This window comes from Mesorhizobium sp. YIM 152430 (assembly GCF_029210365.1).
In the GTDB taxonomy this organism is placed as follows: domain Bacteria; phylum Pseudomonadota; class Alphaproteobacteria; order Rhizobiales; family Rhizobiaceae; genus Aliihoeflea.
The window spans coordinates 168935-570767 of the sequence record NZ_JARGES010000018.1 but is presented as its reverse complement, the minus strand read 5'-3'; the positions used below and the strand labels follow the sequence as shown (position 1 = coordinate 570767).

The following is a 401833-nucleotide window of genomic DNA, read 5'->3' as shown; positions in this document are numbered from 1 at the left end:
ACCGCCGCGCGGCCTCCGAAATGGTCGATCGGGTCGGGCTCGACGACGGTCCGAGCAGCTAAGGCCGTAACGATATTCGGCGCCGTCGTGCTGAATCGCAACACACCTTGAGCGCTAAGGCCGGTCCGGCAGCGGACCGGCCTTAGCCGTTCCCGATGAGCGCTTCGTGACCGACCAGCTTCTGATCGACAGGACCGCCGCCATCCCGCCTGCCGCTATAGCCGCCTCATCACGTCGAATTTGCAATCTTCTCCCATCATTCTACCCCACGCGGCGGATCAAGCTCCGGATTCCTTGCGGGGATGCGTAAAAATTCCCATATCTAAGACATAGTGGGAACATTATTCAAAATCCCACAGTGCTTGAACCAACTAGGACGAGGGAACCAGTTATGGCATCGGATATGCCCTAAAACTTCGGCAGATCAATACCTTACTTTCTGCCGGATGACGGGGAAGGAGGTGCGTTATGACTCGCAGGTTGTCGGCGTGGTTGAGACCATTCCTCCTCGCTGCCGCATTTTTGGGTGGGGTCGATTTCGCAAATTCCCAACATCGCCCATGCTCCGATCACGCATCTGTCGTGGCTGCATTGGCTGAAACTTTCCAAGAGAAGCAGTTTGCATTTGGCGTTATCGGGCATATGGCAATCATGGAAATATTCGTCAGTGAAAGTGGAAGTTGGACGATCCTTGTGACCGATGTTCAGGGCAAAAGCTGCATAATTGCGGCAGGAGAAAATTGGGAAACAACCTCCGAGATCGCGGGTATCGATGCTTCTGATGATCCCTCGATTCAGTGGATACCTTTGCTAAGCCTGTGAGGGCATGGAGGTGTTTGATGCCGAAGACGAGAAGAGAGTTTTCTCCCGAGTTCAAACGAGAGGCGGTCGCTCTGTTGGAAAGCAGTGGCCGACCGTTGATGCAGGTGGCGGGTCGTCGGAAGTTGGCCGTCCGTCAGTCGCCGGGCTGACATCAATCAGTTTCAGCGTCCGGCATGCCAAAAAAATCAGCTAGAGGAACAGTGACTTCTTCGCGCCTGGGTCTTTGGCCGCTTTGCGCAGGAATGAGCAACACGATGACGCAGTCGTCCTGCCCGTCGGATTGGGAGGCCGTCGCTCTTGCGAGCGCACCTCCGGTTTCCGCAGCGATTTCTTTGCCCACATAATAGCAGTCTTGAGACCGGGAAAGCGGCACCTCCTCCTCTCCGATTGACACCTCGCCCGTCGCAAACCGGACGCTTCCCGCGAGCAGCGCCGCCAGCACAACGGACCGGGTAACTGTTTGCGGGACTGCGGTTATCATTTTCATACTGATATTTTGTCTGCTGCTGACTGAACGCGGCATGAACCTGCCCGCAAGTGAGTGTCATGGTGGCCGCTAGAGCGTAGTTTGCGCATTCGCCAGGTTGGATGGTGGAGACGAGGTTGCCGACGTGCCGCGATGTCTCGTCAATCGTTCGCTTCTGCGCGTCGCGCATCCCGCCCGGCCCTCGCCGACCATCGACTGGACGGTGAAGGACGGCGTCGTCGAAGTGCCTATCGAGGAACGCTCCGGCGATGAAGTGTCCCTGGTCTGGGGCCGCACGGCTTCTGGCGAAGTCGTGCAGGTGCGGATTTCGCCGGAAGCGACCGGCGCGGCCAACCCGGCTTTCGACGTGACGCCGGCACGCCTCGTGACGGGTCTCATTACCGAGCGGGGCGTGGCGCGTGGCGGTTGGAAGAAGAACGCGTTGCGCGACCCGAGCCCGTACAGACATAGAAGCAAGCGGCGATCGATGACACCACGGGACAAGGCGACGCGGGAAGCCGACGTTTCGAAAGCGTCGAGAAGTCCCGTATCCAGCGCTGCTTCCTTCAGCACGTCGAGAAGTTCCGTCATCGGCCAACGGTGACCGATCTCCGCCTTCACGGTGCGAAGCCCCTGCGGTTCCGGCAAGGGTTCGTACGGTGTGATCGAGATGCGGTTTCTACCGCCACAAAGAATGCGAACCTTGTCGGTGGAAGGGATTTCGGCGTTGAGCAGCCGCACTTCCTGCTCCAGTTCCGCCCTAATTTTCTCGGTAAACGCCTGTGCGTCCTGCGTCAGGTCCAGCGCTCCATAATAGGCCGTCCGCTTGACCGCGAAGTCCTCCGGCAAATCCTCGTCCGGATTGCGATAACGATCAGCTCTCGCCACCCAGATCTCCTTCGCCCGGATGCGCTCCCGCAACTGGGTGAGCACGCACAATTCGTAGCTGATACAGTTGATGCGGCCGTCCTTGCAAATGATCGCACTGCGCTATTTCGCCGGGGATAACGCCCTCGATCGGAACCTCATTTCGGTAGAAAACGCGACGGTGACTGCCAAGAGCGCGCCTGATCCAGTCCAGGGTGTCAAGCACCGGTCGATGCATGGCATTGTTCGAGCGAAACTCCAGGACCGAAAGCAGCTGTGGCAGAATCCGTCTGTAATGATTGGCGTAGGAGCCGCGCATCACGTGGTAGATTTGACGTTCGAGCTTGCCTTTCGCCCGATGTTCCCTGATGGTCGCCATAAGCTTTTCGCGGCCGGCCACCGGGAAAATCACGTCACAGACCCGTCCAGCAGTCGCTCCTTGCCGTAAACCTTCTCGATATCCTTGGCGATCCCGGCAACCACCTTGCGTTTCGAGCGCACACCGAACTTGTGAACCGTATCCACCAGCAGATCGATCATGCTGTGCGGTGATCTGTGCCTCCTGTACCATCAGGAAGATGGCATAGAGGCCGAGTTGCCGCTGCGGCGTATGGCGGCGCATTTCCGAAGCCTTTTCGGCGCCCACGCGACGAACAATCCGCTCAATCCACGGCTTGCCAACGCCCCGCAGCATGTCGTGCGGCAAATCCAGCCTCTTGATGAAAGCCAGCCGCTCGAAAAGCGCGAGCATGTTTTCCAGTGACGCCGCACCAGGATCGCCCTTGATGACATGGAAACCGGAGACGTCTTCCGACTCTGCGAGAGAGGCTTGCATCAGCACCACGGTCTTCGCGGACAGGCGATCCGCAACACGGCCGACAGATGCCTCCACGAACCGCTGCGCTCGGAGCGAGCCAGCCTTTCCATCTCCTTCGCCGACGGCGCGACAATTCGGTGATCCCGACACCAAAAAAAGCTGCCTCCAGCATCGCCGTGACCGAAACTCCGCGCGGGCACAGTTCCCGCGCCATCCATTCGTTCAATGCCGCGCGGTCTGCCGGCTTGATCCGCCGAAAACCAAGATGACGCAGTATCTCCGCACAGTGACACCGCGCGGAACGTCCCGAAAAGGCGTAGTCGGCAAGATCGGAATGGCTCACCCCAAGCTGAGCGACCAAATAGGAGGCTGCCTCCTCGGAAACGCAAGCAGCGCTGGTGGCGAAATAGCCGGGCGCGATAAAATACTTCAATTGCGACGCAACCCCCAGCCGTGCTCCGGATGGCTTGGCGTTCACAAAGTCGATGCTGGCCTGCTGCCGGTATTTACCTTGCCGCGCGCCCGGTGTTGCTTTCCGCTCCGGCGGACGAGGAAGGATGCAGCGTGGGGAAGGAACAGACTGGCGGTCAGCCATCGAGGAAATATCTGGTGACCGGGGCAAGTTCGGGCATCGGTCTTGCTGTCGCGCGACAACTGGCGGCACAGGGACATCGTGTGGCTGCAAGCGGTCGCAGGCCACAGGGCGACCTACCCACGGACTTTCCAGATATCCCCTATCACGCGATCGATCTCTCGCACGGCTCCGCGGCGCTTCGCCTGATCGATCAGGTCGACCAAGCCGAACGGGACATCTTGTGCGCCGGCGCGGGTTATTACCGTGGCCTTGCCGATGAAAGCGCAGTTGAGATCGAGAGGATCGTCGCGGTCAATCTCACGGCGCAGATGCGCCTTGCCCGTGCGCTTTACCCGATGCTGTCGGCAAACCATCGGCGGCTTGGCCTTGTGGGATCGGTTGCCCATAAGGGCGCGTCGACCATGCCGGTCTATTCGGCAACCAAGGCTGCGCTGGATGGGTTCGGCCGCTCGCTTGCGCTGGTGTGGCAGGGACACGTGATGGTGCGGGTGTTGCATCCCGGCCCCACTGCGACAGGCATGGCGGAACGTGCCGGCCGCACGGACGATTGGCTTTCGCGGCTGATGCTTCCGCCGGCATCGGTGGCGGCGATGATCGTCGGTGGTCTCGAGCGGGATCGCGGCTACCGGCGCACGCTTTCCTATGGTCGCTACGTCTTCTCAACGGCCTTCGCGAAAGCGGTCCGCTGATGCGCGTGCTTGTGACCGGTGGAGCGAAGGGGTTGCGACGGGCTTGCGTTCAAAAAGCGCTGGCGGAGGGCGCGCAGGTGAGCGTCCTCGACATGGATGAAGGCGCGCTTTCGGACTTGGCGGCACATGTTGCTGCCATCCGCGTCGATCTTGCCGACGCCGCCGCCATCATTGCGGCCGTCGATCGGCTGAAGGCGTCTGGCCCTTTCGACCTCGTCGTGATGAATGCCGGCATCAATGCGACGGGGCCGTTCGAGACGCTGTGCGTGAAACGCCAGGCGAGAGTCATCGCGGTCAACCTGACTGCGCCGATGCTGCTGACCATGGCCCTTCTCAAAGCCGATAAGATCGCGCGTGGCGGCCGGCTCGTCTTCGTCGGTTCGATCTCTCATTTCGTCGGCTATCCCGGCGCCAGCATTTATGCGGGAACCAAGGACGGCCTTACCGTTTTCGCGCGTAGCCTGCGGCGGCCCTTGCGCCGATCGCTGGGCGTCAAGGTCCAGGTGGTGGCGCCGGGGCCGATGGACACCGAGCATGCAAGGCTGCATTCGCCCACGCCCGACGATGCGGGCGCGCGGATTTCACCGGCCATAGTGGCGGGCAGCATCTGGCGTGCAAGGGCAAGCTTCATGATCTTGCAGGGCGCAGCGGCAACGGGCGCCTCCCTGTTCGGCCGGCTGTTCCCCGGGCTTGCCGGTGCGCTGATGCGGCGGGCGATCTACAACAAGCTGACAGCGCGTGCCCTCGTGCCGGACGAGGCGTCCCGATGAACGAGTTCCGGCCGCAACCATTCCCCTTCAACGCAGAGGCAGGATAACATAGATGACGACAAGCCGCATTTTCTTGTCACGCCGGACTTTCACGCTCGGAAGCCTCGCCGCGACGGTGTCCCCCCGTTCGGCACACGCTGCCCAGGTGCCGTTCGACGGCAGTTGGGAACATCTCACCTTCCGCCGCCTGCAACCCAATCAGTTCGTTCCCGGCAATGGCCAGTTGCGGGCATCGCAGATGGCAGTTCCTCGATCTTCTACCGCATGCTTGAACCGTCCTTTCATGGCGCGCGCCGTGCAAGCTGGACCTGGCAGGTCGACAGATCGGTTCCCCCGTCCGACCTGTCGAGGATCGGCGCGGATGATTGCAATCTGGGCATGTTCTTCGTCAGCCTTGATGCCCGCTCCGTCGATCGCGTGAGCCCCGGAACCAACATTCGCAGTCTCATGACGAACCGGGCCGCCCGCATCTTGATGTACACATGGGGCGGAAACACGCCTCCCGGCACGGTGGTGCCCAGTCCCCACGCCCAGGATCGCCTGCGCAACCTGATCACGCGCGAGGCGGGAACGGGGCGGTTTGCTGAACAGGCCGATCTCGCCGCCGATTTCCTCAAGGTATTCGGCCAGCTGCTCGACCGCCTGGTCGCCGTCGCGGCCTCGTCCAACAGCGAGAACACGCCCGCCCGCATCAAGGCCACTGTCTCGGCGCTAACGCTCACCTGACGACTTCAAACGGCAGCCGCTGCTGCGCGCGGACTAAGCTGGAGATCACCTTGCCGTGAACTTCTAACGTTCACTCCCCCATCCCGCGAATTTGCAGCATGATGTCCCCAGCTTGTTCATGCTCCCCTATTAGAGAACATTGACGGATATTATCCACGCCGTTTGCTGGTCTTTACTCCGTTTATGACGGCACGCGTGAAGAAGCGTCCACCATCAGCGTTCCCGATCGGCGCCGGAAGGTGATGAACGGCAACGAGCAAATCCTTCAGGATGTGGGCGTCATCATCCAGCCCTTCTGACACTCGCTGTTCTGGCACATGAGCGAGCGCGTGCCGACCCATGCGATCCACCAAATGCTTCAGCGGACGCCTGACACGGCCGTCATGCGGCGGTCGCTACGAGCTTCGGCGCAGCGCCGCTGGCCTCGCGCCAACCTATGCAAGTTCCGGCGGGCGCTTGAGATGCCAGTCGGTCGCCGACTGATAGGCATGGCCTGCGCGCACAAGCACATGCTCCGATACATGTCGTCCGACGAGCTGAAAGGCGAGCGGCATGCCCCGCTTGTCGATGCCGTTCGGCATGGTGATCGTCGGGCTGCCCGAGAAATCGAACGGCGCGGTGAAGCGTAGGATACCGTGGAGGACGCTTGGGTCCTCGCCGTAGCTGGCCATCTGGGCGAGCGTCGGGATGGGCATTGGCATGGCGGGCACGAGCACCAGGTCGATATCCCGGAAGAGCGAGGCAAGGCCGCCGCAGAACTTGAGCCGCTCATGCATGATCGTGCCGACCTCCAGCCCGCTGAGCGAGCGACCCTGGTCGATGAGCTGCTTGAGATCGGGGCCGTATTCGGAAGCGCGCACCGGGTAGTGTTCCAGATGCGCGATTGCCGTTTCCACCGAGCACATCGGGATCCAGAGGCTGACAAGCTTCGCGAAGTCGGGGAAGCGGACATCGCGGATCTTGGCGCCGAGCGCGGCGAGCACCTTCTCGGTTTCCGCAAGCGCCGCCACGACCTCGGGATCGATGCCTTCCGTCGTGTAGCGGCGGTCGATGCCGATGGTGAGCCCGCGAATATTGTTGCCGAGTTCGGAGAGGTAGTCCGGCACGGGGTCCGGCAAAGCGGTCGGATCGTTGGGATCCTCGCCCGCGATGACGCCCAGCACGGCGCCCGCGTCACCGGCCGTGCGCGTCATCGGACCGACATGGTCGAGCGAATCGGCGAGCGCGAAGACGCCGTGACGCGACACGCGCCCCCAGGTGGGCTTGATGCCAGTGAGGCCGCAGGTCGCCGATGGAAAGCGGATCGATCCGCCCGTGTCCGAGCCCAGAGATGCGTAACAGAGGGCGGCGGACGTAGCGACGCCGGAGCCTGTCGACGACGACCCGACCCAGCTCGCGGGGTCCCACGGGTTGAGCGGGCTGGGGTCCTCCGGATGGTGGCTCGTATACGCCCCCTCCGTCATCTTGAGCTTGCCGAGGATGATCGCGCCCGCGGTCTCCAGCCGGTCGACGACGGTCGCGTTGAAGTCGGCCATGAAGCCCGTATGCATGGTCGTGCCGCCGGCCGTCGGCGCGAAGGTTGTGTAGCAGAGATCCTTGACCGCGATCGGCACGCCGTGGAGCGGGCCGCGCCAGTGGCCCTGCATGATCTCCGCTTCCGCCCGCCGAGCCCTTTCCAGCGCCCGGTCGGCAAGCACCACCTTGTAGCTCATGTAGGTGCCGTCGATCTCGTCGATCCGGTCGATCATCACCTGGGTGAGCTCGACGGGCGAGATCTCGCGGCGGCGAACGCGATCGGAGACCGAAAGCAGGGGTTCGAAGGCCAAGTCCTTGGTGTTCATCAGTCTCTCCTGGTCAGCGAAGTCTGGTCGCGAGGCTCTGCTCTCGCGCCAGCATCTGTCTCAATTCGCGGCGGATGATCTTGCCTGTCGTCGTCATCGGGAGTTCGCCGACGAAGGCGATCTCGCGTGGATATTCATGCGCGGCCAGCCGCGTCCTGACGAAGTGCCTGATCTCGTCGGCGAGCGCGCCCGATGGTGTGTGGCCGGGCTTGAGCACGACGAAGGCGACGACGATCTCGGTGCGCTTCGGGTCCGGCTTGCCCACGACGCCGGCCATCTGCACGGCGGGATGGCGGATCAGGCAATCCTCGATCTCGCCTGGCCCGATGCGGTAGCCCGACGAGGTGATGACGTCATCGTCGCGCCCCAGATAGCGTATCCAGCCACCGTCCTCGGCGATGCCGAGGTCGCCGGTCACCAGCCAGTCGCCGCGGAACTTGTCATGGGTCGCTTCCGGCCTGTTCCAATATCCCAGGAACATCACTGGGTCGCCCCTGCGCACGGCGATGGTGCCGATCGTACCTTCGGGGCATTCGCGGCCGTCTTTGTCGATGACGCGCACGTCGTGGCCCGGCACCGGCCGCCCCATCACGCCGGGGCGCGACGGCATGAGCGCCGCGCAGGACGAGACGATCATGTTGCACTCGGTCTGGCCGTAGAACTCGTTGATCTCCACGCCGAACGTCGTGCGGCCCCAGTCGAGCAATTCGGGGCCGAGCGTCTCGCCTCCGCTCGCCACGCTGCGCATGTCGAGCCGGAGCGACGGATCGGCCGAGGTCGCCGCGCGCATGAGCTTGAGCGCGGTGGGCGGCAGAAAGGCGTTGCGAACACCGGTACCGCGCATCAGCGCGAATGCCGCCTCGCCCGAGAATTTGGCGAAGCGATGCGACACGACGGTCACGCCGTGATGAAGCGCCGGCATCAGCACGTCGAGCAGTCCGCCGATCCATGCCCAGTCGGCCGGGGTCCAGATCCGGTCGCCCTCGTGCGGCAGGAAGCCGTGGCTCATCTCCACGCCGGGAAGATGCCCGGGCAGCACGCGGTGCGCGTGAAGCGCGCCCTTGGGATTGCCCGTCGTTCCGGAGGTGTAGATGATGAGCGCGGGATCGTCCGCCGACGTGTCGACGGTCGCGAAGGCGGCCGATTCGGCGGCCATGGCGGCGTCGAGGTCCTCGGCTCCGTGTACCGCCCCGTCGGTCGACAGCACGTAGCGGAGTTCCGGCAGCCCCGCGCGCAGGCCCTCCAGCTTCGCCGCGCCCTCACCGTTCGTCACCACGGCGCGGATGCCGGCGTCCGACAGGCGGTATTCGAGCGCGTCGGGTCCGAACAGCGTGAAGAGCGGGACGGAGATCGCGCCGAGCTTGTGCGCGGCGACATGGGCGAAGGCGGTCTCCGACGATTGCGGCAGAAGCACGCCGACCCGGTCGCCGCGCCCAATCCCGCGCCGGGCGAGTGCATTGGCGAGCCGGTCCGCCTGCTCCCTCAGTTCGCCATAGGAGACGTGGCGGTGGCTGCCATCGGCCTCGACGTGGAGTATCGCCAGCCGGTCGGGCTCGCTCGCCGCCCATCGGTCGCATATGTCGGCGGCGATGTTGTAACGCGCGGGAATCTCCCATGCGAAGTCGGCACGAACGTCCTCGTATCGATGGCGGCGCGGAAGCATGGGTCTCGTCTCTCAGTCTCGGTCGCCATCGGCTCCGGATCGGCTCGCGCCGCCCGCGGTCCAGTTACATAGATTTCCAGTCGCCCAGACCTTCGAAGGCAGCCGACGCCGCGAGCAGCGTGGCATCCTGCAGTTGCCCCGCGGTCAGCATCAGGCCGAAGGGCAGGCCGTCCTCCATGCCGCAGGGGATGGAGATCGACGGATGACCCGTGACGTCCGCGATGCAGGTGTTGCGCAGCATGTTCAGCGCGCTGGACACCGTGTCCAGAACCGACGCGTCGCGACCCGCCATCTCCGTCGCCGGAAACGGCGTCGTCGGCATGGCGAGCATATCGTAGCGCGAGAGCGCGTCGTCGTAGGCGGCATTGAGGTGATGACGCAGGTTCTGGGCCTTCCAGTAATAGCGGCCGAGATACTCGCGCTGCAGGTATTCGCCCGTCAGGAGAACCGACTTGGCGGTGGCCGGCAGGTCGTTGATGCGGGATTTCAGCCCGCGCGCCAGCGCCTCGCCGAGATTGGTGTTGTAGAACCCCTTCCAGTTACTGCCGAGGCCGGAGCCCTTCAGCATGAACTCAGCCGAACCGAGCGTGATGATGACGTTCCACAGGTGGAACCCGTCGAGATGCATAGGCAGGGAGATCTCCTCGACGGTCGCGCCGAGCGTCTCGAAGCGCCGCGCGGCCTGCGCTACCCGCCGGTCGACCTCCTTGCTCGCTGGCGGGAAGCCCACATCGGCCCCGTCCTGGCCGAATCCCTCGCGCACGATCGCGATCTTCCGGCCCTTCACACCCTTTTTCAGCGCGGCCAGATAATCGGGCTTGTAGTCCAGTCCAATGACGCCGCGCTGGCGCGGGTCCTCGGGATCGAGACCGGCGATCGCCGTGAGCAACCGTGCCAGACCTTCGGTGTCCCTGGCCATGGGCCCGACATGGTCGATCGTCGTCTCGATCATCGCGCAGCCGGTGTAGGGAACCAGCCCGTAAGTGGGCTTCAGCCCGTAGCAGCCCGACCACGAGGCGGGCAGTCGGATCGATCCGCCCTGGTCGCCGCCGATCGCCACGTCCGCGTCGCCATTGACGATGACCACGGCACTGCCGTTGGACGAGCCGCCGGGGTTGTGGCTGGGCCGGTGGGGATTGCCGACAGGGCCGTGGCTGCAGGTGTGCCCCGCGCCGGAGAAGGAGAAGTCCTCGCAATTGGTCTTGCCGACGATGGTTCCGCCGGCGTCCAGTATCCTCGTGACGATCGTGGCGTCGACGTCGGGCACGAAGCCCTCCAGGACGCGCGAGCCGTTCATCATCGGCAGGCCGGCGATGCATACCGCGTCCTTGATGGCGACGTTGAGCCCTTTGAGAACGCCCTTTCCCGACCCCTCGATGTTGCAGCGCCAGTACCAGCCATTCTGCGGATTGTCCTGCAGGGCCGGTCGCCAGCCGGCGTCGCGGGCATATTTCACCGGCAGGCGCTTCTCGGGCAGGGTCTCCAGGAAACGGCAGGCATTGACGGTGCCGGCGGCCAGCGCACGGTAGCTGGCCAGTTCGTCGTCGGCGATGTCCATGCCGAATCCGGCTGCGATGTCGGCCAGCATATCGATCGAGGGCATTTCGGGTCCAACCGGCATGATCGTCGATTCCCTTCGTGTTTCACCTTGCATGGCCTGCGGCATTCCCTAGTGCCGTCGCGTCGCATCGCTGACATATCATTGATACCTCAGAGGCTCGACAGGTCAAGCGGAAAGCCGACCCGAAATCGCCTGTGGTGCCCGCCGGATGGTGCTGCAACATTGGCCAAACTGCTCGCATTTGGTACATTTTATGGCACTTCTGCAGGCAGTCGGAATTCGTTTCCGTACACCCCTTGACCCACGCCGACCAAAGTGTATCGATGATATACCAACGGGTGGCGATCGGCGAGCAGCCGGCGCTTGGAACGGTCAACGGCCAAGAACAGGAGACATGGGGAATGACACTCTCTCGGCGTCAATTTTTCAGGACCGCTTCAGGCGCGGTCGCTTTCGCGAGCAGCTACGGCGTCCTTGCGAAAGCGGGCCTCGCGCAGGGCAATCCGATCAAGGTGGCCAACATCCTCGATGCCACGGGCGGCCTGAACATCTATTGTCTCAAGCAGATCAAGGCGACCGCGATGGCGATCGACGAGATCAACAAGGCAGGCGGACTGCTCGGGCGTCCGGTCGAGCTCATCTTCTACGACAGTCAGTCGAACAACCAATTCAACTCCCAGTACGCCACGCAGGCATTCGTGCGCGACAAGGTGGACGTGCTGATCGGCGGCGTCACCAGTTCGTCGCGCGAGGTCATGCGTCCGATCGTGCAGCGCTTCAAGGGCTTCTACGTCTACAACGCGCTCTACGAGGGCGGCGTCTGCGACCGTCGCCACATGTGTCCGGGCCTGGTTCCCGCCCAGCAGGTCGCCCCGCTGGTGGACTACGTCGTCAACGAGAAGGGTCTGAAGAAGGGCTATATCCTGGCCGCGGACTACAATTACGGTCAGATCACCGCGAAATGGATGCAGAAGTTCATCCGCGAGAAGGGCGGCGAGGACCTCGCGGTCGAATTCTTCCCGCTCGACGTAACGAACTTCGCGCCGGTCATCAGCCGCATCCAGTCGGCCAAGCCGGACGTCGTCTGGTCGGCCCTCGTCGGCGATGCGCACATGTCGTTCTTCCGCCAGTACCAGGCCACGGTCGGGAAGGACAACATCCCGCTCGCCGCGACCACCTATGGGCTGGGCCGCGAGAACGCGACGCTGACGCCCGACGAGAACGAAGGCATCATGATCGCGACCTCCTTCATCGACGCCCTTCCGACCGAGGCGGCCAAATCCTTCGTCGAGCGGTTCAAGGCCTTCTCCGGCGAGGACGAGTATGTCGGCGAATATGCCGAATACGGCTATCGCGGAACGATGCTCTGGGCGGAGATCGTCAAGAAGGCCAACAGCGTGGCACCCGACGACGTCATGGCGGCGGTCGACGGCGTCACCTTCGACGGCGCGGGCGGCCGCTATACGATGGACGGCCAGACCAACCACGTCATCATGGACGTGCATATCGCGGTCGGCAATCGCGAAGGCAGCTTCGATCTGCTCAAGTCGTTCAGCCAGCAGCCGCCGGCCGACACGCAGGCCGTCTGCAATCTCTTCGAGAACCCGAACGACACGAAACAGTACGAGCCCGAGCTTTGACCGGCTAGTATAGGCCAGCCTCGACGGTCCGGCGCGCCGCACAGCGATCGCGCCGGACGTCACGAATGCGCGGACGGGTCCGAAAGCCCCGGGAGGTAACGCGCGAATGCGGACCAACGCGGCGGGACATTGTCAGCAATGATCGCGACGACACTCTATCTCATCATCTACTCGATATCGCTTCTCATGCTCGTGAGCCTCGGGCTCGCGATCATCTTCGGCATGATGAAGGTCATCAACCTTGCCCATGGAGAGTTTATGATGCTGGGCGCCTATGCGTGCGTGCTGTGCGTCAACGCAGGTGCGCCGCTCTGGCTGGCATTCGCGGCGGCGGCGCTCGCCGTCGGCTTGTTCGGCATCGTCGTGGAGAGGCTGATCATACGCTTTCTCTACGGGCGCATAGTCGACACGCTGCTCGCCACCTGGGGGCTTTCCCTGTTTCTGGTCGGGCTGGTCACGACGGTGTTCGGGCCGCAGGCCTGGAGCATTTCCGCCCGCTTCGGCAACGTCAGCTTCGGCGGCATGAACTTCTCCGCCTATACGTTCGTCCTCATCGCGATCTCGATCGGCATGGTCGTCGTGACCTGGCTGATCGCGCGGTTAACGACGGTCGGGCTCATCGTGCGCGGTACCATGCAGGACGCCACCGTGGCGAGCGGGCTCGGCGTCAACCGCAACCTCGTCTACATGGGCACCTTCGGCTACGGCGCAGCACTCGCCGGTCTCGCCGGCGCCGTGCTCGTGCCGATCACCGGTGCCTCGCCCTCGCTCGGCCTTTTCTTCGTGGCGAAGGCCTTCATCAACGTGATTATCGGCGGTCACCTGCCGCTCATCGGAACCATCGCGGCGTCGAGCCTCTTCGGCACCATCGACGGCTTCGTCTCCTACGTCTGGAGTTCGGTCGTCGGCGAGGTCAGCGTGCTGATAGTCGCCGTTATCCTTCTGCGCCTACTTCCGCTCGGCATCACCGGGCGCCTCAGGAGCGGTCTTTGATGATACCCGAATTCTCGGCGACCGCGGCACGACCGCCCAAGGCTTGGTGGTGGGGCGTGATCGCGCTCATCGCGCTCGCCATGGTTATGCTGCCCTACTACGTGGACATCGCGCTCCAGCTCGACCTGTCGATCATCTTCGTCTTCGCGCTGCTGGCGCTGAGCATGGGCTTCCTGTGGGGCTATGCCGGCATTCTCAGCTTCGGCCAGACGATCTTCTTCGGGCTGGGCGGTTATGCCTACGCGGTCCTGGCGCTGAACACCGGCATGACCGGCCTGCCGTTCCTCGGCGCGCTGCTCATCCCGGTCGCCTTTTCCGCGCTCCTCGGCTACTTCATGATCTACGGTCGCATCAGCGACATCTACCTGAGCGTCACCACGCTCGTGGTCACGCTGATCTTCGAGAAGAGCATCCGCTCCACCTCGGGCCCCGAATACGTCATCGGCAGCGTGCGCCTGAACGGCCAGAACGGCATCCCGGGCGTGCCCGGCCTGACGCTGCCCTGGCTCGACGGCGCGCCGCTCTCGATCGAGGGCGTGTTCTACCTGACGGCCGGAGCGATGTTGCTCGTCTATGTGGCGCTCCGGCTCTTGCTGACGACGCGGTTCGGGCGCGTCATCGTCGGCATCCGCGAGAACGAGCGCCGCATGGAACTGCTGGGCTACGACACTCGCCTCTACAAGCTTGGGGCCTTCGTGCTAGCAGGCGGCATCGCCGCGCTGTCCGGCGTCCTCTATGCGCTTTGGGGCAACTTCGTCGCGCCGGAGATGTTTAACCTCAACCAGGCGGCCCAGGTGGTGATCTGGGTGATCGTGGGCGGACGCTCGACGCTAATCGGGCCGATCTTCGGCACGGGAATCGTCCAGTACACGTCGAACTGGCTTGGCACAGTCGGCGTCGGCCAGGTGACGCTCGTGCTGGGCATCGTGCTGATGGTCTTCGTGCTCGTCTTCCCGCGCGGCCTCCTGCCGACGATCGGCGATGCCTTCGGATATGTGCGCAGGCGCGTCGCTGGCCGCGGAGCGGCCAGATGACCGTGGAACCCATCCTTTCGACAACGGCGCTGGAGAAGCGCTTCGGCGGCGTGCGCGCCGTGGCCGGCGTCGACTTCAGCCTGCAGCCCGGCGAGCTTCGCTGCCTGATCGGCCCTAACGGGGCCGGCAAGAGCACCTTCTTCAAGATGATCTCTGGCCAACTCAAGCCGACCAGCGGGGAAATCCGCATTGCCGGCCACGACATGCTTAACGCCGAGGCGTACCAGATCGCCAGGAGCGGCATCGGCATCAAGAACCAGGTCCCCGACGTCATGAACGGCCTCAGCGTGCGCGAGAATCTCTGGCTCGCAGCCGCCTCGCGCCATCGCGGCGCCGCGATCGGCCGGTCGGTCGATCGCATCACCGAACGTCTGGCGCTGACGGCCATCCTCGATCGTCTCGTGGGCGAACTCGCCCATGGGCAGCGCCAATGGGTCGAGATCGGCATGGTGATCGTCTGCGAGCCGCGTATCGTGCTGCTCGACGAGCCCGCGGCCGGCATGAGCGACGAGGAGACCGTTCTGACGGCAGAACTCATCCGCGAGATCAATAAGGACATGACCATCGTGGTAGTCGAGCACGACATGCAGTTCATACGCCGCATCGCGCGCACCGTAACGGTGTTCCACCAGGGCCGCATCCTCATCGAGGACAGTTTCGACAAGATCGCGGCCGATCCCACGGTCCGCGAGGTCTATCTCGGCCGCTCGGGAGGCACGTGAGATGCTGACGGTCGAGAACCTCGATTCGGGCTACGGCTCGATTCCCGTGCTGACGGGTCTTTCGCTGTCCGTCTCGCAGGGTGAATTCGTCGGCATCCTGGGCCACAACGGCATGGGCAAGACGACGCTCCTGAAGACGCTGATCGGCATCCTCCCCGCGACCGCGGGAAAGATCACCTTTGCCGGAAACGTCATCACCAGCGCGCCGGCGCATAGGCGCGCGCGGGCGGGCATGGGATACGTGCCGCAGGGGCGAGGCATCCTCCCCGGGCTGACGGTCCGCGACAACCTCCTGTTCGCGGCCGCCGCAGTGGGCGCCAGGCGGAGTGGCCAGCTAGAGGAGGCGCTCGACGACTTCCCCCGGCTCAAGGCCTATCTCGACCGGCCCGGCGGGGCGCTGTCAGGTGGCGAGCAGCAATTGCTGGCGCTGGCGCGGACGCTGATCCAGAAACCATCGATCGTGCTGCTGGACGAGCCAACGGAAGGCATCCAGCCCTCGATCATCGACGAGATCGTGGATCAGATGAAGGGGCTGCGCCAGCGGCGCGGCCTGACCATCCTGCTCGTCGAGCAGAATGTCGACTTCATCCGCGCGCTCTCCGATCGCGTCCTCCTCATCCACAAGGGGACGATTACCAACGAGTTCAGCGTCGATGCGCTGACGGACACGACAGCCATGGGAGACTTCAGCAGCGTCGAACATTGAGCGCACGCCATGGTAGCGATCCCGGAGAGGTGAGGACTTGCCGGGATCGGCCACCGCGGCGGCGAGACCTTCGTTGGTACGCCCCGCCCCTCGCGCCGTTTCGCGCGAATTGCAGGAAAGCGCCGACTAGCCTAGATGACGAGAGATATCGTCGACCCGATCGACTAATATCACAGCCGGCGCGCTGCCGTGATTCCGCGAAGGGATGGAGCTTGATTTGAGCGCAAGACAGAAACTGCTTCGCAGCTACCCCGCGACGGCGGAAGCGGAGCTCGAGGGCGAAAGTCCGCTCAAGCTGACGGACAAGGCGCACACGATACTCGAGGAGATGATCGTCACGCTAAAGCTCGCGCCCGGCAGCACATGGTCGGAAGCGTCGATCTGCGACCGGATCGAGATCGGCCGGACGCCCGTTCGCGAGGCGCTCCAGCGGCTGGCGCTGGAGCAACTCGTGCAGATCGTGCCGCGCTACGGCGTCATCGTCACCGAGATCCTGGTGCCCGAGCAGATCATGGTGGTCGAGGCGCGTCGCGTACTCGACCCGCTGATCGCCTCGCGCGCGGCGCGCCGCTCGAGTCCGCGCGAGAAGCTGCGCATCGGCGATCATCGAAGGAAGCTGATCGACCTCCTTCAGATGCCCGACGCCGAGAACTTCCTGCGCCTTCATCTCGATCTACGCCGCTTCGTCGCCGCCTGCACGCGCAACAAGTTCCTGGCCGCGTCGCTCGCGCCCGTCGATGGGCTCAGCCGGAGGTTTTTCTTCGTCCACCAGAACAGTCCGGCCCAGATCGAACGCGCCGTCGGGCTGCACGCCGACATTCTCCAGGCGATCGCAACCGACGACGAGCGAGAGGCTGCCGCAGCCGCCAATCGCCTTCTCGACCACGAAGAGGAATTCACCCGGGCGGCGTTCGACAGCCAGTACTGAGAACGCCGGTCAGCCGGCGAAGAGCTCCGGGCCCACTAAGACCTCGACATTGTCGAGATGCCCCTCGGCGGCCGCAAAAAAGCGACTCGCGCCCGCCCCCTCATTATGTGCGTCCAGCGCCGCCTTGTCGCGATAACGCTCATGAGTGACGAAGGTACCGGGCTCTGCCGCTTCCGACACGAAATAGGACACCGTGCCGGGTTCCTCGCGGGCAGCGAACGCCGCAACCTCCAGTAGCGCCGCGCGGACGACGTGCTCGGAGCCGGCCTTGCAGCGGATCAGGGCGGTCAGCGTCATCATCGCCTCGTCCTCCAGGCAGGGTGCGGGGCTTCCGTCACCGGGTCGTCGCCAACCGTACCGGCAGGAACCCGTTTCCGGCGACCTCCGCGCAGACGCTCTCGATCGTCATCCGCCGCTGCTGGGCCGCGTTGCGCAGCATGCCGAACGCCTCTGGCTCCTCGACGCCGTAACGCCTCATCAGCCTGATGATCGCCGCGACCACGATGCGCCGCGCGCGGATGCGCTCCTCCAGCTTCAGTGTCTTGAGGAACTCCTGTTCGCGCCGGCGCGCTTCGGCGAGCGCGACGGCGATGGCCGTAAAGACGCCGCTGCTGCCAAGCGGCTTCATGAGCACGGACGAAGGCTCGCGCTTCAGCATCCACTCCAGCCGGCGCGGCGTCTCGGTGCCGACAAGAGCGACAATCGGTGTGCGCGGGAGGCCGTTCGTGAGCACGAAGTCCTCCTCGGCCGCCATATCGATGTCGAGGAAGAAGATGTCCGTGTCGGCATGGCGGGTCTCGGGATTGACCTCTGCCGCCACTCCCAGAAGATCGAGCTGCCGTGTCAGCGCGGCGACGGCCCTCGGATCCTTCGAGTAGATCGCGGATTTTCGGCCGCGGACGGTAGGCATAAGCGAAGACGTCATTTGACTACCCTCAGATAGGGAGTCCGCGGACTCCGATGTACGTTCAGCATTGCCGGTGTGGCGATCGTCCCGAGATCGAGGCGGGCGAGGAACGGGTCAGGCCGGACGGGGGCCTCTGCCTGCCAGAAGACGTCGAAGCTAAAGTCGGAACGCGACGTCGCGATGCGGGGCGTCAGGTAGCAGTGATTGTTGGTGGGATCGAGCCAGACCGGCCCGTGCGGTGCCTCGAAACGGTCGCGATAGGCGGCGTCCAGAACCGAGGACACGGCCGGCCGGCCCGCGCGGCTGATGGCGCGCCCCAGCAGCATGACGCAGACATAGGAAGCCTCAGCATCTGAGAAAGGGGAGCGATCGGCGCCGAAGCTGCGCCGGTAGCGTTCGACGAAGCTCCTGTTCTCCTCGCGGTCGACGCTGTCGAAATAGACCGACGAGGTGATGTGCCCGGTCGAAGCGTCGGGGCCGATGAGCTTGAGCTCCGGCTCGCTCAGGCTGCACGACAGCATGGGTATATCGAGACGATGGCGCCGGCGCGCCTCGTTCCAGGCGCGGAAGAAGGCATAGCTCGTCTCGCCCACCAGCGTGTTGAAGACGACCGGCGGCCGCTTTTCCACGATCGCATCGACCAGGTGCGCGATGTCGGTGTCGCCCAGCGCGATGACGCGCTCGCCCAGGATCGAGCCGCCCGCGGCCTCCACGATCTCGCGCAAGACGCGATTTGTCTCCCAAGTCCAGATGTAGTTCGAGCCGACGCAGAAGACCTCGCTGCCGATCGTCTCGATCATATGGCGGGCAAGCGGCACAACGTGCTGGTTGGGTGCAGCGCCGATATAGACGATGTGCTCGCAGGCCTCGAAACCCTCGTAGCGCGCCGGGTGCCAAAGAAGGGCGTTGGAGCGCGACAGCTGCGGCAGCACCTGTTTGCGCGAAGCCGAGGTGTAGCAGCCCACGATATGCGTGATCCGGTGTCTGTTGACCATCTCGGCGCAGGCCGCCTCGTAGCGTTCGACGTCGCCGCCAGGGTCGATGGCGACAGGAACAAGGCGGAAACCGAAATCGCCGGCATTGATCTCCTCGATCGCCAGCAGCGCGCCGTTGACCATCTCGGCGCCCATATGCGCGTAGGGCCCGGAACGGGAATAGAGCAGGCCGACGGGTATCTCTTCGATGGTGCGCAACATGACCGTCCTGACGTGGCTCGGACCATCAGGTTGTCATTGCGCTTTGGCTATTGACAAGAGCCTCCCGTCAAAAAAGGATGCCCGAATGGCTGTCGCGACCTGCGGCGGTCACAGCTAGCCGACGCCGCCTAGCGCTTTTGACCGTTGATTCGGCAGCCTGCTCACGATCAGTTCAATATTGCCTCCCGGGCGACGTTGAGCCCCGGCCACTTCGCAAGAGGGGTCGCGGGTCGATCCTGCGGTGTTTGTCGGTTCTTCACGAGCCCGTGGTCGCGTACCGCGGCGCTTGGCGAAGCAGCATCATTCCTGCCAGAGGAGACGCGCCCGTGCCCGATGACGAACTCCACTACCGCCAGCTCACGGACATTTCCGGCCTCATACAATCCCGGCAGATCTCGTCCGTCGACACAACTACGGCGCAGCTCGACCGGATCGGCAGACTCGATGGCCGGCTACGCAGTTACGCGACGTTGATGGCCGAACAGGCGCTGGCGACGGCGACGACCGCGGACGAGGAGATAGCGGCAGGTCGCATGCGCGGTCCGCTGCATGGCGTGCCGATCGCGGTTAAGGACCTTTGCTGGACGACGGATGCGCCGACGGCTGCCGGCATGCCCATTTATCGCGAAAACCGGCCGAGAGAGGACGGCACTGTCGTGCGCAAGCTGCGTGAGGCAGGCGCGGTGATACTTGGTAAACTTCAACTTACCGAAGGCGCCTACGCGGACCACCATCCCGACGTCCCCCCGCCGGTCAATCCCTGGAACGCGGACCACTGGTCGGGCGCGTCGTCTTCCGGGTCGGGCGTCGCCACCGCAGCCGGGCTCTGCTACGGTTCGCTGGGAACCGACACGGGCGGATCCATACGCTTTCCCTCGGCAGCCAATGGCTGCACCGGCCTGAAGCCGACCTGGGGCCGGGTCAGCCGCCACGGGTGCTTCGAACTGGCCGCGACGCTGGACCACATCGGCCCGATGACGCGCAGCGCGGCCGACGCCGGCGCCATGCTGAGCGTGATCGCCGGCGCCGACCCGAAGGACCCCACCGCCAGCTCCGAACCCGTGCCGAACTACCTCGCCGGCATGAAGCGTGGCATCCGCCGGCTGAGGATCGGCATCGACCGCGCATGGTGCGCGCGCGTCGACGCCCCCACGGCAGCGATGCTGGACGACGCGCTCGACGCGATCGCCGATTTCGGCGCGGACATCCGCGACATTTCCTTCCCCGACACCGAACAGCTCGTGCAGGACTGGTTCGTGCTGTGCGGCATTGAGGCCGCAGTGGCGCATGACGCCACATATCCTTCACGCGAGGGTGAGTACGGGTCGGGGCTGAAGGGCCTGCTCGACCTGGGCCGTGCGCAGTCCGCGCTCGATTACCAGCGTATCGTGCTCAGGCGCGTCGCGTTCACGGGGCAGGTGAAGGCGCTGTTCGAAGAAATCGACCTGCTGGTCGTGCCGACGACCGCCATGGCCTCGCCCACGACGGCCACCATGGCGACGCTCGGAGAAGACGCCGAGCTCATATCCGGCCTCCTGCGCTACACCTGCCCGTTCGATCTTTCCGGCAATCCCACGATCACGCTGCCGGCGGGCTTCACGGACAGCGGAACGCCCCTCGCCTTTCAGTTCGTCGCTCCGCATTTCGCCGAGGACATGCTGGTGCGCGCCGGCTGGGCCTACCAGCAGGCGACCGACTGGCATCGCCGTCACCCCGAACTGTGAACTCCGGATCGAAGGACCTTTCCATGATCACCGACGAATTCCTGAAGAGCTCGATCATGGCGCGCCGCGCCGTGGCGTCCGGCCGCGCCGGCAGGCAGCATCGGCTGACCATCGCCGACCAGGGCGACTACGAATATGTCTACGGGCCTTACAGCAATGCGCGGCTCGAGATCGATCCGGGCGACGTCGTGGTCGTCGAGACCGAGGACGCGTTCGGCGGCGTCATTACGAGCGAAGACGATCGCCCCACCGAGAAGCTCACCTTCCCGTTCCTCAATCCACAGTGCGGACCGATCGCGGTGCGCGGCGCCGAGAAGGGCGACTGCCTGGCGATCGCGATCCACGCGGTCGAAAATCGCGGCGGCTTCGGCACGACCTGCCTGCTGCCCGAATTCGGCGCACTCGTCGGCACAAGCGTCACCGCCATGCTCAACCAGCCGCTTCCCGAGATCGTCAGGCGCGTGCGCGTCGACGCCGAGGGGACGCACTGGAAGGACCGGCTGGTGTTTCCCTACGAACCCTTCATCGGAACGATAGGGGTCGCGCCGCAGCTCGAGGCCATCTCCTCCCTCCAGCCGGACTACCACGGCGGCAACATGGATCTCCCCGACGTGCGCCCGGGAGCGATCATCTACATTCCGGTCCACACGCCGGGCGGCATGCTCTTCGTAGGCGACTGCCACGCCACCCAGGGCGACGGCGAGATCACCGGCGTCGCCATCGAGCAGCCCGCCAACGTGACGCTGCAGGTCGATCTCATCAAGGGATGGAGCTTCGCCGGCCCGCGGATCGAGACCGAGGAGTTCATAATGGCGGTGGGCAGCGCGCGCCCGCTGGACGACGCCGCGCGCATCGCGCTGAGGGAGCTCATTCGCTGGATGGCCGCCGACTACCGCTTCGACGAGCTCGACGCGTATATGGTCCTGGGCCAGGTGGGCCGTATGCGCCTGGGCAACATGGTCGACCCGAAATACACGATGGGCGCCTCGATTCTGAAGCGATACCTGGGCTGAACTGGCAGGCCCGGGAGGGCGTGGATGGGGAACGAACTCGGCGTCCAGGATTACGCCGGTAGAAACCATTACCGTATATCTATGCTCGATGATGCGTCATCGTCGGCGTGCCGGCCGATCTTGCGAACTGATCAAACATCAGATTCCCGCATACCATTCGTAGCCGCGATCTGCCCAGTAGCTGCCCCGGCCTTCGCCTATGTCTACGTAATTTTCGACGAGTTCGATTCGACGAATATATTTGGCCATCTTGTAGCCGAGCTGACGCTCGACCCTGACCCTCAGCGGCGCACCATTCTCGATCGGCAACAGGGTATCGTTCATGCCGTAGGCGAGAATGGTCTGAGGATGGCGGGCGTCGATCATGTCGATCGATTCATAATACTTGACCTCGCCGGCGAGGCTGCGCTCGATCGTGTCGAAGCAGTGAAACACAACGAAGCGAGCTTCGCGCCGCACTCCCGCCCGGTCGAGGACGGCGGCGAGCGGAACACCCGTCCATTTGGCGATGCAACTCCATCCCTCGACACAGTCGTGTCGGGTGATCTGGGTGCGGGCCGGCATCGCGCGCACGTCGCCGAGGGATAGCGACAGCGGCCGCTCGACCAGGCCCTCTACCGCCAGTCGATAGCTTTCGAAGCCCGCAGCCTGGAGATCGAGATAGTCCGCATCTTGGGGATGCGTGACGCCGTTCGGTCGCATCGGCTGGCGAATGTCGGCTTCGGTAAACTCCTGGGCGAGGCTCTCGCCGACGAGCAACCGCTGGGCGCGATAGGTCAGCCACTCGGCGCTTTCGAGGATGCCGCGCATGTGGCCGCCGCGCTGCGTTATCGCATCGAGCGCGTCGCAGCCTGAGACGAGAAGGCCGGCGCCTGCCACTCCCGAAGCGGTCAGAAAGCGGCGACGACTCATGGAGACGTTCTTCATTGCGATTCGCCTTTCCGTTTCGACGCGCGGACATCCTCGGCACGGTACCAGCCGGTGATCATCGAGCGCATTTCATTGAAGGGCCCGGCCAGGGCGACCATGAGGATATGAACGATGAAGAAGAGAAGAATGAGCGCCATGCCGAGAAAATGCAGCGTGCGCGCCGTCTGCCGTCCGCCGAACATATCGGCGAGAAACGGTACCGCCGCGTTCATTCCGGGCGACATCGCCAGCCCCGTCAGGATCATCAGCGGGAGGAGGACGAGTAGAACGAGAGCGTAAGACAGTTTCTGCAAGGGCCCGTAGCTCCGCCCACGGTGAAACCGCAGACGCAGATGGTCTGCCATATCCGCGCCGAGGGCAGCGAGATCGGTGCGCCGGGGAAGAATATCACGCTTGAGATGCCCGCTGGCGACACTTGTCAAAAGCCATATGAGAAGCGTGAAGCATAGCAGCCAGGCGAAGAAGAAATGAACGACGCGGCCGCTCGCAAGATCCTGCCCCGAAGGGATGGTCGCCCAGGAGGAGAAAGCGCGCGCCTGCTGCGCACCGGACCCGCCCGAAAGTCCCAGAAAGCCCGTCGTCTCGACCCGGAAGCCGAGCAGTTCCGTGTAGCCGACGGGGCCGGTCGCCGCCTCTTCAACGCCGATCCTTAAGACCGTATTGTCGAACTCGAAGCCCGACTGGTGGCCGAGATAGAGCGCAGGATGGGCGTTGAATATCTGAAGCCCGGACATCAGCAGAAAGAACAGCGAAACGGCCCACAGCCAGTGCGTCACCCGTGTCGAGAGCGCCTGCCGGTAGACAAGACGTGAAGAAGGGGCCGGCGCCTCCTGCGCGTCAGGTGATATCTCCGGTTTTGCTTTGGGCATGTTCGTCACCGGTTTCGAAGGCATGCTGCAGCTACGGCGGCGCCTCGGCAACAGTTTCGCCCACTCATCGACCGCTGCGGCCGTTCACGGAACTTTGACAATGCCCTGGAAACTTGCCTCGCAAACGGTCCGTAGCTCGGATGTTGAATGAATCAGCAGTCCCAGGGAGGAAACCACCATGCTGACCAAGACGATCCGCAGGCTCGCGCTCGCAACCGCGTTCTCCGTTGCCTTTGCCGGTGCGGTCTTCGCGCAGAACCCGATGGTCGGCGGCGCGGCGATGTTTGCCGACAAGAACATCGTCGAGAACGCCGTCAACTCGGCCGATCACACGACGCTCGTTGCCGCCGTTCAGGCGGCAGGCCTGGTCGAAACGCTCCAGTCACCGGGCCCATTCACCGTCTTCGCGCCGGTCAATTCGGCCTTCGAGCGGCTGCCCGACGGAACCGTCGACACGCTCCTGCAACCGGAAAACAAGGACGCCCTCGTCAAGGTGCTGACGTCGCATGTCGTGGCGGGCAAGCTCTCCGCATCGGACCTTATGCGCCGTGCCCGCGCCAATGGTGGTCGCTACAACATGGAAACGGTGAGCGGCGCGCCGCTGACCGCGGTACTGCGCGGCAACAATGTCTACATCTTCGACCAGGCGGGTGGCGCCGGCCGCGTGACAATCGCCGACGTCAACCAGTCGAACGGCGTTATCCACGTCGTCAACCGCGTGCTCTTGCCGCGCATGTAAACGACCGAACCTTCCGTTCTGAAGGCGCTGTGCCAGGATACCCGGCACAGCGCCCAGTGCGTGTCGGCGCACACATCTTCGACCGCGGGCATTCAGCCCGTGCCGGAACAGGACACCCTCCGATCGCACCCTTCCTTCAGGCGTTAGAGCTAGGGCGAGCCGTCAAAAGCTATCTATCCTATTTGAATGCGTGTCGCGGCAACGGCGTGCGTGCCATCGCTCGCAAGTTGCCAGCACGATCTCCCGTGAGATCAGGCGCAACTCGGCGACCCGCGGAAGAGACTTCGACTACCACGCCCTCACTGCACAGTGGCATGCGGATTGCTTAGCGAGATGCTCAAAGACCAGCAAGCTGACCGACAATCCTGCCCTGCGCGACTACGTGCAGGATTGGCTCGCCGGTCGGATCGACGCCCGAGAGAATCATCTTCGATGGACCCGTCGTGGTATGGGAGAAGCGGCGGGCCGTTCACCGGCAAAGCCGACGCTGGTCTTCGGCCTGGAGCCAAGAGCATATAGCAGAGCTGACGGTGGACTTTTTTCAGGAACCCACGATGCACATCAGCCATGAAGGCATCTATCAGGCGCTCTATATCCAGGGACGTGGAAATCTGAAGCGGGAGCTGTCGGCTGGCCTCCGCTCGGCTCAGACGGGCTTATGATTAGCGAACGGCCGGCTGAGATTGACGACAGGGCGGTGCCGGGACCACATGCCCAACCACCCGAGCGTGCTGCAGCTTTACGTCTGGCAAGAATATGATATCGCGCCAGATTTTCCCGAACTGCGCGACTTCCTGGGCTACTGGAACGAAACGCTGGAGGGCGCCCCGCACTCGGTCCGCGTCGCGCACCATCACCTGATGCGGCCCTCCGATTAGAAGGCCCTGGACGGCATCATCGCAATTCACTGAGTGCGGCGGCAGACACGCTTGCCTCACCGGATGCCGGCCGGCGCCAAGCCGGCGGGCTTGATCTGCGCCGGCCCTGTAGCAACCCCGCCCGATCCGCGGCCTTGACGAAGCTCCGCCGTTCTGCCTTAGCGGCACACCCACCATCGAGGGCATCGCGGCAGGCCGACAACGAGCTGCGCCAGCTCCTGCCTCTCGCCCATTGCGGCCATTCGTTCTGAATGCATTCGATCACTTCGAAGCTGGTCGACCTTGCGGTCGCCTTTCCCGGGCAAATGCACGATGACCGGTTCCGAAAACGTGACGTCGTTCATCACTTCCTCCATCTTTGTAATCGACTTTTTGAAGAAGCAATGGAAAGAAGCGAGCGCGTCTTGCCGAAAACGACATGGTCAGCTTGCGGTTTCCGCGTTCAAGACGCCCTCGAGGCCGAACGAGCGCTACGCTTCATCCTCGTCCGGTTCCAGCATCTCGATCAACCTGCCGACCCGTGTCCCCGGCAGCGGACGGCCGGCACTCATCAGAGCTTCGTCGTTATGGAGCCACCCCCAAGCCTCACGGAGTTCCTCCGCGGACGCTCCGGTCGCCATCAGCTCCGCGACGAGTTCATCGTCGACTGGTCCAAGGACGGATATGATTTCGTCACGTATAATCGCCATCGTCCAGCCTCCAGTATTTGCGATTCATTCTGAGGTGAACTGTGGAAACGCCGGAGTTCCGGTTGACGTTCCGACGACTAATTTCGAACTCGTCATTGATGGGTCTTGACGCTTTAAAACAGGATTCCTAGTTCATTGGAGCCGGTCGCTGAACGGGACCGGCATTTGGTCAGGGAGCGCCAGCTTCTTGGCGCTCTTCGTACCCATGTTGCTCAATGGAGGATATGGCTATGAGAACAGCATTCGACTTTTCCCCGCTCTATCGGTCGAGCGTCGGCTTCGATCGAGTCTTCGATCTTCTCGAGAACGCGAGCCGGGCGACAACGACGATCGACAACTGGCCACCTTACGATATCGCCAGGACCCGCGAGGACGACTACCGCATTTCCATGGCGGTCGCCGGCTTCAGCCAGGAGGAGCTGTCCATGACGCAAGAGCAGAACGTGCTTCTGGTGACCGGCGAGAAGAAGAACGAAGACAAGGCCGAGTATCTGCATCGTGGCATCGCCGGTCGCGCGTTCGAACGCCGTTTCCAGTTGGCCGACCACGTGAAGGTCACTGGCGCCGGCCTGGAAAACGGCTTGCTGACGATCGATCTCAAGCGCGAGATCCCCGAAGAGATGAAGCCGCGCCGGATCGAGATCGGCAGCGTCGCGGCCACGGCGAAGGTCGCGCCGCGCCAGATCGAGGCCGGAAAGCTGGCCGCCTGAAGCTATCCACGATGATGCTCTCAAGAGCCGGACGTTCGCGTCCGGCTCGCGATGGAGCTTTGCTGAAGGCACATCCATGAAGACATGAAAGGAGAAATACGATGAGCGTACGTGATCTGATCCCCTGGGGCCGCGACAACGGCAACCAGCTTCCGAGCGTCTTCCGCGAAGATGATCGCGATCCGTTCCTGTCACTACACCGCGAGGTGAACCGCCTGTTCGACGACGTCTTCCGCGGTTTCGACAGCCGTCTGCCCGCCCTCGGCAGGTTCTCCTCCTTCGGCGGCGGAGGCTGGCCGAACGTAGAAGTCTCCGACGGGGAGAAGGAGATCCGCGTCACGGCCGAGCTCCCCGGCCTCGAGGAGAAGGACATAGACGTGCTGCTCGAAGACAGCGTGCTGACGCTGAAGGGCGAGAAGCGGTCCGAGACCGAGGACAAGGACCGTCAGTTCTCCGAGCGCTTCTACGGTCGCTTCGAGCGCCGCATCCCGCTCGGCGTCGAGGTCGAGGACGACAAGGTCAGCGCCAATTTCAAGAATGGCGTGCTGACCGTCGCCCTGCCCAAGACCGAGCATGCGCAGGCAAAGGCCAAGCGCATCGCCATCAACGGCAAGAGCTGATTTGGCCAACACAGCCGGAGGTCGGTCCAGGACCGGCCTCCGGCCTGTCCTTCGGCTTTGTCAGGGAGGGATGAATCATGGAGGCGCACAGGAACAAAACGCTTTGTGAAGGGAGGACCCGTGCGCGGCCGGGCAATGACATCCGGCCTGCTTCCTCGCGGGCATTGTCGTTCGGACAATCGGCGTTCCCGCAAGGGGTCGTAGCGCGGATCTGTCGGCCCGGCCGCTCAGTGACAACTTCTGCGAGGACTGGATCTGCTTGGCGGCTGACGTTCAATCACCGCACCGCGCCCTTTATCGAACCGCTGATGGGCTATACGGGCGGCGGCGACACACTGACCCAGGTCGAGTTGAACTTTCCGACACTGGAATCAGCCATCCACTACGCTGAGCGGCAGGGTCTGACCTATGTCGTCCGGAGACCGACCGGGCAGACCGGCAATGTCCGCAGCCGGCGCGGCGATGATAAGCCGGTCCAGGCCGGAAGCTCGACGCATGCCTTCACCGACGCGACGCTCGACCGGCTCGGGCTTGCCGCCCTTCAGGAGAGATATTGGCGCGCCCTGGACGGCGCAGCGAACCGCAATGACCCGTCCGGTCCGGAAAGCTGGACGTCACCCATGGACGTTGTCCGCGATCCGACGTTGATGCTGGAGGCGAAGCGCTCGATCCTGATGAACTGGGCTTGGAGCGGGTACCTGATCGGCCAGGCGCCCAATGAGGGCATGGCGGAGAACAACCGGCCGTCGCGCCGGCAAGCTTGCGCCGCAGGAGATCGCGGTAGGCGTGTTCTGCGAGCACGAACTCGCGCCGTTTTTGCCCAGCGCGGGCCCTACCTTCTCCCGATCCGGCTTCCAGGGTTCGCGCCGGCGGTGATGGAAGCGCCGCCGTCGCACCCGCCTCCCGTTCGCGGGAGACGGTTCATTGATGACGCAACCGAACCGACAAGGAGGAATCAACGATGCTGAAGCCTTTATCTTCCGATAACCGGACGGCATTCGATCTCGTCAACGTCATTGCCGGTCTCGGTCTTCTGCTATCACCCTGGTATCTCGGCTACGCGGCCGAAACCTATGCCGCATGGAATGCCTGGATCATCGGCGCCGCTGTGACGCTGATCGCGGTTGCCGCGCTCTTCGCGTTGCACCAGGTCGAGGAATGGGCCAACGTCGCGCTCGGCCTTTGGGCGGTGATCGCACCCTGGGCGCAGGGCTTCTCGGTTGTCGCGGCCGCGATGTGGGTCCATGTGATCGCCGGGCTTATCGTCGCGGTCCTAGCCGCGGTGAGCCTGTGGCTCGGCGGCAACCGGCCGTATTCGACGGCATGACGTCATGACTGGGCTCGGCCTCGCGCCGGGCCAACTGCGTTCGGTGTCGTCAGATCAGAAAGCGTTGCCGCATCCCACATGATTTATTCGTCGAACTCGACGCCGATTTCTGATACACCGTTGGAGAACCCGGGCACAATGTCGCCCGCAAGCAGCTTTTCCTTGCTGAGCAGTCCTGCATCCTCAAGGGCCTCTAAATCCGGCAGGTCGCGCAGCGTGTCGAGCCCGAACGCCAGCAGGAATTCTTTCGTCGTCACATAGGTGTAGGGTGCGCCCGGCGTCGGGCTGCGTGGACCGGAGGCAATCATCCCGGCGCCGCGCAGATGGCCGACCAGGTCGCGAGAAATCTCCTTGCCGAAGAAGGACGACAGTTCGGCGCGGGTGATCGGCTGGAAATACGCCACGCACATGAGCACGAGCACCTCTGACTGCGTGAGTTCCGCCGCGCGTTCGTTACCGCTGACCGCAGCGCGGATGGCGTCGGCATAGGCCGGTCGCGTCAGGTGCTTCCAGCCGCCGGCGACGGCGACAAGGTCGTACGGCCGGCCGCGCAGCTCCTCGCGGATGTCGTCGATCAAAAGGTCGATGCTGCAGTTTTTGCCGACGATGCGCGCCAGCGTCTCGCGGGTTACTGGTTCACTTGCGGCAAAGACGTCGCTTCGACCCGGTGCATCCATTCGCGCCAGCGCGCTTCCGGCGGCAGATGATCCAGCTCCCGGTCAAGCAACGGTCGTTGCCTATCCCCATTTGCTCGGCGAATCTTCGTCGAACGCGCCGCCATCATCACAGCCCGTAGATGCGGAAGGCGGGGCGACCGGTCAGTTCGCGCACGGCGCCGAGTTCGACCAGCCGGTCGAACAGGCGGCGCAGACCGCGATCGCTCATTGCGCCGACATTGTCGGAAGCGACCATTGCATCGCCTGACAGAAGCCTTTCGACGACCGCGTCTGCTCCCCTGGCTCTGAGTTTCGGCGCGATGGCGAGCAGTTTTTCAGCGCGGCGGCCAAGCTCGGTAGACAGGTCGATCGCCCGCAACGCGGTCCGCGCCTGCGCAGCAAGGAGACTTTTGACACTCTCAGAATCTATCTCAACGTTTGTGGCCACGGAACTGGCTGTCGATCGACGCGGGCGGGCGCTTGTACCCAAGGCCACCTCGATTCCAAGCAGCGGCACCGCGTGCGTCCAGCCCAACCGCTGCGCCAGCAGCGCGTCGGCGAGCCAGGCTCCGACGGCGCGCCCGAAGCCATGTCGTTCGGCGGTCATGAACGCCCCAGTCAGGATCCCGACCGTCCCGGGACTGGCGGAGAGCTGTTGAAGGTCGTCCGCCAGATCGCTGACCGCCTCGTCGTCGCCGGCGTAACCGAACTCTTCCGACACCGCAGCGAGGTTTTTCTCCGTCAACAGCTCGCCTACGGGCCGAGATGCCAGCCGGCGCCAGGCGAGCAGTAAAAGCCCGGCGGGACCGACGGACAAAAAATCGCCCGGGCGCGTGAGCAGCACGGCGTCGCGCAGCGCATTTTCATCTTCGACCCGGCAGGCCTGCTTGGCCGTTACCGCGGCCGCCGCAAGCGCCAGCCGCTGCCGCCAGGCACCGGCCCACCGCTCTTGCCGGCGGACCACGGCATCGAGTGCGCCGAGGGCGGCGCCGGCGGCGAGCGCGACATCCTCGACTCCTTTCCCCCTAAGGCTTTGCGCGTCAGGAACGGCGCGGCGCAGCCAGGCCGGGACGGGGATCGCCGGGACAACGGCTGCCGCGACAGGAATCGTGCCGGGGTGGCGCACGGAGGGTTTGGGCCGCAGAATCATCGGAAGCACGATGAATCATGGCGGCGCTTCTGGCAACGATTTTCGACCGTTACCGCCGCGCTTGTCGGCAGATACCAATGAATGATAATGTTGCCTTGTCGCTCTTCTGAGGGTTCTATGGGCAAATGCTTGGCTCGGTAGTCATTGACTAGATCACTTTGAAGCGATTGCGTTTCCGGCCGCGCTCTTATTGCCCGAGAGTGCAGCCTCATCTTGCTGCCCGTGCCCTGCACTCCCACCAACAGTTCGTCGACAAATTGTCCGTTGGAATCGATGGCGGCCTAACATCATGTTTTCGGGCTACGAAGCCCTGCACCAGCAAAGCATCGTGCCTTGCAAGCGACGCGCTCGCATATCCACAAGTGCGACAGGCCGCGAAGCGTCCGATTTGCCGGTCTCTGTATTACCGGCCACACCGCATGGCTCTTTGTCCTGTGCTACAAATTGTGATACAAACCACTAAAGTCGAGAAGAAATTGTCTAGGAAATTCAATACACTGAGAGGCTGGAAGAGCAATCCGTCCCTGGGCACCACCGCAACTTCAATCCACTGGCTGACGCATCCGAAGCATCGTGCGCGGTGAGTTCACGCGATGCCGCGCGACCGGTGAAGACACCACGCGCGCGTTTGCGGCGATGACGCCGGAGACCGGCATTCGAACGATAGCTTGACGCTGGGGGAAGAAGCGGAGTTGACTTCAAGGCCGGAGAAGTCTCAAGCGCGGTGGGGCGCGGCGGCTATGCTGATCGATGTCGTTACCAGTCGGGAGGATATTGAGGGACTGAAGTCCAATTGGGACGATCTCTACCGATCGGACCCCGACGCGTAGTATTTCCTTTCCTGGCACTTCATCTCCGCTTTTCTCCGCCGCTTCGAGGGCGAGTGGTTCGTATTGGCGGCGCGTCGAGGCCCTTCGCCTTCGCCCTATGTGGCGCTGATGCCGATGGGCTCAAAACGCGACTGAACGGCAAGCACGGATTTTTCTACCACGACGTCCACATGGGCGGCGCGCATGTCGCGGACTATACCGGCGCGGTCTGCGCTCCGCAGTTCGCGCAGGCCGCGATGTCGGCCTTTGCCAAGCATTTGCGAAAGATGAACTGGGCCAACCTGCATCTCGACAATCTGCGCATGTCGAGCGGCCGGATGAGGAGTTTCATCGAAAACCTCGAAGACAGGCGGCTCGACATTCGCAATGTGACCGCGGTCAACAAGGCCGACAATATCGACAACAGCATATGTCCCTCGATCGAACTGCCCGCGACATGGGATGCCTATCTGGAGGAGAAGGTCGGTGCGAACACGCGCCAGAAGCTGAGGCGGCTGCTTCGCAAACTGGACGGTTCGGACGAATTCCGCATCACGCTGCCGGATTCGGCGACGCTCGATCGCGACATCGGCATTCTGCTCGGCTTCTGGAGGGATCGATGGGGGACGCGCAAGGGGAACCGGATGCCCGGCATCCTGCGAACCAACCAGCGCACGTTCCAGGACGCCTTCAGCGATGGCTGTCTGTTCTTTCCGGTGCTGTGGCAAGGCGAGCGGCCGCTTGGCGCGCTGGCGACCTTCATCGACCCGGTGAAGAAAACCTACCTCTTCAGCATGGCCGGCCGCGACGAAACGGTGCAGACAGTTTCCCCCGGCCTTCTTCTGCACGCCTTCAGCATCCGCCATGCGATCGAGAACGGCTTCCGGACCTACGACTTCCTGCGCGGGAACGAGCCGTACAAATACATGTTGGGAGCCACCGACACGATTATCGGGAACAAGCGCGTCTACACCCGCTCCGGCCGTAATCTGGGCGACAAGCTCGATGTCCGGTTGCTTTCGGGGATCTTCAAGGCGGCAAACGGCTGGCACAAGGACGGACTTCTGGTGAAGGCCGAGCGAGCCTATCGCCAGATCCTGGACACCGACCCCCTCCACGCGACGACGCTTTACGCGCTGGGCCAGTTCGTGGCGAGCAAGGGCGATCATCAGGCGGCGGCAACGATTTTCCAGACACTGTCATCGGTCGCGCCTGAGCTGGCCAAAGGGTGGACGCGACTGGGCACCGCGTTGCAGGCGCTGGGCCGCCATGGGGATGCCGTGGAAGCCTTTGGCAAGGCGATCCAACTGACACCCGACTCCGCGTCTGCTCGTTACGGCGTCGCTGTCAGCCTGTTCAATCTCGGATGCGCGCGCGCGGCGAAAGCTCAACTCGAGGCCGTGCTCCAGATGCATTCGGGAAGCGGAAAGATGGAGCCGCAGCGGGTGAAGGCTGCGTTGCTTCTGCAAGAGCTCAACCAAAGCACTCTGCCGAACTTCGCACGGAACGGGGCGAGCGGCGGCGCACTGCCAATTCCGTCCACGTCCACCTCCGTTCCACCGTTAACCTTTCGTTAACCACTCGCGCGCACACTCATGCGAGTGCGAGCCGACCACGGATGTACTGGCGGCGCGCGATCAGAAAAGCCGGGCCATGTTGCCCGGCTTTTTCATCGGCCCGAAGCGATATTCGATGAAAGCCGGAACACTCCCTGCGTCCGTCCGTTTTGCAAGTCCAATCCTCAACCAAGGACACCTATCATGGACCCGATGCAGAACGACGACCGCGAAACGCATGGCCTGGAGCGTCAGATCGCCGACTTGCGCGAGGAACTGGCCTCGCTGCAAAGCGCGGCGAGCGAGCGGGCTCAGCAGGCCTATGAGGTCGTCAAGGACAATCCCGGCACCTCCATCCTGGTGGCATCGGTGCTGGCAGGCGTCATCGGATTCGTGCTCGGCCAGCAGGCCGAAGCCGAGCGTCACCAGAGCCGCTGGCGCTGGAGCTGAGCCTGAACGTTCGATCACAAGGACAAAGCCCGGCCGGCGTGCCGGGCTTTTGCTGTCGGTTCGCGCTCAAGTCCTTGTTCGTTAACCATAACACAAGGTAAACGCGCGCCTCACGACCACGTTACGTAGCGTTACATTTGCAATGTGCTTTACTAACGCTCTGGTTGCAAGCGAGGCGCATCATGAACCGGTTCGTTCCCTTCATCCTTGCCGCGATCCTCGCGGTCGCCCCCTTCGGCACGGCATCTGCCGCGAGCCTCGTCGCCAAGGTCAGCCTTGCGACGCAGACCATGACCGTGACGCATAACGGGAAGGTTCTCTATCGCTGGCCGGTGTCCACCGCACGCAAGGGCAAGATCACGCCGACCGGACAATGGTCGGCGAAATGGCTGTCGAAGAATCACCGGTCTAGCCGCTACGAGAACGCGCCGATGCCCTATGCGATCTTCTACAACGGACATTACGCCGTCCACGGCACCTATCAGGTGAACAGGCTCGGACGCCCGGCCTCGGCAGGCTGCGTGCGCCTTCATCCCGACCATGCCGCGCGCCTGTTCGCGCTGACGCAGCGCGTCGGGCTGAAGCAGACGCGGATCGTCGTTCAGCGCTGATCGTCGGCGTGGGAATGGATGTCCGGATCGAATTCGGGCTGCGCGGCCTCTTCCATCGGCTGTTCGGTAAAGCCTTCGAGGCTCGACACCTCGCTGACGTCGCGCTCGATTTCGATCGGGCTTGCGACATAGCGCGCGATGAGTTCGGCGATGGAGATCAGCGCATGGACGTGGATGCGCTCGTAGCCGTGCGAGGCGTCGACGCCGAAGGCGACGAGCGCGGTGCGCACGTCATGGCCGGCCTCGATGGCAGAGGCTGAATCGGAGCGGTAGTAGCGGAAGATATCCTTCTGGTATTGCAGCCCGTTCTCGCGGCACAAATCCACCAGCTTGCGCGTCAGATGATAGTCGAACGGGCCGGCCTGATCGGCCATGGCGATGGTGACGCCGAATTCGGAGGAGTTCTGGCCAGGCGCGGTGGTGCCGTTGTCGATGGTGACCATCGAGGCGATCTCGGGCGTAACGATGGACGCGGCACCGACGCCGACTTCCTCGGCGATGGTGAAGAGCCAGTGGATGTCGACCGGCGTCGTCGCCTTCTCGTCCTCCAGCGCCTTGATCGCGGCGAGCGCGATGGCGACGCCGGCCTTGTCGTCGAGATGGCGCGAGTTGATGTAGCCATTGTCGAGGAATTCGGGCTGCGGATCGACGGCGACGAAATCGCCGACATCGATGCCGAGCGCGTGGGTTTCCGAGCGGTTCTTCGTCAAGGCGTCGATGCGAAGCTCGACGAAGTCCCAGCCGACGGGAAGCGTGTCGACGCCCTCGTTGAAGGTGTGGCCGGACGCCTTCAGAGGCAGGATCGTGCCGCGATAGGCGCCCTGCTCGGTATAGACGGTGACGCGCGCGCCTTCGGCAAAACGCGCCGACCAGTTGCCGATGGGCACGAGTTCGAGGCGGCCATTGTCCTTGACCATCTTCACCTGCGCGCCGAGCGTATCGAGATGGGTGATGATCGCACGGGCACCGCGCCGGCGCGAGCCCTGCCGAACCGCGCGGATCGCGCCGCGGCGGGTCAGTTCCGCCGTCAGGCCGAGCCGTTCGAGTTCTTCGGAGCAATAGCGCACGACCTGGTCGGTGTAGCCGGTCGGGCTGTTGATCGAGAGCAGATTGTGGAGCTGTCGAGCGAGATAGGCTTCGTCGATCTTCAAGATTCAACCTCGATTAGCTTCGGCCGAGCGCCTGCGAGGCCGATCGCTGCCCCGACATGGGGAACAGGAGATCGACGAAACGCTCGGCCGTCGGCTGCGGCTCATGATTGGCGAGGCCCGGCCGCTCGTTGGCCTCGATGAACACATAATCCGGCTCGCCGGGCGAATGCACCATGAAATCGATGCCGACGACGGGAATGTCGATCGCGCGCGCGGCCTTGATCGCCGCGTCGACGAGCTTCGGGTGGACCTGCGCCGTGACATCGTGGATCGAGCCGCCGGTGTGGAGATTGGCGGTCTTGCGCACCACGATCTCCTCTCCTTCCTTCGGCACGTCGTCGAGCGCCAGGTTCTTTTCGGCAAGGCAGCGTTCGGTCTCGGCGTCGATGGGGATCGTGCTCTCGCCGCCGGTGGCGGCGGCGCGGCGGCGGGACTGTTTCTCGATCAGCGAGCGGATGTCCTGCTGGCCGTCGCCGACGATGCAGGGCGGGCGGCGCATCGCGGCGGCGACGAGGCGAAAATCGATCACGACGAGACGCAAATCGTCGCCGTCGAAGCAGGCTTCGAGCAGGACGCGGTCGCAGATTTCGCGCGCGGCGGCGATCGCGGCCTTTGCGTCGTCGAGATTGTCGAGCCCGACGGCGACGCCCTTGCCCTGCTCGCCGCGCGCGGGCTTCACGACGATCCTGCCGTGCTTTTCGATGAAGGCGGAAATTGCGGCGTCGTCGCCGCCTGCCAGGATCTGCTCGGGCACGACGATGCCGGCATTCTCGACGACGCGGCGGGTGACCGACTTGTCGTCGCAGATCGACATCGCCACGGCCGAGGTCATTTCCGACAGGCTCTCGCGGCAATGGACCGAACGGCCACCATAGGACAGGCGAAAGAAACCGCCCTCGGCGTCGGTGATCTCGACATGGACGCCGCGCCGGCGCGCCTCGTCGACAATCAGCCGCGCATAGGGGTTGAGCGCGTCATATTCGGCGAGCGGCGAGGCGAAGAGCTTTTCATTGATCGGATTCTTGCGCTTGATGGCGAAGACCGGGACGCGCCTGAAGCCGAGCTTCTCGTAAAGACCGATCGCCAGATCATTGTCGTGCAGGACGGACAGATCCATGAAGGCCGAGCCGCGCGCGGCGAAATGCTCGGCGAGGCGGCGCACCAGCATTTCGCCGATGCCGGGATGGCGGGCCTGCGGATCGACGGCGAGGCACCAGAGCGAGGAGCCTTTCTCGGGATCGTTGAAGAGGCGCTTGTGGTCGACGCCGGTCACCGTGCCGATGATCTCGCCTGAAATCTCGTCCTCGGCGACGAGATAGGTCAGCGAGCGGCTGTCGCGGTTGCGCCAGAAGAAGTCCGGGCGCACCGGCACCATGTTGCGGGAGGCATAGATGGTGTTGACGGCGTCGGCATCGGCTTCCGAGGAAAGACGGCGGATGAAATAGCCTTTCGGCTGCTTGCGCGCGGCGCGGTAGGTGGAAAGATCGAGCCGGAAAGTGTGCGAGGGGTCGAGGAAGATTTCCTGCGGCGCCATGGCGAGCAGGACGTGCGGATCGCGGACGTAGAACGCGATGTCGCGCCGCGCGGGTCCTTCCTCGCGCAGCGCGTCCACGATGGCTTCGTTGTCGTCATAGGTCTGGCAGAAATGGAGCCGGCCCCAGCCGCAATCGATGGATGCGTTGGGTTTGGGAGCGGCCGCCGCCTGATCATGCTGCGCGATGGGGTTCATCGTTTCGTTTCGCATCCTTCTCAAGCGATGACCGAGGGCCTTGTCGGTGCGGCCGCGCTCGGCGGCCGCTGATCTGCGGGCCATGATCAGATCCCGTGGGTCTGAAGCCAGAGTTCCAGAAGCCCGACCTGCCACAGTTCAGAACCCTGAAGGGGGGTGATATGATCCGACGGATTGGCGAAAAGCCGCTCCAGATAGTCTTCGCGGAAGATGTTGCGGTCCTTCGCGGCCTGCGAGGTCAGGGCGTCGCGGACAAGGTCGAGATAGGGACCGTCGACATATTTGAGCTGCGGGACTGGGAAATAGCCCTTCTTGCGGTCGATCACCTCATGCGGGATGACCTGGCGGGCGGCTTCCTTGAGGACGCCCTTGCCGTTCTGCTTCAGCTTTTCCTCGGGCGGAATCTTCGCCGCGAGTTCGACCAGTTCGTGATCGAGGAACGGCACGCGCGCTTCGAGCCCCCAGGCCATGGTCATGTTGTCGACGCGCTTGACCGGATCGTCGACCAGCATGACTTCCGAATCGAGGCGCAGCGCGGCGTCGACCGGCGTGTCGGCGTTCGGCATCCGAAGATGGCGCGAGACGAGGTCGAGGCTCGGATCGTGATTGGGCATCCATTCGGCATTGATGTGCTCGGCCATCTTGGCGTGGCTGCGGTCGAAGAAGACCTTGGCATAGTCCGACACGACGTCGTTGGAATTCGCCAGCGGCGGATACCAGTGATAGCCGCCGAAGACCTCATCGGCGCCCTGCCCCGACTGCACGACCTTGATGTGCTTCGAGACCTCCTTCGACAGAAGATAGAAGCCGACATTGTCATAGGAGACCATCGGCTCGGACATTGCCGCGAAGGTGCCGGGCAGCGCGTCCATGAGTTCGCTCGACGGCACGAAGATCTTGTGGTGCCGGGTGTCGAAATGCCTGGCGATCAGGTCCGAATAGACGAATTCGTCGCCTTTTTCGCCGTTCGCTTCCTCGAAGCCGACCGAGAAGGTCATCAGTCCATGCTGGCCCTGCTCGGCGAGGAGGCCGACGATGACGGAGGAATCGACGCCGCCCGACAGCAACACGCCGACCGGGACATCGGCGACCATGCGGCGCTTGACGGCGACGCGAAGCGCGTCGAGCACGCGGTCGCGCCATTCGTCCGAGGACAGCGAATAGTCCGGGTCGCGCTCATAGGGCGGGCGCCAGTAGACCGTGTCCTTTTGCGTCCCGTTCGCCTCGATGACGCGGATCGTCGCCGGCGGCATCTTCTTGACGCCGTTGATGATGGTACGCGGCGGCGGGACGACGGCGTGGAACGAGAGGTAATGATGGAGTGCGATGCGGTCGATCGACTTGTCGATGTCGCCTCCCTTCAGGAGCGCAGGCAGCGACGAGGCGAAGCGCAGCGCGTGGGGCGTTTCGGCGATGTAGAGCGGCTTGATGCCGAAACGGTCGCGCGCGACGATGACACGGCCGCTGTCGCGCTCGTGAATGACGAAGGCGAACATGCCGAGGAAGCGCTTCACGCAGTCGATGCCCCAGGCGTGATATGCCTTCAGGATGACTTCCGTGTCGCCGGTGGAGAAGAACTTGTAGCCCTTGCCCTCAAGCTCGGCACGCAGTTCGGGATAGTTGTAGATACAGCCGTTGAACGCGATGGTGAGGCCAAGCTCGCCATCCACCATGGGCTGGCGGGCCTTTTGCGACAGATCGATGATCGACAGGCGGCGATGCGCCAGGGCGGCATTGTTGTGCATCACGAGGCCGGACCCGTCCGGGCCGCGCGGCGCGATGGCATCCATCATCTTCGAAATGGCAAAAGCCGACGGCTGCGCGCCGTCGAACCGGATCTCTCCGCAAATTCCACACACGGTTGTTTTTCCAACCCTCCGTTGTCGATTGAACTTTGATCGCCAATCATTTATAAGTCAAATGATTAGATGTCAAATTAATGAGGTTGTCGTGCCTGATGTCCGGACGAACGCGGAAGACCCGCGGGAGTTCCTTCGCTCCGACCTGAAAACGATCGAAAAGGCGATCCGGCGGATCGTGCGCGCGCACGATCTGCAATCGAAGGCGCTGACCAAGGCGGTCGGGCTGACGGCGGCGCAACTCGTCCTGCTCAAGGGCATCGCCGAACTGGGCGAGGTGACGACGACGGCGCTTTCAACCCATGCCGACATCAGCGCGGCGACCGTCGTGACGATCCTCGACAATCTGGAAGAGCGCGGCCTGATCGAACGCTACCGCTCCGCCCATGACCGCCGGATCGTGCATACGCGGCTGACCGTTGCGGGAACGAAAAAGGCCGCCGCCGCGCCGGAGCCGCTTGGAGACGCCTTTGCCGGCCGGCTGGCGGCGCTTGCCGCGCCTGAGCGCGACAGGATCGTGAGCGGGATCGTCCATGCCGCCGATCTGCTGCTGCCGGCTGCGATTCTGGCAAAAAGGGAGCCGGCGCCTTGATATTCGGCTCTGTTTGGCTGAAAACCTTAGATTAGAAGCGTTCCAGGGCGTGGCAATTTGTCGGTGTGACGCCCAGACGGCGCAGGCATATGTTCCGCGCGACAACGGGGCCAGAGATGAACTACGACCGATTTTTCGACGACGCGATCGCGCAGCTCCACGCCGAGCGCCGCTACCGCGTCTTCGCGGACCTCGAGCGCATCGCCGGCGAATTCCCGCGCGCGATCTGGCGCTCGAACGGCGAGCAGCGCGAAATCACCGTCTGGTGCTCGAACGACTATCTGGGCATGGGCCAGCACGAAAGCGTGATCGGCGCGATGCAGGCGGCGGCCGGACGCATGGGCTCGGGCGCCGGCGGCACCCGCAACATCTCCGGCACCAACCATCCGCTGGTCGAACTCGAAACCGAACTTGCCGATCTGCACGGCAAGGAGGCCGGGCTCGTCTTCACCTCCGGCTTCGTTTCCAACGAGGCGGCAATCTCGACCATCGCCAAGCTGCTGCCCAACTGCCTGATCCTTTCGGACGAACTCAACCACGCCTCGATGATCGAGGGCGTGAAGAGGTCGGGCGCGGAGAAGAAAATCTTCCGCCACAACGACCTTGCCCACCTCGAAAGCCTGCTTCAGGCCGCGCCGATCGAGCGCGCCAAGCTGATCGCCTTCGAAAGCGTCTATTCGATGGATGGCGACATCGCGCCCATCAAGGAAATCTGCGATCTGGCCGAGCGCTACAACGCGATGACCTATATCGACGAGGTTCATGCGGTCGGCATGTACGGCGCACGCGGCGGCGGCATTTCAGAGCGCGAGGGCCTCGCGCACCGCATCGACATCATCGAGGGCACGATCGCCAAGGCGTTCGGCGTCATGGGTGGCTACATCACCGGCAAGCGCGCCGTCATCGACGCGGTGCGCTCCTATGCGCCGGGGTTCATCTTCACCACCGCCCTGCCACCGGCGCTCGCCGCCGCGGCGACGGCCTCGATCCGGCATTTGAAGAAAAGCCAGGTGGAGCGCACCGCGCATCAGCGCCAGGCGCAGCGGGCCAAGGACACGCTGAAAGCGGCGGGCCTGCCGGTCATGCCGTCGCAGACGCATATCGTGCCGCTGCTGGTCGGCGATCCGGAGCTTTGCAAGAAGGCGAGCGACCGCCTCCTCGACAGGCACGGCATCTATATCCAGCCAATCAACTATCCGACCGTGCCGCGCGGCACGGAACGACTGCGCATCACGCCGACGCCGTTCCATTCGGACGCGCTGATCGCGGGCCTGAAGGAAGCGCTTCTGGAAACCTGGACGGCGCTCGGGATTCCATTCGAGACCGCGCCCGCGGAGACGCAGGCCGGGCAATCCGAACGGGTCGTACCGCTGGTGACCGCCAAGGCTGGCGGCTAGCGGCCTGAAATCCAGCGGGCCAGTCTGTCCGCCGCTTCCTCGACATGGTCGAGACGGCGGTGGAAACACAGGCGGAAGAAATTCTCTCCGCCCGGCCCGAAGGCCGTGCCCGGCGCAAGGCCGACATTGGCCTCGTCGACGATCTCGAACGCGGCCTTCTTCGTGTCGCGGATGCCGTCGATCTTGAAGAACAGGTAGAATGCGCCCGGCGGAACCGTGAGGTCGACGCGCCCGGTGCCAAGCAGCCTTTGCGCGATCGTATCGCGCGCGATGCGTGCGGCAGCGATCTCCGATTTCAGGAAATCATCGCCCTGGTCGAGCGCCGCAACCGCACCTTTTTGCAGGAAGGCGGGCGTTCCCGATGTCGAATACTGGACCAGGTTTTCGAAGACCTGCTGCAATTCGGGATGGATCTTCAGCCAGCCGACGCGCCAGCCGGTCATCGCCCAGTTCTTCGAAAAGGAATTCACGAAGAGGATGCGGTCATCGGGCCGCATCACATCCATGAAGGACGGGGCGCGGGGTCCGTCATAATAGAACAGCGAATAGATCTCGTCGGCGATGATCCACAGATTGCGCTCGCGCGCGATCTCGAGAATGTCATGAAGCGTCTCGCGGTCGGCGGTCCAGCCGGTCGGGTTCGACGGCGTGTTGACGAAGATCGCCTTCGTCCGATCGGTGATGGCTTCCTCGATGCCGTCGACGTCGCAGGTCCAGCCATTGCCCGAATGGACGAGCGGAACGGCAACCGGGAACGCGCCGGCGACGCCGAGCGCAGCGGGAAAATTCGGCCAGGACGGCGTCAGATAGACGACCTCGTCGCCGGCGCCGGCAACGGCATCGATGGCAAGCTGGATCGCCTGCATTCCCGAACCGGTGACGATGAATTCCTCATGCGAGAAATCGTAGCCGAAATGGCGCTTGTGATAGCGGGCGAGCGCCTGGCGCAGTTCGGGTATACCGCGCTGCCAGGTGTAGAAGGTTTCGCCCGCCCTGAGCGCCTCGATGGCGGCGTTCTGGATGAAGTCCGGCGTCGGCTTGTCGCCCTCGCCCGCCCAGAGCGGAATGAGGCCGGGCCTGGTGCGGCCATGGTTGACGACGGCAACGATGCCGCTTTCGGGCGCAAGACGGGCTTCGCCACGCAGATGATCGACGAGAGACATTCGGTGTTCCTGGGAATGCGCCCGGATATACGCCGGGCGCCAAAGATGATCAGACGGGCCGACGCGCAAGAAGATCGCGGATTTCGGTCAGAAGCGCCACGTCGGCCGGGGGTGCCGGCGGCACCTCGGCGACCTTTTCCTCGCGTTCCATCCGGCGACGCAGATCGTTCACCGCCTTGACGATAAGAAAGATGATCCATGCCAGGATCAGGAAGTTGATCAGCACGGTGAGGAAGCTGCCATAGGCGAAGACCGCACCCTGCTCGCGCGCTGCGGCCAGCGTGTTCGCCGTGACCTGCGACGACAGCGGCAGGAAATAGTTGGAAAAGTCGAATCCGCCGAAGATCGCGCCGACCACCGGCATGATGATGTCGTCGACCAGCGACGAGACGATCAGACCGAACGCCCCGCCGATGATGACGCCGACGGCGAGGTCCATCACATTGCCCCTGGCAATGAACTCCTGAAATTCCTTGATCATGACAGCCACCATGTCCCCTTGGAGCCGAGTTGACGCAGGCTGCGGACGGCCGCTCCGCAACAGGGCAGAAGATAGCAGAAGCTTTCGCGCGCATAAGATGCAATCGCAACTGGCCCCACAGCCAATTCGATCAGACGCAAGTTCGATGGACAGCGCGCCTGCGCTGTGCTTGCCTGATAGTCGAGGAGGAGGAAATACCGGGTATGCAGGGCTGGGTGGTTGTCATCGTCGCCGTCGCCTATGTCTCGCTGCTTTTCGCAATCGCGAGCCTCGGTGATCGGCATTCGGCGCGCCACGGGCCGGTCAGGGCGCGGCCCTATATCTATTCCTTCAGCCTGGCGATCTACTGCACGTCCTGGACCTTTTTCGGCTCGGTCGGGCTTGCCAGCGAACGCGGCTTCGAGTTCCTCGCCATCTATATCGGCCCGATCATGGTGTTCCTGTTCGGCTTTCCGCTGCTGCGCCGGATCATGCGGCTGGCAAAGTCCGAGAAGATCACCTCGATCGCCGACTTCATCGCCGCGCGCTACGGCAAGAGCTTCGCCGTCGCCTCGATCGCGACGATGATCGCGGCGATGGGGACGGTTCCCTATATCGCGCTTCAGTTGAAGGCGATCTCGGGCAGCGTCAGCCTGATGGTGGAGCACTATAATGGCGCGCCGCCGGTGGATTTCATCTTCGGCGATATCGCGCTGATCGTAACGATCCTGCTCGCGCTCTTCGCGATCCTGTTCGGCACCCGCCATGCCGATGCGACCGAACACCAGGACGGGCTGATCCTGGCGGTCGCGGTCGAGTCCATCGTCAAGCTGGCGGCGTTCCTGGCGGTCGGCATCGCCGTCTCGTTCTTCTTCTTCGGCGGTCCGAGCGAACTGATCAGCGAAATCCGAAACTCTCCGCGCGCCATGGCAGCCTATGACTTCCAGACCTCGCTGCCGACCTGGATCACCATGACGATGCTGAGCGCGATCGCCATCATCATGCTGCCGCGCCAGTTCTACGTCACCATCGTGGAGAACCGCTCCGAAAGCGAGCTGCGCACGGCGACATGGCTCTTTCCGGCCTATCTCGTGACCATCAACCTGTTCGTCATTCCCATCGCCTTTGCCGGGATCGTGCTGCTCGGCCCCGAGCAGAATGCAGACCTCTATGTCGTCTCGCTGCCGCTTCTGTTCGGACAGGACTGGCTGGCGATGTTCGCCTTCGTCGGCGGCCTGTCGGCGGCCACGGCCATGGTGATCGTGGCCAGCGTCGCGCTGGCGATCATGATCTCGAACGACCTCATCCTGCCGCTCTTCCTGCGCGGAATGGCCAAACAGTATCTGGTCCAGAGCGACGATCTCTCGCAGGTGATCCTCAACATCCGCCGGGCGGCGATCTTCGCCGTGCTGATCGCCGCGTTCCTCTATTATCGCGAGATCACCAACAATACGCGGCTCGCATCGATCGGACTGATCTCCTTCGCCGCCATCGCGCAGTTCGCGCCGGCCTTTTTCGGCGGGCTGGTGTGGCGCGGGGCCAATGCGCGCGGCGCGGTGATCGGAATGCTCGCCGGCATCTCGATCTGGGGCTACACGCTGCTTCTGCCCTCGCTCGCGCCGGGCGACGCCTCGATCGTGCAATTCGGGCTCTTCGGCCTCGAAGCGCTGCGGCCGCAGTCGCTTTTCGGGACGAGCGCCGAACCGCTCGTCCATGGCGTTCTGTGGAGCCTGTCGGTCAACACGCTGTTCTTCGTGCTCGGCTCGCTGTCGCGGACGGCAAAGCCGCTCGAACGCATCCAGGCCGCGCTCTTCGTGCCGCGCGACACGAGCCCGATGCCCAGCTTCCGCCGGTTCCGAACGGCCGTAACGGTCGACGATCTGAAAGACACGATCGCACGCTATCTGGGCGTCGAGCGGACGGAACGCTCGTTCCAGAATTTCGAGGTCAAGCAGAGCCAGCCGCTCGTCGGCAAGGAGCCGGCCAACATGGCCGTCATCCGCTTCTCCGAACAACTCCTGACCAGCGCCGTCGGCTCGTCCTCGGCGCGGCTGGTGCTCTCGCTGCTCTTCCAGCGCCACGACCGCTCGCCGCGCGAGGCGTTGCGCCTGCTGGACGATGCCTCCGAAGCACTACAGCAAAACCGCGACCTGCTTCAGATCGCGCTCGATCAGATGGAACAGGGGATCACCGTCTTCGACCGCGACTTCCGTCTGATCTGCTGGAACAGGCAATATCGCTCGCTCTTCTACCTGCCCGATTCGATGGGCCGGGTCGGCGTCTCGCTCGACGAAATCCTGCGTCATCTGGCCGATCGCGGCGACATCACCTTCGAGACGATTCACCAGACGATCGACCGACTGGCGGCCTTCCGTTCGCCCTGGCAGCTCGAACTGAAGAGCACCGGCCGGATCATCGAACTGCGTTCGAACCCGATGCCGGACGGCGGGCTGGTTGCGACCTATGCCGACATCACGCAGCGCGTCGAGGCCGACCTGGCACTGAAGCGGGTGAACGAGACGCTCGAAAACCGCGTCGCGCGGCGAACGGCCGAACTCACCCGCGTCAACGAGGAACTGGCGCAGGCGCAGATGCTGGCCGAGGAAGCCAATCTGGGCAAGACGCGCTTTCTGGCCGCCGCCGGCCACGACATCCTCCAGCCGCTCAATGCGGCGCGGCTTTATTGCGCCTCCCTTGCCGAAAGCGTCGGCCAAAGCCCTGTCGGGGATGGCGTCGCCAACATCGAATCCTCGCTCGATTCGGTGGAAACGATCCTCGGCGCGGTGCTCGACATCTCCCGGCTCGACACCGGCGCGATGCGGCCGGTCGACACCATTTTCCGACTGGACGGGCTGATGCGCCAGATCCAGACCGATTTCCAGCCGCTGGCGCAAGAAAAGAAGCTCGACCTGCGCATCGTCTCGACGCGGCTCGCGGTTCACACCGACCGCAACCTCTTCCGGCGCCTCGTCCAGAACCTCGTCTCGAATGCGATCAAATACACCCGTTCGGGACGTGTTCTGGTCGGCGTCAAACGGCGCGGCGACCTCATCGAATTGCAGGTTCACGACACCGGCATCGGCATCGATCACGACAAGCTCAATACCGTGTTCAGCGAGTTCACCCGCCTCCAGGACGGCGCGCGCGAAGCGCAGGGGCTCGGCCTCGGCCTGTCGATCGTCGACCGCATCGCGCGCGTGCTGCGGCTCGAAATCCGCATCCATTCCGTGAAGGGCGCCGGTTCGTGCTTCTCGGTGCTCCTGCCGATCAGCGAAGCACCGCAAGCCGCGATCGCCAGCGACATCCGTCCCCAGGTCGGCGCCCATATCCGGCTCGATGGGGTTTCGGTCCTGTGCATCGACAACGAGCCGCGAATTCTCGACGGGATGCGCAAGCTGCTCGAAGGCTGGGGCTGCCGCGTGACCACCGCCGGCGGCTCGTCCAGCCTGACGGGCGCAATGCCGACGCCGGACGTCGTGCTGGCCGATTTCCATCTCGACCAGGAAGACGGCTTCCAGGCAATCGCGCGCGCGCGTCAAATCTGGAGCGACTCGCTTCCCGCGATTCTGGTGACGGCGGACCGGTCGAACGATGTGCGCGAACGGGCGAGCGCGCTCGACATTCCGGTGTTGCACAAGCCGGTCAAGCCGGCAGCCCTGCGCACGATGCTGACGCGCTATCGCAAATTGCTGTCGGCGGCCGAGTGATCCTGCAATCCTTCAGGCGCTCGCCTGTTGCTCCGTGCCGATGCGCGACAGGCGGATGACGGCCTGCGTTCGGCTGTCGACGCCGAGCTTTTGCAGGATGGCCGAGACATGCGCCTTGATCGTCGCCTCGGAGACGCCCAGCTCATAGGCGATCTGCTTGTTGAGAAGGCCCTCGGCAAGCATGGTCAGGACGCGCGATTGCTGCGGCGTCAAGGATTGCAGCCGTTGGATCAGATCAGAAATCTCCGCGTCCCGCTCCTCGCCCAGATCGAGATCGTCCGGCAGCGCGATGCCACCGGCAAGCACCGTCTCGACCGCCTTGCGCATCTGGTCCATGCCGGCGGATTTGGAGATGAAACCCGACGCGCCGAGTTCGATCGCACGACGGACGGTTTCGGCATCGTCGCGCGCGGACACGACGACGATGGGAAAGTTCGACGACATGGCGCGCAGGGCAACGAGGCCCGACAGGCCGCTCGAACCGGGCATCGTCAGGTCGAGAAGCAGGAGGTCGATGTCGTCATCGGCAACAATGCGGGCCTTCACCGCGTCGAAATCGCCCACTTCCTCGATCCGGGCATCGCCGAACGAGGAGAGCGCGTGCTTGAGCGCGCCGCGAAACAAAGGATGGTCGTCGGCAATGACGAAGCGATAGCGCTGATCCAAAAACCCCTCCCTGTTCCGGCCCGCCAGGCGGAGTTTAGCCGGATGCGGCCAAGGCGCCAGTGCGATTGTGGCCGTGCGCCGGATTTTGTGAACACACGCCCGACAGGGATCGTGCGATATTCAACTTTAGTCGTGCAAATTACTGTCCACTAAAGGAACCGCCACGCGGGCGCGACGTTGACGCATATCCCGAACCGGAACCATTTCGATGGAAACGATACGCCAGATTGCCGTTTTCTGTGTGGGCCGGGCCGTTATGTTCGGTGCCCTCGCCATCGGCCTCGTGATGCTGTCCTTCTCGTTCGATCCGGCATGGGCGTTCCGCGCCGGCGCGATCATGACGCTCTTCATGGCGGCCGTTCTCGTCTTCAAGGCGCAGACCGCGAAGCACAAGCAGCCCAGCCGCACGGAAGTCTGGATCTATCTCGACGACGGGATGAAGCCGAAGAACGACCATGCCGTCAGCTATTTCGGCAAGGTGCTGAGCGAGGTCTATGGGCGCTTCGCGCAGGTGTCATTGCTGGTGGCCTGCGCGATGTTCGTCGTCTCGCAGACCTTCTTTGCCATCGGCTTCAGTTTCTACGACCTGCCGGGCAATTAGGTCCGGTCAGGCGCACGCAGTCCCTTTTCCCAATCCTCGACGATGTCGAAGAAGTTCTGGAAAAAGCGCCGCATATAGCCGAGAGAGCGTTCGAATTCCTGTTCGGAGGGAAACGCGTCGGTGCCGCCGGTTGCATCGCCGGCAGCCTGTCGCTCAAGCGCCTCCACACGGCGTTCCAGATCGTCGATCCGTTCCTCATAGGCGACGCGCTCGTCGGTGGACGTGCGGCAGACAAGCTGGCCGGACTGCTCCTCGCAGACCGACATCCGGCCGGTCGCCGTATCCATGCGCACGAAACCCGTATCGGTGCGCTCCAGCCTGTAGCGCTCGGTCTCCTGCGCGAATGCCGGAGCGGCGAACATTCCGCCGAGAACGGCGGCGACGACGAGATGGCGCATTTTTCGTTCCTCCCTGGCATCGGCGGTGGCGGCGCTTTCCATCGGCGCGCCCGACCGCTATAGCGCGGACATGACAGGCATCATCTACAAGATCGTCCCGGCACCAATGTGGCAAGAGGCGGTGGACCGTGGCCGATTCGACGGCGCGCCGGTCGACCTCGCCGACGGGTTCATCCATTTTTCGACCGACGCCCAGGTGCGCGAGACGGCGGCGAAGCATTTTGCCGGGCAGGACGACCTTCTGCTCGTCGCGGTCGACGGCAAAACGCTGGGAGAAGCGCTGCGCCATGAGGTTTCGCGCGGCGGCGATCTCTTCCCGCATCTTTACGGTCCGCTCGACCCCGGACTTGCGATCTGGGTCAAGCCTTTGCCGCTTGGCGCGGACGGCCGGCACGTCTTTCCGGAGTTGCCGGCATGAACCGGCTCTACCGGACGATCGGCCGCAAGCTTCTTTTCGGCCTCGATGCGGAGCGTGCGCACGGGCTTTCGATCGCGGGGCTGAAGAGCGGAATGCCGCTTTTCCCGCCGCCGGTGGCTGACGCGCGGCTTCGCGTCGACGTCGCCGGGCTCTCCTTCCCCAATCCGCTCGGCATGGCGGCCGGCTACGACAAGAATGCCGAGGTGCCGGACGCACTCCTGAAGCTCGGCTTCGGCTTTGCCGAAATCGGCACGGTGACGCCCAAGGCGCAGGCGGGAAATCCCAAGCCGCGCATCTTCCGGCTGGTCGAGGACGAGGCGATCGTCAACCGGCTGGGCTTCAACAATGAGGGCCATGAGGCGGCATTCGCGAAACTCAATGGACGCACGGGCGGCGGCATCGTCGGCGTCAATATCGGGGCGAACAAAGACAGCGCGGACCGGGTCGGCGACTATGTGCTGGGCGTCGAGCGCTTTTGCGACATCGCCTCCTATCTGACCGTCAACATCTCCTCGCCCAACACGCCGGGACTGCGCGATCTGCAGGCGCGCGCCAGCCTTGAAGAACTGCTGGGTGCGGTCGACGCCGCGCGGGGCGAGAGAGGAACGCCGATCTTCCTCAAGATCGCACCGGACCTTGGCGACGCAGACCTCGAGGACATCGCCGAGACCGTCGCGGCGAACCGGATCGACGGCATCATCGTCTCCAACACCACGCTTTCGCGCGACGGGCTGACGAGCAGGCTTGCCGGGGAGAACGGCGGCGTTTCGGGGCGGCCGCTCTTTGCCCGCTCCACCATCATGCTGGCGCGGATGCGCCGTCTCGTCGGGCCGAAACTGCCGCTGATCGGGGTCGGCGGCGTCGATACGGCCGAGGCCGCGCTGGAGAAGATCAGGGCCGGCGCGGACCTCGTCCAGATCTATACCGGCATGGTCTATGCCGGGCCGTCATTGCCGGGCGACATTTTGCGCGGCATGAGCCGGTTCGCGGCAGAACGGGGGCTCGCCTCGCTGCGCGACATTCGCGACAGCCGCGCGGATCACTGGGCCGCTCAGGCGCCCTGATCGAAGGTCTGCGCGGCGCGGCGCGGCAGGACGGCAAGAAGGCTCAAGCCGCGCGCGAGCAGAAAGAGGTGAAGCGCGGCCCAAAGCCCGTGATTGCCGAAGAGCGGCCCCAGCGTGAACAGCGCGGCGACATAGAGCGCCAGCGACAAGAGCATCATGTTGCGCATGTCGCGCGACCAGGTGGCGCCGATGAAAATCCCGTCCATCTGGAAGGCAAGCACCGCCGTCACGGCGGTCAGCGCCACCCATGGCAAATAGGTCGCCGCAAGGTCGCGAACTTCGGGTGCGGTGGTGATCAGTGCGATCAACTGATCGCCGAAGATCAGCACGGCAAGCGCCAGAAGCCCGGCGAGCGCAAATCCCCAGGTCGCCGTGAGGCGCACCGCGCGGTCGAAGGCCGGGCGCCAGCGCGCGCCGACCGCCCGGCCGGCAAGCTGCTCTGCGGCGGTGGCGAAGCCGTCGAGGAAATAGCTCGCCACAAGGAAGAAATTCATCAGTACGGCATTGGCCGCCAGGGTCGCCGTGCCGAGTTGCGCGCCTTGACGGGCCAGGAGCGCGAACGCGGCGAGAAGCGCGAAGGAGCGGATCATTATGTCGCGATTGAGCACCAGCATCGCCTTGAGCCTCGCCATGTCGCGCAGCGCGCCCGGCCGCAACGGCCCGCGCCGGCCGAAGCGGGTCGTCAGGACAGCGATGCCGACGGCGAAGCCGAATGCTTCGCCAAGCACGGTGCCCCAGGCGACGCCCTCCAGCCCCCAGCCGAGCCAGAGGCCGAGCCAGACCGAAAGGGCGATGTTGGTGGCATTGATGGCAAACTGGAGCGCCAGTCCGACCCCGCCCTCCCCGCGCCCGAGCACATAGCCGAGGATCGCATAATTGCCGAGCGCCAGCGGTGCGCTCCACAGGCGAATGAGGACGTAGGTCTGCAACGCCTCGGTGACGCGCGGCTCACCCGCGATGAACCAGGCACCGACGGTCGCGATGACGGGACCGAGGACGATCAGCGCGGCGCCGATCAGAAGCGCGAGGATCAGTGCCCGCAGGAAGATCGCCTGTTCCTCAGCGCGGTCGCGGCTACCATAAGCCTGGCTCACGAGACCCGTCGTGCCCGAGCGCAGGAAGTTGAAACTGGCGAAGACCACGTCGAAGACGATGGCGCCGGCGGCAAGCCCACCGAGAAGCGCCGCGTCTCCAAGTTGGCCGACGATCGCGGTGTCGGCAATGCCGATCAGCGGCGTCGTCAGATAGGCGACGGTCATCGGCAAGGCGATCCGCAAGACCATCCTGTTCGTAACGGTAAAGCGCCGCTGCGAAATATCCGTCCGTTCGTCCAAGGCGGCCATCCTCAAGGTCGATGCGGCGATTCGCCCATCTTTCCAGGTGTCAACCAAAGCCTATCTGATCTCGCGATGAAACTGCCGATCGTCCACCATCCCGACTACGACGCCCGATTTCCCGCCGACCATCGGTTTCCGATGAGCAAATATGCGCGGCTGATCGAGGTGCTGCGGGGTCGTGCTCTGGCCGGGCCGGACAATGAGCATATGCCGGAACTGCCGGACTTCGACACGCTCGCGCGTGCCCATGCGGGCGACTATGTGCGGCAGGTGATCGACTGCGCCGTGCCGCAGGAGATTGAAAAGGAGATCGGGTTTCCGGTCAGCGAGCGGGTGTCGCGCCGCGCGCAGCTTGCGAGCGCGGGCACGATCCTTGCAGCACGGCTGGCGCTCGATCACGGCATCGCCTGCAACGCGGCCGGCGGCAGCCACCATGCGCGCCACGCCCAAGGCGCGGGCTTCTGCACCTTCAACGACGTCGCCGTCGCCGTCACCACCCTCCTTGCAGAAGGAGCCGTCAAGCGGGCGCTGGTGGTCGATCTCGACGTGCATCAGGGTGACGGCACGGCGGGAATCCTGATGGGCGAAACCAGAGTCTTCACCTTTTCCATGCACGCGGCGAAGAACTATCCCGTGCGCAAGGCGGTGTCCGATCTCGACATGGCACTGGACGACGGGCTGGAAGACGCGGCCTATCTGCATCGGCTTTCGGGCATCCTGCCGATGCTGAGCGAATATTCGCGGCCGCAGATCGTCTTCTACAATGCCGGCGTCGACCCGCATCGCGACGACAAGCTCGGGCGGCTGGCGCTATCCGACGAAGGACTTCGCGCCCGCGACCGCGCCGTCCTCGGCCATTTCCGCGAGCGGGGCATACCGGTCTGCGGCGTCATCGGCGGCGGCTATTCGAACGACATCGACGCGCTGGCTGCGCGCCATGCGATCCTGTTCGAAACGGCGACCGAGTTCGCCTGATCAGCCGCGCCGGTAACTCAGGAGGCGGATGATGAAGAAGGCGGGAACGACGATGATGGCGCCGACGACGAAATAGTCGATGAAGCGCCCGAAGGCGTCGAAGCCCATATAGTAGACGTGGAGAACGAAATCGCGCGCGCCGTAGATGACGTCATAGGGCGACCAGCCCATCACGCTCATCACGATGCCGACAAGAAACGAGATCACGATCAGCTTGACGAGAACCCGCAAGGGGCTGTCGCCGAGAAAGCGGTTCACTGCCGACATGTCGCGTCTCCGTTGGTGCGGTCCGCACATACGCATTCGGGACGGGCGCTTCAAGTCGGCTGGAGCGGGTGAAGGGAATCGAACCCTCGTATTCAGCTTGGGAAGCTGCTGCTCTACCATTGAGCTACACCCGCCGCGCGCTCATTAATCGGCGAGGCCAAGGTTGCCGTCAAGCGCATTTGTGCGGGCCGACGGTTGACGTGAAGCCCGTCCTCGGCGACTGGTGCGGCCAGTTTCCTCCATCCAGGACGCCCGACGTGACCCGCCTGAAAATGCTCATCGAATCGCGCCGGTTCGAAATGTTCATCACGCTTTTGATCATCGTCAACGCGATCACGCTCGGGTTGGAGACGTCGCAGTCGGTCATGTCGCGGTTCGGGCCGCTGCTTCTGGTCGTCGACCGTGTGGTCCTGTTCGTTTTCGTCGCCGAACTGGCGGCGCGGGCGCTGGTCTATCGCGGCCGGTTCTTCAACGATCCATGGCGCATCTTCGACCTGATCGTCGTCGCCATCGCGCTGCTGCCGGCGACCGGCAACCTTTCCGTCCTGCGCGCGCTGCGCATCCTGCGGGTGCTTCGGATCGTCAGCGTCGTGCCGTCGCTGCGGCGGGTCGTCGGCGGCCTCGTCGCGGCCCTGCCCGGCATGGGCTCGATCGTGCTTCTGCTGGCGCTGGTCTTCTACGTCTTCTCGGTGATGGCGACGAAGCTCTTCGCCGCCTCCTTTCCCGAATGGTTCGGCACGATCGGCGAAAGCGCCTACACGCTGTTCCAGATCATGACGCTGGAAAGCTGGTCGATGGGGATCGTGCGGCCGGTGATGGAGGTGTATCCCTGGTCGTGGCTCTATTTCATCCCGTTCATCATCACGACCTCGTTTGCCGTGCTCAACCTCTTCATCGGCATCATCGTCTCGGCGATGCAGGAGGAGCACGAATCGACCGCTTCCGAGGAACGCTCGCAGATGAAGGACGAGCAGGATCAGATCCTGCACGAGGTGCGGGCTTTGCGTGCGGAAATCCAGGCGCTCAGGGCTGACGGAAATGCTTCGACAGCTTCAGGCCCTGCGCCTGGTAGTTCGATTTGAGGTCGGCGCCGTAAAGCGATTTCGGACGTTCCAGCATGTGCTCGTAGACGAGGCGGCCGACCGTCTGTCCGTGTTCGAGGATGAAGGGCACCTCGTGGCTGCGCACTTCGAGCACCGCGCGGCTGCCGGTGCCGCCGGCGGCCGAATGGCCGAAGCCCGGATCGAAGAAGCCGGCATAATGGACGCGAAACTCGCCGACCAGCGGGTCGAAAGGCGTCATCTCGGCGGCGTGTTCGGGCGGGACGTGGACGGCTTCCCGGCTGACGAGGATGTAGAATTCGTCGGGGTCGAGGATCAGTTCCTTGCTGCCGCGATCATGCAGCGGCTCCCAGAAATCGAGGACGTCCTGTGCGGCGCGCCTGTCGACATCGACGACGGACGAATGATGCTTGCCGCGATAGCCGATCAGACCGTTGGCGTCGCCCGTCAGGTCGATCGAGAGGGCAATGCCGCCGCCGGAAATGTTGGGGTTGGTCGCCGCGACGAGCGTTTCGGCTTCGTGGAGCGCGTGCAGTGCGGTTTCGTCGAGGAGCGCATTGCCGATGCGGAATCTGATCTGCGACAGGCGCGAGCCGGTGCGGACCACGATCGGGAAGGTGCGCGGGCTGATCTCGAGATAGAGCGGGCCGTCATATCCGGCCGGGATCTTGTCGAACTCGGCGCCGAAATCCGTCATCACGCGGGTAAAGATGTCGAGGCGGCCGGTCGAGCTCTTCGGATTGGCCGAGGCGGCGATTTTCGCCGGCAGCTTCAGGCTTTCCAGGATCGGCACGATGTAGACGCAACCCGTTTCCAGGACCGCGCCGGCCTCCAGGTCGAATTCGTGCAGCTTGAAGCGTTCGAGCTTGTCGGCGACGCGATTGCCCGGACCCGGCAGGAAACTGGCGCGGACGCGATAGGCACGCTTGCCGAGACGCAAATCGAGGCTGGCGGGCTGGACCTGGTCGGCGTCGAGAGCCCTGTCGCAGGACAGCGCGCCGCTGGCGAACAGTTCGCCGATCTGCCTGTCCGGCAATATTCCCGTCTGACGCACCCTGTTCACCCCTCTCGACTGGCGGCGAGGTTTAACCACGCTGCGAATTGACGCAAGGCAAGAAAGCCTATAGAGCCCGCCTTATCCCGTGGTGATTTGCCGGTCGGCTTGCAGCCACGTAAAACAAGTCGCTAAAGGACCGTGGGCCGCAAGGCTGTATGGACCGGCGCGACGTTTCGCGGCCGGTTTTTTTTGTGTCTGGATGATGCCGATGTCGAACGAGAAGACCTGGAAGCCCGCCACCCAACTCGTCCATGGCGCGACGGTGCGCTCGCAGTTCGGCGAGACGTCGGAGGCGATGTATCTGACGCAGGGCTTCGTCTACGACAGCTCGGAATCGGCCGAGGCGCGGTTCAAGGGCGACGAGCCGGGCTTCATCTATTCGCGCTACGCCAACCCGACCGTCGACGTGTTCGAAAAGCGCATGTGCGCGCTCGAAGGGGCGGAAGATGCGCGCGCGACTGCGTCGGGCATGGCGGCGATCTCGGCCGCCCTCCTCTGCTCGGTGAAAGCGGGCGACCATGTGGTCGCGGCGCGCGCGCTGTTCGGCTCCTGCCGCTGGGTCGTCGAGACGCTGATGCCGAAATACGGCATCGAGTCGACGCTCGTCGACGGCCGCGACATGGCGCAGTGGGAAGCGGCGGTGCGGCCGAACACGAAGCTCTTCTTCCTCGAAAGCCCGACCAATCCGACGCTCGAAGTCGTCGACATCGCGGCGGTCGCGAAGATCGCCAACGGCATCGGCGCGCGGGTCGTCGTCGACAACGTCTTCGCGACGCCGTTGCAGCAAAAGCCGCTCGACCTCGGCGCCCATGTCGTCGTCTATTCGGCCACGAAGCATATCGACGGCCAGGGACGATGCCTCGGCGGCATCATCCTTTCCGACAAGAAGTGGATCGACGAGAATCTGCACGACTATTTCCGCCACACCGGACCGTCGCTGTCGCCGTTCAACGCCTGGACGCTCCTCAAGGGGCTGGAGACGCTGCCGCTGCGCGTGAAGCAACAGACCGAGAGCGCAGCACGAATCGCCGATCACCTGGCAGCGCATCCGAAGGTCTCGCGCGTCATCTATCCGGGCCGCCCAGACCATCCGCAGGCCGAGATCATCGCGCGGCAGATGACGGGCGGCTCGACGCTCGTCTGTTTCGAGACGAAGGGCGGCAAGCCCGGCGCCTTCGGCTTCCAGAACGCGCTGGAGATCGTGCGGATTTCCAACAATCTGGGCGACGCGAAGAGCCTGATCACCCATCCGGCGACGACGACGCACAAGAACCTGACCGAAGAGGCGCGCATGGAACTTGGGATCACGCCCGGAACGGTGCGGCTTTCGGTCGGGCTCGAAGACGCCGACGATCTGATCGCCGATCTCGACCGGGCGCTGGACGCGGTTTAAGCCGGAGTGCCGCCTATGTGATGTAGCCAAGGCGGATGGCCTCGGCGACCGCCTGCACGCGATTGACGGCGCCCAGCTTGGTCTTGGCGCTGAGCAGGTGCTTTTCGGACGTGTGCTCGGAAATGCCGAGAATCTGGGAGATTTCCCACTCCGACTTTCCGAGCGCCGCCCACCTGATGCACTCGCGCTCGCGCGCGGTGAGTTCGGGCCGGGTGCGCTGCACCCTTGCGATCTCGGACAATTGCAGCGCCCGCGTCACCGCATGGGTCGCTGCCAGTTGCAGCGTACCGATCTCGAAGGGATCGATGTCGAGCATCTCGCCCGAAAGCGAGACGAAGATGACGACGCCTTCGAGCGTGATGACCGGAAGGACGAGTCCTTCCTTGATCTTGAACTCGCTTGCCTCGTGGAACATGAGTTGGGCACGGGGCGACAGGCCGGGTAGCGCGCCAGCGCCTTTCCAGGGAATCGGGCGCGGTCCGTTGCGAATGATGTCGACCAGCGGATCGCATTCGAGATAATCTTCGCCGACATAGTGATCCAGCCACTCGTCCGGCCAGCTATGCATCAGCACATGGGCCTTCTGCTCCTCGGGGCCGAGCCCGTCGTCGGGCAGGGTGCCGACGAGAACCCGGTCGAGACCATAGAGCGAGGTCAGCGACAGGAACTTGCTTCGAACGGCGTCGATGGCATGGGCGGCTTGCAGGTCGGAGGCGAATTGAAGCGTCTCATCGAAGGAGCGCACGGCCGATGCCCTTTTATATCCGGTTTGAAACAATAGTATGTGTTCGAATCGATGTCACGACAACTTTCGCTTGTACGCGGTCTCATTGGAGCGGTCATGATGGGGGTTCTTTTTTCCGTCATGTCCGACACCTAAACTTGAGCGAACTGATTCTGGAGCAAAGAGATGTCGTCAGGTCACATCGTCCGCGCCTATGACGAGGATCTGGCCAGGCTCGGCGCCCGCATCGCGGCGATGGGCGGCCAGGCCGAGCGGCTGGTCGAACAGTCAGTCGCGGCACTCGTGAACTCGGATCTGACGCTGGCGCGCCATGTCGTCGAGGCGGACAAGGCGCTCGACGAGGCGCATCGGGAGATCGACGAGAAGGCCGTCGCCCTGATCGCGCGGCGCCAGCCGATGGCGGGCGACCTGCGCGAAATCCTGAGCGCCATCCGCATCGCGGCCGATCTCGAACGCGTCGGCGACATGGGCAAGAATATTGGCAAGCGCGTCGGCGCCGTTGCCGAGACGCGCCAGCCGCCACGACTTTTCCGGGGGCTCGAAGCCCTTTCCGACCTCGCCTTGACCCAACTCAAGGATGTGCTCGACCTCTACGCGACGCGATCGGTCGAGCGCGTGCCCTTCATCCGCGACCGCGACGAGCAGATCGACGCGATGTACACCTCGCTCTTCCGCGAGCTTTTGACCTACATGATGGAAGACCCGCGCAACATCACGGCCTGCACGCATCTTCTGTTCTGCGCAAAGAATATCGAGCGGATCGGCGATCACGCGACCAACATCGTCGAGACGGTCTATTTCATCGTCACCGGCGAGCAATTGCCGCCGGAGCGTCCCAAGGAGGACGAGAGCCATCGCGTGGTGATGGACGCCGCGCGCTTCGCGGCGCAATAGGCTCTATCCGCGACGGCGGCGCTCTGCGACCGGCTGGTAGGCGACGCGCGAATGGTAGGCGCAGTAAGGGCCGCATTCGCCGACATCATTGCCGCAGAACGAGAATTCCTCGGCCAGCGGATCACCGTTCGGCCATTTGCAGGTCCTTTCGGACAATTCGATCAGCTTGAGATTGCGCGACAACGGCACGACGACACTGCTGGCGCGCGGCGCGGGAGCCGCATCCGGCTGCGTGTCGAAACGAGCCTGAAGGGCGTTCGCGCCCACCGTGGTCGTCATCGGGCGGCTCGGGCGCGGCGCCTTGGGGGCGGACGGCGCGGCCTTTTTCGGGCGCGGCGCTGCGGAAGAAGCACGGCCGCGGCCCGACAGTTTCAGGCGGTGCACCTTGCCGATGACCGCATTGCGGCTGACGCCTCCGAGCTGGGTCGCGATCTGGCTGGCGCTCAGTCCCTCCGACCAAAGCTTCTTGAGAAGTTCCACCCGCTCGTCGGTCCAGTTCATGGCGACACGCTCCTAAGTGAGGTGCGGAATCCGAATCCGTTCCCGCCCGGCAACTGCCGAGTGGGCACCGCGTTGAGCCTTGGTGATTAGATCCGCCGCACGAAATCTAGTTCTTTACTGCCCGGAAACTACAATATGCGCTGACTCGGTGACAAGAGTCGGCCGGACACACCGATTCTGTTTTTTCGGTTTTCCCCAACTTGGGCTCTTCGTCCCTCGTCGGACCGCATCATGATAGCGCGCTCGCAACGTCGCTGCGGCGCGCGGGTGACGCTGCGTTGCAATGAATTGACAGCACGCCCGCGAACGCTGATAAAGGCAGTCACAAGCCGCCCTCGAGGCGGATTTTTTGTTTTTTGATCGCGTCCCCGGATGGAGTGAGGCCATGGGCGGTTCGGCCCTTTTCGAGACCTATAACCGCGCGCCACTGCGTTTCGAACGTGGGGAAGGCGTATGGCTGTATACGGAAAGCGGCGAGCGCTACCTGGATTTCGCGGCAGGCGTCGCGGTCAATTCGCTCGGCCATTCGCACCCGCATCTGGTCGCGGCGTTGAAGACGCAGGCCGACAAGCTTTGGCACGTCTCCAATCTCTACGAGGTTCCGGGCCAGACGCGACTCGCCGAGCGCCTGACCGAGGCGACCTTCGCCGACAAGGTGTTCTTCGCCAATTCCGGTGCCGAGGCGCTGGAATGCTCGATCAAGACCGCGCGGCGCTATCACTATGCGAAGGGGCGTCCCGAGCGCTACCGGATCATCACCTTCGAGGGCGCATTCCACGGCCGGACGCTGGCGACGATCGCGGCCGGCGGCCAGCCGAAATATCTCGAAGGTTTCGGCCCGAAGGTGCAAGGCTTCGACCAGGTTCCCTTCGGCGACCTCGAAACCGCAGAAAAGGCGATCACGGACGAGACCGCCGCCATCCTCGTCGAGCCGGTGCAGGGGGAAGGCGGCATCCGCCCGATCGAGGCCGACATGCTCGCCCGGCTGCGCGCGCTGTGCGACAAGCATGGCCTGCTCCTGATCTATGACGAGGTCCAGTGCGGCATCGGCCGGACGGGCAAGCTTTTCGCCCATGAATGGTCGGGCATGGCGCCGGACATCATGGCCATCGCCAAGGGCATCGGCGGCGGGTTTCCGCTCGCGGCCTGTCTTGCGAGCGACGAAGCGGCCTCGGGCATGACGCCCGGCGTCCACGGCACCACATTCGGCGGCAATCCGCTCGCCATGGCTGTCGGCAATGCCGTGCTCGACGTCGTGCTCGAAGAGGGTTTTCTCGACGAGGTGAAGCGCAAGGCCCTGCTGATCAAGCAGTCGCTGGCATCCGTCGTCGACGAGTTTCCGGAGGTCTTCGAAAGCGTGCGCGGTGCGGGCCTCATGCTCGGCCTTAAATGCCGCCTGCCGAACGGCGAGGTGAACCTTGGCCTTCGCCGGCACAATTTGCTCGCGGTTCCGGCGGGCGATAATGTCGTCCGGCTTCTGCCGCCGCTCAATGTCAGCGACGAGGAAATCCGCATTGCCGTCGAGGCGATCCGCGACGCCGCATCGGATCTTGCGCTTCCCGCGCGCAAGGCCGGCTCGGCCGCTTGAGAAACGAGACCATGGCTTCAGCATTCCGGCATTTCACCGATCTTTCCGCCATCCCATCGAGCGATCTGCGCGCCATTCTGGACGATGCGCGCGCGCGCAAGACGCGCCTAAAGGCCGGCGAGCGCGAGCGGCCGCTGGAGGGCAAGGTGCTGGCGATGATCTTCGACAAGCCGTCGACGCGCACGCGCGTCTCCTTCGATGTCGGGATGCGCCAGCTCGGCGGCGAGACCTTGATGCTGACCGGAACGGAAATGCAGCTCGGTCGCTCCGAGACGATCGCCGACACGGCGCGCGTCCTGTCGCGCTATGTCGACGCGATCATGATGCGCACGACGGACCACGAGCGGCTTCTTGAAATGACCGAACACGCCACGATTCCGGTCATCAACGGGCTGACAGACGACACGCATCCGTGCCAGATCATGGCCGACCTGATGACCTTCGAGGAACATCGCGGTCCGGTCGAGGACAAGCTCTTCGCCTGGACCGGCGACGGCAACAACGTTCTGCACTCGCTTGCCGAAGCTTCCGCGCGGTTCAATTTCCGGCTCAACATCGCCGTCCCAACCGGCAGCGAGCCGGATGCAAAATTCGTCGACTGGTCGCAAGCCAATGGCGGCCGCATCGCCTTTCACGACAGCGCCCAGGCGGCTGTCGCGGGCGCAGATTGCGTCGTCACCGACACCTGGATCTCGATGAATCAGGAGCACCGGGCCCGCGGCCACAACGTCTTCCAGCCCTATCAGGTCAATGCCGAACTGATGGCCGGCGCCAAGCCCGACGCCCTCTTCATGCACTGCCTTCCCGCCCATCGCGGCGAGGAGGTGACGGACGAGGTCATCGACGGGCCGAATTCGGTCGTCTTCGACGAGGCGGAAAACCGCCTGCACGCCCAGAAGGCGGTGCTCGCCTGGTGCTTCGGCGCTTGATTGGCAGGCGTCCGGCACCTATCTGCCGGACAATATGGATAGATCTGGCCTGGCCAGCGGATGCGGCGCATATGGTGCGTTACCTCCGAGGATGGGAATGTTGCCGTGACTGCATCGCATGTACAGCTTGGCGATTTCGGTTTCGCCGGAGACGACACGGTCGTTCCGTTTCAGGTCGCGCCGCTCGATGCGCGCGGCCGCGTCGTGCAACTCGGCCCGATCCTCGATGCGATCCTGGGTCGTCACGACTATCCCGAGCCCGTCGCGCGGCTTCTGGCCGAGGCGATGACGCTCACCGTGCTTCTCGGCACTTCACTGAAATTCGAGGGCAAGTTCATCCTCCAGACCCGCTCGGACGGGCCGGTGGATATGCTCGTCGCCGACTTCACGACGCCGCAATCACTGCGCGCCTATGCCAGCTTCGACGCCGAGCGCGTGGCGCAGGCGAGCGCGGCCGGCAGGGCGTCGCCTGCCGATCTCCTCGGCAAGGGCGTTCTGGCGCTGACCATCGACCAAGGGCAGCACATGCAGCGCTATCAGGGCATCGTGCAACTCGATTCCACCTCGCTCGAGGACGCCGCGCGCACCTATTTCCGTCAGTCCGAGCAGATTCCGACCGAAGTGCGGCTGTCGGTCGCGCGCCAGATGGTCAAGGGCCAAAACGGCTTCGACGGTCACTGGCGCTCGGGCGGGCTGATGTCGCAATTCCTGCCCGAGGCGCCCGAGCGTCTGCGCCTGCCCGATCTTCCGGGCGGCGACGGCGACAATGGCGAGATGCCCGATCCGACCGACGATGCGTGGGCGGAGGTGCAGGCGCTGCTCGCCACCATCGAGGCGGACGAGTTGATCGACCCGACCGTCGGCCCCGAACGGCTCCTTTACCGGCTCTTCCATGAGCATGGCGTGCATGTTTTCGAAGGCTCGGAAGTGGTCGATGACTGCTCCTGCTCGCGCGAAAAGATCCGCGGCATTCTCGACGGCTTCACGGATGAGGAAATCGCCGACAGCATCGAGGATGGCAGGATCAAGGTCTCGTGCGAGTTCTGCTCGACCCATTACGAGTTCGACCCGGCCGACTTCGTCACGCGGAATTGACCGCCCCACCCATCGCCCGGCAACCGGCAAGCCGTCCGTGAAGCCACATTTGCGCCACTTTTGTTAACGTGTGACTTAAAGCTTCATCAATCCGGCGGTTGCACGATGCTGCGGAATTCGGCAAGCGGGGGGCAACGCTACCGGATGAACGATGATCATAAGACTGGCAATAATCTGGCTTCTCGTCGCAGGATTCGCGGCAGGCTTTGCGGAACTGGTGACATCCGACTCGATCGGACGGAGCGAGCACGCGGGTTCGCCTTGCGATGAATGGTCGAATCCGGACTGTTCGGGGCCGGGTGCGGGCGTTCCGCTCGACTGATTAGCATTGCGGAAACCATAAGATGCCAGGATCGGTCGACACACAGTCGATCGGAACAAGCATGACCGCATTGTCAGCCGGGCACGAGGAAGAGATAGCAGAAGCCGTCTGCGAGATCGCCGTCCTTCTTGCGCAAGCCATCCACCAGATCGATCCCGACGCAGCCCAAAGGATGAACTTCGCCGCAGGCAAGGCGTATAATCGCCATCTCGGGCAGGATCAGAAACTCGCCGCGGACCTGATGTACCGTTTCGGACGCGCCTTGGTCGACCGCTCGCTCTTCCCGAGCGCCGAGGACGCAAACGACCAGCTCAATTGACTGAATGCCGTTCGCCGGGAAGGTCGAGCGAAAAGGCGGGGATCGCGACATCGAACTCGTGTCCCGCTTCGTCGCGCATCGTGTAATCGCCGACCATGAAGCCGGACGGCGTCGCGAGCGGGCAACCCGACGTGTACTGAAAGCTGTCGCCGGGCTCGAGTTCGGGCTGTTCGCCGACGACGCCGGCGCCGCGCACTTCCTCGAGCCTGCCGCCGGCATCGGTGATGCGCCAGTGCCGGGAGACGAGCTTGACCGCTTTGCTTCCGTGATTGGCGATCGTGACCCGATAGGCCCAGAAATAGCGGCCTGCCTCCGGCTGCGAGCGCTCTTCCAAATAGAAGGGCTCGACAGTGACCTCGATTCCGCTCGTCGTCGTGCGATACATTGCCTGTTCGCATCCTTTCTTCGAAAATAACGCACGCCCTGGTCATTTTGGTGCGTGGTGCGTGAAAGTTGAAGCGAAAGTGATCGCCGCATGGCCGGTCCTTCGCCTATGACCGATCCGAGGAGAGCGGCGCGATGCTGGACGGTTGGGCAAGGGCAAGGATCGATCCGCTGCTGGATCATTTGGCGGTCAGCCTCGCGCAGCGTGGCATCACCGCAAACGCCATCACCCTTGCAGCCTTCGGCGCGGGAGTTGCAGCTTTCGTGGCCATCAGCCTCGAAGCCTATCTGCTGGGTCTCCTGCTGCTTCTCGCCAGCCGCCTCGGCGACGGTCTCGACGGCGCGGTTGCGCGCCACACGCAGAAGACGGATTTCGGCGGATATCTCGACATCGTGCTCGACTTTGCCTTCTACGGGCTGATCCCGCTCGGCTTCGTGCTGGCCGATCCGGCCCCCAATTCCATTGCCGGCGCCGTTCTCATCCTGTCCTTCTACGTCAATGGCGCAAGCTTTCTCGCCTATGCCGTGATGGCGGAAAAACGCGGCCTGTCGACGGATGCAAGGGGGGAAAAGTCGCTGTTCTTCACGACAGGGCTGGCCGAAGCGACCGAAACGATCTGCTTCTTCGTCGCATTCTGCCTGTTTCCCGAATGGTTTGCGGTATTGGCGCTCCTTTTTGCCGCGCTTTGCTTTTATACAGCGCTTTCGCGCATCATCATCGCCGGGCTGACTTTCGGCAACAGGTCTTGATCCCGAGCAGGCAAATTAAACTTTATTCTACCTGAGATTGAGACTGGACAATGCCTCACGCTAAACCTAACGTTGCACGAAAGTGCGGTTTGGTGGGGGCGAACGGGCTTTGGTGACACGCGCAACGGGATGCCCGCGGGACAGCCATATCCTGCGCGGGACTGCTTAGTCATGCTTGAGGACGCAGCCGGCGGCGCCTCCATCGACGATGCCTTCACCTCGCAACGTTCGACCAGAAGAACACAATTCAAGGAGCCGGCGCCATCCGAGCTTTCGCCGTGGCTGCGCCTTGCGCAGGCACTGCGAATTGCGCCCGCCGACCTCGTGGAAGCGTCGGCACGGTGCAGGACGAACGGAACGAGCATCGCCGCGGAACTGATCGCCGCCCAGGTCATAACCGAGGAAGGCTATTGCCGTGCGCTTGCCGCGCTGCTGGACCTTCCCTTCCTCGAACAGGTCGAGCCATCCCTGGTCGTCATGCGCAAGACGGTTCGCTTTGAGGCGCTGTCGAGAGACGGGGACCTGCCGCCCATCTTCTATTATTCGCACGAACAGCCCCTGCTGCTGATCGCGCCCCTGAACGCCTCCCTCGACGATCTTTTGCGATTGACGAACGGCAAGCCCGAACTTCGGCGCCGGTTGCGGATCGTCACGCCGGGCATTCTGCGAAAGGCGATCCAGGCCCGCAGCCGGGCCTCCCTCATGCGCAGGGCCGTTTCCGGACTGGCGGAGGCTGCGCCGTCTTTTTCCGCGCGCACCGTGATGACCGGCCATCAGGGTTTCGTTCTGGGGCTGCTCGTCACCGGCCTTGCAACGCTCGCCATCTTCGAATTCCAGCGCCTGGCGACGGTGCTGCACGTCGCCGGCAGCCTGGCCTTCCTGGCCTGCGTTCTCCTGCGCGTAGCCGCAGCGATGACGGCGAGGCCGCTGAAACTCGCCCGGCTCGATCCCGGCGCTTGCGCGCAGGTGCCGATCTATTCCGTTCTGGTGGCGCTCCGAAACGAGGCCGAGATCGTTCCCGAACTGCTCGTCGCCCTGGGCAAGATCGACTGGCCGCGCTCCAGGCTGGAAATCAAGCTCGTCTGCGAAAGCGACGACCCGAAGACCCACGCCGCGCTCGCCGCTCACGAATTGCACCCATGCGTCGAGGTGATCGTCGTGCCGGTGGGCAATCCGCGCACGAAACCGAAAGCGCTGGCCTACGCCCTGCCCCAGTGCAAGGGCGAGTTCGTCGTGCTCTACGACGCCGAAGACCGGCCGCATCCCATGCAGTTGCGCGAGGCATGGGACCGGTTCCGCCGCGAGGGCCCCGATCTTGGCTGCTTGCAGGCGCCTCTCGTCATTTCGCGATCAAGGCCCCTTTTGCCCCGTCTGTTCGCACTGGAATATGCCGCGCTCTTTCGCGGGCTGCTGCCGCGGCTGGCCTCCTGGAATGCGCTGGTGCCGCTCGGCGGGACGTCCAACCATTTCCGGCGCGAAGCGCTCGACACCGTCGGCGGCTGGGATCCCTACAACGTCACCGAAGATGCCGATCTGGGACTGAGGCTGACGCGCCATGGCTATCGTGTCGGCATGATCACCCGGCCGACGCACGAGACAGCGCCGGTCGACTATGACACATGGCTGCCGCAACGCACGCGCTGGTTCAAGGGCTGGATGCAGACCTGGCTCGTCCACATGCGCTCGCCGCGCGCCCTGCTGCGCGATCTGGGCTTCGGCAATTTCGTGCTGATGCAGGTGCTGTTCGCGGGAATGGTTCTTTCCGCGCTGGCACATGTGTTCTTCGTCATCACGATCGTCGCGCTCGGCGCGACCTTCGCGCTCAAGGGCGCGCTGCCCACGCATCATACGGCGATCCTCGCCCTTGACATCTTCAACGTCACAGCTGGCTATGCCGCTTTCCTTCTCCTGGCACGACGCACGCTTTCACCTGCCGAACGGCCCGGGTTCTGGAGCGCGGCGTTCGCCACGCCGCTTTACTGGCTCGCCCTGTCGCATGGCGCGTGGCGTGCGGTCTGGCACCTCATCCGCCGTCCCCATCACTGGGAAAAGACCCCGCATCCGCCGAGCCGTGTTCTGGTGCGGCCTCCCCAGAGCGAGACGATCACCGCGGCAGCGGCGATGCCGCTCGATAGTCAGAGATGATGCGCGCATCGAGCGTCTCGATCGCATCCAGATCGCGCCCTTCGTAAGGCAAGGTCCGCAGGATGCGGGCCATGACCGCGAGCCGTGCCCGCCGCTTGTCGTTCGCCCGCACGACGATCCAGGGCGAAACCTGACTATGCGTCCGTTCCAGCATCGCGTCCCGCGCGGCGGTGTAATCGTCCCAGCGCGACATGCCCGCCACGTCGATGGGCGAGAATTTCCACGTCTTCAACGGATCGTGCCGGCGGTCGTGAAAACGCTTGAGCTGGGTTTCGTGCGAGATGTTGAGCCAGAACTTGAAGAGATGGATGCCGTCATCGACGAGCGTTGCCTCGAAGGTGGGCACCTCACGAAAGAATTTCTCGGTTTCCGCCGGCGTGCAAAAGCCCATCACCGGTTCGACCACGCCGCGATTGTACCAGGAGCGATCGAAGGTGACGAACTCGCCATCGGTCGGGAAATGGGCGACGTAGCGCTGGAAATACCATTGGCCGCGCTCGACCTCGGACGGCTTCGTCAGGGCGACGTTTCGTGCCGTTCGAGGGTTCATGTAGCGGCGGATGACGAAGATCATGCCGCCTTTGCCGGCTGCGTCGCGTCCCTCGAACAGGATCATCACACGCTCGCCGGTTTCCTGCAGCCAGTATTGCAGCTTGACGAGTTCGACCTGCATCTTTTCGAGCGCGGCCTCGTAAGCCTTCTTGTCCATGCGCCCGGAATAGGGGAAATCGTCCGCCGTCAGGTGATGGTCTTCGATCCAGTCCGGCAGGTCGGGACCGTCGATGTCGAACACCCGCTCCTTGCCGCGCACATCGAGGCGCAGCGGGGCAATCGGATCGCCGGGCAAAAGCGTCGCAATCATCGGATATCCTTTCGATTTGCGGGGTTCATGCTATGTGGGGGCAAGGTTCCGGTCCAGCCGAAGTTGAGCAAGGGGCAAAGGTGGCAAGCGACAATTCCGCATCGCTTTCGTCGGCCAGGCGGCTTGCCGCGCGCTGGCGTATGCGCCTGCGCGACCAGGCGCTTGTGATTGCCATATCGCTGGCAGCCGTGGTGCTGATGTCGGTCATTGCCGAGCGCCTCTTCCTCGGCCTTGTCGCCGCGATCGCGATCCTGGTCGCGGCATTCCTGCCAAGCCGCGCGCCGCGGGCGCAGACGGTCGTGGGGACGCCCGCCGGCCCTTCCGGTCGCAACCTGGAACGCGAAGCCCATCCGAGCGGCCTGGAACTGGCTGCAGCGATCGGCGAGCCGCTGATCGTGTGCGACGGGAACGGCGTCGTGCTGATCGCCAATGCAGCCGCTTCGCTCGCCTTCGGCCAGATCCAGCCCGGCGAACTCGTCGCGCTGAGGTTTCGCAGCCCGGAAATGCACGACGTCGTCGAAGCCGCGCTGGCCGGCAGCCATGTCCGCCCCATCGATTATGCAGAACGCGTTCCCATCGAACGAAGCTTCAAGGTGAGCGTGACGCGAATCGGCGAGGACGGCCGCTTCGCACTTCACTTCCGCGACCAGAGCGAGACACGGCGCATCGACCGGATGCGGGCCGACTTCATCGCCAATGCCAGCCACGAACTGCGCACGCCGCTCGCCTCGATTTCGGGCTTCATCGAGACGCTGCGCGGACCGGCGCGCAACGATGCCGAGGCGCGCGAGCGCTTCCTCCAGATCATGCACACGCAGACCGGCCGCATGGCGCGGCTGATCGACGATCTTCTTTCGCTCTCGCGGCTGGAAATGAAGCCGCTCGCCGGTGCGGGAGCGGTGGTCGACCTTGCTGCGCTCGCGCGCGAGGTGACGGATTCGCTCGGCCAGATGATCCGCGACAACGAGATGGCGCTGACGCTCGATCTGCCGGACGAGCCCGTCCGCGTCCTGGCAAATGCCGACGAGATCGTGCAGGTCGTCGAAAACCTCGTCGAGAATGCCTGCAAATACGGCCAGTCCGGCAAACGGCTCGACATCGCGGTTTCGAGCGACCGTGACGAAGCGGCGCTTTGCGTCCGCGATCATGGACCGGGCATCCCGGCCGAGCATATTCCGCGCGTGACGGAGCGGTTCTACCGCGTCGATGTGGAAAACAGCCGGGCGCAAAAGGGAACGGGCCTTGGTCTTGCCATCGTCAAGCATATCCTGACCCGCCACAAGGGCAGGCTGACAATTCGTTCGACACCCGGTGACGGCGCGGCCTTCACCATTCACCTGCCGCTCGCCAAGGACCAGACCGCCCAATGATGCGCGCCGCCATTCCTGCCCTTTTGCTTGCTACCATTACGTTCCAGGCGACGGCGCAAAGCCCCCGGATTCCCAGCTTCTGGGACGCGCGCGAGCGCATCGAGCGCCCTCAGATTGCCGATCTGCCGCGCCTCCGTTTCCTGACGACCGTCGATTTCCCGCCATTCAATTCGCTCGACGCCAACAACCAGTTGATCGGCTTCCATGTCGACCTTGCGCGCGACATCTGCCGGCAATTGTCGCTCGACGCGGTCTGCCAGATTCAGGCGCTGCCGTGGGACGAACTCGTTCCGGCGCTCGAGAACGGCGATGGCGAGGCGATCATCGCCGGCCTCGCGCCGACGGCGGAACTGCGCGACCGCTTCGCCTTCACGCGCCCCTATCTCAAATTTCCCGCGCGCTTCGTGGCGGGGCGTTCGACCAGCCTGTCCGAGCCGCTGCACCGGTCTATCGGGGGCAAGCGCGTCGGCGTCGTCGCCGACTCGGCGCACGAGGCGCTGCTGGACGCACAATTTCCCGATGCCGAGGCGATACCGTTCTCCCGTGCGGACTGGATGCTGCGCGACCTGAAGGCCGGACGCATCGACGCGGCGTTCTCGGACGGGATGCGGATCGCCAACTGGCTCGCCGGCGACGAGCCCGAGGATTGCTGCGTTTTCGTCGGCGGGCCCTATCTCGCGCCCGATTATCTCGGCCAGGGGTTGTCGATCGCCGTGACACGGGGGAATGCGGACCTGGCGACCGCCTTCGATTCCGCCCTTCGCGAAATCGACGCCAGCGGCCGCTTCGCCGAGCTTTACCTGCGTTATTTTCCGGTGAGCTTTTTCTAATCTAGCTCAGTCGTCGATGCGATGACGGATGGCGGCAGCGCGCTCGATGGCGGCGGCGGCGAGCGGATCGATGGAGAAGCGCGCCTTGACGATGTCGAGGATGCGGTCTTCCTCCTCGCGGATGTCAAGGTCGATCGCCGCGACGTCGACGGCGAGTGCATAGGCCGTCTCGCGCAGGCGCGGCGTCAGCGCATTGCGGATCGCCTCCAGCACTTCGGGCAGGCCACCCTCGGCAGCGAGCGCCCGCTGGCAGTTCTGTGCGACACGCAGCGTTCCAGCCTGGTCGAACCCGGCGAAGAGCGGCAGGGTACGCACGATCGCGCCGATGCGCGCGAGTTCCTCGTCGCCCATGTCGCGGTCGGCGGCCGAGGTGATGACCATGATGTAGACCATCGCCTCCTGCGGCGACAGGCTGGGCGCAGCCTCCCGGACGCGGTGGGCCTCTTCGGGTTTCGTCTTCGCCATGGGTTTCGCCTTTCGTGGGATCGGCCTCAAATCTAGGAAGAGCGGAGCTTCACCGCAATGCAAACGGCCGCGCGGCCCCGCCAAAGATTGACGCTTGCCTTGCACCCGCTTAGACCATGCCCGCCCGCGTGCGGGCTTTTCAGAAACCGGATATCGACAACATGGCGACCTCAGGATCGAACGCGCTGCATTTGACCCCGGAAATTATCGAAGCGGCGAAGGCATCGAAAGCCTGGCCGTTCGAGGAAGCGCGCAAGATCGTCAAACGCTACGAGGGCAAGGACTGGCCGCAGACCATCCTGTTCGAGACCGGCTACGGCCCGTCCGGCCTGCCGCATATCGGCACGTTCGGCGAGGTGGCGCGCACCTCGATGGTGCGCCATGCGTTCCGCATCCTGACCGAGGACAGGGTGGCGACGAAGCTGCTCTGCTTCTCCGACGACATGGACGGGATGCGCAAGATCCCCGACAACGTGCCGGATCGCGCCGCGCTCGAGCCGCACATGCACAAGCCGCTGACCGCCGTGCCGAACCCGTTCGGCGGCGACTATGCGAGCTTCGCCGACCACAACAACACCATGCTGTGCCGCTTCCTCGACACGTTCGGCTTCGACTACGAGTTCGCCAGCGCGACGCAGTACTACAAGGCCGGCCGGTTCGACCAGGTTCTGCTTTTGGCGGCCAAGCGCTTCCAGCAGATCATGGAGGTGATGCTGCCGACGCTCGGGGCCGAGCGCCAGGCGACCTACAGCCCGTTCCTGCCGATCTCACCGACGACCGGCCGCGTGCTCTACGTGCCGATGAAGAAGGTCGACCCGGAGGCCGGCACCATCACCTTCGACGACGAGGATGGGACCGAGACGACGCTGCCCGTCACGGGCGGCGCGGTTAAACTGCAATGGAAGCCCGATTTCGGAATGCGCTGGGCCGCGCTCGGCGTCGATTTCGAGATGTTCGGCAAGGATCACCAGACCAACGCGGTGATCTATGACCGGATCTGCGAAATCCTCGACGGCAAGGCGCCGGAGCATTTCGTCTACGAACTGTTCCTCGACGAGAACGGCCAGAAGATCTCCAAGTCGAAGGGCAACGGGCTGACCATCGACGAATGGCTGACCTATGCGCCGACCGAAAGCCTCGCGCTCTACATGTTCCAGCGGCCGCGGCAGGCGAAGAAGCTCTATTTCGACGTCATTCCGCGCGCGGTCGACGAATATTACCAGTTCCTCGCCGCCTATCCGCGGCAGGACTGGAAGGAGCGGCTCGGCAACCCCGTCTGGCACATCCATGACGGCAACCCGCCGCAGATCCAACTGCCGGTGACCTTCGCGCTGCTGCTCAACCTCGTCTCGGCGTCGAACGCGCATGACAAGGCGGTGCTGTGGGGCTTCATCTCGCGCCATGCGCCCGGCGTGACGCCGCAGACCCATCCCGAACTCGACCGGCTGACCGCCTATGCGATCCGCTATTTCGACGACTTCGTGAAGCCTACCAAGGCGTTCCGCGCGCCCGACGAGACGGAGCGGGAGGCTCTGGCGGCGCTTTCGGACGGCCTTGCGGCGCTGCCCGCGGGAGCCGACGGTGAGGCGATCCAGAACGCGGCGCTCGACGTGGCGCGCTCGATCGAGCGCTACCAGGACCACGCCAAGAAGAGCCCGACCGGTGGGCCCGGCGTCTCGGTAGCGTTCTTCCAGATGATCTACCAGGTTCTCATCGGTCAGGAGCGCGGACCGCGCTTCGGCTCGTTCGCCGCGCTTTACGGCATCGACAATACGCGGGCGCTGATCGGTAAGGCGCTCAAGGGTGAATTGAAATAAGGTCAGTTCGAACCGGGCGCGGCGCCATGGATGCCGCGCCCGGCCTCGAGCGCCGCTTGTTCGTCGTCCTCGTAGCCGCTGCCGGGCGCCGCGCGCGCCCAGCCTTGCGCGACCAGCCACGCGGCCGGATCGGCCGGGCCGAGCTTGCAGCGGCTGACGATCGTCTCGCCGCCCGGCGTGCCAGGCACGGTGCACGCGACGGCGCGGCCACGCAGATAGTTGCGGAAGGCCGTCCGGGCATGGACGCCGCACGGCCAGGAACGGCCACCCTCCCCGCACGTTTCGTCGGCGGCGACGATCTCGATCCCTTCCAGCGCGACGCGGTGCCCTTGCGCTTCGATCGTGCCGGCATCGACGACGACCGGGCGGTGAAGCAGCGTCTCGCGCGGCGGGCGGGTCGCCGGGTCTTCCGGCGCGCCGAGCGGGCTCAACGGTTCGCGCGGGGCGACGCGCTCCAGTTGCGTGACGTCGACGGGCGGGGCCGCGATCATCGGCGCGACGGGGCGACCGACGCGTTCGGCCCTGGGAGGCGGCGGCGGCTTTTCCTCGGTAGGCCGAGTGCCGAACATCTCGGAGACGGGCGGGCCGGACGCGCGTTCGCTCTGACCCCAGCCGAACACGACGGCCCCGACCAGGACCAGGCCGCCGACACCCACGAAGAGCGCGACGGGACGCATCCTTACTGACTCGCCCAGACGATCCGTGCCATCCAGACGATCTCGTTCGCGGGGATGGAACGGTCCGGGTGCTCCGGATTGAGCGACTGGAGTTCGACGGACTTCGCGGTCTTGCGCGCGAGAATCTTGGCCGTCACCTCGCCACTGGCCGTCTTGGCGACGACGCGGTCGCCCTTGCGCAGTTGCGCGGCCGGATCGACGATCAGGACGTCGCCGTCGCGATAGAGCGGCAGCATGGAATCACCCTGCACCGTCAGCGCATAGGCACCCTCGCCCGCGCCGGCCGGCAGCGGCACCTGATCCCAGCCATGGCCGGCGGGAAAGCCCGCATCGTCGAAATAGCCACCTGCACCGGCCTGCGCGAAGCCGATGAGCGGCACCGTCGCCGGCGCCGGACGCGCATCGCCATTCGCCTTGAGCAACCCGAGCAGATCGTCGATCGACGCACCCGTCGCCTCCAATATCTTGGCCAGCGATTCGGTGGAGGGCCAGCGCGGACGACCGTCGGCGGACTGACGCTTCGACTTGTTGAAGGCGGTGGAATCGAGGCCCGCGCGCTTGGCGAGGCCCGAGGCCGACAGCGCATTGCGCGCGGCCAGCGCATCGATCGCGGCCCAGACCTTGTCATGGGAGAGCATGGCGCCACCCCGCTAGAGGAAAATATACCTTGATCGTGTTAGCGCGACACGGCCGGCTTGTCCAGCTTCATGGCCGGTAGGCGGTGCGGCCCGTCGTCAGCATGGCGTCGAGCAGATCGAGCCGGTCCTGGCCCCAGAACGGCTCGCCGTCGAGCACATAGACCGGCGCACCGACGGCGTCGCTGGCCGCGGCCGACTGCGTGTTGGACTTGCGGCTTTCCTCGACCTGCGGGGTGTCGGCGGCAGCTAGGATCGCCTCCGCATCCTGGTCTTCGGCCGTGAGGTAGGTGGCGAGCTGCGCGCGGTCGGCGATGTTCTCGTCCTTCGCCCAGACGCCCTCGTGGACGCGCCACAGATAACCGGCCGGATCGGCACCCGCTTCCACGAGCGCGATGGCGACGCGGTCGGCAAGGGCGGAATCGACGGGGAAGAATTTCGGCTCGAGATTGAGCGTCAGCCCGCGCATCTCGCGGAAGCGTTGCAGTTCGATCCGCCGGTAGCGCTGGCGAAGCGGCGTGCGCTGGCCGAGCGGGACCGAACCCGAACTCGCCCAGACGCCCATGATGTCGATCGGCTTGTAGCGGATCGTCGCGCCGTGACGCGCCGCGATCTCATGCAGCGCCTGATGGCCGAGATAGGCGTAGGGGGATGAGCCGATGAGGTAGTAGTCGATAATGCGGGTCATTTGAAGAAAGCCTCGAATACCGTGCTGTCGACCGATCGAGCAGCGTGGAGAATGCGCATGATGCGGATCAGGTCGTCGCTCGCGGAATAGTAGATGACATAGGGATGTATCGAGAGACGACGCAGGGATGAACTGCCCGTCTCGGGCGCGAGCGGGCCAATGTGGGGATGATCGCACAGTCGTTCGACGGCAACATCAAACCGCGTGAGCACGGCATCGGCCGCGCGCGGGTTTTCTGCCAGAAGGAACTCGAAGATGTCCCGGATATCTTCTCGCGCTTGCGCCGTGAAAGCGAATTCAGCGGGCAAGTCGTTCTCTCAACTCTGCCATGACGAGCCGACCGTCGATGAGTTCGCCGCGTTCCGCCTGCGCGATTCCGATGGCTATTTCATCCTGCAGCGCCAGGCATTTGTCCACGTAGTGCAACAGATTTTCGGCAAGCTGCTCCTGCATTTCGGGAGGCAGCTTCTCCGCGGCACGCAATGCCATCTCGATCTTGCTCATCGCACGCTCCGTTTCGTTCCGGTCAATTCAAGCCTGCTTCGCCAGATCGCGCAAGCCTTGATGGGAAGCGAGGAAGGCTTCTTCCTGGGGCAGGAGCGGGCGCGGGGTGGCTTCGATGCCGAGCTCGGCGATGAGTTCGTCGATCGGCACGAAGCGGCGGTTGCCGCGGTCATAGACGCCGGCGGTGGTCATGATGACGGCGGCGGTGCGGCCGTCTTCGTGCAGGAAGCGGTGGCGGCCGATCAGATGGCGGTCGGTCCAGGTCTCGACGGTGGTGACGACCTCGAAACGCTGCCACAGCTTGATCTCGCGGACATAGACCGATTGCAGCCCGCCCATCATGGGCCCCCAGCCCTTCTGGCGCGCCAGCTTCAGAAAACCGAGGCGCAGGAAGATGTCGACGCGGCCGACATCGGCCAGCATCATGTAGCGCGCATTGTTCAAATGCATGTTGCGGTCGATGTCCGACGGCAGGCAGCGGAATTTCAGACGGCTTTCGTCGCCCGGCCGGAACGGTCCGCGTGATTTCGCGGTGGCCACCATGCGCGCGAGGCGCCCCCAAACATACATGTTGACTTCCCCTCAATGAAAAGGCCGGGCGGTTGCCCGCCCGGCCGGTCGATCGCGACGACCTATCAGGCCGCCTTCTTAGCACCCGCATAGGGATCGAAACGCTGGTAGAAGGTCTCACCCTTGGCGGCCATGTCCTTCAGGAGCGCCGGCACGTCGAACTCCTTGCCATATTTCGCGCCGAGCCTTTCGGCGAGGGCGACGAAGTTCTTCACGCCCATGCCGTCGATGTAGGACAGCGCGCCGCCCGTATAGGGGGCGAAGCCGAAGGCGAGGATCGAGCCGACATCCGCCTCGCGCGGATCGGTGACGATGCCCTCTTCCATGACGCGCGCGGCTTCCAGCGCGATGACGACGAGGAAGCGCTGCTTCAGTTCCTCGACGTCGATGCTGTCGGCGTCCTGCTGCGGGTAGAGCGTCTTCAGTTCCGGCCACAGATGCTTCTTGGCCGGCTTCGCCGGATAGTCGTAGAAGCCCTTGCCGTTCTTGCGGCCGTGGCGTCCATGCGTGTCGACCATCGTGTTGATCAGTTCGAACTGCTTCGGATCGACCGCGCCCTCGCCCATGTCGCGGATGGTCTGCTTCATGATCTTCTGTGCGAGGTCGATCGCCGTCTCGTCGGTGAGCGCGAGCGGGCCGACCGGCATTCCGGCCATCTTGGCGGCGTTTTCGATCATCGCCGGCGGGACGCCCTCGATCAGCATCTTGAAGGCTTCGGCCATGTAACGCAGCACGCAGCGATTGACGTAGAAGCCGCGCGTGTCGTTGACGACGATCGGCGTCTTCCTGATCGCGCGGACATAGTCGATGGCGGTCGCCAGCGCCTTGTCCCCGGTCTTTTCGCCCATGATGATCTCGACGAGCATCATCTTGTCGACCGGCGAGAAGAAGTGGATGCCGATGAACTGGTCGGGCCGTTTCGAGTTCTTCGCCAGACCGGTGATCGGAATGGTCGAGGTGTTGGAGGCGAAGATCGCGCTGTCGGCGATGACGGCCTCGGTCTTCTCGGTCGCGCCCTTCTTGACCTCCGAATCCTCAAACACGGCCTCGATGACGAGATCACAGCCTTCGAGCTTGGCATAGTCGTCAGTCGGAGTGATGAGCGAAAGGAGCTTCTTCTTGTCCTCATCGCTGGCGCGGCCCTTCTTGATCGCGCCGTCGACCAAATTTTCCGAATGAGCCTTGCCCTTTTCGGCCGACGCCATGTCGCGGTCAAGGAGGACGACCGGGATGCCGGCCTTGGCCGTGACATAGGCAATGCCCGCGCCCATGAAGCCGGCGCCGAGAACGCCGATCTTGGAGAACCTGGACGGCTCGACACCGGCCGGCCGGCGCGCGCCCTTGTTCAGTTCCTGCAGCGAGATGAAGAGCGAACGGATCATCATCGCCGCTTCGGTCGAGCGCAGGATCTCGGTGAAGTAGCGCTGCTCGATCTTGAGCGCCGTGTCGAAGGGCACGAGAAGGCCCTCATAAGCGCATTTCAGGATCGCGGACGCTGCCGGATAGTTGCCATAGGTCTCGCGGCGCAGGATGGCGATCGCCGGGGGCCAGAGGTTCGCGCCGGCAGCCGAATAGACCGGGCCGCCGGGCAGCTTGAAGCCCTTTTCGTCCCAGGGCTGCGTTGCCTTGAGGCCGTTCCTGATCATACCCTTTGCGGTCTCGACCAGTTTGTCGGGAGCGGCGATCTCGTGGATCAGGCCCATCGACTTCGCCTTCTTGGGCGACAGGTTCTGGCCGGTCGTCAGCATCTGGAGGGCCGATTGCGGATCGGTCAGGCGCGGGACGCGCTGCGTGCCGCCGGCGCCGGGGAAGATGCCGACCTTGACCTCGGGCAGCGCCATCTTGACGCTGTCGCTATCGGCCGCGACACGACCATGGCAGGCGAGCGAGAGTTCGAACGCGCCGCCCATGCAGGTGCCGTTGATCGCCGAGACCCAGGGCTTGCCGCTGGTCTCCAGCTTGCGCCAGAGCCACGACATGCGGCCCGCGCCGTCGAAGAGCATCTTCATGGCGGCGTCGGGATCAGTCGCCTTTTCCTTGGCGAAGATGCCGAGCATCTTGTTCAGCATCGTCAGGTCGGCGCCGCCAGAGAAACTGTCCTTGCCGGAGGTGATGACCGCGCCCTTGATCGCGGCGTCGCCGGCGACCTGATCTATGATCTTGTCGAGTTCGTCCATCACCTCTTCGGTGAAGACGTTCATCGAACGGTCGGGCATGTCCCAGGTGACGAGGGCGATGCCATCGGCGTCGGTTTCGACGGTGAAGTTCTTGTAGTCAGCCATTGTCAAATCTCCTCCGCCCGGCTCAAACGCGCTCGATGATCGTTGCGGTGCCCATGCCCGCGCCGATGCAAAGCGTGACGAGTGCGGTGTTCAAATCGCGGCGTTCCAGTTCATCCAGCACGGTGCCGAAGATCATCGCGCCGGTCGCACCGAGCGGATGGCCCATGGCGATCGCGCCGCCATTGACGTTGATCTTGTCGTGCGGGATGTCGAATGCCTGCATGTAGCGCAGCACGACCGAGGCGAAGGCTTCGTTGAGTTCGAAGAGGTCGATGTCGCCAAGCTCCATACCGGCGCGCTCGAGCAGCTTTTCGGTCACGTCGACCGGGCCGGTCAGCATCAGCGCCGGTTCGGAGCCGATATTGGTGAAAGCCTTGATGCGCGCGCGGGGCTTCGACGACAGCTTCGCGCCGCCTTCCTTCGAGCCGAGCAGCACGGCCGCCGCGCCATCGACGATGCCGGAGGAATTGCCGGCATGGTGGACGTGGTTGATCGTTTCGACTTCCGGGTGGCGCTGGATGGCGACGGCATTGAAGCCGCCCATCTCGCCCGGCATCACGAAGGACGGGTTGAGCGAGGCGAGCGACTGCATGTCGGTCGAGGGGCGCATATGCTCGTCATGGTCGAGGATCGTCAGACCGTTCTGGTCCTTCACCGGCACGACCGAATTCTTGAAGTAGCCGTTCTTCCAAGCATTGGCCGCGCGCTTCTGACTCTCGACCGCGTAGGCGTCGACGTCGTCGCGGGAAAAGCCGTATTTGGTCGCGATCAGGTCGGCCGACACACCCTGCGGCATGAAATAGCCCGGCAGACCGACCGAGGGGTCCATGAACCAGGCGCCGCCCGACATGCCCATGCCGACGCGCGACATGGATTCGACGCCGCCCGCGATGACGAGCTCGTCCGAGCCGCCGGCGATCTTGGCCGCGCCGAGATTGATGGCGTCGAGGCCCGATGCGCAAAAGCGCGATAGCTGAATGCCGGGGGCCTTCATGTCGTAGCGCGCTTCGAAGGCCGAAGAGCGCGGGATCACCGAGCCGGCCTCGCCGACGGGATCGACACAGCCGAAGACTATGTCGTCGACCTGTCCCGTGTCGATGCCATTGCGGTCGCGCACGGCTTCCAGAACCTTGGCGCCGAGGCGCACCGCCGGCACTTCGTGCAGCGAGCCGTCCTTCTTGCCGCGGCCGCGCGGCGTGCGCACGGCGTCATAGACGAATACGTCAGTCATCGGGGTTCTCCTCTGATCCTCAGAACTGGGGTTCGACCGTCACATCGGTCGTGACCGAATTGGCAATGAAGCAGGCGTCATGCGCCTTGTGATGCAGATCTTCGATGGCCGCCGCGTCGCCGTCGCATTCGACGCGCGGGCGCAGCGTGACCTTCGTGATGGCCATGCGGCCATCCGCATTCTTCGCCATCACGCCTTCCGCACGATCCATATAGGAGCGGATGTCGATCTTTGCCCGTCTGGCGAAATCGAGGAACCACAGCATATGGCAGGAGGCGAGCGAGGCGATGAACATTTCCTCGGGGTCGATGGCGGCGGCATCGCTATGGGGCGCAGGCACGATGCTGGGCGACGCGGATGCCGACAGGAGGGCGCCGCCATCGAAGCGCAGTTCGTGGACTCGCGAATAGCGGCCGGCGAGGAAGTCCGCTCCGGCTTCCGGCGTCCAGTTCAATTCGGCGACGTGCTGAGACATTCCTTCTCCTCAGAGCGAGCGGGCGATCAGGAGTTTCATGATCTCGTTGGTGCCGCCATAGATGCGCTGGACCCGCGCATCGCGGAACATGCGCGCGATCGGATATTCGTTCATGTAGCCATAGCCACCGAAGAGTTGCAGGCACTCGTCGACGATCTTGTTCTGGAGGTCCGACAGCCAGTATTTCGCCATCGAGGCGGTGACCGGGTCGAGCCCGCCATTCACATGGCGCGTGACGCAGTCATTGTAAAAGACCCGGCCGATGGTGGCCTCGGTCTTGAGTTCGGCCAGCTTGAACTGGGTGTTCTGAAACTCGATCACCGCCTTGCCGAAGGCCTTGCGCTCCTTGACATAGTCGATGGTGAGCGACAGCGCGCGCTCGATCATCGCGATGGCGCCGGCGCCGATCTGAAGGCGCTCCTGCGGCAGTTGCTGCATCAACTGGACGAAGCCCTGTCCTTCCTCGTGGCCGAGTAGGTTCGAGGTCGGCACGCGCATGTCGTTGAAGAACAGTTCGGACGTGTCGTTCGACTTCAAACCGATCTTGTCGAGGTTGCGGCCGCGCTCGAAGCCGTCCTGGCCGTCGGTCTCGACGACGATCAGCGACGTGCCCTTTGCGCCGGCCGCCGGATCGGTCTTGGCAACGACGATGATGAGGTTGGCAAGCTGGCCGTTGGTGATGAAGGTCTTGGAGCCGTTGAGCAGATAGTGGTTGCCGTCCTTCTCCGCGCGGGTCTTGACGCCTTGAAGGTCGGAACCGGCGCCCGGCTCCGTCATGGCGATGGCGCCGATCAGTTCGCCCGACGCCATCTTCGGCAGCCACTTCTTCTTCTGCTCCTCGGAGCCGTAGTGGAGGATGTAGGGCGCGACGATGGAATTGTGCAGCGAGATGCCGAACCCGTCGACGCCGATATGGCCGATCGCCTCGATGATGGCGCTCTCATGGGCGTAGGTGCCACCCGAGCCGCCATATTCCTCGGGCATGGAGGCGCAGAGAAGCCCCGCCTCGCCGGCCTTCTTCCAGCTTGCGCGATCAAAGCATTCCGCCTTCTCGAATTCCTCGTAGCGCGACGCGATCTCCGTATCGAGGAACTTTTCCGCCATGTCGTAGAGCATGGCGACGTCGTCGCCGGCCCAATCGGGCTTCGGCAGGCCGAGAACGGTTGCAGGATGCGTTGCCAATTGGGTCTCCTCCGACGACCGCGCGCCCTCTTCCGGGCACGGCCAGATTGGTAGCAAAAAAGTTCAAGCCTGAACAGATCAGGCTTGAAAGCGTCGAGCTTAGAAGGCGTCCGCCGAAAGCGCCATCATGGAATCGGCGCCCGAGGAGATGCGGGCGAGATGGGCCGAGGTTTCGGGCATCAGGCGGTCCATGAAGAAGCGCGCGGTGGCGAGTTTGTTTTCGTAGAACTCGGCCGAGCCGTTGTCGCCGGCGGCGATCTTCTCCTGCGCGGTCTTCGCCATCATCGCCCACATGTAGCCGAGCGAGACGAGGCCGAAGAGGTGCATGTAGTCGGTCGAGGCGGCGCCGGCATTGTCGGGCTTGCCCATCCCGTTCTGCATGAGCCACATGGTCGCGGCCTGGAGGTCGTTGAGGCCCTTCTTCAGCGACTTGGTGTAGGGCGCCATTTTTTCGTCGGCGCGGTTGTCCTCGCAGAACGCGCCGACATCCTTGAAGAACGCCTGCACGGCGCGGCCGCCATTCTGGCCGAGCTTGCGGCCGACGAGGTCGAGCGCCTGGATGCCGTTGGCACCCTCGTAGATCTGGGCGATGCGGGCGTCGCGCACGAACTGGCTCATGCCCCACTCCTCGATATAGCCGTGACCGCCATAGACCTGCTGGGCCATGACCGCGTTGTCGAAGCCCTTGTCGGTCAGGACGCCCTTGATGACCGGCGTCATCAGGCTCATGTGGTCCTCGGCCTGCTCGCGAGCCTTTTCGTCCTCGGAGCGGTGGGCGACGTCGGACTTGAGCGCGGTCCACAGGATCAAAGCGCGGCCGGCTTCGTTGATGGCGCGCATGGTCATCAGCTTGCGGCGGATGTCGGGGTGGACGATGATCGGGTCGGCCTTCTTCTCCGGCGCCTTGGCGCCCGAAAGCGAACGGCCCTGGATGCGGTCCTTCGCGTAGACGACGGCGTTCTGGTAGGCGATCTCGGAAATCGACAGGCCCTGGAGACCGACACCGAGACGGGCTTCGTTCATCATCACGAACATGGCTTTGAGGCCGCCATTTTCCTGGCCGATCAGCACGCCTTCGGCTTCGTCATAATTCATGACGCAGGTGGCGTTGCCGTGGATGCCCATCTTTTCCTCGATGGAGCCGCAGGAGACGCCGTTCTTCTCGCCCGGATTGCCATTCGCATCGAGCTTGAACTTCGGAACGATGAAGAGCGAGATGCCCTTGACGCCTTCCGGCGCGCCCTCGATGCGGGCCAGCACCAGATGGATGATGTTTTCGGCCATGTCGTGCTCGCCGGCCGAGATGAAGATCTTCTGGCCGGAAATCCTGTAGGTGCCGTCACCGTTCGGCACGGCGCGGGTGCGCAGGAGACCGAGATCGGTGCCGCAATGCGGCTCGGTCAGGTTCATGGTGCCGGTCCAGACACCCTCGACCATCTTCGGCAGAAAGGTCTGCTTCTGCTCGTCGGAACCGTGCGCGAGGATCGCGGCGACCGCACCCTGCGTCAGGCCCGGATACATCATCAGCGCCATGTTGGCCGACGACATGTATTCGCCGATCGCCGAATGAACCGTGTAGGGTAGACCCTGTCCGCCGAATTCGGCTGGCACCGCAAGACCCATCCAGCCGCCTTCGCGATACTGGTCGTAGGCCGCCTTGAAGCCCTTCGGCGTCGTCACCGAACCGTCCTCGTGGCGGGTGCAGCCTTCCTCGTCGCCGATGCGGTTCAGTGGATGAAGCACGTTTTCAGCCAGTTTTGCGCCTTCCTGAAGGATGGCTTCCAGCACGTCCGGCGTCGCATCGGCGAAGCCGGCGAGATTGCCGTAGCGCTCATAGCCGAGAACTTCATTCAAAACGAAAAGCGTGTCCGCGACGGGCGCCTTGTAGGTCGGCATGGCAGTCCTCCGAAAGTAAGCTGAAAGCCCCTTTCCCGGTCCGGCCGGCGGGGCGCTGATCCGGAGAGGATGACTATCAAACTTTGACGTTTGCGTAAACGTCAAAGTTTGTCGCAGCCTGTGCGCGGACAAAGAAAAAGGCCGGCTTTGCGGGCCGGCCTTCGAATGAGGACTGAAGGAAGCGATCACGCGGCGTTGGCGCGCTGACGTTCCTCGACCAGAGAGGCGACGCTGTCGCGCGTCTGGCGCAGTTCGTCGATCGCCTCGTCGAGTTGGCGGCGCTGTTCCTCGAGGCGGGCGATCTGACGCTCCGACTTGTCGAGGACGAAACGGTACTGCTTCATGTTGGTGCCGTTCGGATCGTAGAGATCCATCATCTGCTTGATCTCGCGCAGCGAGAAGCCGACCTTGGTGCCGAAGGTGATGAGCTTCAGGCGTGCCAGGTCGCGATGGGCGTAAAGGCGCGTCGTGCCTTCGCGCCTGGGCTGGATCAGCCCCTTGTCCTCGTAAAAGCGCAGCGTGCGCAGGCTGACGTCGAACTTGCGCGCGACATCGCCGATGCGCATGAGTTCGCCATTCTCGTCACCCGAGACATTGGAAAAGGAGGCCACGTCCGTGCCGGCCGGCATGATGTTCATGTCAGATCCCGTGATTCTTGATTCGGTTCGCTTGTCGCGAAAATTTGTGGCGAGGCGAAGGACGCCTTCGCGAGAAAGTTTCCCCGCCTTCCGTAAGGCAAGCGAGGCATGGGGCGCGCATATAATCCGAGACGGATTGTGCTGCAAGTGCGAAACGCCCGCCTGCGCCACTTTGCGCAAGGCCGCCGCCCGCATCGGAACTCAACCTTTGGTAAGTTTGGTTAACGGCTTGTTTACCATGGATGAGGAAAGGTGACCGTCAGCGACTCACCGTGATCCGTCTCGTATCTCGTTCCTCACGGCTTGATCCTCCGGCGCCGGGACGTCGCCGGAACGTCAATGGGTCCGGCAGAGGCCGGCAGAGGGCAACGGGCGTCAGGATGACTCAGAAGCAAGCTTATCTCGATGCGTTGAACAGCGGCCGCCGGCGGCGCCCGACGACGTCCATCGAAGATCTCAATCGGACGCTGGCGGAACTTGAAACCCGAATTGCCGGGCGTTCCAAGCCGGCGGGGACCGAAGCGGCGCAAGCGCCGACGCGCCTGGCCGCCGATATGGAAATTCAGCGCCAGCATGAGGACAGCATCGAGGCCGCCGGTTCGATCGCAGCAGAACTGAAGCTTCTGCGCGAAGACCTCAATGCCAAGCTGGCGGCAGGGATCGAACGCGAATTCGCCGCCCTCAAGACGCAGATCGAAGGCGCCCGCGCCGCGCCCGCCGCCTGCCGCGCAGACGAAATCTCCGGCGAAGTCGACCGCCTTGGCGGCATGATCGACGCGCTGGCCGCCCGCGGCGGAGAGGACAATGCGATCCGCCTTCAGGCGGAAATGGAAGACATCAGGAAGGCGCTTGCCGATGTCGCGCGCGAAACGACGGCCGAAAAGCGCTGGAACGACCTCGATCGCCGGCTCGACGCCTTCGCCGGCCCCGACTCCGAACTGGTGAAGACCGTCCAAAGCCGGCTCGAGCAATTGGGCTCGGTCGTCGCGACGCTGCCGGAGCCGGCCGCCATGCACGCGCTGGACGACAAGCTCAAGGTGCTTGCCGCGGCGATGGACCGTTTCGCGCAGAAACAGGGCCCCCTCGGCGACGGCGCCCTTTCGCTGATCGACGAACGCCTCGACGAAATCTCGCGCGCCATCGCGGCCTCGGCCGGCACCGGGCGCGGGCTGATCGTCGACGGCAAGCCGTTCGAAAGGATCGAGGCCCGGATCGGCTCCCTCGCCAAGCAGATCGACGAGTTGATCGAGGATCGCCCAACCGTCGATATCGGCGCGCAGATTGCCGCCATGAGCGAGCGGATCGACGAGATCGCCGCCCGGTCCGCGATACCGCACGAGACCATGACGCGCTTGACCGAGCAGATGAGCGTCATCGCCGGCAAGGTCGATGCGATCCCCTTCTCGCCGGATCTGTCCGAAATCTTCAAGGGCGTCGAAGCGCGTTTTGCCGCCTTCTCCCAGACGGTGGACGAGCGCAGTGCAGCGGGCGCGGCCAAGAGCGAGCAGCTTTTCGCCGAACTCGACGCGCGGCTCGGCGCCCTGACCGAAAAGCTGGAAACGGTGCAGGCCGGGCAATCGCGCGACGCGCTGATGGCTGCGATGGACGAGCGGCTCGCCGTCTTCGCCGACAGCTTCGAAAAGCGGCTCGGCGGCATCTCGCAGCGGCTGGAGACCACGACCGCCACACTGGTCTCGATCGATCCCGATCTGGTGAAGAGCCTCGAGGCTCAGGTCGCAAGCCTTGCCGAAGCGATTCAGTCGCCCGCGCGGATGCCGGCCGAATTCGAGGATGTCGCGCCGCGGCTGGAACGGCTCGAACGCATCATCGCCGACAACCACGCCGCCATGCTGGAATCCGCCCGCGAGGCTGCCGAACAGGCTGCGCGCGCGATCGGGCCCGCAGGCTCGGGCGACAATAACGTCGTGCAGGGCCTTGCCGACGATTTGCGGACGCTCGAAGCGCTGGCGCGCCGCTCCGACGAGCGCAACACCAAGACGTTCGAGGCGATCCACGACACGCTTCTGAAGATCGTCGAGCGCCTCGGCGCGATGGAACATGACGCCCAGGACGAGCACGACGCGCCGCGCGTCGGCATCATGGAAACGCCATCGCTTCACGCCGATGTCGACGACATGTCGATGGACACCGCCCTTGACGCGGAGATGCCTCTCGCGAGCGAACGAGCGGCCGAGCCACCGCAGGATGCGGACCAGCCGCGCTCGATGATCGCTCGCGTTCTCGGCCGCAAACGCCGGGAACGGGACGCGGCGTCCGCTTCGGCCGCGCCGGAGCTCGAACTCGACGCGCCGATCGATCCTGCGATCGTCAACCAGCCGATCGAACCGGGCCATGGCTCGCCCGACCTCAACGCCATCATGCGCCGGGTGCGCGACGAGCGGACCGTGCAGGGCAAGGACAGCACGACGACCGATGTCGATGCCAAGGCGGATTTCATCGCCGCGGCGCGACGCGCGGCGCAGGCCGCCGCCGCAGAAGCGGAGACGCTGAAATCCGGCAAGTCCGCTGACGGTTCGCAGCGCTTCAGCCTGTCGAAGCTTCTCAAGTCCAGGAACCGCGCGGTGTCGATGGGCATCATCGCCGTGACGCTGGCTCTCGCCGGCATCCAGATCGGCAAGACGCTGACCGCAGACGAGGCGGTTGCGAGCGCCGAGCCCTCCGATCAGGTCACGCTTGGCGCGGTCGACATCCAGAACGCCGAAACGATCCCTGCTCCTGCCCAGTCGCAAAACGTCCGCGACCTGACCGCAATGGCCAAGGAACCGGCCGCCACGCCTGTCGCGAAGCCGGTGCTTGCCGCCGTGAAGGCGCCCGCCGCCGACCAGGCCCGCATCGAGACCGCGTCGATCGCCCCCGACATTCGAAATCCGGCACCAATACAGCCGACATTGCCGAACGATATCGTGAACGATGACGATGCCGGCGAGGCGCCGAGCGTCACCGCCGTTCCTCTCGAGGCGGGCAATACCGTCCTGCGCGAAGCGGCCGCGGCGGGCGATCCGAAAGCCTGGTTCGAGATCGGCAACCGCTATGCGGAAGGCCGCGGCGTCGAAGCGGACATGAAGGCGGCGGCACTGTGGTATGAGAGCGCCGCCGATGCCGGCCTCGCGCCGGCGCAGTACCGGCTTGCCAACATGTTCGAAAAGGCGACCGGCGTCGAACGCGACATCCCGCGCGCCATCGCCCTTTACGAAAAGGCGGCTGCCAAGGGCAATGCGAGCGCCATGCACAATCTGGCGGTGCTTCAAGCCATGGGCGCGAACGGGCGCACCGACAATTCGGCCGCCGCGCGCAACTTCACCAAAGCCGCAGAACTCGGCGTTCGCGACAGCCAGTTCAATCTGGCAATCCTCGCGGCCAAGGGCGTCGGCATGAAGCAGGATCTGGCAGCCGCCTACAAATGGCTCGCCATCGTCGCCGCGGCAGGCGATGCCGATGCCGCCGCAAAGCGCGACGAAGTGGCCAAGCTCTTGGCACCCGCCGATCTTGAGAAGGCGAAGAAGACCGTCGAATTGTGGAAGCCGAAAACGCTCGACGCCGAAGCCAATGCGGTCACGATCCCGGAAGCCTGGACCGAGGACATGGAAGCGACCGCAAGCACCGATCTCGGCGCCGCCATCAAGCGGGTGCAGGCAATCCTCAACGCCCATGGCTACGATGCCGGCAATCCCGACGGCATCATCGGCGCCAGGACGACTTCCGCCATCGCAGCCTTCCAGAAGGATAACCAGATGGAGCCGACGGGGCGGATCGACGAACCGCTGGTGCGCGCGCTTCTGGCGCTCGGCTGACGCTTTCCGGCATCACTTCGGCAGCCGTCGCGCCCGCTCGTTCCGGCGGGCGCAACTTTTTGCGGCAATGTCGCTCCAGCGGTTTGACTTCGCCTTTTTCAAAGCGCAAGAACGACATGCTTCGACCATGAAATCCAAGGGAAATCTCCCTTCCCGAACAGTCAGCGAGATGAGCCGGTGGGCATCTATCTCCCGATCGCCGAATTGTCCGTCAACATGCTGGTTCTGCTCGGCATGGGATGGGCGGTCGGGTTTCTGTCGGGTATGTTCGGGGTCGGCGGCGGGTTTCTCATCACGCCGCTCCTGATCTTCTACAACATCCCTCCGGCGATTGCCGTCGCGACGGGCGCCAACCAGGTCGTCGCCTCGTCGGTCTCGGGCGTTCTCGCGCATGTGAAGAAGGGCACGCTCGACTTCAAGCTCGGCACGGTGCTTCTTCTGGGCGGCATATTCGGCTCGACCATCGGCGTCTTCGTCTTCGCCTTCCTGCGCGGTCTCGGCCAGCTCGATCTGGTCGTCTCGCTGCTCTATGTCGGGCTGCTCGGCACGGTCGGCGGACTGATGCTGGCCGAAAGCATCCGCGCGCTGCGGCGCGCCAAGGGGGGACAGGTCGCAAGCCTGCGCAAGCCTGGCCAGCACAACTGGATCCACCGCCTGCCGCTGAAGATGCGGTTTCGCACCTCGAAGCTCTTCGTCAGCGTGATCCCGGTCCTGGGCCTCGGCGCCGTGATCGGCTTTCTTGCGTCGATCATGGGCGTCGGCGGCGGGTTCATCATGGTGCCGGCATTGATCTATCTCTTGAAGGTGCCGACCAATGTCGTCATCGGCACATCGCTGTTCCAGATCATCTTCGTCGCGGCCTACACCACCATCGTCCATGCCGCGACGAACCAGGCCGTCGACATCGTCCTCGCCTTCCTGCTGATGGTGGGCGGGGTGGCGGGCGCGCAATATGGCGCGCGCGCCGGTCAAAAGCTGCGCGGCGAACAATTGCGCGCGCTGCTCGCGCTGCTCGTCCTGATGGTCGCCGGACGTCTTGCCGTCGACCTCTTCGTGCCGCCGGCAAGCCCTTATTCGCTGGCGACTGTGGGGGGCCTGTGATGCGCGCGCTGTTTGCTGCCCTCATGCTTTTCATGGCGGCGACCGCCGCGCAGGCGCAGGACCCCAATGCGCCCGAATCCTTCCAGATCGGCCTTTCGACCAACCGCGTTGCCATCTCGTCGGATTTTTCGGGCGCGGACCTGACGATCTTCGGCGCCCTCGACAATGCCGACCAGATGCTCGCGCGGCAGGGGCGCTACGACATCGTCGTCGTCCTCGAAGGACCAGCCCGGCCGATCGTCGTGCGCAAGAAGAACCGGGTGCTGGGCGTCTGGATCAACACGCAGTCGCAAAGCTTCACCAGCGTTCCGGTGTCCTATTCGGTGTCGAGCACGCGGCCCTTGCAGGACGTGACGCAGCCCGCCGTCTACCGCCAGTTGGCGTTGGGTTCGGAAAACATCTTCCTGCGTGCCGTAGAGGAGGAAGGGCGGCGCGACCCGGATAAGGTGGCCGAGTTCACCGCTGCGCTGCGCGAGCAGAAACGCGCGGCGGGGCTCTACAGCGAGCGCATTGGCGGCGTGCAGTTCCTGTCGCCCAGCCTCTTTCGCGCCACGGTGGCGCTCGCTCCAAACGTGCCGGTCGGCACGCATCGCGCCCGCGCGTTCCTGTTTCGCAACGGCACGTTCGTCAAGGAAACCTCGGCACAGCTCACCATCGTCAAGGCGGGCCTCGAACAGCGCATCTATCGCACAGCGCAGGAAAACGGGCTGCTGTTCGGAATCTTCGCCGTCTTCCTTGCCGTCGTCACCGGCTGGCTCGGCCGGATGATCTTCAAGCGCGATTAATCGGCACGCAAAAGACGCCGGTCCATCGGATAGACGCGATTGGTGCCGAGCATGTGGGCGACGAAATTTTCCGGGCAGAAGAGATTCGCGAAGGCGCGGTCGAGGACGTTGAGCGCGCCGGTGAACGCGCCGAAGGCGGGCATGATCAGCCGGTTGTCGTCGGCGGCGAAGCAGCGGCGGCGCACCGAGCGGCCGCGCTGGACGATGCGTGCGCCGGGATGGAGATGACCGGCGATTTCACCTGCGAGCCGCCCCGCCGAGGGTTCGTGGCGGAAGACGACGCTGCCGATGCCGAGTTCCTGCACAGTCGCGCCGGGCAGGTCCGCCGGTTTTTCGGGGTCGTGATTGCCGGCGACCCAGAACCAGTCGCGGCCTTTCATCAGCGCCAGAAGCTGGTCGCGGTAGATTGCCGGCATCCGCGCGGCGCCGCCGATGTCGTCGAAACTGTCGCCGAGCGAGACGACCATCGCCGGATCGTAGTCGGCGATGACCGCGCCGAGGCGTGCGAGCGTCGCGGCGGTGTCGTAGGGCGGCAGCATGTAGCCGCGGCGGGCGTGGCGCGAGCCCTTCTCAAGATGAAGGTCGGAGACTGCGAGCAGGCGCATTTCGGGGAACCAGGCGACACCGCGCGCATCACAGACCACGCGCTCGCCGTGCACCGCCGTTTCGCTCGTCGCCGAAAACCGGCTCTGCGCCTTGAAGTTCATTGCGTACCCATCGCCTCGTCGATCAGACTGTCCGCGGCCTCGCCCAGGAGTTCGTCCTCGGCCCCGCCCGCCACGCGCTCCTTGCCAATCTCGAGCATGACCGGCACGGCGAGCGGCGAAATGCGCGGAAGGTCCTTATGCATGATTCGACCCTTCACCCGCGAGAGCATCTCGCCAAGCCTCCTGACATCGAGGAGCCCGCTTGCAGCGTCCGCGCGCGTCGCGCGCAGCAGGATGTGATCGGGATCGTGGTTGCGCAGGACATCGTAGATCAGATCCGCCGACACCGTCACCTGCCGGCCGGATTTCTCCTTGCCGGGATGACGGCGCTCGATCAAGCCGGCAATCACGGCGCAATTGCGGAAGGTGCGCTTCAACAGCCAGCTATCGGCCAGCCAAGCGTCGAGGTCGTCGCCCAGCATGTCCTCGTCGAAGAGTTCGCCGAAGGTGAGCTTGCCCGAGCGATGGAGCGAACCCATGTCGCGCAGGCCCCAGATCGCGATGGCGTAATCGGTGGCGACGAAACCGAGAGGTCGAGCGCCGCCGCGCTCCAGCCGGCGCGTCAGCAACATGCCGAGCGTCTGGTGCGCAAGACGACCTTCGAAAGGATAGGCGACCATGTAGAAGCGGTTGCCGCGCGGAAAGGTTTCGATCAGGAGATCGTCGCGGCTCGGCAGCACGGACTTCGACTTCTGGATCGTCAGCCATTCGGAAACCTGTTCGGGAAGGCGATGCCAGCAAGACGGATCGGCGAGCATGGCGCGCACCTCGGCTGCCAGATAGGTCGAGAGCGGAAACTTGCCGCCGCCATAGGATGGGACCAGCGCATCGGCGCCCGGCGCGGGCGTGACGTAGCACTCGTTCTCGCGGATGCCGGCAAAGCGGACGACCTGTCCGGCGAAAATGAAGGTGTCGCCCGGCGTCAGCGTCTCGAGGAAATACTCCTCGATCTTGCCGAGCGAATAGCCGCCAGCCAGCGCGCTTTTCGTCTTGCCGCGCACGAGGCGGATGTTGAGCATCGGCGCCTCGACGATGGTGCCGACATTGAGGCGGTATTGCTGGGCGATCATCGGGTGCGAGACGCGCCAGCGGCCGTCCTTCATCTGGCGGATGCGGGCGAAGCGCTCATAGGTCCGTAGTGCGTAGCCGCCGGTCGCGACGAAATCGACGATGCGGTCGAAGGTCTCGCGGTCGAGCGCCGCATAGGGGGAAGCACTGACGATCTCCGCGTAGAGGTCGTCGGCGAAGAAGGGCTCGGCGCAGGCCATGCCCATGACGTGCTGGGCGAGAACGTCCAGTCCGCCCTCGCCCACCGGCGGCGTGTCCTGCGCGCCGAGATAGTTGGCGTCGAGCGCGGCCTGGCATTCCAGCACCTCGAAGCGGTTGGCCGGAACGAGGATCGCGCGGCTCGGCTCGTCCATGCGGTGGTTGGAGCGGCCGATGCGCTGGGCGAGCCGGCTTGCGCCCTTCGGCGCGCCGACATGGACGACGAGATCGACATCGCCCCAGTCGATGCCGAGATCGAGCGTGGAGGTAGCGACGATGGCGCGAAGGCTGTTCGTCTCCATCGCCTTTTCGACGCGCCTTCGCTGGCCGACATCGAGCGAACCGTGGTGGAGCGCGATCGGCAGCGTGTCGGCATTGACGTGCCACAGCTCCTGGAACAGACGCTCGGCCTGGCTGCGCGTGTTGACGAAGAGCAGCGTCGTGCGGTGCGCCTTGATTGCCTCGTAAACGTCCGGGATCGAATATTGCGCCGAGTGCCCGGCCCAGGGCACGCGCTCGGCGGATTGCAGGATGGTGATATGCGGCTTCGCGCCGCCGGCAACGGTGATCAGGTCGGCCATGTCGCCGGGCGGGTTCTGGCTGACGAGCCAGCGGCGCAACTCATCCGGCTCGGCCACCGTCGCCGACAGGCCGATGGTGCGCAGGTCCGGCACGAACTTGCGCAGGCGCGCGAGGCCGAGCGACAGGAGCTGGCCGCGCTTGGAGGTGACCAGCGCATGGAGTTCGTCAAAGATCACATAACGCAGATCGGCGAAGAAGCGCTCGGCATCCTTCGAGGCAAGCATCAGCGCGAGTTGCTCGGGCGTCGTCAAAAGGATGTCGGGCGGCGCCTGCTTCTGGCGCTGGCGCTTGTGGGCGGGCGTGTCGCCGGTGCGCGTCTCCATCGAGACCGGCAAAGCCATCTCGGCGACCGGCCGCGTCAGATTGCGCTCGATATCGACGGCCAGCGCCTTGAGCGGCGAGAGGTAAAGCGTGTGAAGTCCCTGTCCTGCCGCGCCGGGCTTGCGCTTGCCGCGCCGCGCCAGATCGACCAGTGACGGCATGAAGCCGGCCAGCGTCTTGCCCGCGCCGGTCGGCGCGATGAGCAGGACGGAACGGCCGGCTTCCGCGCGGGCGAGAAGGTCGAGCTGATGCGCGCGCGGCTGCCATCCGCGCATAGCGAACCAGCGCGAAAAGGCCTCGGGCAGCAGTGTCGCGCGTTCGAGCGCGCGGTCGTCGAGACGTCGGTTCACGGACCAGATGTAGCGTCGGGCCGGCGACGCGCCAAGGTCAGTGCGGGTGCGCGTCGAGCGCCGGCACGTCGTCGAGCGTCGCGTCCAGCCATACGGACTGTGTCTTGCGCTCGGCGACAACGATCAGACCGGCGACATCGGTACCGCGGTCACGGCGGATGATCGCATCGTCCATCGCGACGAGATCGAAGCCGGTGTCGGACAGAAGGCGGCGCAGATAATCGGGCGCGTGGGCGTAGCGGCGGGATTCGCCGAGGTGGAGATCGCCCGCGCCATCGTGGCGTTCGACGGAAAAGGCGAAGAGGCCGCCCGGCACGAGCGCGGCCGCAACTTGCGCGAAAACACGCTCCAGCCGGCCGACATAGAGGAAGACGTCGGCGGCGGTGACGAGGTCGGCCGAATTGCGCTCGGGCTCGAAGGTCAAAAGGTCCTGTCGCGCCAGCCGGTCGTAGACGCTCTTGGCGCGCGCCTTCTTCAGCATGTTTTCCGACAGGTCTCCGCCTTCGAGGAAGCTCGCCATCGCGCGCAGGCGCTCGCCCATCAGGCCAGTGCCGCAGCCGAGGTCGAGCGCATGGGCGAAGCTTGAGCGTCCCGTCGCACACAGGGCCTCCGCGATCAGCTCCGGCACGCGGTAGCCCAGCTTCTGCACCAGTTCGACTTCGAACTTGCCGGCATACTGATCGAAAAGCGTTTCGGCGAAGGCGCTCGAAATGCCGCCGGCATTCTCGATGGCGCCGACGAGTTCGAGCTTCAGGGCACTGCCAAGTCGGTCGGCCGGGTCGAGCCGCAGCGCCTCGCGCCAGGCATCCGCCGCGGCCGCGATTTCGCCGGTCGCTTCGTGCATTTCGCCGAGGCGGAACCAGCCCGTCGCCCAACCGGGCGCAAGGTTCATCGTCTCCGCCATCAGTTCCGATGCGGCGGCACGGTCGCCGGAGGCGAACAGCATCTCGGCATAGTCGGCACGGCGGTCGGCGGCGGCGTCGCCGGACGAATACAAAATGGGCTTCATGTTCGAAGGGGCTCGCGACCCATGATCGGGCGCGCGGCTTATCTGCCAATTTCGCAGCTTTCGCAATCCCTTTCCGAGGGGCCCGGAAATCCTATCTGTTGGGAACCATGAACCCGCATCAATTGCTGATCCCGCGTCCCGAAGGCCTCTATTGCCCGCCCGGCGATTTCTTCATCGATCCAGTGCGTCCGGTCGGGCGCGCGCTGATCACGCACGGCCATTCGGACCATGCGCGGCCGGGCCATGCAAACGTGCTGGCAACGCCGCAGACGCTCGACATTATGGGCATCCGGTATGGCGAGCATTTCGCGGGCTCATCGCAGCCGATCGACTTCGGCCAAAGCCTCGACATCAAGGGCGTGCGCGTCTCGTTTCATCCGGCGGGGCACGTGCTCGGTTCGGCGCAGATCGCGGTCGAAAAGGACGGGCTGCGGATCGTCGCCTCGGGCGACTACAAGCGAAGGCCGGATGCGACGGCGCAGGAATTCGAGCCGGTCGAGTGCGACGTCTTCATCACCGAGGCCACCTTCGCCCTGCCCGTCTTCCGCCATCCCGACGACAAGGCGGAGATCGCGCGGCTCCTGAAATCCGTCCGCCAGTTTCCCGAACGCGCGCATCTCGTCGGCGCCTATGCGCTCGGCAAGGCGCAGCGCGTCATCAAGCTCATTCGCCAGGCGGGCCATAACGAACCGATCTACATCCATGGCGCGCTACAGAAGCTGTGCGACTATTATCAGAGCCAGGGTATCGACCTTGGCCCGCTCGAACCGGCGACGATCGAGCGCGGGTCGAAGGCGCAGTTCGCCGGCGCCATCGTGGTCGGCACACCGTCCGCCTTCGCCGACCGCTGGGCGCGGCGGTTCCCAGACCCCGTCGCCTCCTTCGCCTCGGGCTGGATGCGGATCCGGCAGCGGGTGAAGCAGCGCGGCGTCGAACTGCCGCTGATCATTTCGGACCATTCCGATTGGGACGAGTTGATCGCCACCATTCGCGAGGTGAAGGCGGGCGAGGTCTGGGTGACGCATGGCCGCGAGGAGGCGCTGGTGCGCTGGTGCGAACTCAACGGCATCAAGGCGCGGCCGCTGCATCTCGTCGGCTATGAGGATGAGGCTGAATAGCATGATCCCGAAAAATGGATTCCGGTTTCCGGGCAAGATCATGCGAGGAAACTGATGGACCGCTTCGCCGAACTGCTCGACCGGCTGCTGATCACGTCCTCGCGCAACGCGAAGCTGACCTTGATGCAGGACTATTTCCGCGAGGCGCCGGACCCCGATCGCGGGCTGGCGCTGGCGGCGATCACCGGCAATCTTTCCTTCAACGCAGTCAAGCCCGGCGTCTTGCGCGCGCTGATGGCCGAGCGCATGGACGAGACGCTGTTCGCCTATTCCTACGACTATGTCGGCGATCTGGCCGAGACGGTCTCGCTGGTCTGGGGCATCGATGCGGAGGTGGAAGCGATCCCCGGCGGGGTGTCGCTTTCCGAAGCCGTCGAGCGGCTTCATTCGGCCAGCCGGTCCGACGCGCCGAAGGTGCTCGCGGGCCTCCTCGACCGGATGGAGACGGCGTCGCGCTTTGCCGTGCTGAAGCTCGTCACCGGCGGCCTGCGCGTCGGCGTTTCGGCGCGGCTCGCAAAGCAGGCGCTGGCCGATTACGGCAAGGTTCATGTCCACGAGATCGAGGAGTTATGGCACGGGCTGGAACCGCCCTATCTCAGCCTCTTCGCCTGGCTCGACGGCAAGGGCGAGAAGCCGGTTCACGCCGCGCGGGCGATGTTCCGGCCGGTCATGCTGTCGAATGCGGTGGAGGATTCCGATCTCGCCCGCATCGAGCCGGGAGACTACGCGGCCGAATGGAAATGGGACGGCATTCGCGTGCAGGTCGTCTGCGAGGACGGCGTGGCGCGGCTTTATTCGCGCACCGGCGACGATATTTCCCGCACCTTTCCCGACCTTCTCGGTGCGATGGATTTCGACGCCGCTATCGACGGCGAATTGCTGGTCGGCGCGCCGGGCGAGACCACCGGCACGTTTTCCGACCTCCAGCAGCGGCTCAACCGCAAGGTAGTGACGCCAAAGATCCAGAAGCAGTTTCCCGCCTTCGTGCGCTGCTACGACCTTCTCCAGCTTGGCGACGAGGATTTACGCAGGCTGCCTTTCGCGGAGCGCCGGCAGCGGCTCGAAGCGTTCGTGGCGACGCTCGATCCGTCCCGCTTCGACCTCTCGCCCCTGGTCGATTTCACCGCGTGGGATGAACTCGACGCCATGCGCCAGTCACCTCCGCATCCGGTGATCGAGGGGGTGATGCTGAAGCGGCTCGACTCGACCTATGTGCCGGGGCGACCCAAGGGGCCGTGGTTCAAGTGGAAGCGCAATCCCTACACGGTCGACGCCGTGCTGATGTATGCGCAGCGCGGGCACGGCAAGCGTTCGAGCTTCTATTCCGACTATACGTTCGGGGTGTGGACCGGGCCGGAGGACCAGCCGGAACTGGTGCCGGTGGGCAAGGCCTATTTCGGCTTCACCGACGAGGAACTGAAGCTTCTCGACAAATATATACGCGACAACACGATCGACCGGTTCGGGCCGGTGCGCTCGGTGCGGGCGGAACCCGATCATGGGCTCGTCATCGAGGTCGCCTTCGAAGGGCTCAACCGCTCGACGCGCCATAAATCGGGCGTCGCGATGCGCTTTCCGCGCGTCTCGCGGCTCAGATGGGACAAGCCGGCCGGCGAGGCGGACCGGCTGGATGTGCTGCTGTCGATGCTCGAGGGCTGATCAATCCGCCGCGCGCATCCGGATCGACAGGATGTCCACGCCCCGTCCCTCGCCCGAAACGTCCGTGTTGATGGCGATGGTCGCGGATCTACCTGCCGGCGCATCGGCGAGCGCGACTTCGAAGAGGTAATCCTCCTGCGCCGTGCCAACATCATATCGCGTGCGCCCGCAATTGCCCAAGGCGCCGAAATCGCACTCGACGGACATCTGCGTCGCCTCGCCCTCGATGCCCCGCGCGAGGATGTTGAAAACCACGCGCTGCCCGGCGAAGCGCTCGAGAAGATTTTGCGCGACCGTGAAAGCGATCGGGGCGCCGGAGGCGTCCGAGCGAATCCGCAGATAAGCACCCGTTTCATCCTCGATCGCTTCGGCAGACGCGCCCTCGGGCGGGGAGACGAGTTGGATGTCCTCGGGGCGGAAGATCGTCGTCCATCCCGCCTCGGCATTCGCACCGTCGGCGGAGAGCGGCGGTGGACCGGACTGGCCCCGTCTCTCATTGATGGCGGCTTCGATCTGGCGCATGTCGCTGCCGATGAAGTGGCCGAAATTGGCGTAGGCCCACCAGAGGCCGGTGCCAAGCACCACGAGAATGACAACCCCGGTCAGAAGCGACAGGACGCGTCCGCCGCCACGCTTCTTCTGCTTGCGCGAAGACCGCGACTGGTCGAGTCTGACGGGCCGGCGCGCGCGCGCAGACGTTTCCGGCTCAAGACGCGGCGCCGAATCAATCGCTGCCGAGCCTCGCTCGGCGCGAAGCTCGGGGACGACAAGCGGTGCAGGCTGAGGCGAAAACGAGACGTCAGCAGCCGGCTCCGGCGCCAGAGCCGGCACATACTCGGTTTCGATGGCCTTGACCGTCGCCTGCAACGTCTTGCGCCGCTTGATGGCGTTCTCGACGGTCAGTTCGGGCTTTTCCTTCAGCGACCGGTCAAGCGCGGCGAAGGCCGAGCGATAGACCCTTTCGCGGAAAGCCCGGTCGTCCGAATTTCCCTTGGCCAGGGCTCGTCTGATTGCTTGCTCGATCCCGTCCAAGCGGCACCCTTTTTTGTTTACCGATCATTGACCATGATCGTTGCGACATCGTTAAACGTCCGCGTTGCGAGGTTCAATGCCGCAGCGCCCCGCATGTGACCGAACGACGCTCGGCGCGAAAGCGGCCGCGGCCTGAAAACCGGTTTCCACTTTTAGGTTCGATGCTTTAGTAATGACGTTTACGCAAACGTCAAATTTTCCAGCGGAGGACCCGAATGGCGCTACCCGACATCCTGAAGACCAATCTGCGCATTCCCGTCGTCGGCTCGCCGCTGTTCATCATCTCGCATCCGCCACTCGTCCTCGCCCAGTGCAAGGCGGGCATTGTCGGCTCCTTCCCGGCGCTCAATGCGCGTCCCGCCTCGCAACTCGACGAGTGGCTGGCGCAGATCACCGAGGATCTCGCGGCGCATGACACGGCGAACCCGGAGGCGAAGGCCGCTCCCTTCGCCGTCAACCAGATCGTCCACAAGTCGAATACGCGGCTGGAAGAGGATCTGGCGCTGTGCGTCAAATACAAGGTGCCGATCGTCATCTCCTCGCTGGGCGCCGTCGAAGAGGTCAACCAGGCCGTTCATTCCTATGGCGGCATCGTGCTGCACGACATCATCCACGACCGCCACGCCCGCAACGCCATCCGGCGCGGCGCGGACGGGCTGATCGCGGTTGCGGCAGGCGCCGGCGGCCATGCCGGCACGCTTTCGCCCTTCGCGCTCGTTCAGGAAATCCGGCAGTGGTTCGACGGTCCGCTGCTGCTTTCGGGCGCGATCGCCAATGGGGGCGCCGTGCTGGCCGCACAGGCGATGGGCGCCGACATGGCCTATATCGGCTCGCCCTTCATCGCTACGCATGAGGCACGCGCGACCGACGACTACAAGCAGATGATCGTCGATTCCAAGGCGGCCGACATCGTATATTCGAATCTCTTCACCGGCGTTCACGGCAATTATCTCAAGGGTTCGGTCGAAAGGGCCGGCATGGACCCGAACAACCTGCCCGAATCCGACCCGTCCAAGATGAATTTCGGCGGCGACAAGTCGAAGGCATGGAAGGACATCTGGGGCTGCGGCCAGGGCATCGGCGCGGTCGATTCCATCGTCGGCGCGGCCGAACTCGTCGACCGGCTTGCCCTCGAATATGAGGACGCGAAGAAGAAGCTCGCCGCTTGAACGATCGTCCGGCGACGCACAGCCCGAAGGACGCGGCCGTGGCCGTCGGGTTGATGGTTCTGGCCTGCGCGCTTCTTGCGGGCACCACGCTCATCGCCAAGATGCTGGGACCTGCGGGCGGAGAAAACCCGCTTCATCCGTTCCAGATTTCGGCGGGTCGATTCTGCTTCGCAGCGCTCGTCCTGACGCCCTTTCTCGCGGCGTGGCGCCCATCCTTCGCCGGTACGCGATGGGCCAACCACGTCTTGCGGGTTCTGTTCGGCTGGGCGGGCGTCAGTGCGCTTTTTGCGGCATCCGGCCTGATGCGTCTCGCGGACGCCAACGCGATCTCGTTCCTCAACCCCGTCGTCGCGATGCTGCTCTCGATCCCGCTGCTCGGCGAAAAGGTGGGGCCGTGGCGTTGGGGCGCCGCGGCGGTCGCCTTTGTCGGCGCGATGATCATCGTCCAGCCGGGCTCGGCGGCCTTCCAGCCAATCGCGCTGGTGGCGCTCGTCGCCGCGATGTTCATGGGCGCCGAAGCGATCCTGATCAAGAAGCTCGCCGACAGCGAGCCGCCTCTGCGCATCCTTGCGATCAACAATTTCGCCGGCGCGGCACTGGCGGCGACTGCCGCAAGCTTCGTCTGGATCGCGCCGACTTCCGTGCAATGGATGTTGATGGCGACGCTGGGCGCAGCGATGATCTCGGTGCAGGCGCTGTTCATCCAGGCGCTGCGGCGAGGCGAGGCGAGCTTCGTGATGCCGTTCTTCTATCTGACGCTGATCTTCGCGGCGTTCTACGACTATGTTCTGTTCGCGGAAGTGCCGGCACTGGCAAGCTGGCTCGGCGCGGCGCTGATCATCGCAAGCGCGATCACCATCGCCTGGCGGGAACGGATCAATCGCCGGACGAGAGATTTCATGAAGTGAACGGGCGGGCGGCCCAAGCCGCCCGCGTCGCATTCAGCCCGCCGCCTTCGCTACGGCGCGCTTTGCCATCACCACCACCAGATTGGCGCGGTATTCCGACGAGGCGTGCATGTCGGACATCAGGTTGGAGGACGGCACGGTCGCACCGTCCAGCGCTCCGGCGGAAAAATCGGAGGCAAGCTTTTCCTCCAGTTCCTTCGCCCGGAAGACACCGTTTTCACCAGCGCCCGTAACGGCGACGCGCACGCCTCCGGCACCCTTGGCGACGAAGACACCCGTCATCGCATAGCGCGAGGCGGGATTGCGGAACTTCTCGTAGCCGCATTTTTCCGGCGCGGTGAACTTGACCGCCGTTACGATCTCGTCCTCTTCCAGCGCGGTTTCGAACAGACCGGTGAAGAAGGCGTCGGCCTTCACCTCGCGCTTGCTGGTGACGATGGTGGCGTCCATCGCCAGAAGCGCCGCCGGGTAGTCCTGCGCCGGATCGTTGTTGGCGACCGAGCCGCCGATCGTGCCCATATGGCGCACCAGCGGATCGCCGATATGGTTCGCCATGTAGTGCAGGGCCGGACAGGCGCTCTCGATCTCCTTCGACTGCGCGATGTCCGCATGGGTCGTCGCCGCACCGATCTCGACCTCGCGGCCGGAAACCCTGATGCCCTTCAAGCCCTCGACATGGCGCAGGTCGATCAGGTCGGACGGTGCCGACAGGCGCGTCTTCATGGCCGGGATGAGCGTCATGCCGCCCGACACATACTTCGCCTCATCCGCTCCAGAATGCAGCTTTGCGGCGTCTTCGAGAGACGACGCGCGGTGATAATTGGTCTGGTACATGTGCGCTCTCCTAGTGCCGCGTTGCCGCATTCAGCGCTGCCCACACCTTTTGCGGCGTGGCGGGCATCGACAGGTCGTTGTTTCCGATCGCATCGGTGATCGCATTGATGACGGCCGGCGGGGAGCCGATCGCACCGGCTTCGCCGCAGCCCTTGATGCCGAGCGGATTGCCGGGGCAGATCGTCTCGGTCATCGGCACCTGAAAGGACGGCAGATCGTCGGCGCGCGGCATGGTGTAGTCCATGTAGCTGCCGGTGACGAGCTGGCCGGTGGTGCGGTCGTAGGCTGCGCCTTCGAGAAGTGCCTGGCCGATGCCTTGAGCCAGACCGCCATGGACCTGACCCTCGACGATCATCGGGTTGATGACGCGGCCGAAATCGTCGGCGGCGACGAACTGCACGATCTCGGTCTTGCCGGTGTCCGGATCGACCTCGACCTCGCAGATGTAGCAACCCGACGGGAAGGTGAAGTTGGTCGGGTCGTAGAACGCGCCCTCCTTCAGCCCCGGCTCCATGCCGCCCGGCAGGTTGTGGGCGGTGTAGGCGGCCAGTGCGAGCTGGAACCACGGCACCGTCTTGTCGGTGCCGGCCACCTTGCACTCGCCGTTCTCGATGACGATGTCGCCTTCGTCGGCTTCGAGGATGTGCGCCGCGATCTTCTTGGCCTTGGCCTCGACCTTGTCGAGCGCCTTGACGATGGCCGACATGCCGACCGGGCCGGAGCGCGAGCCATAGGTGCCCATGCCCATCTGGACCTTGTCGGTGTCGCCATGGACGATCGACACATTGTCCATCGGCAGGCCGAACCGGTCGCAAACGAGCTGCGCGAAGGTGGTCTCGTGACCCTGGCCATGGCTGTGGGCACCGGTCAGGACCTCGACCGTGCCGACCGCATTGACGCGGATTTCGGCCGATTCCCACAGGCCGACGCCGGCGCCGAGCGAGCCGACGGCCGCCGACGGGGCGATGCCGCAAGCCTCGATATAGCAGCTCATGCCGATGCCGCGCAGCTTGCCGCGAGCCTTGGCCTCCTCCTTGCGGCGGGCGAAACCGTCATAGTCGATCGCCTTGGTGGCGGCGTCGATCAGCGCGCCGAAGTCGCCGGAATCGTAGTTCATGATCACCGGCGTCTGGTAGGGGAAGGACTTGATGAAGTTCTTCCGGCGCAGTTCGACCGGCGAGATTCCGAGTTCGCGCGCGGCGGTTTCGACCAGGCGTTCCACGACATAGGTCGCTTCGGGCCGGCCGGCGCCGCGATAGGCGTCGACCGGGCAGGTGTGCGTATAGACCGCCTTCACGTTGCAGTAGATCGCCGGAATCTCATACTGGCCCGACAGGAGCGTGGCGTAGAGATAGGTCGGCGTCGCGGACGAGAAGAGCGACATGTAGGCGCCGAGATTGGCGATCGTGTCGGCGCGCAGCGCGGTGATCCTGTGATCGGCGTCGAGCGCGATCTCGGCCGTCGTCACATGATCGCGGGCGTGGGCGTCGGTCAGGAAGCTTTCCGAGCGATCCGCCGTCCACTTCACCGGCACGCCGGTCTTCTTCGACGCCCAGAGGCAGGTGATCTCCTCGGGGTAGATGTAGATTTTCGAGCCGAAGCCGCCGCCCACGTCGGGCGCGATGACGCGCAGCTTGTTTTCGGGCGCGACATTGTAGAACGCGCTCATGACGAGACGCGCCACATGCGGGTTCTGCGAGGTGGTGTAGCAGGTGTAGTGGTCCTCGGCCTTGTTGTAGTGGCCGATGGCGGAGCGGGGCTCGATCGCGTTCGGGATCAGGCGGTTGTTCAAGATGTCAAGCTTGACGCGGTGAGCCGCCTTGCCGAACGCTTCCTCGACCGCGGCCTCGTCGCCGAGTACCCAGTCGAAGATCAGATTGTTCTCGGCTTCGGGATGGACCTGGGGAGCGCCGGGGTCCATCGCCTTTTCCGGCAGGATGACGGCTTCGAGTTCTTCATAGTCGACGTCGACGACCTCGGCGGCATCACGCGCCTGGCCCCTGGTTTCGGCGACGACGATCGCAACCGCATCGCCGACATAGCGCACCGTATCGGTCGCCAGTGGCGACCAGGCGCCCATTTTCATCGGCGATCCGTCCTTCGAATGGATCATCCAGCCACAGATGATGTTGCCGATGCCGTCCGTCTTCATCTCGGGACCGGTCAGGACGTCGATGACGCCCGGCATCGCCCGCGCCGCCTCGACATCGATGCCGCGAATGCGCGCATGGGCGTGCGGGCTGCGGACGAAGGCCGCGAACTTCATGCCGGGGACGACGAAATCGTCGGTATAGCGCCCGGCGCCGGTGATGAACCTCTTGTCTTCCTTGCGCGCCACACGGGCGCCAATGCCTTCCATACCCATTTTCAGTACCTCCTCCGGTTACCGAACCGAGTGAATTTTCAAAGGATCGGGCCGGCGGTCAGGCCGCCTTGGTCTCGCCCGTTCCGGCCATCGTCTTCGATCCCGACAGGATCGCCTGGACGATGTTGTGATAGCCGGTGCAGCGGCAGATATTGCCCTCGAGATCGTTGCGGACGGTCTTCTCGTCCAGTCCTTCCGGATGGCGACGCACCATGTCGACGGCGGTCATGATCATGCCCGGTGTGCAAAAACCGCACTGGAGGCCGTGATGCTCCTTGAAAGCGGCCTGCATGGGATGCAGTTCGGCGCCGGGGGCGAGGCCCTCGATCGTGGTGATCTCAGAGCCGGACGCCTGGGCGGCGAGGATCGAGCAGGATTTGATCGCCTTGCCGTCCATGTGAACCACGCAGGCGCCGCATTGCGACGTGTCGCAACCGACATGCGTGCCGGTCAGACCCAGATGCTCGCGCAGATAATGGACGAGCAATGTCCGGTCCTCCACATTGCCCGAGACCTTGCGGCCATTCACGACCATAGAAACGTCCGACATGCGTTATCCCTCCACTTTTCCGATCACGCCCAGGGGGCCTAGGCAAAAACCTTAGCGCAGCTTGGTCAGGAGTCCACAGCCGCAGCAAGGACTTACGACCTTCGTTGCATCACATCGACGGCACCGGAGCCACGCCTTGCGGACATTTGCGCCGGGGCCGATCGCGGCTCTCGAAATTCCGCGCGGGGTGCTTGAATTTGCCCGCCGATGGCGATATCAAGCGCTCACTTTCGAGGCGTCGGTCCGACCGTCCGGCTTCGACGGGCCGCTTTAGCTCAGTTGGTAGAGCACATCATTCGTAATGATGGGGTCAGGTGTTCGAGTCACCTAAGCGGCACCAGTTTTTTTCTCCCTTTCTTCGTTCGCACCTCTCGCTGAAGAGGCCGCGGAAACGTTCGATCCCGCGGCCCCCGACGCGTCACGGCTTGGGGCGTACCGCGTCCGCTGTTCCCTGAATGAAAGCCACGATCTGCTTGATCTCGGCCGCGGTGAGTTTGCCTTCGAAGCTGGGCATTCCGCCGTCGACGAAAGCGCCGCTCAACAGGAGATCGGGCGCGCCTTCGAGCATGGCGGCATCCGAGAAGCCGAGATTGGGGATGTTGCCGCCATTGTTGACGCCCGGAACGCCGTGGCAGAACAGGCAGTTGGAGACGTAGAGCGCGCCGCCCGGCGCGATGTCGTCGGGGCTGTAGGCGACGCCTGCGACGAGTTCGGCCGGATCGTTCTCCACCATTTCGGGCATTTCCGCGGTGCCACCAGCCTTGAACGTATAGACCTTGCCGGGGCCGATCGTATCCGTCGCGCGCTGGGACAGGCCATAGACGCCGCCCCAGCCGACCGCGACCGAGACATATTGCTCGTCATCGATCATGTAGGTGACGGGCGCGGCGACGACGCCGGAGCCGACCGGCGTCTGCCAGAGCATTTCGCCGGTCGCAGCGTCATAGGCGATGAAGCGGCCGTCGGCGGTGCCCTGGAAGACGAGATTGCCGGCCGTCGTCAGCGTGCCGCCATTCCACGGCGAAACATGCTCGGCGCGCCAGACCTCCTTTTGCGCGACCGGATCCCAGGCGAGCAGATGACCGAAGGGCGTCGCGGTCGGCTGGGTCGTGTTGAAGAGATAGCCGAGGTTCCAGCCGAGATTGGAGTGGGCGCGTCCGGGCAGGTGCTCGTTGAACACCCAGTCGGGATCGTGCTGCTGGACGAGCGGCACGCCCTGCGCGGGGATGTAGACCAGACCCGTTTGCGGGTTGAACGACATCGGGTGCCAGTTGTGCGCGCCATAGGCGCTCGGCACCTGTTCCCAGCTATCCTCGCGCGAGCGCGCGGCCGGGTTCTCGATCGGGCGCCCCTCCTCGTCATAACCTTCGGCCCAGGTCACCTCGACGAATTTCTCGGCCGAAATGAATGAGCAGTCGGTTCGGTCGACGACGTAGAAGAAGCCGTTCTTCGGGGCGTGCAGGAAGACCTTGCGCTCCTCGCCCTCGATCTCGAGGTCAGCGAGGATGATGTGCTGTGTCGAGGTGTAGTCCCAGCTATCGCCGGGCGTTTCCTGATAGTGGCAGACATAGTCGCCCGTGTCCGGGTCCAACGCGACGACCGACGCCAGATAGAGATTGTCGCCGCCGGCGGGGCTGCGCAGATTGGCATTCCAGGGGCTGCCGTTGCCGGTGCCGACATACATCAGGTCGAGTTCGGGATCGTAGGCCATCGAATCCCACATGGTGCCGCCACCGCCCGCTTCCCAATACGGAACCGAGGCGTCCCACGTCTCGGCGGCCTTTTCCATGCTCTCGTTCTCGAACGGCTTGGACGGATCGCCCGGCACCGAATACCAGCGCCATTTTTCCTCGCCCGTTTCGGCGTCATAGGCGGTGATGTAGCCGCGCACGCCATATTCGGCGCCGCCATTGCCGATGATCACATTGCCCTTGTAGACACGCGGCGCCCCGGTGATCGTATAGGCCATGTCGCGGTTTTCAATGGTGTCGACCATCCATTTGCGCTCGCCGGTGACGGCGTCGATCGCGTGGAGGTTGCCGTCGAAGGCGCCGACATAGATGACACCCTCATGCAGCGCGACGCCGCGATTGACGACGTCGCAGCAACCTTTTGACGCGTGTTCGCGCGGGACCTCCGGGTCGTAGCGCCAGATCTCCTCGCCTGACCGCGCGTCGAGCGCGTGGACGACGCTCCACGATGCGGTGACATACATGATGCCGTCGACGACGATCGGCGTCGCCTCCACGCCGCGGCGCGATTCGAGGCTGGTCGCCCAGGCGAGGCCAAGCTCGCCGACATTTTCCGCATCGATCGCGTCGAGCTTCGAATGGCGCGTTTCCTGGAAATCGAGGCCGTGGGTCAGCCAGTTGCGCGTGGTCTCGCGGTTCTTGATGATCGCTTCGGCATTGACGCCGGCGACGGCCTGCGAAATGGCCTCGGGCGTCAGCGTCTGGGCAATGGCGGCCGAGGCCAACAGCATCGAGACTGCTGCTGCGGTCGCCGGAATCCGGCTACGTGGCATCTGCTCCTCCCGTCGTTGCGGCGAGCGACGGATGGTCTCCTCCCAAAACGTCATCGCCGATCACAAGCTAGAATCGCAATTCGCGCTTGGCTTGGATTTTTCCGCCAAAGCGAAGGAAAGCGCCTGCCGCGCGGCCCACGACGAAAGTTCCATCGCCGGCGCTTGCATCGAGGCGTTGCACGGCTACACTTCCCCAGCGGAAATCTGGGAGGAGATCCGAGTGCATTTCGAAGAGTGGGATGCGCGATTGCGCACCACATGCGGCAATTATTACGGGGTGCCGGGCGCGCGGCAGCGCGAAGTCAACGGCTATGTGCGCAGCTTTTCCCTTTGCGGGCTCGATGTGGCGGATTTCGCTTGCGACCTCGACCAGATCATCCGCACGCGAAAGGGCATCCAGCAGGACGACAGCGAGTACATTTTTCTGCTGCTGCAATTGAAGGGCAACTCGCGAATCGATCATCGCGGCCGGCACGAAACGCTCGATCCAGGCGAATTCTACCTGCTCGATTCCACCTGCGAGGCTTCAATCGGCTATGGCTGCCGGGACGCGCAGTTCATCTCGGTCCACATGCCGCGCGGCTCGTTCCTGCTGGAGGCGGACGACCGGCTGGACATCGGGCGCAAGCTCGGCGCCGCCCATCCGATGCACGCGGCCATGCAGGCTTTTTTCAGTGCGGGGCGAACCGCACTTGCAAGCCAGCGGACGCGAGGCGATCCGCGCTTCCTTTACGATCTGACGCGCATGGCGTTCACGCCGGGGGACGGCAGCATCGATGCCGCTCGTGCGAGCAGCCGCGAAAATCGCTTCGCGCTCGCAGTTTCTCTGATGGAGCGCAACCTGCATCGCGCCGACATGTCGCTTGGCTGGCTGGCGCAGCGCATCGGCATTTCGGAGCGCCAGTTGCAGCGTGATTTTCTCGACCAGGGAACGAGCTTCGTCCGGCTCCTGCGGCAAAAGCGCCTCGCGCTTGCAGCCGAACTCCTACGACGGAATCGGCGTGGCGCTGCGCTTCCCATCACCGACATCGCCTTCGGCGCCGGCTTCAACGACATCTCGAATTTCAACCGTGCATTCAAGGGCCGTTATGGATGCGCGCCGAGCGAGTATCTGCATTCGCACCCCAATTGATGCCATGGAAAAGGGGCGATCCGAAGACCGCCCCCAAGCTCCGCCGTCTCGATGGCCTTAGCTGTAAGGCGACGAGCAGGCCCGGCGCGGGCCGCTATAAGGCTGGAACGTGTTGTCCGAAGCGCGGTACGAACGGTACTGGCTGTAGCACCAGTCCACATGCGCCTGCGACAGGCGACCAGGCTGGACAACGACCGTGCGCGAAGGCTGGCTCACGGCACCGCCGACGATAGCGCCGGCAACAAAGGCCGCAGCCGGGAACCAGAAGCCGTTATGCTGACGGTAGCCGGCACGCCGCTCGCGGTAACCGCGATGGCCGTTATAGTAGTGATAGTTGCCCTGGCGATAGAAGCCCCGTTGCGCCGCCCGCTGGTTCTGGCGGCGGTCGATACGCCGATCGATACGGCGATCGATGCGACGGTCGTCACGGCGGTACTGAACATCGATGACGTTCGACGTGCCGGCACCCGCATCAACGGCGCGGATCAAGGCCGGCGACGCGCTCGCAGTCACGCTCGTTGCAGCGACACCAGTGAATGCCATGGTCGTGGCGCAGATAATCGAAAGAACTTTCCTCATCTTCCAAACTCCTTTTGTCCTCAAAGACGCCTGAACAGAATGAAGGTTCCCACATGAACTCAACGTGAACCGCTTCATGACATTTTGGTAAGGTTGGACATGCAGCGGATCAGCCATTCTCTACTGAGAATTTCTCGTCGCCATGCCGTCTTCATGTCACCTGAAAACAATCTAGACTTTTGGCAAATTATTTCCGCAACGTCATTTACGCTGTGTGATCAAAGCGTTTTCGCCCGCTTCCCATATCGAAAACGCTCTCTTATGGTACGCGCCAATCGCGGGAGGCGGGAAAAGGCCACTGCGGGGACCTCTAAAAGAAAAACATGGGAGCAATCATGCGTAAACTTCTCTTGACGGCCAGCGTTCTGGCCCTGGCCGCGACGGCAATGCCGGCGTCGGCCGAAACGATCCGCTGGGCACGCGGCGCCGACGCGCTGACGCTGGACCCGCACTCGCAGAACGAAGGCACGACCCACACCTTCGCCCACCACATCTACGAGACGCTCGTCTGGCGCGACACCGAAGGCACGCTGATCCCACGCCTGGCCACCGAATGGGCGATCAAGGAAGGCGACGACACGACCTGGGTCTTCACGCTGCGCGAAGGCGTCACCTTCCATGACGGTGCCGAATTCAACGCCGAAGACGTCGTCTTCTCGCTCGACCGCGCGCGTTCGGAACGTTCGAACATGCGCCAGCTCCACGCAGATGTGGAAAGCGTGACCGCCGTCGACGACTACACGGTCGAGGTCAAGCTGAAGGGTCCGAGCCCGCTCTACCCGAACAATCTGACCAACACCTTCATGATGGACAAGACCTGGGCAGAGACCAACGACGTCGTCGAGGTTCAGGACTATGCCGGCGGCGAAGACAATTACGCCGTGCGCAACACCAACGGCACCGGCCCCTACAAGCTCGTCTCGCGAGAAGTTGGCGTGCGTTCGGTTCTCGAAGTGAACCCCGATCACTGGGCCGAGACCGAGCCGGCCGTCACCGAGATCATCTACACGCCGATCTCGGATGCCGCGACCCGCGTTGCAGCGCTTCTGTCGGGCGAAGTCGACTTCGTGCAGGACGTGCCGGTGCAGGACATCGAGCGGCTGTCGTCGACCGACGGCATCAAGGTCGCGACCGGCCCCGAAAATCGCATCATCTATTTCGGCTATCGTCTCACCGAAGAGCCACTGGCAAGCTCGGACGTGACGGACAAGAACCCCTTCTCCGATCCGAAGGTGCTCGAGGCCATGCATCTTTCCATTGATCGCGACGCGATCAAGGAAGTCGTCATGCGTGGCAATTCGGTTCCGACCGGCGTTGCGACCCCGCCCTTCGTCAATGGCTGGACCGAAGAACTCGACGCCTACCCGGCGCCGGATCTCGAGCGCGCCCGCGCGCTGATGGAAGAGGCCGGCTATGGAGACGGCTTCACCGTCACGCTCGACACGCCGAACAACCGCTACGTCAATGACGAGGCGATCAGCCAGGCGGTCGTCGGTATGCTCGGCCAGATCGGCATTCGCGCGACGCTGGCCTCGCGCCCGGTCGCGCAGCATTCGCCGCTCATCACCAACGGCGACACCGACTTCTACCTCCTCGGCTGGGGCGTCCCCACCTTCGATTCGGCTTATATCTTCAACGATCTGATCCACACGAAGGAAGGCAATTACGGCGCCTACAATCCGTCCGGCTATTCCAACGCCGAACTCGACGCGAAGATCGAGTCGCTCGGCACGCAGACGGACCTCGAGGCCCGCGACGCGACGATCGCCGAAATCTGGGCGACGATCCAGGAAGACCGCGTCCTCCTGCCGATCCACAACCAGGTGCTCGCCTACGCGACGAAGTCGAATTTCACCATCGACGTGCATCCGGAGAACCAGCCGAACATGTCGAATGTGACGATCGGCGAGTAATCCGCGCAACATTCCTAAAAGCCTCGCCCGCCGTGCAAGCAATTGCGCGGCGGGCTAGCATTATGGGCTTGATTGTGGCGGTGTGACTCGCCAAAAGAGCGCCTTTCGCGGCGCCGATGCCGGTTGCGTGCCTATCTCGCGGCCTCAAGCGCATGTGCCGTCAGCACCCGTACCGACAAACCGGGAGCCTCAAGCGTCGACAATTCGACGCGCTCTCGTTCCGGAGACAAACAACATGACAGCCTTTGTCATAAGGCGCCTGCTGCAATCGATCATCGTGATGCTGGCGGTTTCGCTCGTGGCATTCCTCGTCTTCCGCTATGTGGGCGATCCAATCGATTCCATGGTGGGCCAGGATACCAGGCTCGCGGACCGCGAAGCGATGCGCGAGCGCCTCGGTCTGAACGATCCCTTCTATATCCAGTTCGCGACCTTCGTCGGCAATGCAATCCAGGGCAATTTCGGCATCTCCTACCGGCTCCAGGAGCCGGTCACGCGGCTCATCATGGAGCGTCTACCGGCGACGATAGAACTGGCCTTCGCGTCGGCCACGATCGCGCTGGTGTTCGGCCTGTTCTTCGGGGTCTATACGGCGCTGAAGCCCAAATCGCCGGTCACTTCCGTCGTGATGACGCTGTCGCTGGCCGGCGTCTCGCTGCCGACCTTCCTGATCGGCATCGGCCTGATCTACATCTTCGCGGTGGAGCTTGGCTGGCTGCCATCCTTCGGACGAGGGACGACCGTGATGGTCGGGGGGTGGCGGACAGGGCTCTTGACTGAAAGCGGGCTCAGATCGCTCATCTTGCCGGCTATCACGCTGTCCCTCTTCCAGTTGACGCTGATCATGCGCCTCGTGCGCGCCGAGATGCTGGAAGTGCTGCGCGCGGATTACATCCGTTTCGCCAAGGCGCGCGGCCTTTCGAACCGGGCGATCAATTTTGGCCACGCGCTGAAGAACACCCTGGTCCCGGTGATCACCATCACCGGCCTGCAACTCGGCTCGGTCATCGCGTTTGCGATCGTCACCGAGACGGTGTTCCAGTGGCCAGGCGTCGGCTCGCTCTTCATCCAGTCGGTGCAGGTCGTCGACGTGCCGGTCATGGCGGCGTACCTGATGTTCATCGCCTTCGTCTTCGTCGTGATCAACCTGATCGTCGACATCCTCTACTACACGGTCGATCCGCGCCTGCGCGTCGGCACTGGCAAACGGTGATCGCATGACCACGCTTCCAGATCCCAAACTCATGGCCGCCGGCGACGGCGAGCCGATCCTGCCGCCGAAGCCCCCGAGCCGCCTCTACCGCGCCTGGGACTCGGACATCTTCTACTCCTACCGTCGTTCGCCGGTGACGATCATCGCATCGATCGTCGTCGTCATCATCGTCGGCGCGGCGTTGCTGGCGCCGTGGATCGCGCCCTACAATCCGTTCAATCCGGCCTCGCTCAACCTGATGGACGGCTTCACGCCGCCCTTCTCGGAGAGCCGGATGGGCAACTACTACCTGCTCGGAACCGACAATCAGGGCCGCGACGTCTTCTCGACGATCCTCTACGGCTCGCGCATCTCGCTCTTCGTCGGCTTTTCCGCGACGCTCTTCGCCATGGCGCTGGGCATCTCGCTCGGCCTCATCGCCGGCTATCAGGGCGGGACGACGGACGCGATCATCATGCGCGTGACCGACATCCAGCTTTCGTTCCCGGCGATCCTGATTGCGCTTTTGATCTTTGGCATCGCGCGCGGCATCATTCCGCCCTCGCAGCAGGAGAGCATGGCGGTCTACGTGCTGATCATCGCCATCGGCCTTGCCAACTGGGCGCAGTTCGCCCGTACCGTGCGCGGCGCGACGATGGTGGAGCGGCAGAAGGACTACGTGTCTGCGGCGCGCATCATGGGCGTCCATCCGGTCCTGATCCTCGCCCGCCACGTCCTGCCGAACGTGATGGGACCGGTGCTGGTCATCGCGACGATCGGGCTTGCGCTCGCCATCATCGAGGAGGCGACGCTGTCGTTCCTGGGCGTCGGCGTTCCGCCAACGCAGCCCTCGCTCGGGACGCTGATCCGCATCGGCCAGCAATATCTGTTCTCGGGCGAATGGTGGATCCTGTTCTTCCCCGCCCTGACGCTCATCCTGCTTGCGCTTTCGGTCAACCTTCTGGGCGACTGGCTGCGCGACGCGCTCAACCCGCGACTGAGGTAGGCGTATGCAACCCGTCCTTTCCGTCAAGAACCTGACCGTCCAGTTTCCCACGCGCCGCGGGATCCTGACCGCGGTCGACAACATCTCCTTCGACATCATGCCGGGTGAAGTGCTGGGCGTGGTCGGCGAATCCGGCGCGGGCAAGTCGATGACCGGTTCGGCCGTGATCGGCCTGATCGAGCCGCCCGGCCGCATCTCGGGCGGCGAAATCCTGCTCCAGGGCGAACGCATCGACAATCTCGGCCCCGAGCAGATCAGGCGCTATCGCGGCAAGCGGATCGGCATGGTCTTCCAGGATCCGCTGACCTCGCTCAACCCGCTCTATACCGTCGCCGAACAGCTCATCGAGACGATCCGCACCCATATGCCCCTGTCCGAAGCCGATGCGCGCAAGCGCGCAATCAGGCTTCTCGACGATGTCGGAATCCCTGCTGCCGACCGGCGCATCGACGACTATCCGCATCAGTTCTCGGGCGGTATGCGCCAGCGCGTCGTGATCGCCCTCGCGCTGTGCGCGGACCCGGCGCTGGTCATCGCCGACGAGCCGACCACCGCGCTCGACGTGTCGGTGCAGGCGCAGATCATCGACGTGATGAAGAACATGTGCGCCGAGTATGGCGCGGCGATCATGCTGATCACCCACGACATGGGCGTCATCGCCGAGACGGCCGACCGCGTGGCGGTCATGTATGCCGGACGCATCGCGGAGATCGGGCCGGTACGCGACGTCATCACCGACGCCAAGCACCCCTACACGGCCGGCCTGATGGGCTCGATCCCGACACTCGCCACCAACTCCGACCGCCTGACGCAGATCCCAGGTTCGATGCCGCGCCTGTCGGCAATCCCGAAGGGCTGCGCCTTCAACCCCCGCTGCCCGCACGCTTTCGACCGCTGCTTCGTCGAGCGTCCCGAGCCGATCGCTTCGGGCTCCCGCCGCGTTGCCTGCTGGCTACATGCGCCCGAGGAGCAAGCCGCATGACGACCCCGACCCCTCTCGTTGAAGTCAATCACCTCTCGCGTCGGTTCGACGTATCGAAGCCGTGGCTGAACCGCGTCATCGAACGATCCGAAAAAGCCTATGTGCGCGCCGTCGACGACGTCACCTTTCGGATCAACAAGGGCGAGACGCTCGCGCTCGTCGGCGAATCCGGCTCGGGCAAGTCCACCATCGCCCGACTGATCGTCGGCCTGCTCGACCCGTCGGAAGGGGACATCCATTTCGACGGCAAGTCGCTGAAGAAGGGGCTGAAGGGCGGCGAGGCGCGACGTCTGCGCCGCCGCTTCCAGATGATCTTCCAGGACCCGTTCGCCAGCCTCAATCCGCGCTGGCGCGTGACCGACATCATCGGCGAGCCGCTGAAAGTGTTCGAGGGCGGGCTGTCGTCGCTTCAGCGGCGCAAGCGTGTCGGCGAATTGCTGACTTTGGTCGGCCTCTCGCCGGAGGACGGCGTCAAGTTCCCGCACGAGTTCTCCGGGGGCCAGCGCCAGCGCGTCGCGATCGCCCGCGCCCTTGCCGCCCGTCCCGACTTCATCGTCTGCGACGAGCCGACCTCGGCGCTCGACGTCTCGGTTCAGGCGCAGATCCTCAATCTGATGAAGGACTTGCAGGACGAGTTCGGCCTGACCTTCCTGTTCATCAGTCACGACCTTTCGGTCGTGCGCCACATGGCGAACCGCATCGGCGTCCTCTATCTCGGCCGCCTCGCCGAGGTCGCCGATTCCAAGACGCTTTTCGCCAAGCCGCGCCATCCCTATACCCGGATGCTGCTCGACGCCGTGCCGGACCTCGAGATGACCGGCCGCAAGCGCAAGAAGGTCGAGGGCGAGATTCCGAACCCGATCAACCCGCCGCCCGGCTGCGCCTTCCATCCGCGCTGCCCGTTCGCAAACGAAAGATGCAGGATGGAAATTCCGCAGCTCCTGTGGAACGGTGAGGGCGAAACGGCGTGCCACGGTGTCGAGGAAGGCCGCATCTGACACAAATTGCGCCAAATGCACCACGGCGACCATGAAGAGCCATGTCCAAGGGCGGTCTCTTCCAAGACCACGAGGGAGGACGAGATGAAGCAGGGTTGGCAAGACGATGTCCTGTCTTTCTGGTTCGGCGAACTGACGGCCGAGGACTGGTACACCGGCAAGAGCGAAGTCGACGACAAGATCCGCTCGCGCTTTTCCGGGCTCTACGACGAATTGAAGACGGGCCTCGACCCCGAGACGATCGACGACCAGCGCACCGCGCTCGCCGCGGTGATCGTGCTCGACCAGTTTCCGCGCAACATGTTCCGCGGCAAGCCCGCCGCCTTCGGCACGGACAATCTGGCCATCGAGATCGCGCGCAACGCGACCGAGAAGCGGCTCGATCACGGATTGTCGAACGAGGAAAAGCAATTCCTCTACATGCCGTTCATGCATTCGGAGATTTCGGCCGACCAGGAACGATGCGTCGATCTTTTCCGGTCGCTCGACAACGAGGACGGCCTCAAATACGCGATCGAGCATCGCGACATCATCCAGGAGTTCGGAAGATTCCCGCACCGCAACAAGGCGCTGGGCCGCGAGACGACGGATGCCGAACGCAAATTCATGGAGGGCCATGCAGGCTATGGCCAGTAGTTCGGACCGATGTGCTCTTGTATTACGCTGCGGCACGGCTTGCACCGCAGCGAATTGTGGCCCTAGATAGGAGCGCGACGACAAATTCCAGGATGCAGGCGGGCATCCGGCGCTGGGTGAGCGGGCAAATCAAGAAACCGGCCGCGTCAGTCGACCGATCCCGCCTCCATGCAAAACATTTTGAGGGAGGACGAATTGGCCAAAGCGACCGAGAAGACGAGCAAGGTTGTCAAGGACGAACTGAATCCGGCAGCCAAGAAGCCGGCGGCCAAGAAGGCGCCGGCGGCGAAGACAAGCGCGAGCGCCAAGCCGAAGGCCCCGGTCAAGACTGCCGCCAAGAAGCCGGCTGCAAATGTCGCAGCCACGGCCGTCGACGCACCGGCGAGCGCACCGTCAAAGGCTGCTGCGGCCAAGGCGTCGACCCCGAAGACCACCGCCAAGACGGCATCGAAAAAGACTGCGGACAAGGTCGAAAAGCCGGCCGCCACCAAGGCAAAAACATCCGCCGCCAAATCCAAGCCGGCCACATCAACAGATCCGAAGGCCGAACCGGCCGTCGCCCCGGCAGCATCTGCGCGGCAGACAGCGGCAAAGGCCGACAAGCCCTGGCTCGCCAATTATCCGAAGGACGTTCCGGGCGAGATCGGGCCGCTGGAATATCAGTCGCTCGGCGATCTGATGGTCGAATCCTGCCGCAAATACGGATCGAAGCCCGCCTTCACCTGCATGGGCAAGTCGATCACCTTCACCGAACTCGAGAAACAGTCGGCCGCGTTTGCCGCCTATCTACAGGGCAAGGGCCTGTCCAAGGGCGCGCGGGTCGCCATCATGATGCCGAACGTGCTGCAATACCCGATCGCGATGATGGCGGTGCTGCGCGCGGGCTATACGGTCGTTAACGTCAACCCGCTCTACACGCCGCGCGAGCTTGAGCACCAGCTCAACGATTCGGGCGCGGAAGCGATCGTCATCCTGGAAAACTTCGCCTCCACGCTGCAACAGGTGATCGGCCGCACCAAGGTGAAGCACGTCGTCGTCGCCGCGATGGGCGACCGGCTCGGCCTCAAGGGCATCGTCGTCAACCTGGTCGTGCGCCGCGTCAAGAAGATGGTGCCCGCCTGGTCGCTGCCGGGTCACGTGCCCTTCAACGATGCGCTCAAGGAAGGCGCCAAGAAGACGTTCCGCAAGATCGACGTCGGCCATGACGACGTCGCCTTCCTGCAATATACGGGCGGGACGACAGGCGTTTCCAAGGGCGCGACGCTGCTTCACCGCAACGTTCTGGCCAATGTCGCGCAGAACGCGCTTTGGGTCGAAGCCGCCTACTCCAAGAAGCCGAAGCCGAAGGATGTCGTCTATATCTGCGCGCTGCCGCTCTACCACATCTACGCGCTGACGGTGAACGCGCTGATGGGAATGCAGCAGGGCGCGCAGAACATCCTGATCCCCAATCCGCGTGACATCCCGGCCTTCGTGAAGGAATTGCAGAAAACACCGTTCCACGTCTTCCCCGGCCTCAACACGCTGTTCAACGCGCTTCTCAACAATGCCGATTTCCAGAAGCTCGACTTCAAGCCGCTGATCCTGACCTTCGGAGGCGGCATGGCGGTGCAAAAGCCGGTCGCCGACCGCTGGAAGAAGCTGACCGGCATCGTCATCGCCGAAGGTTACGGCCTCTCCGAGACGGCGCCGGTGGCGACCGCCAACCGCTTCGACGCCGACGAGTTCTCCGGCACGATCGGGATGCCGATCCCGTCGACCGAGATCGTGATCCGCGACGAGGACGGCAAAGACGTGCCAACCGGCGAAGTCGGTGAAATCTGCATTCGCGGGCCGCAGGTCATGGCGGGCTACTGGAACCGGGCCGACGAGACGAAGAAGGTCATGACCGATGATGGTTTCTTCAAGTCGGGAGACATGGGCTTCATCGACGCGCGCGGCTTCGTCAAGATCGTCGACCGCAAGAAGGACATGATCCTCGTCTCCGGCTTCAACGTCTATCCGAACGAATTGGAAGAGGTCGTCGCCGAGCATCCGGGCGTCCTCGAAGTCGCCGCCGTCGGCGTACCGGATGAGCATTCGGGCGAGGTGCCGAAACTCTTCGTCGTCAAGAAGGACGAGAAGCTGACGGAGCAGGAAATCATCGATTTCACGCGCGACAAGCTGACCGGCTACAAGCGCCCGCGCCATGTCGAATTCCGCAAGGAACTGCCGAAGACGAATGTCGGCAAGATCTTGCGGCGGGAACTGCGGTAGTCGGAATTTGTCGTTGAGGGTGGTGCTTTATGGCGCCCCCTCTGTCCTACCGGACGCCCAGAGAAGGGCGGGATGGATCACGGCCTTACCGGCCGTTCAGATATCCCGGCAGTTCCGCGATCGACCCCAGCACCACATGGGCCAGCGGCTCCAGCGTCGCGCGGGTGCCGGTGCCGCTGAGCACGGCCACGCGCAGACCGGCGCCAGCCGCCCTGCCCGTTTCCATGTCGTGATTGTTGTCGCCGACCATCGCGATTTCGGAGGGCTTCAGGCCGGCCATGTCGGCGAAGGCGACGATGACGTCGGGCGCGGGCTTGGGATTGGCGACCGCGTCATAGCCGTACGCCGCCTCGAACAATTGCGAGACGCCGAGCGTCGCCAGCGTCCGCTCCGCGCCTTGCGTGGAATCGTTGGTCGCGACGGCGAGGCGGAAACCGCTTGCGTGCAGCGCCGACAGCGCATCGATGATGCCGGGTAGCGCGACCGCGCGGGCAGCGCCTTCGACTGCCGTCACCTCGTCGAAATGAGCGACGCGCTCGCGACGCTCTGTCGCGCTCGCCAGCGGATACCAGCAATCGACGATCTCGGCATTGGTGCCGGCCGCGAAGACCGAGTCGGCGCGGAATTTTCCGGCCGCGAAGTCGTAGCCGGCGCGCTCCATGAGGACGTTCGCCTCGGCGCGGTCGCCGCCGGCCGCTTCGAGCGCCAGATGATCGCCGACCGCGAACCATGTCGCGTTGAAGTCGACGAGGGTGCCGTCCTTGTCGAACAGGATTGCCTTGATCGCCATCATGCGCTTCCGCGCAACGCGTGGATGCGGGCGACGAGGCCGGCGGTCGAGCCGTCGCGGCCGGTCGCGCTTTCCTTGCCTTCTACGATCGGCAGGAGCCCGGTCGCGAGTTCCTTGCCGAGTTCGACGCCCCACTGGTCAAAGGCGTTGATCTCGAAAAGCTGCGCCTCGACGAAGATGCGGTGCTCGTAGAGCGCGATCAGCCGGCCGAGCGTGAAGGGATCGAGCGTGCGGTAGAGGATCGTCAGCGAGGGCCGGTTGCCGGAGAACACGCGATGCGGCGCGATCTTCTCGACTTCGGCGGCACCCATGCCCTTGGCGAGCATCTGCGCACGCGCCTCCTCCAGCGTCCGGCCCTTCATCAGCGCTTCCGACTGCGCAAGGCAGTTGGCAAGGAGGAGGTCGTGCTGATTCTTCAATTCCGGTTCATGGCCTTCGGCGGCGGCGAGGAACTCGACCGGCACGATGTCCGTGCCCTGGTGGAGCAACTGGAAGAAGGCGTGCTGGCCGTTCGTGCCGGGCTCGCCCCAGACGACCGGGCCGGTGGGCGTCGCGACGGATACGCCGTCGACCGTGACGCCCTTGCCGTTCGATTCCATATCAAGCTGCTGCAAATAGGCCGGCAGACGTGTGAGGCGCTGGTCATAGGGGATGATCGCGCGGGAGGGATAGCGGCAGGCGACACGGTGGAACCAGCCGATCAGACCGAGCATGACGGGCAGGTTCCGCATCAGCGGCGCTTCTGCGAAGTGACGGTCGACGGCATAAGCGCCAGCGAGGAGCAGGCGGAAATTCTCGGGGCCGACGGCGAGCATGATCGGGAGGCCGATGGCCGACCAGAGCGAATAGCGCCCGCCGACCCAATCCCAGAAGCCGAAGATGCGGTCTTGGCGAATGCCGAAGGCGCCGACCTTGTCGAGCGCGGTCGAGACGGCGGCGAAATGCTCAGAAACGACACCGTCTCCCAATGCGTCCGCGATCCAGCGCTTCGCCGTCTGCGCGTTCGTCATCGTCTCGATGGTGGTGAAGGTCTTGGAGGCGACGATGAAGAAGGTCGTCTTCGGGTCGAGGCCCTTCAGCGTGTCGGCGATATGCGCGCCGTCGACATTGGAGACGAAGTGAAGTCGCGGCCCGTCATGACAGGGCGCGAGCGCCAAGGTCGCCATGGCGGGGCCGAGGTCGGACCCGCCGATGCCGATATTGACGACGTCGGCGATCGAACCGGCACGCAGGTCGTGGGCGAAGGCGGCCATCGCATCCAGCACGCGATGAATTCCGGGGACGATGTCGGTGCCGTCAACGACCAGCGACGCGTCGCGCGGCAGGCGCAGGGCAGTATGGAGGACAGCGCGTCCTTCGGTGATGTTGATCGGCTGGCCGGAGAGCATCGCATCGCGCCGCGCCTCGAGATTTGACGCCCTGGCGAGCGCAATCAGAAGGTCGACCGTCTCACCGTCCACCGCGCATTTGGAATAGTCCAGAAGCAAGTCATCCAATGTCAGCGAGAATTTTTCGAATCGGCCGGGATCGGCGGCGAAGAGGGCGCGCATGTCGACCGGCGCGCGGTTTTCCTCGTGCTCGATGATCCGGGTGCGGGCGGCTTCCAGCGTGGGGTTTTGCAAGCGATCAACCTTCGGTCAGACAGGGTCGCGAAGGTTAATCAGCGCCCACAGCGGAGCGCAAGGGCAGCCCTTTCGTCAAGGACCAATCACTTTTGCACACTGGATGGATCAATAAATATCATTGGCGCAACCAATTGGACCAGACTTGATCCCGTTGGACCACAGGCATAGGCTGGTTCGCATGTGAAGGATATCGCCATGGCCGCTCGTACCGATCCTGCAATCTGGTCCGGATTGTTCCGCATCTCGCCCGAATCGGGCCAGACGCTACAGGCGCAAATCCGGCAGGCGATCGTCGCGGCCATTCTCGACCGCCAGATCGCGGCCTCCATGCCGCTGCCCTCCTGCCGGGTGCTGGCGGAAAAGCTCGGCGTGGCGCGCGGCACGGTCGTCCTCGCCTTCCAGCAGCTCGTCGACCAGGGCTTTCTTGTCGCCAAGGAGCGGCGCGGCCATTTCGTCAATCCGGAGATGCTGACCATGCCGGCGCGCGCGCCCGGCGCGATCCGCAAGAGCGATCCGACGCTCGACTGGAAGAGCCGGCGCAAGGTCGCGGCCTCCGAAATGCCCGAGCCGTCGAAGCAGGAAAACTGGATCAGGGCGTCCTATCCCTTCGTCTACGGGCAGTTCGATCCGGGCCTGTTCCCGACCGCCGAATGGCGCGAGTGCAACCGCATGGCGCTGGCGGTGCTCGAGATACGCAACTGGGCGTCGGACATGGTCGACCGTGACGATCCGCTCTTGATCGAGCAGATCCAGGCGCGGCTCCTCCCCCGGCGCGGCATCTTTGCCAATCCCGACGAGATCATCGTGACACTGGGCGCACAGCACGCGCTCTACATGCTGGCGACGCTTCTCATGGGCCGCGGCACCAAGGTCGCGATGGAGAACCCCGGCTATCCCGATGCGCGCTCGATCTTCCGCCTCTCCGGCGCCGAAGTGGTGCCCGTTCCGGTCGACCGCGAGGGCATCAATCCCGACGCCATTCCCGACGATTGCGGGTTCGCCTTCGTCACGCCGAGCCACCAGTGCCCGACCATGGTGTCGCTGCCCGAAGATCGCCGGCAAAAGCTGATCGCCGACGCGCAGAAGCACGACCGCATCATCATCGAGGACGGCTATGACAGCCAACTCGTCGACGACGCGCCGCAGCAGGCGCTGCGCGGGCTCGACCGTTCCGGGCGCGTCATCTATGTCGGCTCGATGTCGAAGACGCTCGCGCCGGGCCTGCGGCTCGGCTACATCGTCGCCTCGGCCGAGCTGATCGCCGAATTGCGGGCGCTGCGACGCTTCATGCTGCGCCATCCGCCGGCGAACAACCAGCGCGCCGTGGCGCTGTTCCTCTCGCTCGGCCATCACGAGGCGCTGGTGCGCCGGCTGTCGAGCGCGTTCCAGGAGCGGCGCGAGCGGCTGATCGGCGCCGTATCGTCCTACCTGCCTGAATGGCGGATCACCGATACGCCGGGCGGGACCTCGCTCTGGCTCGAAGGCCCGCACGGCACCAGCGGCAAGGCGCTCGCCGATCTCGCCGCCTCGCGCAGCGTGCTGATCGAGCCCGGCGCGCGCTTCTTCGACCAGCCGGAGAGGAACGGCCGCTTCGTGCGGCTCGGAATCTCGTCGATCGCGCTCCAGCACATCGAGCCCGGCATCCGCGAACTCGCGACCGCGGCCGGGCGCCGACCGGCTGCCGCCTGAGCCGGATTTGGTCCATCGGGCGAAATCCCGGTGGACTAACCGACCGGCATTTTCGGATGCATAGTTGAGCCACCTTTTCTCTTTGGGTGGAGCGTCAGATGTCGGTCGTTCTCGAAGATCACGAAACCCAAAGATCGCGCCGCTCGGGCGGGCGCGAAGCGCGGCGAGCCATCCGCGCAGCCCCCCTCGCCGAGGACATCCGCCCCGTCCGGGCCGGGCTCGAAGGCGGACGCTACACGCCGCTCGACGGCGCCGACCTCGACCGCATCCACGAGGCCGTGCTGACCGTGCTGGAGACGGTCGGTTTCGCCAATGCGATCCCGTCCTGCCTCGACGCGCTGACCCGCGCCGGGGCGATCCATGGGCCGGACAAGCGCATCCGCTTTCCGCGCCGGCTGGTGCTTGAAACGATCGGAAAAGCCGCGCGGGGGTTCACGCTGCACGGTCAGGAGCCGCAGCACGATCTGAGGCTTCAGGGAACGCGCGTCCACTACGGCACGGCCGGAGCGGCGGTGCATGTCGTCGATGTCGAGAGGCGCGACTATCGCGAGTCGCTCTTGCAGGACATCTACGACGCGGCGCGCATCGTCGACCGGATGGACAACATCCATTTCTTCCAGCGTCCGATGGTGCCGCGCGATATTCCCGATCCGTTCGAGATGGACCTGAACACGCTCTATGCCTGCGTGACCGGCACGACCAAGCATGTCGGCACGTCCTTCACCACGGCCGACAACGTCCGCCCCGCGCTCGACATGCTCTATGCGATCGCCGGCGGCGAAGACAGATTCCGCGCGCGGCCTTTCGTGTCGAACTCCAACTGCTTCGTCGTGCCGCCGATGAAGTTTGCCGAGGACGCCTGCGGCGTGCTGGAAGAGTGCGTCAAGGGCGGCATACCGATCCTGCTCCTCTCCGCCGGACAGGCAGGCGCCACCGCGCCTGCGGCGATTGCCGGCGCGGTCGTGCAAGCGGTGGCGGAGGTTCTCGCCGGGCTGGTTTACGTCAACGCGTTGAAGCCCGGCCACCCGGCGATCTTCGGCACATGGCCGTTCGTCTCCGACCTGCGCACCGGCGCTATGTCGGGCGGATCCGCCGAACAGGCGCTGTTGACCGCTGCCTGCGCGCAGATGGCGCAATATTACGACCTTCCCGGTGGCTCGGCCGCCGGCATGGCCGATTCCAAGCTGCCCGACATCCAGTCCGGGTTCGAAAAGGGCATCACCGAAGCGATGGCGGGTCTTTCGGGGCTCAACCTCATCTACGAGGCGGCCGGAATGCACGCCTCGCTGCTCGGCTTCTGCCTCGAAAGCCTGATCATCGACAACGACATGATCGGCCAGTGCCTGCGCTGCGTGCGCGGCATCGACATGTCGGAGGCATCTTTATCGCTCGACGCGATCAGCGATGTCTGCCTCAATGGACCCGGCCATTATCTCGGTCACGGCCAGACGCTGGATCTGATGCAGCGCGAATATTTCTACCCCGCCATCGCCGACCGGTTCAGCCCCAAGGAATGGACTGAGAAGGGCAAGCCGGACATTCTCCAGCGCGCCATCGCCGAAAAGAAGCGCATTCTTGGCAGCCATTTCCCCCGCCATATCTCCCGCGCGCTCGACGACCAGTTGCGCGCGCGCCATCCCGAAATCCGCCTGCCGCGCAGTTCGATGGGCCACTGAGCGCGGCGCGAACCGCGTAAAGCCGTTCTCTCCTTGGTCGCATGGACAAGATGACGGCGCTAGGCTAGGCGTTGGAGACCAACCGAGGGAGGGATTTCTGCAATGGCAATGATCATCGAGGGCGAGGAGAGGATCGAAGCGCCGGTGCAGACGGTCTGGGAAGCGCTCAACGATCCCGACATCCTGCGCGAATGCATTCCCGGCTGCGAGAGCCTCGACAAGAAATCCGACACCGAAATGGCTGCCGTCGTCTCGCTGAAGATCGGGCCGATCAAGGCGAAGTTCAACGGCGAGGTGCAACTCGTCAATCTCAACCCGCCGCACTCCTACACGATCCAGGGCGAGGGCAAGGGCGGGATCGCCGGCTTCGCCAAGGGCGGCGCCGACGTGTCGCTCAGGCAAGATGGCGACGCCACGATCCTGACCTATGCGGCCAAGGCCGATGTTGGCGGCAAGATGGCCCAACTCGGCTCGCGCCTCATCACCTCGACCTCGAAGAAGCTGGCGGGCGAGTTCTTCTCGAATTTCAACGCGAAGGTGAGTGGCAGCCAGGCCGCAGCCGAATAGCTAGCCCTTGCGCGCTGCGCGAAAATCGGCCGGGCGCTTTTGCAGGAAGGCCGCGACGCCCTCCTTGTAATCGTCCGACATGCCCGCCTCGCGCTGGTATTTGCGCTCGGCGTCGAGTTGCGCGTCGAGCGAGTTGCTCGATGCCTCATGGATCGCCTTCTTTGTCAGCGCGTAGGCGTTGGTCGGACCCTTGGCGAAGGTTTCGACCAGCTTGATCGCCTCGTCCATCAGCCTGTCGTCGTCGACGGCCTTCCAGATCAGGCCCCAATCGGCCGCGTCCTCGGCGGACAGCGGCTCGGCCGTCATGGCCAACGCCTTGGCGCGGGCTTCGCCGAGGTGCCGGGTCAGCCAGTAGGTGCCGCCGGCGTCGGGGACGAGCGCGATCTTGGAAAAAGCCTGGATGAACTTCGCCGACTTCGCGGCCAGCACGATGTCGCAGGAAAAGGCGATGTTGGCGCCGGCGCCGGCCGCGACGCCATTGACCGCGCAGACGATAGGCTTGTCCATCGCGCGCAGCTTGCGCACCAACGGGTTGTAGAAGGTTTCCAGCGTCTTGCCGAGATCGGGGCGTTCGCCCATCATCGCGGGATCACGGTCCGAAAGGTCCTGCCCGGCGCAAAAGCCGCGGCCGGCGCCGGTCAACAGGATCGCGCCGCAATTTGCGTCCTTCTCGCATTCATCCAGCGCGGCACGCAGCGCATGGTGCTGCGCCTCGTTGAACGAATTCAGCCGATCCGGCCGGTTGAGCGTGATGACGGAATAGCCGTCCCGCTTTTCGTGAATCACGACGTCCTGGCTCATGGCCTCCCCTCCCCTGTTCGCAATTATTCGAAGACGATCTTCGGCGTCGCGGCTTCGCTGGCCGTCACTTCGGCGCGAAGGCGCTCGAGCACCTTTTGCGCGATTGAGCGATAGACGCCCGCCTGTGGGCCGGTCGGGTTCGAAACCACGACCGGCGTTCCGGCATCCGACGTCTCGCGGACGTCCATCGTCAATGGCACAGCGCCGAGGAACGGCACGCCAAGACGTTCGGCCTCGCGCTCGGCCCCGCCATGGCCGAAAATGTCGTAGCGCGCGCCGGTGTCGGGCGCGATGAAATAGCTCATGTTCTCGACGATGCCGAGCAGCGGCACGTCGACCTTGCGGAACATGTTCAAACCCTTGCGGGCGTCGATCAGCGCCAGATCCTGCGGTGTCGAGACGATCACCGCGCCGGCGAGCGGCACGTTCTGCGCCATGGTCAGTTGCGCGTCGCCGGTGCCGGGCGGCATGTCGACGACGAGCACGTCGAGTTCGCCCCATTGCACCTCGCGCAGCATCTGCGTCAGCGCCGACATGACCATCGGACCGCGCCAGATCATCGGCGTCTCCTCCTCGACGAGAAAGCCCATCGACATGACCTTGACGCCGTAATTCTCCATCGGCTTCAGCGTCTTGCCGTCGACCGTCTCGGGTTTGCCCTTGATGCCGAGGAGGCGCGGCATGGACGGGCCGTAGATGTCGGCATCGAGCACGCCGACCTTGAGGTCGAGGGTGGCAAGGCCGAGCGCGATGTTGACCGCGGTCGTCGACTTGCCGACGCCGCCCTTGCCGGAGGCAACCGCGATGATCGAGCGGATGCCCGGCACGCCGCGCTTGCCGGACTGGATGGAGGCCGACGCGGCCGGAGGCGCGGGGCGTGAGGCGGGCTTCGGCGCGGGACGTGGCGGAGCCGCTTCCATGCCGCCACCCTTCTTCTCCGCCGTCAGCGCGACGACCGCACCGGCGACGCCGGGGATCGACTTGACCACGCGCTCGGCTGCCGCGCGCAGCGGCTCCAGTTCCTGCGCGCGGGCGGAAGGGACGGTGATCGAGAAGAACACCTTGGAATCGGCGATGAAGATATCCGAGACGAGCCCGAGCGAGACCAGATCGCCCTCGAAATCGGGGCCCTTTACGGTCTTGAGCGCTTCGAGGACGGTTTCCTTGGTGACGGTCATGATGCACGTTCTGCTGGAATGGACTGATGAGCAGATAGGCCATTATCGTCCGTGAACCAAGCACCGAAGTTTTCGCACACTCGATGTCGGCATCGAAGCGGCGCGGGCGTCCTTTGCGCGAACGACATCAAGGAAGGAGTTCGTCATGCAGGACAAGCTGACCACATGGCTCTGGTTCGAGACCGAGGCCGAAGAGGCTGCGCGCCATTACGCGTCGGTCTTTCGCAACACGCAGATCGGCGAAATCGTCAGGGCGCCGGGCGGCGGCGAGCCCCATACGACCGAGGGCCAGGTGCTGACCGCCGAATTCCGGATCGAGGGCCACCAATTCGTCTGTCTCAACGGCGGGCCGCATCCGGGCGCGGCGCGCACGGACTCGATCTCGTTCCAGATCCTGTGCGCGGACCAGGCAGAGGTCGACGAATACTGGAACAAGCTTTCGGCTGACGGCGGACAGGAAGTGCAGTGCGGATGGGTCAAGGACCGCTACGGCTTTTCGTGGCAGATCGTGCCCGAAATCCTGCCGCGGCTGATGGCCGATCCCGACCGCGCGAAGGCCGCGCGCGTCACCGCCGCGATGATGAAGATGATCAAGCTCGACATCGCCGGGCTGGAAGCAGCCGCACGCGGCTGAGGCTTTCGCGGCAGCAGCCGGCGCGATAGGGTCCGGCCATGATCGACCGGCTGGAATTCTTCATCGCGCTGGCGCGGGCGCAGCATTTCGGCCGTGCAGCCGAGGAACTCGGCATCACCCAGCCGACGCTTTCGGCCGCCATCAAGGCGCTGGAGGATCAGCTCGGCGTCATGCTCGTCAAGCGCGGCTCGCGATTCCAGGGGCTTACCGTCGAGGGCGAGCAGGTGCTGGTCTGGGCGCGACGGATCACCGGCGATGCACGGACCATGAAGGAGGAGATGCGCGCGGCGCGCCATGGCCTGTCGGGCCGCATCCGCATCGCGGCGATCCCCACCGCGCTTGCGATGATTCCGCGCCTGACAACGCCGTTTCGCGAGCAACATCCGGGCGTCACCTTTTCGGTTCTGTCGCGCACCTCGATCGAGGTGCTGACGCTGCTCGGTAATTTCGACATCGATGTCGGCATCACCTATCTCGACAACGAGCCCCTCGGCCGCGTCGTTTCGGTGCCGCTGTATTCGGAGCGCTACCAGCTCATCACCGCCGCGGACACCAAGTTTTCCGATCGCCGTTCCGTCACCTGGGCAGAAGTCGCCGACCTGCCGCTGTGCCTGCTCACCCCCGACATGCAGAACCGGCGCATCATCGACCAGCATCTGGCCGAAGCCGGCAGCGTCGCGCGTCCGACGCTCGAATCCAATTCGATGATCGTGCTCTTCTCCCATATCCGTACCGGCAAATGGTCGTCGATCATGCCGCTCAACCTTGCCGAGACGTTCGGCTTCGCCGAGCCAATCCGCGCCATCCCGATCGTCGAGCCCGACGCCAGCCATCTCGTCGGTCTCGTCGCGGCCAAGCGCGAGCCGCATACGCCGCTCGTCGCGGCGCTTCTGGACGAGGCGATGACGCTCGCAGGCGATTTCGAGGCCGAGCGCTGAACTAGCGTCATCAAGACACGCGCTTGATAGATTTTCTCTATCAAACAACGAAATGGCTTTATTGATTCCGGCCCGTTTCTGCGGCTTGATCGAAACTGCATATATGCCTGATCAGGGAGGGCGCTGCGTGACGATGCAGCAGGCAAGTACCCAGATCGCAGCGAGGACCGCTGCCATCATCGCCGAACATCAGGGGCTGGAAGGCCCTCTGCTACCGATCCTGCACGGCATCCAGGACGAGTTCGGCTTCGTGCCGCAGGATGCCCTGCCGGTGATCGCCGACGCGCTCAACATCTCCAACGCCGAGGTGCATGGCGTCGTGACCTTCTATCACGACTACCGCCGCGCCCCTGCCGGCCGCCATGTCGTCAAGCTGTGCCGCGCGGAAGCGTGCCAGTCGATGGGCGGCGATGCACTTGCGGCGAAGCTTCAGGCTCTGCTTGGCATCGGCTTCCACGAGACGTCGGCCGACGGCGCGGTGACGCTCGAACCCGTCTACTGCCTCGGCCTTTGCGCCTGCGCGCCCTCCGCCATGGTTGATGGCGAGGTGATCGGCCGGCTCGACGCGGAGCGGATCGAAGAGATCGCAGCGGAGATTCGGGCATGACGACCATCTACATCCCCCGCGATTCCGGGGCGCTGGCGCTCGGCGCTGAAAAGGTCGTGAAGGCGGTTCAGGCCGAGCTTGCTGCGCGCAATATCGATGCGAAAATCGTGCGCACGGGTTCGCGTGGGCTCTACTGGCTGGAGCCGATGGTGGAGGTGGAAACGGCGGAAGGCCGCATGGCCTATGGCCCGGTGCGCCCGTCCGATGTCGCCGCGCTGTTCGATGCGGAGTTCCTTGCCGGCGGCGAACACGCGAAATCGCTTGGCCGGCCGGAGGACATTCCGTTCCTCGCGAAGCAGACGCGCCTTACATTCGCGCGCTGCGGCATCATCGACCCGGTGTCGCTCGACGACTACCGCGCCCATGGCGGACTGGCCGGGCTCGAGAAAGCCGTCGCGATGGCGCCTCTCGACATCATCCAGGCCGTGACCGACTCCGGCCTGCGCGGGCGTGGAGGTGCGGGCTTTCCGACCGGTATCAAGTGGAAGACCGTCCACGACGCGCCGGGGAACCGCAAATACATCGTCTGCAATGCCGACGAGGGCGACAGCGGCACCTTCGCCGACCGAATGATCATGGAGGGCGACCCCTTCGTGCTGATCGAGGGCATGGCGATCGCCGGCATCGCGACCGGCGCGACCAAGGGCTACATCTATCTGCGCTCGGAGTATCCGCACGCGGTCGCGACGATGAACGCGGCCATCGGCGTCGCGCGCCGGGCGGGCGTCCTCGGACCGCGTGTGCTCGGCTCAACGCACATGTTCGACATGGAAGTGCGCGTCGGCGCGGGCGCCTATGTATGCGGCGAGGAAACCTCGCTTTTGAACTCGCTCGAAGGCAAGCGTGGCGTGGTGCGCGCCAAACCGCCGCTGCCGGCGCTGCAAGGGCTCTTCGGCAAGCCGACGGTCGTCAACAACGTCATCTCGCTCGCCTCCGTGCCGGTCATCCTCGACAAGGGCGCGGCGCATTACAAGGATTTCGGCATGGGCCGCTCGCGCGGCACGATCCCGATCCAGATCGCCGGCAACGTCAAGCATGGCGGGCTGTTCGAGGCGGCTTTCGGATTGAGCCTCGGCGAGATCGTCGACGAGATCGGCGGCGGCACCGCGTCGGGGCGGCCCGTCAAGGCGGTGCAGGTCGGCGGACCGCTCGGCGCCTATTTTCCACGCGCGCTGTTCGACACGCCGTTCGACTACGAAGCGTTCGCCGCGAAGGACGGGCTGATCGGCCATGCCGGGATCGTGGTCTTCGACGACAGCGCCGACATGCTGTCCCAGGCACGGTTTGCGATGGAATTCTGCGCCGTGGAATCCTGCGGCAAGTGCACGCCCTGTCGGATCGGCTCGACGCGCGGCGTCGAGACGCTGGACCGTATCGGCGCGGGCATCGAGCCGAAGGCGAACCTCGCGCTCGTCGCCGACCTCTGCAACACGATGAAATTCGGGTCGCTCTGCGCGCTGGGCGGCTTCACGCCCTATCCGGTGATGAGCGCCATCACGCATTTCTCCGATGATTTCAGGCCGCGCGAAGTCGCGGTCGCAGCCGAATAGGAGAGCCATATGGGTCTCATCCACGAAACCGACTATGGCACACCCGCCGCGAAATCCGACAAGCAGGTAACGCTGACGATCGACGGTCGCTCGGTCACCGTGCCCGAAGGCACGTCGATCATGCGCGCGGCGATGGAAATCGGCACCGAGATTCCGAAGCTTTGCGCGACCGACATGCTGGATTCGTTCGGCTCATGCCGGGTTTGCCTCGTCGAGATCGACGGGCGCGGCGGCACACCCGCCTCCTGCACGACCCCGGTGGCGGAGGGAATTTCCGTCCGCACGCAATCCGACCGGTTGAGCGCGATCCGGCGCGGGGTGATGGAGCTCTACGTCTCCGACCACCCGCTCGGCTGGGACGCGAATTCGGGCCTCGGAGGCAGCGAGTTCGACGCCGTGGTGAAGTCGGTTGGCCTCACTGAAAACCGCTACGGCACGGACGGCCGCAACCATGTCGCGCCCGGCAACGGCTCTCTCAACATCGACTACATCGCGCGAGACACCTCCAACCCCTATTTCGCCTACGACCCGGCGCAGTGTATCGTCTGCTCGCGCTGCGTGCGGGCCTGCGAGGAGGTGCAGGGCACATTCGCGCTGACGGTCGAGGGTCGCGGCTTCGAATCGCGCATCGCCGCCGGGCCGACGAATTTCCTCGAATCCGAGTGCGTATCCTGCGGCGCCTGTGTCCAGGCCTGCCCGACAGACGCGCTGCGCGAGAAGTCGGTTCTTGCCATGGGAATGCCGACGAGTTCGGTCGTCACCACCTGCGCCTATTGCGGCGTCGGCTGCTCGTTCAAGGCGGAGATGCAGGGCGAGGAGCTGGTGCGCATGGTGCCGTGGAAGGACGGCAAGGCCAATCGCGGCCATTCCTGCGTCAAGGGCCGGTTTGCCTATGGCTATTCGAGCCACAAGGACCGCATCCTCAACCCGATGGTTCGCGACAAGATCACCGATCCATGGCGCGAAGTGACGTGGGACGAAGCCTTCGCCCATATTACGAAGGAATTCCGGCGCATCCAGTACCAGTATGGCAAGGGCGCGATCGGCGGCATCACCTCCTCGCGCTGCACGAACGAGGAAACCTATCTCGTCCAGAAGCTCGTGCGGCAGGGCTTCGGCAACAACAATGTCGACACCTGCGCGCGCGTCTGCCATTCGCCGACCGGCTACGGGCTTGGCCAGACCTATGGCACGTCCGCCGGAACGCAGGATTTCGACTCGGTCGAAGCGACCGACGTTGTGATGATCATCGGTGCCAATCCAACCGACGGGCATCCGGTCTTCGCCTCTCGGCTGAAGAAGCGCCTGCGCCAGGGTGCCAAGCTGATCGTTCTTGACCCGCGCCGCACCGACATCGTGCGCTCGGCCCATGTCGAGGCGCAGCACCACCTGCCGCTGAAGCCCGGCACCAACGTCGCGATGCTGACCGCGCTCGCCCATGTAATCGTCACCGAGGGGCTGTTCGACGAGGCGTTCATCCGTGAACGCTGCGACTGGTCGGAGTTCGAGGACTGGGCCGCCTTCGTCGCTGAGCCGCAGAATTCGCCGGAGGTGGTCGGCGCGCTGGCCGGCGTCGAGCCGGAAGAAATCCGCGGCGCGGCGCGCCTTTACGCCACGGGCGGAAATGGCGCGATCTATTACGGGCTCGGCGTCACCGAACATTCACAGGGCTCGACCACCGTCATGGCGATCGCGAACCTTGCCATGGCGACGGGCAATATCGGCCGACCGGGCGTCGGCGTGAACCCGCTGCGCGGCCAGAACAACGTGCAGGGCGCGTGCGACATGGGCTCGTTCCCGCACGAACTGCCGGGCTATCGCCACATCTCGGGCGACGCCGTGCGCGACATCTACGAGAGCCTGTGGAGCACCAAGCTCGACAACGAGCCGGGCCTGCGTATTCCCAACATGCTGGACGCCGCCGTCGAGGGCACGTTCATGGGCATCTACATCCAGGGCGAGGACATTCTCCAGTCCGACCCGGACACAAGGCATGTTTCCGCCGGTCTCGCCGCGATGGAATGCGTCGTCGTCCACGACCTTTTCCTCAACGAGACGGCGAACTACGCTCATGTCTTCCTGCCGGGCTCGACCTTCCTCGAAAAGGACGGGACGTTCACCAATGCCGAGCGCCGCATCAACCGGGTTCGCAAGGTTATGGCACCCAGGAACGGGCTTGCCGACTGGGAAGTGACGCAGAAACTCGCCCAGGCGATGGGGCTCGACTGGAATTACGCTCACCCGTCAGCGATCATGGACGAGATCGCCAAGACGACACCGTCGTTCCAACTCGTTTCCTACGACTATCTCGACAAGATGGGCTCTGTTCAGTGGCCCTGCAACGAGAAGTCGCCGCTTGGAACGCCAATCATGCACATTGACGGCTTCGTTCGCGGCAAGGGCAAGTTCATCCGCACCGAATATGTCGCCACCGACGAGAAGACCGGGCCGCGCTTCCCGCTGCTTCTGACCACCGGGCGCATCCTGTCGCAGTACAATGTTGGCGCGCAGACACGGCGGACGGACAATGTCGTCTGGCATGACGAGGATCGGCTGGAAATCCACCCGCACGACGCGGAACAGCGCGGCCTTCGCGACGGCGACTGGGTGCGGCTGGCAAGCCGGGCCGGCGAAACGACGCTGCGCTCGCTGATCACCGAGCGCGTCGCGCCGGGCGTGGTCTACACGACCTTCCACCACCCGAACACGCAGGCGAACGTCATCACCACCGACTTCTCCGACTGGGCGACGAACTGCCCGGAATACAAGGTGACTGCCGTCCAGGTGACGCCGTCCAACGGCCCATCGGACTGGCAGGTGGATTATCAGGACCAGGCGCGGCAGTCGCGGCGGATCGCGCGGCGGCTGGAGGCGGCGGAGTGAAGGGAACCTGAGATGGCGAGTTCGCGCCGATGACCCGCCCTCCGATCACCCCCCTCCCGCGCCTCGCTCACCGGGCGACCGGCACCTCCAGGGCCGACCGAAACGTGCCGGAGGAAACGGCGGTCGCGCTGTCCTATGGCGGGACGACCCATGCCGTGATGATGGCCTCGCCTGCGGATTTCGAGGATTTCGCGATCGGCTTCTCTCTGACGGAAGGCATCATCGCCTCGACGGACGAGATCGAGGCGATCGACGTCGAGGATCATGGCGCGGGGATCGATATCCAGATCCGGCTGTTCGACAAGGCGAACAAGCGGTTCGAGGCGCGGCGCCGGCGGCTGGCCGGGCCGGTCGGCTGCGGGCTGTGCGGGATCGAATCCATCGACGAGGCGATGCGTGCGGTCCGCGACGTGAGCGGTTCGACGCTGGTGCTACCCGCATACGAGATCACGCAGGCCGTGCGGCTTCTGTCAAAGGTCCAGCCGCTGCACAAGGAGACCGGTGCCGTCCACGCCGCCGGCTTCTACGCGCCGGGTCGCGGCATCCTGATTGCACGGGAGGATGTCGGGCGGCACAATGCGCTCGACAAGCTCGCCGGTGCGCTGGCGCAAGCCGGAATCGACGGCGCATCCGGCGCGATCGTCGTCACCAGTCGCGTCTCGGTCGAGATGGTGCAGAAAACGGCCGCCATCGGCGCTTCGTTCATCATCGCGGTTTCGGCACCGACGGCGCTCGCGATCCGCACGGCCGAGGAGGCCGGCATGACCCTGGTCGCGCTCGTGCGCGGCGACGAGTTCGACATTTTCACCCATCCCGAACGCCTGACGTCCGAAAGCAGCGCCCATGTCGCATGAGGTCTTCAACCCCCACACCAAGCTGATCCGCATGGCGAACCAGATCGGCACCTTCTTCGAATCGAAGCCCCGTCATCTCGGCGTCGCCGGCGTGGCGGAGCACATCAACAAGTTCTGGGAGCCGCGAATGCGCGGCCACTTCTTCGAGGTGGTCGACAAGGGCGGCGAAGGGCTGAAGCCCATCGTGCTCGAAGCCGCAGCCTCGATCCGCCGGCCCGGCCAGCCGGTGAGCCCTGAACAGTCCCGCCAGGCCAATGCCGGCGTGCCGGGCGACAAGGGCGAGGAATCAGGCGAGACCAAGTCACGCATCGCCGCATCGCAGGGTTAAGGAAAAGGCCGGAATGCCCGGCCTTTTCGCTTGCGATCAGAACATCGGCGGATAGGGTCGGCCGCCGCGGTCGAGCGTGATCCAGCGCGTCTCGGTGAATGTTTCGAGCGACCAGCGGCCGCCATGCTTGCCGACGCCCGACGCCTTGAAGCCGCCGAACGGGACATGCGGCTCGTCGTTCACCGAAGAACAGTTGATGTGGCAGTTGCCCGTGTCGAGCTTGTTGACGATGGCAAGCCCCCTTCCCTCGTCGCGCGTCATGACGCCGGCCGACAGGCCATACTCGCTGTCATTGGCGATCTCGACAGCCTCTTCGTCCGTGCGGAACGGGATGACGGGCACGACCGGGCCGAAGGTCTCGTCCTGATAGAGCTTCATGTCCGGCGTCACGCCGGTCAGGATCGTCGGCTCGACGAAACGGCCCTCGATCTTGCCGCCGAGCACGACCTTCGCACCTTTCGCAATGGCGTCATCGAGTTGTTCCTTCACCTTGGCGACCTGCTTGTCGTTGATGAGCGGGCCGATGATGTGCTCCTTGCTCTTGGTCGGGTCGCCGACCTTGAGCTTCTTCGCGCGTTCCACGAACTTCGCCAGGAAATCGTCGAAAATCTTCTCGTGGACGAGCACCTTCTCGACCGACATGCAGATCTGGCCCTGATGCATGAAGGAGCCGAAATTGGCGGCTTGCGTGGCGCGTTCCATCTCGGCGTCGTCGCACACGATCAGCGAATCCTTGCCGCCGAGTTCGACGCAGCACTTTTTCAGATGCGCGCCGGCCTTGGCCGCGACCTGACGGCCGACCGCCGTCGAGCCGGTAAAGGAAATGCCCTTTACGTAAGGATGTTCGATCAATTCGTCGCCGACTTCCTGGACGTTTTCGCGCGAGCAGGTGACGACGTTGAAGACGCCCTTGGGCAGGCCGGCTTCCTCGAAGATTTCGGCGAAGAGCAGCCCGCCGAGATAGGGCGTTTCCTCGGACGGCTTCAAGACGATCGTGTTGCCGGCGACGAGCGGGAACAGGAAGCCGCGGGCGGTGAGGATGCAGGGGAAATTCCAAGGCGAGATGACCGAGACGACGCCCATCGGCCGGCGCGTCGCCATCGAGACCTTTCCATATTCGGACGGCATGACCTCGCCGATCGGGTTCCAGACCGACGCTGCGGCGGCGTGGAAGACTTCCGTGACGTAGCCGGTCTCGAACATGCCCTTGCCGAACCAGCCGCCGCCTTCGGCCTGAATGGCGTCGACGATTTCTGTTTTGCGGCGTTCCCAGATCTCGGCCGCCTTGTGAAGATAGTGAGCGCGCTTTGAGAAGGGCAGAGCGGCCCATTCGGGAAACGCCTTGTGCGCTGCCTCGATGGCGGCCGCCGTCTCGGCGCGACCCGAATCCGGCACCTCGGCCCAGACCGAGCCGTCGGCCGGATTGAGATCCTTGAAGGTCTTCTTCGTCGCGGACCAGCCGCCGCCGATATACATGCCTTCGAAAACACGAGCCATTCTCAAGCCTCCTTATGCTTCTTCCGCTTTTTGGCGGACTTCTTTTTCGGTTGTGAGTCGGCGTCCAGCCTCGCCGCCGGCTGCGGCGGGATCGTGAACGCGGTGAGGGTCTTTCGGCGCGCAGCGACGTGCTCCGCCTGAATGGCGGCGGCGCGTGCCACCACGTCGGACAGGTCGATACGCTGCGGCGCCGCGGGGACCTGCACCTCATCGTCGATGTCGAAGCCGGCGCTGTTGTGCCCGACGCGGCCGTGGCCGCCGTTCAGCTTTGGTGCCGGTGCGGCAGCCGGTTTGCGCGGCAGGACGGGTCGCTCGATCGTTTTGCGACGGTTCGAGACATGGACGGCAAGCCGCTTCGCCGCGCGGTCGGCAAGCGCGGCTGCATCGAGGGCAAGTTCCGTGCGGCGCGGCGCGGTCGACCTTTTGAGGAAGGCCGGGCGCTCCGGTGCAGGCGACGTGCAGGCTCCGCGCGTCAGGCGATTGGACGCCACATGGGCGGCGAGCCGCTCCTGCGCGCGTCGCGCCAAGTCCGCAGCTTGATCGGACAGGCGGCCGGCATCGACGGAGGCGGGTTTCGGCAGTGACGCTTCCCTTGCCGCCACGTCCCACGGATCGGGACCGGCCTTCGGCTCGTAGCGGCCGGCAAAGGCGCTCGGAGCCGCTTTCTCCCGCCGCAGATAGCGCACGAAGGCCGTCTGGATCGCGCCGGCGCGACGTGCGAGATCACCCGCCATGCGCGCCATTGCATCGAGCGTGGCCGGCAAAGCGAGGAAGGGCGGCAGAGCGATGCCGCGTTTCGCGCGGCGCCTGGCGCCATCCGACTTGCCGCCGCCGAGATAGGCGTTCACGACGGCGGGGTCATTCACCAGATTGACCGCCGTGTCTTCCCCGGTGATGAGGCCGTTTTCGATCAGGTAGCCGCGGTCCGCGATGCGCAGGCTGAGCTTGGCGTTCTGTTCGACGAGCAGGATGCCGACGCCTGTCGCCGCCACGGCCTTGAGCGACTTGAACAGTTCCTTCGACAAAAGCGGCGAGAGGCCGAGCGACGGTTCGTCGAGCATCAAAATGTCGGGCTTGGACATCAGCGCGCGGCCGATCGCCACCATCTGCTGCTCGCCGCCCGACATAGTGCGCGCGATCTGGCCCTTGCGCTCGGCAAGGCGTGGGAAGAGCTCGTAGATGCGCTTCAGCGCATCGGCCTCACCCTTGCGGGCACGACCGGCGAAGGCGCCGAGTTGCAGGTTTTCCGCCACCGTCAGATCGCCGAAGATGCCGCGCCCCTCTGGCACCAGCGCAACGCCCTCCTCCACGATCCGGTGCGCCTTGACGCTCGTGATCGGTTTGCCGTTCATCGTGATCTCGGTGCCGGGTTCGGTCTTGACGAGACCCGCGATGGCCTTGAGCAGACTCGACTTGCCGGCACCATTGGCCCCCAGCATGACGCAAATCTCGCCCTTGGCGATCTTCGCGGAGACGCCTTCGAGCGCGAGGTGGCGGCCGTAGCGGACGCCGAGACTTTTCACCTCAAGCATCGTCGTCGTCCCCGAGATAGGCGCGCACGACCTCCGCGTCGGACAACACTTCGGCGACGTCGCCTTCGGCGATCTTGGTGCCGGTGTTCATGACGACGCAGCGGTCGCACAAAGTGCGGATCGCGTCCATCACATGCTCGACCATGATGATCGTGCGACCCTCGCGGCGCAGATCGTCGATCAGGGCGATGCCGATCTGCAACTCGGACGGATTGAGGCCGGCGAGCCACTCGTCGAGCAGCAGCACGCGCGGATCGGATGCAAGCGCGCGCGCCAGTTCGATGCGCTTCTGGTCGATATAGGTCATGGCGGCGACCGGCATGTCGGCGCGGCCTTCGAGCCCGACGCGAGCGAGCAGCGTTTGCGCCAGCGCATGGGCGTCCTTGCCCCAGAGCCGGTTGCGCGCGAAGACGGCGCCTGCCACGACGTTTTCCTCCGCCGTCATCGACGGCAGGATGCGCACGAGTTGGAATGTGCGCGCGACACCCTGGCGCGCGATGTGATGCGCGGCATGGCCGGAAATGCGCTCGCCCTTCAGCCGGATCTCGCCGGCACTCGGGCGCAGCGCGCCGGAGATCAGATTGAGCATCGTCGTCTTGCCGGACCCGTTCGGGCCGATGAGCCCGAGAAGTTCGCCTTCGCGGACGTCAAAGGAAACATCGTTGACGGCGACGAGACCGCCGAACTTCTTCTGCGCGCGGTCGACGGAGAGGATGGCGCTCATGCGACCTTCTCCCCGCCCACGGTCTTTTCAGACCGCTTCATCCGCGCTCGCATCTGCTCCAGCCGTCCCGTCACGCCGTCCGGCAGGAGATAGACGATGGCGAGGAAGGCGAGGCCCATGACGATGGGCGTGTGGTTGGGGAATTGCGCCGAGACCTGATCGAACAGGATCGTGAACGGAATGACGCCGACGAGCGGGCCCCACAGGCGCTTCGTGCCGCCGAGCAGCGCCATGATGACGACGAGGAAGGAGATCATCGGATTGAAGGCGGATGGCGGCTCGATATAGGCGTAGCGGGGGGCAGAGATCGCGCCGGCGATGCCGATGAAGGCGCCCGAGATCATGAACAGGATGATTTTGGCGCGGGCGGTGTCGATGCCGACATGGCGCGCGACCGTCTCGTCATTGCCGATGATTTTCATTGCGAAGCCGAGCTTCGAGCGGCCGATCAGCCAGCCGGTGACGAAGACGGCGACCGTCAAGGCGAGAAGCATCCAGTAGATGTGAACCTCGGTGAAGTCGGTGAAGACGTAGAGTCCCATCCGGGTCGACACTTTCGTCTGCGTCCACGAGACGAGTTGGCGGACGAGTTCAGCGAGGCCCAGCGTGAAGATGACGAAATAGACGCCCGAAAGCCGCAACGTCGCCGCGCCGACAAGCCCGGCGAGAACCGCCGCGACGAGGCCCCCTCCAAGAACGAGGACGAAGAACGGCACATGGTCGACCCAAAGCCCCACCGTATAGGTGCCGAGGCCGAAGAATGCGGCGGTGGCGAGCGAGATGTAGTGCGTTGGGCCGGAGAACAGCGTCCAGGCCGTGCAGAGCGCCGCATAAAGCATCAGGTTGACGCCGAGCGACAGGTAATAGCCCTGGCTGAAGAGCGGCAGCGTCGCGAGTGCCGCCACGGCGATGGCGCCGAGAAGGCCGACGCGGACTTCCGACTGGTCGAGCGTCATGTCGACTGCCTCCCGAACATTCCCTGCGGGCGGAAGAGAAGCACGATGATGAAGAGCGCATAGGTCGCGGCGATGGTCAGGCCCGGATCGATGAGGCTTGCCACCGCGGTTTCGGTCACGCCGAGAATGAGTGCCGCGAGCACCGCGCCGCGAATGTCGCCGACGCCGCCCATGATGACGATGATCAGCGCCTTCATGGTGAAGACGACGCCCATCGACGCGTTGAACGTATAGAAGGTCGACAGCAACGCCCCGCCGCAGGCCGTCAATGCGCCGCCGAGCGCGAAGGCGAAGGCGGCCGTCTTCGCCACATCGATGGCGACGAGCCTGGCCGAATTCGGATCGGCCGCAACGGCGCGGACGGCCGTGCCCTGCCGGGTTCGATAAAGGAAAACATAGAGCGCAAGGGCGATGACAACCGCTGCGCCGAAAGCCACCACGCGGTTCAGCCCGAACGGGTTGCCGAGGATCACGAAGCGCTCGGCAAGGAAGGTGTAGGAGAAATATGAACCGCCGAAGGCGAGCAGCATCAGGCCCTGCAAGAGGAAAAGCAGGCCGAAGGTCGCGAGAATGGAATCCACCTCGAGCATTCCGCGGTTCTTCGCCCTCTCGACGAGCGGCTTCAAAAGGACCGCGTAGATCGCCCAATTGATGATGAAGGCTGCCGGCGCGATGAGAAACAGCCCGGCCAATGGATTGATCTGCATCGCCGTGAACAGCCAGAAGGCGATGAAGCAGGCCGCGACGAAGGTTTCGCCATTGGCAAGGTTCATGATGCGCGCGACGCCGTATTGCAGGGTCAGCCCGAGCGCGATCAGCGCGTAGGTTCCTCCCAGCAATATGCCCGTGATGATGATCTGCATTCTCTAAGCTACCACTCCGTTCCTGTCGCGGCAGAGCCAGAAGCGCCATCCCGGACAGGCCGGGATGGCGCGGTCTGGAGACTTATTCCCAGCCGTCCTTCTTGACCGGCTCGATCGCCCCGTCGATGCCGTTGGCGGCGACGCCGTAGAAGGTGCCGTCCTTCCACTGGCCGACGGTCCACAGATTGCGGTTGATGTTGTTGTCGAAGCGAATCTCGCCCATCACCGTGTCGAAAGTGCCGGTCCTGATCGCCTCGACGACGGTCTCGCGATCCTTGGTGCCGGCCGCCTCGATCGCCTGCTCGAGCACCTGGAGGCCCGAATAGGTGACCGCGCTCGCCCAGTAATCGGCATCCGCGCCCGTCACTTCCTTGTGCCTGGCGCGGTATTCCTTGATCTTCTCGTCATCCGGGTTGGTGCCGCCGGCACCCAGGACACCGTTCGCCGTCGCGCCGAAACGGCCGGCATAGGCCGGGAAGGACGCGCCGACGCCGACATAGAAGGCACCGACGTCAAGGTCCTGGATCTGTGCCTGCTCGGTGAGCGCGAAGGTGTCGCCGGGATAGGAGAAGCCGACGAAGGCGTCGGGTGCTGCGGCCTTCGCCTGGCTGACGATCGGTGCGACGTCCTGCGTGCCGAGCGGATAGGACGCTTCGTAGACGATCTCGAAGCCTGCCGCTTCGAGCGCCGGCTTGCCGGCGCCGGCCAGTTCCAGTCCGAACGCGTCGGCGACGTGGACGAGCGCCACCTTGTTGCCGATCTCGCCGGCATCATACAGCTTCTTCAGGGCCTCGGCCGTGCCTTCGGCCAGTTCCCTCGACGTGCCCAGCATCCAGAACGAGTTCGGCCAGCGCTCGGCGAACTCCTCGACGCCGTCGGTGATCGCGCTGGTCGTGATGTGCGGATAGCCATAGCGCGCGATGATCGGCGCGGTGGCGACATTGAGCCCGGTCGAATAGGGCGTGACGATGAAGTCCACCTCGTCGACTGTCGCCAGGCGCTGGATGTTCTGGACGGCGGTCTCGGCCGAGGTCCGGTCGTCATACTCGACCAGTTCGATCATCATCTGCTGGTCGCCGACCTGAAGACCGCCGCGGCCGTTCACTTCAGAAACCCAAAGCTGGATGTTCGGCCAGTGGCTGACCGTCGCGCCGGCCGCGAGCGGTCCGGTCTTCGGCGCACTGGCGCCGATCTTGATCGTTTCCTGCGCCGCCGCGTGTCCGGCGAGTGCCAGCGTCGCGGCGCCGGCTGCGAGTGCGATGAACGTGCGTCTGATCATGTCCTGTCTCCTCCCAATGTTTCCAAGGTCCGGCATCCTCCTGCCGGTCTTCGTTTTCAGATCGGATAGTCCGGTTGGCCGCTCTGAATCGTGATCCACCGCAATTCGGTGAATGCGTCGATGCCCGCCCGGCCGCCGAAACGGCCATGGCCCGACGACTTGACCCCGCCGAACGGCATTTGCGGTTCGTCGTGGATGGTCGCCGAATTGATGTGGCAGATGCCGGTTTCAAGGCGCTGTGCGAGGCTAAGCGCGCGCGTGACATCACGACCGAACACGGCCGCCGAAAGCCCGTATTCGGTGTCGTTGGCGATCGAGACGGCCTCATCCACGTCCGAAAAGCGAATGAGCGAAGCGACGGGGCCGAAGCTCTCCTCGTAATAGAGGCGCATGTTCGGCGTCACACCGTCGAGGACCGTCGCATCGAGCCAGACCGAGCGCTGTTCGCCGCCGACGACGAGGCGTGCCCCCTTCTGGACGGCATCGTCGATCAACGCCTTGACGCGTTCGGCCGCCTGCTCGCTGATCATCGGGCCGATTTCATTTGCGCCGTCGCGCGGATCGCCGAGCCTCAGGCGCCTTACCTGCGCCTTCAGACGCTCGAGGAATGCATCGGCGACCGTCTCCTGCACGACCAGCCGCTCGGTGGACATGCAAATCTGGCCCTGGTTGAAGAAGGTGCCGAAAGCGGCGGCGCGGGCGGCCTCGTCGAGATCCGCATCGTCGAGAACGATCAGAGGCGCCTTGCCGCCGAGTTCCAGCAGCGCCGGCGTCAAATGACGTGCGGCGATTTCCGCGATGATCCGGCCCGACCTGGTGGACCCGGTGAAGTTGACGCGCCGCACGGCCGGATGCGCGATCAGGACCTCGACGATCTCCTGCGCGCGGTCCTCCTGATTGTGGACCACCGCGATCGCACCTTCGGGAAGTCCGGCATCGGCGAAGATGTCGCAGACCAGCGCATGGGTGCCGGGACACAGTTCCGATGCCTTGAATACCACCGTATTGCCACAGGCCAGGGGCATGGCGATCGAGCGCACCGAGAGCACGACCGGCGCATTCCAGGGCGCCAGCGACAACACCACGCCGCAAGGCTGGCGCAACGCCATCGCGAAGGAGCCCGGGCGATCGGCGGGGATGGTCTCGCCCGCCACTTGTGTTGTCAGCGCGGCCGCCTCGCGCAGAATCGACGCACCGAGCCGGCAGTTCAGTTCGCTCCATGCGCGGGTGCCGCCGGTTTCTTCGGCGATCTTCGCGACGAAGATTTCGGTGCGCGCGAGAAGCAAGTCGGCGGCGCGGTTCAGGATGGCGCGCCGATCGGACGGCGATGTGGCAGACCATTGCGGGAATGCGGCGGCCGCGCGATTGGCCGCATGGCGGGCCTCGGGGATGTTCGAGGCGTGGACGCGAGTGACGACCGTCCCCGTCAGGGGGCCGACGCGTTCCAGATGGGGTGCCTCGACGGCCTGCCCCATGGGCGCCGCGAGCCGCGCTGCCTTCGCCAAATCATCCTCCCAGCGAAGCGTGAATTCCGCTTCAGCCGCCACGGCCCGTTTCGGGCTCCGTTCTCCCGGCGACAACTTCGATTGAAGCGCAAGCCATCGGCACTTGATATGAATAAATCCGGTGATCTATTGTAAATATCTGGCCTCGGCTTGGAGGGCAAATGGACGTCGGCACGATCGATTGCGGGTTGCACGCGCGGTTCTGGTCCTTCAACGGGCCGACGGGAACCATGACGCGCCAACTCGTCCTGTTGACCGATGGCGGCGGCGAGGCCGACGCGGGCGGCCAAAGGCTCGCCATCGCCGCTCCCGCACTTCTGTGGCTCGGCGATATGAAGCCCGGCCGCCTGCGGCTTGAAGCCGGCGCAACGGGACTTCGCGCGCAAATCGGCGACGACACGCTCGTCGAGGCCATCGGCGACGAGGCGCACTCGGTCGCCCTGCGATACCTCGTCGACCGCGACTTCACGCTTTCGCTCGCAGGTCACGCGGAGGCGTTGGGGGTGATCGAGCGCTGCCTGAGCGCCGCGATCGCGGAGCGGCGCCAGCCGCAGGAGGCTTCCGCACTGTTGTTGTCGGCGCTTTTGCGCATCGTGCTCGTGTCGATGCTGCGCGTTTCGGGCGGACGGGAATCGCTGCCAGGAATCGGCGAGCGGATGAGCCTTCTTCAACGCTTCCGCCAGCTCGTCGAGATGAATTTCCGCAATCACTGGCAGGTCGCGCGTTATGCAGATGCGCTGGGCGTCACGCCCGACCGGTTGCACGCGATCTGCACCGACGGCATCGGCAAGTCGCCCAAGGCGCTTGTTTCAGAACGCCTTGCGCGCGAGGCGATGCTGCGGCTGGAGCGCTCGTCGCTGACGATCCAGCAACTCGGCCATTCGCTCGGCTTTTCCGACCCGGCACATTTTTCAAGCTTTTTCCGCAAGATGACGGGGACGCCGCCCGGTCGCTATCGCCGCGCCGTGATCGACGCGCGGGCCGACCACGGCCGTGCCGTGCATGTGCCGAGCTTTGCGGAATGGCCCTGATCAGGACGCCGTGTGCCGCCGGCGCACCGATGCAGGACGCCCGGCAATCGCAAGACGCGAATCGTTACGCGCCTTGCGCGACACGACCTGCCCTTTCGAGACGACGCAGAGCCTGTCCGGTCGCAGCCGCAGCGCCTCGATCGGGTTGCCGGCGTCGAGAACGACGAGGCTGGCAATGTTGCCGACCGCGAGCCCATAGGCTTCGAGGCCCATGATCGCCGCATTTTCGCTCGTCACCATGTCGAAGCAGCGGCGCATGTCGGCCGGGCTCGTCATCTGCGCCACATGAAGCCCCATGAAGGCGACGTCGAGCATGTCGGCCGTGCCCAGCGAATACCAGGGGTCGAGGACGCAGTCCTGGCCGAAGCCGACGCGGATGCCGGCCTTGAGCATCTCGGGCACACGGGTCATGCCCCGGCGCTTGGGGTAGCTGTCATGGCGGCCTTGCAGAACGATGTTGATCAGCGGATTCGGCACGGCCGAGACCTCCGCCTCCGCCATCAGCGGCAGGAGCTTGGAGACGTAGTAGTTGTCCATCGAATGCATCGAGGTCAGATGCGAGCCGTTGACCCGGCCCTGCAACCCCAAACGCTGCGTCTCATATGCCAGTTGTTCGATGTGCCGCGACAAGGGATCGTCGGTTTCGTCGCAATGCATGTCGACACGCAGGCCACGTTCGGCGGCAATTTCGCATAGTTCGGTCACCGAGCGGCGGCCGTCCTCCATCGTGCGTTCGAAATGGGGAATGCCGCCGACGATGTCGATGCCAAGGGCGAGCGCGCGGACCGTGTTTTCGCGCGCCGTCGGGTCGCGGTAGAAGCCATCCTGCGGGAAGGCGACCAGTTGCAGGTCGAGATAGGGCGCCACGGTCTTCTTCACGTCGAGCAGCGCCTCGACGGCGAGCAGCCGGTCGTCGCAGGTGTCGACATGGGTGCGGATGGCCAGAAGGCCCATCGAGACCGCCCAGTCGCAATAGGCGAGCGCCCTCTCCTTCACCGCCTCATGCGTCAGCAGTGGCTTCAGTTCGCCCCAAAGGCCGATGCCCTCCAGAAGCGTGCCGGACGCGTTGATGCGCGGCGTGCCATAGGAGAGCGTCGCGTCCATGTGGAAATGCGGATCGACGAAAGGCGGTGCGACGAGATCGCCGGCGGCGTCGATCACTTCGCCCGCATCGACATCGATATGCGGTTCGATTGCCGCGATGCGGCCGCCATGAATGCCGATGTCGGCAACGCGTCCGTCAGCCAGCGTTCCGCCCTTGATGATCAGATCGAAATTCATTGCCGCCTCTTCCGGTCGCACTCTTTGCCGAAGATCTGTCAGGTCACGCAGGCCAGCATGATCGCCTCGCGCAACTCCTCGAGCCCCTCGTTCCTTTCGGACGAGGTGGCCAGGACGACGGGGAATGCCGCCGGCCGGCGCTTGATCTTCAGCGTCGTCTCGTCGATCAGCGGCTGGATGCCAGCGGTCTTGATCTTGTCGGTCTTGGTCAGAACCACCTGATAGGAACATGCCGCCTTGTCGAGCAGGTCCATCACGTCGGAATCGTTCTGCTTCACGCCATGGCGGGAATCGATGAGGAGATAGACCCGCTTAAGCGTGACGCGGCCCTTGAGATAGTCGAAGACGAGTTTCGTCCAGGCGTCGACCTGTGACTTCGGCGCCTTGGCGAAGCCATAGCCGGGCATGTCGACCAGCGCCATGGGCGGCAGGTCGCCTGCCTGTCCCGAAAAGCCATCGGGGACGAAATAGTTGAGTTCCTGCGTGCGGCCGGGCGTGTTCGACGTGCGCGCAAGGCCCTTACGGGCCACGAGCGCGTTGATCAGGGACGACTTGCCGACATTCGACCTTCCGGCGAAGGCGATTTCGGGCGGGCCTTCAGGGGGCAGGAACTTCATCGACGGGACGCCGCGAATGAAGATCCAGTTCTTGGGGAACGGCGCCGCCACGATCGGGGCCGGCCGGGGGTCTTCCATATCGCTCAACGTCAATCTCCACGGCCATAAGGACCGTGGATGGCATTGAGCTTTCAGCCCGCCTTGTCAAGCGCAGGCGGACCGATGCCGCCCGGCCGGACATGATGATCCGGCCGGGCAAGCGATCATCAGGGCAGAAGGACGCGGTTGACGACGTGAATGACGCCGTTCGACTGGTTGACGTCCGCCGTTGTCACGACGCTGGTCGTGCCGTTCGAATCCGTCACGGCGACGCCGCGCCCGGACGGCACCACGGTCAGCGTTCCACCCTGCACCGTGGTCAACTGGGCTTCGCCGCCACCTGCATTGGCGCGGCGCAGAAGCTCGGGACCGCTCAGCTTGCCGGGAACGACATGATAGGTCAGGACGCTCGTGAGCTGGCCCTTGTTTTCAGCCATGAGCAGCGTGTCGACGGTGCCTGCGGGCAGCATCGCGAACGCGTCATTGACCGGCGCGAAAACCGTGAACGGGCCGGGGCCGGACAGGGTGCCGGCAAGGTCGGCGGCCTGGACGGCGGCGACGAGCGTGGTGTGGATCGGCGAGTTCACGGCGTTCTCGACGATGTTGCGCTCGACGAGCATCGGCGCGCCGCCCACTGTCGGATTGTCCTGAGCCGATGCCGGCACGGCCAGCGCAATTGCTGCGGATACCATAAGGGTCGTGATCGAAAGCTTCTTCATGATGCCTCTCCCAAGGAATGTTGTCGTTGACATGTCCAGTTACGGGAGGGTCCTGCGTGCAGTTTCGGGGTTCACCGAAGTGTGACCACAAAAAAGCCCCGCTTGCGTTCGGCGGGGCTTTTGGTCCGTTGCCTATTCGGCCGGTTCCTTGGGCTTGCGGCGGAACATTCCGCCCAGATTGTCCCAAAGCTCGATCTTGGCGCCCTGACGCTTCATGATGAGCCCCTGCTGCAGGATCGACAGGAAGTTGTTCCAGGCCCAGTAGATCACGAGGCCGGCCGGGAAGGTCGCCAGCATGAACGTGAAGACGACCGGCATCCAGTTGAAGATCATGGCCTGGGTCGGATCGGGCGGCGTCGGGTTCATGCGCATTTGCAGGAACATCGTGACACCCATGATCAAAGGCCAGACGCCGATCATCAGGAAGGAGGGCACGTCGTATGGCAGGAGCCCGAACAGGTTGAACATCGACGTCGGGTCCGGCGCGGACAGATCGTTGATCCAGCCGAAGAACGGCGCGTGACGCATCTCGATCGTGACGTAGATGACCTTGTAGAGCGCGAAGAAGACCGGAATCTGGAGAAGGATCGGCCAGCAGCCGGCGATCGGATTGATCTTTTCCTTCTTGTAGAGCTCCATCATCTCCTGCTGCTGCTTCATCCGGTCGTCGCCGTATTTCTCCCGGATTTCCATCAGCTTGGGCTGCACCTTCTTCATGTTCGCCATCGACACATAGGACTTGTTGGCGAGCGGGAAGAAGACCAGCTTGACGAGGACGGTCGTGGCAAGGATGGCGACGCCGAAATTGCCGAACAGGCGGAAGAACCAGTCGATGACGAAGAACATCGGCTTGGTGATGAAATAGAACCAGCCCCAGTCGATCAGCAGTTCGAACTGACGGATGCCGTAGGCTTCCTCATAGCCGTCGATGACACCGACGACCTTGGCACCGGCGAAGACACGGGTCTGGATATCGGTCGACTGACCAGGTGCGACCGAGACCGGATCGGACAGGTAATCCACCTGGTAGCGCACGCGCCCGTCGTCGAAATAGGAATAGCGCGGCTGAAACGCCTGCCCGTCGGACGGCACCAGGGCCACGGCCCAATATTTGTCGGTGATGCCGAGCCAGCCGTCATTGCTCTTGCCGGGGGTGATCTGGCGATCCTCGGCGAGCTTGGAATAGTCGATTTCCTGAAGCCCTTCCTCGCCCGTGACGCCGATCAGCCCTTCGTGAAGCACGAAGATGCCCTCGATGTCGGGCGTGCCGACGCGCGTTATGCGGCCGTAATTCATCAGTTCGACCGGTTCTCCACCGGCGTTCGTGACGCTGTCGGAGATCGTGAACATGTAGTCGGCGTCGACCGCGATCGTGCGCTCAAAGGTCAGGCCGGCATCGTTGGTGTAGGAAAGCGTGACCGGCGTGTCCTGCGTAAGCTGCGCGTTGCCCTCGACGGACCAGACCGTCTGCGGTCCCGGAACCGCGCCAGCATTGCCCTGCCCCACATAGCCGACTTCGGCGTAATAGCCGTCGGCAAGCGCGGACGGGTTCAAAAGCGAGATGTTCGGCGAGTTCGGCTGGACCGTAACGCGATAATCCTTCAGGAGAAGGTCGTCGATGCGCGCACCGGTCAGGTTGATCGAACCCGAAAGACGCGGCGTGTCGATGGCGACGCGATCGGTCGCGCCGACGGCGCCCTCGCGTGTCTGCGGCGCGGCGGATGACGCGCCGCCGCCGGGCACCTCGGCCTGCGTGCCGGGCGCGCTTGGCAAGTCTCCATCACCCGGCGCGACGCTGGGCCCCTGCTCCTGAGGAGTGGCCGCCTGCTGTTGCTGCGCCTGAATCTCGGCCGCCTGGCGCTGCGCCTCGATGCGGGGGTTCATGTAGAACACCTGCCAAAGGGTCAGAATCACGACGGAAAGCGCGATCGTGATGAAGAAGTTGCGATTGTTTTCCATCAAGGGATCCCTATCCCCGCTCAGCGAAATCGGCGGGAGAGTTCTGCCTTCAATTCGTCGAACGGCGTCTGGAGCAGTTCGCGGCGGCCGACGATGACATAATCGGTGCCGCACGCCATGTCACGCGCCGCATGGACGCGAACGGCTTCTTTCAGCCGGCGACGAATGCGGTTTCGGACCACCGCATTCCCGACCTTCCTGGTGACGGTGATGCCCAGACGCGGTTCGCCCGCGTCGTCACGTCGCATCACCTCCAACAAGAAAAGCCGCCCCCGGCGCTTCTCGCCCCGGCGAACGGCCAGAAACTGGGCGCGCTTCTTCAAGCGCCCCGGTGCATTCTCATGCGGCCGGTCGGTCAAACCCTTTGCCCTTCGGCGCCCGGCCCGCGACGGCTTAAGCGGACAGACGCTTGCGGCCGCGGGCGCGGCGGGCAGCGATGACCTTCTGGCCTCCCTTGGTGGCCATGCGCGCACGGAAACCGTGGCGGCGCTTGCGGACGAGTTTGGACGGCTGGTAGGTGCGCTTCATTTATTTAATACCGCGGCGTGCGGCCCTTCTTGGATAGCTGTCTCATCGGACGAGGAGCATCGGCCGGTCATACACGCAACAACAGTCGCGCCAAGACCTCGGCCCGAGCGTGGGGCGGCTTATAGAAAGATCGCCCGCGCGAGTCAATCAATGCCGGTCACGACGCGGTGAAGCGTGAGCCGACGCTTGTCAACACAGCTTGAGACCGCGCGTGTGGCATTGTGGGCGATCGATTTGCGCGCCATGTGTGTGCCCGACGGACATCCGCATCGGGAGTTTTCCTTGCCAGCCAATCTCGCCAATGCCAAAGGCATGACCAACAAGTCGCGACCGACCCTTCGCGTTGCGACGGTGACTGCGCGCGAGCGGACAAAGGATGGCGCCATGACAGCGGGCCGATCGAATTCGATCTGGCGTTTCGTGCCGCTCGCCATCCTCGCCGGCGGACTTGCCTTCGGCTGGGGGCTCGGCTGGCACGAACATCTGAGCCTTGGCGAACTCGCAGCGCGCAAGGAAGAGTTGCAGGCCCATGCAGCGTCCTACGGCATTCTTGCGCCGTTCCTGTTCGGGCTCCTCTATATGGTCGCGACCGCCTTCGCCTTCCCGGCGGCCGGCGCGCTCACCGTTTTCGGCGGGTTTCTCTTCGGCTGGACGGTCGCCGGCCCCGTCGTCGCCGTGTCGGCAACGATCGGCGCGACGCTGATCTTCCTTGCCGCTCGCTCCGCGCTCGGCGATACGCTGCGCAGCCGCGTCAAGGGCCGTGCCGAGGCTCTGTCCAAAGGCTTCGAGGAGAATGCTTTCGGCTATCTCCTGGTGCTGCGCATGACCCCCATCCTGCCCTTTTTCGTGGTCAATGTGGCCCCCGCCCTCTTCAAGGTTCGGTTGGCAACCTATGTCACGACGACGTTTCTTGGAATCCTGCCGGGCACATTCGTCCTCGCCTATCTCGGCGCCGGCGTTGACAGCGTCCTGACGGCAGCAAATGCCGCGGGGGAGACGCCGACCCTCGGCGATATCGTCACGCCGCAGATCACGCTGGCGCTTGCGGGCCTTGCGCTGCTGGCCATTTCGGCCATGCTCATCAAAGCCTACTGGACCCGAAGGACCGCGGCGAAGGCGCCCGCTGCCGATTGATCGGATCATTCATGCAAGCGCATCTCACGCCCGATATCTGCGTCATCGGAGCTGGCTCCGGCGGACTTTCGGTCGCCGCCGCAGCCGCCGCTTTCGGGGTCGATGTGGTGCTGGTCGAACGGAGCAAAATGGGCGGCGACTGCCTCAACTATGGCTGCGTGCCGTCCAAGGCGATGATCGCAGCCGGAAAACGCGCGCAGGCGATGCGTTCGGCCTCTGCATTCGGCATCGCACCGGTCGAGCCGACGATCGACTTCCAGGCCGTTCACGCTCATGTCCGATCCGTGATCGACGCCATCGCGCCGAACGATTCCGTCGAGCGCTTCGAGAGCCTCGGCGTCAAGGTGATCAAGGCCGAAGGGCGCTTCATCGACGACAGGACGCTCGAGGCGGGCGGTCATCGCATTTCGGCACGGCGTTTCGTCATTGCGACAGGTTCCTCCCCCGTCATCCCGCCGATCCCCGGCATCGACGGTGTCCAGGTGCTGACGAATGAGACGATTTTCGAGATCGAGCAAAGGCCCGACCATCTCGTCATCATCGGCGGCGGACCGATCGGCCTCGAACTCGCTCAGGCGCATCGCCGGCTCGGCTCGCGCGTCACGGTCGTCGAGGCAGCCACGTTCCTGTCGCGCGACGATCCGGATCTGGCAGCCATCGCTCTCGATACGCTTCGCGAGGAACGCGTCGCGCTTTTGGACCGTCACTCGGTCCTGCGCGTCGAACGGACGAATGAGGGTCTGCGTCTTTTCGCGAAGGCCGAAAGCGGCGATGAGCGCGTCGTGGAAGGCTCGCATCTGCTCGTCGCCGCCGGCCGCGCGCCGAATGTTTCCGCACTCGACCTCGACGCCGCCAACATACGCCACGACAAGAAGGGCATCGCCGTCGATGCCGGCCTGCGTAGTTCCAACCGGCGGGTCTATGCCATCGGCGACGTTGCGGGCGGACCGCAATTCACCCATGTCGCCAACTACCATGCCGGCATCGCGATCCGCGCTCTCCTGTTCCGTCTCCCCGCAAGGGTGGACTATGCGTCCTTGCCGAGGGTCACGTTTCTCGACCCCGAACTGGTGCAGGTCGGACTGACGGAAGCGGAAGCGCGCAAGGCGTATGGCGACATCCGCACGCTGCCCTGGCCGGTTCACGACAATGACCGCGCACAGGCCGAGCGCGAGACGAAAGGACTGATCAAGATCGTGGCAGACAGGCGCGGCCGCGTCGTAGGGGTGTCGATCCTCGCCAAGGGAGCCTCCGAGATGGGCAATTTCTGGTCGCTCGCTTTGGCGAAGAAAATGCGTCTGCGGGACCTGACCGCCTTCATTTCGCCCTACCCCACCACGGGGGAAATTGGCAAACGTGCCGCCATGTCCTATTTTGCCGATATGACCCGCAAGCCCGTCGTGAGGCGAATCATCCGCTTCCTTCAGGCATTCGGCTAGATGGAGCATCGGGACAATCCGACACTGGTTTCAACCTTTCGGCCCGATGCTCCAGGGTTGGCAGGAGACGCCGCGTGAAGGATCGCGAGACGGATGGCAAGGCTGAATCGCTCGACAGGCGCGCGAGCGTGGCGCTGGGACGCGGTCTGTCGACCAAACTGCTCTTGCTCACCATGCTCTTCGTGCTGATCGCCGAAGTTCTGATATTCATCCCCTCCATTGCGAATTTCCGCCTGCGCTGGCTCGAGGAACGCCTGAGCACGGCAGCGGCCGTGGCCACGGTCCTCGTCGACGAAGATGCCTCCAGCCTCTCCCGTGCGACGCAGGACGATGTGCTCGCCTCGCTCGGCGCCAAGGCGGTGGCCGTGCGCGACGAAGGCATGTCGCAACTCCTGGTCGCCGCGGACATGCCGCCCGAGATCGACGAGCATGTCTCCATCGCGGCGACATCGCCGATCGCGGCAGTGCGCGACGCCCTGTCGACGGCACTTTGGGGCGGCAATCGCATGTTGCGTGTCTTCGGCCCCGTCGGCGACAGCACCAAAGAGTTCGAACTGATCATTCCCGATGGCGACCTCCGTTCAGCGATGATGGTCTATGCGCGCAATGTCGCGATCCTGTCGCTGATCATTTCGGTGATCACCGCGGGTCTCGTCTTCTGGGCCATCAACCGGATGATGATCCGGCCGATACGGCGCATGACACACTCGATGCTGGCCTTTTCCGCCGCTCCCGACGACCCCGCCCGCGTGATCCGCCCCGACCGCCGGACCGACGAGATCGGCATCGCGCAGCACGAACTGGCGACCATGCAGGGCGAGTTGCAGCGTACGCTCGGCGAGCAGAGGCATCTCGCCGAACTCGGGCTCGCCGTTTCCAAGATCAACCACGACATGCGCAACATGCTGGCGGCGGCGCAGTTGATGTCCGACAGGCTGCGCCTGATCGACAATGCCACGGTTCAGTCCTTCGTGCCGAAACTGGTACGCACGCTCGATCGGGCGGTGTCCTATTCCGAAGGGGTTCTCGCCTATGGTCGCACGCAGGAAGCGCCGCCTTCGCGGCGCAGGCTGCGGCTTGCGCAGATGGTCGACGACGTCGGCGAGATACTGGGGCTTGCGCCCGAGGGCGACATCGAGTTCGTCAACGCGGTCGATCCGGCGCTGGAAGTCGAGGCGGATGCCGATCACCTTTTCCGGGTCCTAGCCAATCTGGCGCGCAATGCCGTGCAGGCCATGCAGACCGATACGGAAACCGCCGTCGTCAAGCGGTTGACGATCGGCGCCATGCGGGAAGGAACGGTCTCGAAGATCACGATCGAGGATACCGGCCCCGGTTTGCCGAAAAGAGCGCGCGAGAACCTGTTCGCCGCCTTTCGCGGCGCGGCGCGCAGCGGCGGCACCGGCCTCGGATTGGCGATCGCGCACGAACTCGTGCGCGCCCATGCCGGTACCCTGGAACTCGTCGAGACGCGTGGCGGACGCACGGTTTTCGAGATCTGCATTCCCGACCAGCCCATCGCGCTTGACGAAGCCCGCAAGTCGATCCGCCGCCCGGCCTGACCTGCTGCGTTAGCACCCGGCGATCCGATTGCATCACAAGACTGCCCAAAGGGAATGAGGACGCCGCGCATTTTTCTCCAAACCCCGCTTGCTTTTCAGCGGCTCAATGGCTAGGTAACGGCCACTTCAGATGCCGGTCCGCCGGCTTCGCGGTCTTAGTGATCGCTGCGCGCCCGTAGCTCAGCTGGATAGAGCACCAGACTACGAATCTGGGGGTCAGAGGTTCGAATCCTTTCGGGCGCGCCATTTAACCCACTGAAATCACTTCATTTTCTGCCTTCAGCGCGATAGCTCCCCAGCATAAAAATCCATTTTAGTCTGGGTTTTAGTCTGGGGTTTTTGTTGCAGATAGACGCGGAATGTCGGCATCGGCAGCATGTGATTCCCACTTTTTGATAGCTGGTGGGGCGAATTTGATGATGGTCTCGGGGGGAAAGCCTTCCCCCTGGCCGGCACTTCGTTGCCGGCGCACCCCCTTCTGCGGGGAGACCCCGCAACGCCCCCCTAGAGTGAGAGGCAGGCCGGGTTTGCCGTGACGGGCTGGGATCGGGAGAGAGGCTCCCGAGGCCCGTCGCGGAGTAATCCCGATGGCCAGACATGACCGCAGCGCTCGCGCCGGCTCGGACCGGACGAGCCTTTACGACGACATCACCGACAAGATCATCGCCGAACTGGAGGCGGGCCGCGTGCCCTGGGTGCAGCCTTGGGGCACCCCCGAGGCCGACGCGCTCCTCGGCCTGCCGAAGAACGCCGTCACCGGCCGGCAATATTCCGGCATCAACATCCTTCTTCTCTGGGGCGCCGTGGTCGAGCGCGGCTTCCCCGGCCAGGGCTGGCTCACCTTCCGCCAGGCGCTCTCGCTCGGCGGCAATGTTCGCAAGGGCGAGCACGGCACCACGGTCGTCTACGCCGACCGCTTCATCCCCGACGAGGAAAAGAAGCGCGCGCAGGAAACCGGCGAGGAAGCCCACGCGATTCCCTTCCTGAAGCGCTTCACCGTGTTCAACACCGTGCAATGCGAGAACCTTCCCGAAGACGTCACCGTCGCCGCACCGCCTCCGCCGCCCGGCCAGATCGAGCCCACCGTCGAGGCGCTCATCAAGGCCACCAGCATCGACTTCCGCATCGGCGGCGACAAGGCATTCTATATGCCGGCCCCCGACTATGTGGTCGTGCCGCCCCCGGCCGCCTTCTTCGAGCCGATCAACTGGCACCGCACGGCCCTGCACGAGCTGTCGCACGCCAGCGGCCATCACTCGCGCCTCGCTCGCGATCTCGGCGGCTCCTTCGGCTCGAAGAAGTATTTCGTCGAGGAATGCGTCGCCGAGCTTTCGAGCGCCTTCTGTTGCGCGGCGCTGGGCATCAGGCCCACCGTGCGCCATGCCGACTATATCGGCGCGTGGATCGACACGATGCGCGAGGACAACCGCGCCATCTTCCGCGCCGCGTCGCAGGCCAGCAAGGCGGCCGACTGGCTTCTCTCCTTCCTGCCGGCCGACGAGCAGCCCGCCGTCGATGCCGCCTCCTCGATCGACAGGAGGGCGGCATGATGACCTACGCGCAATTGCGCACCGCGCTCGCTCGGATGGAGGAGAGCCTGGCTGAGACCCGGCACAACCTCGCCCTTGTCGAGCGCCGGCTTTGCGACGGCGCGGAAGCCGAGACCATCAGGCGGCGCCCGAAGTCGCGCTGGTATCATCGCCGGATGAGCCGCTGGACCGGAGCCGACGAGGCCGAATACCGGCGCATCCTCGATCGTACGTCCAAAGCCGCGCAGGCCGAGCTTGAGCGGCTTCGCCGCAAGGTCGAGCGGCAGAACGGCGCGATTTTAGCGCTGCGCTGCAAATACCGCATCAACGACGAACGGCCCCGGCAGTACGCCTTGTGACCGTTCCGGCCGATGGCTGCGCCGGTGTGTGCCGGCGCAGCCGAGAGGAAGAGAGGTGCCGGGGTTTCCGTGACGGGTTGGAAGCGGAGAGAGAGGCTCTCCGCGCCCGTCGTGGAGAAACCACGATGGCAAGAGCTGCCAGGAAGAAGTCCGCCGCCGTCCCAATGATCGTGTTCTCGCGGGCGCGCGATATTCCGTTCAACCGGATCAGGCTGTCGGACAGCAATGTCCGCGAGGTCGACGTCGAGGCCGGCCTGGACGAACTCACCTTCGACATCGACCGCCGCGAGGACCTCGTGCAGGGTCTCAATGTCCGTGCCATCCTCGACGCGGACGGCAACGAGACCGGCGATTTCGAGACGCCGGCGGGCGGGCGCGGCTACAGGTCGATCGCCCGGCTCGTGAAGGCGGGGCGTTTCCCCGAGGACGGGCTCGTTCCCTGCATCGTCAAGAAGGCCGACGCCAAGACCTCGGCCGTGGACGACTCGCTCGCAGAGAACGTGCTGCGGCTGGCGCTGCATCCCCTCGATCAGTTCCGCGCCTTCAAGCGCATGGTCGACGGCGGCATGTCCGAGGCGGAGGTCGCCACCGCCTACTTCACCACCGAGCGCTATGTCGCGCAGCGCCTCGCGCTCGCCAAGGTCTCGCCGAAGCTGCTGGAGGTCTATGCCGAGAACGGCATGACGCTGGCGCTGCTGGAGACCTTCACCGCGAATCCCGATCATGCCCGTCAGGAGCAGGTCTGGGATGCCGTGAGGCAGTCGCACTACCGCGAACCCTGGCACGTCCGCCAGATGCTCACCGAGACCAGCGTTCCCGCGTCCGACAAGCGCGCCATGTTCATCGGCCTCGACGCCTATGTCGCGGCCGGCGGCCCGGTGCTGCCCCGCTACCTGTTCGACGAGGAGGATGGCGGCTGGCTCGACGACGTGCCTCTGCTCGACAGGCTGGTTGCGGACAAGCTCAGGACCGTCGCCGACGAGGTGGCCTCCGAGGGCTGGAAGTGGATCGCCGTCAGCCTCGACCTCCCGCTCGGCCACGAGCGGGGCCTTCGCGTGCTCGCCGGCACCTTGCCCGAACTCACGCGGAAGGAGCGCAAGCAGCGCGAGGCGCTGCGCGACGAGTACGACGCCCTGATGGCCGAGCATGACGGCTGCGACGAGCTGCCCGACGAGATCCACCAGCGGCTCAGCGAGATCGAGGCGGCGCTTGACGCCTTCGAGAACCGCCCGGCCATCTATGACCCGGCCGAGATCGCCGGCGCCGGCGCCTTCATCTCGGTCGATTCCGATGGCGATCTTGTCGTCGAACGCGGCTATGTCCGGCCCGAGGACGAGCCGGCCGCGGCCGTCGACGGCGAAGCGCCGGAGGCCGTAGGCGCCGACGGCGACGGCACGGAGGAGCCGCGAGTCATGCGGACCGTCATCACCATCGGCGGCGAGCCTGCCGAGCCGGAGGAGGACGAGGAAGACGTCATCCGTCCCCTGTCGGAAAGGCTGGTGGCCGAGCTGACGGCGCATCGCACGCTCGCCCTGCGCGACGCCGTGGGCGCCAACCCGCAGGTCGCGCTCACGGCGCTGCTGCACAAGCTGGTGCGCGACACGTTCGGGCGCTCCACCACCGGCGCCGCGGTCGGGGCTTCCGTCCGCGAGGTCTATTTCCGCGAGCAGGGTCCGGACCTCAAGGACAGCCCCTATGCGCAGTCGGTCAAGGAGCGGCACGACGGCTGGAAGGCGGACCTTCCGTCCGACGACGACGCGCTCTGGGACTGGCTCGCCGCGCTCGACGAGGCCAGCCGCCTGGCGCTGCTCGCCCATTGCGTGAGCTACGGCGTCAACGCGCTCTACGAGCGGCCGAACCCGATCAGCGCCAGCGGCATCTCGCAGCACGGTCTCGACCTTCGCATGGCCGAGGCCGACCGGCTCGCCCGCACCACCGGCCTCGACATGATCGAGGCGGGCTTCCGGCCCACGGTCGAAAACTATCTCGGCCGCGTTCCGAAGACCCGCATCCTCGAAGCCGTCCGCGAGGGCGCCGGCGATCGCGCGGCCGACCTGATCGCCCATCTGAAGAAGGGCGACATGGCCGAGGAAGCCGAACGGCTGCTCGCTGAAACCGGCTGGCTGCCCGAGCCGCTGCGGCCGCTCGACGCCGAGCCGGAGCTTGAGGCGGGCACGGAGGGCGATGGCGAGGCGCTTCCCGCCTTCCTCGCCGGTGATGAGGAGGAGGCGGTCGGCAGCGTTGAGGGCGATCCCGAGCATCTGGTCGCCGCCGAATAGTCGCGGAGCGGCTCCGGCCGCTCCCTTCCATCCCTTCACTCTCGGCCCGGCCATGCGCCGGGCCGTTATCGTTTCAGGAGATCGACATGGCGATTCCCGACCATGCACGCACCAACTTCAAGACGCTGCTGAGAGCGGCTGGCGATGGCAACCTCGCCCTGATGGAGTGCCAGGACGCCGCGACCGGCAACCTGCGCTACGTCATCTGCGCGGTCGGCCGCGACGGCGGCGATTACGTCTTCACGCCGTTCGGCCATCTGGCCGATGGCGATCCCTACGACGCCTATCTTCCGCCGGACCCGGACGATCCGTCCGGCTTCCTGGCGCCCGACGACGGAGGCCGGTGATGCTGCACACGCTCTATCCCAATCTCGGCGTCACCCCGCTCGATACGGACCGGGCCGTGCTCCGGGCGGCGGTAAGATTTCTGTCGCCGGAAGTCCGCGCCGATCCGTGCCGGCGGCTGCTCCGCAGGATCTTCTACTGCGCGATGCTTCGCCGCCACGCGGAGATCCAGCGTGGCTTCATGCGAACCCGCCACTGACGTCGTTCCCTCCCTTTCTCCCAACCTCGCCCGGCCTCTTGCCGGGCATTTTTCGTTTCAGGAGGCTTCCATGCCCACCTTCACCATCGAGACCGCGCATGACGTGCCGGTCTACCGTCTTCGCAGCTACGAGGCCGATACCGTCGACAAGGCATGCCGGCTGGCGGTGGACGACGGCGATTGGTCGATCCGCAAGATTTCTCACGACACCCCCGGCGAAACCTTCGTCAGCGGCATCTGGGAAGGAACCGGCGCTCCCCACTCGGCCCGCAGCCTTCCGGTTCCCTCGCAATATGGCGACACCATGCGCCGGAAGGCCCGGCATTTCGAGGTGCTGCTCGGCCTTCTCAAGATGTTCGCCGCCGCCGATCCGGCAGCGCCTGAACTCGCGCTCTGGCGGCAACGTGCGGTGTCCGCAATCGCCAAGGCCGAAGCGATGATGGCCGCCGCCCGCGATCCCAAGGGGAGCGACCGCCATGCCTGAGATCGTCGAAACCACCGTCTACCGCCTCGGTGAGCTGTCCGCGGACGCGAAGGACAGGGCGCGTGCATGGTATCGCGAAGGCGCGTTCGACCATGACTTGCACGAGTTCATCTTCGATGATTTCGAGCGTGTCTGCGAGATTCTCGGCGTGCGGCTCCGGACCCGCACCGTTCCGCTCTATGGCGGCGGCACCCGTCAGAAGCCGTGCATCTACTTCTCCGGCTTCTGGAGCCAGGGCGACGGTGCTTGTTTCGAGGGAAGCTACAGCCACGCCAGGGGCGCACCGCGAAAAATCCGCGACCATGCTCCCAAGGATGGCGAGCTTCACCGGATCGCCGACGCGCTCCAGGCGATCCAGCGCCGCAACTTCTACCAGCTCCATGCCGGCGTCAGCCATCGCGGCCGCTACTGCCACGAATACTGCATGGTCATATCGGTGGAACGCGACAGTCCTATCTATCAGGACATGACCGCCGACGCCGAGGACGCCGTGACGGAGGCGCTGCGCGATCTCGCACGCTGGTTCTACCGCCAGCTTGAGCGTGAATACGAGTTTCTGTTGTCGGACGAGGTGGTCGACGAGGCCATTGCCGCGAACGAATACACCTTCACCTCATCTGGCCGCCGCTTCGGCTGATCCGCTTCCGGCAGATCGCGCGGGCGCTTGCCGGTCCCGGTGGTCCGAGAGCGAGAGGAAGGCCGGGACGGGTTCGAGCCGGTGCGGTCGAGAGAGAGCGCCGGTCGGCTCGTCCCGTTCCCGCTCTCCTTGAGGCTCCCATATGAACATGATGCCCGCTACCGTGGCCGCCAACGCTGCCGCGCCGATCCCGCTCGCCTCCGAGCCCGGCACCGCCGCCGCCATCCTCGCGGCCGCGCAGCTCCTTCTCCCCCATCTCGAACGCGGCCAGCGCATCGACGCTCCGGCGCTGCGCCACGCGATGGAAACCGCCTTCGGCGGCTCCGACGCGGCGGGCGCATGGAACTGGAAGACCGCCTACGAAGCCTGCGAGGCGGCCACGGTGCTGTTCCTGCGCAAGTTCGGCAAGGCGCTGCTCCGCAAGAGCGGCTCTCCCGCTGCGAGCCTGCCGCTGCTGGAACGCATCGCGGCGCTGATGCTGACCCACACGCGCCGCTCCGAGGAGGTGCAATCCTTCCAGCAGTTCTCGACCCCGATCCCGCTCGGCCTGGTCGCGGCCACCGCCGCCGCGATCACGCCGGCCGACCGCGTGCTGGAGCCCTCGGCCGGCACCGGCCTGCTCGCCATCCTGGCCGAGATCGCCGGGGGCACGCTCGTCCTCAACGAGCTGGCCGAGACCCGCGCCTCGCTCCTCTCCTCCCTCTTTCCGGCCCTGTCCGTCACGCGCTTCGATGCGGCCCAGATCGACGACCACCTCGACCTGGCCGTGACGCCGACCGTGGTGCTGATGAACCCGCCATTCTCGGTCATGGCGCATGTCGAGACCCGCATGGCGGACGCGGCATTCCGCCATGTCGCCTCTGCGCTGGCGCGCCTCGCTCCCGGCGGCCGCCTTGTCACCATCACCGGCGCCAACTTCGCACCCGACGCACCCGAATGGGCTTCCGCCTACGCCCGTCTGCAGGAACGCGGCCGTGTCGTATTCACGGCCGCCATCGACGGCGCCGTCTATGCCAAGCACGGCACGACGTTCCCGACGCGGCTGACCGTCATCGACAAGCAGCCGGCCGACGATCCCACAGTCTTTCCCGCGTCGCTCGGCATCGCGCCCGACGCGGATGCGCTGATGGGCTGGGTTGCCGAGCATGTGCCGGCCCGCCTGCCGGTCGATCCCGCCGTCGCGGTTCCGGTCGCCGCCACGCCCGCGCCCCGCACCGTGCGCGGCTATCTCGCCCGCTCCGCAAAGGCCGCGCCGAGGAAGCCCCTAGCCGAGCCGGAAGGCGTTGACCTCAGCTACGAGATCATCGACCGCCAGGATGCCGGGAGCGCCGGCATCACCGATTCCATCTATGAGGAATACGCGCTCCAGTCGATCCGCATCCCCGGCGCGCAGCCTCATCCGACCAAGCTGGTGCAGTCGGCGGCGATGGCGTCCGTCGCGCCGCCGAAGCCGAGCTACCGGCCGCGCCTGCCGGCCAACATCCGCGACCTCCTGTCGGATGCCCAGCTCGAAACCCTGATCTATGCCGGCGAGGCCCATTCCGATTATCTCGCCGGCGCGTGGACGGTCGATGAGACCTTCGACGTCGTGACGGCCGCTGCCGACGACGCGAGTGGTTCCGTCCGCTTCCGGCGCGGCTTCATGATCGGTGACGGCACCGGCGTCGGCAAGGGCCGCGAATCCGCGAGCATCATCCTCGACAACTGGATGAGAGGCCGCCGCAAGGCGCTGTGGATCTCGAAGTCGGACAAGCTGCTCGAAGACGCGCAACGGGATTGGTCGGCGCTCGGCATGGAGCGCCTGCTGATTACGCCGCAGTCGCGCTTCCCGCAGGGCAAGCCGATCACGCTGCCGGAAGGCATCCTGTTCACCACCTACGCCACGCTCAGGACCGACGAGCGCGGCGAGAAGGCGTCGCGCGTCCAGCAGATCGTGGACTGGCTCGGCGCCGACTGGGATGGCGTCGTCATCTTCGACGAATGCCACGCGCTTCAGAACGCCGTCGGCGGCAAGGGCGAGCGGGGCGATGCCGCTCCGTCGCAGCAGGGCCGCGCCGGGCTTCGTCTCCAGCATGCGCTTCCCGACGCCCGCGTCGTCTATGTCTCGGCGACCGGCGCCACCACGGTTCACAATTTGGCCTATGCGCAGAGGTTGGGCTTGTGGGGCGGCGAGGACTTCCCGTTCTCGACGCGGGCCGAGTTCGTCGAGGCGATTGAGGCCGGCGGTGTTGCGGCGATGGAGGTGCTGGCCCGCGACCTGCGCGCGCTCGGCCTCTACACCGCGCGCTCGCTCTCCTTCGACGGCGTGGAATACGAGCTGGTCGAGCACGAGCTAACGCCCGAGCAGACCCGCATCTACGACGCCTATGCCGGGGCGTTCGCCATCATCCACAACAACCTCGACGCCGCCATGCAGGCCGCCAACATCATCGGCGGAGGCGAAGGCGGCTCCGGCACGCTGAACAAGCAGGCAAAGTCCGCCGCGCGCTCCGCATTCGAGTCGGCCAAGCAGCGCTTCTTCGGCCATCTGCTCACCAGCATGAAGACGCCCACCCTGATCCGCTCGATCGAGCGCGATCTGGAGGCGGGCCATGCCTCCGTGGTGCAGATCGTCTCGACCGGCGAGGCGCTGATGGAGCGCAGGCTGGCGGAGCTTCCCACGGAGGAATGGAACGACGTCCGCGTTGACATAACGCCTCGCGAGTATGTCCTGGACTACCTTCGCCATTCTTTCCCGGTGCAGCTCTACGAGCCCTTCACCGACTCGGAGGGCAGGCTGTCGTCGCGGCCCGTCACGCGCGACGGCCAGCCGGTCGAGAGCCGCGAGGCCGTCGCCCGCCGGGATACGCTGATCGCGAAGCTGGCGAGCCTGCCGCCCGTTCCCGGCGCGCTCGACCAGATCGTCCAGCGCTTCGGCACCGACATCGTGGCCGAAGTCACCGGCCGGTCGCGCCGCATCGTCCGCAGGACGAGCAATGGCGGCCACGATCGGCTCGTCGTCGAGACCCGCGCCGGCTCGGCCAATCTCGCGGAGACCGCCGCCTTCATGGACGACCAGAGGCGGGTTCTGGTCTTCTCGGACGCGGGCGGAACGGGCCGCAGCTACCACGCCGAACTGTCGGCGCGGAACACACGGCTGCGCGTCCACTATCTCCTCGAACCCGGCTGGAAGGCCGACGCCGCCATCCAGGGGCTCGGCCGCACGCACCGGACCAATCAGGCGCAGCCGCCCCTGTTCCGGCCGATCGCCACCAACGTCAAGGCCGAGAAGCGGTTTCTCAGCACGATCGCGCGCCGGCTCGACACGCTGGGCGCGATCACGCGCGGCCAGCGGCAGACCGGCGGTCAGGGCCTGTTCCGCCCGGAGGACAATCTGGAATCGCATTATGCCCGCGACGCGCTGCGCCAGCTCTACATGCTGATCGTGCGCGGCAAGGTCGAGGGCTGCTCGCTGGGGAAGTTCGAGGCGTCGACCGGCCTAAAGCTGATGGATTCGACCGGCATCAAGGACGAGTTGCCGCCGATCACCACCTTCCTCAACCGGCTGCTCGCGCTCACCATCGAGATGCAAGGCATCATCTTCACCGCCTTCGAGGGGTTGCTGAACGCGCGGATCGAAGGCGCCATCGCGTCGGGCAGCTACGATGCCGGCCTGGAGACGCTGAGCGCCGAGAGCTTCGTCGTCACCGGAAGGGAGACGATCTACACGCATCCCGGCACCGGCGCCGAGACCCGGCTTCTCACCATCTCCGAGCGCAAGCGCAACCGGCCGGTCACGCTCGATGCCGCGCTCGACCATCTCCTTGACCCGCGCGCGAAGCTGCTGGTCAACGAACGCTCCGGCCGCGCCGCGGTGCGGGTCCATGCGCCGTCCGTGATGACCGACGATGGCGATGTCCAGTATCGCGTCCGGCTGATCCGGCCGATGGAGGCTCACACCATCCCGTTCGGTGCGATGGTCGGAAGCCATTGGGTCGAGGCGGACCGAGACGCCTTCGCATCGGTCTGGCAGGCAGAGGTGGCGGAGGTGCCGGAGTTCTCGGATTCCACCATCCACATCGTCACCGGCCTGCTGCTGCCGATCTGGCGACGCCTGCCCAACGAGTCCTCGCGCGTCTACCGGCTTCAGACCGATGACGGCGAGCGCATCATCGGCCGCAGGGTCTCGCCGGCATGGGCGGCGAACGCGGTGACGACCGGATCGGTCTCGCTCTCTGCCGACGAGGCGTTCGCGGCGCTGATGGAGGGGAGGACCATCATCGACCTCGACGATGGGCTCCAGCTTCGCCGCGTCCGCGTCATGGGCGCCCACCGCATCGAGCTGTCGGGCTTCACCGACACGATGCGCGAGCGTCTCTCGGCCTACGGCTTGTTCCACGAGATCATCTCGTGGAAACTACGCATGTTCGTTCCCACCGACGCGAGCGGGGTCGCGGTGCTGGCGAGGCTGCTCGACCGATGGTCGGTCGAGCGCTTCAGCGAACGGGAGGCCGCATAATGCCCCGTCTCGACGCTTCCGAGCTTGCCCGCCGTCTCGGCCTCCATGCCGAGGCGGCTTGCCGCCACTATCTGTCCAACGGACGACGCCAGGGCAATTACTGGCTGGTCGGGGACGCCCGGAACCTGCCCGGCCGCTCCACCTTCGTCCGGCTGCGCAGCTCGGCCAAGGGACCGCCCGGCCACTGGACCGATGCCGCCACCGGCGAGCATGGCGACATGCTCGATATTGTCCGCGAAAGCCTCGGCCTCGTCGACTTCAAGGACATAGCCGACGAGGCGCGACGCTTCCTCAGCCTGCCTCATCCCGAACCGGACACCGGAACGGCGGCCGGGAAGGCGAGCCGGCGCGCATCCGGCTCGCCCGAAGCGGCACGGCGCCTGTTCGGCATATCGAAGCCGATCCGCGGCACGCTCGCGCAAACCTATTTGCGCCGGCGCGGCATCACGGACCTCTCCGGCATCTCCAGCCTACGGTTCCATCCGCGCTGCTATTACCGGCCTGACGAGCACAGCCCGAGAAAGACCTTGCCGGCGTTGATCGCCGCCGTCACCGACCTTGACGGCCGGCTTACCGGGGCGCATCGCACCTGGCTCGCGCCGGACGGATCGGGGAAGGCTGCCGTCGACACGCCGAGGCGGGCGATGGGCGACCTGCTCGGCCACGGCATCCGCTTCGGCGCGTCGGACGATGTGCTGGCGGCCGGCGAAGGCATCGAGACGGTGCTGTCGCCCCGCATGGTCCTGCCCATGATGCCGATGCTGGCGGCGACCTCGGCCGCCCATCTCGCCGCGATCCTGTTCCCGGCGACGCTGCGCAGGCTCTACATCCTGCGCGACCGCGATCCGGCCGGCGACGGTGCGCGGGACCGTCTGGTCGAGCGGGCGGCGAGCGCCGGGATCGAGGCGATCGTGCTGTCGCCACGGCTCGAGGACTTCAACGAGGATCTGCGGCTCCACGGCCCGGAGGCCCTTCGGGCGCAGATGCGGCCTCAGCTCGTCCATGAGGACGCCAGCCGCTTCATGGCCCTGGCGGCATAGTCGGGATCGGGGATGGAGCAGGCGGCGCGGCCGCCGTCCCCGGTTCGCTTCCGCGCGGCTCCCGCGATCGTCGGCAGAGACCGCCACCCGGCCTTCCCAGAGGGCGATCGAGCCCACAAACGGCCCGGACAAGCAATGGCGGCGCTCCGGCTATCGTCCGCCGGCGGGGCGAGCCCCGCCTTTGCATCGCGAAACAAGATTGCCGGGCTTAGCCATCAAGGCCCTCGCGAGCGAGGGCTGCCAGTCCGGGCCGCCCGTGGGCTTCCGACGCCATGAAGGCCGCGAGGGTCGCGGTCGGACCGACGAAGGAGACCACGCAGATGGGAAGCGAACACGAAGACGGCTTCGAGCCGCAGCACGCCTCATCCCCAACCGACCGCCTGCTCACCGAACTCCAGCTCTATGGCTGGCGCCCCTTCGAGGACGAGCCCGGTCCGAGGCCGCTGCCCGAGGGCAGCACGGTGGCCGGAGCCATCGCAGACATCTTCGACGCCCTCATCGCCACGCTTGGCGACACCCGCCTCGAACCCGATCTCGACGACCTGCTCTGGTCGACCGTCAATCTCTTCCACCGCGCCGTCCAGCGGATCGAGCGCACGCTGGACGACAACGAGCAGTCCCAGCGCCGCCTCCAGCGGGAACAGGACGGCACCGAGATCAAGGCGGTCGAGCTGGAGCGCCTTACGGCCGAGGGCCAGACCATGATCGAGCGGCGCGACGCCTTCGAGCTGATGCGCGACCAGGCCGCCGAACACTACGAGCGCCACACCGGCTCAAGCTGGCGGCCGCGTTCCGGCTCGATGGTCAACCACCGCAACCTGACCTCGGCGCTGGTCGACAGCCGCGACTTCATCTCCGCCCGCCGCAGGGCGGACGCCGAGGTGCTGATCCCGGCAGGCCCGAGGATCGCGGTCTCCGGCGCCAACACCTTCAACGACCACGCTCTCATCTGGGGCGTGCTCGACAAGGTTCACGCCAAGTATCCGCAGATGGTCCTCCTGCATGGCGGCGCCAGGACCGGCACCGACCTGATCGCCGACAAGTGGGCGGCGAACCGCAAGGTGCCGACCGTTCCGTTCCCGCCCGACTTCGCCAAGTATCCGGCGAAGCAGGCGCCCTTCAAGCGCAACGACACCGTGCTCGAAACGCTTCCGATCGGCGTCATCGTCTTTCCCGGCGGCGGCATCCAGGGCAACCTTGCCGACAAGGCGAGGAAGCTCGGCATCAACGTCTACGATTTCCGCGATCGGGGTGGCGCTTAGGCGCCGCCGCTTGACGATCGCCAGCAAAAGGAGTCAAATCCGTGCATCCTCGCAGCACCGGCATAGAAGCAAAGTCGCAGGCGGAGCGTATCGTCGGACAGCCTGTCGTGATCCTTGGACCGATCATCCGGAGGCTTCCATGACCCTCATCCTGCTTGCCGTCTCGCTGTCGATCGCGCTCACCATGATCGCATGGCACTTCGCGGTCTACGCCCTCCCGTTCATGGTCGGGCTTGCCGCGTTCCGCTACGTCCATGCGGTCGATGCGGGGATTGCCATGTCCATCGTCGCCGCGCTCGGCGCTGCCGGCCTTTCCGTTCTGGTCGCCGCCGCCGTCCTCGCCTTCGTGCGGGCACCCCTCCTGCGTCTTCCCGTCCTCGTGCTATTCGCCGCGCCCGCCGCCCTGGCAGGCTATGCGGTGGTGCATGGCGTCGCGCAGAACGTCATCGAGTCGACGGTTGCGCTAAATCTTCTATGCGGCACCGGCGGCCTGTTCGTCGGCATCGCCGCGCTGTTGAACATCAGCGCCCACGCCGCCGCCTTCACGCCGCGCTGAAGCCTTCTATCGCCCCTCCGGGCGGACTTGATCAGATCGCTGCCGGGAAATGGTTCACATGGTCGACGCCGATGGGTCACGCGAGCCCGACACTCACGTTTCCAAAGAACGGAGCAGTTCTTCCCGATTCAACTCAGCCTTCTCGTCAATCAGATCAAGATACCGCTCCACCGCCTTGGCAACGCTTAGCCGAATGTGCCCGAGGTCATCCCACGAGATCGTCCCATTCGGATGGCCGAGACTGTGCAGATACTCGTCTCTCAACGTGTAACCGCGCTCCAGCCAGTCCGCTTCGTTGTCGTCATCAACGAGACGTCTGTATCTGCGCTTCATCTTCTCGCGGCCGCGATGTTCCCTGAGCATCAAGGTCGCCTCGATACAGCTTATGTTCACAACGATCTCGTCGATCCCTTCTTCCGAGAGAGCTTTGACGAAGAAGTGCTTAGTCAGCGGATGTAAGATCGCTCTCTCTGTGCCTCGCTTTGCAAGCACCTTTTGAAGCAACCGCCATCGCTGTTCGAGTGTGTCGAGTTGTTGTCGGCCAAGCTCGAAAGACTCCGACCGATCGGGAACTTCGATCTCCTCGTCCGGATGACCGATGAGGGTCCAGGTCATAGCCGCCGCGTCGGGCGCGCGCGGCGCGTCAGCGAACGGATCGTCGGAGAACGAATAGACCCAGGGAACGTCAAACGGTTCCCACGAGCCGTCAATCGACTCCTTGCTAAGACACAAAAGCAGCACAAATAGCGCGTCCTCCACAGGCGACGGAAACGTCGGCTCGAACACTGGAACCTTGCCGATCTCATCCCATCGCTTGTGAAGCACGCCAAGCCAAGTGCGTTCCCATAGCGCACCAGCCGGCTCGGACTCGCTCGTGACAAGCCAATAGAACCCATCCAATCTTTCGACGGGAAATTGCTGCCAACGGCCGAAGCGTTTTAGCGCATCATGCCGCACGCGCCGACCGAGTTCCCCGCGTCTGAGAAGGGCGATCTCGTTCGTCCCGAAACGCACATTCTCGACGCTTTGGTGCGGCCGCTGACTTGAATCGTCCAGATCGAGGCGATCGAGGGGCGCGTAATGGAATCGCGTCACTTCCTCGACCAAGAAAGCGCGATGCAGCTTCCGTGCTGTGTCATCGGCAGTTTGCAGGCTGCCTGAATGCCAAGGTGCCTCATTCCAGCGGAAGAAGTTTTCGAGTGCCGTCCGCAGTTCCTTTCGCGATGAATCACCGGAAGGACGTTTCGAGAGCCGAGAACCGCTCATGTCGGGATAGATCAAAGCGCAATTGCTCTCAAGCAACCGAAATGCTGCCGAGCTATAAGCTTCTTCCTCCGTTCGGCATGCCGCACGCCAAAGGTCGGCGACAGCCAGCCGTATCGCTTCAGGTGCCTCCTCTGTTTCCTTACCCAAGGTCGTTCCCTCCAGCCACGCCATCATCGCACTTTCCGATGAAATCAAAAATGGCCAATCGGCGATGCAAGTGGCCGCTCCCATGACAAAGGGCCTCGACGGCATCTCCACCAGCTCTCCGAACCTCGCCCATGACGGGCTGGCCGCCGGTATCCGCTCCGTCTTCGCATCGCCGTCTCCGCATCTAGCCGGCGCGGGACGTCCCAATCAGCGTGATCGCGTCTTTGGTGCTCTCGACGCCTTCCCGGTCGGCCCACCGTGGCGTGGCAGCGCGGCGAGCCGGAGCCATGCTTCATCCCTTCAGGCGCGCACGAGCCGTCACCGTTGCCCCGGAGATGGTAACGGCGCCATTCGCCCGGACGCCGGTGCCGGCGCTGTTCCTCATCAGCAATCCGAGATCGGCATGCGCTTGAGACAGGCGCGGCGATCGCGCTGTTTCCCGAGATGGCGCGGGTAAGAGGCCACGACCGATGGCCGGGCCGGCAAGGAGGAAGGTTCTGCGGTTTCTCCGTGATGCGTTCGCGGAAGGACATGCCCTCCGACTGACTGATCCCCTACGGCCGAGCGGTTTCCGCCCTCAACCCCCGCGGCTCCGGACCGTGTTGGCGCGAAGCGCCTGCCCGCCCCACTCCGGGCCTTAAGGGTTGCTGTCGGCTCCCGGCGACCGTGGCCGGGTCTCGTCGGAGGGACGGTCCCTCCGATTGAAGCAACGGAGAACTACCATGCAGAACATCGTCATTCTTGCCGGCAACATCGGTCAGGACCCCGAGGGCCGCACCACCATCAACAACACCCGCATCGTCCACTTCACCCTAGCCACCTCGCGCCCCCGCTACGCGGAAGGCAAGGTTCTGCGGGACAAGGACGGCTACCGGGTCCAGGAGACCGAATGGCACCGCATCACCTGCTTCAACGGCCTCGGCAAGACGGTCGAGCAGCATTGCCAGAAGGGCATGAAGGTGCTGGTCCGGGGCCGCATCCACTACACGAAGTGGACCGACCGGGAAGGCGTCGAGCGCTACAGCACGGAGATCATCGCCGAGACGGTGGACTTCCTGAGCTGGCCGAAGCGGGAGGACGACAGCCGCGGCGCCAACGATCCCGACGACGAGATCCCGTTCTGAAAGGAGGTGTCGAGAGCCCGGCGGCGAAAGCCGCCGGGCCTTCTTCATGTTCGCGGCCAGAAACTTCGCGACCCGGCTTCGAGCCTTCCCGCAACGCTCACTCGACGTCTCGCCCTGTCTGGGCCGAGCATATCCGCCGCCGATCCTCTGCCAGGTGGCGGGCAGGCATCGACGGCGTGCCACCCGCGCGCACGCCCGAGCGTGGCATTGACGCGAGGCCGAACCTACCGGCGCATCCGGGCGAGGACGTGCAGCTCCGTGGGGAGGAATGCCACCCCGCTCTTTGAGGCTTACCTTCGTTCCAGTCGCGGCCTTCCACGATCAACCCCAAGGGGTCGGACTATGCACGGCATGCCGCCGCCGGAGGCTTCGCCCCGGCGGTGATCGCGGCCGCGGCCGAAACCCATCGGGCGCCTGTCGAGCGGGGATGGCCCCCGCTCCAGATCAGGAGCCGCAGCAATGTCCCTTCCAGACGCACAAGCCTTCGCCTTCAGCCTCGCCGCCACCCTGCTGGTCACGATCGTCATCTTTCGCGCCGGCGACGGCACGGTCGGCGCCATGCCCGCCGCCGAATATGACGGCGACGACGAAGCCATCATCCGCGAGATCGACCCGTTCGCCCCTTGAGGGCGAACGTCAGGGTCTCGACACGCGGATCAGCTCGCAGGGGTCGACGTCGAGCGCGTCCGCCACCTTTCCGAGAATGCTCACGCTCGCCGAAACCTTGCCGCGTTCGATCGAGCCGATGTAGCGAGCGCTCAGCCCGGAGCGCTCGGCCACTTCTTCTTGCGTCATATCCTTGTCATGGCGCAGCCGACGCATGTTGATCGCCATGACCTCTTTGAGGTCCATGACGCATCGGAACCAGAACCGGAATTATCGTTCTAGGAATGATCGTTCCGATTCGGTATGGTCGACCACATGCGCTGAGATCAAGTGCGTCGCAGCCCGTCGACTTTCTGTCGAATCGCGGAATGGAAGCATTCCGAGAATCTTCGATGCCAGTCGCGGAACTTCTATTGGACCTCAAAGCGATGACGTATTTGTGAACTACATGCGCGAGGAAGTAAGGACACTACGATGAGCAAATCTCCCTTCAAGGACAGCCCTCCGCTGACCGACAGGGTGAATGCCTATGACGAAGCCAACCTCGCAACCTATCTGCGCCTGCTCGACGCTGCCGCCGAGGGCGAGGACTGGCGGGAAGTCGCGAAGATCGTGTTCGGCCTCGACGTCGACGCCGATCCCGAACGCGCGAAGCGGATGCACGACACCCATCTCGCCCGCGCCCGCTGGATGACCGAGAAGGGCTACAAGCACCTGCTGGAACCGCGCATGCAATGATGGGCGGCGCATCACCGCATCGCCGACGACAGCGCGACCCCGGATTGCTCGCCACGGTCGAGATTTCCATTCCGATTTTCCATCTTCACGTGAGGTCGACCCCGCCAATACTCGAATCATCCCGATGGCAAAGACCGGGCGGGGAGGATTTCGTCATGGAGCCGCTGCACGACTGGCGATCACCGCAGTTCGAGGAACATCTGGGCCGTCTCGACCGGGGCGGCGTGTCGTTCGAGTTTCTTCGTCGCAACCGTGAATACCGGCAGGACTATGCCGAGACGCTGGCAAGGGTGGCCTCCGGCGGCGCGGACAAGAAGGACGCGATAGCGCTCCTGTCCCGTCGCTGGGGGCTCGCCTTTCCCGGCGGACCCTTCTGCATCGGCGTTGACCGCTCGACCCGTCTGGCTGCCTCGAATCTTCCCTGCCGTGCTCATTGTCATGGCTGTCCCCGAAGGCTTTGCAGCTTCTTCGCTTCCTGATCCTCGCGCGCTGCCGCTACTGGGCGAACTGGCCGGCGACGGCCTGCACGCCGTTGCTGAAGACCAGGCCGGGGATCACCGGCTCTGGCTCCAGCATGGTGCTGAACCGGCCAACGCCGGTATCTTCCTTCCGCTCGACGAGCATTTCTGGTGGCGTCACCGAAATGCCGGCCGCCTGAAGCGCCGGCTGGACAGGAAGCCGGCCGGTCCCTCGCCACGCCAGCAGCGCCTATCCGCATTCCAGATTCGTCGCGCCGCTCTGATGCTGCGTGCCTGGGACGGCGTGGAATCCGGCGCCTCGCGCCGCGTCATCGCCGCCGTTCTCATCAACCGGACCGTCGAGACAATGCGCGCCCTCGACTGGCAGAACGCTCCGGAGCGGCGGCGGCTCGCACGTATCCTCGCGGCCGCGCGCCGGCAGATCGAGAGCGGCTATCTGCGCTGGCTGGTGCCCCACGCATCGCGTGGTCGGCGCGAAAGCGATCGAGACTGACTCGCCAGCAGACCCACGCGCTCGAAGGGGGGACACTTCTCCTAAGACACCCCGATTTTTGTCACTCCGCCCAACCGCTGATTTTTCGCCATCGTCGCATCTGACTCGCCGTTCTCACGGCGGCCGCGACGGAGGCCGATCATGGACAATATCACCGACAGCAATTGGCCGCGCTTCGTGCGGACGCCGGAGGCGGCCCGCCTCCTCGATCTCTCGCCCCGCACGCTGGAAAAGCATCGCTGCGACGGCACCGGGCCGATCTACCACAAGCTCGGCGGCCGCGTGGTCTACGCCGTCGCCGACCTGCAAGCCTGGATCGAGGCGAGCGCACGTCAATCCACCTCCGAGCCGGCGACGCCGAGCCTGCCCGCGCCGCGCGACACGGGCGCGGCCGACGCGACCCGCTGACCACCGCATGACCGCGCGCCGCACATATCAGGGCCAGCAGCTCGAACTCTTCAGGGCACGCTCCGGCGAGATCGCCGCGCGCGACGCACAAGACCTGATGTCCTGGCCGTTCTTCTCGCTCGGCAAATCGCGCCGCGTCACGCCGATCGACTTCCGCATGGGCGACGTGTCGATCCGCGTCGAGGCGACGTCCGAGCACGGCATGGCGACCATCTGGGATGCCGACGTGCTGATCTGGGCCGCGAGCCAGATCGTCGACGCGCGCGACCGTGGCCTCTCCACCTCGCGCTTCATGGCGTCCACCTCCTACGAGATTCTCACCTTCATCGGCCGCACCGATTCCGGCTTGAACTACGACAGGCTGAAGGCGGCGCTGGACAGGCTGCAATCGACCACCATCCTCACCTCGATCCGCCAGCCCTCCGAGCGTCGCCGGCATCGCTTCTCGTGGATCGCCGAGTGGAAGGAGCGGCTCGACGCGCAGGGGCGATCGCTCGGCATCGAGCTGATCCTGCCGGATTGGTTCTATGCCGGCGTCCTCGACGACGCGCTCGTGCTGACCATAGACCGCGACTATTTCGGGCTGACCGGCGGCCTCGAACGCTGGCTCTACCGGCTCGTGCGCAAGCATGGCGGCCGGCAGAGCGGTGGCTGGAGCTTCGACGTTCCGCATCTTCATCTGAAGTCCGGCAGCCTGTCGCCGCTCCGGCGCTTCCGCTTTGAGCTGCGCGCCATCGTCCAGCGCCAGCCGCTTCCCGGCTACCGCCTGGCGCTGGTGGACGATCCCGATGGTCGCCAGCGTCTGACCTTCCAGCCCATCGACGAGCAGCCCATGCCGCGCCGCCGCAAGCGTGCGGGAGCGACGTCATGATCGGAGCCGGGACATCGCTCCACCGCAGCCGTGGAAAGCCTGTGGACGGAACCGTACTATCGGGAACGCTGATTCCCGTCTTTTCGGGAACGCGAATCCCGTACCATCGGGAACGCCAACCGCCGGCAAGCGTCGGATTCGACAGGCGGAATCCGGCCCCTCTAACTTCCCTAACTAAAGAATCCTTCGGATTCTTGCTAACGCGCCCTCCCATTTCACGGAATCGGGGACAACGGCGCCGCAGCCTGATCGGCATGCGGAGGATCGCGCCATGACGATCCTGACCGGCGATTGCCGCGACCTGATGCCGGCGCACGGCCCGTTCGATCTGATCCTCGCCGATCCGCCCTATGGCGACACGTCGCTCGCCTGGGACCGGCAGGTCGACGGCTGGTTGCCGCTCGCCCGCGCCTCCCTGAAGCCGTCCGGCTCGCTCTGGGTGTTCGGCTCGCTGCGTTCGTTCATGACCACCGGAGGAGCGTTCTCGGATGCCGGCCTGACCTATGCGCAAGAGATCGTCTGGGAGAAGCAGAACGGCTCTTCCTTCCACGCGGATCGCTTTCGCAGGGTCCACGAGCTGGCCGTCCAGTTCCGCCGTGCCGACGTGCCGTGGAGCGCCGTCTACAACGAGGTGCAGACGACTCCGGACGCCACGGCCCGCACCGTGCGGCGCAAGAAGCGACCGCCGCATACCGGCCGGATCGACGCCGGCCACTATGTCAGCGAGGACGGCGGCCCGCGCCTGATGCGCTCCGTGATCTTCCTGCGCAACGCGCATGGTCGCGCCATCCACCCCACTGAAAAGCCCGTCTTCCTCCTCGAAATCCTGATCCGTACGAGCTGCCCGCCTGGCGGCCTGGTCGGCGATTGGTTCGCGGGCTCCGGTGCTGCGGGCGAAGCCTGCCGGCTGACCGGCCGCCGCTATCTCGGCTGCGAGATCGACGCGGCGATGGCCGAGCGCGCGCGAGCGCGCATCGCATCCGTGCTGCCCTTCACGGAAGGGACACCAACATGACGACAAGCATCCGCAACGCCGGCCTGCCGGCCGACCGCACGGTGGTCGAGCTGACCTGGCGCGAGAACCACGTCGAACACTGGATACGCTTCGGCCGCGCCGCCGAGGACCAGCGCCTCGACCGCCATCGCCGTGTCGTTGTCTTCGCGCCGGGCAGCATCTTCGCCTTCGTCCGCTGGGCCGGCAACGAGCATGGCACGATCATCTCGCGCATCGACATCGTGCGCGCCGTAGCAAGTGGCGAGCCTTTCCAGACGCTCCCGTTCGTGCGACCGGGCGGCGACATTCTCTTGCGCATCACCGGCTGGCCGAAGGTCGAGGCGGTGCTGAAGGTGGTCGATGCGATCGAGGCGCTTGGCATCGACCCCGCCGATGTGGCGCCGGATCACTGGCGTCACATCTACAACCGCATCAGCGTCAACGAGCCGTTCCGCGTCTATTCCGCCGAGCAGCACCGTGCCTGGCTCCGGCGCCGCGAGGTGACGCGATGATCGCGCGCCGCGTGACGCTCATCACCATGATCGCAGGCGCGGTGCTGGTCGCGGCTCCGGCATGGCATCGGCCCGATCTGCGCTTCATCTGGAACGCATCGGCCAGCGTGCCGGTCGGCCTCTACCGCATCGTCCCGGCCGACCGCATCGAGGTCACGGACCTCGCCGTCGTCATGCCGCCCGACGAGCTGGCGGACTTCCTCGCCGAACGCGGCTACCTGCCGCGCGGCCTGCCGCTCATCAAGCGCGTGCTGGCACTCGCCGGAACCGAGGTCTGCCGGCACGACAGCACCATCACCGCCTACGGCGCGACCTATGGTGACGCTCGCGCGCTCGACACGCACGGCCGCCCGCTACCTGTCTGGCAGGGCTGCCGCACGCTCGGCGAAGGCCAAGCCTTCTTCATGAACTGGGACAGCCCGGACAGCTTCGACAGCCGCTATTTCGGGCCGCTCCCCGTCGCAACCATAGTCGGCCGGGCGGTCCCCGTCTGGACAACCGACGACCCCGATCCGGACGCGGAATCCTTCCGTGAGCCGGTCCCCGACGAGCCATGACGGCTCGTTCTCCAACCTCGCGAAAGGAACATCGCATGGCCCAGATCGGCACCTTCACCCGCAACGATGATGGCTTCTTTGGCCGCGTCCGCACGCTCAAGCTCGATGTAGAAGTCGCCATCCTGCCGGCCGAGGAATCGGATGCCGAGAACGCGCCCGAGCATCGCGTCTTCCTCGACGGGCAGGAAGTCGGCGCGGCCTGGGACCGCACCGGCGACAAGGCCGGAAGCTATCTGTCCCTGACTATAGACGATCCGTCCTTCTTCGAGCCGATCCGCGCGCGCCTGTTCGAGTCCGACACAAAGAAGGGCGCGTGGAACCTGCTCTGGACGCGCCGGAAGAAGAACGACGGCGAGGCATGACCGATCATGCGCTGCCATCGTTCTCGTCATCCTTCAAGCTCACTCTCCTTGATCGGTCGAATGCCGGTCACTCCCCTCGACCCGATCGTCCATCGGGCGGCCGTCGCGCGCAGCGGAGGTCAAGGGCGGCGGCCTGTTTTCCGGGTTTCGGTCATATCGCCCGACGATGCCCGTCCGGAAAATGTCGGCCGCCGGCGAAGCCTCGCCCTTGGCCGCAGCGAGCACGATGGCAGGCTTGTCGCGCATCGGGACGGCGGTGCCTGCGCTGCCGTCCCGACCCTCATGACGATGCTGTTCGCATGCGCCATGATCGTCGTCATGGTGGCTCCTGCGTCGGCCGAGCCGCCGCCCGGCGAACCGCTCCCGGCCACCGTCTCGGCCGCTCCGCGATCCGATCCGTGGGCGCCCCATGTCGCCGCGGCCGCCCGCCGCTTCGCCATTCCCGAGCGATGGATACGCGCGGTCTTGGCCGTCGAGAGCGTTGGCGATCCCGCCGCGCTCTCGCCAAAGGGCGCCATCGGCCTCATGCAGGTCATGCCTGCGACATGGGAGGAGCTGCGCGCGAAGCATGGCCTCGGCGCGGACCCCTGGCAGCCGCGCGACAACATCCTCGCCGGCACCGCATATCTGCGCGCGATGCACGACCGCTATGGCTCGGTCGACGCCATGCTGGCCGCCTACAATGCCGGCCCCGGCCGCTATGACGAGCATCTCGCGAGCGGCCGCGCGCTGCCGGCCGAGACTGTCGATTACGTCGCGAAAATCGCGCCGATGATCGACGGCACCGCACCGATCACACGCACGGCTGGTTCATCGTCATCGCCGTCATGGCGTCGCGCTCCGCTCTTCTTCACGCGCTCCACTGACCGCGATCACGACGATGCGGACGACTCCCTCCCTCTTTCCGGCCGACCTTCCGACGACCCGCCGATCGTCGATCTGTCGGCGCTCGTGCCACCATCCGACGGTCTGTTCGTGGAACGGCCGGCAAGGGAAGGAGATCGGCGTTGAAGATCGCATTTCCTCGCTTCGCGTGGTGCGCAATCGCAGGGATTGCGGTGCGCTGCGGGACAGCGGCACATCAGGCCGAAGGAGGGCGGGATAAAAAGCGGCACATCGCCGCTCGGTTGGGGTGTTGTTTCGCTTGCGCTTTTCGGGTTTCCGCGCACATCGCGGATCAGGCGCGCGAGGTGCGCGCCAAGATATTCTCCTGCGATTTCCGCGGAAACCGCACATCGCACAGGAAGCGGCCATGAGCCGGGACGACGACTTCCGCGTCCGGCCGGGCCGCATCCGTTCGAGCCGGGCGCAGCGAGCGAAGCCCTTCGTCGCCCAGGCGCTCGCCGCCGCGCAGAAGGCAGGCGGCCGTATCTCCCGCTCCGGCAGGATCACCTCCGGCAACGGCTCGCGCTTTGGCCGCGGCCGTGTTGCGAGCGTGCGCGCCAACCGCCTCATATCCAGCCGCTCGCGCGGCGCCATCATCAAGACACGCGTGGTCCGGCATAGCGCGCGCTCCGCGCCGCTCACCGCCCACCTCAACTATCTGCGCCGCGACGGCGTGACCCGCGACGGCGAGAAGGCGCGCATGTTCAGCCCGGAGACCGACGACGCCGACGTGAAGGGCTTCGCCGAACGCTGCGAGGACGACCGGCATCATTTCCGCTTCATCGTCTCCCCGGACGACGCGACGGAAATGTCCGACCTGAAAACCTTCACCCGCGATCTGATGGCGAAGATGGAAAAGGACCTCGGCACGAAGCTCGACTGGGTGGCCGTCGATCACTGGAACACCGGGCATCCCCATGTCCACGTCATCCTGCGCGGCCGCGCCGATGACGGCTATGACCTCGTGATCGCTCGCGATTATATAAAGGAGGGCATGCGCAACCGCGCGCAGGATCTCATCACCCAGGAGCTCGGCCCGCGCACCGATCTCGACATCCGCCGCGCGCTGGAGCGGCAGGTCGAGGCCGAGCGCTGGACCCAGCTCGACAGCCAGCTTGCCCGCGACACCAACAAGCATGGGATCATCGACGTTGCCCCGTCGCCGGACAGGCAGCCCGACGAGTATGTGACGCTGAAGGTGGGCCGGCTTCGGCACCTCGAACGTCTCGGCCTCGCCGAGACCATCGGTCCCGGCCAATGGATCATGGCCGACGACGCCGAAGCCACCTTGCGCGAGCTGGGCGAGCGCGGCGACATCATCAAGCGCATGCACCGTGCGCTCACCGAAAGCGGCATAGATCGCGGCCTGACTGGCTACGTATTAGCCGGCGAAGCCGGTCCGGAGCCGGTCCTCGGCCGGCTGGTCGAGCGCGGTCTGGACGACGAGCTGCGCGGCACCGCCTATGCCGTGATCGACGGTATCGACGGCCACACCCATCACATCCGCTTCGACGATCTCGACGCGGCCGGCGATTCCGCACCGGGCTCCGTCGTCGAGCTGCGCCGCTATGAGGATAGCGGTGGCTGGACCCGTACCGCACTCGCCGTCCGCGCCGACCTCTCGATCGAGGCCCAGACCACGGCGACCGGCTCCACCTGGATCGACCGCCAGCTTATCGCCCGCGATCCCCTCGACACCGGCGGCGGCTTCGGCCTGGAGGTGAAGCAGGCGATGGAGGCCCGCGCCGATCATCTCGTAGCCGAGGGCCTCGCACGGCGCGAGGGCCAGCGTATCGTCTTCGCCCGCAACCTGCTCGCCACGCTGCGCGAGCGCGAGTTGGACGCGCTCGGCCAGAAGCTCGCGGCCGAGACAGGCACGTCCTTCCAGAAGGCGGCCGCAGGCGAATACGTCGCCGGCACCTACCGGCAGCGTTTCGCGCTCGCCTCCGGCCGCTTCGCCATGATTGACGACGGACTCGGCTTCAAGCTGGTGCCCTGGACCCCATCGGTCGAGAAGCACATCGGCCAGCACATCTCCGGCGTTGCCCGCTCCAATGGCGGCGTGGATTGGTCGTTCGGACGCAAGCGCGGGCTCGGGCTATGAGCAACGGCCGCGTTTGTCAGCCGCAACCCGCAAGTATTTTCCGCACCTTCTACGACCGGCTTCGAGCTGCCCTCAACCCGCCATTGAAACCCGTGTGCAGCGTGTTCTTCTTCGCGCTCTTGGACCGAAACGCGAGGGAGTTTCGCTGCCTTGTCTGCAAGCCGCGTCATGTGGGGCCAGATCGTCGTGGTGTTCTCGATCGTGCTCGTCGCGGTCTGGTCCGCGACGCAATGGACGGCGTGGCGGCTCGGCTTTCAGGCTCAGCTCGGACAGCCCTGGTTCGAGATTGCCGGCCTGCCGGTCTATCCGCCACCGGCCTTCTTCTGGTGGTGGTATTTCTACGACGCCTATGCGCCGACCATCTTCTACGGGGGCGCCGGCATCGCAGCTTCCGGCGGGCTGATCGCCATCGCGGCCGCCATCCTCATGTCGATCTATCGCGCGCGCGAGGCGAAAGACGTCAGAACCTTCGGCTCCGCGCGATGGGCCGAGCGCAAGGAGATCGCGGCCGCCGGCCTACTCGGCGAAGATGGCGTCGTCCTCGGCAAGCTCGACCGCGATTATCTCCGGCATGACGGTGCCGAGCATGTCCTGTGTTTCGCCCCAACGAGAAGCGGCAAGGGCGTCGGCCTCGTGGTGCCGACGCTGCTCACTTGGCCGGGCTCCGCCATCGTCCACGACATCAAGGGCGAGAACTGGGATCTGACTGCCGGCCTGCGCTCCTGCTTCGGCCGGGTGCTCCTGTTCGATCCGACCAATGCGCAGTCTGCCGCCTACAATCCGCTGCTGGAGGTGCGGCGCGGCGAATGGGAAGTGCGCGACGTGCAGAACGTTGCCGACGTGCTGGTCGATCCCGAGGGAAGCCTTGAGAAAAGGAACCATTGGGAGAAAACCAGCCACTCGCTGCTCGTCGGTGCGATCCTCCACGTACTCTATGCCGAGAAGGACAAGACCCTTGCCGGCGTCGCCGCCTTCCTCTCCGATCCACTTCGGCCGATCGAGTCGACGCTGGCTGCCATGATGAACACGCCGCATCTTGGCGAGAAGGGTCCGCATCCCGTCATCGCAAGTGCCGCCCGTGAGCTGCTCAATAAGTCTGATAACGAGCGCTCCGGCGTTCTCTCCACGGCGATGAGTTTCCTAGGTCTCTATCGCGATCCCGTTGTTGCCGCCGTCACCGCGCGCTGTGATTGGCGCATCGCCGACATCGTGTCCGGAGAACGCCCGACCACGCTCTATCTCGTCGTGCCGCCTTCGGACATATCTCGAACCAAGCCGCTGGTTCGTCTCGTGCTCAACCAGATCGGGCGCCGGCTGACCGAGGAACTGCACGCCAGCGGCCGCCGCCATCGCCTGTTGCTCATGCTCGACGAGTTCCCCGCGCTAGGCAGGCTCGACTTCTTTGAATCGGCGCTTGCCTTCATGGCCGGCTACGGCATCAAGGCGTTCCTGATTGCGCAGAGCCTCAACCAGATCGAAAAGGCATACGGAGCAAACAACTCCATCCTGGACAACTGCCATGTCCGCGTCAGCTTCGCGACCAACGACGAGCGCACCGCCAAGCGCGTTTCCGACGCCCTCGGCACCGCCACCGAGATGCGCGCCATGCAGAACTATGCCGGCCACCGTCTCGCGCCGTGGCTCGGCCATCTCATGATCTCGCGCTCCGAGACCGCCCGGCCGCTGCTTACCGCCGGCGAAGTGATGCAGCTTCCGCCCGACGACGAGATCGTCATGGTTGCCGGCATCCCGCCGATCCAGGCGAAGAAGGCGCGCTACTATGAGGATACCCGTCTAACGGAGCGCCTCCTTCCCGTTCCCGCGAACCCCCGCGCAGGTCTTGTCCAGCGGCCGGACGACTGGTCGACGCTGAAGCCGATCGTCGCGCCGATCCCGGAGCAAGCAAATGTCACTTCCGCAAATGGTCTGGCTCCCCACGCTGCTGCATCGGCTGCGAATCGCGTGGCAAAGCCCCCCACCAATGGCAAACAGGACGACGACCCCGCCAATGCCGGCCTGCGCCGAGAACCGGGCCTTGAGCCGCACAAGGACATCGCGCCGGAACCGCCGAAGCCGCCCGTCAACGAGTTCGATCCCGATCCTGAAGAACCAGACGGCGAAGCAGCGGCCAACCAGACGCTCGTCCGCAACATGCGGCAGATGGCGCGGCAGGTTTCGATGGACCCCGGCGACGGCATGGAGCTTTGAGCTATGATTGAGCGACCCGACAAGAAGAAGCGCCTTTCCGTCTATCTCGATCCGGATCTCATGCGCCGGCTGGCCGACTTCGCCGATCGGCGCCAGCAATCCCGCTCGCTGATAGCCGAGGCGGCAATTGCCTCCTTCCTGTCACCTGACGCAGATGAGCGGCAGGAGGCCGCTATCGTCAAGCGTCTCGACCGGATCGACCGAAACGTCCAGCGACTTGAACGTGATCTAAACATCGTGAATGAGGCTTTTGCCATCTTCATCCGCGCTTGGTTGACCTCGATTGCACCGTTGCCTGACGCTGCACAGGTCGCCGCACGCGCGAAGGGCGGCGAGCGCTACGACAAATTCCTCGAGGCGCTCGGACGGCGCCTAGCTAGGGGGCCAAGTCTGAGGCAGGAGGTGCCAAATGATGGCTGACCGATACGGAATTCCTCTCTGCTTTTGAGGGTCGTTCATACGATTCGTCTTTCACGTCCGCCGTCTGTGGGTGCCTTACGAAGTTGCGTTCGGACCGGTCCTTACATCGCTAGATCAACGACGAAGTGGATCGATGAGAACAGAGGATCAGGATGATGGCTCCACCTACAATTGCCACGTCTGCGATGTTGAACGTCGGCCAGTGCCATGAGCCGGCATGGAGATCAATGAAATCTGTTACTTTGCCCCGCTGTGCGCGGTCGAACACATTTCCAAGCGCGCCACCGGTCATCAGGCCCAGAGCCGCGGTCGTAACGACGCGATGGGAGAAGATCATCCAGACCAGCAACACCATTACCAGCGCCACCGTCATCCAGATCACTAGGGTCAATCGGTCTCTCAAAAAATCCGAGAACAACCCGAAGCTGATGCCCTGATTGTAACTGAGCGTGATGTTCAGAAATGACGTGACGTAGATTACACGAGGCGGCTGCATTACTATTTCCACGATCACGGCCTTCGTAAGTTGATCGATCGCGAATGCCGAAAGGATGCAGATAAAGCCAACCAGAATGCGCGTTGTGTTGGTGCCTCGCATCATCGCAGTCTCCCGTGGTTTGTAGACCACATATCGCTCGCACCTCTAGTTAGCTGAGCTTCAAGGGGGCGGCTGAAGGTGTCTGTGGAAAAACAGTTCTCGGGAGGAGGCGCGCACTCACGAGAATGTTACGGTGCTGCAATGGACCTTACGGCCTATTGCCGTTAGGCCTTTGGTAACAAAGTTTAACCGATTAAGTGGGGGCTCCGATGGGGGCATTGTGTTGGTCGCTGGCGACCTTCGCTATCGTGCTGTCAACGCTTGCCTCGACTTCTACGGTCCAAGCGCACCCATCGCCGATGATCACCGGCGGTTTCACGTCACAACCGATCGGGCACTATGAGTTCTGCAAGCGCAAGCCGGCGGAGTGCTCCATCAGAACACGCGACTTCGGCACGTTGCCGATGTCGGAGGAACTGCTTGCTCGGCTGGAGCGTCTTACAGTCAAGGTCAATCAGGCGATTAAGCCGAAAAGCGACCTTGAGATATATGGGGTCGACGAGTATTGGACCTATCCTGTAGATGCTGGAGATTGCGAGGATTACGCGCTGGCGAAACGTCGCATCCTGCTCAAGGAAGGCGTCTCGACCTCGAATCTCCTTTTGACTGTACTTCGGCGGCCGAACGGCGAAGGCCATGCTGTACTGACCGTGCGAACGGACATCGGCGACGTGGTCCTGGACAATCTCACCGATGCGGTTCTGAACTGGGATGAAACCGAGTATCTCTATCTCAAACGGCAGGCGACAACGCACACAGGCCGGTGGGTCACGATCCGTGAAGGCGATGCTCCCCTTGTAGGATCCCTGCACTAGGGATTTGTTTCGCTCTTAATCACTGCGTCACGCCTCCTTCTCCGGCAAAACGCCCCAATGCCGATCACGAGACCGACGACAATCAAAGTCGGCATGTCACCAAGTTTGCTGTAGAGCGTACGCTGCGGGGTGGGTCCAGGCAGGGCGGCGTCGAAAGCCCCCTCGACCGCCAACGGCAGCATCTGCTGAATCCGGCCATAGCCATCGACGACCGCGCTGATCCCGCTGTTCGCGGCGCGGATCATGGGCAGGCCCGATTCAATCGAGCGGACTCTTGCCGAAAGAAAATGCTGGTAGGGTCCCGCCGATACGCCGAACCAGGCGTCGTTCGTGACGTTGAGTAGCCATCGCTCCTCATCGACCTTCGGCGACGGGAAAATCGCCTCATAGCAGATCAGCACTCGAAAGGGCGGTACTGCCGGAAGGGTCATTGGTGAGCTGACCGAACCCGGCACGTAGTCGATATCGCCTGCCGTGAGCTTGCTGATGCCGGGCAAGCTTTTGAAAGGCGTGAACTCGCCGAACGGCACCAGCCTGATCTTGTCGTAGTCGGCAACGACCTTGCCTGTATGATCGACGGCGAGCAGGCTGTTCAGCAGCCCCCCAACCTCAGCGGTGTCCCCGGGGACAGCTCGTACCGCGCCGAACAGCAGCAATCCTCCTTCGGGAATGCTCCCAAGTAGGGCTTCAGGCAACCTGACGACCTCGGAAAAGAGATACGGATAAGCCGTTTCCGGCCATACTACGACGCGTGGCCGCCCGGCAGCGCCCGATGTGCTGAGGTCATGCAGCTTCTGAAGGTTCCGCGTTGCCGCGTCTGGATCCCATTTTTGATCCTGCGGGATGTTCGGCTGGACGACACGGATTCGGGGACCGGCGCCATCGGCGGTTTCGGCGTTTGCGAGCCGGACCGCTCCGAAAGCCCAGAAGAACCCTGCCCCGAGCATGGGCACTACGAGCATCGTCACCGCCAGAGCCCATGGTCCGAGACGGTATCGTTCCGCGAGCGCCAAAGGAACCATGCATAGGGTCGCGGTGACGAAACCAACTCCGTGAACGCCGATCGCCGACATAGGCTGGAGCGTCGCGTCGCTGAAACCCCAGACATATCCTGTCAGGTTCCAGGGAAAGCCGGTGAAGAGGACGCCGCGCGCCATTTCGGCAAGGGTCCAGAATCCGGGAAGTATGAGAAAGACGGTCGGTCCGCGTCCGCCAAGATAGCGCGTTGCCGCGGCTGCGAATGCCGGGAACAGGGCAAGGAAGCCGGAAAGGCCCAGCACTGCCGGCCAGGCGAGTGCGCCGAACCGATCCGCGTCGACGAAAAAGCTCTCGGATATCCACCGCAGGCCGACTGCGAACTGGCCGATGCCGAAGCCCCAGCCGATCAGGAAGGCGGCACACGAGCCACGGGCGTGACGGATGAACAGGGCGAAGGCGGCAAAGCCGACCAATACGAGCGGCAGAACGAAGTACGGAGCAAAAGCAAGGGCCGTGAGCGCGCCCATCAACGCGCATACCGGGAGCGACACGGCCAATCCCGAGTCCGGATACGTTATCCGGCCAAGGCCGCCTTCTTCCGGTTCGATCGCCCCCCGGTCCGTCATATCAGTCAGCCGATATAGGCAAGTCCTGGAAAGCGCTCCAGAAGCCAGAACGCGATCAGCGTCATGCGGCCGGTCATCATCAGCACGCCCATCGTGATCATGATCGCGCCGGCGGTAATGTTGAGGACATGGCCGGCGTAGCGCGCCCGTTTCATGAAGCCGGCAACCTTCCCGAACGCGAGCGCGACGACCAGGAACGGGATACCGAGGCCGAGGCTGTAGGCGGCGAGGAGTACCGCCCCGCTTCCGGACGACACCGCGGTCATCGTCAGAATCGAGCCCAGAACCGGGCCGATGCACGGCGTCCAGCCGAAGGCGAAGGCGAGGCCGAGAGTGTAGGCGCCGGCGGGGCCGGATACGGCTTGCGGTCCTTCTACGCGGTAATCCTGCATCACGAAGGGAAGCCTGATGAGGCCGGTCATCATCAGGCCGAACAGGACCAGCAGGCCGCCGCCCACGAGGTTGGCTTCGAAGCTGTAGCGAAGCAGCAGGCCGCCGAGGAACTGCGCGCCCAGCCCGAGAATGACGAAGATCGTCGTGAACCCGGCGATGAAGAACATCGCTGACCAGACGATCCGCAACCGGTCGGCGAGCTGCGCCGAATGCGGATTCACGCCGCTGGACACGAACGAGAGATACCCCGGCACGAGAGGCAGGACGCAGGGCGAGACGAACGACACCGCGCCGGCCACGACTGCCGTTGCGAGACCGACTGCCGAGACGTCGATCGTCATTTCATGTCCTCTTCTTTCGTCGGATTCGGTGTGGACGAACTCAGTGCCCATACATGCTCTGGCAACATGAGGTTCAAGGCCGGATCGAGGCTTGTCCCGCGTGACATTGCGCCGCGCCGCTCGATCGAGGCCGGGGCGCGGGCATTGAGCCCGCGTTCGTCGTGCAAGTCTTCTATCTTGCCTCTATCGCAGCAGCGTGCGGATCGCGTTGTTGGCCAGTTCGATCACGACGACGAACAGGACGACGACGATCGTCAGCGTGGCGACCTTTTCTTACTGGAAGGTGCGGACATAGGTTTTGATGTAGAAGCCGATCCCGCCGGCACCGACGAGGCCGAGGATGGGGATTCCCGCAGGTTCATCTCGAAGCGGAAAAGCGTGTCGCGCACGATGTCGGGCGCGATCTGTGGCCAGGCGCCAAAACGCCCCCCTGGCCCGCCAGCTAGGCAGAGGTGATCTCGGCGTCGGCCATTGAACAGCTTTTTCAACGTGCAGACGAACGTCGTCAGTTCCTTCCAGGCGAAGTGGAATACCGACCCCGGTCCCTCGAACTTCCGATAGGGCTCGTCGGCATTGCCAGCGGCCTCCGGGTAGGCCGTGAGGTCTGCGCGCTCGCCTTCCGTTAGAGCGAGCCGGTATCGGCTGTCGAACCAGTCATCACGCTTGCGGGCGTCGGCAGCGAGCGTCATGGAAGTAGGGGAGCGGTGAAGCGGTTCCAGAGCCGGGGTGAGCGTGTCGTAGGCGCCGTAGCGCGCGTTTTGCCGTAACCACGCGTAGGAAAATCGGCAGCAGGCCAACCGCATGCACCCAGCGTGAAAGTTTCAGCTGAATCACTGTGTCGGATCGTCTTCAGTCGCACCCATATTGATTTAACGCAGTTGCGATTTCAGCAGAATGAAAATGCCGGATGCCGCGCGCGATATTCGGCTGAGTCGTGGCTAGTGACTACCTAGAACTGCTCACCCCTGCCATTGAGCGCATGGGCGCAAAGCTGTTGTCAATCATTCGTCCCCTCACGTTTATCGAGCCTTGGTCGCACCAAGGGTTACGGTACCCGACACGCCACAATGCTGAAGCGGGGGCAGCTCTTTTCGCTATCATCAAAGCAACCTTGCCGACGAGTGAGACCTTACTGCAACCTGCCATGACAAACGCATTGACGACTGTCAGCGATATATCTATCTTGCAATTGAAAATCATTCGCAACAGACAGCCATATGTCTTCTCCATCCTTGGATTCGGAACCCTCGTTGTCCGTGGCCGGCCACAATGGCTGGCGTCGCACCAGCCCGACGCCGTCACTCTCCGAAGTCTTTGGCTCGATCGTCGTGCCGCGTGGCAGCACGGTGTTCCGAAGGTTTCTCGCCTTCGTCGGCCCAGGCTATCTGGTCGCAGTCGGCTATATGGACCCCGGCAACTGGGCGACTTCGCTCGCCGGCGGCGCCAAGTTCGGCTACACGCTCCTGTTCGTGGCGCTACTGTCCAACGTAATGGCGATCCTGCTGCAATCGCTGTGCGCGCGCCTCGCCATCGCGTCCAGGCGCGACCTAGCGCAGGCCTGCCGGGATGCCTATCCGTCATGGGTGTCGTGGCCGCTGTGGATTTTCGCGGAGGCCGCGATCATCGCCACCGACCTTGCCGAGGTCATCGGCGTGGCAATCGGTCTCAACCTGCTGTTCGGTATCCCGCTCGAAATCGGCGTCTTCATCACCGCCGCCGACGTGTTTCTGATCCTGTGGCTGCAGAACCGCGGCTTCCGTTGGGTTGAAGCATTTGTCATCACGCTTCTGGCGGTCATAACCGCCTGCTTCTTCGTGCAGATCGCCATGGCCGATCCGGACTGGGCAGGTGTGATCGCAGGCTTCGCGCCCTCGACCGATATCGTGACCAATCCGGAGATGCTCTACATCGCACTGGGCATCATCGGCGCCACCGTGATGCCCCACAATCTCTACCTCCACTCCGGCATCGTGCAGACGCGCAACTGGGAGACGACGCCGGCACGAAGGTTCGAGGCGTTGCGTATGGCGACCTGGGATTCGACCATCGCGCTGATGTTCGCCCTGACCATCAACGCTTCTATCCTGATCCTCGCTGCGGCAACCTTTCACGCGAGCGGCAACACCGAGATTGTCGAGATCGATCAGGCCCATGCGCTGCTAGCGCCTCTGCTCGGCGGTTCGCTCGCACCGACGATGTTCGGCATCGCACTGCTGTGCTCCGGCCTAAACGCCACCGTGACCGCCACAATGGCTGGCCAGATCGTCATGGAAGGCTTCATCAATTTCCGTATCAGTCCAGTGCTGCGCCGGCTCGTCACACGCTCGATCGCGATCGTCCCGGCGGTCATCGTGATTTTGATATGGGGGAGTTCAGGCACCGGCCAGTTGCTCATCCTCAGCCAGGTCGTGCTGAGCTTCCAGTTGCCTTTCGCCATCGTGCCGCTGGTCATGTTCACCGCGAGCAAGGCCAAGATGGGCGACATGGTCGCCCCGCTCTGGCTGACCGCGCTCTGCGCGCTGATCGCCGTCACCATCATCGCGCTCAACATCAACCTGCTCTGGTCCGTGGCCGTGATAGGATGGTAGCCGCTTGCGCATTTTGACCGCAGTCAGAGGCACGGACCATCGGAGAATTCACGAGATCTGCGGCCTGGTGATACGTCTCGTCAGGCGACAACCCTGTCGGGCAACAAAAGTCGCCTGGAAAGACCCTGTTGACACCACATGCCGCCCGTAAGGCTGATCATCGGAAAATCTACGTACGCAGTGGTGCAGGATGGTCTACCCGAAACCTTCGAAAGTCGCACAATGGGAATTGTAGCGCGTAGTTGCACCCGCGAGTTCTGACCGGTGAGAATAGGGCTGAAGCCCCTACCTCATGATTATCGAACAATCGGCCGCGCTCCCAGCCGTTCATGTCGGTCTATAGCGGACAAGCCGACCGATTATCTCTCAAACAGACGCCCCGTGTGCAGCGTCTTAACCGATCATCAAGGTTAACAATTCATTTTGCTTCCGAGACCACCTCAGGAGATCGGTCGTTGTCGTCGAAGCAAAGCCAAGGCTCGGAATCCACTTCCATGGCCCGCCGAGGTCGGATTCTGGCAATCCTGTTTGCAAGCTCGCTGACCTTCGGGTTCGCGTCGCCGACCGCCATCCAGGACATGCGTTCCGAGCTTGCGACCGGCACTGTTCTCGTACAGCGCAATGGTGTTCGGGGTGAGGATGCATGCTCCCATCTTCGGACGCTCAGACTTGGGTCGGCTACTGGGGTGGAAACGTTTGCGACCGGGCCGTCCGCGAGCCGGAGCGGCGATTTCTCCGATAACGCCTCAAAGCGAGATCTTCTGCAAAGCCAGACCTCCGATTCAGGCAAAACGGCAACGCTTTCCGTAACCGCCTCGAAAGGCGTTTTCGATGGAACGAGGCTGGCTGCCATCCTCTTCTCGAGCCGCCTTGACGCTCCGGAGGGCTTGCGCGGCTTCCTGCCGGAGGCAGCTCCGGGTGTCCGGAACGCAATAACGATCCTTCACCGCGCGGAGACTCACCGGCTTGAGGGCGTGCCTCCGATCCTGGCGGATCTCGTCAGCAACGACCGTGCCGACGTTCTGGCGACCGCCTACGCTCCGAGCGATCCATACCACGCAACGTCCGCACCCTTCGATGCGCTGCTTGGCGGTCAGGACGCCGGCGGCCGCTTCGTTCCGCCCATGGCGGAGGGTGACCACCCGTGGATGAGGGTGCCACTTCCAAAGATGGTGTTCTCCGCCGCCGAGCAGAAGTGCCTCGCGACCGGAATCTATTTCGAGGCGCGCGGCGAGAAATCGAGAGGGCAGGCGGCTGTCGCCCAGGTAATCTTGAACCGGGTTAGGAACCCGGCTTATCCCGACACCGTCTGCGATGTGGTTTATCAGAATCAGCACATGCTCAACAGATGCCAGTTCTCGTTCGCTTGCGACGGAGTCCCTGACGTGATTTCGGATCGCCGGGCCTATCGGCTCGCAAAGGATGTTGCGCTTGCCGTCACCGCGGGTAAGATTTTCCTGCCGGAAGTCGCGTCGTCGACACATTACAACGCCACCTACGTCCATCCTAAATGGGCTCAGTCGATGGAACGGATGACGCAGATCGGCAAGCACATCTTCTATCGCACGTTCGGCGGGGGCTGGAGCTAGCGCGGTGAGGAACCGATGAGAATCAAATTGTTGCGTGTTGCGCTGGTCCGAACCTTCGCCATTCTCCTGATGGCGACCCCGGCGGCGATCGCAGAGACGATTGATCGCTCGGAGGTCGAGAAAATCGTCCGCGAGTACATTCTCGAGAACCCCGAGATAATCAAGGAAGCGTTGCTCGAACTTGAGAACCGCTCGCAGAAGGCGCAAGAAGAAGCCAGGGCGGAGACGATCCGGGCCGAGCAGGACGTCCTGCTGCGGAGCGCCGCCGATCTCGTCCTCGGCAATCCCGATGGCGATGTGACGCTGGTCGAGTTCTTCGACTTCAACTGCGGCTACTGCAAAAGAGCTTTTCCAGACATAAAGGCATTGCTGGCCGAGGATGCACAATTGCGTGTCGTCCTGAAGGATTTCCCCATCCTCGGTCCGGGATCCATCGAGGCTGCGAAAGTCGCCCTCGCCGTGAAACGCCTGGGCGACGACGCGAGCGCGCGCGATTTCCATGCCCGGCTGATGGCCATGCAGGGTCAGGCCAACGCAGGCCGAGCTTTGTCGCTTGTAGAGGAAATGGGTCTTGATCGCGCGCGTGTCGAGGCAGAGATGGGGTCTCCAGAGATCGAGACGGTCATCGCTTCGAACCTGGCGCTGGCTCAGCTTCTTGGACTGACAGGAACCCCATCGTTCGTCGTGGGCGAACGAATCGTCGTTGGCGCCGTGGGCAAGGAGCCGCTGGCGGAGGCCGTGCGATCGGTGCGTGAGTGATCGACCGGTCGGCCGCGCTCATCCCCCCCGATCAGCCAGAAGCCTCTGGACGACAAGCTCGGCGTCGGGTCCTGCTCCCATGATCAGCGCCGAAGCCCTGTTTCGCTGCCAGGGTCGCCCGACGAAATAAAGGCCCTTGACCGGCGAAACCCCGGCTTCGTGGCGGAAGGAACCGTCTTCATTCACGGCAAGAGGAACGTCGAGCCAGGAACTGTCGTCGCGGTAGCCGACCGTCCAGACGACGGTTCGGACCTCGGCCGAGCTTCCGTCCGAAAACCGCGCTGTCGTCTCGTCTGCATTCACGAGCCGCGGCGCGATCCGTATGTCCTTTCTTTTCAGGCTTTCGAGGCTGCGGTCACGGTCGGGGAAGGCGTCGGTTGCCCTGACCCTGCTGCCTAGCAAGGAGTCCGGCGATGCCGTCAAAGCGCCGGTAAGATGAAGCCACCACCAGATCGACTTTCCCAGAATGCGTTCGGGCAGCAGCTTTCGAGGCTTTCCGGTCGCCAGGATCACCGGTTGAGTTCTTCTGCACTCGACAGCAATGTCGCGGCCGCTCGCACCATCCCCCACGATCAGCACAGGGCCGTCCGGCAACTGGTTGGCGTTGCGGAAGATGTCGGTCGTCAAATGGAGCACATCGCTGCCGAACTTCCCGGCGACAGTTGGAATTCTGGGGACCTGGAAGGCGCCAGCCGCCACGATGATCTCGCTCGCTTGCCGCTTTCCGCCGTCCTCAAATGTCGCCTCGAAACGTCCATCGTCGAGCCTGGAAAGGCGAACAACCCGTCTTCCGGTTTCGACCGGCAGCTTCAGGCGCGACGCATAGGCTTCCAGATAGTCGGCGAATTCGTCCCGGTTGGAGTAGCCCTCGCGATTTCCGGAAAGCTCCAGTCCGGGCAGCGCACTGAACTGGCGCGGCGTGAACAGGGTCAGCGCGTCGTAGCGCGCCCGCCAGCTGTCACCGACGCGCCGGTTCGCATCCGCGATGGAATAGTCGGCGCCGGCCCGGGCCAGGTGGTACGCGGCCGCGAGACCCGCCTGCCCGGCTCCGATGACCAGCACCGATCTTTCCATCAAACCACCACGACCCGGGCGCCGAGCGGCACACGCTCGTAGAGCTCTTCCACATGCTCGTTCACCATGCGGATGCAGCCGTTGGATACGGCCTGACCGATCGTCCATGGCTCGGTCGTGCCATGGATGCGGTAGTACGTGTCGCGACCGTCGCGGTAGAGGTAGAGCGCGCGGGAACCCAGCGGATTGCCCGGCCCGCCGGGGACGCCATTCGCGTATCTCGCGTATCTCGCGGGATCGCGTCTGATCATGTTGGCGGTCGGCCGCCAGGCGGGCCACTTCGCCTTGCGTTCGATGATCGCGGAGCCGGAGAATGCGAGACCCGCCTTGCCTACGCCAATCCCGTAGCGTCGTGCCGCACCTCTGCCCTCGATCAGGTACAGGAACCGGTCCCGCGGGGCGACCACGATCGTACCGGCTGGCTGAGCGTATGGCGAGACGACGGTTTGGGGAAGAAAGCGCGGGTCGAGTTCGACCCTTCTGTGAGCCAGCGCCGCGGTCGGCAGTTGGACTGCCGACAGCGCTGCGATCAACCCTGTTGCGAACGATCTGCGATCCATCATGGTAAGCCCCTCAATAGCTGCTGAAGTGTGCGATCAGTGATCGTGCCCGTCGTCCGCCTGTGGCGGCGTGACGTCGGGAACGAGCTTTTCGACCTGGGCGGCGGCGCGTAGCCCCGCGAGAAGCCGTTGCTCTTCGGCGGACGCGAGCGCCTGCCGGATCTGCGGTTCGACCGTCTCGAATGCAGGCGGCGGCCGATTGCGTGCTTCCTCCAGCATCACGACATGGAAGCCGAAGGCGGTGGCGACCGGCGACCGGGTGAACTGTCCCGGTTCGAGCTCGGCCGCGGCCTCCTCGACTTCCGGCATGATCTCCCCTTCCGCGACGAAGCCGAGATCCCCTCCCTTTGCCTTCGACACCGCATCGATGGAGCGTTCCTGCGCTAGATCGGCAAAGGACTGCCCGGCTTCCAGCGCGTTGATGATGTCTGTTGCCTCGTCTTCGGTGCCCACGAGGATATGCCGCAACTTCCGTTCGGCCACGGTCGGAAAGCTGCCTACCTGGCCATCATAGGCGGCCCTTATCGCCTCGTCCGTCACCGCATCGGCCACGCGCTGCTCTATGAACACGGATCGAAGCGTCTGGGCCTCGAAGAACGCCAGCTGACGCTTGAACGCGTCCTGTTCCGTGACGTTTGCCTCGCGAGCGGCGTCGGCCACGATGCGCAGCTCGATGAGCGCGTTCACGAGAACGGAACGCCTGGCGTCTTCCGGCATCTGGCCGAGCTGGGGTCCATACATTTCTTCGGCGATTGCGAGATCGGCGGCCGTGATCTCCTGGCCGTTGACGCGCGCGACGACTTCGTCATCCTGAGCGTGAGCCAGTGGCGGCAGCATCGCCGCCATCATCGCAACCGCAACGAACCCTTGGACCTTCAGCCGGAAAGTGAGAGAGCGAATTCCCATCATGCGCCCTCCCCCTATTGGCCGCTCGCCGCGATCAGCGGATCGACGATCTCGCTGAAGCGGTCGATGCTGAGGACGCCCTTGTACATCTCGCCATTGACGAAGAAGGTCGGCGTCGAATCGACGCCGAACTCACGACCTGCTTCGAATACAGCCTGCACTTGCTGCTGCAGTTCCTCGTTCCGCAGGCATGCCTCGAAGGCGGCCTCGTCCATCCCGGTCATGCCCATGACGGCCTTGAGCGAGCCTGAGCCGTCGGAGGACCGCGCCCAGTTGTCCTGGGTCCGGTAGAGCAGGTCGATGGTGGCGTACCATTTGTCGTCGCCGGCGCACCTGGCCAGCATGAATCCGGCCGAAGAGCGCGGATCGAACGGGAACTCGCGCATGATGAAGCGGACCTTGCCCGTATCGACGTATTTCTCCTTGAAGGCGGGCCAGACATTCAGATGGAAGTTGCGGCAGTGGCCGCAGGTCAGCGACGCGTACTCGATCACGGTGACCGGAGCATCTTCCGGACCGAAGCTTTTTTCCGCGAGCGCTCCCGGCGCGAGCAGGTCTTCGGGAGTCGGTTGGGCAAGCGTCAGAGCTGGAAAGGCGGCCGCCGCTCCGAGAGCGGACAGGCCATATAGAACGTTTCGACGTTTCATGGTCGTTTCCTTTGGTGAGCTTCTACTTTGCAAGCTCTAGCCCCTGGAGGAGCAAGCGCTAATTTGGCGTCAGGCGATCGCTCTCGGACCGCTGCGCACGATGATTGGCGAGGGGATCGAGACACGATCGTAGAGGTCGATGATGTCCTGGTTGATCAGACGGACGCAGCCGCTCGACACCGCGCGCCCTATGGTCCAGTACTCGGGCGAGCCGTGCAGGCGGTAGAGGGTGTCCTGCCCGTTCTGGAAGATGTAGAGCGCCCGCGCACCGAGAGGATTGTCGAGCCCGGGCGGCTGGCCCCCGTTCTCGGCGCTGAATTCTTCCAGCTCGGGCTGGCGCGCAATCATCTCCGCCGGCGGGGTCCAGACCGGCCAGGGCCGCTTCCACTGGATGACCCCTTCACCGGACCAGGTGAACCCCGCCCGCCCGAGGCCGACGCCGTATCTCATCGCCTTGCCGTCGGGCAGAACCAGATAGAGGAAAAAGGACTGCGTATCGACGACGACGGTTCCGGGACGTTCGCCCGTCGGGTCGTCGACGAACTGACGGTAGAACTGCCGGTCGACCCTTCTCAGGTCGACGGCGGGGATCGGGAAATCCTCTTCCGGCATCGCCCGGTACATGGAGACGAAGGAGGGATCGATGCTCGGCGTTTCCGGCACCACCGCGACGGGCTGGATATCGGTGGTCGTGCAGCCGGCCAGCGTCAAGGATGCGGCCGAGGATGCGGCAAGGGTCAGGACTTGCCGTCGGGACAGGCCTGTGCGTGATGGTGTGGTTGTCAATGCTTTGCTCCCAATACGGTCGTGGTCCATTGCTCCCCGCGGAAAGCAATTGGTGAGGACGAATTGCGACCGTCTGGATCGGAGCCGCCTTTCCTCGGGGCTGCGCCCGAAGAAACTCGATCTCCTACCGGCCGTTTCGCCTGCTCGACGCTATTGGGGCGGTGGGACGATGATGGGAATGAAGGCGAACGTCAGGTCCTGCTCCCGGCCGTGTATCGACAGCAGGCCCGCGCTGGCAGCGTGGGGTGAAAGCCAGATCGTCAATCCGGCGCAGTGGTCATGGCATTTCGTCGTGGCGTGCGGCGACAGTGGCAACGCATCATCGTTGCTATCGTTCGGCAGTTCGGAACCGCCGCTGCCAGCCATGATCTCGGCCGTCGCGAACTCCTGAAACGACATCTTCGCAGCCACGGCCGTGGGCGCCGCCATATGGACGGCGACCATGAAAGCCAGGAGGAATGCGAGGAATCGGATCATCGTGCTGTCGTTCTATTCCCTGGGCGAATGCGGGTCTGCAAGCGCCGCGGAAGGCCGGCTGATAGGGACGGAGCTCAGCGACGTTCTTTTTGCCAGTGTTTGCTCGCCGGAACGCTCCAGAAGACTACGGAAGCTTGGGTGCATTCCGCCGTCGACATAAGCATGAGCGCTGAGCGCCGTGCCGTTCTCCACCATGCTCTGCATCGCGAGGAGGTCGGCTTCCGTCCTGCGAGCGACGACGGGGTCGTCCCCTTTCACCGCCGGCGGACAGGCGGCAAGAGGATCGCGCGGCTCTCCACCCTGGAACTCCATGTCGAAGACGTAGCGGCGGCCGCAGTGGGAGACCCTGGGCTGGCGCCGGGTGACTTCAAAGATATCGTAGCCGCGCTTCAGGTCGGTCCAGAAAGAGAAGTTCGGGTCGTCGCGATGCTTCGCCATGTTCTGGGCGGTCATTCGGAATGGAAACGCCTGCACCTGGAAAGCAGGCTGGCCGCCCCTGAGGGCCTCGCGGGCCACGGCGTAGATCTCGGCCACGCCCTCATCCGTCAGGGCGAAGCATCCCGACGACGAACAGGCGCCATGCACCATGAGCGCTTCGCCCGTGTAGCCGAGCGCCGCCTCGAGGCGGTTGGGATAGCCAAGGTTGAAGGAGAGGTAATACTGCGAGTTCGGGTTAAGCATGCCCGCGTTGACGTGGTAGAACCCTTCGGGGGCCTGGCGGTCGCCCTCTCGCGTCTTGGGTCCGAGTTTTCCGGACCAGCGGCACATGGGATAGGTCTTGAGCAGGGCGAACTGGCCGCTGCGGTCGCGCTTCCAGATTTCGAGCTCGCTTTCCTGCTTGAAGATCCTGACGAGGATCGGGGCAGAGGGCGACATGGATTTGCGCGACATTTCGGCAAGGAGGGCGGCAGGGATGGGCTGCGACGCCTTGTTGTCGACGTCGAGAACTGTCGACACGCACCCGCTCGCCAAAAGGGCAAGCAAAACGACCACGCCTATCCTTATCGCTTGCAACATGTTCGCGCTTTCATGATCCTTCGCGCCGATCCGACCTCGGGATCGAGCCGTAAGTTTGGGGCTATCATAGTTAAGAAGATGTTGCCCCTAACATGTTTGCGAGCGGCAAAGAACCGCAGCACGTTCGACTATCCGTCCTCGGGGGAGAGCCGATAAGAAGGACGGAATTGAGGCTGCGCCGCCTTGTCAGGGCTTTTTGGATTGAGGATGCGATGAATTCGCTGGAGCAGATGACCCTGGAAGAATCTCGCGATTTTGTACGCAGGAGAGCGCGCAAGAACCTGTTGGTCGTCCTTCTGCTCGTCGGCTTTGTCGGCGCTGTGTTCTTCGCCAGCTTCGGCCATATCCTGGGCGAGATGCGCCCGGCCCAGGTGGAGACCCAACCGGAATAGCGGAATAGTCACATAGGGTTGAGTGGCGTCGGGAAGCCGACAATGAAAGAGTGGACCGGCATTTGTCCAATTGCCGGTCCACCAATGTTTTTGCGCCTGGTCTCTCTGCTGGCTGCTGGTTCGACAGCCTATATCACCCTTGCCACCATCTTCTGGCTTGTGTGTATCGGGATCGGGCACAACAGGATGGAGATGCTCTATGGAACGACCGCGCTCTATCTCCTGACCCTGGCCGCCGCCGTGGAGGGCGCGTGGTTGTTGCCGGAGGATATCAGGAGATCGTCCTCGTTCATGAGGCTGACCCACTGGTTGAGATCCCGCTGGGATTGACGCTTGAGGAAGTAGATTCTCGCCTCGCTCCAAAGCAGCACCTTCTGCTCGAGATTGTCGAGGATGAAGTCGCCAAGGCTCGTCACGACGGTGAGCACGGCGTGTCCCCCGCCCTGGGCGTCGCGAGCCGTTGTCAGCAGCAACGCGCCGAGCGGATAGCCCATTTCATTGAGGCGCTTGCGCTTCAGCAGCGCGTAGTCCTCACAGTCGGCTGCCGTCGTAGGGTATTCCCAGAACTCCTCGACGCCGTAGATTTCCATGTCGGTGAGCGCCTTGATAGTGTTTACCTTCGTGTTGACCCTGACGATGTCGCTCCAGGCCGCACGCGTCAGCTCGATCATCGTGCCGGCCGGAGCGCGAGCGCATCGGTCTCGATATCGACGGCAATACTCGTAGTATCCGACCGGCATCGAGGTCGTACCGAACGTCGCCATGTTCCGTGCGTTGTATGGTTGGGTGGGGTTGAACTGTGACGCACTCGCCCATGCGGACGTGCAGAAAACCAGGAGCGCGAGTGCGCTCATCCAAAGCTTTTTCATTGTTTGACTCTCCCCGAAGTGATGGGAAGAAGCCTAGCGTAGAAACCTCAAAATCGAAGAAAATCAATGGCTTGTATTCGATTCAAACTCGCTGCAAATCGCAGCGGTTTTCGCAATCCTTCCTTTACCAGGATCGGCGGGCTTGCTGCACGTTAGTTCGCGCTACGATCGGCCTCGCCGTGCCGGTGGCTGGTCAGCCGATCGGAGCTCGGCACGAGATAGGCTGACACTTCCACTTCCTGGCCATCGTCGAAGATCAGCATCAGGCGTTGGCTTTCCGATTGGTCGATCGGAGACGCGGGATCGGCAAGCAGGAGGTGGATGCCGCCAATACGCATCTGCAGTTCGGCGTGCGCGGGAACCAGAAGCGGGCCGCCGACCGGCCCAGCCGCGTCATCGTCGGAATTGAATGGTGTACGCATCAACCTGATGTTTGCAAAGGCTTCGCTGCTCACCTTAGCGAGATAGGCGTGAGTATCCGTGCCGTTCCAGATCGTCAGGAAGCCTCTGGCCGGGGAGCCGTCACCATCAGCAATCAAGATCTCGGCATGTTCGACTGTCAGCGTCAAGAGCGATTGGCAGCCGGCGAGAAATCCCTGTGTACATCGCTTATGTCCCCTCCACGATTAGTGGCCGTGAACGTCCGTGATGAATCGGGCAAGGCTGTGAACCGCGCCCGCCTTCGGGATGCGGCAATTCGGCACTGTTGCGGGACACCGATTCATCCTTCAATATCTATAAGAGCTGGAGGTAATCATGCTGACGATCGGAGAGCTGTCGCGCGTCACCGGGGTGAAAGTTCCGACCATCCGCTACTATGAGCAGATGGGTCTGTTGATGGCGCCGGGCCGCTCGGGCGGCAATCAAAGGCGTTATGAGCCTGGCGAACGGGAACGGTTGTCCTTCATCAAGCACGCTCGCGACCTCGGTTTCACGATCGGGGCCATTCGTGAACTGCTCGAGCTGAGCGAGCATCCGGAACGGCCATGCGCGGATGCCGACAACATCGCGGTTCGTCAGCTGCAGATTGTCCGGGACAAGATTGCAAAGCTCAGGCCCCTTGAGCGCGAACTCGAACGCATCGCGACCCGATGCCACGGCGATCAGATCAGGGACTGTTACGTCATTCAGTCTCTGGCCAACCACGAACTGTGCTCGAACGAGCACTGAGAGTCGGCTTAGACCTCGGTCTCGTCATCGAACCGGCAGTAGTGCGCTACCCTGTCGGCAGGGCCGTTCGTCGAGGGCACGTCGCGAAGGATGATGGTGACGGCCGAGCTATCCTTTGGCGCCACGATCGAGCCGGATATCGTGATCGTCGGATGATCCTCCGGAACCAGCTCGAACGTCGTTTCGTCGCCGATCGTTGGGCCCAGGCGCAATGTCCCGGTATCGTAGTCCCCTTCCGCGGAGAACGTCGTTTCCATCCGGTCCTTTGTAAGGAAGAGATAGAACTCCAGCTCCGACCCGAAGGGTGCGCGGCCCCAGAGCCAAGCTTCGGCCTTTTCCAGTGAGGGCCCGACACGCGCGACGATGTCGTCGCAGTCCTGCGATGTAGGCGTGCCTTGCTCCGGATACCAGAGAAACACGCCGGTCGGAGGGCTCGCCAGGGCATGACCCGCACCGGCCAGCCACAAGGCAGCTCCGAACGCATGTACTGTCAGGCGCGGTCGCATCTCATGTTCCCACACAGCCGGCGCGGCTGTCCTTCGTTTTCGCTTTTAGGTGGTCGTCAATCCGGGATAACCACGCGCGCCACGACTGGCAGATGATTGGAGCCAAATTTCGACCCCAGGGTCAGATCCTCCAGCCCCAATGTTGGCGACAAGACGATGCGGTCGATTGGCGTGCCGATCTGCGTGAGCGACCAGAGACGTATGCTGAAGCGTGTCGGCAGCGGCCACCACCGGGATTCGGTCGTCCGGTATCCCGTCGAGGACAGGAAGTCGAGAAAGAACGGAGACCAGGGTGGCGTGTTCCAATCGCCGGCGACGACGACCAGAGCGTCCGACGGCTCCGACTTCACGGCTGCTTCCAGATCCCGAAGGTACGCGGCGCGCGCTTCCCAAGCGCGGGGGCTGCGCGGAGTCTGTGGATGGACTGCATAGAGAACAACCGTCCTCCCTTCGACCGACAGCTCGAAGCGCACGGCGAACCTGCCGTATGTGTCGCCGCTCTCGGGAAAGACCGTCCGTTCGTCGAGGATCGGGAACCGGCTGAGAACCTTCATGTCGGTGTTGCCGGCAAGGTCGCGGCTGCTTTCGAAGGGCCAGCGCCCTCTGGCGATCAACGTGTTCTGCCAGAACGGCCTCACCTCCTGCAGCACCAGGATATCCGCCTCGCCGACCTCGGGAAGCGCAAGAAAGGGACGCGGATCCAGATTGTCGACCAGGACATTGGCGGAGACCACGGTGAACGTCGTTCCCGCCGCCGCGGGCGCCGGCGGCGGGAGGAAAAGATAGGGAACGCCGGCAGCCAGAAGCGCGATTGCTCCCGCGATCTTCGTGGAGCGCCGAGGAAGCGCGAAGCCTATGACGAAAAGAATGACGCCCGCCACGAGAAGGTGGGGACGGATGAAGTTTGCCAGGTCTGCAGCCCATAGATTTCGGGATAGCGCTACGGATACGAACTGTGCCGCGGCAAAGGCGAGCTGCGCCAGCAGCAAGACGGCGAGGAAAAGCTTCGGCGTGCGGCCGCTGGCTGAAGAGAAGGGCACCGGTGTCGATCCTGCTGAAAGCGCCGCGAGGAGCAGATTATTTCTGCGGTGCAGGTTTCGGCCAATGGGGCAATCTGGCGCATGGGGCTAGCGACAGGTTGGAAGTCCCGCATGAATTCGGCGCTTGTTGCGCGGCGGCCCAAAAAGGGCAGGGAAAAAGCGTACAAGGCAGAGGTCCGTGCATACTCAAGGTCTCCACTCCTGCGAGGTGAACGAGCACCTCATGACCGAGCTGGCGCTGGCCTTGCTAGACACGGTAACGAAACATCGCGCCGGCTCCAGCCGAAGCGCGATGTACTGACGGGAAGCACACGGCAGAGCGGGAACTGAAAAATCTGAAATTTCCTCTTGATCCTCTAGCTGCTCTAGGTCGTATGGAATTGCTCCTGACATACAGGAGTGTAGATTATGACGGTCCCGCAACGCCAGACGCGCTTTCGAGTGGAGGGGATGGATTGCGCGAGCTGCGCGGCCAAGATCGAGACAGCCGTTCGCCGCATTCCGGCCGTGACAGATGTAGGAGTTTCGGTCGTCGCCGGCACGATGACGGTGACACACGGGCCGGAAACCGACCTCGACGGTGTCGCGCGCAAGCTCGGCAGCCTTGGCTACAAGGCGTCCCCCCTGACGCGAACCGGAGAGAAGGCGCCCGCCTCCGGTCATGTCCACGGTCCGGAATGCCGTCACGAGGGGCATGAGCATTCGCACGACAACGATCACCATGCGCATGGCGGCGGTAACGCGCATGACGGTGTCCCTCCATCCAGGGCCTCGAATGTGCCGACCGGCGACTCGCTTCACGGCATGCACGGGCATGACCATGGGCCGATCGACGGTCCGTGGTGGAGCACATCGAAGGCGAAGCTGACCATCGTCTGCGGCGCGGCGCTCGCCATCGCCTTCGGGCTGTCGCAACTCTTTCCGCAAACGCAACCCTGGGGCTTCATCATCGCCATGGCCGTCGGGCTCGTGCCGATCGCGCGCCGGGCGCTGTTCGGGGCGATGAACGGCAGCCCGTTCTCGATCGAGACGCTTATGACCGTGGCGGCGGTGGGCGCCGTCATCATCGATGCTGCGGAGGAAGCCGCAGTCGTCGTCTTCCTGTTCCTTGTCGGCGAACTGCTGGAAGGCATCGCAACGGGACGGGCGCGAGCGTCGATCCGTGCGCTCTCGAACCTGATGCCTAAGACCGCGCTGCTTGAAAGCGAGGGAGGCACACGGACCGTTCCGGCGGACAGCCTCACGGTCGGTTCGATCGTGATGATCCGTCCGGGCGACCGGGTGCCGGCCGACGGCGTCGTGCTTTCCGGCGAAAGCGCGGTAGACGAAGCGCCGGTGACCGGTGAGTCGGTCCCCAAGCGAAAGGAGGAAGGCGACAAGGTGTTCGCCGGCACGGTGAACCAGGAAGGGGTGCTGCGCGTGCGCGTCACGGCGGCCGCGGCAGACAACACGATCGCTCGCATCATTGCGCTGGTCGAGGAGGCGCAGGAATCGAAGGCTCCGACCGAACGCTTCATCGACCGCTTTTCCAAATACTATACGCCAGGCGTGATGGTCGTGGCAGCGCTCGTGGCTATCCTGCCGCCGTTGCTGGGCGGAGCCGAGTGGAACACATGGATCTATCGCGGTCTCGCGGTTCTGCTGATCGGCTGCCCGTGCGCGCTCGTCATCTCGACGCCGGCCGCAATCGCGGCTGGGCTTTCCGCCGGCGCCCGGCGCGGCCTGCTGATGAAAGGTGGAGCCGTGCTGGAGAACCTCGGTAAGGTCGACAGCGTGGCTTTCGACAAGACCGGGACGCTGACCGAGGGCAAGCCGAAGGTGACGGACATCGTCGGCATAGGGCGCGACGAGCGCGAGACACTTCGCCTCGCCGCGTCGCTGGAGGTGGGCTCAAGCCATCCGCTTGCGGTCGCGATCCTCGCAAAAGCCGAAGCGGAGAATGTGCCAGTGGTCGCGGCATCGGAGGCGGGCGCTGTTGGCGGCAAGGGCGTTGTGGGGACGCTCGATGGTGTGAAGCTGTTCTTCGCCTCGCCACGTGCGGCGGGCCAGCAGGTCATGCTCGACGAGGCCCTTACCACACGCATTGCGTCGCTCAACGACGAGGGCAAGACCGTGTCGGTGCTGTTGGCAGGCGGACAGGTCGCCGGTTTGATAGCCATGCGCGACGAGCCACGCGATGACGCGAAGGCCGGCATCGCCGCGCTGCGCGAGTTGGGCGCCGACTCTGTGATGCTGACGGGCGACAACCAGCGCACGGCCAAGGCGATTGCCGCCTCGCTCGGGATGGAAGCGCGCGCCGAGCTCTTGCCTCAGGACAAGCAGAAGATCGTCGGCGAGATGCGGGCGACAGGCTCGTTCGTCGCCAAGGTCGGCGACGGAATCAACGATGCGCCCGCACTTGCCGCCGCCGACATCGGCATCGCCATGGGAAGCGGAACCGACGTCGCGCTGGAGACCGCGGACGCAGCGGTCTTGCACGGTCGTGTCAAGGATGTGGCGAACATGGTCTCGCTCTCGCGCGCAACCATGAGCAACATCTGGCAGAACATCGTCATGTCGCTTGGCCTCAAGGCGGTGTTCCTCGTCACGACCGTCCTTGGCGTGACCGGGTTGTGGCCCGCGATCCTGGCCGACACCGGCGCTACCGTTCTGGTCACCGCCAACGCCATGCGCTTGTTGGCCTGGCGCGGCATTCGCGATGCCTGACACATACATGCGGCGATGTGCATCCTGTTCCTGCAAGGCGGAGATGGCGCAGAACGCCTCATGTCGAGTGCGATATGGAGTGGAAAAATTGTTCAATGCTAACAAAGCCGTCGCCATGGCGACGCTGTTCATGTCCAGCTTGCTGATTGCCTCGCCCGCAGCGGCGCACGACTTTTCGGTCGGCGACATTGCGGTCGGCCATCCGTGGTCGCGTCTCGCACCGGCCAACGCTCCGGTCATAGGCGGCTATCTGACGCTGACCAACACAGGGTCGCAGCCCGATACGCTGGTCGGCGGAAGTGCCACGATCGCCGAACGCGTCGAGATCCACGAGATGCGTATCGAGGACGGGGTGGCCCGTATGCGGCCTCTTCCCGCTGGGCAGGAGATAGCTCCCGGAGCGACGGTCGAGCTCCAGCCGGGCGGTACCCATCTCATGTTCATCAATCCTGAACGTGCGTTCTCGGAAGGCGAGCGCTTCGAGGTGACGCTCGAGTTCGCGAATGCCGGTGAAGTGGCCGTCGAGTTCGTGGTGCAAAGGAACCCGGGTGGAAATGCGGGACAAGAGGATGAACATGGAGGCCATGCGCCATGAGCTTTGTCAGGCTGTTCCGCATCGGCGTTTGGGTCGCAATCGCGGTGCTGGGCACGTACCTGGTGGTGTCGACGCAGATGACCGCGCAGCGCCAGCCTGTGGAAGCTTCGACCGGGGCAGCGCGTGTGGGCGGCCCGTTCTCGCTCGTGTCGCATGAGGGAGAGCGGGTGGACAATCAGTCGCTGGCGGGGCGTCCCTACGTCGTGTTCTTCGGCTTCACCCATTGCCCCGAGATTTGTCCGACGACGCTGTTCGAGCTGACCGACCTGATGGGCGAACTGGGCCCGGATGCAGACAAGCTTGAAGTCCTGTTCGTCACCGTCGATCCGGAGCGGGACACGCAAGACATGCTCGCCGGCTACATGACCTCCTTTGACAGCCGCATCACCGCGCTGCGGGGGACGGCCGAAGAGACCGAGGCCGCACTGAACGCATTCTCGGCCTACGCGGCAAAGGTGCCTCTCGAAGCCGGCCAGTACACGATGGATCACACGGCCGGCGTCTTCCTCATGCGCGGCGACGGCAGCTTCGGTGGCGTTCTCGACATGCACGAACCCCGCGAGACGAGGCTGGAAAAACTGCGCCGTCTCGCGAGCGCCTGACCGGGACTAGACGATGCTCGACAAGGTGTCCAACAAATCGGCTGAAGACTGGAATTCCTGGTGGCTGTTAGTGGCCTGGCTGATCGCGGCCGGGTCGACGCTGGCAGCCTTGTTCATCGGTGAGATCGTGGGGCAGACCCCGTGCAACCTCTGCTGGTTCCAGCGGGTGTTCATGTTCCCGCTTGCCATTGTGCTCGGCATCGCGGCGTTCAGGCTGGATGTCGGTATCAGGATCTACGCCTTGCCGCTGGTGGCAATCGGCGCTGCAATCGCGGCATTTCACTCGCTGGTGTACTTCGGCCTCATTGATGAGGGCATAACGCCGTGCGCCCGCGACGGCCCGTCCTGCTCGGGAGCCGACATGACCATTTTCGGCGGCGTGCCGCTGCCGCTCGTGTCGCTGCTCGCGTTCATCGCGATCGGCGGCAGTCTTGCCTTGTGCCGACCTGGAGTTTTCAAATGAACCGTCGACAGGTGACCATCCTATCCGTTGGATTGGTCGCAGGAGCAATCTTCGGGGCGTCAGCGCTCTACTACAACCGCGCGCGCAGCCTCGATCCGTCCGGCGCCGAAGCTCTCGTGCGGGAGCATTCTCCCGTTATGGGGCCACCGGATGCTCCTGTGACGATCGTGGAGTTCTTCGATCCCTCCTGTGAAGCCTGCCGGGCCTTCCATCCCCTCGTGAAGAACATCCTTGCGCAGTATCCCGATGACGTCAGGGTCGTGTTCCGGTACGCGGCCTTCCACGACGGGTCGGATCAGGCGGTCGGGATCATCGAGGCGGCACGACGGCAGGACCTCTTCGTCCCGGTGCTCGAAGCACTTCTTGACGCGCAGCCGGAGTGGGCAATTCATGGCAACCCGAACCTCGACCGCGCCTGGCAGGCCGCCGCCGCAGCAGGCCTCGACCTCGAGCGCGCGCGCGAAGACGCAACCACGGCCGAGGTCGCGGCTGTGCTGCGGCAGGATACCAGCGATGTCGACGCTTTGGGGGTCAGACAGACGCCGACATTCTTCGTAAACGGCAAGAGCCTTCAGTCCTTCGGGCCGCAGCAGCTGATTGATCTTGTCTCCGCCGAAGTGCGATCCGCTCGCGAGAGCGGATGAGCCATCCGGCTGTGGGGCCGGATCACTCATGATTGGATTTGAGTTCGCCCCGTGGGTCGACCTGCACGGTGACGTGGTCGATCGCATAGCGCTCCTTGAGCCAGGCCGAGACGAGCGGCGGGAGGCTGAGCGGATCCGTTCCGGTCGCCGGGCTGACATGGACTGTGGCGACGCTCGTCTCGTCCGTCAGCGTCCAGGCATGAAAGTGCCCGGCCTCGGCGATGCCCGGTACGCCGGCGAGCCCGCGCTCCGCTTCGATCGCGTCCACACCACGCGGAACAGCTTGCAGCAGGACGCGGATCGAATCCGAGACCAGGCTCCATGCGGATCTGACGACGAGCCCCGCCACCAGCACGGACAGGATGGGGTCGAGTATCGTCCATCCGGTCAGCATGATCCCGATCGCCGCAGCGATCGCGCCGACGGAGCCGAGCAGGTCGCCGATGACGTGCAGGAAGGCGCCCCTGAGATTGCTGTCGCCCTTGTTGCCCGACCAGAGGATCCAGGCGCCGGCGACGTTCACGCCCAGGCCGATCACCGCGACGATCAGCATCGGGCCCGCCAGAATCTCCACCGGCGCGTTGATGCGCTGCACGGCCTCCCACGCGATCCAGGCCACGAGCAGGAGCAACGTCGCGCCGTTGGCGAGCGCCGCCAGTACCCTTACCCGGTGGAAACCGTAGGTGCGTTGGGAGTCCGCCGCGCGCCGAGCGATGCGATAGGCGATCAGGGCGAGCAGCAGCGCGGCCGCGTCGGAGACCATGTGGCCCGCATCCGCGATTAGCGCGAGCGAGCCTGAGTACCAGCCGCCGATCGCCTGCACGATGGCGTAGCTTGCCGTGAAGATTAGTACGAATCGGATGCGCCGCTCGTTCGAAGCGGTCACGACCTGTGCGTGATCGTGGCCCTCCTCGTGCGCGTGCCCTTCATGGCCCGTCTTCGAGATCTCTGGATTGCCGGTCACATCAAGCTCCTTTGGAAAGACGCCACATGCCCCACCACGCTACAGGCGCGAGCAGCACGACGGTCGCCATGCCGGGAAAATAGGCAAAAGGCTCTGGGGTAAACCATGGGAAGACGATAAAGTGCGCGAGCTCCGTGATGCCCATGGCAGCGAATAAGGTCCAGGCGAGATAGGTGCCGAAACTGTACCCGCGGCTGACCAGGACGGGCATCAGCAGCCACGCTCCAACGGACAGCAGGACCAGCAGGATCACCTGCCAGGAAGCGGCTTCGGGCGTCACTATGCCGGTAATCTCCGCCAGCCTCTCGAAGAAGCCCATCGAGTATTCTTCGATGCGGTGAAGGGCGAAGAGCGCTAGTGCAAGAAAGTACGGGGTCCTGATCGCGGTGAAGGACGGGGTTGTCGGAAAGATCAGCCACAGCACGAACCCGCCGAGGAATCCGGAGGTGAAGATCAGCATCGTCCAGAAGCCGAAGGCGGAATAGCCAAGAACGAGAACCGCAACGGTGAAAAGGAATGCCGCTGTGACGGTCGTGGGATTGCTGGTCATGGCCGACCCCGCAACGCGGATGTTGAGGCTCGGAGGACTAAAGCCTGATCGGGCTTGTTCGCCCCGCGGGCCTTGAAAGTGTGTGACAACGCGGCATCGGTCGGAAGCGCGCAAGGGCCTCCGGTCTGCTGCTTTCTGAATGTGGTTTCGCGGAACATCGGCGGCTCACCTGATCCTGACTTGATTAAGACTGCATCCTCTAGCCGCTAGAGGAGCAAGCGAATTTTGCAGGTCGGAAAACTTCTGGGCCATTTCCGCTAGACGTCTTTTCGAGGGGCTCCTCATGGTTTGCGACATGGTGTTGGATTTTTGCCTCGCGCCGCCTGCCTCTCGCTCTCTCGGCGCAGAAGCAGTATTCGGCCTCGGCTAGCGGAACCTAGGAATTGTGCGGCTAACGAGAGAGCGAACTTCAAATAGTCGTGCAACAATTGGCCTCTAACAGTCTCCGCTTGAAACTTGGGGTAACGATGGGTGGGGTCATGTTGGAGGAGCAGAAGTTTGAATTTGTTGCCCAGGATGCGGGCACGCGTGTCGCGGCGGTCAGTCACGGGAGGGACATCTGGCTCTACAGGCTGCTTGTAAGATTGTGGAAAGCTCCGCTGCGTGCATGGCACAGGCGCTATTTGGCTTCCTTGAGCGACCGTCAGTTGTTGGATGCTGGCATCGATCTGACGCGTGCGGGCAGGGGCAGGGGCTCGGCCGCACGCCTCGATCCGAATCTCGAAGGTCTTCGGTAGTCTGCGTCACCGAAGTCACATCCTGCAGTCGTCGGACGGCGGGATAAAACATGCCCACTTAAAGGCGTGCCGCGAAGCTCGGTGCGCCTTCTTTTTGTGTTCTGTTTTCCCGCTCTCACTCGGAGCGTGATGTGGATCCACATAAGGATGGGCGCGGACGCCGGCTCTGCCGCCTCAAGCAAAGCGGTCGGGCAGGCGCGGATGCGTCACGACAAGCTCATCGGGAACAGCCGCCTTTCCGAAGCGCCGAACGACAAGCGTCAACAGGGTGCGAATGTCATTTTCCCTGTGCGCCGGATCGCTGAACAGCCGGGCCGATACGTAGCTCTGCCACTTCAGCAGCGCCGCCGCCTTTCCGCGCGAAAGCGTCATCGTCACCGCTTTGGCCCGAAGTGAAAGCTTCTCGGGATGCGAAAACAGCGGCTCGTACAGAAACATAAGGGCGGCGGACATGCGGTAGAGCTGCCGCTTGGCTTCGTGGAGGCGCTCGTAGTCCGACACCGCGCGCAACGCCTGAAGCTTGAGGGTGAGGGTGTAGAAATGCGTCTTCGAGCCCGGAGGCACGAGATTCAGCGCCTGATCGATGCAGCGCAGCGCAGCCTCGGTTTCGCCCGCGAACGCCCGGAACTGGCCGACGATCGCCAGCGATCCGGCCGCCGATACGCTGGAAGCGTAGGCTTCCTCGGATAACTCGCGTGCGAGGTCGAAATAGCCGCGCTGAAGGAAATGAAGCAGCTTGGCCGCCATAATGGCGTATTCCGGCTGGGACTGGATATGAGGCAGCGCCTCGAGAACCAGCGCCTCGATGTCGTTCTCGTCCTGGGGCCGGTCGTCGATGCCGTTCTGAAACAGATTGTAGCCGAACTGGATGTACTTCGAATGTATGTGCGTGGCATACATCACCTTGAGGGACGCATCGTCTGGGCTGTCCTTCCGCAGATGCCTGAGCCGAACCTCGTTCTCCTTCCATGCAGCCACGACCCGGCTCTCGTGCAGCGACACCAGTTTCTGAAGATGCCCGTCGCTGTCGGTCGGCACGCCGGGGCCGAGTTCCAGATGGGTTGAGGCCGATTGCATCAGCACCGGCAGCGGGAGATCATCCCCGACATACGTGGCCAATGACCGCCAGGTCTCCGCTAGAAGGAGCCTTGTCACCTCGGCGGCGGATCGTATGGAATGCGCTGGATCGTCATCTGGCACCATGACGCGGCGAACCGCCAATATCCGGCCTGAGCGAAATTGCCGCGTCGTGGCGACGCAATTCACCGCACCGCGTTCCTCGAAGAATGTCAACTCAACCGAAAGGGTAGGCATAGTATCGGTGAAGTCGGGTGCAGGCGGGCAATCCGGCGCAAGCATAACTCGCCGTTCGGGTGGTAATTCGGATCGGAACGCTCCGTGCAGATGTGACGCGAACCTCTCGGCAAGGGCGCGGCGGTCGTCGAGATTGTCGATTCCCTTGAGCGGGCCTACTATGAGATAGGCGGCCGCGTAGTTGGCATCGACGCTCGGAGCGCCACCGATCCAGACATAGCCTTCCCCATAGCGCGTCGCGATGAATCGCGGCTCGCGGGCGTTGTCCGAAAGCTTGCGGCGCAACCGATTGACCAGGAAATCGATGTTCCGGTCGCCATTGTCGGAGCCTGACCCTGTGACCGCATCCAGAATCTGATCGCGGGTCAGGATTCTGTTCGGATGCCGCACCAACACCGCGAGCGCCCGCTTCTCGGAGCGCGTGAATGAAATCCGTTTGCCGCCCGGCATTTCCACGAAGGAAAAATCTGGAGCAAGCCTTATGCTTACAGGTTTCTCGCCCACCTACCCCACCCAAGCGCGCCCAAAAACCGCGACGATCGCAGGAACACTATTTAACAATAGCAACTCCTCCCGCCAACAAACATTTCAAACAAGCCAACCGCGATAGCACAAAACTGCACACAACTCATCTTGGGTGTTGTTACGTCGAGCCGGCCCCTCAGCAGACTATGTGAGGAACCGTCGGAACAGTTCTTTGGAAGCGCCAACAGCAAATGTCTGAAAACTCAACTGGCCCTCTGCACCTGCTTGATCTTTTCCGGCTCGCTGATCGCATTGCCGGGTTCCTTACCAAGCACCGCCTCGGTGATCGAGTTGGGAACGCGACGAGGCGTCTCGAGAAGTCCCAGCAGCGGCATAACGATCAGAAAGAAGCCGAAATAGAACAGCGAAGAGACCTGCATCAACGGTATGTAGATGCCTTCCGCAGGCTTCGCTCCCAGCCACCCGAGGAAAAGGGCGTTGGCTGCGAAAAGCCAGAAGAACAACTTGTACCAGGGGCGATAGACCGCCGAGCGAACCTTTGACGTGTCGAGCCAAGGCACGAAGAACAGCACCGCAATAGCGCCGAACATCGCAAGCACGCCGCCGAGCTTTGCGTCGATAGGCCCGATGTTGAAAGTGACCGCTCTCAGGATCGCGTAGAACGGCAGGAAATACCATTCGGGAACGATCTTCGCGGGCGTCCTGAGCGGATCGGCCTGCACGTAATTGTCCGCATGGCCCAGATAGTTCGGAATATAGAAGACGAAGTATGCGAACACGATCAGGAAGATCACCATGCCGACCGCGTCTTTCGTGGTCGCATAAGGCGTGAAGGGCAACGTGTCCGTCTTGTGCTTGACCTCTATGCCTGTGGGGTTGGTCTGTCCGGTGACGTGCAGCGCCCAGACATGCAGGACGACCACGCCCGCAATCATGAAGGGCAGCAGGTAGTGAAGTGCAAAGAACCTGTTCAGCGTCGGACTGTCGACCGCAAAACCGCCAAGCAGAAGCTGCTGGAGCCACTCCCCGACCAAGGGGATGGCCGTAAAAAATCCGGTGATCACCGTCGCGCCCCAGAAGCTCATCTGCCCCCATGGGAGGACGTAGCCCATGAAGCCAGTAGCCATCATCAGGAGGTAGATGATGCACCCAAGGATCCAAAGCAGCTCGCGAGGAGCCTTGTAAGAGCCGTAGTACAGTCCGCGAAAGATGTGGAGATAGACGGCGATGAAGAAGAATGAAGCTCCGTTGGAATGCAGATATCGCAGGAGCCAACCTGAATTGACGTCACGCATGATCTTCTCGACCGAATCGAACGCCGTTGCGGTGCTCGCCGAGTAGTGCATCGCCAGCACGATTCCGGTCGCTATCTGGAGGACCAGCATCAGTGTCAGAATGCCGCCGAACGTATAGGCGTAGTTCAGATTGCGTGGAACAGGATAGGATACGAAGGAATCATGGATCAGTCGCGGAAGCGGCATGCGCGCATCGACCCAGCGGCCAATACCTGACTTTGGGACGTATCTGGATGGCGACCCCGACATTCTGTTCCCCTCCTTTGATCCGGTCGATCTCCGATCGTACAATCCGGAGTCCGTAACACCTCACGCTGCTTGAGCTTCAAGACCCTTCGAGACTTCTAGATGCGACAAATTTGTCCCCATGACATCGAGGCCCCAGCACAGGAGGCGAGATGGCGGGCACCTTGAGCATCATCTCAACCGTGCTACATCGGCGAAAAACAAGAGGACCGCAAAGACCATGGGCGCAAGGACTTACTCGATCGGCGAGGCAGCAAGAGAGAGCGGCGTCAAGGTGCCGACAATCCGCTACTACGAGGATATCGGCTTGCTAGGGAGAATCGCGCGCAGCGACGGCAATCGGCGCTTCTACGACCGGTCCGACGTCAGCCGCCTCTCCTTCATCCGCCATGCGCGTGAACTTGGCTTCGAGGTGGATGCGATCCGCACGCTGCTGAAATTGCAGGACGATCCCGACCAATCATGCGAGGCCGCTGACGCGATTGCAAAGGCGCGCCTCGACGATGTCGAGCGGCGCATCTCAAGCCTGAAACTGCTGCGCGTCGAGCTCAAGAAGATGATGCACGAATGCGCTTCGGGCCGGATCAGCGAATGTCGCGTCATCGAGATCCTCGCGGACAGCAGTCACCTTCACGGCAAACTCGTCGATCCTTGAACCAGGCTCGCGCAAGGGGGGGCAGCTTTCATCGTTGTGCAAGCCAGGACAGCGGCACGATGATCCCGAGGAGGATGGGCTGGTGCAGGAGGTAGATCGCGAGGCTGTGCCGCCCCATCCAGACGAGCAGACGTGCTGGCTTCCCGGCAGCGAGCAAGTTCGCGAAGCTGGTATTCAAGTCAGCTGACAGAAGCCACTTTGCCACGGCAACGCCCATCAGCGTCAGGCCGACCCACGGAAAGATCGGCACGAAATCGTTGCTTGGCGGCACCTGCTCCGCGAACCCGATCCAGGCCAGCCAGCGCGTGTCGAAGATCGTTGACCGCCAAAGCATCGGCATGGAGAAGACGGCGATGCCACCCAGGAGGCATGTCCATGCGCGTGCCCGCAGAAACAGCGTACCGATCAATGTGGCGGCGGCAATCGCGTGCAGGATGCCAAAGTAGATGAAGGTCCCCGGAAGGACATACCACGTCACAACCGTGATCGCAGCGGCCGACGCGGCGATCTTTGCCAGGCGTATGAAGTAGCTGGAAGGCTGAAAGCCGGCCCTGTCTGCCAATACGAGACCGACACCGACAAGGATCATGAAAGTGCCGGCAAGGCTACGTCCGAAGGCCAACCACAACGGATGGTTGGCGACGCCGGCGATAAAGCCCGTGAACTCCAGATCCCAGACGAAGTGGAAAAATACCACACCGGCGATAGCAGCGCCGCGGACGGCGTCGATAGCCCAGAGTCGCATGGAGTTCGTCATGCAATGCCTTCATCTAAGGTTCCACGGGACAGACTATAGGACCTCGACCTGCTTGAGGTTCAATTCCGATCTTGCTCACCGCAGCGAACTAAGATGCGGAGCTCGACCCACCATTGTCGCATGGCTCGCGCCCGGTTGGCCAACCCTCAACGACTGATCCGATAGACAGACGCGGGTGGAAAGTTGCGGAATTCCGTTCCGATCATCTCAACCTTCAAGTCAAGACGTCGAAGGACGCTTTCGGGAATTGGGCTTCGCCATCCATATGTGAATTGGTAAAAGCCCGCTTTCGGTTCCAGCAGCCTGAATGAGCCGGCAAGAATCCGCAGAACTTTGGAAGCCGGCATTGCCAGCAGCGGCAGTCCGCTGATGGCCGCTCCATGAAGCCTTGGTTGGGGGAGATTGCTCATGGATAGACGCGCAGCGTCGGCGCGCACGATCATCGCCCCGGGGTAGCGCTGCGCGAGAATGTCAGCAAACTCCTCGCCCAGCTCGACCAGGGTGAGTTCATTTTGCATTACGCCCCGGCGGATCAGCGCCTCCGTGAAAACCCCGGTGCCAGGGCCAAATTCGATTACCGGCCCGATCCCCGGGTGAACATGCCTGGTGATCAGTGCAGCGAGGTGCGCGCTCGAGGGGATGGCGGCACCGACGCGCAGCGGGTTGGCGACCCATGCGCGCAGGAAAGTTAGCCTGTCGGCCGATTGGGGCATTGTTTCGATCTCTCGCTGCCGGGTGAAGCCGCTCGCAGCCGGTACGGCCTCGAGGTTTCCCTGCGAATCAGCCAGTCAGTTGGATAGCCGCCAGATGTTCCCACCTCTAGCAGCATGAGGTTCAAGCCCTCGCTCGTGTCCGCAGGACGAAATCACGATCGACGGCCGTCAACCGAACTGCGCTGACGGGTACAGGGCACTGCGCGATGCAGGAAAGCTGTCGATGCGCATCATAGACTGGTTTTCGCTCTCGACCACAAAGTCGCGTCCCGCAATTCGAGGGCTCGTGGCGCACAAAAGTTGCCCAAGAGCTTCCGCCTCCCCACCGCCTAAAAGCGTGGGGGTTTCCTGATCCCCTATCGGGGACTCTAAAACAGGCACCAATTTGGCGGACTCTATGAGGAGCCCTACCACAATCATGGCATTGGCCAGGCCAGACGGTGATCGTCGATGGCGAATGGATCCGCAAAGTGCGCGGGCTGGAACCTCTGAACCGGTCGGGTCATATTCGAGCCTAATTCTCTTCATAGTCGGACTACAGAAAGCCGCGAACGAGGCCGTCGGTGCAGCCCCATAGGGGGCGTTCCAAGACAAGCAACATTTTTGCGGCGGGGAGGAGTTCCTCCTAGCGGGAGCGATACGCGTGTTGACCACGATGGTCTTCGCGCTATGAGAGACACTTGTGAAGGCCTGAGGGATAGCAGCCACAAAAAATGCCGTCTGTCGATGACCCCCTTGCTTCGTTAGGGAACGAACCTCCGTTGGTTGTCGGCGGCCGCACTAAGCCACCGGACCGGCGTGAAGTCTCGATCCGATGGCTATCGGGAACATTTCTGACCGGCGTCACCTCAAGTATCTTGATGGGCGTGGCGCTGTTTGCGGCCCTCGACGGTCGCGAAGTTCTTGCCACGCCGCCCGAGGTTCTAAGCCTGCTTTCAGCCGATTGGTCCAATGACAGCCAGTTGGCCACCAAGGCGGGTCGACTCGTTCCGCCGCGCAATCTGGCGAGTCTGACCGACCGCAGACGGATGGAACTGGCAACGATGACCCGGTCGGGCGACCGCGATGTGTTGCGCACGATGCCGTTTGTCCAGGCCCGGATGTCGCTGGCGGCCGGCCATGCGACGAGCCGCGCATATCCCGCCTTCGACGGCTTGGAGATTTTTGCCGAGGAAGGAGTCGCTCAACCCACTTCGAGCGCGGGCATCATCTACGGCGCCAGCGTCGAGAACGTAGTCCGTCTGCGAACGATCGATTTTCCTCTCGAGACCGACGTCTCCGACGCAAGTAGCGATTTGTCAGCCGAAGAGGTTGAGGTCGTGGTGCGCAATCTCAGTGCCCTCCTCACCGATGGCGACGTGCGGGTCGCGGCTCTCCATTTCGTTGACCCTGAGCGTTTCGGCAGTTCGCCGACCATAAGTGATCTGCAAGGGCCTACCGGCATTCGGATCGTGGCGGAGAATGCTTCGGTTGCTATCCGGGCAAGGAGCGGCGATCCCATCCTCGACTATGCTGAGGACGTCATCCCCTTTCATGCCGAAGGCGAAATTGAGGAAGCGCTGGAGCGGGCAGGCTACACAAGCGCTAATGCAGATGGGATGGCGTCGGCCCTTTCCACCATGCTAGGAACGCCGGTGCTGAAGGCTGGCAGCGTTCTGCGACTCGGTATCGAGGCGCGTCTTGGGGAAAGCCGCATCGTGCGCGCGAGCGTCTACGATGTAGATCGGCATGTGTCCACAGTCGCTCTCAACGATAGGCGGCAGTATGTGCCAGGAAGCGAGCCGGAGCCTAGCCCCGCGTTGCAGGCGGCTTTCGACACCACTCACCCGCCCGCTATGTACAGCCGCGAAGATCCACCAACCCTCTATGACGGAATTTACCGAGCCGCTTTTTCTCATGGGCTGACGCGTTCCATGACCCGAAAGCTGGTTCGGCTGCTCGCCGCCGATGCTGATCTTCAATCGCGTCTCAATCAAGCGGACAGCATCGAGGTCTTCTTTTCACAGCCTGATGGCGAGGACAACGCTACGCAAGAGTCGGAACTCCTGTTCGTGCGGGCCACCATGGGTGGTGCCGAGCGCGCATTCTATCGCTTTCAGATGCAGGACGGCACTATCGGCTACTTCGACGAGAGCGGGCGTAGTGCCCGGCAGTTTCTCCTCCGCAATCCGATTCCTAACGGGAGATTCACGTCTGGCTTCGGCAATCGACGCCACCCGATACTCGGCTACGCCCGCGCTCATACTGGAGTCGATTGGGCGGCCCCACGAGGCACGCCGATAATCGCTTCCGGGGACGGCGTCGTCGAACAGGCCGGCTGGAGTGGCGGCTATGGCCGTCAGACCATCATCAGTCACGCGAACGGCTATCAGACGACCTTCAATCACCAGGACAGGATCGCAGATGGAGTGGTACCAGGCGCACGCGTCCGGCAAGGCCAGATAATCGGCTATGTAGGCTCGACGGGCCTTTCGACCGGAAACCACCTTCACTACGAACTCATCGTCAACGACACCAAGGTGGACCCGATGCGAGTCCGTCTGCCGGCGGAGCGAATGCTCGCAGGAGATGAGCTGCAGGCCTTCCTGGCCGAGCGAGCGAGGATCGATGGAGCTCTGATTCTGGAACAAGCTCGCACAACGACTTCCATACGTGCTCCCGTCTAGCGGCAAAAAGTGTCGGAAGGAGCGGGAGTGCATACCGCGCTCCTACCGAAAAATCATACGAACAAAGAGCCGATCGCCAAGGCGGCAATCATCGTTCCGACTACGAGGGCCAGCGCGACCTCTCCCTTGCTTGCTCGCTCTTCACGGATGATCCATGTAAAAAAAGAGCGTCGCCGGAATCGCAACGACAGCGCCGGTGACGGCTCCGGGGGAGTATTCCGCGAACATTACCCAGGTGGCGAGGTGAAAGAAGGCGTTGACGAAAAACTGCCACTGAAAGGCCATCGTCAGCACGACCCACTGGGCAGCCCCCGCCCTCCACGCGCAGACCAGCACCAGGAGAAAAAGCGGTATGTGGTTCGCTGCGAAAGCCTCGGTGGTCTCCGGCCCGAAGTTCCTTGTGACCCAGGCCGCAAATCCGGGCAGCTCTTATAGCGTGTGAAGGACAAACACAATGTAAGGCAGGAGGAAAGGCAGTTCCCTGTAGCCGAAGCCGCTACCGCTTTTGTCGGACTGCGAAAGGTTGATGGTCGCCATTTTTCGACTCCTTTTGGCAAGGCGACGAAAGCTTCACTGAAACCGCCGAAGCCCTTGCGCGATGAATGCACTGCCGAGACTGCCTGGTAACCCCATCGCGATGGCATTCTGGTTGATCTACCTGTGACCAGCACACTACCGGGTACAGACATTGTGGCTCGGCTGCGATATCGAGAAGGCTAGCAGCTCTAGTCGCTAGAGGAGCAAGGGGGAATGTTCTATCGGGCACTCGGGCCCGGTAGGGTCGGGAACCAGCATAGAGATCTTGCCTTGACGCCGTGTCTCTCGCCGCGTGGTGAGACCCGATCCCTCGGCAGTTGTCGTTTTCGGTTGAACCTCTAGCAGGTCGAGGTCCTAGAAATCCACTGACCGTTTTGTCGGAAGCGCACGAACGGCGTTCGAGATATCCGATCGAGGCAAGGATGCGAGGAAAGATGTCGAGCAGCGGAAACGAGCATCCAGCGCTGGCCAAGTCGCTCGGCGTTGTACGGCTGTCGCTCTATGGAGTCGGCACGATCATCGGTGCCGGGATCTATTCCGTCATCGCGCCGGCGGCCGGGGCAGCGGGCGATGCCATCTGGCTGAGCTTCGTGCTTGCCGCCGTGATATCGGCATTTTCCGGCCTGTCCTATGCTGAAATCGCCTCGGCGCTTCCAGGTGCTGGTGCGGAACATAACTTCCTGCGTAAGACGTTTCCTTCGTTTCCGGCTCTGGCGTTCATGATCGGGCTGTTCATCGCCGTTCATGGCGCGGCTACCCTGGCAACGGTGGCGCTCACCTTCGGCAACTACGCGCAGACACTCCTTCCGTTTGCGCCCGTCATCGTTGCCATTGCGCTCATGGGCGTCGCCACGATGATCAATATTGCCGGGATCGGCAAGGCGGCTTTCGTCAGCGCGGCCCTGACCGTTCTCCAGGTTTCATGTCTCGTGGGCTTTGCACTGTTCGCCATACCATCTGGCAGCAGGAGCTTGCAGGACGTCTCGGTCTGGCCCGACAATCCCGCCGGCATCCTTCAGGGTGCGGCTATCCTGTTCTTTATCTACTCCGGCTACGAGCACATGGCTTCCCTCTCGGAAGAGGCCAAGCGTCCCGACCGCGATTTGTGGCGCGCTTTCATGATCGCGCTGGGCATCACCACCGTCGTCTACATGGCCGTGATCTTCGGAGTTCTGAGCCTGATGAGCGCCGACAGTCTTGCAGGTTCCCAATCTCCGCTCGCCGATGCGGCCGCGCAACTGGGCGGCTCTTTCGGCATGATCATCATCGCTGCCGCCCTCATCGCTACCGCGAACGCCGTCGTGAGTTCCTCGCTGTCGGGGAGCAGGCTCCTCTTCGGCATGGCCCGCGACGGCGATCTTCCCAGTCCCCTATCCAGAACCCTGGGCTTCAGTCGCAGCCCGTGGATCGCCGCACTGATCTATCTCGTGATCGCATGCGCCTTCGTAGCCGTCGGGGAAATCGCGTTTGTCGCAAGCCTGTCCTCGCTGGGAGTGACCCTTGTCTTCGCCGCGATCAATACGGCCGTGATCGTCCTGAGGTTTACACAGCCCGACCTCGAGCGGCCTTTCCGGCTGCCATCGATCGCGAACGTGCCGCCGACGGCGGTCCTGGGAGTGGTGACCTCACTCCTGCTGGCCACTCAATATGATTGGGCCGTCTATCTGACGTTCGCCGGCGTGTTCGTACTTGGCGCGGTGCCGTACGTGTTTATCCGACGGCGGGGAAGCGCGACAACGCGGGCGAGCGGTGGTGAACCCTAGAGCCGAGGCCGGTTGCCGGGACCTCAGCGACGTGGTCGGGCTCTTGCACCTCATCCTGCTAGAGGTTGCATAAAGGGCTTGGTCGGGTCGGCGACATCGGTTTGCTCCGCCATTCCTGGCTGTTGATCGGAGAAGGGAGTTGGCGTTGGCGAACCCGGTGCTCATGCGTACGGACCGCCCCGTCGCGGCGAAACGGTTTGCGCGCGCGATCTCCAACTGTATTGCCCCTCGGAGGCTGCTCGGGACATCGCCATGATTGTTGAGTTGGGACATTTCGCGCTCGTGCTGGCATGTGTTCTGGCCACGGTGCAATTCTTCATACCGTGGATCGGCACGCAACTGGGCGACGATCGCCTCATGGCCGTTGCCAGGCCGGCTTCGGTTGCGGTTTTCGGTTTCGTCGCGCTGTCGTTCGCCGCGCTCACGGCAGCCTATGTCACCTCGGACTTCTCCGTTCAGAATGTCTGGGAGAATTCGCATTCGCTGAAGCCGATGCTTTTCAAGGTCACCGGGGTTTGGGGAAACCACGAGGGCTCGATGCTGCTCTGGGTCCTGATCCTGGCATTCTTCGGCGCACTTGTGGCGTGGTTCAGCGACAATCTACCGGCCAGCCTGCGCACGAATGTACTGGCTGTGCAGGGTCTGGTCGGAGCCGCCTTCCTTCTGTTCATTCTCGCCACATCGAACCCGTTCGCTCGAATCAACCCCGCACCGATCGAGGGCCGCGACCTCAACCCGATCCTGCAGGACATCGGGCTCGCGATCCATCCACCACTGCTCTATCTCGGCTATGTCGGCTTCTCGGTCTGCTTCTCCTTTGCGGTCGCGGCGCTGATCGAGGGCCGTATCGATGCCGCCTGGGCGCGCTGGGTGCGGCCGTGGACCCTTGCGGCCTGGTTGTTCCTGACGGGCGGTATCGCGATGGGCTCCTACTGGGCCTACTACGAGCTTGGCTGGGGCGGCTGGTGGTTCTGGGACCCGGTCGAAAACGCCTCGTTCCTGCCGTGGCTGTCCGGCACTGCGCTTCTTCACTCGGCGATCGTGATGGAGCGGCGCTCGGCGCTGAAGATCTGGACGCTGCTGCTCGCCATCCTCACCTTCTCGCTGTCTCTGCTCGGCACCTTCCTCGTGCGCTCCGGCGTGCTGACCTCCGTCCATGCTTTCGCCACAGATCCGGCGCGCGGCGTCTTCATCCTGATGATCCTGATCGCCTTGATTGGCGGCTCGCTGGCGCTGTTCGCCGCGCGCGCTTCGACACTGACGCAGGGCGGGCTGTTCCACCCCGTTTCGCGCGAGGGCGCACTGGTGCTCAACAACCTGTTCCTGACCACGGCGGCGGCCACGGTGCTGATCGGCACGCTCTATCCGCTACTGATCGAGGCGGTCACCGGCGACAAGATCTCGGTCGGCGCGCCGTTCTTCAACCTCACCTTCATCCCCCTCATGATCCCACTGCTTCTGGCCGTGCCGTTCGGGCCGCTGCTGGCCTGGAAGCGCGGCGACCTCTACGCCGTGGCCCAGCGCCTCTACTTCGCCCTCGGCGCGGCGCTGCTGACGGCGCTCGTGGTCTTCTTCTTCGTGGAAGGCAAAGGGGCGCTCGCCGCATTCGGCGTCGGCCTTGCCGTCTGGCTGATGCTGGGCGCGCTGACCGATCTGACGCTGAAGGCAGGCATCGGCAGCGTGGGTGCGGCAGTGGCGTGGAAGCGATTCAAGGGCCTACCGCGCTCGGTTTACGGCACTGCTGCGGCACATTTCGGGTTGGGCGTGACGGTGCTGGGCATCGCCGCCGTCACCTCGCTTGAGATTGAGCGAATCGTCGTGATGCAACCCGGCGACACGATGCCGATCGCCGGATATACGTTGCGTTTCGATGGTATCGCGCCGCATCGCGGCCCGAACTTCACCGAGGAGCAGGGCCGCTTCGTCTATCTCGACAGCGATGGCCGGCAACGCGGCGAGATAGTCTCGTCCAAGCGTCTCTACACCGCGCGCCAGATGCCGACCACGGAAGCAGGCATCGCCACCCGCGGATTCAGCCAGCTCTACGTCTCGCTCGGCGACCCCACCCCCGATGGCGGCGTCGTGGTGCGCGTATGGTGGAAGCCGCTGGTGCTGCTGCTCTGGCTCGGCGGCGTGGCGATGATGGCTGGTGGCGCGATATCGCTGTTCGATCGTCGGTTTCGGGTCGGCGCGCCGAGTCGAAATCGGATCGCACTCGCCCGATCGGATGTCCCAGCGGAGTGACGGCGCCTGTGTCGCAGCAACTCTAGCTCGATATTCGCGCAACCGGCCAGGTTGGACAGCCTGACAGCAGTTCACATCGCAGCTTCGATAAGCCGCTTGGCATCGTCGCTGGCCCATTCGGCAGGGCCATTCATGTGGGCGAGAAGGCATCCCTCCTCGTCTACCAACAACGTAACCGGCAGGCCGATGGCGAGCCCTCGGCGCTTCAAGTTGTTGAAGAGCGCGAGCGTGGAGTCTCGATAATAGGTGAGCTCGTCGATGCCGATCTCTTGCAGAAAGGCCTTCGGCCTCTCATCGCCGCCGGTATCGAGGTTGACGGCCACCACTTCGAAGTCCGGGCCGCCGATCGTGGCCTGCAGTTCGTTTAAGGCGGGCATTTCTTCCCGGCAGGGCGCGCACCACGTCGCCCAGAGATTGATGAGCAGTGTCTTGCCGGCCAGCTCCGCGACAGTCATGGCAGCGCCATCAGGCCCGTTGAACGCGAGGCTGCTCATCGAAAGCGGAGGATCGGCCGGAAGCATCGCCGCCACCTCTCCTTGGGCAGCCTTGTCGACAGCCGCGATCTTGTCGTCACGCGCAGGGCAGCTTTGGGTCCGATCGGAGGCGGTGGCTGATTGCCGCCCGCTACCAAAAGGGCCACCGAACACGTAGACGCCGACTGCGCCGGCACTCATCCCGGCAAGAATTGCAGATGCCATCAACACTCCGGTCGGCAGGCGGAATTTTCCCTGTGCCATCTCTCGATCCGATAAGAAAGAGCGGGTCTCATCTCCATCATGAGTGTAAACGATCCTGGCTACCTGGATGTCAATGCGCTTGTTGCCGCCAGCAAGCGGGTCGGACGGGGCTGGCGGCGTCAACCGACGCTGAAAATCTGAGTGTACGCAAGACCTGGACTCTGGGAGCACCTTCACACACTCTGGCCGCCGGATTCGTGCTCCTGATTCTCCCGGTCGGCCTCCCAGATTCGAACGCAACAGATCGGGTATTCTATAGGAGCAGCAGAAGTCGCCTAGTTGGCGAGCGCAAATGGGGTTCGCCCCATCCACATATTCTTCTGCGCTAGGTGGTCGGAACGGCGGCTAGGAGCTCGTCAAAAAGTTGCTTGGCCCTGGGCGGATGCCTCACCGCTCCGGCCTCCTCTAGGTTGGTTGGGGCGCCCACTGAGATCAGCATCACCATCCCCATGCCATAGTGCGGCGTACATTTGACCCCATAGAGGCCTTCCCCTTCGAGGTTGATAGTGACCTACTCGTTGAGCTTGCTCTTGAAGGGCTTTGCGTCGGCAGGCAACATCCCCGCGATACTCTCGGCATTGTGGGATTTGTCGGTCGGAACGAAGGTGACGGTGTCACCGGGAGCGGCGGCGACGAAGTCGGGCTCATAGCGTCTCTCGAAGCTCTCCAGACCGACCATTTCAAGGTATCGGGAGACGACATTCATCCCCTTGTGACGCGCGCCGAACAGGATGTTAGGCGATGTCAACAGGGCCGCAGAACTGCCGAGTGATGCCGGGAGCATTCTCCTGCGTTTCCCGTCTGTCTAAGGGGGCTAATTCCTCGGGGCTCTTTCTAGTTCAACACAGCTTTGAAACTTGATGCTCAAGGGGCTTGAGGTTTTATCACTGCAAATCGACTTTCGGACCTGAGCACGCTTTTCGAAAGAAAAGCGCAGCGCATCAAACGTTGGAGGATAATCGGTGGAAGTGCGCCACCTCCGCTATATTGTCGCCACCGCCCGCAACGGTAGCTTCAGTGCCGCCGCGCACGAGCTCAACGTCAAGCAGCCGATCGTTAGTAAGCGCATCAAGGAACTGGAGAGCGAGTTGGGCGTCGTGCTGTTCGACCGTTCCACAGCCGGGGCGCGACTGACGCCGACAGGGGAGGAATTTGTTGTCGCGGCCCGACGCATCCTTGAAGAAGCCGAGCGGCTGGGCGAACATATGCGGGCGAGTGCTGCTGGCAAGCTCGGTCGAGTCGTCGTCGGGTTCTATAAGTCCCTTTCTACGGGAGGCTTCCGTACAGCTCTGCGTGGCTTCCGCCGATGTTATCCCAAGATCGAGGTCGAGTTGGTCGAGTCGCCGTTTGTCGAGTTATCGGCCGGCGTGCTTTCAGGCACACTCGATACCGCGATCATCCTCGGCGATGCCGGCAAGTGCGACACTCTGGAAACTGTGGCGCTCTGGTCGGATCAACTTGTGGTTGCCCTGCCGGAAAACCATCCGCTCGCGGAGAAGCCGGTCATCTATTGGCCGGAGCTGAAGCGCGAGCGCTTCATCATCACCCACCACGATCCCGGCCCAGACATCCGTGCCGTGCTGCTTCGCCACCTCGCCGCACCGTCCGACCACCCCGAGATCATCACTCGCCGCCTCAGCCGCGAAAGCCTGCTGAGCGAGGTCGCGGACGGCCAGGGCATCGCGCTGCAATGCGAATCCGCTGTCGGGCTTTCGGGCCTCGGCGTAGTGTTCCGCCCGCTGCACGACGGCAACGGGGCAACACGTCTCGGATACATCGCCTGCTGGAAGCCGGACAACATCAATCCCGTGCTGAAGACCTTCCTCGACGCCTTGAAGCCCTGAGCGTGATTCGGCCGGGCGGGCTTTTCCACGTGATCGACGCCAGATCGGCCGCCGCATGCTTCAAGTATTTTTTCGCTCGCCTACGACCGGCTACGAAATCGCAAATAATCTGGTTGCCCACCCATAGTTTGTGCCTTTCTTGATTGTCCCCGTCGCCATCCGACCGTGAGTGCGGATGGCCGGAAACGGGGGCGGAATGCCGGCGCATCGTCATCAGAATGAAGGCCAGAGCGCGGGATTGTCGCGAGGCGCGCGGATGCTGCGCACCGCGCTCGGCCCGGCCATCGCCCGCTATCTCGAAGACCCATCTATCGTCGAGGTGATGCTGAACCCGGACGGCCGCATCTGGGTCGATCGGCTGCGCGAGGGCCTCGTCGCCACCGGCGACATGCTGCTGCCGGCCGATGGCGAACGGATCGTGCGCCTGGTCGCGCACCATGTCGGCGCCGAGGTCCATCCCGGCAACCCACGCGTCTCGGCCGAATTACCCGAGACCGGCGAGCGCTTTGAGGGTCTTTTGCCTCCAGTCGCCACCGCGCCGGCCTTCGCCATCCGCAAGCCGGCCGTCGCCGTGTTCACCCTTTCTGACTACGTGGCCGCCGGCATCATGACCGCCACCCAGGCCGAGGTGCTGCGGCTCGCGGTCGAGAGGCGCAAGAACGTGCTGGTCGCCGGCGGCACCTCGACCGGGAAGACCACGCTCACGAACGCGCTGCTCGCCGAAGTCGCCAAGACCGACGACCGCGTAGTGCTGATCGAGGACACGCGCGAGCTGCAATGCGCCGCGCCCAACCTCGTGGCGCTGCGCACCAGGGAAGGCATCGCCTCGCTCTCCGATCTCGTGAAGTCGTCGCTGCGGCTGCGGCCAGACCGCATCCCGATCGGAGAGGTTCGTGGCAGCGAGGCCCTCGACCTGCTCAAAGCGTGGGGCACCGGCCATCCGGGCGGCATCGGCACCATCCACGCAAATACCGCGATCGGGGCGCTGCGCCGACTGGAGCAGCTCGTACAGGAGGCTGTGGTCACGGTCCCGCGTGCGCTAATCGCCGACACGATCGACCTGATCGCCGTGCTCTCCGGTCGCGGCTCGGCCCGCCGCCTCGCGGAGATCGCCCTTGTCGAAGGGCTCGATCCCGCCACCGGCGACTACCGCACCCTCCACGCAACGCTCGAAACCCCCAGCCCCACACAAGGAGACTCCGCATGACGACGAAGCCCGATCCGATCCGCAGCCTGCGCAGCCGGCTGCTTTCCGGCACGTTCCTGGACAGCCTCGGCACGGCCGGCATCACCGCCGCCGGGCTGCTCTACACCGCGCCCGCCTGGGCGGCCGGCTCCTCGATGCCGTGGGAGGAGCCGCTTCAGCAGATCCTCGAATCCATCGAGGGGCCGGTCGCCAAGATTGTCGCCGTCATCATCATCATCGTCACCGGCCTGACGCTCGCCTTCGGCGATACGGGCGGCGGCTTCCGCAAGCTGATCCAGATCGTGTTCGGCCTGTCGATCGCCTTCGCGGCCAGCTCCTTCTTCCTGTCCTTCTTCTCCTTCGGCGGCGGGGCGCTGGCGTGATGCCGGGATCGCTGATGGACGAGGACGTTCGCGGCTTCTTCGCGCCGGTCCACCGGGCGCTGACCGAGCCGATATTGCTCGGCGGCGCGCCGCGCGCCGTCGCAATTCTCAACGGCACGCTGGCCGGCGCGGTCGGTCTCGGCCTGCGGCTCTGGATCGCCGGCCTCGCCATCTGGGCGATCGGCCACTTCGCAGCCGTCTGGGCGGCGAAGCGCGATGCGCTGTTCGTCGACGTGGTGCGCCGGCACCTGCGCTACCCGACCCATCTCGGCGTGTGAGGCGGCCATGCTCAATCTCTCCGAATACCGCAAGCGTTCCGCCAGCCTCGCCGACTTCCTGCCCTGGGCGGCCCTAGTGGCGCCCGGCGTCGTCTTGAACAAGGACGGCAGCTTTCAACGCACCGCGCGCTTCCGCGGCCCCGACCTCGACAGCGCCACGCCGGCCGAGCTGGTCGGCACGACCGCGCGCTTGAACAACGCCCTGCGCCGGCTCGGCTCCGGCTGGGCGATCTTCGTCGAGGCGCAGCGCAATCCGGCGACCGACTATCCCGACAGCCGGTTTCCCGACAGCGCATCCGCCTTGGTCGACATCGAGCGCCGCGAGCAGTTCGAGGACAGCGGCGTGCTGTTCGAGTCGAGCTATTTCCTCACCTTCGTCTGGCTGCCGCCGGCCGAGGAAGCCTCCCGCATGGAATCCTGGCTCTACGAGGGCCGCGAGCGCAGCGGTGTCGATCCGTGGGAACTGCTCAAGGGCTTCGTCGACCGCACCGACCGCGTGCTCAATCTGGTCGAGGGCTTTGTCCCCGAGGCCGAATGGCTCGATGACGCCGAGACGCTCACCTACCTGCATTCCTGCATTTCCACGAAGCGCCATCGCGTCCGTGTGCCCGAGACGCCGATGCACCTCGACGCGCTGCTCGCCGACCAGCCGCTCGCCGGCGGGCTGGAGCCGCGCCTGGGCGGCTTCCATCTGCGCACGCTGACCGTGATCGGCTTCCCGACGACGACATTCCCCGGAATCCTCGACGACCTTAACAGGCTCGCCTTCCTCTATCGCTGGTCGACGCGCGCCATCATGCTCGACAAGACCGACGCGACCCGGCTGGTCACGCGCATCCGTCGCCAATGGTTCGCCAAGCGCAAGTCGATCGCGGCCATCGTCAAGGAGGTGATGACCAACGAGGCGTCGGTGCTGATGGACACCGACGCGGCCAACAAGGCGGCCGACGCGGACGCCGCACTTCAGGATCTGGGTTCCGATCAGGTCGGAGAGGCTTACGTCACCGCCACGGTGACGGTGTGGGATGCCGACCCGTCGATCGCCGACGAGAAGTTGCGCCTGATCGAGAAGGTCATCCAGTCGCGCGACTTCACCTGCATCGTCGAGGGCGTCAACGCCATCGAAGCATGGCTCGGCTCCATCCCCGGACAGGTCTATGCCAATGTCCGCCAGCCGCCGATCTCGACGCTGAACCTTGCCCACATGATCCCGCTGTCGGCGGTGTGGGCAGGACCGGCGAAGGACGAGCATCTCGACGCGTCGCCGCTGTTCTATGCGAAGACCGAAGGCGCGACGCCGTTCCGCTTCGCGCTCCATGTCGGTGACGTCGGCCACCTGATGCTGGTCGGGCCGACCGGCGCCGGCAAGTCGGTGCTGCTGGCACTGATGGCGCTCCAGTTCCGTCGCTATCCCGGCAGCCAGGTCTTCGTGTTCGACTTCGGCGGCTCTATCCGCGCCGCAACGCTGGCGATGGACGGCGACTGGCAGGATCTCGGCGGCTCTTTCTCCGACGACGCCGAGTCCTCCTCGGTCTCGCTCCAGCCGCTCGCCCACATCCAGCATACGCCGGAGCGGGCATGGGCCGCCGACTGGCTGGTCGACATCCTCGCGCGCGAAGGCGTCGCCATCACGCCGGAGGTGAAGGAGCACATCTGGACCGCGCTGACCTCGCTCGCCTCCGCGCCGCTTGAGGAACGCACCATCACCGGCCTGACCGTGCTCTTGCAATCCACTGCACTCAAGCAGGCGTTGCGGCCATACTGCATCGGCGGGGCGCATGGCCGGCTGCTCGACGCCGAGCACGAATATCTCGGCGCGGCAGAGGTGCAGGCGTTCGAGACCGAGGGGCTGGTCGGCACCAGGGCTGCGCCCGCCGTGCTCTCCTATCTGTTCCACCGGATCGAGGCCCGCTTCGACGGACGGCCGAGCCTGCTCATCATCGACGAGGGCTGGCGCGCTCTCGACGATGGCGGCTTTGCCGACAAGATCAAGGAATGGCTGAAGACGCTGCGCAAGAAGAATGTCAGCGTCGTCTTCTCCTCGCAGTCGCTCGCGGACATCGAAGCCTCGCCGATCGCGCCGGTGCTGGTCGAAAGCTGCCCGACCCGCATCTTCCTTGCCAACGAGCGCGCCATCGAGCCGCAGATCGCGACCGTCTATCGCCAGTTCGGCCTCAATGACCGCCAGATCGAGATCCTCGCCCGCGCCACGCCGAAGCGCGACTACTACTGCCAGTCCCGGCGCGGCAACCGCCTGTTCGAGCTTGGGCTGGGCCACATCGCGCTGGCGCTCTGCGCCTCCTCCGATAAGGCCGCCCACGCGCTGATCGACGAGCTGCTGCGCGACGGCTCGCGGCCTTACTTCCTCGAAGCCTGGCTCCACGCCAACGGCCTCGCCTGGGCGGCCGAACTCGTGCCCGAGCTTTCCAACGTCATCGACCGATCCGCAGTCACCGACGCGCCGATCGCCTCGCATGATACCGGCACGGCCGGCGAGACCGATCCCGTCCACCCGTCACCCGAACAGGAGGTTTGACCATGCCACACACCACTCGACACGCCCACCTTCGCCGCGCGCTCGCCGGCGCGATGGCGCTGTCGCTCGCCGCGCCCGCCATCGTCGCCGTCACCGTGCCCGCGCACGCGCAGTTCTTCGGCGGCCGCATCGTCTACGACCCGACCAACTACAGCCAGAATCTTCTCTCGGCCGCCCGCGCGCTGGAGCAGATCAACAATCAGGTGACGTCCCTCGCCAACGAGGCGCAGATGTTGCTCTACCAGGCGAGGAATCTCACCAGCCTGCCCACCTCCATGATCTCCGAGATCGAAGGCAATTTCTCGGAGATGAAGAGCCTGCTCGGCGAGGCGGAGCGGCTGGCCTACAGCGTGCAGGACATCGAGAGCCAGTTCTCCTCGACCTATCGCGACTTCGCCGGCGACAAGACCGGCGAGCAGCTTGTCGCCGCCGCCCGCGAGCGCTGGCAGCAGTCGCTTTCGGCCTACGAGCATTCGCTGAAGGCCGGCGCGACCGCCGTGGGCAATATCGACGGCACGCAGGCGCAGACCCGATCGCTGGTCGGCGCCAGCCAGTCGGCGGTCGGCATCCTTCAGGCGACCCAGGCAGGCAACGAGCTGCTCGCCGTGCAGGCGAGTCAGATCGCCGACCTGACCGCCATGCTGGCCGCGCAGGGTCGCGCCGAGGCGCTGGAGCAGTCCCGCCGCGCGGCTGCGCAGGAGCAGGCCCGCGAGCAGTTCGGCCGCTTCATGTCCGGCCGCGACTACAGCCCGTCCAGCGTGCGCATGTTCAACGACTGAGGACACGCACACGATGGACCTGAAGATCGCCGCCCGGATGATCGCCGTCCTCGCCATCGGCGCAGCCATGATTGCTGCCGTCGCTGCGCTGCGCGAGGCAGGCTCGGAGGATGACGCCCCCGCCACCCGCCTCCGTGATCCGGGCGGCGAGCCCGCCAATGCCGAGCTGGTCCGCTGCCGCGACCTCGGCATGGCGGCCGCCGACGATGCCGCCTGCAAAAGAGCATGGGTCGAGAGCCGCCGCCGCTTTCTGGAATCGTCCGGGGAGCGCGTCCGGCCATGAACGATGTCGGCGTCATCGACCGCTTCCTCAGCGTCTTCACCAGCTACATCGACTCCGGATTTGGCCTGCTCGGCGGCGAGGTGGCGTTCCTGACCACCACGCTGATCGTCATCGACATCACCCTTGCCGGCCTGTTCTGGGCCTGGGGCGCCGACGAGGACGTGCTTCAGCGCCTCGTGAAGAAGACCCTCTATATCGGCTTCTTCGCCTTCATCATTGGCAACTTCAACTGGCTCGCCAACATCGTCTTCGAGAGCTTCTCCGGTCTCGGCCTTCAGGCCGGCGGCGGCTCGCTCTCCGGCGCCGAGCTTCTCCAGCCCGGCCGCGTGGCACAGGTCGGCATCGACGCCGGCAATCCGATACTCGAGGCCGCCGGCGATCTCATGGGCTACCTGTCCTTCTTCGAGAACCTCGTCCAGATCGTCGTGCTGATGACAGCCTGGGCGATCGTGCTGATCGCCTTCTTCGTGCTGGCGATCCAGATCTTCGTGACCTTGATCGAGTTCAAGCTCACCACCTTGGCGGGGTTCGTCCTGCTTCCCTTCGCGTTGTTCGGCAAGACCGCCTTCCTCGCGGAAAAGGTGCTGGGCAACATCGTCGCCTCCGGCGTGAAAATCCTCGTGCTCGCCGTGATCGTCGGCATAGGCTCCGGCCTGTTCGGCGAGTTTACCTCCGGTTTCCCGCCCGAGCCGACCATCACCGACGCCATGTCGCTGGCGCTCGGCGCTCTCGCCCTGATGGGCCTGTCGATCTTCGGTCCCGGCATCGCGACCGGCCTCGTCTCCGGTGCGCCGCAGCTCGGCGCAGGCGCGGCCGTCGGCACCGGCCTGGCGGTGGCCGGTATGGGGGCGGCGGGCTATATGGGCGCGCGTGCGGCGGCCGGCGGTGGTGCTGCGGCGATCGGGGCTGGTGGGCGCATGTCGGCCGCTGCCGCACGCGGCGGCGCGCATCTCGCCGGCAGCACGTCGGCCGCCTACGGGCTGGCCGCCTCCACCTCCGGCCAGTCCGGCATGGGCGCCGTCGCCGCCGGTATCGGGGGTGTCGCCAAGGCCGGCGCGTCCGCCGCTGCTCAACCCGCCCGTCAGGCCATGTCGCGCGCGGCCGATGCCATGCGGTCCAGCTTCCGCTCCGGGCAAGCCGGCGCATGGACCGCCACCGGCGGCCAGTCACAAGTCGCCGGCATGGCGTCGGGCGCAGGCAGCGCCGCCGAAGCCGCCGCGCCTTCCGGACAGCCTGCATGGGCCGCGCGCATGAAGCGCGGCCAGACCATCAGCCACGGAACCACCGCGGCCGCCCATGCGGTCCGCTCCGGCGATTCCGGCGGCGGTTCCATGAACGTCTCTCTCAATCAGGACGACCGCGGATGAACCTCTTCAAACGACCAACCGTGCGCTATGCGCGCACGCCCGAACCCGAAACCCCATACAGACGAGCCGCTCAGGTCTGGGACGAGCGCATCGGCTCGGCCCGCGCGCAGGCCCGAAACTGGCGGCTCATGGCCTTCGGATCGCTGCTGCTCGCCGGGGGCTTTGCCGCAGCGCTCGTCTGGCAGTCGACGCGCGGGACCGTCGTGCCCTGGGTGGTGCAGATCGACCGCTTCGGCGAGGCCCAGGCGGTCGCCTCGGCCGTGGCCGACTATCGGCCGACCGATCCGCAGATCGCATGGCATCTCGGCCGCTTCATCGAGCAGGTCCGCGCGATTCCGGTCGATCCGATCATCGTGCGGCAGAACTGGCTGCGCGCCTATGAATACACCACCGATCGCGGCGCAATCGCGCTCAACGACTATGCCAGGTCCAACGATCCGTTCGCGCGCGTCGGCCGGCAGCAGGTTGCGGTCGAGATTTCGTCCGTCATCCGCGCCTCGCCGGATTCCTTCCGCATCGCCTGGACGGAGCGCCGATACGAGAACGGCCAGCTCGCCGCCACCGAGCGCTGGACCGCGATCCTGACCGTGGTGATCCAGCCGCCGCGCACCGCCGAACGCCTGCGGGCCAATCCGCTCGGCGTCTATGTCAACGCAATCAATTGGTCGAGGGAGATGGGATCATGATGGGGGCCTTGAGGAGAAGGACTTCGCTGCCGCTGGTCGTGCTGGTGACGGCGACGGCGCTCGCCGGCTGCGCCAGGAAGTATATTCCGCCGGAGATCGACTACGACGATGCCGCGCCGGCCGTGCTCACGGCCGATCCGCCCGGTCCGGTCCGCATCGTCGAGACGCCTAAGCCGCTTCCGCTTCCCGGCCAGTTGAAGCCGGTCGACGGAGCCGCGGCGAAGCCCGAGCCGGCCGATCCGCGCCAGCGTATCACCCAGGCCAACGAAGCCGCACGCATGCAGCCCGTCCGGGACGGCTTCATCAATGCCGTGCAGGTCTATCCGTATTCGGCCGGGGCGCTCTATCAGGTCTATGCCGCGCCCGGCCAGGTCACGGACATCGCGCTCCAGCACGGCGAGCAGCTCGTCGGCTCCGGCCCCGTCGCCGCAGGCGATACGGTGCGCTGGATCATCGGCGACACCGAGAGCGGCAGCGGCGATCGCCGCCAAGTCCATATCCTCGTCAAGCCGACGCGGCCCGATCTTCAGACCAACCTCGTCATCAACACCGATCGCCGCACCTATCACCTTGAGCTGCGCTCGACACCCTCAACCTATATGGCGTCGGTGTCATGGCAATATCCGCAGGACCAGCTCATCGCGCTGCGCCGCCAGAACGCGAGGGCCGCCCAGGTCCAGCCCGTCGCGAGCGGCGTCGACATCTCCAGGCTCAACTTCCGCTATGCGATCGAGGGCGACAGCGCCCCGTGGAAGCCGCTTCGCGCCTTCGACGACGGCTCCAAGGTCTATATCGAGTTCCCGTCCGGCATCGCTCAGGGCGAGATGCCGCCGCTCTTCGTCATCGGCCCGTCCGGCAACTCCGAGCTGGTCAACTACCGAGCCAACCAGAACTACTACGTCGTCGACCGGCTGTTCGCGGCGGCCGAGCTGCGCATGGGCGACAAGGAAGCGCAGCGCCGTGTCCGCATCGTCCGCACGGACGGCAGGCCGGCGGCGCGCCGTCCGGCGATCTTCGCCAGGGGAGAAGGGCGATGACCGACGCCCATACCTCTCCCGGCGGCGACATCCGCGCCGAGCTGCGCCTGCGGCCCGAGCCGCCGCGCGTCACCCGGCTTTCGCGCAAGGTGCTGATCGGCCTCGGCGGCGTCGCTTCCGTCGCGGTCCTCGGCGCGCTGGTCTGGGCGCTCGACACGAGCCGGCGCGGCGGACAGCAGCCTTCCGAGCTTTACAGCACCGAGAACCGCTCGACGGCGGACGGCTTGCAGAGCCTTCCCCGCGACTACACCGGCCTGCCGCGTCCTGACGTGCCGGAGCTAGGGCCGGCGCTGCCTGGCGATCTCGGCCGACCGATCCGCCGCGCGCAGGAGCAAGGAAGGCCGGTCGCGCCGCCGGCGATCCAGACCCCGCAGGCCGATCCGGAGGAGCAGCGCCGCCTCGCCGAGATCGAGGCCGCCCGCACCGCGAGGCTGTTCACCGACAGCCGCGGCGAGCGCGTGACGGACGGCCTGTCCCTCGGCACGAGGCCCGCCGTCGATCCGATGACCGGCCTGACCCTTCCGGCCGAGCCGCCTTCGCTCGATCCCGGCTCCGCGCAGAACATGCAGGACCGCAAGCTCGCCTTCGTGAACGCGGAGACGGACCGCCGCACCGTCAGCACCGACCGCGTGCAGGACAAGGCGTCGCCCTGGGTCGTTCAGGCCGGCGCCGTCATTCCCGCCGCTCTCATCACCGGCATCCGCTCCGATCTGCCGGGCCAGGTCACGGCACAGGTGACGGAGCATGTCTACGACAGCCCGACCGGATCGTACCTCCTGATCCCGCAGGGTGCGCGGCTGATCGGCCAATACGACAGCCAGGTCGCCTTCGGCCAGCGCCGTGTCCTGCTGGTCTGGAACCGCATCGTCATGCCGGACGGAACCTCGATCGTGCTGGAGCGGCTGCAAGGCACGGACCCGCAGGGCTTCTCCGGCCTTGAGGATCAGGTCGACTATCATTGGGGCCAGCTCTTCCGCGCGGCCGCGCTCTCGACGCTGCTCGGCGTCGGCACGCAGCTCGCCATCGGCGACGAGAGCGAGATCGCCCGCGCCATCCGCGAGAGCGCGCAGGACACCGCTTCCGACATCGGCCAGCAGATCGTCCGCCGCCAGCTCAACATCCAGCCGACGCTCACCGTGAGGCCCGGCTTCCCGGTCCGTGTGATCGTCCAGCGCGATCTTGTGATGCAGCCCTACGGCGCGGCGAGGGAGCCGTCATGACCAAGCTCAAGCTCTCCGCCATCCCCGACGACCGGCCGGTCAAGATCACCGTCGAGCTGCCGGCCGCCGTCCACCGCGATCTCGTCGCCTATGCGGAGATCCTCGCCCGCACCGCCGGCGAGACTGCCGCGCTCGATCCGGCGAAGCTGGTGGCGCCGATGCTCCAGCGCTTCATGGCCACCGACAAAGGATTCAGCAAGGCGAAGCGCACCGATCTGTCGCAGCGTTCCGCCTAGTGGTCTGGCTTCGGACGATACGCCATCAGTCGTCATCATGGAGCGCTCAGTCCTCGTTCGCGTCCGAGGAAGGTTGCATCAACGCAACGAAGTCCGACAGGCTAACCTCCGTCACCGGGCCGGCAACCTCAAACGGGTGTTCGATCAGTCGCGGGGTCGGTATTTCATTGGCCATGACACGAACCTGAACAAGATAACTGCCCGGACCTGATGGCAACAACGCCAGATCCTCCTCAGCGCGAATCGTCTGGCCCGGCCGTATCGTTCCCAATGCGACGTGTGCCACCGGCTCGCTGCCTCGCTCGTCAATGCTCACCCGCTGATTGGCATGCTCAAAGTTGGAGGTGATGTGGGCCAAATAGGAGGAGTCTGGCTCGTCGGGCATGTGGTCGGCGCGAAGCAGCGACACGGATTCACCCTCCGGGCAACGGCATGTCACTTCCAGGTGCGTGTCTCCGAGCGAGTATTCAGACTGATTTTCCAACGATAATCGAGCTTGTATTACTCTTCTCCAGCTCGAATGGTAGTATGCTCCGTCTCGCCAGTAGTTTTCATTGACGCTCAGGCCAGGAACGCGAAACATGCTGCTTCGATCTGGTTCGAGATCAGGCAAATCCTTTGGGAAAATCAGGAACTCTCTCTCAAAGGCATCCGGCAGCGGCTGGTTCTCCGGAGTCTGAAACGACAGCAAAATCTGGGCTTCAGCCCTCGCCGTATTGGCTGCTCCCATCATCGCGATCTCTCGGGGTGCAGCGATCGCAGTAGCGCTCCCCCGGCGCACATAGACCTCCTCCTTGGACAACTTGCCGTAGTTCTTCTTGAGGTAGAAAGGCCGTTGCTGTCTCGGAATAGAAATCACGGCGATATGCTTGCCATCGAACAACCGTTCCTCGTAACGGAAGTCGAGCTTGGTCTCCAGCTTCCCGTTCACGAACTCTTGGAGACGGGCATCATCAATCGCGCCCTCTGGAGCCAGTCCGACCACTTCCGCGGGATGCGGTGGCTTCTCCTTGAACCCCATCAGGATGTAGGCGGTTCCGATCCGATGCGCATTGGCCAGCGCGAGGATGTCCTTCAGAAGCTCCGACTTTTCGTCATCGGTGGCCTTGGCGAACGGATAACGCTCGGCCTTGTAGTCCAGATCGGAACCTTCGCCCTTGTAGCGCAATTCCTCAAGCAACACGTCGGTGAGCATCTGTCGTGTCCCCTAGTTCCCAAGTGCTACCCGTCAGCGTCAGGTGCGTTGTCGCCGGCGTCGTTCCAGTTCTGCCTTGCGAGCTTGAAGAACGTCTCGCCCAAGTCAGGTTGTTAGCACGAGCAAAAGGAGCGTAGAAAGTTCGGTGGCTGCTTAGGGCTCTATCGGGAGCGCCTCCACAATAATTCCGGCCTGCGGCAGGAAAACGCCGTCCCTGCCTTCCGACCCTCTGGCATGGAGAGCGGCGATGCGCTCTATAGATCGAAATTCCGCACTGAAATCTGAACTGATTTCAGTGCAGTCATTCGAGGGCCTGGCCATGCAGCGTATCGAAGCCGAGATCGCCGTGAGTGTCTCCGACCTTAAGAAGAATCCGAGTGCCATTGTCGATGGTGCGCGCGGCAGCGCGGTCGCGATCTTCAATCGCAACCGCGTCATGGCGTATATGGTGCCAGCCGGCACCTATGAGGCGATGATGGATGCGCTCGACGACCAGGCGCTTATCGAGATCGCGAAGGCGCGGGCCGGCGAGACGGGCGTGCCGGTCAACCTCGATGACCTATAGACTGGAGTTCCTGCCGTCGGCGCGGAGGGCAGATCAGCCGGATATGAACACCGCAACGGCGCCGGCGGTTTCCCGCCCGTAATAGCCGAATCCCCCAGCCTTCTATCCCGGTGACTCTGGCGTTTCCCGCCCTGTTCCGTTAGTGTTTTGTTCGCCTTTACCCCATCTTAGGCGGCGGTAGTCATTCTGAGTCCAGCCCAATCGAAGAAAGGAGGCGAGTATGTCGACCAAGCACCTTCTCGCGCTCCTGAACTCCCATATCGAAGGGGACGAGGAACAATTTCTCTCGATCGCGCTTCAGGTTGCAGCCCAGGAGGCCCGGCAGGGGCACACGGAACAGGCCGATAAGCTGAAGCGCCTCGTTCAGAAGGCGCGGGACCGGCAACGGAATGGAACGCCGGCCGGCGGACAAACGCCAATCCCGCTGGCCCGGCCGCGCGGCGAACTTCAGGGCCTCGTCGAGAGCAGCTATCCCAAGATCACGCTGGCGAGCATGGTGCTGGCTGACGATGTTCGTGCGCGCCTGATGCGGGTCGTTCGCCAGCAGCAGGAGCGGGCAACGCTTCGCGAGCATGGGCAAACGCCGACGACGCATATGCTGCTTGTGGGGCCGCCAGGAACGGGAAAGACCATGACGGCTTCGGCACTTGCCGGGGAACTGCGACTTCCCCTGTTCACGGTGAGGCTGGAATCCCTGTTCAGCCGCTATTTCGGCGAGACTGCCGGCAAGCTGCGGCTGCTGTTCGACCAGATCGCGCAGACGCGCGGTGTCTATCTCCTCGACGAGTTCGACGCCATCGGTGCCCGTCGCGGCGAACCGAACGACGTTGGAGAAATCCGGCGCGTGCTTAACTCAGTGCTCGCCTTCATGGAGGAACCCAACTCGACAGACAGTCTCGTCCTAGCCGCGACCAACCATGTTGAAATCCTCGACGAAGCGCTGGCACGTCGCTTCGACGAAGTGATCGAATATGCGCGGCCCGATGCTGCCGCCGCGCGGGCAATCATCGAACGTCGGCTCGGCAAGTTCAAGATTGCAGCCAAGTCCTGGTCCGAGCTTGCGCCCGCGCTCGACGGGCTGAGCCAAGGCGAGTTGGTGCGCGCCGCCGACGCCGTGGTCAAGGACGCCATTCTCGAAGACGCTGCAAAGGTGTCGGTCGAGGCTTTGCGCGACGCCCTGCAAAACCGTCAGACCCTCAAGGAGAAGTTCCGTCGACAGTCCCGCCTTTAGTGAATCTCTTCGGACCGGACGAAATGGAACGACTCATTTATGGTAGGGTCTTATGGTGGAGTCTGAAGACTATGGGGGGCGGAATCGCCCGCACATTTCGATCAATGCTTTCGCGGAAACGGCGGCTTACACCTACCCGTCCCGCAAGCAGGAGCGGAAGCCGCTCCGGGCCAACTATGCAGCCCATGCAGCAGCGTTGCTCGATCAACTCGACGCAGCCTTGGGTGAGCTGCCGGTAACCGATGCCGATGCGCGGCTGCCCGTCCAGGGTCTGAAGCCAGGCACGATCGTCGAAGTGACGACCCTTCCGCCGGCCGAAGGTTCGCGCGTCAAGGCGGTCAAAGTGCCGGCGACGCTGGAGTTCCCGACTCAGGATGTCGTCGTGCTCCGCTCGGAGCGAAACGACGATCGCACAGAAAGCGCGCTGCTCTTCGTGCCCGACGATACGCGCGCCTTTCTGCGCGGGAGGATCGAAGACTATGGGCGTGATCCCGGCAACCAGCGGCGCCCGGACCTGGAGAAATTCGAGTCCGTCGAAACCGTGCGCGCCACCGAGAGCCTTTCACTCTTCACCGGCGACGTCGATCTTGCTGCGCCCGACATCGTATGGTGGGAGCTTTGGGTTCGCCAGCCTGCGGCGATCTCCGATCGCCTCGCCGAACTGGCGCGCGGCGCGAATTTCGATGTCCATTCCGACCGGCTCATCTTCCCCGATACGACGGTCCTGTTCGTCCATGCAGCAGCCGGCGCGCTGTCTGCCTTCGCAGCGAAGGTGCCGGGCGCGCTCACCGAAATCAGGAAGGCGACAGGTTCGATCGAGCCGTTCCTTGATCGCGGCGATAACGGAATGGGCCAGCACGACTGGGTGGCCGAGCTTGCCGATCGCGTGATCCCGCCCGCAGGCGACGCACCGGCCGTATGCGCGCTCGATACCGGCGTTAGCGCCGCCCATCCGCTGATCGAGCCCGGACTGGCCGGCGCATGGGCCTACGACGTGGCCTGGGGAACGGACGACCATCATCCTGACGGCGGGCACGGCACGCCGCTCGCTGGTCTCGTCCTCTATGGCGATCTGGAGCCGCTCATGAACGGCAGCCAGCCGGTCACGCTCACCCATGCCGCGGAGTCGATGAAGCTGCTCCCTCCGCACGGTTTTCCGCCTACGAAACCGCCGAGCTACGGTGTCGTGACGCAAGGCGCCGTCGCGCTTGTCGAGATCGAGCGCCCCGGCATTCCCCGCAGCTTTTGCCTCGCCGCCACCGCAACCGATTTTCCGCCGGGCCGCCCCTCCACATGGAGCGGCGCGCTCGATCAGGTCGCCGCCGGATCAATGCCTGGTGATGCTGCCGACGACGTGCCGGCATCGGAGCGCCCGAAGCGTCTTGTCCTTGCAGCAACCGGCAATGTGTCGGGAGGAATGATGGTCAACGTCGTGCCCTCCCTGCCGCTCGAAGATCCAGCGCAAAGCTGGAATGCCCTGACGATTGGCGGCTTCACGCGCAAGGAGCAGGCTCCCGCGCCGCCGCCGGTCCTTGATCCCGTCGTTCCGGCCAACCATCGCAGCCCCTTCAGCCGCGGCTCGCAGTCGCTTCCCGACGACCTCACGCCGATCAAGCCGGAGGTGCTGTTCGAGGCCGGCAACATGCTTTCCGACGCCACCGGCTTCTGCGCCTGGGGACCGTCCGTCTCGCTGCTTGCGCCCGGATCGGACGTAGCCGCGGAGCCGCTGGTGCCGTTCTGGGCGACCAGCGCGGCGGTGGGGGTAGCCGGATACTTCATGGGTAGCCTGCACGCGGCGCTGCCTGGCCACTGGCCGGAAACGTACCGCGCGCTGGCAGTCGACTCCGCGCAATGGCCGCAACCGATCCGAAGGCGGTTCATCGGTCGCGGGGCGCACTGGAAGAGTGGGGCAAAGGCCGAGAAGCAGCAGCTCTTGCGCGAGTTCGGCTACGGCGTTCCCGACCTCGGGCGTGCGATCCTCTCCGCACGCAATGACGTTACCCTCGTCGCTGAAGCAGAAATCCAGCCTTTTGCGATCGGCACCGATGGCCGCAGCGGCGTCTTCAATGAAATGCACTTCTACGATCTACCCTGGCCGAAAGCGGCCCTGGAGAAGATCGAGAACGAGATCGTCGTCATGAAGGTGACGCTCTCCTACTTCATCGAGCCCAACATCACCGGCAAGGCCGCGACGCGGCCGGACACCTACCGATCGTTCGGGCTCCGCTTCGACATGAAAAAGCGCACCGAGACGAATGCCCGCTTCAGAAGCCGCATCTCCGCCAGCCAGGAAAAGGATGGCTCGGAAACTGAAGCAGAAGCGAGCTACTGGCTGCTCGGACCCAAGGCCATCCAGGCCGGCTCGCTCCATTGCGATCTCTGGCGCGGCCGTGCGATCGAGCTTGCCGGCCATGACGCCATCGCGGTCTATCCGGTCGGCGGCTGGTGGAAGTCGCACACAGGCCAGAAGCGGATAACGGACAAGGCGCGCTATTCGCTGGTCATCTCGATCTCTGCCGCGGGGCAGGCCGTCGACCTCTATTCGGAGATTGCGGCTCTCGTGGAGGTGAAGGAAATCGAAATCTCCATTGGCTGAGCCTCAAATAGTATCGAGACGGCGACCGAATTTTCAGCTACGTGGACAAGAGTCAGGTTCCGGTGCCGGGACACTTTCAGCTTTGCCCCGATCATATAACCTCAGTCATGTCACAGAGTTTTTCAGACCGCTACGGCTACAAGCCATCCGAACCCGACATCACCATCCGGGAAGACGCGCCGGATGACCTGCGATATGCCGTCGCGCAGATCGCCGTCAACGCAGGCTTGGCACCGAGTCAGATCAGGGATGTAGTTTGCAGCGTCCTCTTTGTCGCCCCTGACCGCAACAACTGGTCCGAATACCCGAACATCTGGGATGAGGTTCGATGGCAACTTGAGGACTGCGAATGGTTCAAGGTCTATGACATCGCCGAGCGGCTGCACCGCACCCTCCACTACCAGCAGGCCGACCAGTTTCGCGACGAGCTGAACGGGCTTTTCCGCGAGAAGGGCATCGGCTGGGAACTGAAAGATCACGAAGGCATCGTCTATCGTGGGAGTGCTCCATTTGCGGCCGCAACCGCCGACGCGGTTGAGGCCCTAACGGCAACCGGACGCCTGAGTGCGGCCTCCGAAATTCGTGAGGCATTGCGGGATATTTCCCGGCGGCCGACGCCGGACAGAACCGGCGCTATCCAGCATTCCATCGCAGCACTGGAATGCGTTGCACGCGACGTTGCGAAGCAACCCGGACTGACCCTTGGACGACTTCTACCGCGCCTCGGCCTTCCTCGACCGCTCGACGAGGCCGTCGAAAAGCTTTGGGGCTTCGCCTCAGAAAGGGCCAGGCATATCCAGGAGGGACAGCAGCTCGGGGACGATGAGGCGGAACTGGTCGTCAGCGTCGCCTGCGCGGTGTCGATCTTCCTTATCCATAGGAAATGACAACATCAGGCCGAGAGTCGGAGAGCAACATGCACGCGAAACTCAACGAACTCGCCTCTGAACTCTTCCGCACCTTCGCCCGCTTCGAATACGCACTTAAAGCCGCAGGCTTTCATAGGGGCGAGGGAGCGGCAGAGCCGAACTGGCGTTCGTTCGCGGAGTCCATCCCCGATCTGTTTGACAACATCAGCGAAGCGACGCTGAACGAGGCCGTCAGCTACATCCTCCAGCACCCACCGAAAAAGCAAGTCATCTCGGGAGGTGTTCTTGACTGGGCAGATGGAGTTCCTCAAACGGACCTCCAGTCTGACCGCATTCTGATCTATGTGCGGCGCGTCAGGAACAACCTCTTTCATGGGGGGAAGTTCAACGGCCACTGGTTCGCGCCTGAACGCAGCGAGGCACTCTTGAAACATTCCCTCGTCATTCTTCGTGCCTGTCTAGGGGCATCGCCAGACGTTCGACAGGCTTACGACAACTGAATGCTCGGGGCGCTTGCCCGGCGTGATCGACTGTCGCTATCCCCTTCAGGTTTCACTTTTTGGCCGATCCGCACCCGCAGCAATGCGTTGATCGTTCGAGTTTATTTTGCGAATTGCGTGAGAAATGGCCGATCTTGAACGCTAAGTTTCATCGCGGATCGCGGTGGTGGAGGACAGTGGCGCAACGCGCCACTCTGCTCCCCGGTCGGTGGCTCTCAGGCAGCCGCCTTCAACTCCTCGTCCGGCAAGACCGGCAAGGTGGCTACCTTCGCTTGGTGGAGCCAGCCCAGGTCCGGTCCCTCGTCCTTACCCTTCGCGCTGTCGATGATTACCTTCGAGATCCGCTCCTGCTGCTTGCGCAGATGGTCGCGCAGCAGGCTGTCGCGCGTGATGTAACCCGCGTTCACACCGGGCAGCGAATGGTTCATCAGAAGATGGATGTCCAGTTCCGACACCCCGGCCGCCTGCGCCAGCGTGCGGTAGCTCTGGCGAAGGTCGTTGCCCCACTTCGACAGCACGTCCCGCTCTTCCTTGTGCTCAATCAAATGCCCGCTGTCGCTGTCGGCCGGGAACAGCCAGAACTCGGCCTGGTCGGGATAAAGGATGCGGCCGGTGCGCATCGCCCGCAGGATGCAGCGGATCATCGGCCGCGATAGCGGAATGTCGAACGCCTTCTTCACCCCGCCCTTCGGCTTCGGGATGTGCAGCAGCCGGCTGCGGAAGTCGATGTGCTCGATCCGCACGTTCTTCAGCGCAGTCGGCCGCGAGCCGGTCAGAAGCGTCATCAGGTGGAACTCGCGGCGGATCGGATTCGTCAGCGCCGTCAGCTCCGCGAACCAGGACGCCATGTCGCCGGTGCCCATGCCGGTGTCGCGCCGCTGCTCGGTATTCCAGTCGATCGCCGTCACCGGATTGACCGGCGGCAGGTCGGGATTGGTCTTCCGTGCGTGGTTGTAGACCGCCCGTAGGCTTCGCATCGCGCCATTGGCGATGTAGGGACCGTTCTCCTCGCTGATCTTGTCGTGCCGCTCGGCAACCAGCTTCGGCTGCCGGCCGAGCTTAGCGAGCGGCTTGTCCAGCCAATCCTCGAACAGCCGCTCCATGTGGTCGCGATAGTTCTCGATCGTGCGCGCATCCCGTCCCTTGCGGACCATGTGGCCGTCCCGATACCGCTCCCACGCCTTGCGCAGCGTGACGGCGCCGGGCTTGATCTTCTGCTCTTCACCTGGCCGCTCGCCCCGCGCGATGGAGCCGATCTCGACCTTCGCTTTGCTGCGAGCCTCGCGCGTCGTCACGTCCCCGCACTCGCCGAGCTTCACCTGCGCGGCGAACTCCCGGACGCCATCGCGCCAGAACTCCCCCTGCGCCATAAAGGTCTTCTTCTTCTTTCCGACGAGCACGAAGAAGCCGGGAAGCTCGGTGTCGCGGACCTTGTATTGCTTGTCGGTAGCATAGGGCAGGCGCGCGATCGCCTTGTCGGTGAGAAGCTGCCGGTTATCGGCCATTTCGGGCATCCCAATTTTTAGTCTGGGTTTAGTCTGGGGAAGTGTCCGGCGAGAGTCATCGCGGTCAAACTACGCTAAAGCACGACCATCTACTAAAAATAGTAGCAAAATCAGTATCTTGTGTCAAGACGAAAAGTATGGTGACGTAGGCGCTCGGGCATTCCAATATGGCTGATTACATACTACGAATCTGGGGGTCAGAGGTTCGAATCCTTTCGGGCGCGCCATTTTATTTCAATAACTTAGGCGAATTTCATCGTTTCTAAATTTGCCGTCGAAATGGTTTCGCAATCCGCATAGCACGATGACGGCCCTGCCGGCCAAAGCACGCGGGCGCGCCCGCCAAACGCACCGATACGGGTCATTCCGAGCCGGCAAACAGCCTTTCAAGACGATTTTGTGGTTACGGATGCGTCCTGTTTTCCTCGATGGCGTGGCAGGCCACGCGCCTGTCTCCGTCGCGTTGGAGGAGGGAGGGCTTTTCGGCCTTGCAGCGGGCATTCGCCAGCGGACAGCGCGGATGAAAGGTGCAGCCAGATGGCGGGTCGATCGGGCTTGGAACCTCTCCGGCAGCCGCCTCGCGCGCCCTCTTCGGCATATCGACGTTCGGGATCGTTTCGAGCAGCAGGCACGTATAGGGATGGAGCGGGTTGTCGAACAGCGCCTCGGTCGGCGCATCCTCGACGATCCGGCCGAGATACATGACCGCGATGCGGTCAGACATGTGACGCACAACGCTCAGATCGTGACTGATGAAGAGATAGGTCAGGCCGAGCCTGTCCTGAAGATCGCGCATCAGGTTGAGGATCTGCGCCTGCACCGAAACGTCGAGAGCGGAAGTCGGCTCGTCGCAGACGAGAAAGGTCGGCTCGCCGGCGAGCGCGCGGGCGATCGAGATGCGCTGGCGCTGGCCGCCGGAGAATTCGTGCGGAAATTTCGCGCCGTCCTTCGGCGACAGGCCAACGACACGCAGGAGGTCATCGACGCGCTCGTCGATCGCCGCCTCGCCCTCGCGCAGTTTCAATTCGCGGATCGGCTCGGCGACGATGTCGCGTACGCGCCAGCGCGGATTGAGACTCGAATAGGGATCCTGGAAGATCATCTGCACCGACAGGGCGTTGCCGTCGCGGTGATCTCCGAACGCGACCGCGCCGGTGGTCGGCGCATAAAGCCCGACGACGAGACGCGCGACGGTCGACTTGCCGCATCCGGATTCACCGACGAGACTGACGCAGCCGCCCTTCGGCACCTCGAACGAGATGTCGTCGACGGCGCAGAGATAGCGCTTCGGCTTGCGCTCGACGAGCCGGTTCAGGAACGGCGCGGATATGTCGAATTTCTTGGTCAGGCCCTTCACCGACAGGGCGACATCGAGCATTGCCATCAGTTCACTCCTCCCGAATAAAGCCAGCAGGCAGCTTTCGTGCCGGCGATCTCGACCAGCGGCGGCATGTCGAGGCGGCAGCGCGGCCCGGCCTTGGCGCAGCGCGGATTGAAGGGGCAGCCGGCTGGAACGGCATCTGGTCGCGGCATCGCGCCGTCGATCTGGGTCAGCCGCGGCACGCGGCCCTGAAGAGGCGGGATCGAGCCCATCAGCCCGGCCGTATAGGGATGTTTAGGCGCACGCGTGATCTCCTCGACCGCGCCGATTTCGATCACCCGGCCAGCATAGAGAACGGCGACGCGGTCGGCGGTCTCAGCGATGACGCCCATGTCGTGGGTGACGAGCATGACCGCGGCGCCGCGGTCGTCGCAAAGCCGGCGCAAGAGCGCCATGATCTGCGCCTGGACAGAGACGTCGAGCGCGGTGGTGGGCTCGTCGGCGATGATCAATTCGGGCTCGGCCGCCAAAGCGAGCGCGATGACGACCCGCTGGCGCATTCCGCCGGAGAACTGGTGCGGATAATCGTTGACGCGATCCTCCGGCGCGGGGATGCCTACCTCCTTCAGAAGCTCCACCGCGCGGCGCCTCGCCTGCGCGCGGGTGAGCCGCAGATGCAGCCGGATCGTTTCGACGAGTTGGGCGCCGACGGTGAAGAGCGGATGGAGGCTCGTCAGCGGGTCCTGGAAGATCGCACCGATGCGGCGACCACGGATTTTCTCCATCTGGCGGTCGGGCAGGTTGTCGATGCGCTGGCCCGCAAGGAATATCTGGCCGGCCGAGATATGACCGGGCGGCTCCAGAAGGCCGAGTGTGGCCAGTCCCGTCATCGACTTGCCGGCGCCCGATTCCCCGACGACGCCAAGGATCTCGCCCTTGGCAATGGAAAACGAGACGTCCGAAACGGCGTTGACGGTGTCGAAGCGCGTCGGGAACGAGACCCGAAGTCCGCGCACTTCCAGCACCGGCTCTGCGACCGTCATGCCCGACCAGACGGCCGATTGTCTGTCAACCTGCATCAGCATCGTCGCTTTCCTTGTGTTGAAGGGGAAAGGAAGGAGGAAAAATCTCATCCACCGGCGGGTGACCAAGGGTGCGGTCGGGATATTTGGCGACCAGCCCGTCGAACTGCGCCTGCGCACGGTCCTGCGCTTCATAGAGGTCGATGCCGGCGAGGTGGCCGTCGCGCATCGACAGGCGACCGTCGACGAAGGTCGCCTTTACGATCGCGCCCGTACCGGCGACGATCAGCGTGCGGATCGGGTCGATCGCCGGTCCGGTGCGCGGGTTGGCGAGGTCGAAGACCGCGAAGTCGGCGCGGCAACTGGGTGCGATGCGTCCGATGTCATCCCGGCCGAGCGCCTTCGCGCCGCCGAGCGTCGCCGCCTCGTAGACATCCGCGGCGCTTAACGCATCCGCCCTGCCCTCGACCATGCGCGCCGTCATCAACGCCATGGACATGTTCATCATCATGTCGGGCGGCGCGGTATCGGTGCCCATGGCGATATTCAGCCCCATAGCCCGACATCTGCCGAAGGAGCGCAACGCGCTGCCATGACGCGCGGAGACGAGCGGGCAATGGACGATCGAGACGCCGTGGTCGCGGTAGAGTTCGAGGTCGTCGTCGCTCGCATGGGTCGCGTGCGGCGCGATGAGGCGCGGCGACAGCACTTCGAGATCGGCGAGCCAGCGTGGCGCGGTCTTCCCGTGCAGCCGCTTCATGGTCTCGACTTCCATCGCGCCTTGCGCGGCATGGAGGCGGATCGGCAGGCCCCGTTCCTCGGCGGCGCGCGCGGTGTCGCGCAAGAGACGTTCCGTGCAGGTCTCGACCCGGTCGGGTGCGAGGAGACCGCGCACCAGTCCGCCATGGCGGCCATCCTGACGGGCGGCGAAGTCGAGCGCGGCGGCCAGCCTTTCAAGGCCGCGTTCTTCGTCGAAGATCGCGTCGAGATTACCACCCTCGTTCACGACCATGCCGCCGGCGCGATAGCCGGGACCGAGATAGACGCGCAGGCCGAGTTCGCCCGCCGCATCAGCGGCCGCGTCGAATTCGGCGACCGTCTCGCCCCATTCGCGGTAGAAGAGCGAGGCGATCGGTGCGGCGGTGGTGATGCCGTTCAGAAGAAGCTGGGCGAAGGCGTAGCGCTTCTGGAATGCCAGTTCTTCCCCATCATACATTTCGTACGGCCCGCGCGCGACGTAGCTTTCCGGCCAGACACGGCCCTTCTTCCAGCCCGGCTGGGCGTCGAGGCCGAGAACGGTGGTGTCGAGGTCGGAGAGCGCGTCGAGATCGATGAAGCCCGGCCCGACCAACACATTGCCGAGATCGATGCGGCGGGCGACCTCGCCGGGAAAGTCGTGGCCGACGAAGACCACTTCGCCGCCGTCGAACACCAGTTCGGCATTCTCGTAAAGGCGGTGGCGGCCGGCGACATTGCCGACGATCCAGCGCGCGCGAAGAAGCGTCGGGCCTTGCGGCCGCGCTCCCAGCGTCAGGCTTTCGAGGCCGTTCGTCATGCGACGCCCTCGAGCCGTCCGTCGCGGGCGACGACGCGGCCGCGCTTGACGACCAGCGCGCGGGGCGCATGGGTGACGATCGCCTCGGCGACCGTCTCGCCGTCGAGGAGGACGACGTCGCCGCCGCAGCCTTCGGAAAGTCCGTAGTCGGAAAGTTCCATCACCGCCGCGCCGCCGGCCGTGACGGTGTCGAGCGCGATGTCCATCTCGTCGTCGCGGCGGAAATTGTTGCGCAGGCCGACGAACATGGCGCGTTCAAGCATGTCGCCATTGCCGTACGGCCCCCAGGTGTCACGAATACCGTCATTGCCCGAACCGACGACGACGCCGGCGGCGCGAAGCCGCGCGACGGGCGGAGCGGGCCGCGAGGCGGGGCCGGTGGTGACGATGCGGATCGACAGCGTGGCGAGATCGTCGATCAGCCGCCCGACATAGGCGTCATCGCTCATGCCGAGGCAGAAGGCGTGGCTGATGGTGACATGTCCCTGCATGGCGAGGGCGCGGGTGCGCTCGAAGATCATCTCCATCGAGAAGGCGCCGAGTTCGGCCGGCTCGTGCAGGTGAATGTCGACTGGCACGCCATATTGGTCGGCGAGATCGAAAACGGCGTCGAGATGGCCCTTCGGATCCCGGTCGATGCCGCAGGGGTCGAGCCCGCCGACGACCTCGACGCCGCGCTCCAGCGCCTGGCGCATCAGGTCGAGCGTCCCCTCGCGGATCATCAGCCCGCTCTGCGGAAAGGCGACGAGTTCGATGTCGACGATGTCGGCCAGTTCCTCGCGGGTGTGCATCACGCCCTCGATGCCGGCGAGCCCGTGAACGGTGTCGACATCGACATGGGAGCGGATATGCGTCGAGCCGAAGGTGACGGATTGCAATGCCTGCCGGCGTGACTGGAGCGCAGGGTCTATGCCGAGATCGGTCTTGGCCTGACGCTCGTTCTCGATCTTGTCGAGAAGCTTCGGCCCGACCTCGTTGCGATACCACTTCATGCCCAGAAGCGACTTGTCGAGATGGGTATGCGCCTCGACCAGGCCGGGGATGGCGATGCGCCCGCCGCCCTCCTCCACCCGCACGCCCTCGGCTGCGATGCCGGGGGCGATGCTGGCGATCCGACCGTGCTGGATCAGGATGTCGGCTTCTGCCACACCCATCGGGCGCACGTTCTTGATCAGGAGCCTTGCGGACATTGTCGTCACCTATCAGCGGAGTTTCGGGTTGAGCGCGTCGCGCAGCCAGTCGCCGAGGACGTTGACCGAAAGCACGAGCAGGCAGAGCTGGGCGGCCGGGAAGACCACGATCCACCAGGAACCGGAGAACAGATATTCGTTGCCGATGCGGATCAACGTGCCGAGCGATGGTTCGGTGGGCGGCATTCCGACGCCGAGGAAGGACAAGGTCGCCTCCGTCAGGATCGCCAGCCCGAAATTCAACGTGGCGGCGACGAGGATCGGCGTCAGCGTGTTGGGCAGGATGTGCTTGCGCATGATCTTGCCCGGCCTGACCTTGATCAGCCGCGCCGCCTGCACGTATTCCTTCGAGCGCTCCACCATGGTCAGTGCGCGCACCGTGCGGGCATATTGCACCCAGGCGGCAAGCGAGATGGCGACGATCAGGATCATCGGCGCGAAGGCGTCGCGCAGGCCCGTCGGCAGGAGTTCGCGGAAGACGGCGCTGACGAGGATGGCCATCAGGATGGTCGGAATGGACAGCAGGATGTCGCCGACGCGCATCAGGATGTTGTCGACCCAGCCGCCCGAATAGCCGGCGATCAGACCGAAGGTCAGCCCGACGGCGAGCGACAGGGCGACGGAGGCAAGGCCGATGATGATCGACGCGCGCGAGCCGTAGAGGATGGCGGACAGCACGTCGCGGCCCTGGATGTCGGTGCCGAGGAGATAGGGCCACTGTCCGCCCTCGATCCAGATCGGCGGCAGTTCCGCGTTCCACAATTCGAGCGCGGCGAGATCGTAAGGATCCTGCACCGCCAGCAGCGGTGCCAGAAACGAAGAAGCGACCAGCAGGACGAGCAGCAGGCCGGCGGCGATGGCGAGCGAGCTGTGCTTCAGCGACCACCACAGAACGCTGTCGCGCCAGCGGGACTTGGCGGGCGCAGCAGTCGGCATGTCCGGCGAGATTTCGGTCGATGCCATGACGTCCTCCTCAATGGCCCTGATGGCGCAGACGGGGATCGACCACCGCGTAGGTGACGTCGACCAGCGTGTTGAGCGCGACGAAGATGAATGAAACGATGCACAGATAGGCCGCCATCACCGGGATATCGACGAATGTCACCGCCTGGATGAAGAGCAGCCCCATGCCTGGCCACTGGAACACGGTCTCGGTGATGAGCGCGAAGGCGATCAGATTGCCGAACTGCATTCCCGTCATGGTGATCACCGGCATCAGGCAGTTACGCAGCGCGTGACGAAACTGAACGGTTCTGGCCGGTACGCCGCGAGCGCGGGCGAACTTGATGAAATCCGCGCGCATCGTCTCCAGCATTTCGGCGCGCACCAGCCGCATGACGAGGGTGATCTGGAAGAGCGCGAGCGCGAGCGAGGGCAGGATCAGTGCCGCCCGGCCCGACTGCGTCAGGAGCCCGGTCGACCACCATCCGAGGTCGACCACATCGCCGCGTCCGAAAGCGGGCGCCCAGCCGAGCGTGACGGAGAAGAGCAGGATCAGCATGATGCCGACCACGAAGCTCGGCAACGACACGCCGACGATCGAGCCGAGTTGCAGCGCCTCGCTATACCACCTGCCGCGATGGATCGCGGTCACGACTCCGAGCGGGATGCCGATCACCAATGACAGGATGGTCGCGACGAGAACCAGTTCCAGCGTCGCCGGGAAGCGTTCGGCGATCAGGCTCGAGACCTCGCGCTGGTTGCGGTAGGAGATGCCGAAATCGCCCCGCGTGGCGGAGACGACGAACCGTCCGAACTGGGTGACGACGCCCTGGTCGAGCCCGAGCCGTTCGCGCAGTTCTTCGCGCTCGGCCTGGCTCGCCTGCTCGTTGACCATCATCTCCACCGGATCGCCGACGAAGCGGAAGATCATGAAGGCCATGGCGGCGACGGCGAGCATGACGATCGCCGCGTTGAAGAGCCGTTTCATCAGGAATACCAGCATCGCGCCTGCTCCCTTGGACCGCCGCATCCACCGCCGGGACTCTGCCTGCGATCAAGTCGATAAAAGTGGGAGCGTGCAGGTCGGCCACGAGGGCGAGCCAAGGGCCGCCGTCACGCTCCAGCCGGAGGATGCGCTCCGGCCGGGCCGGAGCGCGACGTGCCTGCCATTCTATCTGCGAACGTACCACAGCCGCGGCTTGTTGTCGGCGAACTGGGGCATCTCCTCGACATCGGCGGCCGTCGCCCACGCCATGGGCTGCTGGTGCAGCGGGATCATCAGCACCTCGTCCTTGACCATCTGCAGGGCCTGCATCTGGAGGTCGAGACGCTTTTCGCGGTCGAGTTCGTTGCCGGCCTGGTCGACTAGCGCATCGAGCTCGGGATAGGACCAGCCGCCCCAGTTGAAGACGCCGGCCGTACCCGTCTTTGAATGCATGATCTGCAGCAGGATCGAATAGGAATCGAGCATCGGTTCCGTCGCCCAGCCGATCGAATAGACGTCGGTCTTGCCGGAAGTGAATTTCGGCGTCTGGACCGAGCGCGGGCCGATGTCGAGTTTCGGCTTGAGCCCGATGCGCGCCCACATCGAGGCGATGGCCTGGCAGACCTGCTCCTCGTTGACGTAACGGTCATTGGCGCAGACGAAAGCGAACTCGAAGCCGTTGGGATAGCCTGCTTCCTCGAGCAGGGCCTTCGCCTTTTCCGCGTCATGGGTGGCGGCGACGTCGAGCGCTTCGGACCAGCCGGGAATTTCGGGGGCGACGACCGTGCCGGCGACGCGCGACTTGCCGCGCATCACGCGCTCCTTCAGGAGGTCGAGGTCGATCGCCGCCTGCATCGCCTGGCGCACCTTCAATTCGTTGAGCGGGTTCTCGCCGCCGCCGACGAGTTCCGGTTGCCGGTTCATGCCGAGCATGATCGAGCGGATGTCGGTGCGCTCGAGGAGCTTGACGTCTGGCGAAGCTTCCAGACGTGGCAGGTCCTGAACCGGCGTGTCGTCGACGAAATCGACTTCGCCCGACAGAAGGGCTGCGACGCGGGTCGCGGCGGAGGTGATCGGCATGAATTCGATGCGGGTCAGATTATGCTGCGGCTCGTCCCACCAGTCCTCGTTGACGACGAAGATGGTGCGCGCGTCCGGCTGGCGCGATTCGAGCACGAAGGGGCCGGTGCCGTTGGCGTTGTGAGTCGCGTAGCCCTCGATGTTCGATCCGACGTCGGTCGGCTTTTCCGCATTGTTTTCCACCAGCCATTCGGCATCGAAGATGTGGATGTTGGTCAGGTCGTTGAGCAGCAGCGGATAGGCGCCGGTCAGTTCGATGTCGACCGTGTAGTCGTCCACTTTGGTCACGCCCTTGTAGGCGGGCAGGTTGCCCTTCAATGGCGAGGTCTCGTCGCTGACGCGCTTCAGCGAGGCGATCACGTCGTCTGCGTTGAACGGGTTGCCGTTGTGGAACGTCACCCCCTGGCGCAGCTTGAAGCGCCAGACGCTGTCCGAAACCGTTTCCCACGAGGTCGCGAGCGCCGGCTCGATCTTCAGGTCGCGATTGTAGCGCACCAGCCCTTCATAGACGTGATTCAGCACGTTGATGGTGAAGCTGTCGCCGTAGGAATAGGGGTCGAGCGAGAAGATGTCGCGGTTCGCGCCCCAGCGAAGCGTCTCGGCCGATGCGGCGGTTGAAAGCAGGCAGGCTGCCAGGGCGCCTGCGAAAATCCTGGTCCTGGTCATCGAAGTTCCTCTGTTCGGACTGACTTTGCGGTTCCTGAGGGCTTCTCGATGGCCGCATCTGTCGCGCGGTTGGCCCTTGTTCCCATTACGTATACATAATTCGTATCCAATTTACAATAGTATCGTATACGATCTTGACATCTTTTGGATTCACGCATATTTTTCAGCGCATTGGATGCGGGAGGAAGACCGTTGGACACCCAGGCAACCCGAAGCGATGCGATCTATTATTCGCTGCGCCGCGCGATCATCGAGCAGGCGCTGCTTCCCGGCATGAAGCTGCCGGAGGATGCGATCGGCGATCAGTTCGGCGTGAGCCGCACCAGCGTGCGCAACGCGCTTGTGCGATTGAACGCGGAGGGGCTTGTCGATATCCGCCCCAATCGCGGCGCCGCCGTCGCCGAGCCGACGCTGGAAGAAGCGCTCGACATCTTCTCCCTGCGCCGCTGTCTCGAGCGCGAGGTCGTCGGGCGGCTCTGCCGCAGCATCACCGAAAGCGAACTTGCCGAACTCGAGGCGCATGTCGCCGAGGAGGAAAAGGCCATGGATACGTCCGGGCCGCTCTCGATGCGGCTTGCGGGCGAATTCCACATCCTGCTTGCCGAACTCACCGGGTCGAAACCTCTGGTGCGCTATGTCAGCGAGATCGTCTCGCGCTGCTCGCTCATCCTGGCGCTCTACAGTCGCCCCCATTCGGGCAAATGCGGCGTCGACGAACACCTCCAGCTCATCGACGCGCTGCGCAAGGGCGACCCCGAGACGGCGATGCATGTGATGGAGCATCACCTGGGCGCCGTGCAGGAGCGCGCGCAGATCCGCGATCCCGGCGATGCGCCCGACATCCGCTCGATCCTCAGCGAATACGCCCGCACGGCCTGAGAAAAGGAACCGACATGCCCGACCGCACCGCCGACCAGACCCATGTCGCGATCGATTTTTCCGCCATCACCCCGCGCGAGCGCTACAAGCTCCTGATCGGCACCGTCGTGCCGCGTCCGATCGCGCTCGTCACCACGCGCCATCCGGACGGCACCCTCAACGCCGCGCCCTATTCCTTCTTCAACTGCCTCTCGGCCGACCCGGCAATCCTCGCGCTCGGCGTCGAGAACCATGCCGACATGTCGTTCAAGGACACGACGCAAAACATCCGCCTGACCGAGGAATTCACGGTCAACATCGTGGACCACGCCATGGTCGACGCGATGAATGTCTGCGCCGTGCCGTTCGCCTCCCACATCGACGAACTCGCGGAAGCGGGGCTGACGGCCGCGCCCGGCGAAATGGTCGCCTGTCCCTATATCCTTCAGGCGCCGGTCGCGCTCGAATGCCGGCGCTACGTGTCGCTCGGCCTCGGCCGGTCGCGCGAAATCGTGCTCGGCGAAGTGATTAACATGCACATCCGCACCGACCTCGTCGACCAGGAACGCTTCTATGTCGACCAGCTCGCGCTCGATGCCATCGGCCGCATGGGCGGTCACGGCTATTCGACGACGCGCGACCAGTTCGACCTGCCGACCATGTCGGTCGACCAGTGGGCTGCGGCCAAGCGTCCGCTCGCCCGCGCCGCCGGCTGACGGCCATGCGGATCGCGGTCGTCAATCCGAACTCGACGCGCACGATGAGCGACGTCATCGCCGCTGCGGCACGCCGCGTCGCGGGACCGGACGTGGCGATCATCGGCCTGACGAACAGCGACGGCCCGCCCTCGATCCAGGGCGTCGTCGACGGCGCAGCCGCCGTTCCGGGCCTTCTTACGCTTGTCGCCTCCACGCCCGCCGACGCTTTCATCATCGCCTGTTTCGACGACACCGGCCTCGATGCCGCGCGCTGCGTCACCGACATGCCGGTCATCGGCATCGGCGAGGCCGCCTGCCACGCCGCCTCGCTCGTCGCGCACCGCTTCTCCATCGTCACGACCCTGTCGCGCTCGGTGCCGATCCTGCGCAACAATCTGGAAACGCACGGCCTGTCGCGCAAATGCGCGTCGATCCTGGCGACCGACATTCCGGTCCTTCAACTCGAACATGCCTCAGGCGAAACGCTCGCGCGGCTCGAAGCGACGGTCGAGCGGGCCATCGTCCAGGACGGCGCCGAGGCGGTCGTGCTCGGCTGCGCCGGCATGGCCGACCTTGCCGCACGACTGGAACGCCGTTTCAACGTGCCCGTCATCGACGGCATCGCGAGCGCAGTCGGACTTGCGGCAACGCTGGTGCGAATGGGCGTGACGACCTCGCGGCAGGGCCTCTATGCGTCGGCAAGCATGACGGGCGTCGAGCGGCTCGCCATCTGAGCCTCAGCCGCCTGGACGGTGGTGATCGCGATCATGGCGTGGACGTCGTTGGCGTCGCAGCCGCGCGAGAGGTCGTTGGCAGGCTTTGCCAGTCCTTGCAGCACAGGGCCGATCGCCACTGCCCCGCCGATCCGCTGGGCGATCTTGTAGCCGATATTGCCAGCTTCCAGGTTCGGGAAGACAAAGACATTGGCCTCGCCGCGCGTCGCCGAGCCCGGCGCCTTGGCTTCGTTGACCATCGGCACGAAGGCGGCGTCGAACTGGAGTTCACCGTCGACGGCAAGCGCGGGATCGGCGGCGCGCACCTTCGCCGCCGCCTGCACCACCTTGTCGATGCGCGCATGGCTGGCACTGCCCATGGTCGAGAAGGAAAGCATCGCGACACGCGGCTCCACGCCCGTCAGCGACCGGCAGGAGCGCGCCGAGGTCAGCGCGATCTCGGCGAGTTCATCGGCGTCGGGATCGACCACGAGGCCGCAATCGGCGAACAGGAACGCGCCCTTCTTCTTGTGCTCCGGCCCGCACAGCATCATCAGGAAGAAGCTCGAAACCAGCTTTGCGTCGTCCGCGCGGCCGATGATCCGGAGCGCGGTGCGCACCGTATGCGCCGTGGTCGCGACTGCGCCGCCGACCATGCCGTCCGCCTCGCCCTCGCGCACCATCATCGCGGCGAACCCCATCGGATCGGTAATGGCCGCGACCGCGTCCGCCTCGCTCGCGCCTTTGGCTTTGCGAAGGTCGAGATAGCGGCTCGCAAACCGATCGCGCATGGACGATGCAGCGGGGTCTTCCAGCCGAAACCGCCCCGTATTGGCGCCCCGCTCGCGCAGCCCGGCTTCGATCGCCGCGCGGTCGCCGACCAGGATCGGCAGCGCGATGCCATCCGACGCCGCCCTAACGGCTGCATCGAGCACGCGCGGGTCCGTCCCTTCCGCCAGCACGATGTGACGCGGCGCGGCCTTTGCCTTTTCGATCAGACGGTCGAGCGGTTTCATGGAAGTCTCCTCACCCGATGATTTGCATTCCGCCGATGACGAACAAGGCGATGAAGACCGTCTCCGCTATGATCAGGACGATCGCGGTCGCACCGACGTCCCTGATGCTCTTCATCGATGTCTTCATGCCCACGGCGGCAATGCCGAACAGAAGCGCCCAGCGCGAGACGTCGACCAGAAGCGCGGACAAGGCAGCCGGCACGAGCCCGGTCGAGTTGATCGCGGCCAGCGCGACGAAACCAACGACGAATCCCGGCACGAGCGGCGGGCGCCTCGCCCCCGGCTCAACCGGTCCGACATTGCGCAGCGCCAGCGAAAAGATGAGCACGACCGGGGCCAGCAGCGTCACCCGCACCAACTTGACGAGCGTCGCCGTCTCGCCCGCCTCTTCCGAAATCGAGAAGCCGGCGCCGACGACCTGCGCAACGTCGTGGATGGTGGCGCCGATGAAGATGCCGGCGGCGCGGTCGTCCATGCCGAAGGCCGCGACGACGATCGGATAGGCAATCATGGCGACGGTGGAGAGGACCGTGACGCCGATCACGGTGAAGATCAGATTGCGCTCCGAATGCTCGTTGCGGGGCAGAACGGCCGCGATCGCCATCGCCGCCGACGCGCCGCATATAGCGACAGAGCCGCCGGTCAAAAGCGCCAGCCGCCAGCCACGACCGAGAAGCTTCGCGCCGGCAAGGCCGAACAGGATGGTGGCGGCGACGGCGGCGACGATGAGGCCGATTGTCGCCGGCCCGATGCCGACCAGAAGCTCCGCGCTCATGCGCACGCCGAGCAGAGCGACGCCGAGCCGCAGGACCGTTCGCGAGGTGAAGGCGATGCCGGGCACCGCCCGCCCTTCCTCAGCCATGAAATGAAAGGCGATGCCGATCAGCAGCGCCATCAGCATGGCCGGCGCGCCGTAATGGTCCGACAGGAACTGCGCGGCAAGCGCCACGGTCGCGCAGACGGCGACGCCCGGCGCAAGCCGCAGGGCCGGGGCGGCGAACCGGGTCATCGCGGTCGGGGATTCGGACGGCATGTCGGTCATCGTGTATTTGTCCGGAAGGGAGGTTTCGGGGCGAGCATTGCGCCCGCCCCGTCTCGGTGCGTCAAACCGGCGCCTGTTCGCGCATGTCGGCCGGATCGATGCCGGCGACCTTGACCGGCTTTTTCATGGCGTCGCGGCGGAAGGGCTCGCCGAGTTCCTGGTTGAGGATGACTTCGACGAAGGTCGTCACGCCCTTTGCCTGCTCCTCGATCGCCTCCCGAAGGGCAGCCGTCAACTCGTCCTGCGTCGCCACGGTCACGCCCTTCAGGCCGCAGCCCTCGGCAACCTTCGCGTAGGAGAGCTTCGGGTTGAGCTCGGTGCCGACGAAATTGTTGTCGTACCAGAGGGTCGTGTTGCGCTTTTCCGCGCCCCATTGGTAGTTGCGGAAGATGACCATGGTGATCGCCGGCCAGCCCTCGCGGCCGATCGAGGTCATCTCGTTCATCGAGATGCCGAATGCGCCGTCGCCGGCAAAGCCGACCACCGGCACGTCCGGGCACCCGATCTTGGCGCCGACGATCGACGGGAAGCCGTAGCCGCACGGCCCGAACATGCCGGGCGCGAGATACTTGCGGCCCTCCTCGAAGGACGGATAGGCGTTGCCGATCGCGCAATTGTTGCCGATGTCGGTGGAGACGATCGCATCGCGCGGCATCGCCGCCTGGATCGCCCGCCACGCCTGGCGCGGCGACATCCGGTCAGCGTCGCGCTGGCGCGCCTCCTCGTTCCAGACCGTGCCCGGATCGTCGTCCTCATGGTCGAGCGAGGAAAGCATCTGCAGCCAGGCCGACTTGCGCTGGTGAATCTGCGCCTTGCGCTCGCCGCGGCCGGCGTCTCCTGCCGTCGGCGTCAGTTGCGCGAGAATCTGCTCGGCAACCTTCTTCGCGTCGCCGCAGATGCCGACCGAAACCTTCTTCGTCAGCCCGATCCGGTCGGAATTGATGTCGACCTGGATGATCTTCGCCTGCTTCGGCCAATAGTCGATGCCATAACCCGGCAGGGTCGAGAACGGGTTGAGGCGCGTGCCGAGCGCGAGCACGACGTCGGCCTGCGCGATCAGTTCCATCGCCGCCTTGGAACCGTTATAGCCGAGCGGGCCGACCGAGAGCGGGTGGCTGCCGGGGAAGGCGTCATTGTGCTGGTAGCCGCAGCAGACCGGCGCGTCTAGCCGCTCGGCAAGCGCCTTGGATGCTTCGATCGCGCCACCGATGACGACGCCGGCGCCGTTGAGGATCACCGGGAACTTCGCTTCCGACAAAAGCCTTGCGGCCTCCGCGATCGCCTTCTCGCCGCCGGCGGGCCGCTCCAGCCGCACGATCTGCGGCAGTTCGACCTCGATGACCTGCGTCCAGTAATCGCGCGGGATGTTGATCTGCGCCGGGGCCGAGCCGCGCCATGCCTTCTCGATGACGCGGTTCAGAACTTCGGGAATGCGCGAAGCGTCGCGCACCTCCTCCTGATAGCAGACCATCTCCTCGAACAGCGCCATCTGGTCGACCTCCTGGAAGCCGCCCTGTCCGATCGTCTTGTTCGCAGCCTGGGGCGAGACGAGCAGCATCGGCGTGTGGTTCCAGTAGGCGGTCTTGATCGCGGTGACGAAGCCGGTCACGCCCGGTCCGTTCTGGGCGATCGCCATCGCCATCTTTCCGGTGGTGCGGGTGTAGCCGTCGCAGATCAGCGCGGCATTGGTCTCGTGGGCGCAGTCCCAGAAGGTGACCCCGGCCTTCGGAAAGAGGTCGGAAACCGGCATCATGGCCGAACCGATGATGCCGAAGGCGTGGCGGATGCCGTGCATCTGCAAGACCTTCACGAAGGCTTCCTCGGTCGTCATCCGGATCGGGCCGGTCTTGGCCGAATTATCGAGTGTGGCAGGCGAAATATGCGCGGTCATGGGCGTTCGTCCTTGTGGTGATACCAGCGGTACATCAGGCTCTGTCCGAGCCGGCGGAAGGGTGTGAGAAGACCGTGATGGGGCAGCGGCGAGGTGAAGATCGGAAGGTCGAGATCGCCGCTTTTGCCGGCGATCATCTGGGCCAGCCGGCGCCCGGCCTGCGCCGAATACATGACGCCGTTGCCGCCATAGCCCATCGCGTAGAAGATCGACTGCCTGGGATCGGGCCGGCAGATGCGCGGCATCATGTCGTGGCTAACATCGACCCAGCCCCACCACGAATAGTCGAGTTCGATTCCCGCGAGCGCCGGAAACTTGCGCTCCATGCCGTCGACCAGAACCTTGAGATGCTTCGGGTTCGCCGCATCCCGGCCGGTGATCGCGCTGCGGCTGCCGATCTGGAGGCGGTTGTCCGGCAGGAAGCGGTAATAATGGCGAAGCGTGCGCGTATCGGTCAGCGGAATGCGCGATTTCAGTCCGCAGGCTTCGATTTCCGCCGGCGTCAGCACGCGGGTGACGATCGAGTTCGACAGGATCGGCATCAGGCGATGCGAGGTCAGAGAATTGAGGCCGGGGCTGGTGTAGCCCGCCGTCGCGATGCCGACCGCCCGCGCGCGCACCGTGCCTCCCGGCGTCGTCAGGTGATGCATCTTGCCTTGCGTTTCCCAGCCCGAGACGGGGCTCGACGGATGGATCGTCGCGCCCAGATCGCGCGCGAGTTTCTGGTAGCCGAAGGCAAGCCTGGCGGCGTGGATGCTGATCCCGTCCGGCTCGTACATCGCGCCGGCCGCCTCGGCATCACCGACGAAATCGGCATGGACCTCGCCGCGCGAGACGATCCGGCTCCCATAGCCGAACACATCGTTGAGCAGGTCCGATTCCCTTTGCAGCGCCGGCATGACGGATGGCTTGTGGGCGATGTAGAGATGCCCGCCATCCTGCGGCTCGCAGTCGATTTCGGCGATCAGCGAGCGGAAGAGGTCGAAACCCTCGGCCACTTCGGCGTGCATCTTCTTCGCCACGTCGATGCCCCAGCGATCGATCCATTGCGAGCGCTTCAGCCGACCCGACGACATCTGCGCCTGTCCGCCATTACGGGTGGAACAGCCCCAGGCAACGCGGTTGGCCTCGAGAACGACGGCCTTGATGCCATGTTCCCGCGCCAGGTGGATCGCCGCCGAAAGGCCGGTGTAGCCAGAGCCGACGATGGCGACGTCGCAATCGATATCGCCCATCACCGGACCGTCGTCCTCGGGCGGCCGGCCGGCGGTGTCGATCCAGTAGGTCGGCGCGTAGTCGCGGTTCGTTCCCGGCCCCGCATCGACCACGGGATCGTAATGCGGGTCATAAGGAGCGAAGAGTGGCTTGATGTGCTTTTGCATCGTCGGTCGCCTTGCGAGCGCGTTTCCGGTTCAGGACTTTGCGACCGGCGGCCGCTGCTTGCGGAACGCCTGCTTATGGACGATCCGCCCGTCCTTCAGGCGGAAGAGGTCGGCGCCCTCGGCCTCGATCCGCGTGCCGTCCGGATTGGTGCCGGAGAAGGTCCATTCGGAAACCGCACGGTCGCCCTGGACGAGATGGCCGCGATGGTCCCAACGCGCGTCGTGCATGGTCTTCCAGACGTTCTGGAACGCTTCTGCAATCGCGGCCCGACCTTCGAACCGCGTGCCATAGACCTCCGCGCCGCCGACCGCATCGAACACGGCGTCGTCGGCGAAATGGACCATCACGGCGTCGATGTCGTGCCGGTTGAAGGCGTCAAAGAGTTGCTTCAGATCCTCAGTCGTCAGGCTTCGCGAGGCGGTAATGGTCGGCATGATTCAAAATCCTTTCAGGTGGCCGGCGTTCAATATCCAAGCAGCGTCGGCAGGAAGAGCGAGATCTGGGGGAAGAAGGCGATCAGCAGGATCGCGAGCGTGTTGACCGCCACGAAGGGCAGCGCCTTGACAGCGATCTCCTCGACCGGGCGGTTTGCGATGCCTGCCGCGATGAAGAGGTTTTCGCCGAGTGGCGGCGTCTGGAAGCCCACCGCCAGGCAGCAGATCATGACGATGCCGAAATGGGTCGGATCGATGCCGACGCTGTAGGCGACCGGCAGCATGACCTGGACCAGGATCATGATCGCCGCCAGCGTCTCCATGAACATGCCGACGGCCAGCAGGAAGACGATTAAGAACAGCCAGATCAGATAGATGTTGGTCGTCAGCGCCAACATGCTGTCCGCGATCAGCGTCGGCACCTCGTAGGTGACCAGCACGCGGCCGAAAACGGTGGCGGCGAACAGGATCAGGAGAACCCGGCCCGTGATCCATGTCGTCGTCTCGAGCGAGCGGAAGAGTGCTTCCCAGCGCAGCGACCGATAGATGAACAGGCCGACGAAGAGCGTGTAGAAGATCGCCACGACAGCCGCTTCGGTTGGCGTGAACCAGCCCGAATAGATGCCGCCGAGAATGACCACGGGCGCCAGCAATGCCCAGAAGCCTTGCCGGCCGGCGGTGACGACCTTGGCGAAGGACCATGCCTCGCCATTGCCGACGAAGCCGCGTCGATGGCTGAGAATGGCGTTCATCACGAGCAGGCTCGTCGCCAGCATCAGTCCGGGAAACATTCCGGCGATGAACAGCTTGGCTATCGAAACCGACGCAAAGCTTCCAAATCGCTCGATCGCTTCCGGCGGCGCCTGGAGGCCGATCGCGGAAATGCCGAAGATGACCATCGGGATCGAAGGCGGGATGACGATGCCGAGCCCGCCGGAAGCAGCCGTCAGAGATGCCGCATAGCCCTTGTCGTAGCCGCGGCGGGCCATGGCCGGGATCATCAACATGCCGACCGCAGCCGTCGTTGCCGGACCGGAGCCGGAAATCGCCCCGAAGAAGACGCAGGCGATGATCGCCGCAGCCCCCAAGCCGCCGGTGAACGGTCCGGCGATGCTTTCGGCGAACGCGATCAGACGGCGCGAGATGCCCGTGGCCTCCATCAGCGCCCCGGCGAGGATGAAGGCCGGCAGCGCCATCAGCGGAAACGAGCCGACCGAGGTGAATGCGATCTGGACGAACTGGATCGGGTTCTCGCCGACGAACAGGAACGCGGCGAGCGCTGCCAGGCTGAGTGCGACCGTGATCGGCGCGCCCATGAGAAGCATGGCCGCAAAGGAACCGAACAGAACGAGAGATACCGTGCCTTCCATGATCGCGCCCTCAGTTCTGCGCCGCGACGACGCGCGGCATCTCGCGCGCATCGCCTTCCTGGGCGTCGATGGCGTCGGGATCGTTGGGGTCGATATTGCGCACCAGCCGGTCGTAATTGACCTGGAGGATGCGGATGGTCATCAGCGTGAAGGCGATAGGCAGGACGAGATAGACGTATTTCATCTCGATCCCGAGCGTCTGGGATTTCCAGAACCGGTTCATCCGGAAGAAGATGAAATCGATCGCCAGGTAGACGAAATAGATGTTGAACGAGACCCAGAAGAGGTCGGCCAGGGCTTCCACATATTTCGCCCGCGCTCCCAAAAGCGCCTTCAGGTGGAAGGTCACCCGATTGTGGGCGTTCACTCGCGCGGCATAGCTTGCGCCGAAGAACACAAACCACACGAAAAGATAGACGGACAATTCCTCGATCCAGGAGATCGAGCGTCCGAAAATCTGGCGCGAGACGATCTGGGCAAAGAGAAGAGTGACGAAGGTCGCCAGAAGGCCACGGCACAGATAGCTCTCGATCTTGTCAATCACGGTCCAGAAGGTCGACATGGCAATGCTCCGCCACGGGAAGGCGCCGTGCGCCTTCCCCGGTTAGAGTGTCGCAGGAGGATGAAACTCTTACTCGACCGGGTCGCGGCCCAGCGCGGCGAGCACCTTGTTGATCTGCTCGACCCCGCCGACGCTGTCGTAGAATTTCGGCCAGACGGCGGTCGTCGCGCGCTCCATGAACTCGGCCTCGCCGTCGGCCGGATCGGTAATCTCCATGCCGCGTTCGGCGAGCGTTTCCTTGATCTCACTTTCCCTTTCGCGGATGAACCGGCCGCTATGGGCGGTCGCTTCCTGTCCGGCGTCGAGCACCATCTGCTGTTCTTCCGGCGACAGGCTCTGGAAAACCTGTTCGGAAACGACAAGCGGCTCGATGGAGAAGATGTAGCGAATGTTCGTCACATAGGTCTGCACCTCATCGAACTTCATCGCGTAGTTGGTCATGTATGGGTTGTCCTGACCGTCGACGACCTTCATCTGAAGCGCCGTGAAGGTCTCGTTCCACGGGAGCGGCGTCGGATCGACGCCCCAGGACCGGTAGGTCTCGATCATGATCTCGTTCGGCGGCACGCGGATGACGAGGCCCTGAAGATCGTCCACGGTCTCGACCGGCTGCTTGGAATTGGTCAGTACGCGAAAGCCCGAATAGGCCCAGCCGATGATGCGCACGCCCGCATCGCGGATGGTGTTGTCGATCAGTTCCTGGCCGATCTCGCCCTGCGTGATCGCCTCGGCATCGTCGACCGACAAGATGACATAAGGCAGGGTCAGGACGCCGACCGTGGGCGAGAAGGGTGTCACGTTGTTGATCGCCAGGATCGACATGTCGAGCGTGCCCATCGCGGCATCGTTGACGGTGGCCTGCTCGTCGCCAAGCTGTCCGTTGAGGAACAGGCGGCCCGTATGTTCGCCGCCGCTCTTTTCCTCAAGGGCCGCGATGAAAGCCTTGCCAAGTTCTTCCTGCGTGCCGCCAGGGCCGTCGCCGACCGCGATGCGGAAGGTCTTGGCGCTTGCCGGAGTCATGGCCATCAGTACGGCGAGCGCGGACGTCGTCAGAAAGTATCTTGGATGAAAAGTCATGTTCCTGTCTCCCATTGGGCTGTGCCATTCGGCTGTGGCGCGCCTTCTTCGAGGCGTCAGCGACCATGAGAGACTAGCCAGTCCGATACTGCGGCCTTATAGCCAGATGGAAACACTTCTATATCCAGTTTAAAAGCGGAGCATGTCGATGCCACGCATTTCCGAAGACAGCTTCCAGATCGACAAAACGCGCCCGACCAGCCTACAGGCGCAGATTCGCGAGGCGGTCGTTTCGGCGATCCTGTCGGGGCGGCTGGAGCCTTTGGCGCGACTTCCCTCGACCCGGCGGCTGGCCGAGCATCTGGGGATTTCGCGCATCACCGTTTCGCTCGCCTATCAGGAACTGGCGGCGCAGGGCTATCTCGATCCGCTGCCGCGCAGCGGCTACAGGATTTGCGAGACGGCGCCGATCGCGCGGCTGAGGGCGACGCAGGGAGCCGACGCGCCGGGCGCGCTGGACTGGTCGGCGCGGATCGTGAAGCGCTTCGACATCGCACGTTCGATCCGCAAGCCGCTCGACTGGCGCAGCTATCCCTTCCCGTTCACCTACGGCCAGAGCGACATGAGCCTGTTCGACCTTGCCGCCTGGCGCGACTGCACGCGACGCTCGCTGTCGCGGTCCGATTTCGAATTCATGGCGGGCGACTTTGCGGCAGCCGACGACATGCAACTCGTCCAGTACATCTCGTCACGCACATTACCGCGCCGCGGCATCAAGGCCGCAGCCGACGAAATCCTCGTCACGGTCGGCGCGCAGAACGCGATCTGGATCGTCGTGCAACTCCTTTTGGGAGCCGGACGCCATGCGGTCTGCGAGGAACCGAGCCACCCGGACATCTACGCTTCCCTGAAACTGAGCGGCGCATCGGTTTCGACGGTGCCGGTGGACCAGAACGGCCTGCCGCCCGACGACTTGCCGCCCGATGTCGACGTGGTTTTCGTCACGCCGAGCCACCAGGCGCCAACTGCGGTGCGGATGCCGATGGCGCGCCGCCGCCGGCTGCTGGAACTTGCTCAGGAGCGTGACTTCATCGTCGTCGAAGACGACTACGAATTCGAGATGAGCTTCCTTGAGGCGCCCTCGCCGGCCTTGCGGTCGATCGACCGGCACAACCGGGTCCTCTATATCGGCAGCTTCTCCAAATCGCTCTTTCCCGGCCTGCGGCTCGGCTACCTCGTCGGCCCGCCCGAACTCATCCGCGAGGCACGCGCCCTGCGCGCCCTGATGCTGCGCCATCCGCCCGGACATCTGCAACGCGCGGTCTCGAATTTCCTCGCGCTCGGCCACTATGATTCGCTGATCCGACGGATGCGCGGGGAATATGCAAAGCGCCACGACACGATGGCCGAGGCGCTCGAAAAATGCGGCCTGACCATTGCCGGCCGGTCCAGCTTTGGCGGGACATCGTTCTGGATCGAGGGGCGGGAAGATCTCGATGCCGATGCGCTTGCCGATGCGCTGCGCGCCGACGGGGTGTTGATTGAATCCGGTTCGCCGTTCTTCGCGCACCGGACCGAGACATGCCGCTATTTCCGCATGGCCTATTCGTCGATCGATGCGTCACGCATCCCGGAAGGTGTGGAGCGCGTGGCGGCAAGATCCAGATGGCTTCAGGAGCATCGAGCTCCGACAAAAGCCGGTCGCGAAAAACCCTGATGGTGTGCCGGTTGGTGCTCGCGCGCGAGCATCCGAAGAAATGGCCGCGATAGGAGACACCCATGGCAATGCCTTTCAATGGACGACCAGGCTGCCTGCGGCGAGTTCCCGCTCCGCCGATGGAACTGCGAGCCCGACGCGGTCATCGCGAGTATCCGCCGCATCATCTAGCCGAGTTTAGCCATACCCCCCGCCCGTCGGCGTGGAGATGATGAAGGCATCCCCCGGTTCGAGCATGGTCTGGTCACACCCGCCCAGCATTTCGACTTTACCGGATACGCGGCGAACCTGATTGGTCCCGACTTCGCCGGATTGCCCACCTTCCAGACCGAAAGGGGGGATCTTCCGATGGCCCGACAGGATGGCGAATTCCAGCGTCTCGCGGGCCCGGATGGTCCGCCGCGTGCCGTCGCCCGCATTCCATTTGCCACGGCCGCCCGAACCCCGCCGGATGTGAAAGTCTTCGAGAACAACGGGAAAGCGCGTCTCCAGGATTTCGGGATCGGTGAGCCTCGAATTGGTCATGTGGGTGTGGATTGCGTCCGCGCCATGGAAGCCTGGCCCGGCGGGCGCGCCTGAGCAGATCGTCTCGTAATACTGGTATTCCTCGTTGCCGAAGGTCAAATTGTTCATCGTCCCCTGCGCGGCTGCCATGGCGCCGGTCGCGCCGAACAGGCAGTTGGTCACCGCCTGGCTGACCTCGACATTGCCGGCGACGACGGCAGCCGGATAGCTGGGGGACAGCATCGAGTTCTCCGGCACGACGATGTGGATCGGCCGCAGGCAGCCGGCATTCATCGGGATGTCGCCCCGGACGAGCAGGCGGAAGACGTAGAGGACGGCTGCCCGCGTCACCGGCGCGGGCGCATTGAAATTGTCGGGACGCTGGGCGGACGTGCCGGTGAAATCGACCGTCGCTTCCCGCTTCGCGCGGTCGACGGTGACCCGCACCTTGATCAGGCATCCCTGATCCATCGGATAGGTGAATTCGCCATCGGGAAGCCGGTCGAGGACGCGTCGCACGCTTTCCTCGGCATTGTCCTGAACATGTCCCATATAGGCTTCGACGACATCCCTACCGAACAGCCCGATCATGCGGTTGAGCTCTGACACGCCCTTCTCGTTGGCCGCGATCTGGGCCTTCAGGTCATTGATGTTCTGCACGAGATTGCGCACCGGATAGCGCGCGCCGGTCAGGAGCCGCGACAGTTCCTCCTCGCAGAACCGGCCTTGGTCGACGAGCTTGAAATTGTCGATGTAGACGCCTTCTTCCTCGATCGTGGTGGCGAGCGGCGACATCGAGCCGGGCGCGAGGCCGCCGATATCGGCATGGTGCCCGCGACTTGCGACCCAGAAGCGGATGGTGCGCCCGTCCGCGTCGAAGACGGGCGTGCAGACCGTCAGGTCCGGCAGGTGCGTTCCGCCATTGTAGGGCGCGTTGATGAGGAACACGTCACCCTGATGCACGGTCGGGTTTTCCCGGATCGCGGTCGCGACGGATGCGTCCATCGAGCCCAGATGGACCGGCATGTGCGGAGCATTGGCGACCAGATTGCCCGCGGCGTCGAAGACCGCGCATGAAAAATCGAGCCGTTCCTTGATGTTGACCGAATAGGCGGTATTCTGGAGCGTCACGCCCATCTGTTCAGCGATCGACATGAAGAGATTGTTGAAAATCTCCAGCATCACGGGATCGGCCTTCGACCCGATTGCCAGTTGTGCAGGCAGTGGCTCCACGCGCTCGAGGATGATGTGGTCGCGCGCGGTCAGGCGGGCTTGCCAGCCCTCCTCGATCACGATGGTCTGGTTGGCTTCGATGATGATCGCCGGTCCGGTGACGAACTGGCCCGGAATCATGGTTGAGCGCAGGACAACGCCCGCATCGTGAGCCGCCCCTTGCGAATGGAACCGCGTCTGCGCTGCCGGAACCGCCGCAGATGGCGTTTGCGCCGCGCCCTCTGGCTCCGTCTCGACCGCGCCGCCGCCGATCGCTTCCACCTCGACAGCCTCGATCACGAGCGCCTTGTTGTCGGCGATGAAGCCGAACCGGCGGCGGTGGATGTCCTCGAAGCCGGCGCGCAGCCGTGCGGGATCGTCGATCTGCGGATAGCTCGCCTCGACGGCAAGCAGCGTGTCGGTTCCCGCATAGCGGATATGGGCCCGAAGATGGCGCGTGATCGACCGTTCGGCGATGCCCTGCGCGGTAAGCTCGGCGCTGCATTCGGCGTCGAGTTCGCGGGCAAGCAGGATGAGGGCGGACGGCGCGTCGTCGTCGAGCGCGACGCCCAGCGCCTTCTGGCGCGTGGCGCGAATGTCGGCCAGACCCATGCCATAGGCCGAGAGCAAGCCGGACATCGGGTGCAGCAGAACGCTTTTCATGCCCAGCGCATCCGCCACCAGGCAGGCGTGCTGTCCGCCGGCCCCGCCAAAGCAGTTCAGCGCATAACGCGTCACGTCATAGCCACGCTGAACCGAGATCTTCTTGATCGCCTCGACCATGTTGGCAACCGCGATGCGGATGAAGCCGTCGGCGACGTCCTCGGCGCTGCGGCCGTCGCCGATCTGCCGCGCCATTTCCTCGAACTTCTCGCGCACGATCTCAACGTCGAGCGGCTGGTCCTGTCGCGGCCCGAAGATCGCCGGAAAGCGCTCCGGCAGGAGCTTGCCGAGCATGACATTGGCGTCGGTGACGGTCAGCGGCCCGCCATTGCGATAACAGGCCGGTCCGGGATTGGCGCCGGCCGAATCCGGTCCCACGCGAAACCGTCCGGCATCATAATGCAGGATCGAGCCGCCGCCGGCCGCGACGGTGTGGATGAGCATCATCGGCGCACGCACGCGAACGCCCGCGACCTCCGTCTCGAAGGCGCGTTCGAACTCGCCGTCGAAATGCGCGACATCGGTGGACGTGCCGCCCATGTCGAAGCCGATGACCTTGTCGAACCCCGCGGCATCGCCGGTGCGGGCAAGCCCGACCACGCCGCCCGCGGGGCCGGACAGGATCGCATCCTTGCCCTGGAAGAGATCGGCTGCGGTCAGGCCACCCGACGACATCATGAACATGACCCGCGCACCGGTGCGCGCGACGTCGAGTTCTTCGGAAACCTGTGCGACGTAGCGGCGAAGGACAGGCGAAAGATAGGCGTCGACGACGGTCGTGTCGCCGCGCCCGACCAGCTTGATGAGCGGCGAGACCTCGTGGCTGACGGAAACCTGGCTAAAGCCGATCTCGCGCGCGATGCGCGCCGCCTCGATCTCGTGCGCGGGGTATTTGTAAGCGTGCATGAACACGATCGCGATCGCGTCGTGTCCTTCCTGGCGCAACACCCGAAGCTCGGAACGGAGTGCATCTTGATCGAGCGGCGTCTCGATCGTGCCATCGGCCAGCACCCGCTCGCCAACCTCGACGACCCTGTCATAGAGCGCTTCGGGCTTGACGATCTCGGTCGCGAAGATGTGCTTGCGCTCCTGATAGCCGATCTTCAGCGCATCGCGGAAACCGCGCGTCGTCACCAGCGCGAGCCGTTCGCCCTTGCGCTCCAGAAGCGCATTGGTGGCGACGGTCGTGCCCATGCGCACTTCGCCGATCTGGCCGGCAGGGATGGGATCGGCGGGTTGCAGGCCGAGCAGCCTGCGAATGCCGTGGACGGCCGCATCGCGATAGGCGGACGGATTTTCGGAAAGCACCTTGATCGGATGGAAGACGCCCGCAGGGTCGCGCCCGATCACATCGGTGAACGTGCCGCCACGATCAATCCAGAAATCCCACTGTGTCATCGCTTCGCCATCCCTCGGGTTGAAGATGACGGCAATCTTGTCGATCCGACTCGATAAGTCGAATTATCGTTTTGGATCAAAATCGATAAATAAATCGACATGAAAGAAGTTGCACCAACGACTCTGTGAAGCCGTTCGGCCGCGCCCATGACGATGAACGAAATTGATCGAAGCCGATGAAAACTTAAAATTCGACTCATCGTCATTCTCGCGCCTTAATTGGCACAGGTCGCGTCGCGCCATGAGATGCGGCGCAGGCAGCGGTAAAGGCGAAGCCAGATGCGAGACACGGTCCATGTGAACACCCCGCGCTTCGACACGGCTGCCCAATTGCGGCAGGCGTGCCGCCAAGGCCGTTTCGACGCACCGACGAGCGGTCTCGCCGAAGGATTTCAGCAAGGGAACATCGTCATTCTTCCGTCCGCCTATGCCGACGACTTCCTGCGCTTTTGCGTCCGCAATCCCAAACCGGCTCCGATCCTTGCCGTTTCGGAAGCCGGCGACCCGAAAATGCCATCGCTCGGCGCCGATCTCGACATCCGCCATGACGTGCCGCGCTACCGCGTCTTCAGGGATGGCGTGGCCGTCGATACGGTCACGGACCTTGGCGCGCTCTGGCGCGGCGACTTCGTGACCTTCGTCCTGGGCTGTTCGTTCTCCTTCGAGACGGCACTGATGCGCGCCGACATTCCGGTGCGCCATATCGAAGCCGGCCGCAACGTCGCGATGTACGAAACCAATATCCAGACCATCCCGGCAGGTCCGTTCACCGGCCCCCTGGTGGTCTCGATGCGCTCTTTCGCGCCGCAAGACGCGATCCGCGCGGTGATCTTGTCCTCGCACCTGCCGCAGGCGCATGGCGCGCCTGTGCATATCGGCGATCCAGCGCAAATCGGCATTGCCGATCTGGCAAAGCCGGATTTCGGCGATGCCCCCGTCATTCGCCCAGGCGACGTCGCTGTCTTCTGGGCCTGCGGTGTCACGCCGCAAACCGCCATCCGGCACGCAAGACCGGAAATCGCGATCACCCACGCTCCCGGCCACATGCTGGTGACCGACCTTCGAACGGAGATCGCCTGAACGCCGCCGGCCGAACGCGCCGGCCGATGATCACAACCAACAAGACCAAGGGGAACTGAAAATGAAAACCATCCTTCGCACACTTCTTGCCGGCGCCGCTCTGGCTCCGTTCGCTTTTGCCGCATCGGCCCAGGATCTACCGGAGACGACGCTCAATGTGGTCGGGAGTTGGAGCAACCTGCCCCTCTACCAACAGTTCGAGCGCGTTTTTTGGGAAGAGACGGTTCCGACCGCTTCCAACGGCCAGATCACCGTCAACATGACCACTTTCGACCAGATGGGCGTGAGCGGCGGCGACGTCTACCGGATGCTCGGAGACGGAGTGTTCGACATCGGCATGACGGTCGGCGACTACACGGTCGGCGATGCGCCCGAACTCGAAGGTCTCGACGTGCCGCTGATCGCCACCGATGCCGAATCCGCGCGCCGCATGACGGAAGCCGCCAAGCCGATGGTCGCCGACATCATGCGTGACCGCTTCAATGCACACGCACTCGCCATCGCGCCCTACCCGCCGCAGATCGTCTTCTGCAACGCCGAGGTGACCAGCCTTGCCGATCTCGAAGGCAAGAAGATTCGTGGCTCGGGTCGCATGACGTCGCTCTTCCTCGAAGCGCTCGGCGCCGAAGGCGTGACGATGGCGTTTTCGGAAGTGCCGGGCGCGCTCGAGCGCGGCGTGATCGACTGCGCGGTCACCGGCGCCGGTTCGGGCTATGCGTCGGGCTGGTTCGAATCCTCGACGCATCTCGTCAACCTGCCGCTCGGCGGATGGGATCCGGTCATCACCGCCGTCAATCTCGACGTCTGGGAAGGGCTCGACCCAGCCGTTCAAAGCTTTCTCACCGAACAGATCACGACCGAGTTCGAGGAAAAGGCATGGGCGGATGCCGGCGGCGCGCTGCAACGTGACATTGCCTGCCTGACCGGCGGCGATTGCGCTGCGGGCGAGGCCGCGTCGATGACGCTGGTCGAGCTTTCCGACGAAGACAAGGCGCGCGCCGTCGAAGTCCTGGAAGAGACCATCCTGCCCGACTGGGCGGAACGTGCCGGCGGCGACTGGGCCACGCGTTGGAACGAGAGCGTCGGCGCGGAATTCGACGTAACGATCGCGCAGTAACCCCGCGAAACGGAGGGCGACGTGATGTCTGGACAAAGGTCACTGGCGGGATTGGCGATGCACATCGCCGATCTTGTGAAAACACTCAACCGGTGGATCGCGCTCATCTGCGGCTTGGTCCTGATGATCACCGTCGTCCTCATCCTTTGCGAGGTGCTCGGCCGCCGCATTGCCTTCTTCCGCGTCGGCGGCGCCGACGAGATTGCAGGCTATGTGATGGCCGGCATCGCGACCTGGGGCTTTTCCTATGCGCTGGTCGAGCGCGCCCATGTGCGCATCGACATCGTTCATGCCAAACTGCCCGCTCCCGGCCGCGCCCTGCTGGACGTGATCGCGCTTGCGAGCGTGCTCTGCGTCGCCCTTCTCGTCGCCTACTATGCCTATGACGTCCTGACGAAATCGGTCGAGCGCGGATCGCGATCCAATACGCCGATGGCGATCCAGCTCTGGATTCCGCAGGTGATCTGGTTCGCCGGCTGGGCGTGGATGGCAGTCACCGCGACGATCATGCTGATCTGCACCGTCATCCTTGCCCTTGCGCGTCAGTGGAGCCTCGTCACGAACCTCACCGGCATTCCTTCCGAAACGGGAGAAGTGGCATGATCACCTATGTCGCGATCGGCCTTGCGGTCCTGCTGGCGCTGTCCATTCCGGTCGGTGCAGCGCTCTTCATCCTCGGCTTCGGCCTCGACGCGTTCTTCTCTCCTCTGCCGCTGATACGCGGCCTTGGGCAGATGGTCTATTCGTCCTCGGACAGCTTCCTTCTCATCGCCATTCCGCTCTTCGTTCTTCTCGGCGAGATCCTGGTGCGGGCGGGCATTGCCGAGCGCACCTATGCGACGCTCGACACCTGGTTCTCCTGGCTGCCGGGCGGCCTCGTCCACGCCAATATCGGCACCGCTACGATGTTCTCGGCAACGTCCGGTTCCTCGGTCGCCACGGCCGCGACCGTTGCGACCGTCGCCATGCCGCAGGCCGAAAAACAGGGCTACGATCCTAAGCTCTTCGCCGGCGCCATCGCGGCAGGGGGGACGTTGGGCATCATGCTACCGCCCTCGATCAACCTGATCGTCTACGGTTTCCTGACCCAGACATCGGTTCCTCAACTCTTCATGGCGGGCATCATTCCCGGTCTCCTGATGGCGCTGGGCTTCATGCTGATCACCGGCATCATCTGCAAGATCAAGCCGGAACTTGGTGGCCCCAGCCGTTCCTTCACCTGGCGCGAGCGGCTTGCCGGCCTTCCACATCTGATCCCGGTTCTCCTCGTCTTCGCGGTGATCATCGGCTCGATCTATCGCGGATGGGCGACGCCCACGGAAGCGGCTGCCATCGGTGTCGCCATGGCGCTTGTCATCGCAGCGTTTCATGGAGCGGTCACGATGGCCAATATGCGTGCCGCTCTCCTCGGCACGATCCGCACCACATCGATGGTGATGTTCGTCATCGTCGGCGCCTATTTTCTCAACTACGCGCTCGGTGCGACAGGGCTCGGCCGCCAATTGACGGCCTTTCTGAACGATCTGGGCCTCGGGCCCTACGGAATGCTGCTCGCCATCATCCTGATGTATATCGTGCTCGGCTTCTTCATCGAGACGCTGGCCCTGATGATCGCGACGATCCCCATCGTCGTGCCGATCATCGCCGGCCTCGGTTTCGACAAGGTCTGGTTCGGCATCCTCCTGATCGTGCTGATCGAAATGGCGCTCATCACACCGCCGGTCGGGCTGAACCTCTATGTCGTCCAGGGCGCCCGCAAGAACGGCAGGCTGAGCGAGGTCATGATCGGCGTGCTGCCCTTCGTGTTCGTCATGCTCCTGATGGTGGTTCTGCTCGTCGCATTCCCGAGCATCGCCCTGTTCTTCGCGCCGGCTTGACCGCATTCATCATCTTCCTGGAAAACACATGACCAACAGAATCGAATTCGACATCGCCGGCCACGGCAAGGCATCCATCGACATCAAACGCGGCATCATCGCCGGCTGGACCGGACGCAATGCCGATGCCGTCAACCATCACATCGCCGAATTGGAGGCGATCGGCGTGCCGCCGCCGAGCACCGTTCCGCTCTTCTACCGTGTCTCGGCCAGCCTGCTGACGACAGACGAAACGATCGAGACCGTCGACGCGACCTCATCCGGCGAAGCCGAGCCGGTTCTCGTCGATGACGGCACGCGGCTTTATCTCGGCCTCGGCTCCGACCACACGGACCGCGCGCTCGAAACCCATTCCGTCGCGCTTTCGAAGCAGATTTGCGCCAAGCCGGTCGCGTTCGCACTGTGGCCATTCGAGGAAGTCGCAGGCCATCTCGACGAGATCCGCATCCGCTCCTTCGTCCGCGACGACGCGAGTGCCGAATGGACGCCCTATCAGGACGGCAAGCTCGCCTCGATCCGTCCGCTGGGCGAACTGGTCGCGTCCTCGCCCGCCGCATCCGGCAAGCTGCGCCTTGCGGCCGGCACGGCCATGATGTGCGGCACATTTGCGGTTCTTTCGGGCGGCGTGCGTCCGTCGCGCTTCTTCCGCATGGAAATGATCGACGAGAGGCTGGGCCGGACGCTCGAGCACTGCTACGAGATGATCCCCCTGCCCGTCATTTCGTGAGGTTTTAATGACCGATATTTCGCCTGCCGGCGCCGAGGATCGCGCGCGCGCCGCCATCGATCGCGCGCTGGCGCTTGCGCCCGATAAGCGGGCGTCGATCTTCACCAGCTTCGATGCCGCGCGCATCATGGACGATGCCAGGGCGCTCGATGCGGACCCGGAGCGAAGCGCCAAGCCTTTGGCCGGCGTGCTGATCTCGGTCAAGGATCTGTTCGACGAGACCGGCATCATCACGACCGCCGGCTCGACCATTCTGGCGAATGGATCGGCGGCAATAAGGGATGCGGAGGCCGTCCGGCGACTGAAGGCTGCCGGCGCAATCGCCTTCGGGCGCACGACCATGTCCGAATTCGCCTATTCGGGCGTCGGGTTGAACCCGCATTTCGGCAATCCGTCCAATGCGCTCGATCCCGCGCGCATCACCGGCGGGTCGACGTCGGGCGGGGCCGTAACCGTTGCGCTCGGACTGGCCGACATGGCGCTCGGTTCGGATACGGGCGGTTCCGTGCGCATTCCTGCCACCCTCAATGGCCTGTCAGGTTTCAAGCCGACGCAGGCGTCAGTGCCGCTGGATGGTGCGTTTCCACTGTCCCAAACCTATGACAGCATCGGACCGCTGGCCCGAACGATCGGGGAATGCGCGGACGCCTATACCGTTTTGTCGCAAACGCAGCGCCCGGCAGCCGACACCGTCCGCAACCTTCGCATCGGCATTGCGCGCGGTCTTTTGACCGAAGGGCTCGACGAACAGGTCGCGCGCGATTTCGAGATCGCGCTGACGCGTCTTGCGGCCGCCGGTTTCGAATTTGAGGATGTGGACCTGCCCATGCTCGAAGGCTTCGGCGGCGTCAACCGCATCATCGTCGCCACCGAAGCGCACGCCATTCACAAGGACAGGCTCGGCGCGTTGGAAAAGGTGGGCGACAGACGCGTCCTGAGCCGCATCCGTGCCGCCGAAACATTTGGCGCGTCGGACTTAGCAGACGCCTATGCAAGGCGCCGGAACGCCGTCGCCGCCTTCGAAATCATGAAACGTGACTTCGATGCTTTCGTCATGCCGACCCTGCCCACAGTCGCGCCGCTCATCGCAGACGTCGAGGCCGATTTCGACAGGCTGAATGCCTTGATGCTGCGCAATCCATCCGCCGTGAACTTCCTCGACGGCTGCGCGGCGACACTGCCCATGCAAGATGACCAGAAACTCGCCACGGGGCTGACGATCTTCGCTCCCGGCGGGGCGGACTGGCGCGTGCTGGACATTGCCCGGCAGGCGCAAGACATTCTCGCCGCATGAGCGATGCCGGACAGTGGACGGAATTCGCGATCAGGGCTTCGTCCACGGCCTTGGTCGTCGTCTTCGTCGCCTGGATCGCCGCCCGGCTCGGCCCCACCATCGGCGGCGTCGTCATCGGCCTGCCGATCGTTCTTGCGCCGGGCTTTTTCTTCATGCTGCGCGAGCATTCAGTCGAGTTCGTCGTCGCCAGCGCGTCGGGGGCGATTCACTCGCTCGCTGCGACCCAGATATTCCTCGGCGCGTTCGTCCTCTCTTCCACCCGGCTTGGGGCGTTCGGCGCCACCGCCTGCGCGATTGCGGCATGGTGCGTGCTGGCCATACCGCTCGCCTTCGCACCACACGACCCGCTGGTCGGCACGGGCCTGTTCGCACTCACCACATTTCTCGCGCGCTCGATCGGCGGCCGCTTCATCGATCCCAATAAGCCCGCCTCCTCCTCGACCCGCTGGAGCCTGCTGGTCCTGCGCGCGGTCGCGGCGGGCATACTGGTCGGATGCGTGACCTTCGCCGCAACGCGCCTTGGCGCTTCACTTGCAGGAACGCTTCTGGCCTTTCCGATCGGCTTTTGCGTCATCCTGCTCTCGCTGCGGCTGGACCACGGCGCCGCGATTGCCGGGCAGACCGCTCACGCCGGCCTCGTCGGCGTCGTCAGCCTCGCCGGCTTTTGCCTGGCACTGGCGCTCGCCGGTGGAGTCTTGTCCCCATGGGGAGCCTTCGGAGCGGCGCTCGCGGCCTCACTCGCTATCACCATCGTCCTGATGGTCCTCGCGCAACGTCGGCGCGCATGATGGACGGCTTGCCTTGAAGCGTTGCCGATGAGCATTCTATCCGGAACTGGCATGGGGCGTGGGACACGGCGGATGGTTGATTTCAAGGGGCTCGAAACCTTCGTCTGGGTCGTCGCGCTCGGCAGCTTTCGCGGCGCGGCGCAAAAGCTCAACACCACCCAGCCGGCGATCTCGCACCGGATCGCGCAACTCGAGGACGAACTGGGCTTCAAGCTCCTGACGCGCGAAGCGCGCAACATCACGCCGACGGCGCGCGGACGGCAGGTGCTCGGCTATGCCGAGAAGATGATCGGAATGCGGGCCGAGATGCTCGCCGCACTTCGCGACACGGCGGCCATTCGCGGCATCATCAGACTGGGCGTCGCCGAGACGATCGTCCACACATGGCTGCCAGACTTCATCAAGGAGGTGAACCGCTGCTATCCGCATCTGTCGGTCGAGATCGAGGTCGATATCTCGCCCTCGCTGCGCGCGCGCCTCTTGGCCCAGGAAATCGACATCGCGTTCCTGCTCGGGCCCCTGACAGCGCCGCTCCTGCGCAATCGCCTGCTGTGCGAATATGCGGTCGGCTTCATTGCAAGCCCGTCAATGAAGGTTCCCAATCCCGCAGACATCCGCCAGCTCGCGACTTTCCCGATCATCACATTCGCACGCAAGACCCAGCCCTACGAACTGGTGAAATCGCTGTTCAACAGGCCGGACCTGCCGGCGATCAAACTGCACGCAAGCGCATCGATGGCAACGGTGGTCCATCTCGCATTGGAGGGCATCGGCGTTGCCGTCATCCCCTATCAACTCGTGAAGGAAGAACTGCATTCGGGCAGGCTGGAACTCATCCAGTCCGATGTGCGGATGCCGCAATTGTCCTTCTGTGCAAGCTGGCTCGAATCGCCCGATACGCTGGCGGTCGAACTGGTCGTCGACATCGCCGCCCGCGTGGCGCAAACGCAGTCGCTGCCGACTGCGGCTCCCTGATCGCCGGCCACCCGTTGCGGCTACCGGTCACGTCAACCAGCCGCCGAACTGCGCCCCGCGACATAGCCGAGCGCGATGGCCGTGAGAAGGCCGTTACCGGACAGGTAACCAGAAACATCCGGGCCGGAAACCCCGCACGCCGCGCCGCCGCCGGCGAAGAGATTGGGAAACGGCTTGCCTTCGGCAGAAAGAACCCGCGCTTCGCCATCGACCATCAGGCCGCCCTGCGTGTGGAACAGGGCACCCGTGACCTTCACCGCGTAGAGCGGCGCCTTGAGCGCCGGCCTGGTCGTGAAGTCGCGTCCGAACGCATCCGAGCCTTCGCCCGATTGCAATGTCGCCACCATGCGCAGCGTGTCGGAAAGCGCGCGCGGATCGACGCCGATCGCCCGCGCCAGATCGTCCAGGCTGTCGGCCTGCCGGATCGCGCCGGCCTGCATCGCGTCGCGATAGTCCGGAAAAGACCGCGCGAAATCGTGGATGCGCTGGTCGTAGAGGTTCCAGGCGACCCGGTCAGGCTGGTCGAGAACCTTGACGGCCTGCTCCGAATAGCCCGAATGCTCGTTGGAGAACCGCCGCCCGTCGACATTCACCTGGATGCCGCCCTCCATCATCAACGCCCAGGAAATCAGGATCTGATGCGGGTGGGCGAGCGAGCCGTGGCCCTGATAGCCGGAAAGATCGCGGATGTCGGCGCCGAGCGCTTCGCCCCACAGCACCGCATCGCCCTGGTTGCCGGCATGGCCGTAATATTGCGCATCCTCCAGTTCCGGGATGTGGCGCGCGACGAGGCCGGCATTGCCGCCATAGCCGTTGCAGGCGAGGATCAGCGCCGTGCAGGCCAGGTGCTCTTCGGCGCCGTCATTGCGCGCAATCCGCACGCCCCTGACGATTTCGCCATCGGCGAACAAGCCGGTCACATGCGCCCCCGTTGCGACCGGAACGCCCGCCGCATCCGCAGCCGTCGCCAGCCTTTGAAGCAGCGCCGCGCCGGTCTTTTCAGGCACCGCGTGCATCCGGTGGCGCGAATGGCCGGGATAGAGGAAATCGTCGAGCACGATCCATTCGAGACCGTGGCTGTCGGCCAGCCATTCGAGCGCCGGACCGATTGCCTCCGAAACCGTCGCGACGAGGCCGGCATCTGAGCGATTCTTCGTCTTCGCCTGAATATCGGCGGCGAGGCGTTCCGGCGTGTCGTCCTCGACCCCGATAGCACGCTGGAAGCGCGTCGCGGGCGCGGGAATGAAGCCGGACGACATCGATGTCGAGCCGGTCGGCTTCGTGTCACGTTCCAGAACCAGCACGTCGGCACCGGCCTCAACCGCGCGCAATGCGGCGACCAGCCCGCAGGCACCTGCGCCGATGATCGCCACGTCGACCTCTGCATCCGCGCGCATCGCAGACGCTGGCAGGACGGCGCTCATGCGCCTTGAACCATCCCGATCGCCTCGGCGACAGTTATGGCCTTCGTCACAGTCGACAGGTCGCGGATCGCGTTGTCGTGCGTGGCTTGAGAGAACGCACCGCAGCCGTCCAACAGGACGAAAGTGCGAAAGTCACGCACATGCGCGTCGCGCACCGTCGAGGCGACGCCCCCATTGGTGACGATGCCGCAGACGAACAGGGTCTCGATCCCGGCCTTCTTCAGCACGAATTCCATCCGCGATTGGAAGAAGGCCGAGTATGCCACCTTTTCGACCGTGAAATCGGCCGGCTGAAGGACATCGACCAGTTGATGGCCCCATGCGCCGGGCTGGAAATCGCCCTTTTTCAGAAACGGGCGCAGATCCTTCAGATGCGGCGAGATCATCGGCTTGCCGCCACGGCCCGGAACCAGCGTAAACTGCGTCGATATCACGAACCCGCCCTTGGCGCGCAAGACATCTGCCAACGGCTTCAGGCGCGCCGGCAGTTCGGCGATCATCGCCGCCGTCTGGCCGGCCCGGCCATAGGCGCCCTTCGGGTCGATAAAATCGTTCTGCAGATCGACGATCAGCAGCGCCGATCTCGTGACATCAATCGGTCCCGTCGCCATCACTTCGCCGCCCGCGAGATGACGACGTTTCCGAAGTCGTCCACGCTGCCCATAAGGCCAGGATCGACGAAGATCGTCGTGTCGGCCTGTTCGAGAATCGCGGGACCGGCAATTTCTGCACCGACCGGCAGAGCGAGCCGGTCATAGAGCGGCGTGTCGTGCCAGGCGCCTTCGGCATAGACCTTGCGGCTGCCGGTCAGGCACTGGTCGGCCGTCTTGTCGGTGACCGGCGCGAAGGCGCCCATGTCGAAGACGGGGCGCCGACCGACGACCGCGACGCGGTAGTTCATGACGCGCATCGGAATGCCTGCCAGAAGCCGCCCGAAGGCCGATCGGTAAGCCGCCTCGAACGCATCGCGGATCACATCGACCGTCAGATCGCCCGCCGGCATGTCGAGCGGCACGGAGACCGTGTGCGTCTGACCGAGATAGAGCATGTCGAGTTCGAAGATGCGGTCGACGCGCTCGAAGAAGACGCCAGCAGCCTTGAGGAGCTCGGCCGTCTCGTCGCTGACCTTCTTCATCTCGGCGCCGAGCGACGAGGCATCGAGCCCGTCAAGCAGGCGGTTGACCGTCTGCACGCGGTCGTGGCGCATGTCCGCGACGACGCAGCCAAGCGCAGATGTGACGCCCGGAAAGCGCGGCACCAGCGCCGAGTTGAGCCCCACCTCCTTGATCAGCGCGCCGGTATGGAGTGCGCCGCCGCCGCCGAAGGGCATGGCGGCGAAGTCGGCCGGATCGTGCCCGCGCTCGATCGAGACGAGCCGGATCGCGCCGGCCATCCTGGCGTTTGCGATCTTCAAAATCGCTTCGGCCGCTTCCTCGACGGAAAGGCCCAGCGGACCCGCCACATGGGTTTCGATCGCGCGCCGCGCGGCCTCGACGTCGAGACGCGCCAGCTTGCCGCCGATCGGCCGGTCGGCATTGATGCGGCCGAGGACGACATTGGCGTCGGTGACGGTCGGGCGGTCATTGCCGAGACCGTAGCAGACGGGACCGGGATCGGAGCTGGCCGATTCCGGCCCGACTTGCAATATCCCGCCATTGTCGATGCCGGCGATGGAACCGCCGCCCGCGCCGATGGTCGAAATCTCGATCATCGGCGTGCGCACGACGAGACCGAAATCGATGGCGGTCTGCGAGGCGAGCGCGCTTTGCCCGTCGGCGACCAGCGAGACGTCGAAGGACGTGCCGCCCATGTCGCAGGTGATCACGTTCGGGAAGCCTGCGGCTTTCGCAATCGCCTGCGCGGCCATGACGCCCGCGGCCGGACCGGACAGAGCCGTGCGGACCGGGAAGCGTTTGGCGGTGTCGATGGCCATCACCCCGCCATTCGACTGGACGATCAGGATGTCGCCGGCAAAGCCGCGCGCCTTCAGTGTCTTTTCCAGACGTTCGAGATAGGACGAGACGACGGGCTGGAGATAGGCATTGAGCGCCGCTGTCGACAGCCGCTCGAATTCGCGGATTTCCGGCACGATCTCGGTCGCCGCCGTCACGTAACCGTTCGGCCAGACGGCGCGGACGGCTTCGACCGCCTGCCGCTCGTTGGCGTCGTTCGCGTAACCGTTGACGAAGAAGATGCAGACGGCGTCGCAACCGGCGGCGCGCAGTTGTTCGGCCTGCGCGCGAACCTCGTCGTCATTGACCGCTTCGCGCACCGTGCCGTCGGCCAGCACGCGCTCGCTCACTTCCAGGCGATGCTCGCGGCTTATGACGGGTGCGTACTGCCCCCACAGACCCCATGTCGTCGGCCGGTCACGGCGGCGCATCTCGATCACGTCGCGAAAGCCGCGCGTGGTGATGATGCCCGTCCGCGCGCCCTTGCGCTCCAGAAGCGCGTTGGTGCCGACCGTGGTGCCATGGACGACCGTCGCGATCTCGGAGAAATCCGCTACGATGCGGGAAATGCCTTCGGCAAAGCCCTTCGACTGGTCGCCGCGCGTCGACGGGATCTTGGTCGTCTGCACGGTGTGGTCGATCTGGTCGTAGACGAAGATGTCGGTGAAGGTTCCACCGACATCGACGCCGATTACATAGCGCTTTCCGCTCATGCCGCCGCATCCTTCTTCAATCCGTGGCCGTAGTCGCGGTCGGCCGCTTCGCGCGTAACGTAGCCGAGCGCGATGTCGCGCTCGATCTTCGCCGGGTCGCGCTCGGAGGTCGGGCCATATCCGCCGCCGCCGGGCGTCTCCAACCGCACCTTCTGGCCACGCTTCAGCTTGATGCCGACCATCTTGGAGGCCATCGGCGGGCGGTGCTCGCCATCGGCCTGCTCATAGGAAAAGCGGTTCAGCACGGCGTCGCCGCCACCGGCGACACCCTTCGGCGCAAAGCGTCCGCGCTCGCCGAACAGAAACACGTCGGCATTTTCTTCCAGCAATTCGAGCTCGTAGATCGCGCCGAGGCCGCCACGGCTCTTGCCAGGACCACCCGAGTCGGGGCGCAAAGCCCATTGCGTGAACATGACCGGATAGGCCGCTTCCAGGATTTCGAGCGGCGGGATCGTCGCGGTCGAAATCGGCGCGTTGCCGTGGTTCAGCCCGTCACCTTCCGGATGGCCGCCATGGCCGCCGCCGAAGAAGGAGAACATCACCCAGCGCTGCCTGTCCGTGCCGCGATAGCCTGCCAGCGACAGTGCGTTGATCGTGCCATAGGCGCAGCCGTTCGAGCGCTCCGGTGCGATCTTCGCGATCGCCTGGAATACGACGTCGATCAGGCGCAGGATCGTCTCTGTGTAGCCGCCCACCGGCTTGGGCGCGACGACCGACAGGAGGCTGTCCTCTGGAATGACGAAGTCGACCGGCTCGAGCACGCCGGCATTGGCCGGCACGTCGCCGAATACGTGTTTCAGGGCGACATAGCAGGCGGCGATCGTCGTCGCGCGGGAGATGTTGACCGGCCCGGCGCAGGCGGGAGACGAGCGCGAGAAGTCCATCACCATGCGGCCGTTCGCGATCGTCAGGTCGAGCGCGATGGTCAGCGGTTCGTCGACGATGCCGTCATTGTCGAGGTAATCTTCGGCCGAAATCGTGCCCTGCGGCAGTTTGTCGATCTCGGCGCGCATCAGCATCGCCGCGCGCGCCTTGAGTTCGCCGAGCGCGCCAGACACCGTCTCGTCGCCATATTCGGACAGAAGTTCGTTCATCCGCTTGACGCCGAGGTCGAGCGCGTTGATCTGGCCGTTCAGATCGCCGAAGAGCGAGTTCGGCAGACGCGAGTTGGAGGACAGGATGTCGATCACGTCCTGGCGAAGTTCGCCCTCGTCGTAGAGCTTTACCGGCGGGATCAGCATTCCCTCCTGGAAGCTTTCGGTCGCGACCGGATTGTAGTTGCCCGGCACATTGCCGCCGACATCGTGCCAGTGGCCAACCGAGGCGAGGTAGCAGAACACCTCGCCATTGCGAAACAGCGGGCGCACGAGCCGGAAATCGGACAGATGCGTGCCGCCGGCATAGGGATCGTTGAAGATCCACACATCGCCTTCCTTCGGGCCACCGCTCTTCGCCGCCTTCTCGATCACCGCCTTGACCGCAAAGGCCATGACGCCGACGAAGATCGGCAGGCCGGACTTGCCCTGCACCATCGTGTCGCCGGTCTTTGCGTCATAGATGCCGTGCGAGGCGTCATGCGCCTCGGCGATGATCGGATTGAAGGCCGAGCGGAAGAGCGTCGCGTCCATCTCGTCGGCGATCTGTTCCAGACGCCCCTTGAGGATCGCCAGAAGGACGGGATCGATCATGGAATGAACCTCTTTTCGTCATAGGCATTGCCGGTTTCGAGCAAATCTTCGGTGCCGACGACGGCGTTGATGCCGGCAAAATCATACATCCGGTCGCGGAAGGCCGCATTGGAGCCCGACTTGAGCAGGCTGTCGAAATAGGCGCGGCTGATCCTGGCCACCGCGCGCGTCAGGCCACCGGGGAAGATCACCAGCGAGAAGCCGAGCTCTTCGAGATCCTTGGCCGTCATCGGCGGCGTCTTTCCGCCTTCCACCATGTTCGCCATCAATGGCACGCGGTCGCCAAGGGTGGCGACAATCTGCTTCATCTCGTCGAGCGAGCGCGGCGCCTCGACGAACACCATGTCGGCGCCCGCTTCCGCATAGGCCGCGGCACGATCGAGCCCGGCCTGGAACCCGTCCACGCCGACCGCATCGGTGCGGGCGATGACGACGAAATCGTCGGCCGACCGCGCATCGGTCGCCGCCTTGATCTTGCCGATCATCTCGCCGGTCGAGACCAGCGACTTTCCATTGAGATGCCCGCAGCGCTTGGGCATCGTCTGGTCTTCGAGCTGGATCGCCGCCGCGCCCATGCGCTCGAAAGAACGGACAGTGCGTTGCACGTTGAGCGCGTTACCGAAGCCGGTGTCGCCATCGACGATCAGCGGCAGTTCGACGCGGTCGCAGATGACTGCGACGGTATCTGCGACCTCGCTCATCGAGACCAACCCGATGTCGGGACGGCCGAAGCGCGTATAGGCAAGCGAGGCGCCGGAGAGATAGATGGCTTCCGCGCCGGCCTGTGCGGCGATCAGTGCCGACAGGCCGTCATAGACACCGGGCGCGACGATGATGCCTTCGTCGCCGAGGCGCGCTTTGAGGCGCTTCATTATTGTTCTCCTCGGTTTGCGCGCTCGCGCGCGAAGCGTTTTTCGAGATGCGGCACCAATCCGCCATCGGCGATCATCTCGATCAGAAAATCAGGCAAAGGCTGTAGTTCGATCGTCCCGCTTGCGGTCGTTAGCCGGCTGTTTCGAACGTCGAGTTCGATGCCGTCGCCAGCCTCTATCCCGGCGATCTCGTCGCCGCCGACGAAGACCGGGAGGCCGAGATTTATGGCGTTTCGCTGGAAGATGCCGGCAAAGGATCGCGCGACGATGCCGGCGACGCCCAGATGCTTGAGCGCCTGCGCGGCCTGCTCGCGCGAGGAACCCGTGCCGAAATTTTTGCCCGCGACGATCACGTCGCCCGGCTTCACCGACGATGCGAATTCGGGATCGACGGCTTCGAGGCAATGCTGCGCCAGCACCTCGATCCCGCCGCCCATATACTGACCCGGCGCGAGCGCGTCGGTGTCGATGTCGCTGCCGAAGACGAAAGCCCGGTTCATGTCGCATCTCCGAATTCGCGCGGGTCGGCGATGCGTCCGGCGATCGCCGAGGCGGCGACCGTATAGGGCGATCCGAGATAGACCTTGGAGGATTTCGCGCCCATGCGGCCCTTGAAGTTGCGCGCCGTCGTCGAGATGCAGGTCACATCCTCGCCGAGCCGCGCCGAGCCATAGCCGGCGCAAATGCCGCAGGCATTCGGGAGAACCTTGGCGCCGGCATCCTCCAGCACCTTCATGATGCCGTCGCGCTCCGCGCGCTCCTGGTCGCGCTTCGATGACGGCGCGACGAGAAGCTCGACGCCCTTGGCCAGCGTGTGACCGTGAATGATGTCAGCCGCGGCTTTCAGGTCGACATATTTCGCGCCGGTGCAAGCACCGATATAGGCGACGTCGATGCCGGTCGGCTCGTAGTCGCTTATGCCCGCCGAATTGGCCGGCGAATGAGGCGCAGCGACCTGCGGCTCCAGCGTCGCGGCGTTGAAGCGGTGCGTTTCGACGACGACCGCGCCCTCGTCGCTCTGCCAGTCGGTCGCATCGGGGAGGTCGTTCGCGCCCTGTTCGGCAAGCCAGTCAATCGTCGTTGCGTCCGGCGCGATCAACCCGGCCTGCGCGCCGAGTTCCGCGGCCATGTTCGACATGGTCATGCGCTCCTGCATCGACAGCGCGCGCACCGTCTCGCCGGCATATTCGATTGCCTGGTAGCGCCCGCCATCCATGCCGAGCCTGCCGCACATGGCGAGGATCATGTCCTTGGCCATCAGATGGTGCCCAAGCGCGCCCGACCATTCGATGCGGATCGTCTCGGGCACTTTCAGCCAGATCTCGCCGGTGGCGAGTACGCCCGCCATCTCGGTTGCGCCGACGCCGAACATATAGGCGCCGAACGCGCCGCCGGTCGGCGAATGGCTGTCGCCGCCGACCACGAGCATTCCCGGTTTGAGATGGCCACGCTCGGGCAGGACAACATGACAGATGCCCTCGCCGTCATAAAAAGATACGCCCTTTTCCTGCGCCCATGCGCGGGTAAGCGCCAAAATCGCCGCGCCCTCCTCCGTGTCGCCGGGTACGTAGTGGTCCGAGATCAGCACGACCTTCTTTTTGTCGAACAGACCGACGCCGAGCCGCTTAAGGATCGGCTCGACCCGGCGCGGACCGCCGGAATCGTGGATCATCGCGAGGTCGACCTTCGTCGTCACCACCTCGCCCGGCGTGACCGTCGCGCGGCCGGCGGCGCGGGCGATGATCTTTTCGGCAAGCGTCATCGCGCGGGGCATGGTCATATCCCCAGATAGGAGCGCTGGAGGTTCGGATCATCCATGAGCGTCGCCGCCGGACCGGATAGGCTGATCGCGCCGTTTTCCAAGACGTAGCCGGTGGTCGCGATCTCCAGCGACTGCGCGACGTTCTGTTCGACCAGCAGGATCGTCAGCCCCTCCTCGTTCAGTCGCTTGATGAGATGGAACATCTCTTCGACCAGAAGCGGCGAGAGGCCGAGCGACGGCTCGTCGAGGATCAGGAGTTCCGGCTCGGCCATCATGCCCCGTCCGATCGCCAGCATCTGCTGCTCGCCGCCCGAAAGCGTGCCAGCTTTCTGCTCGAACCGCTCCTTCAGGCGCGGGAAGATGGCGACGACCATGTCGATATTGGCGTCGCGATTGTCTCGCGCGCGGCGATAGGAACCTAGGATCAGGTTTTCCTTCACCGTCATGTTCGGAAAGATCAGTCGCCCTTCCGGCACCAGGCTCATGCCGGCGTCGACGACGCTCACCGCCCCGATGCCGGTGATGTCCTTGCCCTTGAATGCGACCTTTCCGGCCCAAGGTCGGATCAGTCCAGAGAGCACCGCGTTGAACGTGGTCTTGCCGACGCCGTTCGAGCCCAGAAGCGCGACGATGTCGCCGCGCCCGATGGTCAGGTCGACGCCGCGCAGAACTTCGACGGCGCCATAGCCGGCGCGCAGGCCCGTGACCTCGAGAATCGCTTGCCCGCTCATGCCGGCACCTGCGCCGACTGGCCCTTCAGGCGCGCGGCCATGCCCGGCCCGAGATAGGCTTCGATGACCGCCTGGTCGGCCGCGACAGCGCGCGGCTCGCCCTCGGCGATCAGCCGGCCCTGGTTAAGCACGAAGGTGTATTCCGAAAGGCTCATCACCGCCTGCATCACATGCTCGATCAGGAGAATGGTCACGCCCGAATCGCGCACCGCGCGGATGACCGGGATGACGTCGCGGATCTCGCTCGGATTGAGCCCGGCAAGAACTTCGTCGAAAAGAACGAGCTTGGGGTCGGTCGCCAGAGCGCGGGCGACTTCGAGGCGCTTGCGGCCGGCGACGGTCAGGTCTGCGGCGTCCTGATCGAGCCGGTCGCCCAGCCCCACCATTTCAGCCACTTCCCGCGCGCGGTCGAGTGCATCGCGGCGCGAGGCATGACGCAGATGCGCGCCGACGGCGATGTTCTCGCGCACCGTCTGGCCTGCGAAGGGCTGGACGATCTGGAAGGTGCGCACCATGCCGGCGCGGGCGATCTCGCTCGGCTTCACGCCCAGAATGTCATTACCCGCAAACGTCACCGTGCCGCTGTCCGGTTTGTGGAAGCCGGTGATGAGCGCGAAAAGCGTCGTCTTGCCGGCGCCGTTGGGACCGATCAGCGAAACGAGACTGCCTTCGGAGATCTTCATCGACACATTGTCGACCGCCCTCAGCCCGCCGAAGGATTTGGAGATTCCGTTGATCTCAAGCATTGGCCGGCCTCCATCTCGAGAGGACGCGACCGGCGACGGAGAAGATGCTGATCAGCCCGCGCGGCAGGAACATGACGATGACGATCAGCAGCACGCCGTAAATGGCCAGTGCCACGCCAGGCACGTCGCCGATATTGTGGCGCGTGACCTCGGACAGGGTGTGGATCACTGCGGCACCGATCAGCGGGCCGAACAGCGTTCCCATGCCGCCGATGATCGGCACCAGCAGGGATTCGATCGAGATCGCCGCGCCATAGGCGATCAGCGGATCGAGATAGAGGTAGAACTGGGCATAGAAGACACCGGCGAGCCCGGAGAAGAAGCCGGACAGGGCGACCGCACCCATCTTGGTCCTGAACACGTCGACGCCGAGCGCGCGCGCCGCATCCTCATTGTCGCGCACCGCCATCAGCCAGGCGCCGAAGCGCGAGCGGCCGATCCACCAGACGGTGAGGAAACAGACCAGGCACAGCGTCCAGATCAGCCAGAAATAGCCGCGATTGTCGGCGAACTGCATGTTGGCGAGGTTGCGTTCGAGCGGGATCAGGATTCCGACGCCGCCGCCGGTGAAGCCGACCGAGTTTGACAGGATGCGCAGCACCTCGGCGAAGGCGAGCGTCACCAGCGCGAAATAGGAGCCGCGCAGCCCGTAGCGGAACGAGGCGAAGCCGACGAAAAGCGCGACGCCCATGGCGAGCAGCCCGCCCGCGATCATGCCGAGCCACGGATTGGTGCCGAACTGGATTTGCAGCACCGCCACCGTATAGGCGCCGGTGCCGAAGAAGGCCGCGTGGCCGAAGGAGAACTGGCCGCCATAGCCGCCGAGAATGTTCCACGCCTGGCCGAGCAGCGTGATGTAGAGGATCGCGATCACCGTGTTCAGCGCCGAAGGCGAGACGATCCAGAAGGGACAGGTGGCGATCAGCCCGAAGATGACGAGCAGCGCGGCGAGTTGCCTGGTGTTGACCATCCGCCCGCCTCAGACCTTGTGGCCCAGAAGTCCCGTCGGCCGGAACATCAGGATCAGGATGAAAATGGCGAAGATGCCGAACTGGCCGAGGCTGTCGCCAAGGAACAATCCGCCCATGGCTTCGACGACGCCGATGACGAGCCCGCCGATCATGGCGCCGACGAAGGAGCCCATGCCGCCGAGCACGACCGTCGTGAAGGCGATCAGCACGAAGCCGTAGCCGACCTGCGGGTTGACATAGTAGCTCGGCATCAAGAGGCACGCCGCGACGCCTAGGCAGGCGACGCCGATGCCGAAGCTCATGGCGAAAACGTGGTCGACGTCGATGCCGACGAGGCGCGCACCCTTGCGCTCTTTGGCGAGCGCGCGGATGGCGCGGCCGAGATCGGTCTTCGACATGAACGCCCAGAGCAGCGCCGCCGTCACCAGCGCGCCGAAGAAGGCGACGACCTTGGCGACCGGGACGAAGGCGCCGGCGAACTCGACCACCTCGAAGGAATAGGGCGTCTCGATGGTGCGGGTGTCCGAACGGAAGAAATAGAGCGCCATGTTCTCGATGATGATCGAGAGGCCGAGCGTGACCAGCAGGATGTTCTCGTCACGACCATGGCTGGCGCGGCCGATGATCCCGCGCTGGAGCGCGTAGCCGATGGCGAACATTGCCGGCGGCACGATCAGCAGCGCGACATAGGGGTCGATGCCGAACAGTCGGTTCAGAAAGAAGACGCCGTAAAGCGCCATCATCAGCATCGCGCCATGGGCGAAATTGATGATGTGGAGGACGCCGTAAATCAGCGTCAGCCCGAGCGCGACCAGCGCATAGAGCGCGCCGGTCGTCAGCCCGTTGATCAGAGATGGTATGAGGATGACCGGATCGACCATGAAGCGACCTGTGCTGGGGCGCGGGGTCGGCTCCCGCGCCCGTTTCGTTCAAGCGATGTCAGCCGGTGTCAGGCCGGAACGGGGAAGATCGCCTCTGCCGAAGCGAATTCTTCGGGCAGGATAACCTGGATCTCGCCACCCTGGACCTGCGTGTTCACCGCCTGCGCGCCCATGTTCTGGCCGTTCTCGATCACCGTCGGGCCGTAGGGCATACCGTGATTGTCCCAGGTCGAGGCGTTCAGGGCCTCGATGATCGCCTCGTTCTCGGTCGATCCGGCGCGCTCGATCGCATCGGCGAGGAAGGCGACCGCGTTGTAGGCCAGGAAGATCTCGTAGGTGTAGAACAGCCCCTTTTCCTCGGCGGCCGCGCGACGCTGCACGGCGACCTCCGAATTGGGGTCGTACCAGTGGTTGCAGTCCATGATGTTTTCGGCCGCATCCGGGAATTCCTGGACGAATTGCAGGTTCGAGGCAGCGCCGCCAAGTACCGAATAGATGCCCTTGGCCGCGATGCGCTGCTGGCGCAGCGTGCGGGCGAGGAGGACGTATTCATTGTAGTAGTTGGCCGGAATGATCAGGTCCGGCTGGAGCGAGCGGAGTTGAAGCGCGATGTTGGTGAAGTCGCGCGTCGGGTTGGCGTGGCGGATGACTTCCAGCACCTCGATGCCGATATTCGGCAGTTCCTTGGCCAGAAGTTCGGCCGTGCCGGTGCCGAACAGCGATTCCTCGTGGATGATGACGGCGGTCTTGGCGTCGCCATTGGCATTGATTGCCTTCAGCGCCTCGACGGCCGAATTCGCCACCGAGCCGAAGCCGGGCGCGAAGCGGAACGTGTTTTCGAGATTGCGCTGGATGATGTTGTCGGCGACGCCGACATCGACGATGTGCGGCGTCATGGTCTTGGCCGCTTCCTGCGAGGTGGCGAGCGAGATCGCCGACGAATAGCCGGCGATGATGCCGGTCGCCCCACCTTCGATGAGCCGCGCCGTCTCGGAGGCGCCGAGCTCGGGACGGCCCTGGCTGTCGGCCAGCATCGCCTCGAGCTTGGCGCCGTTCATCGACTGGATGCCGCCGGCGGCGTTGATGTCCGCGATCGCCATCTCGGCGCCCACGCGGCACTGTGTTCCGGAGAACGAGACGAAGCCGGTCACCGGATGGACCAGCCCGAGGCGGATCGCCTCGGGCTCCTGGGCGCGCAGAACGGCCGGAAAACCGGTCACCAAAGCAGCAGTTCCTGCTCCCGCCAGAAACTGCCTGCGTTTGATGGGCGTATGGATAAGCGTCTTCATGTCAGTTCCTCTCTTTTCTTATGATTGGATCACTTCTCGTTCGACCGGCCGGAGGAACCCGGACCGAGCGACTGCCACTGCATTCCCTCGCGCCGGCGCACGCGTTTCAGATTCATCTCGAACTGGTACTTGTCGGGCCGGTAGAGCACGCGAATGAATTCGACCGGCCTGTCGTCGACGTCCCGCACGATGCGCCGGACGTCGATCAGCGGCGAGCCGGCATGGATGGCGAGCGCGCGCGCGACTTCCGGCTCGGCCAGGGTCGCCGTAACGCTCTGGCGCGCGTCGGCCACCTTGACGCCATGCCGCTCCATCAGCGTCAGGAGCGGGAAACTTCCCATCTCGTCGCGATCGAACGAGCGTCCGATGTCCTCCGGCACGTAGGTGACGAGATGCGACATCGGTTCGCCATCAAGCGAGCGCACGCGCACGGTTCGCTGGACGATCGTGCCCTGTGCGACGAGCAAGGCTTCGGCCACCTCCGACAGGGCGGGCACGTAATCGAATTCCAGCACCTCGACATCGGTCGCGACGCCCATCAGCGAGATGTTCTCCAGCCAGCCCTCGACGGATGTCTTGACCGTGGGCGCAGGCGGCGCGTCCGAAACGCGCGTGCCCCGGCCGCGCTCGCGCACCGCAAGGCCGGCATCGGCAAGCTCGTTCAGCGCGCGCTTGGCCGTTATGCGCGAGACGTCGAAACGCTCGGCCAGTTCCTGTTCGCCGGGCAGCGCCGCGCCGGGACGAAGCTCACCGGAGAATATCTGGTTGCGCAGTATGATCAGGATCTGGTGGTAGAGCGGCACGCGCGACGTCGGGTCGATCAGCGTCCGCCGCGGCGCGCCCGCGCGCCCTGTCTGCACATTCGGCTCCCGGTCCATATCACGCACGAATTCCGTCACACCGCTTCCCGCTTTGCTTCCGACACCGGAAGAGCGGTGCCGTTGCGTCATTTGACTAATGATATAACAATATACCATTATAGCAAGCAAGATTCGACATCATCAGGAGCCGGGACATGCCGATCATTCGCGGAACGTTGATCCGGGGCTATGGCGCCGATGTTCGCCGACGCCTTGCCGAGCGCCTGACGGACGCGGTCGCCGCGACGATCCACGCCCCTCTCAATGCGATCACAGTGGTGTTCGACGAAGTCGACGACGGCAGCTACATGCGCGGACGCGCACCACGCTCACCCGGCGCGGCGGTGCGGCCGGCCGGCGAAATCGTGGCCGATTTCCTGCGCCTGATGGAGGCGCGCGATCTTCACGCCGCGCGAGGGTATTTGAGCCCGGACTTCGAGATGGTGTTTCCCGGCAAGGCGAACGGCACGGCGATGACCAGCCTGGACGATCTGGTCGCGTTCTCCGCCTCGCGCTACCGCTTCGTGCGCAAGTCCATCGCCTTGGTCGACGAGAGCCATTCGGGCACGGTAACGACCGTTTTCGTTTCGGGAACGCTCCATGGCGAATGGCTCGACGGCACGCCCTTCGCCGACATCCGGTTCATCGACCGTTTCGAGGTCGAGGCCGAGAAGATCCGTCGGCAGGACGTCTGGAACGATCTTGCGGCGGCAGGTGCGACGGCCTGAACAAGCAGGATCGCACCCCGGCCGGTCAGCCGAGCACCTCGCGCACGGCTTCGCTCGTCTTCGCGACGATCTCGTCGGCCTCCCCGCGCGTCAGGCACAGCGGCGGCGCAAAGCCGAGAATGTCGCCCTGCGGCATCGCGCGGGCAATCACGCCGCGCTTCAACAGTGCTGCCGCGACCGATGGCCCGACCTTCTTCGCCGGATCGAATAAGGCGCGTTTCTCGCGATCCTCGACGAACTCGACCGCACACAGCATTCCCTCGCCGCGCACGTCGCCGACATGGGCGTGGCCGCCAACCGCCTTGCGCATCTCGGCGTTGAGATAGGCGCCCGTCTCGCCGGCATTCCTCACCAACCCGAGACTGTCGATCAGCTTCAGATTGGCGACGCCCGCCGCCGCGCCGATCGGGTGCGCCGAATAGGTCCAGCCATGGCCGATCGGGCCGTTCTCGTCCGTTCCGCGGGCCAGAACGTCCCAGACCTTTTGCGAGATGATCGAGCCCGACAACGGCGCATAGGCCGAGGTCAGGCCCTTGGCGATGGTGATCACGTCGGCCTCGATGCCGTAATGGTCGGAGCCGAACATCGTCCCGAGCCGCCCGAAGCCGGTGACGACCTCGTCGGCGATCAGCAGGATGTCGTGCTTGCGCAACACCGTCTGTATTGCCTGCCAGTAACCGGGCGGCGGCGGCACGATGCCGCCCGTCCCAAGGATCGGCTCGCCGATGAAGGCGGCAATGGTATCGGCGCCTTCGCGCGCGATCATCGCTTCCAGTTCGTTGACGCAATGGGCGACGAAGTCGGCCTCGCTCATCGCGGCGTCCGGCCGGCGGAAATAATAGGGCGCCTCGGTGTGGACGATGCGCTCCAGCGGCAGGTCGAACTTGTCGTGGAAGAGTTTCAGGCCCGTCAGCGAACCCGTCACCAGCCCCGAACCGTGATAGCCGCGCCAGCGCGAGATGATCTTCTTCTTTTCGGGCCGGCCAAGAATGTTGTTGTAATACCAGACGAGCTTGATGTTGGTCTCGTTGGCGTCCGAGCCGCCAAGGCCGAAATAGACTTTCGACATGTTCTTCGGCGCGCGCTCCAGCACCATCCGGGCGAGCGTGATCGAGGCTTCCGTGCCGTGGCCGACATAGGCATGGTAATAGGCGAGTTCTTTTGCCTGGGCCGCGATCGCCTCGGCGATTTCCGGGCGGCCATAGCCGACATTGACGCAGTAGAGCCCGGCAAACGCGTCGAGCAGGCGATTGCCGTCGCGGTCCTCGATATGGACGCCCTTGCCGCCGGTCACGATCCGGTTCGACGCCTCGCCTCGCTCATGCTGGCCAAGATGGGTCGACGGGTGGAACAAATGTGCGCGGTCCCACTGGTCGAGCATGTCGTTCTTCAGCATCGGGCGTCTCCTTGAAATTCGGGTGGCTTCGTTATGGACCACCTACCGGGAATAAGAAAACCCTTGTGCCAATGATCCGTCACGGATGGTCGCAATGCAGCTCGTATCGCGGCTGCGGTTCCTATGGCGCCAGCGACACTTCCGCCTTGCGCATTGCGTGATGCCGAATGTCGACCCCCTCCGTTCCCGCCACGGACAGCGACCGTCGCTTGTGGGTTCGATTGCCAAACTGGTTTTAGATTGGTATGGGACCAATCATGGACCGCACCATCGTTTCCGACATTTGCGCTTCCGAAGCAGGCCCAACCTATCGACGCCTCGCAGATGCGTTGGCGGCCGCCATCCGCAATGGCGACCATCCCTCGGGCACAGCCTTGCCGACCGAACGGAACCTTGCCAGCCAACTCGGCCTCGCGCGGGTCACGGTGCGGTCCGCCTATGCCGAACTCGCCCGCCTCGGCCTCATAGAAATCCGGCCGGGCAGCGGCGCCTATGTGCGCCAGCCCCTGATCGAGCAGGCGTTGTGGCGGCTGTCCTCATTCACCGAAGACATGGCTGTGCGGGGGCTCGTCGCCGGCACGAGGCTGCTGCGCCAGGAAATCAGCACTGCCTCGCAGGCGGAGCGAACGGCGCTTGGCATCGACGGCTCCGTCGCCATCGTGCGGCTCGAGCGGCTGCGTCTTGCTGACGATCAGCCGCTCGCCATCGAAACGGCTGCCGTTCCCGCCGACATCTTCGGCACGGATATTCCCGCGCTCCGGCAAGACTCGCTCTATTCCCATCTCGGCGACCGGGGCTTCCGCCCGATGCGGGCGCGGCAAAGATTGCGCGCGATTTCGCTTGAACCGGCCGTCGCAGCCCTGCTCGGAGTGCAGACGGGCTCTCCCGCGCTTCTGATCGAGCGCGTATCGTTTCTCGCCGATGGCCGGCCGGTCGAATTCACACGCTCGCACTATCGCGGCGACGCCTACGACTTCATCGCGGAACTCGACGCCAATGGAGGCGCTGCATGATCGCGACGCAAATGCTTGCAGAAGCGGCCGATGCCGCCGAAGCGATCCGGCGTCTTCGCACGCGAGAGCGGACGAGGATCGCCGAAATCGCCAAGCTCTTCGCCACACATCGCGGGCCCGTCACCGTCGCGGCGCGCGGCTCTTCCGACCACGCGGTCACGGCCTTCAAATACGCCTTCGAGATTGCAACCGGCCGACCGGTCGCTTCGCTCGGACCGTCGATCGCCTCGGTGTACCGCTCTCCGCTTACGCTGCCTTCAGGCGTTCACCTCACCGTCTCGCAATCCGGCGCAAGCCCGGACATCATCGCCTTGCAAGAAGCGGCCGCGGCCGGTGGAGCTGCGACCATCGCGATCGTCAATGACGCCGCGAGTCCTTTGGCGCGCTCGGCCGGTATCGTTCTTCCCATCCATGCGGGGCTGGAAAAGAGCGTTGCGGCGACGAAAACCTTCGTCGCTTCGGCCGCCGGGCTTTATTCGCTGGTCGCTGCCATCACCGAGGATCGCGCGCTCGAAGCCGGCCTCGACGCCTTGCCGGATGCACTCGAACGCAGCTTCAAGGTCGAGATCAGGGAACTCGTCGACGCCCTTGCCGGAACGCGATCCCTCTTCGTCACGGGCCGGGGGCCGGCCTACGGCATTGCCCTTGAAGCGGCGCTGAAGGCGAAAGAGACGGCAGGCATTCATGCCGAGGCCTTCTCGACGGCCGAACTCATGCATGGGCCGCTGCAACTCGTCGAACCTGGATTTCCCGTCGTCGCGCTGGTCGTCGACGATGCCGCGCGACAGGGCAATGCAGAGGCGCTTCAACGTCTTGCCGCGCTTGGCGGCATGGTCCTTCCGCTATCGACCACCCCAATGCCGGGCGGCGGTGGCGCGCCTTCCACGGGCCATGCAATCACCGACACGCTGGTCCTGGCGCTCCTCTGGTATCGCACGATCGAAGCGGTCGCGCGTGGGCGGGGGCTCGATCCCGATCGCCCTGCCAATCTGCGCAAGGTGACGGAGACGACATGACCCTTTCCCATGCCTTCTGCGGCGCACGGATTTTCGATGGCCAACGCTTCCATGACAATGCGCATCTGGTCGTTCGCGATGGCCGGATCATCGCCATCAGGGACGGCTCGCCGCCCGCCGGCATTCGGCGCATCGAGCTCGATGGCGGCATCCTTTCGCCGGGCTTCATCGACGTTCAGGTCAATGGCGGCGGGGGCGTCATGCTCAACGACGCTCCGTCGCCCATTGCGATGGCGCGGATCGCGGCGGCCCACCGGGCTTTCGGCACGACGGCGCTCCTGCCCACACTGATCACCGACAGCGCGGACGTCACCGCGAAAGCGCTGGCCGCGGCCGGGCAAGCGGCAGGCCAGCCCGGCATCATCGGGCTGCATCTCGAAGGCCCGCATCTCGATCCGGCGCGAAAGGGCGCCCATCTCGAAAAGTTCATGCGGCCGCTCGATGGTGCGGACGTTGCCGCCTACATTGCAGCCGCGCCCAAAGTCGGTCGGCTCCTCGTCACGCTGGCCGCCAACCAGGCGACTGTATCCCAGGTGCGGCAGCTCGCCGATGCAGGCGTCATCGTTTCAATCGGCCACAGCGACTGCTCGGCCGATGAGGCGGACGCGTTTTTCGATGCCGGCGCACGCGGCGCCACGCATCTTTTCAATGCAATGAGCGGTCTTTCGCATCGCGAGCCGGGGCTCGTCGGGGCGGTCCTGGCGCGAAGCGACGCATGGGCCGGGATCATTGCGGACGGCCAGCACATCGACCCGCGCGCGATTGCGATCGCCCTCGCCGCCAAAAGCGGTCCCGGCCGCATTTTTCTCGTCACCGATGCGATGGCACTCGTCGGCAGCGATGCTGACCGCTTCGACCTCAACGGCCGCACGATCACCCGCGATGCATCAGGCTATTGCCCTCGCCTTTTGCTGCCCGACGGAACATTGGCCGGATCGGACATAGACATGGCCTCGTCGGTTCGCTTTCTCGTCGAGAAGGTGCGCATTCCGCCGGAGGACGCGCTGCGTCGGGCGACGGCCGATCCTGCCGACTTTTTGAGACTGGGCAACGAGCGTGGCCGGCTGGCGGCAGGCGCGCGCGCCGATCTCGTCCATCTTGGCGACGACCTCACGGTCCGACGCACCTGGCTGGGCGAAGAGCTGTGAGCGCGCCCTTCTTCATCGGGCTCGATGCCGGAACGTCGCTGACCAAAGCTGCGATCTTCGATCTTTCCGGCGTCCAGGTGGGCGAGGCACAAGCGCGCACGACGCTTTACCGCCCGCATTTCGGCTGGAGCGAACTCGATCCCGACGAGGCCTGGGAGGCAACGACGGACGTTCTTGGGCGTGTCGTCGCCAACAGCGGTATCGATCCGTCGGATATTGCCGGCATCGGCCTGTCGGCCGCCATGGTCGGTGCCTGGATCGTCGACGGTGACGGCAAGGCTTTGCGGCCCGGCATCACGTGGGAGGACAGCCGCGCGCAGCCGCTCATCGAGGCGCATATGGCGCGCGACCCCCAATTCATGTCGCGGATCTTCAATTCTTCGGGCTCGGTGATGCAGCAGGGCTGCACCCTGCCCGTGCTCGCCTGGCTGGCGCAGAACGAGCCGGCGGTGCTCGATGCGGCCCGCTACGTGTTCAGCTACAAGGACTATCTGCGGTTCAGGTTGACGGGGCTTGCGGCGACGGACCGGTCGGAAGCCTCGGTCATCCCCGGCTCTGCGGCAACCCGAACCCGCAGCGCCGAGATGATCTCCCTGTTCGGCCTCGAAGCGCAAGCGCACCTTCTGCCTCCGATACGCGATTCCGAAACCTTCATCGGCGGCCTGTCGGCAATCGCCGCGCGGCATATCGGCCTGCCCGAAGGCCTTCCGGTCTGCGTGGGTGCCGGCGACGTCGCGGCGACCGTCATCGGTGCGGGCGGATTGGCCGCCGGCACCGCCACCGCCGTTCTCGGCACGACCTGCATGGTGGGCGTCGTCCATGACAGGCCGGTCTTCGCGCCCTCCGATCTGGGACTTCTGTTCACCTTGCCCGGCGAACGCTGGTATCGCGCGATGGTCAACGTCGCCGGCACGCTCAATCTCGACTGGGCCTTTTGCGCGCTTGCACCGGATCTCGCCGCACGGCCCGACCGGTTCGAACTCGCCTCGCAGATGCTGCTGGATACGCCCGAAGGCGCACACGGCCTGACCTATCTGCCCTATCTTTCCGAAAGCGGCATCATCGCGCCGCGCGTCGATCCGATTGCCCGCGCGCAGTTCGTCGGCCTCACCCCCCGGCATGACCGCGCATTGCTGTTCCGCGCCGTCTTCGAAGGCGTCGCGTTTGCCATGCGCGATCTTTTCGATCTGCTCGATTTCAGCGGTGACCGCGTATTGCTGACAGGCGGTGGCGCTCAGAACAGTCTGTGGACGCAGATGATCTGCGACCTGATCGGCACGCCGGTCGAGGTTCCGCACGGATCGCAGTTCGGCGCCAGGGGTGCCGCCCTGTTGGCGGCCACGGCTGCGGGACAGTTCGCGACGATCAATTCGGCTTCAGCGACCGTTGCGGGAAAGGGCCGTCTCTTCGAACCCGACCGGGCGAGCGCTGCGCGTCTGGCTCCTGCGCTGGCCCGTTATCGGGAAGCAAGAGACCGCCTGCTCGGGATCACTTGACTTAACGTTCGATCCGCGTCAGTCTCAACTGGTATATACCAATATGCGGGTGGCCTATACCATTCCGGAGACGCCATGCAGGACGCGCCGCTCTATCTCAGGATCGCCGACGAACTCGAAGCGGAAATCGTTTCAGGTGCGCTTGCGACCGGCTCCAAGATCAAGTCTGAACGCGCCTTGTCCGAAAAGCTCGGCGTCAGCCGCATGACCGCGCGCCAGGCGTTGCAGCATCTTCTCGCCAAGGGGCTCGTCGAAACGCGTACCGGACAGGGCACTTTCGTGGGGACGCCGAGGATCGAGCAGCGGCTCGAAACTCTGTCCGGCTTCAGCGATGAGATGGCCCGTCAGGGACGCCGCGTGTCGAGCGTGGTGATCGCTTCGGACACACGCCATCCCGACGAGCCTTCCGCGCGTGCATTGTCGATCGCGGTCACGCGCAAGGTTCATCGGCTGGCGCGCGTTCGGTTTGCAGATGGCGTTCCGGTGGCCCTCGAGACAACCGATATATGCGCCAGCAGGGCGCCCGGACTTCTGGAGATTGCGGATTTCGGCAAGGCGTCGCTTTACCGGATATTGACCTCCCATTTCAGCATCGTGCCCACGACCGCCGCGCAGACATTGACCGCCGGCCTCGCCGACCATGCCACCGCCCGCACCTTGCAGACCGACATCGGTTCGCCCGTCCTGAAACTGACGCGGTTGACGCGCGACCAGAACGGCGACGCTTTCGAATTCGTTCGGTCCACCTATCGCGGCGACTATTTCGTCATGAAGGTCGATCTTTCCCTTGGAGCGAGCATATCCGCATGACGATCGCCGACGCCTATTTCTCCGATCTCATCTCCCGCCTGGGCTCGCTCAGGTCGTCGCTCGCCGAGCCGATTGCGCGCGCCGAGGATGCGATCGTCGAAACGGTGCGCCGGGACGGCAGGGTCTACGTGTTCGGAACCGGACATTCCCACATGCTGGCCGAGGAAGTGCATTTCCGCGCCGGGGGCCTGGCGCTGACCGTGCCGATTCTTGCCGGTCCGACCATGCTCCATGGCGGGGCCGTCGCCGGGACGGCCTATGAACGGATGGAGGGAATCGTCGGCCCGATCCTCGACAGATATGCGATCGGTGCGGAGGACGTGCTTTTCGTTTCGTCGAATTCGGGAGTCAATGCCGCCCCGCTCGAGGCTGCGCGGATCGGCAAGGCCCGAGGCGCAACCGTCATCGCCATCACCTCCGTCGACTATTCGACCGCTGCCGCCAAGGGCGCCGAGCGTCTGGCGGACATTGCGGACATCGTGCTCGACAATGGCGCTCCTCCCGGCGACGCCGTGCTCTCGATCGCCGGAAGCGGTCTCAAGGTCGGGCCGGTGTCCACAGCCATCGGCGTGACGATCATCAATGCAATCATGGCAAGCGTCGCTGCCCGGCTGGCTCCGGCCGGAGACGCTCCCATCTACCTCAGCGCCAACATGCCGGGCGCCAAGGAAATCAACGAGGAACTGGTCGCGCGGTTTCGGCCCCGAAACCCGCACCTTTAGAGGACTACGTCAATGGGGTCGTCAAACGAGAAGAAAGGGAACAGGAGATGAGGACCATTTTGAAAATCGCGCTCGGCGCCGCCACGATGCTGACGCCCGCCGCCGCTCTTGCCCAGGAAACGGTACGCCTGACGCTTTGGCATATGGAACAGCCGCCGCACCGCGTCGAGCGAATCCAGGAACTGATCGATGCATTCAACGCGGCCAATCCCGACATCGTGGTTTCGCAGGAACCGCAGAACTGGGGTGAGGTCTACGCCAAGGCACCGGCAGCGCTGGCCGCCGGCCAGGGTCCTGATCTTCTCTTCGCCATTCCCGATTTCACACCGATTCTCAAGGACATCGGTGCGCTGACGTCGGTCGCCGATTTCGTCGAGGAACTCGACGGCAAACACGACTTCATCGACACCGCCGTCGAAGCCTATTCCTACGACGGCGGGGTTTGGGCCGTTCCACTCTACAACATGGCCATGAACCTCTGGTACCGCAAAAGCGTGCTTGAAGAGGCGGGGGTCGAGGTTCCGCAGACCTGGGAGGAATGGCGCGCAGCGGCCGAAGCGCTCTCCAGGGACGGCGTGTCGGGCATGGGCCTGCCGGCCAACAAACAACTCTATACCGACCAGACCGTCTATTCGGTGATGGTCAATGGCGGTGCGACCGAGATCTACAACGAGGACGGCACGCTGCGCTTCGACAATCCTGAAACGGTTGCCGCCTATGAATTCTACACCAACCTGCACCAATTCTCGCCGGCCGATTCGGCGTCCTGGACATGGGGCGAGGCGGAAGCCTGCTTCTCTGCGCAAAGCTGCGCCATGGTCATGCAGTTCTCGGTGATCTCCACCTACGACACGCAGGCAGAGGGCGATGCCGAGGATCTCGGCGTGGCGGCCATCCCCTCCAAGGATGGCGAAGACCACAACACCATCTCCTATGCCAATGCCGTCATGCTGCTGTCGAGTGACGAAGCCAGGATGGAAGCATCGAAGAAGTTCGTCTCCTTCCTGCTCGAGCCGGAAAATTACGGTCGCTTCCTCAACATGGAGCCGGGCCTTTTCATGCCGGTGACGGCCGACGGCGCGCAAGCCGAGAGCTTCTGGTCCGATCCGATGGTGGAGAAGTATCGCGAGCAGATCGAGACCGTCATCGAGAACTCGCAAAACGGCCGTCTCTTCGGCTTCACGAGCGGCCTGACCTTTCCTTCCATAGCCGCGATCTCGGCGCAGAACATCATCGCCGAGACCTTGCAGTCGATCGTCGTCAACGGCCAGCCCGCCGCAGAGGCCGTCGCTGCCGGCCAGGCGCGCATGGAAGAGGTTGCCCGTTAGGGCGGCGCTGGAGAAAGAAAGCCGGATGCAGCAGTCGAAAGCCCTCGCCTTCGCGCTCGTCGCTCCGGCTCTTCTCTTCCTTGGCGCAACGCTCGGATGGCCGCTTGTGCAGGCCATCCAGCTTTCTTTGCAGGACGTGCGCGTCATCGGCTCGCCGGGCAGTTTCGTCGGACTCGACAACTATGCGCGCATTCTCTCCGGCCCCGCCTTCTGGAATGCCACGGGATTGAGCATCGTCTGGGTGGTTGCCAATGCGATCGTCCAGACCATCCTCGCCCTCGTCGCCGCCATCATCCTGAACGAGAAGTTTCCCGGCGTGCGCATCGCGCGAAGCTGGATCATCCTGACCTGGATCGTGCCTACGGTCGTCGTCGTCGTCATCTGGCGCTGGCTGTTCTCGACCTCCGGCGGGATGATCAACCCGCTTCTCATCCAGATGGGAATCCTGGAGCGCCCGGTCGGCTTCTTCGCCACGCCGTGGACCGCGATGGCGACATTGGTCTTCATCAATTCATGGCGCTGGTTCCCGTTCATCGCGCTGATGATGCTCGCCGGCCTGACGCGGATTCCCGACGACCTCTACGAAGCCGCCCGTCTCGACGGCGCCAATGCCTGGATGCGGTTTTGTCGCATCACATGGCCGCTGCTGGCGCCGACCCTCGGTGTGCTTGCCGTCATCGGAACCCTGCTGTCATTTAACGTGTTCGACATCATCTGGCTCCTGACCAGCGGTGGACCGGCCGGAGGCTCGCGCACCCTTCCCGTGCTCATCTACGAGACCGCGTTCAAGGGGTACCGCCTGTCGGAGGCGGCGACGATCTCCGTCATGACGACGATATTCCTGATGGCATTCGCCGTCATTGCCACGCGCGCACTCGACAGGACCGATCGATGAGGCGGTCCCTGTCGCTCAACGCCCTTCTCGGCGCAAGCCTCGCCTTCTTCACGGCTCTGATCGGCCTGCCCTTCTGGTGGGTCGTGTCCGGCTCGATCAAGCTGCCGCAGGAAATCATCTCGCGCTTACCGACGATGTTCCCGCAAAGCTTCACACCGCAGCACTACCAGAAGCTCTTCCAGGCGTCGGACTATCCGGTCTATCTCATCAACAGCCTGATCGTGGCGACCAGTACGACGCTCGTCACGCTCGTTCTGGCGATACCGGCGGCCTATGCCTTCTTCCGCCTGACGTTTCCCGCCCGCGGTGTCCTCTATCGGTCGATCCTGCTCGCCTATGCGTTTCCGTCCATCGTCGTGCTTATCCCGCTGTTCGGCCTTTTCGCCAAGGTCGGGCTCGTCGACCGGCTGCCCTCGCTGATCATCGTCAATGTCGCCTTCGCGTTGCCGTTTTCCATCTGGATGCTGCGCTCCTTCCTTGCAGGCGTGCCCAAGGAGATCGAGGAGGCGGCGGTCATCGACGGTGCGTCCACCCTGAAAATCTTGCGCCGGATCATGATCCCGCTCATCGCCCCCGGCATTGCCGCAGTCGGCATCTACGCCTTCGTGACCGCATGGACCGAATATGTCTTTGCCTCCGTATTGATCCTCTCGGATGCGAAACGCACGCTGCCGGTCGGCTTTTCCGGGATCATCGGACAATATCAGATCGACTGGGGCCTGCTGCTGGCGGGTGCCACGGTCGCCATCGTCCCTGTCGTCGCTCTTTTTGCACTGATCGGGCGCGGCTTCGTCAGCGGCCTGACTGAAGGCGCGGTGAAATAGGAGCCCGAATGGCTGAACTCGTTCTCACCGACCTGCATAAATCCTTCGGCGCCACCGAAGTCATACGCGGCGTCTCGCTCGAGGCGTCGAGCGGCGAGTTCATCGTTTTCGTCGGCCCGTCCGGCTGTGGAAAGTCAACCCTCCTGCGCATGATCGCCGGCCTCGAGGAAACGACTGCCGGCAAGATATCGATCGATGATCGCGATGTGACGAAAGTCGATCCCGCCAAGCGGGGGATTGCAATGGTGTTTCAGACCTACGCGCTCTACCCGCATATGAGCGTGGCTGAAAATATGGGGTTCGGCCTCGAAATGTCGGGCATGGGCAAGGCCGAACGTATGGCGAAGGTGCGCCAGGCAGCGGCAAGTCTTCACCTCACCGACTACCTGGATCGCAAGCCCAAGCAGCTTTCCGGCGGGCAACGCCAGCGCGTGGCCATCGGACGGGCGATCGTGCGCGACCCCAAGGTTTTTCTGTTCGACGAACCGCTCTCCAATCTCGACGCCGAACTGCGGGTCAAGATGCGTCTCGAGATCGCCAGGCTCCATAAGGATCTCGGCGCGACGATGGTCTATGTCACCCATGATCAGGTGGAGGCCATGACGCTCGCCGACAAGATCGTCGTCCTGCGCGACGGGCTGGTCGAGCAGATCGGCCGGCCGCTCGAACTCTACGAGAATCCTGACAACGTCTTCGTTGCCGGATTCATCGGCTCGCCGCGCATGAATTTTTTCCCAGCGACAGTGACCGGACGGCAGGAGAACCACTTCGTCGTCGATATCCCTGCACTGCGCCTGAGCGGCGTACCCGTTCGTGCGCGAGCGATGCCCGAAGACCGGCCCGAAACAATCACGATCGGCATCCGGCCCGAGCATCTGTCGGAAGCCGCCGGTTCCGGGTTCAGCGTTCGCGTCGTCTGCCAGGCGATGGAACGTCTCGGCTCGGTTTCATACCTCCACGCCTCGCTGACCGAGGAAACGCAGATCACCGCCGAACTGCGCGACGCTCGCGACGTGCAACCTGGCGATGCGTTCGAATTGTTCATCGAGCCGTCACGGATTTTCGCTTTCGATGCCGCTGGTGCGCGCCTGTGAACCGCACGACGTCCGCCGCCCCTCCCGGCCAAGACCAATCCACGATTGTCGGCCAGGGCCAGCCCATGTATGGGAAGCGCTGACCATCTTCGGCAACCCGCGTGCCGGACGGCAGAATGAACGAGGCCCTATCGGGACAGTTCAGTCGAGCGCCGGTCGAGCATCGCGCGTCTTGCCAAATCCGTTCTGGAAGTGAAGGCGTCCAAGGCGCCTCAGACTAGGAGTGCCCGTGAAAGTCATGACCATCGTGGGCACGAGGCCCGAAATCATCCGTCTGTCACGGGTCATCGAGAAATTCGACACGTTCTTCGATCACACGCTGGTTCATACCGGGCAGAACTACGATTACGAACTGAACGAGATTTTCTTCAATCAACTGCGCATCCGCCGACCGGACATGTTTCTGGAAGCGGCAGGCGCCACCGGCGCGGAGACGGTCGGCAAGGTGATCATCGCCGCCGACAAGGCGCTCGAGACCCATCGGCCGGACGCAGTCCTGCTTCTGGGCGACACCAATAGCTGCCTGGCCGCCATCTCGGCCAAGCGTCGCAAGATTCCCGTCTTTCATATGGAAGCGGGCAATCGCTGTTTCGATTTCCGCGTTCCCGAGGAGATCAACCGCCGGATCGTCGACAATGTCGCGGACATCAACCTCACCTACAGCCAGATCGCCCGGCAGTATCTTCTGCGCGAGGGCTTTCCGCCCGAGCAGGTGATCGTCACCGGGAGCCCGATGCGCGAAGTCATCGAGCATTATGCGGCGGACATCGAGCAGTCGACCATCGTTGCCGACCTCGGTCTCGCCGAGAACGAGTTCTTCGTTCTCAGCTCGCACCGCGAGGAGAACGTCGATTCTCCGGACCGGCTGGAAAAGCTGCTCGACATCCTCAACGAGCTTGCCACGCGCTACGGCCTTCCCGTCATCGTCTCCACGCACCCGCGCACGCGCGCGCGGCTCGACGGGCTGGGCCGCGAATGTCACGATCTGGTGCGCTTCGAAAAGCCGTTCGGCTTTCTCGACTACGTCAAGCTGCAACAGAGCGCGCGGGCCGTCCTTTCGGACAGCGGAACGATCACCGAGGAAAGCGCGATCCTCAATTTCCCCGCGCTGAACCTGCGCGAGATGCATGAACGGCCGGAGGGGTTCGAGGAAGGGTCCGTGATGATGGTCGGACTCGATGCGACGCGCGTCGTCGAGGCGCTGGAAATCCTCGCGTCACAGCCGCGCGGCACGACGCGCCTGTTGCGCCTGCCGGCCGACTACGCCCCGGCCAACGTCTCGGACAAGATGGTGCGCATCGTCCAGAGCTATACCGATTACGTCAACCGCAGGGTCTGGCGGCGTCCGTAAGCGCCGCCAGCCGTACATCCGCTCATCAATCCGGAATGAAGAGCAGCGAGAAAAGGACGTTGCCTGAATTCGCGGCGCCCGGCGAAGCGACCATCTTGAGGCACCACCGCTCCTGCGCGTTGAACTGCACTTCGTTGATCGCATCGACGCCCTGATTGGATCCGGCCGGGATGGTCGTCGTCAATGCGGTATCGGAAAACAGCTTTTGCAGCGTGAAGGTCCAGCTTTCGCCGATGCCGGGCGAGCCGCCCGTCACGCAGGTCAGTGCGCGAAAGCGGCCGGCCACGGGAACCGGGACGTAGACCGCCGGCTGGCCGCTGCCATTCAGGCCCGGCGTCAGAAAGCGCGTCTGGCCGGCCGAAACGCTGGAGCCGCTGTTGCCCATGATCGGCATGGCGATGCCGCCCGCCCCCTTCGGGAACGTCACGCGGCCGCTCGATCCCTCCACGCGCATGGCCTCGGTCCATTGCTCGCCATCCGCGCTGGTCTTGAGAGCGAAGCCCCCCGCGCCTGCAAGGCCGATTTCCGCACGGCCCGAATAGGCTTCCTGGAACAGGATGCTGGCCGTGTCGGGCGCGGATGCCTTGTTGAGGACGAGTCGGTGACCTGCGCCGTCATGGTCGAAGAGCGAGCCGGCGGATTTGAGGGCGAGCCGGTTGACCGCGTCGGCGGACGCATTGATGCCAAGCTGGCCGAGCGGCCCGTCGAGGGCATCGGAAAGCGCGATCCAGCCCGCCGCCGCGCGGGCGATGAACCGGTCCTCATCTTCAACGAAGGCCAGCCAGCCCTGGCGCGGCGTCAGGAAGGACCATCCGCCGTCCTGGCGAACCGCGATGCGCCCCGCCTGCCCCGCCCAGGAGCCGGCGGCGCCATCGGCAACGAGAAACCTTTCCCCTTCGACGCTTTGCGCTGGCGGCGCGTCGAGACTGCGCGAAGCGAGCGAAAGCTGCACACAGGCATCAAGCCGCCGCAATGCCTCATTATGGGTGACGTGCTTCTGTGCCTGGGAGGGCAGGATGTAGGGAAGTTCGAGATGGGTGGACTGCATGGTGTGGCTCCGGTTGGGGGAGCCAAGGGTAACTGGATCTCTCAGCGAGGGGATAAAATTCCTTTCGCTGTTAAAGCAGGGGCAACGTAGCCAACACTAGCGATCTTTGCACCTACGTCGTATATGGAGCCTGGTGCAGCGGCTGGCACTGTGAATGGAGATTTCGACTGATGAAGGAATTAGACGCTGGTTCAAGCTCCACGACAGACGGCAGTATCAGCCTTTTGGAACTCGCCGATATCATCTATGCAAAGCGCATTTTTATTGTTCTTGGCTTGATCGCAGGCTGCATCGCATTTGCTGTGGTTTACTACTCCCGTAGTGATGTTCCACCAACAACGCGTATAGAGATTTCCATTTACGGGCCAGGCGCCCCATCCACCATTGGCACATCAATCGCAGAGCAAGCATCATTTGCACTTGCCGGTGCAGGCATCGAAAATGTCAAGCACAATGGATTGCTTGTAACCATCGAACCATCCCGTCAAAGTGATGCTGCAATTATCGATAACATTATGAAAAACGTGGTCAGCTCGATTGATGAACAAGAACTCCAGACTTTTCGGTATCTTGAGGGCATTTCTAAAGATGATGATGCAATTCCACACCTTGCCAGTCTTCACTCATACCTGAAGGGTCGTGAACTTGGATTGCGAGAGCTATACAGCATTAGGTCGACTTCGATTGCCCGCCAAGGGCATTCACTCATGCTTCCGGCCATATCCATGCTTGTTTTTATCGGCCTTGGCGTCATTCTTGCATTCGTCAGCAGCTTCATTGACGCTTGGCGAAACCACTCCCGCATAAGGTAAATTTTCACAGATTATGGATAAAATTTTAGTACATTCGACAAGACGTGTTTTTGAAGCACGATTTCAAATCGCAGCCGCTTCGGGATACATATTTTCTGGCCTGCTTGGTTTCTTTGCATCACTTTGGCTGAACCAGATTTATCGGTTTGGCGACCAAGTTCCGTATACAAATTTCTATAATGCCATCGCCGAACTGTCGCTGCTTGACTCATATCGTGCGCAATATTTTCACCTGACAAGCAATGAACCTGCCTTCACCTTAGTTATGTGGATAGGAGCAAATATAGGTGTATCGAAAATAATTTGGGTATCGTTTTTCAATACTATTCTAATAGTTTTAATTTTAAAAATTCTAAAAAAATATCATGCAAATATATTTGTAATAATACTTTTATTTACTAATTTTTATTTTTTAGTTGCCCTTACAGGCGCTGAACGCTTAAAGTTTGCCTATATTCTTATGATAGCGGCAGCCCTTTCCAAAACTTACTGGCGCTGGATTTTTGCCTTCCTAGCTCCGGCGTTTCATGCGCAGTCGCTGATATACTTTTGTTCCTATCTATTATCTCGCACCTTTGAGCGAACCCCATATTTTTCATTTAATAACAGGTTTGACGTGAAAATCGCAGTTTACGCTTTGGCATTTTCAGTATTTTCTTTTATTTTAATTTCATTTTTATTTTATACTTATGTAGAAACTATATTATATAAAATAAATTATTATTTTGAAAACAACGTTTTCCGACCTTTTTCGATCTTGAATTTCTTTCTACTGTTTTTGCTTGGAATTTTAATTAGTCGACGCAAGATGCGCTTAATCGGATTCTTTGTTCCGGTTGCCATTGTTATGGCTATAGTTGGGCCCGATCGTGTAAATATGATTGCTTATACGGTATTTTTCTATGCACTTTTAACAGACAACAGAATAAATCATCCGCTTGCACTATTGCCAATGATTTATCTAAGCTTCAAATCCATAGGTTTTATAAATAATGTAATCACATACGGCGAGGGTTTTCCTATAATATAAACTACATATATTCAGGAAGAAAACCGTCGCTGCATCTCTCGCTGCGCATCTTCGACATTCTTGAATGTACCCAGCACGGCCTTCCCTCCACTGGCAGAAGGGCGAGTCAAACGTTTTGCTTTGGCGACCGCGTTCAAGACGAATGCGCGCGCGATTTCGGCTCCGATGCCGACCTTTCTCACATCCAAGCCGGGATGTCGCGACGCACTTTCGATGGCAGCCGCGATCTGGGGTTGATACTCGCGATGTTTGAGTAGACAAAGGGCATATAACCGATTCAGGTTGAAGTGGGACATATGATCGGGGCTGGTACGTCGAAGCGTCTCCCACGCAGCATTGGCCCAAACCGTTTCAACACTGAAAAACTTCGGGATGACATCGTCCCATTCGACATTCTTGAAAGCTGCCATGTGGGGGTCTGTCTTGAAGTCGCCCTTGTGCTTGTTGAGAGCGCTGCGTCCCGTGTTGCTGCCCCCCGACGCCCCCGGAAGCGTGAACGGAAAGTCCCAGGTGCAGTACCGGTCGAGTTCCAGGGAAAGCGAAACCGCCGCCGAAGCATCAGGACTGGTCCCATAGAAGAATTGGCCGTTTCGAAGACGGATGCGTTCGATCACCTCACGTCGGACCAACCCATGATAGAGCTTTGGCAGCCCATCCGTCCCTTGAAACGCATTGCGCAACCCCGCATCTAACGAGCGGGAGGTGTTGTGTGACCTGATATCGGCACTGTACTTCCCAAGATAGAGGCGCCCTGCATGTGCGTCACCGAAAAAAATGGTTCGGAAATCCGGCCATGAGTAGTTGGCCGACAAGATCGGCACGAGGCTATCCACGTTCTGCTCGCGCGCGATTTCTACTGCCTTGGTGATGGCAGGCAACACGGTGTCGTCATCGCCGATCAGGCACACAAACTCGCCTTTGGCATAAGCCAGTGCGGCTTCGTGATTGCCGGTCATCGACAATCGTTCTGCATGATGAACATATGTCAGGCGGTCGTCATTGAGCGTACTGGCGAACTGCTTCAGTTCGCAGCCGTCGTTCGACGTATCGTGGAAAACGACTTGAACACCACGATCGTTTATGGCGAGCAGGCTTTGCAAACAACTGATCGCGTATTTCGAGCGATTATGCGTTGGCACCAGAATTGATACGGCGAACTGATTTTTCATCGAAACTTCCAGAAAATCTTGTAATCGACGCAAAAACTAAATCACTTACTGGCATAGAACCAGAACTCTGCCTATTGCGTTCGTTGGAACTTATGTCTATTTAGCGGTGCATTTGGTGTAATGTCATGACAATTTTCGTAACGAACCGCTTTTTCCTGCCCGGCTATGAGGCCGGTGGACCCATTGTATCCCTTAGCAATCTGTTCGCAGCCTTGGGCAGTGAAATCGACTTTCGGCTGGTGACAACGGATCGGGATATCCGCGACACAGAACCTTATCCCTCTATCCAGCCCGGCGTGTGGGCAGATCTTGGCGATGCCTCCGTCCTCTATCTCGCGTCTCGCGAGGTTTCTCAAGAGAGGATCCATGGGATCGTCCACGATACGACGCCTGAGGCCATCTATCTCAACAGCTTCTTCGACACGCTGTTCACCGCGCGCGTCCTTCTTGCCCGGCGGCTTAGCCGCCTGCCACCCGCACGCCTGATCCTCGCGCCACGCGGCGAATTTTCCGCCGGGGCGCTGGCCTTGAAGGCGCCGCGCAAGCGCGCCTATATCGCCGCGTTGAAAGCCGGCGGTCTTTTGCGAAACATCGAATGGCACGCCTCCACCTCGCATGAGGCCGAGGAAATCGAGGCGGCGCTGGGAAAGGCGACGGCCGGGCGCATCCATGTTGCACCCGATCTCGGCGCCTTGCCGAACCCGAATGACTTGTCTAACTGGCAGCCGCGTAATCCCGGCGCGCCATTGCGCGTGTGTTTTCTCGCGCGCGTGTCGCCGATGAAAAACCTTGCCGGTGCGGTACGTTCGCTCGCGAAGATGAAGACGCCTGCCGTCTTCACGCTTTACGGCCCCAAGGAAGACGCGGCCTATTGGGCCGAATGCCGGCGCGCCATAGGCGACCTGCCTTCGCATATCACCTTCGAGGACGGCGGCGTTCTCACGCGTGACCGGATATATGGGGCGCTCGCGCAGCACGACGTCTTCTTTCTTCCTACCCTCGGCGAGAATTACGGTCATGTGATTCCCGAGGCGCTTTCGGTCGGCCTGCCGGTCGTCATCAGCGACCGCACGCCCTGGCGTGGTCTGGCGGCCAAGGGCGTGGGCTATGACGGTCCGCTCGACGAGGACGCCTTTGCCGCCGAGCTCGACCGTCTCGCCGGTCTCGACGCGGACGCCATGACGGATATGCGCAGCGCGTGTCGAGATTATGCGCAGGCTGTCCTCACCGACCCGGCAGCGATCGAGGCAAACCGAAAACTGTTTCTCCGCTGATGAATCAGGCCGGCCCGCTCGCCCTGAGCTTTGCGAGGCGGTCAACCACGGCCGGCTCGCGCAGGAGGATAATGGCGGCAGCCGCCGACAGTCCGGCCAGCCCTGCGGCGCGGATTGCGGGGCTTTCGACCAGACATAGAGCCGCCGCGACAAAAGTGAGCATCGCAAGGCCGCCGAACCGGGCCGGCACGACCGCACTCCAGCCCGCCTCGAGCACGAACCGGCTGGCTGCAAACATCGCCACCGTATCGATGACGATGCGCGCAAGCCAGGCCAGAGCGGCGCCAACCGGGCCGTACATGCTCGTCGCCCACCACAGGATCGCAAGGAACGGCACAACTTCCGCGAGATGGATCATCGCCGTCCATTTCGGGCGTTCCGCGCTCTGGATCAATGTGAAGGGGATCGTTGCCAAGGCATTGAACACCACCCCCAGCGCGAAAATCTGCAGCAGAAGCGCGCTGTTGGCTGCGAACTCGGCGTCGATCCAGAGGCCGAGGATTTCGTGCGCGAAGATGGCGAGTGCGGCGCAGACGGGCAGAAGACTGAGCGCAAGCGCCGTTACGCTCTGACGGAACAGCGCCGTCCCGGAGGCCACGTCCCGCGCCATCTGGGCGGCGAATGTGGGAAAGAGCACCGCCGTCAACGCGCCAGGCACGATCCAAAGCTTCGTCACGATCTCATAAGGCGTCGCGTAATACGCCACCGCCGTCGCCGACACCAGCGCGCCGATGATGAAACGGTCCGCATAACCCATCAGCGGGCTGATCGTGTTCGACACGGTCAGCCATCCGCCTATGGAAAAAAGCGGCTTGACGAAATCCGTGCGGAACCGGAACGCGCCGCAATCGGGCGGCAGGAGCCGCATGGCGAACCAGGCGTGGGCGAACAACCCCGCATACCGGCCCGCCACCAGTATCCATGCGATGACATCGAGGCGCGGCTCGCCAAGCCAGACCGCGAGGAGCGGCCCCAGAAAAGTGTAGATGCCCATGGGCAGCCGGATCAGATTGACGATGCCGAATGCATGGCGCGCCTCCAGCATTCCCCGAAATCCGGATGTCAGCGTGATCGCGGGGATCGCTATCCCCATGGCCATCAACGCCGCGACGGCCTCCTCGCGCTCGGGAACAGCGGCCAGCAGGTCGATGCCCCGCTCCGCTCCCACGACCAGCAAGGCGCCAACGAGGACACCCAGGATGGCCATGAACGTCAATGCCGTCGCGACCGCCGGCGCGATGCGCTCGCGTTCGCCCCGGCTCTCCGCGACCGACATCTGCAAGGTCAGCGTTCGCCCGAGCCCAAGGTCGAAAAGGCCGAAATAGCTTACAACGGCCCAAATCAGCGTGAGCAGTCCGAACTGCGCCGTTCCCAAAGCCTCGATCAGCAGGGGAATGGTAAAAACGGCCACGACCAGAGGGAGGCCGAGGCCGAGAAGGTTGAACAGCGTGTGACGCAGCAGCATCAGAAGCAGCGCCGCGCCCGCGCCACCACCCGGTCGCCTTGAGCGTCAGGCACCCACCGCCTCCCGGACGATATCGAGCTTCATCAGCACTTCCTTGACGCCCGCCACGTCCAGCCGGTGCGTGTTGTGCGACGTGTAGTCCTCGATCTGCGCAATCTCGCGCTCGCCTTCGACGAAATACTTGTCGTAGTTCAGATCGCGCGCGTCGGCGGGAATCCGATAGTACCCACCCAGATCTTCGGCACGCACCATCTCCTCGCGCGAAACGAGCGATTCGTAGAGCTTTTCACCGTGCCGCGTGCCGATGATCCTTGGTTCGCTGCCACCGCCCAGAAGTTCCCGAAGCGCGGTCGCAAGATCGCCGACCGTGGAAGCTGGCGCCTTCTGGACGAAGATGTCGCCGGGTTGAGCGTGGCTGAAAGCATACAAAACGAGGTCGACCGATTCCTCCAGCGACATCAAGAAGCGCGTCATCTCGGGGTCGGTAATCGTGAGCGGCTTGCCCTGGCGGATCTGATCGAGGAACAGGGGAATGACCGAGCCGCGGGAGGCCATGACGTTGCCGTAGCGCGTTGCGCAGACGATCGTGCGGCTCTTATCGCTCAACCGCGATTTGGCGATCATCACCTTTTCCATCATCGCCTTGGACAAGCCCATAGCGTTGACCGGATAGACGGCCTTGTCCGTCGAGAGAACGACGCAACGGCTGACCTCGTGGGCGATCGCCGCGCGCAGAACGTTCTCGGCTCCAAGCACATTGGTCTTGATCGCTTCCATCGGATAGAATTCGCAGGAAGGGACCTGTTTCAACGCAGCCGCATGGAAAATGTAGTCGACGCCTTTAACCGCGTCATCGACAGAGTCGTAGTCGCGAACGTCGCCGATATGGAATTTCACCCGGTCGTCACGGAGCGCGAGCCGCATATCCTCCTGCTTCTTCTCATCGCGGCTGAAGATACGGATCTGCGCGAAGTCCGTCTTCAGGAAACGGCTGAGGACGGCGTTGCCGAAAGAGCCCGTGCCTCCCGTGATGAGGAGCGTCTTGTTTTCGAACATTCTATCTCTTCTCTCTAAACACGATGTCAGCCAAAGTCGCGCAACCGGGCAACGAGTTCCGGCCAACTCGGCGGTTGATAGCCCGTTTCATGACGAAATCGGCTCGAGTCAAGCGAGCGGTCGATCGTCACTTTCGCATCGGGCACGATCTCGACCGTCTTTCCGAATGCCTGAGCCACCAATTGCAGCAGATCGTATTTGCTGGTCGGCTCGGCCGAGACGTGGTAAAGGCCGCGCAGATGCGGGCGGGGCAGTACGTAGTCCTTTATGACCCGCGCCAATTCCACTGTCGGCAGACCGGAAAAGATGGCTTTCGTGAACCCCCGAACCTGGCCATCCTGGGCGAGAAACCAATCGATCAGCGAATGCGCGCTACCCAATTCGCGGCCGATGATCGAGGTGCGCAAGGTGACGGCATTTTCGTAGTCCACCTCACCAAGCAACTTGCTCCGACCGTAAAGGTCATACGCATCCGGCCTGTCGTTTTCGGTGTAGTTCCCCTTCGTGCCGTCGAAGACGCAATCCGTGCTCAGATGCACCAAGCGGGCCCCCGCCACCGCGCATAGCCGGGCAAGACGATGCGGCAACAACGAATTGATGGGGATTGCTGCAAGCGGATCGTTCGCCTCTGCGAGCTGTTTGACTACCCCGACACAATTGATGACCACATCAGGCTTGGCCGAGGCAAACGCCGCGCTCAACGAGTCGAAATTCTCGACATCCACACCGTTGAGCAGCTGCCGGCGTATATCATCGGGAAATTTCAGATGCTGCGAAGCAGACCTGGTCGTCCCCGTCACATGCCAGGACGTGTCCTGCGCGAAGAGCCTCAGCACGGCATTGCCCAGCATCCCGGATGCTCCGAATATCAATAGCCTTTTTGGGGTTCTCGAATTCATTGCTAATTTGCCTCATGGATGCAATTCAATGATTTTTTTATTGAGATATTCAATAATTATTATGAAGTAGAAACATTCGAACAATTGCTGAATATATTTATCTTATTTTCCTCTCTTTTATGATCCAACCGATCAGCTTATCGATCGACTGAATACGCGAAAAATTCAAATCGTAACAACTCAAAGCGTTCTTTCCCAATCTGCCGCGCTCGTCGTCACTCATTTGAAAAAGCCGGATCACGGCTGCAGCTATTTGATCGGATGCCCCAGATGATACGGCCACACCGGCTCCGGCCTCCGACACGAGACGAGCCACTTCTCCGTTAATCGCCGTGACCAGAGGCTTGCCGGCAGCCATGTATGTTTGGATTTTGGCCGGAACAGTAAGCGAAAATGTTGGATCGTCTCGAAGTGTGGCCAGCAAGACATCGGCCTGCTGCAGAATTTCAGGAATGGCACCGCTCGGCACGCGACCCGTAAAAACTACGTTTGAAAGCCCTAACTCAACAACGCGCTGCTTTGCCCATTGGAGACGTCGCCCATCACCGACGATAATCCAACGTATGCCTGGATGCAAACGACATCGATCGGCAGCATCAATAATCGCTTCGAAGTCTTGAGCCTCCCCAACATTCCCGGTGAATACCACGTTAAAGCCTTCGCCGATATCGAATGTGGCATCGGTAGAGGCTCCGGTTGCATCATCGGACCATTGCGGGAAATACCGGACGTCTAGGACGCGCTTGGCGACTTTTCGGATCGGCTCTTCATATCCTTTAGATGGCACCAGAACGACGTCAGAGAATCGATAGACCTGTCGAGCGACCCATCCCGCGATGGCCTTTATTATCGGGGATCGAACCAGACCAGATGCCTCAAGACTCTCCGGCCACAGATCGAGTATCCAAATAAAGGAAGGAGCCTTGCTCCGCCATCGGCATACAGCTCCAGGAATTCCAACCGTTATGGGAGATGGCTCATAAACGAAAATCGCATCAACGTCCGCAGGTGTCCGGAATGCCCCAACTACGCTAGCGGATACCGCAAAACTAACGTAGTTTAATGCAAGTTTAATTTTGCTGTTATTTCCCCGTGCAATCATTGGAGATCTGATTATATCAATACCCTCCCAGATTTCGCGCAGGGGACCTGTATTCTTGTATCCGGGGAATATCTTTCCTTCCGGATAGTTTGGAAGGCCCGTTAGAACGGTTACGCGAATTCCTCGCTGAGCCAATCCACGCGCGAGATCATTTATACGAAATTCTTCTGGCCAAAAATACTGAGTTACGATCAGTATATGCATAACATTTCACACGCAAATTAACGATCAATTTCAAATTTAAGCCATTCTATATATTCTATCAATCCATCCGTTATATCCACAGACACGCGGAAGCCAAGCATATCTCTTATCTTGCTTATATCTGCCATAGAATGCATAACGTCCCCAGGACGACGAGAAACATACTCAATGTCTGCTTTTAAACCTGAAATTTTCTGCAGAATATCAACAAGTTCATTTATTGTAATTCTTGTCCCACTGCCAAGATTGAAAGCACCATTTGCACCGTCGACACTAGCTGCCAAATAATTTGCACGAGAAACATCATCTACGTGGATGAAATCTCTCGTCTGGTTGCCGTCACCGTATATTTTTAGTTTTTCGCCTCGGAGCAATTTGTAGGCGAATATAGGAATAACGTTTCCATATGCATCAAAACGCTGATTTGGCCCGTAGACATTGAAATACCTGAGTGCGACGACATCCATGTCGTATAGATTGCCGTAACTAAGGCAAAATTTTTCTTTGAATAGCTTCGAAGCTCCATAAGGAGTGTCCGGCTCTACAGCGTGGTTCTCCGAGATTGGCAAAGTTTTGAGCTCGCCAAACGTGCCAGCGGATGATGAGACAACCACGCGTTTGACTCCAGCCTGACGAGCCAACTCCATAACCGTGACGGTCCCAAGCACATTAATTTCGGCGTCGAAGTGGGGTGCATCTATCGAGCGTTTGTTGCCAACTGATGCGGCTAAATGAAAAACAGTGTCGATGCCTTGAAATAGTTGAGCCAGTCTCTCTCGATCACGTATGTCGACCCTGTGCAGACGGTCACTATCGCAGAACTGAAGATTTTCCGCATAGCCAGTCACTAGCGAGTCGACAACAATAAAGTCATCCCCGTTCTCAAGCAGCTTCTTACAAACATTGGACCCGATGAAGCCGGCCCCACCGGTGACTAGCGCTTTCACAATCTGCTCCTTCGATTTTTCAACTTACTTTGCCAGGGGGGCGAAAATCACCCGTTCGAAATACGGTCCCCTTGCCCAGCGCGGCCGAAGATCGTCATGTAGATCAGTCTGAGATCAAGTTTCAACGAACGCTGATCGAGATATTCGGCATCCTTCTCGGCAAGGCGGACAGGATCGGACATGTCGATATCGTTGACCTGCGCCAGTCCGGTGATGCCCGGACGGATGGTCAGCACCCCTCGTCGGCGTCGCTCCTCGATCAATTCCACTTGGGATGGCAGGCACGGACGAGGGCCTACGAAGCTCATCTCGCCCTTGAGGATGTTCCACAATTGCGGCAACTCGTCGAGCTTGGTGCGACGAAGGAACCGGCCGATCGGGGTGATCTGGGCGCCGTCCGCCGCATGGGTCGGCACATTCGGCGCGTCGCGGCGCATCGTCCGCAGCTTATGGCAGCGAAAAATTCGCCCGTCGAGACCGACACGCTCCTGCGAGAATATCCCCGGACCTTCGGATTCGCGCCGGATCAGAGACACCAGGACAAAGATCACAGGCGCCGCCACGATGATTCCTGCAAGTGCCGCAGGAATTTCCAGAGTACGATTCATTTCAACGAGACTTCCTGCAAGGCTCATAACGCCTGAAGCTGGATATGGCGAATTTTGTCCGCGTCATCCGTGGCGTCAGGGGATTGCCGGTATTCGGGAACGATGTGCCGCAGCAATTCGACGGCCCGTTCGGGATCTTCCTTCTCCACCGCTTGTTCCAGTCGTGCAAGCGTGCTCAGCAAGAACGCACGGTCGATCATTCGGGGTGATGCGATTACAAAGCCCTCTTTGGTGCGGGCGTTCTGCACTTCACTCGGATCGAAAAGCTCTTCATAAAGCTTCTCGCCTGGACGCAGGCCCGTATAGACGATGTCGATGTCTTCATTCGCATTGAAACCGGCCAGTTGGATCATCCGCTCGGCCAGATCGGCAATTCTTACGGGATCGCCCATATCGAGCACCATGATCTTTCCGCGCTCGGTATGCTGTTCAAGGGCGTGTGCCGACGCGTGCAGGACGAGCCGGACAGCTTCCGGAATGGTCATGAAGTAGCGTACGATATTGGGATGCGTCACGGTGACCGGCCCGCCGGCGGCAATCTGTTCCTGGAAGCGCGGAACAACGGACCCGTTTGAGCCCAGGACATTCCCGAAACGCACCGTCTTGAAGCGCGTCGTTTCGGATGAAACGTCCATCATCTGGCAGTAAGCCTCGGCCGCTCGTTTGGTCGCGCCCATGACATTGGTCGGATTGACGGCCTTGTCGGTGGAAATCATGACGAATGTCGATACGCCGTGCTTCATTGCGACGTCGACGACGTTGCGCGTGCCCAGCACATTGGTCTTGATGCCCTCGATCGGATTGTCCTGCACCAAGGGGACATGCTTCAACGCCGCAGCATGAAAGACCACGTCCGGCTGGTAGCTGGCGAAAAGATCATTCAGCCGCCTCCTGTCACGCACGCTGACCAGGCGGGAGACGAAGTCCAGTTCCGGGAAGTTTTCCCGGATTTCCTTGTCGAGCATATAGGTGTTGAATTCGGAATTGTCGCTGATGATCAATCGCTTCGGTCCGAACTGTGCTATCTGGCGCGTCAGTTCCGAGCCGATCGAGCCGCCCGCGCCCGTTGCCAATACCGTTCGGCCGGCAATCAGTCCGGCAATACCCTGCGTATCCAACTGGACTTCCGGGCGTCCCAGAAGGTCGCGCAGTTCGATTGGCTTCGGGTCGATCAGCGCGCTGTCGGTGATCGAGGACGTTTCCAGCACATCTGGAATGCGGGTGGTCTTCAACCCTGCGGCCGTGGCGGCGCGCAGGATTTCACTCAGCCGGCGTCGGCTCGGCGACTGCTCGGCAATGACGAGTTCCTGAACCTCGATACCTTGGCGCGCGAGCTTTTCAGTCGCCGACTTGATGTCGTTCAGGCTTCCCATGATGCGGATGCCCTGAACCGCGCCTGGTCGCGACGCTTCCGCCGAGTCCAGAATGCCGGCGATGAAGAATTCCGGCTTCCGGTTGCGTCGCGTGTTGCGAATGAAGTTCTCGGCCAGATGGGTCAGGCCGAGAACGATAACCGCGCGCATTCCGGGCCCCGGACGCCGGCCGCCGATCGGATTGAGCAGGTGTCCTTCGACAGCAAGGCGATAGATCAGGCGAGGCGTCACCAGGCCCGCTATCAAAAGGAGCATACTGAGAACGATGACGCTGCGTGGCACGTTTTGTCCGCGCGACATGAGAAATGCGCCTACCGTATAGAAGGCGACTGTCGCCACGACCGTCTTGACCAGATTGAGCGTATCGGGAAGCGAGACATAGCGCCAAGTGCTGCGATGCACACCGAATACAAAGATCATGCATCCACAAATAGCAGCAAAGGCGAGCGATTTTTCCTCAAGTCCCGGAACATGTCCGACTTCGAGACTGTCATACACAATAACGTAGGAGCCGTAAAAGGCCAGATAAGCTATGGCAAGATCGAAAAAAATGCTTACGCCCCGCCAGAAGGCCAGACGAAATCGTCTTCGTGATATCGCCATCGTCAAACCGCCGCTTAAGAAAAACCACTCAACTCCAAATACACTGCCCCATACAGGCCGAGTGGGCTGACGGCAACATATTAACACGGTTGGCGTGCGAATTGGTGGCGGAAAATGACGCCACAACAAGTTGGAAAAATCATGACATTGCGATATCGCACCTGTCAGGCACGAGGCCAAATGTTCGTTACGAGGTGAACCGATGAGAAAAATCCTTGTCACCGGATCTTCAGGTTTTATCGGCCACGCTGTCGTGGAACGGCTTCAAGCCGAAGGGTTTCACGTCGTCAAGGCCGTTCGCGCGCCTTCAGGAGATCCCGACGAGGCGGTCGTCGGATCGTTTTCGGCAGCTACGGAATGGGCATCCCACCTTGAAGGATGCGACACGGTCGTCCACCTGGCGGCACAGGTTCCCGGAGGCGGCACGAGCGACCGCGATTTCATCGAGATCAACGAACTTGCAACCGCCCGATTGGCCGAGGAAGCCCGATCCGCAGGGGTGCGGACGCTCATCTTCATGTCGAGTATTTTCGCGGTGGCGGAAAATGCACATGACGGGCCGGTGAACGACGCGACACCGACCCGGCCGCAACTGCCATACGGCCGCTCCAAGCTCGCCGCGGAGCAGCAGATCGCAGCCTTCTCTTCACCCGAGCGCACGGGCATCAGCCTGCGCGCGCCGATGGTCTACGGAGCAAGGGCCAAGGGAAACTGGGGACTCTTGCAGAAAATAGCTGCCAGCCCTGCTCCCTTGCCTTTTGGGCTGGTCGACAACCGGCGGACAATGGTGTCGATCGACAATCTTGCCGACGCCGTCAGTCAAACGTGCCACCGCGGCCAGCCTGTCAACAGCGGCGCCTATGCCGTCGGCGACATGCAAAGCGTCAGCCTTCCGGAAATTATCGCTCACTTGCGCAGCGGCATGGGGCGGCCCGCCAGACTCCTGCCGGTGCCACCGAGCCTCATGACAGCGCTCATGAAACTGATGGGACGCGGCCAGATGGCCGAAAGCTTGTTCGGCAATCTCGAAGTCGATTCGTCACGGTTCCGACACGTCTTCGACTGGCAGCCGCCCGAGACGGCGCAGGAAGGCATTCGCAAGTCCGGCGCCGGCTTCATCGGCGCCTCAGGAGGCACCCAGACGCCGCTTATTCGACAGTGACGGATTTGGCCAGATTGCGCGGTTGGTCGACATCCGTGCCCTTCAGAACGGCCGTGTGATAGGCGAGCATCTGCAACGGCACGGCGAAGACGAGTGGCGCGAGAAGCTCGGGCGCGGTCGGCACGACGATGGTCTCCAGCGTCTCGATGCCTGCCTTTTCGGCCCCCTTCTCGTCGGTGATCAGGATGATCTTGCCGCCGCGCGCCGCGACTTCCTGCATGTTCGACACGGTCTTTTCGAAGACGCGGTCGTGCGGCGCGACGACGATCACCGGCATATCCTCGTCGATCAGCGCGATGGGGCCGTGCTTCAGTTCGCCGGCGGCATAGCCTTCGGCGTGGATATAGGAGATTTCCTTCAGCTTCAGCGCGCCTTCCACGGCCAGCGGATAGCTGGTGTCGCGGCCGAGATAGAGCGCGTGCCGGGTATGCGAAAGCTCGCGTGCGACTTTCTCGACCTGCTCGACAACCTTGAGCGCCGAATTGATATAGCGCGGGGCCTCAGCGAGTTGGCGAACCAGCCGTGCCTCTTCCGCCGCATCGATCGTGCCGCGCTGGACACCCGCGCGGACGGCGAGCGAAGCGAGGACGGAAAGCTGACAGGTGAACGCCTTGGTCGAGGCGACGCCGATCTCGGGACCGGCGAGCGTCGGGAAAGTGCCGTCGGATTCGCGGGCGATGGTGGACTCGCGAACATTGACCACCGCGCCAATCTTCATGCCGACCTGGCGGCAGTAGCGCAGCGAGGCCAGCGTGTCGGCGGTCTCGCCCGACTGCGAGATGAACAGCGCGGCGTCGCTCGCCGCGAGCGGCATCTCGCGGTAGCGGAACTCGGAGGCGATATCGATGTCGACCGGCAGGCGCGCATGACGCTCGAACCAGTATTTGCCGACGACGCCGGCGAGATAGGCGGTTCCGCAGGCCGAGATGGCAAGACGGTCGATGGACGCGAAATCGAACGGCGCGGCCATGTCGCGGATGCGGCCGGTGGAGAAGTCGAGATAGTGGGCGAGCGTGTGCGAGACGACCTCCGGCTGCTCGAAAATCTCCTTCTCCATGAAGTGGCGGTAATTGCCCTTGTCGACGACATAGGCGGCGTTGGCCGCCTGCCTTCTCTCGCGATTGACCGCGTTGCCGGCGGCATCGAACACGGCAAAGCTGTCGCGGCGGACCACGGTCCAGTCGCCGTCTTCCAAATAGGTGACGGCGTTGGTGAAGGGCGACAGCGCGATGGCGTCGGAGCCGAGGAACATTTCGCCCTCGCCGTGGCCGATGGCGAGCGGCGGGCCGTTGCGCGCGCCGACGATCAAATCGGCATCGTCGGCAAACATGATGGCAAGCGCGAAGGCGCCCTCCAGCCGCTTGATCGCCGCGTGGGCGGCCTCGACCGCACCCGCGCCGTTCTTCATGCCGCGCGCGACGAGATGGGCGACGACTTCGGTATCCGTCTGCGAGACGAAGGAATACCCGTCGCGCTTCAGTTCCTCGCGAAGCTCGGCGAAATTCTCGATGATTCCGTTATGGACGACCGCGACGCCGCCCGAGAAGTGCGGGTGGGCATTGGTCTCGTTCGGAACGCCGTGCGTGGCCCAGCGCGTGTGGCCGATGCCGATCGTGCCGTCGAGCGGGCTGTCCTCGAGCCGACGCTCCAGATTCACGAGTTTGCCCTCGGCGCGCCGGCGGTCGAGCCCGGCATCGGACAGCGTCGCGACGCCGGCGGAATCGTAGCCCCGATATTCGAGGCGCTTGAGTGCGTCCACGATCAGGGGAGCGACGGGGCGGACGCCCACGATTCCAACAATACCGCACATATCAGGACCTCATCGGGAAGGCGCCGCCCCGCATGGCGGCATCCATTTCGGGCAAAGCTGCACCGCGACTCCAGGTGGACACGGGATCGCGCAGCATGATGTTGCGGCGGCCATAGCATTGCGGTTTTGCCGCCGCAAGGCTGGCGCCCCAACGCGTCAGGTGCGATCGTCGCGGATCATCGCTTCCACGGCCGCCTGCCTGTCGGCGAGGAGCGCGACGTCGCCGCGCGTCTCCAGGTTGAGGCGCAGAAGCGGCTCGGTGTTCGACGCGCGCAGGTTCAGGCGCCAGTCGTCGAACTCCATCGACAGCCCGTCCAGCCAATCGGTCGAACGCGCCTTGCCTGCCAAATTGTCGGCGATGCGTTGCTGGACCCTGCGGCTGTCGGCAATGGTGAAATTGATCTCGCCGGAACAGGGAAATGCCGCGATACGGTCAGCGAGGAGATCGGCAAGGGCAATGTCGCGCGCCGACAGTTCCGCGACAATCGCAAGCCAGGCAAGCATCCCGGAATCGCAATAGGCGAAATCGCGGAAGTAATGATGCGCGCTCATCTCGCCGCCATAGACCGCGTCTTCCTCGCGCATCTTCTGCTTGAAGAAGGCATGACCCGTCGGGCAGGGTTTGGCCACTCCGCCCGCCTTCTCGACGATATCGATCGTGTTCCAGCAGACGCGCGGATCGTAGATGATCGGCGAGCCGGGATGGTCGCGCAGCATGGTCGCCGCGATCATGCCGACCAGGTAGTAGCCTTCGACGAATTCGCCGCGATGGTCGTAGAGGAAGCAGCGGTCGAAATCGCCGTCCCAGGCGATGCCGAGATCGGCACCCGTCTCGCGCACGGCGGCGCTCGCGCGCAGGCGCTTTTCCGGCAGAAGCGGGTTCGGGATGCCGTTCGGCAGGCGCGGATCGGGCTCGTGGTCGACGCGCACGAACTCAAAGGGCAGGTGCGGCTCCAGCATGTCGAGCACGGGCCCGGCGCAGCCATTGCCGGCGTGGACCACGACCTTCATCGGCCTCAGCGCCTTGTCGGCGACTGAGGCGAGCAACCGGTCGACATAGGCGCGGCGCGGCAGGATGTCGTGCAGACGTCCGCGTGCCGCGTAGTTTGCTACCGGCGGCAGCGGGATTTCTGACAGGACGACGCTCTCCAGCGCGTCAAGGACGTTTTCGCGCGTTGCGGCCCGCGCGCCGGACAGCACCATCTTCAACCCGTTATAGTCGGCCGGATTGTGGCTGGCCGTGACCATCAGCCCGGCATCGGCGCCGCTCGCGGCGGTGTGGAAATAGACCTCCTCGGTACCGCACATGCCCAATGGCAGAACATCGACGCCTGCGTCCAGAAGCCCCTGCGCCAGCGCCAGCGCGAAGGCGGGACTTTCCTGGCGCATGTCATGACCGATAACGACCGCGCGCGGCGACAATTCGCGGCCGACCGCCTTGCCGAACCGGTGCATGAAGGCGACGTCGACCTCCTGCGGGATGCGGCCGCGAACATCGTAAGCCTTGAAAGGCGATCCCACTGCGCTGCCTCCACGGAAGACTTTATCGGGCAAGTTGCACGATTTGCGTTCACGACATGTAAATTCGACTTTGTCATGAATGCTCCCGGATAGAACCGGGAAAGACAGCGGGGACGCGCGAATGCTCTTGCCGATCATCATGGCTGGCGGGTCGGGGACCCGGCTCTGGCCACTCTCGCGCCAGCTCTACCCGAAGCAGTTTCATGCCCTCATCGGCAGCCAGACCATGTTGCAGGCGACCGTCACGCGGCTCGAAGGCCTAGACGGGCGGACCCCGCTCGTCATCTGCAACGAGGAACAGCGTTTCCTCGCCGCCGAGCAGATGCGCGTCGCCGGCCAGGGCGATGCGACGATCCTGCTTGAGCCAGTCGGGCGCAACACCGCGCCCGCCATTGCGCTCGCCGCGATCCGCGCATCGGCAGCCGGGCACGATCCGGTCCTGCTCGTCCTGGCCGCCGACCATCATATTCGCCAATCCGAAGCATTCCGCGATTGCGTGCGCGCCGGCATCAAGCTGGCAACCGAGGGCAAGCTCGTCACATTTGGCATCGTGCCGGCAAGCGCGGAGACGGGCTACGGCTATATTCGCAAGGGCAATCCGCTCGGGGCCGGTTTCGAGGTCGCCGCGTTCGAAGAAAAGCCCGACGCCGCCACTGCCGAGCGTTACGTCGCCGAGGGCAACTATCTCTGGAACAGCGGCATGTTCATGTTCCGCGCGCGGCGCTATCTCGAAGAACTGAAGAAGTTCAGGCCCGATATCCTGTCCGCCTGTCGGCAGGCCATGGCTGCCACGACGCCAGACATGCAGTTCGTGCGGATCGACGCCAAGGCGTTCCAGGAGTGCCCCTCCGAATCCATCGACTATGCGGTGATGGAAAAGACGAAAGACGCCGTCGTCCTGCCGCTCGATGCAGAGTGGAACGACATCGGCTCGTGGTCTGCACTCCTGTCGGTGCAGGAGCGGGACGCAGACGGCAATTCCTTCTCGGGCGACGTGCTGTCGATCGGCACGCGCAACACGCTGGTGCGCGCGGACGGACGCCTCGTCGCGCTGGTCGGCATCGAAAACCTCGTCGTCATCGAAACCAAGGACGCGCTCCTGGTCGCGCACCGGGACAAGGTGCAGGACGTCAAGGGAATCGTCGACCAGTTGCGCGAGGCAGGCCGCACCGAGCACTTGAACCACCGCGACGTCTACCGGCCATGGGGGCACTACGATTCCATCGATGTCGGCGAGCGCGATCAGGTGAAGCGCATCACTGTCAATCCGGGCGCCAAATTGTCGGTGCAGATGCACCATCATCGTTCCGAGCACTGGGTCGTCGTGCGCGGTACGGCGCGGGTGCATAAGGGCGAGGAGACGATCATGCTGACGGAGAACGAATCCGTCTACATCCCGCTCGGCGAGATCCACGCGCTCGAAAATCCCGGCAAGATTCCGCTCGAACTGATCGAGGTCCAGACCGGCTCCTATCTCGGCGAGGACGACATCGTGCGCTTCGAGGACCGCTACGGAAGGTCGTAGACCAGCTAATCGAGCGGCAACACGTCGACGGCCTGCGTTGCCGTCTGACCGCCGGCGGTGCGGATGACGCCGCGCACCGGCGGCACGTCGGCATAGTCGCGGCCATAGCCGACGACGATGTGGTCGGCGCCGACCACGAGGTCGTTGGTCGGGTCGAACTCGACCCAGCCGGTTTTCGCCCCGCACCAGGCCGACACCCAGGCGTGCATCGCGTCGGCGCCTTCTAGCCGCGGCTTGCCCTTCGGCGGAATGGTGCGAAGATAGCCGCTGACATAGGCGGCGGGAACGCCGAGATGCCGCAGACCGGCGATCATGATGTGGCTGAAATCCTGGCAGACGCCGTGCCGCGCTTCGAAAGCTTCGGCCAGCGGCGTGTCGACATCGGTCGCCTCGGCGTCGTAGCGCATGTCCTTGTGCAGCGCCGCATTGAGAGCCAGCGCCGTCTCATAGACGGTTCGCGATGAATGTTGCCGCGCGTAGTCGCGGATGCCCGCATGGGGCGGGACGAGGGCCGATGCGTTGAGGAAATGCGCCGGCGAGCGCGCCAGAAGCGTCCTGTCGGCATCGAGTTCGGCGCGCAGATCGGCTAGCAGAGTCGAATCCGAATTGGCATAGGACGGCGCCGTGCGCTCCACCCGCGCCTGCGCGGTATAAACCAGATCGTCGGGGATGGCGTCGAAGGCGCAGTCGGTGACCGGATTGCCGAAGAAATCCACCCGCGCCGAGCGCTCGCGCGGCACCGGGTCGACGTCGACATGGCCGGCGATCATCCGTTGATGCGCGCCGAGCGTCTGCGGCAACACCCGGATCGCATGGCGCCCGCCGCCGGCAAGCCCGGAATAGTCGAAGCGCATGGTCAGCTTGATGTCATAGAGCATGGCGCGTCATCCCAGATATGCCGCGGCGACGAGATCGGAGATGATTTCCAGTTCGCCATGCACGCGTTCGAGAAAGGCGGTGTCGACCTCTCCGGCCTGGGTGGTTGCAAGCTGCGTGTGCAACCGTAGTGCTGCCCGCGCGAGATCGCCGGCGCGGCCGGCAAGGCCACCATCGGGAAGCAACTGCACCTGATCGTTGATCTCCGCGACCTGGAACAGGATCGAGCGCGGGTTCATCGGGTCGAGCGCCAGAAGCGCGACCACGCTTTCGACACTGGCCTCGAGCGAAAAGCGGCGGCGATGGGTCAGAACGCTGTCGCCGATCTCGATGGCGATGTCGAGCGCGCCTTCCGGCGCGTCGTCGGCGATCATGAGGCCGAGCATGGAGGCTGTGGCGATGGCGCGCTCGAGCGAGCGGCCGATGCGCATGAAGCGCCAGCCGGTGAAACGGTACATATTCTCATGCGCAAGGCCGGAAAAACCGGTGATTTTGCGCAAAAGAACGCCCATTATCCGTCCGTTTGCGTCCGAAACCTCGTCTTTTTCGCTCATACTTTGGGTCGTTGCGGCCAAATCCTTGAGCGCCGCCCAGCCATCGACCGAGAAACGGTCGCGCACCTTGGAGGCGCTGAAGACGGCCGAGCCGATGGTTGCGGACAGCGCCTCTGGGATGCGCTGGGCAAGGTCGATGCCCAAATCCTCCAGCAATTCGCCGAAATGAACGAGCAGCGGCGTCTCCTCGCCACCGGCCTCCGCCGCGCGGACGCGATAGGCACGCACGAGCCGCATCGTGTCCTCGGCGCGTTCCACATAGCGCCCGAGCCAGAAGAGATTGTCGGCGGCGCGGGCCGGCAGCGCGCCCTGCTGCGCCTTGAGATTGGCCGCGTGCTCGCCGGAGAGGAGGCTGATCGCCTCGACCGGCCTGTCGGCGACGACCCAGACATCGGCGACCTTGCCGCCGAGCGCGAGGCTCGCCGCACCGCCCTCGCCCGCCGCGATGCGCGCATAGCCGCCGGGTAGCGCCTGCCAGCCATCGGCCGTGCGGGCCAGAAAGACACGCAGGCTGAACGGCCGCGCGACCAACCTTTCGCCGTCGAGCGCCGGCGTCGAGCCGAGCGAGACGATCTCCTGCGCGACGAAGAGTTCGGGATGCGTCGCAGGCGAGGCGTCGATCGAAAAGCCGTGCGTGGATAGCGGTATGTCGCCTTCATAGGGAAGGCTGGTCGAGAGCGCGGAGGAGCGATGCAGATCGCTCCGCTCCGCGACGGCCGTCCGCGTTGCTTCGTCGCCGCACCACCATGTGGCGACATTGGGAAGCGCGAGCGGTTCGCCATGGAGGATTTCGGAGAGGCGGGGCAGGAAGGCGAGGAGCGCGCGCGTTTCGAGAACGCCGACGCCGAGCGCGTTGACCATGGCGAGGCTGCCCTGCCGCAGGGCCGACATGAGACCTGGCGTGCCGAGCCGCGAGCGGTCGTCGAGTTCGAGCGGATCGGCATAGCTCGCATCGAGACGCCTCCACAGGACGCCGACCGGCTGCGGGCCGGAAACCGTGCGCACCATCAGGCGGCTGTCGCGCACGGTCAAATCCTCGCCTTCCAGAAGCGACAGGCCGAGATAACGCGCGATATAGGCGTGCTCGAAATAGGTGTCGCTGTGCGGGCCCGGCGTCAGAATCGCGGCGCGCCCCTCCCCACCCGGCGCCAGCGATTGCAGGCTGGAGCGGAAATCGCGGAAGAAGCCGGCGAGGCGATGGACGTTGGTGTGGGCGTAGAGTTCGGAGAATATACGCGCGGTCGCGACGCGGTTTTCCAGTGCGAAGCCGGCGCCGGACGGCGCCTGCGTGCGGTCCCCGAGCACCCACCAGTTCCCCTCGACCGAGCGCGCCACGTCGAAGGCGACGATGTGCAGGCGGTGACCCGATGCGGGCGGCACGCCGACCATCGGGCGCAGCCATTCGGGGCTTTGCGCCACGATCGCCGCCGGCAGATGCCCGTCCGCGACGAGCCGGTTTTCGCCGTAGATGTCGGCCGCGATAGTCTCCAGAAGCTCGGCGCGCTGGACGAGCCCGGCGACGAGGTCGGACCAGTCGGTCTCGTGGATCAGGACCGGCAGATGGCTGAGCGGCCAGACGCGCTCGGCATCGCCCGCGCCGAACTGGCGCAGATAGACGCCGGCATCGCGCAGATATTCGTCCCCGCGCGCGACGCGGTTCTCGATCTCGCCCGGCTGCATCCGCGCAAGGTCATCGACGAGGCCGCGCCAGAGCGGGCGCACCGCGCCGCCGGCATCCAGAAGCTCGTCATGCGTTCCGGGAAACGCGCGATAGGTTTCCAGGAGCGCGGTGCGCCTTCGTTCGCGGGAGATGCGCGGCGACGGGACACTCATAGGTTTGCCGGACGCCTCAGGTCGAGCGTGGAGGGAAATTCGGGATGCGGCGTCTCGCGCACCGCCTCGAAGCGGCCGGGCGTATGGCCCCAGCCCTCGAAACGGGCAAGCCGGCGCGCCTCGGCCTCGTTGCCGTTGACCGGGAAGGTTTCGTAGTTGCGCCCGCCCGGATGGGCAACGTGGTAGACGCAGCCGCCGAGCGACCGCCCGGTCCAGTTGTCGTAGATGTCGAAGGTCAGTGGCGTATCGACTTCGAGAACGGGGTGAAGCGCCATGGCGGGCTGCCACGCCTTGTAGCGAACGCCGGCGATCGCGACGCCGTTCGCCACCTTTTCCAGTGGCACGCGGCGGCGGTTGCAGGTGACGGCGTAGCGTGACGGATCGGCCGCCTGAAGCTTGACCTGAAGACGCTCGGTGGAACTGTCGGTGTAACGCACCGTTCCGCCGATCGCGCCGGTTTCGCCGAGAACGTGCCACGGCTCAAGCGCCTGGCGCAGTTCGAGCTTCACGCCCTCATACTCGACCTCGCCGCAGAACGGGAAGCGGAACTCGGCCTGCGCCTCGAACCATTCGGAACGGAAAGCGAAGCCGTGATCCTTCAGATCTGAAAGGACGTCGAGTAAATCCGTCCAGACGTGATGTTGGAGCATGAAGCGATCATGCAGCGCCGTTCCCCAGCGCGTGAACGATCCCTTCACCGGCGCCTGCCAGAGCCGCGCAAGGATGGCGCGGACCAGCAATTGCTGCGCGAGCGACATGCGCGGATTGGGCGGCATCTCGAAGCCGCGGAATTCGACCAGCCCCAATCGCCCGGTCGGCCCGTCCGGCGAATAGAGCTTGTCGATGCAGATTTCCGCGCGGTGCGTGTTGCCGGTCACGTCGGTCAGGAGATTGCGCAGCAGCCGATCCGTCAGCCAGGGCAGCGGCTGGTTCCCATCCAACGGATCGGGGATCTGCGCCATCGCGATCTCGAGCTCGTAGAGCCCGTCATGGCGGGCCTCGTCGATCCGCGGCGCCTGGCTGGTCGGGCCGATGAAGAGGCCGGAGAACAGATAGGAGAGCGAGGGATGGCGCTGCCAGTAGAGGATCAGGCTGCGCAACAGGTCGGGCCGGCGCAGGAACGGACTGTCCATCGGCGTGCGGCCGCCGACGACGACATGGTTGCCGCCGCCGGTGCCGGTGTGCCGGCCGTCGATCATGAACTTGTCGGCGCCGAGCCGGCACTGGCGCGCTTCCTCGTAGATCGCCTCGGTCGTCGCCACGCAGTCGCGCCAGGACGAGGCCGGGTGGATGTTGACCTCGATGACGCCCGGATCCGGGGCGACGCGGATGACGTTCATGCGCGGGTCGGCAGGCGGCGCGTAGCCCTCGATATGAACCTTGACGCCGAGCTTTTCGGCGGCGTTCTCGGCCGCGGCCACCAGTTCCAGATAGTCCTCTATGCGCTCGACTGGAGGCATGAAGACGCAGAGCCGCCCGTCGCGCGGTTCGACCGAGAGCGCGGTGCGCACGGCACCGCCGAGTTCACCGATCTCCTGCGGCACGATCGCCTGCTGCGGCGTCGCGGCGGTGAAGCTCGCGACCTTTTGCTCCGGGTCCGGCGGCTCGGGCAATGGACCGCGCGCCTCGGTCGGGTCGGCCGGGTTCACATAGGGATATTGCGCCGGCGGCACATAGGGGAGCGAGCCGAGCGGCAGGCGGTAACCCACCGGGCTGTCGCCGGGCACGAGGAAGAGATGCCCGCGCCGCACGTTCCAGACCTCGGACATCCAGCGCGGCGCGGCCGCCGCCGCCTGCCAGCGCTGCACCGGCAGGACATAGCCGGACGGCTCGGTCAGGCCACGCGAAAAGACGCGCGCGATGCGGTAGCGCTCCTCCGGGTCCTTCAGTTCGGAATTTTCCGGCGTGACGTTCTCGGGAAGCTGGCCTTCCTTCAACAGCCACTCGGCCGGGTCCTCATAGGCCGGGACGACGTTTTCGCCCCGAAGACCGAGCTCGCCGGCGATGGCCCGCAGCAGACTTTCGGCCTCCTGAGGCGTTGCCACGCCGCCGCCAGTTTCCGTCGCGATCCGGTCGGCATCGCGCCAGATGTGCTTGCCGTCCTCGCGCCAATAGAGCGAAAATGTCCAGCGCGGCAGCGTCTCACCCGGATACCACTTGCCCTGCCCGTAATGCAGGAATCCGCCCGGCGCGAAGCGGTCGCGCAGGCGCCGGATCAACCGGTCAGCGAGCGCGCGCTTGGTCGGGCCGACGGCGTCGGTGTTCCATTCGGCGGATTCGAAATCGTCGATCGACACGAAGGTCGGTTCGCCGCCCATGGTCAGCCGCACGTCGCCCGCCTCGAGCGCCTTATCGACGGTCTCGCCGAGACGGTCGAGTTCGGTCCAGGCTTCGTCGGAGAAAGGCTTGGTGATGCGCGGATGTTCGGCGACCCGCATGACCTTCATGTCGAAGGCGAAATCGACCTCGGCATAGCTCGCCATGCCGGAAATCGGCGCGGCATTGGAAAAATGCGGCGTAGCGGCAAGCGGGATATGACTCTCCCCGGTCAGGAGGCCGGAGGTCGGATCGAGGCCGATCCAGCCCGCGCCAGGCAGGTAGACCTCGGCCCAGGCGTGGAGGTCGGTGAAGTCGTGGTCGGTCCCCGCCGGCCCGTCGAGGGCGACGAGATCGGGCTTCAACTGGATGAGGTAGCCCGAGACGAAGCGCGCTGCGAAACCCAGATGTCGAAGAATCTGGACGAGCAGCCAGCTCGTGTCGCGGCACGAGCCGGAGGCGCGCTCGAAGGTTTCCTCGGGCATTTGCACGCCCGGCTCCATGCGGATGACGTAGCCGATCTCGCGGGCCAGCCGCGCATTGAGATTGACGACGAAATCGACTGAGCGCGTGCGCTCACGCGGAACGGTGTCGAGAAATGCCTGAAGACGCGGGCCGGCCGGTTCAGGCGTGCGGTAGATGACGAGATCGTCCTGCAACGCGGCCGGATAGTCGAACGGCCAGTGCTCGGCCTCCTCCTCGACGAAGAAATCGAAGGGGTTGTAGACCGTCATGTCGGCGACGAGGTCGACCTCGATCTTCAGTTCGCGCACCGGCTCGGGAAAGACGTAGCGCGCCAGCCAGTTGCCGTAGGGGTCCTGCTGGTAGTTCACGAAATGGGTGTCGGGCGAGACCTTCAGCGAATGCGAGACGACGCGCGTGCGGCTGTGCGGCGCGGGACGCAGGCGGATGATCTGCGGGCCGAGCGTGACCGGGCGATCATATTTGTAATGCGTCAGATGGCTGATGGCAGCGAGGATCGACATCGGGCGGATGGAGCTTCCATGTGGGATCGAGTCGAGCCGACGTTTCCACAAATAGGTGCGTTGCACCACAGCTTTGTTGGAAAAGAGTTGCATGGTCCGTCCGACGCCATCACCTTGCGCACCGACGATGGAGGGAATGATGAAAACGAAGGCTATCGTGACCGGACACAGCCGGGGGCTTGGCGAAGCGATCGCCGCTGCGCTGCTGGACAGCCATGTCGACGTGCTCGGCCTGTCGCGGCGCAGTTCCGCGCATCTGGCGGCGACGAACGGCGCGAAGCTGACGCAGGTTGCACTTGATCTCGGCGATGCGGCGGCGCTCGCCGACCGGGCGCTTGCCGACCGGATCGAGGCGTTCTGTGCAGGCGCCGAGCGCGTGCTGCTCGTCAACAATGCCGGCATGGTCAAGCCGATCGGCCCGGTGGGAACCGGCGGCGCGGAGGCCATAGCCAAGGCGGTGACGCTCAACGTGACCGGACCGCTGGTGCTGGCCGATCTCTTTCAGGCCGTCGCGGCGCCAGTCAGGGACCGTCGCATCCTCCACATCTCGTCAGGTGCGGGACGGCGCGGCATGGCCGGATGGAGCATCTATTGCGCGACCAAGGCGGCGCTTGACAATCATGCGCGCGCGGTCGCCGAAGACGGCATTGCCGGCCTGCGCATCTCGAGCCTTGCCCCCGGCGTCATCGACACCGACATGCAGGCAGACATTCGCGGCTCGACCGTCGAGCAATTTCCCGCCATCGACCAGTTCAAGGCGATGAAGGCCGACGGCGTCCTCTCGTCGCCGGCAGAGGCGGGCACGAAGATCGCGGACCATCTCCTGTCGGACGGCTTTGGCAATGAGGTCATCACCGACCTGCGCAATCTCTAGGCGGGGTCGACGCCCTCAAGTTCCCGTTCCAATCTGTCCAGCACGCGCTGGACTTCGTCGGGACGGATGCAGTCGCTTTCCATCAGGCGCAGTGACCAGAACCCCTCGATGGCCAGAAAGGCCAGCGTCGACAGTTCCAAATCTGCCGAGCGCTCGCGCAGGCGTTCCATCACCTGCTTTTGATAACGGCGCACGGGGTCGATGAATTCGGGGTTCTCCGCGATTGCCGCGAGCACGCCCGAAGCCGGCTCCGGCCGGTCGATCATCTCCTGTCGGCAATAGCGCAGATAGGCCAGAGCCATGGCATTACGACCTTCGGGGCCGGCGCCGATGCTTCGCTCAAGCGCGGTCTCGGCCCGCTCTATGTGCATTTCGACCAATGCTTCCAGGAGCTTGGCCTTGGTCGGAAAATTGTACAGCAGGCCGCCCTTCGACAGACCTGCCCTTGCGGCAACCGCATCGAGCGATATGTTGCCGGGTCCCTGCTCGCGCGCGAGCGCTTCCGCAGCCTCGAGGATGCGCTTCCTTGAGCTTGGCCGTCCGGCTGGAATTTTCAAATCGACACGCCGAGCCCTTGCAGATTAGCAAATGTTGACAATACCGTCCGGACGGTACAGTAATGCGCCGCACAATTGCAAGTCCTCCATGTATCATAGCGCATTCGAGCGCCATCCAGCTTCGTCACGGGCCCACCGATGATCAAACGTTTCCTCATTGCCTTCGTCTTCGTCGCGATCGTCGTCGGCGGTATCGTCGGGTTCAACATGTTCCGCGACCAGGCGATCCAGGACTTCTTCGCCAACAGGCAGGCGCCGGCTTTCCCGGTGGCTTCGGTGATCGTCGAGCCGACCGAATGGCAGCCGGGCATCGAGGCGATCGGCACCGTCTACGCCGCGCGGGGCATCGACCTCGCCGTCGAGGCCACGGGCGTCGTGCGCAAGGTCAATTTCCGCGCCAATGACGAAATCGACCAAGGCGATCTCCTTGTCCAGATCGACGACACGATCGAACGGGCCGAGATCGTTGCCGCGCAATCGCAGGTCGACGTCAGCACCCAGGCGCTCGAACGCGCGCAGACGCTGTCGGATCGCGGCGTCAGTTCGGCATCCACCGTGCAGGAGGCCGAGGCCGCCGCATCGTCCGCGCGCGCGCAGATCGAGAGGTTGCAGGCCGTTCTCAGCCAGAAGGCGCTGGAGGCGCCGTTTTCCGGAATGATCGGCCTGCCCCGCGTCGAGGTCGGACAGTATATCTCGGCCGGAACGACGGTCGCGACCTTGCAGGCGCTCGATACGCTGCGGGTCGACTTCACCGTTCCCGAACAGCAGCTCGGACGCCTGTCGATAGGCCAGACCGTCAACATCGCAACGGAAGCCGGCGGCACCGTCGCGTCCGGCACCATCACAGGCATCGAGCCGCGCATCGACCCGCAGACCCGGCTCGTCAGCGTCCGTGCCGAGGTCGACAATCAGGAAGGCGCGCTCAATCCGGGCCAGTTCGTGCGCGTGCGCGTCGAACTGCCGGCCGAAAACGACGTCATCGCCCTGCCGCAGACGGCGGTGACCACAAGCCTCTACGGCGATTTCGTCTATGTCGTCGCCGCGCCCGAGGAAGCGCAGGAACCTGCCGAGGGCGAAGCCGAACGCTTCGTCGCCAAGCAGGTCTTCGTCCAGACCGGGCGACGCAACGGCCAACTCGTCGAACTGACGCAAGGCGTAAATGCCGGCGACCGCGTCGTCGTGGCCGGCCAGAACCGGCTGTCCAACGGCGCGCCGGTCACGCTGAGCCCGCAAGCAGACGCGCCGGCCGGCGAGGACGTGCCCGTCGAAGCTGCGGAGAGCGACCAGTGAACATTTCCGAACTCTTCACCCGCCGCGCGGTCCTGTCGACCGTCCTCGGCGCGCTCATCCTCCTCCTCGGCTTTCAGGGTCTCTTCAACCTGTCGATCCGGGAATATCCCGAGGTCGAGGAGACGGTGGTCACCATCAACACCGTCTATCCGGGCGCCAGCGCCGAACTCATCCAGGGCTTCGTCACGGCGCCGATCGCCTCCGCGGTCGCAACGACAGAAAACATCGACTACGTGACCTCGGCGAGCCGCCCCTCATCGAGCACGGTGACGGTCCAGATGCAACTCGGGGCCGATCCCGACGTCGCGCTGACCGAGGTCATGTCCAAGGTCCAGCAGGTGCGCGGACAACTGCCCTCGGCTTCGGAAGACCCGGTCATCGTCAAGGGCACCGGCCAGCAATTCGCCATCATGTATCTCGCCTTCCAGAACGAGAACATGACGGCCGAGCAACTCACCGAGTATCTCGAACGAGTCATCCGCCCACGCATGTCCACCATCGAGGGCGTCGCCGAAGTCCAGATCCTCGGCGCGGCGAACTATGCGATGCGCGTCTGGATCGACCCGATTCGGCTCGCCAGCCGCGGCGTGACGGCGTCGGAGGTGCTTGCCGCGATCAATGCCTCGAACTTCCTGTCGGCCCCTGGACAGACCCGCAACGAATATGTGGCCTATTCGATCACGCTCGAATCGACGCTCCAGACGCCGGAAGCCTTCGGCGCCCTGCCCTTGCGATCGGACGGCGACGAGGTGGTACGGCTGCGGGACGTCGCCGACGTCGAACTCGCCGCCGAGAACACCGACACGGTCGTCAATTTCAATGGCAATCCGGGCACGTTCATCGGCATCTTTCCGACGCCGTCGGCCAATCCGCTCGATACGGCGGATGCGGTCAATGCCGAACTGCCGGCCATCCAGGCGACGCTGCCGGACGGCATGAACGTTTCGCTCGTCTACAACGCCACCGACACGATCCGCGCCTCGATCGACGAGGTGTTCATCACCATTGCCGAGGCGGTCGCGATCGTGGTGGTCGTCATCCTCCTGTTCCTGGGCTCGTTCCGCTCGGTGCTGATGCCGGTGGCGACGATCCCCCTGTCGCTGATCGGCGTCTGCTTCTTTCTCCTGATGATGGGCTATTCCATCAATCTCCTGTCGCTTCTGGCCATGGTCCTCGCCATCGGCCTGGTGGTCGACGACGCCATCATCGTCGTCGAGAACATCCACCGGCACATCGAGGAAGGGCTGTCCCCGATGGCGGCGTCCATCAAGGGAATGCAGGAAATCTCGCTCGCCATCGTCGCCATGACGCTGACCCTCGTCGCCGTGTTCATGCCGCTCGGCTTCACCGGCGGCCTGACGGGTGCGCTGTTCCGCGAATTCGCCTTCACGCTCGCCGGGGCCGTCGTCATCTCGGGCATCGTCGCGTTGACCATCACGCCGATGATGTCGGCGCGGCTGTTGAAGGCGGGCGGGCACAGCCGCTTCCAGATCTTCGTCGATCGCACCTTCGACCGCCTGTCGAACTGGTACGGCCGCATGGTGTCGGGCTCGCTGAACTATCGCCCTGTGACGCTCTTCATCTCGGCCGCGCTCGTGGCCGTGACCGCCTTCATGTTCTTCAACACGTCGAGCGAACTCGCGCCCGAGGAGGATTCGGGCGCGCTTTTCTCGCTCGTCACCGCACCGCGCTATGCGACGACGCCCTATACCTCGGGCTACGCCAACCAGATCGAGGCGGCGACCAGCGACCTCGAGGAAGTACGCTCGCGCTTTTCCATCGTCGGGCTCGGCGGCCAGACCAATTCGGGCTTCGTCGTCTGGGCGTTGAAGGACTGGGCCGACCGCGACCGCAGCCAGGCGGAAATCCAGCAGGACATCCAGGCGCGGATCGGCACGGTCGACGGCGTCGAGGCGCTCGTCTTCGCGCCGCCCTCGCTGCCGGGGGCCGGCGGCGGCCTGCCGATCTCGCTCATCATCCAGTCGACCGGCGATCCGAGCCAGGTCTACGAAGTGGCCGACCAGATCCGCCGCGAGGCGGAGGCGACGGGCCAGTTCATCGTCGTCCAGAATTCGCTCGCCTTCGACGCGCCGCAGGTGACGGTCACCATCGACCGCGAACGCGCCGCCGCGCTCAACATACCCGTGAGCGATGTCGGCACCACGCTCGGCGCGCTCGTCGGCGGCGGCGCCGTGGCCCAGTTCGATCGCGAGTCGAACAGCTACGACGTCATCACCCAGGTCCCGCAGGAATACCGCGACAACCCCGAAAGGCTCGGCGAATTCTTCATCCGCGCGACCACCGGCGAGATGATCCCGCTGTCATCGGTCGTCACGATTTCGACCAATGCCGCGCCGGCGGCGATCGAACAGTTCAACCAGTTGAACTCGGCAACCATCTCCGCCCTGCCGCTGCCCGGCATCACGACGGGCGCGGGTCTCCAGACGATCACCGAGCTTGCGCAGGCGGCGCTGCCCGATTCGTTCTTCATCGAATATTCCGGCCAGTCGCGGCTGGAAGTGCAGCAGGGCAACACGATCCTTATCGCCTTCTCGCTGGCGATCGTGGTGATCTATCTCCTGCTCGCCGCACAGTTCGAGAGCTTCCGCGATCCGTTCATCATCCTGATGTCGGTGCCGCTGTCGATCTTCGGCGCGATCCTGCCGCTCAATCTGGGGCTGGGGACGCTGAACATCTATACCCAGGTTGGCCTCATCACGCTGATCGGCATCATCACCAAGCACGGCATCCTGTTGGTGGAGTTCGCCAACCAGAAGCGCGACGAGGGCATGTCGATCCGCGAGGCGATCGTCTATTCGGCGACGGTGCGCCTGCGCCCGATCCTGATGACGACCGCCGCGCTGGCGCTCGCCGTCATCCCGCTGATGATCGCTGCCGGCGCGGGCGCCGCAGCTCGCCAGGCGATGGGACTGGTGATCTTCTCCGGTCTCCTGATCGGCACGTTCTTCACGCTGTTCGTGGTGCCGATGTTTTACACCTTCATCACCTCGAAGGAGCGCTCGGAGGCGACGCGCAAACCGGTCGCGAACGGTTCGCCGCAGCCGGCGGAGTAGAAACGCCGGCAATCTGGTCCTGAGTGAAAAGGCGGCTCCCAAAATTGAAGCAGCCTTTTCGCATGAGGGGCGGTATTCCATGTCGCCCCGAAATGAATTGTGTAGCAGCCTCCCCCTTACGCCGACGAAACCAATCGCGCTTGAATCGGTTTAGCGTCCGCCCGATATGTGTCGGGCGTTTGACAGCGCTTAGACGGATTCTTGTAGAGCATGAACATCCAGACCGATCCGGCCCGCATCCGCGACGCCGCTCCGCTTCTGCCTGCCGCAGTCGATACGCCCATTCGCTTTACACCCGCAAAAGACCTGACGCTTCACGCGCTCGGCCATGACCTTGCGGCCGGCCGTTTCGAGGCCGAATTCGACCTCTTCGAACTCGATTTGCGCCAGCGCGCCAACGAGAACGCCGACACCATTCTGGCCGTCGTGACCTATCTGGGCACCGCGCAGCAGAATGGTGAACCGGTGACGCCGGCCGCCAACTGGCTGCTCGACAATCACTATCTCGTCGAGGACACGATTCTTCAGATCCGGCGCGACCTGCCGCCGCGCTTCTTCAGGAAGCTGCCCTTGATGACGCTGCCGGACGGGCGCCAGGTGCCGCGCGCGCTCATCCTTGCCTGGACCTATGTCGCGCAATGCGATAGCGCGATCTCCGTTGCCGGCTTCGAGACCATGGTCGCGGCCTTCCAGGAGGTCGATCCGCTGTCGATCGGCGAATTGTGGGCGCTGCCTTCGCTCCTGCGTTTCGTGCTGGTGGAAAATCTGCGCCGGCTCGCCGTGCGGGTAAAACGCGCGCATCAGATGCGCGCCGTCGCCAACACGGTGGCGGACGAGGCGCTCGCGCAGGGTTCCGTGGAAGAAGAACTGCGCGTGCTCGGGACCTATGAGGCCCATGCGCGCGACACGACCTTCGCCACGCAATTGCTCTTTCGCCTGCGCGACGGGACGCAATATGCCGCCAGCGCGCTTGGCTGGCTGGAGACCGAGTTGGAGCGCTTCGACCTCGACGCGGAGGAAGTCACGCGGCGCGAGCACGCGACCTTGTCCGCCGGCAACGTCACCACCGGTAACATCATCAAGGGGTTGAGGCTCGTCGACGATACGGACTGGACCGTATGGTTCGAAGAACTCAGCCATGTCGACCGGACGCTGCGCGAACATACCGACTTCGCCGACCTCGACTTCCAGTCCCGCGACCAGTACCGCCGCGCCATCGAGGAACTGGCCGCCGGGACCGACCTTTCCGAACGCGACGTGACCGAGCGGGCGATCGCGATGGCACAGGACCGCGCCATCGCGATCGGCCAGCAGACCCGTCCCGACATCGGGCTTTTCGTCGTCGGCCCCCGGCGGCCCGAATTCGAACAGGCGATCGGCTATGCGCCGAAATGGCCAAGTCGCGTGCGCCGCTTCTACAAGCGCACGGGCTGGATCGGGATCGTGCTTCCGGCCGCAATTCTGACCGGCCTGCTGCTCGCCGCCGTCGGCTTCACGCTGGAGGGCATCGGTCTGTCCACCTTCGCGGTGACGCTGCTTCTCGCCCTTTTCTTCCTGCCGGCGAGCGAAGCGGCGCTCGGCCTCTTCAACACGATCGCCTCGCTTCTCGTCGAGCCGACGCGGCTGATCGGCTACGAATACAAGGACGGCGTTCCGGGCCATGCGCGCACGCTGGTCGCACTGCCGATCCTGATCGGCTCGCGCGACGACGTCGAGGATGCGCTTCACAATCTCGAAGTGCATTATCTCGCCAACATGCAAGGAGAGCTCGATTTCGCCATCCTGTCGGACTGGCGGGACAGCCAGTCCGAGCAGACCGGCGAGGACATGGAGATCCTCGACTATGCGCGCAAGCGCGTCGCGGCGCTCAACGCGCGCTATCCGCGCGACGACCGGCCGCGCTTCCACGTCCTGCATCGCCGCCGGCTCTACAACGAGGCCGAAGGCGTCTGGATGGGATGGGAGCGCAAGCGCGGCAAGCTGCACGAACTCAACGCGCTTCTGCGCGGCGATCTCGACACGACCTTCATCGCGCCAACGACACCGCTGCCGACAAACGTGCAATATGTGCTGACGCTCGACGCCGACACGCGCATGACGCGAGACGCCGTCGCCAAGCTCGTCGGCAAGATGTCCCACCCGCTCAACCGGCCGGTCATCGACGCGAAGACGGGCCGCATTCTCTCTGGCTACGGCATCCTCCAGCCGCGCGTCACGCCGTCGCTGACGACGGGCAACGAGGCGTCGTTCTTCCAGCGCATCTTCTCGGCCAATCGCGGCATGGACCCTTACGTCTTCGCGGTATCCGACGTTTATCAGGATCTGTTCGATGCCGGCACCTTCACCGGCAAGGGCCTCTACCATGTAGATGCGATGGAAGCCGCGCTCAAGGACCGGATTCCCGAAAACGCCGTCCTCAGCCACGACCTTCTCGAAGGCGCATGGGCTCGCTGCGGGCTCGTCACCGATGTCGAACTGATCGAGGACTATCCGACGCGCTATTCGGTCGATGCATCGCGCAACCATCGCTGGATCAGGGGAGACTGGCAGCTTCTGCCATTCATCCTCGATCCCCGCTCGGGGGTTCCGGGCCTGTCGCGCTGGAAGATGATCGACAATCTGCGCCGCTCGCTGACGCCGATCTCCTGGGTGCTGGCCTCGATCGCCGGCTGGACGCTGCTGCCCTTCGCCTATGCCGCGCAGTGGCAGGCGCTCTTGATCCTCAGCCTCGTCCTCGCGCTCACCTATTCCATCGTCGACGCGCTGATGCCGCGCAATTCCGAGGCGACGCTGCGCAGTCACTTCTCGGCGCTGGCGCGCGAGTTCGCATTCGCGACGGCTCAGGTCGTGCTGAAGGTCGTGCTCATCGCGCATCAGGCATGGGCGTCTGCCGACGCCATCATGCGCACGCTCACCCGCGTCTTCTTCACCCGTCGCAAGCTGCTCGAATGGCGCACCGCCTCGGACGCGGCGCGCGGCGGCGAGACGCTGTCGACCTACCATGCGATGATGGTCGGTTCCCTGCTGATCGCGCTGATCGGCTTTGCGATCGCCGTCATCGGCGAGCGCACCGGCGTCATCGTGGCCGGCATCTTTTTCCTGTTCTGGGCCGGCGCTCCAAGCTTTGCCTGGCTGATCAGCCGATCCGCGGAGACCGAAGACCAACTCGTCGTCACTCCCGCCGATGCCGCCAAGCTGCGCACTGCCGCCCGCCGAACCTGGCTCTATTACGAGACCTTCGTGACGGCCGAGCACAACTTCCTGCCACCGGACAATTTCCAGGAGATTCCCTCCCCGGTCGTCGCACCGCGCACGTCGCCGACCAATATCGGCATCTATCTGCTTTCGATCGTCGCGGCGCGCGATTTCGGCTGGATCAGCATGGCCGATGCCGTGCGGCAGATGGAAAAGACCATCTCGACCATCGAGCGTATGGAGCGCCATCGCGGCCATCTCTACAACTGGTACGACACGCAGACGCTGAAGCCGCTTCTGCCGCTTTATGTCTCCTCGGTCGACAGCGGCAATCTGGCGGGTCATCTCGTTACCGTCGCCGCCACTTGCAACATCTGGGCCCAGGCACCTGCCGCCCATCTTCAGGGCGACTATAACGGCATTCTCGACTGCGTGACGATCCTCGAGGAAAGCCTCGATGAACTGCCGGACGACCGCCGTCCGCTGCGTCCGCTGCGCCAAAGGCTGCGCGAGCGCATCGAAGGAATGCAGCGGGCGGTCGAGACGATCCGCAGCGAGCCGGAGACGGCCGCAATCCGCACAATCAACCTGGCCGTGCTGGCGGCCGACATCCGCAAGCTGGCGCGCTCCATCGACGAGGAAATCGGCTCCCATGCCAGCGAGACGCTGGCGCTGTGGGCCAACAAGCTCGAAGCGACTTGCCAGTCGCATATCGCGGACTCGCATATCGAGGACGCGCATGTCACCGCGCTTCGCCGCGACCTGATCGCGCTGCGCGATCGGGCGCGTCAGTTCGCCTTCGAGATGGACTTCTCGTTCCTGCTGCGCGGCGACCGCAAGCTGCTCTCGATCGGTTACCGCGTCGATCAGCGCCAGCTCGACGAAGCCTGCTACGACCTCCTCGCCTCGGAGGCTCGGCTGACGAGCCTCTTTGCCATCGCCAAGGGCGACGTTCCCACTGACCACTGGATGCGGCTCGGTCGTCCGGTGACGCTTGTCGGCTTTTCGGGCGCGCTCGTCTCCTGGTCGGGCTCCATGTTCGAATACCTCATGCCGCCGCTCGTCATGAAGGAGCCGCTTGGCGGCATCTTGAACCAGACCAGCAATCTCATCATCGCCCGCCAGATCCGCTATGCGCGCTCTAAGGGCATTCCGTGGGGCATTTCCGAGAGCGCCTACAATGCGCGCGACCGCGAGATGACCTACCAGTATACCAATTTCGGCGTCCCTGGCCTCGGCCTCAAGCGCGGCCTGGCGCACAATACCGTCATCGCGCCCTATGCGACGCTGCTCGCCGCCCAGTTCAAGCCGCGCGAGGCGGTGCTGAACCTTGCCGAACTCGAGGCGATCGGCGGGCGCGGGCGCTACGGCTATTACGACGCGATCGATTTCACGCCGACGCGCGTTCCGGCCGGCGCTCCTTGCGCCGTGGTGCGCAACTACATGGCCCATCACACCGGCATGTCGATCGTCGCCGTTTCCAATGTCGTCTTCGAAGGACGGATGCGCGACCGCTTCCATTCCGATGCGGTGATCGAGGCGGCCGAATTGCTGCTTCAGGAAAAGGCGCCGCGCGACGTGCCGGCCACCAAGGCCCGCGCGGAAGCAGGCGACCGGTCGACTGCGGAGGAGATCGAGACGAGTTCGGACATCCGCGTCGTCGCAGACCCGGTCCACGCCCTGCCGGCGACCAGCCTGATGTCGAACGGCTACTACAGCGTCATGCTGACGGCCAGGGGGACCGGCTACAGCCGCTGCGGCGACATCGCCGTCACCCGCTGGTCGGGCGATCCGGTTGAGGACCGTTCCGGCACGTTCATCTTCGTCTCGGACCCGGCGACCGGCGCATGGTGGTCTGCCACCGGCGACCCGAAGGCGGCGGAGAACGAGCGCACGGAAGCCATCTTCAGCGACGACAAGGCGACGTTCATGAAGCGCGTCGGCCCGATCACGACCAAGGTCGAGGCGATCGTTACCTCCGAGGCGAACGGCGAAGCGCGGCGGATCACCATTTCCAACAATGGCGATGCCGACCAGCATCTCGAAATCACCTCCTATGGGGAACTCGCGCTGGCGCCGGAAGCGAGCGACCAGGCGCACCCGGCCTTTTCCAAGATGTTCGTCAGGACGACCATCGCCAATGAGGGCAGCCTGATCCTGGCGCGGCGCAACAAGCGCGCGCCCGGCGAGGCGGACGTCGCCTTCGCCCATTTCGTCACCGCGGGCGCTGGCATCTCACGCGAGGCGCGTGCCCAGACCGACCGTCGCGAATTTCTCGGGCGCGGCCGCTCGATCGTCGATCCCGCCGCCTTCGACCGCAATGCAAGCTTCGAGGGCAAGGATGGATTCACGCTCGACCCGGTCCTGTCGATCCGCTGCAAGGTGCGCGTGCCGGCCGGCAAGGAAGTCTCGCTGACCTTCTGGACCGTCGTGACGGCGAGCGAGGATGATGCGCGCGCGGCGGCGACACGGTTCGACAATCCCGAATCCTTCGAACGCCAGGCGATGCTCGCCTGGACGCGCTCGCAGGTGCAGACCCGCCATGTCGGCCTGTCGCTGGCGGATGCCGCCGGCGTCCAGAGGCTCGCGCGCTATCTGCTCTATCCCGACCCGGCGCTACGCGCGCCGTCGGAAGCGATCGTCGAGGGACTTGGCTCGCAAAGCACACTCTGGCCGACCAGCATTTCGGGAGACTTCCCGATCTTCGCCCTGCGGATCGCCGACGTCGCCGATCTCGAAATCGTCGCCTCCGCCCTGCGAATGCAGGAATATCTGCGTACGCACGGCCTCGTTGCCGATCTCGTCATCGTCAACGAGCAGGCGTCTTCCTACGTGCAGGATCTACAGCAGGCGATCGAGCAGCTTTGCGACAACAGCCGGATGCGCGGCCGCGAACTCGGCCCCCGCCAGCACATCTTCGCAGTGCGCCGCGACCTGATGGACGAGCGCACCTACAAGACGCTGCTTGCCGTCGCGCGCGTCGTCCTGCACACGCGCAATGGCACGATCTTCGACCAGATCGACCGCGCCGAGGCCATCGCCCATCAGGAACTCGGCCAACGCCGGGCGCTGGCGCCCGCGCAAGCCGCCAAGCCCGCCGCGCGGCTGGCGCCTGTGGCGGCAGCCGATGGAAGCGGGCTTGCCATGTGGAACGGTTATGGCGGCTTTGCCGACGAGGGCCGCACCTATGTCGTCAGGCTCGACGGACGGCGGCACACACCGCAGCCCTGGATCAACGTGATCGCCAACGAGAGTTTCGGCTTCCACGTTTCGGCCGAGGGCGCTGGCTTCACCTGGAGCCGCAACAGCCGCGACTTCCAGATCACACCCTGGACGAACGATCCCGTCACCAACCGGCCGGGCGAAGGGCTCTATGTCGTCGACCGCGATACGGGCGAGGCATTCGCACCGGCTGCATCGCTCCTGCGCGATCCGTCGCTGATCTATGAGGCGCGGCATGGCCAGGGCGTGTCGATCTTCTCGGTCGAGCGCAATCGCATTGCAGCGGAGTTGACGCATCTCGTCGACCCGACCGACCCTGTCCGCATCTCGTGCCTGAAGCTTGCCAATCGTGGAGATGCGCCGAAGCGGATGCGCGTCTACGCCTATGTCGAATGGGTGATGGGCGTGAACCGAACGCGGACCAGCGCGACCACCGTGCCGGGCTTCGACGCGACCGTCGACATGGTGACGGCAGCCAATCCCTACCATCTCGACTATGGCGACCGCGTCGCGTTTCTGGCCGGCGACCGGCCGCTCCAGTCCTTCACATGCGACCGAGCCGAGTTTCTCGGCCTGCGCGGCTCGTCGGAGCGGCCGGCGGCAGTCGTTTCGGGATCATCCCTATCCCGAACGGCGGAGGCCGGACGCGACATATGCGGCGCCATCGCCTTCGACATCGACATCGGCGCCGGCACCGAGGAAGTGCTGACGCTCTATATGGGCGATGCGGGTTCGCTCGCCGAGGCGCGCAGTCTCGTCCAGCATCATCGCCAGCAATCCTTCGATGAGCGCCTTGAGCGCAACGGCGAAAGCTGGCGGCATTTCGCCGAAGCGTTGCAGGTCGAGACACCCGATCCGGCCTTCGACGCGCTGGTCAACACCTGGCTGCCGTATCAGGCCTTCGCCTGCCGCATCCGCGCGCGCGCCGCCTTCTACCAGGCGAGCGGCGCTTATGGCTTCCGCGACCAGTTGCAGGATACGCTCGCACTTCTCCTGCACGACCCGTCGCTCGCCCGCGCGCAAATTCTCAACGCGGCCGGACGCCAGTTCCGCGAAGGCGACGTGCAGCACTGGTGGCTGCCGCGCTCGGGCGCCGGCGTTCGCACCATGATTTCGGACGACGTTGTGTGGTTGGCGCATGGCACGCATCGCTACCTCACCGTGACTGGGGACGCGGCCGTCCTCGACGAGAACTTGCCGTTCCTCGAAGGCGAGATGTTGCAGGAAGGCCAGCACGATGCGTTCTTCACGCCGCAGCCGTCGAAGGAAAGCGCGTCGCTCTACGAACATTGCGCGCGAGCGCTCGATCTTGCCGTCAGGCGCACCGGACCGCACGGCCTGCCGTTGATCCTCGGCGGCGACTGGAACGACGGCATGAACCGGGTCGGCGAAGCGGGGCGCGGCGAAAGCGTCTGGCTCGGCTGGTTCCTCGCCGCCACGCTGCGGGACTTCGCGGCCATCGCGGACGAACGCGGCGATACACGCCGCGCCGAGGCGTGGCGCCGCCATCTCGACCAGCTCAAGATCGCCATTGAGGAATCCGGCTGGGACGGCAAATGGTATCGCCGCGGCTATTTCGACGACGGCTCGCCGCTCGGCTCCAGCCAGTCCGACGAATGCCGGATCGATTCGCTCGCCCAATCCTGGGCTGTCCTGTCCGGCTTCGGACCGAAGGAACGTGCGAACCAGGCGATGACGAGCGCGCAGGAATGGCTGCTCGACGACGAGAACGGCCTCATCCAGCTCTTCACCCCGCCCTTCGAGAACACGCCGAAGGAGCCTGGCTACATCAAGGGCTATCCGCCCGGCGTGCGCGAAAATGGCGGGCAATATACCCATGCCGCGACGTGGTTTGTGCTGGCCCTTGCGGCGCTCGGTCGCAGCGATGACGCGTACCGGGCGTTTTCCATAATCAATCCCGTCAATCACGCTGCCGATCGCGCGGCAGCGGATCGCTATCGCGTCGAGCCTTACGTCGTGGCGGCGGATGTCTATTCGCAGGCCGAGCGCGCCGGTCGCGGCGGCTGGACCTGGTATACCGGGTCGGCGGGATGGCTCTACCGGGCCGCCGTCGAGGGAATTCTCGGCATCGAACGGGCGGGCGAGACGGTTTCGATCGCGCCGCGTCTTCCCTCCAACTGGCCGGGATTCCACGCGAAAATGCGGTTCGGACAGGCCGAGTACCGGATTTCGATCAACCGCGGATCAGCCGAATCGATTGTTCTTGACGGAACGCAAGTGCAGCAAATAAAGCTTTCCGATCAGGGCCATCACGAGGTCGTCGTTACCGTCGCAAACGGTGAATTGGGCTAGGCATCATGCGCCGCATTGGTACCGCATTTTCGGCGCACGATCCCAATTGATCAAACATTTCCGATTGTTAAAGCATCACGGAAAGTAACGACCATTCGCTCTTCTTGTAGCGAAAATCGCAACCCGTCCCCCACATACCCGATTGTTCAGAACCGCACCCTGCCGTAGCGTCATTTATGTTGCGGCGCACCATGGAATTTGAAAGGCCTGATGCCGTGTCCCTAGTGGAAGTGTACTGGAGAGCGCTGACCTATCTTGCCGCCGCCCGCGGCAAGGTCGCCGTCATTTGCGGTTCCAACGTCCTGCTGGCGATCGTCGCCATTGCCGAGCCGATCCTGTTCGGCAGAATCATCGACGCCATTTCCGAGAAGGCGGACGTGACGCCGGCGCTGGCCATGTGGGCCGGCCTCGGCGTGTTCAACGTCGTCGCCTTCGTACTCGTCTCGCGCGGCGCCGACCGGCTCGCCCATGCCGTGCGCGGCGACGTCCTTGCGCGGTCTTACGAGAACGTCATCACGATGCCGCTCGCCTGGCACTCCAAGCGAGGCACGTCCAATTCGCTGCATACGCTCCTGCGGGCAGTCGAGGCGCTGTTCAGCCTGTGGCTCGAATTCATGCGTCAGCATCTGTCGACGGCCGTCGCCCTCGTGCTTCTCGTCCCGACCGCGATCTCGCTCGACCTTCGCATGTCGATGGTGCTGTTCACCCTCGGCGTCGCCTATGTCGTGATCAGCCGCCTTGTCATGAAGAAGACCAAGGAAGGTCAGGCCGAGGTCGAGCAGCACTACCACAAGGTCTTCGCGCATGTGAGCGATTCGGTCTCCAATGTCTCGGTGCTCCAGAGTTATGGCCGCATCCAGCAGGAGACGCAGGCACTCAAGGAGCATATCGGCCGCCTGATCGGCGCCCAGCATCCCGTCCTCGACTGGTGGGCGCTGGCGAGCGCGCTGCAACGTCTGTCCTCGACCATCTCGATGATGGTGGTACTGATCATCGGCGCCCTGCTTGTCTCGCGCGGCGAACTCAGGATCGGCGACGTCGTCGCCTTCACCGGCTTCGCCACGCTTCTCATCAGCCGCCTCGACCAGGTGACGGGTTTCGTCAATCAGGTGTTCGAGGCGCGTGCCAAGCTCGAAGCATTCTACGAGATCGAGGATTCGGTCGAGGAACGTGTGGAAGCCCATGATGCAAGGGTTCTCAACCGCGTTGAGGGCAATGTCGTCTTCGACAACGTCAATTTCCGCTTTCCCGGCACGAGCGAGGGCGTGAGCGACATCTCGTTTTCAATCGGCGCCGGACAGACGGTCGCGATCGTCGGCCCGACGGGCGCCGGCAAGACGACGCTGATCAACCTTCTCCAGCGTGTCTACGATCCGCAATCCGGCGCGATCTATGTCGACGGCATCGATACGCGCACTGTCACGCGCAACTCGCTGCGCCACCAGATGGCGACCGTGTTCCAGGATGCGGGCCTGCTCAACCGCTCGATCGAGGACAATATCCGCCTTGGCCGCGAGGACGCGCTGAACGGCGACGTCCACCATGCGGCCCGCGCGGCGGCGGCCGAGGAATTCATCCTGGGCAAATCCGGGGGCTATGACACGATCGTCGGCGAACGCGGCGGGCAGTTGTCGGGCGGCGAGCGGCAGCGCATCGCGATCGCCCGCGCCATCCTCAAGGATGCCCCGATCCTCGTCCTCGACGAGGCGACGAGCGCGCTGGACGTGGAGACCGAAGAGCAGGTCAAGCAGGCGATCGACCGGTTGCGCGAAAACCGCACCACCTTCGTCATCGCCCACCGTCTGTCGACGGTTCGCGACGCGGACATGGTGATCTTCATGGATCGCGGCCGCATCGTCGAGATGGGCGGCTTTGGCGAACTCGCGCAGAGCAATGGCCGCTTCGCCGGCCTGCTGCGCGCTGGCGGACTCCTGAACGACGAGGAAGTGCGCCGCTCCTTCCGCCTGGCGCCGTCGATCGAAGCGGCCTGATCCGAGCCCACACAGGGCGGGACCGCCAAATGGCGGTTCCGCTCATTTCAGCGCCAACTGAAACGAAGTTTAGCGAAACGTGATCCTCCGGGAGGATCGCTTTGGGTAATTAACGCGTTGACGATATGCTTCGAGCATTGCCGCAACTTTCCCCCGGCGGTGCTGCCAGAGCGGTGTCTTCACCTCAGGAAGGGACGCCTGGCTTGCGAAGCGGCATGAATCCGTTTCGCACCGTTGGAATCTATTCGCATGATGAATGCCAAGACCCCCGTTCGAGATACCAGGATCGACGTGATCCGCGCGGTCGCCCTGCTTTCAATCTTCATCAACCACGTTCCGGGCAATCCGATCGAGGTCATCACGCACAAGAATTTCGGCTTTTCCGATGCCGCGGAAGCCTTTGTGCTGATCTCCGGCGTCTCGGCGGCGTTGGCATACGGGCTGAAATTCGAGGCCGGCAATCGCCTGATCACGACCCTGAAGACATGGCGGCGAGCTGGCGTTCTCTACATCGCACAACTCGGCACCACCATGGCGACGCTCGGGATCTTCTCGTTCTTTGCGCTCTATTTCGGCGCACCGCATCTGCTCGCCAAGATCAATATCGAGCCGGTCGTCACCGACACGGCCGCTTCGCTTGTCGGCATCGTCACGCTCGGCCACCAGCTCGGCTACAACAACATCCTGTCGATGTACGGGATCGTGCTGTTGCTCCTGCCGCTGTTCCTCATGATCGGAACGTTGAGCATCGGCTGGATGGTCGTCGCATCCGGCTTGTTGTGGATGGTCGCCGGTCTGCTGCCGATCGCACCACCGCAGTTCCCAAATGGCGGCTACTGGTTCCTGAACCCGTTCTCGTGGCAGTTCCTGTTCGTCATCGGCATGGCCGTCATGATGCACGTCAAGCGCGGTGGTGCGTTGCCGGTCAATCGTTGGCTGGTCGGCGCGGCAGTGCTCTATCTCGTCACCGCTCTCCTGTGGGTGCGCGTCCCGCTCTGGGGCATCGACATCTCGATGGGTCTACCGAAGATCTTCACCGGCTTCGACAAGACGTTCCTGTCGCTGCCGCGAATGCTGCATGTTCTGGCCGCCGGCTATCTTCTCTATGCGCTCCCGCAGCTTTCGAACCTCTTCCGAACACGCCATGACAATCCGCTGGCGATGCTCGGGCGTCATGCGCTTCCGGTCTTCGTCGTCGGCACCATCCTGTCGATGGGGGCGCAAGCCTGGCGCGGCGTTTTCGCCCCGACGGTTTTTTCCGACATCGTCATCGTGACCGCCGGCATCGCGCTACAATTCGCGCTTGCCTACTACATCGAGTGGTACCGCCGGCTGCTCAAGAACGCGCAGGCCGCGCGCGAGCCCAAGCGCGTCGTCTTGCACGGACGCGACCTTGCACCAGTCCCTGTACGGAGCAGCCAAGCGCAGCGTCGATAGACGCCTCTCCCGGAAAATGAAAAAGCCCCGGCAATCTTCGTGTGCCGGGGCTTTTTCATTTAACCGTTCATCTGTCTCAAAGCGACTTCTTCGTCCATTTCTGAATGACGCCGACGATGCCTTCGCGGAAGAGCATGACGCAGATGACGAAGACGATGCCCTGCACAATTGTTACCCAGGCGCCCCATGTCGCCAGATAGTTCTGCATGGTCACGATCACCGCCGCACCGACGATCGGCCCGAACACCGTGCCCATCCCGCCGAGCAGCGTCATCAGAACAACCTCGCCCGACATCGACCAGTGGACGTCGGTCAGCGAGGCGAGTTGGAAGACGAACACCTTCGTCGCTCCGGCAAGCCCGGCCAGCGTCGCCGAAAGAACGAACACCGTCAGCTTGTAGCGGTTGACGCGGTAGCCGAGCGAAATCGCCCGCGGCTCGTTCTCGCGGATCGCCTTCAGCACCTGACCGAAGGGCGAATGGATGATGCGGTAGATGATCAGGATGCCGATAAAGACGATCGCCAGCACCATCCAGTAGACCGCGAAATGGCTTTGCAGGCTGATAATGCCGAACAGATTGCCGCGCGGCACGCCCTGGATACCATCCTCGCCGCCGGTGAACGGAGCCTGGAGGGAGAAGAAATACACCATCTGGGCGAAGGCCAGCGTCACCATGGCGAAATAGATGCCCTGGCGGCGGATGGCGAGCGAACCGAAGACGAGGCCAAGCACCGCGGCGGTCGCGGTCCCCGCCAGGATCGACAGTTCCGGCGACAGGCCCCACACCTTGGCGGCATGGGCCGAGATGTAGCTCGCCGAGCCGAAATAGGCGGCGTGGCCGAAGGACAGCAGGCCGCCAAAGCCGAGCAACAGGTTGAAGGCGCAGGCGAAGAGCGCGAAGCAAAGCACCTTCATGACGAAGACGGGATAGAGCATGAAGGGCGCGACGATGCCGGCCGCCAGCAACATGGCGAAGATCGCCATGTGGTGGGTCGGCATTCCCATCGTCTTTTGCCGGATGCGCGGCTCGGCGACGGCCGAAGTCGTTTCGGTATCGGTGACGGAAACCATCAGGCGGTCCTCCCGAACAGGCCGGCGGGCTTTATCATGAGCACGATGGCCATGATGACGAAGATGACGACGGCGGAGCCCTCAGGATAGAAGACGCGGGTCAGGCCCTCGACGAGGCCGAGGCCGAAGCCGGTCAGGACCGAGCCGAGGATCGAGCCCATCCCGCCGATGACGACCACGGCGAAGACGACGATGATGAGGTCAGCGCCCATGTTCGGATTGACCGAATAGATCGGCGCGGCGAGGACACCTGCAAAGCCCGCCAGTGCCACGCCGAAGCCGTAGGTCAGCGTGATCATCAAGGGCACGTTGATGCCGAAGGCGCCGACCAGCGTCGGGTTCTCGGTGGCGGCGCGCAGATAGGCGCCGAGTCGCGTCTTCTCGATCACGAACCAAGTGCCGAGGCAGACGGCGAGCGAGGCGATGACCACCCAGCCGCGATAGTTCGGCAGGAACATGAAGCCGAGATTCTGGCCGCCGGCCAGTTCCGCCGGAATGCCGTAGGGCAGGCCCGAGATGCCGTACTCGTTGCGCAGAAGGCCCTGCATGATCAGCGCCAGACCGAAGGTCAGGAGCAGGCCGTAGAGATGGTCGAGGTGGTAGAGCCTCGATATCAGAAGCCGTTCGATGATGATGCCGGTCGCGCCGACGATAATCGGCACGAGAAGCAGCGCCCACCAATAGCCGATGCCGAGATAGTTGAGCAGCATCCAGGCCACGAAGGCGCCGAGCATATATTGCGCGCCGTGGGTGAAGTTGATGATATTGAGCAGGCCGAAAATGATGGCAAGGCCCAGGGACAGCATCGCATAGAACGAGCCGTTGATCAGGCCCAGCAGCAACTGGCCGAAAAGAGCTTGCGGCGGAATGCCTAGGAGCTCGAACATGTGTGCATCCCGTGGTCGAGAAATACTGGAGATGAAATGCGGCGCGGCTCAAGGCCGCGCCGCACCGGTTGACGTCCTATTCGACGAGCGAGCAGCCGCCGTCCTCGAGCGGACGGAAAGCCTGAGCGGCAGGGGTCGTCGAGACGGTTTCGTAGTAGTCCCACGGGCCTTCCGACTCGTCCGGCGTCTTGACGCGGAACAGATAGGAGTCGTGGATCTTGCGGCCGTCAGCGCGGATTTCACCCTGGCCGAAGAGCGGATCGTCGGTCGGCAGTTCCTTCATCTTGGCGACAACTTCCTGGGCACCCTTGTCACCGACGGCCTCGACGGCCTTCAGGTAGTGCAGAACGCTCGCATAGACGCCGGCCTGGACCATGGACGGCTTCTTGCCGTTCTGTTCCTCGAAGCGCGCCGACCATTCGCGGGTCTGGTCGTTGAGGTTCCAGTAGAAGCTCTCGGTCAAGAGCAGGCCCTGGGCAACGTCGAGGCCGAGTGCATGAATGTCGTTGATGAAGACGAGCAGGCCGGCGAGCGACTGGCCGCCTTGGGTGATGCCGAATTCCGACGCCTGCTTGATCGAGTTGATCGTGTCGCCGCCGGCATTGGCGAGACCGATGACCTTCGCGCCGGACGACTGCGCCTGGAGCAGGAAGGACGAGAAATCCGTGCCAGGGAACGGGGTGCGCACGGTGCCGACGATCTCGCCGCCGGCGCCTTCCACGACAGCCGAGGTGTCGCGCTCGAGCGCATGGCCGAAGGCGTAGTCCGCGGTCACGAAGAACCAGGAATCACCACCGTTCTCGACGACGGCGCGACCGGTGCCATTGGCAAGCTGCCAGGTGTCATACGTCCAGTGGATCGTGTTCAGGGAGCAGGCCGAGCCGGTCAGATCAGACGTGGCGGCGCCCGAATTCAGGAACACCTTGTCGGATTCGCGGGTGATGTCGTTGACGGCAAGCGCCACCGACGAGGTCGGCACGTCGACGATCACGTCGACATTTTCCTGATCATACCACTGGCGGGCGATCGTCGATCCGACGTCCGGCTTGTTCTGGTGATCGGCCGAGACGATCTCGACATTGATCCCCTTGCCCGCGGCATCGAAATCCTCGACCGCCATGCGGGCCGCCACGACCGAGCCTTCGCCGGCGATGTCGGCATAGATGCCGGAGCGGTCGTTCATGACGCCGATCTTGATGTCGACGGCATAGGCCGGCGCGGCGAACACCGCGGCAGCGATCGATCCGAGAAGAATCGTTTTCAGTTTCATGTCCTCACTCCTCCACTTGCGACGCTTATGAGCGCCTTCCTCAGTCAGACGCCAAGATAGGCGTGCAGTTTCTCGATGTTGGCATCGAGTTCGTCGTTCAGGATCTGGTCGACGACCTTGCCCTGTTCGACGACGAAATGACGGTCCGCGACGGTCGAGGCGAACCGGAAGTTCTGTTCGACCAGAACGATGGTGAAGCCCTCCTGCTTCAGCCGCGCGATGGTCTTGCCGATCTGCTGGATGATGACGGGCGCGAGGCCCTCGGTCGGCTCGTCGAGAAGCAGCGTCTTGGCGCCGGTGCGCAGGATGCGTCCGATCGCCAGCATCTGCTGCTCGCCGCCCGACAGCTTGGTGCCCTGAGAGTTCAGGCGCTCCTTGAGGTTCGGAAACAGCTCGAAGATGCGATCGACCGACATGCCGCCGGGCTTGACCTGTGGCGGCAGCATCAGGTTCTCCTCGACCGAGAGCGAGGAGAAGATGCCGCGCTCCTCGGGGCAATAGGCGATGCCCTGTCGCGCGATGGAACGCGCCGGAAGCTTGATCGTCTCCTTGCCCTCGAAGGTCACCGAACCTGTGCGCTTGCCCAGGATGCCCATGATCGCCTTCAGCGTCGTGGTCTTGCCCGCGCCGTTGCGGCCGAGCAGCGTAACCACCTCGCCAGGCCGGACATCGAAGGTGACGCCGTGCAGCGCATGGCTCTCGCCATACCAGGCGTTGAGGTCGCGGACCGTCAGAAGCGGCGCGGCTGCGGTCTGCGTCGCCGGCTTGGCGGCAAGGGCGGCATCATGCATGGCCGGCTCCGATATAGGCTTCGACCACGCGCGGGTCCTTGGAAACGGTGGCATAATCGCCTTCGGCAAGCACCTTGCCGCGGGCGAGAACCGTGATCGTGTCCGACAGGTCGGCGACGACCGACAGATTGTGCTCGACCATCAGCACCGTTCGGTTGGCGGAAATGCGCTTGATCAGCGCGGAGATGCGCTCGACATCCTCATGGCCCATGCCGGCCATCGGTTCGTCGAGGAGCAGCATCTCGGGGTCGAGCGCCAGCGTCGTCGCGATCTCCAGCGCCCGCTTGCGACCATAGGAGAGTTCGCCGGCGAAGGTGTTCGCGAATTCCAGAAGGCCGACATCGGACAGAAGCTCGTGGGCGCGCTCATCATATTGCGTCAAGACCTTCTCGGAGCGCCAGAAATCGTAGGAGTCGCCACGCTGGCGCTGCAAGGCGATGCGGACATTCTCCATCGACGTCAGGTTCGGGAACACCGCCGAAATCTGGAAGGAGCGCACCAGACCCAGCCGCGCAATGTCGGCCGGAGACATCGAAGTGATGTCCTCGCCCTTGTAGGTGATCTGGCCACGCGAGGGCGGCAGAAACTTGGTCAGGAGATTGAAACAGGTGGTCTTGCCGGCCCCGTTGGGACCGATGAGCGCGTGAATCGTGCCCCGCTTCACGCTCAGATCGACGCCTTCCACGGCGAAGAAGCCCTTGAACTCCTTCGTCAGGTCGCGCGCCGACAGAATGATACTGTCAGTCATGCGTATATGTTCCTCCTCGGCACCCGTCCGAACGCTGCGTGGCTTGTTGCCGGGCTCTCCCATGGCCCACCATCGCACCGCCCTTGGTCCAGGCGCTTGTCGTTGCCGCATGAATACATGCCAGCGCGGCAGATGCAAGTTCGTAGAAATACGCTGCCTTGCACCGCACAAAGCGTTATGAAATCAGATGTTTCCCTGTTCGCAAGCGCGAATTCTACGACTTAAGTCTAATATGAATTCGACACTTACCCTTGGTCAGATCGCGCTCTGGTTGACGCGTCTCGACAGTTCCTCAACCGTCTCGACGCGCTCGGAATACCGGTCCGTGAGATAGTCCGAACGGCCGCGCAGGAGGAGGGTGAACTTCATCAGTTCCTCCATCACGTCGACCACCCTGTCGTAATAGGGCGACGGACGCATCCGGCCGGCATCGTCGAACTCGTTGAACGCCTTGGCAACCGACGACTGGTTGGGGATCGTGACCATGCGCATCCAACGGCCGAGAACCCGCAACTGGTTGAGTGTGTTGAAGCTTTGTGACCCGCCGCTGACCTGCATCAGCGCCAGCGTGCGCCCCTGCGTCGGGCGCATTCCGCCCATCGACAGAGGCAGCCAGTCGATCTGGGCCTTCATGATGCCCGTCATCGCGCCATGGCGTTCGGGCGAGCACCAGACATGGGCTTCGGACCACATCGACAGGTCGCGCAATTCGCGCACCTTCGGATGGTCGGCGCCTTCCGCATCCGGCAAGGGCAAACCGCGCGGATCGAAGACCTTGACATCGGCGCCGTAGCTTTCGAGAAGCCGCGCCGCCTCGAGCGCCAGAAAACGCGAATAGGATCGCGCGCGCAGCGAACCGTAAAGCATCAGCACGCGCGGCTTGTGCGCTAACCGGTCCGGGGCGAAGAGCACGTCGCGATCGATCGGGCGAAACGCCTCCTCCCGCAACGCAGGAAAATCGGTCATGTCAGCGCGCCTTCACCACATCGCCATCCTCCTTGACGAAGTCCTCGGGAAGGGGGTTCGGCAAAATGTCGAGGACGGCCTCCGATGGCCGGCAAAGCCGCGTCCCTTTCGGGGTCTCGACGATCGGTCGGTTGATGAGGATCGGATGGGAAACCATGAAGTCGACGAGTTCGTCGTCGCTCCATTTGTCCTCGCCCAATTCGAGTTCGGCATAGGGCGTCCCCTTTTCGCGCAGAAGTTCGCGCGGCGACATGTCCATCCTTGAGATCAGTTCGACCAGCCTTTCACGGGATGGCGGCGTCTTCAGATATTCGACGACGACCGGTTCCTCGCCCGAGGCGCGGATCATTTCCAGCGTGTTGCGCGAGGTGCCGCAGGCGGGATTGTGATAGATGGTGACGGCCATTTGGAAACCCTCAGGAAAACCAGTGGCGGGTGCGGTTGGCAAAGGCGACCAGCGACAACATCACCGGCACCTCGACCAGCACGCCGACGACGGTGGCGAGCGCGGCGCCCGAATTGAGGCCGAACAGGCCGATGGCGACCGCCACTGCCAGTTCGAAGAAATTCGACGTACCGATCAGCGCGCAGGGCGCAGCGACGTTGAACGGCACCGTCCAGGCGCGCGCGGCGAAATAGGCGAGGAAGAAGATGCCGTATGACTGGATCAGCAGCGGGATTGCGATCAGGACGATCACCAGCGGATTGTCGAGTATCACATTGCCCTGAAAGGCAAAGAGCAGCACGACGGTCGCGATCAGGCCGATCACGGAAGCCGGCTTGAGCCTGGCCGTGAATTCGGACACGGCCGCATCCCCCCCTTTGCCATCGGCGCGGTCGACCAGCCATTTGCGAACCAACGCGCCCGCGACAAGGGGAATGACGATGTAGAGAACCACCGAGAGCAGCAGCGTTTCCCACGGCACGACGATGTCGGCAACACCCAGAAGCAGGGCGACGATGGGCGCGAAGGCGAAGACCATGATGATGTCGTTCACCGAGACCTGAACCAGCGTGTAGTTCGGGTCGCCGCGCGTCATCTGGCTCCAAACGAACACCATCGCCGTGCAGGGCGCGGCGCCGAGAAGGATCAAGCCGGCGATATATTGCTGCGCGTCGGCCGGATCGATCAAAGGCGCGAACACATATTCGAAGAACAGAACCGCCAGCGCAGCCATGGTGAAGGGTTTGATCAGCCAGTTGACGACCACGGTCAGCAACAGCCCCTTCGGCTTGTCGCCGACATGGCGCAGGCTGGCGAAATCGACATTGACCATCATCGGGAACACCATCGCCCAGATGAGGATCGCAACCGGGAGGTTGACCGATGCGATCTCCAAGCCGGCCAGGAAGCCGACGAGGCCGGGTGCAATATTGCCGATCAGAATTCCCGCGAGGATCGCGGCAGCGATCCAGACCGAAAGCCATTTTTCGAAAAAGCCGATGCCCGCCGGCACCGGAGCGCTCACAGTCTCGTTCGTCATGGAGAAAGTCCGTTCAGGCGATCGCGTCGCCGCTTTGGCCGATCTCGTCGAGCCGACGCTTAAGCGCCAGCCGGCCGACAGCCTCGAAAGGAAGGGCAGTGAAGACGGATATGCGATTGGCCAGCATTCGATATGCCTCGGCGAAGGCGAGATGCTTTTCGGCATCGGTGCCGTCCGCACGCGCAGGATCGGGCACGCCCCAGTGCGCCGTCATCGGATGGCCGGGCCAGACGGGACAGGTCTCTCCAGCGGCATCGTCGCAGACGGTGAAGATGAAATCCATCTGCGGCGCGCCGGGTTCGGCGAACTCGTCCCAGCTTTTCGAGCGCGCGAAGGTGGTGTCGATCTTCATGCTCGAAAGCAAGTCGAGCGCGAAGGGATGCACCGAGCCGCGCGGATAGGACCCGGCCGAATAGGCGCGCGACCGGCCGCCGCCCAATCGGTTCAGGATTGCTTCGGCAAGGATCGAACGGGCGGAATTCGCCGTGCATAGGAACAGGACATTGTACGATCTTTCGGACATCACACCCTCCTTCAGCACTTGCAGATGATGGCGTCGAGAACGGGACGACAGATGTCCGGCTCGCCCTGACAGCAATCTTCCATGAGATAGGCCATCAGGTCGCGGAAGCCGGTCATGTCGGCGAAATAGCGGATGACGCGGCTTTCGCGTTGCGAACGGACAAGACCTGCTGCCGTCAGGATCTTCAGATGCGCCGACATCGTGTTCTGCACCGCGCCCAGCCGCCCGGCGATCTCTCCAGCGGGGATGCCGGTCTCGCCCGCGCGCACCAGAAGCCGGAACACGTCGAGCCGCGTCTCCTGTCCGAGCGCGGCAAGAGCCGCCAGCGATTGCATCTTATCCATATATCTATCCTTCTGGATATATACTTATTCTGGCATATCGATCTTGTCAATCGACCAATCGCGTCTGGACAAGCTTGCCGCGACACGCGAGACATCGGATATGGACGACATCGCAAGACCTACGACGCCTGCCAAACGCATGACGCGCGCCTCGCTCGGCTGGCGCACCGCGACGGTCGCGGGCGTCGTGCTGGCGATCGGGCTTTGCCTCTTCCTGATCATCTACGCGTCGAGCGGATTCCTGCTGCTGTTCGCCGGCATCCTCTTCGCCGTCTTCCTCGACGCGTTCACGACGGGACTCGGCCGCCTCCTGCCCATCCCGCGTGGTTTTCGACTTGCGATCTCGTGCCTTTTGACGAGCGCCGCCGTCATCGGCTTCGTCACCAGCGTCGGCGTCACCGCCGTCTCGCAGACGCCGGACCTGATCCGCACGCTGGAGCGCGAGATTCGCGGCATCGAACAGATGTTGCAGGAATACAACGTCGTCAACGTGGTCACGGCCGAGATCGCCGATCAGGAGGAAGACGGGGAAGCCAATGAGGAAAACGCCGCGCGGTCGAACGGCATAGCGGACTGGCTGCCCGATCCGTCCGGGCTGTTCGGACAGGTCCGGGCGGCGTTCGCGACGACGTTCGGCGTCATCGGCAATATCGGCGTGATCCTCGTCGTCGGCGTCTTCCTCGCTGCCCAGCCGCAGCTTTACCGCGACGGCGCGGTGCGGCTCGTCTCGATCGAAAGCAGGCCGCGCTTTGCCGAAGTGCTCGACGAAATCGGCATCACACTGCGCTTCTGGCTGATCGGCCAGTTCGTGACCATGAGCATCATCGGGCTCGTCGTCTATGCCGCGCTGGCGGTCGTCGGAATGCCGGGTGCGATTCTTCTGGGCCTGGCCGCCGGTATCCTCAACTTCATCCCCGTTCTCGGCCCGATCCTCGCCGGCATCCCGATCGTGCTGGTCGCCATGTCGCAGGACTGGTGGGTGGTCGGCTATGCTCTCGGCGTCTATTGCGTCGTCCAGTTCCTCGAAGGCAACATCCTGACACCGCTGATCCAGCGGCAGGCGGTCAGCCTGCCGCCGGCGCTCATCATGGCGTCGCTGGTCATCATGGGTCTGTTGTTCGGCTTTGTCGGCATCATGCTCGCGACACCCTTCGCCGCCGTCCTGATGGTTCTCGTCAAGCGGCTCTATATCGAGGACGTGCTGGGCGACAGGGCAGGCTGAGCAAGAAAGCGCTCGCGGCCCATCCAACGCGTGATGAAGAGCACCGCGACGACGGCCAGTCCGACCGAAAGGCCGATCCATATTCCCACGCCATCAAGCCCGAGCGGGAAGGCCAGCGCCACGCCGAGCGACATGCCGATCGCCCAGTAGCCGATCGCCGCATAGATCATCGGCACCGTCGTGTCGTGAAGGCCGCGCAGCATTCCGCCGCCGACGGCCTGTGCGCCATCGACGATCTGGAACAGCGCAGCAAGCGCCAGGAAGGTGATCGCCATGTCGATCACCGGCAGGTTGACCGGATCTTCCATGTCGATGAAGGCCCAGATCAGGGCGCGCGGCGCAAGGAGCATGACCAGCGCCACAACCGCCATGAAACTCACACCGAGCACGAAGGCCGTCCAGCCAGCCCGCGTGACGCCATCGCGGTCGTTGGCGCCGAAGGCGCGGCCGACGCGCACGGTCGCCGCCTGTCCCAGCCCCATCGGCACCATGAAGGTGATCGACGCGATCTGGATGGCGATCGCGTGGGCGGCCAGCGAAATCGCGTCGATCAGGCCCATCAGCAGCGCTGCGGCGTTGAACACGGAAACCTCGAGTGCCAGCACGCCGGCAATCGGCAGGCCGAGCCGGACGAGTTCGAGAAGACGCGGCCAATCGGATCGCCAGAAGCGGCCGAAAACCGCGTAGCGCCTGAACTTGCGGTCGAGCGTGACGACGAACACCATGCCGGCGAACATCACCGTGCTCGACGCCGTCGTCGCGATGCCCGCACCGACGATGCCAAGCGGGGGAAAACCGAGATTGCCGAAGATCAGCGCCCAGTTCGCCGCGACGTTGAACGCGACGGCCACGAACATCATGACCATCGCCCAACCGGGCCGCTCCAGCGCCGAGGTGAAGGAGCGCAATACGATATACCAGTAGAAGGGCAGCAGAGCCCATTGCAGCGTGCGCATATAGGCGCCGGCCTGCGCGGACAGGTCGGCATCCTGGCCCATGGCGAGGAGGATCGCCTCCGTCTGCCAGAGCAGGAACCAGATCGGGATCGCTACGATCAGTCCGATCCACAGGCCCTGGCGAACCGTCCGGCGCACGTCGCGCACGGAACTCGGCTTGCGCCCCAGTTCGCGCGCCATCATCGGTGAGGTGGCGAGAATGAGGCCGAGGCCGAAGATCATCGGCGCAAAATAGACGTTGGAGCCGAGCGTGCCGGCGGCGAGCGTCGCGGGGCCGACGCGTCCCATCATCATGACGTCCGTCGCCGTCATCGCCGTCTGGGCAAGGTTCGTCAGAACCATCGGCCAGGCCAACAGGAGCATGGCGCGGATTTCACCGCGCCATGTGGACCGGGTCGTCAGGACTGGCGCGGATTGAAGCATGACGCGCCATTAACGCGATCGGCGCCAATGGCTAGACCCACGCCAACGGAAAGATTGGCTCACCGGCTCAGCCGGCGACCGCAGCCTGCGGCTTGAAGGTCATTGCGACGCCGTTGATGCAATGGCGCTTGCCGGTCGGCGGCGGACCATCATCGAAGATGTGACCGAGATGGCCGCCGCAGCGCGCGCAGTGACATTCGGTGCGCGTCATGAACAGCGTATTGTCTTCCTTGGTGCCGATCGCGTTCGGCTCGGATTGCCAGAAGCTCGGCCAGCCTGTACCGGAATCGTACTTCGTTTCCGAGGAATAGACGGCAAGATCGCAGCCGGCGCAATGGTACTTGCCGGCGCGCTTTTCGTCGTTGAGCGGGCTGGTGAAGGCGCGTTCGGTCGCCTCCTCGCGCAACACCCGATACTGGACGTCGGTAAGGATCGAGCGCCATTCGGCCTCGGTCTTCGTGACCTCGAAACCACCCTCGGCGGCGGCCATTGCCGGGCCGGGCATCAGGCGGTGAAACAAGCTTCCGCCCAAGGCCACAAAGCCGATGGCGCCGGCGCTGCCGTAGAGAAACTTTCTGCGTGTCATCGGTTCATCTCCTTGCGTGCTTGGCGCACCTTACATGGGCGCCTCGCGCACGGTGCAATCAATTCGCGTTGAAAAGCGCCGTGACAATGAAAAGACCCCGCCCCTCTCGCGGGTGCAGACGCGAACGTGAAAGGCGGGGTCAAGTCAGCCGACGGTCAATGCGGGAGCAGGAAAACGCCGGCCGGTTGCTGAAGACGGTTCTTACATCTGGGGCAGCAGCACCGCGTCGATGACGTGGATCACGCCGTTCGACTGATCGACATCGGCAATCGTGACCGTCGCCTCGCCGCCGTTCTCGTCGACGAGAACGATGTTGTCGCCATCCATCTTGGCCGTCACGGTGCAGCCGCCGACGGTTTCGATGGCGTGCTCGCCACCATCATCCGAGATCATCGTGCCGATCGCTTCCGACATCGCGTCGGCGGCGACCACATGGCAGGTCAGGACCTTGGTGAGCTGCTCCTTGTTCTCCGGCAGCAGGAGATTGTCGACGGTTCCTTCCGGCAGGGCGGCGAACGCGTCATTGGTGGGCGCGAAGACGGTGAACGGGCCTTCGCCCTGCAAAGTCTCGACCAGGCCGGCGGCCTGGACGGCCGCGACCAGCGTCGTGTGGTCAGCCGAGTTCATCGCGTTCTCGACGATGTTCTTGTCGGCGAACATTTCGGCACCGCCGACCATCGGATTGTCCTGTGCGAACGCCGAACCGGCGAGAGCGGACAAAGCGATGGAGCCGGCGAGAATGGTACGCGTGAAGTTGCGCATGTTCGAAACCTCCTGAGTTGGCCCTCTGAACGGGGCGACGCAGGGAGTCACGAACCGGAGAGGCAAGAGTTTCACGCTTGCAGAAAAAAGGAGCGGCAAAAACGAAAACCGGCCGGCAATGCCGACCGGTTTTCGTGTCTCGAAAGGCCAGGAGGCCGTTTCGTCTATTCAGCCGGGGCAGTCGTCGCCGGCGGTTCCGTCATCCCTGCGGGCTGGTCCGTGCCAGCGTCATCCGTGCAGGCAGCCATCACCAGCAATCCCAAAGCAATAAGCGGATAAGTCAGAATACGAAACATGTCCTTCACCTCAAATTCCATTGAATTCCCTACCCATGTTCAAAGTAATGAATGAAATAGATTTGTCGACCAACGCGTAATAAATTCCAGTCACCTCTCAAAAGATGACGTGAAGCAATATTTTACTGACAATTCAATCAGATGCTGCGCAGATCCCCGAGGGCGACCACGGCCCCCGTGGGCTGTCCGGTGGGCGAGCCGCCCTCCGGTTCGAGCGAGACGGCCAGCACCGCGCCAGCCGCGAATTTCGCGCGCAGTTCTTCGGAAGGCCGGACTTCGAGATGATCCGCATCCGCAAGGACGCCGAGCGAGGCTGGAGCCTCGTCGCCCTCGATCACCCACAACTCGAAATCCTGGTCGGCGGCGGCCGTCCCGTCGAGGCGCGACAGGCTGATCGTCGCGTGCGCCTCGTCGTAGAGCGCCAGATAGCGCACATCCGTGTCGGGGTTTTCGAGCGAGGCCACGAAGCGCGCAGAAGGCGCCTCCTCGACGGGCGGCTGGAGGTTCCAGCCGACGACCAGAGCCAGCGCAACGACCGAAGCCGCGGCCAGGCCGCGCCACAGACCCAGACTGTTCCACCAGGACGCACCGGCGCGCGATGTCGGCCGGGCGTTTCCTGTGAAGATGCGTCGATCCAGCGCCTGCTTGACCGACGCAGGCGCATCGACCGGCGTATAAAACGCGCCGAGCGGGGACAGCCGAGCCTCCCAATCGTCGACAAGACGCGCGAACATGATGTCGGCCTCGATGCGACGCGCGACGTCCTGTCGCTCGGACGCCGGCAGCACGCCCAGAACGTACTCGGCGGCGAGCGCTTCGTCGCCTCCAAGTTCCGGTTCGTGATGGTCGGTCGGCGTCATCTTTCCAGACAGTCCTTCAGCTTCATGAGGCTGCGGCGCAGCCAGGTTCGCATCGTATTCAGCGGCACGCCATGGCGCTCCGCAAGTTCGGCGTAGCTCTCGCCGACCAGATAGGCGCCGCGTACGGCGGCCGCCCGGTCGGCGTCCAGTTCTTCAAGGCAAAGGTGGATGCGCGCGCCCTCGTCGCCGGCCAGCGCGAGAGCTTCCGGCCCCGGTGCGGGGTCGGCAATCTCGGCGGCCTCGTCGAGCCCGGTCTGCTTCATCCGACGCGCCCTGATCCGGTCGATCGAATGATTGCGCGCCACGGCCACCAGCCATGAGATCGGACTCAAGTCGGAGACGGCGAAGCGGTCGGCCTTGGTCCATATCTTGACGTAGACTTCCTGTAGCGCTTCCTCGGCTTCGGCCCGATCGTTCAAGACACGCAAGCACACGCCGAAAAGTTTCGCGCTCGTTTGCCGATAAAGCAAATCGAACGCTGCGCGGTCGCGCATCGAGGTTCTGACGATCAGCTTCGAGATATCGGGCGGGGTCATCTGGCATCAAACTAGCGGCCATGTCTCGTTTTGCAACGCCTGATCGCATTTCCTTTTCGACGGCGAAGACGTTTGCCCGGAATGGCGAATGAAGCTAAACAGCCCTCGCCCCAAAATCGTGCGAGGATCACCATGACCCCCGAGCAACTCGGAACCGCTGCGGAACAGGCCCGACTTCTGTCCGCCGCCCTGCCCTATATGCAGCGCTACGAGAACAAGACAGTCGTGGTGAAATATGGCGGCCACGCGATGGGCAATGTCGAACTCGGCCGCGCCTTCGCGCGCGACATCGCGCTTTTGAAACAGTCCGGCGTCAACCCGATCGTCGTCCATGGCGGCGGGCCGCAGATCGGCGCCATGCTGGCCAAGATGGGCATCGAATCGAAATTCGAGGGCGGCCTGCGCGTGACCGACCAGAAGACGGTCGAGATCGTCGAGATGGTGCTGGCCGGCTCCATCAACAAGGAGATCGTCGCGCTCATCAATGCCGAAGGCGAATGGGCAATCGGGCTTTGCGGCAAGGACGGCAACATGGTTTTCGCCGAAAAGGCGCGCAAGACCGTGAAGGATCCCGATTCCAACATCGAGCGCGCCATCGATCTCGGCTTCGTCGGCGAGCCGGTCGAAGTCGACCGCACACTGCTCGACCTCCTCGCGCGCTCCGAGATGATCCCGGTCATCGCGCCGGTCGCGCCGGGCCGCGACGGCCACACCTACAACATCAATGCCGACACGTTCGCCGGCGCCATTGCCGGAGCCCTCAACGCCTCGCGCCTCCTTTTCCTGACCGACGTGCCGGGCGTCCTCGACAAGGACAGGAACCTCATTGACGAGCTTACCGTCAGCCAGGCCCGCCAACTCATCGCCGACGGCACGATCTCCGGCGGCATGATTCCCAAGGTCGAGACCTGCATCGAGGCGATCGAGCGCGGCGTGGAGGGCGTCGTCATCCTCAACGGCAAGACACCCCATGCCGTGCTCCTGGAGTTGTTCACCGAACATGGCGCGGGAACGCTGATCGTGCCCTAACCCACCAGAACCAGAACCACGATCCCCGCCACGATCAGCACGCAACCGGCGATCTCGATGCGGTTGATCGCTTCCTTGAAGAAGAAGACCGACGCGGCGAAGGTGAACAGCATTTCCACCTGCGCCAGCGCCTTGACCACGGCGGCCTGCTGCAGCGTCATCGCCATGAACCAACCGAAGGATGCGGTCGCCCCCATGAGTCCGGTGAAGAGCGACGGCTTCCAGGCCCGCGCGATGCGGCCGATTTCCGCGCGGTCCTTCCACAACATCCAGGCGGCCATGATCACCGTCTGGAAGCTGATGACGACGGCGAGCGTCACCGCCGCCTGCATCAGGAAGTTCGGCCCGCCAAGCGACAGCGAGGCGGCGCGATAGGCGACGGCCGAAATGCCGAAGGCGGTGCCCGAGGCGAGGCCGATCAGCGCGTTGCGCGCGACGACGGACGTCACGAGATTGCGCCAGGTGATCTGCATGTGGGCGACCGAAACCAGCATCACACCGAACATGCTGATAGCGATGGCGGCGAGCGTTCCGGCAGTGACGCGCTCGCCGAAAAAGATCAGCGCGAAGAGCGCGGCCTGCGCCGGCTCCGTGCGCGAATAGGCGGTACCGACCGCGAAATTGCGAAACGAGAACAGATGGATCAACAGGAAGGTCGCGGTGATCTGGCCGATGGCACCGACCACCACCCATATCGCGAAGATCGCGTTCAGCGGCGGCAGGTCGAACCCGGCGAGGCCGTGCAGTCCGGCAACGAAGGCGAGCGCGAAGGGCAGTCCGAAGCCGAAGCGCACGAAAGTCGCGCCGGTCGTGCCCATGACGCTCTTCAGATGCTTCTGGCCGGCCGACCGCAAATTCTGCAGGAACGCCGCCGCGATCGTGATCGGAATCCAAAGTTCCATGTTGCCCCCTGACGCGAGAGCGGCTAGGGCATAACACTCATGCGCGCAAGCTGGCCGTTGCGCTTCGCCTCTTGCTGCGTCACAAGACGGCCATGACCAATCTTCCCGATCCCGCCCGCTTCGCCCATGTCACGGACTGGGTGTTCGACCTCGACAACACGCTCTACCCACACCACACGAATTTGTTCGCGCAGATCGACGTGCGGATGACGCGCTATATTTCGGAATTGCTGACGCTTCCCCCGGACGAGGCGCGGCTGATGCAAAAAGAGCTCTACAAGGAATACGGGACGACGATGAAGGGGCTGATGGAGCGCCATGCCATCGACCCGGACGATTTCCTGCAAAAGGTCCATGACATCGACTATTCGCCGGTCGAAGCCTCACCAAAACTCGGCGCCGCGATTTCAGCGCTTCCCGGCCGCAAGTTCATCTTCACCAATGGCGACCGCAAACATGCCGAGAGCACGGCGCGCCGGCTCGGCATCCTCGACCATTTCGACTACATTTTCGACATCGTCGCAGCCGGCCTCAACCCGAAGCCGGCCCGCGCGACCTACGACACGTTCATCGCCTTGCACGACGTCGTCGGTCCGAATGCGGCGATGTTCGAGGATCTGGCGCGCAATCTCCATGTTCCCAAGGCGCTCGGCATGACCACCGTCCTCGTCGTGCCGAATAATTTCGAGCCGACCTTCGCGGAAGTCTGGGAACAGGATCCGGACCATGAGGACGACGTCGACTATGTCACCGACGATCTGACGTCGTTCCTGACCTCGATCCTCGCAAAGCGCTAGACGCGCGGGTCGGTTGTCCGGTCCGGAACGGGATCGACCGCGTCGTCCGGACTGGCGCCGGCACTGCGCGAGGGCGGCAGGTTGCCGAGCTGCTCGGCGCTCGACACGCCGGGACGCTTGTCCTTGTCGAACGCGCCGTCCTTGCGCTCGGTCTCGTCGGGGAGCGAATCCTGCGGATGTTCGGCCGGCGTCTCGGAATGGCCGAGGTCTTTTTCCTGCTGGTGCCGGATGGTTTCGTCGTCGGTGCTGGTGCGTCCGCCCATGGCAATTCTCCTTTGCACGAGAAACGCCGTTCGCGCCGCGCCTGTTCCCCTCAGTGGCGATGCGCCTTGATCGTGGCCGGCTCGCGAACCGGAAACTGCACCACGACGGTGCCAGCCTTCTCGAAGTCCAGCGTCATCTCGATTTCGTCCTCGGCGAGCAGCGTTTCGCCGATACCGGCCAACATGAAATGCAGCCCGGCCGGCTTGAATTCGACCCTGTCGCCCGGACCGATCCCTATGCCGCCCTCGACCGGCCGCATCTCCATCACCCCATTCTCGATCGCCATCTCGTGCATCTCGACGCGCGACGCGGCGAGTGTGGTCGCGCCGACCAGCCGGTCGGCCGTTTCGCCTCGATTGAGAATCGTGAGATACGCCGCCGCCACCTTCTGGCCGGGCTGCATTGCCCGCACCCATGCGCCGGAAAGCTGCAAATCTTCAGCCATCACCGTGTCGAGATCGACGCAGCCTGCCACGTCGAACACCTGCCCCTCGAGACATTCCACATCGGAGGCGAAGGCCGGGCGGCAAAGGCCCGAGAGCGCAAGACAGGCGGCCGCGATGAGGCGAAGCGGGACAAATTTCATGGTCCTGAGGGTCCTTTCCGACCTATTTTTCAGCGTCGATCTCATAGAAACGCGCAATCACGTCCCAGGCTTCCTGCGCGGTATCGACAAAATCGATGATATCCTGATCGCCCGGCGAAATCGTGCCCTGCTCGGCAAGGAAATCGAGATCGACCGCGCGATCCCAGAACGATTTGCCAAAGCAGATCACCGGAACCCGCTCCATACGGCCGGTCTGGATCAGCGTCAGCGTTTCGAAGAACTCATCCATCGTGCCGAAGCCGCCAGGGAAGACGGCGACCGCCTTGGCGCGCATGACGAAATGCATCTTTCGAATGGCGAAATAGTGGAAATTGAAGCAGAGATCAGGCGTCACGTAGAGGTTGGGCGCCTGCTCGTGCGGAAGCACGATATTCAATCCGATCGACGGGGCGTCGACATCGGCCGCGCCGCGATTTCCTGCCTCCATCACGCCCGGCCCGCCCCCCGTCACCACGACGAATTCGCGATAGCCGTAGCTGGCCGAATACTGCGAGCAGAGGCGGGCGAATTCGCGCGCCTCATCGTAATATTTCGCATTGGCCAGAAGATTCTTCTTCTGCACCTCGTTCTTGGCCGCCCAGGCTTCGCCGCCGGGCTCGGGGATGCGCGCGCCGCCGAACAGGATGACGGTCGATTCGATGCCGCGCTCGGCCAGAACCATGTCCGGCTTCAAGAGCTCGAGTTGCAGACGGACGGGGCGCAATTCGCGCCGCGTCATGAACTCCTCGTCGTCCCATGCCAGCCGATAGGTCGGCGCGCGGGTTTGCGGCGTGTCCGGCACGCTCTTGGCGCGTGCGCGATCCTCGTCCGAGTGCGGCAGAGGTGACCAGTCGTTCTTTTTCGTCCGTTGCATGAAAGCCGAATACCCCAATCTTGCCCGAAGCGCTTCGCGCCCGTCGATTTCACCCAGTCAAACCATGAACTGGCGGCGCTTGCACGTGGCTTGCGCCGATACCGCGCTTGGCCTAGTTTCCGCGCCGACCGGGAGCCGCCCTCAACCCACGAATGAGCGGTCTTCACATCTATGCAATGGAGCAAATTGATGACCAAGCCCGATATCGGCGCGCTCGAACAAACCATCGAAAAGGCGTTCGACGAGCGAGACGGGGTCGGCACGGGGACCAAGGGCGAGATCCGCGACGCGGTCGAAACCGCGCTGAGCCTGCTCGATCGCGGCGAGGCGCGCGTCGCAGAGCGCCAGCCGGACGGTTCGTGGACGGTCAATCAATGGCTGAAGAAGGCCGTGCTCCTGTCGTTCCGTCTCAACGACATGGAAGTCATCAAGGGCGGGCCGGGCGATTCGGTCTGGTGGGACAAGGTGCCCTCCAAGTTCGACGGCTGGAGCGCGGTCGACTTCCAGCGCGCCGGGTTCCGCGCGGTGCCGAACGCGGTCGTGCGCCGCTCCGCCTTCATCGCGCCGGGCGCGATCCTGATGCCGTCCTTCGTCAATCTCGGCGCCCATGTCGGCGAGGGCGCGATGGTCGACACATGGGCGACCGTGGGCTCCTGCGCGCAAATCGGCAGGAACGTACATCTTTCTGGCGGCGTCGGCATCGGCGGCGTTCTGGAGCCGATGCAGGCCGGCCCGACCATCATTGAGGATAATTGCTTCATCGGCGCGCGCTCCGAAGTCGTCGAGGGCTGCATCATCCGCGAGGGGGCCGTGCTCGGCATGGGCGTCTTCATCGGCAAGTCGACCAAGATCGTCGACCGCGAGACCGGGTCGATCACCTATGGCGAGGTGCCGCCCTATTCGGTCGTCGTCGCCGGCGCGCTGCCAGGCAAGCCGATGGGAAATGGCGAGCCGGGACCGAGCCTCTATTGCGCCGTCATCGTCAAGAAGGTCGACGAGAAGACGCGCTCCAAGACTTCGATCAACGAATTGCTGCGGGCCTGATCCGGTGAACCAGTTTCCGATCCTCTGGCTGTTCTTCGGCCTCAAGGGCCGCATCAGCCGGGTCGCCTTCCTGCTCGGTGGCCTGATGATGACGGTCGTCACCTTCTTCGTGCTCTACCGGATGTCGGCCGCCGAGGAAGCGGGCCAGGGCTTCGAATTCTGGAACTCGGTGCTCGGTGTCGTCGTCATCGTATCGCTTTGGTGCCAGGCGGCGTTGGCCGCCAAACGGCTGCACGACATTGGTCGGCCGGGGCTCTTCGCGGTCGCGATGTTCGTGCCCCTGATCAACTTCATAGCCTTCATCGCACTTTGCGTCATTCCCGGCGAGCGCGGCCCGAACAAATATGGCGCGGCGACCAACGCGCCGAACTAGAGCGAGACGAGCTTGACCCAGTCGACCGATCCCGTCGAAAACCTCGCCGCCCTCATCCGCTGCCCGTCGTTGACGCCCGCCGAGGGCGGCGCGCTCACGGCGCTCGAGGCGATGCTGGCGCCCGTCGGCTTTTCCATCGAACGGCCGATTTTTTCCGAGAACGGCACGCCGGACGTCGAGAACCTCTACGCTCGCCTTTCGGGCAACGGCCCGCATCTGATGTTCGCCGGCCATACCGACGTCGTGCCGGTCGGCGACGAGGCGGCGTGGACGCATCCGCCCTTTTCTGCCGAGATCGCGAACGGCATGATGTATGGCCGCGGTGCGGTCGACATGAAGGGCGGCATAGCCTGCTTCGTGGCCGCCGTTGCGCGCTACGTCGAAAAGCACGGCGCGCTCAAGGGCTCGGTCTCGCTGCTCATCACCGGCGACGAGGAAGGCCCGTCGATCAACGGCACGACCAAACTGCTCGATTGGGCGGCGAAAAAAGGGGAGGCGTGGGACGCGGCCATCGTCGGCGAACCGACCAATCCGAACACGCTCGGCGATATGATCAAGATCGGCCGGCGTGGTTCGGTCTCGGCCGATCTCGTCGTCAACGGCCGGCAGGGCCACGCAGCCTATCCGCACCTCGCCGACAATCCGGTGCGCTCGATGGTGGCGCTGCTCGACGCGCTCCTGCATCCCGCGCTCGACGAGGGGACGGATGACTTCCAGCCGACCAATCTCGAAGTGACGACGGTCGATGTCGGTAACCCGGCGGTCAACGTCATCGCGGCCAAGGCCAAAGCCTCGTTCAACATCCGCTTCAACGACATCTGGACGGCGGAGACGCTGCAGGCGGAAATCCACAACCGGCTCGACCGCGCGGCATCGCGCACACGCCTGCGGCCGGGCAAGGACGAGCGAATCGATTTCGAGCTGGTCTGGCGCGACCGGCCGAGCCCGGTCTTCCTCACACGCAACGAAAAGCTCACCGACACGCTCAGCACCTCGGTGGCAAGCGTCACCGGCCTGACGCCGACGCTCTCGACCTCCGGCGGCACCTCGGACGCGCGCTTCATCAAGGATTACTGCCCGGTCGTCGAATTCGGTCTCGTGGGCCAAACCATGCACATGGTTGACGAGCGCGTGGCTCTTGCCGACCTGGAGACGCTGACGCAAATCTACCAGCGTTTCCTCGAGGACTGGTTCGGATAGACCAAGAAGATGCCGTCGGCCGACTACGTTCAGCAATCGCTTTCCGGCGCCGCGCGCCTCATGGCCGGCAAGAAGGACGGGCTGCGTTTCCTCGACATCTCGGCCGACGGTTTCTGGACGTCCTTCTTCGCCATCGTGATCGCGCTGCCGGCGATGACGGTCGGCTGGGTGACGCTTGCCAACGAACTCGCCTTCCAGGGCGACGGCATCGGCAGCCGCCTGTCGATCGTGCTCAGGCTCGCGACCATCGATGTCCTCGCCTGGACCGTGCCGCTCGCCGCCTTCGCGCTCCTCGCCCGCCCGGCGGGCATCGCGCACCGCTTCGTCCATTTCGTCGTCGCCAGCAATTGGGGCTCGGCGATCTATGTCTGGCTGATGCTGCCGCCATCGTTGATCAGGCTGTTCTGGCCCGATGCCGGCGAAGGGGTGACGGCGTTTTCGCTCGGCCTTTTCCTGTTCACCATGGTGCTGTCCTGGCGGTTGACCAACACGGTGCTCGACAAGGGGGCAGCCTTTGCAACCGGCGTCTTCACCGCCATGTTCCTGATGTCGTTATTCGTGCTCTTCACGCTGCAAGGCGTGTTCGGCTTCGTTCAGTCGTAGTCCACTCGGGTAAGGAACAGTCCATCGGGGGGCGCGACCTGCCCACAGCGGGAGCGATCGGCGGCATCGAGCGCGGCCCGAACGTCCTCCACCGTCCAGGCGCCCTCGCCCGCCTTCTTCAGCGTTCCCACCATCGAGCGCACCTGATTGTGCAGGAAGGAGCGCGCCGTGGCGCGGATCTCGACGATGTCGCCACTGCGCGTCACCTCCAGCCGATCGAGCGTGCGAACCGGACTGTTCGCCTGGCACTGGACCGAGCGGAACGTCGTGAAATCGTGTCGGCCGAGAAGGGTTTGCGCCGCCGCGTGCATCGTCCCGGCATCGAGCGCCCTGGGAACATGCCAGACACGGCCGAGATCGAGCGCGGCAGGCGCGCGGCGGTTCAGGATGCGGAAGAGATAGTGCCGCGCGGTCGCCGAAAAGCGGGCGTCGAAATCCTCGCTCACGGCCTCAACCGCGAAGACCGCGATCGGGTCGCCGGCAAGTCGCAGATGCGCGTTGAGCGCGCCCATAAGCTTGTCCGCCGCCCAGTCCCGGGCAAGATCGACATGCGCCACCTGCCCCGTTGCATGGACACCGGTATCGGTGCGCCCCGCCCCGCGGATCGACACGCGCTCGGCGGTGAAACGGAAGATCGCGCCCTCGATCGCCTGCTGGACAGTCGGCAAATCGGCTTGCCGCTGCCAGCCGGCATAAGGACGCCCGTCATATTCGATGTCGAGCCGGAAGCGGGCCATCACAACTCAGCAAAGGCGGCGGCGTAAACGAGCCGCCCCATCGTCGGCGCCTCCGGCGAGAAGGCCAGCGCCTGTAGATGTTCGCCCTGATAGTCGCCCTCGAATTTTTCCGCCCGCTGGCTCTTATAGCCGAATTTTCCGTAGTATGCCGGGTCGCCCAGGACCACCGAAAGCTCTTCGCCGGCGTTCTTCAACAGATGATGCGCGTTCTCGATCAACGCCTTGCCGACGCCGGTGCGCTGCTTGTCGGGCCGCACCGCCAGCGGCGCAAGCGCCACGGCATCCGCGCTGCGGTTCTTCGATTCCACGACGAGGCGCGAAAACAGGATGTGGCCATAAATCTGCTGCTCGTGCGTCGCGACGAGTTCGAGCACGTCGTCGCCCGCCGCGCGGATGGTCTCGACCAGCTTGGCCTCGCCCGGATTGCCGAAGGCTTCCTCCAGAAGCCAGCGCACGTCTTCCGCATCGCGCGCTTCGAAGGGCCGGATTAGAAGTCCGCGCATCATAGGAGGTCACCTTTCCGCAATCCGGCGCCGTGAAGGAATGCCCCGGCCGCCATCGGCTTGCCACCCGCGCGCTGAACCTCGACGAGGCGCACCGCGCCGCTGCCGCAAGCGACCTTCAACTGGTCATCGAGGATCGTGCCCGGCAGACCAGCGCCCTCGTCCAATGCCGAGCGCAGCAGCTTCAACCGCTCCGGCTTGCCGCCGATATGCGCTTCGCACCAGGCGCCGGGAAACGGTGAAAGACCGCGGATGCGGTTATGCACCTCGCGCGCCGGCTTCGACCAGTCGATCCGCGTCTCCTCCTTGGAAATCTTGTCCGCGTAGGTCGCGTCTTCGCTGGCTTGCGGGACGGTCGGGAGGTCGCCGGCTTCCAGCTTCCGCAGCGCCTCGACCATCAGCCGCGCACCGACGGCGCGCAGCGCGTCGTGCAGTTCGCCCGCCGTCATGTCGGCGCCGATCGCAACACGCTCGGTCAGCGCCACCGGGCCGGTGTCGAGCCCCTCGTCCATCTTCATGATCATCATGCCGGTCTCGGCATCGCCCGCCATGATCGCGCGCTGTATGGGCGCCGCGCCGCGCCAGCGCGGCAGGAGCGAGGCGTGGCCGTTATAGGCGCCGAGCCGCGTCCCACCGAGAATCGCCTTCGGCAACAGCAACCCGTAGGCGACGACCACCGCGACATCGGCCTTGAGCGCGCGGAACGCCGTCTGCTCGGCCTCGCCCTTCAGCGAAACGGGGGTGCGAACCTCGATGCCGATAGTTTCGGCGAGTTCATGGACGGGCGATTTCTTCAACTCCAGCCCGCGCCGGCCCGCCGGGCGCGGCGGTTGCGAATAGGCGGATACCACCTCGTGCCCCGCCTCGACGATCGCCTTCAACGTCGCCGCCGAGAACTCCGGCGTGCCCATGAAGATGACGCGCAGGGCCACCGGATCAGCCGACGAGGCGCTGCGGCGCCTTCTCGCGGGCGAGTTTCTTGAACTTGCGCACGACCATGTCGCGCTTCAGCCTGGAAATGTGGTCGATGAAGAGAACGCCGTTCAGATGGTCGATTTCGTGCTGGAGGCAGGTCGCCATCAGCCCGTCCGCCACCATTTCCTGCGCCTTGCCGTCGAGGTCGAGATAGGTGACCGTGACGGTGCCGGGCCGTTCCACCTCGGCATAGTAGTCCGGGATCGACAGGCAGCCTTCCTCATAAGCGGAGATGTCGTCGCCGGAGGCAACGATCTGCGGGTTGATGAAGATGTGCGGCGCTTTCTCCTCACCTTCCTTGGCGAGGTCGATCACCAGCATCCTGATCGGCTCGCCGATCTGGATCGCGGCAAGGCCGATGCCGGGCGCGTCATACATGGTGTCGAGCATGTCGCTCGCGAATTTGCGCGTCGCGTCGTCGACACGTTCCAGCGGCTTCGACACCTGGCGCAGGACGGGATCGGGAAGGATGATGAGCGGCTTGATCGTCATGGCCGTCAGGTAATTGGTGAAACCGCGCGCGTCAACGCTTTCGGCATGTGGACGTTCACGTTTTGGTCTTATTGCGGCGTCGCGAATCGTCTAGTGTCGCGCGATGAACCCGTCCGAAACGCTCTTCGCCGCTCCCCTTCTCCAACTCGGCTCGACCACGATCACGCTCGGCCATGCGCTGATCGCCGGTGCCGCGGTCATCCTCGCCCTCGTCGCGCTTCTCGTCATGTCGGTCTGGCGCGCGGCGCGGGTACAGGCTGAAATTGCCGAGGAAAGCGCCGAGCGCGCGCGCGAGGCGGATGCGCGGCTTGCAGAAATCACCCGCGCGCAAGCGGAGATGCAGGGGCGCATGGGCACGATCGCCGAGGTGTTCGGCGCGCGGCAGGCCGAGCTCAACAAGGCGATCAGCGAGCGGCTTGACGGCATGACCTCACGGCTCGGCCACTCGATCACCGAGCAGACGAAGTCGACGCACGAAAATCTTGCGAAGTTGCAGGAACGCCTCGCGGTCATCGACACGGCGCAGAACAACATCCAGTCCCTTGCCGGGCAGGTGGTGCAATTGCAGCACATCCTCTCCAACAAGCAGACGCGCGGCGCTTTCGGGCAGGCGCGGATGGAGGCGATCATCGCCGATGGGCTGCCGCACGGCGCCTACGAGTTCCAGGCGACGCTCTCCAACGGCAGCCGGCCGGACTGCACGATCCGGATGCCGAACGGCGCCCCGGACCTCGTCATCGACGCCAAGTTTCCGCTGGAATCGTGGAACGCCATCCGCACTGCTGCCGAGGCCGAAAACCCGGAAGCGCAGAAATATGCCGCGCAGACCTTCCGCCGCGACGTCGAGGTTCATCTGAAGGCGATCGCCGACAAATATCTCATCAATGGCGAGACGCAGGACACGGCCTTCATGTTCGTGCCGTCGGAATCGATCTTCGCCGAGATCCACGAGAATTTCGAGGCGCTGGTGCAAAAGGCGCATCGCGCCCGCATCGTCATCGTCTCGCCGTCCCTCCTGATGCTGTCGATCCAGGTCATCCAGGCGGTGCTCAAGGATGCGCGGATGCGCGAACAGGCGCATCTGATCCAGGGCGAGGTCATTCGCCTGATGGAGGATCTGGGCCGTCTCGACGAGCGTGTGCGCAAGCTACAGACGCATTTCGGGCAAGCAAACCGCGACATCGACCTGATCCTGACCTCGACCGAAAAACTGACCAAGCGCGGCGAGAAGATCGAGGCGCTGGAACTCGACGCACCGCAGATCGACGACAAGGCGGAAGCGAAATCCGTCGAGGCGCGCAAAGGCTCGTTGCGCCTCAGGGTCGTCGACGACGAATAGACTGTTCACCTGCCCGCGACTGGCAATCGGCCGACCGTTTCCATACCTCTGCCTCAGCCACGCAAAGGGATTTGAACGATGGAAATCGGCCTCTACACATTCGGCGATGTCGGCACCGATCCGGTGACGGGAAATGTCGTCGGCCCCGCACAGCGCTTTGCCAATCTGATCGAGGAAATCGAACTCGCCGACCAGGTCGGGCTCGATCTCTTCGGTCTCGGCGAACACCACCGTCCCGACTACGCCGTGTCCTCGCCCGCCGTCGCATTGGCGGCCGCCGCGCCGCGCACGAAGACTATCAGGCTGTCGAGCGCCGTCTCGGTGCTCTCCTCGGACGACCCGATCCGCATCTTCCAGCAATTCTCCACGCTCGACAACATCTCGAACGGGCGCGCCGAGATCATGGCGGGGCGCGGCTCGTTCATCGAATCCTTCCCGCTTTTCGGCTACGACCTTGCCGACTACGACACGCTCTTCGCCGAAAAGCTCGAAATGCTGATGAAGCTCAACGAGGGCGAAATCTTCTCATGGGACGGCGGCAAGCACACGCCGCGCGTTACTGAACGCGGCGTCTATCCGCGCCCGGTGGGCGGCAAGCTGCCGATCTGGCTCGCCGTCGGCGGCACGCCGCAATCCGTCGGCCGTGCTGCGATGCTCGGCCTCCCGCTCGCTCTTGCCATCATCGGTGGCGAGCCGGCTCGCTTCGCGCCCTTCTTCAAGCTCTATCGCGAGGCGGCGGAGAAGTTCGGCCGCGACCCGACGACGCTGAAGACCTCGATCAACGTTCACGGATTCGTGGCGGAAACGCGAAAGGAAGCCATCGACACCTTCTACCCGGCGCAGGCCGAGGTGATGAACCGGATCGGCCGCGAACGCGGCTGGCCGCCGACGAGCCGCCATCACTTCGAAGTCGCCGCCGGCCCGCGCGGGGCGCAGTTCGTCGGCGATGCGTCGGAACTGACCGACAAGATCCTCGCCCATTACGAGATCTTCGGCTTCGACCGCTTCGTCATCCAGATGGCGATCGGCGTGATGGAGCACGCCAAGCTGTTGAAGGCGATCGAGATTTTGGGGACGCGGGTGGCGCCGGAGGTGAAGAAGGCTGTCGGGGAGCGGCGAACCGCCGCTGCCTAACTTTCCTCGTTCGCCAGATCATTCCAAGCATTCTGCTGCGCCAGCATCGACCGCAGATACGTTACGTTCGCCTGCGCCTGCTCCGGCGACAACTCGCGGCTGGCGATCGCCTCCGCATCCGCGAAACGCCCCTGAAGTCCAACCACCAGCGCCAGGTTCTGGCGCACGCGGCTGTCGGCGCCGGGCTGGGCGACGGCGTTCTGAAGCTGCGCCTCGGCTTGCTTCAAATCACCTTCCAACAGATAGGACATGCCAAGATTCGAAAGCACGCTCGGGTCGTTCGGCTGCATCTCCAGCGCGCGGGCATAGAGCCGGCGCGCCTCGCCGGGCTGGCCTAGCTGGTCGAGAATGGCGCCTTCGGCCGACATCAGCTTCCAGTCAGGATATTCGGGCGTCTGCGCGCGGCGGACGGCATCGAGCGCCGGCTGCAAATCGCCGGCGGCGGCCAGCGCCTTGCCATAGGCCGCCAGAACCTGACGTTCCTTCGGATGATCGATCGCGGCCTTTCGCATGACGGCCAGCGCCTGATCGTTGCGGCCGTCCATCTGCAACACCGAAGCGTATTGCATGGCCACGTTCATGTCGGACGGATTGCGCGTATAGCTCGTCCCGAGTTGGTCGGCCGCCGCGCGCAACTCCGGCGCCGTCATCTGCGTCACCGCGCCTGTGGTCGTGCGGTCGATTGAGGCTGTCGTCATGCGCTTGCCCCCCGCGCAGCCGGCCAGCGCGAGCGTTGCCGCCAGCGCCAGGACCGTCGCCGTGGTCCTGACCCCGCCTGTCCCGGCTTTCCGATTGATCGACATTTGCCCGACCTCCACATCGACGCGACATCGGTGCCGAAGCACCCGTTAATGTCCCGAGCAATATTCCGTTAACCCTAACGGAGCGTTAAAAGAGGCTTCGACTGCTTCGCGTCCGCCTTTCAGGAGAATCCATGCCGATCGAGATTACCGAAACGCCGCTCGCAAGTGCGAGGCCCATCCATGTCGTTACCGAGGGCGGGATCGACGCCGCGGCGATCGATGCGCGCGCGCGCGCCTGGGCGAAGGCGAGCGGCTTTTCGGGCCAGTCGGGCAAGGTACTGGCCTTCCCCGATGCCGATGGCGGGATCGCCGGCGCGCTGGCCGGGATCGGCAAGGACGAAGGACCGACGGCGGCGCTGGCGCTCGGTCGCCTCGCGCGCGACCTCCCGTCGGGCGAATGGGCCTTCGCTCCGGGCGCGTTCGACGCCCATCTCGCCACGCTCGCGCTGGTGCTCGGCGGCTACCGGTTCGAGCGCTACTGGAAGGACAGCGCCCGCGACATTCGCCTCCAGCTTTCTCCCAACGTCGATCTCGCCCGCATCACCCGCGAAGCCCAAGCCGTGATCCTCGCCCGCGATCTCATCAACACGCCGACCAACGACATGGGACCGGCCGACCTCGAACAGGCCGCGCGCAAGCTCGCCAAGGCACACAAGGCCAGGATCACCGTGGTCGAAGGCGATGCGCTTTTGAAGCGGAATTTTCCGATGATCCATGCGGTCGGACGTGCCTCCGCCGAGGCGCCGCGCCTGATCGACCTCACCTGGGGGGCCAAGGACGCGCCGAAGGTGACGCTCGTCGGCAAGGGCGTCTGCTTCGACACGGGCGGGCTCGACATCAAGCCGGCGAGCGGCATGTTGTTGATGAAAAAGGACATGGGCGGTGCGGCCAACGTGCTCGGCCTCGCCTTGATGATCATGAGCGCCAAGCTCAATCTGCGCCTGCGCGTGCTCATTCCCGCCGTCGAAAACGCCATTTCCGGCAATGCCTTCCGGCCGGGCGACGTGCTCACCAGCCGCAGGGGGCTGACGGTCGAGATCGGAAATACGGATGCCGAGGGTCGCCTGATCCTTGCCGATGCGCTGGCGCTCGCCGACGAGGAAAAGCCCGAACTTCTGATCGACATGGCAACGCTCACGGGCGCTGCACGCGTCGCGCTCGGCCCGGACCTGCCGCCCTTTTTCACCGACGACGAGGCGCTCGCGGCCGAATTGTCGCGCGCGGGCGAGACGGTGGCCGACCCGGTCTGGCGGATGCCGCTCTGGAAACCCTACGCAAAGAAGCTCTCCTCGCGCGTGGCCGACATGAACAACGTCACCACGGACGGCTTTGCCGGTTCGGTGACCGCGGCGCTATTCCTGCAAAAATTCGTCGAGAACGCGCGAAGCTGGGTCCATCTCGACATTTTCGGCTGGAACCCGGTGGAAAAGCCTCACGCGCCCGTCGGCGGCGAAGCACAGGCGATCCGCGCTCTGATGCATGTCCTCGAAGCCCGGTACGGCAAATGACGACACTCGACCGCCGTCTCCACGCCTTCCGGCCCGATCTGGCTTCCGCCGACCTGCGCGGCCGCGTTGCAGCCAGCCAGTTCGTCGAAGGCCGACCGGCACAGATCACTGCGCCCGTGGTCGACCTGCGTCCCGCACCGCGCACCGACACCGGCATCGACACGCAATTGCTCCATGGTGCCACGGTTCGCGTCTTCGACGAGCGGGAGGGCTGGGCATGGCTCCAGGCCGATGCCGACGGTTATGTCGGCTATGCGCCGGCGTCGGCGCTGAGTGAGATCAAGGAGCCCACCCATGTCGTCGTTGCCCAACGCAGCTTCGTCTATCGCGGCGCCGATCTGCGTTTTCCCGCCACAGAAGTGCATTCGATGGGTGTGAACGTGCGAATCATCGGCGAGGCGGAGACGCGCGGCACGCGCTACGCTTTCTTCGAAACCGGCGAGGCGATGATCCTCGATCATTTGCGCCCGATCAGCCATCGCGAATCAGACTACGTCACGGTCGCGGAACGCTTCGAGCACACACCTTATCTGTGGGGCGGCGTCTCAGGCTTCGGCATCGACTGTTCGGGCCTGGTGCAGCTTGCGATGCGGATGACGGGGATTTCAGTGCTGCGCGACACCGACATGCAAGCAACGAGCATCGGCACCGCGCTCGACATCGGCGACGATCTCGCCGGCCTCCAGCGCGGCGATCTCGTCTTCTGGAAAGGCCATGTCTCGATCATGCTCGATGCCGTTTCCATGATCCATGCCAGCGGTCATACGATGAGCGTCACCCGAGAGAAGCTCGCCGACGCAGTGGCGCGCATCGGCCATCTCTATGGCGGGCCGACAGGATTCCGGCGGCCCTGATCAGTAGCCCGCCTTGCGATCCACCAGATGCTGTAACGGCTCGCCGCGCTCGAAGCGCTCCATCTGCTCCAGCATCAAGGGCACGAGATGATGCGCATCGGAGGTGGCGGCGGCGTGCGGCGTGACGAAGACGCGCGGATGCGTCCACAGCGGGCTCGTCGTCGCCAGCGGCTCTTCCTCGAAGACGTCCAGGCTCGCCTCCTTCAACGTGCCGTCGTCGAGCGCGCGCAGGATGTCCGCTTCCTTTTGCAGCTTGCCGCGGCCGGCATTGATCAGGCACGCGCCGCCAAGCCCGTTGTCGCGGCGCAGCTTCGACAGGAGATCGTAGCCGACGATCCCCTCGGTTGCCGGCGTGTGCGGCAGCAGCACCACGAGAATGTCCGTCGCATTGAGGAAAGGCGTCAGCCCCGCCTCACCGCTGAACGTCTCGATACCTTCGATGGTCTTTTCCGTCCGCGTCCAGCCATTCACCTTGAACCCGACCGCCTTCAGCGCCTTCGCCGCCGCCTGCCCCAGTTCGCCGAGGCCCAGAATGCCGACCGACACGTCGGGCGAGGCCGGCTGCGCGATCTCGCGCCATCTCTTCTTGTTCTGTTCCGAGCGGTAGAACATGCCCTGCCGCTGATGGTCCAGCACGCGCCAGACGACATAGTCGACCATATGCTGGGTCAGGTTGCCCGCCACCACGCGCACGATCGGCACGTCGGGCAGGTTCGGGTCGGCGAAGATGTGATCAACGCCGGCGCCGATCGAAAAGATCGCCTTCAGGTTCGGCAGTCTGCCGAGAATTCCGGGCGTATGCTTCCAGACCACCGCATAGTCGATCGACGGATCGCTTTCGCCCTGCGGCTCGATCACCACATCGCGCTTGGCCGACAGAAGTTCATGCCACTTTTTCGGGTTGAAGCCCTGAACGGACAGAAGAATGCGGCCCGCGCGCTGGTCGGTCATGGTCGGCTCCCTGAGATTTCTCGTTTATTCGCTGACGACGCCGGCCGGCGCGGTCGCGATGTCGAAGGCGGCGGCGATCAACGCCTTCGTGTAGTCGGTCTGCGGGTTCTCGAATATCTGCCGGCTCGTGCCGTATTCGACGACCTTGCCGTTGCGCATCACGATGACCTCGTTTGCGAGTGCGCGCACGACCTTCAGATCATGGCTGATGAACAGATAGGCGAGTTGGTGCTTCTTCTGCAAATCGCGCAGAAGATCGACGACCTGCGCCTGGACGCTCATGTCGAGGGCCGAGGTCGGCTCGTCGAGCATGACGAAACGCGGATTGAGCACCATGGCGCGGGCGATCGCGATGCGCTGACGCTGGCCGCCGGAAAACTCGTGTGGGTAGCGGAAGCGCGTCGCGGGATCGAGACCGACTTCCTTGAGGACGTCCACTACAAGCGCGTCGCGCGCGTCCGCATCGAGCTTGGGCCGGTGGATGCGCAACCCTTCCTCGATGATCTCCGACACCGACATGCGCGGCGAGAGCGAGCCGAACGGGTCCTGGAAGACGATCTGCATTTCGCGCCGCAGCGGCTTCATCTCGCGAAAGGAGAAATCCTCGATCGCCTTGTCGCCGAGCATGATCTTGCCTTCAGACGAGATCATGCGCGAGAGCGCCAGTCCCAGCGTCGTCTTGCCGGAACCGGATTCGCCAACCACGCCCAGCGTCTGGCCGGCGCGCACCGTCACGTCGATGCCGTCGACCGCCTTCACATGGTCGACCGTCTTGCGGAAGAAGCCCTGCTTGATCGGGAACCAGACCTTGATGTCGTCGCCCTTCATGACGACGGGCGCCGCATCGTTCGCCGCCGGCGGCTCGCCCTTGGGCTCGGCCGCAAGCAGATGGCGCGTGTAGTCGTGCTTCGGATTGGCGAAGACATCGGCCGTCGGCCCTTCCTCGACGATCCTGCCCTTCGTCATCACGCAGACCCGGTCGGCGATGCGGCGCACAATGCCGAGATCGTGGGTTATGAAGAGCATCGACATCTTGTTCCGCGTCTTCAGTTCGGCCAGCAGTTCGAGAATCTGCGCCTGAACGGTCACGTCGAGCGCCGTCGTCGGCTCGTCGGCGATCAAAAGCTTCGGCTCGTTGGCGAGCGCCATCGCGATCATCACGCGCTGGCGCTGGCCGCCCGATAGCTGGTGCGGAAAAGCGCCGAGCCGCTTTTCCGGCTCGCGGATGCCGACCTCGTTCAGGAGTTCCAGCGTGCGCGCCTTCGACTGCTTTTCGTTCATGCCGCGATGCAGCTTCAGGATTTCGCCGATCTGCCGTTCGATCGTGTGCAGCGGATTGAGCGAGGTCATCGGCTCCTGGAAGATCATCGTGATGTCATTGCCGCGCACGCGCATCAGGGCCTTCTCGTCGAGCGCAAGCAGGTCCTTGCCCTCGAACAGCACCTGCCCTGACGGGTGGCTGGCCGCCGGATAGGGCAAAAGCTTCAGGACCGACAGCGCGGAGACCGATTTGCCCGATCCGGACTCGCCAACAAGCGCAAGCGTCTCGCCCGGCGCGATGTCGAAGGAGACGTGATTGACCGCAACCTGCTCACGCCCGCCTTGGGCGAAGGCGACGGAGAGATCGCGGACGGAAAGAAGGGGTGCGGTCATCGGAACGTCTTCCGGGGATCGAAGGCGTCGCGCACCGCCTCGCCGATGAAGATGAGCAGCGACAGCATGATCGACAGCGACAGGAAACCCACTATGCCGAGCCAGGGAGCGTTCAGATTGCGCTGCCCCTGTCGCAGCAATTCGCCGAGCGAGGCGGAGCCGGGCGGCAAGCCGAAGCCGAGGAAATCGAGCGAGGTCAGCGTCGTGATCGAGCCGTTGAGGATGAAGGGCAGGAAGGTCAGCGTGGCGACCATCGCGTTTGGCAGGAGATGGCGGAACATGATCGTCGCGTTGCCGACGCCAAGCGCCCGCGCCGCGTTCACATATTCGAAGTTGCGGGCGCGCAGAAATTCGGCGCGCACCACGCCGACGAACGCCACCCATGAGAAGAGCAGCATGATGCCGAGCAGGATAAAGAAGCCCGGCGGCAGGATCGCGGCGATGATGAGGATCAGATAGAGGACCGGGATCGACGACCAGATCTCGATGATTCGCTGGAAGATCAGGTCCGTCCAGCCGCCGAAATAGCCCTGAACCGCGCCGGCCGTGACGCCAATAATGGCAGATGCGGCCGTCAGCACGAGGCCGAACAGGACCGAGATACGGAAGCCGTAGATGACGCGCGCGGCGACATCGCGCGCCTGGTCGTCCGTGCCAAGCCAGTTGAAATTGCCGAGCGTGCAGTTCGGGTCGTCCGCGCCCTCGAAATAGCGCTGGCAGCGCGTTTCGCGATCGTAGAGCCAGGACGGCTTGGCGGGCGCCGCCTCGGGAATCTCGTTGTTCACCGTGCGGAAGGAATAGCGGATCGGTGGCCAGATCATCCAGCCATTCGCCTCGATCTCCTCCTGGATGATCGGATCGCGATAATCCGTCACCGCAAGGAACCCGCCGAACTTCTCCTCTGGATAGTCGACGATCGTCGGAAAGAGAATCTCGCCATTGTAGGAGGCCAGCACCGGCTTGTCGTTGGCGATGAACTCGGCGAACAGCGACAGGACGAACAGAATGAGGAAGATCCAGAGCGACCAGTAGCCGCGCCGGTTTGCCTTGAAGTTCTGCCAGCGGCGCTGGTTGAGCGGCGAAAGCCATGGCCGCGCGACCTTCTCGCGCACTTCCTCGACCTGCGCCTTGGAAAGGATATCCGACATCAGACGTCCCTCCGCTCGAAGTCGATGCGCGGGTCGATCCAGGTATACATCAGGTCCGACAGGAGGCTGACCAGAAGGCCGATCAGCGAGAAGATGTAAAGCGTGGCGAAGACGACCGGATAGTCGCGGTCGAGCACCGAGCGGAAGCCGAGCAGCCCGAGCCCGTCCAGCGAGAAGATGTTCTCGATCAGGAGCGAGCCGGTGAAGAAAGCCGAGATGAAGGCGCCTGGAAAGCCGGCGATGATGATCAGCATCGCATTGCGGAACACATGGCGGTAGAGCACCTGCCGCTCCGACAGACCCTTGGCGCGGGCAGTGACGACATATTGCTTTCGGATTTCCTCGAGGAACGAGTTTTTCGTCAGAAGCGTCGTCGTCGCAAAGGCGGACAGCACCATCGCCGTCAGCGGCAAGGTCAGGTGCCAGAAATAGTCGAGGATCCGTTCGGGCCAGGAAAGGTCCGACCAGTTTTCCGACGTCAGGCCGCGCAGCGGAAACCAGTCGAAAAACGACCCGCCGGCAAAGAGCACCATCAGCAGAATCGCGAACAGGAAGCCGGGGATCGCATAGGCGACGATGACGATGCCGCTCGTCCAGATGTCGAAGGTCGAACCGTCCTTGACGGCCTTGCGGATCCCGAGCGGTATCGAGATCGCGTAGGAGATCAGCGTGATCCAGAGGCCGAGCGAGATCGACACCGGCATTTTCTCGATGATCAGGTCGACGACCGAGATGTCGCGGAAATAGCTGTCGCCGAAATCGAAGCGGATGTAATTCCAGATCATGTTGGCGAAGCGTTCGAGCGGCGGCTTGTCGAAGCCGAACTGGCGCTCGAGTTGCGCGATGAATTCGGGATCGAGTCCCTGCGCGCCACGATAGCTGGATTCGCCGCCTGTATCGAATTGCTGGAAATCACCGGTACCGCCGCCGATGCGATCCGCCGCTCCGCCGCCCTGGCCGGTAATGTTCGCGATGACCTGCTCGACCGGCCCACCCGGCGCGAACTGGATGACGATGAAGGATATGGCCATGATGCCGAACAGGGTCGGGATCATCAGCAACAGGCGTCGAAGGATATAGGCGCCCATCAGGTGCGCTTCGCTACAAGGATGGTCAAATCAGTTTCAAGCCCGGCCAATCGATTTTGCCTTTTCCTCGTCGTACCACCACAGTGCCTCGACGGGAAAGCCATAGTCCGGCTTCGGATCCTTGAAGCCGAACATGTCCCAATAGGCCGCCCGGTGATTCGGCGCGTGCCAATTTGGAATCCAGTCGTGACGCGCGCGCAAGATGCGATCCACGACCTTGAGGATCGTGACGAGACCATCGCGCGTTTCGGCCCTGCCGGCACGCTCGATCAACGCATCCAGCGCGGGCGATTTCGTACCGGGATAGTTGCGCGTTCCCGGAAGACCGGCCGAACGCGAATGGAAGAAGTTGGCGAGTGAATCGCGCGTAGGCGTCGCGCCGAAGGACGCGGCCATGCCAACCATGTCGAAGTCGAAATCGATCTGGCGTGCCTGATACTGTGCCGAATCCACCTGCCGTATCGAGGCATCGATGCCGATCTGGCGCATGTTTTCGATGAAGGGTGACCCCGAGCGGATGAAAACCTCGTCCTGGATGAGGTATTCCAACGTCAGCGGCTGACCGGCGGCGTTCCTCAGCAGACGGCCGTCGGCCTGCCAGCCGGCTTCCATCAGAAGACGGCGCGCCTCGCGCAGAAGACGCCGGTCGCGGCCGGAGCCGTCCGAAATCGGCGCGACCACTGCTTCGCCGAAGGCTTCCTCGGGGATATCGCCCCGAAATTCCTCCAGCAGCGCAAGCTCTGCCTGCGAAGGCGTTCCCTCGGCGCGGAATTCCGATTTCTCGAACACGGAATTGGAGCGCGCATAGGCGTCAAAAAAGAGGTTGCGGTTCGTCCATTCGAAGTCGAAGCACATGCCGATCGCCTGGCGCGTCCGCGGATCGGCGAATTTCTCGCGCCTCTGATTCAGAGCCCACGCCTGCATCGAGGGTGACAATTCGCTCGGAAACTCGCGCTTGACCACACGTCCGTCAGTGATCGCGGGGAAATCGTACCCCGTCGCCCAGGTTCGCGCCGTGAACTCCTGACGGAACTGAATGTCGCCCTTCTTGAAGGCTTCGAAAGCCGCATTGCGATCGCGATAGAACTCGATGCGGATCGTATCGAAGTGGAAAAGCCCGCGCATGACAGCTAGATCACGGCCCCAGTAATCCTCGACGCGGTCATACTCGATCGTCTGCCCGGCATTCACCCGGCCGACCTTGTAGGGTCCGGACCCGAGCGGCGGATTGAGTTGCGAGGCGTCGAACGGATTCTCTTCGTAGAATGGCTTCGAGACGATCGGCATCGCGATGACCGAGAAGATCGTCCGTGAGGATTGATCGCCGCTGAACGCGATCCGGAACGTCGCCTCATCCTCGGCCACCGCTTCCGTCATTTCGGCAAGCGGCAGGACGAGCGAAGGGTGGCCCTTCTCCTTGAAGAGATTGAACGTGAAGGCGACGTCCTCGGCCGTCAGTTTGGAGCCGTCATGGAAACGCGCCTGCGGCCGCAGCTTGAAAATGAAGGAGTTGCGGTCCTCGGCGATCGTCACCGTTTCGGCGAGAAGCCCATAGGCCGAATCCGGCTCGTCGAGCGAGCCCGCCATCAGGCTGTCGAAGCACAACTCCATGCGCGGCGGCGCGTCGCCGCGCGGGACGAAGGAGTTCAGCGTGTTGAAGGTCAGAACCGACTGGTTGTAGCCCCAGTTCGGCACCGAGAAATTGAACCGCCCGCCCTTCGGCGCATCGGGGTTCGCATAGTCGAAATGGGTGAAGTCCGGCCCGTATTTCAGGTCGCCGAAGGCCGAAATGCCATGGAGCGGCATCCCCGTCTGAAGCTGCGCAAGCGCGGCGCGCGGCAGAAACGGCGCCGCGAAGGCCGCACCGCCCAGCGCGAGAAAAGCACGGCGGTCGAGAAATGCACCACTCATTCCACATCCTCGATCTGTTCTTCGAGCTCGGCCTCACGGTCCTGCAAAATCCACCAGGATTGCGGGTCGATGCCCGAATATTCGGGCTGCTTTTCGGGGATGCCGAACTTGTTCCAGTAGGCGTATCGCATGGTCGGCTGGAAATATTGCGGCACGGTGTAGTAGTTCCACAGGAGCACCCGGTCGAGCGCGCGCGTTGCCGCCACCAGCTCCTCGCGGTCGGTCGCATAGATGATCCTGTCGATCAGCGCATCGACGACCGGGTCCTTGATGCCCGGCACGTTGCGCGAGCCTTCCGCATCGGCGGCCTGAGTGCTCCAGTAATCGCGTTGTTCGTTGCCGGGCGATTCCGATTGCGGGAAGCGGGCCGTCACGGCGTCGAACTCGAAAGCCTGGTAGCGCTGGATATACTGTGACGTGTCGACGATCCGCAGCGTCGCGTCGATGCCGAGGCGGCGCAGATTGGCGATGTAGCCGCCGGTGATGATCTCGCTCGTCGGCGAGGAACCCAGGAACTCGATGCGGAATTGCTCGCCGCTCTGCTTGTTCACCATGCGGCCACCCTGGATCGCCCAGCCCGCCTCGTCGAAGAGCCGCACCGCCTCGCGCAGATTGTCGCGCTGGGACTGCGGCGTGTCGAAGACCGGCAGCCTGAACTCCTCCGTGAAAAGCTCCGGCGGCAGCGCGTCGCGATGCGCTTCGAGCATTTCCAGTTCCGCGCCTTCCGGCAGACCGCTCGACGCAAGCTCGGAGCGTTCAAAATAACTCGAGAACCGCTCGTTCATTTCAAAGAACTGTAGCCGGTTCTGCTCCTCGAAATTATAGGCAAGCGTCAGCGCGTGGCGCACGCGACGATCCTGGAAGCGCGGCTGGCGCATGTTGAAGGCGAACGCCTGCATGTGCTGGATGCCGCCCGAGATGAACTCGCGCTTGACGACGTCGCCGCGCTCGAAGGCCGGAAAACTGTACTCGACCGCCCAGCGCCGCGTACTCGTCTCCTGCCGGATATCCTCGTAGCCGCCGCGGGTGAAGGCCAGGAACTGCGCATTGTCGTCCTGAAATAGGTGTAGATCATGCGGTCGAAATTGTTGCGCCCGACATTCACCGGCTCCTCGGCGCCCCAATAGTCCTCGACCCGTTCCCAGACGATCCGCGAGCCGGGATCGAAGGCGGCGATCCGGTAGGGACCGCTGCCGAGCGGCGCTTCGAGCGTCGGATTGGCGATGTTGCGCTTTTGCCCGCGCGCGTTCTCGCCTTCCCACCAATGCTTCGGCAAAACGGCCAGGTCACCCATGATATGCGGGAGTTCGCGATTGCCCGTCTGGTCGAAGGTGAACTCGACCTCGCGCTCGGAAATCGCGACCGCCTCTGTCACATTGGCATAGTAGCGGCTGTAGGCGGGGCTGATCTTCTTCAGCTTCTCGAAGGACCAGACGACGTCCTCGGCGGTGACCGGTTCGCCGTCGTGCCAGCGCGCATTCGGATTGAGGCGATAGATGGCGGAGGAATAGTCGTCCGGATAGGTGAAGGCTTCCGCGATCAGCGCATGGCTCGTGCCCGCCTCGTCGGGGGACTGCTGCATCAGCGTATCCCACAAGAGCCCGCCGAACTGGCCGAGACCGGCGGCAGACGTGCCGCGCACGATGAACGGGTTGAAACTGTCGAAGGTGCCGAAGGCGGCCGAATTCAAAGTGCCGCCCTTGGGCGCATCGGGGTTCACATAGGAATAGCGGGTGAATTCCTCTGTTGGCGGCTCGGTCTGGATAAGCGAGGAAGTGGTGCGCCACTGCGCCTCGGCGTCCTGTGCCAGCGCTGCGCCGCTGCCGACAGCCAGGGCGACAACCAGCATCCATGACATGCGCAATTTTTCGCCGAAGCGGCTCCATTCCATGCGACGCATCTCCTCTTCGTCTTCGCGCACCCTATCTCATCGGGCGTGATTGGAAACCGGCTACGTGGCTAAACTTTGCGTGGCCGGACATTTCCACAGACGCAAAAAAGCCGGGCGAAACCCGGCTTTTTCGTGATCGTCGACATTACGGCTTTGTTAGTTCTGAGCCGGAGTCCGCTGCTCTTCCTCGGAAACCTCGCCATCTGCGGCGGGCGTCGCCGGGTCGGTCTCGGGCGATGCAGCCGAGCCGTCCTCCTGGGGCGTCGCCTCGGCCGGAGCGGCCTCGGTCTCGGCACCGGCATCAGCATCGGCTGGTTCCGCCGCACCGTCGGCAGCAGATGCGTCTTCGTCAGCAGGGGCAGTTTCTTCGGCGGCGGGCGCAGCGTCTTCGGCCGGCGCAGCGTCCTCACCTTCGGCGGGGGTCGCTTCTTCCCCCTCGGTTGCCGGCTGCTCCTCGCCCTCGGCGGCCTCCTCCGCAGCGGCCGGCTCGGGCAATGGAAGCGGATTGTCGGACTGCTGGTTCAGATAGGCGATCAGGTTCGCTTCTTCCTGCGGGTCGCGGATGCCGGCGAAGGCCATCGTGGTTCCAGGAATGTAGGAACGCGGATTGACCAGGAATGCGCTGAGATTCTCGAATTCCCAGTTCTTGGCGCCGCCTTCGGAATATTCTTCCATCGCAGCGGAATAGGAAAAGCCCGGCTCTTCCGCAACGGGTCGGCCGACGAGACCGTGCAGGTTCGGGCCGACGCGGTTGGCGCCGCCGCTCTCGATCGTGTGGCAGGATGCGCAACGGCGGAAGGCCGCTTCGCCGGCAGCCGGATCGGCGTTGGCGAGAAGGTCGAGCGCGCTCGGGCCGGTTTCGGCCGGCGCACCGCCGCCAGCCGGCTCATCAGGAACCTCGATCGCATATCCGGGGGTTTCCGGAGAATGGGACGCGAAGATCGCATCCGACACAAGGCTGACCGAAAAGACGACGAAGACGACGCCCAGGAACGCGCCGATCAGCTTGTTGAGTTCAAAAGAGTCCATCTACCCAAGGCTCCAAGGTTCGACCGGGGTGATGCGCCGCGCGGCCGGCGCACACGCGTCAAAGGGTCCCCCACCCGGTCGTGCCGGTGAAAATCGCGCGGAAACTAGGTCTTTTGCTTGGATGTTGCAACACATATAAGGACGTTTCCATGTGAGACCTTTTGCCACTTTTCCGACCATCCCGAGAGCCTCGTCATCGCTTCGCGCATGTCCCGACTGATCCTCATTCCCGCCCGGATGGCATCGACCCGGCTGCCTGGCAAGCCGCTGGCCGATATCGCAGGATTGCCTATGATCGTGCAGGTCGCAAGGCGCGCGGCCGAAAGCGGCGTCGGCGAGATCGCCATCGCGACCGACAGCGCCGAGGTCGCGCGCGCCGTAGAGGCGTATCGGTTCGCAGCAGTCATCACGTCGACGAACCATCAGTCCGGTTCCGACCGCATTTTCGAGGCGTTACAGACGCTCGACCCCGGCAGGCGCTGCGAGACCATCATCAATCTCCAGGGCGACCTGCCGACGATCGATCCGGCCCTTATCGCGCGTACTGCCGACGTGCTCGAAAGCGGCGAGACCGACATCGCCACGCTTGGCGTCGAGATCGAGGACGAAGCCGAGAAGACAAACCCGAACGTGGTCAAGATCGTCGGCTCGCCCATCGCGCCCGAGCGGCTGCGCGCGCTCTATTTCACGCGCGCGACCGCCCCCTGGGGCGAAGGACCGCTCCACCACCATATCGGCATCTACGCCTATCGCCGCGCGGCGCTGGAACGTTTCGTGAAACTCGGACCGAGCCCGCTCGAAACGCGCGAAAGGCTGGAGCAGTTGCGCGCTCTCGAAGCCGGGATGCGCATCGATGTCGGCCTCGTCCATTCCGTTCCGCTGGGCGTCGATACGCCCGAAGATCTCGAGCGCGCCCGCGCCATATTGTCCTAGGGAAGAGCCACAGCCGCATGTCCAGTACCAACCGCATCGCATTCCAGGGGGAACCCGGCGCCAATTCCGACACCGCCTGCCGCAACATGTTTCCCGGCATGGAGCCAATGCCCTGCGCGACCTTCGAAGATGCGTTCAATGCGGTCGAAAGTGGCGCGGCCGACCTTGCGATGATCCCGATCGAGAACACGATCGCGGGCCGCGTCGCCGACATCCACCACCTCCTGCCGGAATCGAGCCTGCACATCGTCGGCGAATATTTCCTGCCGATCCATTTCCAGCTCATGGTGCTGCCCGGCGTGAAGATCGACGAGATCGCATCCGTCCACAGCCATATCCATGCGCTCGGCCAGTGCCGCAACGTGATCCGCAAGCACAAATGGAAGCCGGTCATCGCCGGCGATACGGCCGGCGCCGCGCGCCAAGTCGCCGACGAGGGGGACCGGACGGCCGCAGCACTCGCGCCGGTCCTCGCCGCCGAACTCTACGGGCTCGACATCGTCGCGGAGAACGTGGAAGACACCGACAACAACGTCACCCGCTTCGTGGTGCTTGCCAAGGAAGAATCCTGGGCGCCGCGCAGATCCGCCGACGATTTGATGATGACGACCTTCATCTTCCGCGTCCACAACATCCCCGCCGCGCTCTACAAGGCCATGGGCGGATTCGCCACCAACGGCGTCAACATGACCAAGCTGGAAAGCTACCAGCTCGGCGGCACCTTCTTCGCCTCGCAGTTCTACGCCGACATCGAAGGTCACCCCGACGACGCCAATGTCGCGCAGGCGCTGAAGGAACTCGACTTCTTCTCGCGCGAGGTGCGGGTTCTGGGGGTCTATCCGGCGGCGGAGTTTCGCATCGCGCAACGCAACGGAAGCTAACTTTCCACCCACGCCCGGATCAGGTGATTGGCGATGGCTGCGTTGGGCGGCACGATCAGACCGTCGGGGTGTGCGCCGGCAATCATCAATCGCACTTCGTCGCGGGAGAACCAGCGGCAGGCTTCAAGCTCATTGAAATCGGGCGTCAGATCCTCGTTCATCGCCTCGCCGAAACAGCCGATCATCAGCGAATGGGGGAACGGCCAGGGCTGGCTGGCGTGATAGGCGACACGGCCGATCCGAACACCCGACTCCTCGAAGGTCTCCCGCCGCACCGCATCCTCGATCGTCTCGCCGGGCTCGACGAAGCCGGCGAGCGTGGAAAACATGCCCGGCACGAAATGCGGGCTGCGGCCCATCAGGCAACGCTCCTGCGTGACCGTCAACATGATGACGACAGGGTCGGTCCGTGGGAAATGCTCTGCGCCGCAACCGATGCATACGCGCTTATAGCCGCCGATGCGCGCCTCGGTCGCCGCCCCGCAGCGGCCGCAGAAGCGGCAACTTCCGTTCCACGCCAGAAGCGAAGCGCCCTGCGCAACGGCGCCCATGTCTTCAGCGCCGAGCAGGCCCTGGCTGTTGAGCGAGCGCAGGTCGATCGCCTTGATGCCCTGGGGCAGTTCCTCGGGTTCGAGGCTTCCCGGCGCAGCGATGACCGGCCCGCTGGCTCCACGTCCGAGCAGGACCCCGTGCTGGAGTTTCGCCTTGAGGCCGTTCGCCTCCGATGCCGAAAAACGCCAATCGGGACCGGCGCCGTTCATCTTCAGGCACAACCGGCCGCCGCGCAGGATGAGGACGGACAGTCGCGGATCGGCCAGTGCCTCCGCCAGCACCCTCTCGGAGCGGTTCTCTGCCTGCCTGTCGATGCGATTGCCGGCAAAGCCGACGAAGCGGCTCGGCTCGTCGGTCGGCCGGTCGAACAATGCGAAGGTCACAGGCGGCCCTTGATGTCGTTGATCAGGCCGTGAAGGTCCTCGCGGCGGTAGGGTTCGGCCTGACCATGACCCCAGACGGGGCCCGGCCAGTTCGCGTCGCCTCGCCGGCGCGCGATGACATGGACGTGGAGCTGACGCACGATGTTGCCGATCGCGCCGATATTGATCTTGTCGCAGCGCGTGACTTCCATCAGCGCCTTCGACACCAAAGTCGTCTCGAAGGAGAGCATCGCCTGGTCGAGCGGGGTCAGGTCGTGGATTTCAACCGCGCCGCGGCGTTGCGGGATCATGATCAGCCAGGGCCAGCGCGCATCGTTCATGATCCGAAGCTCGCACAGGCCGAGCCAGATCACCTCGCGGCTGTCACGTTCAAGCTTCCTGTCAAGCTCGAAACCGCCAGCCCTGTGCGGCATGTCCATATCTCCCTCCTGTGCCAGGATGACGAGGCTAGTGCCTTTCATGGTTTGTGGGAAGCGAATCGTTTCCCGTTTCGATCCGGCCTTGCATTCGCCTTTCGAATTGCCGATATGGGGCGCGGGAGGTTGGTGGTGGACGAGCCACTCGCCAACCGGGTCAGGTCCGGAAGGAAGCAGCCCTAACGAGCCCCGGCACGGGTCACCGTGCCAGCCTCCCACCTTATTCCCCGATCGAGCGTCTGCGCCGTTTGCGGCATTGACGCCTGGCCATGTGGGGGACGACACTCGCGCCGCGAGGACGATCCGGGCCTTCGGCCCATGGCACGAGCGAGACTTGATGGACGAAACTCCGCAGATCGAGACGATCCGTCCTTCAGGACCTTACCGGGTTCTGGCGCGCAAATACCGTCCGCGCGATTTTTCGACGCTGATCGGCCAGGAGCCGATGGTGCGTACCCTCACCAACGCGTTCGCCACCGGCCGCATCGCGCAGGCATGGATGCTGACCGGCGTGCGCGGCGTCGGCAAGACGACGACCGCCCGCATCCTCGCCCGCGCGCTCAACTACAAGACCGATGCCGTCAGCCAGCCGACCGTTGATCTTTCCGTTGCCGGCGAGCATTGCGAAGCCATCATGGAAGGCCGCCATGTCGACGTGGTCGAGATGGACGCCGCCTCGCATACCGGCATCGACGACATCCGCGAGATCATCGAGCAGGTCCGCTACGCGCCGGTTTCCGCGCGCTACAAGGTCTACATCATCGACGAAGTCCACATGCTGTCGACTCAGGCATTCAACGGCCTGTTGAAGACGCTCGAAGAGCCGCCGCCGCATGTGAAATTCATCTTCGCGACGACCGAAATCCGCAAGGTGCCGATCACGGTCCTGTCGCGCTGCCAGCGCTTCGACCTGCGCCGCGTCGATGGCGGGCTGCTCACCGCCCATCTGCGCGGCATCGCACAAAAGGAGGACGTTTCGATCGACGACGACGCGCTCGCCATGATCGCGCGCGCGGCGGAAGGCTCGGTGCGCGATTCGCTGTCGATCCTGGACCAGGCGATCGCGCATGGCTCGGGCACGGTCACGGCCGGGGCGGTGCGCGACATGCTCGGCCTTGCCGACCGCGCCCGCGTCATCGACCTGTTCGAACGCCTGATGAAGGGTGACGTCGCTGGCGCGCTCGGCGAGTTCCGCAGCCAGTACGATTCCGGCGCGGACCCCGCCACGGTTCTCAACGATCTCGCCGAGTTCAACCACCTCGTCACCCGCATCCGCTTCGTGCCGACGGCCGCCGACGACGCTTCCATCTCGCAGGAAGAGCGCCAGCGCGGACGCGAATATGCGGACGGTCTGTCGGTGCGCGTTCTTTCGCGCACATGGCAAATGCTGCTCAAGGGCATCACCGAAGTTCAAAGCGCTTCGCGGCCGGTGAGCGCCGCCGAGATGGTGCTGATCCGCATCGCCCATGCCGCGACGCTGCCGACGCTCGACGAGGCGTTGAAATCGCTGGAAGGCGACGCGCCTGTCCGCACCCTGCCGCAAGGCACGGCGCCTTCGGCTCCCAATGGCGTTTCAGGCCCCGCAGCCGCGCCTGTGGACGCGATCGCCGCCCCGCCCGTCGCGGTGGCATCGAATGGCGGCGGCCAGACGATGCGACTGGTGCGCAGCGAATCGGAGCCTGCTCCCGTCGCGCCGCCGCAGCCGGCACAGGACGAAGCGCCGGCCGGCCCGCGCATCGAATCGATGACCGATCTCGTCGCGCTGTGCGACGCCAATCGCGACATGGCGCTGAAGGTGCAGGTGAAGCAGTATCTGCGGCCCGTGCGCTTCGATCCGGGCCGCATCGAGGTCAGTCTCACGGAACACGCGCCGCGTCTGCTCGTCAACGATCTGACGACCCGTCTTCATGCCTGGACCGGGCGGCGCTGGATCGTCACCGTCTCGCGCGAAAAGGGCGGCGAGACCCTGTCGGAAATCGAGCAGTCGCGCCGTGACATTGCCCTTCTGGATGCGAAGAGCGACCCTGCCGTCGCGGCCATTCTGGCGCGTTTTCCCGGTGCGAGGATCATCGACGTGCGGCTGCCCGACGCCGCCGAGACGCCCGAGATCGAACCGGAATCCGACGAGATGCCGGTCGATCCCGGCATCGGGGATTCGGACGACGATGACGACATCTGAACTACGGAGATCACGATGAAAGACCTTCTCGGTATGATGGGCAAAGCCCGCGAGATGCAGGCCAAGTTCGCGCAGATGCAGGAAGAACTCGCCGCTGTGGAGGCTTCCGGCCAATCCGCCGGCGGCCTGGTTCAGGTGACGCTGGCCGGCAAGTTCGAAATGAAATCGCTCAAGATCGACCCCTCGCTCTTCAAGGAAGACGATGTCGAAATCCTCGAAGACCTGATCCTCGCAGCCTACAATGACGCCAAGACTAAGGTCGAGGCGATCATGCAGCAGAAAACGCAGGAACTGACCGCCGGCCTGCCGATCCCGCCCGGCATGAAGCTGCCGTTCTGACCCGCGCATGAACGCCCGGTTAACGTGTTCATAAGCATTTGAACGATAGGATCGGACAGATCCGGTTTTGATCGCGGGGTTCCGGTGCGGGCATCTTTTGGCCGAATGTGCCCCTATTTTGCCGCAAACCACCCTTTCAAAATCATCCACGAAACGGCGGGGGCCGTTCGGAGAGGTTTGTATCGTGTTCTTTCGGCTCCCGACCGCGGCCTGCGCGGTCGCCCTGTCGCTTGTTGTTTCCGCCTGCACGTCCAGCAGCGATCTTCTCGACGATGTCGTGACGTCCTCGGTCAAGCCCGTCGCGGCGACCGCCGACAATCGCGAATGCATGGCGCGCGCGATGTTCTTCGAATCCCACCGGTCGAGCCGGGAAGGGCTCGTCGCCGTCGGCACGGTGGTGATGAACCGGGTGAATTCGGGCGAGTATCCCAATACCATTTGCGGCGTCGTCGGGCAGAAGAACCAGTTCGCGCCCGGCGTGATGACCCGCACGATGAATTCCAGGGCAATGCCCGACGTAATGGCCGCCGCCGATGCGGTTCTTGCCGGCGAGCGGCACCCGATGGTGCAGAACGCCAAGTTCTTCCACACCGCCGGCCTTAACTTTCCCTATCCCAACATGCATTACGTGCTGAAGGCCGGCGGCAACGCGTTTTACGAGAAACGGGGCCGCGAAGAACGCGCCGCCAAGGGCCTGCGTCCGCAGTCGCAGCTCGCGGCGGCCGGCCGCATCGAGGGCAAGCAAGCTCGCGTTCAGGTCGCCGCCGCGCCGCAGCCGCAGCCGGAACGTTTCGGCACGCCGCAGCCGGCCCCGGTTGCGCCGCAGATGCAGACGGCGAACACATCACCTGCGATCGAACCGGCTGTCGAAGCGCTGTCATTCTGGATCGACCCGAGCAAGGCGGACGCCATCGGTGCCCTGATCCTCGACCAGACCCGGACTGGCTCGATCGACTGAGTTCGACCTACACATCGACCGGTTTCAAGGTTAAACCGAAGCCATGTCGAAGAGAATCGCCGGCCCCGAAATCGAACGTCTGATCCAGCTTCTGGCCAAGGTGCCGGGCCTCGGGCCGCGTTCGGCGCGGCGCGCGGCGCTGCATCTCATCAAGAAGAAAGAACAGCTTTTCGTGCCGCTCACCGCCGCCATGGGCGAGGCGGTGGAGAAGGTGCGCGTCTGCTCGACCTGTGGCAATGTCGACACGTCCGACCCCTGCACGATCTGCACCGATCCGCGCCGAGAGGACTCGACGCTGATCGTCGTCGAGGACGTCGCGGACCTTTGGGCGCTGGAGCGCGCGGCGGCGATGAATGTGCGCTATCACGTCCTCGGCGGCACGCTCTCGCCGCTCGACGGCATCGGGCCGGACGACCTGAACCTCAAGGCGCTGACCGCACGCGTCGCCTCGGGCTCCGTGTCGGAAGTCATCCTCGCGGTCAACGCGACAGTCGAGGGCCAGACGACGGCGCATTACATCACCGACCAATTGTCGAGCTTCGACGTCAAGGTCACGCGGCTGGCGCACGGCGTTCCGGTCGGCGGCGAACTCGACTATCTAGACGAGGGAACGCTGACGGCGGCGCTGAAATCGCGCACGGCGTTTTGAGGGAGGAAGCATGAAAGGCCGAATTCGACGTAAAGCGCTGGCGTTGCTGATTTTCCTCCTCCTCCCCCTCCCCGCCGTCGCCCAGTCCATCGATCAGCAATTCCGCACCTGGCTCGAAAACGACCTCTGGCCCGACGCCTCCCGCGCCGGCGTCTCGCAATCCACCTTCGACGCCGCCTTCGCCGATGTCGGGCCCAATCTCGACCTGCCCGACCTCGTCCTGCCGGGACAGGCGGCGCAGACGCCGCAGCGCCAGCATCAGGCAGAGTTCGGCTCGCCCGGCAATTATTTCGCCGAGAACATCGTCGGGGGCGTCACGGCGGGCGGGCGCCAACGGGCGGGTTATCTGTCGGGCGTCCTCAAGGATCTCGAAGGACGCTACGGCGTGCCGCGCGGCATCCTGCTCGCGGTCTGGGGCCGCGAGAGCGGATTCGGCACGGCGCGCATTCCCCACAACGCGTTCCAGGTGCTCGGCACCAAGGCGTTCATGGCGACGCGCAAGGAGATGTTCCGCGCCGAGGTCATCGCGGCATTGTTGATGGTCGAGCGCGGCCATGCGCGCGTTACCGACATGAAATCCTCGTGGGCCGGCGCGCTCGGCCAGCCGCAGTTCCTGCCGACCTCCTATCTCCAACATGCCGTCGCCCATTCCGGCGGCCGCGCCGACATCTGGAACTCCGAAGCCGACACGCTCGCCTCCATCGCCAACTATCTGGCCCATTTCGGCTGGGTGCGCGGGCGCGACTGGGGCTTCGAGGTGAACCTACCGGCCAGCGTCTCCTGCGCGCTCGAAGGCCCCGATCGCGGCCGCCCGATTTCCGAATGGGTGTCGATGGGCGTGACGCGCGTATCCGGCCGACCGTTCCCGGACCACGAATTGCGCGGCGAAGGCTTTCTGATGATGCCGGCCGGCCGCTCCGGTCCCGCCTTCATCGTCACGCCGAACTTCTACGTCATCAAGGAATATAACGAGAGCGACCTCTACGCGCTTTTCGTCGGCCATGCAGGCGACCGCATCGCCTATGGCGACAGCCGATTTTCGGGCGCGTGGGGCAATGTCGGCGGTCTGATGCGCTCCGACGTCGCGGCGATGCAGCGCGGGCTCGAAGGGCTCGGCTACGATGTCGGCGGCGCGGACGGCCTCGCCGGATTCCGCACGCGGCGGTCGATCGGCGAATGGCAGCAGAAAAACGGGCAGGCGCCGACCTGTTTCCCCGATGCAGGAATGGTTCGCGCCCTGCGGTGATTTTTTTATCGACCGCGGGAACCCAAACGCGCCCAACCTGCTTGAAGCATTCGGGACGGGTCTGTTTTGGAGTGAACTGATGAATTTCGATTTTTCCGGATTGAGAACCGGATTTCTGGCCGTCGCCGGTGCCGGTGTTCTGGCATCCTGTGTGGTCGTCGAGGAGGGCCCGCGACCGTTGCCGCCGCGCCCCGGCCCCGAGCCGATCTGCACGCAGCAATATGACCCGGTCTGCGGCGAACGCGGCCGCGACCAGCAGACCTTCCCGAATTCCTGCGTGGCACGCGCGGAAGGCTACCGCGTCGCCTATGGCGGCGAGTGCCGGCGCGGAGGTGGATCGAACTGGGATCGTCCGGGCCGTCCCGGCCCCGATCGTCCGCAGTTTTGCACGCGCGAATATGCGCCGGTCTGCGCCGTCCAGGGCAATCGCCAGCAGACCTTCGGCAACGCGTGCGAGGCGGAGGCCGCAGGCTGGCGCATCCGCCGCGGTGGCGAATGCTGATTTGAGATGCGGTAAGGCCGGCGCGATGCCGGCCTTACCGATCTATTCGGCGGCCATGGTCATGGCCGGCTGTCCGTGAACCTCGGCCAATATCTCAAAAGACCGCACGCGCGCCGCGTGATCGTGGATTTGCGCCGTCACCATCAGTTCGTCCGCGACGGTGCGCGCGATGAACGCGTCGAGGCCGGTCTTCACCTTTTGCGGCGAGCCGACGATGGCGCAGGTCAGCGCCTGGTCGAGCATTGCCCTCGCCATAGGGTCGATCTGCTGCTCGAAGTTTTCGACGGGTTTCGGCAATTTTCCCGGCCTGCCCGAGCGCAGATTGACGAAGGCCTGCTGCAACGACGAAAACAGATAGCGCGCCTCCTCGTCGCTCGGCGCCGCAACGATGTTCAGCCCTGCCATGACATAAGGTTTGTCGAAATATTCCGACGGCTCGAAACGCGTCCGATAGATTTCGAGCGCATGGTCGAGTTCGGCCGGAGCGAAATGCGAGGCGAAGGCGTAGGGCAGACCGAGCGCGGCTGCGAGCTGCGCGCCGTAAAGGCTCGACCCCAGAATCCACACCGGCACGTTCGTTCCCTCGCCCGGCACCGCGCGCACGCGCTGGGCCGGTTCGGCCGGCTTGAAATAGGCGAGGAGTTCGAGAACGTCGTTCGGAAACTGGTTCACGTCGCCGGAAAGCGACCGGCGCAGCGCGTGGGCGGTTAACTGGTCGGTGCCGGGTGCGCGGCCAAGACCGAGGTCGATGCGGCCGGGATAGAGCGAGGCCAGCGTGCCGAACTGCTCGGCGATCACCAGCGGCGCGTGGTTCGGCAGCATGATGCCCCCAGCCCCGACACGGATGCGCGAGGTGCCGCCCGCGACATGGCCGATCACGACCGCCGTCGCGGCGCTCGCGATCCCTGGCATGTTGTGGTGTTCAGCCAGCCAATAGCGATTATAGCCGAGACGATCGGCGTGGCGCGCCAGATCGAGCGTGTTGGCAAGCGCCTTGGCAGTCGTGGCACCGTCGGGCACGGGCGAAAGGTCGAGTACGGAAAGAAGGGTCATCGCGTCATCCGGGGCATGGTCCATGCCCGGATATAGGAAAGACGATGCTTCCCGCCAACGTCACGGCGCGACGCGCTGCGCTTCTTCCTTGCTTTCTTCCTCTTCCTCGGCCGTCTGCTGCGCCGACAGGAAATTGCCGACATGGCTCAGGCTTTCGAAGTGATCGCAGAAGACCTTGATCACGACGAGCAGCGGCACCGCGATCAGCGCGCCGACGAACCCCCACAGCCACGACCAGAACGCGACGGCGATGAAGATGGCCACCGCGTTGATCTCCAACCGCCGCCCCACGATCAGCGGGTTGATGAAATTGCCTTCCAGGATATTGCAGGTCAGGACGAAGGCAGGCGGCAAAAGCGCATAGGCGAAACTGTCGAAGCTCACGATCGACAGGACGGCGACGAGAATGATCGTGATCGCGGCGCCGACATAGGGCAGGAAATTCAGGAGGCCGGCCGCAACGCCAAAGACGAAAGGCATCGGCATTCCAAGCACCCAAAGACCCGTTCCCACCGTCAGGCCGAGGCCGGTGTTTATGGCGGCGACGGTAAGAAGGTAACGCGAGATCTCGCGCTCGACGTCGTAGACGACCCGCAAGGCCCGCTTCTTCTCGCTCATCTTGGTGAAGGACTGGACGATCTTCTCGTAGAACATCGTTCCCGAGGCAAGCAGGAAGAGCGACAGTACGAAGGTGATCGCGGCCGTGGTCGAAGCCGACAGAAGATTGCCTGCGGCGCGCGACACGATGCCCGGCTGCGAGACGACGACGCGCTGGACATCCGGTTCCGACGCCGTCTCGGCCGCTTCGTCGACCTGACGCGAAACTTCCATGACCCTTTCGAAGGGGCGGCGCACTTCTTCGAGCCGGTCGGTCAGCCGGCGGCCGATGGTCGGCGCGTCGTTGACGAGTTCCACCACAGGCCCGGACAGGAAATAGCCGGTCGTGGCGATCGTCGTCATCGACAGGAAGACGAGCAGCGTCGCCGAAAGCGCCTCGGGCACGCCGCGCTTGCGCAGAAAGCGCACGATGGGCGTCAGCATCAGCGCCAGCAGGAAGGCCAGCACGATCGGCATGAAGAAGTCGCGCGCGAAGTAGAGCGCATAGACCGCGGCGAACATGAAGAGACCGAGCATGAAGGTCCGGATGAGACGCAAATCCCTGTCGCGCGCAGGTGCCGGCTCGGACGGCACGGACGGCCCCGCTGGATCGAATTCGCTCTTCATGACGGTTCCCCGGACTGCCATCCGCGAATGCCGGCGGCAATCGGGCGGATTGGAGGCTGAAACGCGGCGCCCGGCCTTTCGTTCCGGCGACCGCTCGGGGTCAGAAAACGTTCTGCTGCGAGATCTGGATGCCGGCCGGGCCGAGGATGACCGCAAAGAGCACGGGCAGGAAGAACAGGATCATCGGCACGGTGAGCTTGGGCGGCAGGGCGGCCGCCTTCTTCTCGGCCGCCGTCATGCGCGCCTCCCGGCTTTCGGCCGAGAGCACGCGCAAAGCGTGCGCGACCGGGGTGCCGTAGCGCTCGGCCTGGATGAGCGCCTGCGAGACGGAGCGGACGGTTTCCAGGCCGGTACGGCTGGCAAGGTTCTCATAAGCCTGCTTGCGTTCCTGAAGGAACGACAATTCGGCATTGGTCAGCACGAGTTCCTCGGCAAGTTCGACCGATTGCGAGCCTATTTCCTCTGCCACCTTGCGAAAGGCGGCCTCGACGGAAATGCCCGATTCCACGCAGATCAGCATCAGGTCGAGCGCATCGGGCCAGGCGCGCTGGATCGACTGCTTGCGCTTGTTCGCCCGGTTGGAGACGTAGAGAACCGGCACGTAGAAGCCAGCATAGGCCGCAATCACGCAGATCAGGCCACGGATGAAGTTGGGCTGCTCGGCAAAAGCGCCGAGGCCGAAGACATAAACGATGGCGCCCGCAAGGAAGACGAAGGGCAGGACGAGGCGGAAGAACAGGAACTTCGTCAACGGGTTCTGGCCGCGATAGCCGGCCATGCGCAGCTTGGCGACCGTCGCATCGTCTGCCAGCGCGCGGCGCAGATCGAGCTTTTCGACGATGGACCTCATACCCGCCGATTCCTGCTCGCGGATGCCCTTGCGGCGGCGGTCGGACTCGCTGGCAAGGCGCGCCTTCTGCTGCGCGCGCAACTGGTCGCGCTCGAGCGCGACGGCCTTCATGCGCGTCTTCAGCGGATTGCCCGACAGAGCGGGCAGCGCTGTGAAAAGCGTCGCGAACACCGCCACCGAGACGAGGACCGCCAGGAGGAAGCTGGGATCGGTAACGATGCCGACGACTGAGCCTGTCATGTCCGGTTCCTAGAAGTCGAAATTCATCATCTTGCGCATCACGAGCAGGCCCATGGCCATCCAGATGCCGGAGACCAGAAGGATGAGGTGGCCGGTGCTGGTGGTGAAAAGCGGCATGATGTAGCCGGGGCTTGACAGGTAGACGAGCAGCGCGACCACGATCGGCAGCGAACCGATGATCACGGCTGACGCCTTGGCTTCCATCGACAGCGCGTCGATCTTGGCCTTCATTTTCTTGCGGTCGCGCAGGACCTTGGAAAGGTTGCCGATCGCCTCGGAAAGATTACCGCCGGCCTGGCTCTGGATCTGGATGACGATACCGAAAAAGCTCGCTTCGGCGGCCGGCATCGATTCGGGCATCCGCATCACCGCCTCGGGCAGCGACAGACCGAGTTGCTGGTGCTCGACGACGCGCTTGAACTCGCTTTTGACGGGCTCCGGCGATTCTCCGGCAATCATGCGCACGGCATCGTTGAGCGGCAGGCCCGACTTGACCGCGCGGACGATGACATCGAGCGCATTGGGGAATTCGTCGAGAAACGCCTTGACGCGGCGCGCGCGCTTGAAGGTAACGAACCAGCGCGGCAGGCCGAACCCGCCCGCGACCATCGCGCCGGCCGCCAGAAGAAGCGGCGCGCCCATCAGGAGGAAAAGAATAAACATGACGAACCCTGTCGCGGCCGAAGCAAGGTAGAACTGCCGGATCGACATGGTGAGGCCGGCCTGCCGGATCTGCACCTTCAGGGGCGGCTTGTGTCGCCCCTGGCCACGCGCCTTCTGCTTTTCCTCGAGGTCCTTCAGCGTGTCCTGAACCGATTTGCGGCGCTTTGCGGCCTCGGCCACCCGGTCGCGCGCGGCGCGCACGACGTTGCGGTCGGACTCGGCATTGCGCACCGTCTCGAAGCGGCGTTCGATGGTCCGTTCGCTCTGGACGCGGGAAAAGAGCAGCCCATAGGCGAGCGCGCCGGCGCTGACGGCGGCAAGTGCGATGAAGAGCAGCAGGTTCATGTCCATCGCGGAATTCCCGTCCGGCCGCTCACGACTGGGCCTCCATGGCTTCGAGCGCTGCGGCGAGGCGTGCTTCCTCGCCATAGTAGCGCGCGCGATCCCAGAAGCCGGGACGGCCGACGCCGCTCGACATGTGGCTGCCGATCAGCCGGCCATTGGCATCCTCGCCCTTGATCTCGTAGGTCATCAAATCCTGGGTGATGATGACGTCGCCTTCCATGCCGATCACCTCGGTGATGTGGGTGATGCGGCGCGACCCGTCGCGCAGGCGCGCCGCCTGGATGATGACGTCGATGGAGCCGACGATGATCTCGCGCACCGTCTTTTGCGGCAGGATGAACCCACCCATCGCGATCATGGATTCCATGCGGTTCAGGCATTCGCGCGGGTTGTTGGCGTGGATCGTGCCCATCGAGCCGTCATGGCCGGTGTTCATCGCCTGCAAGAGATCGAACACCTCGGCTCCGCGCACCTCGCCGACGATGATGCGTTCGGGACGCATACGCAGGCAGTTCTTGACGAGATCGCGCATGGTGATCTCGCCCTCGCCCTCGAGATTGGCGGGGCGCGTTTCCAGACGCACGACATGCGGCTGCTGAAGTTGGAGTTCGGCCGAATCCTCGCAGGTGATGACCCGTTCGTCGCGGTCGACATAGTTGGTCAGGCAATTGAGGAGCGTCGTCTTGCCCGAGCCGGTGCCGCCGGAAATGATGACATTGCAGCGCACGCGGCCGATGATCTTCAACACCTCCGCGCCTTCGGGCGAGATCGAGCCGAACCTGACGAGTTGGTCGAGCGTCAGCTTGTCCTTCTTGAACTTGCGGATGGTGAGCGCAGTGCCGTCGATGGCGAGCGGCGGGGCGATCACGTTGACGCGCGACCCGTCGGGCAGGCGCGCGTCGCAGATCGGCGAGGATTCGTCGACGCGGCGGCCGACCTGGCTGACGATGCGCTGGCAGATGTTGAGAAGCTGCTGATTGTCGCGGAAGCGGATCTGCGTCTGCTCGACGCGGCCTGCGACTTCGATGAAGACCTGCCTTGCCCCGTTGACCATGATATCGGCGATGTCGTCGCGTGCCAGAAGCGGCTCCAGCGGGCCGTAGCCGAGGACGTCGTTGCAGATGTCCTCGAGCAGTTCCTCCTGTTCGGAGATCGACATTGCGAAATTCTTGATCGCGATGATGTCGTTGACGATGTCGCGGATTTCCTCGCGCGCGGCGTCAGGCTCCAGCTTGGCGAGTTGCGACAGGTCGATCGTGTCGATGAGCGCGGAGAAGACCTGGCTCTTGGTGTCGTAATAGGCTTCCGAGCGTGGTCGGGCCTGGGGCGCGACGCGACGCGGCTCCGGTGCCAGCGGCGGCGTGGGATCAAGGGCGCGCTTAGGTGCCCCGGCACTTTCCGCACTGCGCTCGACGGGGCGTTCGTCGAGCGTCAGGGACTCGGACACGGGCGCCGCCGGGGCGGGCCTGAACTCCTGACTGGTGCGGCTTCCGCCTTCGTTTCCACGCTTGCCAAACATCGTATTGCCCGTCGTCCTCTGGCTCCGCCATCGGCGGTTCAGATGAATTCCTGCCGTCGCCCGGCAACGCTCACGCGCTCTTCTTCTTCATCTTCAGCCGACCCAGCAGATCGCCGATGCCGGCCTTCTTCTTCGATTTCATCTCAGTGCGGCCGGTCAGGACATGCGCCATGTCATGAACGATCTTGACGATCGCGTGCTGCGCGTCCGTCTCGCCGAGCATCCGGCCGTTATTTGCGGCATTGCCGAACAGAAGCGGCTCGAACGGGATCACGGCCAGGGGCACGACGCCGAGCGGTTCGGCGAAATCGTCGGCCGAGATCTCGGGGCGCTTGGGGACGCCGGCCTGATTGAGAATGAGCTTGGGCGGCGCATCGTTGGGGCGCAGCTTGCGCAGCATGTCGATCAGGTTCTTCGTGTTGCGCAGATTGGCAAGCTCGGGCGTCGCCGTGACCACGATCTCGTCGGCCTGCGCCAGCGTCTGGCGGGTCCAGCCGGTCCACACATGCGGCACGTCGAGGATCACGGTCGGCGCGCTGCGCTGGGCGGTCTCGATCAACGAGGCGAAGGCATCGGCGTCGAAATCATAGACGCGGTCGAGCGTCGAGGGCGCGGCGAGAAGGGACAGGCGCTCGGCGCATTGCGCCAGCAGCCGGTCGAGATAGACCTCGTCGATCCGCTCGGGCGAGAACACGGCCTCCGCGATGCCCTGTGCGGGGTCCTGGTCGAAATTGATGTTGGCGGTGCCGAAGGCAAGGTCCATGTCGGCGACCACGACTTCGGACTGAAACAGCGTCGACAGCGTCCAGGCGATGTTGTGCGCGATGGTCGAGGAGCCGACGCCGCCCTTGGCGCCGATGAAGGCGATCGAGCGGCCGATCGGCTCGGCCTCCGGGTCGACGAATATCTTGGCGATGTCGGCGACGATGTCGGCCATCGAGATGGGCGCGACGATGTATTCGGAGATGCCGAAACGGATCAGTTCGCGATAAAGCGCCACGTCATTGTGGTGACCGATCACCACGACCTTGCTGGCTGGGTCGCACACCTCGGCGAGCTTTTCGAGCTTGCCGATCAGGGATCGCGGTTCGTCGCGCGATTCGATGATGATCAGGTTGGGCGTGGGCGCGGTGTGATAGAACTCGATGGCGGTCTGGATGCCGCCCATATGAACCTTCACATGCGCCTTGGCCATGCGGCGATCCTCGCCGGCGCGCTCGATCGGCTGGGCGACGCCATCGGTTTCGCAAAATGCCTGGATCGAGATGCGCGGAACCGGCCGCAGAGCCTGCATCGAGGCTGCATCGGGCACGACGGCGTCGTTCGGATCGGTTGTATAGGCCAGGTTGGTCATGACGATGCCCCCGCGCTGCGGCTCCTAGTAGTTGATCTCGGACGTGCCGATGAATTCCGGCGCGACCTGGCGGCGCTGATACTGGTCGATTGCGTTCGAGCGGTTCTGGGCGTCGATCGGCGTCGTCTCGCGCGGGGTGAGCAGATCGGCCGGATTGGCGATCTGGGCAGCGAGATTGTTCTGGTAGGAACAGCCGAAATTGGCCCAGTGCTTGTTATCGACCCGCGCCAGCATGTCCTCAGGCCAGCGGCCGCAATTGGAGGCGACCTGCGCGCGCATGTTGGCGTAGGTGATGCGGATCGGGGCGGAGGCGTCGGCCGGGGCGTGATAGGATTGCCGGACGACGCGGTTTTGCGGAACGCCCGCCTTGTGCAGGTGGCTGACGAACTGCGCGCCGATGCGCGATGCGGCCGCCGAATTGGCCGAGCCGTAGGGCACCAGCACATGAACCATCGGTGCGGCCTTGCCGTCATAGCGCGACATGAAGCCCGAAAGCGCCGTGCGCTGCACGCGCGTCATGTGGTAGTCGTTGAGACCGACCGGGATGTCGATCTTCTCCTGCTTTTCCGCGATGACGATCGGATGGTTGGTCCGGTAGTCGTCCGGAATCGCGCCGACCACGATGCTGTCGCGCTGCGTGCAACCGGCGGCGACGAGCGAGCCGAGCAATGCGGCGGCGATCAGGAAGCGGGAATTCCAGGTGGTTCTATGGGCAGACATCGTGCGGTCCCCGCTTACTTGTAGATGAACCCGACCACGCCGTGGTAGCGGCCGGCGGGCCGATCGGTCTTCATGGTTCCGTAGACGCGGTTGACGCGGCCAAGGAAGTTGCCCGCGCCTTCGGAGGCCGGGTTGAAATTGTCGTCCGGCTTGGCCAGTTCGTTGCGGGCCACCGGGCGCGCCAGATAGGGCGTGACGATGATGACGAGTTCGGTCTCGTTGCGCTCGAAGGCACGGCTGCGGAAAAGCGCGCCGAGGACTGGAACTCTGGACAGGCCCGGCAGGCCGTTGATCGACTGGCGAACGTCGTCGCGGACGAGGCCGGCGATCATCATCGAGCCGCCCGATGGCAACTCGACGGTGGTGTCGGCGAGGCGTTTGCGGATCGAGATGATGTTCGTGCCCGGCGTGTTGCCCCGCTGATTTCTTGCTGATGCGCCTCCGAAGGAAACCGATCCTTCGGTCGTCGGCTCCGACACTTGGGTGCGCAGCTTCAGGCTGATGCGGCCAGGCGACAGCACTGTCGGTTGGAATTCAAGTCCGATGCCGTACTCAATTTTTTCGACTTCGTAGGCGACCGTCAAGTCGTCATCTACGTCGCGGTCAGTGACCATATTGAACTCGCCGCCGACGCGGAACGTCGCTTTCTCGCCGGAAACGGCGGTCAATGTGGGTTCCGCAAGCGTCTTCATGACGCCCGACTGTTCCATCGCGTTGAAGTAGGCGTCGAGCGACGAGCCGCCGATACCGAAGCCGCTGCTCGAGAGCGGCTTTCCAAGGCCGGCAACATTGTCGCTAATGGTCGACCAACTGATCCCGTCCCTGCCGCCACCAACCATATTCACGCCCAACTGGCGCATGACCGAGCGCGAGACTTCGGCAATCGTCACCTTCAGCGTGACCTGATCCTCGCCGATGATCGACAGCATGTTGACGATCTGCGAGACGCGGCGCTCGTTGTCGGGGTTGTTGATGTCGACGCCGCCCGTCGCGGCGCCGCCGGCGGCGGTCTGCGCGAACTGGCCGGTGGTCGCCTCGCCGCCCGAGACGAAGAGCTGGGCGATCTGTTCGGCGCGCTTGGCATCGAGCGGCGTATCCACCGTGCCCGACAGGACGACGTTGTCGTTGATCAGTTCGACCTTGATCGCCGAATTCGGCAGATAGCGCTTCAGATGATCCTCGAGGCCCGCGACGTCGCGCTCGATCGACAGGTCGAGGCTGACGATCTGCTCGCCATTGGCGCCGAACACGAAGATGTTGGTTTCGCCGACCTGCTTGCCGAAGAGATAGATGCGCCGCGACGTGCGCGTCACCGCGTCGGCGACCGTCGGATTGGCGACGAGGATGTCATAGGCGTCGGCCGGAAGGTCGATGACGATCGACTTGTTCAAACCGAGCTTGACGCGCTGGGTCGCGGCCTGCGAGGCGACGCGCGCCTGCGCATTCGCGCTTGCCGTATCGGCTAGAAGGACGGCGCCGGTCAGCGGTGCTGCCAGGAAAAAAGCGGCGGTGGTGCCGATCAACGCTCTCTTGATTGTGCGGATCATTGGCGGCCCCCTACTTCGGACACCTGTCCGGATTTGATCAATCGAATGGCGCCGCGGCGCCCGCTGCCCGAAAGAAGGTGATCGGCCTGCTCGGTGACGACTTCCTGCGTATCGACGACGGATCGCAGGGCAAGGCTGAGCCTGTCGGCCATCTGTTGGGCGACCGTGATGATCTCGGCCTGCTCGGGCGACAGTTCCAGCGTCGCCGTTTCGCCCACCTTCACCCGGCGGCCTTCCTCGTCCTCCTGGATCGCCTGGTCGATAGCGAGGACGCGGATGTTGCGCAGCACGGTTTCGGTGGAATAGCTCTCGGTGCCCGAACTGTTCGTCTGTCGGCGGGTCATGATGACGTCGACATAATCGTTCGGAAGGATGAAGCCGCCGGCCGACGTATCGGCCGAGATCTGCGTGGCGACCGCCCGCTTGCCCGACGGCAGGATCGACGACATGAAGCTCTGGCCCTCGCCGATCAGCTTGGAGCGGCGCAGCGGCTCGCCGGCGTAAATCGGAACGCGCGCGATCGCGGTCCGCATCTCTTCGAGTGCATTCGGGTCGGTGTCGCGGCGGATGAAGTAGTCATAGACATTGCTCGACGGCCAGGACTGCCAGCTCAATTGCTGCCCCAGTTCGCTGCCCATCGGCACGTCGCCGCTGAGAACGAGCACTTCCGTCAGCGCGATGGCGGGCTCGGCCGGGCCTGACTCGATGAAGACCTGTTCGGGCGGTGCGGACGCCATGTTCCTGGCAATCAAGCCAGCCCCCGCGGCGGCAACGACCGCTACGCCAAGGATGATCACTCTGGATGGAGCCATGTCCGCGCCCTTTACCCGGCAGTTCCTCTAAGCCAGGGCCGACCTTGCATCAGCAATCGTCAAATTAAGGTTAACGAGGCGCTTACACTTATGCTTAACGCAAGATTGACAGGCACTTACCGGATCAATGCCTGCATGGCCCATGCGCCGAGCGGCGAGCTTGGAAAGACCATCAGTCCCGCAGCGCCGAGCGCTACGCCATAGGGAATTCCAACGCGCCGGTCGGCGAATTTACGGAGCAGCAGGAAGCTGCCGGTCACGTCCGAGATCGGCGAATTTCGATAGACGAGGATGGCGAGCGTCAGCAGTCCGCCCCAGACCGCGCCGAGGACGGCATATTCTGCAAGCGGCATCCCGAATCCCATCCACAGCGCCGTGGCCGCCAGAAGCTTGGCATCGCCGCCGCCCATCGTGCCCAGCGCGAAAAGTCCGAATGTAACCGCAAGGACCGCCATCGCCGCGAGCACATGGAGCCCGATCACCACGAGCGGCATTCCGGTCAGCGGCGCAACGATCAGAAATGTCGCGACCAGCAGCACCGACACGCGATTGGCGATCGTCATCGTGATCATGTCCGACACGGCGGCATAGACCATGCAGAACGGAAAGATGACCAGAATCAGGGCTTCGATCATGACGGGTCCTCGAAAGAATGGCCAAACCTAGATCCGGCGCGCTTAAGCATTGGTGAAACCAACGGGCCGCTTTCAAGCAATCTGCGGCGGCTTGCGCGATTAACCGGCAATTCACCATTCCCGTTCATCTTGCGCGGATTGCCGAACAGGAGAGCCGAAACGTGGCGCGGTCGACAACATCCATTCGCTTCATCGCAGGCCTGGCGCTGGCGACGGCCGCATCGGTTCTTGCAGCACCCGCATTCGCAGAAGGCATCAGCGTCCTCGTCAACCAGGCGAAGATCGTCAAGCTGGCCCGCAACGCCGACACGATCATCATCGGCAATCCGGAAATAGCCGACGCATCCGTCCAGGATGCCTCGACGCTGGTCCTCACGGGCAAGGGGTTCGGGGTGACCAACCTCGTCGTCCTCGACGCGGACGGCCGGCCGATCGTCGACGAGCAGGTGACGGTGTCGCGCCAGTCGGCGAATTCGGTCCGCATCTACCGGCGCGCAGCGGTGCAGACGCTGTCCTGCACGCCGGTTTGCGAAGCGGCCTATGTCACGGAAGCCGAAGCGATCTCCGACACGACCATCGGCGCACCCTGAACGCGACGTTAATTGTTTTCATCGCATCCTAGCGACCGCCACAACCTCAATTCAACACGCGTGCGATAGCGTCGTTCGCGGAGTTGAACAGGCGGGATCCTGACGAATGACCACACATGCTTCCGGCAAGACGCGAGCAGGCTGCAAGGCGCTCCTGCGGGCATTCGCCCGTCGGCGCGACGGCAGCACCGCAGTCGAGTTCTCGATCCTCGTCATCCCCTTCGCGCTGCTGGTCTTCGCCATCCTCGAAAGCTGCATCTCCTTTGCGGCCCAGCAGGTGATGACCAACGCGACCGACGACGTCGCCCGGCTCTATCGCACCGGCCAGTTGCGGGCCGACCAGCTCAGCCACGACGAAGTGCGCGACCGGATCTGCGAACGCATGGAAATCCTCGTCTCTTCGGGATGCCCCGGTCTGGCGGTCGATCTGCAAACATTCAGTTCCTTCGCCCAGGCGGCCGCCTTGCGCACACCCTACAGCAATGGCGACCTCGACGATACCGGTTTCGATGCGGTCTCCGGCGGCGCCGGCTCGAAGAACGTGCTGCGCGTCTATTACCGCTGGCCGATCATTACCGACATGATGCGCCTGTCCATGTCCACCATCAATGGCGGCAAGGTTCTCCACTTCGCTTCGGTGACGTGGCAGAACGAGCCTTATGCGGAGTGAGGCGGAGCCGATGATCAAGGCCATGGGCAACTTCGCCAGAGGTTTCGGGACCGACCGCCGCGGCGCCGCCGCGATCGAATTCGCGTTCATCGCACCGATCCTGCTGGTCCTCTATTTCATGACCATGGAGGTCTCGCAGGCGATCGAGACCAACAAGAAGGTCGGGCGCATCGCCTCGATGGTCGGCGATCTCGTAGCCCAGCAGCGCGACGTTCCGCGCGAGGAAGTCGACCGCATTCTCGATATCGGGTCCGCGATCATCCAGCCTTATGGTCGTTCGCGGCCGACGATCATCGTCGAACATATCCAGATCGAAGAGGGCAAGGCCAATCCCAAGGCTTTCGTCGAATGGTCGCGCAAGCTCGAAGGCGTCAACAAATCCCAGGCCGTGCCGAAGAACACCGAAACGCTGGTTCCCGAACAATTGCGCGTGGCCGGCACGCGTCTGGTGCGCGTCACGACCCAGCTTGGCTACAAGCCGGTGATCGCCTGGACGGCCGAACAGAAGACCGCTCTCGGACTGGCCTCGGCATTCAGCACGCTGAACATGAGCGAACAATATTATCTGCGGCCGCGCATGTCGGACCGGGTAAACTGCATCGGCTGCTGATCTTCCGGCCATTTGCAACCCCCGCGACAACGGCCTATCTGTCGCGAAACCCGTCCGACAGATGGAACGACAGATGCGCCGCGCCTTCCTCTTCGTGCTCGATTCCTTCGGCATCGGCCATGCCCCGGATGCCGAACTTTTCGGCGATGCCGGCTCCGACACGCTCGGCCATATCGCCGAGCAATGCGCGCGCGGGAAAGCCGACAGGCCGGGTCTGCGCGAAGGGCCGCTCCACCTTCCCAATCTGGCGCGGCTTGGGCTCTTCCATGCCGCGGACCTTGCCGCCGGACGAAAGATTTCCGCCGATGGCATTTCGGGCTTCTTCGGCTCGGCCCAGGAGATTTCGAGCGGCAAGGACACGCCGTCCGGCCACTGGGAGATGGCTGGCGTGCCCGTCACCTTCGACTGGGGTTATTTTCCCGACGAAAACCCGGCCTTTCCGAACGAACTGGTCGCCGCGATCATCGCAGAGGGCGACGTTCCCGGCATTCTGGGCAATTGTCACGCATCCGGCACCGAGATCATCGCACGACATGGCGAGGAGCATGTGCGCACGGGCAAGCCGATCTGCTACAGCTCGGCCGACAGCGTGCTCCAGATCGCCGCGCATGAAACGCATTTTGGAATGGACCGTCTCCATGCGCTCTGCCGGACCGTGCGGCGTCTGGTCGATCCGCTCAATATCGGCCGCGTCATCGCCCGTCCCTTCATCGGCGACACCGCCGAAACGTTCCAGCGCACGGCCAACCGGCGCGATTATGCCGTGCCCCCGCCCGAGCCCACATTGATGGACCGCGTGATCGCGGGTGGCGGGCGTTC

The 401833-nt window shown here is 64.0% G+C and carries 369 protein-coding genes, 3 tRNA genes, 1 other RNA gene, 6 pseudogenes and 1 riboswitch (1 of these 380 only partly in view); of the genes and pseudogenes, 190 read left to right on the top strand and 189 right to left on the bottom strand.

Going from position 1 to position 401833, the window contains the following annotated elements; all coding sequences use genetic code 11:
* Window positions 1-468: 468 nt before the first annotated feature.
* Window positions 469-822, top strand: coding sequence for a hypothetical protein (locus tag PZ895_RS05245; RefSeq protein ID WP_275837925.1), 354 nt, complete (start codon window positions 469-471; stop codon window positions 820-822).
* Window positions 823-973: 151 nt separating this feature from the next.
* Here the strand turns inward: PZ895_RS05245 and PZ895_RS05240 are convergent, their stop codons facing one another.
* Window positions 974-1345, bottom strand: a complete 372-nt coding sequence (locus tag PZ895_RS05240) for a hypothetical protein (protein ID WP_275837959.1) — start codon at window positions 1343-1345, stop codon at window positions 974-976.
* Between the two features lie 130 nt (window positions 1346-1475).
* On the opposite strand from PZ895_RS05240, the pseudogene PZ895_RS05235 reads away from it, so the two are divergent.
* Window positions 1476-1706: pseudogene (locus PZ895_RS05235) on the top strand (S-methyl-5-thioribose-1-phosphate isomerase); the annotation flags it as partial.
* Between the two features lie 456 nt (window positions 1707-2162).
* On the opposite strand, the gene PZ895_RS05230 reads toward PZ895_RS05235, so the two are convergent.
* Window positions 2163-3047: a hypothetical protein gene (locus tag PZ895_RS05230; protein ID WP_275837958.1), complete on the bottom strand. Its 885-nt coding sequence runs from the start codon at window positions 3045-3047 to the stop codon at window positions 2163-2165.
* A gap of 190 nt (window positions 3048-3237) precedes the next feature.
* Window positions 3238-3567 (bottom strand): annotated as a pseudogene (locus PZ895_RS05225) (DUF4158 domain-containing protein); the annotation flags it as partial.
* A gap of 14 nt (window positions 3568-3581) precedes the next feature.
* Between PZ895_RS05225 and PZ895_RS05220 the strand changes: the two are divergent.
* The 3 genes from PZ895_RS05220 to PZ895_RS05210 all read left to right on the top strand — a co-directional run bounded on the left by PZ895_RS05220 (window position 3582) and on the right by PZ895_RS05210 (window position 5752).
* The gene (locus PZ895_RS05220; protein WP_275837924.1) at window positions 3582-4256 is read left to right on the top strand and encodes an SDR family oxidoreductase; all 675 of its coding nucleotides are present in this window, start codon (window positions 3582-3584) and stop codon (window positions 4254-4256) included.
* A complete protein-coding gene (locus PZ895_RS05215) occupies window positions 4256-5026 on the top strand; it encodes an SDR family NAD(P)-dependent oxidoreductase (protein ID WP_275837923.1) in 771 nt (256 codons plus the stop codon). Before PZ895_RS05220 ends, PZ895_RS05215 begins: the two co-directional genes overlap by 1 nt.
* A 264-nt stretch (window positions 5027-5290) precedes the next feature.
* A complete protein-coding gene (locus tag PZ895_RS05210; RefSeq protein ID WP_275837922.1) occupies window positions 5291-5752 on the top strand; it encodes a DUF3047 domain-containing protein in 462 nt (153 codons plus the stop codon).
* A gap of 434 nt (window positions 5753-6186) precedes the next feature.
* Here the strand turns inward: PZ895_RS05210 and PZ895_RS05205 are convergent, their stop codons facing one another.
* From PZ895_RS05205 to PZ895_RS05195, 3 genes are all read right to left on the bottom strand, one after another.
* On the bottom strand, window positions 6187-7593 hold the full coding sequence (locus tag PZ895_RS05205; protein ID WP_275837921.1) for an amidase: 1407 nt from the start codon (window positions 7591-7593) through the stop codon (window positions 6187-6189).
* Window positions 7594-7606: 13 nt separating this feature from the next.
* Window positions 7607-9256 (bottom strand): acyl-CoA synthetase, encoded by a 1650-nt coding sequence (locus PZ895_RS05200; protein WP_275837920.1) that lies wholly within the window; start codon window positions 9254-9256, stop codon window positions 7607-7609.
* A 64-nt stretch (window positions 9257-9320) separates the two neighbouring features.
* Window positions 9321-10877 carry an amidase gene (locus tag PZ895_RS05195; RefSeq protein WP_275837919.1) on the bottom strand — a complete coding sequence of 519 codons (1557 nt, stop codon included), beginning with the start codon at window positions 10875-10877 and terminating at the stop codon, window positions 9321-9323.
* A gap of 341 nt (window positions 10878-11218) precedes the next feature.
* On the opposite strand from PZ895_RS05195, the gene PZ895_RS05190 reads away from it, so the two are divergent.
* The 6 genes from PZ895_RS05190 to PZ895_RS05165 all read left to right on the top strand — a co-directional run bounded on the left by PZ895_RS05190 (window position 11219) and on the right by PZ895_RS05165 (window position 16840).
* A complete protein-coding gene (locus PZ895_RS05190) occupies window positions 11219-12457 on the top strand; it encodes a transporter substrate-binding protein (RefSeq protein ID WP_275837918.1) in 1239 nt (412 codons plus the stop codon).
* Between the two features lie 138 nt (window positions 12458-12595).
* Entirely contained in the window at window positions 12596-13450 is an 855-nt protein-coding gene (locus PZ895_RS05185) for a branched-chain amino acid ABC transporter permease (protein WP_275837917.1), read from the top strand.
* A complete protein-coding gene (locus tag PZ895_RS05180; RefSeq protein WP_275837915.1) occupies window positions 13450-14484 on the top strand; it encodes a branched-chain amino acid ABC transporter permease in 1035 nt (344 codons plus the stop codon). Before PZ895_RS05185 ends, PZ895_RS05180 begins: the two co-directional genes overlap by 1 nt.
* Complete coding sequence (locus tag PZ895_RS05175; RefSeq protein WP_275837914.1) at window positions 14481-15206, top strand: ATP-binding cassette domain-containing protein; 726 nt, start codon at window positions 14481-14483, stop codon at window positions 15204-15206. The genes PZ895_RS05180 and PZ895_RS05175 overlap by 4 nt, the downstream gene beginning before the upstream one ends.
* 1 nt (window position 15207) lies before the next feature.
* Window positions 15208-15912 carry an ABC transporter ATP-binding protein gene (locus tag PZ895_RS05170; RefSeq protein WP_275837913.1) on the top strand — a complete coding sequence of 235 codons (705 nt, stop codon included), beginning with the start codon at window positions 15208-15210 and terminating at the stop codon, window positions 15910-15912.
* Between the two features lie 217 nt (window positions 15913-16129).
* Window positions 16130-16840 carry a GntR family transcriptional regulator gene (locus PZ895_RS05165; RefSeq protein WP_275837912.1) on the top strand — a complete coding sequence of 237 codons (711 nt, stop codon included), beginning with the start codon at window positions 16130-16132 and terminating at the stop codon, window positions 16838-16840.
* A 9-nt stretch (window positions 16841-16849) separates the two neighbouring features.
* Here the strand turns inward: PZ895_RS05165 and PZ895_RS05160 are convergent, their stop codons facing one another.
* From PZ895_RS05160 to PZ895_RS05150, 3 genes are read right to left on the bottom strand one after another with little or no spacing between them, the layout of a single operon-like run.
* Window positions 16850-17140 carry a putative quinol monooxygenase gene (locus PZ895_RS05160; protein ID WP_275837911.1) on the bottom strand — a complete coding sequence of 97 codons (291 nt, stop codon included), beginning with the start codon at window positions 17138-17140 and terminating at the stop codon, window positions 16850-16852.
* Window positions 17141-17174: 34 nt separating this feature from the next.
* Window positions 17175-17765, bottom strand: coding sequence for an ANTAR domain-containing protein (locus PZ895_RS05155; RefSeq protein WP_275837910.1), 591 nt, complete (start codon window positions 17763-17765; stop codon window positions 17175-17177).
* On the bottom strand, window positions 17762-18943 hold the full coding sequence (locus PZ895_RS05150) for a transporter substrate-binding domain-containing protein (protein ID WP_275837909.1): 1182 nt from the start codon (window positions 18941-18943) through the stop codon (window positions 17762-17764). Before PZ895_RS05150 ends, PZ895_RS05155 begins: the two co-directional genes overlap by 4 nt.
* A 326-nt stretch (window positions 18944-19269) precedes the next feature.
* Between PZ895_RS05150 and PZ895_RS05145 the strand changes: the two genes are divergently transcribed.
* Both PZ895_RS05145 and PZ895_RS05140 read left to right on the top strand, forming a co-directional pair.
* A complete protein-coding gene (locus tag PZ895_RS05145) occupies window positions 19270-20667 on the top strand; it encodes an amidase (protein ID WP_275837907.1) in 1398 nt (465 codons plus the stop codon).
* A 23-nt stretch (window positions 20668-20690) separates the two neighbouring features.
* Complete coding sequence (locus tag PZ895_RS05140; RefSeq protein WP_275837906.1) at window positions 20691-21680, top strand: acetamidase/formamidase family protein; 990 nt, start codon at window positions 20691-20693, stop codon at window positions 21678-21680.
* A gap of 138 nt (window positions 21681-21818) precedes the next feature.
* Here the strand turns inward: PZ895_RS05140 and PZ895_RS05135 are convergent, their stop codons facing one another.
* Both PZ895_RS05135 and PZ895_RS05130 read right to left on the bottom strand, forming a co-directional pair.
* Window positions 21819-22607 carry a molybdopterin-dependent oxidoreductase gene (locus tag PZ895_RS05135; RefSeq protein WP_275837905.1) on the bottom strand — a complete coding sequence of 263 codons (789 nt, stop codon included), beginning with the start codon at window positions 22605-22607 and terminating at the stop codon, window positions 21819-21821.
* Entirely contained in the window at window positions 22604-23479 is an 876-nt protein-coding gene (locus PZ895_RS05130) for a cytochrome b/b6 domain-containing protein (RefSeq protein ID WP_275837904.1), read from the bottom strand. The genes PZ895_RS05135 and PZ895_RS05130 overlap by 4 nt, the downstream gene beginning before the upstream one ends.
* Before the next feature lie 178 nt (window positions 23480-23657).
* Between PZ895_RS05130 and PZ895_RS05125 the strand changes: the two genes are divergently transcribed.
* The 3 genes and pseudogenes from PZ895_RS05125 (at window position 23658) to PZ895_RS05115 (ending at window position 25096) form a co-directional block, all read left to right on the top strand.
* Entirely contained in the window at window positions 23658-24218 is a 561-nt protein-coding gene (locus tag PZ895_RS05125) for a fasciclin domain-containing protein (protein ID WP_275837903.1), read from the top strand.
* A 500-nt stretch (window positions 24219-24718) separates the two neighbouring features.
* Window positions 24719-24924: pseudogene (locus PZ895_RS05120) on the top strand (IS30 family transposase); the annotation flags it as partial.
* Window positions 24925-24928: 4 nt separating this feature from the next.
* The gene (locus PZ895_RS05115) at window positions 24929-25096 is read left to right on the top strand and encodes a hypothetical protein (RefSeq protein ID WP_275837902.1); all 168 of its coding nucleotides are present in this window, start codon (window positions 24929-24931) and stop codon (window positions 25094-25096) included.
* A 158-nt stretch (window positions 25097-25254) separates the two neighbouring features.
* Here the strand turns inward: PZ895_RS05115 and PZ895_RS05110 are convergent, their stop codons facing one another.
* Window positions 25255-25440, bottom strand: a complete 186-nt coding sequence (locus tag PZ895_RS05110; protein ID WP_275837901.1) for a hypothetical protein — start codon at window positions 25438-25440, stop codon at window positions 25255-25257.
* 126 nt (window positions 25441-25566) lie between these two features.
* The gene (locus tag PZ895_RS05105) at window positions 25567-25785 is read right to left on the bottom strand and encodes a hypothetical protein (protein ID WP_275837900.1); all 219 of its coding nucleotides are present in this window, start codon (window positions 25783-25785) and stop codon (window positions 25567-25569) included.
* Between the two features lie 230 nt (window positions 25786-26015).
* Here PZ895_RS05105 and PZ895_RS05100 point away from each other — a divergent pair, with 230 nt between their 5' ends.
* The 4 genes from PZ895_RS05100 to PZ895_RS05085 all read left to right on the top strand — a co-directional run bounded on the left by PZ895_RS05100 (window position 26016) and on the right by PZ895_RS05085 (window position 28442).
* Window positions 26016-26495 carry an Hsp20 family protein gene (locus tag PZ895_RS05100; protein WP_275837899.1) on the top strand — a complete coding sequence of 160 codons (480 nt, stop codon included), beginning with the start codon at window positions 26016-26018 and terminating at the stop codon, window positions 26493-26495.
* Window positions 26496-26596: 101 nt separating this feature from the next.
* Window positions 26597-27115 carry an Hsp20/alpha crystallin family protein gene (locus PZ895_RS05095; protein WP_275837898.1) on the top strand — a complete coding sequence of 173 codons (519 nt, stop codon included), beginning with the start codon at window positions 26597-26599 and terminating at the stop codon, window positions 27113-27115.
* A gap of 77 nt (window positions 27116-27192) precedes the next feature.
* Window positions 27193-28083: an NADH dehydrogenase ubiquinone Fe-S protein 4 gene (locus PZ895_RS05090; RefSeq protein ID WP_275837897.1), complete on the top strand. Its 891-nt coding sequence runs from the start codon at window positions 27193-27195 to the stop codon at window positions 28081-28083.
* Entirely contained in the window at window positions 28077-28442 is a 366-nt protein-coding gene (locus PZ895_RS05085; protein ID WP_275837896.1) for an SPW repeat protein, read from the top strand. The genes PZ895_RS05090 and PZ895_RS05085 overlap by 7 nt, the downstream gene beginning before the upstream one ends.
* A gap of 83 nt (window positions 28443-28525) precedes the next feature.
* On the opposite strand, the pseudogene PZ895_RS05080 reads toward PZ895_RS05085, so the two are convergent.
* A pseudogene (locus PZ895_RS05080) lies at window positions 28526-29223 on the bottom strand (SMC-Scp complex subunit ScpB).
* Between the two features lie 2 nt (window positions 29224-29225).
* Window positions 29226-30248: a DUF1403 family protein gene (locus PZ895_RS05075; RefSeq protein WP_275837895.1), complete on the bottom strand. Its 1023-nt coding sequence runs from the start codon at window positions 30246-30248 to the stop codon at window positions 29226-29228.
* 1000 nt (window positions 30249-31248) lie between these two features.
* On the opposite strand from PZ895_RS05075, the gene PZ895_RS05070 reads away from it, so the two are divergent.
* The 3 genes from PZ895_RS05070 to PZ895_RS05060 all read left to right on the top strand — a co-directional run bounded on the left by PZ895_RS05070 (window position 31249) and on the right by PZ895_RS05060 (window position 33674).
* Window positions 31249-32634, top strand: a complete 1386-nt coding sequence (locus tag PZ895_RS05070; RefSeq protein WP_275837894.1) for a GNAT family N-acetyltransferase — start codon at window positions 31249-31251, stop codon at window positions 32632-32634.
* Window positions 32635-32817: 183 nt separating this feature from the next.
* Entirely contained in the window at window positions 32818-33063 is a 246-nt protein-coding gene (locus PZ895_RS05065; protein ID WP_275837893.1) for a hypothetical protein, read from the top strand.
* A 182-nt stretch (window positions 33064-33245) separates the two neighbouring features.
* Window positions 33246-33674: a L,D-transpeptidase gene (locus PZ895_RS05060; protein WP_275837891.1), complete on the top strand. Its 429-nt coding sequence runs from the start codon at window positions 33246-33248 to the stop codon at window positions 33672-33674.
* Here PZ895_RS05060 and PZ895_RS05055 read toward each other — a convergent pair.
* The 3 genes from PZ895_RS05055 to PZ895_RS05045 are packed head-to-tail and all read right to left on the bottom strand — an operon-like array spanning window position 33665 to window position 38413.
* A complete protein-coding gene (locus tag PZ895_RS05055; protein WP_275837957.1) occupies window positions 33665-34828 on the bottom strand; it encodes an osmoprotectant NAGGN system M42 family peptidase in 1164 nt (387 codons plus the stop codon). The genes PZ895_RS05060 and PZ895_RS05055 overlap by 10 nt on opposite strands.
* Before the next feature lie 10 nt (window positions 34829-34838).
* Window positions 34839-36638 (bottom strand): N-acetylglutaminylglutamine synthetase, encoded by a 1800-nt coding sequence (gene ngg / locus PZ895_RS05050; protein ID WP_275837889.1) that lies wholly within the window; start codon window positions 36636-36638, stop codon window positions 34839-34841.
* Between the two features lie 2 nt (window positions 36639-36640).
* A complete protein-coding gene (locus tag PZ895_RS05045; protein WP_275837888.1) occupies window positions 36641-38413 on the bottom strand; it encodes an N-acetylglutaminylglutamine amidotransferase in 1773 nt (590 codons plus the stop codon).
* Window positions 38414-38504: 91 nt separating this feature from the next.
* Here PZ895_RS05045 and PZ895_RS05040 point away from each other — a divergent pair, with 91 nt between their 5' ends.
* Window positions 38505-39005 (top strand): MarR family transcriptional regulator, encoded by a 501-nt coding sequence (locus PZ895_RS05040; protein WP_275837887.1) that lies wholly within the window; start codon window positions 38505-38507, stop codon window positions 39003-39005.
* 116 nt (window positions 39006-39121) lie between these two features.
* Complete coding sequence (gene hemA / locus PZ895_RS05035) at window positions 39122-40402, top strand: 5-aminolevulinate synthase (protein ID WP_275837886.1); 1281 nt, start codon at window positions 39122-39124, stop codon at window positions 40400-40402.
* On the opposite strand, the gene PZ895_RS05030 is transcribed toward hemA, so the two are convergent.
* Both PZ895_RS05030 and mscL read right to left on the bottom strand, forming a co-directional pair.
* Window positions 40399-41565 (bottom strand): pyridoxal phosphate-dependent aminotransferase, encoded by a 1167-nt coding sequence (locus tag PZ895_RS05030; RefSeq protein ID WP_275837885.1) that lies wholly within the window; start codon window positions 41563-41565, stop codon window positions 40399-40401. The genes hemA and PZ895_RS05030 overlap by 4 nt on opposite strands.
* A gap of 49 nt (window positions 41566-41614) precedes the next feature.
* On the bottom strand, window positions 41615-42046 hold the full coding sequence (gene mscL, locus PZ895_RS05025; protein ID WP_275837884.1) for a large conductance mechanosensitive channel protein MscL: 432 nt from the start codon (window positions 42044-42046) through the stop codon (window positions 41615-41617).
* A 203-nt stretch (window positions 42047-42249) separates the two neighbouring features.
* On the opposite strand from mscL, the gene PZ895_RS05020 reads away from it, so the two are divergent.
* Entirely contained in the window at window positions 42250-45732 is a 3483-nt protein-coding gene (locus PZ895_RS05020; protein ID WP_275837883.1) for a PAS domain-containing hybrid sensor histidine kinase/response regulator, read from the top strand.
* 12 nt (window positions 45733-45744) lie between these two features.
* On the opposite strand, the gene PZ895_RS05015 is transcribed toward PZ895_RS05020, so the two are convergent.
* On the bottom strand, window positions 45745-46398 hold the full coding sequence (locus PZ895_RS05015) for a response regulator transcription factor (protein WP_275837882.1): 654 nt from the start codon (window positions 46396-46398) through the stop codon (window positions 45745-45747).
* Window positions 46399-46606: 208 nt separating this feature from the next.
* Between PZ895_RS05015 and PZ895_RS05010 the strand changes: the two genes are divergently transcribed.
* Complete coding sequence (locus tag PZ895_RS05010; RefSeq protein ID WP_275837881.1) at window positions 46607-46999, top strand: hypothetical protein; 393 nt, start codon at window positions 46607-46609, stop codon at window positions 46997-46999.
* Here PZ895_RS05010 and PZ895_RS05005 read toward each other — a convergent pair.
* Entirely contained in the window at window positions 46996-47397 is a 402-nt protein-coding gene (locus tag PZ895_RS05005) for a hypothetical protein (protein ID WP_275837880.1), read from the bottom strand. The two genes, PZ895_RS05010 and PZ895_RS05005, sit on opposite strands and share 4 nt — an antisense overlap.
* A 70-nt stretch (window positions 47398-47467) precedes the next feature.
* Between PZ895_RS05005 and PZ895_RS05000 the strand changes: the two genes are divergently transcribed.
* Window positions 47468-47815 (top strand): DUF952 domain-containing protein, encoded by a 348-nt coding sequence (locus tag PZ895_RS05000; RefSeq protein WP_275837956.1) that lies wholly within the window; start codon window positions 47468-47470, stop codon window positions 47813-47815.
* Window positions 47812-48879, top strand: a complete 1068-nt coding sequence (locus PZ895_RS04995; RefSeq protein ID WP_275837879.1) for a quinone-dependent dihydroorotate dehydrogenase — start codon at window positions 47812-47814, stop codon at window positions 48877-48879. The genes PZ895_RS05000 and PZ895_RS04995 overlap by 4 nt, the downstream gene beginning before the upstream one ends.
* On the opposite strand, the gene PZ895_RS04990 is transcribed toward PZ895_RS04995, so the two are convergent.
* Window positions 48867-50162: an MATE family efflux transporter gene (locus PZ895_RS04990; RefSeq protein ID WP_275837955.1), complete on the bottom strand. Its 1296-nt coding sequence runs from the start codon at window positions 50160-50162 to the stop codon at window positions 48867-48869. The two genes, PZ895_RS04995 and PZ895_RS04990, sit on opposite strands and share 13 nt — an antisense overlap.
* A 126-nt stretch (window positions 50163-50288) precedes the next feature.
* On the opposite strand from PZ895_RS04990, the gene PZ895_RS04985 reads away from it, so the two are divergent.
* A complete protein-coding gene (locus tag PZ895_RS04985) occupies window positions 50289-51191 on the top strand; it encodes a histone deacetylase (protein ID WP_275837878.1) in 903 nt (300 codons plus the stop codon).
* On the opposite strand, the gene PZ895_RS04980 is transcribed toward PZ895_RS04985, so the two are convergent.
* Window positions 51192-51458 carry a DUF6460 domain-containing protein gene (locus tag PZ895_RS04980; protein WP_275837877.1) on the bottom strand — a complete coding sequence of 89 codons (267 nt, stop codon included), beginning with the start codon at window positions 51456-51458 and terminating at the stop codon, window positions 51192-51194.
* Between the two features lie 60 nt (window positions 51459-51518).
* A tRNA-Gly gene (locus PZ895_RS04975) sits at window positions 51519-51592 on the bottom strand.
* 123 nt (window positions 51593-51715) lie between these two features.
* On the opposite strand from PZ895_RS04975, the gene PZ895_RS04970 reads away from it, so the two are divergent.
* Entirely contained in the window at window positions 51716-52540 is an 825-nt protein-coding gene (locus tag PZ895_RS04970) for an ion transporter (RefSeq protein ID WP_275837876.1), read from the top strand.
* Here PZ895_RS04970 and PZ895_RS04965 read toward each other — a convergent pair.
* Window positions 52482-53573: a 2'-deoxycytidine 5'-triphosphate deaminase gene (locus tag PZ895_RS04965; RefSeq protein ID WP_275837875.1), complete on the bottom strand. Its 1092-nt coding sequence runs from the start codon at window positions 53571-53573 to the stop codon at window positions 52482-52484. The genes PZ895_RS04970 and PZ895_RS04965 overlap by 59 nt on opposite strands.
* Before the next feature lie 78 nt (window positions 53574-53651).
* Window positions 53652-53728, top strand: a riboswitch (SAM riboswitch).
* Between the two features lie 56 nt (window positions 53729-53784).
* Between PZ895_RS04965 and PZ895_RS04960 the strand changes: the two genes are divergently transcribed.
* Entirely contained in the window at window positions 53785-54969 is a 1185-nt protein-coding gene (locus tag PZ895_RS04960) for an O-succinylhomoserine sulfhydrylase (RefSeq protein ID WP_275837874.1), read from the top strand.
* Window positions 54970-54982: 13 nt separating this feature from the next.
* Here the strand turns inward: PZ895_RS04960 and PZ895_RS04955 are convergent, their stop codons facing one another.
* Window positions 54983-55714 carry a LuxR family transcriptional regulator gene (locus tag PZ895_RS04955; RefSeq protein ID WP_275837873.1) on the bottom strand — a complete coding sequence of 244 codons (732 nt, stop codon included), beginning with the start codon at window positions 55712-55714 and terminating at the stop codon, window positions 54983-54985.
* A 165-nt stretch (window positions 55715-55879) separates the two neighbouring features.
* Here PZ895_RS04955 and phoU point away from each other — a divergent pair, with 165 nt between their 5' ends.
* Complete coding sequence (gene phoU, locus PZ895_RS04950) at window positions 55880-56608, top strand: phosphate signaling complex protein PhoU (RefSeq protein ID WP_275837872.1); 729 nt, start codon at window positions 55880-55882, stop codon at window positions 56606-56608.
* A 3-nt stretch (window positions 56609-56611) separates the two neighbouring features.
* Here phoU and PZ895_RS04945 read toward each other — a convergent pair whose 3' ends face one another.
* Complete coding sequence (locus PZ895_RS04945; protein ID WP_275837871.1) at window positions 56612-57109, bottom strand: GcrA family cell cycle regulator; 498 nt, start codon at window positions 57107-57109, stop codon at window positions 56612-56614.
* Window positions 57110-57494: 385 nt separating this feature from the next.
* Here PZ895_RS04945 and PZ895_RS04940 point away from each other — a divergent pair, with 385 nt between their 5' ends.
* The 4 genes from PZ895_RS04940 (at window position 57495) to PZ895_RS04925 (ending at window position 61362) form a co-directional block, all read left to right on the top strand.
* Window positions 57495-58697: an aspartate aminotransferase family protein gene (locus PZ895_RS04940; RefSeq protein WP_275837870.1), complete on the top strand. Its 1203-nt coding sequence runs from the start codon at window positions 57495-57497 to the stop codon at window positions 58695-58697.
* 11 nt (window positions 58698-58708) lie between these two features.
* A complete protein-coding gene (gene argF, locus PZ895_RS04935; protein WP_275837869.1) occupies window positions 58709-59626 on the top strand; it encodes an ornithine carbamoyltransferase in 918 nt (305 codons plus the stop codon).
* Between the two features lie 60 nt (window positions 59627-59686).
* A complete protein-coding gene (locus PZ895_RS04930; RefSeq protein WP_275837868.1) occupies window positions 59687-60721 on the top strand; it encodes an Hsp33 family molecular chaperone in 1035 nt (344 codons plus the stop codon).
* 383 nt (window positions 60722-61104) lie between these two features.
* Window positions 61105-61362 carry a hypothetical protein gene (locus tag PZ895_RS04925; RefSeq protein ID WP_275837867.1) on the top strand — a complete coding sequence of 86 codons (258 nt, stop codon included), beginning with the start codon at window positions 61105-61107 and terminating at the stop codon, window positions 61360-61362.
* Here PZ895_RS04925 and apaG read toward each other — a convergent pair.
* Window positions 61355-61747 (bottom strand): Co2+/Mg2+ efflux protein ApaG, encoded by a 393-nt coding sequence (gene apaG, locus PZ895_RS04920; protein WP_275837865.1) that lies wholly within the window; start codon window positions 61745-61747, stop codon window positions 61355-61357. The genes PZ895_RS04925 and apaG overlap by 8 nt on opposite strands.
* 134 nt (window positions 61748-61881) lie before the next feature.
* Between apaG and PZ895_RS04915 the strand changes: the two genes are divergently transcribed.
* Together PZ895_RS04915 and PZ895_RS04910 are read left to right on the top strand one after the other, a co-directional pair.
* On the top strand, window positions 61882-62496 hold the full coding sequence (locus tag PZ895_RS04915) for a CDP-alcohol phosphatidyltransferase family protein (RefSeq protein ID WP_275837864.1): 615 nt from the start codon (window positions 61882-61884) through the stop codon (window positions 62494-62496).
* Between the two features lie 171 nt (window positions 62497-62667).
* Window positions 62668-64641: a glycosyltransferase family 2 protein gene (locus PZ895_RS04910; protein ID WP_275837863.1), complete on the top strand. Its 1974-nt coding sequence runs from the start codon at window positions 62668-62670 to the stop codon at window positions 64639-64641.
* On the opposite strand, the gene ppk2 is transcribed toward PZ895_RS04910, so the two are convergent.
* Window positions 64601-65503 carry a polyphosphate kinase 2 gene (ppk2, locus tag PZ895_RS04905; protein ID WP_275837862.1) on the bottom strand — a complete coding sequence of 301 codons (903 nt, stop codon included), beginning with the start codon at window positions 65501-65503 and terminating at the stop codon, window positions 64601-64603. The genes PZ895_RS04910 and ppk2 overlap by 41 nt on opposite strands.
* A gap of 80 nt (window positions 65504-65583) precedes the next feature.
* Here ppk2 and PZ895_RS04900 point away from each other — a divergent pair, with 80 nt between their 5' ends.
* Together PZ895_RS04900 and PZ895_RS04895 are read left to right on the top strand one after the other, a co-directional pair.
* Complete coding sequence (locus PZ895_RS04900; protein ID WP_275837861.1) at window positions 65584-66873, top strand: ATP-binding protein; 1290 nt, start codon at window positions 65584-65586, stop codon at window positions 66871-66873.
* The gene (locus tag PZ895_RS04895; RefSeq protein ID WP_345803519.1) at window positions 66870-67703 is read left to right on the top strand and encodes a transporter substrate-binding domain-containing protein; all 834 of its coding nucleotides are present in this window, start codon (window positions 66870-66872) and stop codon (window positions 67701-67703) included. The genes PZ895_RS04900 and PZ895_RS04895 overlap by 4 nt, the downstream gene beginning before the upstream one ends.
* 6 nt (window positions 67704-67709) lie before the next feature.
* Here the strand turns inward: PZ895_RS04895 and PZ895_RS04890 are convergent, their stop codons facing one another.
* Window positions 67710-68168, bottom strand: coding sequence for a tellurite resistance TerB family protein (locus tag PZ895_RS04890; RefSeq protein ID WP_275837860.1), 459 nt, complete (start codon window positions 68166-68168; stop codon window positions 67710-67712).
* Between the two features lie 161 nt (window positions 68169-68329).
* Here PZ895_RS04890 and PZ895_RS04885 point away from each other — a divergent pair, with 161 nt between their 5' ends.
* Complete coding sequence (locus PZ895_RS04885; protein ID WP_275837859.1) at window positions 68330-69985, top strand: lysine--tRNA ligase; 1656 nt, start codon at window positions 68330-68332, stop codon at window positions 69983-69985.
* Between the two features lie 2 nt (window positions 69986-69987).
* On the opposite strand, the gene PZ895_RS04880 is transcribed toward PZ895_RS04885, so the two are convergent.
* The 12 genes from PZ895_RS04880 to PZ895_RS04825 all read right to left on the bottom strand — a co-directional run bounded on the left by PZ895_RS04880 (window position 69988) and on the right by PZ895_RS04825 (window position 80763).
* Window positions 69988-70662, bottom strand: a complete 675-nt coding sequence (locus tag PZ895_RS04880; RefSeq protein WP_275837858.1) for a thermonuclease family protein — start codon at window positions 70660-70662, stop codon at window positions 69988-69990.
* A 2-nt stretch (window positions 70663-70664) separates the two neighbouring features.
* The gene (locus PZ895_RS04875) at window positions 70665-71300 is read right to left on the bottom strand and encodes a helix-turn-helix transcriptional regulator (RefSeq protein WP_275837857.1); all 636 of its coding nucleotides are present in this window, start codon (window positions 71298-71300) and stop codon (window positions 70665-70667) included.
* Between the two features lie 67 nt (window positions 71301-71367).
* On the bottom strand, window positions 71368-71985 hold the full coding sequence (locus tag PZ895_RS04870; protein ID WP_275837856.1) for a 2-hydroxychromene-2-carboxylate isomerase: 618 nt from the start codon (window positions 71983-71985) through the stop codon (window positions 71368-71370).
* The gene (locus tag PZ895_RS04865) at window positions 71982-72293 is read right to left on the bottom strand and encodes a type II toxin-antitoxin system RelE/ParE family toxin (protein ID WP_275837855.1); all 312 of its coding nucleotides are present in this window, start codon (window positions 72291-72293) and stop codon (window positions 71982-71984) included. The genes PZ895_RS04870 and PZ895_RS04865 overlap by 4 nt, the downstream gene beginning before the upstream one ends.
* Window positions 72283-72489, bottom strand: a complete 207-nt coding sequence (locus tag PZ895_RS04860) for a hypothetical protein (protein ID WP_275837854.1) — start codon at window positions 72487-72489, stop codon at window positions 72283-72285. Before PZ895_RS04860 ends, PZ895_RS04865 begins: the two co-directional genes overlap by 11 nt.
* Window positions 72490-72516: 27 nt before the next feature.
* Complete coding sequence (locus PZ895_RS04855) at window positions 72517-73059, bottom strand: thioesterase family protein (protein WP_275837853.1); 543 nt, start codon at window positions 73057-73059, stop codon at window positions 72517-72519.
* Between the two features lie 65 nt (window positions 73060-73124).
* Window positions 73125-75341 carry a 3-hydroxyacyl-CoA dehydrogenase NAD-binding domain-containing protein gene (locus tag PZ895_RS04850; protein WP_275837852.1) on the bottom strand — a complete coding sequence of 739 codons (2217 nt, stop codon included), beginning with the start codon at window positions 75339-75341 and terminating at the stop codon, window positions 73125-73127.
* 22 nt (window positions 75342-75363) lie between these two features.
* Window positions 75364-76572: an acetyl-CoA C-acetyltransferase gene (locus PZ895_RS04845; protein WP_275837851.1), complete on the bottom strand. Its 1209-nt coding sequence runs from the start codon at window positions 76570-76572 to the stop codon at window positions 75364-75366.
* Between the two features lie 19 nt (window positions 76573-76591).
* Window positions 76592-77047, bottom strand: coding sequence for an OsmC family protein (locus PZ895_RS04840; RefSeq protein WP_275837850.1), 456 nt, complete (start codon window positions 77045-77047; stop codon window positions 76592-76594).
* Window positions 77048-77056: 9 nt separating this feature from the next.
* Window positions 77057-78163 carry an acyl-CoA dehydrogenase family protein gene (locus tag PZ895_RS04835; protein ID WP_275837953.1) on the bottom strand — a complete coding sequence of 369 codons (1107 nt, stop codon included), beginning with the start codon at window positions 78161-78163 and terminating at the stop codon, window positions 77057-77059.
* Window positions 78164-78328: 165 nt separating this feature from the next.
* Window positions 78329-80125 carry an acyl-CoA dehydrogenase C-terminal domain-containing protein gene (locus tag PZ895_RS04830; RefSeq protein WP_275837849.1) on the bottom strand — a complete coding sequence of 599 codons (1797 nt, stop codon included), beginning with the start codon at window positions 80123-80125 and terminating at the stop codon, window positions 78329-78331.
* Between the two features lie 185 nt (window positions 80126-80310).
* A complete protein-coding gene (locus tag PZ895_RS04825) occupies window positions 80311-80763 on the bottom strand; it encodes a MerR family DNA-binding transcriptional regulator (RefSeq protein WP_275837848.1) in 453 nt (150 codons plus the stop codon).
* 380 nt (window positions 80764-81143) lie between these two features.
* On the opposite strand from PZ895_RS04825, the gene PZ895_RS04820 reads away from it, so the two are divergent.
* From PZ895_RS04820 to PZ895_RS04810, 3 genes are all read left to right on the top strand, one after another.
* Window positions 81144-84575: a peptidoglycan-binding protein gene (locus PZ895_RS04820; RefSeq protein ID WP_275837847.1), complete on the top strand. Its 3432-nt coding sequence runs from the start codon at window positions 81144-81146 to the stop codon at window positions 84573-84575.
* Window positions 84576-84752: 177 nt separating this feature from the next.
* Entirely contained in the window at window positions 84753-85676 is a 924-nt protein-coding gene (locus PZ895_RS04815; RefSeq protein ID WP_275837846.1) for a sulfite exporter TauE/SafE family protein, read from the top strand.
* Entirely contained in the window at window positions 85676-86461 is a 786-nt protein-coding gene (locus tag PZ895_RS04810) for a TIGR02186 family protein (protein WP_275837844.1), read from the top strand. The genes PZ895_RS04815 and PZ895_RS04810 overlap by 1 nt, the downstream gene beginning before the upstream one ends.
* Here PZ895_RS04810 and pdeM read toward each other — a convergent pair.
* The 3 genes from pdeM to PZ895_RS04795 all read right to left on the bottom strand — a co-directional run bounded on the left by pdeM (window position 86458) and on the right by PZ895_RS04795 (window position 90696).
* Window positions 86458-87168 carry a ligase-associated DNA damage response endonuclease PdeM gene (gene pdeM / locus PZ895_RS04805; RefSeq protein WP_275837843.1) on the bottom strand — a complete coding sequence of 237 codons (711 nt, stop codon included), beginning with the start codon at window positions 87166-87168 and terminating at the stop codon, window positions 86458-86460. The genes PZ895_RS04810 and pdeM overlap by 4 nt on opposite strands.
* Complete coding sequence (locus PZ895_RS04800) at window positions 87165-89612, bottom strand: ligase-associated DNA damage response DEXH box helicase (RefSeq protein ID WP_275837952.1); 2448 nt, start codon at window positions 89610-89612, stop codon at window positions 87165-87167. Before PZ895_RS04800 ends, pdeM begins: the two co-directional genes overlap by 4 nt.
* Window positions 89613-89724: 112 nt before the next feature.
* Window positions 89725-90696 (bottom strand): methyltransferase domain-containing protein, encoded by a 972-nt coding sequence (locus PZ895_RS04795; protein ID WP_275837842.1) that lies wholly within the window; start codon window positions 90694-90696, stop codon window positions 89725-89727.
* Between the two features lie 107 nt (window positions 90697-90803).
* Here PZ895_RS04795 and PZ895_RS04790 point away from each other — a divergent pair, with 107 nt between their 5' ends.
* Both PZ895_RS04790 and PZ895_RS04785 read left to right on the top strand, forming a co-directional pair.
* Window positions 90804-91814: a ligase-associated DNA damage response exonuclease gene (locus PZ895_RS04790; protein ID WP_275837951.1), complete on the top strand. Its 1011-nt coding sequence runs from the start codon at window positions 90804-90806 to the stop codon at window positions 91812-91814.
* Window positions 91815-91868: 54 nt separating this feature from the next.
* Window positions 91869-93473, top strand: a complete 1605-nt coding sequence (locus tag PZ895_RS04785) for a cisplatin damage response ATP-dependent DNA ligase (protein WP_275837840.1) — start codon at window positions 91869-91871, stop codon at window positions 93471-93473.
* On the opposite strand, the gene PZ895_RS04780 is transcribed toward PZ895_RS04785, so the two are convergent.
* Window positions 93474-94505: a hypothetical protein gene (locus tag PZ895_RS04780; protein ID WP_275837839.1), complete on the bottom strand. Its 1032-nt coding sequence runs from the start codon at window positions 94503-94505 to the stop codon at window positions 93474-93476.
* Window positions 94506-94720: 215 nt separating this feature from the next.
* Between PZ895_RS04780 and PZ895_RS04775 the strand changes: the two genes are divergently transcribed.
* A complete protein-coding gene (locus tag PZ895_RS04775; protein ID WP_275837838.1) occupies window positions 94721-95674 on the top strand; it encodes a nitronate monooxygenase family protein in 954 nt (317 codons plus the stop codon).
* Complete coding sequence (locus PZ895_RS04770; RefSeq protein ID WP_275837837.1) at window positions 95671-96582, top strand: DMT family transporter; 912 nt, start codon at window positions 95671-95673, stop codon at window positions 96580-96582. The genes PZ895_RS04775 and PZ895_RS04770 overlap by 4 nt, the downstream gene beginning before the upstream one ends.
* A 33-nt stretch (window positions 96583-96615) precedes the next feature.
* Here PZ895_RS04770 and PZ895_RS04765 read toward each other — a convergent pair whose 3' ends face one another.
* Genes PZ895_RS04765 through PZ895_RS04755 form a run of 3 tightly spaced genes read right to left on the bottom strand, consistent with a single transcriptional unit; the run spans window position 96616 to window position 100331 of the window.
* A complete protein-coding gene (locus PZ895_RS04765; protein WP_275837836.1) occupies window positions 96616-97416 on the bottom strand; it encodes a xanthine dehydrogenase family protein subunit M in 801 nt (266 codons plus the stop codon).
* Window positions 97417-97426: 10 nt separating this feature from the next.
* Window positions 97427-99781, bottom strand: coding sequence for a xanthine dehydrogenase family protein molybdopterin-binding subunit (locus PZ895_RS04760; protein WP_275837835.1), 2355 nt, complete (start codon window positions 99779-99781; stop codon window positions 97427-97429).
* A 58-nt stretch (window positions 99782-99839) separates the two neighbouring features.
* Window positions 99840-100331, bottom strand: a complete 492-nt coding sequence (locus PZ895_RS04755) for a (2Fe-2S)-binding protein (protein ID WP_275837834.1) — start codon at window positions 100329-100331, stop codon at window positions 99840-99842.
* A 264-nt stretch (window positions 100332-100595) separates the two neighbouring features.
* Here PZ895_RS04755 and PZ895_RS04750 point away from each other — a divergent pair.
* Window positions 100596-100671, top strand: a tRNA-Thr gene (locus PZ895_RS04750).
* A 78-nt stretch (window positions 100672-100749) separates the two neighbouring features.
* Here PZ895_RS04750 and PZ895_RS04745 read toward each other — a convergent pair.
* Window positions 100750-102855, bottom strand: coding sequence for a PQQ-dependent dehydrogenase, methanol/ethanol family (locus PZ895_RS04745; RefSeq protein WP_275837833.1), 2106 nt, complete (start codon window positions 102853-102855; stop codon window positions 100750-100752).
* A gap of 220 nt (window positions 102856-103075) precedes the next feature.
* On the opposite strand from PZ895_RS04745, the gene PZ895_RS04740 reads away from it, so the two are divergent.
* Complete coding sequence (locus PZ895_RS04740; protein ID WP_275837832.1) at window positions 103076-103987, top strand: helix-turn-helix domain-containing protein; 912 nt, start codon at window positions 103076-103078, stop codon at window positions 103985-103987.
* Between the two features lie 57 nt (window positions 103988-104044).
* Here the strand turns inward: PZ895_RS04740 and PZ895_RS04735 are convergent, their stop codons facing one another.
* Window positions 104045-104566, bottom strand: coding sequence for a BA14K family protein (locus PZ895_RS04735; RefSeq protein WP_275837830.1), 522 nt, complete (start codon window positions 104564-104566; stop codon window positions 104045-104047).
* A 335-nt stretch (window positions 104567-104901) separates the two neighbouring features.
* Between PZ895_RS04735 and PZ895_RS04730 the strand changes: the two genes are divergently transcribed.
* The 7 genes from PZ895_RS04730 (at window position 104902) to PZ895_RS04700 (ending at window position 113549) form a co-directional block, all read left to right on the top strand.
* Complete coding sequence (locus PZ895_RS04730; protein ID WP_275837829.1) at window positions 104902-106479, top strand: ABC transporter substrate-binding protein; 1578 nt, start codon at window positions 104902-104904, stop codon at window positions 106477-106479.
* 235 nt (window positions 106480-106714) lie between these two features.
* Window positions 106715-107692: an ABC transporter permease gene (locus tag PZ895_RS04725; protein ID WP_275837827.1), complete on the top strand. Its 978-nt coding sequence runs from the start codon at window positions 106715-106717 to the stop codon at window positions 107690-107692.
* A gap of 31 nt (window positions 107693-107723) precedes the next feature.
* The gene (locus tag PZ895_RS04720) at window positions 107724-108677 is read left to right on the top strand and encodes an ABC transporter permease (RefSeq protein ID WP_275837950.1); all 954 of its coding nucleotides are present in this window, start codon (window positions 107724-107726) and stop codon (window positions 108675-108677) included.
* A 4-nt stretch (window positions 108678-108681) separates the two neighbouring features.
* Window positions 108682-109659, top strand: a complete 978-nt coding sequence (locus PZ895_RS04715) for an ABC transporter ATP-binding protein (protein ID WP_275837826.1) — start codon at window positions 108682-108684, stop codon at window positions 109657-109659.
* On the top strand, window positions 109656-110657 hold the full coding sequence (locus tag PZ895_RS04710; protein ID WP_275837825.1) for an oligopeptide/dipeptide ABC transporter ATP-binding protein: 1002 nt from the start codon (window positions 109656-109658) through the stop codon (window positions 110655-110657). Before PZ895_RS04715 ends, PZ895_RS04710 begins: the two co-directional genes overlap by 4 nt.
* An 84-nt stretch (window positions 110658-110741) precedes the next feature.
* Entirely contained in the window at window positions 110742-111293 is a 552-nt protein-coding gene (locus tag PZ895_RS04705) for a DUF924 family protein (protein WP_275837824.1), read from the top strand.
* Window positions 111294-111533: 240 nt separating this feature from the next.
* Window positions 111534-113549 carry a long-chain-fatty-acid--CoA ligase gene (locus PZ895_RS04700; RefSeq protein WP_275837949.1) on the top strand — a complete coding sequence of 672 codons (2016 nt, stop codon included), beginning with the start codon at window positions 111534-111536 and terminating at the stop codon, window positions 113547-113549.
* A gap of 85 nt (window positions 113550-113634) precedes the next feature.
* On the opposite strand, the gene PZ895_RS04695 is transcribed toward PZ895_RS04700, so the two are convergent.
* Window positions 113635-114342 (bottom strand): HAD family hydrolase, encoded by a 708-nt coding sequence (locus tag PZ895_RS04695; protein WP_275837822.1) that lies wholly within the window; start codon window positions 114340-114342, stop codon window positions 113635-113637.
* Window positions 114339-115961, bottom strand: coding sequence for a glucose-6-phosphate isomerase (pgi, locus tag PZ895_RS04690; RefSeq protein WP_275837821.1), 1623 nt, complete (start codon window positions 115959-115961; stop codon window positions 114339-114341). Before pgi ends, PZ895_RS04695 begins: the two co-directional genes overlap by 4 nt.
* Window positions 115962-116159: 198 nt before the next feature.
* Here pgi and PZ895_RS04685 point away from each other — a divergent pair, with 198 nt between their 5' ends.
* The 3 genes from PZ895_RS04685 to PZ895_RS04675 all read left to right on the top strand — a co-directional run bounded on the left by PZ895_RS04685 (window position 116160) and on the right by PZ895_RS04675 (window position 119896).
* A complete protein-coding gene (locus PZ895_RS04685) occupies window positions 116160-117653 on the top strand; it encodes a PLP-dependent aminotransferase family protein (RefSeq protein ID WP_275837820.1) in 1494 nt (497 codons plus the stop codon).
* A 98-nt stretch (window positions 117654-117751) separates the two neighbouring features.
* A complete protein-coding gene (locus PZ895_RS04680) occupies window positions 117752-119329 on the top strand; it encodes a trimethylamine methyltransferase family protein (RefSeq protein ID WP_275837819.1) in 1578 nt (525 codons plus the stop codon).
* A gap of 102 nt (window positions 119330-119431) precedes the next feature.
* A complete protein-coding gene (locus PZ895_RS04675) occupies window positions 119432-119896 on the top strand; it encodes a carbon monoxide dehydrogenase subunit G (protein ID WP_275837818.1) in 465 nt (154 codons plus the stop codon).
* Here the strand turns inward: PZ895_RS04675 and paaG are convergent, their stop codons facing one another.
* Window positions 119897-120697: a 2-(1,2-epoxy-1,2-dihydrophenyl)acetyl-CoA isomerase PaaG gene (gene paaG / locus PZ895_RS04670; RefSeq protein ID WP_275837817.1), complete on the bottom strand. Its 801-nt coding sequence runs from the start codon at window positions 120695-120697 to the stop codon at window positions 119897-119899.
* Window positions 120698-120720: 23 nt separating this feature from the next.
* Window positions 120721-121875 (bottom strand): Mrp/NBP35 family ATP-binding protein, encoded by a 1155-nt coding sequence (locus PZ895_RS04665; RefSeq protein ID WP_275837816.1) that lies wholly within the window; start codon window positions 121873-121875, stop codon window positions 120721-120723.
* Window positions 121876-122020: 145 nt separating this feature from the next.
* Here PZ895_RS04665 and PZ895_RS04660 point away from each other — a divergent pair, with 145 nt between their 5' ends.
* The 7 genes from PZ895_RS04660 (at window position 122021) to PZ895_RS04630 (ending at window position 129669) form a co-directional block, all read left to right on the top strand.
* Entirely contained in the window at window positions 122021-122509 is a 489-nt protein-coding gene (locus PZ895_RS04660) for a VOC family protein (protein WP_275837814.1), read from the top strand.
* 38 nt (window positions 122510-122547) lie between these two features.
* The gene (locus PZ895_RS04655) at window positions 122548-123447 is read left to right on the top strand and encodes a LysR family transcriptional regulator (RefSeq protein ID WP_275837813.1); all 900 of its coding nucleotides are present in this window, start codon (window positions 122548-122550) and stop codon (window positions 123445-123447) included.
* Between the two features lie 127 nt (window positions 123448-123574).
* Window positions 123575-124054 (top strand): formate dehydrogenase subunit gamma, encoded by a 480-nt coding sequence (locus tag PZ895_RS04650; RefSeq protein ID WP_275837812.1) that lies wholly within the window; start codon window positions 123575-123577, stop codon window positions 124052-124054.
* Window positions 124051-125604 carry an NADH-quinone oxidoreductase subunit NuoF gene (locus PZ895_RS04645; RefSeq protein WP_275837811.1) on the top strand — a complete coding sequence of 518 codons (1554 nt, stop codon included), beginning with the start codon at window positions 124051-124053 and terminating at the stop codon, window positions 125602-125604. The genes PZ895_RS04650 and PZ895_RS04645 overlap by 4 nt, the downstream gene beginning before the upstream one ends.
* Before the next feature lie 9 nt (window positions 125605-125613).
* The gene (gene fdhF, locus PZ895_RS04640; protein WP_275837810.1) at window positions 125614-128487 is read left to right on the top strand and encodes a formate dehydrogenase subunit alpha; all 2874 of its coding nucleotides are present in this window, start codon (window positions 125614-125616) and stop codon (window positions 128485-128487) included.
* Window positions 128488-128516: 29 nt separating this feature from the next.
* Window positions 128517-129341, top strand: coding sequence for a formate dehydrogenase accessory sulfurtransferase FdhD (fdhD, locus tag PZ895_RS04635; RefSeq protein ID WP_275837809.1), 825 nt, complete (start codon window positions 128517-128519; stop codon window positions 129339-129341).
* On the top strand, window positions 129331-129669 hold the full coding sequence (locus PZ895_RS04630) for a formate dehydrogenase subunit delta (RefSeq protein ID WP_275837808.1): 339 nt from the start codon (window positions 129331-129333) through the stop codon (window positions 129667-129669). The genes fdhD and PZ895_RS04630 overlap by 11 nt, the downstream gene beginning before the upstream one ends.
* Before the next feature lie 36 nt (window positions 129670-129705).
* Here PZ895_RS04630 and PZ895_RS04625 read toward each other — a convergent pair whose 3' ends face one another.
* The 7 genes and pseudogenes from PZ895_RS04625 to PZ895_RS04595 form a co-directional block, all read right to left on the bottom strand.
* Entirely contained in the window at window positions 129706-131166 is a 1461-nt protein-coding gene (locus PZ895_RS04625; RefSeq protein WP_275837807.1) for an aldehyde dehydrogenase family protein, read from the bottom strand.
* Between the two features lie 827 nt (window positions 131167-131993).
* Window positions 131994-132698: pseudogene (locus PZ895_RS04620) on the bottom strand (ABC transporter ATP-binding protein); the annotation flags it as partial.
* Window positions 132691-133422, bottom strand: a complete 732-nt coding sequence (locus PZ895_RS04615) for an ABC transporter ATP-binding protein (protein ID WP_275837806.1) — start codon at window positions 133420-133422, stop codon at window positions 132691-132693. The pseudogene PZ895_RS04620 and the gene PZ895_RS04615, both read right to left, overlap by 8 nt.
* A complete protein-coding gene (locus PZ895_RS04610) occupies window positions 133419-134378 on the bottom strand; it encodes a branched-chain amino acid ABC transporter permease (protein WP_275837805.1) in 960 nt (319 codons plus the stop codon). Before PZ895_RS04610 ends, PZ895_RS04615 begins: the two co-directional genes overlap by 4 nt.
* The gene (locus PZ895_RS04605; protein ID WP_275837804.1) at window positions 134375-135241 is read right to left on the bottom strand and encodes a branched-chain amino acid ABC transporter permease; all 867 of its coding nucleotides are present in this window, start codon (window positions 135239-135241) and stop codon (window positions 134375-134377) included. The genes PZ895_RS04610 and PZ895_RS04605 overlap by 4 nt, the downstream gene beginning before the upstream one ends.
* Window positions 135242-135323: 82 nt before the next feature.
* A complete protein-coding gene (locus tag PZ895_RS04600) occupies window positions 135324-136520 on the bottom strand; it encodes an amino acid ABC transporter substrate-binding protein (RefSeq protein WP_275837803.1) in 1197 nt (398 codons plus the stop codon).
* A gap of 56 nt (window positions 136521-136576) precedes the next feature.
* Complete coding sequence (locus tag PZ895_RS04595; RefSeq protein ID WP_275837948.1) at window positions 136577-137995, bottom strand: aldehyde dehydrogenase; 1419 nt, start codon at window positions 137993-137995, stop codon at window positions 136577-136579.
* A gap of 191 nt (window positions 137996-138186) precedes the next feature.
* Between PZ895_RS04595 and PZ895_RS04590 the strand changes: the two genes are divergently transcribed.
* Window positions 138187-139056, top strand: coding sequence for an AraC family transcriptional regulator (locus PZ895_RS04590; RefSeq protein WP_275837802.1), 870 nt, complete (start codon window positions 138187-138189; stop codon window positions 139054-139056).
* Here PZ895_RS04590 and PZ895_RS04585 read toward each other — a convergent pair whose 3' ends face one another.
* The 6 genes from PZ895_RS04585 to rpmH form a co-directional block, all read right to left on the bottom strand.
* Window positions 139057-140337 carry an amidohydrolase family protein gene (locus PZ895_RS04585; protein WP_275837801.1) on the bottom strand — a complete coding sequence of 427 codons (1281 nt, stop codon included), beginning with the start codon at window positions 140335-140337 and terminating at the stop codon, window positions 139057-139059.
* Window positions 140338-140375: 38 nt separating this feature from the next.
* Window positions 140376-141032 (bottom strand): ribosome biogenesis GTP-binding protein YihA/YsxC, encoded by a 657-nt coding sequence (gene yihA, locus PZ895_RS04580; RefSeq protein WP_275837947.1) that lies wholly within the window; start codon window positions 141030-141032, stop codon window positions 140376-140378.
* Between the two features lie 128 nt (window positions 141033-141160).
* Window positions 141161-141712 carry a fasciclin domain-containing protein gene (locus PZ895_RS04575; protein WP_275837799.1) on the bottom strand — a complete coding sequence of 184 codons (552 nt, stop codon included), beginning with the start codon at window positions 141710-141712 and terminating at the stop codon, window positions 141161-141163.
* Between the two features lie 132 nt (window positions 141713-141844).
* A complete protein-coding gene (gene yidC / locus PZ895_RS04570) occupies window positions 141845-143671 on the bottom strand; it encodes a membrane protein insertase YidC (RefSeq protein ID WP_275837798.1) in 1827 nt (608 codons plus the stop codon).
* Between the two features lie 20 nt (window positions 143672-143691).
* The gene (rnpA, locus tag PZ895_RS04565) at window positions 143692-144030 is read right to left on the bottom strand and encodes a ribonuclease P protein component (protein WP_275837797.1); all 339 of its coding nucleotides are present in this window, start codon (window positions 144028-144030) and stop codon (window positions 143692-143694) included.
* Between the two features lie 34 nt (window positions 144031-144064).
* Window positions 144065-144199, bottom strand: a complete 135-nt coding sequence (gene rpmH / locus PZ895_RS04560; protein WP_024586493.1) for a 50S ribosomal protein L34 — start codon at window positions 144197-144199, stop codon at window positions 144065-144067.
* 384 nt (window positions 144200-144583) lie between these two features.
* On the opposite strand from rpmH, the gene PZ895_RS04555 reads away from it, so the two are divergent.
* The 15 genes from PZ895_RS04555 to PZ895_RS04485 all read left to right on the top strand — a co-directional run bounded on the left by PZ895_RS04555 (window position 144584) and on the right by PZ895_RS04485 (window position 161522).
* Complete coding sequence (locus tag PZ895_RS04555; protein ID WP_275837795.1) at window positions 144584-145333, top strand: TVP38/TMEM64 family protein; 750 nt, start codon at window positions 144584-144586, stop codon at window positions 145331-145333.
* Window positions 145334-145344: 11 nt separating this feature from the next.
* A complete protein-coding gene (locus tag PZ895_RS04550) occupies window positions 145345-146772 on the top strand; it encodes an FAD-dependent oxidoreductase (protein ID WP_275837794.1) in 1428 nt (475 codons plus the stop codon).
* Between the two features lie 74 nt (window positions 146773-146846).
* Window positions 146847-148334, top strand: a complete 1488-nt coding sequence (locus tag PZ895_RS04545; protein ID WP_275837792.1) for a HAMP domain-containing sensor histidine kinase — start codon at window positions 146847-146849, stop codon at window positions 148332-148334.
* Window positions 148335-148503: 169 nt separating this feature from the next.
* A tRNA-Arg gene (locus PZ895_RS04540) sits at window positions 148504-148580 on the top strand.
* Window positions 148581-148921: 341 nt separating this feature from the next.
* Window positions 148922-149884, top strand: coding sequence for a zincin-like metallopeptidase domain-containing protein (locus tag PZ895_RS04535; RefSeq protein ID WP_126006700.1), 963 nt, complete (start codon window positions 148922-148924; stop codon window positions 149882-149884).
* On the top strand, window positions 149881-150222 hold the full coding sequence (locus PZ895_RS04530) for a hypothetical protein (RefSeq protein WP_126006702.1): 342 nt from the start codon (window positions 149881-149883) through the stop codon (window positions 150220-150222). The genes PZ895_RS04535 and PZ895_RS04530 overlap by 4 nt, the downstream gene beginning before the upstream one ends.
* A 125-nt stretch (window positions 150223-150347) precedes the next feature.
* Window positions 150348-152501, top strand: coding sequence for a chromosome partitioning protein ParB (locus tag PZ895_RS04525; RefSeq protein WP_275837791.1), 2154 nt, complete (start codon window positions 150348-150350; stop codon window positions 152499-152501).
* An 86-nt stretch (window positions 152502-152587) separates the two neighbouring features.
* The gene (locus PZ895_RS04520; protein ID WP_126006706.1) at window positions 152588-152848 is read left to right on the top strand and encodes a DUF6117 family protein; all 261 of its coding nucleotides are present in this window, start codon (window positions 152588-152590) and stop codon (window positions 152846-152848) included.
* Window positions 152848-153045 carry a hypothetical protein gene (locus PZ895_RS04515; protein ID WP_126006708.1) on the top strand — a complete coding sequence of 66 codons (198 nt, stop codon included), beginning with the start codon at window positions 152848-152850 and terminating at the stop codon, window positions 153043-153045. Before PZ895_RS04520 ends, PZ895_RS04515 begins: the two co-directional genes overlap by 1 nt.
* Before the next feature lie 70 nt (window positions 153046-153115).
* The gene (locus tag PZ895_RS04510) at window positions 153116-153529 is read left to right on the top strand and encodes a hypothetical protein (RefSeq protein WP_126006710.1); all 414 of its coding nucleotides are present in this window, start codon (window positions 153116-153118) and stop codon (window positions 153527-153529) included.
* Window positions 153522-154166: an antitoxin of toxin-antitoxin stability system gene (locus PZ895_RS04505; RefSeq protein WP_126006712.1), complete on the top strand. Its 645-nt coding sequence runs from the start codon at window positions 153522-153524 to the stop codon at window positions 154164-154166. The genes PZ895_RS04510 and PZ895_RS04505 overlap by 8 nt, the downstream gene beginning before the upstream one ends.
* A 142-nt stretch (window positions 154167-154308) precedes the next feature.
* Window positions 154309-158664 (top strand): strawberry notch family protein, encoded by a 4356-nt coding sequence (locus tag PZ895_RS04500; RefSeq protein WP_126006714.1) that lies wholly within the window; start codon window positions 154309-154311, stop codon window positions 158662-158664.
* Entirely contained in the window at window positions 158664-159704 is a 1041-nt protein-coding gene (locus PZ895_RS04495) for a toprim domain-containing protein (RefSeq protein WP_126006716.1), read from the top strand. Before PZ895_RS04500 ends, PZ895_RS04495 begins: the two co-directional genes overlap by 1 nt.
* Window positions 159705-160024: 320 nt before the next feature.
* Complete coding sequence (locus PZ895_RS04490; RefSeq protein ID WP_201744832.1) at window positions 160025-160966, top strand: DUF2493 domain-containing protein; 942 nt, start codon at window positions 160025-160027, stop codon at window positions 160964-160966.
* Window positions 160967-161105: 139 nt separating this feature from the next.
* Window positions 161106-161522: a hypothetical protein gene (locus PZ895_RS04485; RefSeq protein ID WP_126006720.1), complete on the top strand. Its 417-nt coding sequence runs from the start codon at window positions 161106-161108 to the stop codon at window positions 161520-161522.
* A 93-nt stretch (window positions 161523-161615) separates the two neighbouring features.
* On the opposite strand, the gene PZ895_RS04480 is transcribed toward PZ895_RS04485, so the two are convergent.
* Window positions 161616-162962, bottom strand: coding sequence for a hypothetical protein (locus PZ895_RS04480; protein WP_275837790.1), 1347 nt, complete (start codon window positions 162960-162962; stop codon window positions 161616-161618).
* A 695-nt stretch (window positions 162963-163657) separates the two neighbouring features.
* Between PZ895_RS04480 and PZ895_RS04475 the strand changes: the two genes are divergently transcribed.
* Together PZ895_RS04475 and PZ895_RS04470 are read left to right on the top strand one after the other, a co-directional pair.
* A complete protein-coding gene (locus PZ895_RS04475) occupies window positions 163658-164059 on the top strand; it encodes a single-stranded DNA-binding protein (protein WP_126006724.1) in 402 nt (133 codons plus the stop codon).
* Between the two features lie 459 nt (window positions 164060-164518).
* The gene (locus PZ895_RS04470) at window positions 164519-164686 is read left to right on the top strand and encodes a hypothetical protein (protein WP_201744833.1); all 168 of its coding nucleotides are present in this window, start codon (window positions 164519-164521) and stop codon (window positions 164684-164686) included.
* A gap of 9 nt (window positions 164687-164695) precedes the next feature.
* Here PZ895_RS04470 and PZ895_RS04465 read toward each other — a convergent pair whose 3' ends face one another.
* A complete protein-coding gene (locus PZ895_RS04465) occupies window positions 164696-164911 on the bottom strand; it encodes a helix-turn-helix transcriptional regulator (RefSeq protein WP_126006726.1) in 216 nt (71 codons plus the stop codon).
* Between the two features lie 228 nt (window positions 164912-165139).
* Here PZ895_RS04465 and PZ895_RS04460 point away from each other — a divergent pair, with 228 nt between their 5' ends.
* The 9 genes from PZ895_RS04460 (at window position 165140) to PZ895_RS04420 (ending at window position 170079) form a co-directional block, all read left to right on the top strand.
* Complete coding sequence (locus PZ895_RS04460) at window positions 165140-165403, top strand: DUF2285 domain-containing protein (protein ID WP_126006728.1); 264 nt, start codon at window positions 165140-165142, stop codon at window positions 165401-165403.
* Window positions 165404-165558: 155 nt separating this feature from the next.
* On the top strand, window positions 165559-165882 hold the full coding sequence (locus PZ895_RS04455) for a DUF6499 domain-containing protein (RefSeq protein WP_201744834.1): 324 nt from the start codon (window positions 165559-165561) through the stop codon (window positions 165880-165882).
* Window positions 165842-166375 carry a DUF2285 domain-containing protein gene (locus PZ895_RS04450; RefSeq protein WP_126006730.1) on the top strand — a complete coding sequence of 178 codons (534 nt, stop codon included), beginning with the start codon at window positions 165842-165844 and terminating at the stop codon, window positions 166373-166375. Before PZ895_RS04455 ends, PZ895_RS04450 begins: the two co-directional genes overlap by 41 nt.
* Window positions 166376-166516: 141 nt before the next feature.
* On the top strand, window positions 166517-166783 hold the full coding sequence (locus PZ895_RS04445) for a helix-turn-helix domain-containing protein (protein ID WP_126006732.1): 267 nt from the start codon (window positions 166517-166519) through the stop codon (window positions 166781-166783).
* 7 nt (window positions 166784-166790) lie between these two features.
* Window positions 166791-167654, top strand: a complete 864-nt coding sequence (locus PZ895_RS04440) for a replication initiator protein A (protein WP_126006734.1) — start codon at window positions 166791-166793, stop codon at window positions 167652-167654.
* Between the two features lie 271 nt (window positions 167655-167925).
* Window positions 167926-168669, top strand: a complete 744-nt coding sequence (locus PZ895_RS04435) for a site-specific DNA-methyltransferase (protein WP_126006736.1) — start codon at window positions 167926-167928, stop codon at window positions 168667-168669.
* Complete coding sequence (locus PZ895_RS04430; RefSeq protein WP_126006738.1) at window positions 168666-169160, top strand: DUF2840 domain-containing protein; 495 nt, start codon at window positions 168666-168668, stop codon at window positions 169158-169160. The genes PZ895_RS04435 and PZ895_RS04430 overlap by 4 nt, the downstream gene beginning before the upstream one ends.
* Entirely contained in the window at window positions 169157-169717 is a 561-nt protein-coding gene (locus tag PZ895_RS04425) for a S26 family signal peptidase (protein ID WP_126006740.1), read from the top strand. The genes PZ895_RS04430 and PZ895_RS04425 overlap by 4 nt, the downstream gene beginning before the upstream one ends.
* A 35-nt stretch (window positions 169718-169752) precedes the next feature.
* Window positions 169753-170079, top strand: a complete 327-nt coding sequence (locus tag PZ895_RS04420) for a DUF736 domain-containing protein (RefSeq protein ID WP_126006742.1) — start codon at window positions 169753-169755, stop codon at window positions 170077-170079.
* Window positions 170080-170118: 39 nt separating this feature from the next.
* On the opposite strand, the gene PZ895_RS04415 is transcribed toward PZ895_RS04420, so the two are convergent.
* Window positions 170119-170325: a hypothetical protein gene (locus PZ895_RS04415; RefSeq protein WP_275837789.1), complete on the bottom strand. Its 207-nt coding sequence runs from the start codon at window positions 170323-170325 to the stop codon at window positions 170119-170121.
* A gap of 42 nt (window positions 170326-170367) precedes the next feature.
* Between PZ895_RS04415 and PZ895_RS04410 the strand changes: the two genes are divergently transcribed.
* From PZ895_RS04410 to PZ895_RS04395, 4 genes are all read left to right on the top strand, one after another.
* Window positions 170368-171090 (top strand): lytic transglycosylase domain-containing protein, encoded by a 723-nt coding sequence (locus PZ895_RS04410; RefSeq protein WP_275837788.1) that lies wholly within the window; start codon window positions 170368-170370, stop codon window positions 171088-171090.
* 241 nt (window positions 171091-171331) lie between these two features.
* Entirely contained in the window at window positions 171332-173068 is a 1737-nt protein-coding gene (locus PZ895_RS04405; RefSeq protein ID WP_126006746.1) for a VirD2 family relaxase/mobilization nuclease, read from the top strand.
* Between the two features lie 150 nt (window positions 173069-173218).
* On the top strand, window positions 173219-175276 hold the full coding sequence (locus tag PZ895_RS04400) for a conjugal transfer protein TraG (RefSeq protein ID WP_126006748.1): 2058 nt from the start codon (window positions 173219-173221) through the stop codon (window positions 175274-175276).
* Window positions 175277-175279: 3 nt separating this feature from the next.
* A complete protein-coding gene (locus tag PZ895_RS04395; RefSeq protein ID WP_126006750.1) occupies window positions 175280-175696 on the top strand; it encodes a ribbon-helix-helix protein, CopG family in 417 nt (138 codons plus the stop codon).
* A 109-nt stretch (window positions 175697-175805) separates the two neighbouring features.
* Here PZ895_RS04395 and lspA read toward each other — a convergent pair whose 3' ends face one another.
* Complete coding sequence (gene lspA, locus PZ895_RS04390; RefSeq protein ID WP_126006752.1) at window positions 175806-176297, bottom strand: signal peptidase II; 492 nt, start codon at window positions 176295-176297, stop codon at window positions 175806-175808.
* Between the two features lie 206 nt (window positions 176298-176503).
* On the opposite strand from lspA, the gene PZ895_RS04385 reads away from it, so the two are divergent.
* Window positions 176504-177109, top strand: coding sequence for a transglutaminase-like cysteine peptidase (locus PZ895_RS04385; RefSeq protein WP_235897751.1), 606 nt, complete (start codon window positions 176504-176506; stop codon window positions 177107-177109).
* Here PZ895_RS04385 and lnt read toward each other — a convergent pair.
* From lnt to PZ895_RS04365, 4 genes are all read right to left on the bottom strand, one after another.
* Window positions 177106-178638 (bottom strand): apolipoprotein N-acyltransferase, encoded by a 1533-nt coding sequence (lnt, locus tag PZ895_RS04380; RefSeq protein WP_245451597.1) that lies wholly within the window; start codon window positions 178636-178638, stop codon window positions 177106-177108. The two genes, PZ895_RS04385 and lnt, sit on opposite strands and share 4 nt — an antisense overlap.
* Window positions 178639-178718: 80 nt before the next feature.
* Complete coding sequence (locus tag PZ895_RS04375; protein ID WP_126006758.1) at window positions 178719-179447, bottom strand: cytochrome c biogenesis protein CcdA; 729 nt, start codon at window positions 179445-179447, stop codon at window positions 178719-178721.
* Window positions 179444-179614 carry a hypothetical protein gene (locus PZ895_RS04370; protein ID WP_161601181.1) on the bottom strand — a complete coding sequence of 57 codons (171 nt, stop codon included), beginning with the start codon at window positions 179612-179614 and terminating at the stop codon, window positions 179444-179446. Before PZ895_RS04370 ends, PZ895_RS04375 begins: the two co-directional genes overlap by 4 nt.
* Window positions 179615-179701: 87 nt before the next feature.
* Window positions 179702-180136, bottom strand: a complete 435-nt coding sequence (locus tag PZ895_RS04365) for a hypothetical protein (RefSeq protein ID WP_201744835.1) — start codon at window positions 180134-180136, stop codon at window positions 179702-179704.
* A 528-nt stretch (window positions 180137-180664) separates the two neighbouring features.
* Between PZ895_RS04365 and PZ895_RS04360 the strand changes: the two genes are divergently transcribed.
* The 3 genes from PZ895_RS04360 to PZ895_RS04350 all read left to right on the top strand — a co-directional run bounded on the left by PZ895_RS04360 (window position 180665) and on the right by PZ895_RS04350 (window position 184383).
* Complete coding sequence (locus PZ895_RS04360; RefSeq protein WP_126006760.1) at window positions 180665-182035, top strand: Nramp family divalent metal transporter; 1371 nt, start codon at window positions 180665-180667, stop codon at window positions 182033-182035.
* Window positions 182036-182490: 455 nt separating this feature from the next.
* The gene (locus PZ895_RS04355; protein ID WP_235897752.1) at window positions 182491-183624 is read left to right on the top strand and encodes a cell wall hydrolase; all 1134 of its coding nucleotides are present in this window, start codon (window positions 182491-182493) and stop codon (window positions 183622-183624) included.
* Between the two features lie 30 nt (window positions 183625-183654).
* Window positions 183655-184383: a DsbA family protein gene (locus PZ895_RS04350; RefSeq protein ID WP_275837786.1), complete on the top strand. Its 729-nt coding sequence runs from the start codon at window positions 183655-183657 to the stop codon at window positions 184381-184383.
* Between the two features lie 18 nt (window positions 184384-184401).
* Here PZ895_RS04350 and PZ895_RS04345 read toward each other — a convergent pair whose 3' ends face one another.
* The 7 genes from PZ895_RS04345 to PZ895_RS04315 form a co-directional block, all read right to left on the bottom strand.
* A complete protein-coding gene (locus PZ895_RS04345; protein WP_235897754.1) occupies window positions 184402-185565 on the bottom strand; it encodes an NAD(P)-binding domain-containing protein in 1164 nt (387 codons plus the stop codon).
* A complete protein-coding gene (locus tag PZ895_RS04340) occupies window positions 185457-186020 on the bottom strand; it encodes a L,D-transpeptidase (RefSeq protein ID WP_126006768.1) in 564 nt (187 codons plus the stop codon). The genes PZ895_RS04345 and PZ895_RS04340 overlap by 109 nt, the downstream gene beginning before the upstream one ends.
* 33 nt (window positions 186021-186053) lie before the next feature.
* Window positions 186054-186926 (bottom strand): peptidylprolyl isomerase, encoded by an 873-nt coding sequence (locus tag PZ895_RS04335; RefSeq protein WP_126006770.1) that lies wholly within the window; start codon window positions 186924-186926, stop codon window positions 186054-186056.
* 11 nt (window positions 186927-186937) lie between these two features.
* Window positions 186938-187570, bottom strand: coding sequence for a DsbA family protein (locus tag PZ895_RS04330; RefSeq protein WP_126006772.1), 633 nt, complete (start codon window positions 187568-187570; stop codon window positions 186938-186940).
* Window positions 187571-187639: 69 nt separating this feature from the next.
* Window positions 187640-188386, bottom strand: coding sequence for a L,D-transpeptidase (locus tag PZ895_RS04325; protein ID WP_164527751.1), 747 nt, complete (start codon window positions 188384-188386; stop codon window positions 187640-187642).
* 120 nt (window positions 188387-188506) lie between these two features.
* Complete coding sequence (locus PZ895_RS04320) at window positions 188507-188833, bottom strand: hypothetical protein (protein WP_126006774.1); 327 nt, start codon at window positions 188831-188833, stop codon at window positions 188507-188509.
* A gap of 12 nt (window positions 188834-188845) precedes the next feature.
* On the bottom strand, window positions 188846-189850 hold the full coding sequence (locus PZ895_RS04315; protein WP_201744836.1) for a murein L,D-transpeptidase family protein: 1005 nt from the start codon (window positions 189848-189850) through the stop codon (window positions 188846-188848).
* Between the two features lie 167 nt (window positions 189851-190017).
* Here PZ895_RS04315 and PZ895_RS04310 point away from each other — a divergent pair, with 167 nt between their 5' ends.
* Window positions 190018-190242, top strand: coding sequence for a hypothetical protein (locus PZ895_RS04310; RefSeq protein WP_126006776.1), 225 nt, complete (start codon window positions 190018-190020; stop codon window positions 190240-190242).
* A gap of 215 nt (window positions 190243-190457) precedes the next feature.
* On the opposite strand, the gene PZ895_RS04305 is transcribed toward PZ895_RS04310, so the two are convergent.
* Both PZ895_RS04305 and PZ895_RS04300 read right to left on the bottom strand, forming a co-directional pair.
* Entirely contained in the window at window positions 190458-191111 is a 654-nt protein-coding gene (locus tag PZ895_RS04305) for a transglutaminase-like cysteine peptidase (RefSeq protein WP_126006778.1), read from the bottom strand.
* A 152-nt stretch (window positions 191112-191263) separates the two neighbouring features.
* Entirely contained in the window at window positions 191264-191680 is a 417-nt protein-coding gene (locus tag PZ895_RS04300; RefSeq protein WP_126006780.1) for a copper chaperone PCu(A)C, read from the bottom strand.
* A 187-nt stretch (window positions 191681-191867) separates the two neighbouring features.
* Between PZ895_RS04300 and PZ895_RS04295 the strand changes: the two genes are divergently transcribed.
* Entirely contained in the window at window positions 191868-192281 is a 414-nt protein-coding gene (locus PZ895_RS04295) for a helix-turn-helix domain-containing protein (RefSeq protein ID WP_126006782.1), read from the top strand.
* Between the two features lie 8 nt (window positions 192282-192289).
* Here the strand turns inward: PZ895_RS04295 and PZ895_RS04290 are convergent, their stop codons facing one another.
* Together PZ895_RS04290 and PZ895_RS04285 are read right to left on the bottom strand one after the other, a co-directional pair.
* Window positions 192290-192787: a hypothetical protein gene (locus tag PZ895_RS04290; protein ID WP_126006784.1), complete on the bottom strand. Its 498-nt coding sequence runs from the start codon at window positions 192785-192787 to the stop codon at window positions 192290-192292.
* 56 nt (window positions 192788-192843) lie between these two features.
* Entirely contained in the window at window positions 192844-193827 is a 984-nt protein-coding gene (locus tag PZ895_RS04285; protein WP_161601182.1) for an endonuclease/exonuclease/phosphatase family protein, read from the bottom strand.
* Between the two features lie 408 nt (window positions 193828-194235).
* Between PZ895_RS04285 and PZ895_RS04280 the strand changes: the two genes are divergently transcribed.
* From PZ895_RS04280 to PZ895_RS04260, 5 genes are read left to right on the top strand one after another with little or no spacing between them, the layout of a single operon-like run.
* A complete protein-coding gene (locus PZ895_RS04280) occupies window positions 194236-196533 on the top strand; it encodes a heavy metal translocating P-type ATPase (RefSeq protein WP_126006787.1) in 2298 nt (765 codons plus the stop codon).
* A gap of 43 nt (window positions 196534-196576) precedes the next feature.
* A complete protein-coding gene (locus PZ895_RS04275) occupies window positions 196577-197128 on the top strand; it encodes a copper chaperone PCu(A)C (RefSeq protein WP_235897755.1) in 552 nt (183 codons plus the stop codon).
* Entirely contained in the window at window positions 197125-197730 is a 606-nt protein-coding gene (locus PZ895_RS04270; RefSeq protein WP_126006790.1) for an SCO family protein, read from the top strand. The genes PZ895_RS04275 and PZ895_RS04270 overlap by 4 nt, the downstream gene beginning before the upstream one ends.
* A gap of 13 nt (window positions 197731-197743) precedes the next feature.
* The gene (locus PZ895_RS04265) at window positions 197744-198193 is read left to right on the top strand and encodes a disulfide bond formation protein B (protein ID WP_126006792.1); all 450 of its coding nucleotides are present in this window, start codon (window positions 197744-197746) and stop codon (window positions 198191-198193) included.
* Window positions 198190-198837: a thioredoxin domain-containing protein gene (locus tag PZ895_RS04260; RefSeq protein WP_275837783.1), complete on the top strand. Its 648-nt coding sequence runs from the start codon at window positions 198190-198192 to the stop codon at window positions 198835-198837. The genes PZ895_RS04265 and PZ895_RS04260 overlap by 4 nt, the downstream gene beginning before the upstream one ends.
* Window positions 198838-198859: 22 nt before the next feature.
* On the opposite strand, the gene PZ895_RS04255 is transcribed toward PZ895_RS04260, so the two are convergent.
* The 4 genes from PZ895_RS04255 to PZ895_RS04240 form a co-directional block, all read right to left on the bottom strand.
* Window positions 198860-199801: a cation diffusion facilitator family transporter gene (locus tag PZ895_RS04255; RefSeq protein WP_235897757.1), complete on the bottom strand. Its 942-nt coding sequence runs from the start codon at window positions 199799-199801 to the stop codon at window positions 198860-198862.
* Between the two features lies 1 nt (window position 199802).
* On the bottom strand, window positions 199803-200351 hold the full coding sequence (locus tag PZ895_RS04250; RefSeq protein ID WP_126006796.1) for a hypothetical protein: 549 nt from the start codon (window positions 200349-200351) through the stop codon (window positions 199803-199805).
* 911 nt (window positions 200352-201262) lie between these two features.
* Complete coding sequence (locus tag PZ895_RS04245) at window positions 201263-202906, bottom strand: helix-turn-helix domain-containing protein (protein WP_126006798.1); 1644 nt, start codon at window positions 202904-202906, stop codon at window positions 201263-201265.
* A gap of 224 nt (window positions 202907-203130) precedes the next feature.
* Window positions 203131-204432: a cytochrome b N-terminal domain-containing protein gene (locus tag PZ895_RS04240; RefSeq protein WP_126006801.1), complete on the bottom strand. Its 1302-nt coding sequence runs from the start codon at window positions 204430-204432 to the stop codon at window positions 203131-203133.
* Between the two features lie 217 nt (window positions 204433-204649).
* Between PZ895_RS04240 and PZ895_RS04235 the strand changes: the two genes are divergently transcribed.
* On the top strand, window positions 204650-205084 hold the full coding sequence (locus PZ895_RS04235; protein ID WP_126006803.1) for a helix-turn-helix domain-containing protein: 435 nt from the start codon (window positions 204650-204652) through the stop codon (window positions 205082-205084).
* 28 nt (window positions 205085-205112) lie between these two features.
* Here PZ895_RS04235 and PZ895_RS04230 read toward each other — a convergent pair whose 3' ends face one another.
* Both PZ895_RS04230 and PZ895_RS04225 read right to left on the bottom strand, forming a co-directional pair.
* A complete protein-coding gene (locus tag PZ895_RS04230; RefSeq protein ID WP_126006804.1) occupies window positions 205113-205841 on the bottom strand; it encodes a heparan-alpha-glucosaminide N-acetyltransferase in 729 nt (242 codons plus the stop codon).
* A gap of 146 nt (window positions 205842-205987) precedes the next feature.
* Window positions 205988-206554, bottom strand: a complete 567-nt coding sequence (locus tag PZ895_RS04225; RefSeq protein WP_126006806.1) for a hypothetical protein — start codon at window positions 206552-206554, stop codon at window positions 205988-205990.
* 761 nt (window positions 206555-207315) lie between these two features.
* On the opposite strand from PZ895_RS04225, the gene PZ895_RS04220 reads away from it, so the two are divergent.
* Window positions 207316-209220: a M23 family metallopeptidase gene (locus PZ895_RS04220; RefSeq protein ID WP_328593113.1), complete on the top strand. Its 1905-nt coding sequence runs from the start codon at window positions 207316-207318 to the stop codon at window positions 209218-209220.
* A gap of 141 nt (window positions 209221-209361) precedes the next feature.
* Here PZ895_RS04220 and PZ895_RS04215 read toward each other — a convergent pair whose 3' ends face one another.
* Window positions 209362-209646 carry an HXXEE domain-containing protein gene (locus tag PZ895_RS04215; protein ID WP_126006811.1) on the bottom strand — a complete coding sequence of 95 codons (285 nt, stop codon included), beginning with the start codon at window positions 209644-209646 and terminating at the stop codon, window positions 209362-209364.
* 545 nt (window positions 209647-210191) lie between these two features.
* Here PZ895_RS04215 and PZ895_RS04210 point away from each other — a divergent pair.
* Window positions 210192-211520, top strand: a complete 1329-nt coding sequence (locus tag PZ895_RS04210; protein WP_126006814.1) for an APC family permease — start codon at window positions 210192-210194, stop codon at window positions 211518-211520.
* Between the two features lie 252 nt (window positions 211521-211772).
* Window positions 211773-213764: a heme lyase CcmF/NrfE family subunit gene (locus tag PZ895_RS04205; protein WP_235897759.1), complete on the top strand. Its 1992-nt coding sequence runs from the start codon at window positions 211773-211775 to the stop codon at window positions 213762-213764.
* 71 nt (window positions 213765-213835) lie between these two features.
* Here PZ895_RS04205 and PZ895_RS04200 read toward each other — a convergent pair whose 3' ends face one another.
* From PZ895_RS04200 to PZ895_RS19355, 3 genes are all read right to left on the bottom strand, one after another.
* Window positions 213836-214501 (bottom strand): TlpA disulfide reductase family protein, encoded by a 666-nt coding sequence (locus PZ895_RS04200; protein WP_126006816.1) that lies wholly within the window; start codon window positions 214499-214501, stop codon window positions 213836-213838.
* A gap of 325 nt (window positions 214502-214826) precedes the next feature.
* Window positions 214827-215006, bottom strand: coding sequence for a plastocyanin/azurin family copper-binding protein (locus tag PZ895_RS19360; RefSeq protein WP_308206225.1), 180 nt, complete (start codon window positions 215004-215006; stop codon window positions 214827-214829).
* Window positions 215007-215012: 6 nt separating this feature from the next.
* On the bottom strand, window positions 215013-215285 hold the full coding sequence (locus PZ895_RS19355; RefSeq protein ID WP_308206221.1) for a hypothetical protein: 273 nt from the start codon (window positions 215283-215285) through the stop codon (window positions 215013-215015).
* Window positions 215286-215463: 178 nt separating this feature from the next.
* Between PZ895_RS19355 and PZ895_RS04190 the strand changes: the two genes are divergently transcribed.
* From PZ895_RS04190 to PZ895_RS04135, 12 genes are all read left to right on the top strand, one after another.
* Window positions 215464-216345 carry a LysR family transcriptional regulator gene (locus PZ895_RS04190; protein ID WP_126006818.1) on the top strand — a complete coding sequence of 294 codons (882 nt, stop codon included), beginning with the start codon at window positions 215464-215466 and terminating at the stop codon, window positions 216343-216345.
* A 256-nt stretch (window positions 216346-216601) separates the two neighbouring features.
* Window positions 216602-217552 carry a P-type conjugative transfer ATPase TrbB gene (gene trbB, locus PZ895_RS04185; protein ID WP_201744847.1) on the top strand — a complete coding sequence of 317 codons (951 nt, stop codon included), beginning with the start codon at window positions 216602-216604 and terminating at the stop codon, window positions 217550-217552.
* Window positions 217549-217914: a TrbC/VirB2 family protein gene (locus tag PZ895_RS04180; protein WP_126006822.1), complete on the top strand. Its 366-nt coding sequence runs from the start codon at window positions 217549-217551 to the stop codon at window positions 217912-217914. Before trbB ends, PZ895_RS04180 begins: the two co-directional genes overlap by 4 nt.
* A 14-nt stretch (window positions 217915-217928) precedes the next feature.
* Window positions 217929-218192 (top strand): VirB3 family type IV secretion system protein, encoded by a 264-nt coding sequence (locus PZ895_RS04175; RefSeq protein ID WP_126006824.1) that lies wholly within the window; start codon window positions 217929-217931, stop codon window positions 218190-218192.
* 7 nt (window positions 218193-218199) lie between these two features.
* On the top strand, window positions 218200-220728 hold the full coding sequence (trbE, locus tag PZ895_RS04170; RefSeq protein ID WP_126006826.1) for a conjugal transfer protein TrbE: 2529 nt from the start codon (window positions 218200-218202) through the stop codon (window positions 220726-220728).
* Between the two features lie 2 nt (window positions 220729-220730).
* A complete protein-coding gene (gene trbJ, locus PZ895_RS04165; protein ID WP_126006828.1) occupies window positions 220731-221507 on the top strand; it encodes a P-type conjugative transfer protein TrbJ in 777 nt (258 codons plus the stop codon).
* 13 nt (window positions 221508-221520) lie between these two features.
* Window positions 221521-221790 (top strand): putative entry exclusion protein TrbK-alt, encoded by a 270-nt coding sequence (gene trbK-alt, locus PZ895_RS04160; protein ID WP_126006830.1) that lies wholly within the window; start codon window positions 221521-221523, stop codon window positions 221788-221790.
* Window positions 221787-223157, top strand: a complete 1371-nt coding sequence (trbL, locus tag PZ895_RS04155) for a P-type conjugative transfer protein TrbL (protein WP_126006832.1) — start codon at window positions 221787-221789, stop codon at window positions 223155-223157. Before trbK-alt ends, trbL begins: the two co-directional genes overlap by 4 nt.
* On the top strand, window positions 223154-223843 hold the full coding sequence (trbF, locus tag PZ895_RS04150; protein WP_126006834.1) for a conjugal transfer protein TrbF: 690 nt from the start codon (window positions 223154-223156) through the stop codon (window positions 223841-223843). Before trbL ends, trbF begins: the two co-directional genes overlap by 4 nt.
* Window positions 223840-224880, top strand: a complete 1041-nt coding sequence (gene trbG / locus PZ895_RS04145) for a P-type conjugative transfer protein TrbG (protein WP_126006836.1) — start codon at window positions 223840-223842, stop codon at window positions 224878-224880. The genes trbF and trbG overlap by 4 nt, the downstream gene beginning before the upstream one ends.
* Window positions 224877-226100, top strand: a complete 1224-nt coding sequence (locus PZ895_RS04140) for a TrbI/VirB10 family protein (RefSeq protein WP_126006838.1) — start codon at window positions 224877-224879, stop codon at window positions 226098-226100. The genes trbG and PZ895_RS04140 overlap by 4 nt, the downstream gene beginning before the upstream one ends.
* Entirely contained in the window at window positions 226097-226336 is a 240-nt protein-coding gene (locus tag PZ895_RS04135; RefSeq protein ID WP_126006840.1) for a DUF2274 domain-containing protein, read from the top strand. The genes PZ895_RS04140 and PZ895_RS04135 overlap by 4 nt, the downstream gene beginning before the upstream one ends.
* Window positions 226337-226382: 46 nt before the next feature.
* On the opposite strand, the gene PZ895_RS04130 is transcribed toward PZ895_RS04135, so the two are convergent.
* A complete protein-coding gene (locus tag PZ895_RS04130; protein ID WP_126006842.1) occupies window positions 226383-227531 on the bottom strand; it encodes an ATP-binding protein in 1149 nt (382 codons plus the stop codon).
* Between the two features lie 319 nt (window positions 227532-227850).
* Here PZ895_RS04130 and PZ895_RS04125 point away from each other — a divergent pair, with 319 nt between their 5' ends.
* From PZ895_RS04125 to PZ895_RS04105, 5 genes are all read left to right on the top strand, one after another.
* On the top strand, window positions 227851-228096 hold the full coding sequence (locus PZ895_RS04125) for a type II toxin-antitoxin system Phd/YefM family antitoxin (protein ID WP_126006844.1): 246 nt from the start codon (window positions 227851-227853) through the stop codon (window positions 228094-228096).
* A 220-nt stretch (window positions 228097-228316) separates the two neighbouring features.
* Complete coding sequence (locus tag PZ895_RS04120; RefSeq protein WP_126006846.1) at window positions 228317-229327, top strand: ATP-binding protein; 1011 nt, start codon at window positions 228317-228319, stop codon at window positions 229325-229327.
* Window positions 229328-229379: 52 nt separating this feature from the next.
* Window positions 229380-231923: a S8 family peptidase gene (locus PZ895_RS04115; RefSeq protein WP_126006848.1), complete on the top strand. Its 2544-nt coding sequence runs from the start codon at window positions 229380-229382 to the stop codon at window positions 231921-231923.
* A gap of 41 nt (window positions 231924-231964) precedes the next feature.
* Entirely contained in the window at window positions 231965-232810 is an 846-nt protein-coding gene (locus tag PZ895_RS04110; RefSeq protein WP_201744837.1) for a hypothetical protein, read from the top strand.
* A 29-nt stretch (window positions 232811-232839) separates the two neighbouring features.
* Window positions 232840-233292 (top strand): hypothetical protein, encoded by a 453-nt coding sequence (locus PZ895_RS04105; RefSeq protein ID WP_126006850.1) that lies wholly within the window; start codon window positions 232840-232842, stop codon window positions 233290-233292.
* 215 nt (window positions 233293-233507) lie between these two features.
* On the opposite strand, the gene PZ895_RS04100 is transcribed toward PZ895_RS04105, so the two are convergent.
* The 8 genes from PZ895_RS04100 to PZ895_RS04065 form a co-directional block, all read right to left on the bottom strand.
* Window positions 233508-234797, bottom strand: coding sequence for an integrase arm-type DNA-binding domain-containing protein (locus PZ895_RS04100; RefSeq protein WP_126006852.1), 1290 nt, complete (start codon window positions 234795-234797; stop codon window positions 233508-233510).
* Window positions 234798-235200: 403 nt separating this feature from the next.
* Window positions 235201-236181: an ABC transporter ATP-binding protein gene (locus PZ895_RS04095; protein WP_275837779.1), complete on the bottom strand. Its 981-nt coding sequence runs from the start codon at window positions 236179-236181 to the stop codon at window positions 235201-235203.
* Window positions 236181-237203, bottom strand: a complete 1023-nt coding sequence (locus PZ895_RS04090) for an ABC transporter ATP-binding protein (RefSeq protein ID WP_275837778.1) — start codon at window positions 237201-237203, stop codon at window positions 236181-236183. The genes PZ895_RS04095 and PZ895_RS04090 overlap by 1 nt, the downstream gene beginning before the upstream one ends.
* Window positions 237187-238695: an amidohydrolase family protein gene (locus PZ895_RS04085; RefSeq protein ID WP_275837777.1), complete on the bottom strand. Its 1509-nt coding sequence runs from the start codon at window positions 238693-238695 to the stop codon at window positions 237187-237189. Before PZ895_RS04085 ends, PZ895_RS04090 begins: the two co-directional genes overlap by 17 nt.
* Window positions 238692-239885 (bottom strand): amidohydrolase family protein, encoded by a 1194-nt coding sequence (locus PZ895_RS04080; protein ID WP_275837776.1) that lies wholly within the window; start codon window positions 239883-239885, stop codon window positions 238692-238694. The genes PZ895_RS04085 and PZ895_RS04080 overlap by 4 nt, the downstream gene beginning before the upstream one ends.
* Window positions 239886-239897: 12 nt before the next feature.
* The gene (locus PZ895_RS04075) at window positions 239898-240848 is read right to left on the bottom strand and encodes an ABC transporter permease (RefSeq protein ID WP_275837775.1); all 951 of its coding nucleotides are present in this window, start codon (window positions 240846-240848) and stop codon (window positions 239898-239900) included.
* Between the two features lie 10 nt (window positions 240849-240858).
* Window positions 240859-241830 carry an ABC transporter permease gene (locus tag PZ895_RS04070; protein ID WP_275837774.1) on the bottom strand — a complete coding sequence of 324 codons (972 nt, stop codon included), beginning with the start codon at window positions 241828-241830 and terminating at the stop codon, window positions 240859-240861.
* 168 nt (window positions 241831-241998) lie between these two features.
* A complete protein-coding gene (locus PZ895_RS04065; protein ID WP_275837773.1) occupies window positions 241999-243558 on the bottom strand; it encodes an ABC transporter substrate-binding protein in 1560 nt (519 codons plus the stop codon).
* A 192-nt stretch (window positions 243559-243750) separates the two neighbouring features.
* On the opposite strand from PZ895_RS04065, the gene PZ895_RS04060 reads away from it, so the two are divergent.
* From PZ895_RS04060 to PZ895_RS04050, 3 genes are read left to right on the top strand one after another with little or no spacing between them, the layout of a single operon-like run.
* A complete protein-coding gene (locus PZ895_RS04060; protein WP_275837772.1) occupies window positions 243751-244437 on the top strand; it encodes a GntR family transcriptional regulator in 687 nt (228 codons plus the stop codon).
* A gap of 14 nt (window positions 244438-244451) precedes the next feature.
* A complete protein-coding gene (locus PZ895_RS04055; protein WP_275837770.1) occupies window positions 244452-245132 on the top strand; it encodes a flavin reductase family protein in 681 nt (226 codons plus the stop codon).
* A gap of 5 nt (window positions 245133-245137) precedes the next feature.
* Complete coding sequence (locus PZ895_RS04050; RefSeq protein WP_275837769.1) at window positions 245138-245848, top strand: aspartate/glutamate racemase family protein; 711 nt, start codon at window positions 245138-245140, stop codon at window positions 245846-245848.
* Here the strand turns inward: PZ895_RS04050 and pta are convergent.
* The 8 genes from pta to PZ895_RS04010 form a co-directional block, all read right to left on the bottom strand.
* On the bottom strand, window positions 245803-246843 hold the full coding sequence (pta, locus tag PZ895_RS04045; RefSeq protein ID WP_275837768.1) for a phosphate acetyltransferase: 1041 nt from the start codon (window positions 246841-246843) through the stop codon (window positions 245803-245805). The genes PZ895_RS04050 and pta overlap by 46 nt on opposite strands.
* A 10-nt stretch (window positions 246844-246853) precedes the next feature.
* Window positions 246854-247876 (bottom strand): putative sulfate exporter family transporter, encoded by a 1023-nt coding sequence (locus PZ895_RS04040; protein WP_275837946.1) that lies wholly within the window; start codon window positions 247874-247876, stop codon window positions 246854-246856.
* A 70-nt stretch (window positions 247877-247946) separates the two neighbouring features.
* Window positions 247947-249722: a sulfoacetaldehyde acetyltransferase gene (gene xsc / locus PZ895_RS04035; RefSeq protein WP_275837945.1), complete on the bottom strand. Its 1776-nt coding sequence runs from the start codon at window positions 249720-249722 to the stop codon at window positions 247947-247949.
* A gap of 50 nt (window positions 249723-249772) precedes the next feature.
* Complete coding sequence (locus PZ895_RS04030; RefSeq protein WP_275837767.1) at window positions 249773-251158, bottom strand: FAD-binding oxidoreductase; 1386 nt, start codon at window positions 251156-251158, stop codon at window positions 249773-249775.
* A gap of 30 nt (window positions 251159-251188) precedes the next feature.
* Window positions 251189-251566 (bottom strand): nuclear transport factor 2 family protein, encoded by a 378-nt coding sequence (locus PZ895_RS04025; protein WP_275837944.1) that lies wholly within the window; start codon window positions 251564-251566, stop codon window positions 251189-251191.
* A 56-nt stretch (window positions 251567-251622) separates the two neighbouring features.
* A complete protein-coding gene (locus tag PZ895_RS04020) occupies window positions 251623-252963 on the bottom strand; it encodes a TRAP transporter large permease (RefSeq protein ID WP_275837766.1) in 1341 nt (446 codons plus the stop codon).
* A gap of 10 nt (window positions 252964-252973) precedes the next feature.
* Window positions 252974-253525: a TRAP transporter small permease gene (locus PZ895_RS04015; protein ID WP_275837765.1), complete on the bottom strand. Its 552-nt coding sequence runs from the start codon at window positions 253523-253525 to the stop codon at window positions 252974-252976.
* Window positions 253526-253594: 69 nt separating this feature from the next.
* Window positions 253595-254602, bottom strand: coding sequence for a TRAP transporter substrate-binding protein (locus PZ895_RS04010; RefSeq protein ID WP_275837764.1), 1008 nt, complete (start codon window positions 254600-254602; stop codon window positions 253595-253597).
* A gap of 142 nt (window positions 254603-254744) precedes the next feature.
* On the opposite strand from PZ895_RS04010, the gene PZ895_RS04005 reads away from it, so the two are divergent.
* On the top strand, window positions 254745-256259 hold the full coding sequence (locus PZ895_RS04005) for a PLP-dependent aminotransferase family protein (RefSeq protein ID WP_275837763.1): 1515 nt from the start codon (window positions 254745-254747) through the stop codon (window positions 256257-256259).
* 177 nt (window positions 256260-256436) lie between these two features.
* Here PZ895_RS04005 and PZ895_RS04000 read toward each other — a convergent pair whose 3' ends face one another.
* Window positions 256437-260036, bottom strand: coding sequence for a hydantoinase B/oxoprolinase family protein (locus PZ895_RS04000; protein WP_275837762.1), 3600 nt, complete (start codon window positions 260034-260036; stop codon window positions 256437-256439).
* A 279-nt stretch (window positions 260037-260315) separates the two neighbouring features.
* On the opposite strand from PZ895_RS04000, the gene PZ895_RS03995 reads away from it, so the two are divergent.
* The 8 genes from PZ895_RS03995 to PZ895_RS03960 all read left to right on the top strand — a co-directional run bounded on the left by PZ895_RS03995 (window position 260316) and on the right by PZ895_RS03960 (window position 267894).
* Window positions 260316-261116 carry a putative hydro-lyase gene (locus tag PZ895_RS03995; protein WP_275837760.1) on the top strand — a complete coding sequence of 267 codons (801 nt, stop codon included), beginning with the start codon at window positions 260316-260318 and terminating at the stop codon, window positions 261114-261116.
* 61 nt (window positions 261117-261177) lie between these two features.
* Window positions 261178-262233, top strand: coding sequence for a TRAP transporter substrate-binding protein (locus PZ895_RS03990; protein ID WP_275837759.1), 1056 nt, complete (start codon window positions 261178-261180; stop codon window positions 262231-262233).
* A gap of 24 nt (window positions 262234-262257) precedes the next feature.
* Complete coding sequence (locus PZ895_RS03985; protein ID WP_275837758.1) at window positions 262258-262836, top strand: TRAP transporter small permease; 579 nt, start codon at window positions 262258-262260, stop codon at window positions 262834-262836.
* The gene (locus tag PZ895_RS03980; RefSeq protein ID WP_275837757.1) at window positions 262833-264110 is read left to right on the top strand and encodes a TRAP transporter large permease; all 1278 of its coding nucleotides are present in this window, start codon (window positions 262833-262835) and stop codon (window positions 264108-264110) included. The genes PZ895_RS03985 and PZ895_RS03980 overlap by 4 nt, the downstream gene beginning before the upstream one ends.
* A 28-nt stretch (window positions 264111-264138) precedes the next feature.
* Window positions 264139-264837 (top strand): DUF2848 domain-containing protein, encoded by a 699-nt coding sequence (locus PZ895_RS03975; protein ID WP_275837756.1) that lies wholly within the window; start codon window positions 264139-264141, stop codon window positions 264835-264837.
* Between the two features lie 7 nt (window positions 264838-264844).
* Complete coding sequence (locus tag PZ895_RS03970) at window positions 264845-266131, top strand: amidase family protein (protein ID WP_275837755.1); 1287 nt, start codon at window positions 264845-264847, stop codon at window positions 266129-266131.
* On the top strand, window positions 266128-266919 hold the full coding sequence (locus PZ895_RS03965) for a hypothetical protein (protein ID WP_275837754.1): 792 nt from the start codon (window positions 266128-266130) through the stop codon (window positions 266917-266919). The genes PZ895_RS03970 and PZ895_RS03965 overlap by 4 nt, the downstream gene beginning before the upstream one ends.
* Before the next feature lie 72 nt (window positions 266920-266991).
* Window positions 266992-267894 (top strand): LysR family transcriptional regulator, encoded by a 903-nt coding sequence (locus tag PZ895_RS03960; protein ID WP_275837753.1) that lies wholly within the window; start codon window positions 266992-266994, stop codon window positions 267892-267894.
* A 32-nt stretch (window positions 267895-267926) separates the two neighbouring features.
* On the opposite strand, the gene PZ895_RS03955 is transcribed toward PZ895_RS03960, so the two are convergent.
* From PZ895_RS03955 to PZ895_RS03895, 13 genes are all read right to left on the bottom strand, one after another.
* The gene (locus PZ895_RS03955) at window positions 267927-269318 is read right to left on the bottom strand and encodes an FAD-dependent oxidoreductase (RefSeq protein WP_275837752.1); all 1392 of its coding nucleotides are present in this window, start codon (window positions 269316-269318) and stop codon (window positions 267927-267929) included.
* Entirely contained in the window at window positions 269315-269929 is a 615-nt protein-coding gene (locus PZ895_RS03950) for an isochorismatase family cysteine hydrolase (RefSeq protein WP_275837751.1), read from the bottom strand. Before PZ895_RS03950 ends, PZ895_RS03955 begins: the two co-directional genes overlap by 4 nt.
* Window positions 269929-271983, bottom strand: a complete 2055-nt coding sequence (locus tag PZ895_RS03945) for a hydantoinase/oxoprolinase family protein (protein WP_275837750.1) — start codon at window positions 271981-271983, stop codon at window positions 269929-269931. The genes PZ895_RS03950 and PZ895_RS03945 overlap by 1 nt, the downstream gene beginning before the upstream one ends.
* On the bottom strand, window positions 271980-273671 hold the full coding sequence (locus tag PZ895_RS03940; protein WP_275837749.1) for a hydantoinase B/oxoprolinase family protein: 1692 nt from the start codon (window positions 273669-273671) through the stop codon (window positions 271980-271982). Before PZ895_RS03940 ends, PZ895_RS03945 begins: the two co-directional genes overlap by 4 nt.
* Window positions 273668-274543 carry an isocitrate lyase/PEP mutase family protein gene (locus tag PZ895_RS03935; RefSeq protein ID WP_275837748.1) on the bottom strand — a complete coding sequence of 292 codons (876 nt, stop codon included), beginning with the start codon at window positions 274541-274543 and terminating at the stop codon, window positions 273668-273670. Before PZ895_RS03935 ends, PZ895_RS03940 begins: the two co-directional genes overlap by 4 nt.
* On the bottom strand, window positions 274543-275043 hold the full coding sequence (locus tag PZ895_RS03930) for a 3-isopropylmalate dehydratase (protein ID WP_275837747.1): 501 nt from the start codon (window positions 275041-275043) through the stop codon (window positions 274543-274545). The genes PZ895_RS03935 and PZ895_RS03930 overlap by 1 nt, the downstream gene beginning before the upstream one ends.
* The gene (locus PZ895_RS03925) at window positions 275040-276317 is read right to left on the bottom strand and encodes a 3-isopropylmalate dehydratase large subunit (protein WP_275837746.1); all 1278 of its coding nucleotides are present in this window, start codon (window positions 276315-276317) and stop codon (window positions 275040-275042) included. Before PZ895_RS03925 ends, PZ895_RS03930 begins: the two co-directional genes overlap by 4 nt.
* A 2-nt stretch (window positions 276318-276319) precedes the next feature.
* Complete coding sequence (locus PZ895_RS03920) at window positions 276320-277021, bottom strand: ABC transporter ATP-binding protein (protein WP_275837943.1); 702 nt, start codon at window positions 277019-277021, stop codon at window positions 276320-276322.
* An 11-nt stretch (window positions 277022-277032) separates the two neighbouring features.
* Window positions 277033-277782 carry an ABC transporter ATP-binding protein gene (locus tag PZ895_RS03915; protein WP_275837745.1) on the bottom strand — a complete coding sequence of 250 codons (750 nt, stop codon included), beginning with the start codon at window positions 277780-277782 and terminating at the stop codon, window positions 277033-277035.
* The gene (locus PZ895_RS03910) at window positions 277775-278752 is read right to left on the bottom strand and encodes a branched-chain amino acid ABC transporter permease (protein WP_275837744.1); all 978 of its coding nucleotides are present in this window, start codon (window positions 278750-278752) and stop codon (window positions 277775-277777) included. Before PZ895_RS03910 ends, PZ895_RS03915 begins: the two co-directional genes overlap by 8 nt.
* A 9-nt stretch (window positions 278753-278761) precedes the next feature.
* Window positions 278762-279634 carry a branched-chain amino acid ABC transporter permease gene (locus PZ895_RS03905; protein WP_275837743.1) on the bottom strand — a complete coding sequence of 291 codons (873 nt, stop codon included), beginning with the start codon at window positions 279632-279634 and terminating at the stop codon, window positions 278762-278764.
* A 68-nt stretch (window positions 279635-279702) separates the two neighbouring features.
* Window positions 279703-280923, bottom strand: coding sequence for an ABC transporter substrate-binding protein (locus PZ895_RS03900; RefSeq protein ID WP_275837742.1), 1221 nt, complete (start codon window positions 280921-280923; stop codon window positions 279703-279705).
* Window positions 280924-280952: 29 nt separating this feature from the next.
* Window positions 280953-281783, bottom strand: coding sequence for a GntR family transcriptional regulator (locus PZ895_RS03895; protein ID WP_275837741.1), 831 nt, complete (start codon window positions 281781-281783; stop codon window positions 280953-280955).
* Window positions 281784-281938: 155 nt separating this feature from the next.
* Between PZ895_RS03895 and PZ895_RS03890 the strand changes: the two genes are divergently transcribed.
* Window positions 281939-282511: a tautomerase family protein gene (locus tag PZ895_RS03890; RefSeq protein ID WP_275837740.1), complete on the top strand. Its 573-nt coding sequence runs from the start codon at window positions 281939-281941 to the stop codon at window positions 282509-282511.
* Window positions 282512-282536: 25 nt separating this feature from the next.
* On the opposite strand, the gene PZ895_RS03885 is transcribed toward PZ895_RS03890, so the two are convergent.
* Window positions 282537-283907 (bottom strand): aspartate aminotransferase family protein, encoded by a 1371-nt coding sequence (locus tag PZ895_RS03885; protein ID WP_275837738.1) that lies wholly within the window; start codon window positions 283905-283907, stop codon window positions 282537-282539.
* A 257-nt stretch (window positions 283908-284164) separates the two neighbouring features.
* On the opposite strand from PZ895_RS03885, the gene PZ895_RS03880 reads away from it, so the two are divergent.
* The 11 genes from PZ895_RS03880 to wecB all read left to right on the top strand — a co-directional run bounded on the left by PZ895_RS03880 (window position 284165) and on the right by wecB (window position 295604).
* Window positions 284165-284920, top strand: a complete 756-nt coding sequence (locus tag PZ895_RS03880; RefSeq protein WP_275837737.1) for a GntR family transcriptional regulator — start codon at window positions 284165-284167, stop codon at window positions 284918-284920.
* Window positions 284917-285936, top strand: a complete 1020-nt coding sequence (locus PZ895_RS03875; RefSeq protein ID WP_275837736.1) for an SIS domain-containing protein — start codon at window positions 284917-284919, stop codon at window positions 285934-285936. Before PZ895_RS03880 ends, PZ895_RS03875 begins: the two co-directional genes overlap by 4 nt.
* Complete coding sequence (gene nagA / locus PZ895_RS03870; protein ID WP_275837735.1) at window positions 285933-287084, top strand: N-acetylglucosamine-6-phosphate deacetylase; 1152 nt, start codon at window positions 285933-285935, stop codon at window positions 287082-287084. The genes PZ895_RS03875 and nagA overlap by 4 nt, the downstream gene beginning before the upstream one ends.
* A complete protein-coding gene (locus tag PZ895_RS03865) occupies window positions 287081-288580 on the top strand; it encodes an FGGY-family carbohydrate kinase (RefSeq protein WP_275837734.1) in 1500 nt (499 codons plus the stop codon). The genes nagA and PZ895_RS03865 overlap by 4 nt, the downstream gene beginning before the upstream one ends.
* Window positions 288581-288655: 75 nt before the next feature.
* The gene (locus PZ895_RS03860; protein WP_275837733.1) at window positions 288656-289390 is read left to right on the top strand and encodes a GntR family transcriptional regulator; all 735 of its coding nucleotides are present in this window, start codon (window positions 288656-288658) and stop codon (window positions 289388-289390) included.
* Window positions 289387-290112 (top strand): SIS domain-containing protein, encoded by a 726-nt coding sequence (locus PZ895_RS03855; protein ID WP_275837732.1) that lies wholly within the window; start codon window positions 289387-289389, stop codon window positions 290110-290112. The genes PZ895_RS03860 and PZ895_RS03855 overlap by 4 nt, the downstream gene beginning before the upstream one ends.
* A 47-nt stretch (window positions 290113-290159) precedes the next feature.
* Window positions 290160-291440: an ABC transporter substrate-binding protein gene (locus PZ895_RS03850; protein WP_275837731.1), complete on the top strand. Its 1281-nt coding sequence runs from the start codon at window positions 290160-290162 to the stop codon at window positions 291438-291440.
* 25 nt (window positions 291441-291465) lie between these two features.
* The gene (locus PZ895_RS03845) at window positions 291466-292335 is read left to right on the top strand and encodes a sugar ABC transporter permease (RefSeq protein WP_275837730.1); all 870 of its coding nucleotides are present in this window, start codon (window positions 291466-291468) and stop codon (window positions 292333-292335) included.
* Entirely contained in the window at window positions 292332-293159 is an 828-nt protein-coding gene (locus PZ895_RS03840; protein ID WP_275837729.1) for a carbohydrate ABC transporter permease, read from the top strand. Before PZ895_RS03845 ends, PZ895_RS03840 begins: the two co-directional genes overlap by 4 nt.
* Window positions 293160-293167: 8 nt before the next feature.
* On the top strand, window positions 293168-294253 hold the full coding sequence (gene ugpC, locus PZ895_RS03835) for a sn-glycerol-3-phosphate ABC transporter ATP-binding protein UgpC (RefSeq protein ID WP_275837728.1): 1086 nt from the start codon (window positions 293168-293170) through the stop codon (window positions 294251-294253).
* 238 nt (window positions 294254-294491) lie between these two features.
* The gene (gene wecB, locus PZ895_RS03830) at window positions 294492-295604 is read left to right on the top strand and encodes a UDP-N-acetylglucosamine 2-epimerase (non-hydrolyzing) (protein ID WP_275837942.1); all 1113 of its coding nucleotides are present in this window, start codon (window positions 294492-294494) and stop codon (window positions 295602-295604) included.
* 25 nt (window positions 295605-295629) lie between these two features.
* Here wecB and PZ895_RS03825 read toward each other — a convergent pair whose 3' ends face one another.
* Window positions 295630-296652 carry a DUF2793 domain-containing protein gene (locus tag PZ895_RS03825; protein ID WP_275837727.1) on the bottom strand — a complete coding sequence of 341 codons (1023 nt, stop codon included), beginning with the start codon at window positions 296650-296652 and terminating at the stop codon, window positions 295630-295632.
* A 170-nt stretch (window positions 296653-296822) separates the two neighbouring features.
* Between PZ895_RS03825 and PZ895_RS03820 the strand changes: the two genes are divergently transcribed.
* Together PZ895_RS03820 and PZ895_RS03815 are read left to right on the top strand one after the other, a co-directional pair.
* Window positions 296823-297464: a hypothetical protein gene (locus PZ895_RS03820; RefSeq protein WP_275837726.1), complete on the top strand. Its 642-nt coding sequence runs from the start codon at window positions 296823-296825 to the stop codon at window positions 297462-297464.
* Between the two features lie 13 nt (window positions 297465-297477).
* On the top strand, window positions 297478-298494 hold the full coding sequence (locus tag PZ895_RS03815) for an EpsG family protein (RefSeq protein WP_275837725.1): 1017 nt from the start codon (window positions 297478-297480) through the stop codon (window positions 298492-298494).
* A gap of 11 nt (window positions 298495-298505) precedes the next feature.
* Here the strand turns inward: PZ895_RS03815 and PZ895_RS03810 are convergent, their stop codons facing one another.
* Window positions 298506-299663, bottom strand: a complete 1158-nt coding sequence (locus PZ895_RS03810; protein WP_275837724.1) for a glycosyltransferase — start codon at window positions 299661-299663, stop codon at window positions 298506-298508.
* Between the two features lie 296 nt (window positions 299664-299959).
* Between PZ895_RS03810 and PZ895_RS03805 the strand changes: the two genes are divergently transcribed.
* Entirely contained in the window at window positions 299960-300937 is a 978-nt protein-coding gene (locus tag PZ895_RS03805; protein ID WP_275837723.1) for a glycosyltransferase family 4 protein, read from the top strand.
* A 4-nt stretch (window positions 300938-300941) separates the two neighbouring features.
* Here the strand turns inward: PZ895_RS03805 and PZ895_RS03800 are convergent, their stop codons facing one another.
* From PZ895_RS03800 to PZ895_RS03770, 7 genes are all read right to left on the bottom strand, one after another.
* Window positions 300942-302402, bottom strand: a complete 1461-nt coding sequence (locus tag PZ895_RS03800; RefSeq protein ID WP_275837722.1) for a flippase — start codon at window positions 302400-302402, stop codon at window positions 300942-300944.
* Between the two features lie 45 nt (window positions 302403-302447).
* Window positions 302448-303458, bottom strand: a complete 1011-nt coding sequence (locus PZ895_RS03795) for a polysaccharide biosynthesis protein (RefSeq protein WP_275837721.1) — start codon at window positions 303456-303458, stop codon at window positions 302448-302450.
* A gap of 26 nt (window positions 303459-303484) precedes the next feature.
* Window positions 303485-304357, bottom strand: a complete 873-nt coding sequence (locus PZ895_RS03790; RefSeq protein WP_275837720.1) for an SDR family oxidoreductase — start codon at window positions 304355-304357, stop codon at window positions 303485-303487.
* A 97-nt stretch (window positions 304358-304454) separates the two neighbouring features.
* On the bottom strand, window positions 304455-305663 hold the full coding sequence (locus tag PZ895_RS03785) for a glycosyltransferase family 4 protein (protein ID WP_275837719.1): 1209 nt from the start codon (window positions 305661-305663) through the stop codon (window positions 304455-304457).
* Between the two features lie 17 nt (window positions 305664-305680).
* Window positions 305681-306610, bottom strand: a complete 930-nt coding sequence (locus PZ895_RS03780) for an NAD-dependent epimerase/dehydratase family protein (protein ID WP_275837718.1) — start codon at window positions 306608-306610, stop codon at window positions 305681-305683.
* 47 nt (window positions 306611-306657) lie between these two features.
* Window positions 306658-307218, bottom strand: a complete 561-nt coding sequence (locus PZ895_RS03775; RefSeq protein ID WP_275837717.1) for a sugar transferase — start codon at window positions 307216-307218, stop codon at window positions 306658-306660.
* Window positions 307219-307241: 23 nt separating this feature from the next.
* Window positions 307242-309194 (bottom strand): nucleoside-diphosphate sugar epimerase/dehydratase, encoded by a 1953-nt coding sequence (locus PZ895_RS03770; RefSeq protein WP_275837716.1) that lies wholly within the window; start codon window positions 309192-309194, stop codon window positions 307242-307244.
* Between the two features lie 202 nt (window positions 309195-309396).
* On the opposite strand from PZ895_RS03770, the gene PZ895_RS03765 reads away from it, so the two are divergent.
* A complete protein-coding gene (locus PZ895_RS03765) occupies window positions 309397-310356 on the top strand; it encodes an NAD-dependent epimerase/dehydratase family protein (protein WP_275837715.1) in 960 nt (319 codons plus the stop codon).
* On the opposite strand, the gene glmS is transcribed toward PZ895_RS03765, so the two are convergent.
* Window positions 310343-312166 (bottom strand): glutamine--fructose-6-phosphate transaminase (isomerizing), encoded by a 1824-nt coding sequence (gene glmS / locus PZ895_RS03760; protein ID WP_275837713.1) that lies wholly within the window; start codon window positions 312164-312166, stop codon window positions 310343-310345. The genes PZ895_RS03765 and glmS overlap by 14 nt on opposite strands.
* Window positions 312167-312322: 156 nt before the next feature.
* Window positions 312323-313687, bottom strand: coding sequence for a phosphomannomutase (locus tag PZ895_RS03755; RefSeq protein ID WP_275837711.1), 1365 nt, complete (start codon window positions 313685-313687; stop codon window positions 312323-312325).
* 121 nt (window positions 313688-313808) lie between these two features.
* Between PZ895_RS03755 and PZ895_RS03750 the strand changes: the two genes are divergently transcribed.
* Window positions 313809-315212: a mannose-1-phosphate guanylyltransferase/mannose-6-phosphate isomerase gene (locus PZ895_RS03750; RefSeq protein ID WP_275837710.1), complete on the top strand. Its 1404-nt coding sequence runs from the start codon at window positions 313809-313811 to the stop codon at window positions 315210-315212.
* Window positions 315213-315217: 5 nt separating this feature from the next.
* Here PZ895_RS03750 and PZ895_RS03745 read toward each other — a convergent pair whose 3' ends face one another.
* The 3 genes from PZ895_RS03745 to PZ895_RS03735 are packed head-to-tail and all read right to left on the bottom strand — an operon-like array spanning window position 315218 to window position 321777.
* Complete coding sequence (locus PZ895_RS03745) at window positions 315218-316090, bottom strand: transglutaminase family protein (RefSeq protein ID WP_275837709.1); 873 nt, start codon at window positions 316088-316090, stop codon at window positions 315218-315220.
* A gap of 6 nt (window positions 316091-316096) precedes the next feature.
* Window positions 316097-318475, bottom strand: a complete 2379-nt coding sequence (locus tag PZ895_RS03740; protein ID WP_275837708.1) for a circularly permuted type 2 ATP-grasp protein — start codon at window positions 318473-318475, stop codon at window positions 316097-316099.
* Complete coding sequence (locus tag PZ895_RS03735; RefSeq protein WP_275837707.1) at window positions 318472-321777, bottom strand: transglutaminase family protein; 3306 nt, start codon at window positions 321775-321777, stop codon at window positions 318472-318474. Before PZ895_RS03735 ends, PZ895_RS03740 begins: the two co-directional genes overlap by 4 nt.
* A gap of 139 nt (window positions 321778-321916) precedes the next feature.
* On the opposite strand from PZ895_RS03735, the gene PZ895_RS03730 reads away from it, so the two are divergent.
* Window positions 321917-322651 carry an SDR family oxidoreductase gene (locus tag PZ895_RS03730; RefSeq protein ID WP_275837706.1) on the top strand — a complete coding sequence of 245 codons (735 nt, stop codon included), beginning with the start codon at window positions 321917-321919 and terminating at the stop codon, window positions 322649-322651.
* Here the strand turns inward: PZ895_RS03730 and PZ895_RS03725 are convergent.
* Window positions 322648-323208 (bottom strand): TetR/AcrR family transcriptional regulator, encoded by a 561-nt coding sequence (locus PZ895_RS03725; protein WP_275837705.1) that lies wholly within the window; start codon window positions 323206-323208, stop codon window positions 322648-322650. The genes PZ895_RS03730 and PZ895_RS03725 overlap by 4 nt on opposite strands.
* A 138-nt stretch (window positions 323209-323346) precedes the next feature.
* Between PZ895_RS03725 and PZ895_RS03720 the strand changes: the two genes are divergently transcribed.
* The 5 genes from PZ895_RS03720 (at window position 323347) to opgC (ending at window position 339730) form a co-directional block, all read left to right on the top strand.
* Window positions 323347-324498 (top strand): efflux RND transporter periplasmic adaptor subunit, encoded by a 1152-nt coding sequence (locus tag PZ895_RS03720; protein WP_275837704.1) that lies wholly within the window; start codon window positions 323347-323349, stop codon window positions 324496-324498.
* On the top strand, window positions 324495-327572 hold the full coding sequence (locus PZ895_RS03715) for an efflux RND transporter permease subunit (protein ID WP_275837703.1): 3078 nt from the start codon (window positions 324495-324497) through the stop codon (window positions 327570-327572). The genes PZ895_RS03720 and PZ895_RS03715 overlap by 4 nt, the downstream gene beginning before the upstream one ends.
* Before the next feature lie 210 nt (window positions 327573-327782).
* Window positions 327783-336302: a glucoamylase family protein gene (locus PZ895_RS03710; protein ID WP_275837702.1), complete on the top strand. Its 8520-nt coding sequence runs from the start codon at window positions 327783-327785 to the stop codon at window positions 336300-336302.
* Window positions 336303-336517: 215 nt separating this feature from the next.
* On the top strand, window positions 336518-338293 hold the full coding sequence (locus PZ895_RS03705) for a glucan ABC transporter ATP-binding protein/ permease (protein WP_275837941.1): 1776 nt from the start codon (window positions 336518-336520) through the stop codon (window positions 338291-338293).
* 249 nt (window positions 338294-338542) lie between these two features.
* The gene (gene opgC, locus PZ895_RS03700) at window positions 338543-339730 is read left to right on the top strand and encodes an OpgC domain-containing protein (RefSeq protein ID WP_275837701.1); all 1188 of its coding nucleotides are present in this window, start codon (window positions 338543-338545) and stop codon (window positions 339728-339730) included.
* A 76-nt stretch (window positions 339731-339806) separates the two neighbouring features.
* Here opgC and PZ895_RS03695 read toward each other — a convergent pair whose 3' ends face one another.
* From PZ895_RS03695 to PZ895_RS03650, 10 genes are all read right to left on the bottom strand, one after another.
* Complete coding sequence (locus PZ895_RS03695) at window positions 339807-340715, bottom strand: branched-chain amino acid ABC transporter permease (protein WP_275837940.1); 909 nt, start codon at window positions 340713-340715, stop codon at window positions 339807-339809.
* An 86-nt stretch (window positions 340716-340801) separates the two neighbouring features.
* On the bottom strand, window positions 340802-341689 hold the full coding sequence (locus PZ895_RS03690) for a branched-chain amino acid ABC transporter permease (protein ID WP_024586644.1): 888 nt from the start codon (window positions 341687-341689) through the stop codon (window positions 340802-340804).
* A gap of 76 nt (window positions 341690-341765) precedes the next feature.
* Window positions 341766-342959 (bottom strand): ABC transporter substrate-binding protein, encoded by a 1194-nt coding sequence (locus PZ895_RS03685; RefSeq protein ID WP_275837700.1) that lies wholly within the window; start codon window positions 342957-342959, stop codon window positions 341766-341768.
* Window positions 342960-343003: 44 nt separating this feature from the next.
* On the bottom strand, window positions 343004-343750 hold the full coding sequence (locus PZ895_RS03680) for an ABC transporter ATP-binding protein (RefSeq protein ID WP_275837699.1): 747 nt from the start codon (window positions 343748-343750) through the stop codon (window positions 343004-343006).
* On the bottom strand, window positions 343743-344498 hold the full coding sequence (locus tag PZ895_RS03675) for an ABC transporter ATP-binding protein (protein ID WP_275837698.1): 756 nt from the start codon (window positions 344496-344498) through the stop codon (window positions 343743-343745). Before PZ895_RS03675 ends, PZ895_RS03680 begins: the two co-directional genes overlap by 8 nt.
* 255 nt (window positions 344499-344753) lie before the next feature.
* Complete coding sequence (gene arsH / locus PZ895_RS03670) at window positions 344754-345464, bottom strand: arsenical resistance protein ArsH (RefSeq protein WP_275837697.1); 711 nt, start codon at window positions 345462-345464, stop codon at window positions 344754-344756.
* A gap of 1 nt (window position 345465) precedes the next feature.
* Complete coding sequence (arsC, locus tag PZ895_RS03665; protein ID WP_275837695.1) at window positions 345466-345870, bottom strand: arsenate reductase (glutaredoxin); 405 nt, start codon at window positions 345868-345870, stop codon at window positions 345466-345468.
* 10 nt (window positions 345871-345880) lie between these two features.
* Entirely contained in the window at window positions 345881-346948 is a 1068-nt protein-coding gene (gene arsB, locus PZ895_RS03660; protein WP_275837693.1) for an ACR3 family arsenite efflux transporter, read from the bottom strand.
* Window positions 346949-346961: 13 nt separating this feature from the next.
* A complete protein-coding gene (locus PZ895_RS03655) occupies window positions 346962-347471 on the bottom strand; it encodes an arsenate reductase ArsC (protein ID WP_275837692.1) in 510 nt (169 codons plus the stop codon).
* Window positions 347472-347482: 11 nt separating this feature from the next.
* Window positions 347483-347815 (bottom strand): metalloregulator ArsR/SmtB family transcription factor, encoded by a 333-nt coding sequence (locus PZ895_RS03650; RefSeq protein WP_275837691.1) that lies wholly within the window; start codon window positions 347813-347815, stop codon window positions 347483-347485.
* A gap of 100 nt (window positions 347816-347915) precedes the next feature.
* Between PZ895_RS03650 and PZ895_RS03645 the strand changes: the two genes are divergently transcribed.
* The gene (locus PZ895_RS03645) at window positions 347916-349037 is read left to right on the top strand and encodes an AI-2E family transporter (protein WP_275837689.1); all 1122 of its coding nucleotides are present in this window, start codon (window positions 347916-347918) and stop codon (window positions 349035-349037) included.
* Here PZ895_RS03645 and PZ895_RS03640 read toward each other — a convergent pair.
* The 6 genes from PZ895_RS03640 to PZ895_RS03615 form a co-directional block, all read right to left on the bottom strand.
* Window positions 349001-350416 carry an MATE family efflux transporter gene (locus PZ895_RS03640; RefSeq protein ID WP_275837688.1) on the bottom strand — a complete coding sequence of 472 codons (1416 nt, stop codon included), beginning with the start codon at window positions 350414-350416 and terminating at the stop codon, window positions 349001-349003. The two genes, PZ895_RS03645 and PZ895_RS03640, sit on opposite strands and share 37 nt — an antisense overlap.
* A 67-nt stretch (window positions 350417-350483) precedes the next feature.
* A complete protein-coding gene (gene msrB, locus PZ895_RS03635; RefSeq protein ID WP_275837687.1) occupies window positions 350484-351002 on the bottom strand; it encodes a peptide-methionine (R)-S-oxide reductase MsrB in 519 nt (172 codons plus the stop codon).
* A gap of 201 nt (window positions 351003-351203) precedes the next feature.
* Entirely contained in the window at window positions 351204-351764 is a 561-nt protein-coding gene (locus PZ895_RS03630) for a fasciclin domain-containing protein (RefSeq protein WP_275837685.1), read from the bottom strand.
* 164 nt (window positions 351765-351928) lie between these two features.
* Window positions 351929-352081 carry a hypothetical protein gene (locus PZ895_RS03625; RefSeq protein ID WP_275837684.1) on the bottom strand — a complete coding sequence of 51 codons (153 nt, stop codon included), beginning with the start codon at window positions 352079-352081 and terminating at the stop codon, window positions 351929-351931.
* A 116-nt stretch (window positions 352082-352197) separates the two neighbouring features.
* A complete protein-coding gene (locus PZ895_RS03620; protein WP_275837683.1) occupies window positions 352198-352920 on the bottom strand; it encodes an anti-sigma factor in 723 nt (240 codons plus the stop codon).
* Window positions 352917-353456 carry a sigma-70 family RNA polymerase sigma factor gene (locus PZ895_RS03615; RefSeq protein ID WP_275837682.1) on the bottom strand — a complete coding sequence of 180 codons (540 nt, stop codon included), beginning with the start codon at window positions 353454-353456 and terminating at the stop codon, window positions 352917-352919. The genes PZ895_RS03620 and PZ895_RS03615 overlap by 4 nt, the downstream gene beginning before the upstream one ends.
* Window positions 353457-353588: 132 nt before the next feature.
* On the opposite strand from PZ895_RS03615, the gene argB reads away from it, so the two are divergent.
* Complete coding sequence (argB, locus tag PZ895_RS03610; protein ID WP_275837681.1) at window positions 353589-354485, top strand: acetylglutamate kinase; 897 nt, start codon at window positions 353589-353591, stop codon at window positions 354483-354485.
* On the opposite strand, the gene PZ895_RS03605 is transcribed toward argB, so the two are convergent.
* Complete coding sequence (locus tag PZ895_RS03605) at window positions 354482-355387, bottom strand: DMT family transporter (RefSeq protein ID WP_275837680.1); 906 nt, start codon at window positions 355385-355387, stop codon at window positions 354482-354484. The two genes, argB and PZ895_RS03605, sit on opposite strands and share 4 nt — an antisense overlap.
* A 92-nt stretch (window positions 355388-355479) precedes the next feature.
* Between PZ895_RS03605 and PZ895_RS03600 the strand changes: the two genes are divergently transcribed.
* Window positions 355480-356184 carry a pyrimidine 5'-nucleotidase gene (locus PZ895_RS03600; RefSeq protein ID WP_275837679.1) on the top strand — a complete coding sequence of 235 codons (705 nt, stop codon included), beginning with the start codon at window positions 355480-355482 and terminating at the stop codon, window positions 356182-356184.
* Here PZ895_RS03600 and PZ895_RS03595 read toward each other — a convergent pair.
* The 3 genes from PZ895_RS03595 to PZ895_RS03585 are packed head-to-tail and all read right to left on the bottom strand — an operon-like array spanning window position 356181 to window position 357908.
* Entirely contained in the window at window positions 356181-356447 is a 267-nt protein-coding gene (locus PZ895_RS03595) for a hypothetical protein (protein ID WP_275837678.1), read from the bottom strand. The genes PZ895_RS03600 and PZ895_RS03595 overlap by 4 nt on opposite strands.
* 50 nt (window positions 356448-356497) lie before the next feature.
* Window positions 356498-357034, bottom strand: a complete 537-nt coding sequence (locus PZ895_RS03590; protein ID WP_275837676.1) for a copper chaperone PCu(A)C — start codon at window positions 357032-357034, stop codon at window positions 356498-356500.
* Between the two features lie 22 nt (window positions 357035-357056).
* On the bottom strand, window positions 357057-357908 hold the full coding sequence (locus PZ895_RS03585) for an LOG family protein (protein WP_275837675.1): 852 nt from the start codon (window positions 357906-357908) through the stop codon (window positions 357057-357059).
* A gap of 189 nt (window positions 357909-358097) precedes the next feature.
* Between PZ895_RS03585 and dapD the strand changes: the two genes are divergently transcribed.
* Genes dapD through PZ895_RS03565 form a run of 4 tightly spaced genes read left to right on the top strand, consistent with a single transcriptional unit; the run spans window position 358098 to window position 361128 of the window.
* A complete protein-coding gene (gene dapD, locus PZ895_RS03580) occupies window positions 358098-358952 on the top strand; it encodes a 2,3,4,5-tetrahydropyridine-2,6-dicarboxylate N-succinyltransferase (RefSeq protein WP_275837674.1) in 855 nt (284 codons plus the stop codon).
* A gap of 4 nt (window positions 358953-358956) precedes the next feature.
* Entirely contained in the window at window positions 358957-359325 is a 369-nt protein-coding gene (locus PZ895_RS03575; RefSeq protein WP_275837673.1) for a DUF805 domain-containing protein, read from the top strand.
* 12 nt (window positions 359326-359337) lie between these two features.
* The gene (gene dapE / locus PZ895_RS03570; protein ID WP_275837672.1) at window positions 359338-360525 is read left to right on the top strand and encodes a succinyl-diaminopimelate desuccinylase; all 1188 of its coding nucleotides are present in this window, start codon (window positions 359338-359340) and stop codon (window positions 360523-360525) included.
* A 9-nt stretch (window positions 360526-360534) separates the two neighbouring features.
* On the top strand, window positions 360535-361128 hold the full coding sequence (locus tag PZ895_RS03565) for a transporter (protein ID WP_275837671.1): 594 nt from the start codon (window positions 360535-360537) through the stop codon (window positions 361126-361128).
* On the opposite strand, the gene truA is transcribed toward PZ895_RS03565, so the two are convergent.
* Genes truA through def form a run of 4 tightly spaced genes read right to left on the bottom strand, consistent with a single transcriptional unit; the run spans window position 361119 to window position 363835 of the window.
* Window positions 361119-361865, bottom strand: coding sequence for a tRNA pseudouridine(38-40) synthase TruA (gene truA / locus PZ895_RS03560; RefSeq protein ID WP_275837670.1), 747 nt, complete (start codon window positions 361863-361865; stop codon window positions 361119-361121). The two genes, PZ895_RS03565 and truA, sit on opposite strands and share 10 nt — an antisense overlap.
* Window positions 361865-362368, bottom strand: a complete 504-nt coding sequence (locus PZ895_RS03555) for an N-acetyltransferase (protein ID WP_275837939.1) — start codon at window positions 362366-362368, stop codon at window positions 361865-361867. Before PZ895_RS03555 ends, truA begins: the two co-directional genes overlap by 1 nt.
* Window positions 362368-363300, bottom strand: a complete 933-nt coding sequence (gene fmt / locus PZ895_RS03550; RefSeq protein WP_275837669.1) for a methionyl-tRNA formyltransferase — start codon at window positions 363298-363300, stop codon at window positions 362368-362370. Before fmt ends, PZ895_RS03555 begins: the two co-directional genes overlap by 1 nt.
* Window positions 363301-363304: 4 nt before the next feature.
* Complete coding sequence (gene def, locus PZ895_RS03545; protein ID WP_275837668.1) at window positions 363305-363835, bottom strand: peptide deformylase; 531 nt, start codon at window positions 363833-363835, stop codon at window positions 363305-363307.
* Between the two features lie 103 nt (window positions 363836-363938).
* On the opposite strand from def, the gene PZ895_RS03540 reads away from it, so the two are divergent.
* Both PZ895_RS03540 and PZ895_RS03535 read left to right on the top strand, forming a co-directional pair.
* Window positions 363939-365174: a DNA recombination protein RmuC gene (locus PZ895_RS03540; RefSeq protein WP_275837667.1), complete on the top strand. Its 1236-nt coding sequence runs from the start codon at window positions 363939-363941 to the stop codon at window positions 365172-365174.
* A 78-nt stretch (window positions 365175-365252) separates the two neighbouring features.
* Window positions 365253-366308, top strand: a complete 1056-nt coding sequence (locus PZ895_RS03535; protein WP_275837666.1) for an Atu2307/SP_0267 family LLM class monooxygenase — start codon at window positions 365253-365255, stop codon at window positions 366306-366308.
* Here PZ895_RS03535 and PZ895_RS03530 read toward each other — a convergent pair.
* A complete protein-coding gene (locus PZ895_RS03530) occupies window positions 366305-367111 on the bottom strand; it encodes a tetratricopeptide repeat protein (protein WP_275837665.1) in 807 nt (268 codons plus the stop codon). The genes PZ895_RS03535 and PZ895_RS03530 overlap by 4 nt on opposite strands.
* A 131-nt stretch (window positions 367112-367242) precedes the next feature.
* Here PZ895_RS03530 and PZ895_RS03525 point away from each other — a divergent pair, with 131 nt between their 5' ends.
* Together PZ895_RS03525 and PZ895_RS03520 are read left to right on the top strand one after the other, a co-directional pair.
* Complete coding sequence (locus PZ895_RS03525; RefSeq protein ID WP_275837664.1) at window positions 367243-368619, top strand: leucyl aminopeptidase family protein; 1377 nt, start codon at window positions 367243-367245, stop codon at window positions 368617-368619.
* Window positions 368616-369473: an NlpC/P60 family protein gene (locus PZ895_RS03520; protein ID WP_275837663.1), complete on the top strand. Its 858-nt coding sequence runs from the start codon at window positions 368616-368618 to the stop codon at window positions 369471-369473. Before PZ895_RS03525 ends, PZ895_RS03520 begins: the two co-directional genes overlap by 4 nt.
* Here the strand turns inward: PZ895_RS03520 and PZ895_RS03515 are convergent, their stop codons facing one another.
* The 7 genes and pseudogenes from PZ895_RS03515 to PZ895_RS03485 all read right to left on the bottom strand — a co-directional run bounded on the left by PZ895_RS03515 (window position 369474) and on the right by PZ895_RS03485 (window position 379144).
* Window positions 369474-370424, bottom strand: coding sequence for a glyoxylate/hydroxypyruvate reductase A (locus tag PZ895_RS03515; protein WP_275837662.1), 951 nt, complete (start codon window positions 370422-370424; stop codon window positions 369474-369476).
* Window positions 370425-370448: 24 nt separating this feature from the next.
* Window positions 370449-372077 (bottom strand): ABC transporter ATP-binding protein, encoded by a 1629-nt coding sequence (locus PZ895_RS03510; protein ID WP_275837660.1) that lies wholly within the window; start codon window positions 372075-372077, stop codon window positions 370449-370451.
* Complete coding sequence (locus tag PZ895_RS03505; protein WP_275837659.1) at window positions 372074-373225, bottom strand: ABC transporter permease; 1152 nt, start codon at window positions 373223-373225, stop codon at window positions 372074-372076. Before PZ895_RS03505 ends, PZ895_RS03510 begins: the two co-directional genes overlap by 4 nt.
* A complete protein-coding gene (locus PZ895_RS03500) occupies window positions 373225-374313 on the bottom strand; it encodes a microcin C ABC transporter permease YejB (protein WP_275837658.1) in 1089 nt (362 codons plus the stop codon). Before PZ895_RS03500 ends, PZ895_RS03505 begins: the two co-directional genes overlap by 1 nt.
* A 36-nt stretch (window positions 374314-374349) precedes the next feature.
* Window positions 374350-376224, bottom strand: a complete 1875-nt coding sequence (locus tag PZ895_RS03495) for an extracellular solute-binding protein (protein WP_275837657.1) — start codon at window positions 376222-376224, stop codon at window positions 374350-374352.
* Window positions 376221-378073 (bottom strand): annotated as a pseudogene (locus tag PZ895_RS03490) (extracellular solute-binding protein). Before PZ895_RS03490 ends, PZ895_RS03495 begins: the two are co-directional and overlap by 4 nt.
* Before the next feature lie 198 nt (window positions 378074-378271).
* Window positions 378272-379144, bottom strand: a complete 873-nt coding sequence (locus PZ895_RS03485; RefSeq protein ID WP_275837656.1) for a cytochrome c family protein — start codon at window positions 379142-379144, stop codon at window positions 378272-378274.
* Window positions 379145-379351: 207 nt separating this feature from the next.
* On the opposite strand from PZ895_RS03485, the gene PZ895_RS03480 reads away from it, so the two are divergent.
* On the top strand, window positions 379352-380077 hold the full coding sequence (locus PZ895_RS03480; RefSeq protein ID WP_275837655.1) for a 3-deoxy-manno-octulosonate cytidylyltransferase: 726 nt from the start codon (window positions 379352-379354) through the stop codon (window positions 380075-380077).
* Between the two features lie 17 nt (window positions 380078-380094).
* Window positions 380095-380958, top strand: coding sequence for a prephenate dehydratase (locus PZ895_RS03475; RefSeq protein ID WP_275837654.1), 864 nt, complete (start codon window positions 380095-380097; stop codon window positions 380956-380958).
* Here PZ895_RS03475 and nudC read toward each other — a convergent pair.
* Together nudC and PZ895_RS03465 are read right to left on the bottom strand one after the other, a co-directional pair.
* Entirely contained in the window at window positions 380955-381893 is a 939-nt protein-coding gene (gene nudC, locus PZ895_RS03470; protein ID WP_275837653.1) for an NAD(+) diphosphatase, read from the bottom strand. The two genes, PZ895_RS03475 and nudC, sit on opposite strands and share 4 nt — an antisense overlap.
* Entirely contained in the window at window positions 381890-382306 is a 417-nt protein-coding gene (locus tag PZ895_RS03465; RefSeq protein ID WP_275837938.1) for an HIT family protein, read from the bottom strand. Before PZ895_RS03465 ends, nudC begins: the two co-directional genes overlap by 4 nt.
* Window positions 382307-382430: 124 nt before the next feature.
* On the opposite strand from PZ895_RS03465, the gene ffs reads away from it, so the two are divergent.
* From ffs to PZ895_RS03430, 7 genes are all read left to right on the top strand, one after another.
* An RNA gene (gene ffs / locus PZ895_RS03460) (signal recognition particle sRNA small type) lies at window positions 382431-382528 on the top strand.
* 118 nt (window positions 382529-382646) lie between these two features.
* Complete coding sequence (locus PZ895_RS03455; protein WP_275837652.1) at window positions 382647-384488, top strand: DNA polymerase III subunit gamma/tau; 1842 nt, start codon at window positions 382647-382649, stop codon at window positions 384486-384488.
* 15 nt (window positions 384489-384503) lie between these two features.
* A complete protein-coding gene (locus PZ895_RS03450; protein WP_275837651.1) occupies window positions 384504-384827 on the top strand; it encodes a YbaB/EbfC family nucleoid-associated protein in 324 nt (107 codons plus the stop codon).
* 184 nt (window positions 384828-385011) lie between these two features.
* Entirely contained in the window at window positions 385012-385785 is a 774-nt protein-coding gene (locus PZ895_RS03445) for a cell wall hydrolase (RefSeq protein WP_275837650.1), read from the top strand.
* Between the two features lie 43 nt (window positions 385786-385828).
* Window positions 385829-386434 carry a recombination mediator RecR gene (gene recR, locus PZ895_RS03440; RefSeq protein ID WP_275837649.1) on the top strand — a complete coding sequence of 202 codons (606 nt, stop codon included), beginning with the start codon at window positions 385829-385831 and terminating at the stop codon, window positions 386432-386434.
* A 10-nt stretch (window positions 386435-386444) separates the two neighbouring features.
* A complete protein-coding gene (locus PZ895_RS03435; protein WP_275837648.1) occupies window positions 386445-387680 on the top strand; it encodes a lytic murein transglycosylase in 1236 nt (411 codons plus the stop codon).
* Window positions 387681-387759: 79 nt separating this feature from the next.
* Window positions 387760-388182: a Kazal-type serine protease inhibitor gene (locus PZ895_RS03430; protein WP_275837647.1), complete on the top strand. Its 423-nt coding sequence runs from the start codon at window positions 387760-387762 to the stop codon at window positions 388180-388182.
* A 42-nt stretch (window positions 388183-388224) separates the two neighbouring features.
* Here PZ895_RS03430 and PZ895_RS03425 read toward each other — a convergent pair whose 3' ends face one another.
* The 10 genes from PZ895_RS03425 to PZ895_RS03380 form a co-directional block, all read right to left on the bottom strand.
* Window positions 388225-389235, bottom strand: coding sequence for an LLM class flavin-dependent oxidoreductase (locus PZ895_RS03425; protein WP_275837646.1), 1011 nt, complete (start codon window positions 389233-389235; stop codon window positions 388225-388227).
* Between the two features lie 60 nt (window positions 389236-389295).
* Window positions 389296-390369, bottom strand: a complete 1074-nt coding sequence (locus tag PZ895_RS03420; protein ID WP_275837937.1) for an AI-2E family transporter — start codon at window positions 390367-390369, stop codon at window positions 389296-389298.
* A gap of 190 nt (window positions 390370-390559) precedes the next feature.
* Complete coding sequence (locus PZ895_RS03415; protein WP_275837645.1) at window positions 390560-391549, bottom strand: type II secretion system F family protein; 990 nt, start codon at window positions 391547-391549, stop codon at window positions 390560-390562.
* A 9-nt stretch (window positions 391550-391558) separates the two neighbouring features.
* Complete coding sequence (locus PZ895_RS03410) at window positions 391559-392563, bottom strand: type II secretion system F family protein (protein ID WP_275837643.1); 1005 nt, start codon at window positions 392561-392563, stop codon at window positions 391559-391561.
* 22 nt (window positions 392564-392585) lie between these two features.
* Complete coding sequence (locus PZ895_RS03405) at window positions 392586-394076, bottom strand: CpaF family protein (RefSeq protein WP_275837642.1); 1491 nt, start codon at window positions 394074-394076, stop codon at window positions 392586-392588.
* A 70-nt stretch (window positions 394077-394146) separates the two neighbouring features.
* On the bottom strand, window positions 394147-395430 hold the full coding sequence (locus tag PZ895_RS03400; protein ID WP_275837641.1) for a CpaE family protein: 1284 nt from the start codon (window positions 395428-395430) through the stop codon (window positions 394147-394149).
* Between the two features lie 24 nt (window positions 395431-395454).
* Window positions 395455-396150 carry a CpaD family pilus assembly lipoprotein gene (locus tag PZ895_RS03395; protein ID WP_275837640.1) on the bottom strand — a complete coding sequence of 232 codons (696 nt, stop codon included), beginning with the start codon at window positions 396148-396150 and terminating at the stop codon, window positions 395455-395457.
* A 14-nt stretch (window positions 396151-396164) separates the two neighbouring features.
* Entirely contained in the window at window positions 396165-397697 is a 1533-nt protein-coding gene (locus tag PZ895_RS03390; RefSeq protein ID WP_275837639.1) for a type II and III secretion system protein family protein, read from the bottom strand.
* Window positions 397694-398509, bottom strand: coding sequence for a Flp pilus assembly protein CpaB (gene cpaB / locus PZ895_RS03385; RefSeq protein ID WP_275837638.1), 816 nt, complete (start codon window positions 398507-398509; stop codon window positions 397694-397696). The genes PZ895_RS03390 and cpaB overlap by 4 nt, the downstream gene beginning before the upstream one ends.
* A 116-nt stretch (window positions 398510-398625) precedes the next feature.
* A complete protein-coding gene (locus PZ895_RS03380) occupies window positions 398626-399144 on the bottom strand; it encodes a prepilin peptidase (RefSeq protein WP_275837637.1) in 519 nt (172 codons plus the stop codon).
* Between the two features lie 161 nt (window positions 399145-399305).
* Here PZ895_RS03380 and PZ895_RS03375 point away from each other — a divergent pair, with 161 nt between their 5' ends.
* From PZ895_RS03375 to PZ895_RS03360, 4 genes are all read left to right on the top strand, one after another.
* Window positions 399306-399734: a pilus assembly protein N-terminal domain-containing protein gene (locus PZ895_RS03375; RefSeq protein ID WP_275837636.1), complete on the top strand. Its 429-nt coding sequence runs from the start codon at window positions 399306-399308 to the stop codon at window positions 399732-399734.
* A gap of 106 nt (window positions 399735-399840) precedes the next feature.
* Window positions 399841-400404: a TadE/TadG family type IV pilus assembly protein gene (locus PZ895_RS03370; RefSeq protein WP_275837634.1), complete on the top strand. Its 564-nt coding sequence runs from the start codon at window positions 399841-399843 to the stop codon at window positions 400402-400404.
* 10 nt (window positions 400405-400414) lie between these two features.
* Window positions 400415-401014 (top strand): TadE/TadG family type IV pilus assembly protein, encoded by a 600-nt coding sequence (locus PZ895_RS03365; RefSeq protein WP_275837633.1) that lies wholly within the window; start codon window positions 400415-400417, stop codon window positions 401012-401014.
* 73 nt (window positions 401015-401087) lie between these two features.
* Window positions 401088-401833: the 5' portion of a phosphopentomutase gene (locus PZ895_RS03360; protein ID WP_275837632.1), read on the top strand. Its footprint extends 484 nt past the window's final position; only the first 746 of its 1230 coding nucleotides appear in the window; it begins with the start codon at window positions 401088-401090; the stop codon falls past the right edge of the window.

Coding starts and splice junctions, on each gene's coding strand:
- PZ895_RS05245 (WP_275837925.1), top strand. CDS start 469: ATGACTCGCAGGTTGTCGGCGTGGTTGAGACCATTCCTCCTCGCTGCC.
- PZ895_RS05240 (WP_275837959.1), bottom strand. CDS start 1,345: ATGCCGCGTTCAGTCAGCAGCAGACAAAATATCAGTATGAAAATGATA.
- PZ895_RS05215 (WP_275837923.1), top strand. CDS start 4,256: ATGCGCGTGCTTGTGACCGGTGGAGCGAAGGGGTTGCGACGGGCTTGC.
- PZ895_RS05210 (WP_275837922.1), top strand. CDS start 5,291: ATGCTTGAACCGTCCTTTCATGGCGCGCGCCGTGCAAGCTGGACCTGG.
- PZ895_RS05205 (WP_275837921.1), bottom strand. CDS start 7,593: ATGAACACCAAGGACTTGGCCTTCGAACCCCTGCTTTCGGTCTCCGAT.
- PZ895_RS05200 (WP_275837920.1), bottom strand. CDS start 9,256: ATGCTTCCGCGCCGCCATCGATACGAGGACGTTCGTGCCGACTTCGCA.
- PZ895_RS05195 (WP_275837919.1), bottom strand. CDS start 10,877: ATGCCGGTTGGACCCGAAATGCCCTCGATCGATATGCTGGCCGACATC.
- PZ895_RS05190 (WP_275837918.1), top strand. CDS start 11,219: ATGACACTCTCTCGGCGTCAATTTTTCAGGACCGCTTCAGGCGCGGTC.
- PZ895_RS05185 (WP_275837917.1), top strand. CDS start 12,596: ATGATCGCGACGACACTCTATCTCATCATCTACTCGATATCGCTTCTC.
- PZ895_RS05180 (WP_275837915.1), top strand. CDS start 13,450: ATGATACCCGAATTCTCGGCGACCGCGGCACGACCGCCCAAGGCTTGG.
- PZ895_RS05175 (WP_275837914.1), top strand. CDS start 14,481: ATGACCGTGGAACCCATCCTTTCGACAACGGCGCTGGAGAAGCGCTTC.
- PZ895_RS05170 (WP_275837913.1), top strand. CDS start 15,208: ATGCTGACGGTCGAGAACCTCGATTCGGGCTACGGCTCGATTCCCGTG.
- PZ895_RS05160 (WP_275837911.1), bottom strand. CDS start 17,140: ATGATGACGCTGACCGCCCTGATCCGCTGCAAGGCCGGCTCCGAGCAC.
- PZ895_RS05155 (WP_275837910.1), bottom strand. CDS start 17,765: ATGACGTCTTCGCTTATGCCTACCGTCCGCGGCCGAAAATCCGCGATC.
- PZ895_RS05150 (WP_275837909.1), bottom strand. CDS start 18,943: ATGTTGCGCACCATCGAAGAGATACCCGTCGGCCTGCTCTATTCCCGT.
- PZ895_RS05140 (WP_275837906.1), top strand. CDS start 20,691: ATGATCACCGACGAATTCCTGAAGAGCTCGATCATGGCGCGCCGCGCC.
- PZ895_RS05135 (WP_275837905.1), bottom strand. CDS start 22,607: ATGAAGAACGTCTCCATGAGTCGTCGCCGCTTTCTGACCGCTTCGGGA.
- PZ895_RS05130 (WP_275837904.1), bottom strand. CDS start 23,479: ATGCCCAAAGCAAAACCGGAGATATCACCTGACGCGCAGGAGGCGCCG.
- PZ895_RS05125 (WP_275837903.1), top strand. CDS start 23,658: ATGCTGACCAAGACGATCCGCAGGCTCGCGCTCGCAACCGCGTTCTCC.
- PZ895_RS05115 (WP_275837902.1), top strand. CDS start 24,929: ATGCCCAACCACCCGAGCGTGCTGCAGCTTTACGTCTGGCAAGAATAT.
- PZ895_RS05110 (WP_275837901.1), bottom strand. CDS start 25,440: ATGAACGACGTCACGTTTTCGGAACCGGTCATCGTGCATTTGCCCGGG.
- PZ895_RS05105 (WP_275837900.1), bottom strand. CDS start 25,785: ATGGCGATTATACGTGACGAAATCATATCCGTCCTTGGACCAGTCGAC.
- PZ895_RS05100 (WP_275837899.1), top strand. CDS start 26,016: ATGAGAACAGCATTCGACTTTTCCCCGCTCTATCGGTCGAGCGTCGGC.
- PZ895_RS05095 (WP_275837898.1), top strand. CDS start 26,597: ATGAGCGTACGTGATCTGATCCCCTGGGGCCGCGACAACGGCAACCAG.
- PZ895_RS05090 (WP_275837897.1), top strand. CDS start 27,193: ATGGAGGCGCACAGGAACAAAACGCTTTGTGAAGGGAGGACCCGTGCG.
- PZ895_RS05085 (WP_275837896.1), top strand. CDS start 28,077: ATGCTGAAGCCTTTATCTTCCGATAACCGGACGGCATTCGATCTCGTC.
- PZ895_RS05075 (WP_275837895.1), bottom strand. CDS start 30,248: ATGATTCTGCGGCCCAAACCCTCCGTGCGCCACCCCGGCACGATTCCT.
- PZ895_RS05070 (WP_275837894.1), top strand. CDS start 31,249: ATGGGCGGCGCGCATGTCGCGGACTATACCGGCGCGGTCTGCGCTCCG.
- PZ895_RS05065 (WP_275837893.1), top strand. CDS start 32,818: ATGGACCCGATGCAGAACGACGACCGCGAAACGCATGGCCTGGAGCGT.
- PZ895_RS05060 (WP_275837891.1), top strand. CDS start 33,246: ATGAACCGGTTCGTTCCCTTCATCCTTGCCGCGATCCTCGCGGTCGCC.
- ngg (WP_275837889.1), bottom strand. CDS start 36,638: ATGGCCCGCAGATCAGCGGCCGCCGAGCGCGGCCGCACCGACAAGGCC.
- hemA (WP_275837886.1), top strand. CDS start 39,122: ATGAACTACGACCGATTTTTCGACGACGCGATCGCGCAGCTCCACGCC.
- PZ895_RS05030 (WP_275837885.1), bottom strand. CDS start 41,565: ATGTCTCTCGTCGATCATCTGCGTGGCGAAGCCCGTCTTGCGCCCGAA.
- mscL (WP_275837884.1), bottom strand. CDS start 42,046: ATGATCAAGGAATTTCAGGAGTTCATTGCCAGGGGCAATGTGATGGAC.
- PZ895_RS05020 (WP_275837883.1), top strand. CDS start 42,250: ATGCAGGGCTGGGTGGTTGTCATCGTCGCCGTCGCCTATGTCTCGCTG.
- PZ895_RS05010 (WP_275837881.1), top strand. CDS start 46,607: ATGGAAACGATACGCCAGATTGCCGTTTTCTGTGTGGGCCGGGCCGTT.
- PZ895_RS05005 (WP_275837880.1), bottom strand. CDS start 47,397: ATGCGCCATCTCGTCGTCGCCGCCGTTCTCGGCGGAATGTTCGCCGCT.
- PZ895_RS05000 (WP_275837956.1), top strand. CDS start 47,468: ATGACAGGCATCATCTACAAGATCGTCCCGGCACCAATGTGGCAAGAG.
- PZ895_RS04995 (WP_275837879.1), top strand. CDS start 47,812: ATGAACCGGCTCTACCGGACGATCGGCCGCAAGCTTCTTTTCGGCCTC.
- PZ895_RS04990 (WP_275837955.1), bottom strand. CDS start 50,162: ATGGTCTTGCGGATCGCCTTGCCGATGACCGTCGCCTATCTGACGACG.
- PZ895_RS04985 (WP_275837878.1), top strand. CDS start 50,289: ATGAAACTGCCGATCGTCCACCATCCCGACTACGACGCCCGATTTCCC.
- PZ895_RS04980 (WP_275837877.1), bottom strand. CDS start 51,458: ATGTCGGCAGTGAACCGCTTTCTCGGCGACAGCCCCTTGCGGGTTCTC.
- PZ895_RS04960 (WP_275837874.1), top strand. CDS start 53,785: ATGTCGAACGAGAAGACCTGGAAGCCCGCCACCCAACTCGTCCATGGC.
- phoU (WP_275837872.1), top strand. CDS start 55,880: ATGTCGTCAGGTCACATCGTCCGCGCCTATGACGAGGATCTGGCCAGG.
- PZ895_RS04945 (WP_275837871.1), bottom strand. CDS start 57,109: ATGAACTGGACCGACGAGCGGGTGGAACTTCTCAAGAAGCTTTGGTCG.
- PZ895_RS04940 (WP_275837870.1), top strand. CDS start 57,495: ATGGGCGGTTCGGCCCTTTTCGAGACCTATAACCGCGCGCCACTGCGT.
- argF (WP_275837869.1), top strand. CDS start 58,709: ATGGCTTCAGCATTCCGGCATTTCACCGATCTTTCCGCCATCCCATCG.
- PZ895_RS04930 (WP_275837868.1), top strand. CDS start 59,687: ATGCGGCGCATATGGTGCGTTACCTCCGAGGATGGGAATGTTGCCGTG.
- PZ895_RS04925 (WP_275837867.1), top strand. CDS start 61,105: ATGACCGCATTGTCAGCCGGGCACGAGGAAGAGATAGCAGAAGCCGTC.
- apaG (WP_275837865.1), bottom strand. CDS start 61,747: ATGTATCGCACGACGACGAGCGGAATCGAGGTCACTGTCGAGCCCTTC.
- PZ895_RS04915 (WP_275837864.1), top strand. CDS start 61,882: ATGCTGGACGGTTGGGCAAGGGCAAGGATCGATCCGCTGCTGGATCAT.
- PZ895_RS04910 (WP_275837863.1), top strand. CDS start 62,668: ATGCTTGAGGACGCAGCCGGCGGCGCCTCCATCGACGATGCCTTCACC.
- ppk2 (WP_275837862.1), bottom strand. CDS start 65,503: ATGATTGCGACGCTTTTGCCCGGCGATCCGATTGCCCCGCTGCGCCTC.
- PZ895_RS04895 (WP_345803519.1), top strand. CDS start 66,870: ATGATGCGCGCCGCCATTCCTGCCCTTTTGCTTGCTACCATTACGTTC.
- PZ895_RS04890 (WP_275837860.1), bottom strand. CDS start 68,168: ATGGCGAAGACGAAACCCGAAGAGGCCCACCGCGTCCGGGAGGCTGCG.
- PZ895_RS04885 (WP_275837859.1), top strand. CDS start 68,330: ATGGCGACCTCAGGATCGAACGCGCTGCATTTGACCCCGGAAATTATC.
- PZ895_RS04880 (WP_275837858.1), bottom strand. CDS start 70,662: ATGCGTCCCGTCGCGCTCTTCGTGGGTGTCGGCGGCCTGGTCCTGGTC.
- PZ895_RS04875 (WP_275837857.1), bottom strand. CDS start 71,300: ATGCTCTCCCATGACAAGGTCTGGGCCGCGATCGATGCGCTGGCCGCG.
- PZ895_RS04870 (WP_275837856.1), bottom strand. CDS start 71,985: ATGACCCGCATTATCGACTACTACCTCATCGGCTCATCCCCCTACGCC.
- PZ895_RS04860 (WP_275837854.1), bottom strand. CDS start 72,489: ATGAGCAAGATCGAGATGGCATTGCGTGCCGCGGAGAAGCTGCCTCCC.
- PZ895_RS04855 (WP_275837853.1), bottom strand. CDS start 73,059: ATGTATGTTTGGGGGCGCCTCGCGCGCATGGTGGCCACCGCGAAATCA.
- PZ895_RS04850 (WP_275837852.1), bottom strand. CDS start 75,341: ATGGCTGACTACAAGAACTTCACCGTCGAAACCGACGCCGATGGCATC.
- PZ895_RS04845 (WP_275837851.1), bottom strand. CDS start 76,572: ATGACTGACGTATTCGTCTATGACGCCGTGCGCACGCCGCGCGGCCGC.
- PZ895_RS04840 (WP_275837850.1), bottom strand. CDS start 77,047: ATGTCTCAGCACGTCGCCGAATTGAACTGGACGCCGGAAGCCGGAGCG.
- PZ895_RS04835 (WP_275837953.1), bottom strand. CDS start 78,163: ATGCTCTACGACATGGCGGAAAAGTTCCTCGATACGGAGATCGCGTCG.
- PZ895_RS04830 (WP_275837849.1), bottom strand. CDS start 80,125: ATGCCGACCTACAAGGCGCCCGTCGCGGACACGCTTTTCGTTTTGAAT.
- PZ895_RS04825 (WP_275837848.1), bottom strand. CDS start 80,763: ATGAACATCATGCCGGCCGGCACGGACGTGGCCTCCTTTTCCAATGTC.
- PZ895_RS04820 (WP_275837847.1), top strand. CDS start 81,144: ATGACTCAGAAGCAAGCTTATCTCGATGCGTTGAACAGCGGCCGCCGG.
- PZ895_RS04810 (WP_275837844.1), top strand. CDS start 85,676: ATGCGCGCGCTGTTTGCTGCCCTCATGCTTTTCATGGCGGCGACCGCC.
- pdeM (WP_275837843.1), bottom strand. CDS start 87,168: ATGAACTTCAAGGCGCAGAGCCGGTTTTCGGCGACGAGCGAAACGGCG.
- PZ895_RS04800 (WP_275837952.1), bottom strand. CDS start 89,612: ATGCGCGGATGGCAGCCGCGCGCGCATCAGCTCGACCTTCTCGCCCGC.
- PZ895_RS04795 (WP_275837842.1), bottom strand. CDS start 90,696: ATGAAGCCCATTTTGTATTCGTCCGGCGACGCCGCCGCCGACCGCCGT.
- PZ895_RS04790 (WP_275837951.1), top strand. CDS start 90,804: ATGAACCCGCATCAATTGCTGATCCCGCGTCCCGAAGGCCTCTATTGC.
- PZ895_RS04785 (WP_275837840.1), top strand. CDS start 91,869: ATGGACCGCTTCGCCGAACTGCTCGACCGGCTGCTGATCACGTCCTCG.
- PZ895_RS04775 (WP_275837838.1), top strand. CDS start 94,721: ATGGCGCTACCCGACATCCTGAAGACCAATCTGCGCATTCCCGTCGTC.
- PZ895_RS04765 (WP_275837836.1), bottom strand. CDS start 97,416: ATGTACCAGACCAATTATCACCGCGCGTCGTCTCTCGAAGACGCCGCA.
- PZ895_RS04760 (WP_275837835.1), bottom strand. CDS start 99,781: ATGGGTATGGAAGGCATTGGCGCCCGTGTGGCGCGCAAGGAAGACAAG.
- PZ895_RS04755 (WP_275837834.1), bottom strand. CDS start 100,331: ATGTCGGACGTTTCTATGGTCGTGAATGGCCGCAAGGTCTCGGGCAAT.
- PZ895_RS04745 (WP_275837833.1), bottom strand. CDS start 102,855: ATGCCACGTAGCCGGATTCCGGCGACCGCAGCAGCAGTCTCGATGCTG.
- PZ895_RS04735 (WP_275837830.1), bottom strand. CDS start 104,566: ATGAGGAAAGTTCTTTCGATTATCTGCGCCACGACCATGGCATTCACT.
- PZ895_RS04730 (WP_275837829.1), top strand. CDS start 104,902: ATGCGTAAACTTCTCTTGACGGCCAGCGTTCTGGCCCTGGCCGCGACG.
- PZ895_RS04725 (WP_275837827.1), top strand. CDS start 106,715: ATGACAGCCTTTGTCATAAGGCGCCTGCTGCAATCGATCATCGTGATG.
- PZ895_RS04720 (WP_275837950.1), top strand. CDS start 107,724: ATGGCCGCCGGCGACGGCGAGCCGATCCTGCCGCCGAAGCCCCCGAGC.
- PZ895_RS04715 (WP_275837826.1), top strand. CDS start 108,682: ATGCAACCCGTCCTTTCCGTCAAGAACCTGACCGTCCAGTTTCCCACG.
- PZ895_RS04710 (WP_275837825.1), top strand. CDS start 109,656: ATGACGACCCCGACCCCTCTCGTTGAAGTCAATCACCTCTCGCGTCGG.
- PZ895_RS04705 (WP_275837824.1), top strand. CDS start 110,742: ATGAAGCAGGGTTGGCAAGACGATGTCCTGTCTTTCTGGTTCGGCGAA.
- PZ895_RS04695 (WP_275837822.1), bottom strand. CDS start 114,342: ATGATGGCGATCAAGGCAATCCTGTTCGACAAGGACGGCACCCTCGTC.
- PZ895_RS04685 (WP_275837820.1), top strand. CDS start 116,160: ATGGCCGCTCGTACCGATCCTGCAATCTGGTCCGGATTGTTCCGCATC.
- PZ895_RS04680 (WP_275837819.1), top strand. CDS start 117,752: ATGTCGGTCGTTCTCGAAGATCACGAAACCCAAAGATCGCGCCGCTCG.
- PZ895_RS04675 (WP_275837818.1), top strand. CDS start 119,432: ATGGCAATGATCATCGAGGGCGAGGAGAGGATCGAAGCGCCGGTGCAG.
- paaG (WP_275837817.1), bottom strand. CDS start 120,697: ATGAGCCAGGACGTCGTGATTCACGAAAAGCGGGACGGCTATTCCGTC.
- PZ895_RS04665 (WP_275837816.1), bottom strand. CDS start 121,875: ATGACCGTCACCAAGGAAACCGTCCTCGAAGCGCTCAAGACCGTAAAG.
- PZ895_RS04660 (WP_275837814.1), top strand. CDS start 122,021: ATGCAGGACAAGCTGACCACATGGCTCTGGTTCGAGACCGAGGCCGAA.
- PZ895_RS04655 (WP_275837813.1), top strand. CDS start 122,548: ATGATCGACCGGCTGGAATTCTTCATCGCGCTGGCGCGGGCGCAGCAT.
- PZ895_RS04645 (WP_275837811.1), top strand. CDS start 124,051: ATGACGACCATCTACATCCCCCGCGATTCCGGGGCGCTGGCGCTCGGC.
- fdhF (WP_275837810.1), top strand. CDS start 125,614: ATGGGTCTCATCCACGAAACCGACTATGGCACACCCGCCGCGAAATCC.
- fdhD (WP_275837809.1), top strand. CDS start 128,517: ATGACCCGCCCTCCGATCACCCCCCTCCCGCGCCTCGCTCACCGGGCG.
- PZ895_RS04630 (WP_275837808.1), top strand. CDS start 129,331: ATGTCGCATGAGGTCTTCAACCCCCACACCAAGCTGATCCGCATGGCG.
- PZ895_RS04625 (WP_275837807.1), bottom strand. CDS start 131,166: ATGGCTCGTGTTTTCGAAGGCATGTATATCGGCGGCGGCTGGTCCGCG.
- PZ895_RS04615 (WP_275837806.1), bottom strand. CDS start 133,422: ATGAGCGCCATCCTCTCCGTCGACCGCGCGCAGAAGAAGTTCGGCGGT.
- PZ895_RS04610 (WP_275837805.1), bottom strand. CDS start 134,378: ATGACGCTCGACCAGTCGGAAGTCCGCGTCGGCCTTCTCGGCGCCATC.
- PZ895_RS04605 (WP_275837804.1), bottom strand. CDS start 135,241: ATGCAGATCATCATCACGGGCATATTGCTGGGAGGAACCTACGCGCTG.
- PZ895_RS04600 (WP_275837803.1), bottom strand. CDS start 136,520: ATGATCAGACGCACGTTCATCGCACTCGCAGCCGGCGCCGCGACGCTG.
- PZ895_RS04595 (WP_275837948.1), bottom strand. CDS start 137,995: ATGGGGCAGGCCGTCGAGGCACCCCATCTGGAACGCGTCGGCCCCCTG.
- PZ895_RS04590 (WP_275837802.1), top strand. CDS start 138,187: ATGGACGTCGGCACGATCGATTGCGGGTTGCACGCGCGGTTCTGGTCC.
- PZ895_RS04585 (WP_275837801.1), bottom strand. CDS start 140,337: ATGAATTTCGATCTGATCATCAAGGGCGGAACGCTGGCTGACGGACGC.
- yihA (WP_275837947.1), bottom strand. CDS start 141,032: ATGGAAGACCCCCGGCCGGCCCCGATCGTGGCGGCGCCGTTCCCCAAG.
- PZ895_RS04575 (WP_275837799.1), bottom strand. CDS start 141,712: ATGAAGAAGCTTTCGATCACGACCCTTATGGTATCCGCAGCAATTGCG.
- yidC (WP_275837798.1), bottom strand. CDS start 143,671: ATGGAAAACAATCGCAACTTCTTCATCACGATCGCGCTTTCCGTCGTG.
- rpmH (WP_024586493.1), bottom strand. CDS start 144,199: ATGAAGCGCACCTACCAGCCGTCCAAACTCGTCCGCAAGCGCCGCCAC.
- PZ895_RS04555 (WP_275837795.1), top strand. CDS start 144,584: ATGACAGCGGGCCGATCGAATTCGATCTGGCGTTTCGTGCCGCTCGCC.
- PZ895_RS04550 (WP_275837794.1), top strand. CDS start 145,345: ATGCAAGCGCATCTCACGCCCGATATCTGCGTCATCGGAGCTGGCTCC.
- PZ895_RS04535 (WP_126006700.1), top strand. CDS start 148,922: ATGGCCAGACATGACCGCAGCGCTCGCGCCGGCTCGGACCGGACGAGC.
- PZ895_RS04530 (WP_126006702.1), top strand. CDS start 149,881: ATGATGACCTACGCGCAATTGCGCACCGCGCTCGCTCGGATGGAGGAG.
- PZ895_RS04525 (WP_275837791.1), top strand. CDS start 150,348: ATGGCAAGAGCTGCCAGGAAGAAGTCCGCCGCCGTCCCAATGATCGTG.
- PZ895_RS04520 (WP_126006706.1), top strand. CDS start 152,588: ATGGCGATTCCCGACCATGCACGCACCAACTTCAAGACGCTGCTGAGA.
- PZ895_RS04515 (WP_126006708.1), top strand. CDS start 152,848: ATGCTGCACACGCTCTATCCCAATCTCGGCGTCACCCCGCTCGATACG.
- PZ895_RS04510 (WP_126006710.1), top strand. CDS start 153,116: ATGCCCACCTTCACCATCGAGACCGCGCATGACGTGCCGGTCTACCGT.
- PZ895_RS04505 (WP_126006712.1), top strand. CDS start 153,522: ATGCCTGAGATCGTCGAAACCACCGTCTACCGCCTCGGTGAGCTGTCC.
- PZ895_RS04500 (WP_126006714.1), top strand. CDS start 154,309: ATGAACATGATGCCCGCTACCGTGGCCGCCAACGCTGCCGCGCCGATC.
- PZ895_RS04495 (WP_126006716.1), top strand. CDS start 158,664: ATGCCCCGTCTCGACGCTTCCGAGCTTGCCCGCCGTCTCGGCCTCCAT.
- PZ895_RS04490 (WP_201744832.1), top strand. CDS start 160,025: ATGGGAAGCGAACACGAAGACGGCTTCGAGCCGCAGCACGCCTCATCC.
- PZ895_RS04485 (WP_126006720.1), top strand. CDS start 161,106: ATGACCCTCATCCTGCTTGCCGTCTCGCTGTCGATCGCGCTCACCATG.
- PZ895_RS04480 (WP_275837790.1), bottom strand. CDS start 162,962: ATGATGGCGTGGCTGGAGGGAACGACCTTGGGTAAGGAAACAGAGGAG.
- PZ895_RS04475 (WP_126006724.1), top strand. CDS start 163,658: ATGCAGAACATCGTCATTCTTGCCGGCAACATCGGTCAGGACCCCGAG.
- PZ895_RS04470 (WP_201744833.1), top strand. CDS start 164,519: ATGTCCCTTCCAGACGCACAAGCCTTCGCCTTCAGCCTCGCCGCCACC.
- PZ895_RS04465 (WP_126006726.1), bottom strand. CDS start 164,911: ATGGACCTCAAAGAGGTCATGGCGATCAACATGCGTCGGCTGCGCCAT.
- PZ895_RS04460 (WP_126006728.1), top strand. CDS start 165,140: ATGAGCAAATCTCCCTTCAAGGACAGCCCTCCGCTGACCGACAGGGTG.
- PZ895_RS04455 (WP_201744834.1), top strand. CDS start 165,559: ATGGAGCCGCTGCACGACTGGCGATCACCGCAGTTCGAGGAACATCTG.
- PZ895_RS04450 (WP_126006730.1), top strand. CDS start 165,842: ATGGCTGTCCCCGAAGGCTTTGCAGCTTCTTCGCTTCCTGATCCTCGC.
- PZ895_RS04445 (WP_126006732.1), top strand. CDS start 166,517: ATGGACAATATCACCGACAGCAATTGGCCGCGCTTCGTGCGGACGCCG.
- PZ895_RS04440 (WP_126006734.1), top strand. CDS start 166,791: ATGACCGCGCGCCGCACATATCAGGGCCAGCAGCTCGAACTCTTCAGG.
- PZ895_RS04435 (WP_126006736.1), top strand. CDS start 167,926: ATGACGATCCTGACCGGCGATTGCCGCGACCTGATGCCGGCGCACGGC.
- PZ895_RS04430 (WP_126006738.1), top strand. CDS start 168,666: ATGACGACAAGCATCCGCAACGCCGGCCTGCCGGCCGACCGCACGGTG.
- PZ895_RS04425 (WP_126006740.1), top strand. CDS start 169,157: ATGATCGCGCGCCGCGTGACGCTCATCACCATGATCGCAGGCGCGGTG.
- PZ895_RS04420 (WP_126006742.1), top strand. CDS start 169,753: ATGGCCCAGATCGGCACCTTCACCCGCAACGATGATGGCTTCTTTGGC.
- PZ895_RS04415 (WP_275837789.1), bottom strand. CDS start 170,325: ATGCGCGACAAGCCTGCCATCGTGCTCGCTGCGGCCAAGGGCGAGGCT.
- PZ895_RS04410 (WP_275837788.1), top strand. CDS start 170,368: ATGCTGTTCGCATGCGCCATGATCGTCGTCATGGTGGCTCCTGCGTCG.
- PZ895_RS04405 (WP_126006746.1), top strand. CDS start 171,332: ATGAGCCGGGACGACGACTTCCGCGTCCGGCCGGGCCGCATCCGTTCG.
- PZ895_RS04395 (WP_126006750.1), top strand. CDS start 175,280: ATGATTGAGCGACCCGACAAGAAGAAGCGCCTTTCCGTCTATCTCGAT.
- lspA (WP_126006752.1), bottom strand. CDS start 176,297: ATGATGCGAGGCACCAACACAACGCGCATTCTGGTTGGCTTTATCTGC.
- PZ895_RS04385 (WP_235897751.1), top strand. CDS start 176,504: ATGGGGGCATTGTGTTGGTCGCTGGCGACCTTCGCTATCGTGCTGTCA.
- PZ895_RS04375 (WP_126006758.1), bottom strand. CDS start 179,447: ATGACGATCGACGTCTCGGCAGTCGGTCTCGCAACGGCAGTCGTGGCC.
- PZ895_RS04365 (WP_201744835.1), bottom strand. CDS start 180,136: ATGACGCTCGCTGCCGACGCCCGCAAGCGTGATGACTGGTTCGACAGC.
- PZ895_RS04360 (WP_126006760.1), top strand. CDS start 180,665: ATGTCTTCTCCATCCTTGGATTCGGAACCCTCGTTGTCCGTGGCCGGC.
- PZ895_RS04345 (WP_235897754.1), bottom strand. CDS start 185,565: ATGGACGATCGGTCAGGCCGTATCCAACGGCTGCATCCGCATGGTGAA.
- PZ895_RS04340 (WP_126006768.1), bottom strand. CDS start 186,020: ATGATGGATCGCAGATCGTTCGCAACAGGGTTGATCGCAGCGCTGTCG.
- PZ895_RS04335 (WP_126006770.1), bottom strand. CDS start 186,926: ATGATGGGAATTCGCTCTCTCACTTTCCGGCTGAAGGTCCAAGGGTTC.
- PZ895_RS04330 (WP_126006772.1), bottom strand. CDS start 187,570: ATGAAACGTCGAAACGTTCTATATGGCCTGTCCGCTCTCGGAGCGGCG.
- PZ895_RS04325 (WP_164527751.1), bottom strand. CDS start 188,386: ATGGACCACGACCGTATTGGGAGCAAAGCATTGACAACCACACCATCA.
- PZ895_RS04320 (WP_126006774.1), bottom strand. CDS start 188,833: ATGATCCGATTCCTCGCATTCCTCCTGGCTTTCATGGTCGCCGTCCAT.
- PZ895_RS04315 (WP_201744836.1), bottom strand. CDS start 189,850: ATGTTGCAAGCGATAAGGATAGGCGTGGTCGTTTTGCTTGCCCTTTTG.
- PZ895_RS04305 (WP_126006778.1), bottom strand. CDS start 191,111: ATGAAAAAGCTTTGGATGAGCGCACTCGCGCTCCTGGTTTTCTGCACG.
- PZ895_RS04295 (WP_126006782.1), top strand. CDS start 191,868: ATGCTGACGATCGGAGAGCTGTCGCGCGTCACCGGGGTGAAAGTTCCG.
- PZ895_RS04290 (WP_126006784.1), bottom strand. CDS start 192,787: ATGCGACCGCGCCTGACAGTACATGCGTTCGGAGCTGCCTTGTGGCTG.
- PZ895_RS04280 (WP_126006787.1), top strand. CDS start 194,236: ATGACGGTCCCGCAACGCCAGACGCGCTTTCGAGTGGAGGGGATGGAT.
- PZ895_RS04275 (WP_235897755.1), top strand. CDS start 196,577: ATGGCGCAGAACGCCTCATGTCGAGTGCGATATGGAGTGGAAAAATTG.
- PZ895_RS04270 (WP_126006790.1), top strand. CDS start 197,125: ATGAGCTTTGTCAGGCTGTTCCGCATCGGCGTTTGGGTCGCAATCGCG.
- PZ895_RS04265 (WP_126006792.1), top strand. CDS start 197,744: ATGCTCGACAAGGTGTCCAACAAATCGGCTGAAGACTGGAATTCCTGG.
- PZ895_RS04260 (WP_275837783.1), top strand. CDS start 198,190: ATGAACCGTCGACAGGTGACCATCCTATCCGTTGGATTGGTCGCAGGA.
- PZ895_RS04250 (WP_126006796.1), bottom strand. CDS start 200,351: ATGACCAGCAATCCCACGACCGTCACAGCGGCATTCCTTTTCACCGTT.
- PZ895_RS04240 (WP_126006801.1), bottom strand. CDS start 204,432: ATGTCGGGGTCGCCATCCAGATACGTCCCAAAGTCAGGTATTGGCCGC.
- PZ895_RS04235 (WP_126006803.1), top strand. CDS start 204,650: ATGGGCGCAAGGACTTACTCGATCGGCGAGGCAGCAAGAGAGAGCGGC.
- PZ895_RS04230 (WP_126006804.1), bottom strand. CDS start 205,841: ATGACGAACTCCATGCGACTCTGGGCTATCGACGCCGTCCGCGGCGCT.
- PZ895_RS04225 (WP_126006806.1), bottom strand. CDS start 206,554: ATGCCCCAATCGGCCGACAGGCTAACTTTCCTGCGCGCATGGGTCGCC.
- PZ895_RS04210 (WP_126006814.1), top strand. CDS start 210,192: ATGTCGAGCAGCGGAAACGAGCATCCAGCGCTGGCCAAGTCGCTCGGC.
- PZ895_RS04205 (WP_235897759.1), top strand. CDS start 211,773: ATGATTGTTGAGTTGGGACATTTCGCGCTCGTGCTGGCATGTGTTCTG.
- PZ895_RS04200 (WP_126006816.1), bottom strand. CDS start 214,501: ATGGCACAGGGAAAATTCCGCCTGCCGACCGGAGTGTTGATGGCATCT.
- PZ895_RS19355 (WP_308206221.1), bottom strand. CDS start 215,285: ATGCTCCCGGCATCACTCGGCAGTTCTGCGGCCCTGTTGACATCGCCT.
- trbB (WP_201744847.1), top strand. CDS start 216,602: ATGCTGCGCACCGCGCTCGGCCCGGCCATCGCCCGCTATCTCGAAGAC.
- PZ895_RS04180 (WP_126006822.1), top strand. CDS start 217,549: ATGACGACGAAGCCCGATCCGATCCGCAGCCTGCGCAGCCGGCTGCTT.
- PZ895_RS04175 (WP_126006824.1), top strand. CDS start 217,929: ATGGACGAGGACGTTCGCGGCTTCTTCGCGCCGGTCCACCGGGCGCTG.
- trbE (WP_126006826.1), top strand. CDS start 218,200: ATGCTCAATCTCTCCGAATACCGCAAGCGTTCCGCCAGCCTCGCCGAC.
- trbJ (WP_126006828.1), top strand. CDS start 220,731: ATGCCACACACCACTCGACACGCCCACCTTCGCCGCGCGCTCGCCGGC.
- trbK-alt (WP_126006830.1), top strand. CDS start 221,521: ATGGACCTGAAGATCGCCGCCCGGATGATCGCCGTCCTCGCCATCGGC.
- trbL (WP_126006832.1), top strand. CDS start 221,787: ATGAACGATGTCGGCGTCATCGACCGCTTCCTCAGCGTCTTCACCAGC.
- trbF (WP_126006834.1), top strand. CDS start 223,154: ATGAACCTCTTCAAACGACCAACCGTGCGCTATGCGCGCACGCCCGAA.
- trbG (WP_126006836.1), top strand. CDS start 223,840: ATGATGGGGGCCTTGAGGAGAAGGACTTCGCTGCCGCTGGTCGTGCTG.
- PZ895_RS04140 (WP_126006838.1), top strand. CDS start 224,877: ATGACCGACGCCCATACCTCTCCCGGCGGCGACATCCGCGCCGAGCTG.
- PZ895_RS04135 (WP_126006840.1), top strand. CDS start 226,097: ATGACCAAGCTCAAGCTCTCCGCCATCCCCGACGACCGGCCGGTCAAG.
- PZ895_RS04130 (WP_126006842.1), bottom strand. CDS start 227,531: ATGCTCACCGACGTGTTGCTTGAGGAATTGCGCTACAAGGGCGAAGGT.
- PZ895_RS04125 (WP_126006844.1), top strand. CDS start 227,851: ATGCAGCGTATCGAAGCCGAGATCGCCGTGAGTGTCTCCGACCTTAAG.
- PZ895_RS04120 (WP_126006846.1), top strand. CDS start 228,317: ATGTCGACCAAGCACCTTCTCGCGCTCCTGAACTCCCATATCGAAGGG.
- PZ895_RS04115 (WP_126006848.1), top strand. CDS start 229,380: ATGGTGGAGTCTGAAGACTATGGGGGGCGGAATCGCCCGCACATTTCG.
- PZ895_RS04105 (WP_126006850.1), top strand. CDS start 232,840: ATGCACGCGAAACTCAACGAACTCGCCTCTGAACTCTTCCGCACCTTC.
- PZ895_RS04100 (WP_126006852.1), bottom strand. CDS start 234,797: ATGGCCGATAACCGGCAGCTTCTCACCGACAAGGCGATCGCGCGCCTG.
- PZ895_RS04095 (WP_275837779.1), bottom strand. CDS start 236,181: ATGGCAATGCTCGATGTCGCCCTGTCGGTGAAGGGCCTGACCAAGAAA.
- PZ895_RS04090 (WP_275837778.1), bottom strand. CDS start 237,203: ATGCTGATGCAGGTTGACAGACAATCGGCCGTCTGGTCGGGCATGACG.
- PZ895_RS04085 (WP_275837777.1), bottom strand. CDS start 238,695: ATGACGAACGGCCTCGAAAGCCTGACGCTGGGAGCGCGGCCGCAAGGC.
- PZ895_RS04080 (WP_275837776.1), bottom strand. CDS start 239,885: ATGTCCGCAAGGCTCCTGATCAAGAACGTGCGCCCGATGGGTGTGGCA.
- PZ895_RS04075 (WP_275837775.1), bottom strand. CDS start 240,848: ATGGCATCGACCGAAATCTCGCCGGACATGCCGACTGCTGCGCCCGCC.
- PZ895_RS04070 (WP_275837774.1), bottom strand. CDS start 241,830: ATGCTGGTATTCCTGATGAAACGGCTCTTCAACGCGGCGATCGTCATG.
- PZ895_RS04065 (WP_275837773.1), bottom strand. CDS start 243,558: ATGACCAGGACCAGGATTTTCGCAGGCGCCCTGGCAGCCTGCCTGCTT.
- PZ895_RS04055 (WP_275837770.1), top strand. CDS start 244,452: ATGCCCGACCGCACCGCCGACCAGACCCATGTCGCGATCGATTTTTCC.
- PZ895_RS04050 (WP_275837769.1), top strand. CDS start 245,138: ATGCGGATCGCGGTCGTCAATCCGAACTCGACGCGCACGATGAGCGAC.
- pta (WP_275837768.1), bottom strand. CDS start 246,843: ATGAAACCGCTCGACCGTCTGATCGAAAAGGCAAAGGCCGCGCCGCGT.
- PZ895_RS04040 (WP_275837946.1), bottom strand. CDS start 247,876: ATGCCGTCCGAATCCCCGACCGCGATGACCCGGTTCGCCGCCCCGGCC.
- PZ895_RS04030 (WP_275837767.1), bottom strand. CDS start 251,158: ATGCAAAAGCACATCAAGCCACTCTTCGCTCCTTATGACCCGCATTAC.
- PZ895_RS04020 (WP_275837766.1), bottom strand. CDS start 252,963: ATGGAAGGCACGGTATCTCTCGTTCTGTTCGGTTCCTTTGCGGCCATG.
- PZ895_RS04015 (WP_275837765.1), bottom strand. CDS start 253,525: ATGTCGACCTTCTGGACCGTGATTGACAAGATCGAGAGCTATCTGTGC.
- PZ895_RS04010 (WP_275837764.1), bottom strand. CDS start 254,602: ATGACTTTTCATCCAAGATACTTTCTGACGACGTCCGCGCTCGCCGTA.
- PZ895_RS04005 (WP_275837763.1), top strand. CDS start 254,745: ATGTCGATGCCACGCATTTCCGAAGACAGCTTCCAGATCGACAAAACG.
- PZ895_RS04000 (WP_275837762.1), bottom strand. CDS start 260,036: ATGACACAGTGGGATTTCTGGATTGATCGTGGCGGCACGTTCACCGAT.
- PZ895_RS03995 (WP_275837760.1), top strand. CDS start 260,316: ATGCGAGACACGGTCCATGTGAACACCCCGCGCTTCGACACGGCTGCC.
- PZ895_RS03990 (WP_275837759.1), top strand. CDS start 261,178: ATGAAAACCATCCTTCGCACACTTCTTGCCGGCGCCGCTCTGGCTCCG.
- PZ895_RS03985 (WP_275837758.1), top strand. CDS start 262,258: ATGTCTGGACAAAGGTCACTGGCGGGATTGGCGATGCACATCGCCGAT.
- PZ895_RS03980 (WP_275837757.1), top strand. CDS start 262,833: ATGATCACCTATGTCGCGATCGGCCTTGCGGTCCTGCTGGCGCTGTCC.
- PZ895_RS03975 (WP_275837756.1), top strand. CDS start 264,139: ATGACCAACAGAATCGAATTCGACATCGCCGGCCACGGCAAGGCATCC.
- PZ895_RS03970 (WP_275837755.1), top strand. CDS start 264,845: ATGACCGATATTTCGCCTGCCGGCGCCGAGGATCGCGCGCGCGCCGCC.
- PZ895_RS03965 (WP_275837754.1), top strand. CDS start 266,128: ATGAGCGATGCCGGACAGTGGACGGAATTCGCGATCAGGGCTTCGTCC.
- PZ895_RS03960 (WP_275837753.1), top strand. CDS start 266,992: ATGGTTGATTTCAAGGGGCTCGAAACCTTCGTCTGGGTCGTCGCGCTC.
- PZ895_RS03955 (WP_275837752.1), bottom strand. CDS start 269,318: ATGAGCGCCGTCCTGCCAGCGTCTGCGATGCGCGCGGATGCAGAGGTC.
- PZ895_RS03950 (WP_275837751.1), bottom strand. CDS start 269,929: ATGGCGACGGGACCGATTGATGTCACGAGATCGGCGCTGCTGATCGTC.
- PZ895_RS03945 (WP_275837750.1), bottom strand. CDS start 271,983: ATGAGCGGAAAGCGCTATGTAATCGGCGTCGATGTCGGTGGAACCTTC.
- PZ895_RS03940 (WP_275837749.1), bottom strand. CDS start 273,671: ATGATCGATCCCGTCCTTCTGGCGATCCTCAAGGGGCGTCTGGAACAG.
- PZ895_RS03935 (WP_275837748.1), bottom strand. CDS start 274,543: ATGAAGCGCCTCAAAGCGCGCCTCGGCGACGAAGGCATCATCGTCGCG.
- PZ895_RS03930 (WP_275837747.1), bottom strand. CDS start 275,043: ATGAACCGGGCTTTCGTCTTCGGCAGCGACATCGACACCGACGCGCTC.
- PZ895_RS03925 (WP_275837746.1), bottom strand. CDS start 276,317: ATGCCCCGCGCGATGACGCTTGCCGAAAAGATCATCGCCCGCGCCGCC.
- PZ895_RS03915 (WP_275837745.1), bottom strand. CDS start 277,782: ATGCTTGAGATCAACGGAATCTCCAAATCCTTCGGCGGGCTGAGGGCG.
- PZ895_RS03910 (WP_275837744.1), bottom strand. CDS start 278,752: ATGGTCAACACCAGGCAACTCGCCGCGCTGCTCGTCATCTTCGGGCTG.
- PZ895_RS03905 (WP_275837743.1), bottom strand. CDS start 279,634: ATGGTCGATCCGGTCATCCTCATACCATCTCTGATCAACGGGCTGACG.
- PZ895_RS03900 (WP_275837742.1), bottom strand. CDS start 280,923: ATGAAGACGCTTATCCATACGCCCATCAAACGCAGGCAGTTTCTGGCG.
- PZ895_RS03890 (WP_275837740.1), top strand. CDS start 281,939: ATGCCGATCATTCGCGGAACGTTGATCCGGGGCTATGGCGCCGATGTT.
- PZ895_RS03885 (WP_275837738.1), bottom strand. CDS start 283,907: ATGCTGAAGAACGACATGCTCGACCAGTGGGACCGCGCACATTTGTTC.
- PZ895_RS03880 (WP_275837737.1), top strand. CDS start 284,165: ATGGACCGCACCATCGTTTCCGACATTTGCGCTTCCGAAGCAGGCCCA.
- PZ895_RS03875 (WP_275837736.1), top strand. CDS start 284,917: ATGATCGCGACGCAAATGCTTGCAGAAGCGGCCGATGCCGCCGAAGCG.
- nagA (WP_275837735.1), top strand. CDS start 285,933: ATGACCCTTTCCCATGCCTTCTGCGGCGCACGGATTTTCGATGGCCAA.
- PZ895_RS03860 (WP_275837733.1), top strand. CDS start 288,656: ATGCAGGACGCGCCGCTCTATCTCAGGATCGCCGACGAACTCGAAGCG.
- PZ895_RS03855 (WP_275837732.1), top strand. CDS start 289,387: ATGACGATCGCCGACGCCTATTTCTCCGATCTCATCTCCCGCCTGGGC.
- PZ895_RS03850 (WP_275837731.1), top strand. CDS start 290,160: ATGAGGACCATTTTGAAAATCGCGCTCGGCGCCGCCACGATGCTGACG.
- PZ895_RS03845 (WP_275837730.1), top strand. CDS start 291,466: ATGCAGCAGTCGAAAGCCCTCGCCTTCGCGCTCGTCGCTCCGGCTCTT.
- PZ895_RS03840 (WP_275837729.1), top strand. CDS start 292,332: ATGAGGCGGTCCCTGTCGCTCAACGCCCTTCTCGGCGCAAGCCTCGCC.
- ugpC (WP_275837728.1), top strand. CDS start 293,168: ATGGCTGAACTCGTTCTCACCGACCTGCATAAATCCTTCGGCGCCACC.
- wecB (WP_275837942.1), top strand. CDS start 294,492: ATGACCATCGTGGGCACGAGGCCCGAAATCATCCGTCTGTCACGGGTC.
- PZ895_RS03825 (WP_275837727.1), bottom strand. CDS start 296,652: ATGCAGTCCACCCATCTCGAACTTCCCTACATCCTGCCCTCCCAGGCA.
- PZ895_RS03820 (WP_275837726.1), top strand. CDS start 296,823: ATGAAGGAATTAGACGCTGGTTCAAGCTCCACGACAGACGGCAGTATC.
- PZ895_RS03815 (WP_275837725.1), top strand. CDS start 297,478: ATGGATAAAATTTTAGTACATTCGACAAGACGTGTTTTTGAAGCACGA.
- PZ895_RS03810 (WP_275837724.1), bottom strand. CDS start 299,663: ATGAAAAATCAGTTCGCCGTATCAATTCTGGTGCCAACGCATAATCGC.
- PZ895_RS03800 (WP_275837722.1), bottom strand. CDS start 302,402: ATGCTGCTGCGTCACACGCTGTTCAACCTTCTCGGCCTCGGCCTCCCT.
- PZ895_RS03795 (WP_275837721.1), bottom strand. CDS start 303,458: ATGTTCGAAAACAAGACGCTCCTCATCACGGGAGGCACGGGCTCTTTC.
- PZ895_RS03790 (WP_275837720.1), bottom strand. CDS start 304,357: ATGAATTCGAGAACCCCAAAAAGGCTATTGATATTCGGAGCATCCGGG.
- PZ895_RS03785 (WP_275837719.1), bottom strand. CDS start 305,663: ATGCATATACTGATCGTAACTCAGTATTTTTGGCCAGAAGAATTTCGT.
- PZ895_RS03775 (WP_275837717.1), bottom strand. CDS start 307,218: ATGAATCGTACTCTGGAAATTCCTGCGGCACTTGCAGGAATCATCGTG.
- PZ895_RS03770 (WP_275837716.1), bottom strand. CDS start 309,194: ATGGCGATATCACGAAGACGATTTCGTCTGGCCTTCTGGCGGGGCGTA.
- PZ895_RS03765 (WP_275837715.1), top strand. CDS start 309,397: ATGAGAAAAATCCTTGTCACCGGATCTTCAGGTTTTATCGGCCACGCT.
- glmS (WP_275837713.1), bottom strand. CDS start 312,166: ATGTGCGGTATTGTTGGAATCGTGGGCGTCCGCCCCGTCGCTCCCCTG.
- PZ895_RS03750 (WP_275837710.1), top strand. CDS start 313,809: ATGCTCTTGCCGATCATCATGGCTGGCGGGTCGGGGACCCGGCTCTGG.
- PZ895_RS03745 (WP_275837709.1), bottom strand. CDS start 316,090: ATGCTCTATGACATCAAGCTGACCATGCGCTTCGACTATTCCGGGCTT.
- PZ895_RS03740 (WP_275837708.1), bottom strand. CDS start 318,475: ATGAGTGTCCCGTCGCCGCGCATCTCCCGCGAACGAAGGCGCACCGCG.
- PZ895_RS03735 (WP_275837707.1), bottom strand. CDS start 321,777: ATGTCGATCCTCGCTGCCATCAGCCATCTGACGCATTACAAATATGAT.
- PZ895_RS03730 (WP_275837706.1), top strand. CDS start 321,917: ATGAAAACGAAGGCTATCGTGACCGGACACAGCCGGGGGCTTGGCGAA.
- PZ895_RS03720 (WP_275837704.1), top strand. CDS start 323,347: ATGATCAAACGTTTCCTCATTGCCTTCGTCTTCGTCGCGATCGTCGTC.
- PZ895_RS03710 (WP_275837702.1), top strand. CDS start 327,783: ATGAACATCCAGACCGATCCGGCCCGCATCCGCGACGCCGCTCCGCTT.
- opgC (WP_275837701.1), top strand. CDS start 338,543: ATGATGAATGCCAAGACCCCCGTTCGAGATACCAGGATCGACGTGATC.
- PZ895_RS03695 (WP_275837940.1), bottom strand. CDS start 340,715: ATGGCGATCTTCGCCATGTTGCTGGCGGCCGGCATCGTCGCGCCCTTC.
- PZ895_RS03690 (WP_024586644.1), bottom strand. CDS start 341,689: ATGTTCGAGCTCCTAGGCATTCCGCCGCAAGCTCTTTTCGGCCAGTTG.
- PZ895_RS03685 (WP_275837700.1), bottom strand. CDS start 342,959: ATGAAACTGAAAACGATTCTTCTCGGATCGATCGCTGCCGCGGTGTTC.
- PZ895_RS03680 (WP_275837699.1), bottom strand. CDS start 343,750: ATGCATGATGCCGCCCTTGCCGCCAAGCCGGCGACGCAGACCGCAGCC.
- PZ895_RS03675 (WP_275837698.1), bottom strand. CDS start 344,498: ATGACTGACAGTATCATTCTGTCGGCGCGCGACCTGACGAAGGAGTTC.
- arsH (WP_275837697.1), bottom strand. CDS start 345,464: ATGACCGATTTTCCTGCGTTGCGGGAGGAGGCGTTTCGCCCGATCGAT.
- arsC (WP_275837695.1), bottom strand. CDS start 345,870: ATGGCCGTCACCATCTATCACAATCCCGCCTGCGGCACCTCGCGCAAC.
- arsB (WP_275837693.1), bottom strand. CDS start 346,948: ATGACGAACGAGACTGTGAGCGCTCCGGTGCCGGCGGGCATCGGCTTT.
- PZ895_RS03655 (WP_275837692.1), bottom strand. CDS start 347,471: ATGTCCGAAAGATCGTACAATGTCCTGTTCCTATGCACGGCGAATTCC.
- PZ895_RS03650 (WP_275837691.1), bottom strand. CDS start 347,815: ATGGATAAGATGCAATCGCTGGCGGCTCTTGCCGCGCTCGGACAGGAG.
- PZ895_RS03645 (WP_275837689.1), top strand. CDS start 347,916: ATGGACGACATCGCAAGACCTACGACGCCTGCCAAACGCATGACGCGC.
- PZ895_RS03640 (WP_275837688.1), bottom strand. CDS start 350,416: ATGCTTCAATCCGCGCCAGTCCTGACGACCCGGTCCACATGGCGCGGT.
- msrB (WP_275837687.1), bottom strand. CDS start 351,002: ATGACACGCAGAAAGTTTCTCTACGGCAGCGCCGGCGCCATCGGCTTT.
- PZ895_RS03630 (WP_275837685.1), bottom strand. CDS start 351,764: ATGCGCAACTTCACGCGTACCATTCTCGCCGGCTCCATCGCTTTGTCC.
- PZ895_RS03625 (WP_275837684.1), bottom strand. CDS start 352,081: ATGGAATTTGAGGTGAAGGACATGTTTCGTATTCTGACTTATCCGCTT.
- PZ895_RS03620 (WP_275837683.1), bottom strand. CDS start 352,920: ATGACGCCGACCGACCATCACGAACCGGAACTTGGAGGCGACGAAGCG.
- PZ895_RS03615 (WP_275837682.1), bottom strand. CDS start 353,456: ATGACCCCGCCCGATATCTCGAAGCTGATCGTCAGAACCTCGATGCGC.
- argB (WP_275837681.1), top strand. CDS start 353,589: ATGACCCCCGAGCAACTCGGAACCGCTGCGGAACAGGCCCGACTTCTG.
- PZ895_RS03605 (WP_275837680.1), bottom strand. CDS start 355,387: ATGGAACTTTGGATTCCGATCACGATCGCGGCGGCGTTCCTGCAGAAT.
- PZ895_RS03600 (WP_275837679.1), top strand. CDS start 355,480: ATGACCAATCTTCCCGATCCCGCCCGCTTCGCCCATGTCACGGACTGG.
- PZ895_RS03595 (WP_275837678.1), bottom strand. CDS start 356,447: ATGGGCGGACGCACCAGCACCGACGACGAAACCATCCGGCACCAGCAG.
- PZ895_RS03590 (WP_275837676.1), bottom strand. CDS start 357,034: ATGAAATTTGTCCCGCTTCGCCTCATCGCGGCCGCCTGTCTTGCGCTC.
- PZ895_RS03585 (WP_275837675.1), bottom strand. CDS start 357,908: ATGCAACGGACGAAAAAGAACGACTGGTCACCTCTGCCGCACTCGGAC.
- dapD (WP_275837674.1), top strand. CDS start 358,098: ATGACCAAGCCCGATATCGGCGCGCTCGAACAAACCATCGAAAAGGCG.
- PZ895_RS03565 (WP_275837671.1), top strand. CDS start 360,535: ATGCCGTCGGCCGACTACGTTCAGCAATCGCTTTCCGGCGCCGCGCGC.
- truA (WP_275837670.1), bottom strand. CDS start 361,865: ATGGCCCGCTTCCGGCTCGACATCGAATATGACGGGCGTCCTTATGCC.
- PZ895_RS03555 (WP_275837939.1), bottom strand. CDS start 362,368: ATGCGCGGACTTCTAATCCGGCCCTTCGAAGCGCGCGATGCGGAAGAC.
- def (WP_275837668.1), bottom strand. CDS start 363,835: ATGACGATCAAGCCGCTCATCATCCTTCCCGATCCCGTCCTGCGCCAG.
- PZ895_RS03540 (WP_275837667.1), top strand. CDS start 363,939: ATGAACCCGTCCGAAACGCTCTTCGCCGCTCCCCTTCTCCAACTCGGC.
- PZ895_RS03535 (WP_275837666.1), top strand. CDS start 365,253: ATGGAAATCGGCCTCTACACATTCGGCGATGTCGGCACCGATCCGGTG.
- PZ895_RS03530 (WP_275837665.1), bottom strand. CDS start 367,111: ATGTCGATCAATCGGAAAGCCGGGACAGGCGGGGTCAGGACCACGGCG.
- PZ895_RS03525 (WP_275837664.1), top strand. CDS start 367,243: ATGCCGATCGAGATTACCGAAACGCCGCTCGCAAGTGCGAGGCCCATC.
- PZ895_RS03520 (WP_275837663.1), top strand. CDS start 368,616: ATGACGACACTCGACCGCCGTCTCCACGCCTTCCGGCCCGATCTGGCT.
- PZ895_RS03515 (WP_275837662.1), bottom strand. CDS start 370,424: ATGACCGACCAGCGCGCGGGCCGCATTCTTCTGTCCGTTCAGGGCTTC.
- PZ895_RS03510 (WP_275837660.1), bottom strand. CDS start 372,077: ATGACCGCACCCCTTCTTTCCGTCCGCGATCTCTCCGTCGCCTTCGCC.
- PZ895_RS03505 (WP_275837659.1), bottom strand. CDS start 373,225: ATGTCGGATATCCTTTCCAAGGCGCAGGTCGAGGAAGTGCGCGAGAAG.
- PZ895_RS03500 (WP_275837658.1), bottom strand. CDS start 374,313: ATGGGCGCCTATATCCTTCGACGCCTGTTGCTGATGATCCCGACCCTG.
- PZ895_RS03495 (WP_275837657.1), bottom strand. CDS start 376,224: ATGAGTGGTGCATTTCTCGACCGCCGTGCTTTTCTCGCGCTGGGCGGT.
- PZ895_RS03485 (WP_275837656.1), bottom strand. CDS start 379,144: ATGGACTCTTTTGAACTCAACAAGCTGATCGGCGCGTTCCTGGGCGTC.
- PZ895_RS03480 (WP_275837655.1), top strand. CDS start 379,352: ATGTCCCGACTGATCCTCATTCCCGCCCGGATGGCATCGACCCGGCTG.
- PZ895_RS03475 (WP_275837654.1), top strand. CDS start 380,095: ATGTCCAGTACCAACCGCATCGCATTCCAGGGGGAACCCGGCGCCAAT.
- PZ895_RS03465 (WP_275837938.1), bottom strand. CDS start 382,306: ATGCCGCACAGGGCTGGCGGTTTCGAGCTTGACAGGAAGCTTGAACGT.
- PZ895_RS03455 (WP_275837652.1), top strand. CDS start 382,647: ATGGACGAAACTCCGCAGATCGAGACGATCCGTCCTTCAGGACCTTAC.
- PZ895_RS03450 (WP_275837651.1), top strand. CDS start 384,504: ATGAAAGACCTTCTCGGTATGATGGGCAAAGCCCGCGAGATGCAGGCC.
- recR (WP_275837649.1), top strand. CDS start 385,829: ATGTCGAAGAGAATCGCCGGCCCCGAAATCGAACGTCTGATCCAGCTT.
- PZ895_RS03435 (WP_275837648.1), top strand. CDS start 386,445: ATGAAAGGCCGAATTCGACGTAAAGCGCTGGCGTTGCTGATTTTCCTC.
- PZ895_RS03430 (WP_275837647.1), top strand. CDS start 387,760: ATGAATTTCGATTTTTCCGGATTGAGAACCGGATTTCTGGCCGTCGCC.
- PZ895_RS03425 (WP_275837646.1), bottom strand. CDS start 389,235: ATGACCCTTCTTTCCGTACTCGACCTTTCGCCCGTGCCCGACGGTGCC.
- PZ895_RS03420 (WP_275837937.1), bottom strand. CDS start 390,369: ATGCTCGGTCTCTTCATGTTCGCCGCGGTCTATGCGCTCTACTTCGCG.
- PZ895_RS03415 (WP_275837645.1), bottom strand. CDS start 391,549: ATGACAGGCTCAGTCGTCGGCATCGTTACCGATCCCAGCTTCCTCCTG.
- PZ895_RS03410 (WP_275837643.1), bottom strand. CDS start 392,563: ATGGACATGAACCTGCTGCTCTTCATCGCACTTGCCGCCGTCAGCGCC.
- PZ895_RS03405 (WP_275837642.1), bottom strand. CDS start 394,076: ATGTTTGGCAAGCGTGGAAACGAAGGCGGAAGCCGCACCAGTCAGGAG.
- PZ895_RS03400 (WP_275837641.1), bottom strand. CDS start 395,430: ATGACCAACCTGGCCTATACAACCGATCCGAACGACGCCGTCGTGCCC.
- PZ895_RS03395 (WP_275837640.1), bottom strand. CDS start 396,150: ATGTCTGCCCATAGAACCACCTGGAATTCCCGCTTCCTGATCGCCGCC.
- PZ895_RS03390 (WP_275837639.1), bottom strand. CDS start 397,697: ATGATCCGCACAATCAAGAGAGCGTTGATCGGCACCACCGCCGCTTTT.
- cpaB (WP_275837638.1), bottom strand. CDS start 398,509: ATGGCTCCATCCAGAGTGATCATCCTTGGCGTAGCGGTCGTTGCCGCC.
- PZ895_RS03380 (WP_275837637.1), bottom strand. CDS start 399,144: ATGATCGAAGCCCTGATTCTGGTCATCTTTCCGTTCTGCATGGTCTAT.
- PZ895_RS03370 (WP_275837634.1), top strand. CDS start 399,841: ATGACCACACATGCTTCCGGCAAGACGCGAGCAGGCTGCAAGGCGCTC.
- PZ895_RS03365 (WP_275837633.1), top strand. CDS start 400,415: ATGATCAAGGCCATGGGCAACTTCGCCAGAGGTTTCGGGACCGACCGC.